The organism is uncultured Aquimarina sp. (assembly GCF_947492115.1).
Lineage (GTDB): Bacteria > Bacteroidota > Bacteroidia > Flavobacteriales > Flavobacteriaceae > Aquimarina.
In genome coordinates this window covers 807,401-1,194,145 of sequence record NZ_CANLMM010000001.1, presented here as the reverse complement: position 1 = coordinate 1,194,145, position 386,745 = coordinate 807,401, and the positions used below count along the sequence as shown (strand labels likewise).

The 386,745-nt window shown below is 32.1% G+C and carries 339 protein-coding genes and 2 pseudogenes (1 of these 341 running past the window's edge); 167 read left to right on the top strand and 174 right to left on the bottom strand.

The window, feature by feature from the left end:
• Window positions 1–501: 501 nt before the first annotated feature.
• Together Q1A73_RS05370 and Q1A73_RS05365 are read left to right on the top strand one after the other, a co-directional pair.
• Entirely contained in the window at window positions 502–1,329 is an 828-nt protein-coding gene (locus Q1A73_RS05370) for a LytTR family DNA-binding domain-containing protein (RefSeq protein ID WP_299602563.1), read from the top strand.
• A gap of 134 nt (window positions 1,330–1,463) precedes the next feature.
• Window positions 1,464–2,060 (top strand): hypothetical protein, encoded by a 597-nt coding sequence (locus Q1A73_RS05365; RefSeq protein WP_299602560.1) that lies wholly within the window; start codon window positions 1,464–1,466, stop codon window positions 2,058–2,060.
• Between the two features lie 14 nt (window positions 2,061–2,074).
• Here the strand turns inward: Q1A73_RS05365 and Q1A73_RS05360 are convergent, their stop codons facing one another.
• The 3 genes from Q1A73_RS05360 to Q1A73_RS05350 all read right to left on the bottom strand — a co-directional run bounded on the left by Q1A73_RS05360 (window position 2,075) and on the right by Q1A73_RS05350 (window position 7,244).
• On the bottom strand, window positions 2,075–5,032 hold the full coding sequence (locus Q1A73_RS05360) for a PHP domain-containing protein (protein WP_299602557.1): 2,958 nt from the start codon (window positions 5,030–5,032) through the stop codon (window positions 2,075–2,077).
• Between the two features lie 18 nt (window positions 5,033–5,050).
• Window positions 5,051–6,262 carry a DNA polymerase IV gene (gene dinB, locus Q1A73_RS05355; RefSeq protein ID WP_299602553.1) on the bottom strand — a complete coding sequence of 404 codons (1,212 nt, stop codon included), beginning with the start codon at window positions 6,260–6,262 and terminating at the stop codon, window positions 5,051–5,053.
• Window positions 6,263–6,425: 163 nt separating this feature from the next.
• The gene (locus Q1A73_RS05350) at window positions 6,426–7,244 is read right to left on the bottom strand and encodes a hypothetical protein (protein ID WP_299602550.1); all 819 of its coding nucleotides are present in this window, start codon (window positions 7,242–7,244) and stop codon (window positions 6,426–6,428) included.
• Window positions 7,245–7,531: 287 nt separating this feature from the next.
• Between Q1A73_RS05350 and Q1A73_RS05345 the strand changes: the two genes are divergently transcribed.
• Window positions 7,532–8,041 carry a DinB family protein gene (locus Q1A73_RS05345; RefSeq protein ID WP_299602548.1) on the top strand — a complete coding sequence of 170 codons (510 nt, stop codon included), beginning with the start codon at window positions 7,532–7,534 and terminating at the stop codon, window positions 8,039–8,041.
• A gap of 241 nt (window positions 8,042–8,282) precedes the next feature.
• Here the strand turns inward: Q1A73_RS05345 and Q1A73_RS05340 are convergent, their stop codons facing one another.
• The 16 genes from Q1A73_RS05340 to Q1A73_RS05265 all read right to left on the bottom strand — a co-directional run bounded on the left by Q1A73_RS05340 (window position 8,283) and on the right by Q1A73_RS05265 (window position 24,800).
• Window positions 8,283–8,525 carry a DUF6095 family protein gene (locus Q1A73_RS05340; protein WP_299602546.1) on the bottom strand — a complete coding sequence of 81 codons (243 nt, stop codon included), beginning with the start codon at window positions 8,523–8,525 and terminating at the stop codon, window positions 8,283–8,285.
• Complete coding sequence (gene murQ, locus Q1A73_RS05335) at window positions 8,515–9,327, bottom strand: N-acetylmuramic acid 6-phosphate etherase (protein ID WP_299602543.1); 813 nt, start codon at window positions 9,325–9,327, stop codon at window positions 8,515–8,517. Before murQ ends, Q1A73_RS05340 begins: the two co-directional genes overlap by 11 nt.
• Before the next feature lie 25 nt (window positions 9,328–9,352).
• Entirely contained in the window at window positions 9,353–10,174 is an 822-nt protein-coding gene (locus tag Q1A73_RS05330) for a DUF4249 domain-containing protein (protein WP_299602540.1), read from the bottom strand.
• A gap of 4 nt (window positions 10,175–10,178) precedes the next feature.
• Window positions 10,179–12,551: a TonB-dependent receptor gene (locus tag Q1A73_RS05325; protein WP_299602608.1), complete on the bottom strand. Its 2,373-nt coding sequence runs from the start codon at window positions 12,549–12,551 to the stop codon at window positions 10,179–10,181.
• Between the two features lie 291 nt (window positions 12,552–12,842).
• Window positions 12,843–13,022 (bottom strand): hypothetical protein, encoded by a 180-nt coding sequence (locus Q1A73_RS05320; RefSeq protein WP_299602536.1) that lies wholly within the window; start codon window positions 13,020–13,022, stop codon window positions 12,843–12,845.
• Between the two features lie 65 nt (window positions 13,023–13,087).
• Window positions 13,088–13,315: a hypothetical protein gene (locus Q1A73_RS05315; RefSeq protein WP_299602534.1), complete on the bottom strand. Its 228-nt coding sequence runs from the start codon at window positions 13,313–13,315 to the stop codon at window positions 13,088–13,090.
• Complete coding sequence (locus Q1A73_RS05310; protein ID WP_299602532.1) at window positions 13,275–13,943, bottom strand: hypothetical protein; 669 nt, start codon at window positions 13,941–13,943, stop codon at window positions 13,275–13,277. The genes Q1A73_RS05315 and Q1A73_RS05310 overlap by 41 nt, the downstream gene beginning before the upstream one ends.
• A gap of 51 nt (window positions 13,944–13,994) precedes the next feature.
• Window positions 13,995–15,086: a hypothetical protein gene (locus Q1A73_RS05305; protein ID WP_299602530.1), complete on the bottom strand. Its 1,092-nt coding sequence runs from the start codon at window positions 15,084–15,086 to the stop codon at window positions 13,995–13,997.
• Window positions 15,067–15,621, bottom strand: coding sequence for a hypothetical protein (locus Q1A73_RS05300; protein WP_299602527.1), 555 nt, complete (start codon window positions 15,619–15,621; stop codon window positions 15,067–15,069). Before Q1A73_RS05300 ends, Q1A73_RS05305 begins: the two co-directional genes overlap by 20 nt.
• A 4-nt stretch (window positions 15,622–15,625) precedes the next feature.
• A complete protein-coding gene (locus Q1A73_RS05295; protein WP_299602523.1) occupies window positions 15,626–16,165 on the bottom strand; it encodes a sigma-70 family RNA polymerase sigma factor in 540 nt (179 codons plus the stop codon).
• A gap of 179 nt (window positions 16,166–16,344) precedes the next feature.
• Window positions 16,345–18,570 (bottom strand): NADP-dependent isocitrate dehydrogenase, encoded by a 2,226-nt coding sequence (locus Q1A73_RS05290; RefSeq protein ID WP_299602522.1) that lies wholly within the window; start codon window positions 18,568–18,570, stop codon window positions 16,345–16,347.
• A 942-nt stretch (window positions 18,571–19,512) separates the two neighbouring features.
• Entirely contained in the window at window positions 19,513–19,863 is a 351-nt protein-coding gene (gene rplS, locus Q1A73_RS05285; RefSeq protein WP_299602520.1) for a 50S ribosomal protein L19, read from the bottom strand.
• Between the two features lie 211 nt (window positions 19,864–20,074).
• A complete protein-coding gene (gene trmD / locus Q1A73_RS05280; RefSeq protein ID WP_299602517.1) occupies window positions 20,075–20,752 on the bottom strand; it encodes a tRNA (guanosine(37)-N1)-methyltransferase TrmD in 678 nt (225 codons plus the stop codon).
• A gap of 59 nt (window positions 20,753–20,811) precedes the next feature.
• On the bottom strand, window positions 20,812–21,429 hold the full coding sequence (locus Q1A73_RS05275) for a tRNA (guanine-N1)-methyltransferase (RefSeq protein WP_299602514.1): 618 nt from the start codon (window positions 21,427–21,429) through the stop codon (window positions 20,812–20,814).
• Window positions 21,430–21,798: 369 nt separating this feature from the next.
• Window positions 21,799–23,247, bottom strand: a complete 1,449-nt coding sequence (locus Q1A73_RS05270) for a glyceraldehyde-3-phosphate dehydrogenase (protein WP_299602512.1) — start codon at window positions 23,245–23,247, stop codon at window positions 21,799–21,801.
• 134 nt (window positions 23,248–23,381) lie between these two features.
• The gene (locus Q1A73_RS05265; RefSeq protein ID WP_299602509.1) at window positions 23,382–24,800 is read right to left on the bottom strand and encodes a trypsin-like peptidase domain-containing protein; all 1,419 of its coding nucleotides are present in this window, start codon (window positions 24,798–24,800) and stop codon (window positions 23,382–23,384) included.
• 166 nt (window positions 24,801–24,966) lie between these two features.
• On the opposite strand from Q1A73_RS05265, the gene dapF reads away from it, so the two are divergent.
• The 4 genes from dapF (at window position 24,967) to Q1A73_RS05245 (ending at window position 28,302) form a co-directional block, all read left to right on the top strand.
• Window positions 24,967–25,752 carry a diaminopimelate epimerase gene (dapF, locus tag Q1A73_RS05260; RefSeq protein WP_299602506.1) on the top strand — a complete coding sequence of 262 codons (786 nt, stop codon included), beginning with the start codon at window positions 24,967–24,969 and terminating at the stop codon, window positions 25,750–25,752.
• On the top strand, window positions 25,746–26,273 hold the full coding sequence (locus Q1A73_RS05255; RefSeq protein WP_299602503.1) for a GNAT family N-acetyltransferase: 528 nt from the start codon (window positions 25,746–25,748) through the stop codon (window positions 26,271–26,273). Before dapF ends, Q1A73_RS05255 begins: the two co-directional genes overlap by 7 nt.
• Window positions 26,263–27,306 (top strand): endolytic transglycosylase MltG, encoded by a 1,044-nt coding sequence (mltG, locus tag Q1A73_RS05250; RefSeq protein WP_299602502.1) that lies wholly within the window; start codon window positions 26,263–26,265, stop codon window positions 27,304–27,306. The genes Q1A73_RS05255 and mltG overlap by 11 nt, the downstream gene beginning before the upstream one ends.
• Window positions 27,307–27,657: 351 nt before the next feature.
• Entirely contained in the window at window positions 27,658–28,302 is a 645-nt protein-coding gene (locus tag Q1A73_RS05245; protein WP_299602499.1) for a peptidoglycan-binding protein LysM, read from the top strand.
• A 17-nt stretch (window positions 28,303–28,319) separates the two neighbouring features.
• On the opposite strand, the gene Q1A73_RS05240 is transcribed toward Q1A73_RS05245, so the two are convergent.
• The 3 genes from Q1A73_RS05240 to dnaA (Q1A73_RS05230) all read right to left on the bottom strand — a co-directional run bounded on the left by Q1A73_RS05240 (window position 28,320) and on the right by dnaA (Q1A73_RS05230) (window position 31,132).
• Window positions 28,320–29,051 carry an SAM-dependent methyltransferase gene (locus Q1A73_RS05240; protein WP_299602496.1) on the bottom strand — a complete coding sequence of 244 codons (732 nt, stop codon included), beginning with the start codon at window positions 29,049–29,051 and terminating at the stop codon, window positions 28,320–28,322.
• 184 nt (window positions 29,052–29,235) lie between these two features.
• The gene (locus tag Q1A73_RS05235) at window positions 29,236–29,688 is read right to left on the bottom strand and encodes a low molecular weight protein-tyrosine-phosphatase (RefSeq protein ID WP_299602494.1); all 453 of its coding nucleotides are present in this window, start codon (window positions 29,686–29,688) and stop codon (window positions 29,236–29,238) included.
• Between the two features lie 16 nt (window positions 29,689–29,704).
• Complete coding sequence (gene dnaA / locus Q1A73_RS05230; protein ID WP_219010186.1) at window positions 29,705–31,132, bottom strand: chromosomal replication initiator protein DnaA; 1,428 nt, start codon at window positions 31,130–31,132, stop codon at window positions 29,705–29,707.
• A 192-nt stretch (window positions 31,133–31,324) separates the two neighbouring features.
• Between dnaA (Q1A73_RS05230) and Q1A73_RS05225 the strand changes: the two genes are divergently transcribed.
• Window positions 31,325–31,738, top strand: coding sequence for a thioesterase family protein (locus tag Q1A73_RS05225; protein ID WP_299602488.1), 414 nt, complete (start codon window positions 31,325–31,327; stop codon window positions 31,736–31,738).
• On the opposite strand, the gene Q1A73_RS05220 is transcribed toward Q1A73_RS05225, so the two are convergent.
• From Q1A73_RS05220 to Q1A73_RS05200, 5 genes are read right to left on the bottom strand one after another with little or no spacing between them, the layout of a single operon-like run.
• Complete coding sequence (locus Q1A73_RS05220) at window positions 31,727–32,341, bottom strand: YigZ family protein (protein ID WP_299602486.1); 615 nt, start codon at window positions 32,339–32,341, stop codon at window positions 31,727–31,729. The two genes, Q1A73_RS05225 and Q1A73_RS05220, sit on opposite strands and share 12 nt — an antisense overlap.
• Window positions 32,342–32,346: 5 nt before the next feature.
• Window positions 32,347–33,216, bottom strand: a complete 870-nt coding sequence (locus tag Q1A73_RS05215; RefSeq protein WP_299602483.1) for an EamA family transporter — start codon at window positions 33,214–33,216, stop codon at window positions 32,347–32,349.
• A complete protein-coding gene (locus Q1A73_RS05210) occupies window positions 33,213–33,821 on the bottom strand; it encodes an HAD family phosphatase (protein ID WP_299602480.1) in 609 nt (202 codons plus the stop codon). The genes Q1A73_RS05215 and Q1A73_RS05210 overlap by 4 nt, the downstream gene beginning before the upstream one ends.
• Window positions 33,799–34,857 carry a bifunctional diaminohydroxyphosphoribosylaminopyrimidine deaminase/5-amino-6-(5-phosphoribosylamino)uracil reductase RibD gene (gene ribD, locus Q1A73_RS05205; RefSeq protein ID WP_299602477.1) on the bottom strand — a complete coding sequence of 353 codons (1,059 nt, stop codon included), beginning with the start codon at window positions 34,855–34,857 and terminating at the stop codon, window positions 33,799–33,801. Before ribD ends, Q1A73_RS05210 begins: the two co-directional genes overlap by 23 nt.
• Before the next feature lie 4 nt (window positions 34,858–34,861).
• Entirely contained in the window at window positions 34,862–35,212 is a 351-nt protein-coding gene (locus Q1A73_RS05200) for a hypothetical protein (RefSeq protein WP_299602474.1), read from the bottom strand.
• A 205-nt stretch (window positions 35,213–35,417) separates the two neighbouring features.
• Here Q1A73_RS05200 and Q1A73_RS05195 point away from each other — a divergent pair, with 205 nt between their 5' ends.
• The 21 genes and pseudogenes from Q1A73_RS05195 (at window position 35,418) to Q1A73_RS05095 (ending at window position 57,987) form a co-directional block, all read left to right on the top strand.
• The gene (locus tag Q1A73_RS05195; protein WP_299602471.1) at window positions 35,418–35,903 is read left to right on the top strand and encodes a GNAT family N-acetyltransferase; all 486 of its coding nucleotides are present in this window, start codon (window positions 35,418–35,420) and stop codon (window positions 35,901–35,903) included.
• A gap of 2 nt (window positions 35,904–35,905) precedes the next feature.
• Window positions 35,906–36,781: a peptide chain release factor N(5)-glutamine methyltransferase gene (prmC, locus tag Q1A73_RS05190; RefSeq protein WP_299602469.1), complete on the top strand. Its 876-nt coding sequence runs from the start codon at window positions 35,906–35,908 to the stop codon at window positions 36,779–36,781.
• Window positions 36,774–37,364, top strand: coding sequence for a TIGR00730 family Rossman fold protein (locus Q1A73_RS05185; RefSeq protein WP_299602467.1), 591 nt, complete (start codon window positions 36,774–36,776; stop codon window positions 37,362–37,364). Before prmC ends, Q1A73_RS05185 begins: the two co-directional genes overlap by 8 nt.
• 1 nt (window position 37,365) lies before the next feature.
• Window positions 37,366–38,805, top strand: a pseudogene (gene dnaA, locus Q1A73_RS05180) (chromosomal replication initiator protein DnaA); the annotation flags it as partial.
• A gap of 540 nt (window positions 38,806–39,345) precedes the next feature.
• Window positions 39,346–41,340, top strand: a complete 1,995-nt coding sequence (gene ligA / locus Q1A73_RS05175) for an NAD-dependent DNA ligase LigA (protein WP_299602465.1) — start codon at window positions 39,346–39,348, stop codon at window positions 41,338–41,340.
• Between the two features lie 80 nt (window positions 41,341–41,420).
• Window positions 41,421–42,104, top strand: a complete 684-nt coding sequence (locus Q1A73_RS05170; protein WP_299602463.1) for a lysoplasmalogenase family protein — start codon at window positions 41,421–41,423, stop codon at window positions 42,102–42,104.
• Between the two features lie 231 nt (window positions 42,105–42,335).
• Entirely contained in the window at window positions 42,336–42,917 is a 582-nt protein-coding gene (locus tag Q1A73_RS05165) for a hypothetical protein (protein ID WP_299602461.1), read from the top strand.
• 1,637 nt (window positions 42,918–44,554) lie between these two features.
• Window positions 44,555–45,079, top strand: coding sequence for a hypothetical protein (locus tag Q1A73_RS05160; protein ID WP_299602458.1), 525 nt, complete (start codon window positions 44,555–44,557; stop codon window positions 45,077–45,079).
• A 1-nt stretch (window position 45,080) separates the two neighbouring features.
• Window positions 45,081–45,956 (top strand): 4-hydroxy-tetrahydrodipicolinate synthase, encoded by an 876-nt coding sequence (gene dapA / locus Q1A73_RS05155; RefSeq protein ID WP_299602455.1) that lies wholly within the window; start codon window positions 45,081–45,083, stop codon window positions 45,954–45,956.
• A gap of 9 nt (window positions 45,957–45,965) precedes the next feature.
• Entirely contained in the window at window positions 45,966–46,895 is a 930-nt protein-coding gene (locus Q1A73_RS05150; protein ID WP_299602452.1) for an ion channel, read from the top strand.
• 123 nt (window positions 46,896–47,018) lie between these two features.
• Window positions 47,019–47,810, top strand: a complete 792-nt coding sequence (gene bamD / locus Q1A73_RS05145; protein WP_299602449.1) for an outer membrane protein assembly factor BamD — start codon at window positions 47,019–47,021, stop codon at window positions 47,808–47,810.
• 14 nt (window positions 47,811–47,824) lie between these two features.
• Window positions 47,825–48,157: a DNA-directed RNA polymerase subunit omega gene (locus Q1A73_RS05140; protein ID WP_299602446.1), complete on the top strand. Its 333-nt coding sequence runs from the start codon at window positions 47,825–47,827 to the stop codon at window positions 48,155–48,157.
• Window positions 48,158–48,164: 7 nt separating this feature from the next.
• Window positions 48,165–49,379, top strand: coding sequence for a bifunctional phosphopantothenoylcysteine decarboxylase/phosphopantothenate--cysteine ligase CoaBC (gene coaBC / locus Q1A73_RS05135; protein WP_299602444.1), 1,215 nt, complete (start codon window positions 48,165–48,167; stop codon window positions 49,377–49,379).
• Window positions 49,372–50,259 carry a DUF4835 family protein gene (locus Q1A73_RS05130; protein ID WP_299602443.1) on the top strand — a complete coding sequence of 296 codons (888 nt, stop codon included), beginning with the start codon at window positions 49,372–49,374 and terminating at the stop codon, window positions 50,257–50,259. The genes coaBC and Q1A73_RS05130 overlap by 8 nt, the downstream gene beginning before the upstream one ends.
• Window positions 50,260–50,341: 82 nt before the next feature.
• Window positions 50,342–51,997: a DNA repair protein RecN gene (gene recN, locus Q1A73_RS05125; RefSeq protein WP_299602440.1), complete on the top strand. Its 1,656-nt coding sequence runs from the start codon at window positions 50,342–50,344 to the stop codon at window positions 51,995–51,997.
• 84 nt (window positions 51,998–52,081) lie between these two features.
• The gene (locus Q1A73_RS05120) at window positions 52,082–52,900 is read left to right on the top strand and encodes an SDR family oxidoreductase (RefSeq protein ID WP_299602437.1); all 819 of its coding nucleotides are present in this window, start codon (window positions 52,082–52,084) and stop codon (window positions 52,898–52,900) included.
• Between the two features lie 117 nt (window positions 52,901–53,017).
• On the top strand, window positions 53,018–54,022 hold the full coding sequence (locus Q1A73_RS05115; protein WP_299602434.1) for a glycosyltransferase: 1,005 nt from the start codon (window positions 53,018–53,020) through the stop codon (window positions 54,020–54,022).
• A 6-nt stretch (window positions 54,023–54,028) separates the two neighbouring features.
• Window positions 54,029–54,988, top strand: coding sequence for a CdaR family protein (locus tag Q1A73_RS05110; RefSeq protein ID WP_299602432.1), 960 nt, complete (start codon window positions 54,029–54,031; stop codon window positions 54,986–54,988).
• Window positions 54,989–55,023: 35 nt separating this feature from the next.
• Window positions 55,024–55,617: a dephospho-CoA kinase gene (coaE, locus tag Q1A73_RS05105; protein WP_366141421.1), complete on the top strand. Its 594-nt coding sequence runs from the start codon at window positions 55,024–55,026 to the stop codon at window positions 55,615–55,617.
• A gap of 84 nt (window positions 55,618–55,701) precedes the next feature.
• Window positions 55,702–57,270, top strand: coding sequence for a HAMP domain-containing sensor histidine kinase (locus Q1A73_RS05100; RefSeq protein WP_299602430.1), 1,569 nt, complete (start codon window positions 55,702–55,704; stop codon window positions 57,268–57,270).
• Between the two features lie 3 nt (window positions 57,271–57,273).
• Window positions 57,274–57,987, top strand: a complete 714-nt coding sequence (locus tag Q1A73_RS05095; protein ID WP_299602427.1) for a response regulator transcription factor — start codon at window positions 57,274–57,276, stop codon at window positions 57,985–57,987.
• A gap of 148 nt (window positions 57,988–58,135) precedes the next feature.
• Here the strand turns inward: Q1A73_RS05095 and miaA are convergent, their stop codons facing one another.
• From miaA to Q1A73_RS05045, 10 genes are all read right to left on the bottom strand, one after another.
• Entirely contained in the window at window positions 58,136–59,062 is a 927-nt protein-coding gene (gene miaA, locus Q1A73_RS05090; RefSeq protein ID WP_299602424.1) for a tRNA (adenosine(37)-N6)-dimethylallyltransferase MiaA, read from the bottom strand.
• Complete coding sequence (locus tag Q1A73_RS05085) at window positions 59,055–59,891, bottom strand: ion transporter (protein WP_299602421.1); 837 nt, start codon at window positions 59,889–59,891, stop codon at window positions 59,055–59,057. Before Q1A73_RS05085 ends, miaA begins: the two co-directional genes overlap by 8 nt.
• A gap of 31 nt (window positions 59,892–59,922) precedes the next feature.
• Window positions 59,923–61,893: a hypothetical protein gene (locus tag Q1A73_RS05080; RefSeq protein WP_299602419.1), complete on the bottom strand. Its 1,971-nt coding sequence runs from the start codon at window positions 61,891–61,893 to the stop codon at window positions 59,923–59,925.
• A 46-nt stretch (window positions 61,894–61,939) separates the two neighbouring features.
• Window positions 61,940–63,322 carry an exonuclease domain-containing protein gene (locus Q1A73_RS05075; protein WP_299602604.1) on the bottom strand — a complete coding sequence of 461 codons (1,383 nt, stop codon included), beginning with the start codon at window positions 63,320–63,322 and terminating at the stop codon, window positions 61,940–61,942.
• A 58-nt stretch (window positions 63,323–63,380) separates the two neighbouring features.
• Window positions 63,381–64,046, bottom strand: coding sequence for a YggS family pyridoxal phosphate-dependent enzyme (locus Q1A73_RS05070; RefSeq protein ID WP_299602416.1), 666 nt, complete (start codon window positions 64,044–64,046; stop codon window positions 63,381–63,383).
• Window positions 64,047–64,123: 77 nt separating this feature from the next.
• Window positions 64,124–65,362, bottom strand: coding sequence for a DUF1015 domain-containing protein (locus Q1A73_RS05065; RefSeq protein WP_299602414.1), 1,239 nt, complete (start codon window positions 65,360–65,362; stop codon window positions 64,124–64,126).
• 28 nt (window positions 65,363–65,390) lie between these two features.
• A complete protein-coding gene (locus tag Q1A73_RS05060; RefSeq protein WP_299602412.1) occupies window positions 65,391–66,530 on the bottom strand; it encodes a TlpA disulfide reductase family protein in 1,140 nt (379 codons plus the stop codon).
• A gap of 11 nt (window positions 66,531–66,541) precedes the next feature.
• Window positions 66,542–67,156: a M23 family metallopeptidase gene (locus Q1A73_RS05055; protein WP_299602410.1), complete on the bottom strand. Its 615-nt coding sequence runs from the start codon at window positions 67,154–67,156 to the stop codon at window positions 66,542–66,544.
• Window positions 67,157–67,190: 34 nt separating this feature from the next.
• Window positions 67,191–68,078 carry a 3-hydroxybutyryl-CoA dehydrogenase gene (locus Q1A73_RS05050; RefSeq protein WP_299602408.1) on the bottom strand — a complete coding sequence of 296 codons (888 nt, stop codon included), beginning with the start codon at window positions 68,076–68,078 and terminating at the stop codon, window positions 67,191–67,193.
• 75 nt (window positions 68,079–68,153) lie between these two features.
• Entirely contained in the window at window positions 68,154–69,119 is a 966-nt protein-coding gene (locus Q1A73_RS05045) for a Gfo/Idh/MocA family oxidoreductase (RefSeq protein ID WP_299602406.1), read from the bottom strand.
• 144 nt (window positions 69,120–69,263) lie between these two features.
• On the opposite strand from Q1A73_RS05045, the gene Q1A73_RS05040 reads away from it, so the two are divergent.
• Window positions 69,264–69,911 carry a protein-L-isoaspartate(D-aspartate) O-methyltransferase gene (locus tag Q1A73_RS05040; RefSeq protein WP_299602403.1) on the top strand — a complete coding sequence of 216 codons (648 nt, stop codon included), beginning with the start codon at window positions 69,264–69,266 and terminating at the stop codon, window positions 69,909–69,911.
• A gap of 30 nt (window positions 69,912–69,941) precedes the next feature.
• On the opposite strand, the gene smpB is transcribed toward Q1A73_RS05040, so the two are convergent.
• On the bottom strand, window positions 69,942–70,403 hold the full coding sequence (gene smpB / locus Q1A73_RS05035; RefSeq protein ID WP_299602401.1) for an SsrA-binding protein SmpB: 462 nt from the start codon (window positions 70,401–70,403) through the stop codon (window positions 69,942–69,944).
• A 93-nt stretch (window positions 70,404–70,496) separates the two neighbouring features.
• Window positions 70,497–70,853, bottom strand: coding sequence for a DUF3887 domain-containing protein (locus Q1A73_RS05030; RefSeq protein WP_299602400.1), 357 nt, complete (start codon window positions 70,851–70,853; stop codon window positions 70,497–70,499).
• 219 nt (window positions 70,854–71,072) lie between these two features.
• On the opposite strand from Q1A73_RS05030, the gene Q1A73_RS05025 reads away from it, so the two are divergent.
• Window positions 71,073–71,825, top strand: a complete 753-nt coding sequence (locus tag Q1A73_RS05025; RefSeq protein WP_299602398.1) for a DUF6503 family protein — start codon at window positions 71,073–71,075, stop codon at window positions 71,823–71,825.
• Here Q1A73_RS05025 and Q1A73_RS05020 read toward each other — a convergent pair.
• Window positions 71,822–72,334, bottom strand: a complete 513-nt coding sequence (locus Q1A73_RS05020; RefSeq protein ID WP_299602396.1) for a phosphoglycerate mutase family protein — start codon at window positions 72,332–72,334, stop codon at window positions 71,822–71,824. The genes Q1A73_RS05025 and Q1A73_RS05020 overlap by 4 nt on opposite strands.
• Window positions 72,335–72,345: 11 nt before the next feature.
• Window positions 72,346–73,497 (bottom strand): esterase-like activity of phytase family protein, encoded by a 1,152-nt coding sequence (locus tag Q1A73_RS05015; RefSeq protein WP_299602394.1) that lies wholly within the window; start codon window positions 73,495–73,497, stop codon window positions 72,346–72,348.
• Between the two features lie 131 nt (window positions 73,498–73,628).
• Between Q1A73_RS05015 and Q1A73_RS05010 the strand changes: the two genes are divergently transcribed.
• Complete coding sequence (locus tag Q1A73_RS05010; RefSeq protein WP_299602392.1) at window positions 73,629–73,907, top strand: hypothetical protein; 279 nt, start codon at window positions 73,629–73,631, stop codon at window positions 73,905–73,907.
• A 78-nt stretch (window positions 73,908–73,985) separates the two neighbouring features.
• On the opposite strand, the gene Q1A73_RS05005 is transcribed toward Q1A73_RS05010, so the two are convergent.
• From Q1A73_RS05005 to Q1A73_RS04990, 4 genes are all read right to left on the bottom strand, one after another.
• On the bottom strand, window positions 73,986–75,260 hold the full coding sequence (locus Q1A73_RS05005; protein WP_299602390.1) for a cellulase family glycosylhydrolase: 1,275 nt from the start codon (window positions 75,258–75,260) through the stop codon (window positions 73,986–73,988).
• 257 nt (window positions 75,261–75,517) lie between these two features.
• Window positions 75,518–75,643, bottom strand: a complete 126-nt coding sequence (locus Q1A73_RS05000) for a hypothetical protein (RefSeq protein ID WP_299602388.1) — start codon at window positions 75,641–75,643, stop codon at window positions 75,518–75,520.
• Window positions 75,644–75,700: 57 nt separating this feature from the next.
• Entirely contained in the window at window positions 75,701–76,186 is a 486-nt protein-coding gene (locus Q1A73_RS04995; RefSeq protein ID WP_299602386.1) for an acyl-CoA thioesterase, read from the bottom strand.
• A gap of 48 nt (window positions 76,187–76,234) precedes the next feature.
• Window positions 76,235–76,831, bottom strand: coding sequence for a TetR/AcrR family transcriptional regulator (locus Q1A73_RS04990; protein ID WP_299602384.1), 597 nt, complete (start codon window positions 76,829–76,831; stop codon window positions 76,235–76,237).
• A 230-nt stretch (window positions 76,832–77,061) separates the two neighbouring features.
• Here Q1A73_RS04990 and Q1A73_RS04985 point away from each other — a divergent pair, with 230 nt between their 5' ends.
• Window positions 77,062–79,023: an endonuclease gene (locus Q1A73_RS04985; protein WP_366141420.1), complete on the top strand. Its 1,962-nt coding sequence runs from the start codon at window positions 77,062–77,064 to the stop codon at window positions 79,021–79,023.
• 2 nt (window positions 79,024–79,025) lie between these two features.
• On the opposite strand, the gene Q1A73_RS04980 is transcribed toward Q1A73_RS04985, so the two are convergent.
• Window positions 79,026–79,676: a hypothetical protein gene (locus Q1A73_RS04980; RefSeq protein ID WP_299602382.1), complete on the bottom strand. Its 651-nt coding sequence runs from the start codon at window positions 79,674–79,676 to the stop codon at window positions 79,026–79,028.
• Window positions 79,677–79,887: 211 nt separating this feature from the next.
• Window positions 79,888–82,488, bottom strand: coding sequence for an ATP-dependent chaperone ClpB (gene clpB / locus Q1A73_RS04975; RefSeq protein ID WP_299602380.1), 2,601 nt, complete (start codon window positions 82,486–82,488; stop codon window positions 79,888–79,890).
• A gap of 357 nt (window positions 82,489–82,845) precedes the next feature.
• Between clpB and Q1A73_RS04970 the strand changes: the two genes are divergently transcribed.
• From Q1A73_RS04970 to Q1A73_RS04960, 3 genes are all read left to right on the top strand, one after another.
• Window positions 82,846–85,536 carry a carbohydrate-binding protein gene (locus Q1A73_RS04970; RefSeq protein WP_299602378.1) on the top strand — a complete coding sequence of 897 codons (2,691 nt, stop codon included), beginning with the start codon at window positions 82,846–82,848 and terminating at the stop codon, window positions 85,534–85,536.
• 122 nt (window positions 85,537–85,658) lie between these two features.
• On the top strand, window positions 85,659–86,054 hold the full coding sequence (gene ytxJ / locus Q1A73_RS04965; protein ID WP_299602376.1) for a bacillithiol system redox-active protein YtxJ: 396 nt from the start codon (window positions 85,659–85,661) through the stop codon (window positions 86,052–86,054).
• 33 nt (window positions 86,055–86,087) lie between these two features.
• Window positions 86,088–86,741, top strand: coding sequence for a hypothetical protein (locus Q1A73_RS04960; protein WP_299602373.1), 654 nt, complete (start codon window positions 86,088–86,090; stop codon window positions 86,739–86,741).
• Here Q1A73_RS04960 and Q1A73_RS04955 read toward each other — a convergent pair.
• Together Q1A73_RS04955 and fahA are read right to left on the bottom strand one after the other, a co-directional pair.
• Window positions 86,738–87,925 (bottom strand): hypothetical protein, encoded by a 1,188-nt coding sequence (locus tag Q1A73_RS04955; RefSeq protein WP_299602371.1) that lies wholly within the window; start codon window positions 87,923–87,925, stop codon window positions 86,738–86,740. The two genes, Q1A73_RS04960 and Q1A73_RS04955, sit on opposite strands and share 4 nt — an antisense overlap.
• 103 nt (window positions 87,926–88,028) lie before the next feature.
• Window positions 88,029–89,309: a fumarylacetoacetase gene (gene fahA, locus Q1A73_RS04950; RefSeq protein ID WP_299602367.1), complete on the bottom strand. Its 1,281-nt coding sequence runs from the start codon at window positions 89,307–89,309 to the stop codon at window positions 88,029–88,031.
• Between the two features lie 203 nt (window positions 89,310–89,512).
• Between fahA and glyA the strand changes: the two genes are divergently transcribed.
• From glyA to Q1A73_RS04935, 3 genes are all read left to right on the top strand, one after another.
• The gene (gene glyA / locus Q1A73_RS04945; protein WP_299602365.1) at window positions 89,513–90,787 is read left to right on the top strand and encodes a serine hydroxymethyltransferase; all 1,275 of its coding nucleotides are present in this window, start codon (window positions 89,513–89,515) and stop codon (window positions 90,785–90,787) included.
• A gap of 209 nt (window positions 90,788–90,996) precedes the next feature.
• Window positions 90,997–91,533 (top strand): GNAT family N-acetyltransferase, encoded by a 537-nt coding sequence (locus tag Q1A73_RS04940; RefSeq protein WP_299602360.1) that lies wholly within the window; start codon window positions 90,997–90,999, stop codon window positions 91,531–91,533.
• Between the two features lie 85 nt (window positions 91,534–91,618).
• The gene (locus Q1A73_RS04935) at window positions 91,619–92,002 is read left to right on the top strand and encodes a VOC family protein (RefSeq protein WP_299602356.1); all 384 of its coding nucleotides are present in this window, start codon (window positions 91,619–91,621) and stop codon (window positions 92,000–92,002) included.
• Between the two features lie 33 nt (window positions 92,003–92,035).
• Here Q1A73_RS04935 and Q1A73_RS04930 read toward each other — a convergent pair whose 3' ends face one another.
• The 3 genes from Q1A73_RS04930 to Q1A73_RS04920 are packed head-to-tail and all read right to left on the bottom strand — an operon-like array spanning window position 92,036 to window position 93,757.
• Complete coding sequence (locus Q1A73_RS04930) at window positions 92,036–92,641, bottom strand: peroxidase-related enzyme (protein ID WP_299602353.1); 606 nt, start codon at window positions 92,639–92,641, stop codon at window positions 92,036–92,038.
• A gap of 1 nt (window position 92,642) precedes the next feature.
• Window positions 92,643–93,161: a signal peptidase II gene (gene lspA, locus Q1A73_RS04925; protein ID WP_299602350.1), complete on the bottom strand. Its 519-nt coding sequence runs from the start codon at window positions 93,159–93,161 to the stop codon at window positions 92,643–92,645.
• 53 nt (window positions 93,162–93,214) lie between these two features.
• Window positions 93,215–93,757, bottom strand: coding sequence for a GNAT family N-acetyltransferase (locus Q1A73_RS04920; protein WP_299602346.1), 543 nt, complete (start codon window positions 93,755–93,757; stop codon window positions 93,215–93,217).
• 226 nt (window positions 93,758–93,983) lie between these two features.
• On the opposite strand from Q1A73_RS04920, the gene Q1A73_RS04915 reads away from it, so the two are divergent.
• Together Q1A73_RS04915 and Q1A73_RS04910 are read left to right on the top strand one after the other, a co-directional pair.
• The gene (locus Q1A73_RS04915) at window positions 93,984–94,844 is read left to right on the top strand and encodes a CPBP family intramembrane glutamic endopeptidase (protein ID WP_299602344.1); all 861 of its coding nucleotides are present in this window, start codon (window positions 93,984–93,986) and stop codon (window positions 94,842–94,844) included.
• Between the two features lie 72 nt (window positions 94,845–94,916).
• A complete protein-coding gene (locus Q1A73_RS04910; protein ID WP_299602341.1) occupies window positions 94,917–95,786 on the top strand; it encodes a hypothetical protein in 870 nt (289 codons plus the stop codon).
• Window positions 95,787–95,795: 9 nt separating this feature from the next.
• Here the strand turns inward: Q1A73_RS04910 and Q1A73_RS04905 are convergent, their stop codons facing one another.
• Entirely contained in the window at window positions 95,796–96,092 is a 297-nt protein-coding gene (locus Q1A73_RS04905; RefSeq protein ID WP_299602338.1) for a hypothetical protein, read from the bottom strand.
• A 22-nt stretch (window positions 96,093–96,114) separates the two neighbouring features.
• Window positions 96,115–97,668 carry a hypothetical protein gene (locus Q1A73_RS04900; protein WP_299602335.1) on the bottom strand — a complete coding sequence of 518 codons (1,554 nt, stop codon included), beginning with the start codon at window positions 97,666–97,668 and terminating at the stop codon, window positions 96,115–96,117.
• Between the two features lie 218 nt (window positions 97,669–97,886).
• Here Q1A73_RS04900 and lpdA point away from each other — a divergent pair, with 218 nt between their 5' ends.
• Window positions 97,887–99,293 carry a dihydrolipoyl dehydrogenase gene (gene lpdA / locus Q1A73_RS04895; RefSeq protein ID WP_299602333.1) on the top strand — a complete coding sequence of 469 codons (1,407 nt, stop codon included), beginning with the start codon at window positions 97,887–97,889 and terminating at the stop codon, window positions 99,291–99,293.
• A 57-nt stretch (window positions 99,294–99,350) separates the two neighbouring features.
• Here lpdA and Q1A73_RS04890 read toward each other — a convergent pair whose 3' ends face one another.
• The 3 genes from Q1A73_RS04890 to Q1A73_RS04880 all read right to left on the bottom strand — a co-directional run bounded on the left by Q1A73_RS04890 (window position 99,351) and on the right by Q1A73_RS04880 (window position 101,689).
• Window positions 99,351–99,812, bottom strand: coding sequence for a hypothetical protein (locus Q1A73_RS04890; protein WP_299602331.1), 462 nt, complete (start codon window positions 99,810–99,812; stop codon window positions 99,351–99,353).
• 100 nt (window positions 99,813–99,912) lie between these two features.
• The gene (locus Q1A73_RS04885) at window positions 99,913–100,623 is read right to left on the bottom strand and encodes a LytTR family DNA-binding domain-containing protein (RefSeq protein ID WP_299602329.1); all 711 of its coding nucleotides are present in this window, start codon (window positions 100,621–100,623) and stop codon (window positions 99,913–99,915) included.
• On the bottom strand, window positions 100,613–101,689 hold the full coding sequence (locus Q1A73_RS04880) for a histidine kinase (protein WP_299602326.1): 1,077 nt from the start codon (window positions 101,687–101,689) through the stop codon (window positions 100,613–100,615). The genes Q1A73_RS04885 and Q1A73_RS04880 overlap by 11 nt, the downstream gene beginning before the upstream one ends.
• A 214-nt stretch (window positions 101,690–101,903) precedes the next feature.
• Here Q1A73_RS04880 and Q1A73_RS04875 point away from each other — a divergent pair, with 214 nt between their 5' ends.
• The 3 genes from Q1A73_RS04875 to Q1A73_RS04865 all read left to right on the top strand — a co-directional run bounded on the left by Q1A73_RS04875 (window position 101,904) and on the right by Q1A73_RS04865 (window position 105,141).
• Window positions 101,904–102,320 carry a MotA/TolQ/ExbB proton channel family protein gene (locus tag Q1A73_RS04875; protein ID WP_299602324.1) on the top strand — a complete coding sequence of 139 codons (417 nt, stop codon included), beginning with the start codon at window positions 101,904–101,906 and terminating at the stop codon, window positions 102,318–102,320.
• A gap of 143 nt (window positions 102,321–102,463) precedes the next feature.
• Window positions 102,464–103,789: a serine hydrolase domain-containing protein gene (locus Q1A73_RS04870; RefSeq protein WP_299602322.1), complete on the top strand. Its 1,326-nt coding sequence runs from the start codon at window positions 102,464–102,466 to the stop codon at window positions 103,787–103,789.
• 233 nt (window positions 103,790–104,022) lie between these two features.
• Window positions 104,023–105,141 carry a glycosyl hydrolase gene (locus Q1A73_RS04865; protein ID WP_299602319.1) on the top strand — a complete coding sequence of 373 codons (1,119 nt, stop codon included), beginning with the start codon at window positions 104,023–104,025 and terminating at the stop codon, window positions 105,139–105,141.
• Between the two features lies 1 nt (window position 105,142).
• On the opposite strand, the gene Q1A73_RS04860 is transcribed toward Q1A73_RS04865, so the two are convergent.
• From Q1A73_RS04860 to Q1A73_RS04840, 5 genes are all read right to left on the bottom strand, one after another.
• Window positions 105,143–106,504 (bottom strand): DUF3179 domain-containing protein, encoded by a 1,362-nt coding sequence (locus tag Q1A73_RS04860; protein ID WP_299602317.1) that lies wholly within the window; start codon window positions 106,502–106,504, stop codon window positions 105,143–105,145.
• A gap of 66 nt (window positions 106,505–106,570) precedes the next feature.
• A complete protein-coding gene (locus Q1A73_RS04855) occupies window positions 106,571–108,337 on the bottom strand; it encodes an ABC transporter ATP-binding protein (RefSeq protein ID WP_299602315.1) in 1,767 nt (588 codons plus the stop codon).
• A 34-nt stretch (window positions 108,338–108,371) separates the two neighbouring features.
• On the bottom strand, window positions 108,372–109,115 hold the full coding sequence (gene bla, locus Q1A73_RS04850) for a subclass B1 metallo-beta-lactamase (protein ID WP_299602313.1): 744 nt from the start codon (window positions 109,113–109,115) through the stop codon (window positions 108,372–108,374).
• A 3-nt stretch (window positions 109,116–109,118) separates the two neighbouring features.
• Window positions 109,119–109,658, bottom strand: coding sequence for a metal-dependent hydrolase (locus Q1A73_RS04845; protein ID WP_299602310.1), 540 nt, complete (start codon window positions 109,656–109,658; stop codon window positions 109,119–109,121).
• Window positions 109,659–109,665: 7 nt separating this feature from the next.
• The gene (locus Q1A73_RS04840) at window positions 109,666–111,021 is read right to left on the bottom strand and encodes a DEAD/DEAH box helicase (RefSeq protein WP_299602308.1); all 1,356 of its coding nucleotides are present in this window, start codon (window positions 111,019–111,021) and stop codon (window positions 109,666–109,668) included.
• 204 nt (window positions 111,022–111,225) lie between these two features.
• On the opposite strand from Q1A73_RS04840, the gene Q1A73_RS04835 reads away from it, so the two are divergent.
• The gene (locus Q1A73_RS04835) at window positions 111,226–111,846 is read left to right on the top strand and encodes an L-threonylcarbamoyladenylate synthase (protein ID WP_299602306.1); all 621 of its coding nucleotides are present in this window, start codon (window positions 111,226–111,228) and stop codon (window positions 111,844–111,846) included.
• Between the two features lie 5 nt (window positions 111,847–111,851).
• Here the strand turns inward: Q1A73_RS04835 and Q1A73_RS04830 are convergent, their stop codons facing one another.
• Window positions 111,852–112,727 carry an AraC family transcriptional regulator gene (locus tag Q1A73_RS04830; RefSeq protein WP_299602305.1) on the bottom strand — a complete coding sequence of 292 codons (876 nt, stop codon included), beginning with the start codon at window positions 112,725–112,727 and terminating at the stop codon, window positions 111,852–111,854.
• Between the two features lie 228 nt (window positions 112,728–112,955).
• Here Q1A73_RS04830 and Q1A73_RS04825 point away from each other — a divergent pair, with 228 nt between their 5' ends.
• Window positions 112,956–113,540: a hypothetical protein gene (locus Q1A73_RS04825; protein WP_299602303.1), complete on the top strand. Its 585-nt coding sequence runs from the start codon at window positions 112,956–112,958 to the stop codon at window positions 113,538–113,540.
• Between the two features lie 172 nt (window positions 113,541–113,712).
• The gene (locus tag Q1A73_RS04820; protein ID WP_299602301.1) at window positions 113,713–113,844 is read left to right on the top strand and encodes a hypothetical protein; all 132 of its coding nucleotides are present in this window, start codon (window positions 113,713–113,715) and stop codon (window positions 113,842–113,844) included.
• Between the two features lie 5 nt (window positions 113,845–113,849).
• Here Q1A73_RS04820 and Q1A73_RS04815 read toward each other — a convergent pair whose 3' ends face one another.
• Together Q1A73_RS04815 and Q1A73_RS04810 are read right to left on the bottom strand one after the other, a co-directional pair.
• The gene (locus Q1A73_RS04815; RefSeq protein WP_299602298.1) at window positions 113,850–114,587 is read right to left on the bottom strand and encodes a LytTR family DNA-binding domain-containing protein; all 738 of its coding nucleotides are present in this window, start codon (window positions 114,585–114,587) and stop codon (window positions 113,850–113,852) included.
• Window positions 114,588–115,634 carry a histidine kinase gene (locus tag Q1A73_RS04810; protein ID WP_299602295.1) on the bottom strand — a complete coding sequence of 349 codons (1,047 nt, stop codon included), beginning with the start codon at window positions 115,632–115,634 and terminating at the stop codon, window positions 114,588–114,590.
• A 331-nt stretch (window positions 115,635–115,965) separates the two neighbouring features.
• Here Q1A73_RS04810 and Q1A73_RS04805 point away from each other — a divergent pair, with 331 nt between their 5' ends.
• Window positions 115,966–117,816: a glycoside hydrolase family 13 protein gene (locus Q1A73_RS04805; RefSeq protein ID WP_299602292.1), complete on the top strand. Its 1,851-nt coding sequence runs from the start codon at window positions 115,966–115,968 to the stop codon at window positions 117,814–117,816.
• A gap of 213 nt (window positions 117,817–118,029) precedes the next feature.
• Here the strand turns inward: Q1A73_RS04805 and Q1A73_RS04800 are convergent, their stop codons facing one another.
• The 5 genes from Q1A73_RS04800 to Q1A73_RS04780 all read right to left on the bottom strand — a co-directional run bounded on the left by Q1A73_RS04800 (window position 118,030) and on the right by Q1A73_RS04780 (window position 121,751).
• Complete coding sequence (locus Q1A73_RS04800) at window positions 118,030–118,398, bottom strand: hypothetical protein (protein WP_299602290.1); 369 nt, start codon at window positions 118,396–118,398, stop codon at window positions 118,030–118,032.
• Between the two features lie 2 nt (window positions 118,399–118,400).
• Entirely contained in the window at window positions 118,401–119,168 is a 768-nt protein-coding gene (locus tag Q1A73_RS04795; protein WP_299602288.1) for a DUF3108 domain-containing protein, read from the bottom strand.
• Between the two features lie 145 nt (window positions 119,169–119,313).
• The gene (locus tag Q1A73_RS04790) at window positions 119,314–120,180 is read right to left on the bottom strand and encodes an OmpA family protein (RefSeq protein WP_299602285.1); all 867 of its coding nucleotides are present in this window, start codon (window positions 120,178–120,180) and stop codon (window positions 119,314–119,316) included.
• A gap of 101 nt (window positions 120,181–120,281) precedes the next feature.
• On the bottom strand, window positions 120,282–121,274 hold the full coding sequence (locus tag Q1A73_RS04785; protein WP_299602283.1) for a glycosyltransferase family 2 protein: 993 nt from the start codon (window positions 121,272–121,274) through the stop codon (window positions 120,282–120,284).
• 33 nt (window positions 121,275–121,307) lie between these two features.
• Window positions 121,308–121,751: a type I restriction enzyme HsdR N-terminal domain-containing protein gene (locus tag Q1A73_RS04780; protein ID WP_299602280.1), complete on the bottom strand. Its 444-nt coding sequence runs from the start codon at window positions 121,749–121,751 to the stop codon at window positions 121,308–121,310.
• A 26-nt stretch (window positions 121,752–121,777) separates the two neighbouring features.
• On the opposite strand from Q1A73_RS04780, the gene holA reads away from it, so the two are divergent.
• On the top strand, window positions 121,778–122,782 hold the full coding sequence (gene holA, locus Q1A73_RS04775; protein WP_299602278.1) for a DNA polymerase III subunit delta: 1,005 nt from the start codon (window positions 121,778–121,780) through the stop codon (window positions 122,780–122,782).
• Between the two features lie 14 nt (window positions 122,783–122,796).
• Here the strand turns inward: holA and Q1A73_RS04770 are convergent, their stop codons facing one another.
• Window positions 122,797–123,780: a lipid A deacylase LpxR family protein gene (locus Q1A73_RS04770; RefSeq protein WP_299602275.1), complete on the bottom strand. Its 984-nt coding sequence runs from the start codon at window positions 123,778–123,780 to the stop codon at window positions 122,797–122,799.
• 80 nt (window positions 123,781–123,860) lie between these two features.
• Window positions 123,861–124,316: an Lrp/AsnC family transcriptional regulator gene (locus tag Q1A73_RS04765; protein ID WP_299602273.1), complete on the bottom strand. Its 456-nt coding sequence runs from the start codon at window positions 124,314–124,316 to the stop codon at window positions 123,861–123,863.
• A 195-nt stretch (window positions 124,317–124,511) separates the two neighbouring features.
• Between Q1A73_RS04765 and Q1A73_RS04760 the strand changes: the two genes are divergently transcribed.
• Window positions 124,512–125,786, top strand: a complete 1,275-nt coding sequence (locus tag Q1A73_RS04760) for a cystathionine gamma-synthase family protein (RefSeq protein WP_299602271.1) — start codon at window positions 124,512–124,514, stop codon at window positions 125,784–125,786.
• A gap of 75 nt (window positions 125,787–125,861) precedes the next feature.
• On the opposite strand, the gene Q1A73_RS04755 is transcribed toward Q1A73_RS04760, so the two are convergent.
• From Q1A73_RS04755 to Q1A73_RS04745, 3 genes are all read right to left on the bottom strand, one after another.
• Window positions 125,862–126,965, bottom strand: coding sequence for a DUF418 domain-containing protein (locus tag Q1A73_RS04755; protein ID WP_299602268.1), 1,104 nt, complete (start codon window positions 126,963–126,965; stop codon window positions 125,862–125,864).
• A 236-nt stretch (window positions 126,966–127,201) separates the two neighbouring features.
• Window positions 127,202–128,419 (bottom strand): glycosyl hydrolase family 18 protein, encoded by a 1,218-nt coding sequence (locus tag Q1A73_RS04750; RefSeq protein WP_299602266.1) that lies wholly within the window; start codon window positions 128,417–128,419, stop codon window positions 127,202–127,204.
• A 700-nt stretch (window positions 128,420–129,119) separates the two neighbouring features.
• Entirely contained in the window at window positions 129,120–132,131 is a 3,012-nt protein-coding gene (locus tag Q1A73_RS04745; protein WP_299602263.1) for a T9SS type A sorting domain-containing protein, read from the bottom strand.
• Window positions 132,132–132,737: 606 nt separating this feature from the next.
• Between Q1A73_RS04745 and Q1A73_RS04740 the strand changes: the two genes are divergently transcribed.
• Entirely contained in the window at window positions 132,738–134,369 is a 1,632-nt protein-coding gene (locus Q1A73_RS04740; protein ID WP_299602261.1) for a hypothetical protein, read from the top strand.
• Between the two features lie 62 nt (window positions 134,370–134,431).
• Here Q1A73_RS04740 and fumC read toward each other — a convergent pair whose 3' ends face one another.
• Window positions 134,432–135,829 carry a class II fumarate hydratase gene (gene fumC / locus Q1A73_RS04735; RefSeq protein WP_299602259.1) on the bottom strand — a complete coding sequence of 466 codons (1,398 nt, stop codon included), beginning with the start codon at window positions 135,827–135,829 and terminating at the stop codon, window positions 134,432–134,434.
• A 172-nt stretch (window positions 135,830–136,001) separates the two neighbouring features.
• Between fumC and Q1A73_RS04730 the strand changes: the two genes are divergently transcribed.
• A complete protein-coding gene (locus Q1A73_RS04730) occupies window positions 136,002–136,178 on the top strand; it encodes a hypothetical protein (protein ID WP_091412127.1) in 177 nt (58 codons plus the stop codon).
• Between the two features lie 101 nt (window positions 136,179–136,279).
• On the opposite strand, the gene Q1A73_RS04725 is transcribed toward Q1A73_RS04730, so the two are convergent.
• Window positions 136,280–138,715, bottom strand: coding sequence for a TonB-dependent receptor (locus Q1A73_RS04725; RefSeq protein WP_299602256.1), 2,436 nt, complete (start codon window positions 138,713–138,715; stop codon window positions 136,280–136,282).
• A gap of 273 nt (window positions 138,716–138,988) precedes the next feature.
• Between Q1A73_RS04725 and Q1A73_RS04720 the strand changes: the two genes are divergently transcribed.
• Entirely contained in the window at window positions 138,989–139,546 is a 558-nt protein-coding gene (locus Q1A73_RS04720) for a conjugal transfer protein TraO (RefSeq protein ID WP_299602254.1), read from the top strand.
• 49 nt (window positions 139,547–139,595) lie between these two features.
• Entirely contained in the window at window positions 139,596–142,235 is a 2,640-nt protein-coding gene (locus Q1A73_RS04715) for a DUF5011 domain-containing protein (RefSeq protein ID WP_299602252.1), read from the top strand.
• 53 nt (window positions 142,236–142,288) lie between these two features.
• Here Q1A73_RS04715 and arsC read toward each other — a convergent pair whose 3' ends face one another.
• Window positions 142,289–142,633: an arsenate reductase (glutaredoxin) gene (gene arsC / locus Q1A73_RS04710; protein ID WP_299602250.1), complete on the bottom strand. Its 345-nt coding sequence runs from the start codon at window positions 142,631–142,633 to the stop codon at window positions 142,289–142,291.
• Between the two features lie 9 nt (window positions 142,634–142,642).
• Window positions 142,643–143,741, bottom strand: a protein-coding gene (gene prfB, locus Q1A73_RS04705) for a peptide chain release factor 2 (protein ID WP_299602248.1) whose coding sequence is annotated in 2 segments (ribosomal slippage) — window positions 142,643–143,677 and window positions 143,679–143,741 — 1,098 coding nt in all. Because the reading frame shifts where the segments join, the coding sequence is not laid out codon by codon here.
• A 108-nt stretch (window positions 143,742–143,849) separates the two neighbouring features.
• On the opposite strand from prfB, the gene Q1A73_RS04700 reads away from it, so the two are divergent.
• The gene (locus Q1A73_RS04700; RefSeq protein ID WP_299602247.1) at window positions 143,850–146,261 is read left to right on the top strand and encodes a zinc-dependent metalloprotease; all 2,412 of its coding nucleotides are present in this window, start codon (window positions 143,850–143,852) and stop codon (window positions 146,259–146,261) included.
• Window positions 146,262–146,314: 53 nt separating this feature from the next.
• Window positions 146,315–147,331, top strand: coding sequence for a GntG family PLP-dependent aldolase (locus Q1A73_RS04695; RefSeq protein ID WP_299602244.1), 1,017 nt, complete (start codon window positions 146,315–146,317; stop codon window positions 147,329–147,331).
• Window positions 147,332–147,386: 55 nt separating this feature from the next.
• Here Q1A73_RS04695 and Q1A73_RS04690 read toward each other — a convergent pair whose 3' ends face one another.
• Complete coding sequence (locus tag Q1A73_RS04690) at window positions 147,387–147,707, bottom strand: YegP family protein (RefSeq protein ID WP_299602241.1); 321 nt, start codon at window positions 147,705–147,707, stop codon at window positions 147,387–147,389.
• A 234-nt stretch (window positions 147,708–147,941) separates the two neighbouring features.
• Between Q1A73_RS04690 and Q1A73_RS04685 the strand changes: the two genes are divergently transcribed.
• Complete coding sequence (locus tag Q1A73_RS04685) at window positions 147,942–149,045, top strand: OmpA family protein (RefSeq protein ID WP_299602238.1); 1,104 nt, start codon at window positions 147,942–147,944, stop codon at window positions 149,043–149,045.
• Window positions 149,046–149,109: 64 nt separating this feature from the next.
• Here Q1A73_RS04685 and Q1A73_RS04680 read toward each other — a convergent pair whose 3' ends face one another.
• Complete coding sequence (locus Q1A73_RS04680) at window positions 149,110–149,433, bottom strand: YbaB/EbfC family nucleoid-associated protein (RefSeq protein ID WP_299602236.1); 324 nt, start codon at window positions 149,431–149,433, stop codon at window positions 149,110–149,112.
• Between the two features lie 147 nt (window positions 149,434–149,580).
• Here Q1A73_RS04680 and Q1A73_RS04675 point away from each other — a divergent pair, with 147 nt between their 5' ends.
• The 3 genes from Q1A73_RS04675 (at window position 149,581) to Q1A73_RS04665 (ending at window position 154,180) form a co-directional block, all read left to right on the top strand.
• Window positions 149,581–151,641 carry a S9 family peptidase gene (locus tag Q1A73_RS04675; protein ID WP_299602234.1) on the top strand — a complete coding sequence of 687 codons (2,061 nt, stop codon included), beginning with the start codon at window positions 149,581–149,583 and terminating at the stop codon, window positions 151,639–151,641.
• A 91-nt stretch (window positions 151,642–151,732) separates the two neighbouring features.
• A complete protein-coding gene (locus Q1A73_RS04670) occupies window positions 151,733–152,773 on the top strand; it encodes a cysteine synthase family protein (RefSeq protein ID WP_299602232.1) in 1,041 nt (346 codons plus the stop codon).
• A 147-nt stretch (window positions 152,774–152,920) separates the two neighbouring features.
• Window positions 152,921–154,180, top strand: a complete 1,260-nt coding sequence (locus Q1A73_RS04665) for an aminotransferase class I/II-fold pyridoxal phosphate-dependent enzyme (RefSeq protein WP_299602230.1) — start codon at window positions 152,921–152,923, stop codon at window positions 154,178–154,180.
• 62 nt (window positions 154,181–154,242) lie between these two features.
• Here the strand turns inward: Q1A73_RS04665 and Q1A73_RS04660 are convergent, their stop codons facing one another.
• From Q1A73_RS04660 to Q1A73_RS04625, 8 genes are all read right to left on the bottom strand, one after another.
• A complete protein-coding gene (locus Q1A73_RS04660) occupies window positions 154,243–154,419 on the bottom strand; it encodes a hypothetical protein (protein ID WP_299602228.1) in 177 nt (58 codons plus the stop codon).
• Window positions 154,420–154,520: 101 nt separating this feature from the next.
• Complete coding sequence (locus Q1A73_RS04655; protein WP_299602226.1) at window positions 154,521–154,715, bottom strand: hypothetical protein; 195 nt, start codon at window positions 154,713–154,715, stop codon at window positions 154,521–154,523.
• An 87-nt stretch (window positions 154,716–154,802) separates the two neighbouring features.
• Window positions 154,803–154,994, bottom strand: coding sequence for a hypothetical protein (locus tag Q1A73_RS04650; protein WP_299602224.1), 192 nt, complete (start codon window positions 154,992–154,994; stop codon window positions 154,803–154,805).
• Between the two features lie 104 nt (window positions 154,995–155,098).
• On the bottom strand, window positions 155,099–156,220 hold the full coding sequence (locus Q1A73_RS04645; protein ID WP_299602221.1) for a GTP cyclohydrolase: 1,122 nt from the start codon (window positions 156,218–156,220) through the stop codon (window positions 155,099–155,101).
• A gap of 210 nt (window positions 156,221–156,430) precedes the next feature.
• Window positions 156,431–157,741, bottom strand: a complete 1,311-nt coding sequence (locus Q1A73_RS04640; protein ID WP_299602218.1) for a RagB/SusD family nutrient uptake outer membrane protein — start codon at window positions 157,739–157,741, stop codon at window positions 156,431–156,433.
• A 10-nt stretch (window positions 157,742–157,751) separates the two neighbouring features.
• Window positions 157,752–160,919: a TonB-dependent receptor gene (locus Q1A73_RS04635; protein WP_299602217.1), complete on the bottom strand. Its 3,168-nt coding sequence runs from the start codon at window positions 160,917–160,919 to the stop codon at window positions 157,752–157,754.
• Window positions 160,920–161,196: 277 nt separating this feature from the next.
• The gene (locus Q1A73_RS04630) at window positions 161,197–161,898 is read right to left on the bottom strand and encodes a FadR/GntR family transcriptional regulator (protein WP_299602215.1); all 702 of its coding nucleotides are present in this window, start codon (window positions 161,896–161,898) and stop codon (window positions 161,197–161,199) included.
• Window positions 161,899–162,151: 253 nt separating this feature from the next.
• A complete protein-coding gene (locus Q1A73_RS04625; protein WP_299602212.1) occupies window positions 162,152–163,855 on the bottom strand; it encodes a transporter in 1,704 nt (567 codons plus the stop codon).
• A gap of 61 nt (window positions 163,856–163,916) precedes the next feature.
• Here Q1A73_RS04625 and Q1A73_RS04620 point away from each other — a divergent pair, with 61 nt between their 5' ends.
• From Q1A73_RS04620 to Q1A73_RS04605, 4 genes are read left to right on the top strand one after another with little or no spacing between them, the layout of a single operon-like run.
• On the top strand, window positions 163,917–164,186 hold the full coding sequence (locus Q1A73_RS04620; protein ID WP_299602210.1) for a DUF4834 family protein: 270 nt from the start codon (window positions 163,917–163,919) through the stop codon (window positions 164,184–164,186).
• A 31-nt stretch (window positions 164,187–164,217) separates the two neighbouring features.
• Entirely contained in the window at window positions 164,218–166,647 is a 2,430-nt protein-coding gene (locus Q1A73_RS04615; RefSeq protein ID WP_299602209.1) for a YfhO family protein, read from the top strand.
• A gap of 15 nt (window positions 166,648–166,662) precedes the next feature.
• Complete coding sequence (locus Q1A73_RS04610) at window positions 166,663–167,958, top strand: glycosyltransferase family 4 protein (protein ID WP_299602207.1); 1,296 nt, start codon at window positions 166,663–166,665, stop codon at window positions 167,956–167,958.
• Window positions 167,959–167,967: 9 nt separating this feature from the next.
• Window positions 167,968–169,425 carry a polysaccharide biosynthesis C-terminal domain-containing protein gene (locus Q1A73_RS04605; protein WP_299602205.1) on the top strand — a complete coding sequence of 486 codons (1,458 nt, stop codon included), beginning with the start codon at window positions 167,968–167,970 and terminating at the stop codon, window positions 169,423–169,425.
• A gap of 56 nt (window positions 169,426–169,481) precedes the next feature.
• Here the strand turns inward: Q1A73_RS04605 and Q1A73_RS04600 are convergent, their stop codons facing one another.
• Together Q1A73_RS04600 and Q1A73_RS04595 are read right to left on the bottom strand one after the other, a co-directional pair.
• The gene (locus Q1A73_RS04600) at window positions 169,482–170,765 is read right to left on the bottom strand and encodes a hypothetical protein (RefSeq protein WP_299602204.1); all 1,284 of its coding nucleotides are present in this window, start codon (window positions 170,763–170,765) and stop codon (window positions 169,482–169,484) included.
• A gap of 331 nt (window positions 170,766–171,096) precedes the next feature.
• Window positions 171,097–171,753: a hypothetical protein gene (locus tag Q1A73_RS04595; protein WP_299602202.1), complete on the bottom strand. Its 657-nt coding sequence runs from the start codon at window positions 171,751–171,753 to the stop codon at window positions 171,097–171,099.
• Window positions 171,754–172,109: 356 nt separating this feature from the next.
• Here Q1A73_RS04595 and Q1A73_RS04590 point away from each other — a divergent pair, with 356 nt between their 5' ends.
• Window positions 172,110–172,901: a hypothetical protein gene (locus Q1A73_RS04590; protein WP_299602200.1), complete on the top strand. Its 792-nt coding sequence runs from the start codon at window positions 172,110–172,112 to the stop codon at window positions 172,899–172,901.
• Between the two features lie 62 nt (window positions 172,902–172,963).
• Here Q1A73_RS04590 and Q1A73_RS04585 read toward each other — a convergent pair whose 3' ends face one another.
• Both Q1A73_RS04585 and uvrA (Q1A73_RS04580) read right to left on the bottom strand, forming a co-directional pair.
• The gene (locus tag Q1A73_RS04585; RefSeq protein WP_299602198.1) at window positions 172,964–173,602 is read right to left on the bottom strand and encodes a peroxiredoxin-like family protein; all 639 of its coding nucleotides are present in this window, start codon (window positions 173,600–173,602) and stop codon (window positions 172,964–172,966) included.
• A gap of 83 nt (window positions 173,603–173,685) precedes the next feature.
• Entirely contained in the window at window positions 173,686–176,466 is a 2,781-nt protein-coding gene (uvrA, locus tag Q1A73_RS04580; RefSeq protein WP_299602196.1) for an excinuclease ABC subunit UvrA, read from the bottom strand.
• A gap of 239 nt (window positions 176,467–176,705) precedes the next feature.
• Between uvrA (Q1A73_RS04580) and Q1A73_RS04575 the strand changes: the two genes are divergently transcribed.
• The gene (locus Q1A73_RS04575) at window positions 176,706–177,290 is read left to right on the top strand and encodes a sigma-70 family RNA polymerase sigma factor (protein WP_299602193.1); all 585 of its coding nucleotides are present in this window, start codon (window positions 176,706–176,708) and stop codon (window positions 177,288–177,290) included.
• Window positions 177,291–177,365: 75 nt separating this feature from the next.
• A complete protein-coding gene (locus Q1A73_RS04570; protein ID WP_299602190.1) occupies window positions 177,366–177,515 on the top strand; it encodes a hypothetical protein in 150 nt (49 codons plus the stop codon).
• Window positions 177,516–177,555: 40 nt separating this feature from the next.
• On the opposite strand, the gene nth is transcribed toward Q1A73_RS04570, so the two are convergent.
• Entirely contained in the window at window positions 177,556–178,206 is a 651-nt protein-coding gene (gene nth / locus Q1A73_RS04565; RefSeq protein ID WP_299602187.1) for an endonuclease III, read from the bottom strand.
• 156 nt (window positions 178,207–178,362) lie between these two features.
• On the opposite strand from nth, the gene bcp reads away from it, so the two are divergent.
• Both bcp and Q1A73_RS04555 read left to right on the top strand, forming a co-directional pair.
• On the top strand, window positions 178,363–178,812 hold the full coding sequence (bcp, locus tag Q1A73_RS04560) for a thioredoxin-dependent thiol peroxidase (protein ID WP_299602184.1): 450 nt from the start codon (window positions 178,363–178,365) through the stop codon (window positions 178,810–178,812).
• 226 nt (window positions 178,813–179,038) lie between these two features.
• A complete protein-coding gene (locus Q1A73_RS04555; RefSeq protein WP_299602182.1) occupies window positions 179,039–181,153 on the top strand; it encodes a T9SS type A sorting domain-containing protein in 2,115 nt (704 codons plus the stop codon).
• Window positions 181,154–181,413: 260 nt separating this feature from the next.
• On the opposite strand, the gene Q1A73_RS04550 is transcribed toward Q1A73_RS04555, so the two are convergent.
• The gene (locus tag Q1A73_RS04550; protein ID WP_299602180.1) at window positions 181,414–181,842 is read right to left on the bottom strand and encodes a DUF1801 domain-containing protein; all 429 of its coding nucleotides are present in this window, start codon (window positions 181,840–181,842) and stop codon (window positions 181,414–181,416) included.
• A gap of 180 nt (window positions 181,843–182,022) precedes the next feature.
• Here Q1A73_RS04550 and Q1A73_RS04545 point away from each other — a divergent pair, with 180 nt between their 5' ends.
• Window positions 182,023–182,877, top strand: coding sequence for an SPFH domain-containing protein (locus tag Q1A73_RS04545; RefSeq protein ID WP_299602178.1), 855 nt, complete (start codon window positions 182,023–182,025; stop codon window positions 182,875–182,877).
• A 2-nt stretch (window positions 182,878–182,879) separates the two neighbouring features.
• Window positions 182,880–183,059, top strand: a complete 180-nt coding sequence (locus Q1A73_RS04540; protein ID WP_219007515.1) for an Arc family DNA-binding protein — start codon at window positions 182,880–182,882, stop codon at window positions 183,057–183,059.
• A 51-nt stretch (window positions 183,060–183,110) separates the two neighbouring features.
• Here the strand turns inward: Q1A73_RS04540 and Q1A73_RS04535 are convergent, their stop codons facing one another.
• The 5 genes from Q1A73_RS04535 to Q1A73_RS04515 form a co-directional block, all read right to left on the bottom strand.
• Window positions 183,111–183,578 carry a hypothetical protein gene (locus Q1A73_RS04535; protein WP_299602169.1) on the bottom strand — a complete coding sequence of 156 codons (468 nt, stop codon included), beginning with the start codon at window positions 183,576–183,578 and terminating at the stop codon, window positions 183,111–183,113.
• 73 nt (window positions 183,579–183,651) lie between these two features.
• Complete coding sequence (locus Q1A73_RS04530) at window positions 183,652–183,987, bottom strand: TfoX/Sxy family protein (RefSeq protein WP_299602167.1); 336 nt, start codon at window positions 183,985–183,987, stop codon at window positions 183,652–183,654.
• Window positions 183,988–183,990: 3 nt separating this feature from the next.
• Window positions 183,991–184,815, bottom strand: coding sequence for an alpha/beta hydrolase-fold protein (locus Q1A73_RS04525; RefSeq protein ID WP_299602165.1), 825 nt, complete (start codon window positions 184,813–184,815; stop codon window positions 183,991–183,993).
• 125 nt (window positions 184,816–184,940) lie between these two features.
• Window positions 184,941–185,411, bottom strand: a complete 471-nt coding sequence (locus Q1A73_RS04520; RefSeq protein ID WP_299602162.1) for a hypothetical protein — start codon at window positions 185,409–185,411, stop codon at window positions 184,941–184,943.
• Between the two features lie 104 nt (window positions 185,412–185,515).
• Complete coding sequence (locus Q1A73_RS04515; RefSeq protein ID WP_299602159.1) at window positions 185,516–186,961, bottom strand: TonB-dependent receptor; 1,446 nt, start codon at window positions 186,959–186,961, stop codon at window positions 185,516–185,518.
• Between the two features lie 173 nt (window positions 186,962–187,134).
• On the opposite strand from Q1A73_RS04515, the gene Q1A73_RS04510 reads away from it, so the two are divergent.
• Together Q1A73_RS04510 and Q1A73_RS04505 are read left to right on the top strand one after the other, a co-directional pair.
• Entirely contained in the window at window positions 187,135–187,896 is a 762-nt protein-coding gene (locus Q1A73_RS04510; protein ID WP_299602157.1) for an MBL fold metallo-hydrolase, read from the top strand.
• 64 nt (window positions 187,897–187,960) lie between these two features.
• A complete protein-coding gene (locus tag Q1A73_RS04505; protein WP_299602154.1) occupies window positions 187,961–188,419 on the top strand; it encodes a hypothetical protein in 459 nt (152 codons plus the stop codon).
• 85 nt (window positions 188,420–188,504) lie between these two features.
• Here Q1A73_RS04505 and Q1A73_RS04500 read toward each other — a convergent pair whose 3' ends face one another.
• Complete coding sequence (locus Q1A73_RS04500; protein ID WP_299602151.1) at window positions 188,505–191,372, bottom strand: esterase-like activity of phytase family protein; 2,868 nt, start codon at window positions 191,370–191,372, stop codon at window positions 188,505–188,507.
• Window positions 191,373–191,701: 329 nt separating this feature from the next.
• On the opposite strand from Q1A73_RS04500, the gene Q1A73_RS04495 reads away from it, so the two are divergent.
• The 3 genes from Q1A73_RS04495 to Q1A73_RS04485 are packed head-to-tail and all read left to right on the top strand — an operon-like array spanning window position 191,702 to window position 195,490.
• Window positions 191,702–194,107: a TIM-barrel domain-containing protein gene (locus Q1A73_RS04495; RefSeq protein ID WP_299602148.1), complete on the top strand. Its 2,406-nt coding sequence runs from the start codon at window positions 191,702–191,704 to the stop codon at window positions 194,105–194,107.
• Window positions 194,108–194,154: 47 nt separating this feature from the next.
• A complete protein-coding gene (locus Q1A73_RS04490; RefSeq protein ID WP_299602146.1) occupies window positions 194,155–194,544 on the top strand; it encodes a hypothetical protein in 390 nt (129 codons plus the stop codon).
• 19 nt (window positions 194,545–194,563) lie between these two features.
• The gene (locus Q1A73_RS04485; RefSeq protein ID WP_299602144.1) at window positions 194,564–195,490 is read left to right on the top strand and encodes a GyrI-like domain-containing protein; all 927 of its coding nucleotides are present in this window, start codon (window positions 194,564–194,566) and stop codon (window positions 195,488–195,490) included.
• Window positions 195,491–195,547: 57 nt separating this feature from the next.
• Here the strand turns inward: Q1A73_RS04485 and Q1A73_RS04480 are convergent, their stop codons facing one another.
• Window positions 195,548–196,090, bottom strand: coding sequence for a hypothetical protein (locus tag Q1A73_RS04480; protein ID WP_299602142.1), 543 nt, complete (start codon window positions 196,088–196,090; stop codon window positions 195,548–195,550).
• A gap of 121 nt (window positions 196,091–196,211) precedes the next feature.
• On the opposite strand from Q1A73_RS04480, the gene Q1A73_RS04475 reads away from it, so the two are divergent.
• On the top strand, window positions 196,212–196,805 hold the full coding sequence (locus Q1A73_RS04475) for a YdeI/OmpD-associated family protein (RefSeq protein ID WP_299602140.1): 594 nt from the start codon (window positions 196,212–196,214) through the stop codon (window positions 196,803–196,805).
• Between the two features lie 13 nt (window positions 196,806–196,818).
• Here Q1A73_RS04475 and Q1A73_RS04470 read toward each other — a convergent pair whose 3' ends face one another.
• From Q1A73_RS04470 to Q1A73_RS04460, 3 genes are all read right to left on the bottom strand, one after another.
• Window positions 196,819–199,356: a PQQ-dependent sugar dehydrogenase gene (locus tag Q1A73_RS04470; RefSeq protein ID WP_299602138.1), complete on the bottom strand. Its 2,538-nt coding sequence runs from the start codon at window positions 199,354–199,356 to the stop codon at window positions 196,819–196,821.
• Between the two features lie 72 nt (window positions 199,357–199,428).
• Window positions 199,429–200,088, bottom strand: coding sequence for an alpha/beta fold hydrolase (locus Q1A73_RS04465; RefSeq protein ID WP_299602135.1), 660 nt, complete (start codon window positions 200,086–200,088; stop codon window positions 199,429–199,431).
• A gap of 38 nt (window positions 200,089–200,126) precedes the next feature.
• A complete protein-coding gene (locus Q1A73_RS04460; RefSeq protein WP_299602133.1) occupies window positions 200,127–200,933 on the bottom strand; it encodes a hypothetical protein in 807 nt (268 codons plus the stop codon).
• Between the two features lie 568 nt (window positions 200,934–201,501).
• On the opposite strand from Q1A73_RS04460, the gene Q1A73_RS04455 reads away from it, so the two are divergent.
• From Q1A73_RS04455 to Q1A73_RS04440, 4 genes are all read left to right on the top strand, one after another.
• Entirely contained in the window at window positions 201,502–201,855 is a 354-nt protein-coding gene (locus Q1A73_RS04455) for a hypothetical protein (protein WP_299602131.1), read from the top strand.
• A gap of 28 nt (window positions 201,856–201,883) precedes the next feature.
• On the top strand, window positions 201,884–202,753 hold the full coding sequence (locus tag Q1A73_RS04450) for a type IV pili methyl-accepting chemotaxis transducer N-terminal domain-containing protein (protein ID WP_299602128.1): 870 nt from the start codon (window positions 201,884–201,886) through the stop codon (window positions 202,751–202,753).
• 109 nt (window positions 202,754–202,862) lie between these two features.
• A complete protein-coding gene (locus tag Q1A73_RS04445; RefSeq protein WP_299602125.1) occupies window positions 202,863–204,176 on the top strand; it encodes an alginate export family protein in 1,314 nt (437 codons plus the stop codon).
• 203 nt (window positions 204,177–204,379) lie between these two features.
• Window positions 204,380–204,727, top strand: coding sequence for a DUF3887 domain-containing protein (locus Q1A73_RS04440; RefSeq protein ID WP_299602122.1), 348 nt, complete (start codon window positions 204,380–204,382; stop codon window positions 204,725–204,727).
• Window positions 204,728–204,743: 16 nt separating this feature from the next.
• Here the strand turns inward: Q1A73_RS04440 and Q1A73_RS04435 are convergent, their stop codons facing one another.
• The 4 genes from Q1A73_RS04435 to Q1A73_RS04420 form a co-directional block, all read right to left on the bottom strand.
• Complete coding sequence (locus Q1A73_RS04435) at window positions 204,744–205,073, bottom strand: hypothetical protein (RefSeq protein WP_299602119.1); 330 nt, start codon at window positions 205,071–205,073, stop codon at window positions 204,744–204,746.
• Window positions 205,074–205,089: 16 nt separating this feature from the next.
• Window positions 205,090–206,340 carry a dihydroorotase gene (locus Q1A73_RS04430; RefSeq protein ID WP_299602116.1) on the bottom strand — a complete coding sequence of 417 codons (1,251 nt, stop codon included), beginning with the start codon at window positions 206,338–206,340 and terminating at the stop codon, window positions 205,090–205,092.
• Window positions 206,337–208,262: a BatA and WFA domain-containing protein gene (locus tag Q1A73_RS04425; RefSeq protein WP_299602113.1), complete on the bottom strand. Its 1,926-nt coding sequence runs from the start codon at window positions 208,260–208,262 to the stop codon at window positions 206,337–206,339. Before Q1A73_RS04425 ends, Q1A73_RS04430 begins: the two co-directional genes overlap by 4 nt.
• A 180-nt stretch (window positions 208,263–208,442) precedes the next feature.
• The gene (locus Q1A73_RS04420; RefSeq protein ID WP_299602110.1) at window positions 208,443–208,964 is read right to left on the bottom strand and encodes a porin family protein; all 522 of its coding nucleotides are present in this window, start codon (window positions 208,962–208,964) and stop codon (window positions 208,443–208,445) included.
• A gap of 173 nt (window positions 208,965–209,137) precedes the next feature.
• On the opposite strand from Q1A73_RS04420, the gene Q1A73_RS04415 reads away from it, so the two are divergent.
• Window positions 209,138–210,694: an FAD-dependent protein gene (locus Q1A73_RS04415; protein ID WP_299602107.1), complete on the top strand. Its 1,557-nt coding sequence runs from the start codon at window positions 209,138–209,140 to the stop codon at window positions 210,692–210,694.
• Here Q1A73_RS04415 and Q1A73_RS04410 read toward each other — a convergent pair.
• The 4 genes from Q1A73_RS04410 to Q1A73_RS04395 form a co-directional block, all read right to left on the bottom strand.
• Window positions 210,691–211,908 carry a GAF domain-containing sensor histidine kinase gene (locus tag Q1A73_RS04410; RefSeq protein ID WP_366141418.1) on the bottom strand — a complete coding sequence of 406 codons (1,218 nt, stop codon included), beginning with the start codon at window positions 211,906–211,908 and terminating at the stop codon, window positions 210,691–210,693. The genes Q1A73_RS04415 and Q1A73_RS04410 overlap by 4 nt on opposite strands.
• A 341-nt stretch (window positions 211,909–212,249) precedes the next feature.
• Window positions 212,250–213,023 carry a TIGR02757 family protein gene (locus tag Q1A73_RS04405; RefSeq protein ID WP_299602104.1) on the bottom strand — a complete coding sequence of 258 codons (774 nt, stop codon included), beginning with the start codon at window positions 213,021–213,023 and terminating at the stop codon, window positions 212,250–212,252.
• Window positions 213,024–213,064: 41 nt separating this feature from the next.
• Window positions 213,065–213,733, bottom strand: coding sequence for an ABC transporter ATP-binding protein (locus Q1A73_RS04400; protein WP_299602101.1), 669 nt, complete (start codon window positions 213,731–213,733; stop codon window positions 213,065–213,067).
• 55 nt (window positions 213,734–213,788) lie between these two features.
• The gene (locus Q1A73_RS04395; protein WP_299602099.1) at window positions 213,789–216,221 is read right to left on the bottom strand and encodes a DUF5916 domain-containing protein; all 2,433 of its coding nucleotides are present in this window, start codon (window positions 216,219–216,221) and stop codon (window positions 213,789–213,791) included.
• 147 nt (window positions 216,222–216,368) lie between these two features.
• On the opposite strand from Q1A73_RS04395, the gene msrA reads away from it, so the two are divergent.
• From msrA to Q1A73_RS04380, 3 genes and pseudogenes are all read left to right on the top strand, one after another.
• Window positions 216,369–216,911, top strand: coding sequence for a peptide-methionine (S)-S-oxide reductase MsrA (msrA, locus tag Q1A73_RS04390; RefSeq protein ID WP_299602096.1), 543 nt, complete (start codon window positions 216,369–216,371; stop codon window positions 216,909–216,911).
• Window positions 216,912–216,968: 57 nt separating this feature from the next.
• Window positions 216,969–217,070, top strand: a pseudogene (locus tag Q1A73_RS04385) (GTP cyclohydrolase I FolE); the annotation flags it as partial.
• An 83-nt stretch (window positions 217,071–217,153) separates the two neighbouring features.
• The gene (locus Q1A73_RS04380; RefSeq protein WP_299602092.1) at window positions 217,154–217,456 is read left to right on the top strand and encodes a hypothetical protein; all 303 of its coding nucleotides are present in this window, start codon (window positions 217,154–217,156) and stop codon (window positions 217,454–217,456) included.
• Here Q1A73_RS04380 and Q1A73_RS04375 read toward each other — a convergent pair.
• From Q1A73_RS04375 to Q1A73_RS04350, 6 genes are all read right to left on the bottom strand, one after another.
• Entirely contained in the window at window positions 217,453–217,977 is a 525-nt protein-coding gene (locus Q1A73_RS04375) for a DUF6787 family protein (RefSeq protein ID WP_299602089.1), read from the bottom strand. The two genes, Q1A73_RS04380 and Q1A73_RS04375, sit on opposite strands and share 4 nt — an antisense overlap.
• Window positions 217,978–218,016: 39 nt before the next feature.
• Entirely contained in the window at window positions 218,017–218,436 is a 420-nt protein-coding gene (locus Q1A73_RS04370) for a DUF6146 family protein (RefSeq protein WP_299602599.1), read from the bottom strand.
• Between the two features lie 148 nt (window positions 218,437–218,584).
• Window positions 218,585–219,223 (bottom strand): DUF937 domain-containing protein, encoded by a 639-nt coding sequence (locus tag Q1A73_RS04365; protein ID WP_299602086.1) that lies wholly within the window; start codon window positions 219,221–219,223, stop codon window positions 218,585–218,587.
• A gap of 178 nt (window positions 219,224–219,401) precedes the next feature.
• Entirely contained in the window at window positions 219,402–220,352 is a 951-nt protein-coding gene (locus Q1A73_RS04360) for a D-2-hydroxyacid dehydrogenase (RefSeq protein WP_299602083.1), read from the bottom strand.
• A 74-nt stretch (window positions 220,353–220,426) separates the two neighbouring features.
• The gene (gene serC, locus Q1A73_RS04355; RefSeq protein WP_299602080.1) at window positions 220,427–221,491 is read right to left on the bottom strand and encodes a 3-phosphoserine/phosphohydroxythreonine transaminase; all 1,065 of its coding nucleotides are present in this window, start codon (window positions 221,489–221,491) and stop codon (window positions 220,427–220,429) included.
• A gap of 126 nt (window positions 221,492–221,617) precedes the next feature.
• A complete protein-coding gene (locus Q1A73_RS04350; protein WP_299602078.1) occupies window positions 221,618–222,679 on the bottom strand; it encodes an acyl-CoA reductase in 1,062 nt (353 codons plus the stop codon).
• 66 nt (window positions 222,680–222,745) lie between these two features.
• Here Q1A73_RS04350 and Q1A73_RS04345 point away from each other — a divergent pair, with 66 nt between their 5' ends.
• The 4 genes from Q1A73_RS04345 (at window position 222,746) to Q1A73_RS04330 (ending at window position 225,598) form a co-directional block, all read left to right on the top strand.
• Window positions 222,746–223,096, top strand: coding sequence for a 4Fe-4S dicluster domain-containing protein (locus Q1A73_RS04345; protein ID WP_219007555.1), 351 nt, complete (start codon window positions 222,746–222,748; stop codon window positions 223,094–223,096).
• Between the two features lie 118 nt (window positions 223,097–223,214).
• Complete coding sequence (locus Q1A73_RS04340) at window positions 223,215–223,829, top strand: outer membrane beta-barrel protein (RefSeq protein WP_299602070.1); 615 nt, start codon at window positions 223,215–223,217, stop codon at window positions 223,827–223,829.
• A 103-nt stretch (window positions 223,830–223,932) separates the two neighbouring features.
• The gene (locus tag Q1A73_RS04335; RefSeq protein WP_299602067.1) at window positions 223,933–224,808 is read left to right on the top strand and encodes an alpha/beta fold hydrolase; all 876 of its coding nucleotides are present in this window, start codon (window positions 223,933–223,935) and stop codon (window positions 224,806–224,808) included.
• Window positions 224,795–225,598, top strand: a complete 804-nt coding sequence (locus Q1A73_RS04330; protein ID WP_299602064.1) for an alpha/beta hydrolase — start codon at window positions 224,795–224,797, stop codon at window positions 225,596–225,598. The genes Q1A73_RS04335 and Q1A73_RS04330 overlap by 14 nt, the downstream gene beginning before the upstream one ends.
• 60 nt (window positions 225,599–225,658) lie before the next feature.
• Here the strand turns inward: Q1A73_RS04330 and Q1A73_RS04325 are convergent, their stop codons facing one another.
• The gene (locus Q1A73_RS04325; protein WP_299602061.1) at window positions 225,659–228,274 is read right to left on the bottom strand and encodes a TonB-dependent receptor; all 2,616 of its coding nucleotides are present in this window, start codon (window positions 228,272–228,274) and stop codon (window positions 225,659–225,661) included.
• Between the two features lie 178 nt (window positions 228,275–228,452).
• Complete coding sequence (locus Q1A73_RS04320; RefSeq protein WP_299602058.1) at window positions 228,453–231,377, bottom strand: TonB-dependent receptor; 2,925 nt, start codon at window positions 231,375–231,377, stop codon at window positions 228,453–228,455.
• 679 nt (window positions 231,378–232,056) lie between these two features.
• On the opposite strand from Q1A73_RS04320, the gene Q1A73_RS04315 reads away from it, so the two are divergent.
• Window positions 232,057–234,003, top strand: a complete 1,947-nt coding sequence (locus tag Q1A73_RS04315) for a polysaccharide lyase family 7 protein (protein ID WP_299602055.1) — start codon at window positions 232,057–232,059, stop codon at window positions 234,001–234,003.
• A gap of 284 nt (window positions 234,004–234,287) precedes the next feature.
• Window positions 234,288–235,646, top strand: a complete 1,359-nt coding sequence (locus Q1A73_RS04310; protein WP_299602052.1) for an RICIN domain-containing protein — start codon at window positions 234,288–234,290, stop codon at window positions 235,644–235,646.
• A gap of 81 nt (window positions 235,647–235,727) precedes the next feature.
• On the opposite strand, the gene Q1A73_RS04305 is transcribed toward Q1A73_RS04310, so the two are convergent.
• Window positions 235,728–236,279: a hypothetical protein gene (locus tag Q1A73_RS04305; RefSeq protein ID WP_299602049.1), complete on the bottom strand. Its 552-nt coding sequence runs from the start codon at window positions 236,277–236,279 to the stop codon at window positions 235,728–235,730.
• 216 nt (window positions 236,280–236,495) lie between these two features.
• Here Q1A73_RS04305 and ychF point away from each other — a divergent pair, with 216 nt between their 5' ends.
• The 3 genes from ychF to Q1A73_RS04290 all read left to right on the top strand — a co-directional run bounded on the left by ychF (window position 236,496) and on the right by Q1A73_RS04290 (window position 240,953).
• A complete protein-coding gene (ychF, locus tag Q1A73_RS04300; RefSeq protein ID WP_299602046.1) occupies window positions 236,496–237,590 on the top strand; it encodes a redox-regulated ATPase YchF in 1,095 nt (364 codons plus the stop codon).
• 127 nt (window positions 237,591–237,717) lie between these two features.
• Entirely contained in the window at window positions 237,718–238,617 is a 900-nt protein-coding gene (locus Q1A73_RS04295) for a DMT family transporter (RefSeq protein ID WP_299602043.1), read from the top strand.
• Window positions 238,618–238,763: 146 nt separating this feature from the next.
• Window positions 238,764–240,953: a response regulator gene (locus Q1A73_RS04290; protein WP_299602040.1), complete on the top strand. Its 2,190-nt coding sequence runs from the start codon at window positions 238,764–238,766 to the stop codon at window positions 240,951–240,953.
• 63 nt (window positions 240,954–241,016) lie between these two features.
• Here the strand turns inward: Q1A73_RS04290 and Q1A73_RS04285 are convergent, their stop codons facing one another.
• Together Q1A73_RS04285 and Q1A73_RS04280 are read right to left on the bottom strand one after the other, a co-directional pair.
• Entirely contained in the window at window positions 241,017–243,458 is a 2,442-nt protein-coding gene (locus tag Q1A73_RS04285; RefSeq protein ID WP_299602037.1) for a prolyl oligopeptidase family serine peptidase, read from the bottom strand.
• Between the two features lie 96 nt (window positions 243,459–243,554).
• Window positions 243,555–244,319, bottom strand: coding sequence for an alpha/beta hydrolase (locus Q1A73_RS04280; protein ID WP_299602034.1), 765 nt, complete (start codon window positions 244,317–244,319; stop codon window positions 243,555–243,557).
• 127 nt (window positions 244,320–244,446) lie between these two features.
• Here Q1A73_RS04280 and Q1A73_RS04275 point away from each other — a divergent pair, with 127 nt between their 5' ends.
• The gene (locus tag Q1A73_RS04275; RefSeq protein ID WP_299602033.1) at window positions 244,447–246,324 is read left to right on the top strand and encodes a peptidase M61; all 1,878 of its coding nucleotides are present in this window, start codon (window positions 244,447–244,449) and stop codon (window positions 246,322–246,324) included.
• 55 nt (window positions 246,325–246,379) lie between these two features.
• Here Q1A73_RS04275 and Q1A73_RS04270 read toward each other — a convergent pair whose 3' ends face one another.
• The 3 genes from Q1A73_RS04270 to Q1A73_RS04260 all read right to left on the bottom strand — a co-directional run bounded on the left by Q1A73_RS04270 (window position 246,380) and on the right by Q1A73_RS04260 (window position 249,020).
• The gene (locus Q1A73_RS04270; protein WP_299602031.1) at window positions 246,380–248,104 is read right to left on the bottom strand and encodes an NAD(P)/FAD-dependent oxidoreductase; all 1,725 of its coding nucleotides are present in this window, start codon (window positions 248,102–248,104) and stop codon (window positions 246,380–246,382) included.
• A 135-nt stretch (window positions 248,105–248,239) separates the two neighbouring features.
• Complete coding sequence (locus Q1A73_RS04265) at window positions 248,240–248,698, bottom strand: SRPBCC domain-containing protein (protein ID WP_299602028.1); 459 nt, start codon at window positions 248,696–248,698, stop codon at window positions 248,240–248,242.
• The gene (locus tag Q1A73_RS04260; protein ID WP_299602025.1) at window positions 248,691–249,020 is read right to left on the bottom strand and encodes a metalloregulator ArsR/SmtB family transcription factor; all 330 of its coding nucleotides are present in this window, start codon (window positions 249,018–249,020) and stop codon (window positions 248,691–248,693) included. The genes Q1A73_RS04265 and Q1A73_RS04260 overlap by 8 nt, the downstream gene beginning before the upstream one ends.
• 190 nt (window positions 249,021–249,210) lie before the next feature.
• Here Q1A73_RS04260 and katG point away from each other — a divergent pair, with 190 nt between their 5' ends.
• A complete protein-coding gene (gene katG / locus Q1A73_RS04255) occupies window positions 249,211–251,424 on the top strand; it encodes a catalase/peroxidase HPI (protein ID WP_299602022.1) in 2,214 nt (737 codons plus the stop codon).
• A 112-nt stretch (window positions 251,425–251,536) separates the two neighbouring features.
• Here the strand turns inward: katG and Q1A73_RS04250 are convergent, their stop codons facing one another.
• Window positions 251,537–252,058: a GNAT family N-acetyltransferase gene (locus Q1A73_RS04250; RefSeq protein WP_299602019.1), complete on the bottom strand. Its 522-nt coding sequence runs from the start codon at window positions 252,056–252,058 to the stop codon at window positions 251,537–251,539.
• A gap of 228 nt (window positions 252,059–252,286) precedes the next feature.
• Between Q1A73_RS04250 and Q1A73_RS04245 the strand changes: the two genes are divergently transcribed.
• The 7 genes from Q1A73_RS04245 (at window position 252,287) to Q1A73_RS04215 (ending at window position 260,063) form a co-directional block, all read left to right on the top strand.
• A complete protein-coding gene (locus tag Q1A73_RS04245; RefSeq protein ID WP_299602017.1) occupies window positions 252,287–254,140 on the top strand; it encodes a DNA topoisomerase IV subunit B in 1,854 nt (617 codons plus the stop codon).
• A 36-nt stretch (window positions 254,141–254,176) separates the two neighbouring features.
• Complete coding sequence (locus tag Q1A73_RS04240; RefSeq protein ID WP_299602014.1) at window positions 254,177–256,846, top strand: DNA gyrase/topoisomerase IV subunit A; 2,670 nt, start codon at window positions 254,177–254,179, stop codon at window positions 256,844–256,846.
• A 373-nt stretch (window positions 256,847–257,219) separates the two neighbouring features.
• Window positions 257,220–257,777 (top strand): RNA polymerase sigma factor, encoded by a 558-nt coding sequence (locus tag Q1A73_RS04235; RefSeq protein WP_299602011.1) that lies wholly within the window; start codon window positions 257,220–257,222, stop codon window positions 257,775–257,777.
• Between the two features lie 22 nt (window positions 257,778–257,799).
• Entirely contained in the window at window positions 257,800–258,096 is a 297-nt protein-coding gene (locus Q1A73_RS04230; protein ID WP_299602008.1) for a hypothetical protein, read from the top strand.
• Window positions 258,097–258,098: 2 nt separating this feature from the next.
• Window positions 258,099–258,551: a hypothetical protein gene (locus Q1A73_RS04225; RefSeq protein ID WP_299602006.1), complete on the top strand. Its 453-nt coding sequence runs from the start codon at window positions 258,099–258,101 to the stop codon at window positions 258,549–258,551.
• Window positions 258,552–258,622: 71 nt separating this feature from the next.
• Window positions 258,623–259,405, top strand: coding sequence for a YHYH protein (locus Q1A73_RS04220; RefSeq protein ID WP_299602004.1), 783 nt, complete (start codon window positions 258,623–258,625; stop codon window positions 259,403–259,405).
• Window positions 259,406–259,415: 10 nt separating this feature from the next.
• A complete protein-coding gene (locus Q1A73_RS04215) occupies window positions 259,416–260,063 on the top strand; it encodes a toxin-antitoxin system YwqK family antitoxin (protein ID WP_299602002.1) in 648 nt (215 codons plus the stop codon).
• Between the two features lie 73 nt (window positions 260,064–260,136).
• On the opposite strand, the gene Q1A73_RS04210 is transcribed toward Q1A73_RS04215, so the two are convergent.
• From Q1A73_RS04210 to Q1A73_RS04190, 5 genes are all read right to left on the bottom strand, one after another.
• Window positions 260,137–261,144, bottom strand: coding sequence for a glycoside hydrolase family 11 protein (locus Q1A73_RS04210; protein ID WP_299602000.1), 1,008 nt, complete (start codon window positions 261,142–261,144; stop codon window positions 260,137–260,139).
• A 194-nt stretch (window positions 261,145–261,338) separates the two neighbouring features.
• Window positions 261,339–261,917 carry an alkylphosphonate utilization protein gene (locus Q1A73_RS04205; protein WP_299601998.1) on the bottom strand — a complete coding sequence of 193 codons (579 nt, stop codon included), beginning with the start codon at window positions 261,915–261,917 and terminating at the stop codon, window positions 261,339–261,341.
• 37 nt (window positions 261,918–261,954) lie between these two features.
• Window positions 261,955–262,749 (bottom strand): TerC family protein, encoded by a 795-nt coding sequence (locus Q1A73_RS04200; protein WP_299601996.1) that lies wholly within the window; start codon window positions 262,747–262,749, stop codon window positions 261,955–261,957.
• Complete coding sequence (locus Q1A73_RS04195; protein WP_299601994.1) at window positions 262,749–263,126, bottom strand: DNA topoisomerase IV; 378 nt, start codon at window positions 263,124–263,126, stop codon at window positions 262,749–262,751. The genes Q1A73_RS04200 and Q1A73_RS04195 overlap by 1 nt, the downstream gene beginning before the upstream one ends.
• Window positions 263,127–263,207: 81 nt before the next feature.
• Window positions 263,208–263,693, bottom strand: a complete 486-nt coding sequence (locus Q1A73_RS04190) for a helix-turn-helix transcriptional regulator (protein WP_299601991.1) — start codon at window positions 263,691–263,693, stop codon at window positions 263,208–263,210.
• Between the two features lie 386 nt (window positions 263,694–264,079).
• On the opposite strand from Q1A73_RS04190, the gene Q1A73_RS04185 reads away from it, so the two are divergent.
• The 5 genes from Q1A73_RS04185 (at window position 264,080) to Q1A73_RS04165 (ending at window position 270,605) form a co-directional block, all read left to right on the top strand.
• Window positions 264,080–265,237, top strand: a complete 1,158-nt coding sequence (locus Q1A73_RS04185; RefSeq protein ID WP_299601988.1) for a M14 family zinc carboxypeptidase — start codon at window positions 264,080–264,082, stop codon at window positions 265,235–265,237.
• 75 nt (window positions 265,238–265,312) lie between these two features.
• Window positions 265,313–265,792, top strand: a complete 480-nt coding sequence (locus tag Q1A73_RS04180) for a winged helix-turn-helix transcriptional regulator (RefSeq protein ID WP_299601986.1) — start codon at window positions 265,313–265,315, stop codon at window positions 265,790–265,792.
• Window positions 265,793–265,893: 101 nt separating this feature from the next.
• Window positions 265,894–268,476, top strand: coding sequence for a phosphoenolpyruvate carboxylase (locus tag Q1A73_RS04175; protein WP_299601983.1), 2,583 nt, complete (start codon window positions 265,894–265,896; stop codon window positions 268,474–268,476).
• 151 nt (window positions 268,477–268,627) lie between these two features.
• Complete coding sequence (locus Q1A73_RS04170; protein WP_299601981.1) at window positions 268,628–269,077, top strand: hypothetical protein; 450 nt, start codon at window positions 268,628–268,630, stop codon at window positions 269,075–269,077.
• A gap of 148 nt (window positions 269,078–269,225) precedes the next feature.
• Window positions 269,226–270,605, top strand: a complete 1,380-nt coding sequence (locus Q1A73_RS04165; protein ID WP_299601979.1) for an alpha/beta fold hydrolase — start codon at window positions 269,226–269,228, stop codon at window positions 270,603–270,605.
• Window positions 270,606–270,642: 37 nt separating this feature from the next.
• On the opposite strand, the gene Q1A73_RS04160 is transcribed toward Q1A73_RS04165, so the two are convergent.
• Window positions 270,643–272,619 (bottom strand): tetratricopeptide repeat-containing sensor histidine kinase, encoded by a 1,977-nt coding sequence (locus tag Q1A73_RS04160; RefSeq protein ID WP_299601977.1) that lies wholly within the window; start codon window positions 272,617–272,619, stop codon window positions 270,643–270,645.
• Between the two features lie 334 nt (window positions 272,620–272,953).
• Here Q1A73_RS04160 and Q1A73_RS04155 point away from each other — a divergent pair, with 334 nt between their 5' ends.
• Both Q1A73_RS04155 and Q1A73_RS04150 read left to right on the top strand, forming a co-directional pair.
• Window positions 272,954–273,466 carry a DinB family protein gene (locus Q1A73_RS04155; RefSeq protein WP_299601975.1) on the top strand — a complete coding sequence of 171 codons (513 nt, stop codon included), beginning with the start codon at window positions 272,954–272,956 and terminating at the stop codon, window positions 273,464–273,466.
• A 1-nt stretch (window position 273,467) separates the two neighbouring features.
• Entirely contained in the window at window positions 273,468–273,830 is a 363-nt protein-coding gene (locus Q1A73_RS04150) for a nuclear transport factor 2 family protein (protein ID WP_299601972.1), read from the top strand.
• Window positions 273,831–273,876: 46 nt separating this feature from the next.
• On the opposite strand, the gene Q1A73_RS04145 is transcribed toward Q1A73_RS04150, so the two are convergent.
• The 3 genes from Q1A73_RS04145 to Q1A73_RS04135 are packed head-to-tail and all read right to left on the bottom strand — an operon-like array spanning window position 273,877 to window position 275,936.
• Window positions 273,877–274,506 carry an esterase gene (locus Q1A73_RS04145; RefSeq protein WP_299601969.1) on the bottom strand — a complete coding sequence of 210 codons (630 nt, stop codon included), beginning with the start codon at window positions 274,504–274,506 and terminating at the stop codon, window positions 273,877–273,879.
• A 15-nt stretch (window positions 274,507–274,521) separates the two neighbouring features.
• Window positions 274,522–275,370 (bottom strand): alpha/beta hydrolase, encoded by an 849-nt coding sequence (locus Q1A73_RS04140; protein ID WP_299601966.1) that lies wholly within the window; start codon window positions 275,368–275,370, stop codon window positions 274,522–274,524.
• On the bottom strand, window positions 275,370–275,936 hold the full coding sequence (locus Q1A73_RS04135; RefSeq protein WP_299601963.1) for a TetR/AcrR family transcriptional regulator: 567 nt from the start codon (window positions 275,934–275,936) through the stop codon (window positions 275,370–275,372). The genes Q1A73_RS04140 and Q1A73_RS04135 overlap by 1 nt, the downstream gene beginning before the upstream one ends.
• An 84-nt stretch (window positions 275,937–276,020) precedes the next feature.
• On the opposite strand from Q1A73_RS04135, the gene Q1A73_RS04130 reads away from it, so the two are divergent.
• Together Q1A73_RS04130 and Q1A73_RS04125 are read left to right on the top strand one after the other, a co-directional pair.
• Window positions 276,021–276,443 (top strand): hotdog fold thioesterase, encoded by a 423-nt coding sequence (locus tag Q1A73_RS04130; RefSeq protein WP_299601961.1) that lies wholly within the window; start codon window positions 276,021–276,023, stop codon window positions 276,441–276,443.
• Between the two features lie 5 nt (window positions 276,444–276,448).
• Entirely contained in the window at window positions 276,449–277,528 is a 1,080-nt protein-coding gene (locus Q1A73_RS04125) for a chorismate-binding protein (RefSeq protein ID WP_299601959.1), read from the top strand.
• A 77-nt stretch (window positions 277,529–277,605) separates the two neighbouring features.
• On the opposite strand, the gene Q1A73_RS04120 is transcribed toward Q1A73_RS04125, so the two are convergent.
• A complete protein-coding gene (locus Q1A73_RS04120; RefSeq protein ID WP_299601957.1) occupies window positions 277,606–277,995 on the bottom strand; it encodes a nuclear transport factor 2 family protein in 390 nt (129 codons plus the stop codon).
• A 136-nt stretch (window positions 277,996–278,131) separates the two neighbouring features.
• On the opposite strand from Q1A73_RS04120, the gene Q1A73_RS04115 reads away from it, so the two are divergent.
• From Q1A73_RS04115 to Q1A73_RS04100, 4 genes are all read left to right on the top strand, one after another.
• Window positions 278,132–279,022, top strand: coding sequence for a LysR family transcriptional regulator (locus Q1A73_RS04115; RefSeq protein ID WP_299601955.1), 891 nt, complete (start codon window positions 278,132–278,134; stop codon window positions 279,020–279,022).
• A gap of 186 nt (window positions 279,023–279,208) precedes the next feature.
• Window positions 279,209–280,933: a 2-succinyl-5-enolpyruvyl-6-hydroxy-3-cyclohexene-1-carboxylic-acid synthase gene (gene menD, locus Q1A73_RS04110; RefSeq protein WP_299601953.1), complete on the top strand. Its 1,725-nt coding sequence runs from the start codon at window positions 279,209–279,211 to the stop codon at window positions 280,931–280,933.
• Between the two features lie 103 nt (window positions 280,934–281,036).
• On the top strand, window positions 281,037–281,378 hold the full coding sequence (locus Q1A73_RS04105) for a DUF2853 family protein (protein WP_299601950.1): 342 nt from the start codon (window positions 281,037–281,039) through the stop codon (window positions 281,376–281,378).
• 106 nt (window positions 281,379–281,484) lie between these two features.
• The gene (locus Q1A73_RS04100; RefSeq protein WP_299601947.1) at window positions 281,485–282,318 is read left to right on the top strand and encodes a S1-like domain-containing RNA-binding protein; all 834 of its coding nucleotides are present in this window, start codon (window positions 281,485–281,487) and stop codon (window positions 282,316–282,318) included.
• 30 nt (window positions 282,319–282,348) lie between these two features.
• Here the strand turns inward: Q1A73_RS04100 and Q1A73_RS04095 are convergent, their stop codons facing one another.
• The gene (locus tag Q1A73_RS04095; RefSeq protein WP_299601944.1) at window positions 282,349–282,825 is read right to left on the bottom strand and encodes a hypothetical protein; all 477 of its coding nucleotides are present in this window, start codon (window positions 282,823–282,825) and stop codon (window positions 282,349–282,351) included.
• A 167-nt stretch (window positions 282,826–282,992) separates the two neighbouring features.
• Here Q1A73_RS04095 and Q1A73_RS04090 point away from each other — a divergent pair, with 167 nt between their 5' ends.
• From Q1A73_RS04090 to Q1A73_RS04080, 3 genes are all read left to right on the top strand, one after another.
• Window positions 282,993–283,835: a 1,4-dihydroxy-2-naphthoyl-CoA synthase gene (locus Q1A73_RS04090; RefSeq protein WP_299601941.1), complete on the top strand. Its 843-nt coding sequence runs from the start codon at window positions 282,993–282,995 to the stop codon at window positions 283,833–283,835.
• 93 nt (window positions 283,836–283,928) lie between these two features.
• On the top strand, window positions 283,929–284,720 hold the full coding sequence (locus Q1A73_RS04085; RefSeq protein ID WP_299601938.1) for a hypothetical protein: 792 nt from the start codon (window positions 283,929–283,931) through the stop codon (window positions 284,718–284,720).
• A 50-nt stretch (window positions 284,721–284,770) separates the two neighbouring features.
• The gene (locus Q1A73_RS04080) at window positions 284,771–285,385 is read left to right on the top strand and encodes a hypothetical protein (protein ID WP_299601936.1); all 615 of its coding nucleotides are present in this window, start codon (window positions 284,771–284,773) and stop codon (window positions 285,383–285,385) included.
• Window positions 285,386–285,404: 19 nt separating this feature from the next.
• Here the strand turns inward: Q1A73_RS04080 and Q1A73_RS04075 are convergent, their stop codons facing one another.
• A complete protein-coding gene (locus tag Q1A73_RS04075; protein ID WP_299601934.1) occupies window positions 285,405–287,819 on the bottom strand; it encodes an alpha-ketoacid dehydrogenase subunit alpha/beta in 2,415 nt (804 codons plus the stop codon).
• Window positions 287,820–288,143: 324 nt separating this feature from the next.
• On the opposite strand from Q1A73_RS04075, the gene Q1A73_RS04070 reads away from it, so the two are divergent.
• On the top strand, window positions 288,144–288,851 hold the full coding sequence (locus Q1A73_RS04070; protein WP_299601931.1) for a hypothetical protein: 708 nt from the start codon (window positions 288,144–288,146) through the stop codon (window positions 288,849–288,851).
• Between the two features lie 29 nt (window positions 288,852–288,880).
• Here Q1A73_RS04070 and Q1A73_RS04065 read toward each other — a convergent pair whose 3' ends face one another.
• The 4 genes from Q1A73_RS04065 to uvrA (Q1A73_RS04050) form a co-directional block, all read right to left on the bottom strand.
• Window positions 288,881–291,706 carry a metalloprotease gene (locus Q1A73_RS04065; protein WP_299601928.1) on the bottom strand — a complete coding sequence of 942 codons (2,826 nt, stop codon included), beginning with the start codon at window positions 291,704–291,706 and terminating at the stop codon, window positions 288,881–288,883.
• Window positions 291,703–292,953: a T9SS type A sorting domain-containing protein gene (locus tag Q1A73_RS04060; RefSeq protein ID WP_299601925.1), complete on the bottom strand. Its 1,251-nt coding sequence runs from the start codon at window positions 292,951–292,953 to the stop codon at window positions 291,703–291,705. The genes Q1A73_RS04065 and Q1A73_RS04060 overlap by 4 nt, the downstream gene beginning before the upstream one ends.
• A gap of 33 nt (window positions 292,954–292,986) precedes the next feature.
• Window positions 292,987–293,676 (bottom strand): TIGR00730 family Rossman fold protein, encoded by a 690-nt coding sequence (locus Q1A73_RS04055; RefSeq protein ID WP_299601922.1) that lies wholly within the window; start codon window positions 293,674–293,676, stop codon window positions 292,987–292,989.
• Window positions 293,677–293,742: 66 nt separating this feature from the next.
• The gene (gene uvrA, locus Q1A73_RS04050) at window positions 293,743–296,580 is read right to left on the bottom strand and encodes an excinuclease ABC subunit UvrA (RefSeq protein ID WP_299601919.1); all 2,838 of its coding nucleotides are present in this window, start codon (window positions 296,578–296,580) and stop codon (window positions 293,743–293,745) included.
• A 153-nt stretch (window positions 296,581–296,733) separates the two neighbouring features.
• Here uvrA (Q1A73_RS04050) and Q1A73_RS04045 point away from each other — a divergent pair, with 153 nt between their 5' ends.
• Entirely contained in the window at window positions 296,734–297,258 is a 525-nt protein-coding gene (locus Q1A73_RS04045) for a hypothetical protein (RefSeq protein ID WP_299601916.1), read from the top strand.
• Between the two features lie 6 nt (window positions 297,259–297,264).
• Entirely contained in the window at window positions 297,265–298,701 is a 1,437-nt protein-coding gene (locus Q1A73_RS04040; protein WP_299601913.1) for a DASS family sodium-coupled anion symporter, read from the top strand.
• 65 nt (window positions 298,702–298,766) lie between these two features.
• Here Q1A73_RS04040 and Q1A73_RS04035 read toward each other — a convergent pair whose 3' ends face one another.
• The 6 genes from Q1A73_RS04035 to aroB form a co-directional block, all read right to left on the bottom strand.
• Window positions 298,767–300,164 (bottom strand): vanadium-dependent haloperoxidase, encoded by a 1,398-nt coding sequence (locus Q1A73_RS04035; RefSeq protein WP_299601910.1) that lies wholly within the window; start codon window positions 300,162–300,164, stop codon window positions 298,767–298,769.
• A gap of 296 nt (window positions 300,165–300,460) precedes the next feature.
• Window positions 300,461–302,908, bottom strand: a complete 2,448-nt coding sequence (locus tag Q1A73_RS04030) for a TonB-dependent receptor (RefSeq protein WP_299601907.1) — start codon at window positions 302,906–302,908, stop codon at window positions 300,461–300,463.
• 3 nt (window positions 302,909–302,911) lie between these two features.
• Window positions 302,912–303,838 (bottom strand): FecR family protein, encoded by a 927-nt coding sequence (locus Q1A73_RS04025; RefSeq protein ID WP_299601904.1) that lies wholly within the window; start codon window positions 303,836–303,838, stop codon window positions 302,912–302,914.
• A gap of 64 nt (window positions 303,839–303,902) precedes the next feature.
• Complete coding sequence (locus Q1A73_RS04020; RefSeq protein WP_299601901.1) at window positions 303,903–304,427, bottom strand: RNA polymerase sigma factor; 525 nt, start codon at window positions 304,425–304,427, stop codon at window positions 303,903–303,905.
• Window positions 304,428–304,536: 109 nt separating this feature from the next.
• On the bottom strand, window positions 304,537–305,253 hold the full coding sequence (locus tag Q1A73_RS04015; protein WP_299601897.1) for a hypothetical protein: 717 nt from the start codon (window positions 305,251–305,253) through the stop codon (window positions 304,537–304,539).
• 47 nt (window positions 305,254–305,300) lie between these two features.
• Entirely contained in the window at window positions 305,301–306,371 is a 1,071-nt protein-coding gene (gene aroB / locus Q1A73_RS04010) for a 3-dehydroquinate synthase (protein ID WP_299601894.1), read from the bottom strand.
• Between the two features lie 166 nt (window positions 306,372–306,537).
• Here aroB and Q1A73_RS04005 point away from each other — a divergent pair, with 166 nt between their 5' ends.
• Both Q1A73_RS04005 and Q1A73_RS04000 read left to right on the top strand, forming a co-directional pair.
• Complete coding sequence (locus tag Q1A73_RS04005) at window positions 306,538–307,713, top strand: proline dehydrogenase family protein (RefSeq protein WP_299601891.1); 1,176 nt, start codon at window positions 306,538–306,540, stop codon at window positions 307,711–307,713.
• 20 nt (window positions 307,714–307,733) lie between these two features.
• Window positions 307,734–308,111 (top strand): VOC family protein, encoded by a 378-nt coding sequence (locus tag Q1A73_RS04000; protein ID WP_299601888.1) that lies wholly within the window; start codon window positions 307,734–307,736, stop codon window positions 308,109–308,111.
• On the opposite strand, the gene Q1A73_RS03995 is transcribed toward Q1A73_RS04000, so the two are convergent.
• Window positions 308,108–310,366 carry a BamA/TamA family outer membrane protein gene (locus tag Q1A73_RS03995; protein WP_299601886.1) on the bottom strand — a complete coding sequence of 753 codons (2,259 nt, stop codon included), beginning with the start codon at window positions 310,364–310,366 and terminating at the stop codon, window positions 308,108–308,110. The two genes, Q1A73_RS04000 and Q1A73_RS03995, sit on opposite strands and share 4 nt — an antisense overlap.
• Before the next feature lie 2 nt (window positions 310,367–310,368).
• Window positions 310,369–315,348, bottom strand: a complete 4,980-nt coding sequence (locus Q1A73_RS03990; RefSeq protein ID WP_299601885.1) for a translocation/assembly module TamB domain-containing protein — start codon at window positions 315,346–315,348, stop codon at window positions 310,369–310,371.
• Between the two features lie 221 nt (window positions 315,349–315,569).
• Here Q1A73_RS03990 and Q1A73_RS03985 point away from each other — a divergent pair, with 221 nt between their 5' ends.
• Window positions 315,570–316,145 (top strand): pentapeptide repeat-containing protein, encoded by a 576-nt coding sequence (locus Q1A73_RS03985; protein WP_299601883.1) that lies wholly within the window; start codon window positions 315,570–315,572, stop codon window positions 316,143–316,145.
• Window positions 316,146–316,164: 19 nt separating this feature from the next.
• On the top strand, window positions 316,165–317,139 hold the full coding sequence (locus Q1A73_RS03980; protein WP_299601880.1) for an alpha/beta hydrolase: 975 nt from the start codon (window positions 316,165–316,167) through the stop codon (window positions 317,137–317,139).
• 20 nt (window positions 317,140–317,159) lie between these two features.
• Here Q1A73_RS03980 and Q1A73_RS03975 read toward each other — a convergent pair whose 3' ends face one another.
• The gene (locus tag Q1A73_RS03975) at window positions 317,160–318,650 is read right to left on the bottom strand and encodes a PLP-dependent aminotransferase family protein (protein ID WP_299601877.1); all 1,491 of its coding nucleotides are present in this window, start codon (window positions 318,648–318,650) and stop codon (window positions 317,160–317,162) included.
• Window positions 318,651–318,723: 73 nt separating this feature from the next.
• Between Q1A73_RS03975 and Q1A73_RS03970 the strand changes: the two genes are divergently transcribed.
• Genes Q1A73_RS03970 through Q1A73_RS03960 form a run of 3 tightly spaced genes read left to right on the top strand, consistent with a single transcriptional unit; the run spans window position 318,724 to window position 320,208 of the window.
• Window positions 318,724–319,389, top strand: coding sequence for a pyridoxamine 5'-phosphate oxidase family protein (locus Q1A73_RS03970; protein WP_299601874.1), 666 nt, complete (start codon window positions 318,724–318,726; stop codon window positions 319,387–319,389).
• A gap of 10 nt (window positions 319,390–319,399) precedes the next feature.
• Window positions 319,400–319,690 carry a DUF1272 domain-containing protein gene (locus tag Q1A73_RS03965; protein WP_299601870.1) on the top strand — a complete coding sequence of 97 codons (291 nt, stop codon included), beginning with the start codon at window positions 319,400–319,402 and terminating at the stop codon, window positions 319,688–319,690.
• A gap of 2 nt (window positions 319,691–319,692) precedes the next feature.
• Window positions 319,693–320,208, top strand: coding sequence for a GNAT family N-acetyltransferase (locus Q1A73_RS03960; RefSeq protein ID WP_299601868.1), 516 nt, complete (start codon window positions 319,693–319,695; stop codon window positions 320,206–320,208).
• Here the strand turns inward: Q1A73_RS03960 and Q1A73_RS03955 are convergent, their stop codons facing one another.
• The 5 genes from Q1A73_RS03955 to Q1A73_RS03935 all read right to left on the bottom strand — a co-directional run bounded on the left by Q1A73_RS03955 (window position 320,209) and on the right by Q1A73_RS03935 (window position 325,011).
• Window positions 320,209–320,583, bottom strand: a complete 375-nt coding sequence (locus tag Q1A73_RS03955) for a hypothetical protein (RefSeq protein WP_299601865.1) — start codon at window positions 320,581–320,583, stop codon at window positions 320,209–320,211. It lies immediately after the preceding gene.
• A gap of 114 nt (window positions 320,584–320,697) precedes the next feature.
• Complete coding sequence (locus Q1A73_RS03950; protein ID WP_299601862.1) at window positions 320,698–321,897, bottom strand: alanine dehydrogenase; 1,200 nt, start codon at window positions 321,895–321,897, stop codon at window positions 320,698–320,700.
• A gap of 153 nt (window positions 321,898–322,050) precedes the next feature.
• Window positions 322,051–322,575 carry a hypothetical protein gene (locus Q1A73_RS03945; protein WP_299601860.1) on the bottom strand — a complete coding sequence of 175 codons (525 nt, stop codon included), beginning with the start codon at window positions 322,573–322,575 and terminating at the stop codon, window positions 322,051–322,053.
• 375 nt (window positions 322,576–322,950) lie between these two features.
• Complete coding sequence (gene tsaE, locus Q1A73_RS03940) at window positions 322,951–323,355, bottom strand: tRNA (adenosine(37)-N6)-threonylcarbamoyltransferase complex ATPase subunit type 1 TsaE (RefSeq protein ID WP_299601857.1); 405 nt, start codon at window positions 323,353–323,355, stop codon at window positions 322,951–322,953.
• A gap of 105 nt (window positions 323,356–323,460) precedes the next feature.
• Window positions 323,461–325,011 carry a PglZ domain-containing protein gene (locus tag Q1A73_RS03935; RefSeq protein WP_299601854.1) on the bottom strand — a complete coding sequence of 517 codons (1,551 nt, stop codon included), beginning with the start codon at window positions 325,009–325,011 and terminating at the stop codon, window positions 323,461–323,463.
• Between the two features lie 196 nt (window positions 325,012–325,207).
• On the opposite strand from Q1A73_RS03935, the gene Q1A73_RS03930 reads away from it, so the two are divergent.
• From Q1A73_RS03930 to Q1A73_RS03890, 9 genes are all read left to right on the top strand, one after another.
• Entirely contained in the window at window positions 325,208–326,437 is a 1,230-nt protein-coding gene (locus tag Q1A73_RS03930; RefSeq protein ID WP_299601852.1) for an HD domain-containing protein, read from the top strand.
• A gap of 25 nt (window positions 326,438–326,462) precedes the next feature.
• Window positions 326,463–327,491, top strand: coding sequence for a UDP-3-O-(3-hydroxymyristoyl)glucosamine N-acyltransferase (gene lpxD / locus Q1A73_RS03925; RefSeq protein WP_299601850.1), 1,029 nt, complete (start codon window positions 326,463–326,465; stop codon window positions 327,489–327,491).
• Entirely contained in the window at window positions 327,484–328,887 is a 1,404-nt protein-coding gene (locus tag Q1A73_RS03920; protein ID WP_299601848.1) for a bifunctional UDP-3-O-[3-hydroxymyristoyl] N-acetylglucosamine deacetylase/3-hydroxyacyl-ACP dehydratase, read from the top strand. The genes lpxD and Q1A73_RS03920 overlap by 8 nt, the downstream gene beginning before the upstream one ends.
• Before the next feature lie 48 nt (window positions 328,888–328,935).
• Complete coding sequence (gene lpxA / locus Q1A73_RS03915) at window positions 328,936–329,718, top strand: acyl-ACP--UDP-N-acetylglucosamine O-acyltransferase (RefSeq protein ID WP_299601847.1); 783 nt, start codon at window positions 328,936–328,938, stop codon at window positions 329,716–329,718.
• Between the two features lie 35 nt (window positions 329,719–329,753).
• A complete protein-coding gene (gene efp / locus Q1A73_RS03910; protein WP_299601844.1) occupies window positions 329,754–330,320 on the top strand; it encodes an elongation factor P in 567 nt (188 codons plus the stop codon).
• Between the two features lie 29 nt (window positions 330,321–330,349).
• Window positions 330,350–331,288 carry a UDP-3-O-(3-hydroxymyristoyl)glucosamine N-acyltransferase gene (locus Q1A73_RS03905; protein ID WP_299601841.1) on the top strand — a complete coding sequence of 313 codons (939 nt, stop codon included), beginning with the start codon at window positions 330,350–330,352 and terminating at the stop codon, window positions 331,286–331,288.
• On the top strand, window positions 331,281–331,688 hold the full coding sequence (locus Q1A73_RS03900; protein WP_299601838.1) for a nuclear transport factor 2 family protein: 408 nt from the start codon (window positions 331,281–331,283) through the stop codon (window positions 331,686–331,688). The genes Q1A73_RS03905 and Q1A73_RS03900 overlap by 8 nt, the downstream gene beginning before the upstream one ends.
• A gap of 168 nt (window positions 331,689–331,856) precedes the next feature.
• On the top strand, window positions 331,857–332,729 hold the full coding sequence (gene sucD / locus Q1A73_RS03895; RefSeq protein WP_299601834.1) for a succinate--CoA ligase subunit alpha: 873 nt from the start codon (window positions 331,857–331,859) through the stop codon (window positions 332,727–332,729).
• Window positions 332,730–332,905: 176 nt separating this feature from the next.
• Window positions 332,906–335,890, top strand: coding sequence for an insulinase family protein (locus tag Q1A73_RS03890; protein WP_299601831.1), 2,985 nt, complete (start codon window positions 332,906–332,908; stop codon window positions 335,888–335,890).
• A gap of 89 nt (window positions 335,891–335,979) precedes the next feature.
• On the opposite strand, the gene Q1A73_RS03885 is transcribed toward Q1A73_RS03890, so the two are convergent.
• From Q1A73_RS03885 to Q1A73_RS03865, 5 genes are all read right to left on the bottom strand, one after another.
• Window positions 335,980–337,671, bottom strand: a complete 1,692-nt coding sequence (locus Q1A73_RS03885; RefSeq protein WP_299601828.1) for a sodium:solute symporter — start codon at window positions 337,669–337,671, stop codon at window positions 335,980–335,982.
• 185 nt (window positions 337,672–337,856) lie between these two features.
• Complete coding sequence (locus Q1A73_RS03880) at window positions 337,857–338,231, bottom strand: glyoxalase (protein ID WP_299601825.1); 375 nt, start codon at window positions 338,229–338,231, stop codon at window positions 337,857–337,859.
• Window positions 338,232–338,249: 18 nt separating this feature from the next.
• A complete protein-coding gene (locus Q1A73_RS03875) occupies window positions 338,250–340,751 on the bottom strand; it encodes a PIG-L family deacetylase (RefSeq protein WP_299601823.1) in 2,502 nt (833 codons plus the stop codon).
• 90 nt (window positions 340,752–340,841) lie between these two features.
• On the bottom strand, window positions 340,842–342,143 hold the full coding sequence (locus tag Q1A73_RS03870; protein ID WP_299601820.1) for a hypothetical protein: 1,302 nt from the start codon (window positions 342,141–342,143) through the stop codon (window positions 340,842–340,844).
• A 105-nt stretch (window positions 342,144–342,248) separates the two neighbouring features.
• Window positions 342,249–342,443 (bottom strand): hypothetical protein, encoded by a 195-nt coding sequence (locus Q1A73_RS03865; RefSeq protein WP_299601817.1) that lies wholly within the window; start codon window positions 342,441–342,443, stop codon window positions 342,249–342,251.
• A 128-nt stretch (window positions 342,444–342,571) separates the two neighbouring features.
• Here Q1A73_RS03865 and Q1A73_RS03860 point away from each other — a divergent pair, with 128 nt between their 5' ends.
• Window positions 342,572–342,925 carry a hypothetical protein gene (locus Q1A73_RS03860; RefSeq protein ID WP_299601814.1) on the top strand — a complete coding sequence of 118 codons (354 nt, stop codon included), beginning with the start codon at window positions 342,572–342,574 and terminating at the stop codon, window positions 342,923–342,925.
• Window positions 342,926–343,008: 83 nt separating this feature from the next.
• On the opposite strand, the gene Q1A73_RS03855 is transcribed toward Q1A73_RS03860, so the two are convergent.
• Window positions 343,009–345,180: a DNA mismatch repair protein MutS gene (locus Q1A73_RS03855; RefSeq protein ID WP_299601811.1), complete on the bottom strand. Its 2,172-nt coding sequence runs from the start codon at window positions 345,178–345,180 to the stop codon at window positions 343,009–343,011.
• A 147-nt stretch (window positions 345,181–345,327) separates the two neighbouring features.
• On the opposite strand from Q1A73_RS03855, the gene Q1A73_RS03850 reads away from it, so the two are divergent.
• Window positions 345,328–345,993 (top strand): uracil-DNA glycosylase, encoded by a 666-nt coding sequence (locus tag Q1A73_RS03850; protein ID WP_299601808.1) that lies wholly within the window; start codon window positions 345,328–345,330, stop codon window positions 345,991–345,993.
• Between the two features lie 8 nt (window positions 345,994–346,001).
• On the opposite strand, the gene Q1A73_RS03845 is transcribed toward Q1A73_RS03850, so the two are convergent.
• The 9 genes from Q1A73_RS03845 to Q1A73_RS03805 form a co-directional block, all read right to left on the bottom strand.
• A complete protein-coding gene (locus Q1A73_RS03845) occupies window positions 346,002–346,172 on the bottom strand; it encodes a hypothetical protein (RefSeq protein WP_299601805.1) in 171 nt (56 codons plus the stop codon).
• A gap of 264 nt (window positions 346,173–346,436) precedes the next feature.
• Window positions 346,437–347,027 carry a hypothetical protein gene (locus Q1A73_RS03840; RefSeq protein WP_299601802.1) on the bottom strand — a complete coding sequence of 197 codons (591 nt, stop codon included), beginning with the start codon at window positions 347,025–347,027 and terminating at the stop codon, window positions 346,437–346,439.
• 135 nt (window positions 347,028–347,162) lie between these two features.
• A complete protein-coding gene (locus Q1A73_RS03835; protein WP_299601799.1) occupies window positions 347,163–347,747 on the bottom strand; it encodes a hypothetical protein in 585 nt (194 codons plus the stop codon).
• A gap of 55 nt (window positions 347,748–347,802) precedes the next feature.
• The gene (locus Q1A73_RS03830) at window positions 347,803–348,654 is read right to left on the bottom strand and encodes a substrate-binding domain-containing protein (RefSeq protein WP_299601796.1); all 852 of its coding nucleotides are present in this window, start codon (window positions 348,652–348,654) and stop codon (window positions 347,803–347,805) included.
• A 258-nt stretch (window positions 348,655–348,912) separates the two neighbouring features.
• A complete protein-coding gene (gene ppk1, locus Q1A73_RS03825; RefSeq protein ID WP_299601793.1) occupies window positions 348,913–351,015 on the bottom strand; it encodes a polyphosphate kinase 1 in 2,103 nt (700 codons plus the stop codon).
• A gap of 57 nt (window positions 351,016–351,072) precedes the next feature.
• Window positions 351,073–351,945 (bottom strand): nucleoside phosphorylase, encoded by an 873-nt coding sequence (locus Q1A73_RS03820; RefSeq protein WP_299601790.1) that lies wholly within the window; start codon window positions 351,943–351,945, stop codon window positions 351,073–351,075.
• A gap of 1 nt (window position 351,946) precedes the next feature.
• Window positions 351,947–352,885: a DUF1835 domain-containing protein gene (locus Q1A73_RS03815; protein ID WP_299601787.1), complete on the bottom strand. Its 939-nt coding sequence runs from the start codon at window positions 352,883–352,885 to the stop codon at window positions 351,947–351,949.
• A 31-nt stretch (window positions 352,886–352,916) separates the two neighbouring features.
• A complete protein-coding gene (locus tag Q1A73_RS03810) occupies window positions 352,917–353,246 on the bottom strand; it encodes a translation initiation factor (RefSeq protein WP_299601785.1) in 330 nt (109 codons plus the stop codon).
• A 7-nt stretch (window positions 353,247–353,253) separates the two neighbouring features.
• Window positions 353,254–354,204 (bottom strand): 2-oxoglutarate and iron-dependent oxygenase domain-containing protein, encoded by a 951-nt coding sequence (locus Q1A73_RS03805; protein WP_299601782.1) that lies wholly within the window; start codon window positions 354,202–354,204, stop codon window positions 353,254–353,256.
• Between the two features lie 287 nt (window positions 354,205–354,491).
• Between Q1A73_RS03805 and Q1A73_RS03800 the strand changes: the two genes are divergently transcribed.
• The 16 genes from Q1A73_RS03800 (at window position 354,492) to Q1A73_RS03725 (ending at window position 373,718) form a co-directional block, all read left to right on the top strand.
• On the top strand, window positions 354,492–356,492 hold the full coding sequence (locus tag Q1A73_RS03800) for a dehydrogenase E1 component subunit alpha/beta (protein WP_299601780.1): 2,001 nt from the start codon (window positions 354,492–354,494) through the stop codon (window positions 356,490–356,492).
• Between the two features lie 256 nt (window positions 356,493–356,748).
• Window positions 356,749–357,747, top strand: coding sequence for an SDR family oxidoreductase (locus tag Q1A73_RS03795; RefSeq protein ID WP_299601777.1), 999 nt, complete (start codon window positions 356,749–356,751; stop codon window positions 357,745–357,747).
• Window positions 357,748–357,781: 34 nt separating this feature from the next.
• Entirely contained in the window at window positions 357,782–359,062 is a 1,281-nt protein-coding gene (locus Q1A73_RS03790; RefSeq protein ID WP_299601774.1) for a nucleotide sugar dehydrogenase, read from the top strand.
• 49 nt (window positions 359,063–359,111) lie between these two features.
• Window positions 359,112–360,653: an oligosaccharide flippase family protein gene (locus tag Q1A73_RS03785; protein WP_299601771.1), complete on the top strand. Its 1,542-nt coding sequence runs from the start codon at window positions 359,112–359,114 to the stop codon at window positions 360,651–360,653.
• Window positions 360,654–360,660: 7 nt separating this feature from the next.
• Window positions 360,661–361,941 (top strand): hypothetical protein, encoded by a 1,281-nt coding sequence (locus tag Q1A73_RS03780; protein ID WP_299601768.1) that lies wholly within the window; start codon window positions 360,661–360,663, stop codon window positions 361,939–361,941.
• A gap of 27 nt (window positions 361,942–361,968) precedes the next feature.
• On the top strand, window positions 361,969–362,934 hold the full coding sequence (locus Q1A73_RS03775) for a polysaccharide pyruvyl transferase family protein (RefSeq protein ID WP_299601766.1): 966 nt from the start codon (window positions 361,969–361,971) through the stop codon (window positions 362,932–362,934).
• 15 nt (window positions 362,935–362,949) lie between these two features.
• Window positions 362,950–363,909, top strand: a complete 960-nt coding sequence (locus Q1A73_RS03770) for a class I SAM-dependent methyltransferase (RefSeq protein ID WP_299601764.1) — start codon at window positions 362,950–362,952, stop codon at window positions 363,907–363,909.
• A gap of 44 nt (window positions 363,910–363,953) precedes the next feature.
• Window positions 363,954–365,063, top strand: a complete 1,110-nt coding sequence (locus tag Q1A73_RS03765) for a glycosyltransferase family 4 protein (protein WP_299601761.1) — start codon at window positions 363,954–363,956, stop codon at window positions 365,061–365,063.
• Complete coding sequence (locus Q1A73_RS03760) at window positions 365,060–366,175, top strand: glycosyltransferase family 4 protein (RefSeq protein WP_299601758.1); 1,116 nt, start codon at window positions 365,060–365,062, stop codon at window positions 366,173–366,175. Before Q1A73_RS03765 ends, Q1A73_RS03760 begins: the two co-directional genes overlap by 4 nt.
• Before the next feature lies 1 nt (window position 366,176).
• Window positions 366,177–366,749 carry a hypothetical protein gene (locus Q1A73_RS03755; RefSeq protein WP_299601755.1) on the top strand — a complete coding sequence of 191 codons (573 nt, stop codon included), beginning with the start codon at window positions 366,177–366,179 and terminating at the stop codon, window positions 366,747–366,749.
• Between the two features lie 45 nt (window positions 366,750–366,794).
• Window positions 366,795–367,889: an EpsG family protein gene (locus tag Q1A73_RS03750; protein ID WP_299601753.1), complete on the top strand. Its 1,095-nt coding sequence runs from the start codon at window positions 366,795–366,797 to the stop codon at window positions 367,887–367,889.
• A gap of 29 nt (window positions 367,890–367,918) precedes the next feature.
• Entirely contained in the window at window positions 367,919–368,809 is an 891-nt protein-coding gene (locus Q1A73_RS03745) for a glycosyltransferase family 2 protein (protein WP_299601751.1), read from the top strand.
• Window positions 368,809–369,948 (top strand): glycosyltransferase family 1 protein, encoded by a 1,140-nt coding sequence (locus tag Q1A73_RS03740; RefSeq protein ID WP_299601748.1) that lies wholly within the window; start codon window positions 368,809–368,811, stop codon window positions 369,946–369,948. The genes Q1A73_RS03745 and Q1A73_RS03740 overlap by 1 nt, the downstream gene beginning before the upstream one ends.
• Window positions 369,949–369,953: 5 nt before the next feature.
• Window positions 369,954–371,357 (top strand): hypothetical protein, encoded by a 1,404-nt coding sequence (locus Q1A73_RS03735; protein ID WP_299601745.1) that lies wholly within the window; start codon window positions 369,954–369,956, stop codon window positions 371,355–371,357.
• A 101-nt stretch (window positions 371,358–371,458) separates the two neighbouring features.
• Entirely contained in the window at window positions 371,459–372,784 is a 1,326-nt protein-coding gene (locus tag Q1A73_RS03730; RefSeq protein ID WP_366141416.1) for an MBOAT family O-acyltransferase, read from the top strand.
• A gap of 64 nt (window positions 372,785–372,848) precedes the next feature.
• The gene (locus Q1A73_RS03725; protein WP_299601740.1) at window positions 372,849–373,718 is read left to right on the top strand and encodes a hypothetical protein; all 870 of its coding nucleotides are present in this window, start codon (window positions 372,849–372,851) and stop codon (window positions 373,716–373,718) included.
• A 131-nt stretch (window positions 373,719–373,849) separates the two neighbouring features.
• On the opposite strand, the gene Q1A73_RS03720 is transcribed toward Q1A73_RS03725, so the two are convergent.
• Window positions 373,850–375,835, bottom strand: a complete 1,986-nt coding sequence (locus tag Q1A73_RS03720) for a right-handed parallel beta-helix repeat-containing protein (protein WP_299601737.1) — start codon at window positions 375,833–375,835, stop codon at window positions 373,850–373,852.
• 613 nt (window positions 375,836–376,448) lie between these two features.
• Here Q1A73_RS03720 and Q1A73_RS03715 point away from each other — a divergent pair.
• The 10 genes from Q1A73_RS03715 to Q1A73_RS03670 form a co-directional block, all read left to right on the top strand.
• Window positions 376,449–377,603, top strand: coding sequence for a glycosyltransferase family 4 protein (locus Q1A73_RS03715; protein WP_299601734.1), 1,155 nt, complete (start codon window positions 376,449–376,451; stop codon window positions 377,601–377,603).
• A 192-nt stretch (window positions 377,604–377,795) separates the two neighbouring features.
• Window positions 377,796–379,103 carry a CoF synthetase gene (locus tag Q1A73_RS03710; protein ID WP_299601732.1) on the top strand — a complete coding sequence of 436 codons (1,308 nt, stop codon included), beginning with the start codon at window positions 377,796–377,798 and terminating at the stop codon, window positions 379,101–379,103.
• A 259-nt stretch (window positions 379,104–379,362) separates the two neighbouring features.
• The gene (locus Q1A73_RS03705; RefSeq protein ID WP_299601730.1) at window positions 379,363–379,968 is read left to right on the top strand and encodes a sugar transferase; all 606 of its coding nucleotides are present in this window, start codon (window positions 379,363–379,365) and stop codon (window positions 379,966–379,968) included.
• Window positions 379,969–379,992: 24 nt separating this feature from the next.
• Window positions 379,993–381,090 (top strand): hypothetical protein, encoded by a 1,098-nt coding sequence (locus tag Q1A73_RS03700; RefSeq protein WP_299601728.1) that lies wholly within the window; start codon window positions 379,993–379,995, stop codon window positions 381,088–381,090.
• 26 nt (window positions 381,091–381,116) lie between these two features.
• Entirely contained in the window at window positions 381,117–382,613 is a 1,497-nt protein-coding gene (locus tag Q1A73_RS03695; protein ID WP_299601726.1) for an AMP-binding protein, read from the top strand.
• Window positions 382,614–382,637: 24 nt separating this feature from the next.
• Complete coding sequence (locus Q1A73_RS03690) at window positions 382,638–382,883, top strand: acyl carrier protein (protein ID WP_299601724.1); 246 nt, start codon at window positions 382,638–382,640, stop codon at window positions 382,881–382,883.
• A 5-nt stretch (window positions 382,884–382,888) separates the two neighbouring features.
• Window positions 382,889–383,494, top strand: a complete 606-nt coding sequence (locus tag Q1A73_RS03685; RefSeq protein WP_299601722.1) for a sugar transferase — start codon at window positions 382,889–382,891, stop codon at window positions 383,492–383,494.
• Between the two features lie 41 nt (window positions 383,495–383,535).
• The gene (locus Q1A73_RS03680; protein WP_299601720.1) at window positions 383,536–384,180 is read left to right on the top strand and encodes a NeuD/PglB/VioB family sugar acetyltransferase; all 645 of its coding nucleotides are present in this window, start codon (window positions 383,536–383,538) and stop codon (window positions 384,178–384,180) included.
• A gap of 3 nt (window positions 384,181–384,183) precedes the next feature.
• A complete protein-coding gene (locus Q1A73_RS03675) occupies window positions 384,184–385,758 on the top strand; it encodes an FAD/NAD(P)-binding protein (protein WP_299601718.1) in 1,575 nt (524 codons plus the stop codon).
• Window positions 385,759–385,843: 85 nt separating this feature from the next.
• Window positions 385,844–386,745, top strand: the 5' portion of a protein-coding gene (locus Q1A73_RS03670; RefSeq protein ID WP_299601715.1) for a GNAT family N-acetyltransferase. The gene runs 187 nt beyond the window's last position; the window shows 902 of its 1,089 coding nt (coding positions 1–902); its start codon is at window positions 385,844–385,846; the stop codon falls past the right edge of the window.

Below are 386,745 nucleotides of genomic sequence, written 5' to 3'. Positions count from 1 at the left end.
GGTACTACAATCGTGGGAGAGTAGGTCGCCGCCTTCCTTGAAAACCCTTCATTATGACAATGAAGGGTTTTTTTATGCAGTAAACTGAAGCTGTATAGAATACATAACTTTTACTGCTCATAGCAGCAAAGAACTAAAAAGCACTCAGAGAACAACCACGAATACGTGCTACTGGAAAACCAGGAAGAATGGGTCTACATTGAGATGCAACACTGCCATTGAAAGGACAACTCGATGGATAACCACCTTTTATATAGGATTGCTCTTCTTTGTGTAATTAATTAATTAATTAATACCTTGGATTGATAACATCTTTTTGTACATAATATTTAATTTATAGATTAAAAATTCCACTAATTTGATATTTTAGTGATTATACGTATCGTAACAAACTGATAAATAAATATTAAGATTTAATAGATACTTTTGATTTTGTCATGCTTCGTACTATTTTTAGATTACTATTGAATTAGAGTTTATAGAATAACAATATTATTTTAAATGTCCTTAGGTTTGAACAAGTGGTTAGCAAAAGAAGGTGTCGTTACCCCAATCACATTAGGAGTTTCTGTTTTTTTTCTGTTATTATTATTTCAACCGTTTGGTTATAATGATTACGAATATGGTAAGTTGTTGAGTGATTCATTTCTATCTTCGATAATTGTATTATTAATAACTTTTACTTCTAGAAAAGTTACTTATAGCATTTTTAGAAAAAGGTCTGTAAATGAATATCTATGTATCCAAGTTTTATTGGATATAACTTTGTTTTTAGGAGTCACTTTTTTAATTAATCTAATTTCAGGTGGTTTTAGAAATATACGTTTTGTAGATTGGTTGGGTTTATCTCTCCAATACTTCTTGATTTTTGAATTGTTTTTTATACCACTTTCGTTATTCATTAAACATTATTTTAAGTTAGTTACTGGCGATGTAAATTCAAACTTGGATAGAAGTGAAGATTTTAACTTATCACTGCATAAAGTATGTTTATTATCAGATACTGGAAATGATATATTAGAAGTATTTCCTCAAGAAATATTGCTGATAAAAAGCAGTGGTAATTATATGGAAGTCTTTTATCTCAAAGAAGGAAAAGTTTCTCGTTATATACTTAGGAGTACATTGGAAAAAGTTACTAAACAACTTGATCTATATCCTTTTTTATTTAAATGTCATCGTTCTTATTTGATAAATACAGATAGAATTGAAAAAGTAAGAGGAAATAAAAGAGGATACACAATAACAGTAAGTGGATTACAAGAAGCAATACCCGTTTCAAGATCTAAAATAGATCTGTTTCATAGCGTTTATTCCGATGAAGATTAACTTGCCTCTGAGTTTTATTACTAATAATTTTTATAACCTTCCTATTCATCCCTAATATATCCTATCGATCACATAATTTATTTTCTTACTCCTTAATGCTATTGATTTGTACGCTGTAAAGCAAAGTTTATCAAATGAGAGTATTACAAAATATTATAATTTTAGTGATTATAATTATGATTAATGGGTGTAAATCGACTAAGATTGAAAATTTGTTAGATGCACCTCATACTTGGCGAAAAGAAGTATTAGAATTTCCATTAATTTTTGCAAGATCACTTCCTTACAAAGGAGAAGAGCATATTCGTTTTGCAGAAGGTTGGGGAGATGTAAATGATGAAGATTATTTTAGTTATGTTTTTATATGGATTTTAGAAGATGATCCAGATTTGACAGCCTTAAGAGTGACCTCTGATATGGACACATATTTTACTGGCTTAATGAAAACGGGATTACTTACAAAGCTTAAGTTTTTTAAAAAACTGCCAAAAACAAAAGTTAGTTTTTATAGGTCTCAAGGACTAAATTCAATGTTTCAAGGGAAAATTGAAGTATACGATGCCTTTTTTAAACGTGAAAAAATAGTACTCAATGCAAAGATAAATTCTTCATATTGCAGTGTTTTAAAGAGGTATATTGTTTATTTTAGATTATCACCAAAAGAGTTTCATGAACCTATATGGGAGGATTTGCAAGCAGTAAAAATAAAGTATGACTGTGGTGGAACATAAGTTAAACTAATTTGTTAAGCATATCGTGGATCTTGAATATAGTCTTGTTTTACAATTTTGATAATTTCGATACTTAAAAACCCAAATTCTTCAACTACTTTGCCATACATGCGATAAATACCTTTGTGTCTTAATTTATATTTTTCTTGTACAGGTGGAAATAGTACAGTGTCAAATACATCACCAAATTGATCTAAAAAAGTACCAAAAGCCATTCTTTTACCATTGGAAGTACTTGTATTTTTCATGGCAATGAGATAGCCATAAATATCAATTTTTTTATTTAGATATGCTTTTAAGTCATTTGCTCTATTTTGATTAACAGGTTTCGTGGTTAATATCTCATAATACCCGCAAATTGGAAATCCAAAAGACTCAATTTGTTCAAAAGCATCTTCTAATTTAGAAGTTGAGAACTCAGGTAATCTATATTCTGTACGCTTTTCTTTAAATAAAAGAGGTTGGTCATAGTTTGACGAAATACTATGTAATTTAAAATGAGCTTCCCATAATAATTCATGTTTGTTCTTTTTGGTAAAAGCAAAAGCATCTATTTTAATCAGAATACTTATCTGTTCTATACTTATAGGAACGCGATCAATAAAGTCATTAAGAGAAATATAGGCTCCATGTATTTGACGTTCTAATAGTATGAGTTCAGATGTTTTATGATCTAAGTTTCGTAAAATGTTTAGCCCGAGATAAATATGATTGTTTTTAAGAATATGTTCATAATGACTAACATTAATACAAGGTGTATGAATTATGGCTCCTAGTAATTTAGCTTCATGTAAATATACTTCTGGTCGATAGAATCCTCCGCCATTATTTAAAGTAGCTACTAAATATTCTAGAGGGAAATAAGCTTTTAAAAATAAGCTTTGGTAACTTTCTACAGCATAAGAGGCCGAATGTCCTTTTGGGAATGCATAACCAGCAAAACTCGCTACCTGATCCCATATTTCGAATATAAGCTGTTCTTCATACCCTTCATTCCTACAGTTCTGAATGAATTTTTGTTGTACTTCTTTAAATTCTTTACGAGATCTAAACTTACCACTCATTCCTCTTCGTAATACATCTGCTTCATCTAAGGTAAGTTTAGCAAAAAGATGAGCTACTTTAATTACGTCTTCTTGATATACCATAATGCCATAAGTATCTTTCATAAGATCTAGCATAATAGGGTGGGAGTTGTTACGCCTATTTTTATCGTGCTCTCTTAAAATATATTCTCGCATCATTCCGCTTTTGGCTACTCCAGGTCGTATGATAGAGCTTGCCGCTACCAATCCCAAATAATTATCTGTTTTTAGCTTACTTAGTAGCATACGCATAGCGGGAGATTCTACATAAAAGCAAGCCAAACATTTAGCATCTCTAATCAGAGCATTTATGTTAGGGTCTTTCTTGAATTTTTCAATATCATGTATGTCGAAATTAGCTTTCTCAGGTTGATTATATTGAATTATGTTTATAGCTTCTTTGATTTTTGCTAAACCGCGCTGACCTAGGATATCAAACTTGTAAAGTCCTAAATCTTCTGCAATGATCATATCAAATTGTACTGTCGGAAAACCTTTTGGAGGTAAATCTGTGGCTGCATAATTGTGGAGTGGTTGTTCGCTGATTAAGATACCACTGGCATGGATACTAATGTAGTTAGGAATTCCTTGTAATAGCTGGCTATAAGTAATCACTAATTTGTGGATATGATCTAAAGAGTTATAATCATAATCACCTCCACTAAGTTTATCAATTTCAAATTTAGGTAACCCAAATACTTTTCCTAATTCTCTTACTGCTCCTTTATAATGAAATGTAACATACGCTCCTAATAATGCTACATTATTGAATTCTGAAAAGATAAAACGTGTGATATCCTGTCGATCTCTCCAAGAGAAGTCAATATCAAAATCAGGTGGACTGGTACGATGTGAGTTGATAAAACGTTCGAAATATAAATCTAACTCTATAGGATCCACATCCGTAATCTTAAGTAAATATGCAACAATACTATTAGCTCCACTACCGCGACCAACATAGTAATAGCCTTGTTCTTGGGCATATGAAATGATTCTCCAATTGAGAAGAAAATAAGATACAAAATTCATTTTTGTAATGAGATCTAGTTCTTTTTTTAATCGATCTTTTACTTTTTTATTTGGATTTGAATATCTATAAGGCAATCCTTCTATACATAATTTTTTTAATAATTCGTTGTCTTTTTGAATATCTCCTGTATATATTTTTTGATTTAAAGAGGGTTTGTTTTTAGAAAAATTAAAATCGATAGTACATTGATTGCTTATGTTTTTGGTATTTCTAATGATGAAGTCAAATTCCTGAAACTCTTTTGTAATTTGATCATTATGAGTCATTTGTTCAGAAAAACAAGCTTGCTGATCTTCGGGTAATCGACTTAATAAAATACTATTATCAATAGCTCTTAGTAAACGATGTGTATTAAAATCTTTTTTAGACCTAAAAGTTACAGGCTGAAGAATAACAAGCTTATTTTCTAATAGTAAGATTTTTGAAAGTCTAAGTTTTGGAATATCTTTTATGGTAACACCAATAAATTCATTTGTATTTAATGTTTTTTTTAGGGTTCCTATAATTTGTTTAAATGGATATATGACAAAAGCATTTTGGAATAGAGGAGCGGTTTCTGGAAATGCTATCTTATTGTGTAAATGATACGATAGAAAGTCATTCAACTCTTTATATCCTTTATTATTTTTGGCAAGCCCTACATATAATTGCTGATGATTATTTCTAAAATCAATACCTACAATTGGTTTAATATTGTATTCTTTGGCTTTTCTAATAAAATTAAGGCATGCTGATGTGTTATTGATATCCGTCAAAGCCAGAGAATCAACACAATTTTCTTTAGCTAATTCTAGTAGTTCAATTTCAGAAAAAGTTCCAAATCTTAGACTATAATATGAATGACAATTTAGATACACGAAATATAAAATCTATTTTTATTGTTTTCTATGTGCCAATACGACTGGCGGTTGACCGTTAAAAGGGTTTTGCATTCTGCCAATAGTTTTAGATCCCATAGCAACAGCTCTAATAACACTTCGATCTCCATATTGATTTCTTATATGATCTAAAGCTTTATAAAGATTTAACTGTTTTTCATTGTCTTCGAAAAGGTTAATCTGATAGTTTCCTGTTACTAAATGACTAAATCGAATTCCTATGAGACGTACTAACAGTCTTTTTTGATATAGTTTTTCGAATAGTCCAAGTATTTTTGGGATTAATACATGATCAGCACTAGTGTAAGGTATTTTAAGTTGTTTAGAGTAGGTGTTGAAATCAGAGTATCTAATTTTTACAGCAACACACGCACACAATTTATTTCCTCTACGTAGCTGATAAGATAAGTTTTCTGTCATTGCAACTAGAATATTTCGCAGTTTATGCACATCTATAGTATCTCTATCAAATGTTCTCTCTGTAGAAATTGATTTTCGTTCAGAGAAACCAATCACAGGAGTATCATCAATTCCGTTTGCTCTTTTCCAAATCGTTAGTCCATTGGCACCTAACACTCTTTGCATAACATCTACAGGCATGTCCTGTATTGTTTTTACCTGTCTAACTCCTAGATTACGAAGTGTCTGAAATGTTTTATCACCCACCATCGGAATTTTTTTAATGGATAGTGGAGCTAGAAAAGGTTTTTCTTTACCAAAATCAATCTTTAATTGGTTATTGGGTTTCGCTTCATTAGTAGCTACTTTAGAAACTACTTTGTTTTGAGCAAAACCTAAAGAGATCGGTAATCCAGTTTCGGATATAATTTTTTGCCTTAATTCTGATGCATATTTATAGGCACCAAAGAATTTATCCATTCCAGAAAGATCAGCATAAAACTCATCGATACTGGACTTTTCTAATACAGGAACTTTTTCTTTGATGATTTCGGTAACGATATCAGAATATTTACTGTAGGTGCCTGCATTACCTTTTATAACAGTAGCTTCAGGACATAATTCTTTAGCTATTTTCATAGACATTCCTGAATGTACACCAAATGTTCTAGTCTCATAACTACAAGCCGCTACAACACCTCGATCGCTAATTCCCCCTACTAGCAAAGGTTTTTGTTGTAAAGAACTGTCTATGAGTCGCTCTACAGATACATAAAATGTATCTAAGTCTAAATGTAGTATAGTTCTCAATTTTACTTTTTTTGGAATTATTCCAAATTTATGGAATAATTCCAAATTATTCAAGATTGATACTTTGTTTTGTTTGGATTACAGCAAAAAAAAACGACACTTAGTTAAAAGTGCCGTCTCTGAAAAATTTTATTTTGGGGCTACAAAATAAAATTCAATTGTATTAATTTTCTGTGTAACCAGCGAATTGTTGCATAGCACTCTTGGTTAATTCTTTAGCTCTATTTACATAGAAACTTTTTGTATCGTCAAGAGTTTCGTTCATTAAATCATTTTCACTTCTTACATAATCTTTTTGAGTTTCAAACGTAGAATTGTCATCAAAAGCAATACTTAATTCTTGTAAAGCACTTTCTAATTTTTGTAATGCCTGCTCAGCTTTTGCTTTTACTGCAGTTTGTTGCTTTAATTCTGCTGCACGTTGTGCTTCAAATTCTGCTTGCGCTTTTTGTTGTGCTGCAATTTGCTCTTGTAGTTTTTGTTGTTCGATTTCTAACTGACGTCTTTGCGCTTCTAATTCTTTTTGCTTTTGAGCCACTTCTTCAGAAGCAGCAGCAATAGCTTCTTCTTCCTCACTTACATCAGCAATATCTTCAGAATAAGAATCACTACCTTTATTTGCCTGACAATTTGTTAATTGCTCTAATAATTTAGGACCAAGCTCCTTCGCTTGTTTAGCATAGTATCTACTACGCTCATAAGTGTCCTGATCCATAGAACTTACCATTTTGGTTTTAGCTTGATAAGCTGTTTCATTAGCATCATCACATCCACATTTGTCGGCAAGAGCTTCTACTTTTTCGAAAGCTTCTATAGCTTTATCAGCATATTCTTGAGTGTGGAATACATTGTTGGCACCATGAGCTTTCTTAGAGTGAGAGTATGCATAGCTAGCGGCTGTTAAGGCATCTTCATAAAGATCTTGGGCATTAATTTGGTTAACAAAACAAAGTAAAAATAAAATTGATGCTATCCTTTTCATTTGTATGGGGCTTTTTAATGAACAGTACAAGTATACAATATTTTCCAAGTAACATCCAAAAATAAACGTCATTAATCGATGAAATACGCACTTTGTCTTAATTTTTATGGAAAACCCATAAGTAAAGTGATAGATGTCCTACTGTTTACCAACGGCGGTTATCATTTGATTTATCAATAACGATATTGGATATTGAGTAGTATATACTTCTCTGCGTTATTTATAATTTTAACGTTTTTCAAAAGTTATTATGTAAGTTTATTGTGTATCTTACGTCAATATTCCCTATGAAAGAACTTATAATATCCTCAATAAACCACAATCTCAATAATGCAATTGCGTTATTAGACGCAATAGATTTAAAAACTTACTGTAATGCTTCTGTAGGACCTTATTACTCAAGTATTGGTTCGCATATAAGGCATACTCTTGATTTTTTTGATTGTATTATAGATGGATTAGATACAAATGATATTGATCTTACTGCACGTAAGAGAGATGAAATTTTATCTACCAATATTGATGCAGCAAAGGACCATATATATATGTTGCAGAAAACATTACTCTCTTATATAGATGCTAACACAGATTATTTGATTCATGTTACTGATAATATGGGGCAAGGTAAAGTAACTGTTAATTATACATTAGAAAGTATCTTGGCACATGCTAATAGCCATGCGATTCATCATTATGCTACTATAGGATATATTTTAAATCAATTGAATGTAGAATTAGAAATTTCTGGGTTTGGTTATAATCCTACTACTCCAATAAATAAAAGGGAAGGGATTTAATATTTTACAAAATTTAATCTTCTATAATTTGGGATTTGACATAAGGTTACTATCCAGATATGATTTTACTACTTATTAATATTTTCTATTTACTAAAACTATAATAAGTTTATAGCTGTTATGTTGATATATTGAATAAGGTATGTTATCCTCTTACTTTTTAATCATCGCCAATTATGATTAAAGTAAAAGTTATATTAATGTTCATTCTATGTATTGCAGTATAATAAAAGAAAGTCTATTAGCGATCTTTTTTTTTTCCAAAGATGGCATCCATAATAGTTTTTAATCCTCTAAACGCCATAAATATAGCAAAAGACGCTCCTAATAATCCTAAAACTAAAACTAGGTAATAATAAGGATGATCCTGATTTTTAAAGGCTGAATGGATAATCACTGGACTAATAAACATAAAAATCAAAGAAATAGCCATACGTTGTATTCCTTTTCCTAATAACTCTTTATCTGTTCTTTTAGGCTCCATAATTATCAATTACATTTCGTACACTACCATGTTTCTCTAATAAATCTGCTGCAAGAGTTCGTTCGATACCTAATTCTTCCATAATCATTCGTGTACCTCTATCAACTAGTTTGTTATTACTAAGTTGCATGTCTACCATTTTATTTCCTTTTACTTTGCCTAACTGAATCATAACTGAAGTTGATATCATGTTAAGCACTAGTTTTTGGGCAGTACCTGCTTTCATTCTAGAACTTCCGGTAACAAATTCGGGTCCTACAGTTACCACAATAGGATATTGTGCAGTAATAGCTAACGGACTACCTTCATTACAGGTTATACACCCTGTAATAATATTGGATTGATTGCATTTTTCTAATGCCGAAATGACATAAGGAGTAGTACCAGAAGCTGCAATACCAATTACCACATCTTTGTCAGAAATTTGATAAGATTGTAGATCTTTCCATCCTTGTTCGGTACTATCTTCTGCAAATTCCACAGCCTTGCGTATAGCAGTATCACCACCAGCAATTAATCCTATAACAAGATCATGAGATACTCCAAAAGTTGGAGGACATTCGCTGGCATCTACAATACCTAATCTACCACTAGTACCTGCACCCATATAAAACAGCCTTCCACCAACTTTTAGCTTTTCAACAATTTTAGTGACTAAAACTTCAATCTGTGGAATTGATTTTTCTACCGCTTCGGGTACGGTTTTGTCTTCTTTATTGATATTACTAAGCAAATCAGAAATACTCATCTTTTCCAGATGATTATATTTAGAAGCCTGTTCTGTTGTTTTGGTAAAACTCATGCTTCAAAAATACAGCTTTTTCGGATCACTCTTCAATAGTAAATTGAAAACGATTTGCTTCAGAAAGGTTAAAATATCCTAAAGCATAATTATCGGGATTAGTTGTATTTATAATATTACCTCTTATTTGAGCAGGTGGTGTTTGAAAAGGGTTTCCACCTTCTTGTTCGCTTTGTTCAATTAAAATATTAGAGTAATTAAAATACCTTTCATCTATACCTAGTATTTTTATAGTAACTTCTTCACCACCGACCATATCTTCGTAGAAGTAAGAGAAATTAAATGATTCTCCTTGATAAAATCTGTCTTCGCTTGGAAGGTATAAGTTAAAGTCAAAATCGAATAAGTAAAAATCTTCTCGGTTGCCATCATCTGTAAAGAAAACGATTATTTCAGTTTCATCACCTTCAAACAAAGTTCCATCTCCTTGTTCTATATTGTCAATAGCTACTGTAGGGATTAATTGAGTGATAGCTTTATAAGTTTCTTCATTATAGATTACAGTAAGTTCATAATCAATATCAAATTCTGGAATTACATTTGGATCTTCTGGAATGAAAAAGCCTGGTTCACCTAAAGATTCTACAAAATTAATAATAGAATTGTCCGAAAGATTAGTGATAAAAACAGTGGCATCACTAACGGTAGGAACGCTATCATCAAAGAAAGGTGCAGAAAGTGTAAGTCTTACACCACCTAAAGCATCAACAGGTGTTTCATCTAAGTAAATTTCAAAAGAAGCGTCAATAACCAGTCTAGGTTCTCCATTAGGTACATCAACATCAATAACATCCTCACAACTAGTGATGATTAAAAGTCCTATGATATAAAAGCATAATTTTTTCATAATGCTAAAATTTAAAATTATAAGTTACAGCTGGCACGATTCCGAATATAGAAGTACGTACCGCTTCATTTACGCGGGTTTCTGTGTTTTGGCTAAAATTTATAGACGCAGCATTTCTACGATTATATAGATTATACACACTAAAAACCCATTCGCCTTGCCATTTTCTATTTTTATTTTTTCGAGGTGTAAGTGTAGCCGAAATATCCAAACGATGATATGATGGTAATCGTTGATCGTTACGCAAACCATCAAATACCGGAACTACTAAACCTTGAAATTCAAATTGTCCTGTTGGATAATTGGTAGGTTGTCCTGTTTGGAATAAAAAATTGGCATTGAATTTCCATTTTTCATTTAGCTCATAACTTCCATTAAAGGATATATCATGAGTTTTGTCGTATGGAGTATTATACCATTCGCCATTATTGATTCCTGTTTCTGTTGGTGTTCTTCCTGGTGTACGTTGTTCAGATTTAGAAAGGGTATATGCAAGCCAACCTTTGAATTTTCCTTCGTTTTTACGAATTAATAATTCTAATCCATAAGCTCTGGCTTCTCCATTAAGAATTTCTCTTTCTATAGCATCATTAGCAATAAGTTCGGCACCATCTATATAATCAATTCTGTTTTCTATATCCTTATAAAATATTTCTGTTTCAATAGAATAAGCATCATCCTTAATACTTTTAAAATATCCAATGGCATATTGATTAAGCATTTGGGGTTTTACAAATCTTCCACTAGGTGTCCAAACATCCAGTGGAGTAGGAGAGCTGGTATTGGATAGAAGGTGTAGATATTGTGCCATTCTATTATAACTCGCTTTTATTGAAGTATTATCATTAAAAGCATATGCTAAGGCAACTCTAGGTTCTAGATTTGTAAAGTTGGCTAATTGAGCACTTCTACTTACGCTTTCAGTTCCAATAGGATCTGCAGACTCGTAAATTTGTAACTCTTCATTAAATAGAAGTGGATTGTCATTTTCGTAGATGTTTATTTCATCCTGACCCAATCGTATGAAGTTACTTAATCGAATTCCATATTGCAATGATAAGTTGTTAGATATTTTGTGTTCTGCATCTACATATACTCCGAATTCATTCGCGTATTTGTCAATTAATTTATCTCTAATGATACCAGAATCATCACTATTTGGTTTAATCTCCCCAGGATTGAATCGATAATAAATATTGTTAATTCCGTAGTTCAACTGAAAATTATCACTTAAATAGTGTTTCAGATCGTATTTTAAATTAAAATTTCGGATACCAGAATCCCATTCAAATCCTACAAAGTCGAGTTCTAATCCGTAGAAGTAATCTGAATAGATGAGTGATAAGTTAGAAAATAATTTGTCGGAGAATAGGTGATTCCATCGTAGATTTAAAACTGTATTACCATATGTGTTTCTAAAGCTTTCACTAATCGCGAAAACGTCTCTACCAAAATATCCTGATAAGAAGATATTGTTGTTTTCGTTGATTTTGTAATTAAGTTTTGTGTTCAGGTCGTAGAAATAAGCAACATTATCATTTCCATCATCTACAAGAGGCAGAAATAGGTGTGCGTAGGATGCTCGACCACCTACCAGGAAAGCTCCTTTGTTTTTTACGATGGGGCCTTCGGCTAATAGTCTACTGGCTACTAACCCTAATCCTCCATTGATATGATATTCTTTGCTGTTTCCTTCTTTTTGATAAATATCCAAAACCGATGATACACGGCCACCGTAACGAGCTGGAATTCCACCTTTATAAAGTTTTATATCCTTAATGGCATCTGGATTAAAAACGGAAAAGAAACCAAAAAGATGGGACGAATTAAAAATAGTGGCTTCATCTAATAAGATAAGATTCTGATCTGCTGCACCACCACGTACGTTAAATCCAGAGGCTCCTTCACCACCACTGGTGACTCCTGGTAGTAATACGATAGATTTAATCACATCTGCCTCACCAAGTACTACAGGAATTTGTTTTATAGTTCCTGCCGTAAGTTTGTTAAGACTCATTTGTGGTGTTTTGATGTTTACTTTTTCCACATTTTCGGTGATGACTACCTCATCTAACATCTCAGAAGCTTCAACTAATTGAAAATTGAGTTTCTTATCTTCATTTAGATTAATTTCCTGAATAATATCTTTGAATCCCAAATAACTAACTTGTAGTTTGTAAGTACCTTCGGGTAAGGTGATAGAATAAAACCCATATTCATTAGTAACTACACCTTTTCCAATTTCTGGGAAAAGTACATTAACACCAATTAAGGTTTCGTTACTGGATTTTTCTGAAATTGTTCCGTTAATTGTGAATTTTTCTTGGCCGTATATGGCAAACTGTAGAGTACAAATAGCCAAAAGGCTACATAAAATGTTCTTTTTCAAAAGCTGTATTTTTAATATTTGTACGGTTTTAAAAGTATTTGCAATACGTACGATTATTTCAAAAGTACTAAATAATAGAGCTTTAAAACCGTATACATTTCCTAAATATATGTTATTTATTGATAGCCTTACATACTCAATTCTTTATAGAATTAAGGACTTGTTTTATGAAATATACCAATAAGAAGATCGTATTGATAATTTGTTACATTATCGAATTGTAAATAAAAACTGCATGGTATTACATAACCAGACAGACCTATTATTGGTAACAAAAAATTAACTGGATTTTAGTTCAGGTTTCCAGCAAAAAGCAATGGGCAACCATTCTTCGGAGCATACAGAATTACTATTTGTGGAATTAGTATTTGATTTGCGTTTAAGATATACCTGGTTGTTTTCTGAAAATACATAGTTAGTCTCTATTTTTTTGGTTTCAACAATAACTTTAGTTTTCATTTGGGGCTTTTGTAACATTTTATAAATAATTAATATCAACATCTGTGCCTAAATTTAATTTGTTATTAAAATCTGTATCCGACTCCTATTTTAAGTAACTGTATTTGTGTGTTAAATGAAGTATCTGGAATATCATTTGGCGCACTGATACTGCTAAAATCATATTGTACCTGAGCAAAGATTTTTTTGGTGATATCATATGCAATTCCAAGATTAAGATTTAAACCACCTTCGGTTGATGGTGTTTCTCTCTTAGTTTTTAGGTGCTTTTTTCTTATATCTATTTTTTCCAAGATTAAAAACACCAATCTTTATCCCCAATCCAGCAGAAAACCCATTAATTCTATCAATTCCACTAGGATGAATATTAAACTTACTAGAGAATCTGTATTTTACTCCTGCTTCAAGCTGTATGAACCGTGAAATATTAAATAATACATTTACTCCAGGTTCTGCTACAAATATGGCATCCCATTCATAATCATCTTCATTAAACTCACCATCATTTAATTGTCCATCGATATAACCAACTCCTCCAAAACCAACAAGTAACGGAAATGATAGGTTTACTCTGGATTTACTGAATAATATAGGTTCGAAATGCATTCCGGCATATCCTCCGATCAAGTCTTCATCATTAGATGCAGATATTCCTGGTAAGTTTTGTTGTGAATAGAAACCTTTCATTCCGAAACCAACTTCAAACTGTCGATTAGCAACATATGCTAATTTAAGTCCGATTAATCCGGTCTCTTCTCCGTCAATCTCACCATAACTGGTGCTAAAACCAAGATATACTCCGTGAACGATATTTTTACGGTCATTAAATTCTATATAATCACTGTCATTTTTATCTTGAGAATATATTTGGCTAGAGCTGACGATTAGCAGTGTGATTAGTAGTTGGATTGTTTTTTTCATTGATATTGATTTGTTTTGTTGAATTGATAAATGGTTGTAATTGTAATGTTGTTATTCCTTTAGTATGATTACCCCTTTTCTTCCTGTAATCTTGAATATTCCTTTCTCTAGATTTGAACCGTAGGTACCCTGAATCTCGCGTAGTCTTTTTTTGTCGTCAATCATTTTATTTTTAATGTTTTTGAAGGTTTTAGGAATTCTTAATAAACCTTGCTCTAGGGATGCTTCGAAATCAAAGTTGAGATTAGAAATATCAATATTGATTTCTGAAGATTTTTGATTGATATCCACATTTGCAGTAGGATTTGTAATCCTATCCACTTTAAAATCTGCGACATCCATAATGAGGTCAATTTCATGAATAAGATTGTCTAGCCAAACTGTAGAAAATTTTAGTTCTCCTTTTATTTTTTCTATACTTCCTAAAAAGATTTTGTCTTTACTGGAATATAGTTGAAGCTGATTCACTTTTTCAATATTGATCGTTGATCCATTACTGAGTATTCTCAGGTTTTTAGAGGTTTGAAGGTCAAATTCACTGTTTTTTAATTCGACCTTTCCATAGGATATTGATTTGGTCTGTAGCTTACCAAATGTCATGTTTATATTGGCATTGATAATATCATTATTGATCCACATATCGCCATGTTGTGAATCTGATGTCAGTTTACCATCCCATTCACTAATTATGATATCTCCAAACTTGTTTGTAAGTTGAATTTCGGCATTTATGGGTAAGCTGATTTTGTAGTCTATTTGTACATTTCCTTTGTCGAAATCAAATGGGTTTACACTATTAAAAATTTTTGTAAAGAAGTTGTCATTTTTTTCTTCTATATCCGAAACAATCTTTATAAAGCCATTAGCCTGATGAATAGATGGGCGAATTCTATCTAGTAATTCCTGAGCATCGTCTTTTTCCTTTTTTGAGACAGAGACATTTATTATAATTGCTATTTTATTTTGATCCCATCCATCAATAATAATGTTGCCATATTTGTTTTCTAATTGCAGGGTTCCTGAATTTGTGAAATCATATGTTTTTTCAATCGATTTTGATAGTTTTTCCTGAGCTTGCAGATGATAACACTGGAGAATTATCAATAAGATGAGAGTTATTCTTTTATAATATATATCCTTCATTATCATCAGATTTTTTGGAATCTTTAATTTGTTCTAAAAGATTTTCTATTAGTTCAATTCTTTTTTTATAGTTCTGTACAATGGCTTCTAAAATGTATTCGTTATTTAGATTAGCGTTCATTTCTTCCTTCAATACCATATATTCTTTATCCAGGTCATCCATAAAAGAGAGGAATTCTTCTTTATCACTCGCCGATAATTTTGAATGTTCTTTTACCAGCGCAACTTGAAATGATACTAACCCTTTATAGTAATTATCAATATCATTTAGTTCTTGATGAATCGCAGCATTTTTGTGAGTAGTATTGGTGTTAATTTTTGTAACAAGTTTTAGCATTGCAAAACTTCCTAAAAGGACACATATAACGGCTGCAATTTTTATAAATGGAGATTTCCAAATAACAAATCTTACCGACTCTTTTTTGTTTTCGATATCAAGTTTTGATTCGATGTCTGCCCAGATTTTATCTTCATCAGCTTTATGTTCATCAAATAGTAATTTATTTTCTCTTATATATTTTTCAAAATCATCCATAATATTATAATGTGTTTATGATTTGAATTAGTTTTTTCTTAGCTCTGTGGTATTGCGATTTAGATGTGGAATGAGTAATTCCTAATATTTCCGAAATTTCCTTATGATCGTATCCTTCGATAAGATAGAGGACAATAATCTGTTTATATCCATCTGGTAATGCTGCAATTCCTTGTTTAATTTTTTTTATATCTGGTGTTATATTTGATTTGTTAATCTCTTCACTGATATGATATTCATGATGATCTAATGGTATTACAGGTATTTTTTTTGCTTTTAGATGATTAATACTTTTATTAACAACTATTCTCTTTAACCAAGAACCAAAAGTGCTTTCATATCGAAATGAGTTTAGGTTTTTAAAAGCATCTACGAAACTATCCTGAATAATATCTTCAGCATCCTCCTTAATATTCAATATTCGCATACTCACGTTGTACATAGCATCTACGTATAACTTATATAGCTGATATTGCGAAACCCGATCGCCAGATTTGCTTTTTTCTATAAGATCTTTATGCGTATAAAGAATATTTGTTTTCAATTATTTATGATTAGTTATCAGTCTTTCTAGAGTAACTTTTTATTTCTAACTATTATTATTGACAAACCAAAAAACAAAGGGTTGCATCTACTTATAAATTTTTGTAGATATTTATAAAAAAAAAGCCTGAAAACGTAATGTTTTCAGGCTTTTATATAAGTTGTTTTTTGTTTAAAAACTTATGAAATGATTTTATTTAATGTTTCACTTGGTCTCATTGCGTTTTCTACTTTAACTACATCAGGCCAGTAATAACCTCCCATATCCACAGCACTTCCCTGCGCACCATTCAGCTCTTCGATAATTTTAGCTTCATTATCACCTAGATCTTTAGCAATTGAAGAAAACTGTTGTTGTAACTCAGTATCTTTTGTTTGTTCCGACAATGCTTGAGCCCAATATAAAGCAAGATAGTAGTGACTTCCTCTATTATCAAGTTCATTCACTTTTCTAGATGGAGATTTTTTATTTTCTAAAAACTCCTCTGTTGCTTTATCTAATGCTTCTGCTATTACAAGTGCTTTTTGGTTATCATTAACTTCTCCCAAATGTTCTAAGGAAACCGCTAGAGCTAAAAACTCTCCTAAAGAATCCCAACGTAAATGACCCTCTTGATTAAACTGTTGTACATGCTTTGGTGCTGATCCTCCCGCTCCTGTTTCAAACAATCCACCACCATTCATTAATGGTACAATAGAAAGCATTTTTGCACTTGTTCCTAATTCTAGAATAGGGAAGAGATCTGTATTGTAATCACGCAGTACATTTCCTGTAACTGATATAGTGTCTTTACCTTCTTTAATTCTTTCTAATGAGAATCGAGTAGCTTCTACCGGAGACATGATTCTAATATCTAAACCATTAGTATCGTGCTCAGGAAGATATTTTTCAACTTTCGTTATTAAGCTTGCATCATGAGCTCTTTCTTTATTTAACCAAAAGATAGCAGGAGTATCTGTTGCTCTAGCTCTACTAACAGCTAATTTTACCCAATCTTTTACGGGAGCGTCTTTCGTTTGACACATTCTCCAGATATCTCCTTGCTCTACTTCATGCTCAATTAACACAGTACCAGTCGCATCTACAACACGAACAGTTCCATTTTCTTTAATTTCAAAAGTTTTGTCATGAGATCCATATTCTTCTGCTTTTTTAGCCATTAAACCTACATTAGGAACAGTTCCCATCGTAGTTGGATCAAAAGCACCATGCTTTTTACAAAAATCAATCGTTTCTTGATAAATACCTGCATAACTACTATCTGGAATTACAGCTTTAGTATCTTGAGTATTTCCATCAGCATCCCACATCTGACCAGAATTTCTAATCATAGCAGGCATTGAAGCATCAATAATTACATCACTAGGTACATGAAGATTGGTAATTCCTTGATCAGAATTTACCATGGCTAGTTTAGGACCATTTTCATAACATGCTTTGATATCTGCTTCTATCTCAGCTCTTTTAGCAGTGTCAGTAACTCTTTTTAGTTTGTTTACAAGATCACCGAATCCATTATTCACTTCTACACCGATTTCTTCTAAGGTTTCACCATGTTTTTCAAAAACATCTTTGAAAAATACTTCTACGGCGTGACCAAAAATAATCGGATCGGATACTTTCATCATGGTTGCCTTCATATGCAAAGAGAACAAAACGTTTTTCTCTTTGGCATCTGCAACTTGCTCTTCTAAGAAAGTTATTAATGCTTTTTTGCTCATTACCGTAGCATCGATAATTTCACCTTCTAGTAATGCGGTTTTTTCCTTTAATATTGTAGTGTTTCCATCTGTACCAACCAACTCAATTTTTACATCTCCAGCATTAGCCATCGTTACAGACTTTTCATTAGATCTAAAATCTCCACTAGACATTGTGGCAACGTGTGTTTTAGAATCACTACTCCAAGCACCCATAGAGTGTGGATTCTTTCGAGCATATTGCTTTACAGGTTTTGGCGCTCTTCTGTCGGAGTTTCCTTCTCGTAATACAGGATTCACGGCACTACCTTTTATTTTATCATATCTTCCTTTAATCTCTTTTTCGGAATCATTTTCTGGCTCTTCTGGATAATTAGGAATATTAAAACCTTGTAATTGTAATTCTGCAATTGCAGCTTTTAACTGTGGAACAGAAGCACTAATATTAGGAAGCTTAATAATGTTAGCTTCTGGTTTTAATGCTAATTCACCAAGTTCTGCTAAAGCATTTGCTTGTTTTTGTTTGTCAGAAAGGTTTTCTGGGAATACAGCTAAAATTCTTGCTGCTAGTGAAATATCTTTTGTTTCAACCTCTATATTGGCTGCTTTAGTAAATTTTTTTACAATTGGTAAAAAAGAGTATGTAGCTAATGCAGGTGCTTCATCAGTTTTAGTGTACACAATTTTTGAGGATTCAATTCCCATATTTTTTAATTTTTAGTAAGATATCCGGTTGCCATTCGGTGTAATATCTTGTGTGTATTATACGATCTGTTTAGAAAACGATAGGTTGTTTAACCTTTCATACTTTATATTACAAGATTACCAGTGTAAGGCTATGGTAATTCACAGTAATATTTTCCGAGCGCGAAGATACAAATATAGGCAGGTAAATGCAACCTGTTTACTGTTAGTTTTGCGTTAAAGAGCTTGAATTAAATATCTTTAAAAAAGATTAGGTTCAAAAAATGGGACTCGCAAAAAAAGAAGAGAATTTTAAGAATCGTTTTAAAAATTAAAAAGCCATATCATAATACGAATACCTTGATATGGCTTTTGTACAGAAATAAAGTTTTGTTAGCTGTTTTACCCGCTATGAAATAATAACTTTCGTTTGTTATACCAAAAAGATAGTTTCTGTAAGATAGGCAGTTTTAAACTGATAACAGTATATGAGATTTAAATACTACCTTTAGACTATTGCGAACGCTTTTGTGTATAAATTACTTATGTAATTTTGCGTTTTTTCATCCGAATAGTCTATTTCCACTTAAAATTAAAAAGGTGTCAAAACTTAATTTTTTCCTTTGGATTTCATGCTGAAAATGATTTTAAAGTAGATCTTTAAATTAATTTCAATGATGTATTCAAAAAAATAACTTTCGTTTTATATTTATCCTAATCTTAAGATGGTTTATGTAAAATGTTCAAAGAACGAGTTTAGAAAAATTATAAGATAGGAATCCTTGTGTCATCACTATCAGCTATTATAAAATTTCTTTATTAAAATTACTTAAAATTAATTTGCAATACAATTTTTTGTATAAGTTTAGTTATCAACTGGTTATGAACTTAAGATGTTAACTTTTGTTCATAAAAAAAGGTTGCCCAATGACAACCTTTTTGTATTGTGAAATAAAGAATAATTTAGTTTCTTTTTTCTTTGATTCGAGCTTTCTTACCCGTAAGTTCTCTAAAGTAAAAGATACGTGCTCTACGTACTTTTCCTCTCTTATTCACTTCGATTTTCTGAAGTGCAGGTAAATTAACTGGGAAAATACGCTCAACACCTACAGTACCAGACATTTTTCTAATCGTAAATGTTTCACTAGCACCAGAACCTCTTCTTTGGATTACAACACCTCTAAAAAACTGAGTACGTGTTTTGTTTCCTTCTTTAATTTCGTAATATACTGTGATTGTATCACCTGCAGAAAACTCAGGTAATTCTTTTTTTGTAACAAATTCGTTCTGTACGAATTTTACTAAATCTTCCATTTTTGAAGTAGTTTACTTATGTTTTATCAAAACAACATTCACGATTTTCGCCAGAGGTTATTTTAATTAGGGTGCAAAAATAAGTATTATTTAATTATTTGCAAGTATTTTTTAGTAAATGTTACTTGCTGTTTTTGAGCGGTCTATCTTTAATTTCTAATCTGTGATTTAATGATTTGGAAGTTTTTTTGATAAAAATAAATATGTCTGTTTATTCTTCTAATAAATCAGGTCTTCTTTCTTTGGTTCTTTGATAGGCTTGTTCTTCTCTCCAAGCTTCTATTTTAGGAAAATTACCTGACGTTAGAACTTCAGGTACTTTCCATCCTTTATAATCCGCTGGCCTTGTATAAATTGGTGGAGCCAATAAGTCGTCTTGAAAAGAATCAGTTAATGCAGAAGTTTCGTTTCCGAGAACTCCAGGAATTAATCTAATCACTGCATCACATAAAATTAGTGCTCCTAATTCTCCACCCGATAATACATAATCTCCTACAGAGATTTCTTTGGTGATAAAATGATCTCTTACTCTTTGATCAACACCTTTATAATGTCCACAAAGGATAATAAGATTCCCTTTTAGAGATAATTGATTTGCAATTCCTTGGTTTAGAGTTTCTCCATCAGGAGTCATATAAATGATTTCATCATAAGTGCGTTCAGATTTCAGTTTAGAGATGCACTTGTCTATAGGCTCTACCATCATAACCATACCTGCACCGCCACCAAATTGGTAGTCATCTACTTGTTTGTAGTTGTTAGAAGTATAATCTCTAAGATTGTGTAAGTGCACTTCTACCAGTCCTTTTTCGATAGAACGTTTCATAATTGAAGCTTCAAAAGGACTTTTTAAGATATCAGGAACTACAGTAATTATATCTATTCGCATTTCTTATTGTTAGAAAATGCAAAGATGCAAAACTATATGATAAAATCCAGAAAAATGATCTACTTAGCGCCAGCTTTGCGTTGCTTGTTGATCTCGTCCTGAAGTTTACGCATTACTTTTTGTTCTCTTTCTAATGCTCTACGTCGATGATCTTCAAATTCTGCTTCTGTCTCAGCTAAAGCCTTTTTAGCCTGAATTGTTACAGAATTACTATTCTTAAACTTGAATACAAAAAATGCTAACAAAGCAAGCAGAGCACCAACAATAGTCCACATCATCGTTTTATAACTTCCTTTGGTAAATGACATTCCTAAAAATGTCATGTTATCTTTTTCTTCGGTAACTGCGGATAAATCTTCGTTAGTTTTTGCTAAAGAGGCTTCTAGGTTTGTAATAGAAGTTTGCTGTGCTATAATTTTTTGATTAGAACTATTTAATTTCGATTCTAATGTTTTAAGTGAATCGATAGTATTTCCTTTAAGTTTATCTAACCATACTCGTTTTACTACCTTGTATTCTTGATATCTTCCAGATTTTTTAATTACGACATCAAACTGAGTTTTGATATTCTCTTTCTTGAGTGCTTGTTCTGCAGTTAGTTCTTCTTCTTGTGCCTGAATGGTTTCAAAGATGGGGAGAAAAGCTATGAAAACTAATAGGTACTTTGATAATTTCATGTGTGAGTTTTTGTAATTTTAATGGTCGATTGAAGCCTGAATTGTTTTGGATCAATTTATATTACTTGCAAAATTCTATGATCCTTTTGGTAAACAGATTTCATTCTTTTACGTTAGTCTTTAATTTATTCTAACGATAATAAATATACGATATTGTAAGCGATTTAAAAGATTTAAATGCATGATATTTATTTATCAGTCTCTAAATTGAGGGTTTGAAAAAGCAATAACGAAGCCATTATGAATAGGATGATTGTCTATTAGATGCTGAGATAAAGAGTTTTACAATTGTCATAATAATGACTAACAAAAAAAGTCGTTACACTGTGATAACGACTTTTTAATATTATTTCTAACTAATTTTAATTGTTAGTAATATGTAAACCTTCTCACTTTAGCAATGTATTTAGAAAGTCTGATTACCTGATGGCTATATCCATATTCATTATCATACCAAACATATAAAACTGCATTTTTTCCTTTGGTATCAACGATAGTTGCATTACTGTCGTAGATAGAAGGAGCAGAAGAACCAACGATGTCACTTGATACTAGTTCATTATCAAGAGAGTATTTGATTTGCTCTACTAAATTTCCTTCTAGAGCATATTTTTTAATAATGGCATTCATGCTTTCCTTAGTAGTGCTTTTCTCTAAGTTAAGGTTAAGAATCGCTAAAGAACCATTAGGAACAGGAACTCTAATTGCGTTAGAAGTTAGTTTTCCTTCAAAACTAGGTAATGCTTTGGAAACAGCTTTTCCTGCGCCGGTTTCAGTAATAACCATATTTAAGGCTGCCGCACGACCTCTTCGATATTTTTTATGCATATTATCTACTAAGTTCTGATCGTTAGTATATGCATGGATCGTTTCTAAATGTCCATTGATAACTCCGAAGCTTTCATCTACTGCCTGTAGTATCGGAGTGATCGCATTGGTGGTACAAGATGCTGCCGAAAAGATATTTACTTTATCTGGGTTATGTTCTTGGTGATTTACACCATGAACGATATTAGGGATTCCTTTTCCAGGTGCGGTAAGTAATACTTTGTCAATACCTTTAGCAATTAGGTGTCTGCTTAAAGCCTCTTTATCTCTAAAAGCACCTGTGTTGTCAATCAATAAGGCATTGTCAATTCCAAAAGAAGTATAATCTACATCTTCTGGGTTGTTAGTACTAATTACTTTTACAGTAGTACCATTAATAATTAGAGAGCTATTGGCAATATCAGTTTCTACTAAACCAGCAAACTCACCATGTACTGAATCATTCCTTAAAAGAGAAGCTCTTTTTTCTAAGATTTCTTCGGTAATAGCACCTCTGGTAACGATGGCTCTTAAACGCAGCTGACTCCCTTTGCCAGTAATGGTCATAAGTTCTCTTGCAACTAATCGTCCTATTCTTCCGAAACCATAAAGAACTACATCTTTTGGAGAAATATTTTTAAATTTTTTAGCATCCTTAAGCTTGTTCATAACGAAGCTCGTTGCAGAGTCATATTCATTTCCTGCAAGGTGATATTCATACGTTAATTTACCGATATCTAATTTTGCTGGAGGTAAATCCATCAATTTTATCGCTTGAGCAATTTCAACCGAATCAAATATTGATATAGGCTTTTGAACAAATTCTCCTGCATACTCATGTAAATTAAGAATTTCACTTACATTTTTGTCGATTAGTTGGTTACGGAATAAAACTAATTCAATAGAATTATCGTACCATAAATCGCTTACAGTTTTAATAAATGCTACCGTAGCACGGCGTCTATCTGCCTGAAAGGCAAGTTCTTTCTCATAAACTTCGTTAGAACTCATAGTTGTTGTGTTTTACTATCTTGAAATTTCGCGCAAAAGTATGAATTTCAAACGTTTTCGTAAAGCTTTTTTTAAATAAAAATCCCATTGCTTTTTGTAAACAATGGGATTCTATATATAATGCTCAATAATTCTTAATTCTGAAAAACAAATTCTCTCTTTTCTCCATTACGATCTATCAAACTGATCGTGATATCGTCTTCAGGATATTTGCTTTCTATGATCTGTTTTACTTGTAAAACGTTTTTAACTTTTTTGTTATCAATCTCACTAATAATTAAGCCTTCTAAATTGTATCGCTGCATTCTTGGACTTAGTGCTTTGCTAATGATAACTCCATGGTCTAAATTAAATTTCTTTAAATAATCTGGATTAGGATTAGCTACCTCTACACCTACATCTTCAATGTTATATCTTTGTATTACGTATTTGGTTAAGGTAACAGGTACACTTAATTCTCTGTTTTCTCGTAATATTTTTACAGTAATAACATCATTCGGACTTTTACTGTTAACATATCCAGTTAGATCTGAGAATTTCTTGATTTTTAAGCCATCAATTTCTTTAATTACGTCTCCTTCTTTAAGCCCTGCTTTTTTAGCACCACTATCTTCTCCTACATTTGTTATAACAACTCCCTGTGTTTCATTAAGGTCGTATTTTTCCATTACTTGCTTCGTAAGATTATCTCCATTGATACCTAAAATACCTCTTTGTACATCTCCAAATTCTAAAATGTCTTCCACGATTTTTCTGGCATTATTGGAGGGAACGGCAAAAGCATATCCTACATAACTTCCTGTTTGTGAGGTGATAGCAGTGTTTATTCCGATTAATTCTCCTCTCGTATTTACCAAAGCACCACCGCTATTTCCTGGATTTATGGCTGCGTCTGTTTGGATGAAGGATTGAAAATTACCATCATATTCATTTAAATCTCTTGATTTTGCACTAATAATACCTGCAGTCACGGTAGAGGTTAGGTTAAAAGGGTTTCCAACCGCAAGTACCCATTCTCCAATTTTGGCAGTATTAGAATTTCCAAATGGGATATACGATAATTTTTCATCGGTATTAATTTTAATCAACGCAATATCCGATTGTGGAGCAGTACCAATGATTTCTGCTTTATATGATTTATTATTATTTAAAGTAACTTCTAAATCTGTAGCTCCATCAATTACATGATTATTAGTAACAATATAACCGTCTTCTGTTATAATAACTCCAGAACCTGCTCCTTGAATTCTTCTTTCTGTAGAACCACCGTTTCTGAAATATTCCATCAGATTTCTAGGAGTTTTCGTAATTCCGTATTGTTTTACGTGCACAACTGCATTTACTGTTTTTTCTGCTGCAACGGTAAAATCAATATTTGTTGGAGCGGTACTTAAATTTGTAGCATTGTATGCTGTGGGTATTACATTTGTTTTTGGAGTAGTTTCGTTTTTGGTAATTACGATAGGCTCTGTTTCCAGAAATATTTTATACGCTCCTAACGTCATTACACCTGCTAAAATAGCGACAACCAATAAGCTCAAAAATCTTTTCATCTTCTTTTCTTTTTTCGTTTAATTTGACTAGTACTATATTATAGACTGTTGATAACAATTAAAATTACAATTATAGTATATTTTTTTTCGATATTTAACGCTCTATTAACAACGATTATATGGATACTTTCTTTGTACCTTTGTTGTTTACATTTGAATTAAAATAATGAACTTAACTTTTTATAAATACCAAGGTACAGGTAATGATTTTGTAATCATCGATAACAGAGATTCGATATTGTCCAAAAATGATACCAAATTATTTGCAAGACTTTGTGACAGAAAATTTGGTATTGGTGCAGATGGTCTAATGTTATTAGAGCTTCCAGGAAATGAAGAGGATGATTTTACCATGGTTTATTTTAATGCCGATGGAAACGAAAGTACTATGTGTGGTAATGGCGGACGATGCCTAGTTGCTTTTGCGGCGTACTTAGGAGTTATTAAAGATAAAGCTGTTTTTACAGCAATAGATGGTAAGCATATAGCTGAAATTAAAGATGGTTTGGTGTATTTGCAAATGCAAAATGTTTCTGAGATAGAAAAGCATGATTCCCATCTGTTTTTGGATACTGGTTCTCCGCATCATGTCACTATGGTTGATGATATAGTAAATTATGACGTTACTAATGTTGGACGTAAAATTAGAAATGGAGCACCTTATTTTGAAGCTGGAAGTAATGTGAATTTTGTTCAAAAACAAAATGATGATATGTTTTCAGTAAGAACTTATGAGCGAGGAGTAGAAGACGAAACATTATCTTGTGGAACAGGAGTTACTGCGGTAGCACTATCTATGCACGCTACCAAAAATACAAACAAAGAAGAGGTTAAGGTCAAAACTCCAGGAGGAGAATTGAAAGTTACCTTCCGTGAAACTGATAATGGTTATGAAGATGTATTTCTTATTGGACCGGCAGAACAAGTTTTTAAAGGTGAAATTATATGTTAACATTAAAAGGTGAGCATATATATCTGCGAGCACTAGAGCCTGAAGATTTAGATTTTATATATATTATTGAGAATGATGAGCGGATTTGGGAAATGAGTACAACACAGACCCCTTATTCACGCTTTTTGATCAAGCAATATCTAGAAAATGCACATCAAGATATATATGATGCTAAACAATTAAGACTTTTAATAAGTACTAATGACGGAGCTTCTATTGGATTAATTGACTTGTTTGATTTTAATCCAACACATAATAGAGCAGGAGTAGGGATTATCATTGCTGAGCCAGAGCAACGAGGAAAAGGTTATGGTAAAGAAGCCTTACGGCTAATTAAAAAATATGGCGATACTCATCTACGATTACACCAACTATATGCGAATATTGCAGATGATAATTTAGCAAGCATAGGACTTTTTGAAGGAGAAGGATTTCGGAAAGTAGGAATAAAAAAAGAATGGAATCTTGTAAATGGTATTTACAAGAATGAATTATTATATCAATATATATATGTACATTAAAAGAATATTATTATTAATAGCACTTATCGGTTTATTAGCAGGAGGATGGTTTGCGTATTATGTATATAACGCTGTATTTTCTCCTAATACAAATTTTGAAGTAGAGACTAAGACCGTATTTATTCCTTCAGGAACTACTTTTCAGGAATTGAAAAAAGAAATACATCCTTTATTAAAGGATCCTTATAGTTTTGATAAAATTGCTGCAAAAAAAGGGTATGCTAATAAAGTGAAAGCAGGAAGATATATTATTAAAAAAGGGCTTAATAATAATGAACTTGTGGATCTGTTAAGAAGTAAAAATACTCCTATTCAATTGACATTTAATAATCAAGAGCGTTTAGAGAATTTAGCAGGTAGAGTAGCACAACAGATAGAGGCGGATAGTATTTCTCTTGTAAAAGCTTTTAAGGATGAAAGCTTTATTAACGAAAATGGATTTACTATTGATAATGCGTTATCCATGTATATACCTAACAAGTATGAATTTTTTTGGAATACATCAGCAGAGCAGTTTAGAAGCCGTATGTTAAAGGAGTATAATCGTTTTTGGAATGATAAAAGAAAAGCGAAAGCTAAAAAAATAGGTTTAACTGCTACTGAAGTTACTACTGTAGCCTCTATTGTTCAAAAAGAAACTGCTAAAGTGGATGAACGACCTCGAGTAGCTGGAGTTTATATGAATCGGTATAATAATGGATGGAAACTCGATGCAGATCCTACCGTTATATATGCACTTAAGAAGCATAGGAATGACTGGGATATAGTAATCAAAAGAGTTTTGTTTAAAGATTTAGAGTTAGATAGTCCTTATAATACTTATAAATACAATACATTACCACCAGGTCCAATTACGATGCCTGATATCTCTTCAATTGACGCTGTTCTTAATTATGAAAAGCATGAGTATTATTTTTTCGTAGCGAATGTGGAAAACTTTGGTTATCATAAATTCGCTAAGAGTATTGAACAACATAATCGTAATAAAAAGCAATATATAAATTGGATTAATAAGCAAGGCGTAAGACGATAAATCATTTAGCTTTTTTGTAGGAAAAAAATAAAGATTTTACGGAAGACTTATTGTTTTTCGACTTTATTTATTAACAAAATCGTTTGAGTTGTTGTGGATTTCTCCACGGTACTTTGATTTAATTTTTATCGACAAAAGTTGCTTGTTAGACGTTTAAGTGTAAGAATTAAGACTTTTTTTGACTTTTTCAGTGCTTTTTTAACTCTTTTTTTAGTGTAAAATACTGTTTTTCAGCATTATAATAAATTTAACATAAGCACCTATTTTGTTTAAAAAAAAGCTGTATATTTGCACCGCAAAAATTTAAGTAGAGGGGAACGCTTTTTTAGTGTCTACTTAGAAATTTTTTATATGATAAAAAGGATAATTGGACTTTTTGTAATTCTTACAATCGGGGGAGTTGTTTTAGTAAGTTTTACACCAAAAAAAAGAGTAGATCTAAGTTCTTATAGCACTGAGGGCTTGGATCTCTACTACATCACACCCAATTTCAATGAGATTGAAGATGATCTTAACGACATTATAATTTATCCAGAATTAGGTAATTCATATGTAGGTTTTAAAGAAGCTTTAGCTTTTAAGGAATCTAGAGGAGATTATGGGGTAGTGAATCAATTTGGCTACATGGGTAAATATCAATTTGGTATGGGAACACTAGCGTTAATTGGTATTAAGAATAAAAACGATTTTCTAAATAACCCAGAGTTACAGGAAAAAGCATTTTACGCAAATCTTTCTAGAAATAAATGGATTTTACGTAGAGATCTTAAATGGTTTACTGGTAAGAGGATGAATGGAGTAATTGTTACCGAGTCTGGAGTATTAGCTGCGGCACATCTTGCTGGCCCAGGAGCTGTTAAGAAATACCTTCGTAGTGGAGGGGTTGATGGTTTTTCGGATGCTTTTGGTACTACAATTCGTTATTACATGAAACGTTTTTCAGGATTTGATACTTCTTTTGTAGTTCCGAATAGAAAAGCTAAAGTTCAGTTTTAGTTTAATTTTTGTATTTTCTAAAAATCTTTTTGGATAATAAAAATTGTAGGTTTCTTATGAAGCTCAATTTGTTCTTTTCTCCATTCTTCTACGGTTTTGGTACGTATGTATTCTGTGGTCAGTGTAATATCACTAGCAATGCATAATCTAGTGTTTGGATTTAGAATAGTGGTAAGATCAGCTAGCATTTTATCATTTCTATACGGAGTCTCTATAAAGATTTGAGCTTGATTCTTTTCTAAAGAATTTTTTTCAAGGGATTTGATAGTGGACTTTCTGTCAGCTTTATCTATTGGTAAATATCCATTAAAACAAAAGTTCTGGCCATTCATTCCGCTACTCATCATTGCTAAAAATATGGAAGATGGTCCTACCAACGGTGTTACTTGGATTCCTTTTTCATGTGCTAATCTCACAACTTCTGCTCCTGGATCTGCAATACCGGGGCATCCAGCGTCTGATAATAATCCAATAGATTCTCCATTTAAACAGGGAGCTAAATAATTTGGTATTTCCGTAGCATCTGTGTATTTATTCACTGAGTGAATGATTAGCGATCTCTGAGATTTACTTGGACTTACCTTTTTAATAAACCTTCTTGCAGGCTTTTCGTTTTCGACAATATAGTGGTTTACTTGTTCTAAAACTTTTTTTATTGATATCGGTAATACTTCTAAAGGAACATCATCACCTAATCGAGTTGGTATTAGATATAGTTTTCCTTTGGGATCTAGGGGTTTTGATTCCATAATTATAAAATAATAGTTTTTTGATTAAATGAACTAATGTGGTTGTTGTTAATATGATTAGATGTATGATGAATACATATTAAATTATCATAAAACGCTGTAATGTTTTTCAAAGAATGTAATATTTTAAGTAGTTAATGCTTACTAAATATACAAAAACTTTGTTTTGTAAGATCTTTATTTGTTATAACTCTTGGATTAGTTGGTCACAAGCTTTATCTAACATTTCAAATACATTTTCAAATCCTTGATCTCCTCCGTAGTATGGATCTGGCACATCTAGATTTTCGTTAGGATGCAATTCGTTTAAAATCAGTTTTACTTTTTTTCTATCGCTAGAATTGCGAGACAATTTTATGATGTTTTGATAGTTTGAGTTGTCCATGGCATAGATGATGTCGTATAAATCAAAGTCACTAACAGTGAATTGTGCAGCTCTTTGATTACTAATGTCTATACCATGATTTCTAGCTGTTTGTATAGATCTCATATCTGGTTTTTCTCCGATATGATAATTACTTGTTCCAGCAGAACTGATTTGATAGAGATCAGGATCAAGTTTAGAAGCTAAAATACCTTCTGCCAATGGAGACCTGCAAATGTTTCCAAGGCAAACCATTAGAATTTTAGTCTTCATTAATTAAATGTTTTGTTTATAATGTAAGTTTTTTACCTAAGTCTTCTACGTATTTTCTAAACTGTTTGTCTGTAGAAGAAAGATTGTCCACAGTTTTGCAAGCGTGCAGTACTGTCGCGTGATCTCTTTTTCCAATTTGAGTACCGATACTAGCCAATGAAGCTTTTGTTAGCTTTTTTGCAAAAAACATAGCTAATTGTCTTGCTTGTACGATATGGCGTTTACGAGTTTTGGACTGCAGAGTTTCTACATCCATTTGGAAATAGTCACTTACTACTTTTTGAATATAATCAATTGAAACTTCTCGTTTAGTGTTTTTAACGTAGTTGTCTACAATTGCTTTCGCTAAGTCGATTGTAATATCCTTTTTGTTAAAAGAAGAATGAGCTATTAAAGAGATAATGGCGCCTTCTAGTTCTCGGATATTTGTTTTTATATTATTAGCTAAAAACTCAACTATATCTTCTGGCATTTCTACACCGTCTCTATAAAGTTTATTTTTAATTATAGATATACGGGTTTCAAAGTCTGGTTGATGTAATTCTGCTGATAATCCCCACTTGAAACGTGATAGTAATCGCTGCTCGATATCTTGCATATCTACAGGAGCCTTATCACTGGTAAGAATTACCTGTTTTCCATTTTGATGTAAATGATTAAATATATGGAAGAAAACATCTTGAGTTCCAGCTTTTCCAGATAATAACTGTATGTCGTCTACAATAAGAACATCTATGATTTGATAGAAATGTATAAAATCATTTCTATTATTCTTTTTAACAGACTCTATGTATTGCTGTGTAAATTTTTCTGCAGAAATATATAAAACTGTTTTTTCTGGATAATTGTCTTTTATATTTACGCCTATTGCATGTGCTAAATGTGTCTTACCTAATCCAACTCCTCCAAAAATTAACAAAGGATTAAAAGAAGTTCCTCCTGGTTTGTTAGCTACTGCCATACCTGCAGATCTTGCTAAACGGTTAGAGTCTCCTTCTAGGAAATTATCAAAATTATAGCTTGGATTTAGTTGAGATTCAATTTTTACATTTCGGATACCAGGTATTACAAAAGGATTCTTAAGTTCTGGATTTTTACTCTTAATAGGTACGTCTACTTCTTGAGAAGTTACAGGTGTTCTGTTAGAGCTAGGAATCTTTTCTGTAAATGGTTTTTTATTACCGTAAGTATTTTCCATTTTTATAATGTAAACCAGCTTTGCTGTTTCTCCTAATTCTCGAGTAAGAGAAACCTTCAAAAGGTTTACATAATGTTCTTCGAGCCACTCGTAAAAAAACTTGCTAGGTACCTGGATGCTCAAAGCACTATCAGTAAGCTTTACAGCTTTAATAGGTTCAAACCAGGTTTTAAAAGCTTGTGGGGTAATGTTATCTTCTATAAACGACAGACAATTATCCCAAACTGATTGCGCAGTTAAATTCATTAGAGTGGTTAGATTACTTTAATATCGTTATTAACGGAAAATTGTTGAAAAAGTTCCTTCTTTTTTTGCTTGACAAATATGTGAACAAAAAATGTAAAAAAAAAACGAATTTGGGGTTGAATTTTAAATAATTTTTTCGCATACTTTAATGATTCTAATGCCAAATGGCTCATTTTTTTTATAATTAAATATATGTCAATCACTTCCGAAACTTCATTAAAAGTTAGATATTCTGAAACAGACCAAATGGGTGTTGTACACCACGGTAATTACGCACAATACCTAGAGTTAGCCCGTATTGATTGGTTGTCTCGTTTAGGTATTTCATATAAGAATATGGAGGAGAACGGTGTGATGCTTCCTGTTTTTACCTTAGACTTTAAATTTAAGAAATCTGCCTTCTTTGACGATGAATTAACTGTTAAAACTTTCCTTAAGAAAATTCCTACGGCTCGTATTGTTTTTGACTACGAAATATACAATCAGAATCAAGATTTATTAACAATTGCCTCTTCCACTTTGGTGTTTGTCGATACGAAAACACGAAAGCCGATTTTATGTCCTCCCTACTTATTAGAAATTATAGAAAATACCTTAACTAGCTAATCTTTCAATTTCTACTTCATACAACGTAGAGAAAAGATCATTTATTTCACTGGAGACTGTTTTTCTTACAGAAATAAATATTTTACAGTTTAATTCTAGTTTTTGATCTAATATCTTGATCTTTTTTTCTTTGATGATTCGCATTACTTTATTCATGTTTTTGTATTCAAAAGTGATGCAAAATTTAATATCAATTGTTTTTTCTATAACATTTGAAGCTTCGAGTGATAATTTAGCAGACGTTTTATAGGCGTTAATTAATCCGCCAACACCGAGCTTAACACCACCAAAATATCGTACAACTACCACAAGGATATTAGTAACTTCGAAAGATTGTATTTGACCATAAATTGGTTGTCCGGCAGAATTGGAAGGTTCTCCATCATCATTGCTTCTATATTGGATAGTTTCTACACCTAATTGCCAGGCATAGCACCAATGCCTAGCGGCATGATGTTGTTTTTTTAAAGATTCAATTATTGGTTTAACATCTTCCTCCCTAGAAATAGGAAATGAATATCCAAAGAATTTACTGTTTTTATCTTTAAATAAGACTTCTTCTCCTGGAGAGTCTATGGTTTTATATAAATCGCTATTGTTCAATGTTATTAAATAGAGTAAGTAACTAACAGAATGCTAATTATTGCTAATATAATACCTAACCAGTTTTTTTGTATTAATTTTTCTTTGAAAAATAGCACTCCTACAATGGTAGATAATAATAATATAGCAACGTTGTTAATGATAAAAACCGTTGAGCTATCTAAAGTATCGTTTCTTAATGCTTGAATCAAAAAATAAATTGAAAAATAATTCGGAATACCTAAGCAGATTCCTGCAATGATGTTTTTTGGAGCTATTTTTAAAGTTTTTTTAAATAATTTATAAGATAAGATACAAATTCCTATAACAGCGGCAGAACCAAATATACAAGCCGAAAACAAAGCGGTTTCTTCTTCAGTTACATGATTTTTTTCCATAAACTTTAAACTTGTGTCGATAATTCCTCCACCAAGAAAAACTAATAATGGAAATATTAAGTTTTGTGTCTTTATAGAGATTCCACTAGTGTTTTTTACCGATGTTAGATAAACAGCAATCAGTGCAATTAAAATACCTGAGATTTTTAAAAACCCTGTACTTTCTTTATAAACTAGAATGCCAAATATTACAGGTATTGCTACACTCATTTTACTTGCAACTGCAGCTACAGAAAGCCCGTTTTTTTGTGTGGTTATAGCCATGAGATTAAAAACCAATATAAAAACTAAACCTAAAATAATGGTGGTGTAAAACCAACTGGATTCAGCAATTTTACTAACCTCTATAGGCTTCTGGTATGCGATAAAACCAGAAGTAGAAGCAACAATGTAATTAACAACGATTGCTTGTAACGTATCTACTTTGTATTTGCTAAATAATTTAAAAGTAATTAATATCCAGCTTGAAGAAAGTATGCTTAGTAATAGGGATATCAAAATAAATCAGATTTTATAGAAAATAATTCTGTGATATCCTCGGTTACTGGATTGTTGTTCCATGTTTTTATCCCTAATCGTTGAGCAGCTATCGTATTTTCTTCAGTGTCATCGATAAATAGAGTATTTTCGGGAGCTAACTTGTGTTCTTCTAAAACATATTGAAAAATATCAGAATCAGGCTTTCTTAAGTTAATCTCATGAGATAGATAAAAGGAATCAAAGCAAGACTTGAAATCATGATAAAAAGAAATATTTTCTTGTATCCAATTAATATGCAATTCATTGGTATTGCTTAATAATAATAATTTATATTTCTTTTCAATTGAAAGTTTTTTAATAAAGTCTAATCGTTTATCTGGAAATTCTTTCAAAATAGCATTCCATGCATAAACAATCTGTTCTTTTGTAGTGTTTGGGATGATTTTTTGATAATGATCAATAAAATCGGATGTAGTTATCTTACCAATTTCATATAACTTATTAAAATCTGATAGTTCTTTATTAATAGATGGCAAGCCTAATTTCTTAAGTTCTTTTTCGGTAGCTGGTTTATCCAGATTGATAAACACATCGCCAAAATCAAAAATGATTGTTGTGATCATTGATGTATATGCTTAGAGTGTCATTTAAAATTTTTTCAGAGGATGTTAGTTTTCCATGAATCTTAGGAGCTATTGTGCCTTTTGAGAAATTAGTGATTCCTTTAAATATTCTTGCTTCGTCCCAAAGATTTTTATCAATAAAAGATTGTATGGTAAAACTGCCACCTTCTATTATTACAGATTGTATTTCATGTTTGTGGAGAATTCTACAAATATCTGTTGTAATTTGTTTGCCCGGCTCAATAGTTTCATAAATCAGATTGGAGCTATTTTTATTGATATTATTCTTAGAGGTAATCACAATTGTTTTTACTGTTTTATCTAAAATTGAAGAATCTATTGGAGTTTTATTAGACAAATCAATAAGAACCCTTACCGGATGATGTCCAGACCAATCTCTAGTAGTAAGTTTTGGGTTATCTTCAATAACCGTTTTGTTACCAACTAAAATAGCTTGCTCTTCTGCGCGCCATTTATGTACCAACTGTCTAGAATTTGAATTTGTGATCCAAACTGGAGCACGTTCAGAACTTTTTTCGGGAGCAATAAATCCATCTTGTGTTTGAGCCCATTTTAAAATAATGTAAGGCCGTTTCTTGTTGTGATAAGTGAAAAAACGTTTGTGATGTTTCCTGCACTCATCCTCTAATACGCCAACCGTTACATCACAACCAGCTTTCTTGAGTTTTTCGATGCCTCTGCCTGCTACTTTACTATGTGTGTCTATAGTACCGATAAATACTTTAGGGATTTGATTTCGAATAATCATGTCGCTACAGGGAGGAGTCTTTCCGAAATGGGAACAAGGTTCCAATGTTACATAAAGACTTGCTTCTTTTAATAAGGATTTATCTTTTACGGAATTCACTGCATTAACTTCTGCATGATTTCCTCCATAGGCACTAGTGAAGCCTTCTCCTATAATGTGTTCATCATGTACTATTACGCATCCAACCATTGGATTAGGTCTAGCGGATCCCAGGGCATTCTTTCCAATCTGAATGCATCGATGCATATGTTTTTTGTGTATATCCAAAGTTTTATTTTAAACTAACTTTTTGTTCTTTGTTAATTTTATAGGGATAAGAAAAATTTCCAAAATGATATTTTATATTCCCTTTGTATTGAATATGAATAGAATCAGTTTGAACGATTTTAAGCACGCTATTTAAGAGATTACTCTTATTGTCTTCATATATTTTTGAAAGTGAAAATGTTCCTTCTAAAGGAATTTTAAATTCATTTTTCGATGGAACATCAAATTCTTTGGAGGATATCACACCAACATCAATGTTATCAACAAAAACGTGCATATCTTCGATAGAAAGTGTTCCATCTACATTATTTGGATTGTTAAAAACAGCATCTGCGTGGATTGTTATATTACGCATACTTACGTTTTTAACATCTATTTTAGAGATGCGCTCGAACTCAGGTTTCTTAGATAAAGAACAGCTTGGTAGTATAAGAAATATTGTTGATAAGAATAGAAACTTCTTCATTGATTACTGAGCAGATTTAATGTATATTTCAGTTCGTTTATGAAACAAAATAAAGTCACTTTTTGTAATCACAAAAGTAACATTTAATATTAGAATGGGTACTATAAAAATACGACCAGTTGCTCTAGAAGATAATAAAGCTTTAGCAGCTGTAATAAGAGAGGTTTTAATAGAAATGGGAGTTCCTAAGGTAGGTACTGCTTATGAGGATAAAGAGCTGGATATAATGTTTGAAACTTATGAAGGCGCAAGGAAAGAATATTTTGTAGTAGAAGAGGATGAGAAAATCATTGGAGGTGCAGGGATTGCTCAATTAGAAAAAGGAAGTGACGAGATTTGTGAACTTCAAAAAATGTATTTTTTACCGGAGGCTAGAGGAAAAGGATTAGGGCATCAAATGATGAATACCTGTCTTGATTTTGCTAGAACACAAGGATTTACAAAATGTTATTTGGAGACAATGCCTTATATGAAAGACGCAAGGAAATTGTATGCTAAAGTTGGCTTTACTTACTTAGATGCTCCAATGGGAGATACAGGGCATTACAGTTGTCAGGCTTGGATGATTAAAGATTTATAGATTTGAAAATTAAAGATCTTAGAAAAGATTTTATTGATTCACTATCAGAATTGTATGGTTTAGAAGAAGCTAGGTCGTTCTTTTATTTGCTTTCGGAGTATAAACTTGGTCTACAACGTGTGAATATAGCTTTAGAGCTGGATAGGATTCTAAATAAAGAGGATCTCTCATATTTTAAAGAAGCAAAAATAAGATTGTTACATGAAGAGCCTATACAGTACATTATCGGGGATACCGAGTTTTATGGACTTTTATTCAAGGTGAATCAGCACGTATTAATTCCCAGACCAGAAACTGAAGAATTGGTAGATTGGATAGTGAAAGATTGGCAGTCTATCAACAATACTCGTAAACTTACTATTTTAGATATAGGAACAGGTAGTGGTTGTATAGCTATTTCATTAGCTACAGCGCTTTCTAATGCTGATGTTTACGCTATAGACGTTTCAGAACAAGCTATCGAAGTAGCTAAATTCAATGCCAAATATCATGAGGTAGATATTCAGTTTATGCATTCGGATATTTTAGAAATGAATTCTTTACCTCATAAGTTTGATATTATTGTTTCCAATCCCCCATATGTTAGAGAATTAGAAAAAGAAGAAATTCAGGCTAATGTATTAGAAAATGAACCAAGTATCGCACTGTTCGTTTCTGATGAAAATCCTTTAATTTTTTATGAAAAAATAACTGCCCTTGCTAAAGAAGGTTTGACTGATACCGGTGCTTTATATTTTGAAATTAATCAATACCTTGGTGTCGAAACTAAAAATATGATTCAGGAATACGAATATGAATTTATTGATCTTCGTAAAGATATAAATGGTAACGATCGAATGATCCGTGCCTGTAATACTAAAAATATAATTAATGAATAATCTAACTTCTATTTGTGTTTTTTGCGGAAGTAGCGAAGGCAATGATACCAAAACGGTAAGTGATGCTTTATTGCTCGGAGAAAAATTAGCTAATCAGGGAATTACCTTGGTGTATGGAGCAGCTAAAATCGGTATCATGGGGAAAGTAGCAGAAGGCGCTCTTAATCATCAAGGAAAAGTAGTAGGAGTTATTCCTGATTTCCTAAAATTAAAAGAAGTTGTTCATCTTGGGTTAACTGAGCTGATAACAACTAAAAATATGCACGAACGTAAAATGAAAATGCATAATCTTAGTGATGGGTTTATTACTTTACCTGGTGGTTTTGGGACTTTAGAAGAGCTATTTGAAATCATTACGTGGTCTCAGTTAGGGTTGCATCAAAAACCTATTGGTTTATTGAATATCAATGGATTTTACGATCATTTATTACTTTTATTAGAGAATATGGTAAAAAGTGGCTTTCTAAAACAAGAAAACTATGATCTTCTAATTGTGGATGATCAAATCGATTCGTTACTAGAAAAAATGAAGTCATTTGAACCTGCACAAGTGCCGAAGTGGTTGCAACCAGATAGAACTTGATATGGATAAAACGGCAGACTCAGTTTGGAATAATTGTTTGTTATATATAGAGGACAAAATTACTCCACAAGCTTTTGAAACCTGGTTTGAACCTATTAAAGCTGTAAAGCTTACTGATAGTGCTTTGAGCATCCAGGTACCTAGCAAGTTTTTTTACGAGTGGCTCGAAGAACATTATGTAGAACTTTTACGGTTATCTTTGACTAGGGAATTAGGCGAACATTCTAAGTTAGTATATATTATTAAAATGGAGAATGTATTTGGAAAAAAAAAAGCGTTTTATGAGAAAATACCAAGTACTTCTCGTAAAACTATAAGTTCTCAAGAAGTAGATATTCCTATTAGAAGTAAAAACCCCGAACTTAAAAATCCATTTGTGATTCCAGGGATTAGAAGTTTAAAAATAGAATCTCAATTAAACCCTAATTATAATTTTGATAACTTTATAGAAGGGGATTCGAACCGTTTAGCAAGATCTGCTGGTATGGCAGTAGCTAACAAACCTGGAGAAACGTCTTTTAATCCTTTGTTAATTTTTGGAGGAGTTGGGCTAGGTAAGACACACTTGGCACATGCAATAGGTGTAAACATAAAAGACAATTATCCTGAAAAAACAGTTTTATATATTTCGGCAGAAAAATTTACACGAGAATATATTAACTCTATTAAGAATAATGGGAGAGAAGATTTTATTCAATTGTACAAAATTCTTGATTTGTTAATTGTAGATGATGTCCAATTATTATTAGGAAAAAAAGATACACAGGATGTGTTTTTCTATATTATTAATTATTTAAGAAAAGAAGGTAAGCAGGTAATATTAACTTGTAACAAAGTTCCACTGAATTTATATGGAATAGATGAGGGTTTGAGTTCCGAAATTAAAAAAGGATTGTCTGCCGAGCTTCATCAACCGGATTATGAGACCAAAATATCTATTATCAAAAATAAACTTTATAGAGATGGCATAGAAATGCCAGAAGATGTTGTGGAGTTTTTGGCAAATAATATTAAAACTAACATAAATGTGTTGGAAGGAGCTCTGATCTCAATCATAGCACATTCTTCATTTAAAAAAGAGGATGTGACTATTGACCTTGCTAGGAAAATTATTCATAATTATTTTTTAAATAACAAAAAGAGTTATAAAGATAAAATTAAAATTCATGACCTTTTAAGAAATGCATTCATTAAATATTTAATAAGTTTTGACGAGTATGTTAAAGATACTAAGGGGATTCAAATAGAGTTTCAAATAAATAAAATATCTGAAGGTTTAGAGTTGGAAATTTTGGTTGATAAAGATGTGAATATTGAAGATATTCGGCTATATATCAATGAATATGTCAATTTGGTTCACAATTTAAACCTGTCTTTAAGAGATAAAGTAATTGTTGAAGAATTAACCAAGGAAATAGAGTTTTTAGAAATCAAATATAAAGCCCAAATTCAACAGTTTAAAACAAACCTTGATTTCGCTAATTATAAAATTAAATACTTAGAAGAAGATATTTCGAAGTTTCGTAATTTGTTTTTAAATAGGGAAAAAGAACCAATAAGGGTTAATTTAAATATAAATCAAAACCAAGAACAATCTCAACTTCAATATCAGTCTCAAGTTTTAGAATTTTCAAAAGAAGAGATTATTCATTTTCAAGATGCATTTGATTTTATTGTAAATAATTTAAGAAATACAGAACTATTTGACGATGCTGAGAAGCTTCAGGAAGATTTAGATCTTCTTAATGAAGAAAATATTAAAGATTTGAAAAAAAGTGGTTTTAAAAACCGTTTTAGGCGTTTTTTTGATAAGATTAAAGCTGGAATAGATGGAATTAATTGGACAAGAAAAACAGCGGAAACTTTTATAAAAGGAAAAGAATCTCTACAAAAACTTTCGGAATATCTTGGGATTGAAATTAAGGACGTTATCAATCTAATAGAAGAGGCAATAAAATAATAGCATAACGGTATCACAACAATGAATATAGAACAACAAATCAATCAATTAAGGGAAGAATTAAGACAACATAATTATAACTATTATGTCTTAGATGCAGCTACTATAAGTGATTATGAGTTCGATATGAAACTTAAAGAACTTCAAGCTTTAGAAGAAAAACACCCTCAGTTTTATGATCCTAATTCACCAACTTTGAGAGTAGGAGGGCAGGTTACTAAAAATTTTAATACAGTAGTTCATGAGCAACGAATGTACTCGTTGGATAATTCTTACTCTAAAGAAGATTTGTTGGATTGGGAAACTAGAATTAAGAAATTGGTTGATGGCGATGTAAGTTATACTTGCGAGCTTAAATATGACGGTGCTTCTATTAGTCTTACGTACGAAAATGGAGAGTTATTACGTGCAGTAACCAGAGGTGATGGAATCCAGGGCGATGATGTTACGACCAATGTAAAAACAATTAAGTCTGTACCTTTAAAATTAAAAGGAGATTATCCCGCAAAGTTTGATATCCGAGGAGAAATTGTATTGCCTTATGAAGGCTTTGCTAAAATGAATCAGGAGCGAATAGCAGCAGGAGAAGAACCTTATGCAAATCCAAGAAATACTGCTTCTGGAAGTTTGAAGCTTCAGGATAGTAGTGAAACTGCAAAAAGACCATTAGATTGTTTGTTGTATAATTTGGCTGGAGATCGATTAGGTATTTTTTCACAATATGAAAGTTTAGAAAAAGCTAGAGAATGGGGGTTTAAAGTTCCAGAAGAATCACGTTTAGTGCATTCTATAGATGAAGTGTTGGAGTTTGTGAATATTTGGGATGAAAAAAGAAGAGATTTACCTTATGAAACAGATGGTGTTGTCATAAAAGTAAATGATTTACAACAACAAGAAGAGCTTGGTTTTACTTCAAAAGCTCCAAGATGGGCAATGGCTTATAAATTTAAGGCAGAGCAAGCAATTACCAAGCTAAATAAAATAACTTATCAAGTGGGTCGCACAGGAGCTATAACACCAGTTGCTAATTTAGAGCCTGTTCAGTTGGCAGGTACTACAGTAAAAAGAGCTTCATTGCATAACGCAGATCAAATTCAAAAGCTTGATATCCGAGAGAATGATACGGTGTTTGTAGAAAAGGGAGGCGAGATCATTCCCAAAATTGTAAGTGTAGATTTCACAAAAAGAGATCAAGACTCTATGCCAACTGTGTATATTTCTTCTTGTCCAGAATGTGGTACAGAATTAATAAGAAAAGAGGGAGAAGCACAGCATTATTGCCCGAATATAGACGGATGTCCGCCGCAGATTGTGGGTAGAATACAGCATTACATATCTCGTAAAGCACTGGATATAGAAGGTCTTGGAGGAGAAACCGTGGCATTGCTGGTAAAAGAAGGCTTAATCAAAGATTATGCAGACCTTTATATGCTTAAAAAAGAACAAGTTATTCCACTGGAGCGTATGGCCGAAAAAAGTGCGGATAATCTCATCGAAGGAATTGCTAAATCTAAAGAGATTCCCTTCGAAAGAGTTTTATTTGGCTTAGGAATTCGGTATGTAGGAGAGACTGTAGCTAAAAAATTAGCAAAACATTACAAGACAATCGAAGCGATTATGCAAGCTTCAGAAGAGGATTTGGTAAGTGTTGACGAAATTGGAATCAAAATAGCGCAAAGCGTTAAAGAGTTTTTCGATACGGAATCTAATAAAACACTTATTACTAGACTTTTAGATTATGGTGTGCAATTGCAAATCTCAGCGGAGAAATTAGCTAATCAAAAAGATACATTAAATGGTCAAACATTTGTTGTTTCGGGAGTTTTTGAGAAGGTTTCTCGTAATGAGTTAAAGAAGCTTATTGAAGATAATGGAGGGAAAGTTTCTAGTTCAATTTCTTCTAAAACATCTTATGTAGTAGCTGGAGCTAATATGGGACCAAGTAAGTTGGAAAAAGCAAATAAGCTGGGGATTGCTATTATTACCGAAGAGGATTTCTTAAATTTATTGGAATAAAGAGATAATTGTAATTGAATTTTGAATCATGTGAACAGGATAGATTTTGTATGAATTCTTAATAAAGTAATTATAACTACGTGAAAATAAGAACACTCATTAAAATATTGTTATTGCTAACAGGAAGTTTATGTGTTCTTAGTACAATCTTGCAGAATTCTGCTTTGGAGTTGTATGTGAAACCAATGACTGTTCCCTTATTCTTTATGTTGTATTGGTTTAATGTCAAAAAGGTTGATTCGTTATTTGCAGTTGTTTTGCTCCTCTGTTTTCTAGGTGATATTTTTTTGCTTACAGGAATAGAGAATGGGTTTAGATATGTTTTGTTAAGCTATACTATATGTTATTTCATCTTATTCTATTTTCTATATCGAAATCATAAAAAAATAGATTACAATAACATAGATATTGTATATCTGATGGCCTTTTTAGTTTTGTGGACGGTTATTGTCTATGAAATATATGCAGTTACGAATCAGGCTATGGGTGCTATAAGACCATTTGGTATTATCTATATAATTATTCTATATCTGCTTTTAATAGGTGCTGTCTTTCAGTATGTAAATATTAGGTCTCCTAGATCTCTTTGGTTTGTGATTGCGATACTTAATTTTGTAATTAGTGATGCTTGTTTTGCATTGGATCGATTTTATGTTCCTTCATTAGAATTAAAAATTATTAATTCCATCTACCAATTGTTGGCAGTATACTTTCTGGTGAAATTTAAAATTTCAAGTCCTGATTCTCTTAAAATAAAAAATTAATTGAAGTTTAATTTCTGTGTTAGGTATTTAATTGAAATTTAGTATCTTAACCAAAGGAAAAATTGTTAAACGGAGTAAGAAGTGAAGAATATTTGCACTTTTTTACATTAAATCATAATGGATGGAGGAAAACTACTAAGATTTTTAATTTCTTTTTTGATTGTTTTACAGGTAGTAGGTTTTGTGTTTCAGTTTCCGCTGTTATACACTTTTAGCAAACCTTTGCTGTTTATGATTATTTTGATGCTATATTTTTGGAGTAGTAAAAAAAGTAAACTACTTCATTTTATTGTTCTTTCAATATTTTTTTTCGCAGAATTAATAGCGATATTAAATAATCAAATAACAATTGGAGATATTATGTTTATCAGAATTATTGGATATCTGATATTGTTTTATTTTTTGTATTACAATCATAAGTTTTTTAAATACAATCAAAGAGATGTTTTTACATTGGTGTTAGGTAGCTCTTTATACACGGCTATATTTTTTATGACTTATTATGTGCTTAGAGAACCTATGGGAAGTCTAAGTTTAATAGGTTTTCTTCATCTATTATTACTATATATTTTGCTGATTGTAGCTGCAATGCACTACATTAATATTAGATCAGAAAAGTCATTGTGGTTTTTTTTAGCAATGCTGAATTTTTCCTTTAGTGATTTTATTTTGCTTATTGATCATTTTTATCTGGAATCCAATGAGTTAAAAGTGATTCGTTTAATCTGTGAACCATTGGCTTTAGTGTTTTTGGTTAACTACATGATTACAAAATATAAGTATCTTAAATCAGAAGAGTTCGAAGGATTTTAGAATGTAAATTAAAGTAATTTTGGATAGAACTAAACTTTCTTATCGACTATTGTATATCTCTGGGGTTTTACTTCTAATAACAGCCATTTTTAATGAAAATTGGTTAGTTTATACTAAAACTTTAGTGGTTTCTTCTGTGTTTTTGATCTATGTGTCTAAGGTAGAAAGGATACAATATTTAGTTGTTTTGGGGTTGTTGTTCGTATTGATTTCTGAAATCTTAGCGGTCATTGATTTTAAAAAATATTTCAGGATAATTAATGTATTGATGTCTTTGTACTACTGTTTTAATATTCTGCTACTACGCAAGAGTTTAAAAAGAATTAAAATACAATTTAAAAAGATCTTTACGATACAGTTGTTAATTACTATGGGATTGATATCTTATGTGATTTATTCTGTTGCAGACATGATTTCGGGTAGTATATCGGAGGATCAATTGTATCTCAATGTTTTTATTGTTTTATTTATTTTGTTCATAGGACTTTGTTATTATATTTATTTAAACAGCAGAACAGTAATCAGTTATTCGCTTATGGTGGCTGCCTCAAGCTTTCTGATTGTGAATATTATTACGGTATTAAACAAGTTGTATATTCATTTAGATGTATTTGTTATTCTGAGCAATGTTCTGCAAGTTTTTGGTCATTACTTTTTAATTAAATTTTTTATTGAACAAAATGACCTGAAACCTAATACTGTTGAGTTTTTTTGATACCATATTTGAAATGATTATTTTGAAAGCGTAATTAAAGTTACCAAGACTGAGTTAGGTGGAGAAGAATAGTAGATTAGCATATTTATTTTTTGGTTTTTCCTTTATTGTGGTTGTGTTTACTGCAGTACTTTGTGAAAATATACATTTGGTATATGTTAAACCATTAATTCCTTTATCGCTTATTTTTATATGTGTCTCGGATAAAAAATCTATTTGGTTTTGTTATTCGTTAAGTATGGTAATACTGATGGCTAGCGATACTCTGATTTATTTGGATTTTTATAAATATTTTAATCATGTAGCGCTTACAATAATTTTATTCTATCTGGTGAATATTTTTTTATTAAGGAAATATATAACTCTAAAGGATATCAAAATTACCAGGTTCACATCATTACCTATAATTATAAGTTTTTTCCTGGTGGCATATTTGGTTTTTTCTGTTTCTCAAATGGTATTACCAACGCTTATGGATGTTGTTTTTTCATTCTTTGCAATAATGTTTACACTCTTTGTATTTGTAGGGGCGTGTTTTGTGATTTATCTCGCAGATAAATATAAAGGTAATTTTAAGCTATTTATCTCTGCTAGTTGTTGTCTTTTTGTAAATGCCTTGGTTTTAATCAATCATTTTTATTACTACAGTAAGGTTTTTACGGTACTTGCGAATGTTACGGAGATTATTGGCTTATATTGTTTCTTGAAGTTTCTTATGGAGGTAAAGCTGAAAGATAATAATGAAGTAGGCCATAGATATCTTTAATCTGATCGATATAATCTACATCAAACAGATTAAATTTATTTGTTATATATATAACTTTTTGTGTTAAATATTGTTTAGTTTTTAATTTATATTAGGCTTTGTAGTGTTATTTAAAATTGAAAATACCTACATTTGCCATTTAATCTTTAATTGTAAATGATTTTAAAAGGTCTAAAGCGAAATGCTTTAAAAAAGAGTGTTGAATCTCATATTAAATCAAGAAAATCCAGAGCTAAAGAAGTTTCTAATATTAGAAATTTAGCAGTTTTGATTGATGCTTCTCAATCCGTTAACATTTTGTCGGTGGTTAAGTTGGCAAATGAACTTGGTGTGAAGTCCGATAACTTGAAAGTAATGGGGTATAAGGAAGACCAGAAAGAAATTTCAGATGATAAAGATGCCGATTATTACAACGATAAAAGTTTTGGTGTTGGAGGTGCTGTAAAGAGTAATTCTTTGAATGATTTTATAAAAAAGGATTATGACATTTTAATCAATTTTTACTCCGAAAGTAAATTGGAGTTAGATTATGTTGCTGCCGCTTCCAAAGCAAAGTTTAAAGTTGGTTTTGCTGAGATTGATAATAGAATTAATGATCTCGTAATAGGTTCTGCCGATCAAGACACCAACCTTTTTATTTCCGAATTAAAAAAATATTTAAAAATTTTACAGATAATATAATATGAGTGCTTTTCTGAAAGGAACTGGTGTTGCATTAGCAACGCCTTTTAATAGTAATGGTTCAATTGATTACAAAGGAGTAGAATCGTTAGTAGAATATTGTATAAATGGCGGTGTAGAATACTTAGTTGTACTAGGAACTACAGCAGAGTCAGTTACACTTTCAAAAGAAGAAAAAAAGGAGTTAGTACAGCATATTGTAAAAATAAATAACAAAAGATTACCTTTAGTTATAGGTATTGGCGGTAATAATACCGCAGCGATTCTACAAGAAATGAAAGATACGGATACTTCAGATTTTGATGCTATCTTATCAGTTGTGCCAATGTATAACAAACCAAGTCAAGAAGGAATTTATCAACATTACAAAATGATAAATGATCAGTCTCCGTTACCTGTGTTGTTATATAATGTCCCTTCACGTACGGGAACAAATATGAGTGCAGAAACAACATTAAGATTATCCAAATTAGATAAAATTGTTGGAATTAAAGAAGCGACAGGTGATTTTACACAAGTACTTAGAATTTTAAAAGATAAGCCTAAAGATTTCTTGGTGATTTCTGGAGATGATGCGCTAGCACTTCCTTTGGTAGCAGCTGGAGGTGATGGAGTAATTAGTGTAATTGGTCAAGGGTTTCCAGAAGAATTTTCCAACATGATTAGGTTAGGACTTTCTGGTGATACTAAAGAAGGATTTGAAATTTTATATAAATTGTTACCTGTTTTGGATTATGCTTTTGAGGAAGGTAATCCAGCGGGTATAAAAAATATTTTAAAGAAAAAAGGTGTTTGTGATGATTATGTACGATTACCTTTAGTTCCTGTTTCTAAAGATTTAGCTGATAAAATAGAAGAGTTCGTAAAAAGTAATTAACAAGCTTTTATGGCAAAAAAAATAAAAGATCCTGGGATTGGTTTATCATCAGATAAGTTAGCGAAACGATTTATCACTTCTGATGGTTCTTTTAATATAAAACATATCAATAGACGTACTTCGATTTCAAGGAGTTACGATTATTTGATTAGTATCAGCTGGTTGAAGTTTTTTTGCTGGGTATTTCTTGGGTATGTTTTTGTAAATTCAGTTTTTGCTATAATCTATGTGTCTATAGGTATTTCTGCGATTACAGTTCCGACAGGTAGTTTATTTGGTGATTTTCTAAAAGCATTCTTTTTTTCTGCCCAAACAGTAACTACTGTAGGGTATGGAGCAATGGCTCCTAAGGGAGTGGTTTTTGGGGTAATTTCTTCTATAGAAGCGTTAGTAGGACTTTTAAGTTTTTCCTTTATTACAGGATTGTTGTATGGAAGATTTTCTAAACCAAAATCGAGTATAAGATTTAGTAAAAGAATGGTGCTCAGAGAACATAATGGAAATGATTGTATTATGTTCCGGTTAATGAGCCGAAGTACTAATGTAATGATCCGTCCAAAAGCTGAAGTTACCTTAGCGCTATCTCAACAAACAGAAGGTGCTAAATATGTAAATAATTTTTACAATCTTAAATTAGAAAGAAGTCAAATTACTTATCTGCCTACTACTTGGACCATAGTGCATCCCATTACAGAAACTAGTCCATTAGCGGAGTTTAAACGCGAAGACTTATCTAAATTACACGGAGAAGTCCTGATTTTGATAAGTTATTATGATGAGTCTTTTACTCAAGAAGTTCATCAGGTGCACTCTTATGTTCTTAATGATCTCAAAATTGATGAATCTTTCGTTCCTGCATTTCATTATGATGATGAAGGGTTTACAGTGTTGGATCATGATAAAATAAGTGAAACCAAGGTGTATAATTCAGAGAAATAGAGCAGCTGTTTTTTTATGTCACAATTTTGCAACAATGACCTCTTCTTTTAGTTATTTAATAGATCAATTAAAGTTTTTGTAATACGGTAGAAATATCTATTTTTGCCAGATGTTTTTTAAGATATGAAGAAATTATTGTTTTTGTTAACATTAGTATTGGTATTAGGTTCTTGTAGTGAGTATCAAAAAGTACTTAAAGAAGAAGAAGTTGGGCCTAAATATAAGTTAGCAGAAGAATTGTATAAAGAGGGTAAGTATAAAAAAGCTTTACGTCTCTTTGAGCAAATCGTGCCGCAGTTTCGTGGAAAGCCTCAGGCAGAAAGGGTAATGTATTATTACTCTGATACGTATTATAATTTAGAGGATTATTACCTTGCTGGATATCAGTTTGAAAGATTTGCTAAATCATATCCGAATAGTGAGAAAAGGGAAGAAGCTGCCTATAAAGGAGCTAAGAGTTACTATCAATTATCTCCTAGATATAGTTTAGATCAGCAAGAAACAGATGAAGCAATTCAGAAGTTACAAGCTTATATTAATGCATATCCAGATAGTGAAAACCTGGAAGAAGCCAATAAATTGGTTGCAGAATTAAGAAACAAAAAAGAAAAAAAGGCTTTTGAAATAGCAAAACAATATCATCATAGAGAGAATTATAAAGTGGCTATAAAAGCTTTTGATAACTATCTAATAGATTATCCAGGTTCTGTTTTTAGAGAAAAAGCATTATATTACAAGCTAGAATCACAATATTTATTAGCTATTGGTAGCTATGAAGTTTTTGTAAAAGAACGATTAGAAACTGCCGAAAGTTTTTATAATAATTACAAAAAGTATTACAAAGAAGGTGAGTTTACTGCCGATGCTGAAGAAATTTCAGAAGATATTAAGACACGTTTAGAAAAATATAAATAGAAAATTAGGAGAAGATGGATTTGAAAAAAAGTAATGCGCCTGTAAATACTACTACTATTGATAAAAACTTAGTAGACCAACCAACAGGTAATATATACGAAGCAATCTCTGTAATATCTAAAAGAGCAAACCAGATTAATACGGATATTAAAAAGGAGCTTTTGGAAAAACTAGATGAGTTTGCTACTTATAATGATAGTTTAGAAGAAATCTTTGAGAATAAAGAACAAATAGAAGTTTCTAAATTCTACGAAAGATTACCAAAACCTCATTCACTAGCTGCGCAAGAGTGGTTAGAAGGTAAAATTTACTTCAGAAATACAAAAACAGATTCTGAATCTTTATAAATAATTTATGGCATCAATATTAGGCGGTAAAAAAATTCTTTTAGGTGTTACCGCTGGTATCGCTGCGTATAAAACAGCTTCCTTAGTGCGCTTGTTTATTAAATCAGGCGCACAGGTAAAGGTAGTTATGACTCCTGCAGCAAAGGATTTTGTAACTCCACTTACACTTTCTACATTATCAAAGAATCCGGTAAATTCTTCTTTTTATGATGAGGAAGATGAAAACGCCGAATGGAATAATCACGTAGAGCTGGGATTATGGGCAGATCTTATGATCATAGCACCTGCTACAGCTAATACCTTGTCTAAAATGTCTACAGGTAATAGTGATAATCTTCTTTTAGCTACATATTTGTCCGCAAAATGTCCTGTGTATTTTGCTCCAGCGATGGATTTGGATATGTATAATCACCCTTCTACTCACGAAACTTTCAAAAAACTGCAAGAGTTTGGTAATGTTATGATTCCTGCCGAATCTGGAGAATTAGCAAGCGGCCTTGTAGGACAGGGAAGGATGGCAGAGCCTGAAAACATTATCAGTTTTATCGAAGCTGATATCTTAGAAAAATTACCACTTAAAGGACAAAAAGTATTAATTACTGCTGGTCCGACATATGAAGCAATAGATCCAGTACGTTTCATAGGAAATCATTCTACAGGAAGAATGGGGATCGAACTGGCTTCTCAGGCGGCATCGCTTGGCGCGGAAGTAACATTGGTTTTAGGCCCTTCTTCTTTAACAGTAGATCATGGATTAATTAATGTAGTTCCTGTGGTAAATGCTGAATCGATGTATGAAGCGGTTGAAAAGGAATTTGAGAGTTGTGATATAGCTATAGCTTCTGCTGCTGTGGCTGATTATAGACCTAAAAATGTTTCCGATCAAAAAATTAAAAAATCCGACAGTAGCTTTGCAATCGAATTAGAACGTACTACGGATATCCTTAAATGGATGGGATCCGTTAAGAAAGAACAGTTTTTAGTTGGTTTTGCTTTAGAAACACAAAATGAGGAGGAGAATGCCAAAGCAAAATTGAAAAAGAAGAATTTGGACTTAATAGTTTTAAATTCTTTAAATGATAAAGGAGCTGGCTTTAAGGGGAAGACTAATAAAGTGACGCTTATTAATCATAAAATGGAAATTAAAGCGTTTGATTTAAAGACCAAAGCTGAAGTTGCACAGGATATTTTTAACGAAATCAATACACAACGTAATGCGTAATTTTTTTCTTCTTACACTACTTTTATCATGCATTTTTGCAAATGCTCAAGAGTTTAATGCTACCGTTGTAGTAAATGCAGAACAAACGGGAAATCCAAACTTGCAAGTTTTTAAAACCTTGGAGAGGTCTGTGGCAGAATTTATAAATAATACAAAGTGGACTGAAACGGATTATAGAAATGAAGAAAGAATTGATTGTAGTTTTTTTATAACCATTACGGGGAACGATAATGATAGTTTCAATGCTACCCTGCAGGTTCAAGCTTCAAGACCTGTATATGGATCTAATTATAAAACTACCATTCTTAATATAAATGACAAACAGTTTAATTTTAGGTATTTAGAGTTTCAGCCATTAAATTACAATCCTAATAATTTCGAATCTAATCTAATATCAGTAGTTGCTTTTTATCTATATACGATTTTAGGTGTTGATGCAGATTCTTTTGAATTAAATTCAGGTACCAATTATTTTCAGGAGGCAAAAAATATTGTAGGTAATGCACAAGGTAGTAATACTTTGGGTTGGAATGGACAAGACGGACCACAAACCAGATTTAGATTAAATGATGATTTATTATCTGGTACCTTTGATGGATACAGAACTGCATTGTATACTTATCATAGAGAAGGTCTTGATATTATGAATAATGATCTGAAAAAAGGAAAGGAATCTATTTTAGAATCTATGAAAACTTTAGAAGGTTTGCATAGAACCCGACCAAACTCATATATCATGAGAGTTTTCTTTGATGCAAAAGCAGATGAAGTAGCTAAAATTCTTTCAGGTGGACCAGCGCTAAACGTTGCAGAAACTATTTCTATTTTAGGAAGAATAGCCCCAACATACGCTACCAATTGGGCTGAGATAAAGTTATAAGTTTTTCTATTTTGTCATTGAAATCTTTTTAAAACTATAGTATCTTTACTTCCTTTAATAAATCACAAAATAGTATTATCCTTTGCTTAGAAGTCTTTCAATAAAAAACTTCGCTTTAATAGAACAGTTACAAGTTTCATTTGATACTGGTTTGACAACTATAACCGGAGAAACTGGTGCTGGTAAATCTTTGTTATTAGGAGCTTTAGGTCTCTTGCTTGGTAAACGTGCAGATCTGTCTAGTATAAAAGATAGCGCTAATAAATGTACTATAGAAGGTGTTTTTGATATAGAAAAGTATGATTTAGCTTCTCTTTTTGAAGAAGAAGATTTGGATTATGAAACCGAAACAATAATCAGAAGAGAAATATTACCATCAGGTAAATCCAGAGCTTTTATTAATGATACTCCAGTAACGCTAAGTTCGTTGAACAAGTTAGGACTTCGATTGATTGATATTCATAGTCAACATCAGACATTAGAAGTAACGACAAATGATTTTCAATTTGAAGTGCTCGATGCATTGTCAGATGCAGGAAGAGAAATAGAATCTTATAAAAGAGGATTGTCTCTCCTAAAAATAAAAGAAAAAGAGCAAAGAACATTGCTGGAAAGTCAGCATGAATTAACAAGGGAACATGATTATAATTCCTTTTTGTTAAACGAATTGGTTGAGGCAAAGCTGCAATCCGGAGAATTAGCACAATTAGAAGAACGTCATGAGACGTTGATTAATATTGAAGAAATACAAGAACGATTATCTAACGCTGTGTCTTTGGTTTCTTCTGAGGAAATCGGAATTTCGGATCTTTTGAATACCGTAAAAAATAATCTCTCCAAAATCGCATCGTATTCTAGTAGTCTAAAAGAATTATCCGATAGAGTTGAAAGTGTATACATAGAACTAGAGGATGTAAATGATTCATTGCAAAATGAATTAGAAAAACTGGATGCCGATCCAGAACAATTAGAAGAAGTTAGTAATCGATTACAGATTATACATAATCTTCAGACAAAGCATACAGTTTCTTCGATAGAAGAGTTACTAACAATCCAAGAAGAATTACAAGAAAAAGTTTCTAAAACCGAATCACTTTCTGATGATATAGAAGGTATCCAAAAAGAAATAGAGACTATTAAAAAGCAGTTGGATGAGGTTGCAGAAAGAATACATTCAAAAAGAAAGAAAGCACTACCAAAATTAGTGACGGAGCTGGAAGGTATTTTAAAAGGTTTAGGAATGCCTAACGCAACTTTCAAAACGTCTTTGTTGCTACAAGAGAAATATCTTTCTAATGGAAAAGAAGAATTAGAGTTTTTGTTTTCTGCGAATAAAGGAGGTACTTATGGAGAGCTGAAGAAAGTAGCATCAGGAGGAGAATTATCCAGAATTATGTTAGGTATTAAAGTTATTCTTTCTAGATATACTCAATTACCTACAATAATTTTTGATGAAATTGATACAGGTGTTTCTGGAGAAATAGCTCATAAAATGGCTGATTTGATGATGACGATGAGTAAGAATCTTCAGGTTTTTAGTATCACGCATTTACCACAAATAGCCGCTAATGGTAATAAACAGTATAAAGTTTTTAAAGAAGACGTAAATAATGTTACGGTAACAAGATTGAAATTGTTAAACGAAGAAGATAGAATACGAGAAATTGCTGAAATGATTGGAGGTAAGCAAGTTTCTGATTCTGCTTTAACACACGCAAAATCATTATTGCATAATTAATACGAAAATAGGTAGAGTGTCATTTTGATTACAGTCGTTTTGTTATCTTTACCACTCATAAATCATTTTATAATTTAGGATTAAATGTCATACAATTTATTAAAAGGCAAAAAAGGAATTATATTCGGTGCGTTGGATGAGAATTCAATCGCTTGGAAGACAGCAGAACGTGTTTATGAAGAAGGAGGGAGTTTTGTGCTTACTAATGCTCCAGTCGCTATGCGAATGGGTGCAATTAAGCAATTAGCGGAAAAAACAAATTCTGAGATTATACCTGCAGACGCTACTTCCATTGAAGATTTGGAAAATTTAGTGGAGAAATCAATGGAGATTTTAGGCGGAAAACTAGATTTTGTATTACACTCAATAGGAATGTCCGTAAATGTTAGAAAGGGACGTCATTATACAGATTTAAATTATGATTGGAGTGGAAAAGGATGGGATGTATCTGCCTTATCTTTTCATAAAACTATGCAGACGCTTTACAAAAAAGAAGCAATGAATGAATGGGGAAGTATCGTAGCTTTAACCTATATGGCAGCGCAGCGTGTTTTTCCTGATTATAATGATATGGCTGATAATAAAGCGTATCTAGAATCGATTGCAAGAAGTTTTGGATATTTCTTCGGAAGAGATAAAAAAGTAAGAGTAAATACCATTTCTCAATCTCCAACTCCTACAACAGCAGGTAAAGGAGTAAAAGGGTTTGATGGATTTATAGAGTATGCTGATAAGATGTCACCGTTAGGGAATGCATCTGCTGATGACTGTGCAGATTATACCATTACCTTATTTTCTGATCTTACTAAAAAAGTTACACTACAAAATCTATATCACGATGGAGGTTTCTCTAATATGGGAGTAAGCCAAATGGTGATGGAGAAATTTGTAGATGAAGAATAAAACTATCATCTAATCCATGATGGATTATGAAAGCTTAATTCGACGAGAATTAAGCTTTTTTAGTTTTGAACCACAACCTAAACGTATCAAACAAACCTATTTATTTACCTTTGTCTAATGAGTGTTTCTTTTTCTTTCATCATACCTGTATTTAATAGGCCCAATGAAATAGATGAATTATTGGATAGCATGACAATGTTAGATTATTCGAAATCTTATGAAATTGTTATTGTAGAGGATGGCTCATCAGAAACTTCGGAAAATGTTATAGGATCATACACGGATAAATTACAGATAAGTTATTATCAAAAACCAAATACAGGACCTGGTGATTCTAGAAATTTTGGGATGCAAAAGGCAAAAGGAAACTATTTCCTGATATTGGATAGCGATGTTATTTTGCCTGTTGACTATCTAAAAAAGGTAGATGAATTTCTTTCTCATAAATTTGTCCATTGTTTTGGAGGACCTGATGATGCTCATAGAGATTTCTCAGATCTTCAGAAGGCTATCAGTTTTAGTATGACTTCATATCTTACTACTGGTGGAATACGAGGAAGAAAGAAAAATGTAGGTAAGTTTCAGCCTAGGAGCTTTAATATGGGAATCTCCAAAGAGGCATTTGAGTCTTCAAAAGGTTTTGGAAATATTCATCCAGGAGAAGATCCTGATCTTACCATTAGATTGTGGAAGTTGGGGTATGAAACCGCTTTGATTCCAGAAGCAAAAGTATTTCACAAAAGAAGAATTTCTTGGAATAAATTTTATATTCAAGTTAATAAATTTGGGAAAGTTCGTCCTATTCTTAATTTATGGCATCCCGAAACAGCTAAAATTACCTATTGGTTTCCGACCTTATTTTTGGGCTACACGATATTTTCTTTGTTGTCTTTATTAGTAGGATATTGGTATTTTATAGCTTTATTGGGAGTGTATTTTGGGATCATTTTGATCAATGCGACCCTAAGTTATAGAAGCTTTTCTATTGGAACACAAGCAGTAATAGCAGTATTTGTTCAGTTTTATGGGTATGGAAAAGGATTCCTAAAATCTTATTATTATATTCATCTATTGAAAAAGAGTCCAGAGCAAAAGTTTAAAAAGCTGTTTTTTTCAAAGTAACAAAATATGTCCAAAAATAAATTAAGTCGATTTTCTCTAAAAAGAAATAATGTAAAAACATTTCTTTTCTTTTTGGTTTTTACTTCTATTCTTTGGTTGTTTATACAGTTTTCTAAAAATTATACTGAAGAAGTAGAAGTTGATATTCAATATACCAATTTTCCTAAAGACAGAATTTTACATGAAGGAAGTGATCAGACATTAAAATTAACACTTAATGGGAATGGATTTAGACTGATCAATCATACTTGGAGCAAGCCTAAACTACAACTTGATATTTCAAAAGCGATTGAAACCTCGGAAAATGAATATTACTTTTATGTAAACAAAGCCAATCAATCATTAAAAGAAAAATTAAATTTTAAAGGAAGGATTCTTTCTTCAGAAAAGGATACATTGCGAATTAAGCTAGATGTAAATTTAGAAAAAATGATTCCAGTAAAGGTATCTAAAGAATTACAGTATGCAGCAGGTTACGGAAGTGATAAAGGAGTGGTTCTTATGCCAGATTCGGTAAAAATAAATGGCCCCAAAAATACTATTGATACCATAAGTTATGTGACTACAGAAGACCTAAAGTTAGAAGGTTTAAATACAGATTATAAAACCACTTTGGCAATAAAAACAGACAGTCTGCCATCTAGAGTAGTAGTTGCTCCAAATGAAGTAGAGGCAAGTATTGCTGTAAGTAAGTTTACCGAAGGGAGTCAGGAAATCCCGATTACTCTGATGAATGTACCTGAAGGAAAAGAAATTAAAATTTTTCCAAAAGAAGTTAAAGTTGTGTATAGAGTAGGACTCGATAAGTATAATGAAATCAGTTTAAGAGATTTTAAAGTTCTTGCAGATTATAATAAGGTGTCTGCTGATAGTCCTTATTTGATTTTGGAATTAGTAGATATGCCAGAATCCATACATGACGTAAGATTACAAGATAAACAAGTGCAATTTGTAATTCTTAATTAGTATATAGCACATTTGTATTTTCTGAATGTACATTGATGAAACATAAAAAAGTGAAGGTAGTTGGATTAACAGGTGGTATTGGTAGTGGAAAATCTACAGTTGCAAAAATGTTTGCAAAACTTGAAGTTCCAATCTATATAGCAGATGATGAAGCGAAAAAATTGATGCATGAGGAGGTAGAAGTCAAAAATCAGATTGTGGCGCTATTAGGGGAAGATTCATATGTGGATAATCAATTGAATAGAAATTATATAGCAGATCTTGTTTTTAATGATAATAAATTATTAGAAAAACTGAATGCCATTGTACATCCTGCAGTTGCAAATCACTTTTTATCTTGGAAGAATAGGCAAGAATCAAACTATGTAATTAAAGAAGCAGCTATTCTATTTGAAAATGGTGGTTATAAGAAATGTGATTATACAATTCTGGTTACAGCTCCAGAAGAAATAAGAATAAATCGAGTTATAAAACGAGATCACACGACGAAATCGAAGGTTCTAAAGAGACTAAAAAATCAATGGACAGATGTTCAGAAGATTCCGTTAGCAGATTTTGTAATAAAAAATACAGATTTAGAGAAAACTTGGCTTCAAGTTAATAAAATCCATAATAAACTCATTCTTTGATTGGGTAATTTTCACAATCTTTCATTTTGTTAACATTTGGTTAAACCCTAAAGTAGCTAAATGTTAAAGTCTTACTTTTGACCTATGAATAAAAGGTTATTCGCATTGCTGATCCTCTTAATGAGTTTATCATTAATCGGGATTATTTTTGTTCAGGGATATTGGATTCAGAATACGGTAGAGAACAATAGAGAACAGTTCTCTTTCAATGCAAAGCAAATTTTAATATCTGTTTCCAATAAAATTGAATATAGGGAATTCGAAGAAATGTACTATCCGTTACAAGAGATTCTGGATAGTATAAAACAACCTGATAGCAAAACAATACAGCAGCTCTTAGACATAGGTTTTGATAAAGGGTCATTTGCTTTTGGCGATGGTGTTCTGGAAGAAGATTCTAAGTTATTTTCTTCATTTATAGATTTTAATATTGATACCGTAAGGTTGAAGGATATTTTAAATCGAAATGCGGAAATCATCGATGATAAGAAAAAAGCTTATCAAACAAAGCAAAGATCAAAATCAAAACTGGATAGACTAAGTACGCTTACTGATTTGCAAAGAAGAGATTATGAAATTGTAATAGATCAGCTGGCTAATTTTATTCCTATACATAGGAGAGTAAAGAAAGAAGAGGTAGAAAGATTGCTGAAAAAAGAGTTAGCTGAGAGAGATATGAAAGTTGATTTTGAGTATGCTATATACAGTAATGCATTGGCTACTCGAGTACGTTCTGAAGATTTTAGTGCCACAGAAAGTGATGGGAATACGTTTGCCGTGCCTCTTTTTGTTAATAATGAAGACGGTTCTAGCTTGTATCAATTATATGTAAATTTTACAGGTAAGAATAGGTATATTTTATCGACAATAAAAGGAATGGCAATTTTGTCAATTATTTTTACGTTGGTTATTGTAGTAGCTTATTCAAGTGCATTGTCACAGCTGTTACAGCAACGTCAGATATCGCAAATAAAAACGGATTTCATCAATAATATGACTCATGAGCTTAAAACACCAATTGCTACAATAAATTTAGCACTTGATGCTATTAAGAATCCAAAAATTTCGGATGATCCGGAAAAGAGAAAGCGTTATATGAGCATGATTAGAGAGGAAAACAAAAGGATGCTTACGCAAGTAGAGAATGTTTTAAGAATCTCTCAATTAGAGAAGAATGAGTTAAATATTAAGAAAGAAAGGCTAGAGCTACATGATATTATAGAAGATGCTATAACTCATGTTTCTTTAATAGTCGAAAATAGAGAAGGGTATATAAAAACGCATTTAGGAGCGTTAAAATCTTCTATTTTGGCTAATGATAGCCATATGACGAATGTGGTGGTTAACATGTTAGATAATGCAATCAAGTACTCGGAAGGAGCACCAAAGATTGATATCTACACAGAAAATATAAAAAATAGTATTGTCCTTAAAATACGTGATCAGGGAGTAGGAATGAGTAAAGTGGCGCAGAAGAAAATCTTCGAAAAGTTCTTTAGAGAGCATACAGGAGATTTACACAACGTGAAAGGACATGGACTTGGATTAACTTACGTAAAACGAATAATAGATGACCATCATGGTCAAATTTGGGTGGAGAGCGAAAGGGGAAAAGGCTCCACATTTATAACTAAATTACCGTTAATATCTTAAATTATGGAAACAGAAAACAAAAAGATTTTGCTTGTAGAAGATGATCCAAACTTTGGTACCGTACTAAAGGATTATCTTGTTATGAACGATTATGATGTTGTACATGCTAAAAATGGTATGGAAGGCTTCGAAAAATTTAAAAAGGACGACTATGATATGTGTATCCTTGATGTAATGATGCCTTATAAAGATGGATTTACTTTGGCAAAAGAAATAAGAGATAAGAATGAAGAAGTTCCTATCATTTTCTTAACAGCGAAAGCAATGAAAGAGGATGTTCTAAAGGGATACAAGGTAGGAGCAGACGATTATCTTAATAAGCCTTTTGATAGTGAAGTGCTTTTAATGAAAATACAAGCTATAATGCAGCGTAAAACAACTGAGTCTGTTGCAGATAGTAAGCAATTTGAATTTAAAATCGGTGGTTTCCACTTAAATTCAAAATTAAGATTTTTAACTTTTAGAGAAGAAGATCCGATAAAGTTATCCCCTAAAGAAAATGAATTATTACGATTGTTAGCGTTACATCTAAATGACTTAATGCCTAGAGAATTGGCATTAACTAAAATATGGAGAGATGATAATTACTTTACTTCTCGAAGTATGGATGTATATATTGCTAAACTTAGAAAATACCTAAAGAAAGACGAAAACGTGGAAATTTTAAATATTCACGGAGAAGGATTTAGGTTAGTAGTTCGTAGTGACGAATCATAAAAACCGATCTCAATAACGGTAATAAAATTATTATCTATATACTAAAACCGCTTTAGAACAATAACTAAAGCGGTTTTTATATATCTATACATGAATAAGTATCTAATAGTTTTGTTTCAATAAAAACTAATAGGTTCAATATTTTTCTTTAGTTTCCGTTGTTTTTATTTTGACTAAAATTTTGAATTGTTTCTATAATATGCTCTCTGGGTGCTACATAATCAAACCAATGTATTTCTTCATCTTTTCTAAACCAGGTGAGTTGTCTTTTGGCAAAACGTCTTGTGTTTTTTTTGATTTCAGAAATAGCAAAGTCTAGATCCCAAATACCGTCCATGTAATTAAAAATCTCCTTGTAGCCTACAGTATTAAGCGCATTGAGTTCTTTAAAAGGATATAAGCTCTTTACCTCAGTTAGCAATCCTTCTTCTAGCATAATATCAACTCTTTGATTAATTCTATCATATATAGTTGGTCGTTCTGCAGTGATTCCGATTTTAATAATTTTAAAAGGCCGTTTCTTTTTTGGCTGAGTAATAAAAGAAGAATATGGTTTATTAGTACTAATGCATATTTCTAGAGCTCTCATTACTCTATGTGTATTATGAATGTCAACTTTTTCGTAATAAACAGGATCTAGTTTTTTCAACTGATTTTGTAAATAGACAATGCCTTCTTCTTTGTAGGCTCTTTGTAGTTGCTCTCTAACATCAGTTGGAACTTCAGGAAAGTTGTCTAATCCTTTGGTAACTGCATCTACATACAATCCAGATCCTCCCACTAAAATAGCATAATTGTTAGTGGCAAATAGAGATTCTAACTTGTTAATTGCGTCTTTTTCAAAATCTCCAACCGAGTAATTTTCATGAATACTTTTGTGTTGTATAAAATGATGTTTGGCTTGTAGTAATTCTTCAGCACTGGGTACAGCGGTACCAATTCGCATTTCTTTATAAAATTGTCTGCTATCTGCAGATGCAATTTCACAATTAAAATGTTTCGCTAGTTCGATACTTAAACTAGTTTTTCCAATGGCGGTAGGACCAACTACTACGATAAGAGTATTATTAATCATTGAATAAGGTGTGTCCACATTTATGACAGAATTTGGCATTGTCTAAATGATTGCTCTCTAGACAATTTGAGCAATGCTGGGTGTTTAGATTGATTGGATTCTTTTTTATTTGTTGCGTATATTCTGCACTAACAATACCCGTAGGTACTGCTATAATACCATAACCTAGAACCATAACAATAGATGCGATGAATTGACCTAATGGTGTTTCTGGTGAGATATCTCCATATCCTACTGTAGTAAGTGTTACGATACACCAATAAACACTTCTTGGTATGCTGTTAAAGCCATGCTCTGGACCTTCTACCAAATACATAACAGTTCCTAAAATTATGGCAACAATTAATACCGCAAATAAGAAAACCGATATTTTAGCTCTGCTAGCTTTTAATGCTTTTACAAGATTATTAGATTCTCCTATAAAACGAGCTAATTTCAAAATCCTAAAAACTCTTAGTAAGCGAAGCGCTCTTAGCGCTACCAACGCATGAGTACCGACGAATAGAATGGAAAGATATTTTGGAATTGTAGATAGTAAATCAATGACCCCATAAAAGCTAAAAATGTATTTTCTAGGCTTATTTATTGCAATAATTCTTAAAAAATATTCGATGGTAAATACAATTGTAATAATCCATTCTAAGATATTGAATAATGAAGCATATTTATCATTTATATACGATACACTTTCTAACATGACCAGTACAATACTGGCAAGGATGATAATAAGAATGATCAGATCAAAAGTTTTACCGGCTCTTGTGTCTGCTTCATAAATTACCTCATGTAATTGATGTTTCCAGTTTTTATTTTTGGAAGTATCCTTCAAAATTGAATGTTTTAGCGAAAATACTAAAAAATTAACTTGTTTTTTTGATGGCTATTAAGGTGTTGGTTTCCATATCTACAATTAGATTGAAGAATTCTTTTAATGCGCTATAATAATCCACTGGATAATACGATGATAATAGGATAACAGTATGACTGATGATCAATGTGTTATCTTGTAATTTGAAATCTAACCCAAGTTTTCCAGATTTTCCTGGCAACGCATAGTTCTTACTTTTAGGAATATCTATAAATTGATAATTATCAGGAACTTCTATATAGGTGATATAAGTAAGAGTATCTTTATAACCGAAGTCTACAGGATAGGTTCTCTCGTTTAATTTAAATGGATTTTCCTGAAAAAATATTCTAGTAAATGGTTTTATATAAATGATGTCATCTATCTTTTCAGGTATTTTGGTAAATGCTACTTCTTCTATAAAAGGTTTATCTAACTCATTAGCATTTTGGAGTTCGGCTTTTACGATAGATAAATTTTCATCGATATCCATCATTTTTTGAACGTATTTTTCTTTGCCAACTCGATCTAAAAATTTTCTATTATTATATGCGTGATAGCCTATATAGGTATATTTTCCATTTCCCTGGATACTCATATCTTCCGTTAATATGAGTTTTTCTCTATAATAATAGGAAGAACGTTTTTTAGGTTTAATATCTATCCAAGAACTTCCATTTTTAAAATCTAAGAGTCTACCATATTGGTTTAAACATCTAAATGGAATTTCGCCAAAGGGTAAGGTTTTCTCAGTAGCATCTAGTAAATATTTCTTTTGATCAATTTCTAATTGTACAATCAGATAGTTGAAATCAGAAAGAATAGGATGGATTTTAGTAGCATAACCATTTTCTCTCGTAGATAATAATACGGGTAACACAGTAAACCCTTGTTGTTTATAGACATTATGTAGTAAAGTGTTTACTTCAGTAACGTTGCCAGTTTTGGATTTAAGAATTTGTTTAATGTCTACGTCATTAAAAATTTTGTACTCCTCGTTCCAGCTATAATTATTCGTAATATATCTAAAAATGGCTTTTGCTTTTTCTAAATTTAGAGGCATATTAGCAAGTGAAACAGGAAGAATATTTTTGGTAGCTTTAATCTTTTTTAGTTGTTGTCCAATTGTTTTTTCGGTTCTTAATTCTTTGTCGACATTTTCCCAAGTTTCTGTATATTTTTTATTGATACCATCAAAACCCTTAAATTCCTTTAATTCGTACTCTATTCTGGAAAAATAATTTTTTTTGGCAGTCATAAATTTTTCCTTTTTGAAAGCCGGAATATTTTTCATCACATATCTACTATGCGCACAATCAGCAACTCTTCCATATCCAATATCAAAACAGCCCTTTTTTATAGAGTTATCCTCTGTATCTAATGGTTGTGTACCCACTAATCTTATATTATATACATAGTTGCCTGGCAAGTCTGCTACGTATTCGCTATGCAACTTGGGAATATCGTCCTGAAAATCCCATCCATTAAAATTAAAAGTGAATGGCGATTCTGTTTGATAGGAATAGGTGAGAACAGAGCCTGGTTTTATATTTGGGAAGGTAAATTTTACAAGCGTGTAGTGTTCATTGTATTTTTCTGTATATATTTTGTCTTCTTCTAGTTTCGTTTTTACTATTTTATCATCTTCTAAATTATAAGTGTATGCTACAAGATCTCTAAAGATTTCTTTTTTACTTTTATTATTATAAAGTAATATTTCGAAAATACTACTATCAAACCCTTCTTGATTTAAAATCTTTATTTTTCCACTATAATCGGTTAATAAGCCATAGTTTCCGCTATTTTCGATTCTACTATATCCTTTTTCATATATATAGAATGCATTAGCCGTTGTGTCTTTTTTATAAATAGTTCCTTTAAGATCAGCTTTACTAACAATTAAATTTTTGGAGTTGTAATTTTCTTGAGAGGTACAGAAAAATGAAGATAATAGAATAGCAGTAATCAAAAATGATCGAAACATAATGGTACTTTTATATATAGTAGCTTGTTTTAAAGAAATGTTACCCTTAGGAGTTACTTTTATTTTTATCCAAAGGGACAACTTTCAGTCTTTTATGTTGTCTTGTGTAACTCTGGATAATATGCTGAGCATCTCTATCATGCTCCATGGGAGTGATTATAGATTTTAGAATATTGATATTATTAATTTGATGATTAAGATTAAAATAACCAATACCCATAAATTTACCTTCTTCAATCAAAATAACACTCTGTTCATCAATATCACGACCTCTATCAATAATCATCATGTTTTTATTTCTAAAAGTATGTTTGAATATTAGTTCTCGCACTCTGTCGTTGTAGGTGTCTATTGATTCTTCTTGGATGCAAGCTCCATTACATTTTTGGGTTGCATTTTTAAAACACTTTTCATTATTATTGTCAAGATCCAGGTACCGTAAGCATAAATTATATTCTTCTGCCCAGCGATACATAAATGATTTGGCCTGCTGTCTATTGGTAAAAGTGGTAATACTCTTTTTACGACGATCTACCTTTTTTACCTGAAGATTTAAATATCCATTTTCGTCCGTAAATTCATAAAGCGCCTGATTGAATTTAGTTCGTTTAAACGTTCTATTGTATTTGGGTTTGTTACGTTTTATTTCCTCATTTTCTTTTAATAGGGCAACTAATTCACTACCTGTAATTTCATAAGTTACATTGATAACTTCTTCCTGAATCTTTCTTGATTTCCTATTTTCATTGGTAAAATGTTGTGTAACACGCTTCTTTATATTCTTACTTTTACCAATATATATGATTCCTCCATCTTTGCGATGTATATAATATACGCCAGTTGCAGAAGGTAAGTTTTCTATAAGTCGAAGTAATTTATCATTTACCTTTTTCTTAGTATCTAGTTTTACCGTTTCTTTTAGTATTGTTTTTTCAACATCTTTAGAAAGTAATAATTTAAAGAGTTTTACGGTTGCTTGTGCATCTCCTGTGGCTCTGTGTCGGTCAGAAATGGCTATGCCCAAACTTCTAACTAATTTACCCAAACTATATGATTTTTGATCGGGAATAAGTTTTTGAGAAAGCTCTACAGTGCATAAAGATTGACGTTCGTATTCATAACCAAGTCTATCAAATTCAGTTCTTAATACTCTATAATCAAAAGAGGCATTATGTGCTACGATAATACAATCAGTAGTAATCTCTACAATTCTTTTGGCAACTTCATAAAACTTTGGTGCATTACGTAGCATTTTATTGTTGATACCAGTAAGATTTACAACAAATGGTTGAATAGGTTTTTCTGGATTAATAAGGCTTATAAACTGATCTACAACTTTATGCCCGTCGAATTTATAAATCGCAATTTCTGTAATTCCTTCTTCATTATATTTTCCTCCTGTAGTTTCTATATCTAAAATCGCGTACATCATACGTTACTGGGTGGGGTAGTCTAAATTTATCTAATAATGACCTAAAATAGTGTTTTTAAATTGAATAGTTTCTTGCTCCAAAAATAGAGCTTCCAATCCTTACCATAGTGCTGCCGCAATCCATGGCAATTTTATAATCACCACTCATACCAATTGATAAAGTATCAAATTCTGTAAATGTAGTTTTTAGTTGTTTAAAAAGTACCTGAATTTTATCGAACTCGTTTTTAATTTGATTAGAATCATCAGTAAAAGTTGCCATTCCCATAAGACCTTTAATTTTTACGTTTCTTAGTTTTTGTACTTCTTCAGATTTTAAGAGGTCTATCGCATCGTTTTCACTTAATCCAAATTTACTCTCTTCTTCAGCGATCTTAATTTGTAGTAAGCAATTGATTTTTCGATTATGTTTAAGTGCTTGTTTATTGATTTCTTTTAAAAGTTTTAAGCTATCTACTGCATGGATAGTATCCACATAAGGAGCCATATATTTCACCTTATTCGTCTGAACATGACCAATCATATGCCACAAAATATCTTTTGGCATTTCTTCCCATTTTTGGGTCATTTCCTGAATTTTGTTTTCTCCAAAAATACGTTGCCCAGCATTATAGGCCTCCATAAGATTAGGAATAGGTTTTGTCTTAGATACTGCCACAAGAGTTACTCCACTAGGAAGTGTATTTTCAATGTGCTTTAAGTTTTCCGCAATAGAATTCATAAGCCGTAAATATACCTAAATTTAGAGAAATGAGAGGTTGTATTTAGTTTTAGTAAATAGTAAATAATAATTACAAATTAGAATTCATAAATGGTAATTCCACTTCGTAATTTGGGTTCAATGTAAGTGCTTTTTGGAGGCATCTTTAAACCTTGATCCGCAATTTTTTTCATTTGATCTACTGTGGCAGGAAATAAACCAAAACCAACTTCAAACTCTCCTAGATCTACTTTACTTTTTACGTATACAATATCGTTTTTACCATGAGAATATTCTATTCTGGTATCGGTTCTAAGGTCTTTAATACCCAATATTGGTTCTAATACAGTCTTAAATAATACTTGTGCATCCAATTCTGCCAGAGCATCTGTAAATTCGTAAATGGTTTTTCTAAGATATAGAGAATAGAACTCACCATCTAGGTACATACTAAAGTGATGAGGTTTAGAAGGTTTGTATACTTCTATTCCTCTATTTTCTATTCTAAACCATTCATCTAACCGTATCAAAAACTCTTCTTTAGACAGTCCGTTTAGATCTTTGACTAATCTATTAAACTCATAAATTTTTAAGTCAGATTCCGGAATTAAGTAACTCATGAAAAAGTTATAGGGTTCTATACCTTTATGTTCTTGGTTTTCTTTAGAAAGATCTTTTGCCAGTAGGTAAGATGAGGCCGATCTATGATGTCCGTCTGCGATATAGATGGTTTTCATACCCTCGAATGCAAATTTTAGTTGCTCGATGTTGGTTGGATCAGCTACTTTCCATAGATAATGAGTATCTCTGTATGTAGTAGTAAATTCATATTCAGCTCTTTCTTTAATCACTTTTTCAATGATACTTGTGATATCATCATTATCTGGATATGTTAGTAATACAGGTTCTGCATTAAATCCTACTGTTTTTAGGTATTGTTTAAAAGTACTTTCTCTATCGGCTAAGGTATCTTCATGCTTCTTAATGATATCATTTTCATAGTCTGTAGCACTTGCAGCTGCAATAATTCCTGAAAAAGACTCTTGTTCTCGATTTACAATCTTATACACATAATAACATGGCGTATTATCTTGAATAAAAATCTCATCTTCTTTGAATTCTAAATACCGATTACGTACTAATTTATAACGTTCTTCTCCAGAAATCTCTTTATGATATTTGTAACCTGGATTTACAATATGAAGAAAAGAGTAGGGGTTGTAGTCCATTCTCGAATCTCTTTCTTCTGGAGTATAACTTTGATAGGAGCGAGAGGCAATCAGACTTACCTTATCTCTAGTCGGTCTTACGGCTCTGAAAGGATGAATTTTTGCCATTTATAGATGTGTTATGATAGATTTTAGTTTATTCAGTGAATAACTCTTTTAATTTGTTTTCTAGGGCATTTCCTCTTAATGTTTTTGCGACGATTATTCCTTGTTCGTCAATAAGGAAGTTATCAGGTATTCCGTTGATTCCATATGTTAAAGCAATATCACTTTTGAAGCCTTTTAGGTCAACTCCTTGTTTCCAAGGAAGAGAATCTTTTTTAATCGCATCAATCCAATTTTTCTTATCATTATCGATGGATACTCCAATGATTTCGAAACCTTTGTCTTTATAAGTATTATATGTTTTTATAAGATTAGGGTTTTCTTTTCTACATGGATAGCACCATGAAGCCCAGAATTCTATCAAAGCATATTTTGATTTTACATCTGAAATTTTTATCGATTTTTCATTTATATCTACTAACTCAAAGTCAATAAATTTTTCTCCAATTTTTGGTACTTCAGGAAGTGAAATAAAATGTTTGACGGATTGCCCATATTTTGATTCTTTAATTCGTTTTGTTAGAGGTTTATAGAGGGTTTTTATAACTTCTTTTCCCCAATTTGGTCCATTATCATTAAGTTTAGAAATACTTACATAGGAGTCTGGATATTCTTTAACGAAGTTTTGACCTGCTTGATCTATTGATTTTAAAATGTCATTCTGTTTTTTTATTAAGATATTTCTGTCTTCCGGTTTCATTTTTTCAAAATCTGGATTTTGAAATTGACTTATTACATTTTCAAAAGTAGCTTCCAGACTATCCGTTCTCTGTTTTAAAATATCATATTCTTTATGAGTGTTACTACCAGAAATTTTTACATTTCGTATGTTTCCTTTTTCTCCTTCAATAGTCATTCTTTGATTTTCAACCCAAGCTACAAATAATTCAGGCTTTCTTGTTTTACCCACCATCATGAAAAACGAGGAAGGTTCATCTACAGATCCCGTAAATTCGAATTTTTCTCCTATAATCTGCGTGGAATCTACGATTTTATTGTCTTTATTAATATAAATCCAAGTGCTATCAGGTATGTTTTTCAGGTTTCCAACAATTTGATAACCTTCAGTTTCAGTATTGAAGTCATCTGTTTGTTCGTTTTGTTGCTTTTGTTTACAAGAAAAAACAATAAATACTAATGCAGACATTACAAGAAAATAAGATCTTTTCATGGGTGGTTGTTTTAATGTTCGTTAATAAATTTGGTAGGATCTAAATATCCCTCGGTATTGTCAGAATATCCTGGACCGATGTCCATAAAGATATCATCTCTAATCTCTAAGTGCAAATGTGCTAAATAAGTTCCATCTGCATTACCAATGGTTCCAATTAGTTCCCCCTTTTTTACAAAATCTCCTTTACTAACTTTAATGGACTCGCAATGCGCATATACCGATTCATAATATGCATCTTTATATTTATGGATAACGCGAATTACATTTCCCCATCCGCCACCAATATTTGACGCAAATGATACATATCCATTACCAATTGAATATATGGGATCTCCAAGATCCGAATTACCACCGCCAACACCATTCCAGTCATCACCTAAATGATAATTTACTTGAAACCCTTGTGCATTATAATATCCTTTAGCACTAGGCTTCCCAACAGGGAAATCAAAGCTTTTGGCTATGAATTCTGGATGCTTTGCGAAAATAGAATCATATTTATGGAATTTGTTTTGCGATCCTTTGGTCGTATTTCTACCATCCGAAAATTCTCTTGTATGGAGAATATCTTTAAACAAAAAAAAACTTGCCAAAATGAAAGTTGTGTATAAAATAGTTTTCATTGACAAGTATTTTTATATGAATTGATACTATATCCTATAAGAATTGTTTAGCTACTTTTTCAGCTTTTCGGCTTTCTGAGTAATCATAAAAACCTTCTCCACTTTTTACTCCTAATTTACCAGCCATTACCATATTAACTAATAATGGGCAAGGTGCATATTTAGGATTTTTAAATCCATCATACATTACATTTAGAATGGATAGACATACATCTAATCCTATAAAATCTGCTAATTGTAACGGACCCATCGGGTGTGCCATACCTAATTTCATCACAGTATCAATTTCTGATACTCCAGCAACACCGTTGTATAATGTCTCTATAGACTCATTGATCATTGGCATTAGAATTCTGTTAGCTACAAATCCTGGATAATCATTTACTTCTACAGGTACTTTACCTAAAGTTTTTGACATTTCCATAATAGTATTGGTCACTTCATCAGATGTATTGTAACCTCTAATGATTTCTACTAATTTCATTATTGGAACAGGATTCATAAAATGCATTCCGATTACCATGTCGGGTCTGTTAGTAACCGCAGCAATCTGAGTAATCGAAATTGAAGATGTATTGGTCGCCAATATTGTATCTTCTGGGCAAGCATCACTTAATTCTCTGAAGATATTTAGTTTTAACTCTACATTTTCGGTAGCAGCTTCTACTACAAGTCCAGCATATTCTACTCCTTCTCTTATATTAGTGTAAGTAGAAATGTTTCCAAGAGTGGCTTCTTTATCCGCTTCAGAAATTTTTTCTTTAGCGATCATTCTATCTAGATTCTTTGTGATTGTTGCCAATCCTTTATCCAATGACTGTTGAGAGATGTCTATTAATTGAACTTTAAAACCTTTTTGTGCAAAAGTATGGGCAATTCCATTTCCCATTGTTCCCGCACCGATTACTGCTACGTTTTTCATGTATTATAGTTATAATTATTCACTAATAACTAGTGAATGAGATGTTTGTTTATGCTTTTTCTTATGGATTGATGTTTAGTGCTTGAAACACTCAATTATTTTTAATGCTACTTCTAATGCTTTTTTACCTTGAGTAAGGGAAACAATAGGTGTTGTGTCATTTTGTATAGCTTCTGCAAAAGTATCTAATTCGTCTAATATGGCGTTATTAGAAGGGATTTCAGGGTTATCAAAGTAAATTTGCTTTTTAACACCTTCTGCATTTTGCAAAATCATATCAAAATCTCCAGGATTCTCTGGAGCATCTTTCATTTTTACTACTTCACATTTCTTTTCAAAGAAGTCTACGGAGATATAAGCATCTTTCTGAAAGAATCTTGCTTTTCTCATATTCTTAAGAGAAATACGACTAGCCGTGAGGTTGGCTACACAACCGTTTTCAAATTCTATTCTAGCATTGGCAATATCAGGTGTTTCACTAATTACAGATACACCGCTTGCGCTAATATGTTTTACTTCAGAATGAACGACACTTAGAATTGCGTCAATATCATGAATCATAAGATCTAAAACCACAGGTACATCTGTTCCTCTAGGATTAAACTCTGCAAGTCTATGCGCTTCGATAAACATAGGATTAACTATTTTATCAGCAACAGCGGTATAGGCAGGATTAAAACGTTCTACATGTCCAACTTGTCCTTTGACATTATGAGCTTTTGCTAATGCAATAAGCTTCTCAGCTTCTTCTACGGTATTGGTTATTGGTTTTTCTATAAAAACATGTTTTCCTGCTTCTATAGCTTTTTTGGCAACATCGAAATGAGCAAAAGTAGGTGTTACGATATCTACTACATCAACAGCCTCTATTAATTCTTCGACAGAGTTAAAAAGTGTGTAACCAAATTCCTCGGAAATTGATTTTGCTTGTTTTTCACTGGAATCGTAGAAACCAGCGAGTTCGTAATTTTCGGATTGTTTTAGGAGACGTAAATGGATTTTACCTAAGTGTCCTGCGCCAAGTACTCCGGCTTTGAGCATAATTAAAGATTTTACACAAAAATAGTATTATTTATAAATTCTAAATCTTAATTCTATCTAAAATAAAAAATATTCATTTTAATGATAAGTTTCTTCTTTATTCTTTAAAATCTTTATGTAATTTTAGCCTGTTAATCTACCCTAATGAAATCTAAAGATACGCTAAAACACGCTGGAAAGAGAAAGCAACTAGTTGATATATTAGTTGGTAAAGGCATTAAAGATACATCCGTTTTGGAAGCAATTAATACTATTCCTAGACATTTGTTTATGGATTCTAGTTTTGATGATCATGCTTATCAGGATAAAGCTTTTCCTATCGGAGCAGATCAAACGATATCACAACCTTATACAGTTGCATTTCAATCAGAACTATTACAGGTAGAACGAGGAGATAAAGTATTGGAGATAGGAACCGGATCGGGCTATCAGACAGCTGTATTATGTGAGCTAGGATGTAAAGTATATAGTATAGAAAGACAGCAAGAATTGTTTAAAAAGACGAAGCTGTTTTTACCTAAATTAGGTTATAGACCGAAACATTTGTCTTTTGGAGATGGTTATAAAGGATTAGAAGAATTTGCACCTTACAAAGGGATTATAGTTACTGCTGGTGCTCCTTATGTTCCAAAACCATTATTAGCTCAATTAGAAATAGGAGGTAGGTTAGTTATTCCTGTAGGTAATGATCCGCAAATAATGACTTTGTTTATCCGAAAAAGTGATACCAAATTTGAGAAACATGAGTTTGGGGAATTCCGCTTTGTACCTTTATTAGAAAATAAAAATTAATACTTTTTATAAAGTTTCTGTGGTAGAAGGCTACTTGTAATTCTTTTTTATTCGATCCAGCGCGCGTTTATTGTCTCTATCTTTAATTGTTTCTCGCTTATCGTATAGTTTTTTACCTCTGGCGAGTACAATATCAAGTTTAGCTAGTCCTCTATCATTAATGAACAGTCGCGTGGGTATAATGGTGAGTCCTGAATTTTTAACTTCTTTTTCGAGCTTTTTTAATTCTTGTTTATTTAATAATAATTTACGTTCACTTTTTGGATTATGATTAAAATAAGTAGCATGAGAATATTCTTCTATATGCATGTTGATTACAAAAAGTTCTCCTCCGTTATGAAACTCACAGAAACTTTCGGCAATACCAGCTTTACCTTCTCTAATTGCTTTTATTTCTGTTCCTGCTAGTTTAATTCCAGCAGTATATTTATCCAAAAATTCATATTCGAATTTGGCCTTTCTGTTTAGTATATTAATTTTATTTTTGTTCATATGGTAATGCAGAATGTTTGCAAAGAGTACAAAAATACAAAAGCTTTCTATATAGAAAGCTTTGTAAATTATAATATATGATTAGAATCTTTTTTAAGGTTCTTGAAATTGTATCGTTGCTATTTTTCCGTCAGGATTTAATTTTAACTCCATAACCAAACTAATATTATCAAAAGCAGCTGTGTAACTATTAATACCTTCTGCAGATTCTATAAAAGTTACTGTATTTAAATTTCCAAATTGCGAATGACATCCTTTAATAAAACGAGTAACTCCTTCTTTGGTCATTTCCTCTTGCATTTCGGTAGCGTACAAATCAAAAACAGCATCTATATTTTGGGCATTGAAATTTTCCTGAAAAGCCTTTGTAGCTTTTTCATAAGCAGCGGAATCTTGCGCTAGTATTGGCTGGATAGCAAATCCAACCAAAAAAAGTAATAAATATTTCATAATGTTCATAGATTTTAGGCATTGCAAATTAATTATCTTTTTGAAGATTTAAAAAAAAAATAAACTTAAAATTAGGTATTGTTATGAAAGTTTTACTTTCAAGAATAGACTTAGGAGATATTAGTTTTGCAACTTTCTAATCATATATTAGTTTAACAAAACTCTTACAAATTTGAAATTGGTAAAAAGTATTTTAGCACAATAATAAATCAAGATTTTATGAAGAAGTTCATGCTATTTACAATGGTATTGTTTTTAATGTCTTTTGATATTCTAGTAGATCAATATTCTGCGCAAGAGATTATTGATAAAACAATAAGTGCAGCTGGAGGAGCTAAATTTGATGCCGTTAAAATACGTTTCAATTTTAGAGATAAAGAATATATAAGTACAAGAGATCATGGGAATTATCTTCTGGAACGAAAGATCTTTGGTAAAGAAGGAATAGTTCATGATATTGTTGCGAACGATGGTTTGACCAGATCTGTAGAAAACTGTGTTGTTAACGTTGCAGATTCATTAATCACCAAAATTAGCGATGGGGTAAATTCGGTTCATTATTTTGCTAATTTACCCTATGGATTAAATGCTCCAGCTGTGAATAAGGAGTTAGTGGGTGAATCAAAAATTAATAATCTTCCCTATTATAAAATTAAAGTAACTTTTGATCAAGAAGGAGGAGGAACAGATTTTGAAGATGAGTTTTTATATTGGATTCATAAAGAAAAGTTCACTGTAGACTATCTCGCTTATAAATATGCTGTTGATGGAGGTGGAATACGTTTCAGACAGGCATATAACGATAGAGTTATTAAAAATATTCGTTTTGTGGATTACAACAATTACAAAACAGATGATATGTCAACTCCCTTATCGGATTTAGATGTACTTTTTGAAAAGGGAGCGTTAAAACTATTGTCCAAAATAGAACTCAAAGACATTTATGTATATGATGAAAATAATTTATTCTAATCGAAATTAAGCATCATATCTGTTATCACATCTTTTTGTAAAGAAATGATAAATAGTTTGTTGTAATCTTTTTCATCTATACTGCTATATTTTTTCTGTCCAATGATTTTATTAACAAAGGTTGGAGTTGAATTGCTATGTCCTACAATTACTGTTGTTTTTCCTTGCGTTTTTTGCTTAAAAGTTTCGTCATACGATTTCTTCGGATTGTATAATGCAATTTCTATATTTCTGTCCTTCGCTATTGGAGCAGCTGTCTGTAGTGTTCTTTTGTAATCCGTACTATAGACCATATCGATATGGATATCTTTTAAAATTTTCACCAATCTATTAGCTCTTGAAATACCTTCTTCCGTTAAATCAGGGTTTTTGTTCTCTGGATTACTTATATCTTTTTCTGCATGCCTTACCAAGATATAGGTAGTCGTTGATGCTTCTTTATCGGTTTCTTGACTGTATCCGTGCAGAGAAAATAAACAAAAGATAAAGATTGTTATATTGAGTTTCATAAGTTAGAATATTATGGTTTAACAAGTTCCAGTAAGATTAATTGATTTATTTGTTTTGAAACGGGACTAAAATTATTATCCGCCACTAAAATTAATGATTGATTTCCGTTTTCTAAAATGGGTCCGAGTGTTATGCCTTCGATATTATCCAAAATATTATCGGTTAATTGCGATCTAACGGTTTCAAAATCAAAAAGTAGTTCTTTTTTCGCTACCTTATATTCTTTATTTTGTAGCGTATCGAAAGGTAAAGTATTCGTGGTGTGTTCAATACTTGCAAGATATATTTTCACCGTATTTCCTTGTGTTCCATATCCTTCAGAATATGCTCGTTCTATTACAATAAATTCATTTTGGGATAATTGTAGGAGACAAGTAATTCCATTTACCCCAAAATTGCCTTTAGGATCTTTTGTTAATTTATCCAAAGGATAAGTAAACTGAAAATCTGCTTGATTTGTCTTCGTACTAAAATGAGTAATTCTAACAGGAGCTCCAGAATGATTAAAAGTAGGTTCTTTACCATCCAATGCTAAAGGAAGTTCCATTGCTGCCCAATATCCATCATTTGTAATATCTGCAGCTAGTCCCTCAAAAACACCATTATGTCTAGGTTTATTTCTAGAATTTGTGTCCGTTAAAAAGTATGTAGGTAATGAAAAGCTTTCTGAGTAATTCCCATATGGGTCTGTAATAAAAATAGAAGGATTATAGTCGTTCTTAATAGAACCTTCACTAGCGAATATTAGCTTATTTTTTCCAAAAGTTCGGATAGCTTCTAAATCGATTATGTTATTATTTAAAAATTGATGTATTGTGTCTTTTAGTTCTACAACTTCATTTATTTCCACCGAATTAAATTGATTGTTATCTAATAGAATAGAAGCCTTGTAATATCTAGGTTTTTTTGCATCATCACATACGAGGTAATAAGATTTATCATCTTTGCTATAATCGATACCTGATAATCCCCCTATTTTGGATTCTTTAAAAATGGTATCGTTATAAATTACATATTCGTCTAAGTAATTAATTAAGATTTTATTTTTATTAGAGTTCTTATTCGTGTTTTTGCAAGAAACTAGAAAAAAAAATATAGAAATAAATATGCTGAGTAATTTTAGTTTGGAGTGCATAATAGTAATGATATCAAGGGTATCCAAAAATACTATTTATATGTTTAGTTGTGATAGCATTTTTGATGAAATTGAATAGAGTTAAGAAAAATTGTTTTAGAGATACTTACTAGTAGTACGAAACAAGATATTTGTATCATAACTTTAAAAAAACAATGATGAAAAAAACAATCTTTACCTTATTATTAGTTGGATCATTTTGTATTTCTTGTGATGGAGATGATGTGGAAGACGCAGCTTGTGACGTAGCAGAAGACGCTTTACAACTATCTGTAGAAGCTGCTATAGAAGCATATGAAGCAGATCAGAATGAAACAACTTGTCAAGCTATAAAGGATACAGTAGAGGAGTATAGAGATTTAGAATGTACTAGTGAACTGGCATATGCAGATGAATTGGCACTTTTGCCTTTGGATTGTGCTAATGCTGGAAATTAGAGATTTTTTTTAGTGTGATAAATTAAAAGACCTTTCAATTGTAAAACTGAAAGGTCTTTTTTTGCTTTATGGTACTCTTTAAATCTTTATAAATTTTGTAGTGGCACTGCTATTATTGCCATTCACTTGTAAAATATATTTACCAGTTGTTAAAGTGGTAATATCTATTTGTGGATTATCTTGATTAATATCTCTCGAGAGTACAGACCTTCCATTCATATCAAAAACTGTAATGTCATCGATGATAGTAGAAGAGTTAATAGATAGGATGTTTTTTACAGGATTTTGTTGCAATGATAGTTTCTCTGATCCAATTACGAAATCATCTGTACTTAGTGTTTGTGCTCTAGAAAGAATATGATTTCTTATAAACGTTCCAGATGTAGTTAGGTTACCATTAAGAAGTCCTTGTAATCCTTGATTTGGACTTACCACACACGAATCTTCATTTTTATGTGATACCGTCCAATTTACGTAACTAATGTTATTTTGAATCATAAAGTCGATCCATATTTGAGATTCTTGAGGATTATAACCACCATCTCCACTAGCATCCGTAGTTCCCCATTCGGTTACAAATAAAGCAATACCATCATTCATAGCTGCTAAGGCACGATCTCGTAAAAATTGTTTATGTGTATTAGCGTAGAAGTGTAGTGTATAGGCTAAATTAGGATCTCCCGTTATTGGATTCGCGGCAGCTTGATCTACATCCTGAGACCAAGTTGGACTACCAACAATAATAAGGTTATCAGGATCTTTGGATCTAATACCAGCGATCACTTCTTGAGCATAACTTTTTACATCATTCCAAGATTGACCAATAGGTTCATTATAAATTTCATAAATCACATGATCATTAGATCCATATAATTCTGCCATTTCAGTAAAAAAAGCAACTGCTTCATCTGTATATACTTCTGCTGCATGTGTATGCCAATCGATAATTACATACACTCCTTTGGCGATAGCAGCATCGATCACTGTTCTTATTTTGGCTTTTTGAGCAGCGGTATTGTCAATATATCCGGTACCTCCATCCCAGGTTTCTTTTACTCCAAGTGCGGCTCTTATAATTGGACTTTGCCAGTCATCTGCAAGATGATTAACTGTTTGACTATTATAAAAATCTCCTCCATCTCCGGCATTACTCCAAAAAAGACTCATACCAGCTAGACTTATTTTATCACCGTTTTCTGCAGTAACATGACTTCCATTGACTTGTAGTCTTCCATATCTTTCTACGGGAGTTTGAGCAATAGTGTAATTAAAAAATGAAAATAAAAATAAAGTGCAGGTAATAAGAAAAAAAGATTTTTTTGATGTTTTTAAGTGTGTAAAGTTTAGTTTCATGATGTGTGTTTGAGACGTTATTAAAACTGGTTAACAATATCTCCACATAACGAACTTAATCTTCATTTAGTATAGAATATCTGTGATTTAGTAAAAAGGAATATGTTTTATGGATGTAAAACTAAATACATTAATTAAAATTGAAATCGGCCTGATTTAATTTCTTAAATAACAATAAGCAGTAAAAGTCGTATTTCCCAAGTATAAAGAAATACGACTTTGATTTATATTGATATTTTCAAATTACTTTGAAAATATTATCCAAACACTCCTAATTTCCAGGCTACTACTGCCATGGATAAAATTGCAATTATAAAAAATGCAATAAAAAAATAAGAACTTCTCTTCTTGTGAGAGGAGCCAAGATTGTCAGAAGTTTTCATAAATGGTTAGATTTTGTTGATTGATGTATATTATAAGACTGCTCTCCAGAAGATATGTTACACTTTTTGTGGTTTTAATTGAGAAATTCTTTCATTAAATGAAAGTGATTTAATTGGATTTACAATGGATGTAAATAATTCCATCAATTCATTCGTGTGATTCCATCGTTTTTGTTTTAGTAAATTAAAGTGAACAAAAGAACTCCACATCACAGCTTTTAATTCGGTTTTATCGTGATTCCACATGCGTATCTCTACATGTAGTTCATTTTCTGTAAGGGAAAAAAGCTGAGAGTCTATAATAATATCTTCCATAAGAAATGCAGGACGTAAATAAGCAATTTGATTTGTTCCAACTACCCAACTTATTCCTTGAGTTCGGGCCATTTTAAAAAGATCTAAATTGTAATTACTTATGATTTGATCCTCTCTGGCATTAATCATATAGTTTATATATTCAGCATTATTGAGGTGGTTGAAGGGATCGCAGTGCTGAAATCTGATTTTAGCATTACTTTCTAAGGTTTTTGGTAATGTTGTCATAACTTTTAAGTTTTATACCGATTGGTATATTAATGTTTAAAAAAATATTTAGAGATTCAATTCGGATTGAATCATTGTATCTATTTGATCCATAGTTTGTAATAAGTAACTATTATCTTCCATAGTATGTGTCATAAATATGGCGCCAATAATCATAGTGTATAATCGTTTGGCATATAATTGAGAGTCTATATTGGGTTTTATTTCCTGTAATTCCTTTCCTTGATCAATTAGTAATGCAAGATTATTTTGAATTTTGTTTATGGTGTATTGAACATAATTAAAAAGCGCTGAATTTTGGTGTTTAGCATCTACGCCCATATTTAATACTGGACATCCTCCTAATTCCTGACTGAAATTATAATAGTTTCTATAAAAATCGGAGATTAAAAAGAGTTTTTGGATTGGTGAGTTACTTAAAGATTGATGCTCCGTAATTCGTCTGAGCATACTTTTTACTGTCATGGTAAAAGCAGCGACGGCTAGTTCTTCTTTATTTTTGAAATTACCATAAATAGCTCCTTTGGTTAAACCTGTTGCTTTTGTAATATCACTAAGGCTTGTGGCTGCATATCCATTTTTATTAAAAATAGGCGCAACGGTCTCTATAATAAATTCAGTAGTTTTTTCAGCTTTAGTGTACATCAATATTTAATTACAGAATCAAATATAATGAATAATATACCAATTGGTATATTGTGTTTTTAATTTAACATATTATGCTTTTTTAGAACTCGAATTCTTTTCTAATTTTTTAATAATAAGATAATCTAATAAACTACTTATTATACGTATCTTGTTCTGCTATTATTTTATGAATATAATATATGGTAAGCTGCAGTAATATAGTAACTTATCATTAAAAAATTAAGTTTGTGAAACATCTTTATGTTACAATTTTTGTCTGTTTACTAATGGAATTGTCGTTTGGGCAATTAGTAATTAACGAATTAGATTCGGATACTCCTAGCACGGATACACAAGAATTTATCGAACTAAAATCGGATAATCCAAATTTCTCTCTAGACGGATTCGTTTTAGTTCTTTTTAATGGTTCAACGAGTGGAGGAGATTCTAGTTATTTTAGTTTAGATTTGGATGGTTTTACTACAGATGCAAATGGTGTTTTTTTAGTAGGTGGACCAGAAGTTTCACCAGTTCCTGATTTGATGTTATCCGAAAATACTATCCAAAACGGAGCGGATGCTGTGGCTGTTTATGTAGGAAATGGTACTGATTTTCCAGAAGGTACGTTGGCAACTACCAATAATTTAATTGATGCCTTAATTCATGATACGGACGATGCTGATGATATGGGACTAATGACCTTATTAGGACTTACCGAACAAATTAATGAAGACGAAAATAACAATAAAACTACGGAGTCGATTCAACGTAATGCAGATGGTACTTATACAGTAACTACCCCTACACCAGGAGCTCTTAATGATGGGAGTGGTATTCAGTTTAATAGAATATCCATCTCAACAAATGCGGAGAGTTATGATGAAGGAGACGTTATTGATATGGTTTTTACTACAGAAACAAATGCTACTAGCGATCTTACCTTTGAGGTTTCAATTACCAAAGGAAATTTTACAACTGATGATTATTCTGGGAGTACCTCGGTAACGATTCTTAACGGAACAAATACAACAACCAACTCTATACAATTGATAGATGATGTGGATGATGAAGGAGATGAGGTAATGAAAATTACATTTGGAACTATTCCAGATGATTTTAAACTTACTAATGACAATAAAGAACTCAGGATAGTTGATAATGATTTTGCTGTTGCTTCTTGGGGAACTCCTTTGAATCCTACATATGGTAATGTTACTACTACAGCGCCAGAAGATTATTATAATGCTATAGAAGGATTATCAGATGGAGTTTTGGTTCAGGGAATCCAGGATATTATAGCAGATCCTTCAGTCGTGAGAGCCCAAACGTACACGGACATTATCGATATTTTAAAAGAAGCTGATCAGAGTCCGTTAAATAGTAATCAAGTTTGGTTGTTGTATACAGAACAACAACGCCCTAAATTAGATTTTCAGTCTAGTGGAGGGAGTAATGTAGGAAAATGGAATCGAGAACATACATATCCAAGATCTAGAGGTGGTTTTAATAGCATAGAAGAAGATGATATAGCAGATGGTATAGATGTCTTTACAGTAACCAGACCAGATTCATTAAGACATGCTAATTCAGATGCCCATGGATTGAGAGCTACAGATGGTCCAGAGAATAGTTCTAGAGGAAATCAGGATTATGGAGAATATAGTGGCCCATCTGGAAATCAAGGAAGTTGGCAAGGAGATGTAGCACGTAGTATCTTTTTTCTTACCGTACGTTATAATGGATTAGATGTAGTGAGTGGTAATCCAGATAATTCTACTGTTGGTCAATTAGGTGATTTAACAACCTTATTGGATTGGCATCGTAATGATCCACCAGACGATTTTGAGATGAATAGAAATAATGTTATTTATACCTGGCAATTTAATCGCAATCCGTTCATAGATCAACCAGATCTGGTAGAGTATATTTGGGGTAACAATGTAGGGCAACCGTGGTCGAATACGTTATCAGTTTCAGAAAATATACAATCACAGTTTCTAATATATCCTAACCCAGCAAGAGATTATATAACATTCCAAACAAATGGAAGAGAAGGAAGGTTAGAGATTTTTGATACACTAGGTAAGATATTAATAACACAACCTATTGCAGAGAATACAAGGGTAAACCTCAATCTTTCTCCAGGCGTTTATTTTGCTAAAATGTATTATGATCAACAATCAGAAACTAAAAGAATTATAATTCATTAAAATTAGTTTCTACCAAGACTTCCATAAATAACATCATCTGATATTATTTTTGCAATACTTCTTGGTAGAGCACAAGTATCAACCATTTCTGTATTTTGAAAATCTAATAGGATGTTATATTTTTCAAGAATTCTGCCAGCTTCTTCGCAATTAGTATTTTTGTTTCTTACATAGTTGGTCTTAGGGTTTTTACTTCTATTACTCCTAGTTTCGAAATCTTTGAATTGACATTTAATAGGAAGTAAATTATAAAAGTAGAATCGTTCTTCTAAGTTGAGAACAACATCTATTTTTTTAACTTTTTTCTTTTTTGAGTGCTTATAGTCTTTATATCGGACCTTGTGTTTAGAGAATTCGAAAAATAATTCATTATCCCAAACATAGTATTCATCTTCATAAGAAACTCTCCCTTGGGTATACCGATGTACAATAAGTTTTAATTCCCTACTATTATAATAGAATGTAATGGAGCCTTTTTCCAGAGATTCTTCACAGGTATAATCGGTATAAAATTGTCTAAGTGTATTATTATCTACTAATTCTCTAATTAATGAATACTTGTTCTTAATATCAGCAAAAATTTCTTTCTTACTTTGAGCAAAAGTTAAAGTGCATGCGCAGAGGTAGATATATACAATTAAAGCTGGTTTCATCGATGGCAAGTTACTTAAAAGTTCATCTCACGTAAGAAAATTTTATCAACTATGTAAGAATGTATTTGTTAATAACTACGGTAAAACCGTAATATCAAGTGTTTTCATATAGATAGAGATGATCAAAAGTTTTTTAATAAAACGAGAAAAGGGCAAATTTTACTAAAATTTGCCCTTCATAAAGGTATATATTTAAAACAATTACAGTTTATTACATCACAAGATCTGTTTGATTTCGAAATACCAAATTGTTATCAAATTCATCCAATAATATAATACTATCGGTAGATACTTTTCCCGCAAGGATTTCTTTGGAAAGCGCATTCAACACTTCTTTTTGTATCGTTCTTTTTACAGGTCTTGCACCAAATTCTGGTTGGAACCCTTTTTTAGATAAAAAGTTAATCGCTTCTTCAGTAGCATCTAAGGTAATATTTTGTTGTGCCAACATTACTGAAACATTTTTTAGTTGCAATCTCACGATTTCTTGGATGTTTGCTTTAGTTAATGGAGTAAACATAATGATATCGTCAATTCTATTAAGAAATTCTGGACGTACAGCTTGTTTCAGTAGGCCTAATACTTCGATTTTAGCACTTTCCATTGCAGTGTCTATATCTTTGATAGCTTCAAACTTTTCCTGAATAATATGGCTTCCCATATTGCTGGTCATAATAATAATTGTATTTCTAAAATCAGCAGTTCTTCCTTTATTATCTGTTAAACGACCTTCATCTAGTACTTGTAATAAGATATTAAACGTATCTGGATGTGCTTTTTCAATTTCGTCTAACAGTACAACAGAGTATGGTTTTCTTCTTACTGCTTCTGTAAGTTGTCCTCCTTCATCATATCCTACATATCCAGGAGGTGCACCAACTAATCTGCTCACTGAATGTCGCTCCTGATATTCGCTCATATCAATTCGAGTCATGGCACTTTCATCATTAAATAAGTATTCTGCCAATGCCTTAGCAAGTTCGGTTTTACCAACTCCTGTGGTTCCTAAGAATAAGAAAGAACCAATTGGCTTTTTCTGATCTTGTAATCCTGCACGGCTTCGTCTAACAGCATCACTTACTGCCTGAATTGCTTCAGATTGCCCAACGACACGCTTTTGTAACTCTTTTTCTAAAACTAAAAGTTTTTCACGATCACTTTGTAACATTTTAGTTACAGGAATTCCGGTCCATTTGGCAACAACCTCTGCAATATCATCATTAGTAACTTCTTCTTTAATCAAAGAAGATTTATGTTGTTGTTGACTCAATTGTTCTTGTAATACTTCTAAATTTTCCTGAGCATCTTTAATTTTTCCATAGCGTAATTCTGCTACTTTTCCATAATCACCGTTACGTTCTGCCCGTTCTGCTTCAAGTTTATATTCTTCAATGGCAGTTTTAGTATTCTGAATAGCGTCTACAACTTCTTTTTCGCTTTGCCATTTGGAGAAAATCTCATTGCGTTCTTCTTTAAAGTTTGCTAAATCTGCATTTAAAGATTTTAGTTTTGAAGCATCATTTTCACGTTTAATCGCTTCAATTTCAATTTCTAATTGCATAATCTTTCGATCTAATACGTCTAGCTCTTCAGGTTTAGAATTGATTTCCATTCTAAGTTTAGAAGCAGCTTCATCCATCAGATCAATAGCTTTGTCTGGTAAAAAACGATTTGTTATATATCGTTGAGAAAGTTCTACCGCGGCAATAATTGCTTCATCTTTAATTCTTACTTTATGATGTGTTTCGTATTTTTCTTTGATTCCTCTAAGAATAGAGATAGCACTTTCTGTGTCGGGTTCATCAACTACAACCTTTTGGAAACGTCGTTCTAATGCTTTGTCTTTTTCAAAGTATTTTTGATACTCATCTAATGTAGTTGCTCCAATAGCTCTTAGTTCTCCTCTCGCTAATGCAGGTTTTAGAATATTTGCCGCGTCCATAGCACCTTGACCTCCGCCAGCACCCACTAGCGTATGTATTTCATCAATAAACAACACGATATTACCATCGCTGGCAGTAACTTCTTTAACAACTGCCTTTAATCGCTCTTCAAACTCTCCTTTGAACTTTGCACCAGCAATTAGTGCTCCCATATCTAAAGAATAAATTTGTTTATCCTTTAAGTTTTCTGGAATGTCTCCTGCTATAATCCTATGCGCTAATCCTTCTGCAATGGCCGTTTTTCCTGTTCCAGGTTCTCCTACCAGCATAGGGTTATTTTTTGTTCTTCTGGATAAGATTTGTAGAATTCTACGAATCTCTTCATCTCTTCCAATAACAGGATCTAGTTTACCATTTTCAGCTAATTCATTTAAGTTTTTAGCATATTTACTCAAGGATTGATAGGTTTCTTCTGCACTTTGTGAAGTAACTCGTTCTCCTTTTCTAATTTCATTAATCGCTTCTTTTAGATGCTTTTCGGTAACTCCTTGATCCTTTAAGATTTGACCAATCTTACTTTTAGATTTAAAAATAGCAATGATCAAATGTTCAATAGAAACGAATTCATCTTGCATCGATTTAGCAATAATACTAGCTTCATTAAGAGATTTTCCCGCTTCTCGAGATAATTGCATATCTCCTCCATTTACCTTTGGAAAACTTTCTAAAGTACTATCTAATACCTGTTGTAAAATAGTAATATTTACATTTAGTTTTTTTAACAAGAAAGGAAGCACATTTTCATCTACATTAAATATAGCTTTAAAGATGTGTTCGTTTTCTATTTGTTGATGACCATAACTCTGAGCAAGCTGTTGGGCTTGCTGTATAGCCTCTTGTGATTTTATAGTGAAATTATTGAAATTCATAGTGTATCTTTTTGTTTTGAACTAGCTAAAATCAAATAGCATTCCTTTGTTATACAAATGCCAAAATGTCGTGAAACCTCTTGTTTTTTGTGACGTTTTGTCTTTTTTGTGTTGTAGATTTGATTTGTTACTAGCAACCTTAAGATAATTAATTTATACAAATTCTATCGTAGTATCTAAGTATTTTATTTGTTATAGATAGATGATACTTTTTTAAATATTATTGATAAGTTGACATATTCTCAATCATTCCAAACGAATTCTAGTTTTACATAGTAACCCTTATGATAAGTGATATATTTTCAACCAAAATTGGAAAAAAAGAGGTCATTAGCCTCTAAAAAAACAACTAATCACATGGACGCTTTTAAACAAACACTCATAGTATGTATTGCTATGTTATTTTTATCTAATAGTACTGCGTATTCAAGAGATATTTATGTAGCTATGGATGGGGATGACGCTAATAATGGATCTATAGACAATCCTTACAAGACAATAACTAAAGCAGCATCTGTAGCTGTTGCTGGAGATATCGTATATATTAGAGAAGGTACTTATGAAGAGATACTCAAACCTTCGAATTCAGGTACTGCTGGAAATCCAATTGTATTTACATCATATCCTGGTGAAAAAGTGATTATTTCTGCAATGCAATCACTTAGCGGATGGTCCAATGATTCTGGAACTATTTATAAAACAACGATAAATTTTGATTCGTTGGGACAAGAAAATTTTGTGATGAATGGAAGCACAGCATTAGATCTTGCAAGATGGCCAAATAATACAGACGGAGAACCTTTTACACTCAATTCTTTGCGTAATGATGGTGGAAGTGGGCCAGATGTGGTAAATAATGCTTTTTTAACTTCATCACAAATCCCAAATATCGATTGGACTGGAGGTTCTGTATTTTTTTATGGTGATAAACCAGGATCTGGTTGGATTGCCTGGAAATCTTTTATTACATCAAGTTCAGCAGGAAGAGTAAATTTTAATCTAGACAAAAATCCAACATGGATTAGAACTTTTCATGCTCCTGGTGATTTTGGTGACTTTTATTTAGAAGGTGTAAAGGCAGCTCTTGATTATCAAAATGAATGGTGGTTTAACGAAAACACCAAGGAACTTTTTGTACAATTACCGAATGGGAATGCTCCACAAGACGGTATGGTGCGAATGAGAAAACGAAGATTAACTATAGATCTTAATGGTAGAAACTATATAGAAGTTAGAAATTTGGCTGTTTTTGGCGGAGCCATAGAGTTAAAGAACAATTCGAATAATAATGTGTTATTTGGAGTTTCTTCATTTTATGGTAATCATACACAAGGAATTTTCAGAGGATTTAATGCAGGAAAACCTAGCGTAGAGGTAAATGGTTCAAGAAATGTGATAGAAAAATGCGAGATAGCATTTAGCGCAGCTACTGGATTACGTTTGGGAGGACAGTTTAACGAAGTCCGTAACTCCTATATTCATGATTTTAATTATTTAGGATCTTATGATGCCCCTTTAGTTGCAAGAGGAGGAACTGATAATAAAATTTTGAACAATACTATTTTTAATGGAGGGCGAGATGGTATCAATTTTAATGGAAACCGATGCGAGATTGCCTATAACGATGTATATCGAAGTAATTTAATAGCAGATGATTGTGCAACCTTTTACACCGTTGGTGGACCACAAAACACAGAAATACACCATAATTGGTTTCATGATACTGCTTCTCGCGGATCTAAAAATAAAGCAGCAGGGATTTATTTAGATAATGATGCAGAAGCTTTTTCTGTACATCATAATGTGGTTTGGAATACAGAATGGACAGGTGTTCAAATCAATTGGGATGGAAAAGATATAGATGTTTTTAATAATACCTTTTATAACAACTCTGATGAGATGGGAGCTTGGCATAAAGAAGGAACATCGTTTACCAATGTGAAGGTATGGAATAATTTGGGCTTTAAAGGAGAATGGGAACCACAGTCAGATAAACAAAATAATATAGTCGTCAATTCGGATTCTTATATAAGTATTGCCAATGGAAATTTCAACTTAAGTCAGGGATCTGCTGCCATAGATGCAGGAAGAGTAATCAATGGTATTACCGATGGATTTAATGGAGCTAATCCAGATGCTGGAGCATATGAGTTTAATGGTGATAATTGGGTTGCAGGAATTGATTGGGATATCACTCTGGGGCCAAATGGATTAGGATGTTATGGTTTACCAGGAGAAAATGAAAACTGTGTTCAAAATTGTACTAATCCCACTAATTGGTATGCGGATACAGATAATGATGGTTTAGGAGATAATACTGATGTTGTTTCTGCATGTACACAACCAACAGGATATGTATCTAATGCTGATGATGATTGTCCTGTAGATGAACTTAATACATGTACAATTTTACATACTATTCCTGGAATCATTGAAGCTGAAGAATATACGACAGCTCAAGGTATACAGAGGGAAACTACAAGTGATACTGGTGGAGGCATGAATATTGGCTATATAGAAAATGGTGATTATACCACATATCAATCTTTTGTTGAAACTGATGGAACTTACGAAGTGTCTTTTAGAATAGCATCCAATTCTCAAGGAGGAACTATTAATATTTTGAATGATCAAACAGTAATAGGTTCCGTAGATGTTTCGAATACTGGAGGATGGCAAAGCTGGAATACAATTAGTACTTCTGTTAATCTTATCTCTGGTAATCAAAATATTCGATTTTCTTATAGTGGAGGGAACGGATTTTTATTTAACATCAATAGTATTGAGTTTTCTACTTCTGCTTTATCTGTAGGTGATTTTGATTTACAAGATGTGGTTATATTCCCTAACCCTGCAAAAACTTCAATATCGTTAATAGGTTTAAGAAAAGAACACGAGTTTAAAATTACAGACCTAACCGGAAGGGTAGTGAAGAAAGTAAAACTTTCTAATAAGATTACACAGGTTGATGTTTCCGAGCTTAGCAATGGCTTATATATACTTACAGAAAATAAGACTAAAGCAGTTTTAAAATTTATAAAATCATAGAATCCTTGATTGTATATTTGTTTTATTGGTATAGCGAGTTCTTAGGAACTCGCTATTTTTTTGGAATAGAAATCTAGCCGTAATTTTTAGTATTTTTGCACGACTTAATAAATAAAAATTGCATGGGATTATTCGGAAAAATATTTGGGTCAGAAGACAAAGAACCTAAAGAAGAAAAACAAGCCTTACCTTGGCAAGAATTGAAATCTTTGGAGCAATTAGATACAATTGCAGAAGCTTCAAAGAGTAAAACGCAAGCTATTTTTAAACATTCTACCCGTTGTGGGATTAGTAGAATGGTGATTAAAAATTTTGAAAGTAGTTTTGATGTTTCTGAAAATCAGGTAGACTTATATTATTTAGATTTATTAAATCACAGAGATATCTCATCCGAAATTGCGGCTAAATTTCAGGTGTATCATGAGTCTCCACAGTTTATCGTAATTAGAAATGGAGAAACAGTGCATCATGCTTCGCATAGCGCTATAGATGCTCAGGTATTGCATCAGTTTGTGTAGAGTATATCGATTACAAGTTAGCACTATTATTAAATGAAAATGGAAGTTGATCATATATTTATATTTTCTGATAATAATGGAAAAGAAGCAGACGATTTACTCAATTTTGGTTTCATAGAAGGTAGTAGTCGAGTTCATCCAGGGCAAGGCACTACAAATCGTAAGTTTTATTTCGAAAATTTCTTTCTTGAGGTTTTATGGGTTATCAATGAAAAAGAAATTCAAAATGATATTACTTCGCCAACGACGCTTTGGGAGCGTTCTCAATTTACTAAAAATGGTTACTCACGATATGGATTATGCTTGGTAAATTCGGAAGCTACAGATCAACTTTTTGAAAACAGCGAGGTGTATCAACCAGATTATTTCCCGAAAGGGATGTCGATAGACATCATCTCTAACAACGAAAATCCAGTGTTACCGTGGACTTTTAGGCTTCCTTACAGAAATGAAAAGAAGGCTAATAATGAACCTAAAATTCATTTAAACAGAATCAAATCATTAACTCAAGTTGAATTTGAAGTTAATACTATAGAAAAATATAAAGAGTTCACTAATTATTTTAGTGAGCTCTCAAATATATCGTTCATAAAGAGTAATCGATCTCATCTAACTCTTGAATTTGATAATCAAAAACAGGGAAATAACAAAGTTTTTTCTGAGTTAGGACTTACGATAAAGTATTAATTAAATCGATACCTAGTTATAATACTTTTTAGTTTATTCTTTAAGTCTTGACCAGAATCGTATACCATCTGTTCGTTAGTTGGGAATTGTACAGCTTGTAAGCCTAAATATCTAATTAAGTCATCATCTAAAGCACGTTTATCGCCATTATAATTAGCATAAATATGTTCAAAAACATAGGTGCTAGATAAAGGAAAAGCATCTAATAATTGTTTGGTGTTAAGATTACGATATTGAACGTTTCCGACCACTTGAGCCTCTTTAAACTGCATAAATTCATAATATTCGCATCTTACAGTAACCATTTTGTCGACCTTAATTTTCTTTCCATCTTCATCCAAAACGAAATCATCATTTTCATCTAATAGATATTCCCAACCATCTTTTATTAATTTTTCTCGTTCTAGTTGTCTTTCTCTAATCTGTTCTGGAGAGATATTTATTTCCCTAAAGGACACTTCCATTAAATAATCATAATTTATAGAACGTTGTGGTTCATTATGGTATACAGTCCATAAATCGTTTAATCCATATGTACTGAAATTTAATAAGTCATTTTCTAAACGCCTTGGGATGATCACATTGGTGTTGTTTTTCAAACTTACTTTTACAAAATCAGTTCCTTTAAAATGAGCTTCTTCAATTAAATCATTGGTGTTTTTATAGTTTGGATTAATTTTATTTAGATACACCAAATCATCATATACTTTGCGATAATCGCTTTTTCTTCTTGCTTTGGATAACAGGGATTTTGCACTATCATACAGATAGGTTGATAATTGTTCTTTTGTATTCAGAATTTCATCATCGTAATTATCAAAAGTAAAATTTGCATTACGCCCTTGTTCTACGTGGAATAGAGGTAATAACGGTCTAATTCTTTCTTGTCTGGTTTTAAGGGTGTTATAAGAGTTGTAAATACGTTCTAGATTAGCAGGATTTCCTTCTTTTTCCATAAAAGCGATCGCATTCATATCTCTATCTACAGCTTTGGCAAAAGCTTCTTCTAGGATAAGAATATAATCTTGCTTCCCTTTTTTGTGTTTATTAGTTCTTAATTTACTTACTGAAGTATTGATGGCTTGATCGTAGTTACCAGTATTTAATGCAGTAACCGTCTTTTTTTTACCACCACAGGAATATAAAGCAATAGTGATTAAAAATACAAGTAGTTTTCTTTTCATAATATCATGCGTTTGGGGGACACTTATTCAATTTTGATGCCAAAAGTTAACAAAAAAACCTCAAAGTCACTCTTTGAGGTTTTTATTTAAGAATTGTTGATCTTTATTTTTTAAATATTGGTAACAGTTTGGTAGACACTTCTCCAAATCCTATTCGAACACCATCTTTTTCACAATGCCCTCTCATAATTACGGTATCGTTATCTTCAATAAATTTACGACTTCCTCCTTCATCCAGTTGAACCGGTTTTTCTCCACGCCAACTAAGTTCTAACATAGATCCGAAAGAATCCGGAGTAGGACCGGAGATCGTTCCACTACCCATCATATCTCCAGAATTTACAGGACATCCATTAATTGTATGATGTGCTAGCTGTTGAGACATGTTCCAATACATATGTTTGAAATTACTTCTACAAACAACAGTTTCTTTTGCTTTTTCTGGTTGTATGGCTACCTCTAGATGAATATCAAAACTTTTATCGCCTTCATATTGTAAATAAGGAAGCTGCTCTTTGATAGGTTTTGGCCCTGCAACACGATAAGGTTCTAGTGCATCTAGTGTTACAATCCATGGAGAAATAGAGGAAGCAAAGTTTTTTGCTAAAAATGGTCCTAACGGAACATATTCCCATTTCTGAATATCTCTGGCACTCCAATCATTAAATAAAACTAAACCAAAAATATAATCCTCAGCTTCTTCAATAGGTATAGGTTCTCCTAGTAAATTGGCATCTGTAGTAATAAACGCCATCTCTAATTCAAAATCCACCAATCTAGATGGTCCAAAAATAGGTTTTTCGGTCCCATTTATAAGTTTTTGCCCTTGTGGTCTATGCACAGGAATTCCTGAAGGTATGATAGAACTACTACGACCATGATATCCTACTGGGATATGTAGCCAATTAGGTAATAACGCATTATCTGGATCCCTAAACATGGTTCCTACGTTAGTAGCATGCTCAATACTACTATAGAAATCTGTATAATCACCAACGGTAACTGGCAACTGCATTTCAATTTCATCTAGTGTAAAGAGCACAATTTTGCAATGTTCTTTATTCTTTTTTAGTGCATTATTTTTTGCATCAAAAATTTCAGCAATTCGATTGCGTACTAGTCTCCAGGTTTTTTTACCATCGGATATAAAATCATTCAAAGAATCTTGTAAAAAAATATCGTCGGTTAGAGGAATTCCTTCAAAATAACCTAGTTGATGCAAAGCACCAAGATCTATAGCAGTATCTCCAATTCTGGTTCCTATAGTAATGACGTCATCTCTGGTAAGGAATACGCCAAAAGGAATGTTTTGAATCGGAAAATCGGTATTTGTAGGAGTATCGATCCAGGTTTTTCTATTTGGGTTATTTGCTGTTAAGGGCATTATTTTTCTTTTAATAAGTGTTGGTACTTCTTATGATCAAATATATAATAATAGAACGTTTTATATATTTTATTTCTGTGAAAGTTAACTAAAAAATGTGATATTTTTAATTGTGAAGAAAATGTTGAAATTTATTGTTATTCCATAGATTTATTTTATGGAATGTTCCTATTTTTGAAGATCTATTTTATAAACAATACAACATGCAACGCGACGAGCAGATTTTTGATTTAATTCAAGACGAAAAAGAGCGCCAGATCAACGGATTGGAATTGATCGCTTCAGAAAATTTTGTAAGTGAACAGGTTATGGAAGCAGCCGGTTCAGTTTTAACTAATAAATATGCAGAAGGATATCCTGGTAAGAGATATTACGGAGGATGTTCTGTGGTAGATGTGGTGGAGCAAATCGCTATCGATCGTGCTAAAGAATTGTTCGGAGCAGAATATGCTAACGTACAACCACATTCAGGATCACAAGCAAATACCGCAGTATACCATGCTTGTCTTAAACCAGGAGATAAAATTTTAGGATTTGACCTTTCTCATGGAGGACATTTAACACATGGATCTCCGGTAAACTTTTCTGGTAAACTATACAATCCAGTTTTTTATGGTGTAGAGAAGGAGACAGGTAGATTGAATTATGATAAAATTCAGGAAATTGCTACAGCAGAAAAGCCTCAATTAATTATTGCAGGAGCATCTGCTTATTCTAGAGAGATCGATTACAAAAGATTTAGAGAAATTGCTGATAGTGTAGGAGCAATTTTGTTAGCAGATATAGCGCATCCTGCTGGTTTAATCGCCAAAGGGGTTATCGCAGATCCAGTACCTCATTGTCACGTTGTAACAACAACAACTCATAAAACATTAAGAGGACCAAGAGGAGGACTGATCATAATGGGTAAAGATTTTGAAAATCCATTCGGTATTACCCTTAAAAGTGGTAAAAAGCGAATGATGTCTTCTTTATTAGATAGTGCTGTTTTTCCTGGAAATCAAGGAGGACCGTTAGAGCATATTATTGCTGCAAAGGCAATAGCTTTTGGAGAAGCATTAACAGATGAGTTTTTACATTACATTATTCAGGTAAAGAAAAATGCAGCCACCATGGCAGATGCATTTGTAAAGAAAGGATACGAAGTGATTTCTGAAGGTACAGATAACCATATGATGTTAATCGACCTTAGAAATAAAGGGGTTACTGGTAAAGAGGCAGAAGAGGCTTTAGGAGTAGCAGAAATTACGGTAAATAAAAACATGGTACCGTTTGATGATAAATCTCCGTTTGTAACCTCTGGTATTCGTATTGGAGTTGCTGCAGTAACAACACGTGGATTAAAAGAAGATGATATGTTGGCAATTGTAGAGCTAATAGATCGTGTCATTAACAACGTAGAAAATGAAGAAGAGCTGCATAATATTGCAAATGATGTAAATGCAATGATGGCAGACAAACCTTTGTTTGTAGTATAATCATTGACATAAAATAACTGTATTCGAAAAGCGTAACCCAAGGTTACGCTTTTTTTGTTTATTAATGTAGCGTATAAAGCTTCTTAAAAACAACATTAAATAATTTAGTATGATAAAATTATAATTAATAAATTGAGTAAGAATAAGTTTTAGAGCATAATAGATGATTCAAACTAAGTGTTGAAAGGATTCAATGTAAAGTATATCAAATGAAAATACACGTAGAAACTGACAGATTCTTCTTAAGAGAACTTGAGACATATGATGATAAAGGAATGTTTGAACTAGATTCTGATCCTGATGTTCATGAGTTTTTGGGTAAACGACCTATAAAAACCATAGAAGAGGCACAAAAAGTTATTGATATGATAAGAGCTCAGTATATCGACAATGGAATAGGCAGATGGGCAGTGATAGATAAGAAAACGAATGATTTTATAGGCTGGTCTGGTCTAAAATATGAGAAAGAATTACGAAAGGAATTTAATTATTACGATATAGGGTATCGACTTATAAAAAAATATTGGGGAAACGGAATCGCCACAGAAACGGCGATAGCTTCATTAAAGTATGGATTCGAAAAATTAAATCTTGAAGAAATTAGTGCAGCAGCAGAAATCCAACATATCGCGTCTAATACAGTCCTAAAAAAAGTGGGATTACAGTTTGTGGAGACTTTTGAATATGATAATGAAATACTCAACTTCTATACGCTAAAAAAATCTGACTGGTTGAAATCGCAATGACATTACTTGTTAATAATTGATTAAATCTATAAACAAAAAAAGGTGAATATTGTAATTTTAGGATACAACTAAAACCTTTTTTATAATGAGATTAAATGCTGGTATTTTAACAACTAAATTAAAAGAGACCAAGGAGTTTTACATTAAAGCATTGGGGTTTGCTGTAAAATTTGAAAATGATTTTTATCTTCTTCTCAAAACACCTAATGCTAGGGATACTTTAAGTTTTCTTTTACCCAATCATCCGACACAGCAGCCATTTTTTCATAAACCTTTTATGGGACAAGGTATGTATCTAACAATCGAAGTGGATGATTTAGATCAGTTATATGAAGAGATGAAAACAAAAGATATAGCTATTAAAGTTGGATTAAGAGATGAACCTTGGGGAGAAAGACACTTTGCTATCGAAGATCCAAATGGAATAGGAATCGATATTGTAAAATATAGGGAACCTCTTGAGAACTGATATTTATCCACAATCAGCCTAGTTGATGTTTTTTTAAGAGTGTCCCCAGTTATCTGGATCGTTAGAATCATTTGGAGATAATCCTATGATATCTCCATCAGTATTTACTCCAAGTCCGACAACTGTACGATTTACATAATTAAAATAACTTACCACTTGATTGATTTCTAAAATCTCTCCATCCGTTAAATTATGATCTCTCAACGAATCAATATCCATTTTTGTAATAGTATGATGGGATAAGGTCAATTTTTTAGCATACTGCATTCCTTCAAGGTATTTTGTATCAAAATAAGAAGCTGCGTCATCTTTCTGAATACAATTGGCGATTTGTTCGAATTTTAGATCATCAGCAAGTAAACGCTTTAATCCCGCGCTATGATGTGCGACACAATAATCACATTGATTTAAAAAACTTACATAGACACCTAGCGTTTCTAAATACCATTTTGGTAATGTATTATTAGAATTATGCAATACATTTTTATATAATCCCATATGACCCACTAAAGTATGAGGTCTTAGGCTATGAATGGATAAGACATTATCGACATTATTATTTGGTCCTTTAACTCGTTCATAAAGTCGTTTTAGCTGTCCTTTCGCATTTTCGAAAGTGATTTCCTGTATCCAAGCCATATTAATTCGTAGTTTCTCTAAAGAAAGTATCTTTCTTGGTAATCAAAGCAGTGATTAAAATAATGAAGGAACCCAACATAATAGAAACATCAGCCATATTAAAAATCTCAGTTTTTATAATTCCTATATCCATGATCATAAAATCAGTAACCGAACCATGAACAATGCGATCATAAAGATTTCCAATTCCGCCTCCAATAATAAAAGTAAAACCTACAATAGTTTCTTTAGAGTAATTAGTTTTTATAATAAGAAGTCTAAGTAAAAATAGTAGTACTAGAATTGGTAATATTTGTAATAAAATAATTTTTAGAACTGGAGCAAGATCTGATCCTAAACTATAAGCAGCACCAGTGTTTTCTACTTTGGTTAATACAAAGTTGTCATCAAAAAGGTGTATTTTTTCATCCTTTTCAATAGTTTGTCTTACTACAGTTTTTGAAATCTGATCACAACTAACGTTAAGCAACACTAGCGAAAAAATTACTAGAATTCGGATTTTATTGGTTATGTTTTTCATATAAATAAATAACGATATAAAGTCCTAAATGTAGCAAAGAAATATGGGATATATTAGTTTCTAATGTTTTTATGGTAGAGAGCACATGTTTTTAACCTTACATCACCTAATAATTTAGGGTGATCAAAAACTTTTAGATGTTTCATTCCTATCTTTTCCATTACAGCTATAGAATTTTCATTTATCTCAGGTGCTATAGAATAAATATCTTCTAATTTTAAATGTTCATAGGCATATGCTAAACACGCTTTTGCACCTTCTGTTGCTAATCCTTTTCTCCAAGTTGATTTTTTTAATCTCCATCCAATATCTACAAAAGTTCCTAACTCTTCAAGATACGATTGTTCACTAAGTCCAATAAAACCAATTAACTCTTTGCTTTCTAATAAGTCTACTGCAAAATAGCAAAAGCTAGTGCGTTCATAATGTTGTTGCATTCGAAGAATAAAATCTTTGGTTTGATCCAATGTAGGTTTATATGGGAAAAATTCCATAACATCGTCGTCATTATTAACCTCTGTATGCAAGATGTCTAAGTCTTCTATGGACCAATTACGAAAGCCAAGTCGCTCTGATGTAAATAAATAAGATTTCAAAAGTTTGAATTTTGATGATTTTTACTTTTCGTTTTGTAAAGATGGATAAAGAAGGGAAAGTTACATATATTTAAAAAACCTTAAAATAATTTTGAAACCATTTCTAGAAAACCATAAAACTATGGTTTATAAGAATTTGAAGTTCTATGAATAAGAGACAGTCCTTTTTTTTTAAGCACAAATAAAGCGGAATAATAATTGATAAAAAGATAAGAAACTTACAGCCATGATAAAATTAGAAAAAAGTGTTTGGATATACCTTATCCTCTTATTGTTAGCCACATATTTAGTACAAATGTTTATTATTCTTAATGGAGGACAAGAGTATGAGTTTTTTCAACCTTTTATGGTTCTAGCTATGTTCATTCCATGTATTGGGACCATCATTTATCTGGTAAAAAATAAGGTTGGTTTAAAATATATTGATTGGAAACTTCGTACATTTTGGTATCTTCTATTAAGTTTACTTGTTCCTATAATTATTACGTTACTTGGTAGATTAGTATTTGAAAATATTGGTTGGGGAATTAATCATGAATACCTAATTAATGATAATAAGGTTATTAATATAGATTTGTCCTTGCTTTTAGGAAATGAAGATCAAAGTATTTCTTTTTTCTGGGCTAACTTTTTCATTACAATGCTTGTTGTTAATTTAGTTGCCAGTTTACTAGCATTTGGGGAAGAAGTTGGTTGGAGAGGTTTTTTACAAAAGAAATTATTAGAGCAAAACAGTTTGCTAAAATCAATTATCTTTTTAGGATTGGTTTGGGGTTTTTGGCACTTACCAATCGTTTTAGATGGATTTAATTATCCAGAATATCCAATTTTGGGGGCTTTTATTTTTCTTCCTATAAATACAGTGTTTGTATCAAGTTTTTTAGCGCTATTGACAATTAAATCTAAAAGTATTTGGCCAGCGGTTTTTGCTCATGGAGGTGTTAATGGTGTTTTAACATTGTTATTCGAAATGGATTTTGGAGAATATAAACTACAAGCCAATTTTGGTATATTATGTATTTGGATGGTAGTTGGAGTTATATCTTATATGATTGTTCGTAAAGGATATACAAAGGAAAATGTATAGTTTATGTTTGTTAAGGATAACGCAATGAGAGCAATACTATTTCTTATTTGTTTGATATGCATACAATTCTTTATGAGTGCTCAAAGCACCGAAAAATTGATCTTAAAGGATGCGGTACAAGGAAATGAAAAGCTAACTAGTGTATCTCTAGATTGTGAAGAGTTAGATTTGTTTTCAGAATCTATAGATGGGTTAACGACACTAGAATCATTATATCTTAAGGATTGTAATTTAGAAAAGATTCCTAATGAGGTACTAAGGTTGTCAAAATTGAAACTTCTTAATGTAGAAGGCAATAAATTAACTTCTTTACCACCAGAGTTTGGTAAAATGAACCAATTAACAGTATTAAATGTGAGAGGTAATGATTTTAATGAAATACCGAATGTTTTGAGCGAATTGCCGAATCTAAGAGAGATTGATTTGGCTAAAAATCCAAATTTAGATATTTTACAAGCCAGCAAAGTATTAACCCAAATAGAAAAGTTAGACTTTTTGTATTTGAGTGAAAACAATCTTAAGGAATTACCAGAAGAATTCTCTAAGTGTAATGTGTTACAAGAGCTACATCTTAATAATAATCCAGAGCTTGATTTGGATCAAGTATTTTCTATAGTTGAACAAATAAAATCATTAAAGATTTTGGTTTTATCTAATAATGAAATTGCTGAAATCCCCAGAAACATTAGTAAACTAAACTATATAGAAGGGCTGGTTCTGGATGCTAATCCAAAACTTCAGCTTTCCAATCTTATAGCTGCAGTAGATTCTTTACAAAGTTTAAAAGTACTTCTATTACGAAATAACAACTTTCAATTTATGCCTCAAAATTTAAAAGGTCTTACTGGGTTAAAAGTTTTAGAACTTAGTAAAAACAACTTTTCTGAAAATGAAAAAGAAAGAATAAAAGAACAGTTACCGAATACAAAAGTAATTTTTTAATCTCCTTTTTTATGTAAGTATCCCACTAAGCAAGATGCTTACTGTAGCTGTTATTCCGATGATAGAGCCACCAAATATACTTAGCACTATTTTTTTGGTTGATTTACTATTTTTAAGAAATACCTTGTAAATAAATAACTGACCTAAGAAAATCGGAATGGCATAGATTCCAAATATCACCAAAACGAAAGGTTCCTCTATCCAATTAAAATTGTAATTACCTTCATCTATAAAAAATAGGAAAAGTGTTATTAAGAGAGCATTGGTTCCTAAGATAAAAAGTTCATTATTTTTGGATATCGTCATAGTAAAAAAGAAGTATGGTTATTTAATTTTCTTCCATTTCGAAAATAATACTTTCATAAGCGCCAATATCTGGAGCGGTCATATCTCTAGGTGTACCTAAAATATCAGTACCCATAGTTGGAGTAGAGGCCTGTCCGTTTGCAGCGGAATCATCACCAATATTCAACTCATTCTCAAAAGGAGCTTTAAAACTAGGATCTTCATTCAAAATAACATTATTAAACAAACTATTATCAGTGAAATCGTATAAGGCATTGTCAGAAAATTGACCATTGAAATCATTAAAACGTATAAGAGAATTTCCAAAATTATAATTAAAGGTTGTCCCTTCAGCTCTGGTAATTCCAAGTTCTAGGTTTTCATTTCCATATACGATACAGTTAGTAAAATTAGCTTCAACAAGATTTTCTGCTAAAATTTCTGTAATATTTCCATCATCATCTCTCACTACAAATATGTTGTCTATAGCCAATGCAGGTGTATCTCTAAAACTTACATTCCAATAGTTCGCAAATGTACAATGGTTAAAATTATAAGTACCTCCGAATGAAGCATACATAGCATGTATCCCTGCGTTATTGATGACCAAATTTTCACCTCTGATATTGGCTGTTCTTCCTAAAATTCCGAAAGCAGAGTGGTTATAAATTTGAGAATTGGTAATAGTTAATGTAGGATCAGGGCCTCCGTCGTTAGAATCCATAATTATTCCAGCGGCTCCGTTTTTTATCGTAGCATGATTGATGACATGTCCTGTACTACCAGCAGTAAGCCATATAAAAGCCCATTGACCAGGAATCTCACTAAATCCAGGTTCTAATCGATCACTTTCAAAGATCACTTCATTTTCTAATAACTCTGGATTCGAACTTACTTCGCCATTAACTATAAGTGTAGAGTTGTTTGCAGCAATAATCCCTGATTGATCATGAAAATGAATTCTTGCTCCAGCATCTATAGTTAACGTTCTATCAGGTGGAATGGCCGCAAAACCATAGATTACATAAGGTTTCTCGTTGGTAAAATTGAGCTCATCATCTTCCAAGAAGAACCCTTCAATACTATCACCTTCATTGCCAATAGGAAGCTGTTCTACCATTCCATCATCATCTCTAGAGGGGAATAGAAATACAGCATCTTTTACTAGCGTTACTAAATCCACATCTTGCTGACTACCTGTAGGATCAAATAAAATTCGATCTGTATATAAAAATTCTAAATCACCTGTTTGTTGTGTAATATCAGTCGTAGTCTCTACAAATACGAAAATACTATCCTTAGCCAATACTTGAATATCTTGAAAAGATTTTCCTGGTATTCCATCTACGTTTAATCGATAATTAGAACTTTCTCCTCTCTCTAATGCTATACTTGGAATTGTAAAATCATCATTAGTTCTATTGTATACCTTAAAACTATAGGTACTCGAACCAATATTGGTAAAAACAGTATCTAAAAATAAGGTGTCTGTTGAAAACTGCAGATTACCAGTGCTCGGACCAGACTCAAAATCTTTACGACAAGAACTCCATAAAACTATAAGAACAAGGAGGAGAAGAGAAGATAAATATCGCATTATTAACTAGCTATTTTGTTTAAATATATCCAAAAAGCTTTTAAAAAATAGTATGATTTTTAGAAAAGCTAATCGACGTGTTAAATGTATAACTTTTTAACCACTACTAATATTGCTTTCATAATAAAAATTTGATAAGATCTTCACTTCTGTAAGAAGCAAAACATTTGTACATTTGTTATTCTAAAAATTTTATAAGACAATATAAAAATCTCTTTATGAGTACATATGATGTAGCCGTGATCGGCTCCGGACCTGGTGGATATGTAGCAGCAATACGTTGTGCACAACTGGGTATGAAAACTGCAATAATAGAAAAATATTCAACACTTGGTGGAACTTGTCTTAATGTAGGATGTATTCCTAGTAAAGCATTACTAGATTCGTCACATCATTATGAGCATGCAATAAAGCATTTTGCAGATCATGGGATTGAAATTCCGGGAGATGTAAAGATTAACTTAGAAAAAATGATTGCCCGCAAGCAAGCTGTAGTTGATCAGACAACAGGAGGAGTTGATTTTTTAATGAAGAAAAATAAAATTGATGTTTATGAGGGGATTGGTTCTTTTAAAGACGCTACTCATATAAACGTTACAAAAAATGATGACTCTGTAGAAACTATAGAAGCAAAACAGACGATCATTGCTACAGGATCAAAACCTTCTACCTTACCTTTTATTACTATTGATAAAAAGCGTGTAATTACTTCTACAGAAGCATTGAAACTTAAAGAAGTTCCTAAACACCTTGTAATTATTGGTGGAGGTGTTATTGGTTTAGAGCTAGGGCAGGTGTACCGTCGCTTAGGAGCTGAGGTTTCTGTAGTAGAATATATGGATAGAATTATTCCAGGAATGGATAAGGCTTTATCCAGAGAGTTACAGAAAGTTCTTAAGAAACAAGGGGTTAAATTTTATACTTCGCATAAGGTAACAGGAGTAAAGGCAACAGCGAAACAGGTGACTATTACTGCGGATGACAAAAAAGGAAATCCAATAGAGTTTAAAGGAGACTATTGTTTAGTTTCTGTAGGGAGACGTCCATATACAGATGGATTAAACGCTGAAGCAGCAGGAGTTAAACTAAATGATAGAGGACAAGTAGAAGTAAATGATCATTTACAAACATCAGCTAGTAATATTTATGCAATTGGTGATGTAATAAAAGGAGCGATGTTAGCACATAAAGCCGAAGAAGAAGGTGTCTTTGTTGCAGAAACACTAGCAGGTCAGAAACCGCATATTGATTACAATCTTATCCCTGGTGTAGTTTATACTTGGCCTGAGGTTGCGGCTGTAGGTAAAACAGAAGAAGAATTAAAAGAAGCTGGGATTGCTTATAAATCTGGTCAGTTTCCATTTAGAGCGCTAGGAAGAGCTCGTGCTAGTGCGGATCTTGATGGGTTTGTGAAGATTTTGGCAGATGAGAAAACAGATGAGGTACTAGGTGTTCATATGGTAGGAGCACGTTGTGCAGATCTTATTGCAGAAGCTGTAACTGCTATGGAATTTAGGGCATCTGCAGAAGATATTTCTAGAATGTCTCATGCACATCCAACATTTACCGAAGCTATCAAAGAGGCTGCATTAGCTGCTACAGATAATAGAGCTTTACACGTGTAAAAGTTTAAGGATATACATAAAAAAGCGAGCTCAGTGCTCGCTTTTTTGTTTTACCTTTTAGTTCGCATTACTGCCAATATTTGCTGTGGCAACTACCGGACCATCAGTTCCGTTTAAACGAATAAGAATGTGCCCATCAAATGTTATTAATTTATCATATGAAATTGGGTTTTCTGGATCCCATTCTTCATTTTGATATAAACCATTAACGTAAGTATTACTATAGCCTTCAGAATCAAATTGCTCTAATGGTATGATAATCTCTCCTTCTTCAGAAACAGAGTTTGTATATACATTGGTAAAATAAGAATCTGATTCATTAGATCCTTCTAAGAAAATGGTAATTGCACTTTCTGCATTAACAGCACCGACTTCTCTTATCATTACTACTCCTGAGATACCAGAATTGTTAACTTCTGTAAATGTATATTGTTTGTTGCGGAACGAATCATCATCATCTTTATTACAAGAGGTAAATAGAGGAATTACGGTTAGTAGCATTAATAATAGTTTTCTCATTTCTAAAAGTTTTAAAGTTTTCTAAATGACATTTTCCCCTAAAAAATGTTGCAAAAGAAAGAATAGATAATCTCAAAAGAGTAATCTTCTTTAGTTAGAATTAGATGTTTTCTAACCTATTTAAAACTTGAGTTTTGTAATTTCTACTGATAGGAATTGATTTATTACTGAGTACCAATTCTTCATTAGAAAAAGAATCAATTTTTTTGATTGCAATGATAAAAGATCTATGGGTTCTCATAAATTGTTGCACAGGTAACCTTGCTTCAATATTACTGATAGTTTCTCTGGTTACTATAGTGGCATTATCACAATGAATTTTTAGATAATCATTATAACTTTCTACATAAATAATTTCCGAAAAATCTATTTTTTTCATCCTTCTATCTGACCTAACAAACATAAAATCATTTGATTGAATCTCTTCAGTAGTAGTATTGGAAACTTTGTGATGTATTTCAAAATAATTATCCACTGCGTTTAGTAACCTTTCAAAAGAAATTGGTTTTAAAAGATAATCTACAGCATGTAGATCAAAACCGTCAATAGCATATTCTCGATATGCGGTAGTAAAAATTATTTTAATTTCTTTATTAATCGATTTGGCAAAGGATATTCCAGATATTTCAGGCATATTGATATCTAAAAAAATCAAATCTATTTTATTAGCATTAATACAATTAAAAGCTTCTAAGGCACTAGCACAAACAGCAACCACATCTATGAGATCGATTTTTTCTAAATGGCTAGCAATAATATCTCTTGCTGTAGGTTCATCATCGACAATGATGCAAGATATTTTAGGATTCATAAGCTGTAGTGTTTTTAGTATTTAGATATAATTTTACAATATGCCAATTCTTGTTTTCAGTAATTTCTAAAGAATGATGCTCTTTATATGCTAATGCTAATCGTTTTTTGATATTACTTAATCCTATTCCTTTATGATCGCCACTATTGCCTGGAAGGGTTGAATTTTTTATAGAAAAATAAATCTCATGATCTTTACATGTTAAACTCATATGAATGGATAGTTTTTGATCGATAATTTGTCCATGCTTAAAACTATTTTCTACAAAAGGAATAAACAGCATAGGTGCTACCTGAATGTTGGTATTAATATCTTGAAAATCTGTTGAAATATCTAATACATCTCTAAAACGCATTTTTTCCAATGTAACATAATCTTCTATATGGTTTATCTCATCCTGCAATTGTACTAGAGGTTTATCGGATTGATAGAGTAGATAATCCAAAAGGTTTGATAATTTTAGAATCATCTCTGGAGTATCCTCAGATTTTTTTAAAGCAAAGCCATATAAGGTATTTAATGTATTAAATAAAAAGTGTGGATGAATCTGCATTTTTAGATAGTTCAGTTCCTGTTCTTTCAGTTTTAACTGAGCCTCCAAAATTTTGTTTTTTAGTGCCTGATTCGCTGTGGTTGATTTATAATTGTGTTGAGCCAGATTTAATGCACTGGCAATGAAAACAACAAAATATACAGCCACAAACAGAAAAAATGGACTTCTTGTCATTGGAGCCATTCCTTCATATTTTAGTGAGGATAAAAAGATAAGACCATAAAAGAAGGAGATAACGATAAAAAAAGCTGATACGATTAAAGTATAAATACAATAAAGTAGGAATAGTGCATATCGCTCTTTTATTAAATATTGTGGAATTAAAATATCTGTTACTGTATACGTAGTTCCTATGGTAACAGGCATAAGAAATAACGAAAAAGAAAATACGTAATTGATATCCTCTGTATTGTAACCAAAAAAATAGGTATACCCAAACAGTACTACTGTCCAAAATATGGAATGTAGTAATATGGTAGCTAGTTTTTTTAGAATCGTATCTTTAGAAATCATATTTAAGTACAATATCAGTATTTTTTATCTTTCAAGTAGTATTTTTGGATGAATAACGGAATTAGTACTTATTATAACAAAATTACATAGTTGTTTTCTGAACACTATACGAATCAAGCTAAATACGAAACGAATTTGGTAGATAAGCGCAAAAAAAATATTCTTCTTACTTTAGAAACTAGTTTTGAATATGTTTAATTCAAAATTACTTACTATGATATCACTATTTCTTTTACAATCTGAAAGCAGGTCTTTTTTCTCTACATTCTTCGCGAGATTGCAAGAAGGAGGAATGTTTTTTATGTTCCCTATCCTATTGATGCTTTTGTTGGTATTGTTTCTTATCGTTAGAGGAGTTATTTCTTTGAGAAATGAGCAGAAAGGACTTCAAAAAAATATTCAATTACTAAACTCAATTGGATTATTAACTTTAGTATGGGGAATGCTTGGACAACTAATTGGTATTGTAGGAATGTTTGATCAATTAGAAGAAATTGGCAATATATCCACACCTATCTTCGCTGGTGGACTAAAGGTTTCTGCATTACCTCCAATTTTTGGTTTTCTTGTCTTTATAGTTTCAAGATCGGCCTCTATAATTTTTACTTGGATTGCTAAAGAATCGGAATAACCGTTTTTATTCATCAAACAAGTATCTATTTGTTTGATTCTTTTCATAATAACATTTCACTTAAATACATAATGAAGTTGCTATCAAAATAATCTTTTGAGAAGGATCTTGCTTACTTCATTTCCAAACAAAATATGTATGATATGATTAAAAAAATGATCATTATACCTTTCCTTTTGATCGGTTTAGGTATCACCGCACAGAATTTCAATAAAACAAAATTAGACAGCTTGTTTACCATCATCGATCAAAATAATAAAGGAATGGGTAGTATTTCCATATTTCAAAATGGAAAAGAAGTATATGCTAATTCCATAGGATATGCTGATATAGAGAATAAAATAAAGCCTGATAAAAATACGAAGTATCGTATCGGTTCTATTACAAAAACTTTTACAGCTACGTTAATTATGCAGTTGGTAGATGAACAAAAATTAAGTTTAGATACCTACTTGAGCACTTATTTTCCGGAAATACCGAATGCAAGTAAGATCACCATAGAACATTTACTAAGACATAGAAGTGGTTTATTTAATTTAACCGAAGATGAAGACTTTTTAACTTGGATGATTTTGCCAAATACTAGAGAACAAATGTTAGAAAGATTAGTAAAGAGAAAGGTGAATTTCGAACCAGGTGCTAAGACAAGATATTCTAACACCAATTATTTATTACTTTCTTACATAGCTGAAGAAATAGAAGGCAAAACATATGCAGAAATTTTACATGCTAGAATTATCAAACCACTAGATCTGAAAAGGACTGCCTACGGTAAAAAAATTAACTCTAAAAATAACGAAGCCCTATCTTATGTGCTAAAAGAAGATAATTGGAATATGGTGAAGAATGAAACACACATGAGTGTTCCTATCGGTGCAGGAGCAATTGTTTCTACTCCTACAGAATTAAATGTATTCTATGAGAATCTTTTTTCTGGTAGATTGGTTGCAAAAAATTCATTAGATAAAATGATGGATATTTCAAAAGGAATGGGGATGGGAATCAGTGGAGAAACTTTCTTTAATAAACAAGCTTATGGTCATAATGGAGGTATTGATGGTTTTCAGTCGCTTACATTATATTTGCCAGAAGAAAAAATTGCAGTTTCCTACATAGGAAATGGAGTAGTAATGTCTCCAAACAGTATCATTATTAATGTGTTGGATAGTTATTATAATAATAATTATCAACTTCCTAAGTTCGAGAAAACATTAAAATTTACAACTGAAGAATTAGACCAATATTTAGGTGTTTATGTAAGCGAATCATTTCCTTTTCAGATAACCATTACTAAAGAAAATACTGTGCTCATAGCAGACGCAAAAGATGGTCCTACATTTCCATTAAAAGGGTATAGTAATCATAAATTTATTTCTGATAGAGCAGGAGCGGCTTTGTTTTTTCATCCGACTGAGAATGAAATGGTGTTGGAGTTAAATGGAAACAAAGTGAATTTCAAAAGAAAATAGACTTAAGAGATGGATAGCTTTAATCTCTATATGAAAATCAAATGATATTTGAAGAAGGAGTTCAAAAACATACACTTACAGGAAAGTAAGAATTGTATTTGGAAACTTAAAACCTTGATCACTAACTAATAGGTCGAGGTTTTATTTATTTTGCTAAGGTTCAAAAAATGACTAAATAATGTTTTTAAAATAGCTCGATGTAAGGTTTTAGAATATATTCGACTATAAAAAGTATGGGTAGATTCTTTCTTATAATTATTTCCTTCTTTTTATTAAGTTGCTCTACAGAAGAAGAAAGTTTATTTGATCCTAACGCAGAAAGAATTCCACCTTTAATCACTAACGATGGTTCTTTTGCGGATAATGATTTATGCGATGAAGCCAAAGATTTATACAATAGACTTATAGAATTAACACAAAACGGAATTGCCTTTGGTCAACAAGCTCCTTTCGGTACTGGTAATAACTTTCCGATGCCAGATAAATTAGACGAGGATTTTTTAGAAGTAGCTCAAGATTATCCAGCTATCGTTGGATTTGATCTAGAACTGATAAGCCTTCAGAATGAATTTATTATAAATGATTTTATTGAGAAATTCACAAATGCTGTCATAGAAGCTCATAACAATGGTAGTATCATTACTATGAGTTGGCATATGGTAAACCCAAATAATTCCGCAGGTGTTTTAACAACAGTAGTACCTGATATGTTAGAAGGAGGAAAGTACAGAGACAAGTTTTTAGATAACCTGGCAAAAGCAGCAAGAGTTTTCAAAAATATTAAAGACTCAGAAGGAAATCCAATTCCTGTATTATTTAGACCTTGGCATGAAATGAATGGAAATTTTTTCTATTGGGGAGAAGGTTTCAGAACTACAGAGGAGTACAAGCAATTATATAAGGATACAGTAAGGATTTTGTCTGAAGATTTGGATGTACATAACTTGATTTATATCTATGCGCCAAATTGGGTTTCTAGTGCAGAAGAGTATATGAGAAACTACCCAGGAGATGAATATGTAGATATGCTGGGCGTAGATGTATATGATTTTAAAAATGGTAATTTTTTGCAAAGTGCTCTACGAAATTTACAAATTGTTGAAGACATTGCTACCGAAAGAAATATGCTATTTGCACTTACCGAAACAGGGATAGAAAATGTAACTCAGACTGATTGGTGGACGAATAGTCTGTATAAAGCTATCAGAAGTAGCAGTATTACCTATGCCATGATCTGGAGAAATGATACTCCTTCTTTTTTTCACGCCCCTTTTGTAGGTCATCCCTCCGAAGATAATTTTAGGGAGTTTGTAGATACGGATCTAATACTACTAAGTGAAGATCTTAAGTAACCTATTTAATTAGAGTAACATTTGGAAAAGCAGCTTGATATCCAAACCAAAAGGCATTGTAGGCAGGAAAGCGTGCTAATTTTTGTTTAGTAGTTGTATGTATCAAAGCATCTTCTGTGAGTTGCCAAGTATTACCATTATTATCAGTCGCTTCAATACCTTTATCATAATCTGTGAATTCAACATCTTCTGTGAAGTATACTCTATGCGCTCCTGATTTATCAGTAAATACCGTGAAGTTATTGTTGCTAATTGTATGTTTAAATATTCTTTTTCTCTTAAGAAACTTGGAGGAAATCGCGAAATTTTCTTCTGTTTGATCAGGAAGTCTAATGGCTAGTATTTGTTGTTTGTTTTTAAGCCTTTTATCTTTTTTAGGAATGTTAAACATTAAATTATCCGTAGCAAAATAATCTTTGTATGCTACACCTTCATTATAATCTCTTTGATGTCCTGTACGTAAGGATAGTACAGATGTTTCTGGATGTCTCTTTTTCCATTCTCTCCAGGTGGTAGTAACCACACTGAGATATTCTAATTCAATATTTTTTCCTACCAATGGACCTATTACGGGTTTTCCCCATAAGGTATTCCAAAGCGATTGAGTTTCTTTATCGTACATCAGTTTGTTAGAACGATGCAAGAATCCACTAGTTCCTAAATCGTATTGTACTCCGTCTTTATTTGTTTTATATACTATTACGGTTCCACATAGTGTACAATAAACTCCTGCTAATGGAATTCCTCCAACAGTATCTGTAAACATTTCATGCCAAGCTAAAATACGTTTAGGATATGCTCTAACATCACCATTGACAGCGATGCCAAAAACAATATGATCATCTTTTAAATACGTAGCTTGTTTTGCAGTAATCATTAGAGGATTTCTAAGAGGTGGAATACCGTCTTGTACGACACCTCCCCAACGAACTTCATCCAATCGAATCGTTGATTGTTGTTCTCTGTTTAAAAAATATCTTGAAAATTTGTAATCGATGTAGTGATGTAATGTTCCTTTAAATTTGTAATAATTAGAATTATAAGCTGGAGCCTTATTCCAAATATATTTATACCATGCATTAAAATCGTAACCATAATTTTTTTCAGTCTCTTTCTCTAGTAACGATAGGATTTTGGTTGAAGTTTTTGTGTTGTTTAAAAAGTAAAGAGTCTCTATCGCAAGTATTTCAAAACTTTCTTTCCAGTTGTAATCGATATAAGTGTATGCGGTATTATGGGTGTTTAGATCTGAAGAAGTAAAAAAATCTAAGAAATACTCATATCCTTCTTTTTGTACAACTTTCTGAGCATTTATTTCCTTAATACTAAAAAGTACAATACACAATATTAGAATATTTTTCATTCAACTTTTTTAACTTGGTCGAATGATTACCTGATTTTTAACAGATTTAGGAAAGTTTTAATAATTTTAGATCCTTGCCTGATAGGTATAAAGATCAAAATATCTTCCTTCTGCAGTAATAAGTTCATCATGATTCCCTCTTTCTGCAATATGACCGGCCTCTATAACCAAAATTTGATCTGCTTTTTTAATAGTGCTTAATCGATGTGCAATTACAAAGGTAGTGCGACCTTTCATTAATTCATTAAGGCTCTTCTGAATTAAAGCTTCACTTTCTGTATCGAGATTAGAAGTAGCTTCATCTAAAATAATGATTTTTGGATCTGCAAGAATAGCTCGTGCTATAGCAATCCGTTGTCGCTGACCACCAGATAGTTTTACTCCTCGTTCACCAATTAAGGTATCTAAACCATCATCAAATCGATCTGTGAATTCATTTACATAAGCTGCTTTTACGGCTTGCCGTAATTGTTCTTCGGTAGCATCAGGTCTTGGAAAAAGAATATTATCTCTAATCGTACCTTCAAATAAAAATTCATCTTGTAATACAACGCCTAAATTCCTTCTGTAACTACTCAAATTAACTTTGGAGATATCATTACCATCTATAGTGATTAAACCGGATTCCGGATTTAAAAAAGTAGCAGACAACCCAGCTATGGTTGATTTTCCCGAACCGGAACTTCCTACTAATGCTGTTACGGATCCCGAAGGTGCTTCAAAACTAATGTTGTGCAATACTTCTTTACCTTTTTCGTAAGAAAAGGATACGTTATCAAACAGGATGTCTCCTTTTATAGTATCTAGCAGGATTGTTCGTTTTTCTGCGTCTTCTTCAGGATCCATATTCATTAACTCTTCAGTCCTGTCTAAACCTGCTAACGCTTCGGTTAATTGAGAACCAATATTGCTCATTTGTACGATCGGCGCGATCATAAATGCCAGAACCATAGTAAAGAATAAGAAATCACCTGTTGTCATTTCACCTTGCATCATATAATATCCACCAATTCCCATAATACCTGTAGATGCAATGCCTGCCAATAAAAAAGTAGAAGAACTGGTCATCAGGGCAGTTGAAGTTAAACTCTTTTTTACATTTTGGAATAAGCGATCAACACCACTCTCAAAAATTTTATGTTCTTGTTCTTCTGCACCAAACCCTTTAATCACTCGCACACCTGCTAAGGTTTCTGTTAGTCTACCTTTAACTTCAGCATTAATTTGTCCGCGTTTTCTAAAAATAGGACGGATATATTTGAATGCTTTAAGTGCTACAATTCCAAAAAGACTTACGGGAACTAGCACAAAAAGTGTCATCCAAGGATTTATATAAATCAGAATCCCCAAAGAAACTAAAGCAGTGAATATTCCACCTACCATTTGTACCAGACCAGTTCCGATTAGATTTCTTACACCTTCAACATCACTCATGATTCTTGATACCAAAGCACCTGATTTAGTATTGTCAAAAAAACTGATTGGTAATGATAAAACTTTTTTCTGTACCTGTGCTCTTAATTCAGAAATTAGATATTGCGCCTGTACACTAAGAATTCTGGTTAATAGAAAGGAGGTAGTTGCTTGTATTAATATGGCTACACCCACTATGATTAATAGTTCGTATAATAAGCCGAGATCTTTTGAAGGAATCACTTCATCTAACAAAGCTTTACTTTTCCATGGTAAAATTAGTCCGGCAATTCTATTAAAAACGATTAAAATCAAACCTATGAATACCAGATTTTTTCTGGGCCATATTATAGTTTTAAAAGCGGTAATTATGCTAACTTTTGGTTTTTTCTTAGAAGTTTCTTTTGTGGTGGATTTCATCTGTTTGCTTTTATAGCTTATTTCAATCGGTTAATTATTTCTGAAATAAGGAAATAGTATAATCTAATAACGTAATGTCTCCAATTTTTCCATGACCAGGAATCACCGTTTGTACTTCTGGATACTTCGATTTTACTCTTTTTACAGTATGAGACCATTCATCGGTATTGGCATCTTCTAGATTTCCCTTAGAAGCTTTAAGGCTCTTAACCATACAACCCCCAAATAGAATTTGATCATCTGGGAAATAAGAGACAATATTATCTTCGCTATGTGCTTCTCCAAAAAAAGTATTTACTATTTTTTTATCACCTAAATGTAATACAATAGAATCTTCAAATATTTGATCTGGACTTTCATATTCCTTTTGATTCATTAATTTGGATGTAAGTTTAGAAGCAATAGATGGGATATTATATTTTTTAAAGATGTCCATTCCCTCATGGCAATCTCTATGAAAATGATTAAAAACAACTCCCTTGATAGTAATATTCTTGTCGTCTTGAAGCCATTTGATTAAATGTTCGGAGGCAATATCGTTGGCAGGTGTATCAAAAATAAAAGCTTCGTCATCATTTACATATACAAATCCATTACAATTATATTGTTTGCCATTGTCTAAGAAAATTTTAGAAATATGGACATAGCCATTATCGTTTACTTTAGAAAGTTTTAAGTTTGGGGAAACCTCTATATGTTTTCCTTCTTCTTTGGATTTACAACATAAAAAAAGAACGAATAAAATAGGTGAAATAAATCTTAGTCGCTGTTTAGTCATGAATTAGGAGGACTTTTTTCTTTTTAAAATATTCATAGCTAATATATAACAACCTGATGGAATACCGATCCATAAAAGTTCGCTTAACAATACTTTAATTCCCCAGACACTAAAAAATCTACTGGCACCTATTGGTGAAACTTGGATAGGTCGCCATGGAAAGAAGTAACGATTATTATCAAAAGGAGAAAAGAAAGCAATTCCTAAACCTCCTGAAGTCATGGCATCTAAAATTCCATGAGAAGCGGTGCATATGCTAAAGTAGAGGATAAGAAATAATCCTGTTTTAGAAGTTAGTTTTTTGCCATAGCAGATAACGGTAATTAAAAAACCGACCAGGATTGCAAAAATAAATGAATGGGTAAATCCTCGATGTCCCCAGAAATCTTCGTAGGCAATACCAAATTTAAAACCTAGAACATCAGCATCTGGAAGTATAGAACAAAGTATCCCGAGGATCCAAAGCTTTTTGGTTCTTAATTCTTCACTGAAACTTGTTCCAAGTGCATAAGCCGTTAGTGCATGTCCAAAAACTGAAGCCATTTTAGTATTACTTTTTCCTTTTCTTATGTTTTAGGTTAAAAGTTTTATCTCCTTTGGTCTTTGGTTTCTTGTATTTCTTTTTAATTTCCCTTTTATATTTACCTCCTAGATTTACTTTTTTGTTTTTGTCTTTCTTTTCATGGAAAGCAGCTCCAACTTCATCATTAGGACGTTTATGAGGATTATATATTTCCTTTACTTTAGGTTGTTCTTCTGGAGTTAATTGGTCCGAAGTTTCAATACTATCAGGAAGATCTAATTGTTCAATCTTCATATCCATTAGTGTTTCAATGGATTCTAGATATTCTTCTTCTTTTTCTGTAGTAAGCACAAAAGAAACTCCTTTTTTTTCGGCACGTCCAGTTCTTCCAATTCTGTGCATATAATTTTCTGGATATTCAGGAGTATCAAGATTTATTACTTGGCTTACATTTTCGATATCCAATCCTCTGGCCATTACATCTGTGGCAATCAGAATTCTATTTTCACCTTCCCTAAATTGTTCAATACTTCTTAATCGATAATTTTGTGTTTTATTAGAGTGAATCACACAAACTTCATCATGGAATTTTTGGTCCAATGCTTCAAATAGTCGATCGGCTATTTTCTTGTAACCTACAAAAATGATCGTTTTATGAAAAACTTCTGTATCAGATAGTAAGTGTTCCAAGAGGTTTACTTTGGTGTAAAAATTAGGAACTTTATAACCATGTTGTTTTATATTTTCTAGTGGAGTACCGCTTTTAGCAATGGATACTTTTATAGGTTTTCTAAAGAAATCTGTAATCAATTTGTCCACATCCTCGGTCATGGTTGCAGAAAACATAATATTTTGACGTTGTTGTGGAAGTACATCAAAAATATTCATTAATTGATGTCTGAACCCTAAATCTAACATCACATCTACTTCATCAATAACTACTTTTTGAATAGATTTTAATTGTAATGCTCTACTTACGGCAAGATCATATAGACGCCCTGGTGTAGCAACAATAATATCTAGTCCTTCTGATACGATCTGTTTTTGAGTATTTATATTCGTTCCACCGTAAACTCCTGCAATTCGTACATTGATATATTTAGATAGTTTTTCAATTTCGTCTACAACCTGTACTACCAATTCTCTAGTTGGAACCAAAACCAAAACTCTTGGGTTTTGCTGAACAGAATATTTTAGCATTCTTAGAATTGGTAACATATAAGCGTATGTTTTACCAGTTCCTGTTTGCGCAATACCCACAACATCTTTACCAGACATTACCACAGAGAATGCTTGTTCCTGAATAGGAGTGGGGGTTTCGAATCCTATATCATCAAGAGCATTGAGGAGTTGTGTACTTAAGTTTAAATCTTTAAAAGTCACTGCTATATCATTTTTTGTGCGAAAGTAGTTTATTTGGTTCCAAAAAGTATGATTCCTTGAGGAATATAGTATTTTAAATTCAAAAAAAAATAAAATTAATAGCTTTAATATTTTTGTGCATACCCTCAAAAAGATCATAAATACAGCAGTAATAGCTAATAAAGTATACGATAAAGCACTATCTTTATACCACTGATAATAGGTATGGCAGAGCTAGTAAAACTATATAACGAAAATCCAAATCCACGAGAAATTAAAAAAGTAGTTGATTGTCTTAGGGATGGAGGTTTGGTAATTTACCCTACAGATACGGTATATGGGTTAGGATGTGATATTACCAATAACAGAGCTTTAGAAAAAGTAGCTAAAATTAAAGGTGTTAAACTAGCCAAAGCTAATTTTTCATTTATCTGTAGCGATCTTAGCAATTTGTCAGATTATGTGAAACAAATAGACAATAGGACATTCAAACTTCTAAAAAGAACGCTTCCTGGACCTTATACTTTTATTCTTCCAGGTAGTAATAACTTACCTACCGTTTTTAAAAAGAAGAAGACTGTGGGAATTAGGGTGCCTGATAATAACATTTGTAAAGTTATTGTAGAAACGTTGGGTAATCCTATTGTTTCTACTTCTATTTATGATGAGGATGAGGTCATAGAATATACTACAGATCCGGAACTGATATTAGAAAAATGGGATAATTTAGTGGATATGGTTATCGATGGTGGGTATGGTGGCAATATTGCTTCTACGATAATTGATCTCACTGGATTTGAGCCAGTTTTAGTCAGAGAAGGGAAAGGTACTATAGATATTATCTAAGTAATTTAAGAAATCACGTATTTTAATTCATTCCTATAAGTACTTGGTGTTTTGCCTGTAAATTGTTTAAACAGTTTATTGAAGTGTGAAAAATTACTAAAACCACTTTCGAAACATATATCCGTAATACTCGTTTGTTTTTCATGAAGTAGCTTAGCAGCGTGTACTAGTCTATATTCATTCACAAACTGAATAAACGTTTTGCCTGTATTCTTTTTAAAATACCTACAGAAACCGGGAACACTCATACTTACTTTATCAGCAATCTCTTCTAACGGAATTTGTCTCGTAAATTCTTCTTGCACGAAGTTAAAGATCATATTGATACGGTTATTATCTTGTAATGAAGTTTCAATTATAAAGCCTTCCGCATTTAAAATGGAATAATCCTTTGTCTGTTGCATTTCTTTAAACACCTGAAGTATACCTAATAACCTATCAAAAGGATCTAATAATCCTAAAGCCTCTATACGTGCACCTATTCTTCTTTTGGTATCACCATGAAAAACAATTCCTTTTTTTGCTTGTTCTAATAATTGGTTAATGCCACTCATTTCTGGAATGTCGAAAAAGGAATTTCCAAGAAAATCAGGTAACATTTGAATAATAGTTTCACTTTTATTCAGCGTTAATTTATCTGTAAAACCACAATGAGGTAGATTGGATCCTATAAGCATTAATGCGCCATTTCTGTAATAGGACATATGACTACCAATTTGGCGTTTTCCAGCTCCACCATTTACATAAACGATTTCAATTTCAGGATGATAGTGCCAAATTGGTTCTTTATTCATTTTTTCCTGAGAGAAGTTTTCATAGAAGAAAGAACTACCAAATTCTGGAACTATTTTCTCTAAGGCAGGTTTTATATTCTTTTTCATAAATGGGGAATTTTCTCTTTATAATTATTTTGTAAAGATAAAAAATCTATTTTGTTAATTAAATGTAAAATATTATAAATCATATGTTAAATTAACTTTAAGGTGATTTCATAGTATATGTGTAGGTTAAAATAGAACATATATATGCAAATATAGATGTATTTATACACTTGTTTACCGTTTTATATTTGCAGTGTAAATTATTAACAACAACAAAAACCTAAAGTTATGAGAAGAGTAATTAATGTATGCCTGATTGCAGTTGTAATCATTACAAGTAATATTGCTAATGCTGCAGGAAGAGTTTCAGTTGAAATCACAAATTCGTCAATGGTTAATGTATCCTTGACTGAAGTAGAAAAAGGAGAAAAGTTATTTTTAAAAGATTATGACGGAGAAGTATTATTTAATGTTACGTTAGATGCTACTCCAAGCTATCAAAAGTATTTTAACCTTAGTAATGTTTCTGATGGAATCTATTTTGTAGAGACAGAGACTCCATATGAAATTAAGGTAACACCTTTATTAAAGAACAAAAAAGGAGTGTCTTTAGTAAACCAATCTGCGGTAACTGTTTTCAAACCGTTAGTTAAGACAGATAACAATATCATTAAGGTAATGTTTAATAATACTGAAAAATCACCATTAAATCTTACGATTTATGATAGCGATTTCAGATTATTAGAAGAAGTAACTGGTAATGAAGATTCATTATTTAAAAGAACATATGATTTTTCTAAAATGCCAAAAGGAGAGTATCAGTTCTACTTCTCTTTAAAAGACAGAACCTTTATAAAGAAAGTTAGTATTTAATTGTTTTATTAACTCAACCACTAGATAAAAAGGCAGCGCTAACCACGCTGCTTTTTTTATGCCATAGATTTTGATAGGTTAATATTGAATAGATATTGGTCAATTTAGAGCTTTTAAACTATTGATATTCAGTGTAAATTTAACCTAGATAATAATCTTTAAAATTATAATTATGAAAAAAATAGCAGAACTTTATCTAGTAGTAGTAGCGATTTTTGTGGTTTCTTTTTCTGATGGATTAAAAGAGATTTCTTTTGATATTAAAGATTTTTCATTAGATACTGACGAATTTTTAAACGCGTAATAATTTTAAAAGTATCCAAGAGTTTCTTTTACCTTGGATTTATAGTTTCTACCAACAGGAATTTTTAGACTTCTAAGTTCTATTTCACTGGTAGAGAAAGAGTTTATATGATCTATTGCGATTATAAAAGAACGATGTACTCTAAGAAATTTGCTAGTAGGAAGAATACCCTCCATATGGCTAATGCTTTTATATGCGATAATTTCTCTTTCTAGTGTTTTTACTTTTATATAGTTTTTCAGACTTTCGATATAAAGAATATCTTTTAGAAAGATTTTTTGCATCTGCTTTTCAACCTTTAGATATATAAAAGTAGTATTGTAATCGCTTAAGATATTCGAGTTGTTCGTCTCTAAGGTGTTGGTTTGAGTAGTATCGTTTTTAGAAAGTTTAAGTACTTTGTTAATAGCTTTTAAAAATCTGGAAAATTCGATAGGCTTTAGTAGATAATCGATTGCTTCAAGATTAAAGGCATCTACCGCATAATCACTATACGCTGTTGTAAAAATGACATTTGGTATAGGCTGAATGTCTTTTAAAAAATCGATCCCAGTTAGATTTGGCATTTGAATATCCAAGAAAATCAGATCTATAATGCTATTAGTAATACTATGAAATGCCTCCAAAGCATTTGCACAGGATTGTACCAATTCTAGTTGATCTATTCTAGCAATATAATTTTCTATTATTTCTCGAGCTAGCGGTTCATCATCTACGATAAGACATTTAATTTTTGGATTCATCTAAGATTGATACGTAAAATTTAATGTTAAGACCACTTCAAAGGATTGGTTATTATCTTCTATGTGCAAAGAATAGTTGTCGGCATATAGTAAATCTAATCTCTTTTTTACATTTCTGGAGCCAATCCCACCAATAAATTGTTCTTCGGTATTATGATCAGGGAATTTTGAATTTTCAATCTGCATTATTAACTTATTTTGTTTTGCATTTAGATAAATTACAATCCATGATTTTTCCGAAGAAGAAGTTCCATGTTTAAACGCGTTTTCTACAAAAGGAATTAATAAAAAAGGAACAATTTGATAATCGTTATCCATTTCATAATGAAAACTAATCTCCACAAAATTACCAAATCTTAATTTTTCCAGATCCGCATAATTTTTTAAATAATCTATTTCTTTACTAAGAGAAACTTTTTGGGTATTAGCCTCATACAGCATATATCTCATCAATTTAGATAATTTTAATACCGCGGTCTCTGCATCATTTGACTTTTTAAGGATTAGGGCATAGAGATTATTAAGTGTATTGAATAAAAAATGCGGATGTACTTGATTGCGAAGTTGTATAAGTTCAGCTTCGATTTTTTCTTTTTCTAATTCTAGTGTTTTTTGTTGTGCATTAAAGTAAAACCTAAAAAAAACAATTCCTAATGGAACTAATGCAGCAATATTTACATCTAAAATAGTATTTACCAGTTCAGTAATAGTAAAGTACCCTTCGCTTTGCCATCCAGGAAGGTAGTTTGGTTGTACATAAAAGTAGATGATTGGTCTTTGAATACAGGTGCTAACAACTAATAAGGTGATAACATAGAATATAATAAATAGTACAAATCTTTTCGTTTTAAAAAACTTAGGTAGTAATACATAGATGGTGATATAAACCAATAACATTCTTGCGGGCAAGCTAAATGTTTGTATAGTGAATGATCTTGCGTAGTCATTATCGTAAGTACCCCAGGTAATACCAAAAAATATGATTAAACAAATCCAATAAAGAATATGTCTAAGAATCTTATTGGAAAATATTTTTTTTATCAGCATATGCCTCATATTTCATTTGAACTTATAAACTAAAATCTAAAAAAAATCAAAGATTTAATAAAAATCAGTACGGATAACCTTTAATCTTATACAAACAACAGTTCTTTCTCAAGATTCAACGAAAATAGTATATAGTTAATAGTGCATACGGTATTCGTAGTTTTCTGTCCCTATCATAAAATCATTCGTATAACAAAATTGATAATAGTTTAAAAAGCTCATTTATTGAAGATGAAATAATTAAAAACTTCATTTTAAATGGATGCTCATAACTATTGTTTTAAAGTTGGATTGGTCCATTTCTTTTGAACACTAAAACAATTTACAAACGATGAAAACTTTTTCAAAGAAAACTCTTCTTTCGTTGAGTACACTATTATTGATCTCTATAAGTGTTTTATCCCAAAAGGTAAAACAACTGGATCATGTAGAACCGCCTTTTTGGTGGGTAGATATGGTAAATCCTGATGTACAACTATTAATACACGGGAAAAATGTAGCAGATTATGATGTTTTAATATCTAATAAAAATGTTGAGTTAAGAAGCGTAAACAAGGTGGCTAATAAGAATTATCTATTTTTAAACCTTACCATTTCAAAGAAAGCCACACCAGGAGATGTAATTATAAAATTCAAAAATGGGAAAGAAAATTTTGAATATGCTTATGAACTAAAACCAAAACCACAAAGAGTTCATAATGGTCAGGCAGTTACATCAGAAGACGTTATATATCTTATTACTCCAGATCGTTTTGCAAATGGAGATATCACCAATGACTCTACGGATGAAACCTTGGAAAAAGTAGATAGAGATAATGAAAATGGAAGACATGGAGGAGATTTACAGGGTGTTTTGGATAACTTAACATATATAGAAGAATTAGGAGCTACTACATTATGGTTGAATCCAGTTTTAGAAAATGATCAACCTGCATATTCTTATCATGGATATGGAATTTCTGATTTTTATAAAACAGATACGCGATTTGGAAGCAATGAAGATTATAAAAAAATCGTAGATGTTTCTCATAAAAAGGGAATGAAAGTAATTATGGATCAGGTGTTTAATCATTGTGGTTCTGGACATTGGTGGATGAATGATTTGCCATCTAAAGATTGGTTAAATCAGTGGGATACTTTTACAAGAAGTAATTTTACCAATATCGCTTCTTCTGATCCATATGTGTCGCCTGATGATTATGAACTATTAACTAGAGGTTGGTTTGATAAGAACTTACCAGACCTGAATCTAGAGAATACGTTTTTAGAAACCTATATGATACAAAACTCTATTTGGTGGGTTACTTATGCTGGTATTGATGGAATCCGATTGGATACCTATCCGTATCCTAGTAAACATGCTATGTCTAACTGGATGAAAGCATTAACTACAGAATACCCAGGTTTTTATATGGTCGCAGAAACATGGGCTGAAAGAGCTTCTTATCTGTCATATTGGAATAATGATAAGTCAAATAGAGATGGATATACTCCTCATGTTAGTAGCATTAGTGATTATGCTTTATATTACTCTATAATCAGAGCTTTTGGAAAAGATGGTGACATCTCGGAATTGTATAAGACCTTAGCAGAGGATTTTGTGTATGGAAATGCTGCAAATAACAAAGTTTTCAATGGGAATCATGATGTTGATCGTTTATTAGCTTTATTGAATGAAAATGTAGACAAGCTAAAACTTAGTATGGTTTTTACATTAACTACACGAGGAATACCTCAAATTTATTATGGAGATGAGATTTTAATGAAAAACAGACGTCCCGATGGAAAAGTAAGGCAAGATTTTCCTGGTGGCTGGAAAAATGATAAAAGAAATGCTTTTACAAAAGAGGGCAGAACAGCTGAAGAAGAAGCAGTATTTAACTATATCAAGACAATTCTAAATTGGAGAAAAACAGCATCTTCTATACATAATGGGAAATTAACTCATTATCAACCTAGGGATAACGTGTATGTATATTTTAGATATACAGAAACCGAAAACACCATGATCATCATAAATAATAGTAACAAGAATTATAATGATTTTGATTTAAAACGTTTTGAGAAGTCGCTAAATGGATATACTAGTGGAAAGGATATTATAAATAATAAGTTGATTAGCAATCTTGATCACATTGCAATATCCAAAAATTCTGCATTGATTATAGAACTTATAAAATAGTAAATCCTATGAAAGAAGTATTAGGGGAGATAGAGATGAATCTTTAGCGTAACAAATTCAGTTTTTGATACCTTAAAACGAGATTGTCAAAAACTGAATTTGTTTATATATCCAACTAATATGTTGGTAGTTATTATTTAAAACTTTATTGCCCAAATACTTTAAATTCATAGTAGTTATTTGGGATACCTCTTTAATTACAACAGGAATTGTTTATTCAGATTCTATTTCCTCGAGATCTCCTTCAATTTCTTCTAACTCACTTTCAATTTCCTTGAGTTCCTCGATAGCCTCTTCTTTACTTTGTTCTTCCTTCTGTTGAAACTCAGTATCCACAGCAACTTCATCTTTTACCCAAAAAGATTTAGAGCCACTAGCTATAGCCACTAATATTCCTATTGTTAGAAAGAGTATTGATAATTTTTGGGGTTTATCATTTTTTTTGGAGAAATAATAAGCTCCAAATCCAGCAATAAGCGCAACAACTCCTGGCAAAACTCCAATAGTTCCAAAAGGAAGTATTGCCATAATAATCCCTAGAAAAGCTGCAATTGCTGCAACTGATAATAATACAATTCTCATGATTAATTTTTTAAACCAGAAGCCTGAGTTAAGGTTAGTTGACCTGTACCAGCCGGAATACTAAATTTAATTAGCACGGGAACCTTATTCGCATCTGCGGTAAGATATACAATATTTTTATTAGTTCCTTTAAGCTGATTATTATTTACAGCTATTTTGTAACATTCTTTACTACCCATTGTTTTGGTATTGATTGTTTCTTTACCAAGTAGTTTTAGATATGCAGTTTGAGGTTTTCTATCAAACAATATGGTTATTTTTTGATTCGTACCAACAGGAGCCTTTTCAATATCCATGTTTCGGATATGGTATAATGTAGAAACTACGTCATAAGTGTTAGAACCCATTTTCAGCGTTTTGGTATTAGGTTCCTTTTTCTTTTGCATAGTAGCTTTTATAGTTCCTTTTTTATAACTATAAACATATTTTTCTTTTTTGATGTAACCACCTTCATTGATATCCCTTTTGTATAAATACGGTTTTAAATTACTTGGATTAACATAAGCTTCATATACATCTCTGATCTTAAAAAAAGAATCCCACTTAGAATACGTAGCGGCATTACATTTTAAGCGTAGGTAATTACTCTTTCCAGTATTTACTCTTGTCGTTTGCATGGTTACCTGAGCTAAGTTGGTTAATAGCCCTGACATATTATAGGAAGCGGTATATACTAATTTTTCATTTTCTCCAATAGAAGTATTGGATTTATTTTGTGCATTTGCAGTTATAAAAGAAAGAAAAAGTACGAGGATAGATAATTTTCTCATTATATTTTATAAATATGAATTGATTTCTAAATAATTAAGTTTTTGGTTGATTTAGATTCAATTTTTATACCAATTTGTTTTCTACAAAATTAAAAAAAGGGTTAACGTAACGATTAACCCTTTTTCAAAAATACTTTATTATTTTTTAGTTACCACCTTCAGTAGCCTTTTTCATACCATCTTCTATCATATTATAGAATTGATCAAGCTTAGGTAGTACAACTATTCTAGTACGTCTATTTTTAGATCTATTGGCAGCTGAAGAGTTATCTGCTACTGGGATATAATAACTACGTCCTGCAGCGGTCATTCTTTTTGGATCTACACCAAATTCGTTTTGTAAAACTCTCACAACGGATGTAGCTCTTTTCACACTTAGATCCCAGTTATCTAATAAAACTTTGTTTTTAATAGGCACATTATCAGTATGTCCTTCTACTAAAAATTCGATGTCTGGTTTGTCATTAACTACTTTAGCTACTTTTCCTAATACTTCTTTTGCTCTGGTAGAAACGTTATAGCTTCCACTCTTAAATAAAAGTTTATCAGAAATAGAAACATATACTACACCTTTTTCTACATTTACCTCAATATCTTCATCTGCTAAGTTTCCAAGTGCTCCTTTTAAACTTGTTACTAAGGCTAGTGTAACAGAATCTTTCTTATTTAAAGCGTCGTTCATAGTCTTGATCTGAAGATCTTTTTCTTTAATACTTTCTAAAGATCTTTCTAAGTTTTCTGCTTCTTTAGTTGATAAAGTTGCAAGATTACCAACATTGTTTAATAAAGCAGAATTTTGGTTTTTAAGATTATTTACTTGATCTCTTAAAACCTTAAGTTCAGAACTTTCGCTAGCTTTTTCTTCTAAACAGCTATTTAATTTTACTGTGGCTGTATTTAATAAATCTTGTGTTTCTTTTTGTTTAGCCTCTAGATCTGCATATTTCTTCTGTGATACACAAGAAGATAATAAAACAGCCATAGAAGCTCCGATAATCATTGCTTTTTTCATTAGAAAACGTGTTTTTAGTCTTATTCTGGTTATAGAGACTCAAAATTATTAAAATTGTGACGTAATGTCGTTGTATTAACAATTATTTAATCAATATAACCTTACAAATGGTTAAATAGTTTTTTATTCAAGATATAATACTGCCATACAACGGAAGAAATAGTATAATATTTCCTTTTAGCCCCTGATTTTTTGCGTTTTTTAACAAAAGTTGGCAGTTTTTTGTAAAAGCTGAAATGTGCATTAAGAATTGCTAGGCAATGAGAGGTTTTTCCTTCAAATACAAATTTTAAAGCTGCGATTCCATCTAACAAAAGTCTTGCAAATATAATGAACCAGCCATACATTCCAGAAGTATTTTTTAGAATCATTAATAAATTATTTCTGAAATTAAGAAATGTTTTTCGTGGATTCATTACATCCAGTGTAGCGCCACCTAAATGGAATACTTTAGACTGTCCTGCATATTTGATCTGATAACCACTATTTTGTATTCGCCAACAAAGATCTATTTCTTCTTGATGTGCAAAAAAATCTTCATCCAAACCTTCCATTTCTTCGAAAACATTTCGCCTAATAAAAAGACAAGCTCCGCTAGCCCAAAATATTTCCCGTTCATCATCATATTGCCCTTTGTCTTCTTCTAGCGTGTCAAAAATTCTTCCTCGACAGTATGGATATCCAAATTGATCGATAAATCCACCAGCGGCCCCTGCATATTCAAAGTAATTTTTCTTCTTGTAATCAAGAATTTTAGGTTGAACTGCTGCAACCTTTTCAGAAGCTTTAAAGGTATTAATAACAGGAGTAAGCCAACCCTCGGAAACTTCTACATCACTATTTAATAAACAGTAGATATCTGCATCAATTTTTGTTAACGCGTCATTATAACCTTTAGCATAACCTCCATTTACTTCGTTTTGTACAACGGTGACTTCTGGATAAGAAGTATGCAAGTAGCTTACTGAATCATCAGTAGATGCATTGTCAGCAACGTAGACTTTTGCTTCTTTAGAATATTTTAAAACCGAAGGTAGAAATTGCTCTAATAAGGAGCGTCCATTCCAATTTAATATGACGATAGCTATTTTCACAGGTGCAAATTAAAAAGAAATAATACTAAATAACTATTTATAATCAGGAATATCCTTTAGGAAACTATACCGTTTTTCTGCATAATCCAACTGACAATAATAATGATTCATCCCATTAGTGATCATAAGATATTCTGCATTAAGCGCCAGGTTGTAACGAGCGATTTGATCAAAAACTTGTTGTGTGATTTTTACAGTAGGGGATTTACATTCTATGATTAAATAAATACTACCATCTGGATTAAAAATGATAATATCATAACGCTTATTTAAATCATTTACCTTAATTAGTTTCTCCACATTAATCAAGCTTTCTGGGTATTTTTTGTTTTCGATTAGATACTGAATAGTATGCTGTCGAACCCATTCTTCTGGATTAAGGATAATGAATTTTTTGCGAATTCTGTCGAAAATAGAAATTTTATTTTCGCTACTTTTGAATCGAAATTGATATGCTGGAAAATTAAGCTTTTGCATACCACAAATTTGATGATTTTTTCTGAATGGATGAAGTAAAACAGATCGTAAGCGATATAAAAAATGGAAACATTAAACCTATCTATTTTCTAATGGGAGAAGAACCCTATTATATAGATAAGATTTCTGAGTATATCGATAAAAATGTTTTAGCCGAAGAAGAGAAAGGATTTAATCAAATGGTTTTATATGGCCGCGATGTTACCATTGATGATATTGTTTCTAATGCAAAACGATATCCTATGATGGCAGAACGACAGGTAGTTATTGTAAAGGAAGCTCAAGATCTATCGAGAACAATAGAAAAATTAGCAGACTATGCTGAGAATCCTCAGATGACAACGGTTTTAGTCGTTTGTTATAAGTATAAGAAGATAGATAAGCGAAAGAAGTTATATAAAATTGTTGCTAAAAATGGTGTGATTTACGAAAGCAAGAAATTGTACGAAAATCAGGTTGCAGATTGGATTAGAAGAGTGTTAGCGGGATCTAAATATACCATAGATCCCAAAGCATCGCAAATGTTAGTAGAGTTTTTAGGGACTGATCTCAACAAGATCAATAATGAATTAGAGAAGTTAAAATTAATTATACCTAAAGGTCAACCCATTACGGCGGATCAAATAGAGGAGAATATTGGGATTAGTAAGGAGTTCAATAATTTCGAACTCCGAAAGGCTATAGGAACCCGAGATATTGTTAAAGCACATAGAATTATCAATTATTTTGCTCAGAATCCAAAGGATAATCCACTGGTAGTTACTATTTCGTTACTGTATAGTTTTTTCTCTCAGGTGCTACAATATCATGGTTTAGCAGATAAATCACAACGTAGTGTAGCCAGTGCATTAAAAATAAACCCTTACTTTGTTAGTGACTATTCTGATGCTAGTAGAAATTATCCAATGAAAAAAGTGAGTCAGATTATAGCACTTCTTAGAGAAGCTGATGTAAAGAGTAAAGGAGTAGGGGCAGCAAGTCTTCCTCCCGGAGATATTCTAAAAGAACTTTTGGTAAAAATTATGGGATAGTTTCTTTTATGCTCTTAAAATCTGTATGCTACGTTAAATGTTCCATATCCATGATTTTCAGTATCATTTAATACTCCTGTTGACCACAAATAGATAAAGTTGATTGAGAATCTATTCAAAGAATAGAACAAGCCACTACTAAGATGCCATGAAATATTGTTAAGCTCATCCACTCCATATGCTTTGTCGTCGAATATATTTCCTTGTATGGTTGCATTATAAGCTACAAAACGAGTTTCTACATTAAATTTGAAAAATAGTTCGGAATTTTTCTTCGGTAGTAATATAGAATTATGAAAACCGCTAGACTCTGTAATACTTCTGTATTTACCGATTCTAAAACCTGCGGTAGGTGCAGCCCTTATGTACAAATTCCCTAGATGTGCTGTTCCTCCTGCATAGATATGAAACCATTTGGCAGAAGGATTGAAATCATATAGTAAAGAACTTTTAAAATTTAATATAAATTGATTTTCTAATTGAAATTGCCAACCATCATAGATAGGATCTCCAGTGATATTTTCATGGAACCAATCCTGTATTGCTCCCACCTGCGATGAAGGTCCAATGATACCTGTTAAAATTTCTGATTTCACGAAAGATCTTTCAAAAGTATAAGTGGCACCAAGGGTTGCATATAATAATCCTGCAAATGGACGATCAAAATCATCTCGATCTTCAATTTCAGGTGTCAAAGCAAATTCGCGAACTCCAGAAGGTGTGTAACCTTCTATTTTTAAGCGTATTGAATAGAAAACGTTTTTTTTGGTTTTAAATAATTTTTGTAAGCCTAAGAATTTTTCCTTTTTGAAAGCGTACTCTAATCCAATTCCATAAGAATAATATCTGTCAGAATCTCTGAAAACTGCAAAGATATCATTGTCAATAACGACTTTTGTTTCGGAATGAAAAGTCCTTTTTTGAGGTTCTGTATCATCTTGAGCAGATAAAATATTAATAAAAGTAAAAAGTAAAAGAAAGGGAACTTTTGAATTCATTGTAATAAAAGGTGTGTCTATCAAACAAAGGTATAAATCATTCTATTTTTGAGTTTGTATTTTAACGTTTATATAATAGTTTAAGGAATTGGGAGAAAAGAAAAGTCTTTTACCTCTGTCATTACGAAGGAGCTTTGTACCTTAGAAATATTCTCTAAAGATGCTAATTTATTAGAAAGGAAGTGTTGGTAACTTTCCATATCCTTTGCATAGATTTTAATAAGGTAGTCAAACATTCCAGCAACATGATAACACTCTACAACTTCTGGAAATTGCTGAATATCCTTCTCAAACTTTTTAAGATAATCCGTTTGATGAAGGTTTAAGGTAACATTACAGAATACCATAAGTTGTAATCCTGCCTTTTTTCTATCTAGTATCGCTTTATACGATTTTATATAACCTTCTTTTTCTAGTTTTTTTACTCGTTCGAATATTGGGGTCGTAGTAAGGTTTAGTCGCTCTGCAATCTCCTTAATGGTAATTTTACCATTTTTCTGCAATAAGTTAAGTATTGATCGATCTATTTTATCCATATTTTTTTTCTAATAGTAGATGTTTTTTAAGTTAAAAATAGAATATTATTCTTTAAAAAATCATTTTTTTTATTTTAAATTCTAAATATTTATCTATTTATGGGTTTTATTTCTTTGTTTGGTAATTTTATACTGCTAAGAAGTAGGAATATTTCTTTTTAATAGATGTATCAATAATAGAAAAGGTATCTACAGATGAACGAACATGATTTTAGTCCAGAAAGCTTAATGATGACATATGGTTATAAACCTGAATTATCTGAAGGAGCAATTAAATGTCCAATTTTTCAAACATCAACTTTTGTTTTTAAAACAGCAGAAGAGGGAAAAGCTTTTTTCGAATTAGCTTATGGTTTAAGAGAAAAATCTGAGAAAGAAGAATTAGGTTTAATTTATAGCCGAATTAACAATCCAAACTTAGAAATATTAGAAAATAGATTATGTCTTTGGGATAAAGCAGACGACTGTGCTGTTTTCGAAAGCGGGATGTCTGCGATAAGCACTGTTTTGTTAGAGTTCTTAAAACCTGGTGATCTATTAGTATATAGCAATCCAGTATATGGAGGAACAGATCATTTTATACATCATTTCTTAGATAAAATAGGAGTGCATACGATTGGTGTTATGCCTAATCAGAGTATTGAAGAAGTAGAAAAGATGATCGATGCATCTGGTAAGGCTGATAGGTTGGCGATGATTTATTTAGAAACACCTGCCAATCCTACAAATGATATTGTAGATATTAGTAAGTTTAGTCAAATTGCTTCTAAATATAGTTCAGAAGATAAAAAAGCATTAGTAGCTGTAGATAATACCTATATGGGACCGTTATGGCAGCATCCTTTGCAATGTGGTGCAGATTTGGTATTGTATTCAGCAACTAAATATATTGGAGGACATAGTGATTTAATTGCAGGTGCGGTGTTAGGAAATGCTGAATTAATGGTTCGCGTAAAAACATTAAGAACGTTTTTAGGGAATATGGTCAGTCCTCATACCGCTTGGTTGATGTTACGAAGTTTAGAAACCTTAAAAGTACGAATGGATCAACAGACAAAGAATGCACAAGTTGTAGCAAATTACCTAAACATGCATCCCAAAGTTGAGAAAGTGTATTATTTAGGTTTGTTAGAAGAAGGAACCGAGGCGCATGGTATTTATAAAAAACAATGTTCTGCTCCTGGTGCTATGGTATCTTTTGATATCGTAGGTGGAGAAAAAGAAGCTTTTATGTTTCTTAACAATCTCAAGTTAATGAAACTTGCAGTAAGTTTAGGTAGTACAGAGAGTTTGGCAGAGCATCCTAAAACGATGACACATGCAGGAGTGGATGAGCAACAAAGGCAACAAATGAATATTACAGATCATTTGGTACGATTATCTATTGGTGTAGAGAGCGCAGATGATTTGATTTGGGATCTTGAGCAAGCACTGGAAAAGGTTTCAGCCACTAGTGCCGTAATGGTTTAAGCGTTAATCAATTTTTTAAGAAAAATAATCTTTACGAAATATTGACCCGGTTACATTAGTAGCTGGGTTTAATATTTATGAAGCTTTTCTTATTGGAAATACTTTCTTATACGTAAGACATCTCCAAATCCATTCTAAAGGACCAAAACTAAAATAACTTAACCATACTTTACTAAGTATCAGCTGAAAGATAAAAACAATAAATGCTGTTCCTAATGCAGCAGAAGGACTTAGAGTTTCGTAAAGTTTAAAACCAACAGAGCTAAATAAGATAAGACCTACTAAACTTTGTGTAATATAGTTGGTTAATGCCATTCTTCCTGCATATTTTAAAGGAGATAAAATCATCTTTAATTTAGAATAGTACCAAAGCCATCCAACTCCCCAAAGGTAAAATAAGCCCATACACACATCAGAAAGTACCATTAGTTTTATGAATATTGGTTTGAAATATTCATTATTGTAAACCTCATATTCTGGAAGTATAAAAAGAAAAACTAATCTGTAAATGTTAGAAATTATGGTAACTAATAACATTGGTGCTTTAATCTTAATTATAAAAACATCTAAATTTTCATGGATTTTGTTTTTTCCGATGTATAAACCTAGAAGAAACATTGATATCGCTACAGGTGCTAAAAAACCAAACAGCATAGGAATATTGGAAATATATTCCAGCAATCGTAATTTCATTCCTTCAAAATAAGTACCATTCTTTATGATTTGATTTACTGTCGTCCCAGTATATTCCATTAAGTAGGTCTCAGATCTGAAGTTTATAAAATCAAACAAAAAAACTAAAAGTTGATCATAAAAAGGAAATAATAGAAGGATAGTAGAAAGAGTGAGGACTAGTTTGTTTGATTTTTTTATTAATAATGTAATAAATAGTCCTAATATAGCATATAGGTTGAGTACATCTCCGGACCATAATAAAATTATATGTAAAACACCTATAATTAATAAAAAGAGCATTCTTCTTCTAAAAAAAGAAAATGACAACATATTTTTGTCTAACATTTTAATGGCCTGCATCGAAATCCCCAGACCAAACAATAAAGAGAAAATCGGGAAAAACTTTGTGTAAAAGAATAGCTGTAAAATTTTTTCGGAAATTTGATCTATAATAGAAGTCCATTGTTTAGCGAATTCGTCTTGATTTAGAAAAGTGGAATTCATGATAACTATGTTTACAACAAAAATTCCAAGAATTGCAAAACCTCTGTAAACATCTAAGATTTCGATTCTTTTTTTTGTTTGTACAGGTGCCTTAGAGAACTTGTTTATAGATACTTTAGTTTTAATGGTAGGTAAGATTTATTAACTACAAAAATGAAGATACTTTTCTGTTTCACAAAATGAAATAGCTATCAAATATTTTTCAAAAAATGCCGTATGCGTTTATAGATGTTCAGTTATTTTGAAAATTTTTCTGCTATCAAATCCCACAATTCATCGTATCCTTCATCATATCCCAAAGCCCAAATACCAATACCAGAAATCTTTTTTTCTTTAACCCAATCATATTTTATAGATAAAGATTTCACATCTTCAAAAAAAAGCTGTCTGTATTCCTCATTATTGAAATCTTTCATAACCATATAACTAGAAGAGCTTTTGGGATCAAATTGGACAGAAATCTTTAATGAATCTATATAGGTGCTTTTAATAGTGTGATAGCGCGGATGCGATTTAAATGTATTTACGGTGCTTCCTATTTTTGGTTTTTTCGTATACCATTCTGCACCATAATAGGGTAATCCTACAATGAGTTTGTCAAAACGTACACCTTTGTTATGATAATAATCAATAGAAGATTGTAATCCTTTTCCAAATTTTTTGGTTTTTGCAAATGGTGTAACAGGACCGGTAATTTTGCTAAAACTTCCGAAGTAATCGTATCCCATTAAAGTATAAAAATCAACATATGTATCTATAGCATTAATATCAAAAATATCATTCCAATCTTTTGCATAAAGACATAAAGAAACCTGGTAGTTTGGATTTACTTCTTTCAAATGTTTAGAAATATTGATAATAAATTGAGAGAATTGCTTTCTGTTTTTTCTAGAAACACCTTCAAAATCAATATTTATTCCATTTGCAGATCGCTGATTTAATAGAATAGCTAAACTATCTCCTAATACTTTTTGAGCTTTTTTGTTTTCTAAGAAAATACGATTGTTTTTAGCTCCAAAGTTCGAAACAGATAAAAAAACTTTACATCCTTTTGTTTTTGCACTATCTATAAGAGCAGTAGTTTTCCACTGATGAATGTTTTTATAACTTCCTGTTTTAGGTTGTATTTCATAAGAAAAATAGGAAACACCCCATAACAATGAAAAATTATAATTTTTATACATTGATCCGTTTGGATAGATATGCCATCCAAAGGTTCGTACACCTGGAAGCAGTGTACTATTTGGATGATTTTTCTTTTTAATTGAGATCTTGTGTAGACTATCCCACTGCTTTTCGGTTTTGAAATTATGTTTCGCGAATTCAGTGTTTAATAAATTACGATGACTTATGTAGTTGGGGTTTTCTGTATCAGTTTTAACTTCTTCCGATGTATTTTGATTACATCCGATTAATTGTAATATTAAAAGTAATAGAAGAAATAACTGCTTCATTTTTTAGATCTTAGTTTTAGTAGTTCACTTTGGTTGATATGATTGTTACTTTAAAGATAGTATTAAAGTTTAGATAATAAATCTTGTTTTTTAAAATTATTGAATGGTTTTAAACAGCTGATTATCAATGATTTGTTTTATAAAGGGGGATTGTCACTATGAATTTCGGGTGTTTTCCCCCATTGTGCTGTGTGTTTTCCTGAAGTATATTTGTACCAGAAATATAAATAAAGAGATATTCACCATTTACACAGATAATATTATGAACTTATTAGGCATTAACTTCCGTTTTATTTTAGATTTTTTACAAGAACTTCCTAAAGCTAGCAGCCACGCTATTCATAGGTAATAAGAGGCAAATTATACGTAAAGACGAAATTCAAGTGTTTTCACCTATTTCGCAAGATCATTAGAGCAGTTAGTTTTACACCATATTAAAATCCAAATTCTATTAAACAACTTTACACAAGATACTATGAAACCATTTCGTATTAATTTCAAGTTTTTAAAAAAATTTTTAAGAGAACTTCCGAAGGCTTGTAGCCACGCAATACACAGATAAATCTGGTATTTAAAAAAGGAAGAAACAATTTATTAGAATTTTGGGGGAAATTCTAATAGTTAGTTATAATAGTGGGGACAAAAAAACCGAATGTTTTTACATTCGGTTTTTTTAATATTAAATTTTAATTTTTTGAAATTAGCTAATAATAAACCTACTACTGGTTTTATCGGATTTAAGAATATATACTCCGCTAGGTAAATTAGAAATATCTAAGCTAATAACTTGATTATCTGGATTTAGATTCATGATTTGTTTTCCCGTAATATCATACAGTCGTAAATACCAATTTCCTTTTTGAAATATATTGACATAAGTACCTTTAACCGGATTAGGAGATATCATTAAAGTAGCTTCATTATTGCTTTGATCACCAAACCCTGATTCTTTTAATGATTCTGGTAACACTTGGATTATCATAACTTTTTTAGTTCTTAATCCTTCATTATCAATGGCAACTACTCGTACTCGATAGTTTCCGGTAGCTAGATTTTGTAGTTTTGGATTTCCACCCCATCCGTAAGGCGCTTCTGTATCAATACGAATTAATTCTCCATTTAGATATAGTCTAACCTCTCTAATTTCTCCATCTGGGTCATTTGCTTCCGCACGAACAATAAGATTATCACCTTCAAAGTATGGTTCATCTTCATTAGGGCTAATCATGGTTAGCTCTGGAGCCCGATTATCTCTGTAATCTTCAGCATCAAGTCCAATAATATTGATTCTAAAATCAATACCAAAAGTCTCACCAGTTCCTCTATCTGTTATAAATTCGGTAAGAGTAGTGTAGGTACCTAGATCATCTTCTTCTATACCATAAGTTCTTACATAATTTTCAAGAGTTTCTTTGTTTTTGAAATCATAGGTTCTATTTCTAATGGTTGGAAATCTCCTAGCATATGCATGTCCAAAAGGGTACGTTCCTAATCGATCTGTTATCATTCCATTAACCACGGCGATGTAATCTCCAGTATTTGTATTAATTCTAGTATCCATATTACTGCCTCTAGTAAAAGTTACATCTACATTTGCATCCAATACAGAAGCATTGTATATATTTTGGTTACTTCGGTCTAATTGCCTATAGATTCTATTTCTATCGAATCCAGGAATTTTTACATTTACAAAGTTAAGTTTATGTTGAGGGTTGGTATCGGTACCTCGACCATCGGTAAATCCATCACCGCTCCAATTATGAAATGTTGTATTTACCAAACATAGATTATCCAAGTCACCACCTATAAGACCCGCACTGTCTCCATTATAATAATTTCCGTTACGAACCATATATCCAAAATTGGTGGTAATATACATGGCTCTACCTGTATTCCATGTAGTGTGGTTATCTATAATAGAAAGTCTGTGATGAAAAGCTTGAGCGGCTCTATCTTTGGATCTAAATCCACTACTACATCCATATGCTTCATTGTTATTGAATTCTAATAATGGTGCTGCTGCAGGGTCTATAAACTCTTGCAAAGGGAATAGATTTTCTGGATATACATTGGTTCTTACTTTATCTCTAATACTTAAAACCGTTCCACCACCATCATAGGCATAAGCTTCTCTTGATGAGGCGGCTATGTTATTTACCATTCTTACCGCTCGTCCTTGTAATCCATAGGCTTCTCCAATTCTGAAATCATCATCTAATAGATCAGATACGATAGCGTTTAGGGCGCTTGGAGCATCTCGATCCATATCGGCATAGTAGTAATTTCTTCCATCCGGTCTTGCGGTTGTAACTATGTTATTTTCCCATATTCCAGTTTCAGAACCACTTTCTGCAACCATACCAGACCCATCTACAAAATAAACAACATTATTTGCAAAAGAAGCATGACTATCATGATGTACCATACCCCAACCAGGCGAACCCCAAACGGCTAATCCATGTGCTTCAGCCATTTTGGTTTGAGAATCTTTCATTCTGTGAAAATGCATTGCATATCTTCCTCTTTGATTTTCAATATCTCGGGGTTCTGCTTTTTCTTCGACAAAGTTTCGTATGGTAACAAATGGTTTTCCATCCTCATCTACTTCACCTGTTTTTCTTAAGTTATACTTAAAATCATCTAGGATATTATGTTTATTACTTCTACCAAGATCTTTGAATGCTGCAAAATGAATTTTGACATTGGTAGTATTCATAAACATGGTATGACCACGACGGGTAATGTCATCATTTACGTTCTTATTACTGTCCGTAAAATCAATAGATTTAAAAGTAATGTTTCGGGTTAAATTTGATAGGTGGCAAAAAAGGTTTGCTTCTGGTATTCCCATATGAGCATAGCTTGTCTGGGTATTAAAAGTTACTTCATTGGTTGATTCATTTATGGCTTCTATCACGAATTCTTCATCCTGTGTTCTGATACCATCATTTCTAACTCTAAATATACCTTGAGTACCTGATAAAACCACATCGTCTCCTATTTTCCAATTTATAGGAGTGTCTTCAAGAGTTGTTTTATTTCTTCTTCTTACTGTAGGACCGGTAGTTCGTAAAAAGGGAGTTTTTTCCTTTCCAATTATAGTTACTTTATTCATAGTCATTAATCCTAATGAAGCTTGTGTTGGGTCCCATTCATATCTACCTAAAACTCCAGGTCCATCGGTAAATAATCGATTTCCAAAATGATCGTTCATTCGTTTTCCATCAGAATAATGACTTCTGGCTTGCGCATTCCATCGATTTCCACCTATTTGACCATTTTTCTTTTTTTCAATATCGAATGCCTTAAAATGAATATCAATAGTACCATCTGTTGGTTGATCAGCTTTGATATCTAATTCTGACATCATACCACAAAAAAAGGTATCTACAATTAGTTTTCTTCTAGCACCTGCTGGAGCTCTAAAAATCATTTTACCATCGTTTCGTATGGCGAATATGTGAGCATTACTATTGACATTATAGGTTACATACTTTCCTTGAGGTATAATTACAATAGAGGATAAACCAGGAACCGTTCCTGAATCCCAAGTGTTAGGGTCGTCCCACTCTCCAGAATTCATTACTTTATGAGTAGCAGTATTGGTGGGAATAATGGCACTCATATCCAACATTTGAGCTTTTCCAGAAAATGAAAAACAGATAAGGGTCAGTAAAAGATGAATACATCTTTTTAGATTAATTTTTTTCATGGCATTTGTTTACGTTAGCATTAATATGTATACCTCTTAGGTATTTACACATAGGCACAGAGTATCTTTAGATGTTGTTTAGCTAAAGAATCTTTGTTTTTAAAGGACTTGCAGTAATATGCGAATTAATACTAGGTGGGAAAGATTGTATTTTGCGCTAGAAAAGTTTATTTAATAAATTATTAGTTTAAAGTTTATTTAATTTGATAAAGCAACTTCTATAATTAGTTCTGGATTTAATTGTAGATCGTCGTTTTAGGTTGCAAATTTAGCACTGGGGATTGTTATTTTTTATATTATGTAGGTTGATTTGATGTAATCAAACTCGTATTATGAGGTTGATAAAATGTAAACATTGTAATCTTTTAAATTTATAATATATTGTTAATCAGTAGGTAATGTTTTGTTTTTTTATGTTAGTGTTACTTTTTTAAAAATAAAGTCAGTTATTTTTCTTTATTTAAAGGAGCGAAGTATCTAATTTATTTCAAGTCGATCTTAAAATTAAATCAGTTAATTATTAAAACAACATTTGTACATAGTAAGAAGATTAGTTTTCAAAGAATATTGAAAGTGTTTTTCTTTTTATTTTTTATATCCAATTTTATGTTAGCCCAGAAAGAAAATAATCTTTCTAAAGCGAAAAGAATTGATAGCCTAATATCTTCATTAGACAGAAATTATAATGACCCTAAAAAGCTAAAGGAAATTTTAGATATGAGTTCGGATATCGAATACTTTGTTGGGATGAGTAAAGCACATATGATATTAAGCTTTTATTATAGAAAGCGTGATATAGTTGATAGTGCATTTTATCATGTGAATCGTTCTATAAAACTTTGTAAAGAGAATAATTTGGATAAAGAATTGCATAATTCTTATTTGTCTTTAGGAAGTATTTATGGGAAAATTAAGAACTATGAAAAGTCCCTAGAAGTAAATTTAAAGGCATATGATTTTTATAAAAAACAGGATTCCAATAAACATAAAACTATATTAAGAGCATTACAAACAAATATAGCATCTACCTATAGTTTGTTGGGGGATTATGAGCTGACTCATCAATACTATATAAAAATCTTACAGGATCCAAATTTTGATTCTGCTTCAATCCATTATAGTCAACTGCACCAGAATATTGCTTTGAATCTCAAAAGGCAAGGAAAGTTTGACGATGCTATAATATGGTTGGAAAAAGGGTTGGAATTAACTAAGAGCAATAATCATGAATTGATTAAAAATGATATCCTTAAAAGTATGTGTGATGTTTATTTGCTCCAAAATGAAAATATAAAAGCGGAAAAAATATACCATTTGATAAGTGAAGAGTATAATTGGGACAAAGATTTTTATTTGGGTATGATTTATTTAGGGTTGAATAAATTACAAGATGCCGAGATACTTTTTTTAAAATCCATAGAGAGAGAAAAAGATGATCGAAAGAATATGGATAGTTTTCATAAGCTTTCTGAAGTGTATGCCAAACAAAATTCATGGAAAAAAGCAAAAGAAAGCAAGGATAAGTATTATGCGATTAAAGACAGTTTAACAATTTTAAATAATAAGGAAATAATCAAAAATAACGAAATAGGTTATAAGCTAATTGAAGAAGAACTTTTGAATAAACAGCTGGATATAGAGAATAAACTTTTGATTACGAAAAATAAAAGACAGTTCAATATTATAATTGGAGTGACGCTTTTATCCCTAATAGGAGTTTTGTGTTTTTTTCTATTAATAAAAAATATAAGAGTAAATAAAGAATTAACTAAACTCAAGAAAACAGAGAAGAAGTTATTAGAAGATAAGATCCAACTTAGAGAAAACGAATTGAACATGACTGTTGTAGCAATTACAAATCGTCAAAAAATGTTTGAAGAGTTAAAAACGGAAATGGATAAGTTGGATAAATCAACCCCCCAGATAAAAAAACTTAAGAACAAATTGAGAGGGTTAATGATGTCAGGAGATGATCTGTTTGCAATTCAAGATAGAGTAGAATCTAGATATCCTGGTCTCATAACCCAACTTAAAAAAGTATATCCCCAATTATCCAATACCGAAATTAGATATTGTGTTTTTACAAAACTTAATTTATCAATTAAAGAAACTGCTGGTATTTTAGGAGTTTCTGCTGATACTGTAAAAACTTCTAGAAGTAGAATTAAAAAGAAGATGGATATTCCTGAATCCTATACACTTGGAACATATTTAGAAGAGTTTTTTAATGCTTCTTAAAAATTATAAATAAAAAAGTCAGACCATTAAAGTCTGACTTTTTTGAAGTTATACAACTTATATTATTTCATGGCACCTACCATATCTTCAGGTTTTACCCATTCATCAAATTCAGTTTCGGTAACATATCCTAAGGCAATAGCTTCTTGCTTTAGTGTAGTTCCGTTTTTATGAGCTGTATTGGCAATTTCTGCAGCTTTATAATATCCAATCTTGGTATTTAATGCTGTTACTAACATCAATGAATTATTTAATAACTCAGTAATTCTAGCCTGATTAGGTTCAATGCCTTTTGCGCAATGTTCTTCAAAAGAAACGCAAGCATCTCCTATTAATTGAGCACTTTGTAACAAATTGGCAGCCATTACAGGTTTAAACACATTAAGTTCAAAATGACCTTGCATTCCTCCAACATTAATAGCAACATCGTTACCCATTACTTGTGCACATACCATTGTTAATGCTTCACATTGTGTAGGGTTTACTTTTCCTGGCATAATAGAACTTCCTGGTTCATTAGCAGGAATAATTAGTTCTCCGATTCCACTTCTTGGTCCAGAAGCTAACATACGTATATCATTACCTATTTTATTAAGTGATACTGCAATTTGTTTTAGTGCACCATGAGTTTCTACAAAAGCGTCGTGAGCTGCAAGTGCTTCAAATTTATTTTCTGCAGTTACAAAAGGAAGACCAGTAAACTGAGCGATAAATTCAGATACTCTTTTTGCATATCCTTTAGGTGTATTTAAACCAGTACCAACAGCAGTTCCTCCTAAAGCAATTTCGGCCAAATGAGGTAACGTATTTTCTAAAGCCTTAAGCCCGTGATCTAATTGAGAAACATATCCAGATAGTTCCTGACCAATAGTAAGAGGAGTAGCATCCATAAAATGTGTTCTACCGATTTTTACTACATTTTTAAAAGCTTCTGATTTCTTTTTTAAAGTATCTCTAAGTTGGGTAATTCCAGGAATAGTAACTTCTAATATCTTTTTGTAAGCAGCAATATGCATTCCAGTAGGGAAGGTGTCATTAGATGATTGTGACTTGTTTACATCATCATTTGGTTGAATAGTTTTTTCTCCTTCTCCAATGGTTTTTCCAGCTATTTGATGCGCACGGTTAGCAATAACTTCATTTACATTCATGTTACTTTGTGTACCCGAACCAGTTTGCCAAATTACTAATGGAAACTGATCATCATGCTTTCCTTCTAAAATTTCATCACATACCTGCGCAATAAGATCTCTTTTTTCTATAGGTAATACTCCTAATTCACAGTTTGTAAATGCAGCGGCCTTTTTTAAATAGGCAAACCCGTATACAATTTCTAATGGCATTGAACCTGGTGCTCCTATTCTAAAATTATTTCTGGAACGTTCTGTTTGTGCTCCCCATAGTTTATCAGCAGGCACCTTTACTTCGCCCATCGTATCTTTCTCTATTCTATATTCCATAGCTATGATGATTTGTTTTTCGAACGGCAAATTTAAGAATTTGAATAGCTTTTTGGGAATAAAGATTGCCGAAATTGATCTAAAATTTTGATTTAAAAATAAATCATATTTATGCTATGAGATAAATATAAGAGTTAGTATCTTTGGCAAAAATTGAAATTACATTACTATTATGTTCGAATTTGATCAGTACCTTGGTTTTTTAGCATTCCTAACAATCCTAACCATCGGATTTTGGTTAATGATATTTTTATTAACATTTGTAGTTCCTTATTGGATTTTTGGAGCTACTATTGAAAACTTCAAATTAAAGCAGGAAGCAAAACGCAAGGCTAGAGGAGAAGCATAGGTATAAGAAAGTATTAGTTATATATAGTAAAAAAAGGAAGATCAATCGATCTTCCTTTTTTACTTAGTGTCCATATCTAGTTGTTAAATAGGATGTTATTTTTAACCTTCGAATTCTTCATCACCACCACCAAAATTATTTCTTGAACGTTGTCTTTTCTTTTTCTGATTAAACCTGTAGGTGAATGATAACGTAAAGCTACGTTCTCTCCATTGAAATTCACTATCCGTAACAAAGGTTTCGGTTGTTGAAACACTTCTTCGTTTTCTACTGTTAAAAAGATCACTTACATTAAAGGTTAAAGAAGCTTTTTCTTTAAACAAATCTTTACTAAAAGCTAAGTTCACACTTAATAAACCTTCACTTTTTGTTTGTGCATTTTCATTAGGACCTGCATAGAAAGCTGTAGTTTGCCAATCTATTTTGGCAGGTAACGTAATTTTATTGTTTAATCTTGCGAACCAACTAAAGTTATCTGCATCAAAATTTTGACCATCAAAATCTCCTCTTATACTGTTTTGAAACGCATTGAAATTACCGTTGATTCTCCATTTTCTATTTGGGCTATAGGTTAGCGTAAATTCAAAACCATAACGATCAGAGCTCGATAAATTAATGGGTCTTCGTCTAATCACTGATACTTCGGTACCATCTCCTATAATTGCTGTATCTCCAGTATCTTCTGCAATAAATGTAAATATTTGGGTAGATCGATTATAATATATAGAAGAATTTAAAGTAAGTTTTCCAAGTCTATTGAGATATCCGAGATCAAAAACATTAGAGTAACTTGGGTTTAAATCTGAATTTCCTTGAAATATGTTTGTGGCGCTAGATCTAGATGGAAAAGGATTGATAAATCTAGAACGAGGTCTTCTTATCCTTCTATTATAGCCAAGTGTTAAACTTTGCTTATCCGTTAATTGATATCCTAGATTGATCGTAGGAAATATATCTGTATAAATCTTTTTGTTAAAATCATTACTTGTTTTTTGGTCTATTGTTATTCTTGTGCCTTCTACTCGTAATCCTAAAAGATATGATAATTTTCCGGTCTTACTTCCTAACTGAGTATAAGCTGCATTTACTTGTTCTTTAAATAAAAGATTGTTTGATAAATCAGTGTCTGTAGTTATGTTTCCATTGTCATCAAATTCTACTAAGAAATTGGTATCTAATTCATTAAAGTTTCCTCTATAACCGAGTTCAAATTGTGTTTTTTCTCCAATAGGAAGTACATAATCAGATTGTATCAAAATACGATCTTGCTTCTCTAAAGTATTTACAAGTTCGACAGTAGAAATATTTTCTTGAGTAATTCTTGAATCTTCTATTTCTTCACTATTCTCTATCTGAAAATCGAAAGTAAGCTTATGACCACTATCATTAAAATCTTTATTGTAGTTAATGGAGTACTGTTTTGTTTCGTCATCTTCAACTTCTGGGTCAAAACGAAGATTACTACTTAAAATGTTACCATTTTCGTCTGGTTCTGTTATTAAATTGGTAGTATTACTTTCATTATCACTTGATCGGTAAAGAAAAGAGGTTGTAAGAGAAGATGAATCATTAATATACCATTCTACTCCTACATTTGTATTTATTCCTTTTCTAATTCTGTCAAAATCTCTTTCTTCATTAAGAAAAGTATCGGGTTCATCTATGTTCATGTCTCGATCAATATTGAAAAACCGTGTCTCCGATAGAGAATTACCAGGAACTTCGCGATAATTATATCCTGAAGTAGTGAAAAAGTTTAGGTCTCCTGTACGATAATTGATATTTCCAGATACTCCAGCTTGTAATGGAAATCCAGTATTAACCGTAATAGCTCCGTTTAATCCTTGTAATTTACTTCTTCTTAAAATGATATTTAATATTCCGGCAGTTCCTTCGGCATCATATCGGGCGGATGGAGAGGTGATTACTTCAACTCTTTCAATCGATTCCGCTGGTAACTGACGTAATGCATCCGTACTATTAAGTCCAACTAATCCAGAAGGTTTTCCATTTATTAGTATTCTTACATTGTCATTTCCACGTAGTGCAACATTTCCTTCAACATCAACAGAAACAGAAGGGACATTATCCAAAACATCACTTACGGTACCACCACTAACAGTAAGGTCTTTTCCTACGTTATAGATTTTTTTGTCAAGTTTTATTTCTACGGTTGTTTTCTCTGCAATAACAACAACGTCATCTAAAGATTCTGTATCCAATCCTAGGGATATAGTACCTAAGTTAGTATTTGTGAAAAGTTTTCGTTTTGTTAGTGTTACGGTTTTGAATGATATATATTCAATAGAAATATTATATATCGATGCGGGAACTTCGATATTAAAGTTTCCATTGGTTTCGGTAATTCCACCAGTAACGATTTTATTTTCTTTAGGATTTATAAAAGAAATAGTTGCATACTCTAAAGGATCATTTGTCTCTTTGTCAATTACTCTTCCTGTAACCTTTATTGTCTTTTGTTGTCCAAAAGATGCTAGTGTAATAAAAACTAGTACTAGCGAAATAATTTGTTTCATATTTTTATGTTGGGTGACCAAAAATATACTTAGAGTAGTAGGATATCGGTTAAAGCACTGTTAAATAATATAAGGCATTTAAAACCAATAGTTTAATTATTGCTAACTGTTAAATAGAATTAACAAAAATGTAATAATTGTAAATTTTATTAGGATTTGAAAGAATTTAGTTACAATAATAATAGTGTAAAATCCGTTAGCGTTTTTTAGTTTTGCACATAATTTTGCGGAAAAAAGCTTAAAAAAATCTCACAAATAGATAAAATAGGGTTTATGAAAAAACTTCTTACGAATAAGTCACTTCTCATATTAGTATTGATTATTAGCTCTTCAATTTCCATGTATGGGCAGAGTCATAAAACAGCACTATCAATAACCGGAGGTTATGTAGATGGTGGTTTTGGTGGTTTAGCAACCTTAGATTATAAAGTAAATGAATTCGATTATTTGCAGTTTGGTCTTCAAGGGAATTTTACAAAATTAGAGGTCAATGATATAAAAGTGCCTGTAAATCTTTATTCTTTTAATGCAGGTTTCTTTTTTGATGTTTTGCGAAATAATAAAAGAACATTTGCGCTTTCCTTAGGAGCTGGTGGTACAGTAGGGAGCGAGGTTATCAATAGCGGAGATGAAACGCTCGAAAATGGTCAAACATTAAATATTGAACCAAGTCAAATTGTTTTTGGAGCTTATGCAGGTTTAGATGCAGATATCTTTTTAATACCTACAATAGCCATTAATATAAAAGCACAAGAAATATATCATTTCAATAGTGAAATTGGTGAATTGACTCCTTATTTTGGTATTGGAGTAAAACTGATATTAAAATAACCCCTTTTCATATTTTGATATCGAAATCTTAAAAACTTAAAAGAAATCAATGAAAAAAACTTTTCAATACACAATAACTGCATTAGTATTTATTTTTGTGCTTTTTGCTTGTAACAAGGAGATTACGGAAGATTTACTAGTTTTTTTTAAAGTAGAGTTCAACGAAACAACTTTTGACGCTTTTGTTAATACAGAAGAAGAAACGACATTTACTATTGTCGGTATCGATAATATAGCGGCAGGAGATTATCAGATAAAGTACGACGTAACAGAAGGTTCAGGTTCTTATTTTTTAAATGAAACTGAAATTTCTGAAAATGAATTTGTTGATTTACCTGCTGGACCTGAATTTACCATAGAATATGTTGGAACCTTAGTTGGTGTAAATAAAGTTGCAGTAACATTAAGAGATGCACAGGAAAGAGAAGAAGAGTTTGTGTTGACTTATAACGTGAATGATACCGATTTTACGTTTGATGTAGCAGCAAGTTCCGAAACAACTTATGTGAGTGGTGAAATTGATTTAGATTTATCCATTGCAGAAATTAGTAGTGCTACTTATGAAATTGCATATACTTTTATTTCACCTAGTGATATAACTACAGAGGGTGCAGGTACTATTAGCGTAGATGATAATGATTTGGAGCCGGACACGTCAAGAGCGATTTCAGTTGGAGATTCTAGATGGCAATTTACAGGAGTAGCTTTAGGAACAGTGGATGTTGAATTTACGGTTACTAGTAGTTTAGGGGTTTCTAAATCTCAATTGTTGAATATCGTGGTTGGTGAAACTCCGGATTTTACGTTTACAGCAACTTTAGTAGATAGTACGAATCCTATCTTTACAACCAATTCCGGTGCAGCAATTAATTTTAATATTACAGAAACCGCAGGAACATCAAGCTATGTTATGAACTATAGTTCTTCTAATACAGGGAATCTGGTTTATAATGGAGAAACGTTCGAACCTGGTGATAATATTTCGATTCAGGTTGGAGAAAGTATAGGTACTTATGTAGGTACTTTAGAAGGGGAGCACATTTTGGATTTTCAGGTAGATAATTCAAATACCGTTACCGTATCAAGAGAAGCTTCTTTAACGTTAACCTATAGAGATCCTGATGGTACACCTCCTACAATAGAATTAGTTGGAGCTGCTGAAATTACTATTAATATCGGAGAAGCATTTGTAGATCCTGGTGCAACAGCATCTGATGATATTGATGGTGATCTTACAGCTAATATTACAGTTGCAGGTTCAGTGGATGTAAATGTTCCAGGAACATATACTTTAGTGTATAGCGTTCAAGATTCTTCTGGGAATACCTCTACTGTTGATCGTATTGTAAATGTTATAGATAATATTGATCCTGTTATTACACTATTAGGAGATAATCCGTTGACTGCTTTACAAGGAGAAACTTTTAATGATCCTGGGGCAACTGCTACGGATAATGTAGATGGTGATATTTCTTCACAAATTCAGGTAACAGGAATGGTTAATACGAACGTAACTGGAGCATATGAACTAACTTATACTGTTAGCGATACTGCAGGTAATCAAGTATCAGCAACTAGAACAGTAAATGTAATTAGTGATAATCCACCAGTGATTACTCTAGTAGGAAGTAATCCTTTAGAGGTTAGTTTTGGTGCTACTTTTCTCGATCCTGGAGCTACAGCTACAGATGATTTAGATGGAGATTTAACTGATCAGATACAAGTAAGTGGAGAAGTAGATGTAACTATACTTGGTTCTTATACACTCGTTTATAGCGTTACCGACTCGTCTGGAAATAATGTAGAAGTGACAAGAACAGTAAACGTTATTGATAATACTAGTCCTGTTATTACTTTAGAAGGAGCTAATCCTTTTATTGTAAATGTAGGGAATACTTTTACCGATCCTGGTGCTAATGCTAACGATAATGTTGATGGTAATATAACAGCGAACATAACGGTATCAGGAAGTGTAGATGTGAATACACCAGGAGATTATGTATTAACGTACAGCGTTACAGATTCATCGAATAATACAGCAACGATTACTAGAACAGTAAGAGTTATAGATAATGTAGCTCCAGTAATTACCCTAGTTGGAGCTTCAACGATAACTGTACAACAAGGAGGAAGTTTTACAGATCCTGGAGCAACTGCATCGGATAATGTAGATGGTAATATTACAGCATCTATTCAGACAACTGGTAATGTAAATGTTAATTTACCTGGATCATATACCATACGATATAACGTCCAAGATGCTGCGGGTAATAGTGCTACAGAAGTTACACGTACTGTAATTGTAGAATCTAACATTAACTTTAATCGAGCTACGGGTGTGCTTACTGCTCCTGCAGGATCTACAGTAGAATTATCTATGAACTCTGGAGGTGATGGAAGCGGACGAGCTGAGATTAGAGCAACAAGTTCAGGTGGTGCTAATTTAGGAATAGCGATTACTTGTTGGAGTGTGGCACCTGGAGGGATCGTATGTATAGATGTAGATGGAGATGGTGAAAATGATACAAGTGGCTTTACTTTTACTATGCCAGCAGATGGTGTAGTTAACTTTACTGGTTCTCATGAACCAAATTCTGGTTCTACAGGAAGTGGTACAAGCTTTAGTATTAGAGTAGCAGGAGAAACTTTTAACGGATCTATGACTTCAACTAATGGAATTCCACAATAGAAAATTATAGTATGGTAAATAAAAAAACCTCGGAAATAATTTCCGAGGTTTTTTTATTGTAGAATATCCAACACTTTTTCAGGTGGTCTTCCAATAATAGCTTTATTATTTTTAATAACAATAGGCCTTTCAATTAATTTAGGATGACTTACCATAATTCGTATTAGTTCGTCATCTTTGATCTCTTTTCCCTTAAATTCTTGCTTCCATATAGCTTCATTAGTTCTTACTAGTTCTATTGGTTTTATATCTAATAAGTTAATGATATCCTTAAGCTTATTTTCAGTTAGAGGAGTATCCAGGTATTTTATAATTTCTAAATCTTCTTTTTTATCTTCAAGAATTGCTAAGCACTGTCTTGATTTACTGCACCTTGGATTGTGATATATTGTTGTCATAATTATTTTTTAGTCTTCATTTTTTTGTCCCATCATCATAAGGTATGCTTTCAGAAAAGCGTCAATATTTCCATCCATGACTGCATCTACATTACCAGTTTCTTCAGCTGTTCTTACGTCTTTTACTAATTTGTAAGGATGCATTACATAATTACGTATTTGGGATCCCCATTCGATTTTCATCTTAGAAGCTTCAATCTCGTCTCGTTGAGCTTGTCTTTTCTTAAGTTCCAATTCAAAAAGTTGAGATTTTAGCATTTGTAATGCTTTTTCTCTATTATCATGTTGGGATCTGGAATCGGAACAAGATATTTGAATTCCCGTAGGGAAATGCGTAAGCTGAACTTTAGTTTCTACTTTATTTACATTTTGTCCACCAGCTCCACTGGACCTAGATGTAATGATTTCATAGTCCGAAGAATTAATATCTATTTCAATACTGTCGTCCGCCAAAGGGTAAACATATATTGAAGCAAATGAAGTATGTCTTTTTGCATTGCTGTCAAATGGAGAAATACGCACTAAACGATGAACACCATTTTCTCCTTTTAACCAACCAAAAGCATATTCCCCTTCGATTTCTAAAGTCACTGTTTTAATACCTGCAACATCACCTTCCTGATAGTTCAGCTCTTTTACCTTAAAGCCTTGTTTCTCTGCCCACATTAGGTACATACGCATTAGCATACTTGCCCAGTCACAACTTTCGGTTCCACCAGCACCTGCTGTAATCTGAAGAACAGCGCTCATGCTATCACCTTCATCACTAAGCATATTCTTAAACTCAAGATTTTCGATTAAATCAAGTGCTTTTTGATGATTGTTGTTTACTTCTTCTTCTGTAGCATCCCCTTCTTTATAAAACTCAAATAGGATTTCGAGATCATCAATAAGGCTTACACCTTTTTCATACTCAGAAACCCATTTTTTTTCAGAGTTTAAAGCCCGCATTATTTTTTCCGCTTCTTGGGCATCGTCCCAAAAATTTGGAGCATACGTTTTTTCTTCTTCGTTAGCGATTTGGATTAGTTTGGCATCAATGTCAAAGATACCTCCTTAACGCAACCAGGCGCTCTCTAAGATCTTGTAAAGTCTCAGTATTGATCATATTTTGATTGTTTTTTGACAAAAATAGGATTTAACAATTCAGTAGGAAATAATTTTGCTATTATTTTATAGTTTTAATTCTTTTGTAATTCACATTAATCATTTTTAAATGAGACTATATTTTTCTTGCTTCTTTTTAATAGTTGCTCAATCACTTTCAGCTCAATTTTTAGATTCACATAAAGAATTAAAATCATATAAAGGTTTCTTCGATTTTCATTATAGCGAAGATAAAGATGCCATTTATTTAGAAGTAGATAAATTGGATGAAGAGTTTTTATATGTTCACTCGTTAGCTTCGGGTCTTGGTTCTAATGATATTGGATTGGATAGAGGGCAAATAGGCAATGGTGTTATTGTAAAATTTGTTAAAGCTGGAAATAAACTACTCTTGGTTCAACCGAATCAAAGATATAGAGCAATAACAAATAATAAATTAGAAAAGAAAAGTGTTGAACAGGCCTTTGCGAAATCAGTCTTGTTTGGTTTTAAAATAGAGGAAAATAAAAATGGTTCTTATGTAATTAATTTTACTCCTTTTTTGATGCAAGACACACATGGAGTTATTGATAGACTAAAAAATCAAAATGAAGGTAATTATAGTATAGACAAGAGCAAAAGCGCATTAAGTTTGGAAAGAACTAAGGCATTTCCAAAAAATGTAGAGTTTGAAGCACTTTTGACCTATAAAGGAACTCCCAAAAGAGGTAATATTTGGTCAGTTGCTCCCGATGCTAAATTTCTTACGGTTACTCAACACCACTCTTTTGTGCAGTTACCAGATGATAATTATAGAAAACGTGAATTTGATCCTAGAAGTGGAGCACTTTCTATATCATATTTGGATTATGCCACTCCGATACAAGAACCTATCGTTAAGAGATATATTAAAAGACATCGATTAGAAAAGAAAAATCCAGAACTAAAGATGAGTGAAGCTAAAGAGCCTATCATTTATTATTTGGATCCTGGGACGCCAGAACCTGTAAGGTCTGCATTATTAGATGGCGCTAGATGGTGGAATCAGGCGTATGAAGCGATTGGTTTTAAAAATGCTTTTCAGGTAAAAATGCTCCCATCTGATGCGGATCCCATGGATTTACGATATAACGTAATTCAATGGGTGCATCGTTCTACACGTGGTTGGAGTTATGGAGCAAGTGTGGTAGACCCAAGAACAGGAGAAATTTTAAAAGGGCATGTAAGCTTGGGAAGTTTAAGAATTCGTCAGGATTTCTTAATAGCGCAAGCATTATCTAATAAACCTTTTGCTAATAATGATGATAATTACAAACTTATGTTAGAAATGGCTTTAGCAAGAATAAGACAGCTATCTGCCCACGAAGTGGGGCATACTATAGGTTTTGCTCATAATTTTGCAGCCAGTACTAGTGATAGAGCATCTGTTATGGATTATCCGCATCCTACCATTAGATTAAAAGATAATCAAATTGATTTTTCTGACGCTTACGATACTAAGATAGGAGTTTGGGATAAAGTAACTGTAGCTTATAGCTATGCTGAGTTTAATAGTAAAGCTGACGAGAAAAAGGAATTAAATAAGATTTTAGATGAGGCTTATGCTTCGGGTTTACGTTTTATATCTGATAGTGATGCAAGACCGCAAGGAGGAGCTCACGGCTTAGCTCATTTATGGGATAATGGGAGTAATGCTTCTGAAGAATTAAAAAGTGTTTTAGAAGTAAGAAATCATGCGATTAAAAATTTTTCTGCTGATAATATTAGAACTGGGGAGCCTTATTCTGTTTTAGAAGATGTGTTTGTTCCATTATATTTTTTTCATAGATATCAGACGGAGGCTGCTGTAAAATTAATAGGAGGTCTTAATTATAATTATGCAACAAAAGGTGATGGACAAACGATTGTAGAAGTAATTCCGGTAAAAGAACAAAAGAAAGCGTTAGATCAGATTTTGAATACCATATCTCCTGAAGTTTTAGCAATTCCAGAAAGTAAACTAGGGTTATTTCCACCTCGTGCTTTTGGTTATAATCGCACTAGAGAGTCTTTTAAAAGTAAAACAGGAGTAGGGTTTGATGCCTTAAGCGCTGCATCTACAGCAAGTGATATGAGCTTATCTTTGTTGTTAAATAGTGAAAGGGTGTCTAGATTGGTGCAGCAGAGAAGTTTAAATAAAAATGCGTTAGGGGCATCTGAGGTGATCGATAGATTGATACAACAAGTGTTTAATTCAGAATCAAAAAGTGATTATTATAATGAAATACAAAACGTTGTAAAAAATAATACGTTAAAGCATTTAATGAAGTTAAGTAATGATAAAAACGCATATCCTCAAGTACAGGCTATCGCTTATAATTCGTTGCAAAAAATAAGCTCTCTATTAAAATCTCAAAATACTAACGTATTAAATAAAGTTTATAATGCCTACTTTGTGAAACAGATAGAGAATTTTATAGCTAATCCTAAAGATTTTAAACCAATGTCATCACCTAAGATTCCTGATGGTTCTCCTATAGGAAGCTTTCAATGTAATTTTTAATTTCATTCGCATATTCTCTAAAAATCCTAAGAACTAATTACTTATTCTAAAATATGATTATTGATCTAAGAAGTGATACTGTCACTAAACCAACTTCTCAAATGCTTGAAGCGATAATGAATGCCAAAGTAGGAGATGATGTATATAAAGAGGACCCAACGGTAAATTTATTAGAAGAAAAAATAGCAACCATGTTCGGTATGGATATGGCTTTGTTCTTTCCTTCTGGTAGTATGGCTAATCAAGCGGCAATTAAATTGCATACACAACCTGGTGAACAACTTATTGCAGATAAATATGCTCATGTATATAATTATGAAGGTGGAGGTGTTTCGTTTAATAGTGGAGTGTCTTGTAAGTTAATTGATGGGCATAGAGGAATGATTACTGCAGATCAAGTAGAATCATCTATCAACCCACCAGATTTTTATCATAGTCCATTAACGAGTTTGGTGTGTATCGAAAATACTACTAATAAAGGAGGAGGAGCGTGTTACGATTTTGATGAAATTTTAAGGATAAAAAGTGTTTGTAAAGAACATAACTTGGGATATCATTTGGATGGAGCAAGATTATGGAATGCTGTTATTGCTAAAAACCAGGGTTTTCAACAGTATGGAGAAGTGTTTGATACGATATCTGTATGTTTAAGCAAAGGTTTAGGAGCTCCTATGGGTTCTGTTCTAGTGGGGAAAAAAGAATATATGCAAAACGCTATAAGAGTTAGAAAGGTATTAGGTGGAGGAATGAGGCAGGTAGGATACATGGCTGCAGCTGGGATTTATGCCTTAGATAATCATATGGATCGTTTAATAGAGGATCATAAAAAAGCTACAGAAATAGGTGAGGTGTTGCAAACATTATCCTTTGTAAAAAGCGTGGAACCTATAGATACCAATATTATTATATTCACTATAGATAGAAATGAAGAAGAGTTTATAGCACAGATGGCAGAAAAAAACATTCATTTTTATGGAATGGGACAAGGAAAGCTTAGGTTCGTTACTCATTTAGATTACACTCACCAAATGCATGAATATTTTATAAACGATGTGTTGACGAAAGTTTAAAATAAAAAAGGCTGTTTGATGATCTCAAACAGCCTTTTAATTCTAATTAAGAATTTTATATTTCTTTTGTGTCCGCTCCAGGAGCATTTTCTTTTACAGAATTTATTCCGTTTTCCATTCCTGATTCAGAAGTATACATTTGACTACTTCCAATTATTTGACCATTTCCTGCTTTTAGATTAAAATAAAACTTACCGTCTTTTGAAGTTTTTCTTTCATATCTGCCATCTTCAGATGAATTTTTCTGTACAGAAGCAATTCCATTAACAGCAGCGGCTTTACTATTATACACTTCGCTACTCAGAATTACCTGTCCGTTTTTGGCTTTAAGCGTAAAATGAAAATTAGATCCCTCTTTATTTTTGAGTTCAAACATATTATAGTTGTTTTTTAAAATGTTAACTGATTTCTATAAAAGTATAGAAATAAAAGGAAAAACAAAAATGATTAAAACTTCAAAAAGTACCTTTTTGAGTATTTTATCGAGTAAAAAAACAATACGTCGAAAATGACTTCTTTTTTTGGAATCTTAATTTTAACATTTCTTTTTGATGTGGATAAATTTGTACCTTTAAGTGTAACATAATAATAACCACAAAAATCATCAAACATGAAAAATCGTATTTTACTTATTTTCCTTGCATTCGTAGGTGTAGCTGCTCAGGCTCAAGACCTTCCTGCAAATCCAGAACCTGGAAAATGTTATGTACGTTGTACCACTCCTGATATTTACGAAAATCAAACAGTACAAGTGCAACTAACACCGGAGTACAGAAAATTAAAAACATTTCCTGCTACTTTCGAAACAGTAACTGAGAGAGTTTTGGTAAAAGAGGAAACTAAGAAGTTTACTTATGTACCAGCAAAGTATAAGAATGAAACGGTAACTTTTATTAAGAAGCAAAAAGCATCCAAGTTATCTGTAATTCCTGCAAAATTTGGGAAAGGTTCAGAAACTTTAGAAATTAAGCCAGCATATGCTCAATGGGAGCTTGGTTCTCCTGCTCCAGATTGTGCATCTAGTAACCCAGATGATTGTCGTTACTGGTGTTATAAAGGGTATCCAGCTGAATTTACTACGGTAGCTGTACAAACGTTAAGTTCAGATGCAACTACAAGAAGTACTCCAATAGATGAATTAACAAGTACTTATACTAAAAGAGTAATTGCTGAGCCTGCAAAAGTAATCGAAGAAGTGATTCCTGCAGAGTATGCAACGATTACTAAAACAGTAATGGTAAAAGACGCATATAGTGAGGAAGTAGTAGTTCCAGCTACATTTAAATCAGTAAGCAAAGAAGTGCTTACTCAAAAAGGAGGTTTAACTACTTGGAAAGAAGTTGAGTGTTCATTAGTAGAATATTCTGCGTTACCAATCAACTGGAATTTAGGTAGTGCTACCCTTACTTCTCAGGCAAAAAGTATAATCGATACTAGATTAATGCCAGTATTAGCAAACAATCCAGGAGCAAAAATGGAGATTGCATCGCATACGGATGCCAGAGGATCAAAGTCTAGTAACAAAAGTCTTTCTGAAAGAAGAGCGCAGGCAGTTGTAACTTATTTATTGTCTAAAGGTATAAACGGAAGTAGATTAGTAGCCAACGGATATGGAGAAACAAGATTAAAGAACAGATGTTCTGATGGTGTTTCTTGTACTGAGCGTCAGCATGCGGCTAACCGTAGAACTGAATTTAGATTGATTAACAACTAATTTACGTTAAAGAGTATAAAAAAAGGAAGCAATTTGCTTCCTTTTTTTATTTCTATAGACTCATTTATTTAAAAAGATCTAACCCTGGTATATTAGGCATTCCTTCTTTAGCAACTGCAGCTAATTCTGTCTCATTAACAGATGTAGCTTTGGCTATTGCCTTATTCATTGTTAGAATTAGATAATCCTCTAATTGTTCTTTGTCATTTAACAACTCATCTGCAATAGAAATGCTTTTAACTTCTCTATTTGCTGTAATGGTAACTTTTAGAAGATTGTCAGAACTAGATTCATCTACCATAACAGTGTCTAATCTTTTTTTAGTTTCTTCAACTTTTTTCTGGGTTTCCTTTAGCTTACCCATCATTCCCATCATATCTCCAAACATCGATTTTGTTTTTTTAGAATTTATTAAGAACAAAATTAGTATTTTACCTGTTAATAAACTAAGAGATTTATGCTAAAAGTCTAAGGGTTATATAAATGGTAACTCTTACTTTTGCATCTTCGTATAGTTCAAATAAATATCAAGAAATTGCAGATAGAAGTTAAGAATCCCGTTGCAGAAAAGAAAGCTACTCATTTAGAAAAACATGGTGATGTTCGTATTGATAATTATTTTTGGTTAAATGATAAGGAAAATCCAGAGGTAATTAAGTATTTAGAGCAAGAGAATGAGTATAATGAAAAGATGATGGGGCATACTAATGACTTCCAAAAAAGCCTTTTTGAAGAAATGAAAAGTCGTATCAAAGAAGATGATTCTTCGGTACCATATAAGCTAAATGGTTATTGGTATATAACGCGCTATGAAACTGGAAAGGATTATCCTATTTACGCAAGAAAAAAAGGAAGTCTCGATGCAAAAGAAGAAATTTTATTTGATTGTAATGAAGAAGCTGAAGGACATTCCTATTTTAAAATGGTAGGTCTAAATGTTAGTCCAGATAATACTTTAATCGCATTTGGGGTAGATACTTTAAGTAGAAGGAAATATACCATTAGAATAAAAAATCTAATAACAGGAGAAATATATCCTGAAATAATTGAGACTACTACAGGTGGAAGTACTTGGGCTGCAGATAGCAAAACCTTATTCTATACAAAGAAAGACGAGGAGACCTTAAGGTCACATAAAATATATAGGCATATTCTTAATACAGATTCATCTAAGGATATAGAAGTGTATCATGAGTCTGACGACACCTTTAATACTTTTGTGTACAAAACCAAATCTAAACAATATTTGGTAATCGGTTCCAGTAGCACTTTAACATCAGAATATCATATTCTCAAGGCAGATGACCCTACAGGTGATTTTAAGGTGTTTCAGGAGCGTATTAGAGGTTTAGAATATGGGATAGCACATTATGATGGTAACTTTTATGTGCTTACTAATGCAGATGAAGCCAAGAATTTTAAATTGATGCAAGTTTCCGAAGAAAATACTTCAAAAAAGTATTGGAAGGATCTTATTCCTCATCGCAAAGATGTATTACTAGAGGATGTGGATATTTTCAAGGATTATTTGGTGATCAGTGAGCGACATAATGGTTTGAATAAGATAAATATTAAACGATGGGATGGTAAAGAAGATTATTATCTTCCTTTTGATAATGAAACCTACACCGCTTATGTTAGCACAAATGTTGATTTTGACACTAAAATCCTAAGATACGCTTACAATTCTTTGACTACTCCTAATTCAGTAATTGATTTTGATATGGAATCAAAAGAAAAACATGTCAAAAAAGAACAAGAAGTTTTAGGCGGAAAATTTGATAAAGCGAATTATGTTTCCGAACGTGTTTGGGCAAATGCAAAAGATGGAACTCAGGTTCCGATTTCATTAGTATATAAAAAAGGAATTAAAAAAGATGGAAGTAATCCTTTGTTACAATATGCTTATGGATCTTATGGCTCTACGATAGATCCATATTTTTCTACAGTGAGATTAAGTTTATTAGATAGAGGATTTATCTATGCAATCGCTCATATTAGAGGAGGAGAGTACCTTGGTCGTTCGTGGTATGAAGATGGTAAACTATTTAAAAAGAAGAATACATTCACTGATTTTATAGATTGTTCTAGGTTTTTAATAGATGAAGGGTATACTTCTACAAAACATCTCTATGCTATGGGAGGTTCTGCAGGAGGGCTGTTAATGGGAGCGATCGTGAATATGGCTCCTGAGTTATATAATGGAGTTGTGGCAGCAGTACCTTTTGTTGATGTAGTTACTACCATGCTAGATGATACAATTCCGTTGACTACTGGTGAGTATGATGAATGGGGAAACCCTAACGAAAAGGAGTATTATGAATATATGAAATCGTATTCTCCATATGACAATGTTGTAGCTCAAAGTTATCCGAATATGTTGGTAACAACAGGTCTACACGATTCTCAAGTTCAGTATTGGGAACCTGCAAAATGGGTTGCTAAACTACGTGAATTGAAAACAGATGAAAATTTATTATTATTACATACTAATATGGAAGCTGGTCATGGCGGAGCCTCAGGAAGATTTGAAGCTTTAAAGGAGGTAGCCGAGGAATATGCTTTTTTATTAGATTTAGAAGGTATAAATCATTAATTAAAAAAATTAACGTAACTTCGTAATGTTTTTCTAACAGTTTATAGACTCCCCTCACTAAGTTCTATAAACTTGTTAAAACACAACCCTTATGAAAGAAAATATACAAGCTTATAATAATGTTTTAGAGCTTATAGGTGACACACCACTTGTAAAATTAAACAGAGTTATGAAAGGCTATCCTGGGAATTTCTATGCGAAAATAGAATCATTTAATCCCGGACATTCTACTAAAGACAGGATAGCATTATACATTATAGAACAGGCAGAAAGAAAAGGTATACTTAAACCAGGTGACACCATTATAGAAACTACTAGTGGTAATACTGGTTTTAGTCTGGCAATGGTTAGCGTAATTAAAGGATATGATTGTATTCTTGCAGTTAGTTCCAAATCTTCAAAAGATAAAATCGCGATGCTTAAAAACATGGGAGCAAAGGTGTATGTTTGCCCTGCACATGTCAGCGCAGATGATCCTCGATCGTATTACCAAGTTGCCAAAAGACTGCATGAAGAAATAAAAGGTTCGGTTTATATCAATCAGTATTTTAATGAGCTAAATATTGATGCTCATTATAATTCAACCGGTCCTGAAGTATGGAAGCAAACTGGAGGAAATATAACTCATTTTGTAGCTTGCTGTGGAACAGGAGGTACCATTTCTGGAACCGCAAGATATTTAAAAGAACAGAACAGCGATATAAGAGTCTTGGGTATTGATGCCTATGGATCCGTATTAAAAAAATACCACGAAACTAAAGAGTTTGACGAGGAGGAAATTTATCCTTATCGAATAGAAGGTTTGGGAAAAAACTTAATACCTACTGCTACAGATTTTGAGATTATCGATAAATTCGAAAAGGTAAGTGATGAGGATAGCGCCCATTCTGCTAGAGAATTAGTAAGAAAAGAAGGTATGTTTTTAGGGTATACTAGCGGTGCTGCAATTCAAGGTATAAAGCAATTAGCTAAACAAGGTGAGTTTGACGAAAATAGCAATGTTGTTGTCATATTACCGGATCATGGATCTCGTTATATGAGCAAAGTTTTTAGCGATGATTGGATGATGGAACAAGGATTTTTTGATAGCGTTCATGAAGAAGATGCTACCAAAGTCCAGTTTGTGAAATAAAATTTAATAAAAAATAAACTAGAGCATCTGATAGTTTACAGATGCTTTTTTTGTGAAAAATAGATATTGTAGTGAATTGGTATATTATTATGGTATCACGTCAATTTTCTGTATTTTCGCACACTTAAGAAATCAAATTTACGGTAGATGAGAGATTTATTTGATAAAATATACAAAGACAAAGGGCCTCTAGGGAAATGGGCGGATCAAGCAGAGGGATATTTTGTATTTCCTAAATTAGAAGGTCCAATATCAAATAGAATGAAGTTTCAGGGTAGAGAAGTAGTTACCTGGAGTATCAATGACTATTTAGGACTGGCAAATATGGAGGAAGTCCGTAAAGTTGATGCTGAGGCAGCAGCGGCTTATGGATCAGCATATCCAATGGGTGCAAGGATGATGAGTGGTCACACAGATCTTCATGAACAATTACAGAATGAACTTGCAGAATTTGTGCATAAAGAGGCTGCTTATTTGTTGAATTTTGGATATCAGGGAATGGTGTCTACCATAGATGCATTGGTTAGTAAAGACGATATTATTGTATATGATGTAGACGCTCACGCTTGTATTATTGATGGTGTTAGATTACATCAAGGACAACGATATACGTACAGACATAACGATATAGAAAGTATCGAAAAGAACCTTATGAGAGCTACTAGAATGGCTCAGAAAACAGGAGGTGGAATATTATTAATCTCTGAAGGTGTTTTTGGAATGCGTGGAGAGCAAGGACGATTAAAAGAAATCGTTGCTCTAAAAGAGAAATATAACTTTAGATTATTCGTAGATGATGCTCATGGTTTTGGAACTTTAGGTGCTACAGGAGCAGGAACTGGTGAAGAACAAGGAGTGCAAGACGATATCGATGTGTATTTTGCAACTTTTGCGAAATCTATGGCTAGTACAGGAGCATTCATCGCTGCAGATCAGGAAATTATTGATTATTTAAAGTACAATCTACGATCTCAGATGTTCGCAAAATCATTACAGATGCAATTAGTTGTTGGTGCACTTAAGCGTTTAGATATGCTTAGAACAATGCCAGAACTAAAAGCGAAGTTATGGAGAAATGTAAATGCTTTACAAAATGGATTGCGAGACAGAGGTTTTGATTTAGGAACTACACAAAGTTGCGTAACACCAGTATATTTGAAAGGTAGTATACCTGAGGCAATGGCATTAGTTAAAGATCTAAGAGAGAACCATGGAATCTTTTGCTCTATAGTGGTATATCCAGTGATCCCTAAAGGAATGATTTTATTGAGATTGATACCTACTGCTTCGCATACCTTGGAGGATGTAGAAGATACATTGAATGCTTTTTCAGCTATTCGAGAATCTTTAGAAAATGGAACTTATAAAAAGATGTCTGCTGCTCTTGCAGAAGCAATGGGAGAGTAGATTATATAACCGATTATATAATAAAAAGCGCTATTTAATAAAATAGCGCTTTTTTTGTTTTATTATGGACAGCTTAAAATCGCATACGCAGGATCAATACAGTCTCCTCCGCAACAAATATGTGTTCTAGGACATAATATACCATTACAGATGACTTCTCCATCTCCACCTTTAATTTTTTGTAATTCTTGTTTTTTAAGTTCTCGTACGTTGTCGATTTTTAAAATGTTTTTGATCATGATTTATAGGTTTTAAAATAAGTAATATTGTTTTTTAATAATGATTAATGAGAAGGACAAGCCTATAAAAATTGTGTTTTTTGATAGCTATGTGAATTACCTTAACAGTTAGGTAATTCAAATGCGATCAAGGGATTAAAACAAACTCCAGTACAACAAATATGATTTGTAATACAATCAGAGTCATTATAACATAAAGAACGCCCAGTGTTTAGATGATCACCTCCTTTGATATTTTCTTGTACCGTTCTATTTAATTTTTGTACACCTTGAATTTTTAGAATGTTGAGTAACATAATTGAGAATTTTAAGTTTAAAAATGATTTGTAATGAAATAATAGTGATCTACCTATTATTTATTAGTAATTAGAAGACTGTTATTCTTATCGGCAGTGATATTCTGGACCTTGTACACATCTTCCATTAACACAAGTACAACGACCATCTGTATTAATAGAACAGTCTAAGGTTAAAGGTCCAAAATTACAATATGGACTGCTACCACCGTTAATAGATAATTGTTGTTTCTTTTGGAGTTCTTTAACTCCATTTAAGTTTAAAATGTTTTTGATCATAACTATTTGGTTTAAAGAGATAATATTTCTTTCCAAAATAGCTTATAAATGGGGAAATTTTAAACTTTTTGTATTAAAAATCTATTAAAATAACTGAAGATTTGTTAAGAAAAATATTTTCTGTAAGTCCTTCTCATTTTATGCTGCTCATGTTCGTAGTCATTCCAAAGAGCCTGAATAGCCTTGTTTTCTTCTAATTCAGGATTGGTTTCTACCATTTCAATTCCGTTGCGAATAAAGGTTTCGTTCATTTCTTTAAATATCAAAGCGGTAACACCTTTGTTTTGATATTCTGGATCAACCCCTATTAAGTAAAATGCTGCAGTATCGTTTCTGCGTTGTGCTTTAAGAATATGTAAAAACTTTAAGGGATAAATTTTACCATTCATTTTCTTTAAAGCTTTGGAAAAAGAAGGCATTACAATAGAGAAAGCGATGAGTTTTCCAGTGTTATCCGCGATACAGGTAATATATTCTGGATTTAAGTAGGGTAGATACTTTTTCTTGTACATTTCTACCTGATATTGTTGTATAGGCACAAAGGTCTGCAAACTGCTATATGTTTTATTAAGTAGATCAAACATATCATCTGCATATTTTAATAGCTCTTTACTCTTCCTGAACTTTAGTAGTTGAAGTTGATAACGCTCCTTAATTATTTTCGCAAACTTAATAACCTTTTCTTTAGTCTCTTTTGGAACTTTAATTTTATATTCAACCCAAGTTGCAGCATCTTCAAAACCAAGTTGTTCCATATGTTCTTTATAATATGGATAATTATACCAAGTGATCATGGTATTAAGCTCTTCGTACCCCTTAATAAGGATACCTGCTTTATCCATATTAGAAAAACCTACTGGGCCTTCCATATATTCTAAAGAATGTTGTTTTCCAAATTCAGTAACTTTTTCTAAAAGCGCTTTTGTAACTTCGATATCGTCAATTACATCAAACCAACCAAAACGTACTTTTGCTTTTTTTTGTTCCTTTACCTCAATCCAATTGATAATAGCTGCTATTCTACCTACAATTTTATTGTCGCGATATGCTAAAAAGTATTTTGCTATTGCATTTTTAAAAACAGGATTCTTTTTTGGGTTCATTACATCCAATTCTTCCTTAATAATCGAAGGAACGTAATAAGGAGAGTCTTTATATAATTCAAAGGGAAACTTAACAAATGTGGTCAAATCTGCTTTGGAGGTAATTTCTTTTATGGTAATCATACAACTTCGCTAGTTCATAGCAAATATATAACGCTTTTGTCAAACATCTTAACGTATTTGTATCATTTTAATAAATTACAGAATAAGTTTATTGTATTTAGAAACTTAGATGTTTTCAAAAAAAACTCCATTAATCAAATTAATGATTAATGGAGTATAGGATACTGAACAAACAATAATTTCACCTATTGTTTTTTAACACACACAACTTTAGTATCCAGGATTTTGAGTAATGATACCATTACTAGCAAGTATTTCGGAATCGGGAATTGGGAACACATAATAGTTAGGATTAACAGTTTCTCCCATTTCCACATCCACGGTACCTGTTCTAACAAGATCAAACCATCGTTGTCCTTCAAAGGCTAATTCTAATCTTCTTTCATCTGCAATAGCTTGTCTAACTTCTATTTGTGTATTTGCGGTACCGCTTAAACTGGCTAAACCAGCTCTAGTTCTAATATCATCTAGTAGACTTAAAATAGTTGCTGATTGAGATCCATCTCCATTATTATTTTCATTAAGTGCTTCTGCATACAATAAAATGACATCTGCTAATCTCAATTCGATCCAATCTTGATCTGGATTTTCAGATAAATACTTTATTCCTCTAACGGCATCTTCATCCACCGTGAGAGCTTTTCTATTAACATCTCCTGCCGCATCAAATGCAGCTACTAAATCTAAGTCCAATGGTTCAAAAGATTTTGAATCATTACCAATATACCAACCTGTAAACTCTGTAAAACCATATTCATCTGGAATTGAGCTTGATACTTGAGTCGCAAAAAGAATCTCAGAGTTTAAATCATTGGCATCTCCAAAAATATCAGCAAAGTTAGCCTGTAAACTTACGCCTGCATCTGCTGCACCATTTACCACAGCTGCGAGATATGATTCTGCACTAGTAAAGTCGCCTATTTGCATGTAAACTTTACCTAATAAACCTTGAGCAGCTATTTGTGTAGCTCTACCGTTTGATAAGCCAGAATTATTCAGAACTGATATGGCATCTTGTAAGTCTGGGATAATAATATTATTGTAAATGTCCGCAGCCGGTTGTCTTGTTAAATCTAAGCTAAGATCTCCAGAACTTAGATTTACAGTAACATCTCCAAAAACACGCACTAGCTTAAAATATGATAAAGCTCTTAAAAACTTTGCTTCACCAACATCTGTCGTATTTGCTGAATTTTCAATAACATTGTTTGCACTTAAAATTGATCTATATAAAGCAATATAAAACGGTTCAAAGAACTGATCTTCCATAACTATGAGATCACTATTGAATCTATCAAAAGACGGGTAAGGCTCTTCTATCATTAATGCATTATCAGCTCTAAAATCTCCCATTACTGCCATAGGAGTTACCGAACCTAATTGATAGAAGTATGCTGCATTAAGAACACCTTCAAAATCAGTTAATGAATCTGAATTTGCGATATTTGATGGCACCTGGTCTAAATCTTCACAGGCAGCGATGAATAACGCCATTGCCAATAATAAAATGATTTTTTTCATTTTTTCTTTTTTAAAAATTAACATTTAAACCAAACGTAAAACTTCGTACAATAGGGCTTGCACCAACTTGAACACCATATGTCGTCGGACCTGCGTAACCGCTATTTCCAGTTTCAATACCTTCTGGATTATATGAAGTGTAATCATCTCCCCAGATGTATAATAGGTTAGTAGAGGCTGCATAAATTCTAAGAGAATTCAAACCTATTTTGTTTATTAATTCTCTATTTAAAGTATAACCTATAGTTAAATTTCTTAATGCTATATACGAAGCATCCTGAATACCGTGATCGGTTTGTCTTCTGTTACCTATATAGTGCTCTCCATTATGATCTGCAATACCATCGTCATTTGCATCAAAAGTATCTACCAATCGACCAGACCATTGTGATTCATAGTAAAGAGGGTCAATATTATATACTTCTGCTCCGTGGGATCCCTGCCATTGCATAGAGAAATCAAAAGCCTTGTAGCTCATAGAGGAATTTAATCCCCAATAAAAATCGGGTGTGGCTTGACCTATTTTTACATAATCATCGCTATCGATAACACCATCTCCATTTTGATCAACTACATAGGATTCTCCCGAAGTATTATTAGGATGTCTTGTAGGATCTTCTAAAAACCTCATTTCTACTTCACCAATAGTTTCTAAGCCCCACATTTCACCAATTTCTCCACCTACATAATTTCTAAATATAGGACCTCTACCACTTTGACCATATTGAATTTGAGGAAGTTCATCTACATTGTCTAGATCAGTAATTTCTGTATTCACTGTAGCTAGGTTTGCATTAATATCCCATGTAAAATTTTCATTTTGAATAAGACTAGCGGAAAGTTCAAACTCAAGTCCAGAACTCGTCATATCACCATTGTTTACTATTATAGAAGGTTGACCAACAGTAGTATAGGATACGGTGCTTCCTATTAACATATCTTCGATGTCAGAATTATAATAGTCTACGCTTAGTCTAAAACGATTATTAACAAACCCTAAATCAATACCATAATTTGTTTCTGTATTCGTTTGCCAGGTTAAATCAGGGTTATTTACATTACCAGAAATTCCAAATCCAGTACCGAAAACTGTAGGAATAGGATTTAAAAGGCTTTGTGCATCAAAATCATTTAAGAATGAACTGGTTCCTAAAGAACCTGTACTAAATCTTAGTTTTAGAAGACTTAAAGCATTTGATTTCCAAAAGTTCTCGTTATGAACATTCCAACCTAAGGACATAGCAGGAAAAACTCCATACTGTTTGTTCGCTCCAAAACGAGAATCTCCATCTCTTCTAAGTGAAGCTGATACTAAATAACGATTATCATATGCATATTGTATTCTACCAAAAACACTTTTTCTTGATCTCGTGATTTCAGTTTCCGTTGTAGTAATATCTTCTGGATTTAACAGATTGTAGTTGATAATATCGCTATTGGGAACATTAGTACCTACAAGAGAAGTACCGTTAATGTAGTTATTTAAAAATTCATAACCGATCACTGCATCAATATCATGTTTGCCTATAAGTTTATTATAGTTTAATGTGGTGGTGCTTAAAATAGATGAAGCATTTCTAGTACTCTCGTCTAAATCCGTTTGATCGGTACGTGCTCTTGAATCTGCTCCTAAACCTTGATAATAGTAGTTTTGAGTATTATTAAAATCTCCACCTAAGGCGGTCTTTAAAAATAAACCATCCATGATTTCATACTGTATATAGGATGAAAGATTTGCGAAATAAACTTTTTGCCAAGCATCCGCATTATCTAATTTTTGGGCAGGCCCAGCATCTCCTGAACCCCCAATTCCGTTATTATCTCTACCGTAATGCCAATCATCAACTCTATCTCCTGGTTGTAATTCATAGATACTTGTTGGGCCAATACCACCTCTATAACCATTATCAAAAGGTGATAACCCTAACCCTTGTGCTTCCGCATCTAATGCTTGCACGAATGCAATAGATTCTGCTGTATGATAAACAGGGTGAACACCATAAGCTCTCAATAGATCTCTCATATCGTGTGCTAAGATGTCTCTTCTAGATGCAAAACCGTTAAAGCTTAATCCAGCTTTAAATTTATCACCAGATTGAGTGTCAATATTTAATCGTGCATTAAATCTTTCAAACCCTTGTGTTATTGCTACCCCTTCTGCATTTTGGTATCCTACAGATCCGAAAAACTTCGAGTTTTCGGAGCCACCTGACATACTAAAATCATGATTTGTAGTAACACCAGTTCTAAATAACCAGTCTTCTGGACTAATGGCACCAGGAGAATTTTCATATGCTCTTAATCGGTATTCTACAAAAGCTGGATCAACTTGTGATAAATCCCAATTACCAGCAGCAATTTCCTGTCTTGAAAATGCAGCCCATTCAGGTCCCGATTTTAAGATGTTTTTTCGGTATTTGTTGGAAATACTAATGAATGAATTATAACTAAATTGTGGTCTTCCTGATTTACCCTTTTTTGTTGTTACCAAAATAACTCCGTTAGCACCATTTGCTCCATATATAGCTGCTGAAGCCGCATCTTTTAATACTTCTAAGCTTTCAATGTCGCTAGGATTTACAGTAGCTAAATTTCCAGAAATTTGATAACCATCTACGATGATTAATGGTCCAGAATCACCGGAGAGAGAAGAAGCCGCACGTACCTGAATTTTTGGATTGGCACCTGGCTCAGGATTTTGATTTTGTATAAGTACACCGGATAATTTACCTGCTAAGGCTTCATCCACACGAGTTGCCTGTATGGCTGCAACATCGCTCCCTTTAACTTGAGCAATAGCACCTGTATTGTGTGATTTCTTTCTAGTTCCATATCCTACAACAACTATTTCTTCTAATGCTTCAGAATCTTCTTCCATTTTCACATTTAAAGTAGTTTGGTTAGATATTGTAATAGTTTGGGTGGTAAGTCCTATGTAGGTAAACTGAAGTACATCTCCTGAGGACACCTGTATTGCATATTTTCCATCAAAATCTGTAACTGTACCGTTAGAGGTTCCTTTAACCAGAACACTGACGCCTGGTATAGGCGTGTTTGTTTCTACAGATGTTACGATACCAGTTAACTCATAACTTTGTTGAGCATAGGAGTTAAAATGATACAATAACAATAGCGTAAACATTAAAAAGCTTTTAAATTTTACAAGTAATCGTTTCATTGTTTAGTTTATTTTAGAAATAAGCACATAGCCATTACTGGCTATTTTTAATTTGTGTGTATTGCTATTACTTAACTAAACATTAACAAGAGTAAAGGTTTAACTCTATATTATTTGTTACCTTTGTCAATGCGTATTTGTTTAAGTAATAAAGCGTATTATTCATTTTAACAGACTTCTCTCTCGAAACTTGAAGTGATAAATAGAATAATTTAAGAGGATAGGTTTCACCTGTCCTTTTTTCATTTAATGTTTTAATTTACATAGGCAAGGAGTATTAGGTTCTACAGTATTGGTATAAATCATTAAAATGTATTTTCAAGCTTTCTGTAGCTTGATCTGGATCATTATTTTTTATTGCATTTACGATATCTTGGTGTTCTTTAATTAGGGTAGAAAAGTTGGTTTTATCGCAAATTTTATTTGTTACGAAATTTGTTATTATTTCAGGAGTTATAACGAGCATTAATGAATTAATAACACTATTACAACTAGCTTCTGCTAATTTTAGATGAAATAGTAGATCTTCATCGATAGCATTCTCTCCATTAATAGATTTATTTATGTAAGCTTCATGAGCAACCTCTATTTGATAAAGTTGTTGCTCTGTTCTGCGAACGGCGGCTAGTTTAACAGCCTTTGTTTCTAAGATCAATCTGGTTTCTACTAATGATTTAAAATCCGGTGTTTGCAAGTGTAGAATATTGGCCATCATAGAATTCAATGCACCTACACCTATTTTGGAAACAAAAGTTCCACTCTTAGGATATTTTTTTACAAGTCCGTAAAACTCTAATTTTTGAATTGCTAGTCTTAATTGACTTCTACTCACTCCAAATTTTTCCGATAAGGTTCTTTCGGAAGGTAATTTGTCTCCTGGTTCGAGTTGACGGTTTATAATTAATTCTCTTATTTTAGAAATAACCGTTTCAATTTCATCTCTAGGAGATAATGATTCTGGTTTCAAGTTAGTTTTCATAGTTTATAATTGGTCAACCAAATTGGTTAACCAAATATAAGGTAATTATTTTAACCTGCGTATTTTTTATGTTAAAAAATGATGGAAATACTAATTTAGCGCATCCTTTTATTAGGAATTATCATTTTATTGCGTAAATGTTTTTATCGTTACTTACGGAAATTATGGAATTAAAAAAGGCTGAGTACAATAGCACTCAGCCTTTTTCATATGGTATACAAACTCGGATGTTATTTCCGGAATATATTAATGATTAATTATCATTATTATCATTTTCCTCTTTTTCTTTTTCTTCTTTTTTTCTCTTCTTTTCTTCAGCTTTTTTACGCTTTTCTTCTTCCTTTTTTCTTTTCTTTTCTTCTTTCTTTCTTCTTTTTTCTTCAGCTTTTTTACGCTTCTCTTCTTCCTTTTTAGCTTTTTCCTGCTCTTTCTGTAACTTCTCGTAAGCAGCATCTATATCTTCTTCGTCCTCTGCGTCTTTCTTGTCATCAGTTTTATCTTCTTTGGCATCAGGTTTCGTGTCAGAACCGAGCTCTTTTTCCATCTCTTCCAACTTCTTGAGTTCTTCATCTATCTGCTTCAGTTCATCATCCACACCTTCGTCTTGCTCCATTTTATCCAATTCGGCATCGATGTCTTCGATCATTTTTTGCTTTTCTTTTTCTGCCTTTAATTTTGCTTTTTCAGCTTGTTTTGCAGCTTTAGCTTCACGTTTTAGACGTCTTCTTTCTTCTTTCTTAAATTTCTTTTCGTCTTTTTTATCCTGCTTCTCTTTTTCAATTCGTTCGCGTTCTAAACGTTGTGCTGTTCTTCTTTCATCTAGGTCTTTCTCCATTGCATCTCGATGACTACCATCTTCAAAATCATTAATGAATGGAGTTTGCTCTTGTTTTAAACTATCGTTTTCAATTTCTTCGATTTCTTCATCTAACTCCAGGCCATCTTTATCTTTATCATCTTCCTCTTCCTCGTTTTCATCCTTTTTGATCCCGCTTTCGAATCCTGGCTTTTCAATAATCTCATCTTTACGATGCCAATCAAACCTATAGGAAGCACCAAGACTTACTCTAAATATCGATGGAGTATCTTTAAAATTGGTGGCAATGTTGGCATCTATTTGCAGATCCTGGTTCCATAAATAGGCTCCACCAAGTCTTATAATATTATCGCTATAGAAATCACTCTTTTGTCCTTGGTATTCACCAAATATGGCCCATTTATCATTTAGAGTATGAGTACTTGTGATAATCCAACCATAAGCGGGATTATCCGTAGTGATTTTATCTACAATAAGATTTGTAACTAATACCCAACTACCAGCATTGCTCGTCCACCAGTTGTTTTGAGTCATTATAACAATTTTTGGACTTATGGTTGCATCCGTTGGAAAAGTAAAAGCGTTATCTGTATTTACATAATTCATACCTACGTATGCAGAAACCGCTGGGATTAAACTTTTCCACTTAAATCGATAACGTTCTTTCCAACTTTTTAACTCATCATAATTGATAGAGTCATTTTCTTTAGGTTTTTTATAAGGATCATAAATAAGGTATTTAACTCCTATAGTATTGGATTCAAAGTCAGTTTTTCTGATTTTTTGTTCGTTGGCACCAATAGTTTGCCTGATCCCGTCACTTCTAAAACTACCATCTAAGCTAATTTCTAATTGCTCGATAAGTAACCCGTATCTTATGTTATAATCAAAGTTGAATGTACTTGATTTTGTATCAAATATTTTATGTCTTTCTCTTCCGAAACCTAACCCACCTTCGAGTTGTAATACATTATTACCAACAGAAAAGGCACCTTGAGAAACTCCAGGTCTGTTTGTATTAATCTTTTCAGTGTATTGAGCAGTTGAAGTTAGACCAAGTAGCAATAGGCTAACTACCAGCAGCATCGATTTAGGGCTCATATTCCATAGATTTGGTTCAAATATAGCAGATTTTATCATTTTTTTAGGATTGACTGCCTGTAATTGTATAGAGAGTTCCCTATTTTTGAAAAAAAATAATATGCAAGAGGCTTCTTTCTTAGGGGTATTAAAGGTAATTCTCATTCTGTTATTGATATATTACGGATTAAAGATACTAACGCGATTATTTGGTCCTCTATTGCTTAGATATGTAACAAAGAAAGCTGGAGAAAGATTTCAACAACAGTTTCAGCAATATAATCAGTCTCAGTCTTCTGGAGATAATGATGTAACCATTGATAAAAAGCCAAAACAAAAATCTACTAATAAAGATGTGGGAGAGTACATCGATTTTGAGGAAATTGATTAATTTGGCGGCTCATACATAAATTGTCATTCGCATGATGCCTTATCTAAAAAGAATTTTACCTCATATCTTCGTGATTTTAGGTTTTATTATCGTTTCATTAGTTTTTTTCAATCCTGTTCTTAGCGGAAAAATGATATATCAAAATGATATAAAATTATATGAAGGTACGGCTAGGCAACAAAATGAATTTCGGAAAAATACCGGAGAGGAAACTTTTTGGAATAATGCAGCCTTTGGAGGGATGCCCACATATGCTTTAGGAGCAAAGTTTCCTCATGATTATATGGATAAGTTGGATCGATTGATTCGGTTTTTACCAAGACCTGCAGATTATCTCTTTCTGTATTTAGCCTGTTTCTATGTTTTGTTACTGGTGATGCGAATTCCTTGGAAAATGGCAATTGTTGGAGCTTTGGCCTTTGGGCTGTCCTCTTATTTGATTATTATAATAGGAGTGGGGCATAATGCAAAAGCACATGCTATAGCTTATTTTCCATTAGTTATTGCTGGTATACTTTTAGTATTTCAAAAACGGTATGTCTGGGGATTTCTGCTTACCGCAGTGGCGATGGGATTGGAAATACAGGCTAATCACTATCAAATGACTTATTATTTAGGTTTATTAGTAGTTGTCTTGGGAATAAGTTATTTAATAGATGCTTTCAAAAAGAAAGAATTACCACATTTCTTTAAGTCTTCAGCAATATTGATCGTTGCTGCTTTTTTAGGTTTGGCGACTAACGCTACTACGTTATTATCTACAGCGGAATACGCAAAAACAAGTATACGAGGTAAAAATTTGTTAGCTGATGCCACAACGAAGAGTTCTGAAAAGAATGGACTGGATTATGAATACATAACGGCGTATAGTTATGGAAAGTTAGAGTCTTTAAACCTTTTCGTTCCTAAATTAATGGGACTAGGTAGAGCTTCTGATTTGGGGAAAGAATCAGCTTTCTATCAAAAGCTATTGCAGTTAGGCGAGTCTCCTGAAACCGCAGATTATTATGCTAATATTACTGGCTTATATTGGGGAGCTCAACCTTTTGTAGAAGCACCTCCTTATCTTGGGATTACAGTTGTTTTTCTTGCATTATTGGGATTACTTTTAGTAAAAGGTAGATTGCGCTGGTGGTTACTTGGCGGAATGATTGTGTCATTAACTTTAAGTTGGGGTAAGAATCTAGATTTTCTTACACGCTTTTTTGTTGATTATGTTCCCTTATACAATAAATTTAGAGCGGTTTCCAGTATTCAGGTACTACTAGAATTTGTAGTGCCAATTGCAGCAGTATTTGGACTCTACCAGCTTTTTAATGAAAAAACAGAGTTTAAAGAAAGACAAAAGAAATTTTTAATTTCTTTAGGAGTGTTTGGAGGATTATGTTTGATATTCTGGTTGTTTGGTGGAAGCTTATTCAGTTTTAAATCTCCAAATGATGTACAGGTGGCTATTAAACAACCTGCTATATTCGATGCCATCAAAGAAGATCGTATTACGATTATGAAAAGTGATAGTCTTCGATCTTTATTATTTATTCTTCTAATAGCTGGATTACTTTGGTTTACCTTAAAGAAAAAGATTTCTGAAAATCTAATGCTGGTTGGAGTTGGTATTTTAGTGATTCTGGATTTAGGAGGTGTAGATCGACGCAGTGTAGATAGTGATTCCTTTATTTCTAAAAGAGAATATAAACAATATTTTCAGCCAACAGCTACTGATAAACAGATTCTTAAAGACAACTCTTATTATCGTGTATTAGATCAGGCAAGAGGGTTTAGAAATTCTCATACCAATAACTTCTTCAATTCTATAAATGGATATTCTGCCGTAAGACCTAGGAAGATTGATGATATTTATAATCAACACATTTTACAAGGAAATCTAGAGGTTGTGAATATGTTGAATGTTAAGTATGTAATACAGCAAAATGAAGATAGAAAATTAACCGTACAAGAAAACCCATCCATAAATGGACCTGCATGGTTTGTTTCTGAATTAAAATTTGTAGATGGTTATAAGTCTGAATTTGATGCTTTAAACGATATAGATACCAAAAACACGGCTGTTATTAGAAATGAGTTTAAAGATGAGTTAGAAAGTTACAAACCAGTAAAAGATAGCGTTTCTACCATATCAATTTCGAAAACAGATCCAAATCATTTAGCGTATAATATGTATACGAATAAACCTGGATTTGTTGTTTTTTCGGAAACCTATTATAAAGACGGATGGAATGCTTATATCGATGAAGCTCCTGAGACTGTTTATCCTGTAAATTATATGCTTAGGGGTATAAAAGTTCCTGCAGGTAAGCATACTATTGAGTTTAAATTTGAACCACAAGTAGTAAAAACAGGAAGTTCTATTACTTTGGCAAGTTCTATTATCTTTGGGTTATTGTTTTTAGGAGCTTTGTTTTTTGAGTATAAAAAGAGGAAAACAGATGTTTCTGAATAGCACTCTTACAAGGTTTTGAAAGTATTATTAATAACATATTACTGGCCTCCTGCGGGAGGTCCTGGAGTACAAAGGTGGCTCAAGTTTGTTAAATACTTCAAGGAATTCGGAATTGAGCCAACTGTATATATTCCCGAAAATCCTACGTATCCTTTAATAGATGAATCCTTGATTTCAGAAATTCCTGCGGATGTTACTATTATTAAACAACCAATTTTTGAACCGTATCGTTTTGCAGAAATTTTTTCTAAAAAAGATTCTAAAACCATCAGTAAAGGAATCATTGCCGGAAAAGATAAACAATCTTTCATGCAGAAACTTATGTTGTTCATTAGAGGTAATTTTTTTATACCAGATGCGCGCAAATATTGGGTAAAACCTTCTGTGAAATTTTTAAATGATCTTATTTCTAAAGAGAATATAAATATTGTAGTTACTACTGGACCACCGCATAGTATTCATCTGATAGGGAAGGAGCTTAAGAAAAAACTGGATATTAAATGGGTAGCTGATTTTAGAGATCCTTGGACAACTATTGGTTATCATAAAAAACTGAAGCTTATAAGAAGTGCAAGAGATAAGCATATACAACTAGAGAAAGAGGTGTTGTCATCTGCAGATCACATAACTGTTACGAGTTATACAACTAAAGAAGAGTTTTCTAATATTACTAAACGACCTATCTCGGTAATTACGAATGGATATGATACTGAAGAGGTTGCTGATATTCGATTAGATACTACTTTTACAATTTCACATATTGGGTCTTTGTTATCAGGACGAAATCCAAAGAGATTGTGGCAAGCGATATATGACACTGCACAAGAGAATGAAGATTTTGCAAAACAATTAAAACTACGATTAGTAGGTGCAGTGAGCGAAGATGTTTTATCCTCTATTAAAGAAGCAGGTTTATCAGATTTTCTGGAAATTAAAGGATATGTTTCTCATAAAGAAGCTATAGAGATTCAGCGTAGTTCTCAGGTATTATTATTAATAGAGATTGACTCAGAAGAAACAAAATGTATTATACCTGGGAAACTATTTGAATATATGATCTCCGAAAGACCTATTATCGCTGTTGGCCCCAGAGATGCAGATATTTCTAAATTAATAGAAGAAACAGATTCCGGGAAATATTTTGATTACGATGCTTATGATGAAATGAAACGTTTACTTCTTGAATATTTTAGTAAGTTTAAAGAAGGAAAACTTGATTCTCAGGCGATTGGAATTGAAAAATATAGTAGACGATCTTTGACCAAAGAGATGTCTATGTTGCTAAAAAGTCTAGCCAACGGTAAGCTATAAAATTAAAGAATGGGAATAGTTGCTAATCAATCGATCAAAAATGTCATCATTACTTGTTTAGGTTTTGGGATTGGTGCTATTAATACCTTGTTTCTTTTTACAAAATTTTTGGAAGAGGAGTACTACGGACTGATTTCTTATTTGTTTTCTGCATCAAATATTATCTGGCCTTTAATGGCTTTTGGAGTGCATAATACTGTTGTAAAGTTTTATTCATCCTATTCCGATAAAAAGGAACAAAATAAGTTTATGACGATAATGCTTATTTTACCTATGTGCGTCGCTATTATCATTGGTGCCGTAGGTACTGTTTTTTATGAACATGTCCTAAGTTATTTTGAAGAAGATAACACTATTGTACAGCCTTATGTTTGGACCATTTATGTGCTCGCTATTGCTTTATCTTATTTCGAAATATTTTTTGCTTGGGCTAAAGTGAAACTTAAAAGTGTTTTTGGTAATATTTTAAAAGAATTGTTCGTAAGAACTTGTCTTATGGTATTACTATTTTTAGTCTATTTAGAAGTAATTACCGTAGTACAATTTATTTATGCGATTGTATTCGTATATATAGCTAGATTATGCATTATGGCTATTTATGTATATAGATTGCTAAATTTCTCATTTAGCTTTTCATTGCCTTCTAATTTCATAAACGTATTTAAGTATTCTTTATTGATTTTGTTGGCAGGATCTGTCGCTACTCTTTTAATTGATTTGGATAAGACAATGATAGAACGTTATCTACCTATCGAATATGTGGCTAAATATGGTATTTGTGCTTATATCGCAAGTGTAATCATTATTCCTTCCAGAGCGATGCATCAAATTACATATCCGTTAACGGCAAAACTCATTAATGAAAAGAATTTTGAACAACTTAGAATACTATATAAAAAAAGTTCTTTGAATCTTTTCGCAATCAGTGGTTTATTATTCGTGTTGATTATTTGTAATGTAAATCAACTTTTTGAGTTAATTCCGGATGAATACGAATTGTTTATCTGGGTGGTAATTCTTATCGGAATAGCTAAGTTATTTGATAATGTGCTAGGCAATAATAATTCGATCATATTTAATTCAGATTATTATCGTTTGATTCTATACATAGGAATTGCCATGGCAGTTATTGCTTTTGTTCTTAATTGGTTACTCATCCCTGAATATGGAGTAGTAGGGGCTGCTATAGCTACCAGTATGGCGGTATTTTGCTACAATACTGCAAAAGTTTTTTTAGTGAATATAAAGTTTAAAATGCAACCATTTTCTAAAAAGACTTTTCTAGTTGTAATCATGATTTTAGCTTTTGTATACGGTTTTTATTTTTGGGATTTTACTTTCCATCCAGTTGTGAATATAGGTTTTAAAAGTATACTTATAGGAGGTGTTTATGTAGGTGTTTTATATTTCTTACGAGTATCGGATGATATTAATGATATAATAAAGAAAATCCCTCGAGGTGCCTAAGCATACTACTCTGAGGGATTTTCTAACTAACCAACCAAAAAAATAAATTCTTTATATTAACTTCTACTTCTTGCTGTACGAGATCTAGAATTATTAGATCTTGTAGCTCTGTTCGTAGAATTACTTCTTCTAGTTTTTACTTGAGATCTTGTAGAACTTCCTTTACTAGTATATCGACTGTTATTAGAGCCTTTTGTTACATTCCCAGATCTATTATTTCCGTTAGACCTTGAAGTTCTGGCTTTTGAAGAACCTCTTCTAGAGTTATTATTGGTTACAGCACTTCTAGTTCTCTGAGATCTGTTATTAGATTGTACTCTATTTCTACTTTCGGTATTTCTAGGTGTGACATTTGTTCTAGTTCTATCTGATCTTCTTACCTGACTTCTTGTATCAATACTTCTAGTACTTCTATTAGTCACGGTGTTTCCACTTCTATTCGTTCTTACATTATCTCTGCTATTAGAGTTTCTTGTAATAGCGTTACTTCTTGTTGTACTTCTAGAAGAATTTCTATTTTCAGTAGTTCTGTTTCTATTCACTGTTCTTGATCTAGAACGATTTACTGTATTATAGTTACGATCATTTCTTTTATACATTTCCGTTCTTCTATCTCGAGTTCTATAGTCAAGACTTCTAGCTCTATTTACTCTATATCCTCTGTTGTATGACGCAACTCTTTGATTAGGTCTATAATATGTACGACTTCTATATGGTCTTGCATAATATCCATCAAAGTAGTTTCTTCTGAATACATTATACGAACATCTATAAGGAGTATAAAATCTTCTATAAGGTCTATTGAAAACGATACATCTGCTAACTACTGGTACCGTAAAATAAGCGTGAAAAGGATTGTATACATAATACCTGTTAAAATCATTAATGAATCCAGTACAGTTTACAAAATTACCATAGCTGTTATAGTTTACATATAATCCACCAACTCTAGATACTCTACCAAAACGGTTGTAGTTGATGAATACATCTCCAGCTTGACTAATTCTACCATAATAATCATAAAAGATCGGTACATTTTCTACCTGTACTACAGCTCCATAATCATCATACTGTACGTAGGCATCATAATTATATCCAGAATTAAAACTAATGTTTACTCCAGGACGGTTAATATTTACACTAACTCCGCCTCTTGGTCTGTTTACATAGAAATCAAATTGTCCGTCTGCGTATACCGAAAACTCAACTCCATTCTCATGAAAGATGAATGATTTTCCGTAATTGTAATAACGAGATACGGTTTCTGTATTTGTTTCCAATGCATTAGCACTAAAAGTTGCTAATAGTAAGCCTGTAAAAAGTAAAACAATATTTTTCATAATCTGTGATTTTATAAAGAGTGTAAAAATTTGTTTTTTGCACTCACTTATATAGTATCAAGCAGCGTGCCAAAAATTACTTTTCTCTATATATTATACATACGTTTATTCCATGAAACAGACTATTTTTGTATGATAAGTATTTGATAAACAGTGTTTTGGTTTTGACCCAGGTCTTTTTGGATACGATATGTTTCTATATTTTAAACCCTATATATATTAAAAATTTAAAAGTGATAGTGGACTTGATTAAAACTATGAGTACATAAAAGAAAGCCTGCTACCAAATTGATAACAGGCTTTCAAAAACTAACCAACTAACTAATTTATTCTAATCATCATCGTCATCCTCTCCTTTATGATGCTTTTTATTTCTTTTTCTGTTTTTAAAATAGAAATCATCTTCCTGATTCCAATCGTGATGATTGGATCTTCCCTGTATGTTATAATAAGGATCATGTGGTGCACTACATCCGTCTATTCCGCAATATCCACATCCCGTATAATGAACATTTCCTTCTATATGTCTAATTCTACCTCTTTTTCCGTAATAGATATGTAATCCACCTATTTTGGCAACTTTTCCTCTTCTATTATAACGGATAAGAACAGAACCTATTCTTCTTACCTGATCAAATCGATTATAACTTATTGTAGTAAGGCCAACTCGTTTCAATCTTCCGTAATAATCATATTTCACAGTAAAACGATTGTTGTGTCTACGATAGTTTCTGTTGTTACCTGGAGTATTATAGTTAGACGAATTCCAATCCCAGTTGTCATAATTTCTTCTTCTTGGAGTTCTAAAGTCAACTTCTCCATTAGGATACACAAAAAATCTAACACCATTTTCGACAAATACAATAGGTTTTGCATTACGATAGCGTTTTGTAACCCTATCTACTTGATCCGACTTATTTTGATCGGCCGCTTGTGCAGCTGTTCCAACTAGTAACATTACTGCAATAAAAAGTATTACTTTTTTCATAACTAAAATGTTTTTGGGTTTATACCTACTCATTAGCTTTTCGGTTTCCGCTATTTGTGTAAAGTATATCCAAACGGCGTGCCAAAAATTATTTTATGGAAGTAAAAGAGCTTCTTTTAGTATAGAAGAAATAGGATAAAAAAACAGTTTTTAACAGGGAAAAAATTTTATATAAGGAGTGTTATCCGTTTAAAATCAGTGAAATATAATTTTATCGATTAAATTGGTTCTACAGCGAAAAAACGATTTAAAAAAACAATGAGAATATTTTTTTTGGGTGGCTTAGATCTAATTTTATGGAGTTAAAAGAAAAGACTTTTAATACTAATTGGAGAAATAATATAATAATTGGGGCTATGAAAAATATAATACTACTTACATATTGTTTTTTAACTTTTGGACTATATGGACAGGAAAAAGAATATATTCTAAATGCGGACTACACTAAAAAGATTATAGTAGAATCAAAGAACGTTTCAACCGTCTTTGGTATTGAAGAAAAGATTTTAAAGCATAAAAAGAATGCATTTATTATTAAAGATACTTTACAACCAAACTCTTTATCAGGAGTATTTATGAAAATGGGTCGTTATTTTATGATGAATGATACGCACAGCCAATATTCTAAACACGAATTGGTTTCCGAATGGCGTATTAAAGAATTAGGAGTATCTGAAAGACATATAATTTTCAATGATTATAATACACTCATTGTCAATTTAGATGATATGAAGTTTTACTTTGTTACTGATGATTTTTTGGATAAATTAGATTATACTTCGCAAAAGAAAAAGCTGGATAGACAAGCATATATAGAGAATAATAGAAAGTATAGAATGTCTAAAACCACCAATATTTCTTATCCAACAAAAGAATTTAAGTATTTATTAAGTGAATGTGCTTTGTATACTGATAAATTAAAAGAGCATGCGATAAGAGCTAATAAAGGAAATATGACCAAAGCTCAAATAGGGGAGTGGAAAAAGGATATTGTAGCTGCAAAATTATTGGATTATAGGATTAGTGACTTTCTTGAAGCTTATAAAATGGCGTCTTTAAAAAATGATTCCAATTTTGTTAATCCAATTAATGAATATAAACTGTTTTCTAAGACGTTAACTGTTGCTTCTGAAGATTCTGGATTATAATCAAACATCCAAAATGTTTTGGATGTTTGATAAATAGGATCTCAATCAAAATTTAGAATAATCTACTTAAGACTATTATAAATATCTTCGGGATCTGATCTTTCTTTATAATCTTCTTTGATAAAATCATAAATGATCGTTCCATCTTGATCAATTACATAAGTTGCAGCTATTGGTAATTGTTGATCTTCATTACCATTGCTTTTTACCAAATCAATACCAAAACCTTTATACACTTCTGTAAGATCTTTAGGTAGTGTAAATACCAAGTTAAATTCATTAGCAACTTTATTATCGATATCGGAAAGTACTTCGAAGCTAAGATTGTTTTTTTCTGATGTGCTTAAGGAGTTATCAGGAGTTTCTGGGCTTATTGCTACAAGAGTAGCGCCAAGCTCTTCGAATTTATCTTGATATTGCTGTAGAGCTCTTAGTTCAAGATTACAATAAGGACACCAACCTCCGCGATAAAAAGACAATACTACTTTTTTGTTAAGTAATAACTCCTGTACAGAAATAGTTTTATTTGCTGCATTAGGTAATGAAATTTCTGGAATTTTATCTCCCGTTTTTAAAGCTCTTGTTATAAGCTGACTATCGCGAAGGTTATCAATTCCATTATTCATGATTTTCTGAATAGTTTCCGGGATTTTATTGGCGGATAGCGCTGCTTTTTCTTTTAATTGTTCTGTGAGTGACATTTTTTACATTTTATTATTCGGGAACTTAGCCGAAATAGAGCGCATGTCTTTACAGAATCAAATATTACAATTTTGTTAATTTTTTAAATTTTTTCAGCAAGATACTGCCCTGTATAAGATTTTTGGTTCGCACTTACTTCCTCAGGAGTTCCTTCTGCTATAATCATTCCGCCATTATTTCCACCTTCTAATCCTAAATCAATAACATAATCAGCACATTTTACTAAATCCAGATTGTGTTCTATAACAAGTATAGAATGACCTTTGTCAATAAGTTCGTTAAAGGATTTTAGTAATTTTTTGATATCATGAAAATGTAATCCTGTAGTAGGCTCATCGAAAATAAAAAGAGCTTTATCTTTCGTATTTCCTTTTACTAGGAAGGAAGCTAATTTGATACGCTGTGCTTCACCACCAGAAAGGGTAGAGGAGCTTTGTCCCAATTGTACATATCCAAGACCAACATCCTGTAAAGGTTGAAGCTTTCTAATTATTTTTGTTTGATTATGTTTTGCAAAGAAATCGAGTGCATTATCAATGGTCATTGTTAAAATGTCGTCGATATTTTTATCTTCATAAGTTACCTCCAGTACATCTTTTTTAAATCTTTTTCCACCACAAGTTTCACATTCTAAATGAACATCAGCCATGAATTGCATTTCGATAGTAACTTCACCTTCACCTTTACAAGTTTCACATCTTCCACCATCCACATTAAAAGAAAAATGCTTGGATTGGTAGTTTCTTATTTTTGATAATTTCTGACTAGCAAAAAGACTTCTTATGTCATCATAAGCCTTGATATAAGTTACAGGATTAGACCTAGAAGAACGACCAATTGGGTTTTGATCTACAAACTCTACATGTTTGATATTACTGTAATTTCCTTTAAGCTCTGTAAACTGACCTGCTTTTTCTCCATATCCTCCTAGTTTTTTTAATATAGAGGGATACACTATTTTTTTGATCAAAGTACTTTTTCCACTACCTGAAACTCCTGTAACTGCTGTAAATACTCCTAGCGGAATAGTAACATCAATATTTTTTAAATTGTTTTCTCTTGCACCTAGGATTTCTAAATAGTATTTAGAAGTTCTTCTGTTCTTCGGGACTTCAATTTGTAAATCTCCATTTAGGTATTTAGCGGTTAAGGAATCAGATTTTAGAATTTCTTCAAAAGTTCCTTCGGCTACCAAATTACCTCCATAGGTACCTGCTTCTGGACCAATATCAAGAATAACATCTGCAGCCTTCATAATATCTTCATCATGCTCAACTACAATAACGGTGTTCCCTAAATCACGAAGGGATTGTAATACTTTGATAAGTTTCTCAGTATCTTTAGGATGTAGACCAATACTCGGTTCGTCTAAGATATACATTGATCCAACCAAGCTACTACCAAGAGATGTAGCAAGATTAATACGTTGGGATTCTCCACCAGATAAGGTATTTGATTTACGATTAAGAGTTAGGTATTGAAGACCTACATTATGTAAAAACTCTAACCTGCTATTAATTTCTTTTAAAAGTCTTTTTCCAATTTGGAGTTCATATTTATTTAGTTCAAGATTTTTAAAGAAAGTTGCCAGTTCATCAAGTGGCATTTCTACAAGATCCGTAATAGCTAATCCACCAACTTTTACATAACTAGCTTCAGGTCTTAAACGCTTTCCTTTACAGCTGGTACATTTCGTTTTTCCACGATAACGAGAAAGCATTACTCTATTCTGAATTTTATAAGCCTTTGCTTCTAGCTCTTTGAAAAATCCATCGATACCTTCAAAATACTCGTTACCACTCCATAATAATTCTTTTTGTTCTTCTGATAACTCAAAATAAGGCTTATGTATAGGAAAATCGAATTTATAAGCACTATTGACAAGTTGATCTTTATACCAACTCATAGTATCGCCTTTCCAAGGAAAAACAGCTCCTTCATACACGCTCAAGGATGTATTTGGAATCACTAAATCCTCATCAATACCAATAACATCTCCGTAACCTTCACATTCAGGACAAGCTCCATATGGATTATTAAAGCTAAACAAATGCACATTAGGCTCTAGAAAGGTTATTCCATCCAACTCAAATTTATTACTAAACTGACGTGTTTTTTGATCTTTTAATGTTTCTATAAAACAAGTTCCTTTTCCTTCAAAAAAAGCTGAGCCTACGGCATCTGCTAGTCTGTTATAAAAGTCTTCTTCATCTCGCTTGATAATACGATCAATTACCAAATGAACAGTATCTTTTTTAGTAATGGTGGCATCTTCAATTCTAGATACCGTTTCATTAACTTTTACACGTGCATATCCTTGTTGTTGTAATACTTTTAGTTTTTCTTCAACGGTTCTGCCACTTTCTACATGTATTGGAGCTAACAACAATAGTTTTTCACCTTCTTCAAAGGTTTTTACATATTCGATAACATCTGTAACGGTATCTTTTTTTACCTGATTACCCGAAATAGGAGAGTAGGTTCTACCTATTCTAGCAAAAAGTAATTTTAGATAATCATATATCTCGGTAGTTGTTCCAACTGTGGATCTTGGATTTGTAGAATTTACTTTTTGCTCAATAGCAATGGCTGGAGCAATACCTTTTATGTAATCAACTTTTGGTTTATTAAGTCGACCTAAAAATTGTCTGGCATATGAAGATAAACTCTCTACGTACCTTCTCTGTCCTTCTGCATATAAGGTATCGAATGCAAGACTAGATTTTCCTGATCCTGATAATCCGGTAATTACCACTAATTTATTTCTGGGAATGGCCGCATCTAAGTTTTTGAGATTATGCAGTTTGGCTCCTTTAATTAATATATTTTGTTTGGGATCTAAGGTAGTAATGTCTTGAATCATAGTCTATATGCGGTGTGAGCGCAAAGATAATGATAACTTAAGAAGTATAATAGTGTACTTATACGGAAAGTTAAGTTAAAAAAATTAACACAAAATAGTTTGATTTTCAAGGATTGTTATTATATTAGCCCCTGTAAAAGTAACCAAATCTAAAAAATAAGCGCCTATAGCACACCTTTACTTTAAAGTTTAACAAAGCCCGAGCCCCAAGCTTGTTGGTACTAAATAAAGTAATAGGTATGAAGGATTACACTATTTCAGACGCTGTGCTGGTTAATAATTACATCAAAGGTGACGAAAGCGCACTTTCTACACTAATCGAACGTCATAAACAACGTATTTACAGTTTTATTTATTCTAAAGTTTTTGATAGAGATGTATCAGAAGATATATTTCAGGATACTTTTATTAAAGTGATTCGTACGCTAAAACTTGGAAAGTATAATGAAGAAGGTAAATTTTTACCTTGGGTAATGAGAATTGCGCATAACCTAGTTATCGATCACTTTAGAAAAGGAAACAGAATGCCAAAATTCGAGGATAATGGAGAGTTTAGTATATTTTCTGTTATCAGTGATGGTGATTTAAATGCTGAAAAAAGAATTATTAAAGATCAGGTAGAGGAAGATTTAAGAAACCTTATACAAGAACTTCCAGAAGATCAAAAGGAAGTTTTGGTAATGCGTATGTACCGTGATATGAGTTTTAAAGAGATCTCGGATAAAACAGGTGTAAGTATTAATACTGCCTTAGGAAGAATGCGTTATGCATTAATTAACTTAAGAAAAGTAATAGAGAAAAATAATATTGTTCTAACAAATTAACATTTCTTTATGCAATAAAGTAGAATTTGCCTCGTTATTTATAAAAAAATAACCCTTAATTTAAGATAAATTAATATGGCAAAATTTTACTTTAAGTCTTCTCAGAAAGAGGAGCAACAACAATTAGTACCAAAGAAAATTACAGTAGATTTTCTTTTAAATTACTCAAAGGCTTTAAGTGTTATAGATTATAAGAAAATGAAGTTTGAAGCGCTTCTAAATTAAAACTAAACTTTGTAAAAGACCTGTTTCCAAAACAGGTCTTTTATTTTTTATAGTACTCGTTAATTACAGATTTCCTTCCAATTGTCTTTGTAATAATATCTTTATCTAGATTCCATCCTCGTGCAGGAGAGTACTCTCGTCCATACCATATGATCTGAAGATGTAGATCATTCCACAATTCTCTTGGGAACAAACGTTTTGCATCTTTTTCGGTTTGAGTAACATTCTTACCATTACTAAAACCCCAACGATACATTAAACGATGTATGTGTGTGTCTACTGGAAATGCTGGTACTCCAAAGGCCTGAGACATTACAACACTGGCTGTTTTGTGTCCAACTGCTGGCAATGCTTCCAATGCTTCAAAACTTTGTGGAACCTCTCCATTGTGTTGGTCAATTAGTATTTGTGATAATCCATGGATACCTTTGGACTTCATTGGGCTTAATCCAACAGGTTTGATAATTTCTCTAATTTCTTCCACAGATAACTTTACCATAGTGTAGGGGTTATCAGCACGTTCGAATAGGAGTGGAGTAATTTGATTGACTCGCACATCAGTACTCTGAGCACTCATTAGAACTGCAATCAGTAGGGTATATGGGTCTTTATGATCTAAAGGAATAGGGATGGTTGGATATAATTCTTTAAGTGTATTTATGGTGAAATCTACTTTTTCCTTTTTAGTCATAACTTATTTTTGTGCTAAAATATGAATATTTGTATGTTTTTAGGAATCTAATAAAAGCATAAATTTTTAATAAAATTGTTTCAGGAAAATAATTTTGTTCTAACTTTATCAAAAAAGTTTAAACAAAATATAATTTTTATCATTAACCACAATAATATGACATCATTAAAAGCAGGAGATAAAGCTCCAAATTTCTCGGCATTAGATCAGGATGGTAATACCATTAGTTTAGAAGATTATAAAGGAAAAAAACTTGTGGTTTTTTTCTACCCCAAAGCGAGCACACCAGGTTGTACTGCTGAAGCATGCAATCTGAAAGACAATTACCAAACATTTCAATCTCAAGGGTATGAGATTCTTGGAGTAAGTGCTGATAGCGCAAAGAGACAACAAAATTTCAAAAACAAATATGAACTACCTTATCCTCTATTAGCGGATGAAGATAAAAAGGTTATTGAAGCTTTTGGTGTTTGGGGACCTAAAAAATTCATGGGTAAAGAATATGATGGTATCCATCGTACTACTTTTGTTATTGATGAAAATGGAATATTATCTGAAGTAATTACAAAAGTAAAAACCAAAGAACACGCTGCACAGATTTTATAAACTAGATTTAAACTAGACAATACATAATTTTTAAAAGCCATATGTTTCAGACATATGGCTTTTTTCTATTTTTAGATCGAAAAAAGCTGCCAAATCATTAAAAAAACACTTACTAGTTAACTTATAACGAATTCTATTTCTTTTCTAACATTTTATTGGAGTAGAAATATTTTTGGATCATGATTTTATCACCCAAAGTTAATTATTGAGAAAAAAATTAAAACCTATGAAAAGAACTTCACTCACTCTAATTATTATTATTTATTGTATTAATATTTATGCACAAACATCTAATTCCTTAATAAATAAATCCACTGTATTATTTACACAAGAATCAGCAGCTACTCCTTTTAATTATGATCAATATAAAGCTGATGGCATTTTTTGGGGATTTATGCCAAATGCTAGTATTGAGTCTGATGCTGCTATGAATCAATGGGTTTCAAAAGTCGAAAATCGTACTTCAAACGGTAAGTATTATTTCGGTAGAGGAGAATTTGATTGGGGATGGAAATGGATGATTGATTTTATGGATGATCCAGAATCGTATTGGGCAAAAGATCTTAATGGTAATAATATTCATTGGGGAAATGCTGCCGATAACGGAGGTACATATAATGGCCAGATACATAGTTGGATGAGTCATCAGGGACCTGATTTTTTAGAATGGTTAAAGTATCAGGTAGATAGAATGACTTTAGCACCTGTAACACATATGATGTTTGATTCACAAACATCTGCTACCAGAACTTTACATTGGTTAGGAGGAGATTTTTCTGTGCATTCGATGAATGGTTTTAGAGCATATATGAAAGATAAGTACACCACTCAGCAGCTTATGGATCAAGGGATTAATAATATTGATAATTTCAATTATCGTCAGTTTTTAATTAACAGAGGATTCACGCTTCAAACTTATAGAAATCGAGCAAATAGTATCAATGGCAATATTCCGTTATACAAAGACTTCGTTTATTTCCAACGTCAATCCCTAAATGATACAATGGAAGAGCTATTTGATTATATAGATACAATTAGACCTGGTATCGATATTGGAGCAACTACAAACGTAGTGGAACCTAGAGGGTTTGTTTTCTCCGATCGATTAACATATCTAGCAGGAGAATATGGTCATCCTCATGATCCGGCGACAAGTCCCTCTACAGAGCCACTATTACATTATAAAGCTGCTGAAGCTCTTGATAAAACTTTGATATATTTTCCATATCCAGATGCATTTCAGGCGTTGTATAATAGAAATTCTCCTAGACAAGCCCGAGCATGGATTGCACAAGCATATGCAACAGGTTCTATTTTTACAATTCCAGGTAGAGTATGGATAGGAGGAAGCAATACTTGGGATACTGGTTGGGAAAATTTTGCAGATTTATACGCATTTGTTCATGATCATAGTGATTTATTTGATGATTATCAGGCAGTGTCGAACGTAGCTCTTGCGTATTCTGTATACGCTTCTTTATTAGAAGGCGGAATGTCTGGCAGTTCGAATGCTCGTCAAACACTTGATTATTTAGTAACAAGAAATATTTCATTTGATCTAAAAATATTCGGGGATCCTGATCAACCCATAAGTCCATCTGCCTCGGAATTATCGCAATATGATGTGGTAGTGCATGATAGTGATATTCAATATTTAACGACAGAGCAAAATGCAACTATTAATTCTAGTGGTATTAATATAGTTTCTATGAATAATTCAGGAGATATACTTGGACTTACTTCATGGAAAATTAATGTTTTAAGTAATAATCAGTGGGTCAATTATTTAATTTCTGCCTTGCCAAGAAAGTCTTCTAATGATCCTGATGCGCCTTATGTGTTGCATTTAGTTAACAGAAAATATGATGCTTCTAATGATGCTGCTCAAGCCCATAATGATATTTCTGTACAAATTCCATCTGCTGTTTTCCCAAATGCTATTGTAGGAGCAAAACTTCACATTCCTGGTAAGCAATCTGTGGATCTTTCTGTACAAACAGATAATTCTGGAAATATCACTTTAGATATCGGTACTTTTGATTCTTGTTGGGGTGTGGTAGAATTGGTTCATGATAATACTCTATCTAATGAGGATATTGAGTTTAATGAGGAAATAGTTTCCTTTTATCCAAATCCAGCAAATACTTCTATTTATATTAAAAATTTCAGTTCCTTAGATATTTCATCCGTAGATATTTATGATATGCAAGGAAAGAAAATAATCAGTAAAAAATTAGAATCAAGTGAAATAGACGTGTCTTCTTTGACGAAAGGTGTCTATTTATTAAAAATAAAGAATAATTCAGGTGATAGGGTGGTTAAAAAATTAATTAAAAATTAACCTTTACAACTTAAAGCCATATGTACTAGACATATGGCTTTCTTTGTTCTAGAAGCGTCAATGTTCCAAGGATCTCCTCGCCAGTAAAACATAAACAGTTTAAAAACGAGAGAAGTTATTTGAATATTCTTTGAATGTTCTGTGAACTTTATGGAGATTTTTACTGATTAGATTTCTATAGATTCCATTATAAAATTGATGAATATTTAAAGTCTAAAAACATTTTCCTATCAAATTATCATCAACTTACTCTGGCGGATCTACATGCCTAAAGTTGGTAAGTGTTTTACAGAATGATATTGTAAGGCAGCCTTTATACAGCTTTTGAGTTCTGGTTCAGGAATTTTAAAATCTAAAGGAAAAACAATGGCTCTATTTCCTTCAAACTGAAAAGTGTCTTTATAAACTACTCTAAAGGTGGTAACTAGTTTGCTAGTGCATTGAAAATACATTGCATACTGATCGGGTGAGCCTTTTTTCCAATCTATTCTGATTGTACTTCCTTTCTTGGTTAAGAAGCTTGGTTCTCCCCATTTTAGGGTTTCTTCTATATTAGATATTCCTTCTATTTCTTTTGCTGTCTTAATTATCAAGTTTCTAAGATCCATAATCTTTGGGTGAATATGATTGGGATATGAATCATACACCGATTGTACTTTTGGATTTACTTGAATATTAAATGAGGCCATTTGTTTATAAACCTGTTTTATGTTTTAGAAGCTCTAAGTTATGTAAATAATTATTTTATTCTTATAAGACTTTCTAAGAATTTGAATGTGATAATCGCGCTAGTTTTACCTGTTTTATCATCTGTGATTTTCAAAATTCAAATAAATTTAGTATTATTGTGATATCAAAATAATATCATTATGAATAAAGAGACTAAAATTAAAGCAACGAATGGATATGTAATGCTTATGGTACTGCTAGTATTTATTGTAGGTACGATAGTAGGTTTGGTAACAATGGATAATCCATTATTTTTAATCTTTATACTACCAATTATATTAATAGCGAAAGGTTTTTTTATAGTGAATCCAAATAGTTCTAAGGTGTTGGTATTGTTTGGAGCTTATAAAGGAACGGTTAGAGATAATGGTTTCTTTTGGGCAAATCCTTTTTTTAGTCGTCAGAAAATTTCGTTAAGAGCTAGAAATTTTGATAGTGAACGTGTAAAGGTGAATGATAAAATCGGAAACCCCATCATGATCAATGTAATTTTGGTCTGGCAGGTAGCAGATACTTATAAATCAGCTTTTGATGTGGATAATTATGAAGAGTTTGTAAAGGTTCAAACCGATGCTGCTGTTCGTAAATTGGCAGGATCGTATCCATATGATAATTTCGATGATGAGCAAGCTGAATTTACACTTAGATCGGGTATGGATGAAGTAAATGAAGCTTTAGAAAACGAAGTTACCGAGCGTTTGGCAATTGCTGGTATTAAAGTGATGGAAGCTAGAATTGGATATTTGGCATATGCACCAGAGATTGCAAGTTCTATGTTAAAAAGACAGCAAGCTGTTGCTATTGTAGCAGCTAGAAAGAAAATAGTAGAAGGAGCGGTAGGTATGGTAGAAGATGCGTTGCAAAAATTGTCTACGGATAACATCATAGACTTTGATGATGATAAAAAAGCTTCTATGGTAAGTAATTTAATGGTAGTTTTATGCGGTGATAAAGAAGCTGTTCCGGTAGTAAATGCTGGAACTCTAAATTCTTAATTGTGAGTAAAAGAAAATCATTCGTACTAAGAATAGACCCAGAAATGTTTAAGCAGATCGAAAAATGGGCAGATGATGAATTTCGTAGTGTGAACGGACAGATAGAATGGATGATCAATAAAAGCTTAAAAGAGGCTAAAAGACTACCCAAAAAACGAAAAGATGAAAGTGATGATTCTTAATGAGTTGTCACTTTTCGTTTACTGAAACTAAATAATCTAAGTGTTATTTTATTATTTAAACCAAAGGGGAGATGTTAATTCCTTTATATGATCATTACATTTCTTAAGTATTTGAGCATTTGTTCTGTGTATTGTATCATTTTTTGAAATAAGAATTTCAATGTTGCATTCACTTGAATCATCTATAAATGAATATACGGGAACTTCTTTATCGTTTAAGTTTTTTATTTTTCTTTTATTACTGTATATAGATTCATTATCTAACAAAGCTTTACCTTCAAATTCGTTTGACTCTTTCCAGTTTTTTCCTATTGTTAATTTATATTTAATACTTACGCTATCCGTATATCTAATGTATAATCCATAAGTATAAATATCACCTTCGTTAGTACCTACCTTATTAATGTATTGCATTATTTGTTTAGAATCAATGAATTCTTTGTGTGATTGAATTTGAGAAAATACTTTAAAAGAAACTAAGGTTAAAAATGTTAAAAGATAGAGTTCATTTTTTATCATTAAATAATATTTTATTAACGTGAATTAAAAATAAAAAGTAGTTAAATTTTTGATTATATATAATTAAGAAGCATCAGGTTCTTTTCTTCTTTTTTCTCTTCGGTTTTGGCTCAGGAAGTTCTTTAACGGTAATACTCACTAGTTCACTTAACCAATCCGAATCCTCTATTTTTTCTTCGATCAAGAAACTTGGTTTGGCTCCAGGGTAGGGAGGAGCCTCCACGATATTTCCAATAAAATCTCTTCCTGATGTAGTAGGTTTTATAAATAGTTTATTATCACAAACAAGACCAAACATTTTACCGTCAGCATATACTCCATATTCTCCAAACATCTTTTTTGCATTTATTTCTCCAGTATTTTTGATTTGTCCTACTACAAAATCTACAAAGTTTTGATCAGAAGCCATTTTTTATTTTTTAGGTTTGAATATTTTTTCGAAAGCGTTATAAACTGCTAAATGTAATGCATCTCCATGATTTTGCTTTTCGAAAAATTCGTAATATAATTCGGTATTATCGTTCTGTAGTAACTTCAGTTTGTCATATAATTCTTTGGCAACTCTTTTCATAATTTTCCCTTCTTCACCAACAGCGATATAAATTGATTTTTCAGAGTTATAAGGTGCAGGAACATATGTAAGTAACGATTCATCATCCCACCATAAACTAGGACTTGTAATAATATAGTTATCGAAAAGATTAGGTTTTTTAAACAAAATTTCTGTTGCCAAAAGTCCGCCTAAGGATTGTCCTATGATAGTTTTAGTAGCAGTTGTCTTATATTTTTTCTCTATGAAAGGTTGTAATTCTTTTTCAATAAAATTGATAAAATTTTCTGATCCACCTGTAGTAGGAAAATCCTCTTTGTCTTTTTTATTATTAGTAGGATAGGTAAAATCTCTTTTTCTATCTACATTGGCTATACCAACTACAATAGATTCTGGGATCATGCGAATCCAGGAGAATGAACCAAATTGTACGAGACCTGATATATGAATAAAATCTTCATTTATAGAACCATCTAATAGATAAATTACAGGATACGTTTTTATAGAATCTTTAGAGTATTTATGAGGTACATAAATATTCAGTACTCTTTTTTCTTTTAGAATTTTTGATTCAAATTCGATTTTTTCTCCAATTGAAAGTGGAGTAGTAGTATGTTTATTTTGAGCTAAAACTATATTGCTAAGGAGGCAGCATATGAATGTTATAAAAATATTTTGAATCTTCATTTGTGCTTTATTTCTGTAAATTGATGTAACTAGGTTTTATTTTCTTTTATGAAATAGGCATTACAATCCTTTTTTGAATTAGTAATACATTTTTCTCATTTTATTCTTAATATATAAAAATGTATTCAATCTTGTATTGATTTATAGTTTGTATATATCAGGATTTTTAATTCAGCGTAATTTTTGAACTGATCAGAGTTAAATCTTATCGCAGAGTCATCCATTAGTTGTATTTCAAACTCTTCGCTACCATAAACTTGAGTTCCTTCTTCAGCGGATGATTTCTCTCTTCGGGTTTTAAACCCTTTTATTTGATCAAAAGAAATTGATTTAATTTTATTATTTAATAAAGACTTAATTAATATTTCATTTTCAGTCACGCTAATCTGTTTCAAGTTGCGGATAAGAAATCTTCTGGTTGTGAAAATTAGCCATGCCGCTGAAAAAATACCAATCCATAAGGTGATATCTCGAAAATCTATTTGAATGTTATTAAAGGGATATAAAATGTTTACTAAAGTAATACATAACCAAGCAAAAAATACAATAAATGATTGGATCCAAAACCCAGTTCTAAATTTAGAAGTTACTCTCATTATATTGTATGTATAGTTGGTTTATAATGAAATATAGCTACCCTAAAGGATAGCTATATTAAATCTTATAATGAACTGAAATCATCAATTAGCGCGCTAATCGATTAAACGGTCTCTGTTTCTTTATATCCAAAGAAATTATTCTCCTTAATCATTTCTGGAATAAGTTCTGGTAGTTGTTCTTCCCAACCAGATTCTCCGTCTTGTATTTTTTGTAAAACTTCTCTGGAGAAAATATCCATAATCGTAGGATCATAGTCTACAATATCTTGCAGTTTACCATTATATTTAAAGAACTTGTATAATTCCTTCATTCTTGGATGTACTTTCAGATTTTCACTGGTTGTAAGCTCTCCTGTCTTTGGATTTTTAAGAGGGTAGAGGTATACTTTCAGATCCTTGAAGAACAATTTTCCAAAAGCTTCCAAAATACCACCACTTAAGTGACGATAATATTTTTCGTCAAAAATATCCACTAGATTGTTTACACCCATAGATAAAGCCATTCGCTCTTTGGTATAATTGGAGAAATATTCTACAACTTTATAATATTCCTGGAAGTTGGAGATCATTACCGTTTGTCCTAATGAACATAATAACCTAGCTCTAGACATAAAATCTTCTTCATCGATTTCTCCTTCTGCTCTTAGGTTAGAAAGTGTAATTTCAAAAATCTCTATGGTTTTATTCTTATTTACTTTATTCTCATTAAGAAACATATTTAATGATTTCTTGTAAATATCCATGTTTACTTTGGTCACTGGTCTAAAACTACCGCGAAGTGCGAGAATGTTCTTTTTGTATAATACTGCGGCTGGTAAAACGTTATTACCATCAGGACCAAACATTACAGCTTCCGTCATTCCATTTTTAACCAATTGTAAACTCATCAATCGGTTATCTACTTTCTTAAATCTCGGACCAGAGAAATTAATGGTATCAATTTCGATTTGATCTTTATCTAAATGATCATATAAATATCGAAGTAATTTTTTTGGATTATCATACTTATAATAGGCTCCGTAAATTAAATTTACTCCTAATATACCAAGTGTCATCTGTTGTAACTTGGCGTCATTTTCATGAAAACGAATATGAAGAATAATCTCATTATAATCTTCATCTGGTTTCGTTTGATATCTGATACCTACCCATCCATGACCTTTATACTTTTTTGCAAAGTCGATAGTAGCAACAGTATTGGCATAACTGAAAAATAATTTGTTTGGATGTTTTTCTCTGCTGATACGTTGTTCAACTAACTTTACTTCGTGCTTCAGCATTTTCTTTAATCGAGCTTCTGTCACATATCGTTTATCATCTTCGATTCCGTAGATAGCATCACTAAAATCTTTATCATAAGCACTCATGGCTTTTGCGATAGTACCAGAAGCACCACCTGCTCTAAAGAAATTACGTACAGTTTCTTGTCCGGCACCAATCTCTGCGAAGGTACCATATATATTGGCATTTAAATTAATTCGTAAGGCTTTACTTTTAATTGAAGGGACAGACTCAAATTCTTTGTCTCCCATAATCGTAATAGGCATAGCAAAATGGGCTTTTTTTGTTTAACGTAAAGTTACTAATAGATTAAGGATTATTAAAAAAAAGTGAACGTAATTTTTCGCATTTTATAATTGATATAAATAATAACTGTAGAAATGAATTACTTTTGGCGCAAAAAAATTATAAGTACATTTGCTTGTACGCATAGTTAAATATGGAAATTACATTTCTTGGAACCGGAACATCACAAGGAATTCCAATCATAGGAAGCACACATCCTGTATGTTTAAGTGAAGATCAAAAAGATAAAAGATTACGAGTATCTGTACTTGTCTCTTGGGATAAATATCAGTATGTAATTGATTGTGGTCCTGATTTTAGACAACAGATGCTAGCCAATAAGGTAACACGAATTGATGGAATTCTTTTTACACACGAACATGCAGACCATACCATGGGAATGGATGATATACGTCCATTCTTTTTTAGACAAGGTGATATTCCAGTATATGCGCATAAACGAGTATTAGAAGCTTTAAGAGAAAGATTTAGTTATATATTTTCTTCAGAAAATAAATATCCAGGAGCACCCAGTGTTATAGAAAATGAACTAACTAACCAACCATTTTCACTGGGTAACCTGGATGTGATGCCAATTGATCTCATGCATAATAGATTGCAAGTTTTTGGATTTAGGTTTAAAGATTTTGCTTATTTAACTGATATGAAAACGATCGAAAAAGAAGAAACCGAAAAATTAAAAGGAGTAAAGGTGTTAGTGGTCAATGCACTTCGAATAGAACCACATCATTCTCATTTTAATTTAGACGAAGCTTTGGCATTTATAGAAGAAGTAAAGCCCGAGAGAGCGTATCTTACACATATTAGTCATATGCTAGGCTTTCATGAAGAAGTGCAAAAACAACTCCCAAAAAATGTATTTTTGGCGTACGATAATTTAAAAATTACCATTTAATATGCGAAGTAGAATATTTCTATACTTATTTATTTTTTCTGTCTTGTTTGTTTTATTTCAGTTCATGAATGCCAAAAAAGCCAAAGAATCTTACGATGGTAAGATTGAGAATCTAATGGCAACAATAGCAGAAAAGGATAAAGAAATTGAAACTAAAAATCTTGAAAGAGATTCGTTGATAGATCGTGTTTTAGAACTTACTTATTTTTCTTTGGAAAGTGATGAAGAAGCGATCAATTATTTTGAAGAGCAAGGTTATGATGCAGAAAAACTGGAATTAACGATTAGTGACCAAATTATAGCTCAAAACAAAGCTGGAGCTGATAATCCAATAGTTCCTTATGAAGGAATGGAAGGAAACATGGCAATTAATAAGGTACGATTGTTAAATCATAAATGGATTATCGCAGATTTTACTGATGGAGTGTATTGGGGTCAATTATTTATTATTTACGATGTACGTAAGGATGGAGTGGTAGATTTTGAAGTGGAGCAATCCTTTTTATATCCTAGAAGCCAATAAGAAACAAGAAGAAATATGTAGAAAAAGACCTGTTCATTATAAACAGGTCTTTTTTGGTTTTGACAAGTTGGTTAATATATTAGATTTATTTTTTTACAAGTTTTTTCTTAATGAATTCGCCATCCACTTCTATAATGGCAAAGTAAATTCCTGTAGCTATTCTAGCACCTCCGTCGGATAATGCATCCCAGGTATATTCAAAACCATTCTCATTAATATTAGATGTATTGTCCACTTTTTTCACAAGATTTCCTGCTATATCATAAATATCAATCGCTACAGATTTGATGTCATTTTTTGCATACTCAAAAGTTACCTTATTCGTAAAAGTATTTGGGTATGCTTTAAAATCATCATTTTGAAGTCTTGAGGTAGTATTTTCTTTCGTATACCACGGCATTCCTAATCGTTGATCTAACCATAGTAAGATAAACTCATTATCATCTGGTAATCCTTCGCCCACATGTCTTCCTACACTAAATGGATAGTTGTTGTCATTTAATACTCCAATAAGGAAGGGGTTAAATACTACTACACTCTCTATAGTAACAAATGGGAAAGCAAAATCTCTTCCAATTCCTACATCACCGGGTAATCCTGGTTCGGAAATTCTTCTTGGATCTCTTATTTTTAATAGATCAACGTTTAATCTCTTTTGTACTAAAGTAGAATCTTGATCTAATTCGATTTCATAGATGGCTTTAAAACCTTCTAAATCTCCTTGAGAACCATCTCTTTCAATGATTAACCCTCTTGTTCCACTAAACATAATGAAATCACCAATAGCAGTTGCTCTTTCGTTCAGCGGATATTCATATTTGTTATTTGTGTATGATTTACTAGCAAGATCAAATTCGTGAATCAATAAGTTATTAGATTCGCTACCTTCTAATGGTTTTTCTAATAATGGTAGTAATTTTTTATTGTCAGTGGTTAAAGCCATTCCCTCAAAACCACCACTTTGTTTTACATTAAAAGGTGTATCTAATTTTGTTACTCTATATGGCCAGTACATTCCTGCTAACCAAGGAGTGTTTTCACCATTTTGATCCTGAAGATTTGTTCCATCACCAGCATCTCCTACTTTTGGAAAATCACCAAATAAACAAACAGTTCTAATAGAAGGATATTGTTTTTGAGAAATTAATAAAGTTCTAAAGTCAAAACTTTGAATATCTGCACGGTCCTCTAAATTATTGGCTACTATAATATCTGCAATCGCTTGTGTAAATGTTTCCGGATCTACAGTTCTTTCTGCGAATACATCTCCACGATCATCTACATCAGTTCTTGGGTTTATTTTAGTTTCTATGTTGAAACGAACTTTGACCGCGTTTTTCCATCGTCTAGTAGCATCTGGTGTTGATGCTCCAGCACCATTTTTATAATACTCCACATAAAACTCAACAAAATCAAATAGTTGTTGCAAAGAAGGCATGATATAAGGATCGATAAACCCTCTTTCATTAGCAAAAGCTACAGATACAGGAGATAAGGCTAGATCATTTGTTTGTACAGGTCTACCAGCTAATATTTTGTCTGCAATAAAAGTATTTTGAATTTCAGCTAGCGTAAGATCTTTTACTAAAACTTCATCCTCAAATTCATAAGGTGTTCCATCTGCTTTTCTTGTTTTTGCAGCTTCGATATGTGGATCATGATCCAAAACAGGAACTCTATCTAAGGTAATTCCGCAATCCGTTTCTAAAGTAGGCATTAAGTAATCTAATGCAGCTTCCATAGAAGGTAAAGTGTTTTCAGGGCGTAAGTTTCTAGCTCCGCGATGTCCTTGAGCATCAAAAAGATTTACATCGATCAGTCCTTCTTCATCTAAATAGTCAGAACGTCCGTCTTGGTTTTTATCAAAATTTTGAACTGCTTCTAATAATAAGTCAGGACGATCAGAAATAATACCTTGCAGATCTAGATCTAATAGTCGATTCATGTTCTCAGAATCATTAACAGTATATACAACAACAGGGTGTCCAGCTCTGTTTAAAGAAGAAACATTAAATAATTCGCTAGAAGCCTCTGATAATCCATTTGGAGGAGTATTTCTGCTTCCTACCAATGTATTCGTATCATTATCATCTAACATTACAAACCAAGGAGACATTACTGGTGCTTTACTACCATTAGCTTGTGCATGTGAACGCATTGCATTCATAATTCTAATAGCACTAGCTTCTTCGCTAAAAGGATTTTGTGGAGCTCTTAATTCTTTGCCAGGATTGTCTAAATCAGGTAGCGCATAAGGTGCATCTAATAAGACACCATTCTTATCAAAATGCAGTAAGAATGGGCCAAACTCATCACCAATCCAGTAGTCGCCATTAGCTGTTCTCTGAATAGATTCGATATCAAAATCAGCACCTGTAAGTATTCTTTCATCACTAAAGTGGTTGGTAATAGCAAAGGGAATCAATCCATTAGGATCTCTTAATTCGATAAAATCAAGCACTTGGATATCTCCTTCACCTCTTCCAAAGAACGTTTCAAATCTAGGTCTAATTTTGTATAATCGTAAGTTATAGTCCGCAGAGTTTTCAATGCTACCAAAACCATTATCAGACATCGCAGTGAATGTTCCGTCGAAGTTATTTAGTACAGCAGAGAAACCCTGAATCGGTTGTTTACCTGTAAATGGAAGTTCTTGTTGGTTGATTGGACCATTTCCAATAAATAAACCAGAAGTTGGTCCTTCAGAAAAACTAGGGGCTTCTAATACTGCTCTAGAGAATAATAGATCTCCAAAATTTCTGAATGATCTACCTTGACCTTTGGCATAAACCTCTTTACCGTAATGATTATCTTTTGGAAGATCAAACGATAATTTTGTTTCATCATTTTGTTTTTGTGCGAAAGTTGAAAAAGAGAAAAGTGAGCCTAAACAAGCTGAAACACATAGTGTTTTCTTGAATCTACTTACCACAGAGTAAGAATGATTTTTCATGTGTGATACGATTAAGATTAAATTGGTTATTAATACCCTAAAAGTATAGTTTCGGTATTACCAAAATGTTTAGTGTATCTCAAGAAATGTTTAGCTTAAGGTTAGGTGTTTTATATTACTGTATAAGTGTATGAATACGCTTACGTTTAAGGAACAGCTTGTCTATTGGTATAACGAAAACGTTGTAGTAATCTGTTGTGATTTTTGTTGCGTTTTTTGAATTTCGATGAAAATTTAATAATTCGACCATAGCGATTGTTGTTATATCCCTATTGTAAAGGGATTCTGCTATATTTGACTCTTATCTATTGTCGAAAACTCTATACCAAATGAATTCAAGATTTTTTTCTATTTTGCTCTTAGGAGTGTTTACCTTTTTATCGCTTTCTTGTAAACATAATTCTAGTGATGCCATCGCTAATTATAGTACGTATAAAAAAGATGGTTTTATAGAAATTCCTAGAGATAACGGAAAATATATTATCAAATTATATTCGAATAAAATTGCAGAGACTTCTTTTATACCTACTGGTGAAACTTATAATGAGTCATCTCATGCAGTAATTTTGAAAAATGGAATAGAAGCCAATCTTACTGAAACCGATGGATTAATTACTTATGGAGTTGCAAATGGAATTAGTGTAAATATCTCAAAAGAACCTTTTCATATATCTTATCTGTACAATGACAAAGAGCTTATTTCTGAAAAAGATGGGTACGTAAAAACAGATACTACAGAGATCTTAAATTTTAATTTAGATAAAGAAGAAGTGATTTATGGAGCAGGTTCACGAGTAGTAGGAATGAATAGAAGAGGAAATCGATTACAACTGTATAATCGAGCGCACTACGGATATGAGACACGTTCTGAATTGATGAATTATACCATGCCTCTAGTTTTATCATCAAAAAAATATGCCGTTCATTTTGATAATGCACCGATTGGATTTCTTGATATCGATAGCAAGAAAGATAATACGTTAAGTTATGAAACCATAAATGGAAGAAAAACATATCAGGTAGTTGCAGGAGATGATTGGAAAGACTTAATGGATCAATATACAGACTTAACAGGTAAACAACCGCTACCACCTAGATGGGCTTTTGGAAATTTTGCCAGTCGTTTTGGATACCATTCTGAAATAGAAACAAAAGAAACAATTGCTAAGTTTAAAAAGGATTCTATTCCTGTGGATGCAGTTATTTTGGATATCTATTGGTTTGGTAAAGATATTAAAGGTCATATGGGAAATCTTGAGTTTTTAAAGGATTCATTTCCTAATCCAAAACAAATGATTAATGATTTCAAAGATCAAGGAGTCAAAACGATATTAATTACAGAGCCATTTATATTATCAACTTCTAAAAAGTGGGAAGAAGCAGTAGCTGAAAAAGTGTTGGGTAAAGATTCTATTGGAAATCCTTTCGTCTACGATTTTTACTTTGGAAATACTGGAATTGTAGATATTTATGATCAAAAGGGAAAAGATTGGTTTTGGAATATTTATAAAACCTATACAAAAGACTATAATATTGCTGGTTGGTGGGGAGATTTAGGTGAGCCCGAAGTGCATCCATCTGCTTTATTACATGCTACAGGATCTGCAGATGAAGTACATAATATATATGGTCATGATTGGGCAAGATTGGTTCAGGAGGGATATCAAAAGGATTTTCCTAATCAACGTCCTTTTATCTTAATGCGTGCTGGGTATTCTGGTTCTCAGAGATTCGGAATGATCCCTTGGTCTGGAGATGTCAGTAGAAGTTGGGGTGGTTTACAACCGCAAACAGAGATTGCATTATCCATGGCTATTCAGGGATTAGGATATATGCATTCTGATTTAGGAGGATTTGCTGGAGGCGAAAAGTTTGATCCCGAATTATATACACGTTGGTTACAGTACGGAGTTTTTCAGCCAATTTACAGACCACATGCACAAGAACATATCGCTCCGGAGCCTGTTTTTCATGATACAAAAACGAAAGAGTTAGCTAAGCAAAGTATCGAACTCAGATATCAAATGCTTCCTTATAATTATACATTGGCATTTGAAAACAACCAAAAAGGAATGCCATTAATGAGACCTCTATTTTTTGAGGATATGGATACTAAAGAATTACAAACAGTTTCTAATACATATTTATGGGGAGATAATTTTTTAGTATCTCCAGTTGTAAAACCTGGAGTAGCTTCTAAAGATGTATATTTTCCTAAAACAGCAAACTGGTTTGATTTTTATTCAGGAAAAAAATATGAAGGAGGAAGATATATTACAGTAGAGACTGAAGAAAACCACATACCAGTTTTTGTAAGAGGAGGAGCATTTATACCCATGGTTGCTACCGTACAAAACACAGAATCGTATAATACAAAAGAGTTGACTTTACATTATTATTATGACGAGGCGGTTAAAAATAGCAGTGATATTTTATATGATGATGATGGAAGTACACCGAATGCCTATGAAAAAGGTGAATATGAACTTTTAACTTTTGAAAGCTCAACGGCTGATGCCATACTTTCAATGAACTTTACTGCAGAAACAGGAGCTAATTTTGAAAAAACTAAAAGAAGCATCTCTTTAGTGATTCATAATATCTCAAAAGCTCCTGCATCTATTCTTATTGGCGATCAAGCTAGAGAATTTGATTGGAATGAAGAAAAGGCTCTAATAACTATAGAATTTGAATGGAATTCAAATCTTGATCAAAATTTAAAAATACAATTTTAGTTAGTTTATATTCTTTATATTCAACTCTGTTCTATAAAAATAGATAGATGGGGAAATATAAAGATGCCGAATGGTATATAAAAAACAGCAAAGAGCTTATACAAAAGTATGGTGATATTCCACCACCATGGATATATGCACCTAATATTCATCCGTATAGTATTGGATGGAGAATGGGGGGAGGAGAAACGCATATGATAATTTTAGATGAATGGTTGGATGAACAAGATTTATCTTTTGAAGAACGTGTAACTTATCTAAAAAAATATCCAGTTCCTGCGAGATGGTACTCATGGATCATACATTTTTTATGGGAAGTTGATTCTTACGAATTTACAGAATCTGATTATATTCCATATTTTGAAAAACTTGAAGAACTAGGTTTTAAGAATACAAAAGACTTTCACAAAGATTTTAGTAGAGAAGATTTAGACTAAAAAGTGGACAATAAATACTATGGAATTTGATTCAGAACAGTTTCTAAAGAAAGAATATATTCAGAGAATTAATTTGGCACTTGAGTTTATTGATCATAATCTTGATAAAGAGTTGTCATTAGATATTATTTCAAATGTAGCTTCATATTCGTCATTTCATTTTCATCGTATTTTTAAAGCGATCATAGGTGAAACCTTAAACTCCTATATCGGTAGAAGACGTTTAGAAAAAATAGCTTCTATTTTAATGCATAAGGAAAAAGTAAGTATAACCGAAGTAGCTTTTCAGTTTGGTTTTAGTAGTAATTCTTCACTAACTAAAGCCTTCAAAAAGTTTTATGGAGTAAGTCCAAGTGAGTTTAGAAAACGGCTTCCCAATAAATTTAGCAAGATTGGAAAAGTGAAAAGCAAGAATGGAAAAGAAGAGCTGTTGTTTGAGCAATACATTTGCAACATAACTAATCACTTAAAATGGATTGAGATGAATACAAAAATTGAGATTAAAGAATTACCAGATTTACATTTCGCTAGCATTACACATATTGGAGTAGAAGGTATCGAAAATACTTTTGAAAGACTCTTTAAATGGGGAAGATCTAATGGCATTATGAATGAGAAAGACACTAAAGTTGCGAGGGTATTTCACGATAGTTTCAAGGTTACATCAATAGATAAAGTGCGAATGAGTATTTCTCTATTATTGGATCGTAAAATTAAGTCTGAAGGAGAAATACAACCACTTACTATTGTTGGAGGAAGAAGTATCGTAGCGAGTATGGAAATTAAGCCAAGTGATTTTGAGAAATCTTGGAGTAGTTTATTTGTTTGGATGAATGATCAAGGGTATACAAAATCAGAGAAAACTCCTTTCGAAATATATCATAATGATTTTAGAGAACATCCAGAAGGAAAGTTTTTGGTAGATTTTTATATTCCGATATTATAGTCTAATTATTAAACAATATTGTTTTATTCGATGTTGTTTTTAGTACTAATAAAGGATTTAGTTCATCATTGAATATTTTCTATAATTACGAGTAGATAGATATTCCTTTTTGAGATTTCTTAAGAATGTAATTACCTCCTCTTTTTGAGGGTAGTTTTCCTTTAAAGGATCCATAAACTCTTCATCATTTACTGTTAATGCGATGTACCATGTACCACTTCTGGTTGTGTAAATATCTTCCATTATCGGGCCATGATCATATCTTGATAGTACTCCGTCAATTACCATTGGAGCTAAATTTACCATATTGGAAGTTCTTTCAACTTCGTAAAAAGAAAAGTAAAATTCTTTTTCATCTATTTTGAAAGGAACATTCCATTGAACATTTAGATCATTTAATTTAAATTTCGCATTTACGAATTTATAAAACTCATTGGCGTCTTTAGGGTCTTCAAAAATAAAAGCACCTCTTTTAGGAAGTTGTTTTTTAAATTTTTTACCTGTAGTGACCTTATAATCCTCAATTCTTGGAGCAATTTTCGTTGGAAAACAAGAGTTACACAATAGCATTAATAAAAGTCCAAAAATTAGAGTTTTCATTGTTTTAATTTTATTTTTTTTGATTATCAAGTTTTATACCATAGTTTTCTTATATGTAAAAAGATATAAGTATATTGAAGTTAATCAATGAATTATGTGAAAGTTTGAATCAAAAAGAGGTATGCAGTACAATACATCAGTAGAAGAATTTATCTCAAAAAAGCCAGAGTGGGTGAAGAGCTTGCAATTGCTTAGATCCATTATGCTAACTACCGAAATGGAAGAAACTATTAAATGGGGAGTCCCTACGTATACAATCAATGGTAAAAATATTGTTGGCATAAGTGCTTTTAAGTCTTATGTCGGAATATGGTTTCATCAGGGAGTTTTTCTGAAGGATCCCTTTAATCAGCTAATAAATGCACAAGAAGGAAAAACAAAAGGTCTAAGACAATGGAGGTTTAGTTCTTTTGATGAAATAAACAAAGATCAGGTATTAGCATATGTGTTAGAGGCAATACAGAATCAAAAAGAAGGTAAGGAAATAACTATCGAAAGATCTTCTACGGAAATAGAAATGCCAGATCGATTGAAAACGGAGTTAGAGCAGAATAAAGAACTAAAACTAAACTTTGATAAGCTAACACCCTTTAAGCAAAAAGAGTATATGGAATATATTTCTACAGCTAAAAGAGATGCTACCAAAGACGCTAGATTACAAAAAATAATACCAATGATTTTAAAAGGCATTGGCCTGAATGATAAGTATAGATAATCTTTTTTTTAACTTATCTCTTAATGATTTTTAGAGTTTTCTTGTCCTTTATGGTAAGAAAGTACATTCCGGTTTTTCTTGTAGAAATATCCAAGGAACTACTAAATCCTTCTCCTATAATTTTTCCAGTAATATCTGTAAGAATCCAATCAGTTTTTTCTGGAAGTTCTACAATACCAGTGGTAGGATTAGGATAAAGATACACTTGCTCTTCTTGTATATCCGGAGTGCTTAACACGCTATCTGATATCCATTGAGCAGTATTATTAGCATTATTTGCACCTGCAATAGAGAAATTACCTCCTGCGAATAACGTATCGGTATCATTAGTATTGGAGGCAAAACTTAGCGTGTTTATTTTTACATTAACACCAACATTAGTATTTGTTCCTAGTGCTTGCCATCCATCAGTTTCACTCCATCGAGCAATATTATTTACGATAATACTAGTAGAGTTATCAATATTGGCGGTATCGAAAGCACCTCCTACATATATATGAGTTCCATCGTGGCTTAGCGTATTTACAATATTATTTACGCCATTATCCAAACTAGACCAACTAGATGAGGTTTTGTTCCATCTGGCAATACGATTTACGGTTTGTCCACCCGCAATAGAGAAGTTCCCTCCAATAAAAATTTCATTTCCTGAAATTGCGATCGCTTCAACAAAGCCGCTCGTTCCTGTTCCAAGAGTACCCCAATTGCTTCCATTCCAAGTGGCAATTCGATTAGCGGTCATATCACCGGCTTCATCAAAATTTCCACCAACATACAATATCCCATCCGTGTCTACAGCTAGAGATCGTACTTCATTGTTAGTTCCGGAAACTGAAGAGGTATTATCTGTTAGAGCTGACCATGAGGCACCATTCCAAGAAACAATATTTCTCACTGTAGTACCATCAACAGTTTCAAATACACCACCTACATAGACAAGATTGTTATCTAGTTCTATGGCTGCAACAGTACCATCGATCCCAGAACCTAAAGCCGACCAAGAAGTTCCATTCCACATAGCAATATTATTTGCAGCAACACCACCAATTTCGGTAAAACTACCTCCTACATATAAGTTGCCATTTGAAGCAATTTTAAGAGCATTAATAGTACCATTAGTACCAGTGCTCAATGTTCTCCATCCAGAAGATTCATTCCAAACAGCAATATTATTTGCATTTATGTTTCCAGCTTCGGTAAAAGTACCACCATGATATACATCTCCGTTGCTATCTGTCGCTATTGCTTGCACTATTCCATTTGGTATTCCCTGGTTAAGAGGATTCCATTCTCCTATACCATTTACAGCAGTTCCTGATGGGGTAGAGGTACCATCCACAAGCTTATATAATTGAGCATTACTTCCGTAATCACTAAAGTAGAGTTCTCCGTTTTTATCCACTCCAAAGGATGAGACAAATTCTCCAGAAGTATTAAATAGTAATGTGCTGCTTGCATCTCCGGTAGATGGATTATAGTCTAAGACCCAAACTCTTCCGCTTACATAATCTCCGAAAATATATTTTGAGCTAATATCTGGGCTAAGACTTGTTATTTCGGAACCTCTATACACATATCCACCTGTTATTGATCTATCTCCCTGATTTCTATTATAAAAGTGTACAGGGAATTCCGTAGGTCCTGAAATAGAAACACTACTATTGGCTACAGAATTAGCTTCGAAACGACTCCAACCATAGTTTTTACCATTTTCTATAAGATTCACCTCTTCAAAAGCACCTTGTCCTACATCAGCACCCCATAATCTTCCTGTAACATCATCAAAAGAGAATTTCCAGGTATTTCGTATTCCGTATGCATATATTTCATCTAATCCATTTACTCCTACAAAAGGATTATCGCTGGGTATTTCATAATTTCCATTAGGTAAATCGGGATTGGTTTCAACAGCATTATTTCCATCTAAGTCCACATCAATTCGTAAGATACTACCGAAAACAGTATTTTTATTTTGTCCATTTCCTTCAGGATCATTTCCACCGCCACCATCTCCAATAGAAATGTATAGATATCCATCAGGACCAAATTCGATTTTACCACCATTGTGATTGCTATTATTTTGGTTTTTATCGAACTGAAAAATAACTAATTCACTATTGGGATCTACAAAATTAGGGTTTGTAGGGCTGACTGTAAATCTAGAGAGTACCATTCTAACAGTAATTCCTGAAACTGGACTATCAGTGGTATAGTATGTATAAAAATATCCATTGGTGTCATAATCTGGATGAAATGCTAATCCTAAAAGGCCCACTTCTTGTCCATCTCTAAATCGCACACGATCAGTAATATTTAAAAAAGTATCAACTTCACTCTCTAGTACATTACTTCTTCTCGGAAACACCTTAATTCGTCCTCTCTGTTCTAGAATAAACATTCTGTCGGTTCCATCTCTTGGAGACTGAATTTCTACCGGAAATTCAAAATCGATATTTGGAAAAGCATTTTCATAAGTGATCTGTGCTGTTCCTATTAAGGTAAAAGAAAATAAAAAAAATAGGAAAACAATTGGAGTAGTTAGTGTTTTCATTTGAAGAGTTTTAAGACTTGTGGTTTTAATTCAACGAAAACAATAACCGTTTAGTATAGCATGAGTATACTTTTACAAATGTTTAGCTAACCAATCTTTAAATTGATAAAAATTTTGTGGTGCTACACCATGACCCACAGGAAATTCATTTAGTGTTGTTTGTATTCCTAGTTCATTTAGTTTAACAGGAGCTTTTCTTGCCCAATCGATAGGAATTACTTGGTCTACACTACCATGAGAACAATAAATATTTAGCTTTGAAAAATCCTGATTTTCGTAATTTTCTTTAAGAATATCTTCATTTAAATATCCACTTAGCGCAATTACATTTTTTACTTTATTAGGATATGATAATGCAACTGAATAACTGAGTATGGTTCCCTGACTAAAACCTAATAATGTTACATTACTGGCATCTAATTGGTAAGCTTCAATAGCTTCATCGATAAAGTTGGCAATCATATCACGAGATTCTATAGCCTGTGCATCATCACTAAATTTTCCTTGTGCGGCGTCAAAATAAATAGCATACCAAGCATTTCCATACGGTTGCATAGGATAAGGAGCTCTTACAGAGATAATGCATAACTCTTCTTGTAACTCTGGTGAAAAAGAAAATAAATCATTCTCATCACTACCATATCCGTGAAACATAAATAAAACAGGAGTCTTATCACTTTTAATAGTTGGAGTTTTAATGATGTGATGTAATGAAAGTGTCTTAGTTTGCATATTGCTAATTTTTTATGTCAGTCTGGGCTTTTCGAAGTCTATTTTAATTGTAAATGAATATGGTCATCATGTCTTACCGCTTTACACCCGTGAAATCTTATTTTAGGATTTGTTAGATGTAGTCTGTTTTTTAGATGAGGTTCGATAAAAATTTTACCAACTTTCTTTTCATTTGCGCTTGCCAAAATTAAATCTTTTGTGGCGGTTTCAGAAAGTTTCAATTGATTATTTACAAAACCAAATGTTACGTACTTGGTAAAGTCATATTGCCAATATCCTTTTTTCTTACATCTATGAGTTTGATCAATTTCATTGCCAACAGGATTTACAAAAGCACCATATCCAAATAAGGAAGGCTTTTTATTAGTTAGTTGATTGTCTACATCTTTATAAATGAATGAAATATCTATTTTTTTTCCATCATTGTGACTAAGATGAGGAAGCAAAGGGAATTTATCTATAAATGGAAAATTAGCATCTAGATATACCAATTTGATATTAGAATGCTTTAGACTTATTTTTTTAGCAATTGCTTGTATGGAAAGATTTAAATCGGGAGTAACGTAATTTCTATTGGATAGTACAGTAAAAAATGAACAAGCTTCTATGTATTCCGTATTCTTAATTTTCTCTCTACCAAATAATGGCGCTAAATAAGGGACTAAAATAAAAGTACATGTTATGTAGGTTACTAGGAGTATACCGTACTTCTGTATTCTGTAACCTTTGTTTTTTTTAAGGTATAGTACTTCTATAATCAAATAGATGATACCTCCAATTTGGGTAAGTAGTGTTAATAAAAGAGCTAATAGAAATTTCCCTAGGATAAATAATATTTTGTTCATTAAATAATGTAGCTTTATTCTTACTAATATAAATTGCGTTTAAGTGTTTATATTGTTGAAATTCAATATTTAATACTTAGTTCGTAACAATTTCACTCTTTTTTATTATATAAAAGTCGCTTTATTTTTCGATTAAATGTTAATATTATCGATGAAACGCATTTACAATTGTTAAATATGTGTTAAAACAATAAGTTATTTATGGTTTAACCGTAATCTTAACATAGATTTAAGAAATTTTTGATACTCGACGTTTTTATAAACTTATGATATGATTAAGTTTATTTATTTGAAAAATAAGTGTTTATGTTGTTTTGAAACAATCTAAATGTTCTTTGTTAATGTACTATTATCTAGTTAACTGGATTAGTAAAAAATTATTATTGATCATATAAAATATAGTTATCGATTATATAGAGCTGCCTAACGTATGTAATTTGTACTTCGTCGATTAGCGATGTGTTTTAAAGGATTTCTGGATAATTTTAAGTCAATAAGTTAACTATTTCGAAATAACCAAAGTGTAACTAATAACGTTAAATCTTATAATATTTTAACCCTAAATCTTATGAAAAAAATTACTCTTTTATTATTAATATGTATTTGTTCTAGTTTTATTCAAACTGAGGATAGTTATAAAATGACTGTCACTAAGATTGCAGATGCGTATAATGCCAATGATGCAGATCAGATATTTGGATTGTTTTCTCCCGAACTTCAATCTTCATTCACATTAGATAAAGTAAAAACTTTTATCACAGATAATCACAATAAAAAAGGTAAGATGGGATCCTCTTCATTTTTAATGGATGATGAAGGTACTAAACATTATTTAATGGAATTCGATAATTCTTCTACCATATTGATATTAGGATTATCGACCGATAATAAAATCACTCAACTAGCACTAGAGGAATACTAAAATTAATCTCAATTTTAAAAATTAAACAATGAAAAATAGTTTTACATTTAAATTTATGATATTATTCCTATCTATTGGAATTGGAATATCTAGCACGAATACGATATGTGCACAACAAAATATGAAATATGGAATGTTAACTTTTAATAAAGCGGTTAATATTTCTGGAAAGCAAAGAATGTTAAGCCAAAAAATGTCAAAATCATACCTTTATTTGGTTGAGAACCCTAGCGATGCCAAAGCTAAGAGAGACCTTTTAACTAGTAAAATCATTTTTGAAAAACAAAATGGTATCATTAGACAGAATTCTGGATATAAATTAACGAAAGATAGACTTACTAAAGTAGATAAAATTTGGATTGAATTTAAAAAGCTTATCGAAAGTACACCAAATTATGATAATGCTAAGAAAATCATTGATCTAAATACAGATCTGTTAAAAGCTACAAATGATGTGGTATCAGCAGTTATTGTAGAATCAAAAGGTGCTAATAAAAGTGATGATAATCTGTTAGAGGATGAAGGTCTAGGAGAATCTGATTTAGAGCTTAAAAAGATGATCAATATGGCAGGTAGACAACGTATGTTATCTCAGCGATTGGCATTATATTATTTTGCAAATCAAACCACTCTAAAGACTAAAAATTCGGAGTCGATGCTTAGTAACGTTTTTAACGAAATAGATGGAGCTATTACGATGTTGTTGATTTCTAATTTTAATAATGAAAAGATTGATGAGAAATTAGGGGTCGCTATGACCAAGTGGGAGAATGTAAAAAACAATAAAGAGAAATTGATGAATCAAGGTTTTAAGCCTTCTGAGATGTATCAAATTAGTAACGATTTAACAAAGGCTTTCAATGCAGTAACTGGATTATATGAAAAAGTAAAAATATAATTACTAGATTAAGTCAGGTTTAAAACGGGGAAAATTGCGTATTTTAATCAAGTGTTAAATACGCATTTTTTTTACCAATATTTCAAATTAACTCAAAAAACCACTTAAAATGAAAAAAACTTTACAACTAGTGATTTGTACTTTTTTATTATGTATGAGTACTGTTACGTCACAAGAATTAAGTATAGATGCAGACATAAGGCCACGAGCAGAATATTTGCGAGGTTTTGGTAATCTTGTTCCTTCTGGAGTGGATGCTGCTATTTTTGTTCAACAACGTTCTCGATTAAAATTTGGATATACTGCAGATAAATTTGCTGCTTATGTGAGTGTTCAGGATGTTAGTGTATGGGGAGATACGCCGCAGATTGCTGCTGCCGATAATAATAATAGTTTTTCACTGGCGCAAGCCTGGATAGATTTTAAATTTGGAAAAGGATGGTCTACAAAACTAGGAAGACAGGCACTATCATACGATGATCAAAGAATCTTAGGAGGTTTAGATTGGGCAATGCAAGGAAGATTTCATGATGCAGCTTTAGTGCGCTATAAAAATGATAGCGGTTTTAAATTAGATCTTGGATTCTCTTTTAACCAGAATGGTCTTAGTAGAATAAACACCTTATTTGATCCTAATAATGATGGAAATGCCAGAGCAGTGTTTGATTATAAAGGCATGGCATATGCTTGGTTGCATAAAGACTGGGCTAAATTTTCTGGAAGTTTCTTGTTTGTAAATAATTCTTACCAGAACCTTGATCCTGCGGATGAGCAAACACCAATCGATGGAACAGTAAATAGACAGACTTTTGGGACACATTTGGTAGCTAAACCAGCAAAAGGATTAAAAATTGCTGTAAACTTATATGGACAAACAGGAAAATTTACAGAAACTGTGGATTTATCTGCCTACAATGCAGCGCTTGAAGTAACTTATAAACCAGGTAAAACCCTATTTGGTCTTGGAGGAGAAATCTTAAGTGGTGATGATAATGGAGGAACTGATGGAGAAATTAAATCGTTCTTCCCAATTTTTGGAACCAACCATAAGTTTAATGGATATATGGATTATTTCTTTGTTGGAAATCATGCTAATAGTGTAGGATTACAAGATTTATATGCTAAAGCGGTTATCAAGACAGGAAAAACAAATAGTTTTTTAGCTAAACTTCATTATTTTTCTGCTGCTGAGGACATTGCAGGAACTGATGATAAGTATTTAGGTACAGAATTGGATTTGGTATTTACTCAAAAAATATTATCATTTGCTACCTTAAAGATCGGATATTCTCAGATGTTTGCAGGAGACAGTATGGAAGTGCTTAAAGGTGTTACAGATTCAAGCGGTTTACAAAACTGGGGATGGGCAATGTTAGTTGTAAAACCAAACTTCTTAAAATGGAGTCCTAAACCGGCAGAATAGTTGCTTACCAATAGAATTTAAAAAAACTGAGAAATTGATTTCTCAGTTTTTTTTATGAATTTTATAAAGATTGTCAGCTTTTTGTTTATAAAATTAGATTATTCTTATTTGTAATATACGTATTAATACTTACTTTTGGTTTTGAAGAGTGGAATATTCCCTTTTTCGATTCCCTTTTAAAACCTAATTAAGTAGATCGTACCATGAAAAAACTTATTTTTATTTGTTTGTTGTTTTGTTTTCAAATTACAGTAGCACAAACAGATGCAGATTATGAAAACACCTTAAAAAATATTATAACCTCTTATAATGCTAGTGATGCTCAAAAAATTTTCGATCAATTTTCTGCAGATTTACAAGCAAGCTATCCATTAGATAAGTTAAAAGCATTTTTAACAAAAACACTAGAAGATCAGGGTAAATTTTCTGAGTTTGATTTTATGGATAAAGATGGAGGTCATCGTTATCTGATACAATCAGAAAGTGATTCGATTATTTTAGTAATAGAATTATCTCCAGATTTAAAACTCACCAAGTTTACAACCGAATAATTTATAACTTTTGTAATTATTTAATAGAAGAGAACCATTGTTGGAATTGTTTGCCAACCAAAGGAACAGTTTTTTGTTCTTCTTTTACTGCGGTAATAATACCATAAAACCATATTACGAATATAAAAACATAAAATGATGAGGAGATGAGCCATGAATCAAAAATACTTACTAAAGCTCCAAGTAAATAAAATCCAATATTGATACCTAATGCTTGTCTGATATGAAAATAAGCAAAAGTATTTTTATCTTCTTGATTTATAAAAAAGGCAATGATCGTTCCTATTAAAGTTAGGTAGGCTACAACGGCAGCTGTTTTACCTTGTTTTGCGTAATCTGATTCCATAATTTGCTTAGTATTATTATATGATTCCTTTTCCGTTAGAAATTACTCCATAAACCTTCCCTGTAATTTCTTTGCCTAGAAAAGCACTGTTTTTGGAAGTAGAAAGTACATGGTCTAATGAGAAAGTATTAGTTCCTTTAGGATTAAACAGTGATAAGTTTGCTCTATTTCCTTTATCGATAGAAATGTTTTCTACTTTAAATACATCTCTACCATTCGTCAATACATTTATAGTTTGTTCTAAGCTTAATACGGTATTTAAAATTCCAAAAGTACTTTCTAAGCCAATGGTACCGTACTTAGCATTATCAAATTCTACTTTTTTATGCTCAATATCTATAGGTTGATGATCACTAGTAACCATATCAATCGTTCCATCCTTGATACCTTCAAGCAATGCTTCTATATCTTTTTGTGTTCTTAAAGGAGGCAGTACTTTATAGTTGGTGTCAAAACTACTTAACTCCTGATCGGTAAGATATAAATGATGTACCGAAACACTACAAGTAACTTGTAATCCTTTTGCTTTTGCCTCTCTTATGAGCTGTACTGATTTTGCTGTAGAAATGGTAGGAATGTGCAATTTACCGCCAGTATATTCCAGTAAAAACAAATCTCTCGAAATTTGTAATTCTTCTGCAAGCGCTGGAATCCCCTTTAATCCCAAAAGTGTACTTTGTTCCTCCTCGTGTACCATTCCTTTTCCTGCTATGCTATTATCCTGAGGATAGGAAAGTACTAAACCATCAAAGTTCTGAGCATATAATAAGGCGATCTTAAGTAAATTCGGATTTTGAATAGCTTTTTTATAATCACCAAAAGCAATAGCTCCTGCTTGCTGCATATCATATAACTCTGCGAGATCTACACCTTCGGACTTTACTGTTAATGCTCCAATAGGGTACAAGTTTACAGCATTTTGCAATGATTTTCCTTTTAAAAATCCAACAGAAGCACTAGTATCTGTAATAGGTAATGTGTTAGGGTTTAATGCAATTCCTGTAAACCCACTTTTTGCCGCAACAAAAAGTCCATTTTCTATAGTTTCACGCTCCTCATAACCAGGCTCACCATAACTCACACTACTATCAAACCACCCTTTAGAAACATGAAGATTATGTAGTTTAATTTCCTCTACATTTTCTGAAACTTCTAATAAAGCATCTATATCTTTTATGATTCCATTTTCAATGAGAATATCTACTGTCTGATGATGAAAAGGAGAGGAGTGATCAATAACAGTAGCAGCCTTTAATAAGAGATTCATTTGAGATATTTTAGTAATAAGATTTCAATTAATAAGAAAATCAAGGCAAAAATAATAAACCATTTCCAAAGTTCATGAATATTGGTTTCTTCTTTTATTTCTTCAAATAGATTAGAAACCGAGTCACTAACTTGATACGAAGAATTTGTGGAGAGGTTATAATATTGTAGATGACTCTCTTGATTATTATAATTATAACTTACATGTTGAATAATATTTTCCTTGTCTTTAAGCGCATAAATACCTGCTTTGGAAGGAACATCTTCAGTAGTAATTTTTACTTTAGAACTAAAACTTTGCTGTAAAGGAATACTACTTTCCTTATCTGATTGTAAAGATAAAATACCATCCTGACCTAGAGAAATAGGAACATCATAGGTGTTTGTTTGACCAATGATATAGGAAATATCCGGTAACTTTAAACTTTGCTTACCAATGTTATACAAAGTAGGTACTATTAGTGGTGAATTCTGGAAATTGGAATTCTCGTCATTTAATGAGGCCGTAAATACATATAGTGCATTCGTTTTATACAGGAAAGGCGCTTTGTCTTCAAACGAAATGATAGTATTATTTGGAGTAGCTTGATAATAGGCGTTAACTTTTGGATACTGAAAATTAGTTACGGGTTTATCAAATACTCCTTTATACAGTGGATGAGAGAAATTAATTCCAGTTATTTTCTTTTCTTGTGTTTTCAGAGAAAGAAAACTCTCCGCAGAAAAACTATTAATCAATTGTTGATAAGAAGCTAAGTTACCATCTGTTGCTGGAATAAAACAAATACTTCCTCCTTGGTCTGTAAACTGTTTAAGTGTATTTATTAAAGAAATAGGTATTTGTTTTAGTTCATTAATGACAACAAGATTGGCATTACTAATATCATTATAATTAAGTTCATTGAAAGGAGTACTGATCAACGAAAATTCATCTTTTGTATAAATGTTTTTTAAAAAAGCATCCTTGGCTTCATTGATCGCAACTACTTTTATCTTTTCTGGGGTATTAATCGTAAAGTATCTATAGTTATCAAAGGTTAGTGCAGGATCCTCGATCATCACACGTCCGTTGATTTTAGTATTTTCATCTATCTTAAATTCCGTACGAGCAGTACCATTGGCATTTATTGGAATCGTTGTTTTTGCAAGAAGCTTGGTGTCATTATATAAAGCGACTGCAACATTATCGGGTTTTTTGTCAGCATTACTTAGAAGAGCATTAAGAACAAGCTCATTATTTTGATTACGATTAACGTATAAGCTATCAATAGCTATGTTTTGCTGTGTTACGGGTTTGAGTTGAACAAGATTTGTTTTAATAGATGAATCGGAAGGTATATCAAAATTCTCATCTTTTTGCTGAAAATCAGACACCATAATCATTCGTTTCAATGTTTCTGGAGCATTTCCAAGCAGTTCCTTTCCTTTTAGATAAGCAGCAGTATAAGAGATTTGGTTAGAAGTATACTCTAATTGCAAAAGATCATTGAGGATGTCTTTTTTGTTTACTTGTCTAAATGTTTCTGTATTGGTAAAGACGGATACGGTTTCATCTTCTGCTAAAGAACTTAATAATTCTTGTACGGCGCGTTGTAACAAAGCGCCTTTTGCACCTTTTGCCTGCATGCTAAAGGAGTTGTCTAAATAAATCGCAACTTCACTCTTTTTATTTACAATTTCTTCAGAAGCTAGAAATGGTTGTGCAAAAGCAAGAATAATAGCAGCAAAGATAAGTAACCGTGTAATTAGCGTAAGCCATTTTTTGATTTGGGAACTCTTACGAGTTTGTATCGTAACTGCTTTTAAAAACTGAACATTGGTAAAAGGTACTTTCTGAAAACGTCTTAACTGAAATAAATGAACTATGATAGGGATAACAAGCGCAAATAAAGCATAAAGGAATTCTGGGTGTTTAAATTGCATTCGCGAGTAACGTTTGTCAAATATACTATAAGATTTGATATTGACGGTTTAGGGTTAACTAATTTTTAGGTAAGATAATTCCTTAATCTGATTTTATACTTTAAAATTTTAAAAATGTTGTTGTAAAATAAAAAAGCGGAAGAATCATTCCGCTTTTTCCAATCTTTAAATTACGAAATGTTATAAGAAATAATACCCGACAGAAAGTTGAAACGTACCATTCTTAACATCATTGTTTTCTACTACATCAGTAAAACCATAATTATATCTTGCTTGTGCAAAGAATTTTCCAAATTCTACCCCAGCACCTGCAGCCACACTTAGATCAAAACTTTTGGTTTCGAACGCTTCAGGATATTCATCGTTTACTAATATTCCGAATTGTGGTCCCGCTTCAAAACTTAAGAACTTCAAAAACTTATATTTTACTAAAATAGGAACGTTTACATAGTCTATATCTAAATCATCGGAACCTTGGGCAGAATAGATAATTTCTGGTTGTAATGCAAATTTACCAGGTAATCCTATTTGAGCAGCAACTCCAATATGATATCCAGTTCTGGCATCAAAATTCGAATTAGCGTCATCTCCATTGATTGTAGATAAGTTAATTCCTCCCTTAACTCCCAACTTTAAACGTTGTGCGTTGGAAATCGAAGTAAAACCAATAAGCATTATTGCTAATAAAAATAGTTTTTTCATGAGTTAAATTGTTTGTTTGTTCAATTCAAATATAGAAACTTAAAGATTAAAAAAAGTTAAATAGTTTCTATAATTAGAAAGGCCTTGATCCTGAAATCAATCGAGAAATATTTTTACATAGATATATCTATCCTAAGGTTGTATCTTCGCAAAAAACTAAATATCATATCTCTTTGCAATACGAATTTAGCATACAAGTATTACCTGAAGTAGCTGGAAATCCTGATTTGTTAAAAAAACAGGTTTCAATACAAAACAACATACCTATTGAAGATATCAGACATGTGCAGATCCTAAAACGATCGATAGATGCACGTCAACGGGTGATTAAGGTAAATCTAAAGATAAGGGTTTATGTAAATGAAAAATTTACAGAAGAACCTATTTTATTACCAGATTATCCGGATGTATCTAATGCTGCAGAAGTAGTAATTATCGGAGCTGGTCCAGCAGGATTATTTGCTGCGTTAAAATGCATAGAACTAGGATATAAACCCATTGTTATAGAAAGGGGTAAAGATGTACGAAGTAGGAGAAGGGATCTGAAAGCAATTAATCGGGATCATATAGTACATGAAGATTCTAACTATTGTTTTGGAGAAGGAGGTGCAGGAACCTATAGCGATGGTAAATTGTACACAAGATCTAAAAAAAGAGGTGACGTCAATCGAATTTTACGGCTTTTAGTCGGTTTTGGAGCTACGGATCAGATTTTAGTAGAAGCGCATCCACATATTGGTACAAACAAATTACCAGGAATCATTGCGGCGATAAGAAATAAGATTATAGATCATGGTGGCAAGGTACTTTTCGAAACAAGAGTAACAGATTTAAAAATTGTACATAACGAAATACGAGGTGTTATTACACACAATGGAGATATTATAGATGCCAAAAAAGTCATTTTGGCTACTGGACATTCTGCTCGTGATATTTTTGAATTATTATATCGCAAAAAAGTTGAAATAGAAGCAAAGCCTTTTGCTTTAGGAGTGCGAGTGGAACACTCACAACAGTTGATTGATCAGATACAATATAAATGTCCTACTCGTGGTCCTTTTCTTCCGCCATCTCCATATAGTATTGTAAAACAAGTAGGAGGAAGAGGAATGTATTCATTTTGTATGTGTCCAGGAGGTGTTATTGCTCCTTGTGCGACCAGTCCTGGCGAAGTAGTTACGAATGGATGGTCACCATCTAAAAGGGATCAACCTACCTCTAATAGTGGTATTGTGGTTGAACTTCGATTGGAGGATTTTAAAGATTTTTCGGAGTATGGTCCTTTAGCAGGAATGTATTTTCAAAAAAGAATAGAACAACAAGCATGGCATTTAGCTGGAGAAACGCAGAAGGTACCTGCTCAACGATTAGTAGATCTTACAAATGGAAGCGTATCCACTGATTTACCTGAAACTTCTTATAAGCCAGGTTTAAGTTCTATAGATATGAGTGAAGTGTTTCCACAATTTATTTATGAAACGCTAAAAGAAGGTTTTAAGGCTTTCGATAAAAGTATGCGAGGTTATCTAACAAATGAAGCAGTTGCACATGCTCCCGAATCCAGAACATCATCGCCTGTTAGGATTCCTAGAGATCGAAAGACGCTAGAGCATACTCAAATAAAAGGTCTGTATCCTTGTGGAGAAGGAGCTGGATATGCTGGTGGAATTATTTCTGCAGCTATAGATGGAGAAAAGTGTGCGGAAGCCTGCGTTGCTAGTTTATCTTAACTTTCTATTTGCTTTTTGATAGAAAAATCAAAAATTGTTTGAATACCTAAAGTAGATTGTACCTTAATACGCCCTCCTAAGGATTCTACTAGTTTTTTAACAGTAGAAAGACCAATACCATTACCTTTATTTCCACTTCGATCTGTACCGTTGGCAGTAGTGAATAAATCAAAAATGGTATTTATTTTGTCATTAGGAATTCCCATACCATTATCAACTACTTTAAAATAATAGAACATTTTATCTTCACAATGTTTGATGTCTATTAGAATATGATCTTTATCATTATACTTTATACTATTGCCAATAAGATTGAAGAATATTTGTTTCAGAGCAGACTTATTACATTCTAAAGTAGGATTAGACTCTGGAAAATTAATGGTACAATCCGGTTTAATACTTAATAATTCTGCTATTTCTTTTAATAAATGATTTAGTTTGAATAATTCTGGTTTATGCTGTGCAAGGCTGTCACTTTCATAATGGTCGAGTACATCATTGATATAATCACTCATCGTAAACGAAGACTGTTTGATATATTCAAAATACTCTGAAGTTTCCTGATCTAGATCATTCGCTAATTTTAGTTTTAACAGATCCGATGTGGTAATTACATTAGCTAAAGGCATTTTGAGATCATGAGATATTACTCTTGCAAAATCTTTTAAAGATTCATTTCGCTTTCTGAGTTTATTCTCTATTTTTTCTAGGTCTTTGTTCTTTTTATTGAGTTCAAAGAGAATCACCACCTGATGAGCTAATGATTTTAGTGCTTCCAATTGTTTATTGGTAAGTTCTTTAGGTTTACTATCGATAACACATAAAGTACCTAAAGCGAAACCATTTTTATCTATTAATGGAACCCCTGCATAAAAGATTATAGTTCCGTTTAATGTATATGGATTATCCTTGAAACGAGAATCCTTTCTAGCATCAGTTATGATTAAAGGAGTTTCAGGTTGTAAGATAGAATGTGCACAAAAAGAATGATCTCTATGTATTTCTTTAGTACTAAAATTATGTGCAGACTTGAACCATTCTCGATCTGAATCAACAAGGGAAATGAGCGCTATTTCAGTATCACAAAGATAGGCTGCAAGTGTTGTGATTTCATCAAATTCATTTTCAGGTTCTGTATCCAGTATGTCTAATGAATGTAAAGCCTCAATTCTAAAATCTTCATTTATGGGGAGTCCGGGTATAATCATCTTCATCAAGAATTGCCTTGTGTGAAACAATTCTTAATAAAATTAACAAAAAAATATTAAAAATTAAGATTTACCAATGTGTATTCGACCAAACGTTAATAAAAAATTATAATCTAATTCTTTTTTATTTAAGTTCAAGAAAATCTTGTGTAGAGTTTTGTTATATTCTTGGTTTAATGTTTTAATAACCAATCTCTTTTTTAAGAGATTGGTTTAGGACGTAACAATCCATAAAAATAGAGCAAGGAGTTGTAAGTTAATTTCATGACTGCGTAAATATTATTAAAGCAAATGTATTATGGCACTTCCTTGAGAACTTTAGGAGAAAGTTTTATGATTATTCTAAACTAAAATTTTTCAAAAACACCCAATCCAAATAATGCATAGTCATATTTTACTGGATCTGATGGGTCTAATAATCGTAAGTTATTATCAAGAAGATGCAATGCTTTGGCATCGTTTTGCTTTCTGCGGATTAGATATAATTTTCTAGCTACATTACCAGAATGAACATCCAATGGACAAGAAAGTTGAGAAGGAGAAATATTTTTCCAGATACCTAAATCTACGCCAGGTTCTTTATCTCTAACCATCCACCTAAAGAACATATTGATTCTTTTAGCTGCAGAATTTTTATGTGGGTCGCTAACGTGTTTTTCAGTTCTTGGTAAATGTGGGAGACTAAAAAACTCCTTTTTGAAGTAGTGAATAGCATCTTGTAAAAATTCTTCCTGAGCGTATTGCTTAAAGAATCCTTCCATATCACCATATTTTGTATAGAGGTGTTTTAATGCTTTGATAAAATATAGAAGATCTTTGTCATTAAAAGTTCTATGTACAAAACCTTCTAAATTTTCTAAATCAGTATTTGAGTGATTCATTACGAAATCATAAGGAGAGTTTCCTAGCATTTCCATTAACCGATGTGCATTAGTGAGAATGCTTTTACGATTTCCCCAAGAAATAGTAGCCGTTAGAAAACCAGCTATTTCAATATCTTCTTTCTGAGTAAAAAGATGTGGTATCTGTACAGGATCTGTTTCTATAAACTTTGGCTGTTCATAGAAGGCAGCTTTTTCATCAAGAAATTCTTTAAGCTCTTTTTGGTTTAATTTCTTCACAAGATCTTAGATCAAATCGCTATTCTAAAAGCAAAGGAAGGTTATGATTTATCAACTATTTTACCATCTACCATAACCAATTTTCTGTCTGCCATATCAGCAAGTTCTTCATTATGAGTTACGATCACAAAGGTCTGTCCGTATTCATCTCTAAGTTTAAAGAATAGTTTATGAAGGTTTTCTGCTGATTCGCTATCCAGATTTCCAGAAGGCTCATCTGCGAAGATAACTTTTGGGTTGTTTATTAATGACCTGGCTACTGCAACTCGTTGCTGTTCTCCTCCTGATAGTTCACTGGGTTTGTGATCACATCGATGTGATAATCCTAAAAAACCTAAAAGCTCTTTAGCCCTTTTTTCGGCTTCATCTTTAGGGACTTTTTTTATAAATGCAGGAATACATACATTCTCTAAGGCTGTAAATTCTGGTAGTAATTGATGAAATTGAAAAATAAAACCAAGTTGTTCGTTTCGGAATTTTGATAATTGTTTTTCCGATAAAAAATTGATGATATTGTTGTTAATAGATAAATCACTTCCTTTTACTTCAGAGGCTCTATCTAAGGTTCCCAATATTTGTAATAAGGTAGTTTTTCCTGCTCCAGAAGCTCCAACTATAGAAACAACCTCTCCTTCTTTGATATGAAGATCTACACCTTTTAATACATGTAAATCACCATAATTCTTATGAATATTTTTGGCTTTTATCATCAGTTCAATTTGTACAGATGGTGAAATTAGTTAAATATCCTAAAAATCGCCAAAATTATCCCTTAAAAGAACCTTTTAAATTATTAACATCAAGAAAATAAACCACTCTTAAAGAAAGTGTATGTTGTATAGGTTGCGCAAATAGATTATCCAAACTTTCTGAATAATTTATTGTAGAAAGTTGATCTTGATTAAAAATTTGATTTCTGTAGAGTAGGGTAGCTTCACTTCCTGGAGCGAATCTCCAACTAAAACTTAGATCAAGATTCCAGATATTGAAATTGGTATTAGGATCATTGTCAGAAGTGTCATAATCAATTTGTGTTCTACTACCGTTATCATTTAAGACATAGAAGACATTCTCAGAATAATCAGCTGTACTCCAAAAATTTCTAAAACGTAGATTGATGGCTTTATAAGGATCAAAATTATAACTAGCACTTAATGAGTTTTCGATAGTAGTAATGTCTCTTTGTCCTAAAAACACATCGGTATCATTATTATCAATATATCCAAAATTTCTTTTGCGAATAGAATAGTCAGTAGTCCAAATCATTAATAATTTATCCGAAAAACGATATCGCGGAGAAAGATTCATACTGTAGGTTTGTTGATTATCTTCGAACCAATTTCGATGGAAAAGACGCACATCATACGCGAATTTTTTTCGATAATCAGAAGATACCCACATATTTACTCCAAGGTTTTCACTGAAAGTTACAAAACGTCCATCTACACGAGGCTCAAAGTAATCATCTGTATCTGAATCATAAATGGTAAACCCACCAAAAGCAAAACGTTCGCGAGTAACAAAAAACCAATCTACTCCGAGAGAGTTTGATGTTTGAACACTCGGATCATATAATCTTCGGTGCCTGGCAAAAAGATTAATCCTGTAGTTGTTAAACACTTTTGTTGGTTCAAAAATTTGATAAGAAGTACTTATTCTAAAGCTGTTAAAATTATTTCTAAAATTCACACCTAAATCATTGATATCAAATGTGGTGTTCGCGAGATCATGCCCAAAACCATATCTCCATTTTCCTTTGATACGATCAAAATCTAGTTCTGATCTAAATCCAGCAATATTATCTCCAGGAAGATTCACCTGACTCACAATAGATCTACCTGTTAACCGATAAGAGTTTGCTTTATTCGCCAAATTCCATACCAGTCCAGTTACATTGGCATCTCTAAAATCACTTCCGTTTCTGGTAACATTGGTATTAATGAGTGATAATGAAGAATTTTGATTAAACTGTTGGTCTAGCACAAAGATATTGTAGTTTGCTAAAGGTTCTACTACCTTAGATCGCTGTTCTCCGGTTATAGTATCCGTAATTCGCACTTCTGTTTTTTCGGTAATTGCATTAAAAAAACCAATACCTAGATTGTCTTTGGTTCTACCTGATATTTTCAATGCATTTAAAAGATTCACTTTTGTAGGAGCATCTTCGGCAACTTCATTCTCGTTTAGATCTTCATCAGAGACAAAACCAGTAGGCCCGTTACCAACCCTTCTAGAAAAGAAAATTCTTCCTTTATTAAATAATTCGGTTCCTTCTGTAAAAAATTGCCTATTCTCTCCAAATGTTTGCTCAAAAGGCCCCAAATTTAATCGAACTTCGTCAAATGCTGCTTGACCAAAATCAGGTATCAAAGTAGCGTCTAGAGTGAAACTATCACTTAAACCATACTTTACATCAACGCCCGCGCTAAAATCAGTTTCTGTTTCCCCATCTGTACTAGAAACCAAACCTTGAACAAAAGGAAAAAAAGTAAGCCTAACAGGTGGATTGATATTTTTAACTCCTTTTACAATTCCGTTGTATTGCGTACGCTGTCCTACTTCATTATCAATAAAATTCCAGGAGTGGGTTTCATTTCTGTTTTGGAAGCGTCTAAAAAAGTTAATACTCCAATCCTGCACCTCCACTTCTGGGAAACGTAAGGCATTATAAGGAATTTTAAACTCAGCATACCATCCCTTGTCATCATAGGAAATTTTAGCACTAAAAACTACATTGTAACTAAAATCTTCATTAAACTGATCAGCTCTAGCATCTCCAATCGTTCCAGCGCTCGTTATAAAGAATCGGGTTTCATTAATCCCGTCATTGTAGGTGTTTATCGAAATATTAAAAAAATCTGCTTGTGCAAAAACATTATCTCTCTGACTAAACTGTTTTAAGATTTTATCTGGTTGATCATCATATAGATAGGCAGCAAAATATACAGCTTTGTCGTCATAAGCCATTTTTACTTCGGTTCTTACATTATCTGGTATGGTTCCTTCATTTCCGGGTTGCCACATCTTGAAGTCTCCAGATGGCTCTATATTTTGCCAAACATCGTCATTTAAAATACCGTCAATTTTTGGTGGAGTAGATATTCTATGGGCAGTAATTTGTTTTTTTTCTTGACCAAATAAGTGAAAGGCATGCAGTAAAATTAGCACACTTAAGATAGGGCGTATGTTTCTTTCCATATTTTGTAAAAAAATCCTTACTTTTTTGACTTATTTGCAAAACTATGCTTTACAGATAAATGACATACTAATGAAAAGTTAAAAAGCGTCATAGCTGTTTACGATATATGTACATTCGTTCAACAATACTTATTTTTTAACAATATTATGGGAAATAATAACTTACATACAGCTGTTTTTGCTGGTGGTTGCTTTTGGTGTACTGAGGCTGTTTTTCAACGTTTGCAAGGAGTGGAAAAAGTTATTTCTGGATATATAGGAGGAACTATTAAAAACCCAGCTTATCGCGAAATTACTACAGGAAGAACTGGTCATGCCGAAGCTATAAAAATTGAATTCGATGCAGATCAGATTACTTTTTGGGAGTTATTAGAAGTTTTTTTTGCAACTCACGATCCTACTACACTAAATAGACAAGGTGCCGATCGAGGTACACAATACAGGAGTGCTATTTTTTATGAAAATGAAGAACAACACAAGCTAGCACAACAAATGATAGATTATTTAAATGCTGAAGGTGTTTTTAATAATCCAATTGTTACCGAAATAACTCCGCTTGGCCCATTTTATAATGCAGAAGATTATCATCAGAATTATTATAATCAAAATAGTGAACAAGGTTATTGCCAGTTTGTGATTAATCCCAAACTAAGTAAATTACAAAACACTTTTAAGAGTAAATTGAAATAAGATAAAAATTAGTACGGATACCATATAACAAGTTTGAAGAATATAATATAAAAGTTACTGATGATCCTTGGAGTACAAAAACAAAATTCAATAACCACTACATCTGGATTTATAGGACAGTTTGATAAAATAGAAACAAGAACAGAATTTTTGAGATGAATAACCGCCGATTTGGCATAATATCATTTTGGAATGCTATTTGCTTTATTTTGTGTAAATTAAAGAACCCAAAATAATAGTACATGACAGAAAACAAAACAAAAAAATTAGCACTTAGTATCTTATTTGATGCCATTGGAATGCTATCTTACATTTTTCCTCCTTTTACCGAGATAATAGACATTGCTTGGGCTCCTTTAGCAGGATGGCTCATGACTAAAATGTATAAAGGTAAAGTAGGAAAGGCTGCAGGATTTTTTACCTTGATTGAAGAAGGTTTTCCAGGATTAGATTTTATTCCAACATTTACACTGATGTGGATTTATACATATGTTGTAAAAAAAGAAAAAGTTAAAGGAGACGTAATAGAGGTAGACCCTTCTTAGTCTTTCAAAAACTTAGCAAATCCCATTCTACGAAGCATTTTTTTCTCGAACCACCAGAAGAATTTGAATTGACCAAATAGCCACCCGACTATTAGTAAAATTACCTGGTATATTGGGAATATTAAGAAAATTCTTAATGGCCAGTAGATCCATCCATTGGTTGTTTCCTTGCTTAAACCTAGCAAAGATAAAATCGGATCAGATATTCTAGCCGAGGTAGAACCAGTAATTGCAAAAGCAATAAAGATGGCTATAAGTTCCCAGCGATACGTAACATTCCATCTAGTTTCTAACGCTTTGAATAGTTTTAGTGTTATTACCAATAGGACTATAAAAAGCAGTAAAGATATTACAGAAATAGTAATAATAAAAAGTTCCTTGTCTTCTGATAACGTAAAGAAATTGGAGATGATTCCTCTTGCCAAAAGGAATGAAGAGAATAATAAACTTACGACTCCTAGTACGGGAAAAATTAATTGCCAGTTAGCCTGAATTTCCCAGCGATCTTTGAATTTTTGCATAGCACAAAAATACGATTTAAACTCTCTACGCCAAAACCTTTATCCTCTACTTACAAAAAAACGTTGGTTATATCGCTGTTCAAAAAACAAGAAGTAATTGTAGAGTAAATAGTTTACTTCGTATCCGTAATCGATATGTTGCTCGTAGTTTATTTGTTGGATATATAAATTGGGATTAAAACGCTGTGGTTGTATCACTCTTTGGTTGTATTCGATTACGTATTGACGATTTCTAATTTCCAAAAATTGTTGATTATAATACCCTCTTGGTCTCTGAGTAACTAACCAAGTATTAAATCCTGGTTCTATAATAATAATTTCATATTCTAGGTCGTCATTGGCAATTCGCAACGTGTCCGAAGTCGTATTGGTAGCGGTGGTATCAAGACTTCTTCCCTTAGTTGTAGCACAACTATATATAAATAAGGAGAGGATACTCACATAAATAATATTTTTTATCTTTCCCATAGTTAAAAAGTACAAAAAGTTAACTAAAAAGCTTTTGTATTTAACATTTTTGTGAATTTAGCTTACCTCTTACTATAAACGAAAAAAGAGTTTAGAACTTATCTAAACTCCTTTTAATTATATGAAAATTATATTCTTTTTATTTTCCAAAAAGGCCACCAAGTAATCCTCCGATTCCACCTTTCTTTTGACCACCACCTAGCACCATACCAGCGACATCATCTAAAATACTACCATCTCCATCAGCATCTAAGAAAGATTCAATTAAAGATTGTTGTTGTGATCCTTGACCTCCACCAAGCATCCCACCGAGCATACTTGATAATCCATTAGCATCAGAAACATTATTTTGAGCAGCTTGTTTTCCTAAAACTCCCATAAGAATTGGGGCAGCAACTTTAAGAATTTGTCCAACAGAACCTGCATCAATACCAGACTTTTGACTTAAAGCGTTTTCTACAGCAGGTTGTTTACCACCTAAAATGTGACCTAAAATTCCCGCACCATCATTCGTTACACTTTCTTCAACACCACCTTCAAATAAACCTCCAAGGTTATCTAAGATATTGCCTCCAGAGTGCTTTCCTGATAAGGCACCTAATAAACCAGAAGCTCCTTCTGGAGTAGATGCGTTTTTTTGCATTGCACCCATTAACACAGGCATAGCCATACTTAATAAGTTTCCAGTTTTATCGGCAGATTGACCAGTTTGATTACTTACTCCGCTAATAATTTGTTTTCCGATTGGACTATTTAAAAGATCTAAAATTCCAGACATGATTTATATATTTTTATTATGTGTTCTAAAGTTACATTTTTTATCAGTAAGATCAGAGATTAGGCTTGTGTTTATTTCAGTAAATAATAGACGAAAGGTGTTTTTCGACGATGAACAACAAAAAACACCTTTATAGCAAGTATAAAGGTGTTTCTGTCAAGATTTTATCGTAAGTATATTATTTCAGAATAGAGATGATCTGATCTGCTAGTTCTTGTCCTATTCTGTCTTGTGCTTCTCCTGTTGCAGCACCGATATGCGGAGTTAATGAAATTTTATTATTCATTAATACCTTTATTGCTGGTTTAGGTTCATTTTCGAATACATCCAATCCTGCAAAACTTAATTTACCCTTTTCTAGAGCATCAACCAAAGCAACCTCATCAATTACTCCACCACGTGCAGCATTAATTAATCCAGCACCATCTTTCATCTGAGCTATTTCATTCTTCCCTATAACATATTCTTCTTGTGCGGGAACATGTAATGTTAAGAAATCTGCATTTTTAAGCACTTCTTCTTTAGAAACTGTTTTCAGTTTAAAGTTTGCAGATTGTCCGTCGAAAAATTCTAGAGGGATATCCACTTCTTCAATAAATGGATCAAAAGCTACTACTTTCATTCCAACTCCAATAGCAATTTTGGCAGTTGCCTGACCAATACGACCGATACCAATAACACCCAGCGTTTTTCCTCTAAGTTCGATACCACCTGCATATGCTTTTTTAAGGTTTTTAAATTTACTATCTCCTTCTAAAGGCATATTTCTATTAGCATCATGTAAAAAACGAACACTTCCGTATAAGTGTGCGAATACGAGTTCAGCAACCGAACCAGAAGACGCAGCTGGAGTATTAATTACATGTAATCCTTTTTCGCGTGCATAAGCAACATCGATATTATCCATACCAACACCACCACGACCAATGATTTTTAAAGAACTACAATTATCAATAATATCCGTTCTTACTTTGGTAGCACTACGAACTAATAATACATTAATTTCATTGTCATTTATGTAATCTACTAATTGATCTTGTGCAACTGTGGTAGTTTGCACTTCGAATCCAGCTTTTTCAAGGGCATCAATACCACTTTGTGATACACCATCATTTGCTAATACTTTCATTGTAAAGGTTTGATTTTTTAAGTTTTTAGTTCTTATTTAAGAATTTAGCTTTTAATTACTATGAGCTTATTCCGTTATGCTTTTCTTTCTAAATCACTCATAACATCTACTAAAGCAGCGACACTTTCCATGCTCATTGCGTTGTACATACTTGCTCTGTAACCACCAACGCTTCGATGTCCATTAACTCCATTAATACCTGCTTCTTTCCACATTGCATCAAAGGTTTCTTTTAGATTTCCTTCTACTAGAGAGAAAGTTGCATTCATAGTTGATCTATCTTCTTCTTTTGCAAAACCTTTGAATAAAGGATTTAAGTCAATTTCTGAATAGATAAGTTTTGCCTTCTTCTCATTCTCTTCTTCGATAGCAGCGATACCACCAAGTTTCTTTAACCATCTTAGTGTAAGCATAGAAGTGTAAACAGCAAATACAGGAGGTGTATTAAACATACTTCCTTTACTGATATGCACATTATAGTCTAACATCGAAGGAATTTGTCTTTCTACTTTACCCAGTATATCTTCTTTGATTACTACTAGAGTAGTACCAGCAGGTCCCATGTTTTTTTGTGCACCTGCATAAATCAAGCTAAATTGAGAGAAGTCTAATTGTCTGGAGAAAATGTCACTACTCATATCACAAATTAGAGGAGCATCAGTTGTAGGAAACTCTTTTATCTGAGTACCAAAAATAGTATTGTTACTTGTACAATGTAGATAGTCTAATCCTTTTGGAATATCATATCCCTTAGGGATGTAATTGTAGTTAGCATCTTTAGAAGAAGCAACTTCTATTACTTCTCCAAATATTTTAGCTTCTTTAATAGCCTTGTCACTCCAGCTACCTGTGTTGATGTATCCTGCTTTTGATTGTAATAAATTGTAAGCGGTCATCAAGAACTGAGTACTAGCACCTCCTTGTAGAAAAAGTACTTTATAGCCTTTGCCTTCTAAGCCCAGTAATTCTAGTGCTAAACTTCGGGCTTCTTCCATTACATCAACAAAATCCTTGCTACGATGTGAAATCTCCAAAATGGATAACCCAGAGTTGTTAAAATCCAATACCGCTTGGGATGCTTCTTGAAATACTTCTTGTGGTAAAATACAAGGTCCTGCGCTAAAGTTGTGCTTTTTCATCAGTAGTTTTTATAATTTTTAATAGTTACTTTTCTTGTTATTTTCTGGTTGTCTAAACCAGTTCGAAAAAACACCACAAAGGTGCTAATAATCTAAAACAAATGCATTGTCAAAATGATAAATTATTTAGCTAATTGTTGTTAAAAATTCAATAACATCAATATTATCTGCGTAATCTGATAGAGAAGGGGATTGTGTGTTGCCAAAATCGATACTCTCGTCAGAGAACTGATCGCTTACGATACATTGTATTTCTTCTTTATCTGATTCAAATTTTCTTTCTAGCTCTTCTTTTGAGGAATATTTTTCATAAAATAGGGTAGCTATTGGTGAGCTATAACTTTCATCTTCTTTTAGCATCAGAAAACCATTTTCGAGCAATTTAAAACTACTCATTAGGTATACGGCTTTGTTATAATCATAATTATTAGCGTATTTGGCCCCCTTGATTATATCATTAAACTCGTATATCGATTTAAAGAATAAATCAAAATCATAATTCGATGGTACCATTACTTTAGATACACTTCTACACCCTAAACCATAATATCTAAAAATGTCATTACCAAGTGCTGCTAGTTGCTCTTTAGTTTCATTACCTGTTAATACAGCTACAGAATTTCGGTTTTTACGAATAATGTTAGGTTTATTACCGAAATAATGTTCAAAATAACGAGCTGTATTATTACTTCCCGTAGCTATTATAGCGTCAAAATCTTTAATTCTATCATCGGTAAAAGAAATGTAGTCTTTTAACTCGGGTTGAATTGAAATCAGATAAGAAGCCAGATAGGGAAGAAGTTGATTGTCATTAGATGATTGTTTGGCAATTACCTTATGTCCACTAATTACTACAGAAATAAAATCATGAAAACCTACCAATGGAATGTTTCCAGCCATGATAATTCCAACTGTTTTTGTCGATACTTTATCTAGGTTGTAAGGTGATAACCATTTTTCAAGATTTTCTTTGGTTAATAACGTACTCCACTGTTCTAAAGAAAATAAAATGTTTTCTTCTGTAAACCAACCATTATGATTCTTAGCAGATACTATTTTTTGGATCATTCCATCAAAAAAATCCTCATTATGTTTAACGCTACTAATCTTCTCATAACCAGTGTTTTTGAATTGACTCAAGAACTTTCCTAGTTCAGAAAAAGCGATAATTCGGTCATTTAATACCATTTGTAATTTGTTTATAACTAGTTTACGAGTTATTTTTGTGTTGCAAATTTAGAATAAAAAAGAGCTATGGCAATTATAATAACAGATGAATGTATAAACTGCGGTGCTTGTGAGCCTGAATGCCCTAACACTGCAATTTATGAAGGTGCGGATGATTGGCGATATGCTGATGGTACGGATTTAGAAGGAGATGTTGTACTTCCTGGAGGAAAAGCTGTGAATGCAGATGAAGCTCAGGAACCAGTAAGTGATGAGATTTATTATATCGTTCCTGATAAATGTACAGAGTGTAAAGGTTTTCATGAAGAACCTCAATGTGCTGCAGTATGTCCTGTAGATTGTTGTGTTCCTGATGAAGATATCGTTGAAACTGAAGAGTTTTTATTACAGAAACAAGCTTTTATGCACAAAGAATAATCAAGTAGTATTATTAAGATAATGAAAAACCTGTCTCTTTAGACAGGTTTTTTTGTACACATTTTTTAAAATTTACTATTTTCGTCAAGAATTTAACCTCAAATCCAAACCTAGAATTATGAAAAAAATACTATTATTTACACTTTTTATGGCTTTTACAGCTACTTCTTTTGGACAATATAGATGGGAAGTTTCTGGAGGACCAACTTTTTCTAAACTTAATCTTGATAATCTTGATACTGAAGTTGGAACTGGTTTTTATTTAAATGCCGGATACGGATATCTCATGGGGGTAAGAGCTAAAACTAGTTTCGTTTTTTCTTTAGATCTTGTTCAGCGTTCTAGCGAAATTCAGGGGTTAGGTGATGCTAAAACATTGCAGGTTGGTTTTAATCCTAAATTTAGATATTTATTCGGTAGAGGAAAAGATCGCTTTAGAGCCTTTGTAAATGTTGGCCCCTCATTTAGATTAAATACTAATTTCGAAATTTCTGGCGTAGAATTAGAATCTGAAGCTTATGAACAATTGGTAATAGGAGGTGTCTATGGAGCTGGTTTTTCTCAAATGATAGGAGAGATGTTTGATATCTTTTTTGAAGCTGGTGTGATGAATGATTTTACTGATAACTTAAAAGATGATGACCTTCAGATTATAAATACTGGAGGCAGTAAGTTTTTTGATTTTTATGCAAGAGTCGGTGTTCGTTTTAGAATATACGATGCAAGAAGATAAAAACATTAGATAAAAGTAAAGATCCCGCTTCGGCGGGATTTTTTATGCGATCAGTTTAATTTTTTGTAAATTAGATACTTATAAATACTTTAAGAATACTAATATGCCAAATTGGGGATACATAGCTATTATTATTCTTGCGTGCTATATCGTAGCTAGTATTGCTTTATATTATTTGCAAGAATACTTCATTTTTAAACCAGAAAAGTTAGATAAAGATTTTCAGTTTCATTACAATAATCAGATCGTCGAAGAATATAATTTAGAAACTAGAGATGGAGCTATTATAAATGGACTTCATTTTAAAGTTGAAAATCCTAAAGGAGTTGTTTTATATTTAAAAGGAAACTCTAAAAGTATTAAAGGTTGGGGTAAATTCGCTGTGGATTTTACGAGGCATCGATACGATGTTTGTATGTTAGATTACAGAGGATTTGGAAAAAGTACAGGAAGACGTTCTTTTAAAGCACTAAAAAGAGATTTGCAATTTGTTTATAACAAGCTAAAAGAACAGGTAGATGAAAAATATATCATTTTATATGGACGTTCTATGGGATCTGGTTTCGCAGCGAAATTAGCTTCTATTAATAATCCAAAGATGTTGATACTAGATGCACCGTACTATAGTTTAAGTAAAGTAGCTGCTAAATATATACCATTTATGCCTGTCTCTTTGATTATGAGATATCCAATTCCTACTTATAAATGGTTAAAGTATGTCAATTGCCCAATCCATATTATCCATGGAACACACGATAGATTAATTCCTTTTAAATCCAGTATCAAACTTTCTAAAATTAAACCAAAACTAACCCGATTATATACAGTAATTGGTGGTGGACATAAGAATCTTAATAATTTTGAATCGTACCATAAAATGTTAGGGGAGATTATTAATTCCAAAATGAGAAAAATCAATCTTTCTAACACTAGTATTGGTGTACAACATGCCAAAAAAGGAGTTAATGTCCAAGCTTAAAAAGGTTTTATTTTGGATAGTATCTGTATATCTACTGATTATTGTTTTATTATACTTTTTTCAGCATAAAATTATTTTTCAACCAGAAAAGCTTTCTTTGGATTATCAATATCAATTTGATCATGATTTTGAGGAATTCTTTATCACTGCAGAAGGTAATTTAAAGCTAAATGGATTACATTTTAAAACCAAAAATCCAAAAGGTGTGATTCTCTACTTTCATGGTAATCGAGGAAGTTTGAAAAGATGGGGGAAGATTGCTACTTTTTTTGTAGAGAAACAATATGACGTAGTTATTATGGATTATCGTGTATACGGTAAGAATCATGGAACTATAACAGAGCAACTACTATATGCTGATGCACAATTATTTTATGAATATGTAAATAATAGATATGCTGAAGACAAGATTATCATTTATGGTCGTTCGTTGGGTACTGGAATTGCAACCAAAATAGCAGCACAAAATCAACCTGGTAATTTAATTTTGGAAACCCCATTTAGTTCCATGGAAGATGTAACTTCGTATTGGTTTCCAATATTTCCAGTAAATGCTCTTTTAAAATTTAAATTTCCATCAGATCAGTTCATTAAGAGTGTTACTTGTAATATTACCATTTATCATGGTACAAAAGATAGGGTAGTGCCATTTTCGTTGGGAGAAAAATTATTTAATAGTATTGTATCTTCCAATAAAAAAATGATTGTAATTGAAGGAGGGGCTCATAATAATCTTAATGAGTTTGAATTGTATCAAAGTACAATTGACAATGTTTTGAGAACCTTTTAAGCATACTATTAAAATGGTCACCTTAAATTGATTAGTTCATTTAAGGTGACCAAAGTTATTTTAAAAATTAAAGTCTAATCTAGCATAATAGTAAGCTCCACTAAATCCCATTTGTACAGCGTCCCAATATCCACCGGCTTCTGTTAAATCATCTTGTTGATCAGGATATTCGTTAGTAATATTATTTCCTCCAATGGTAAGCTTTAGTTGTTCGGTAAGTTCATAACCTAAAGTGAGATCAGCAGTTATTTTAGCTCCGTAGACATCATCATTATCATCAAAATCTACCAATGTAATTTCACTAAATCTGGTTAAACCAAGACCCGCATTGAATTTTTCAGTGTTGTAATTCAGATTTAAAGCAAATTTACTTCTTGGTGCTGAAGCCAGTAAAAATCCTTGTTCTCTTTTTCCAAAGAATATATCTGGATCTAAATCGGTATTTACAGCAGTGATATACATATTATTTACGTTTCCTGCTAGTAGTGCTGATAATGTCCCAAAAGTATAGTTTGACTTCCAAGATAAGACGACATCCATACCCACGGTTTCAGTATCAACTCCATTTGCAAAAAACTGAGCTTCATTTACATTATCAATATCAGTGGCTTCAAAAGTACCCGTAAGTACGATACGATCCTTGATATCTATGTAATAACCATCTACAGTAGCTGAAAAATCACCAAGCTTAGCAGTAACTCCAACCGAAGCATTTACCGAAGTTTCTTCTTTTAAACGATCAATTCTAAAAGAAGCAGTAACTGGACTATTGTTAGGAGATAATAGTGTTTCTGAAGCTACACCTCCTTGGAAATCTGTAAATCTAAGATTATAATAAATCTGTGCCAATGATGGAGCGCGGAATCCAGAACTAACTGAACCTCTAAAATTGATATTCTCAGTTGCTTTTACTCTTAAAGCAAGCTTCCCATTTATGGTACTTCCAAAATCACTATAGTTCTCAAATCTTGCGGCTCCAGCCAAAAGAAATGCATCTGTAATATCCAATTCTGCATCTGCATATAGAGATAGATTGGATCTAGATCGATCTACTTCGTTTGCAGGACTGTACCCAGGAAATCCTTGTGACCCTCCAGGTCTAGGTTGACCACTATCGGGATCAATAGGTTGTGTTTGAGTGGCAGGATCTATAATAGGTAATCCATTCGTGTCATAAGTCGCATAAGAACCTTCTTCTCCTGCAAAAATGATAAAATTCTCAGTTCTATACTCAGCACCTAATGCAATATTCAAACCTTTTGATACTTTTGGATAGTATTTAGAAAAATCTAAATTAAGTGTATTTTGACTTAAGCTATGTCCTCCTGCATCAAATTCTGTTGGTGAGTTTTCTTCCAAGGAGGCATTTAAAGTTCCTTCTATGAAGTAATGGAAATTGTTTTTTCCCCAGGTATTGCTAAGATCAATTTTCCAACCATTATTAGTTTCTGTTCTAATACCTCCCGAAACAGAATTGTCAATAATATTTGAAGTAATTCTTGGCGTAAAGCCATTTGGATAAATTTCGGTGACCACGCGTTCACCACCGTTTCTGGTAAAAGCAAATGCATCGGTATCTCTGTAGTTTCTACCTCCAAAAGCATATAATTCTGTTTTATGGGATAATGGGATATTTGCATTAGCAAAGAAATTAAAACCATCGATTGCAGCTTCTCCGAATCCTCGTCTAAAATCAAATCCAGGTCTAAGTGTTTTATTCTTACTTAAGTATTCTGTGGTAAAGTTGATATAACCCTTATCTCCAATACCTACTCCATAATTAGCAGTTACCTTTACCGATCCTCCATCAAAATCCTTATCTTCTCCTATGCGATTTCCATCGTTTTCTGTATCTAATCGATTTCCATCAGTATTTGGGGTTCCTTCAGGAAAATCTCCTTTAGCATTTGTGTTATAAGCTCCGTAGCTAATACTTCCACTAAGTTTATCTATATTATCTTTAAGTACGATATTGATCACACCGGCGATGGCATCGGATCCATATTGTGCCGCTGCACCATCTCTTAAAATTTCAATTCTTTTGATGGATGTGGCAGGAATCGTATTAAGATCAGTACCAGAGTTTCCTCTTCCTCTTGTACCAAAAATATTAATAAGTGAGGAAGAGTGCCTTCTTTTTCCATTAATAAGAACCAGAGTTTGATCAGGACCTAAACCTCTTAAACTAGCAGGATCAATATGATCTGCACCATCAGAACCTGATTGTTTGTTGGCGTTAAAAGAAGGCGCTGAATATTGTAGTAATTCATTGATTTCTATTTTACCACTTTTAGTAACAATATCTTGCATATCAATAATGTCAACGGCAACAGGAGTATCTGTAGCGGTTCTTTTAGGGCTTCTGGAACCAACAACTACAATAGTACTTAAAGCTTCTCCTTCTAATAAGGTAATATCTATTTTTTCTTGGTTGCTTACGGAAATTTCTTGAGTCTGAAACCCTACAAAACTAAATACCAATACGGCATTTTCATCTACTGCGATGGTGTAATTACCATTATCATCTGTGGTAGTACCCTTGTCGGAACCTTTTTCTAAAATATTAACAAAGGGTATTGGGGTACCCGAAACATCAGTAACTGTTCCAGTAATAATTTTTTGGCTAAAAGTCATGCCAGTGATTAGCCCAAATAAAATAAGAGTGAGTTTTTTCATGTAAGTGTATTTAGATTAGTATTATGAATTTTCATGTGTTTACAAATTGTTCAAAAGAAATAATCCAGATAATTTTATTACTGAAGTAAATGAAAACCTTAGAGAATAATTTCTCTAAGGTTTTTAAAATTATAGGTATTCAAAATTTATCAATAAACGATAGATTTTTGAACACGATTTAGAATTTATAATTCAAAGACAAATTGAACAGGGTTCCAAGCTGACTGAAATGATAACCATCATATGACATTTGTGAATATCTTCCATTAAATGTAATAAGGTTAAAAGCTGTTTTCTCAGCATCTGGATTATTTAATACAGCATCTCCTGTGGGAGTTAATGATTTAAATTCCCATTCTGGTAGTACATTTAAAATGTTATTAATGTTTAGTGCTACGGTAATATTATCTGTAGCATTATAATTAATACCAAGATCTGTAACTATTTTTGTTTTAAATTCAACGCTTAAATCAGAACCACCATCACTATCAGCGGGATCACCACCTACTAAAGATTCTAGATCCTGTAATCCTTGATTTCTAAATTTAGTTGGACCGAATAGTGTATTATTTAAAGAGAAATTAAATTTTCCAATATCATAGTTAGCACCAAGAATGGCTTTAAATTCTGGACGCGAAGTAAAGAATAGCGCTTCTTGGGTATCATTTACAACGGATTGACCTGCATCAGCTACCAATGTTGGGTTGTTTACAGCACCATCTCTTTCATTTTGAATCACGTAATTTCCTGATAAACTAAAATTAAGTTTTCCAGGACCAATACCGATATTTCTATAATTAGCAACAACGTCGATTCCAGAAGTTCTGGTATCAATTGCATTTACAAAGAAACTAACATCAGATAGATTATTATTTTGTAATACGTCATCTAATGGTGTATTTCCTGCATCTGTAGCTCCAATTTCGGTACTCAGAACTATACGATCATCCACTTGTATGTTGTAATAATCTACAGTTATATTGATGTTCTTATTGATCTTTGCGCCGAAACCTATGGTAAAGTTTGTAGACTCTTCAGCATCTAATTGAGGGATTGATAAAAGTCTGGCTTGCGGAGAAACATTATTAATTAATCCTCCAACCTGAATTCCCTGACCTGGAATGAAACTGAATTGAGCTCTCTGTGTATAAATTTGATGTAGCGTAGGAGCTCGGAAACCTGTAGATAAAGATGCTCTTACTGTAAATTTATCTTCTAAGAACTTATAACGACTACTAATTTTCCAAACAAAGGCTTCTCCAAAATCACTATAGTCCTCTAAACGAATTGTTCCATTTACCAAGAAATCTTCAGTAATATCAGCAGAGATGTCGAGATATCCACCAAAGTTATAACGGTTAAATTTTCCAGAATTTTCAGGTCTGTTTCCCGCAAAAGAATCGGCTCCACCACCATCATAAGAAGCAAGATCTCCTTCAATAATTTCGAATGTTTCTGTTCTAAATTCTGCTCCAACACCAATACTAATTTGATCAGTAATGAGCTTAGCAATATCTATATTACCTACACTATGTGTAAACTTTGTTCCTCCTGGATCAAAGGATATCGGACTATTTTCTTGATATAATTCAGATCCTTCCGTGATTTCTCCTGGATCTACAACTCCGTTATCGTTTGCATCCACCCAAGTTGAAGGTGATAAAACAGAATTACGGTTATGAGAATTATTTACGCTATAATCTTGAGAGTTACCTCCAGTAGTGTAGCTTAGATCAAAGTTCCAACCATTCTTTTTGGTTTTAAATCCTATAGTAGCATTGTAATCATTTAAATCTCCTTCGAATGTTGGAAGATATCCTATATATTCTCCATTAGAACCATTTGGAAAGAAATCATTAAGGTAAGAGAAGAAGTCAACACCATCTACATCATCTGGGTTGAATGCTTCTGCACGTCTCCAATAGGGAGTTCTATAATTCGCAAAACTGTTTACCTTTTTATATACATAGGCAGCATTCATATATATATTAGTGTTCTCATTAATGTCATACCCTCCATTCACTAAGAATTTTGCAGCAGATGTTTCGGGAGATCCATTGATATTTCCAGCATCAGGAAACTGACTTAAAAAGTTGTCTACAGAAGTTCGTCCTAAGGTATTTCCAATAGCTATATTTGCCGCGTCTGGTTTAGGGGTTCCATCAGGAAGATTTGGATCTACAAATACAAAATCATTAAATTCTCCATCAGCATCAACTGTTCCCGGACGATTGGCTAAGTTTACTTTAGAAAAATCTACAGTATAATTAAAAAAGCCTTTATTATCTCCGATAGTAGCTCCATTATTTAAACTGATACCGATCGTTTCTCCATCTCCTTCAGATGTTATACCGGTTCTTAAAGTAGCAGAACCATCATTAGGATTGTCTTTTAGAATAATATTCATAACTCCTGCAATCGCATCCGAACCATATTGTGCAGAAGCACCGTCCCTTAATATTTCTACTCGTTTAATTGCATCTGTTGGTATTGCAGAAATATCAGAACCTGTTTCTCCTCGACCAGGAGAAGTCTGAGTATATAAAAGAGCACTCAGGTTTTTACGTTTTCCGTTGATAAGAATCAATGTCCTACTTGGTCCCATATTTCTTATTTCATAAGGGTCTAATAATGAAGTTGCATCGTTAACCGGAGTTTGAACCGTGTTAAATGATGGAATCTTATATTGGAGGGCTTTGTCAAAAGTTACCTGACCAGTAGATGCTAGCTCTTTAGATGCTAAAACATCAATAGGTAATGATGAAGTAGTGTTACTTCTTGGCAATGCTCGAGAACCAACTAGCAATACTTCGTCTAATTCAGAACCACTGGATAAAGTTACATTAATAGTAGACTGGTTGTTTATGGGCACTTCTTTAGATCCAAAACCTACGAAACTATAAACTAAAACCCCGTCAGGATTTACTTCTATAGTGTAAGTTCCATTAAAATCAGTAATGACCCCATTATTTGTTCCTTTTTCAAGGATGTTAACTCCAGGTAAGGGAGTGCCATCTGTATCGGTTACAGTACCTGTTACTTGAAGTTGAGAAAAAGAAATGCTGGCATACAGCATCCCTAAGATGAGTGTGAGCTTTTTCATGTAAATAATAATTAAATTGGTAAAAATAAAGATAGTAATAAATCAATATTAACAAAGGATATCGCCTTTAATTAAATTTTTTTTAGGGGGATTTTTTCTCTTCCAATTTCTCTGAGATAGGTTAAATAGATAAATCTTTAATTTTTTAAGCTTTATTTAGAATTAATACTAGTTTTTAGCAGTTTATTTTTAGATTTTGGTTTTTTGATTTGTTAATAAAAACATTATAAAAATTAGTACAAATCTGGATTTACAGGAAAGAAAAGTTGGTGAAAGAACAGTGATTTTAAAGATTGGTTGTTTACTGTTTTATTTTTTGGAGTTTTTTTAAACAATATGTACAAACGAATACTATCTAGATAATTACGAATACTATTTTTTAGCACGCATATAGATGTTACGGTTAAAACTTTAATAAAGTACTTGTTATTTTCACTTTCAAAACCTGATTATAGGTTTTGGCGATTAAGTACCTACTGTTTTGTTTATTTTAACAAAGTATCTGAGGTATGTTAATCTTTTAATAATTAGGGGAATTTCCCCATCTTAAATTAGGAATACTTCTTTTCTCGGAGGTATTATTGCAAAATAAATTGGTTGACCAATTATACGATTGGATAACCAATTTATTTTTATTTATAATTTAAAAACGTAAACATTTTAAAAACAATCATTTACAATGAAACTAACATTTATTATTAGAAAAAGGTCTCTTTTTTCGTTATTTATTGCAATATTATTTTTTCCAATAGTAAGCTGTACAAATGAAGAATTTGACAGCGAGCTACTAGAAACTATTAAGGGTGATTCGGAAATAAAGGTTTCCATACCAATTCAAAACCCTGGATTCGAACTTGGAGAAGTTAATTGGGGAGATTCTGAAAATTATGCTATCTCAAGTGATAGAAATTCAGGTATAAAATCTGGAAAAGTAACGAGTTCATCTGGCAAAATAGAACAAACGGTTGATGTAAGTCAAAATACAGACTATATCCTTAAAGCTTGGGTTAACGGAGATGGCAAACTTTCTGTAGGTGGACAATCAATTGATTTTGATACAAACGATTTTGAAGAGATTGCTATTAACTTTAACAGTGGTAGTAATTCTTCAGTGACTATATTAGGAATAAGAAATAGTGGAGATGTCCGTTTTGATGATTTTACACTTAAAAGTACTTTGATAGATGGGCCAGTAGCTACAGGTCAGATAGTACCAATTAGTATTTCTGCCAATGGAAATCAAATTGGATATGGACCAGAAAATACGGTTGATGGTATCGTTGAAAATACGGAATCAAGATGGTCATCCAATGGGTATAAAGGTAAATATATTACTTATGATTTAGGTGCTATTAAAACAGTATCAAGTTTAAAAATAGCTTGGTTTAAAGGAGATGAAAGAGAAGCATATTTTCAAATTAGAGTGGGTAATTCTACATCTTCTTTACAAACTGTATATAATGCAAAAACTACGGGAAGTAGTGGGACAACAGAAGGGTTAGAAACTTTTGATTTTGATGATGTTGACGCTAGATACGTAAGAATATCTAGTTTTGGTAATTCTAAAAATAGCTGGAATAGTATTATTGAAACGGAAATTTATGGAAAAGAAGAGGACGGAAACGATGATACAATTCCTCCCGGACCAGTATCGGAGTTAAATGCGGTAGCTAGAAATGGTTCTGTAGTTTTAAATTGGAATAATCCTCAAGATTCTGATTTCAATAGTGTACGAATTACTTATGATGGTGGTGAGGTAATTTCTTTTGGAGAAAGTGCTACGATTAATAACTTGAGTAACGGCACTTCTTATTCATTTACTGTAGTCGCGGTAGATAATTCTGGTAATGTTTCTGCCAGTAAAGTTATAAATGCAACACCGCAAGGTCCACCACCAGGAGGCTCAGCAGCTAGTATTATCGGACCAGGATGGAAATTAAATGGATTTTCTGGTTTTCTAGCAATTGGTAGTAGTGATAATGGATTGGATTATGCAGATAATGCAAGTAAAAATGAAAGTCACTTTTTCTTTGAGAAAGATGGATATGCAGCATTTAGGTGTTATCCAGGGAATCCAACATCTGGAGGATCTAGTAACCCACGATCTGAGTTAAGAGAAGTGATAAACGGTGGAGATGGTTATTGGAACGGGAATACAAATACTGAGCATTCTATGAAGTGGAGATTTAAAGTAGAAAATTTACCGCCTTCTGGGAAATTAGCTTTTGGTCAAATCCATGAAAGAGACGATTTTTATGATGATGTTATACGAGTTCAAGTGCAAGGAGATGCAGGACAGAGTTCAGGAGAAGTGGATTTGAGAATACTTGGATATGTAACAGAAAAAGTTGAGGATCGTGAAGGAAGAACAATTGATTTTGATATGCGTTTGGATATTGAGTATTATTTTGAACTAACCATGAGTAATGGAGTTGTTACTTTATATAACCTAGATAATAATGGAAATCGAATTGAAGAGTTATTTCAATCTATAGATATCGGTAATGCTAATGAAAACTATTTTAAAGCTGGTTGTTATTTACAATCTACAAGTAGTAGTCATGATGGGTCTAGCGATTACGGTCAGGTATTGGTCAAAGATTTATTAGTATCACCAGATAACTAATTTTATTTATGGTGCTCTTTCCCTTTTTTGTTGATTGTTTTAATCTTACGCGATAAGTGCGGCAATATGATATTATGTTTTTTGCTTCGCAAAATATGTATATATGGTATTTGTTTAGTTAATATTTTAGCAATACTTAAAATAAGTTATATATTTTTTTACGAAATCGTTTGAGTTGGTATAATTATTCGTTAATATTGCAATAACTAAATTGGTTGACCAATTATTTTTTTGGGTAACCAAAATTTTAACACAAATTCTATCAACAATTCAAAACAATCATTATGAAAACATTTTGTGAAAAAAGGGAAGTGTATCATTTACACTATTTGTTTAGATCTTTACTAGTTGTTATGCTAGTGTTAACAGGAGTTTCTTGCGAGAATGAGGAATTCATTGATGCTGATGATTCACTTATCAAAGATGAGGAATTAGATACCAAAGCTACTCCAGTAGTAGGGAAGATTTATACAATCAAAAACTTGAATAATGGACGCACTCTTGATATTGCTGGAAAAAGCAATAACAATGGCGCGAATCTACAGGTTTGGGGAACAGATGCTAATACTTCTGGAACTCACAGACAATGGGAGATACTATCAGTTGGCAATGGTTATGTAAGATTCAAAGGTGTAGATAGCGGTAAATCATTAGAAGTTGCAGGAGGAAGTAATTCTAATGGAGCTAACGTGCAACAATGGGCTTATCAAGGAACAACGCATCAACAATGGCAAATTATTTCTGTAGGAAATGGATATTTTAGAATTAAAAGTAGAGATAGTGGAAAAAGCTTAAGAGTTACTGGTAGTTCTAATGGTAGTAATGTAGATCAGTATGCATATAACGGATCAAATAATCAGAAATGGTTTTTTACGGAAGTTGGAGGTACAATAGATCCACCGCCACCACCTCCTCCAGGAAATACAGCAGCAGCAATTATTGGAAATGGATGGAAGCTTAATGGTTTTAGTGGTAATCTAAATGTAGGAAGCAACGATAATGGATTGAATTATGCAGATAATGCCAGTAAAGCAGAAAGTCATTTCTTTTTTGAGAAGGATGGATTTGCAGCTTTTAGATGTTATCCTGGTAATCCAACATCTGGAGGATCTTCTAATCCAAGATCAGAACTTAGAGAAGTCATAAATGGAGGAGACAATTATTGGAATGGTAATACAAATACAGAACATTCTATGAAATGGAGATTTAAAATAGAAGATTTACCACCGTCTGGTAAATTAGCTTTTGGTCAGATTCACGAACGTGATGATTTCTATGATGATGTAATTAGGGTTCAGGTACAAGGAAGTTCTGGACAAAATTCTGGGTCAGTGGATTTAAGAATTTTGGGATATGTAACCGAAGAGATTGAAGGAAGCGGAAGAACTATCAATTTTAATATGCAGATGGATACTGAGTATTATTTCGAGTTAACTATGAGGAATGGTGTGGTTAGGCTATACAATTTAAATAACAATGGTAATAGAATAGAGGAACTATTTGAATCTGTTGATATTGGAAATGCTAATGAAAATTATTTTAAAGCAGGTTGTTATTTGCAATCTACTAGTAGTAGTCATGAAAGTTCTAATGTGTATGGTCAAGTACTAATTAGAGACTTGGTTGTATCTCCTGATAACTAAGGTAAAGATTAAGACTAAAAAAAGATCGTCTAAATATCAATTTAGGCGATCTTTTTATATTTATCATTTCTGAATAATAATTTATTTCAGTTTATAGCTTGTAGATACAATTGAATCGGATGCAGAATCATAAGTCTCTAAAATCAGGTTTTTCGCATCATCAAAATGCCCTAAGCAATTATTGTCATTTCCAAAGTTTACCAAATAGTAACCATTAGATAAGGGACGAGCTTTCAACATTTTTTCTCCGTTTTCGTCTATTATTGTAAAGATGTAACCAGAACCATTTGGAATACTACTATATAATTTCTCAGAGGATGTCTTACCCGCATTTTTTATCGAAACGGTCTGAGGAGAATATACAGCAGTTCTATTTGTATCCTCATCTTCTTCATCTGGATTCAATTTTAGTTCACTCTTTTTAGTAATTATCTGTTGCTCGGTAATAACTTTTTCTTCTCCATTAGCACCTTTTATACGTATCGTTTTTGTGACAATTTCTTCAGAAGAGTTTTCTTTGGGTTTAGTTTCTGCAGTTTCTTCTTTTTTCTCCTTTTTATCTTCAGATTGTGTGTATCCAATAAAAACTGAAAATAAAAGTATCAATAATGTTACTTTCTTATATACTTTCATAGGTTAATCATTTAGTGAGTTAAAAATACAAAAAGTTCAAAACTTTTGATTACCGTATTTTTTATTAAAAATTTCGCTTTTGTGTTAGTAGCTATTATTTCACGATTATTTTGTGAGAATCTATTTCTTTAGTATTTGTTTACTATGCCTTAATACCATTATCTTTGCACACTTAAAAATTTGAACAAATACTTTTGTTCCTAGATAACGAAAAATATGAAAGCAGGAATAGTTGGATTGCCTAACGTTGGGAAATCAACACTTTTTAATTGTTTGTCTAATGCAAAAGCACAAAGTGCTAATTTCCCTTTTTGTACCATAGAACCTAATATTGGTGTTGTAAATGTACCAGATCCAAGACTAAAAAAACTTGAAGAGCTTGTCAATCCGGAAAAAGTGATACCAGCTACTGTAGAGATTGTAGATATTGCTGGATTGGTAAAAGGAGCAAGTAAAGGTGAAGGTCTAGGGAATCAGTTTTTAGGAAACATAAGAGAAACGGATGCTATAATTCATGTACTTCGTTGTTTTGATAATGATAATATTGTACATGTTGATGGTTCAATAGACCCTATAAGAGATAAAGAAACTATAGATATAGAGTTACAGCTAAAGGACTTAGAAACTTTAGAAAAGAAATTAGATAAAATAAAGCGTGCTGCAAAAACAGGTAATAAAGAGGCACAAAAGGAAGAGTCTGTTCTTTTAGCATTAAAAGAAGGTTTAGAAGAAGGTAAATCTGTACGAGCTGTAGATGTTTCTGAAGATGATCATCTAGCGTATGTAAAACCTTTACAGTTTATAACTGATAAACCAGTATTATATGTTTGTAATGTTGATGAAGGAGCTGCAGTAGAGGGTAATGATCACGTAAAACGTGTAAAAGAAGCAGTGGCTTCTGAAAATGCTGAAGTAATTATTCTCGCAGTAGGAACAGAAGCGGATATCACAGAACTCGAAGATTACGAAGAAAGACAAATGTTTCTTCAAGATATGGGATTAGAAGAGCCTGGATCTTCTGTTTTAATTAGAGCAGCGTATAAATTACTAAATCAACAGACTTATTTTACTGCAGGTGTTAAAGAAGTAAGAGCTTGGACAATTCCAATAGGAGCTACTGCACCTCAAGCGGCAGGAGTAATTCATACTGATTTCGAAAAAGGATTTATTCGTGCTGAAGTAATTAAATACGAAGATTATGTGTCTTTTGGTAGCGAAGCTAAGGTAAAAGAGGCTGGAAAATTAGGGATAGAAGGTAAAGGATATGTGGTAAACGATGGAGATGTTATGCATTTTCTATTTAATGTATAGTTACATACTAAAACAAACAAAATAACCTTTATGAACCTCTTAGAAATTCTAAGAGGTTTTTTGTTGGACATCGTAATTCTATGAATCACTTTCAGAATTTAAAAACTATTGATTCTAATATTGCACCATGCAAAAATCTCAACAAGTTTCTATTGGTATCATCCTAGCAGTAATTGGAGTAGTACTTTTTTCCGCAAAAGCGGTAATGGTAAAAATGGCGTATAAATATCAGATTAGTTCAGAACATCTATTATTGTTTAGAATGTCTTTTTCTTTGCCTATTTATTTAGCAATAGCTGTATTCTCAAAAACCAATAATCCAGAGAAAATAAAAAAGTCAGATTATATATGGATTTTATTTTTTGGTTTTGTAGGCTATTATTTAGCGAGTTATTTTGACTTTTTAGGATTACAATATATCAAAGCGGGTTTAGAGCGTATTATTTTATTTATATATCCAACATTAGTATTGTTGATATCAAGAATTTTTCTAAAACAGAAAATTTCTAAAAGACAATTGGTAGCTATTGGAATTACTTATGTTGGAGTTATCATTACATTCTGGCAGGAACTTCAATTGGATACTCCTAATATTCATTTAGGGGTTTTTCTTATTTTTTTAAGTGCATTAACATATGCTACATATCTTGTTGGAAGTGGTTGGTTGATACCTAAATTTGGTGTTGTAGTTTTTACTTCATACGCAATGATTGTTTCATCATTTTGTATTATAACCCAATACCTGCTTTTTGATAGGGGAGATGTTACCAGTTATCCAGGAGAAGTATATGTTTTAGGTATTTTCATGGCATTTTTTGCTACCGTTGTGCCTTCATATCTTATTTCGGCGGCAATTAGTCGCTTAGGAGCATCGAATGTTGCTATTATAGGAAGTTTAGGTCCTGTTTCTACAATTTTACTTGCATTTTTTATATTGGATGAGAACCTTTCTATATTACAGATTTTAGGTGCTGCAATTGTAATTTTTGGAATTTATTTTACAACAAAAAAAGCAAAAAGCTCCTAGTCGTTATGAATTTATTTTTAATCTTAACAGCACAAAATCACTAAACTTTATTCTTTTTTTAGTAAATTAACAAAGAAGAACGATCGTTTCTTTAAGTGCATCGGGAATATGTGGAGAAGCAATCATTTATCAAAAACTAACTAATTTTGAGGGGAAAGTCATTATTTTTTATCCTTTTATGGACTATTCCATGGTTCTCGTATTGTCAGGAAGAATCGAAATTTCCTGTTAATGATAGTTTACAATTTCTAATAGACACATCCAATAATTTAACTTTTGAGTATAAAGTCAAAGAATCGCTCGAGTACGCGATAAAAGCTGCTAATTATGCTCATGAATTAAATAATGATCACTATAAATCTGAAGCCTACTATCTTATGGCTTACAATTATCAAATAATTGTGGATTATAAAAATGCTGAAGAATATTATAGAAAGTCATTGCATTACGCCGAAAAAGCAGGTGATTCATTGTTGATTCTATGGAATAATAATGGATTGGGAAATGTTTTTTCAGATGGCTATAAAGATTTAGAAGCATCGTTGGTGTATTATGATAAAGCCACTGATTTAGGTAAGCGATTAAATAAACCTGAGGAGTATATGACTCCCATCATTAATTTAGCTTGGACTTATGTGGATGCTAAAGAATTTGAAAAAGCTATTCCTTATATCGAAGAAGCCAATAAATTAGTAGTGGAAAATCGTGATATCGAAGGGTATTGTGAAGTATATTATCTTAAAGGTAGGTTAGCTTTAAGTCAGAATGACTTTGAAAAGTCGGAAAAATTTTTCCAAGAAGCACTCAATATAGCAGAAAGGCATAATATGCTATTGGAAGAATCCTATATATATGAAGCTAGAGCAGAGATGTATGCTAAAAAAGGTGAATTAGGTAAAGCCTATGAAGATATCAAACGGTTTCAAGAATATAGAGATAAAGTTTACAATAAAGAAAAACTTAAACAAATAGAAATCGCAAGAGTAAGTTTTAATGTAGATGAATATGAAAGAGAATTACAAATAGCGAAAACAGAGAAAGAATATCAATCTCAACTTGCTAAGAACAATAGAACTCTTAATATTATTGCTGTTATTGGATTGATCTTTTTATTTGGGACTGCATTTTTCTTTTACGTTAGTTATAGGTCTAAGAAAAATTTAAGTGATGTATTAAAAGATAAAAATGTACAACTTATAGAAGCTAAGGCAGAGGCAGAAAAACTTACTCAAGTAAAATCACAGTTTATTTCTACAGTAAGTCATGAGTTAAGAACACCATTATACGGTGTGGTTGGTATCACCTCATTATTATTAGAAGATAAAGATGTTTTAGATAGGCATAAAAAGTTATTAGGTTCTTTAAAGTTTTCTGGAGATTATCTTCTAAATCTAATTAACAACGTACTTCAAATAAGTAAAATAGAATCTAATAAAGTAAAATTAGCTAAGACACCTACCAATCTTTTCAAACTATCACAAAACCTACTCAATTCATTTGAATATCAAGCAAAAAGTAAAGGTAATGAACTTATTTTAGAAGTACCTAACGAACTTCCAGAGTCCTTAAATGTAGATTCTTTGAGGTTATCAGAGATTTTAATAAACCTCATTGGTAATGCCTCGAAATTTACTGAAAATGGGAAGATTTGGTTACGTATTATTTTATTAAGTAAGAAAGAAAACTCGATTCATATCAGATATGAAGTAGAAGATAACGGTGTGGGTATTCCAGATGATAAAAAGGACTTTGTTTTTGAGAAATTTTCACAGGTAGATCGGGAATCTAATAATGTAGAAGGTACTGGACTTGGGCTATCTATTGTAAAAAACCTTTTGGAAATGATGGATAGTAGCGTACATCTAGAAAGCAATGAAGGAAGAGGTACAAAGTTTTATTTTGATCTTACTCTGGAAATTTTAGAAGAAGGAGAGGAGCTTGCTAACAATGAAATGAACAATGGAAAAGCCAAAGTGTACCGTAGAATATTGGTTGCAGAAGATAATAAGATTAATCAAATAGTTACTAAAAACTTATTAAGTCTTATTGGATATGATTGTGTCATTGTAGAAAATGGCTTTAATGCCATTCAAATGGTAAAGAAAGAAGATTTTGATTTAATACTTATGGATTTAAATATGCCTTACTTAAATGGTTCTGAGGCTACCAAACGAATACGAGAATTTGATCAGAAAACTCCTATCATCGCACTTACTGCTGCAGAATTAGGAGAAGTAAAAGATGACTGTTTAGAAATAGGTATGAATGATTTAATTAATAAACCTCTTAATAAAAATGATTTAAGAGATATTATTGTTAAAAATTTACTGCCTTAAAAAAACACCAACGGTAAGAGTAAAAAAAAACGCCAGATGTATTTCTGGCGTTTTACTTTTGTATTAATTAGTTCCTTCAGAAACTTTTTCTTTTCTGTTTTTTACATATTTCTCCAACCATTGATCTTGTTCCCATAGAAGATGTAGGATAGATTCTTTAGCTCTATATCCATGACTTTCTTTAGGAAGCATAATCAATCTGGCGGTAGCACCTAAACCTTTTAAAGCATTAAAGTATCGTTCGCTTTGTAGCGGATATGTTCCAGAATTGTTATCAGCTTTTCCGTGTATTAATAGTAAAGGAGTCTTCATTTTATCAGCATGCATAAAAGGAGACATGGTATAATATACTTCTGGTGCTTCCCAATAGCTTCTTTCTTCACTTTGGAATCCAAAAGGAGTAAGAGTTCTATTGTATGCTCCACTTCTGGCGATACCTGCTGCAAAGAGATTGGAATGTGATAATAGATTAGCAGTCATAAACGCACCATAAGAATGTCCTCCTACAGCAACACGGTTTCTGTCGATAAGTCCTAAATCATCTACAGCATCTATAGCAGCTTTCGCATTAGCTACTAATTGTTTTCTAAAGGAATCATTAGGTTCTTCATCGCCTTCTCCCACAATTGGGAAAGAAGCATCATCTAATACTACATAACCTCTTGTAACCCAATATATCATAGAACCCCAAAATGGATAGGTGAATTCATTAGGATTGGAAGTAGATTGAGATGCACTTTTTTTGTCTTTAAATTCTTCTGGATATGCCCATAGAATCATCGGTAACTTTTCCTTTTTAGTTTTATCATATCCCAATGGAAGATATAAGGTTCCTGATAACTCTAATCCATCATCTCTTTTGTATTTAATTACTTCTTTATGTACACCTTGTAACGCAGCAAAAGGATTTGCAAAGTTGGTGATTTGTTTTAATTTATCTTTAGAATTTATATTTCTGATATAAAAGTTAGGGTACTCACTTGGGGATTCTATGCCTACAAGAAAATCTCCTTTATCTAGATTAGTAGCGAAATAAATATTCTCTACCTTATCAGTGTAGGTTGATTTATAAACTCTCTCTGTGTCGTTGCTTTTTAAGTTTAACTTATCAATGAAAGGAAATTGTCCTTCTTTACTAAAGCCATCTCCCATTAGATATACATTTCCTTTTGTAATATCTATTACAGACCGACCAAATTTATTTCTAGAGGTTACAAAGTTTCCTGGATCATTATACCTGTCCTGATAGTTTCTGTCATGAATAATTTGAGGTTTTACCGATGGTTTGTTAGGATCAAAAACATAGGTTTTCGTATTTCTTGTATTCCACCAATAGTCATAGGCGAAAGCAATATTTTTATCATTACTCCATTGTATTCCACTGTAACGATTGATCGTCTTTAAAATAGATTTTGGTTTTCCTTCAAAAGGAGCGTCTTGTTCAAAAACTTCATCTCTAAAGGCTACTTTAACCTCAGGATCTCCTTTATCCAAGGCTTCTGCCCAAACAAGTGTAGCTGGTTTGTCTGCTCTCCAACTCATGGATCTTTTTCCCATTCGAGTAGCCATAAAGCCCTTTGGTCTTACTTCGTCAATAGGAACCTCATTAATTATCTTAAAAGGCTCACCAGAGCTTTTATAAATTGTTGTTTTTTGAGGAAAACGATAATAAGGCACTAAATAAGAAAAAGGTTTTTCTATTTGAGTAACCATTACGTAATTACCATCTGGCGAAAACGAGAAATTTCTTATCATACCAATTGTAGACCAAGACGTTTTGGTCCCATCAAGGTTTACCTTAAATATTTCTGAAGTGGCCAATTGCTCAAAATTATACTCGTCATTTGGATTTTTTAATAAATCCTGATATGTTCTGTTTTGAGCTTTCGTTCCTTCACTAACAGAGATTGTAGGTCCTGTTGGAATCGCTTCATCTACATTAATTAATGCTTTTTTATTTTTAGATAAAAATTTAACCAGTAAAGCAGAATTGTCTTTAAACCACCTAAATGGAGATCCCATATTAGCATTAAGGGTTGCATCCGTTAATTTCGTTGCTTTATTAGTTTTAATATCTACTAACCATAATTCTACACCATCTAAAGTTGTATGTGTAAAAGCGACTTTTGTATAGTCTGGAGACCAAGAAAGGTTTGATAATCTTAGATTTTTAGGAAGACCGCTAACTTGTATAGGTTCTCCATCTATTCTCTTTAATTTAATATTATTGGAATAGTTGGCTCGACTAGAAATATTAGTTTTCGGATTAATTCGTAATCCAGCTAACCTCATTTCTTTTTCTGATAGCTCGGCGATGGTTTTATATCCATCACGATACAAGAAAATTAGTTGTTCTCCTTTTTCATCTATACGAATAGAAGGAGCAAGTGGTACATCCACTAAATCTAAAATCTCTTTTACTGGTTTTTGGTATTCTAAATTTTCTTGGGCATGAAGTACTGAACCAATAAACAGCACCATTAAAAATGATTTGATGAATTTCATAAGTTTACGATGTTTGTATGATACAATCAAAAATAAAATTTTAATTGGGGAAACATGTATAACTATGAATAATTCTAGACTATTTCTGCCCCGAATTTATAAATTTAGGACAAAGTCAACCGTTTTTTCAATAACCATGTTTGGTGCTTCTTTATGTGGTGTATGACCTATATTGGGAATGATATGAGATGTTGATATTCCTTGCGTTTTTGTAATGATACTCGTTACCTGATCTAAAGTTCCATATTCATCTTTTTCTCCTTGAATTATAAGAGAAGGACAGGTGATATGTTTTAAGTAGTCTTCTATATTCCAGTTAGCGAAGGTAGGAGAGAGCCAAGTTTCTGTCCACATACTAAAGACCGCATCTGTGTTTGAATCGTGATATTTGGTTAGTTTTTCTCTAAGGTTTGTGGTATCGTAAGCAAGTTTAGCTTCTCTTATTCCATCTAACGTTTCTTTTTCTACAAATACATGAGCGCCTTCGGTGATAATACCAGATATTTTATCTGGATATAATGATGCAGCTAATAAAGCAATGCTTCCTCCATCACTATGACCAAATAGAATTATTTTATTGAGTTTTAAATGATCAATAAGTTGTATTAAAGTATCAGCTTCTTTTTTTAAATAGTCTTGGTCTCTTTTATTTTCTGAAAACGGATCTGACTTGCCATATCCCTGACGATCATAAGAGAGTACATTATAATCAGTTCTTTTTTTGATTTTTTCAGGAAAATCTCTCCATAGTTCTATACATCCTAATGAATCGTGTAAGAATATTATGGTTGGTTTGGAAGTGTCTAAAGTTTCTGGATTGCAAGAAAGCCTTATACGATGTGTATTGATAAAAATGTCCAAATGCAAAATTTGTAAGTAAATAATGATCAAAAATAGGTTAAAGTCTATACAAATTATATATTTTGCAAGATCAAAGTTGTAACACCTCATTATTTTTGGCGTTTACCATAATAAATATTTAAAATACATGAAAAAAGTACTAGTTGCGGTCTCTACCAGTTTATTGTTAGTAGGATGTGGTTCTATGAATACATCGAAAGATGTAGCTTCTAAAACACCTATAGTTGCGAAAGTTGATCTTACCGAAGTTACCGATGATAAAGTTCCAATGACTATTAATCCAGGTCGCTTTACGCAAGATACAATAAACTATTTTTTACCTAAAGTAGTGCAGGGAACATATGCTGTTAGTGATTTTGGAAAGTTTATCGATAATTTCAGAGCTTTAGATTATAATGGAGCGGAATTATCAACTAATAAGATTGATGATAATACTTGGCAAATTGCTAATGCTACACAATTAGATAAAATTGTGTATTTGGTAAACGATACCTATGATATTGAAAACACAGGTGTTGGTACTCCTTTCTCGCCATCAGGTACTAATATAGAATCTGATAATTTTGTATTGAATTTACACGGGTTTATCGGTTACTTTGATGTATTGAAGAATAATCAATATGCTATAGAAGTAAAAGCTCCGTCCGATATGCAAAGGACTTCTGCATTACCGAATGTAGGTACAGAAAAAAGTGAAGACGGATCTATTACTACAGATAAGTATTTTGCGTCTCGGTATTTTGAAGTTACAGACAATCCAATGATGTATGGTAAATTAGATGTAGAAGAATTTGAAGTAGGAGGGATTAAAATTGTTTTAAGTGTATATTCTCCAAATAAAACATACTCGGCAGCAGGCATAAAGGAAACTGTTTTTAAAATGATGGAAGCCCAAAAGAAATATTTGGGAGATATTGATAGTACACCTAGGTATGATATCTATTTGTATTTAGCTTCACAATCTCAATCTGCTCCTACAGGTTTTGGAGCGTTAGAGCACCATACTTCTACCGTAGTAGTGTTACCAGAGGCTATTCCTGAAGATGCTTTGGCATCTGCTATGATTGATGTGGTGTCTCATGAGTTTTTTCATATCGTAACTCCCTTAAGTGTGCATTCCGAAGATGTTCATTATTTTGATTACAACAATCCTACTTTTTCTAAGCACTTATGGATGTATGAAGGAGTCACAGAATATTTTGCAAGTGTTTTTCAGGTAAATCAAGATCTTGTTTCTGAAGAGGAGTTTTACACGAAAATGATGGGTAAAATAGATTCTGCAAGTTTGTTTGATGATGCTATGAGTTTTACTGAAATGAGTGAAAACATATTGAATGAGCCTTATGCTAAGAACTATGCGAATGTATATGAAAAAGGAGCTTTAATAGGAATGTGCATTGATATTCTCATGCGTGAAGAAAGTGACGGAAATCGTGGGATCTTATCTCTTATGAAAGAACTTTCTTTAAAGTATGGTAAAAATAAACCGTTTGAAGATGATAAAATTATTGATGAAATAGTAGCGATGACTTATCCGTCTATAGAAAAGTTTTTAACCACCCATGTTATAGGAAAAACTCCTATTAACTATAATGAGTTTTTTGAGAAAGTAGGACTTTCTATGGGAGTTAAGGATATCGAGACGGATTATGTAAGAAATGGTAATAATATTATTGTCGGTGGAGATCAGGATAAAGGGACTATATTTTTTACAGAGGATGTCGCAGAAAATAGTTTCTGGGCTACAAATGGAGTGAAACCGTTTGATGTTATAAAAGAGGTAAACGGAACTGCCTTAACATTAATAAATGCTAATTCTGTATTGCAAAATACACTACAATGGAAAGTGGGTGATGATGTAGAAGTAAAATTGGATAGAGGAGGCGAGGAAATTTTAATAAAGACAAAATTAACAAAGTCATATACCAAAGGAAAAGCATTAAGTAGTCTTGAAAACCCAACAGAAAAACAATTAAAGCTTAGAGAAGCTTGGTTAAAAGGATAATAAAAAAGCGGGTCAATAATAAGACCCGCTTTTTTCTTTTCTATTTGCTAGTATGCTAAGAAAAGCCATCAACACCAGCTGCCAAGCGATCTCGCTTCACTTTTATCTTTTTTAGCATCCATTCTGGATATTGAGAATCGTCTTCGGCTTCATATATTTTTATTTCCTGTGATTCATCAGGGACCAAAAGATCATCTTGTCTGCATTTTAATATTTTTGCGGCAGTTTCAACACCAGAGTACCCAGCTCCAGCTACTCCATGTGATAAAACACTCGCACCACATAAATATAAATTTTCTATTTCGCTTTTAGCTTTATAAGAAAATGGGCCTATTTGCCAAAAGCTCTTTTCCGTTCCGTAAACACAACCATTGGTAGAGTTTATATAGTATTCATTCGTAATAGGAGTTCCTAATTCTTTCTGTACGATCTTTTCTCGTACTCCAGGAATTACCGTTTCTAAAGTGCGAATCATCTTTTCTGTTAGTTGAGCTTTAAAATTCAGATACGCTTCAGATCGTCTACGATCTTCATTTTTGAACTCGTTAAATGATTCGTGATTGATATAGGTAATAGCCTCAATAGTATGATAGCGTCCATCAAAACTAATAGGATCTTTTAATGTAGTGCAACTGATAAACATACCTGGGAAAGTATCACCTTCTAATATGTTTCTTTTTTGTGTATCCTCAAATAAAGTATCTAAATCTTCATGCTGCATTAACCAGATATTCCCGGAGTCTAAACCAGCTTTACGAACATCCATATCAACGGTTAGAAATAACATTAGTGAAGTACAGGAATACTTAGTTTTACCAAGACGTTTATTTAGTTTTTTACTAATATTTTCCTTTCCGATCAAGTCTATAAATGTCTTTTGTGGATCAGCATTAGAAATTACTTGTTTTGCGAATATTTTTTCTCCACTTTCTAATTGTACTCCAATAGCTCTTTTTTTCCTATTGCCTTCTAATAAAATTTTAGAAACCTTTTTACTTGTTTGGATGTTACCATGATGCTTTTTTAAAGCTTTAGTCATTGCTTTTACCAATGCACCACCACCACCAACAGGATAGTAGCCTCCACTAGAATAATGCCCCATTACAGCAGCGTGTAACGGAAAGCTAGCTCTCGACGGTGGTAAACCATGATCGCCGATTTGTATATTAAGCACCGCCTTTAATAGAGGGTTTTTGATGTGTTTATTAATTACTTTGCGTAAACTAAAAACACTATATTTACCCATGTTTTTTGTCCTAAAAGGAATAGTGATATGTTGCCAGAATCCTTTTACTTTAGGGATTAGTTGTAGTTCGTAGCTCACATCGCTTACTAACTTTAGATAAGAAGCAATTCCCTTTCGTTCTTCTGGAAACTGTTCGGATAATACTTCTTTTATATTATCATAACCTGCGGGCATATCAATACGATGCTTCCCGATCCAACAATGTTCATAAGCTTCGGGATTCATTCTAAAGAAAGAGACATCGTTTGCTATACCTAATCCCCCATATAAATCACTTGTGGATTCACCTTTGTTTAATAATCCTACATAGTGTACGCCAGGCGTAAACCTATATCCATTAAGATAAAAACTATGACACCATCCACCAGGAACATCATGTTGTTCTAGAACTAAAACTTTTTGACCAGCACGAGCTAAACAAATAGCAGATGCTAGACCACCAGCACCAGATCCAATAATTATTGTGTCGTATTGTTTTGGATCATTTTCGTTAGATTTCATCACTTCACCGTCTTTATCAATAGATTTAATCACCTTGATTATGTATTTAGTTTTCCAGCATTTTTTGTTAAAGGTATCGTTTTTTTAGTTTAGTAAAGAATTATAATAGAAAGTATGCAAGATTTGCTAGTAGTCTATCGTAGAAATGTTATGGTATATTGGTTATAGTTAAGCTTTATCAGAAGCTTCTACAAATACTTTCAATCTATCAAATACTGATCCCCAACCATTCATGAAGCCCATTTTTTCTTGTTGTAAGCAATATTCTTCTGTCTTATGAACTACATTAAATGTAAAATTTGTTTTTTCTCCATCCTTTTCGAACAGTGCTTGTAACTCTACATCTTCTGTCATAGGTTTAAAATCAGCAGAAGAAATTATTTTCTCATGTGTTATAATTTCTTTATAGATACCTTCAGATATAAACTCACTACCATCTGGCATTTCCATAGTGTACTTCCAGGTACCATGTACTTTAAAGTTGTGTTCTATGACTTTTGTTTTCATACCCTTTGGTCCCCACCATTGAGCAATATGTTCAGAATTGGTCCATGCTTCCCAGACAAGTTCAATAGGAGCGTTAAAAGTTCTTTTTAATGATAATGTACGTTTGTTTAAATCACTCATTGTTTTTGGTATTAGATTGTAGTTTATATAAATAGTCTTCAAAAGAGTCTAATCTGTCCTCCCATAAGTTTTTGTATTGTTCTATCCATAAGAATGCTGGTAATAAATTTTGTGGTTGTATAAGGCAGTAACGTTCTCTTCCTTTTTTGGAAATGGATATGATACCGCATTCTTCCAGTATTTTTAGATGTTTAGAAATGGCAGGGCGACTTACATCAAATTTTTCCGCAATAGCATTTACGGATAAAGTTTGATTTGCTAGAATAGAAATGATATTTCTTCTAATGGGATCTGCTATTGCCTGAAAAACGTCTCTTCTCATTTAAAATGTAACTGAATGGTTACAAATTTAATTGTAACCGTTTGGTTACGCAAATTTTTAACAGAGTTTTTAAAGTTTATAATTAGGTATAAGAATTATTGATTGTGATGTTGTTTAAATATATGGAAAATCTATACAATATAGAACTGTAAATGGCTAACTTTGGAAGTATACTTTAAAACTCTATATTATGAATAACACGAAAAGCTATGGTATAAATAGCCAAGGGGATATTAGTAAGTGTCCATACATGGGAGGACCTCAAAAGCATACTGCGGGTCATGGAACGACCAACAGAGATTGGTGGCCAAACGAATTAAAATTAAATGTTTTAAGACAACATAATTTAAAATCAAATCCATTAGGAGATGAATTCGATTATGCAAAAGCTTTCAACAGTCTGGATTATTATGCTTTAAAGAAAGACTTGATGGATTTTATGACTGAGTCACAAGATTGGTGGCCAGCAGATTATGGTCATTATGGAGGTTTAATAATACGTATGGCATGGCACAGTGCAGGAACCTACAGAGCTGGAGATGGGCGAGGTGGAGCTTCTTCAGGATCATTAAGATTTGCACCATTGAATAGTTGGCCCGATAATGGTAATCTGGACAAAGCACGTTTGCTGTTGTGGCCAATAAAGAAGAAGTATGGAAATAAAATTTCTTGGGCCGATTTAATGATTTTAGCAGGTAACTGTGCTATAGAGTCTATGGGGCTAAAAACCTTTGGTTTTGGCGGAGGAAGAATTGATGTATGGGAACCAGAACAAGACATCTATTGGGGTTCTGAAAAGGAATGGTTAGGTAACGATGCTCGTTTTTCTGAAGGTAGAGATAATTTAGAAGCTCCTCTTGGAGCTGTTCATATGGGGTTAATATACGTAAATCCAGAAGGGCCAGATGGTACTCCAGATCCTTTGGGTTCCGCTGAAGATATGAGAACTACTTTTAGACGAATGGCAATGAGTGATGAAGAAATTGTAGCATTAACCGCTGGAGGGCATACTTTTGGTAAAGCTCATGGAGCAGCAGATGCTGATCAATATGTTGGAGCAGAACCGCACGGAGCCGCTATTGAAGAAATGAGTACTGGTTGGAAAAACACGTACGGATCAGGAGTGTTAGATGATGCAATTACCAGTGGATTAGAAGGTGCATGGACTCCAAATCCTGATAAATGGGATCATGATTATTTTAAAGTATTATTAGATTATGAATGGGAATTAACTAAAAGCCCTGCTGGAGCTCATCAATGGGCACCAAAAGCTGATTCAGGAGCTCCAACAGCACCAACGGCTGGGGATCCTTCAAAGAGACAAGCATTAATGATGACTGATGCTGACATGGCTTTAAAAATTGATCCCGAGTTTTTAAAGATTTCTAAACATTTCAGAAACAATCCCGAAGATTTAGAAGATGCATTTTCTAGAGCATGGTATAAACTAACGCATAGAGATATGGGGCCGATTTCACGTTATTTAGGACCAGAAGTTCCTAAAGAAGAATTGATTTGGCAAGATGTTGTTCCGAAAGGGAAGATGTTAAATGAATCGGAGATTTCTTCTTTAAAAGAGAGTATTATCGATTCTGGACTAACAACTTCACAACTAGTTACCACAGCGTGGGCATCTGCATCAACATACAGGGATTCTGATAAAAGAGGAGGAGCTAATGGTAGTCGTATTCGTTTAGAACCACAAAAAAGTTGGGAAGCGAATAATCCAGCTGAATTAGCTAAAGTGTTAGATGTTTATGAAACAATTCAGAAGTCTTTTTCTGGAGATGTGTCTATAGCTGATTTAATTGTTTTAGGTGGTAGTATTGGAGTAGAAATGGCTGCTAAAGAAGCTGGTTTTGAAATAACAGTTCCCTTTACTAGTGGTAGAGGAGACGCAACGCAAGAACAAACAGATATTAGTTCTTTTGATTATTTAGAACCTCAAGCTGATGGTTTTAGAAATTATATTCATAAGGATCAAACATCCTCAGCTGAAGACTTATTAGTAGATAGAGCACAACTACTAACGCTTTCTATTCCAGAAATGACAGTTCTTGTTGGGGGATTACGAGTTTTAGGAGCAAATTATGATGGTTCTCATCACGGTATTTTTACGGACAATATTGGTGTGTTAACGAACGATTTCTTTAAAAACATACTTGATTTTACGTATACCTGGAAAGCAACTTCTTCTGATGATACTCTATTCGAAGGTAGTGATCGTAGAACAGGGCAGGTTAAGTTTACAGGAACTAGAGCGGATCTTATTTTTGGTTCTAATACAGAATTAAGAGCCGTTGCAGAAGTTTATGCGTCTGATGATGCTAAAGAAAAATTTGTGCAAGATTTTGTGTCTGCTTGGACAAAAGTGATGGATTTGGATAGGTTTGATATCAAATAGAAATGAAATTGAAAAATTGAATATCCTAAAAAGGTGGTCTTCTTAAAGGTCACCTTTTTTATTTCTAATCAATTTTGGTATGTAGATAAGAAATGTTTTGGACTAATCTTATTTATGGATTGAATTCTGATTTCGTGATCTTGTAATATGATGAATTAATGATTCCTTCACAGCTTCCTTTTTTCCAAAATTTCATACCTATTTTTTCCAATACTCTTATCGAAGCGCTATTTTCATGCGCAGCTCTTCCAATAATCTCATGAAGTTGTAATTCATGAAAACCATAGGTTAATGTCGCTTTAGCCGCTTCTGTAGCATATCCCTTATTCCATTGGTCTTTGTAAAAACGAAACCCCAAATCAACTAGATCTTCTTCATTTTTCTTAAGTCCGCACCATCCGATAAATTGATTCGTGGGTTTTAATAGTACAGCCCATCTTCCATAACCAACGCTACGATATTGCTGTTTTTGATAGTTTTTTAGGAATGTGATTGTATCTTCTACATTTGCAAATGCTTGATCACCAGTAAATTTTAGCACTTCTGGATCCGAATTAAGGTCGAAGAAATCCTGAGCATCATCAAGAATGAATTCTCTTAGTATAAGTCTTCTGGTTTCTGTGATGTGTTTCATTAGGATAAAGATTGGTAATTTATAAATAAATACAAAATGTTCTATAAAGTATAATAAGGTCTGAAATGGTATTTCAATTTTAATGATTTTTAAGGTATTTATTAGTTACTTGGTTGTCTGTCAAATAATCAACAAAAACTAATTCAGAATTGTTAATTACTTTGTAGTTTGGGTATTTTAAAATCGTAAGTGAAATCTTATATTAGCAAGCATTCTACCCAAAATTTTATGAGTCAGGAAACAAAATATACCGAAGATAATATACGATCCCTCGATTGGAAAGAGCATATCCGTATGCGACCTGGGATGTATATAGGGAAACTAGGTGATGGATCTTCAGCAGATGATGGAATCTATATTTTACTAAAAGAAGTACTTGATAATTCTATTGATGAATATGTCATGGGTGCTGGTAAAACCATAGAAATTTCCATACAAGGAGATAAAGTAATTGTTAGAGATTACGGTCGTGGGATTCCTTTGGGAAAAGTAGTTGATGTAGTTTCTAAAATGAATACAGGAGGTAAGTATGATTCAAGAGCATTTAAGAAATCGGTAGGTTTAAATGGAGTTGGTACTAAAGCGGTAAATGCTTTGTCTACATATTTTAGGGTAGAATCTACAAGAGATGGAAAATCTGCTTCTGCAGAATTTGAAAAAGGAAACCTAACGAATCAGGAAAAATTAGAAGAAACTTCAAGACGAAAAGGGACTAAGGTTTCTTTTATACCAGATGCTTCGATTTTCAAGAATTATAAATATCGTACCGAGTACGTAACAAAAATGCTTAAAAATTATGTGTATCTAAATCCTGGATTAACCATAATTTTTAATGGAGAAAAATATTTTTCTGAAAACGGATTAAAAGATTTACTTTCAGATAATATCAATCAAGAGGATCGTTTATATCCAATTATTCATTTACTGGGTGAGGATATAGAGATTGCCATTACACATAGTAAAACTCAGTACAGCGAAGAGTATCATTCTTTTGTTAATGGACAACATACTACACAAGGGGGAACTCATCAAGCTGCATTTAGAGAAGCTGTAGTAAAAACCGTAAGAGAGTTTTATGGCAAAAATTACGAAGCTAGTGATATCCGTAAATCTATCGTTGCTGCGATTAGTTTAAAGGTAATGGAACCGGTTTTTGAAAGTCAGACAAAAACCAAATTAGGTTCCACCGAAATGGGGGGTGATTTTCCAACCGTAAGAACATATATAAATGATTTTGTAAAAACGAAGCTAGATAATTTTTTGCATAAAAATTCTGATACAGCTGAAGCATTACAACGGAAGATACTGCAGGCAGAACGAGAAAGAAAAGATTTATCCGGTATTCGTAAGTTGGCTAGAGAAAGAGCAAAAAAGGCCAGTTTGCACAATAAAAAATTGAGAGATTGTAGAATTCACCTTACAGATAGTAAAAAAGATAGAAACTTAGAGAGTACTTTGTTTATTACGGAGGGAGATTCTGCAAGTGGATCGATAACAAAATCTAGGGATGTAAATACACAAGCTGTATTTAGTTTACGTGGAAAACCACTAAACAGCTACAACATGTCTAAAAAGATTGTGTATGAGAACGAAGAATTTAATCTACTGCAAGCTGCATTGAATATAGAGGAGTCCCTAGAGGATCTTAGATATAATAACATCGTAATAGCAACTGATGCCGATGTAGATGGAATGCACATACGTTTGTTATTGATTACATTTTTCCTTCAGTTTTTTCCAGAGGTCATTAAAGAAGGACATCTATATATATTACAGACCCCTTTATTTAGAGTACGAAATAAAAAAGAAACTATTTATTGTTACTCAGAACAGGAAAAGAAAGATGCAATTGAAAAATTATCTGGGAAGCCAGAGATTACTCGATTTAAGGGATTGGGAGAAATATCTCCGGATGAATTTGTTCATTTTATTGGAGATGATATTCGTTTAGATCCTGTGATGCTAGATAAAGAAAAGTCTATAGAAGAGTTATTGTCTTTTTATATGGGTAAGAATACACCGAGTAGACAGGAATTTATTATAGAAAATCTGAAAGTAGAATTAGACGCAGTAGAAGATTAATCCAAAAGGAATACAAAAAGTGCCCCGTAAAAAGGTATGGATATAGAAAACGAAAACGAAGAATTGCATAATGAATTAAATCCAGAGGATCATCAGCCTCAGGAAGTGATTACCAAAGTTACTGGAATGTATAAAGACTGGTTTCTGGATTACGCTTCATATGTAATCCTAGAGAGAGCAGTACCAGCAATTGAAGATGGACTGAAGCCAGTACAAAGAAGAATTCTTCATTCTATGAAGGATTTAGACGATGGTCGGTATAATAAAGTAGCAAACATTGTTGGTCATACTATGCAGTATCATCCTCATGGAGACGCAAGTATTGCGGATGCGATGGTACAAATTGGTCAAAGAGACTTGCTAATCGATATGCAGGGTAACTGGGGTAACATTCTTACTGGAGATAGAGCAGCAGCTTCTCGTTATATCGAAGCACGTTTATCCAAATTTGCTTTAGATGTTGTGTATAATCCTAAAGTTACGGAATGGCAATTATCGTATGATGGTCGAAAGAAAGAACCAATAAATCTTCCAGTAAAATTCCCATTACTTTTAGCACAAGGTGCAGAAGGTATTGCGGTAGGATTAAGTACTAAGATTCTTCCTCATAATTTTATCGAATTAATTGAAGCCTCGATAAAGCACTTATTGGGGAAGCGTTTTACTATCTTGCCAGATTTTCCAACTGCTGGAATTGCCGATTTTACAAACTATAATGATGGAAATCGTGGAGGTAAGGTTCGGGTGCGGGCAAAAATTTCTCAACTAGATAAGAATACGTTGATTATAAGTGAGATACCGTTTACTACCACAACTTCTAGTTTAATTGATTCAATCCTAAAAGCAAACGATAAAGGGAAGATAAAAATCAAAAAAATAGAGGATAATACAGCAGCAGACGTAGAGATTTTGGTGCATCTGCCAAGCGGTATTTCGCCGGATAAAACTATTGATGCGTTATATGCGTTTACGAACTGCGAAACATCGATTTCTCCACTGGGTTGTGTTATCGAAGAGAATAGTAGACCAAATTTTATAGGGGTTTCTGAAATGCTTAAACGCTCTACCGATCATACGGTAGAATTGTTAAAAAGGGAATTAGAAATTCAATTAAATGAACTACAAGAGCAGTGGCATTTTGCTTCTTTGGAAAGAATCTTTATTGAGAATCGTATTTATCGTGAGATAGAAGAAGAAGAAACCTGGGAAGGTGTAATTCAGGCGATTGATAAAGGGTTGCAACCTCATATCAAGCATTTGAAAAGACCTGTTACAGAGGAAGATATTGTGCGTTTAACCGAGATTCGGATTAAAAGAATTTCAAAGTTTGATATTGATAAAGCTCAACAAAAGATAGAAGCTCTTGAAGAAGATATTGCACAAGTAAAACATCACTTAGAGCATTTAGTTGAATATGCAGTATCTTATTTTAAAAGACTGAAAGAAACATATGGTAAAGGTAGAGAGCGCAAAACAGAAATCAGAATTTTTGATGATATAGAAGCCACAAAGGTAGTAATCAGAAATACAAAGCTTTATGTGAACAGAGAAGAAGGTTTTGTAGGTACATCTCTACGAAAAGATGAATATGTAACGGATTGTTCGGATATTGATGATATTATCTGTTTCATGGCAGATGGTAAAATGATGGTAACCAAAGTAGGGTCCAAAACATTTGTAGGGAAAGATATTATTCATGTAGCTGTATTTAAAAAGAAAGACAAAAGAACTATATATAACATGATCTACCAAGATGGTAGAGGTGGAGCTTCTTACGTAAAACGATTTGCGGTTACCAGTGTTACAAGAGATAAAGAATACGATCTAACACAAGGAAAGAAGAGTTCAAAAATTACTTATTTTACAGCTAATCCTAATGGAGAAGCAGAAGTAATCACCATTTTCTTGCGTCAGGCAGGAAGTATCAAGAAATTAAAATTTGATCTTGATTTTTCTGATTTATTAATAAAAGGAAGAGGTGTAAAAGGTAATATTGTTACTAAATATAACATCAAAAAAATCGAACTGAAGGAACAAGGAGTTTCAACATTAAAGCCTCGTAAAATTTGGTTTGATGAAACAGTAAGAAGATTGAATGTTGATGGAAGAGGAGATTTATTAGGAGAATTTAAAGGTGAAGATAGGCTGCTGATTGTTAATCAAAAGGGTATTGTAAAGACGATAGTTCCGGAAATAACAGTTCATTTTGATTCAGATATGATCGTTTTGGAGAAATGGAAACCTATGAAACCTATTTCTGCAATATACTGGGATGGTGAAAAAGAACGATATTATGTAAAACGATTCATAGTAGAGAATTCGGATAAGGAAGAAAGTTTTATCTCTGACCATCAGAAGTCATTCTTAGAAATTATCTCCACAGATCATAGGCCAGTGGCAGAAGTTGTTTACAATAAAATTAGAGGCAAGGATCAAAAACCAAATGATGAAATTAGTTTAGAGGATTTTATTGCTGTAAAAGGAATTAAGGCACAAGGAAATCAACTGACTACGGAGAAGGTGAGGCAGATTAATTTATTAGATCCATTACCCTATGAAGAACCAGAAGATGTGCCAGCAGAAGAAATTGAAGTGGTAGAAGAAGAGGCTGTGGATGCTGACATAAAAAATAAGGAAACAGGAAATGGAGTAACACTTGATAATACTGAAGATGATGGCGACGGAGAACAAACTTCTTTATTTTAAATAGTTTAATTTTAAACACTTACATGTTTTATATAAACTATTACTTTATGTCTTAAAACATGTTAATTATAATATTAAAAAGTCCCGTATTTGTATGATATGGGATTTTTTGATGTAATAGTTTGGGCTAGATAGATTACCTTCTAAGGATTTAAAAAAGACAACTTTATTTGATTTTAAAGTAAATAAAAGTTTATTTAGAATCAGATAATCTAGGTATTTGTAATTTTTTAGAAATTAGATATCATAGTAATTTTTATTTCGTTTTTTTCTGAAGTAATATTTTTATTAGCAACAATTACCTTTAAGTAGAGTTTATTTCTATACTAGATAGGTCGGATAATGATTTATTTAAACGTAAAACATAAACTTATTGAAAAGTGAAGTTGAGATTATTGAAGCTATTATTGATGGGGACGAAAAAGCCTTAGCTACACTGTATACTCTATATTCAGAAAAAATTTACAATACAGCACTTAGTTACACTAAAATTGGAGAAGATGCAGAAGAAATTACGCAAGATGTTTTTTTTAAAATTTTTAAAAATGTTTTAAAGTTTAAGAGGGAATCTTCATTAAACACATGGATTTATCGCATTACTGTAAATACATCACTTAATTATTTAAAAAAAAAGAATAGATTTAAAATATTCAATAATCGGTTAATTAATTCTCAATCTATTGATTTTCATCACCCAGGCGTTTTATTAGAAAATAAGGAGAAAGCAGCAATACTTTATCAGGTAATTGATTGTCTTTCTAAAAATCAAAAAACAGCTTTTATTTTAAGTTATATTGAAGGACTCCCTAGACAAGAGGTAGCGGATATTATGGAAACTTCTTTAAAAGCAGTAGAATCTTTATTACAACGTGCGAAAAGGAAAATGAAGTCAGAATTAGAAAAAATTTATCCCGATAGAAGGAAATCATAAAATTAATTGTCTAAAAAGCAATATGGATGAAGAAAAAGAAAAATGGGTAGAGGCTATCTTTCAAAGTATGAAAGATAGTCGTAGGGCATCGCCAAAACCTGAACTGTTATCAAAAATTAATAAACAAATTCATTTTGAACAAGTTGATTTTGTTCCTTTTACTAAGTTGCGGTATGGTTTAGTAGCCGCTATTTTTGTTCTTTTGGTTAATTCGATAGCATTGGTTTATTATGTTCAAAATCAGCAATTAAACCATAAAGAAAGAACATTTATGAACGTTTATAATGAGTCTTTAATTAACTCGTATCAAATTTATTAATTATGAATAATAAAAGAGTTTACAATTTCGTGATCATAGGTCTGGTAGTACTTAATATTATTCTTCTAGCCTTTCTTTTAATCAAACCACCTCAACCTATTAAGAGATCTTCGCCTAAGAACTTTCGATCTGAAATAGTAAAAACACTACGTTTGAATGATTTGCAAGAATCTCGATTTCATGATTTAGCTGATGAGCATAAACAAAAAATGGCTGATATAGATGAGGAAAAGGTGAAACTGCTTTATCCTTACTTTGAGAGTCTTTCAGACACCTCATTGGTTGTAAATAAGGATAGTATTTTAAATCAATTGCAACAATATGAAAGAAAGAAAATTGAATTAACATATCTTCATTTTAAAGAAATAAAAGAGCTTTTGGAAAAGGATCAATTAGTTGATTTCGATGCTTTTATGAGTAAAGTTGTTAATCGTTTATCAGGGAGTAGAAAATAATATTAAAGTTTTACCGAAGGATTTTGTTTAATTGGTTGTCTAAAGAGAAAAATCAATTAAAATAAATTATTATGACAAAATCTGTTTTTTTTCGGTTCAGAATATTATTTGGGTTAACCATGCTTGTTTTATTTTCTTGTAAAAGTGATGATAATGGATCTAATGTTACAGACCCTGATAGTGGAAGCACTCCTGTTTCTGCATTTGATGAATTTAATCCAGATGCGGTAACTGTCTCATTCGATGGTGATGAGATTACTATAGAATCAAATGGTCTTCCTAATCATACATCTCCATATTGGGAAGAAACAAATCCCTTATATATTGAGCCTGTGATAGCAGTTGCTCTAACTCCTGGTCGTATTGGTGGAGATAGAAGTTATTCATTAACTGTTCCTACTTCACCACAGATTGCTTCAACAAGTACGGCAACTGGGTTAGGGGCTATAGGTATTTCAGTTACTGGTGTCCCTATTTTTAATGATTTAGAAGGGCCAAATAGACCTCTAGAAGAGGTTATTGTTGAAACATTTGATTATGCAGGAGCGCATAATGGCCCTTCTGGTTATCATTACCATATAGAGTCATATGATGTACCAGAAAACACAGAGCTTTCTTATGATGATGAAAAGTTAATAGGTATAATGTCCGATGGTTTTTTACTATATGGCAGGAGAGAAATGGATGGAGCTTATCCAAATGATCTTGATGAATCTGGTGGTCATTTGGGGACAACTCAGCATAGTGGAGATGAAGAGTTTTATCATTATCATATTGTTAATGAATTTTATTTAGGAAATGTTATTGCGCTTTTTGCTGGAGATTTACAAGGAACACCGAATGCTATTTTTTAAATTGTTTACAATGAGTGTTTCATGTTTTGAAATAATGATAAAGCATGCAAGATTAGTTGTATTATCGTTGTGTCTTTTAAATTTAGGGTGTACAGAACAAATAAAAACAAAACAAAATGGGATTGATCTTCTTAAAGAGGAGTTTGTTGAAGTGCCAGATACAACTGTTCATAAAGCATATCTACACTATAATCATAAAACATCTCAGTGGTTATTAAATGGTGAGTTTTACTCTGGATATATTGTTAGTTTTCATAGTAATGATACGTTAAAAGAAAGAACAGGTGTTTTAAATGGAAAAAAACAAAACAAATCAACCTTATGGTATTCTGATGGACATTTTAAAGAAGTGTCTAATTATCATAACGGAAAACTTCATGGAGAGAAGAAGATATGGTCTGCAGAAACAGATCATACGCAAATATCTCATTTGAATTATTATAGAGGTAAACCTCACGGAGAGCAAAAACAATGGTATACTACAGGAGAACTTTATAAAAAAATGTTTCTGAATATGGGAAAAGAAAATGGTATTCAACAGGCGTTTAGAAAGAATGGTGATTTGTACGCTAATTATGAAGTGAAAAATGGTAGAATATTTGGTCTAAAAAAATCAGTACTCTGTTATGGATTAGAAGATGAAAATGTAAAAAAATAAACCGCTATTAATCAGCGGTTTATTTTTTTACATTTTCGAAAAAACTCTAGGCTGTTCAATGAATGCTAAAGCCTTAAAGAATAATAAGTTTTTTAGCTGCATTATTGTTATTGGTATTTAAAACAACAAAATACATTCCTTTTGGTAAATTTTCTATTTCCGTAATGGTTTCTGTTGCACCATAATTTTTGGATAAAACAATTTTACCAGAGACATTGTAAACTTCAAGTTTCTTTTCTTGATTAGAAATATTAAAATTCACATGAGCTACATCCTTTGCAGGGTTAGGATAAATATCAAAATAGGAGTTAGGTTTTTGTAAATCATCAACACCTAAAACGGTATTATCTACTGATACATCTAGTTCTGTAAATTCAAAACTTCCATTACTCTGATATCCTTCTACAACGATAGAGACTTCGTGTAATTTTCCTAGATCCATACCAATAGACTCCCATTGTCTGAAATGCTCTGATATATCAATGCTTCCTTCAGTTCTTCTATCTCTTCGAATGCTAAAATATTGCTGAAAAGTAGTGTTTCCAACTATAGAAGGCTGGTTTACTCTGGTGTTTTCATAAATATCATAAAAACTCCCATTGATTTCAAAAGACCCTTTTAGTTCAGCACCATCTGCCATAGAAGGAATCCAATTTCGCCAATCTTCAATCACATAATACTCGACTAAAGGCTCTACAGTCCATCCATATACTGATAGATATGAGTTTCCTGAAGCAGAAGAAGGATTATAATTACAATTGTAAGTAGCATAAAATTCTCCTATTTCCTGATGTTCTTGAGTTTGGTTATATCCAAGACCTCTTCTTGCTAGGTAGTTTAAAATACCACTCCATTCTCCGCTAAAAAGTGCTCCATTTCCTAAAGTCATACAGGCTGTGCCTTGTGAGTTTTGATTCCATAGTTCATATCTAAAACCGTCTTCTTCTCCAGCAATCTGATCTGCTCCCGGTTGTATACAATACGTTTGCGCATTTGTAGTATACATGTTGAAGTGAAAGCATAACAAAACTAGTACTACAGGAATTTTTGTAAATAATGATCCTAAAACATTGTTTTTCATGGTTAAGTTCTTTTCTTTAAACTCTACCTGTTATACACAAATGGGAGGTAGTTTATAGCAGGCAAGTTGTGATTAATAAAGTGCAATGTTATTGAATAACAAGAAAAGACAAAAAATATTGAAAAATGTAACGTGTTTTATTTACTTAAAGTTTAAGTAGAAAGTTTTCGGTAATTTTCTAAGTTTTATTCGAGTCATGATTTTTTTACGTATTTCGTTAAAATCACGATATGTTGCCCATTAATTTTCCCTTCGATATGTTCTGAATTGTCATGTACTAGGGAGATATTTCTTACCGCTGTTCCGCGTTTCGCTATAAAAGTAGCTCCTTTTACGTTTAAATCTTTAATAAGGACAACATTATCACCAGCTTTTAATAAAGCACCATTTGCATCGAGATGTTTAATTTCGATATTTTCATAATTATGATCTCCAGAAGCTTTCGCCCAATCTAATATTTCGTCATCTAAGTATAACATATCCAAAAGATCTTGAGGCCATCCTTCTGATTTTAATCTATGAAGTATTCTCCATACCATTACCTGAACTCCTGATACTTGACTCCACATACTTTCGTTTAGACATCTCCAATGATTAGGATCCATAGTAGATGAATCCTCAATTTGTGCAGAACAAACTGAGCATAATAATATGCTAGAATCAAGTCCCACATTTGGAGATTTAGGAACTTCATAAATAGCTAGGTCATCTGATTTTCCGCATAGTTCGCAGATATTTCCACTACGATCCTTTAATTCTTTTAGTTTGGTCATAATTTTTGATGTGCAACAAGTGTAAAATCTTAAGCTACTACTGTAAAGATCCTTTTTTACGTAATTTAAAGTTGATAAACTCTACAAAAAGAGAAAACGCTATCGTAAAGTACAGATATCCTTTAGGAATAACACCAACCTCAGTATCAAAAATCTTTAAATGTGCTAAATGAGCTGCTTCCGCAATAAGCATAAATCCTATTAGAATTAGAAAAGATAACCCTAAAATTTGTACCGAAGGATGTTTGTTTACAAAACGCCCAACAGGATTAGCAAATAACATCATAATCAATACCGATACAATTACTGCTATAATCATAATAATTAGGGCATCAGTAGGATTATCGCTTAATCCATTGGTCATTCCAACCGCAGTGAGAATAGAATCAAATGAGAAAACTACGTTTATTAAAGTGATTTGCAAGATAGCTTTTGATAATGAGCTAGAACTTTTTTCTTGAATTTCTTTTTCTTCTTCTCCTTTTTCATCTACTTTTTCGTGTATTTCATGAACACTTTTGTAGAGTAAAAAAATTCCACCACCAAATAATATTAGGGCTTGACCGCTTATTCCTGCTGTAATCCAAGGAAGATTAATATGCCAAAAGGGAGCTTCCATGGCTACTAATAAGGAGATACCAAAAAGCAATATAATTCTCATAAGCATTGCCAATAACAATCCAATATTAGTAGCTTTTTTCTGTTGCTGTTCTGGTAATTTACTAGAAGCTAAGGAGATAAATATAATATTATCAATTCCTAGGACAATTTCTAGGAAAGTAAGTGTTAGTAGGGCAACCCAAGCATCAGCAGTTGTAAAAATTTCGAGCATTAGTTAACTTTTTTAGCAGTTCCTCTCTGTTTGTTTTTTTTAACACCTACTAAACCATATTCAAAAGTGTAGGTGTCTCCATCTGTAGTTAATATTTTCATATGTATGGCTTTTTCTTCAGCCATATTTTTGGGATGTAATTTTTTTACAATATACTCGCAATCATTAATCCAGCGTATGGTGGCCGTATCACTTTTACCAAGAAAATAATCTATTTCTATAGAATCATTGCGAACAAAAGTAGTTTTCGCTAATTCTCCGTTAAGATAGGTTTCGAATTCAAAAGTTCCGGTATGAAAATTTTGACAATCTCGTTCTTGCTGATAACAACCAAGAAATAGAAGAGAAGCAAGGAATAAAAAAAATAATCGAATCATAATGAATTAAAAACGATACTACGCGAAAATAAATCTATTTCGTCAAATTTCACATAGTTCTTCAGAAATATATAAAGGAAGTTAATTGTTGTATACTTCGAAGGTGCCATCCTTATAAAAGAAAACGATTTTTTCAATTTCTTTAGGAAGAGAAGAATTGGATTTACTTTGAGTTAAAGAAGGGGTGGTAACTTGATCAGAACTGATATCTTTTTCGTTTGTATCGGATTGAGAGAAAAGATCTTGTTCTGAAACCGATTCATTTATAGGATTAGGAGTAGAGGATGGGACTATCTCATTTTCTGGTTTGACTTTTTCTTCTTTTTCCGCCGGATTTTCTGATTTTGGGAAAGTACCTTTTCCATATAGAAGCCAATATAATTCTGCCTCAGGATATGCTTCGGTAATTTTCATTACAAAATCTAAACTCGGTTTGTTTCTTCCAGATAAAATATGCGAAATAGAAGAACGACCTACGCCCATAGCATCAGCAAATCCTGAAGCTGAAACGTGGTAAAATTTCATGATTTCCTGTATTCTTTTTCCAAAAGCAGTAGTGTTTACCATTGTAAACCAGATTAAATAAATTAGTTGGTTACAAAGGTAAACAAATGATTTAAAATAACAGTTTACAATTGTAAATATAGTCGAATTCAATATATTTAATATTAATCCACTACTTTAAATAACTATTTTTTAAGTATTGAAAATAAGTAATTTAAATATTAATTTTAAAAACTTACTTGATTAAAGTGCTTCATGAAATACTTTTCTGTACTTTTCACTATAATACTGTTTAATTATGTAAACAATACAAATATTCACAGCGTATACAATTGTAAATTGGGTCAGTTTACATTTGTAACAGCAATGCTAGTTTACATCTGTAAAATTTATATTATTTTCTATGATTCTTCCTTAAACAGTAGTAATTTTAGACCAGATTTATACTTATGAAAATTGAAGAGTTAAAAGATTGGTTTACGAATTATAAACAGTCTGCAATATCAGGACGATATATACATTTAGAACATATTAAACCACTGATAGATACTATATCTCAGAAAGCAGAGATCGAACAGTTAGGAAGTTCTGAAAATGATGAGCCTATTTATCTCATTAAAATAGGTACAGGTTCCAAGAAATTGCTTTTCTGGTCTCAAATGCATGGAAATGAAAGTACCACAACTAAAGCAATATTTGATTTTCTAAAAATGTTGTCCGACGACTTTAATGAGTTATCAAAAGATATTTTAAAGCATTGTACATTATATATCATACCTATTTTGAGTCCAGATGGAGCTAGATTGTATACACGTCTTAATTATAATAAAGTAGACCTAAATAGAGATGCTCAAAATAAGACCCAAAAGGAGAGTGTAGTGTTAAGAAAACTCATAGATAGTATTCAACCTGATTATGCATTTAATCTCCACGGACAGCGTACTATATTTAGTGCAGGAGAAACTAAGAATCCTGCAACAGTTTCTTTTTTATCTCCTGCGGGAGATGAAAAACGTACCATCACTACTTGTCGTAAGATTGCTATGGAAATTATAGCAGAAATGAATACTGTATTACAACAGTTTATTCCTAATCGTATTGGTAGATATGATGATGGTTTTAATATAAATTGTGTTGGCGATACATTGTCAACGCTTAATGTACCTACAATTTTGTTTGAAGCTGGGCATTTCGATAATGATTATGATAGAGAAAGAACTAGAGAGTATATTTTCTACGCCTTAGTGACATCAGTTTCTTATATCGCTAAGAACGAAATTAAAGGAGATCATTATAAAACATATTTTGACATACCTGAAAATGGTAAGCTTTTCTACGATATTATTGTTAGAGATGCTATGTTAAATGGAAAAAATGTAGACATTGCTATTCAATATACTGAGGAATTGTCAGAAAATAGTGTCAAATTCATTCCAAAAATTGTTAAAATTGAAGATTTACAAAATTTTTATGGTCATAGAGAAATAAACGCTGATAAAAGGACAATACAGAACGAAAACGTTACAGTAGAGGTAGTTCCAGAAAACGAGTTGTTAAAATTCCGTTTAAATGATGAATTATTCTCAACAGAATTAACAAAAAGTTGAAAAAAAATATGTGAAAACATTATTTTTCTGTTATTTTTGCAATGTAATTAATCGGGAAAATTTATTAGAATTACTATGGCAAAATTTAAATTAGACGAAGTAGATCATCAAATATTAGATATGTTGATTGAAAATACTCGTACACCGTTTACAGATATTGCAAAGAAATTACTTATTTCTGCAGGTACTGTTCATGTACGTGTAAAGAAAATGGAAGAGGCTGGGATTATCGAAGGTTCTTCCTTAACATTAGATTACAAAAAATTAGGGTATTCGTTTATCGCGTATGTGGGAATATATCTTCAAAATACATCTCAGACCAAATTCGTTTTACAACGAATCAGAGAAATTCCTTTCGTTACCGTTGCTCATATCACAACAGGGAAATTTAATATTTTCTGTAAAGTAAGAGCTAAGGATACTAATCACGCAAAAGACATTATTTTCCAATTGGATGATATCGATGGTGTATATCGTACAGAAACTATGATATCGTTAGAAGAAAGTATCAATGATAAAAAACGTTTAATGCATTCAATCTTCCAAGATTTGTAAAGGGCTATTGTATGCGAACATATAAACCCTTTAGGAAATTATCTTAGAGGGTTTTTTCTTGTATTTTATTTTATTAATCAACCATATTCGTAACCACAATTATGGCAAGACAACCAAAAATAGATCGTTTTAACCACAACGTTCTAACTAAATACCAGATATACAACAGTATATTTATTACATTACCTTTTGATGAAATTACTAATACAGGTGTTTTATTACCTCTTTTTAAGGAAGTATGCGAAAAAGGGTATGATCAAAAGAAAACTCCAACAGAAATTGTAGAAAGTTTTTTCAAATCGTATAGAGATAACCCTACAGATAAAGAAAAACACGATTTATTATTTCGATTTATTCAATATATCGAAAGACAAGTAGTATTGTTTGATGCTATAGAAGATGCTGCTTTTCCTGTAGTAAATAATATGGATGGTCGTGGTACGCTAAGAAGTATCAAAGAAGAAGCGCAAGCCAAAGGACAATTAGAAGAGTTAAAAGAATACTTAAGACGATTTAAGATACGTCCAACATTAACTGCGCATCCTACTCAGTTTTATCCAGGTACCGTTTTAGGGATTATCCATGATCTCGATACAGCAATCAGAGAGAATGATTCTCAAAAAATAAAGAGATTATTAGCGCAATTAGGAAAAACTGCATTCTTTAAAAAAGAAAAACCAACTCCGTATGATGAAGCAGTAAGCTTGATATGGTATTTAGAGAATGTATTTTATCATTCGGTAGGAACGATATATAATTATATTCAACAAAATATTTTTCAGGGAGAAGATCTTGAGAATGATCTGATAAACCTTGGTTTTTGGCCAGGAGGAGATAGAGATGGAAATCCTTTTGTTACTACAGAAACTACGCTTAAAGTAGCAAAAAGGCTTCGTAAAACTGTTCTGATTAATTACTATCGTGACATGCGTAAGTTAAAACGTAGAATAACTTTTGGGAATCTTCAGGATAAATTAGGAGTTTTGGAATCTGCGTTATACGATAATTTTTACTATGCTAAAACTGCCGAACCTCTTTCTATTGATACATTGATGAATGGATTACTAGAGGTGAGAGAAGAGCTGATAAGTAAACATCAATCTTTGTTTTTAGAAGAATTGCAAGATCTTATTAATAAGGTAAAGATATTCGGATTTCATTTTGGAACTTTAGACATAAGACAAGATTCTCGAGTGCACCATGGAGTGTTGATGGAAATTGTTAAAAAAACCAATGAGCTAGGATTAGGATTCTTTCCAGAGGATTATGCTTCTTTATCAGAAGAGGAGCAAATCCAAGTATTGTCTACCATTTCGGGTAATTTAGATCCATCAGTTTTAGATGACGATATGGCAAGAGCTACAATCGAATCTATTTATGCGATCAAAACCATACAAAAAAATAATGGAGAGCGTGGGTCAAACCGATATATCATTAGTAATAACGGAAGTGTACTGAATGTTATGGAAGCTTTTGCAATGATACGTCTATGCGATTGGAAACAACCAACGGTAGATGTAATTCCACTATTTGAAACGGTTCCTGATCTTAAAGTTTCTCACCATGTAATGGAAACTTTATACACCAATCCTGAATATATGGAACATCTTAAGCGTCGCGGAATGAAGCAGACTATTATGCTTGGTTTCTCAGACGGAACTAAAGATGGTGGATATTTGATGGCGAATTGGGGGATTTTTAAAGCAAAAGAAGCATTGACAGAGATTTCCAGAAAGTATAATGTGAAAGTTATATTCTTTGATGGTAGAGGAGGACCACCAGCAAGAGGAGGTGGTAATACAAATCAGTTCTATGCATCTCTGGGTCCTACAATTGAAGATGAACAGATACAAATTACGGTTCAGGGACAAACCATTAGTTCTAATTTTGGAACATTAGATTCCTGTCAATATAACTTAGAACAATTACTTGGCGCTGGAGTAGAAAATGAGCTAACCGCAAATGAAGCTAATCTTTTCTCTAAGGAGAATAAAGAGACGATGCAGAATTTAGCAGACATTAGTTATCAGACGTATGTAGATTTCAAAAGTCATCCTAAGTTTTTACCATATCTAGAGCATATGAGTACGCTTAAATACTACGGAAAAGCAAATATAGGTAGTCGTCCTTCTAAAAGAAGTAAAAGTACAAGTTTAGATTTTGGAGACTTAAGAGCGATTCCATTTGTAGGTAGTTGGAGCCAGCTGAAGCAAAATGTGCCTGGTTTTTATGGAGTAGGTACCGCTTTAAAAGTATACGAAGATAAAGGTGAATTCGATAAAATTATAAATCTTTATAAAGGATCTGCATTTTTCCGAGCTTTAGTCGGTAATAGTATGATGAGTTTGACAAAATCATTCTTTCAATTAACAGCATATATGAAAGATGATAAAGAGTATGGTGCTTTTTGGAATATCATACATGATGAATACGAACTTACTAAACGTCTATTGCTTAAGTTAACTGGATATTCGGAATTAATGGAAAATGAGCCAGCTGGAAAAGCTTCTATAGAAATAAGAGAAAATATCGTATTACCATTGCTTACTATTCAGCAATATGCACTAAAGAAGATTCAGGATATTAACAGATCTGGAGAAGATGATAAAAATTTAGAGGTGTACGAAAAGATGGTAACTCGTTCTCTGTTCGGGAATATTAATGCAAGTCGAAATTCGGCTTAAAACACTTTTAAATAAAAAGAAGACTGCAATACCAATAGTGTTGCAGTTTTTTTTTATGTTATGTTTTGTTTGGTTTTGGTAAAATTTAATATTCTGAAGCAACTATCCGAAAAAACCAGTATCTATAGTATATAATTTAAAAACCATAGTCATGAAACTGAGAAGTATTACTTTTTTATTACTTATTTTTTGTTTTTTTAATAGTTGCGATTCAAATGATTGTGAAGCAGTCGTTTGTGTTCCTGACTCCGCTTTTAATTTTGAGTTGTTAGATGCCGAAAACAATAATATACTAGATAGCGGTGTAATAACTCTTTCGGATATTAGTATAATCGACCTCGCTAATCAGAGCGCTATTGATTTTTTTAGAAATGAAGTTGATAATAGGAGTATTATAGTAGTTAACGCTCAAAGTATCACTTCGGGGAGGAAAACACTTTCTGTTACTATTTCTAATGATCAGCTTTTTCAGCTAAGTTTGGAGACTGTAGTAACCAAAGGAGAGTGTTGTAGTGTAGCACAATTTACGGATTTGGAAATTCAAGGAGCTGATTTTGAATTTGATGATACCAGAGGCGTGTATACTTTTATTTGGCAATAATAATGTGAAGATTCGCTTTAGGGGAATGGATCTTAATTGAGTTTTTTCTTAAAATCGGTACTTTTCAAAATGATTCTTTAATTTTAGAAGCAGAATACTAATCGATATTTCATAAAAAAGTTATGGAATAAGTTATTTATGTAAAGAAATGATTCTATTAAGAAAGAAAGAAATTGTCATCGTATTGTTTTTAATTTTTTCAACGTATTTATTTTCACAGGATATAACGGGAGATTGGAAAGGTACTGTTGATATAAGAGGTAGTAAATTAGATATTGCTTTTCATATAGAAAAAGTAGATACAATTTATACTACTACTCTGGATATACCAGCACAAGGTTTAAATGGAGCTAAGGCAAATAATACAAAAGTTGATAATGCTTCTGTAATCATCACCTTTTCTGATCTAAAGCTAACGTATGAAGGAAGTTTAAATGATAACGATGAAATTATAGGGAATATGAAGCAAGGAGGTTTTCCGATTCCTTTAAACCTTAGAAAGGGTTCCGTTATTTTAAACCGACCGCAAGAGCCAAAACCACCTTTTAATTATTATTCCGAAGAAATAACCTTTGTGAGTAATGCAGATAATGTAAGCTTAAAAGGAACCTTAACTTTACCAGAAAAAAATGGACAATTCCCTTTGGTGATTATTGTAAGTGGTAGTGGACCACAAAATAGGGATGGAGATATGTTTGGTCATAAACCTTATTTAGTATTGGCAGATCATTTAACAAAAAACGGGATAGCAGTTTTTCGTTTCGATGAACGTGGAGTTGGCGAATCTGGTGGAGATTTCGGTAAAGTAACCATAGAACTTTCTTCACTAGATGTAAAATCAGCTATTGATTTCTTAAAAGAAAGAAAAGAGATCAATAATGCTAAAATAGGTTTGATTGGTCATAGTATTGGAGGTATTGTTACTCCCAAAGTAGCTTCGGAAAATAAAAAAATCAGCTTTTTAGTATTATTAGCTGCTCCTGGTGTTCCAGGTGATCAATTAATGCTTTCTCAAAAAGCTGCTTTTGAAAAGGATATGGGATTGAATGAACTGCAAATCCAGCAAGGACAAAAAATAGTAAAAGAAGCTTATGATATAATTAAGGAAGCTAAGCTGGATAATCAATCACTAAAAGACAGTATTCATTCTTTCTATAAAAACAAGTATGGTAATCTATTTCCCGAAAATCAACGAAAGGCATTAGTAAATCAGATTACTTCTTATGAGGTAGCAAGTTTTATCAGATCCAGACCTTCGGAGTATTTAGAAAAAATAAAAACTCCTGTTTTAGCGTTAAATGGAGATAAAGATTTGCAAGTGCTTTCAAAAGAAAACCTTACTGCTATTAAAACTGCTCTGGATAAAGCAGGTAATAAAAATGTTGAAATAAAGGAGCTTAAAAGTCTGAATCATTTATTCCAAGAAGCTACTCGAGGTTCTCTAGGCGAGTATTCTGAAATAGAGCAAACATTTTCACCTATTGCCTTGGATGTATTAACAGCGTGGATTAAAGAACAGGTGAAATAAGATATATATATTCCGAATATGTAATTTATTTAATTTTTCAAGAGGCCATCGGTAATGTAATATAGAAGGTACTTCCCTCACCAGGCTTGCTTTCCACAGCAATATTACCTTTGTTTAGATCTATAAGTTCTTTGCAGATTCTTAAACCCAGACCAGTTCCAGTTTCCTGTTGTGTGCCATTTGTTGTAAATGTATCTTCAGCGAATAATTTATGAACATTCTCTGCTTTTATCCCTATGCCAGTATCTTTAAAACCAATTTGGTAGTAATCTCCTTTTGCTCTCGAAAATAAGGTTATAGAATCTCCTGGGTTACAAAATTTGATCGCATTTGCCATTAGATTTTGAGATACTATTGAGAACATATCTTTATCAGCGTACACTCTAGTTGGAGGTAACTCATTAATAAGTTTGATTCTTTTTTGGGCAGCTTTGGGATCAAAGAAGGCGAATTTATTATTAATTACTTCAGAAATATCGAAAGCAGTGGGGTTTGCATATAGTTCCTTCATTTGAGATTTTGACCAATTCAACAAGTTTGTTAACATTATTGATGTTTGATGTGTTCTATTAGCTAATAATGGAATAATTTCGCCTAATTCATTCGAAGATAAATTGTTGTTTTTCATTAAATTAAGACTTCCGTTAAGTCCATGTATTTCGTTCTTTAGGTCATGTGAAATGATAGAAAACAGTTTATTTTTTACTTGATTAGAATCATTCAATTTCTTGATCAATCTTTTTCTTTCTTTTCTTGTTTTAATTATATGAGCCAGAAATATTGATAAGAATATAAGAACTCCAATAGATATATAATTAAATACTCTTGATCTAAATAATTTTTCCTTTGTTTTTTGTTCTCTTTTTTCTTGTTCATCAATAAGTTTAAGCTGTTCCATTTCTGCTTTAAATCGATTTTCAGCTTGTGTTACTTTTTGTGTACTTTGTTCGAGAGTATTTTTATCAGACAGTTTTTGATATTTTTGTTGCCATTGTAAGGCCTTCGCATATTGACCTCTGGCAGAATCTAATTTTACGCTATATTTATAATTTGTAAGAAGTAATGAGGGGATATTCGTTTTTGCAAGTTCATCTCTTGACATAGAAAGCATCTTTTCCGCCTCTCTAAAATCTTTGTTTTGAATTGCGATGTACCCTAATTGCTGTTTAGAGTTGATTACTGCTCTATTACATTTAGATTCTATTCCTGCTATCATTGACGAATCGTAATATTTTTTGGCTAACGCTTGTTGGTTTTTATGCAATGCTATTTTGGCTAAAATTTCATAGGAAAAAGAGGCACTTCGGATATTATCATTTTTTTTACAGGTGGATAAAGCTTCAACTACATAATTGGTAGCGCTATCGATCATTTTTTCGTTAAAATGTAGTAAAGCCATATTGTTTAGACTTGTACCTAACTTTTTCAATTTATGTTTCTTTTTAATACTTATAGACTGGGTATAATAGCTTTTTGCAGATTCAAATTTACCTAACATTGCATATGCATTTCCTATATTATTTAAGGTTCGAGACAAACCAATACTATCTTTTAATTGGAAATTGTATTTATTAGCTTCAAGTAAGTAAGAAATACTTTTTTCCAGATTACCACGTTCTTGTTCAACGCTAGATTTGTTGTTGTTTACCAAAGCCAAACCTTCTAATAAATTGATTTTTTTAAAATATTCTTCTGCTTTATTATAGTTTGAAGAAGCTTTAATAAGTTCATCTTTGCGATTGTACATATTACCAATCTGGTTGTAACTAGTAGCTATACCTTTATCATATTCAAGTTTTTCTGATAGTTTCAATAACTTATCCGCATACAATAAACCTAAGTCGAATTCCTTTTTCCAAAATAGATGTTCTACCTGTCTAGAACCATAGTCGATGGTACTGGAATCTGACAAGGTCGTAATTCGAGTAATTATACTATCAAGCTCTTTTTGTTGAGAAAAAATAGGCTTAGATATGAATAGTATTAAAATAAAAAGATGGGGCAGGTTTTTCATTTTAAAGGTGTTTGATAAATATTTAGTTAGAGTTTTTGTTATTACTTTAAGCCCCAAAAATAATTATATAGACAAAACACTATTTATATCTGCAAAATACACAATTATTATATAAAATAATAATTTAATAAGAAAATACTTACAAATATATAATTGTTACATAAAGCAGAATTATTTGAGCTATTTCAATGAATACTAAAATTAACCTCCTATTTTAGGAACAGATTAAAATTTTTAGCGCATCGAGGTATTAAAAGATGATAAATAACTGTTAATTTAAAGACAGATGAGAACTGAATTAGTATTTTTCCTCAATTATTTTTAAAACATATTTATGCAATCGTTATTATCCAAAGAAGAATACAATCCTTATTACGGAATTTTTATAGACAAAGCGTTAAAGGAAGATATTGTAGAAGGTTTACAAGAGGGAATAGCTCAGTTTGTGGATTTTGTAAAAGGAATTCCAGAAGAAAAAATGAAGTATGCATATGATCATGGCAAATGGACAATCGCGGAGGTATTGCAACATATTATAGATACTGAACGAATATTTTCATATCGCGCACTACGATTTGCTAGAAAAGATAACAGTCCTTTGATTGGGTTTGATCAAGATGACTACGTTCCTAATTCAAATGCGAATAATATAGGGAAACAAGAATTTATTGAAGATTTTAAGGCGGTAAGAAATAGTTCTATCTCATTATATAAGGGTTTTACATCAGAAATGTTAACATGGATAGGTGAGGCTAGTGGTAGTCCCATGAGTGCCAGAGCAGCTGGTTATATTCTTTCTGGACATCAAACACATCATCTAGAGGTTATTAAAGAAAGATATCTCTAAAATGACAAAAGCAGAAGTCGCTAAGGAATATTTGTCTTTTTTAGAAAAAGGAGAAATCGACAAGGTAATACAGCTTTTTACGAAAGATGGGATTGTAGTATCTCCTGTATACGGAACAATGGTAGCCAAAGAGTTTTATTATGCATTAGCAGCAGATACAAAAGCTTCCAAACTCAATTTTGATGGACTTTTTATAGAAGAAAACTCTAATAGGATTTCTATACTATTCGATTATCACTGGACTCTTAAATCAGATGAAATTATAAAGTTTAAAGTGGTGGATGTTATAGAGCTAACATCTGACAATAAAATAGAGAAGCTAACCATAATATATGATACTGTGAATGTTAGGAATGCTTTGTAGTATGACTAAGATTTCTTATGTATGGATGCTTCCTTTTACTTTAACTTTATGTAATATCGGTTAGAGTTTCTACGTCTAATTCATGACCTCCTCCATGAGTTCTGAACTCTATTTGAGGAAGAATATTTTTAACACGTATTTTTTCTGCATTTACTTTTTCTATTTCAAAATACGGATCGTTTTCTCCTAATATATGGGTGACTTTTGTTGTATCTGATAGAAAAGAGAAATGTTCTTTTTGTAATTCTTTAGGAAAACCTCCAGAAATCATTACAAAACCGGCTGGTTGTATTTGTTTACTTGCTATCCATCTACTCGCGATGCTAACTCCTTGCGAATATCCAAGAACAACAAATTTGGCATGTGAAGGAATTTTTTCCATTGCTACAACAGCATCGACGTAATTGAGAACATTTTTAGTCTCTGTTTTAGTATTTTCCTTGGTTAACCAACTAGCTCCGACTCTTTTATAATCATTGTTCTTATAATATTTTGAAGGAGCTTGTGGAGCGATAATATAGTTTTCTTCTGGATCTAAACTTTGAAATAAACGAATAAAATACCTACTCAGATATCCAATACCATGAAATACTAACCAAACGGTCTTCGTTTTTTCGGTAAGTTCGTTTAGGGTGTCGTAGGTGTTTGTAGATTGATATACAACCTCTTTCTGCATAGCTTTAATAGTATTTTAGAGTTCAAACCATTGATCAATTATGGGCCACAAGATATCCTGATTTTTCTTTCTAAAAAAATCAAAATGCCCTATTGTTTTTAATTTGTAATCTGATGGTACTAAATGTTTTCTGCTTGTTTGTGCGTTATGATATACACGGTCTCCAAGAATATCAACAGACTTTTTAGGAGCAAAAAGATCATCGTCTATACTAATAAGTAACATGGACTCTTTAATTTCTTGATAAAAAGTTTCCGAATTTCCTTTTGTAAAATGCAACATAGAATCTGGGTGTAATAAAAAAGTAGCCCAATCTTTTGCTGCTTTAGTGGTTAAAGGTCTTCCTAATCCAAACCATTTGGATGGATAGTATCCTAAAATTGATGTAGTAATGGGTATGAAGAATTTGAAGTTTAGATAGATCAAAAAACGCATTCTTGGTGTGAAATGTTTATAGAAACCGAACTGAGACCCAATGGTTAGATATTTATCATAATATTGGAAAGCATCACTGAAACCAATACTGTTTCCTCCATAACTATGACCTATCATATATTGAGTGTTATCAGGAAATTTTTCTTTTACATGTTTAGAAACTGATTTAAAATCCATAGCCCAAGAAAAGAAACCATGATTTTTTAAAGCTCTGATACTTTTAGAATTAGAAGAGCCAATACTGCGATAATCAAATGTAAATACATTACAACCTTTTTCGGCTAAATATTCGGCCATATGAAAGTAAAATTTTTGAGGAACTGCAACAGCAGGCGCGAATACAATTGATACACTATTAGGGGAGGAAGGAATAAATTCGTGTACTGAAATAGGGTAGTCGTCTGTAGAGGGTAAGGTAAATGATTTCATTAGTTAGTTTTTAAAATTATTTTTTCCATTCTGGATACTGCATTGTTAATGTATTTATGATCATTGTAAATTCTCATCAACAGGATTCCTCCTTCTAAATCTTGTACAATTTGCTCAGCTAATTCTAAAGATTCTTCTTTGGAATAATTGGGTGCTAGTAAAATCTGTAGTCCAGAGATAAAGTCAGCAAAAAAGTGTTGTATTTCATCTTTGTAAATAGGGTTTAGATGAGCTGTTTCTAGGGCTGTATTAGCCATGATACAACCACTATTCGCATTTTTAAACATTTTATCAATGAGCTTTCTAACTTGTTCTAGTTTTTCTGAAATATTTAAATCTTTGTTAGCTATTATCTTAGATAAGTTGTATTTGAAATAACTGTGTACAGTAGCAAGTACTTCTTTTATCAACTGCTCCTTATTGCTGAAATAGTAGTAAAAATGTGATTTTTGAATATCACATGCCTTTGCTAATTCGCTCATGCTACTTTTTGCAATACCACGCTCTCTTAGTATAGGAATTACTCTTTGTAAGACCTCTTCTTTAGATGTTTTCGTTTTAGGCATTTTATTGAACGTTCGTTAAAATTATAATTAAATATAGTTAGAATATTTTAACCTCAATGTTTATTTTTACCTAAAATTTAATTTATGAAATTATCAGAGGAAGAAATATTAGCAAAATGCACGGTAATGTGCAAGAACACACTAATGGAAACATTAGATATTTCTTTTTGTGAAGTTGGAGATGATTATTTGGTTGCGAAAATGCCTGTCACACCAAAGGTGCATCAACCAGATGGAGTTTTACATGGAGGTGCAATGGTTGCACTTGCTGAAAGTGTTGGTAGTGCTGCATCTCATATTTTTTTAGATACAGATAAGTTTTATATCAGAGGATTAGAAATTTCTGCCAATCACGTAAAAAGTATGAAAGAAGGATATGTTTATGCAAAGGCTGAAATTGTGCACAAAGGGAGAACTACCCAGCTTTGGGATATAAAATTACGAAATGAGGAAGAGAAGTTAATTTCTATAGTAAAACTAACAACTATTGCTTTAGCGAAATCATAAATTATATGGATATTTCAGAGCTATACCTGAAAATCCAATCACAATTGGATCAGCAATTACCTTTAGTGGTCTATAAAAAACCAGGTACGAATGAGGTGAATTGTTTTCTACAAAATGATGACTATTTACATGAGGTGAGTTCATATGATAGTTCTGGTTTTGTTTTTGCGCCTTTTAGCAATTCTGAAAAGACAGTAATTATTCCGGATACGGAGAGTTCTTTTTTTACATCAATTATTCCTTTTACTCCTAAAAACTTAAAGTATGTTTCGAAGAATTCTTCTAATGTTTTTGTAGAAGATGAAGAAAGACAAGCTCATATATCACTAGTGAATAGTGGAATAAAAGCAATTGAAAATAATTCTTTTAGAAAAGTTGTGCTTTCTAGAAAAGAAGAAGTTCCTTTTTCGCAATCTAATGCGTTAGAGGTTTTTAAACGCCTGGTTGATTTGTACGCTAATGCCTTCGTGTATTTTTGGTATCATCCTAAGATTGGAATGTGGTTAGGAGCGACTCCAGAAACTTTGTTGCACATCGATGGTGATAATTTTTCGACCATGTCATTAGCAGGAACGCAACCTTATAAAGGATCCATGGAAGTCTCTTGGGGAGCAAAAGAAATCGAAGAGCAGGCTATGGTAACGGAGTTTGTAATGAAAGAACTTACTAAAAATGTAAATGCTATCCGTAGATCCGAATCTTATACGCATAAAGCAGGAACCCTTCTTCATCTTAAAACCGACATTACTGGAACGCTTAAAAGCAGTCCACAGAACATAAAAAATATTATCGAAGTTTTACACCCAACTCCTGCAGTATGTGGTTTACCAAAAGAAGAAGCTCGATCTTTTATTCTACACAATGAAGGATATGATAGAAAATATTACACTGGTTTTTTAGGAGAATTACATCGCTATAAAAATGGCGCATCTTCATCAAGTCTATTTGTAAATTTGAGATGTATGGAAATTCGTAAGGATCAAACACTATTGTATGTTGGAGGAGGTATTACCAAAGATTCTATTCCAGAAAAAGAATGGGAAGAAACTGTAAAGAAGACCGAAACTATGAAAAGAGTTCTGTGATTCAATAACCTTACGAATGGAGATTGATCTTTTTTTACTTCATTTTTTGTTATGAATTAGTCGTAAATATTTACAAACTAATTAATCTCTTTTTCCAAATGCCATATTTTGGAAACAATTTGCCAACCTTTTTCTCCATTAACAAAAGCAAGGTGGTCAACAAACACATTCCTATGTGCTCTAATTCTAATTTTCACAGTCGTACAATGAGAAGACAACCAGTCAATCATTAAAATTTCTGCTTCAGGTTTCTGTCCAGCATCCGCAGGAGATAATCGGCTTTCTACATCTTTACTGAAGCTGTCTATAGGTTCAATAAAAATCTTTCCTTGGTCTACATCGAATAAACTAGAACTTTTATGAAATACCTGGTTTAGTAGTTTGATATCACAATAATACAATGCATCGAAGTACATTTGTATAGCATCTAGCAATGCTGTAGTAGAATTAGTTTTTTGCTTTTGCATAATTTCTAAGGTTTAATTTTTGTCAAAATTAGTTTGATTGTTTTATCGTACTAGATTATAAGATTGAGACATTTTAATTCTTAGCTGAATTATTTTCAACTAGTTCATAGGCCATGAATAGTTAACTTTGTTCTGTATGGAAATCAAGTATTTTAGATTAATAAAAACAATTGTAGAAGAAGGGAGTATCGCTAGTTCTTCTGAAAAACTGTTTTTAACACAATCTGCTTTAAGTCATCAATTGAGAGAACTTGAATCAAGGTTGGGATTTAAGGTTTTTCTGAGAACTAGAAATAAATGGAAATTAACAGATGAGGGTTATGAGCTCTATAATTTGGGAAACACAATTCTGGATAGTATTGAAAAAGGTTTTGAAAATATTAAACAGTTACAGGCTGGTTCAACTGGTACTATAAAGGTAAGTACTGAATGTTATAGTTTTTATCAAGGTCTTCCGGATTTTATTCAGAAAATGGCCTTATTGTATCCAAAAATACATGTTGATTTGATTCTTGAAGCAACACATCAGCCTATTTCTAAAATGTTGTCAAATGAAATAGATATTGCTATTGTTACTTCCAAACCACAAAATGAAACCTTATCAAGCATTGAGGTTTATGAAGATGAGATTTTTGCAATTATGCATAAAGAAAGTCTATATGAATCTGTTGATTTTGTAGATGCTGATTTTTTTTCTAGTACACATTTAATAATTCATTCTTTTCCATTGGAAACAGTTTCTGTATATGAACACTATTTAAAACCAAATGGAATTCATCCATTAAAAATATCCGCTATACCCTTAACTGAAGTTGCTTTAGAAATGATCGCTGCCAATATGGGGATTATGTGTATGCCAAAATGGGCACTAAAATCTTTTAAATTATCAGAAGATTTGATTTTTAAAAGGATTGGTGAAAATGGTTTAAAAAGAATACATCATTTAGTATTTCGAAAATCTGATGTGTCACAAAAGTATATCCACGATTTTATTTCGAATTTTGAAGATCATTTTTCAAAGATTTGACTTGCTATCTTCTTCGTGAAAAGGTTTATTTAAAGCTGGTATACCTCTATATAATTGAAGGTGTTTGTCGTTAAAGTATTTAAGTATTTTCAGTGGTTTCTTAAATAGCAAAACTTTAAAAATTAGATTAAAATACATTAAAAAGATTGGCTTTACTTATCCCTATATCGTAATTTAGCAATTCGAATGAAGAAACGTTTATATTCCAAAATTCCTTTATCGCAAACTATCGTTGCCTTATGTGAGGCAAAAGGAATTCATCATGTTGTTATATCTCCAGGATCTAGAAATGCACCCTTAACAATTGGTTTTACAGAAAATCCAGAAATGCAATGTTATAGCATTGTAGATGAAAGGTGCGCTGCTTTCTTTGCCTTGGGTATCGCACAACAAATTAGAAAACCAGTAGCGTTGGTATGTACTTCGGGTAGTGCTCTGCTAAATTATTATCCAGCTATTTCAGAAGCTTTTTATAGTGATATTCCCTTAGTTATCTTAAGTGCTGATCGTCCTGTCGAAAGGATAGATATCGGAGATGGTCAGACCATACGCCAGAAAAATGTTTTTGATAATCATATTTTGTATTCCGCAAATTTATATTCTGAAATTGTGCCAGAAACCGCAATAGAAGATATTAAAGTAAAGCAGAAACAACACGAAGCGCAAAAGCATAATGAACGAGAAATCAATTTAGCATTAAATGTTGCTATTCAAGAAAACGGACCAGTACACATTAATGTTCCTTTTTACGAACCTTTATATGATACGCTAGAGAAGCCTACAGTTTTTCCAAAAAACATTCCAGTTGAGTTTACAGAACATCGCATATCAAAAACGTTATATGCTAATATGTTGGATGAATGGAATGGGGCTAATCGAAAGTTGATACTAATTGGAGTTAATTATCCGAACGTTATTGATCAGAAATGGATTGATCTTTTGGCCAAAGATCCTTCGGTGTTAGTACTTACTGAAACTACTTCTAATATTCATCATGATTCTCATATCAATTGTATTGATCAGTTGATTACCGCTTTAGATGAAAATGATTTTATGAAGCTACAGCCAGATGTTTTACTAACATTTGGAGGCATGGTTGTATCTAAAAGAATCAAAGCTTTCTTAAGAAAGTATCAGCCCAAAGTACATTGGCATATAGATGAGAAAAAGGCATATGACACTTATTTTTGTCTTACTGAGCATATAAAAATGAATCCAAATAAGTTTTTGTTGGATTTTTTACCGAAAACAACGGTGACTGTTAATGATTATAAATCCTATTGGATTTCAGTTAGAGAGGACCGACGCGCAAAGCATAAAGAATATGTTCAGAAAGTAGATTTTACAGATTTAAAAGCATTTGAAGCAATATTTGATGCAATTCCGGATCATCAAATGATTCAACTAAGTAATAGTTCTACAGTAAGGTATGCTCAGTTGTTCTCCTTAAATCCATCTTTGAAGGTGTTTTGTAATCGCGGTACCAGCGGTATCGATGGTAGTACTTCTACGGCAATTGGAGCGGCTGTGGTATCAAATAAACCTACAACCTTACTAACAGGTGATTTGAGCTTTTTTTATGATAGTAATGGATTATGGAATAATTATATGCCTTCAAACTTTAAGATCATTCTTATTAATAATGGAGGAGGAGGTATCTTTAGAATTTTACCTGGTAAATCTGAGAGCGATAACTTTAGTACATATTTTGAAACAAAACATGATTTAACTGCAGAACAGTTATGTACTATGTTCCAAATAGATTATCATGAAGCGGATGAATTAGATACTTTATTAGAAAAACTTCAAGAACTTTATAAAAATAATGAATCGCCACAACTCTTAGAGGTTTTTACACCTCGAAAAGTAAATGATAGTGTTTTAATCGATTATTTTAAGCATTTTATCTAAAAAATCGTTTTTATTATAATTTATAAATGAATTATTCATTTATAAATAGATTATATTTGAGATAACATAATAAATTAACTAAAACCTAAAACATTATCATTTTATGAGCAAGAGAGACGATTTAATTGCTAAGTACGCAGCTGACCTTAAAGATAAAATTGGACAAGAGCCAGATATGGATCTTTTAACGAAAGTAACTATTGGTTGCGGTCCTTCTATTTATAATGCAGACGCTTCTACAGTTTCTGGTAGTGATCAGAGTGAGTTAGACACTGTAAAAAACAATTTCCTTATTAAAAAATTAGGTCTTTCTGATGGAGATAAGTTAGATGAAGCGATTGCTTCTGTAATGGAAGCTTACGGAAAGTCTAATAGAAACAAGTACAGAGCTGTTGTGTACTATCTTTTAACAAAGCATTTCGGAAAAGAAGCTATCTACAACTAGTAGATCAGTAGAAAAAACACAGAAAAGGTGCCGATTTAGGCACCTTTTTCTTTTTTAATATATTCAGGTTAATTAAAAAAGTATCTTTGCGCCAAAATATCAGACAATGCTTAAACTAGGTGAGTATAATACATTAGAATTTGTACGAGAAAGAGATCAGGGTGTATACCTTAGTGATGATGAAGGAAATGAAGTCTTATTGCCTAATAAATATGTACCGAATCAGTTTATGATTCGTGATGAAATCAAAGTATTTGTATACTTGGATCATGAAGAGCGTATCGTGGCAACTACCTTAGAGCCTTTTGCAACAGTCAATTCTTTTGCTTATCTAAAATGTACGACAGTTTCAGAAATTGGAGCATTTATGGATTGGGGATTAGAAAAAGAACTTTTTGTCCCGTTTAGAGAACAGGCTTCCAAAATGCGAGTAGGTAGCTGGTATCTTGTTTATGTATACTTGGATAAAGAAACGAATAGATTAGTGGGTTCTAGTAAAACGAATAGATTTTTAGATAATTCTTTGGTATTACTCTCTTCATATGATGAGGTTGATTTAATAGCTTCTCATCCTTCTCCGCATGGATGGAATATGATTGTGAATCAAAAATATTTAGGTTTAGTATATCAAGATGAAATTTTTCAGAAGTTGACTACTGGAGATCAGCTTAAAGGTTTTGTAAAAAAAGTACGACCAGACGGTAAAATAGATCTTACTTTGCAGAGACATGGGTATAGGTCTATCGAGCCAAATGCTGAACAAATACTTAAAGAATTAAAATTACAAGGTGGATTTATTGATTTGAATGATAAGTCAGATCCCGATGATATTAAAGAAGTTTTTCAATTAAGTAAAAAAAGTTTCAAGAAGGCTATTGGGTCTTTGTATAAAGCCAAAAAGATAATCATCGAAAAAGATGGAATTCGCTTAGTAGAATAACTATTTAATAGATGTTCATAGCGTATGAGATTAGTACGTTAAAGGCACACCAGTTACTGGACAATAAATACCAGTATACGTGCTGGCATCTCGATAAGCATTATTTTTAATACCACCGTTACTAGTATTGGAATTATTGTATCCTCCGTTTCCAGTAATAGATACCCTGAAAGCACCTTGTGGTGTAGCGGTTGGAATTGCAACATGGTATTCAGATTGCACAAATTTATTCTCAGGAAGTAATAAGATTGGTGTTTCGTTTTTTAAATGTTGTTTTCGTAAATCTACAGCTAAGTTAATTTCCATTAACTGATAATTTCCAGTTGCTATAGTTTGTCTTGTATAAGAAAGGGAAGGTATAATTTCTTTGTGTTCCAAAGTGTATTTAGAATCAATTTCAGAAATATGATCGCCTATTGCTTCCCATGATACCTTAAGGGTAGGATTTTCTTGTCCAAAAGAAGAAAAACTAAAACAAACTAAGAGTATTCCAATAAAAAATCTCATAACTATAATTATCTGTTGCTGACTAAATTATCAAAAATCATGCAAATCTGTTGTTAATTTACATAAAAGATATAAAAATATTGCTGTTTTAACTTGATTTAACTAAGCTAATGATATAGCTTGATACAATATATTGTATTATTTTTGATAGCGCTAAAAAAAATATAATGAGTTCAATAAACTGGAAAACTGCAAAAGAATATCAAGATATAACTTTTAAAAAATCAAATGGTGTCGCTAGGATAGCATTCAATCGACCAAATGTTAGAAATGCTTTTAGACCAAATACTACTAGTGAATTATACGATGCATTTTATGATGCACAAGAAGATACTTCTATTGGTGTAGTATTACTTTCTGCTGAAGGTCCTTCTACAAAAGATGGTGTTTATAGTTTTTGTAGTGGAGGAGATCAAAAAGCCAGAGGTCACCAAGGATATGTTGGACAAGATGGTATGCATAGGCTAAATATCTTGGAGGTACAACGTTTGATCCGTTTTATGCCTAAGGTAGTTATTGCTGTAGTACCAGGATGGGCAGTAGGAGGTGGTCATAGTTTGCATGTGGTTTGTGATCTTACGCTTGCTAGTAAAGAGCATGCAATTTTTAAACAAACCGATGCGGATGTAACAAGTTTTGATGGAGGTTATGGATCTGCTTACCTAGCGAAAATGGTAGGTCAGAAAAAAGCTCGCGAAATATTCTTTTTAGGAAGAAATTATTCTGCTCAAGAAGCTTATGAAATGGGTATGGTGAATGCGGTGATTCCTCATGATGAATTAGAAGATACCGCATACCAATGGGCTCAGGAAATTTTAGAAAAATCTCCTACGTCTATAAAAATGTTGAAATTTGCTATGAATTTAACAGATGATGGAATGGTTGGCCAGCAGGTATTTGCTGGAGAGGCAACTAGATTAGCGTATATGACAGAAGAAGCTAAAGAAGGGAGAGATGCATTCTTAGAAAAAAGAAAACCTAATTTCAAAGATATAAAGTGGATACCTTAAGATTATGAGGTATCTAGATGAATCGAGAAAATTATATGAAGAGAACATTTTTATAATTAATTTATTTTCAGATAATTAATAAAATTTAAACGTGTGAAAGATAAAGAAGACGAATTACTATCAGTACAATATAGGATTGAAAAATCTGGTATGAAGCAGCAAAAGCTGGAAAATCGTCTTGTAACTATTTCGGATGAGTTAAAGAGGAGTAAAAGGAATAGTTTGATATTCATGATCTTCTTTTTGCTTGTAATTGCTGGAATGTCTTTCGGTATGTATTATTTAAGTAAGGATGATTCAAAATTCATTTCTGATGAAAGTGTGGATGCTAAAGCAGATATGGATAGGATTCAACAGATGAATGATTCTCTAAAGGATGAATTAACTAAATTAAAATCTGATATTTTAATCTACAAACAAAACTTAAAAACAGGCTCAGACGATATAGAAAATATCATGCTTTCTGATAGTTTAAATTTGGTTGATTCTACAAATTCAAAAAAGAAAAAATACACAAAACAACATTGCTACGTAAAAAGAGTATTTAGGAATAATGGAGTTATTTTTATAGAGGCTGATTTTATTGAATTTTATAAAGGAAAGAAAGCCGTTAAAAAAGCGAAAGAAAATAATGATGCAGAATATGATATAGACAAGAATGGTGATACTTTATATTTTTTGTATAATAACTATTATGTGTCTAACTTAAATACAAAGTTGAGGAGGTTAGAATTAAATGATAAAGTTCGTATTCAGAACTTGAATCAAATTTCTAAAGGATTTCCTTTAAAAGCTTTTGAGAAGATTATTTCTGATAATCCTATTATGGTATTAGAGATGCAAGATGGTATTGTGTATAGGATTACTAAGCAGAAATTACCCTGATATGAATTAGAACCTAATAAACCTATAATTTTAGTTAATACCCAGTAAAGATGCCAGACATTAAAAATGAAGATCTTTTATCACTGCACTATCAGATAGAAAAGGCTGAAGTAGAGCAGCGTAAATTAGAGGATCTTTTAAATGAAAGATCTGCTGAACTAAAAAGAAATCGAGCATCTAAGTTTATGTTTAAAGTATTGTGTTCGGTCTTATTGATCTCTACAATAGCATTAATTATTTATGTAGTATTTTGGGTGAGCGATGAAACTCCTATCGTAAAAGTTAATAATAAAGAATTCTCTTCTTTTCAATCTGAAATTAATGGGCTCAAAAATGAATTGAACCAGTTAAAAAATGAGCAAACGCAGATTAATGAATTAAAAGATTTGTATTTGTTTAGAGATTTGATAAAAAAAGACACAGTATATTCTGTTCAAATTCAAACATTTACAGATAATAAGATTACATCTATTTCAGAGAAATATACTAATACACTAATTTATACAGATACGTCTTTCTATAAATTTAGCCTAGGAATTTTTGAGACATTAAAAGAGGCTCAAGAATTCAGGAAAATTCTTCTTAGATCTAGTGTAATCGACAAAAATATCTTCGTTATTTCATATGCTGATGGAAAACGCATACGAATCGAGGATCCTTTTTAGTATACTTATAATCTGTTCGTTATCTTAGCTTAGGGAAATTAGCAGGATTTACTTCATTCATTATATCGTATACTTTTTCAAAGATATCTTCAGAAGAAGGTTTACTGAAATAATCACCATCAGTTCCAAAAGCTGGTCTGTGTGGTTGAGCACTTAATGTTTGTGGTTCACTATCTAAATACTGATAGATGTTTTGCTCATCTATTAATTTATGTAAAATATAACCAGTAGCACCTCCAGGAACATCTTCATCAATAACTAAAACTCTATTTGTTTTCGCGATACTTTTAACGATATCATGATTTAAATCAAAAGGAATCAGAGATTGCACATCGATTACTTCTGCATTAATACCTACAGAAAGTAATTCTTTAGCTGCCTGTTCCACAAGTCGTAAAGTAGAGCCATAGGATACTAAGGTAATATCTGTACCTTCTTTTATGGTTTCTACTACACCTAATGGTGTTCTTATTTCCGATAGGTTAGAAGGCATTTTTTCTTTAAGACGATATCCATTTAAACATTCTACTACCACTGCAGGTTCGTCACTATCTAATAGTGTGTTATAAAAACCAGCTGCTTTAGTCATATTTCTTGGAACTAAAATATGGATACCTCTTAATAAATGTATGAGTCCACCCATTTGTGAACCACTATGCCAGATTCCTTCTAATCTATGGCCTCTTGTTCTTACGATTAGTGGAGCTTTTTGTTTAGCAAATGTTCTATATCGTAGGGTTGCTAGATCATCACTTAATCCCTGTATACAGTATAAAATATAATCTAGGTACTGAATTTCAGCAATTGGTCTAAGTCCTCTCATTGCCATTCCAATTCCCTGACCTATAATAGTAGCCTCTCTAATCCCAGCATCAGAAACTCTAATTTCACCGAATTTTTGCTGTAAACCTTCTAAACCTTGGTTTACATCTCCAATTTTACCACTATCTTCTCCAAATATTAAGGATTCAGGAACTCTACTGAATATCTGATCAAAGTTATCTCTAAGGATAACACGTGCGTCAACTTCTTCAGCATTTTCTGAGTACTCAGGTTTTACTTCTTTTATATTAGTAGCATTACTATCAAAATCGTTGTAGAGATGATCACTGTATTTTGGTTGAATTTCATCAATATAATTATTGACCCAATTTTGTAATGCAGTTTTTTCTGGGTAATTCTCTTTTACAATATAGCGTAGTGCTTTTCTCGTTGCTTCTAATATATCTTTACGGATGGGTTCATCCTTTTCTGCTAATATTGTAATAAGTGGAGTTATAAAATTCTTATTAGCACTTTTGCCTTCAACTGCTTTTAGTACTCCTAATGCTTGTTGCTGTTCTTCCTTTATTTCAGAAAGATATGCGTTCCAAGCAGCAGTTTTTCCTTTTCTAACATCTTTCTTACAGGACTTTTCTAATTCAAGCAATTCTTCTGCAGTAGCAATATTATGCTCTATAATCCATTCCTTGAATTTTTTATTACAATCGTGTTCACGTTCCCAATTAAGTCGTTCTTCACTTTTATATCTTTCATGAGAACCAGAGGTAGAATGTCCTTGCGGTTGTGTTAATTCTTTTACATGAATAATAACAGGAATATGCTGTTCTCTTGCTAAATCTTCAGCGGTTTCATAGGCTTCTACCAATGCTGGGTAATCCCAACCATTTACAACAATAATCTCGTATCCTTCATGTTTCTCGTCGCGTCTAAATCCTTCAAGGATCAAGGAGATATTTTCTTTTGTTGTTTGATGTTTTGCATGTACCGAAATACCATATTCATCGTCCCACATGCTAATCACCATAGGAACTTGTAAAACTCCACCAGCATTTACAGTTTCCCAAAAAAGTCCTTCACTAGTACTTGCGTTTCCAATAGTTCCCCAAGCAACTTCATTTCCATTGATAGAAAAGTTAGTAAAGTCTGCAACACTTTTTTCGTTACGATATACTTTAGAAGCTTGCGCTAATCCAAGAAGTCTTGGCATCTGACCAGCAGTAGGAGAGATATCGGAACTTGAATTTTTCTGTTGTGTTAAGTTTTTCCAGGTTCCATCTTCATTAAGACTATGAGTTGCAAAATGACCACCCATCTGTCTTCCAGCAGCAAAAGGTTCTTTTTCTATATCTGTGTGTGCATAGAGTCCTGCAAAAAACTCTTCGATGCTATATTGATCAATAGCCATCATAAAAGTTTGATCTCGATAGTATCCTGATCTGAAATCACCATCGCGAAAAACTCTTGCCATTGCCAATTGAGGTAATTCTTTACCTCCACCAAAAATTCCGAATTTAGACTTTCCTGTGAGTACTTCTCGTCGTCCTAACAAACTACACTCTCTACTAATTAAAGCTACTTTGTAATCTCTAAGTATTTGATTTCTATATTCTTCGAAAGAAATATTAGGTGTAATAGTTGTTTCAGGCTGCATGTGAACGATTTTTTACGGTGTGCAAATTTAGCCAAAAATAAGACCAATTCCAAGATTTGAAGTCTTAAATTTATTAAGGATAATTCAGCTAATTAACCTTTTTGTTATTGAATTCTTTTTTTGGGTTGTTTTTTTAAGATTGAATTAACAAATATTCAAAATTTTCACATTTAAAAGTTTTATTCTTATTTATAGGGTTTATAAGTATTTTCTTTCATTAATCAGAAAAAAAAGTATAACTTAGAATCGAAATGCAATAAACAACTTCACAATATGACATATGGTAATACTTTGTTATTGTGAATTTCATAAACATTATTTTTTTTGAAGAAAAACAACCCAACCGATATATTATTCTATATTTCATTTGCTATTGTTGCAGTAATAGCGGGTTTTTTCGATAAGAAATATTTAGTTTTTGCGTTACCTATAATGATAATTTCTATTGGAATCGGTTACGTTAAAAATGTTGAAAAGGTTAATATTTGGTATATAATTAGTTTATTATCAATGATTGTTTGTGATATTTTGATTTATTCTGATTTCGTGGGTAATTTTTCAATTATATGTTTACTCACTGCATGCTATTTTCTCATGTGTTCTCTAGCTTTAAGGAAATATGTGGCTTTTAGAGCTATTACTAAGAATACTTTTTGGTCAATACCACTTATTGTGAGTGCTGCGCTTATCGCTTATTTGATCGTATCTATATTTAATTTACTGGTTGATATGGTTAAGGACGCTATTTTGGAAGTAGTTATATGTTTGTTTTTTTCTACAACGCATATATTAATTTCTTATATGATTTATAAACGGGATACCTATAAAGAGGCTTTTAAATTAATAGTGGTTTCTTGTTTGTGTATTTTTATAGTATCACTACTTCCCATAAACGAAATGTTTTATTCTAATAACATTTTTACTGTTTTGGTTAACATTGCTCATGTGTTGAGCTTATATTTATTCATGCAATTTCTGATAAAAACGCATCCCGAAAAGGATGTTACAGAAAAGACTAAGAAGTATTTGTAATTTCTTGATCTATACTCTGATAATTGGGTTTAGTACCATTCTCTTGTGAAGAGTCCTATTAATGTTTGTGGACTGAGTGTAATTATAAAACGGATTTTTTCATCATAGTTTGGTTGATTAATTTCAAAACCATTATTAGAAACAACAGGGAAGAAGAGTTCAAAATAATCTGCTACTAAGCTTACTCGTACTCCCGCATCATAGACAAATTTAGGTGATACACCTCGATTTTTTACGAAACCTACATCTCCATAAGCATAAATCCAATTCCAGATATTAGTATTCGCATTTAGCGTAGTGATCCATTGATTTGCAAATGGATAGTCTAATTGAGATTTGAAACCACCTTCAGCTATGATTATTTGTTGACTTACCAAGCCTGTTTCTTCACTACGTCCTAAATAGCTAAAATCAAAAAGATAATCGGTAGGTCGATCTAGTGCAAAACTGAAGAAATCGCCATCTCTTTCGGTATCATTAAATATAAAAGCGCCTGCAAACAACCTTAAATTTAATTGTCTATTGTTTAGAAAAACCTTTCTATAGTTTATGGTTGTTGATATTTTACTAAAGTTTTTGGCTAGCTGATAATCAATTATATATGAATTGAAATCTAAAAGATTAAAATCAGAATATCTGTATCTTACATTAAAAACACTGTAGTCTGGTGTTTCTACTGGATTGTTTTCGGCTCGATCTCTAAATACGTTTACGCTTCTAATGGATAATCTTTGTGTTTCATTTGATCTTAAATCCTGAGGTCTCCAAAGGAAATTTACGGAAGGAGAAAAACGTCTAAATAATAAATCTGGAGCATAACTAAACGTACTTCCACTAAAAGCGTAGCGAATCTGGTATAACCCGTAATCCGCTATTTGATCTCTATATTGAAAAAATGCAGAACCAATTAATTTCTTCGAAAGAAAACCATAACTAGGAGTAATCCTATAATCAAAATCTCTTCTAATAAAGGTTTTATTATAAAATTTGGATCCAATAGTAAGTCCGTCGTAAACATTAAACTCAAATTCTGGAATATAAAAAATCTGGCTTCGAGTGGGATCTTCTACATCTTGTAAAAACCTCAATTGAATAGGTTTATTAAAAAGGCCTTTAATATTTCTATGATTATTTCTTCTATTTACTTCAGGAATGTTTTGATCATAATCCAAAACCAATTTATCAATATCTTCATTAGCTATTTTTACCTTTTTCTTTCCAACGATATTAGTAACCCAAGTTTTAGAAACTAATTGACCATCTCTTAAACCTGCTATGGAGACAGGCATTGCATTGTTTCTTTTGTTTTTTATAGTAATCTCAAGTGAGTCCTTCCTTTTTTTGACGGACTTAATCTTAAAATCTAATTTTTCATTAGTAGGAATAAAATCTTCAAAAAACCAATCGATATTTTTAGGAGTCAGGCTATTTAATAGTTTTTCAAATTCTTTAGAAGAGGTAAGCTTTAAAGTATTATTCGTATAGAATTGTCTAACAGCGTCTTCCAGGATATTGTCGTCTTCTAAATAGTCTTCCAAATATTTAAAACCGACTCCAGCCTTATAAGCATTTGCAATATTACTATTAAATTTCACTAATTTATCTTGTGGTTCTGTGAGTGGTTGATCTAGGAATAACCTAGCCATATTTTTATATCCTAGAAAATATTGATCATTAAAATCTAAGTCTGCTGCATGAAACCATCGTATTCCTATAATTTTACTTAAACTACCTATGATTTTCATATCAGGATAATACTGATCGGTATATGCCATCATTATATGTATATGAATGGCATCTTTTATCCAGGCATCGTATCTAGGGTTTACAAGTAAGGTTTTTTCTAGATATGCTTCGGTGATCGATTTTAATTGCTTGATTTCGTATTGAAAACCATCAGGAAATGGTCTAAGAATATCAGGAAGTTGATTTAGACCATAAACTGGATTATTCTTATAGTCGTTTTCAGAAACTAATATTTTATCAAATGGATAGGGGCCAAGACGGTCTTCTAAAAACTTTATAATTCTTTTAGAAGCTACACTCTTCATATCTGGCATTAAATCATTATCGTCGATGTTGCTAATGAGTTTTACACCATTCATTTTAAAATCATAAAATGAATTTGTTTGTTCTAAGTAGAGGTTTACTTCGTTTCTATTTTTTCCGGTTAGTTGTATAGTTTTACTTTCTTCGTTATCAGAAATAAGTTCATTTTGATCTAATTCACTGGTAAGGCTATAGTTGCTAGGAAAGGTGAAATTAATCTGAAAGTCGGCTATTGGAGCATATAGATCGTCCAGGTTTTTATGACTATATACTTGCCAATCTTCGTTATGTACTGCAGGAACTATATACCAGTACTTTAAACTAAAATCTCCATTTTTATGGTATCCATATCTAGTAAATTTTTCACTAGGTAATTTTACTTTATATTCAAGGTTAAATACAAAGCTTTCTCCAGGAAGGAGTTCATTATCAATAGTAAGCCTGATGATATCTGGTAGTTTATTATAACGCTCAAAAGTAAGACTATTTCCAGATACATCTGTAATAGCTGCTATAGCGGTAGCACCACGTTCGTAGTCTTTTGCAAAATAAAATCGTTTAAGGAAATCTTCGGAAAAACGCTCACCAAGTGGTGTAGTCTTGCTTTCAAAACTGTTTGCCCAGTCATGTAACAAGATTTCCTTTAAAGATTTGTTAGATGTGTTTTTGTAAGTAATCTGCTGATTAATGGTTATAACTTTACTTTCCGCATCTAGGGCAGCATCGATACGGATATCATGCTGTGCTGTTGCAACTTGCAGTATAAAAAAGCTTGTTATTATATGATATATCCTAGAAAGATTCAATTTTTCTTTACAAATTTAATCGTATTACTGCGAACGTTTACTGGAATAAGATAATACATACCGTTACTTAAATCTTCTACAGAAATTGTAGTAGTGCCAGTTCCATTCGCGGAAAATGTTTTCAATTTTTGCCCTAAAGTATTATATATTTCAAAATTTATTGATTCCGAATTGTTACTTATTTGTAAAGATAGTATGTCCTCAATTATAGTACCACTATTTAATTGAATTACATTAGAAACCTCTTCAAAATCAGGTGTAGTAAGAAGCTGTTGATTCGTTTGTAATTCCATAACTACTGGTAAATGATCACTCATATCATATAAGGCTTCTCTTAAATTACTATCATAAACACCAGTGCAGTCTACATCATCAATTCTACGATTGTAGCAATTTCCATTATTACCAAAAGAAAAATATGAGTTTGGAACATATCCTAATTCATCGTTATCTATCATGTTTTCAGAAACTAAGATAAAGTCGAAACGATCATCTAGGCCACCACCGCTTCCGAACTCTCCGAATTCATCACTACTGATTCTCGTACTTTGTGTATGAATACTGGTAAAATTACTGTTACTGCTCCAATCACCAGGTGCGTTTATGGGATCAACTAAAGTAATTTTATTATTAGCATCTAATAATTCTTCATACGCAGGTTCATCGGAAGAATATAAGTTAAGATCTCCAGCAAAAATGACATACGCGTTTTCATCTAAATTACTATAGTTGTCTATGAATTCTTCTACCATATCCAGACGTTTCACTTCATTTTCAACACCTCTACTAGCTTTTAGATGACAAACGAATACTTCAATAGTAATTGGATTGTTTACCTGATCATCAGAAATAAGTTCTAATGTATACCAATTGATGTCTCTTATAGTAGTAGTGATTCTTTGACTTTGTAGTAATTCAAACTTTTGATTATTGTAATATAATAATTGATGTAATTCTACATCAGAATTAGAAAAATTACTTAAAAATGGAGCACTGGAATAATTGTTAGTATCATCATTTAACGAACTGTCTAATATTTCTTTTCCACCTTCTTCAGTTTCTAGTTCGCAAATCATGAATATATCAGGTTCATAACTATCGATAATAGTTTCCAGAATTTCTTCGCGATTTGTTGGAGGCGCCGCAGGGTAATTAAGGACATTATAAAACATAGTTTTAATCGTCTCTTGTCCTAGCGATAATTGGATGAAAAAAAATGTAAAAAGGGGTATGATTATTTTTTTCATTTTGAGTTTGTTGAGTTTGTGTGAAAAGTTTTTTTAGAAGTTCGGACTTAAATTATATTGCGCATAGAACTTATCTAAAATATCTAATACTTCATCTGGCGTATCTACAACATGAATTAAGTCTAGATCTCCAGGACTAATATTTCCGAATTTATCCAATAGCGTAGCTTTTATCCAATCCATTAATCCTCCCCAAAACTCAGAACCTACTAATATGATCGGGAAAACTGCTATTTTTTTAGTCTGAATTAGCGTGATCGCTTCAAAAAGTTCATCTAATGTTCCGAATCCACCTGGCATTACTACAAAACCTTGTGAATATTTTACAAACATTACTTTACGAACAAAGAAGTAATCAAAGTCTAAACTTTTATCACTATCGATATATGGATTGTCATGTTGCTCGAATGGCAAATCAATATTTAGTCCTACAGAGGTTCCACCTCCTAAATGAGCACCTTTATTACCTGCTTCCATGATTCCAGGTCCACCACCTGTAATAACTCCATAACCATGTTCAACTATTTTCTGAGCTACATCTACAGCCAATTGGTAATATTTATTATCAGTCTTAGTTCTTGCGGATCCAAAAATGGATACACAAGGACCAATTTTACTCATTTTTTCAAAACCATTTACAAATTCTCCCATGATCTTAAAAATCGCCCATGAGTCATTTGTTTTTATTTCATTCCATCCTTTATGACGTTGTTCTTTTCTCATATTTTGTAATTTATAGGAAATGCTTTTCGCAAATATCCTTATGATTGGTTGTTGTTTTATTTGTTATTATGCCTGCTCCAGTTCTTTCTTTAGAAACTTAGCAGTATAGCTTTTTTTATTTTTTATTACTTCTTCTGGTGTTCCTTTTGCAATTACCTGACCACCATTTTTGCCTCCTTCATAGCCAATATCTATAATGTAATCAGCCATTTTAACTACATCTAGATTGTGTTCAATGATAAGAACAGTATTACCTTTGTCGACTAATTCGTTTAATACTTCCATTAAAACTCTAATATCTTCAAAATGAAGACCCGTCGTAGGTTCATCTAGAATATAAAATGTATTTCCGGTATCTCTTTTAGATAATTCTGTAGCAAGTTTGATTCGCTGTGCTTCACCACCAGATAATGTCGTAGATTGTTGCCCAAGCGTTATGTATCCCAATCCTACACTTCTAATGGTTTTGAGTTTTCTGAAAATTTTCGGAATATGTTCAAAAAAATCACAAGCTTCATTGATAGTCATCTCCAATACATCAGAAATCGATTTTCCTTTATATCGTATTTCTAATGTTTCTCTATTGAATCTTTTTCCCTGACACGTTTCGCATTCTACATAAACATCTGGCAAGAAATTCATTTCAATAACTCGCAAGCCACCACCTTTGCAGGTTTCACATCTTCCTCCAGCAACATTAAAACTAAATCGCCCTGGTTTGTAACCACGAATCATAGCTTCTGGCGTCTTTGCAAATAAACTTCGAATTTCCGAAAATACACCGGTATATGTAGCAGGGTTGGAGCGTGGAGTTCTTCCGATTGGTGATTGATTAATATCAATTACCTTGTCTGCATGTTCTAAGCCTGTAATTTTCTTGTATGGCATTGGCTTTTTAACCCCATTAAAATAGTAGGCATTTAAAATAGGGTATAGGGTTTCATTGATAAGTGTAGATTTACCACTACCTGATACACCAGTAACAGCAATCATTTTTCCTAATGGAATGTCAATAGAAACATTTTTAAGATTATTTCCTGTTGCGCCCTTTAACGAAATCTTTTTACCATTTCCTTTTCTGCGTTTAGCAGGAACTTTGATTTGCTTTTTACCACTTAGATAGTCTGCAGTTAAAGTTGTGTGGTTTTTAAGGCTATCAGGATTACCTTCACTAATTATTTCACCACCATGTTTTCCTGCTCGTGGTCCAATATCGATAACATGATCGGCACGCTCTATCATATCTTTGTCGTGTTCAACTACAATAACAGAGTTACCAATATCTCTTAGTTGAACAAGTGAATTGATTAGTTTTTCATTATCTCGTTGATGTAATCCGATACTCGGTTCATCCAAAATGTATAGAACCCCAACCAATTGAGATCCTATCTGTGTGGCTAAGCGAATACGTTGTGCCTCTCCACCAGAAAGTGATTTACTACTTCTGTTAAGCGACAAGTATGTTAATCCTACATCTAGTAAAAATTGTAAACGTGCATTGATCTCTTTTAAAATCTCACCAGAAATTTGTAGTTGCTTTTCACTTAAATTTTTAGGAAGTTTTTGAAACCATTCTGCAAGTTCGCTAATATCCATTGTAGCAAGATCCGCAATACTTTTTCCCTCAACTTTAAAGTACAAAGATTCTTTTCTTAATCTAGACCCATTACATTCTGGACATTCGATATTATCCATAAAATCTTTAGCCCATCTTCTTAAAGAAGTAGAATCGTTATTGTTGTAAGTGTTTTCTATGAACGTAGCAATACCTTCAAAATCAATTTTGTATTCTCTAGTGACACCCAGTGTTTTGCTATCTACGCTAAACTTTTCCTTTCCACCATACAAAATGATCTGCATCGCTTCTTCTGGAATATCTTTTATAGGGTCACTCAACTTAAACCCAAAACGTTGAGCAATTAGTTCTAACTGCTTAAATATCCAATTATTTTTTTGTGGTCCTTGAGGTACTAAACCTCCATTTTTAATGGATTTAGTATCATCAGGAATTATTTTTTTGATATTTACTTCATACAGATTTCCAATACCATTACATTTCGGACAAGCACCTTTAGGTGAATTAAAAGAGAAATTATTAGGTTCTGGATTCGGATATGAAATTCCACTAGAAGGACACATTAAACTTCTACTAAAGAAACGAGCTTCATCAGAACCTTGTTCAATCACCATTAAGACATCATCTCCGTGATACATCGCAGTGTTAATAGTTTCCATCAAGCGTTTAGAATTGTCCACGTCGTTGGTAACGGCTAAACGATCAATTACGATTTCGATGTCATGGGTTTTGTATCGATCTAGCTTCATACCTTTGGTGATATCTTTGATTTCTCTATCGGTACGAACTTTTACAAAACCTTGTTTAGCTATTTGTTCAAAGAGTTCGCGATAATGTCCTTTTCTAGACCTAATAACAGGGGCGAGAATATTAATTTTTTTTCCTTCAAAGTCTTTAAGGATAAGATCTTTGATCTGCTCATCACTATAACTGACCATCTTCTCACCAGTATTGTAACTATAAGCATCACTTCCTCGAGCAAATAGAAGTCTCAAAAAATCATAAATCTCGGTGATAGTACCCACAGTACTTCTTGGGCTCTTGCTAGTGGTTTTTTGTTCAATGGCAATTACAGGAGAGAGTCCATCGATTTTATCTACATCAGGTCTTTCCAGACTACCAAGAAACTGTCGGGCATAAGCGGAAAACGTTTCTATATATCGTCGTTGCCCTTCGGCATAAATAGTATCAAACGCTAAAGACGACTTACCGGACCCAGAAAGCCCAGTAATTACTACCAACTTTTCTCTAGGTATAGTAACATCGATATTTTTTAAATTATGAACTCTAGCTCCTAAAACTTCAATATTTTCCTCTGATACTGCCATAAAAATTTAACCAAGATTGCAAATGTAGTTATTTGTGTTGTGTTAGTAAAATTGGGTTAGCTTTTACAATTGTTAAATAGCTGTTATAATTTCTAAATAAAGACAGAACTAAATTTTGATACTTTTTATATTTTAGCTTAAAACATAAATTATATGATATTAGGAATAGGCTCCAGAATTAAACATCCTACTTATGGGTTGGGTGTTGTTACTAATGTAACCTCAAAAATGTATTGGGTAACTTTTATTGAAAATGGATTAGAAACTATTGATGTGGATGAAGATTTTGAAGTCATCGATGGTGTAGAAGATGAAGTTGATACGATTAGTTTTTATGAAGTAGAAAGAACATTCCGAGAATTATTAAAAAGATATAGCGATATTTCTGAAATAGTACCAATAGCTGATAAATGGAAAGGTGGGAAAATAATATTAGAACCAGCAGATACAAATCTTGCTTCTAAAGAAATTCCAATCGATACATTTTTTCATAAAATTGTGATGGTAAGAGATCGCATTCGTGTGATGGAACAAAAGATTAACAGTTCTAAAGCAATTGATGATCAGGATAAAATTGATTTACAACAGTATATCACAAGAATGTATGGTAGTCTAACTACATTTAACGTGCTTTTTAAAAATAAATCTCAACAATTTGTTGGTAGCAGTAAAAAGTAAATGACAGTGTATCCACTAATTAAAAAGGTAGGTTTATTTGCAGGACCACTATTGTTTTTGGTTTTGGTAAACCTACCTTTTGTTATGGTTTCTGAAATTGCAGACAAGGTAATTTCAGTGGCGGTATGGATGATTATTTGGTGGATTACGGAAGCTGTTTCTATATCTGTAACTGCTTTGATTCCTTTAGTTCTATTTCCATTGGTTGGAATTTTGGATATTAAAACAGTATCTCAAAGTTATGGAAGTCATATCGTTTTTTTATTTTTTGGAGGTTTTGTGATGGCCTTGGCTTTAGAAAAAGTGAATCTTCATAAACGAATTGCGTTATCAATTATAAAGATTACTGGGACCAGTCCAAATCGTGTTATTCTCGGATTTATGATCGCTACAGCTTTTTTGAGCATGTGGATAAGTAATACTGCGTGCACAGTAGTGATGTTACCCATTGCACTTTCTGTAATTCAGCTTTTGATCAATGATGAAGATGGGTTTACTAAAAACGATCGAAACTTTGCATTAAGTATTATGCTAGGAATTGCCTTCTCTGCTAATGTTGGAGGAGTAGCAACCATTATTGGAACGCCACCAAATTCCGTTTTAGTAGGATTTTTAGAGACAGAATATCAGATTGAAATTTCGTTTCTGAACTGGATGTTATTGGCATTTCCTTTTTCAGTGATGATGATTGGAGTTATTTATTTTGTGATTGTAAAATGGATTTATCCCAATCGAATTTCTGGTTTTACAGCTTCAAGAGATGTAATTGACGAAGAATTAAAGAAACTTGGAAAAATCACAAAAATTGAGCGAAGGGTACTTACTATTTTTAGTGTTGTTATTTTTTTGTGGATTACAAGAACTACAATCAATAATTTCTTTCCTGGTTTGAATTTGTCGGATACCGGAATTAGTATGATGGGAGCATTTGCATTATTCGTAATTCCTTTTAAACTAAATAAAGGAGAATTTACACTTGATTGGAAAGATACGCAAAAGCTTCCTTGGGGCATTCTTATTTTATTTGGTGGTGGTTTAGCACTTGCTAGTGGTTTGTCACATGCTGGTCTTATAGAATTAGTAGCAGATAATATTGCTGCTAATAAAGGTTTAAGTCTTTTGGTAGTTGCTTTGCTGCTAATTGTATTTATGCTTTTTATGACGGAGTTGATGAGTAACGTAGCGTTGGTATCAATTTTTGTTCCTGTAGTGGCAGGAATCGCTTTAGGATTAAAAATTTCAATGCTTCATTTGTTGATTCCAGTAACGATGGCATCCAGTTGCGCATTTATGTTACCAATGGCTACACCTCCCAACGCGATTGTGTTTGCTAGTGGTTATGTAAAAGTATCCGAAATGGTAAAAGTAGGAGTGATCCTAAATATTATTTCAGTGTTATTATTACTATTACTATTTAAGTTTTACGTTTCTCTTATATTTTAAAGGTTTAACAACACTAGAGTATAAAAGCCCAACCTGTTTCGGTTGGACTTTTTTACAGATTTATTTTAGTTTTGAAGATCAAGATCATTTACAGCATCTGCGATCTCTCTACCTAAGCGTAAACCTTCGATAGCATCTTGTTCTATATGTACACCTAAAGGAACGCGAGAGTATGCATTTTCTCTTGCCATTTCAGTAAAGGAAGTAAAACTTCTTGGTGTACCATTAAACTCTATGACGTAATCAAATCCTTCATAGGTTCTATCTGTAAAACTGATATTATCTGTACCAAAGAATCCGATAAATACTCCAGCTCCAACACCTGCAAACGTAGCATGACCAGAAGGATAACTTGGAAAAGCTGGGTTAGCTTCTTCTATAAATCTTGATAAATTGGTTGTAAAATCTTCATTTATATATTCTAAAATATAATTACTAGGGCGCTCGATATTATAAGTGTATTTGTCATCCCAAGCAGAAACAGCTGCATCATTCACCGCAAAACCAAGTTTTAGTAACAGTTCCAGTGTTCTTTCATATCCCAAGTCATATTGTTCAATTAATTGATTGGCAATAGAAAATTGTCTTCCTGGAGGACTAATCATCAGACCTTCTACATCATCAGCCCAAAACTCAGCAATCCATAAATCTTCATCGTTTCCATTGGCAGCTGCCGTTGCTACTTCATAAACCTCATGCATTTGTTCATAATATTCGCTAGATTCATTTCTACTGTATTGTAAGACTGTAGAAAAATCTTCGCTGCTAGTTTCCTCTGGGGATATAGCAAAAGTTCTGACTTCTCTCCAATACGGAAACCAAGCATCTTCATTTTCATTAGCAGCCCATAAACCAACACCTACAGGAGCTATATAATCACTAGGAGTTGGGTTTGCAGCTTGTTCTTCTCCTTCTTGATCGGTTTGACTATAACTTATAACTCGCTGTGCCACATGTCTACCCCAGTTTTCTGAATTTTCTATCTCTGAAGCAGAAAGTCCTTCAGTGAGTTCAGCTTCTTTTTCTTCCTGAAAAGAAGATATTCTCTGTCTAACTCCAGATTCCAGGCTAAACATAAAATGATCAATAACCAGTGCATATGCAGTATTTAAAGCTAGATCAATATCTACATCATCTTCTAATGCATTTAGATTTATATTCAGGTTATTAAATCTATCTTCATTAGACGTATAATCATCCATAAAAGGAACAGCAGTTTCATAACCCGTTAAATGAATGTATGCCAGAGCTCTAGTAATGGTATTTGGTCTCATACTTTGTGTATATTGATCTATAGTTACCCATAAATTACTCCATTCAACTATTAGATTAGCAGTTTCATTAGTTAAATCGATATCAGTATCAGGATCATCAAATATAGCATCATCATCTGTAGCACAAGATTGAAATAATAATATGTTAATTGCTATAATGATTATCCACTTCAAATTTATTTTCTTCATAATTTTTTGAGGTTAAGAAAAACTTGATAAAATCTTTATCAGATACTTGTCGATACTATTAAATTACTTTCTTTTTTCGGCCGTAAATAAAGTAAAAAGCACTAAAAAATAGTATCATTTATGTTTTTTCAAGTTTTAGTTAATAATTCTAATTTGGCTTATTTTTCATAAACCTTTTTGCTTGTTTATTATGAATACGAGTGATACTTGTTTTTACCCAACCACATAATTTAAAAAAATGATAATAATTTTTGTTTTAGGTAGTTAATAATTTGATTTTCAAGTGTGTAATTTTGTTAAAAAAATAGGTTTATTTGTAAATTTGGAGAGAATCTACTTGCTTTTCTTAGACTATTATCATCTTGATTTTGAAAAGCGTTTACAATATTATCTTGTCCATATACATTTAGTATAGATAAACCAATTACCGTTTTAAAGCTTTTAGAAGTATTATAAAAAGTATAAGAAGTTGAAAAATCTAGTTGATGCAATCCTGGAAAACGACTAGAGAATTCTATATTACCAGAATTTGATTCATTCGGAAAGATAGCTGGTAAACCTGAAAAATACCCCCATGAAAGCGCGAATTTCCATTTTTCTAGATTTATTAAACCAGTTAAGCTTATGATGTGACGTTGATCAAAGAATGCCTCGGATGTCTCTTGGAAGTTCGTTTCAGTTTTACTTAAAGAATAATTGATGAAAGCTTCTATTCTACGCCATTTTTTCTTTATAAAAAGATTTGTTCCAAAACTGATGATACTTCCCAATTGGTCATCAGATTTCTGAGAAATATCATTTGTTTTCTTATGATACAGTTCTAAATCTATCAACCATTTAGAAGAATCGAATATACCACCAATCATCGTTTGGGTACCTTTTAAAGGTCTTATCTCATCATTGGGTAAGAACCAAAGTTGATTTGTCGTATTGAAATCATCGAAATCATTGGTGAACTTTTTTTGAATAAATTGATTAGAACTACCAACCGAAGTTTTTAAATATATCTGATCATTAACCAAATAACTAGCAGAAAATCTTGGGTTTACATATAAATTACGAAGAGGTGAATAATAATTATTATGAAGCCCGAAATTAATGATTAATCGTTCGTTCCATTTTTTTTGAAAAGAGATGTAATTAGAATGAACAATTGCAGATTGCCGTCTTTCAGAATCAATATTGCTTTGTTGTCCAAACTCTTTACTGGTTAGACGATGCTCTGTTAGGGTATACCCAGATTCGAAAGATAAATGATCATTATAATCATATGTTATTTCTGTGATTACACGTGTGTCTGATACCGTATTATCAAACCTTTCTACATCAGATCTTGTGTTTTGCACGAAACCCTCGCTCATGCTATTAAGATCAAAATTTGATTTGCTAAATCTTAGTTCTGTTTTTAGTTTTTTAGATAATTGTGATTGCCATTTTGCGGTAAATCCCCAGTTATCTAGCTCGAGCTCTCTAAAATCAACTTGGTCATCTTCATTTTGGTTTCTTACCTGAGCTGATAGATCATTTTGAATATTTATAAAGCTTAATGTAATCGCATTTCGATCATTTATGTCATAGTTTAATTTAGCATTTAGATCATAAAAACCGATGTCAAAATTAGAAGAACTATTTACTTCATCTGCTACTGATTCCAGTCTACTTCCTTGAAAACTTAAGACAGAAATAGCTTCTAATTTTGGTGTGTTAAAATTTGGATAGCTGCTTCTTCCTGATACGATAAGCCCTAATTTCTCATCAACAAGCTTAGTCTTTAGAGTAGCTCCTGCTAATATTGAGTTGATAGAAATTTCATAACGGTTCTCTTTTGGTATTTTGTCGTAGGTAGTCATATTAATTAGACCACCAACACGACCTCCCCATTTTACTGGTAAGGAATTTCTTTGAATTTCTACATCGGTTACGACAGAAGTATTATAAGGAGAAATAGCACCTAAAAAATGGCCTGAATGATAAATAGGAATATCATCTATCTGTACCAAGTTTTGATCAAAAGTATTACCTCTAAAATTAAGGTTTCCTGGTTTTCCACTAGGAGAGTGAATTCCTGGAATATTATTGATTACATTAAAAATATCTCCATCGGTTTCACCAGCTAATAAACCAAGGGATTGGGTATTAATTTGTATGCTATGATCACTTATTCTAGAATCTATTCCCTTGGTTACGTAGCTGTTTAAAACAATTTCATCTAATTGAAATTGCTTTTTAGACAGTTTTAAAACGGGAGTGTTTAAGAGATCTTCTGCTTTTAATTTTACACTATTAAAAGAATATAAATGAATACTTATAGAATCTAAAAGGAATACATTTCGTAATGTAAATGTTTCATCGGTACTAAATATATAATCTGCTGGATGATCATTGATTTGATATTCTAATGTAGAAATAGTTGAATTAGATGTATCATCAATAACTCGAAAGTTAATACTCTTTCGAATAGGTAATATTATATAGTCATTGCTGTTATTTTTTTCAAATGTAACACGAGCTTGTTGCTCTATGATTTTAATACAATCCTGTATAGTGTCGCAGCTAATGTTTCTTCTTAAGAATATATTTTTAAAGGTAGTATGATTGTAGGAGAAATCGATATCAAATTTTTTCTCCAATTCTTCGAGTTTATCTGAAAACTTAATAAAACTAGTATTCTGAGCAATACCAGTAGAACCAAATAGAAGGAGTAAGAGTAAAATATGGTAATATGAAACATACTTATTATCCATAATTTATTCTACAATAATCCTATTATTATCTATACGATATTTTATTTCCATAGATGAGAATAGTGTATTTAAAGCTGTATTTAAGTCTTTATGAGTTAGTGTCCCTGTAAATTCTAGATGTTCATATTTTTTTGGCAATTCTATTTTGATATCATAGTACTTCTCTAGCTCTTTCGTTATTGCTGATAAGGTATCTTTATTAAATTTACTAACATTATTAATCCAGTCTGGTGTGATAGAATTATGAGAATTACTAACTAATATATTTTTTTCTGCTATTACAGACTGTCCTTTTGTTAGTATTTTTTGATCTTTATCACCATATTCTACATTCACCTTTCCTTCATAACAGCTGACTTCAAATGTATCTGGAGCTATTTTTACATTAAATTGTGTTCCTAAAACATCAATTTTTCCTAAATCGGTGACTACGGTAAAAGGTTTTCCTTTAGTAACATCGAAAAATGCTTGACCATCCAAGAAAATAGTTCTCTTGTTTTCCCAATCATTCTCCTTAAATGATACTTTGGATAATGCGTCAACTTTTACTATCGTACCACAAGGAAGTTCAACTGTTTTATTTTCAGCGACTAAAGTAGTGATTGTAGTCGTTTGATTCATAAAGTAATTCCATGATAAATAGCTAATAGTCATCAAGATAGCAATACTTGCAGCTATCTTCATCCAACCATAATTGTTTTTACGTATTGACTTTACTTTTGTGTTAGAAACGGTTTTTTTGCGATTATTAAGATCTTTTAATCCGGCTTCTACATCTAGTTTAGGTACTTGCCAGGTATCAATTTCATCAATGACTACCTTTAATTCATCTAACTCGCCAGACGATTCCAATTGTTTTTTTTCGTCCTCATTCAATCGGTTGTCTAACCAGCGTGATATCAAATTGTTTCGAGTAAATTTATTATTCACTGTATAAGTATTTTATGTTAGAATTACCTTGTATACGTTTACAATACGATTTTACCTAACCTAATTAGATGTTATGTTTTTGTAATTCTGTTATCTCTTTAATCTTGATGAGTGCTTTTGCGATACGTTTTTCTACGGCAGTTTGACTAATATTTAACCGTTCTGCTATTTGTTTAAACGTAAGTTTTTCAATTCTATTTAGCAAAAAAGCTTCTCTTTGTTTTTCTGGCAATGCAGAAATGGTTTCTTCTATTTTTTGTTTGAATTCTTTGGTTCTTAAATGAAAATAAGGATCTTCATTATCATGATTTTGTTTAGTCACACTTTTTTCAAACTTAAGAGCCACTTTTTTAGACCTTAGTTGATCTATGTACAAATTTTTAGAAACGGTGTATAAGAAGTTAACTGCTTTTTCAAATATTACTGTTTTACATTTAGACCATAAGATAATAAATGCTTCTTGTACTATGTCCTGAGCTTGATTTAAGTCTCCAAACTTGAAATAGAGATGGTTTCGAAGACTTTCGGCATGATTTTTATATAAATCATTATATACTTTTTCCTCGCAAACAGAGAAAAGTTTATTCATTTTCTTGATAGAATTAGTAGTAAAGATATAAAATAATTGCTCAAATTTCTTTTGCGATAAAGAGTTGTTTTAAGAGTAATTTAATAGAAGAATGGTTATGCATTTTTATTTATTCATTCCATGCTCTTAAATTACTTATGGGAATTCCAATGCCTAAAGTCTTATGATACTGAGCTAAATAGGCGCCACTTTCTGTAGTAGTCCAATTCTCCCAGGTAGCTTCAATTCCTCCAATAGGTATAATAGTAACCCACATTTGATAAGAAGTAGGAAGATAATTTTTGTCAACTTTCCATAGGTATGAGTCTCCAGGTGTTGTACCACCAGAACTATACGTCACTAACAAACCTTTTTCACCATCTTCTAGGGTTACAATTTTTCTGGTTACTCCTTCATCAAACAATTTATGAGGAGCGACTACCCAAAAGGAATCATTATTAAAATAAGCAAGTGCTTTACTAATCATTTTTTGACTTTCTTCGCCTTCCAGGATATTTCCATTTCTAGTAATACTACTATTTTTAGAATTCTGAAGATCTAGATTGGCCTCATAAGTATCCCAGTTTACTTTTACTTTCCCAGATTTTTTGTTCCAGATATAATGGTTATGATTTCTAAAAGACCATTGGATATAATCTGTATTTACAAATTGATTATGATGTACCGCTTGTTGTATTTGTAAAGCAAAATTATCAGCTTCTGTTCCAGACGTACCTTCTGGCATTTTCTTATGTAAAGAAAAGTAGAGTACAGCAATTAGAAATATAACAATGACTGTTATGCTGATAAAGAATATTTTAAGGAGTTTAAAGAGTCGTTTCTTCAAGTGATTAATCTTTTGTTAGACCTTAAAGATATTAAAACCAACTGAAATTAAAGCGAATCATAATAGTCAAAAGCATCAATAATCAGATCGTCAGATACAATGCAATTGTATTTGGCATCTCCAATGGTATTAAGTAATACAAAATAGATGTTTCCTTTTTCGTTCTTTTTATCATGTACTAATAATTCCATAATAGCTTGGCGATCATTTGGATCTATGGATACTTTTGGAAAGGTAGCTAAAATCACTTGACTTATTTGCGTAAGTTCTTGCTCTGATACCGATAGTAAAGCTGCAGAAATAAATCCTTCTAAAATCATTCCAATAGCTATTGCTTCTCCATGTAATAAAGTTGGCTTTTCTGGATGTGTGAGGTAAAAGGATTCAATTGCATGTCCAAGTGTATGCCCAAAGTTGAGATACTTTCGGATATTTTGTTCTGTAGGATCTTCAAAAACGATGTTATTCTTAATGACTACGGAGTCATAAATTAATTGATCTAGATCTTCTAAGGTTAGTTTAGATAGGTCGGTCATTTTCTCCCAATAAGCTCTATCTTGTATGAGTCCATGTTTCAACATTTCTGCAAAACCACTACACATCTGTTTGGTAGGTAATGTTTCTAGATAGGTAGTATCAACCAATACCATTTCCGATTCGCTAATAACACCTACCATGTTTTTAAGATTACCTAAATCTACACCCGTTTTTCCACCAACAGAAGCATCTACCATTGCTAGTAGCGAAGTAGGAACATTGATATAATTAATTCCTCTTTTATAGGTGCAAGCAATGAAACCACCTAAATCTGTTACCACACCACCACCAAGGTTAATCAATAAACTTTTTCTGTCGGCTCCATATTCTGCTAGTACATTCCAAATGCTACTGCAGGTTTCTATATTCTTATGAATTTCCCCTGGCTCTATTTCCAATACTTCAATTTCGTAAGAACCTTCAATTTTACTCATAAAATGAGCATAACAGTTTTGATAGGTATTGCTGTCTACCAAAATAAATATTTTGGAATGATTTGCCTTTTCCAAATAGGTGTTAAGCGCAGTGTAACATTCTTCGTTAAAATATACAATAGAATCTTTAGAAACTATGGGCTTCATAAAAGGTGTTTTTTGAGGCTGTGAAATTAAGCAGAAATTGTAATAAAATAAACTTCCAAGTTCTATATTTGCAGATATCTTAAAACAATAGGGTAAGAAATGATAATACGATCATGATTTGGTAGAATTTACCTTGATTGTTATGAATTATTAAAATTGATAGTTAATGGAAAAACGTACTTTGTTTGATAATACTGAGACTGCTTTTGTCTTAAAAAGTGATTCTGAACTAGAGAGAGCTTATTTTCTCTTTAAAATGATCGCTAATGAACCATTAGTTAGAATAGGAACAGCGGTTACAAATTTCGCATTAAAAGCACATTTACCCGTACAAGGATTGATTCGTGCAACGGTTTTTGATCATTTTTGTGGTGGAGTAGACGAAGAAGATTGTATGCCAGTGATCGAAAAAATGTATGCTAAAGGTAAAGTGTCATCAGTATTAGATTATTCTGTAGAGGGAAAAGAAGAAGAGGAACAGTTTGATCATGTGTTAAATAAGACTTTGGAAATTCTTGACTTTGTAGATCAAAAAGATGCAATTCCTTTTGGGGTTTTTAAACCTACAGGATTTGGACGATTTTTAATCTGGCAAAAAAAGACAGAAGGAACGCCATTAACAGCAGAAGAACAGAAAGAGTGGGATAGGATAGAAGAGCGTTTTGATATCGTTTGTAAAAAGGCATATGATTGCGATGTTCCATTATTGATTGATGGAGAAGAAAGCTGGATGCAGGATGCTGCTGATGAATTAGTGGCAAAAATGATGCGTAAGTACAATAAAGAAAAAGCAATCGTTTATAATACATTACAGCTATATAGGCATGATCGATTAGATTATCTAAAAAAGTTACACGAAGAAGCAAGAGTGTATGGATATAAAATCGGAATGAAAATCGTTCGAGGTGCTTATATGGAAAAGGAAAACGATCGTGCAGCAGAAAAAGGATATCCTACACCAATTTGTGAAAGTAAAGAAGCTACAGACCTTAACTTTAATAATACGTTAACCTATATTCTAAATAATTTAGGAGATATTTCTGTATTTATAGGAACGCATAACGAAGAAAGTAGTTATAAAGCAATTGAGCTTATGGAGCAACAAGGTATAGCTAAGAATGATCCAAGAGTTTGGTTAGGTCAATTATTCGGAATGAGCGACCATATTAGTTTTAATTTGGCTGCAGAAGGGTATAACGTTGCTAAATATTTACCTTTTGGTCCAGTAAAAGATGTAATGCCATATCTAATTCGTAGAGCAGAAGAAAATACATCAGTAGCTGGGCAGACTACAAGAGAATTGGATTTATTATCTAAAGAAAGGAAAAGAAGAAAACTATAATGTTTTACATATAACCAACAATGAATTTAAATCAAGTAACAGTTCCATCAATAAATGTAGAACAATCGATAAGGTTCTATGAGTTACTTGGATTACATTTAATAGTAAAAGCATTACCACATTATGCTCGTTTTGAATGTAAAGACGGAGACGGAACCTTTTCAATACATCAGGTAGAAGAATTGCCTAAAGGAGAAGGTGTCTACGTGTATTTTGAAACCGAAAAATTAGAAGAAGAAGTAGCTCGTTTGCAAAAAGAAGGAGTAATATTTGATTTATTACCTACAGAACAAAGCTGGTTATGGAAAGAAGCACGACTTAAAGATCCCGACGGTAACCAAATCATTTTGTATTTTGCAGGAAACAATCGTAAAAATCCACCTTGGAGAATTAATTAAAAAGGATATCCAATAGCAAAATTTAATATAGAGTTAGAGACATTAAAATCAATTTTATTTTCGACATCAGCAGGGTCTAATATTGGAGCTGCTAAATCAAATCTGATTACAAAATTCTGAATATCAATTCTTAGGCCTACACCAGTACCTATTCCTAGTTCACTAAGGAAATTAGAAGAAAATTCTCCTCCTGGTAATGAATCATTTTCATTTGTTAACCAAACATTACCAGCATCAACAAAAACCGCTCCTTTTAAGTAAGGGATTATTGGAAATCTATATTCTAGATTTGCTTCTAAGCGAATGTCCCCTGATCTATCAAAGAAAGAACCCGTATCATCATCATCAGGTGTATATGTTCCAGGTCCGATAGATCGAATTCTAAACGCTCTAACGCTAAACGCACCTCCAGAAAAATATTGCTTAGAAAAAGGAAGAGTTTCAGAATTACCATAAGCTAAACCCCAACCTCCAAATAATCGAGTTACCAACTTTTGATTGTTTCCTATGCTAAAATGATATCTAAAATCAATATCAGCTTTAACGTATTGAGCGTATTCCAATCCTAAAAATGTATTGATGTTTTCTTCATCACTGCTGTCAAAAAGGCTCACGGTATTACCCGCAATATCAAAATTGAAGTTGAAGAAAAAAGGATTGCTAATCGATGAATCATTTAACTCATTATAGGTAAAAGAATAGGTGAGTCCAGCAATGAATTGTTGATTAAAGCTCGTCTTTAAAAACTGATTTTCTTCAAGTATTTGTTCAAACTCTTCGGTAGTATTAGATAAGTTTACATAATTGAGACTAATTGGATTTAGTTCATGATTAACAAAACGATTGGCATTCCAGCTATAACCAAATGTAGTATTAAAGGAGTTTAAACTGTATAGCTTACTTCTGTTAAGATATTCGAAACCAGCACTAAGTATCGTTTTTGGAACCGCATATTGAAAACGATCTACAATTTTAATGGGGAATAATAATCTGGGAAATACCAAATCAGATTTTAAACCTATTTGTGTACTGCTTAGGCCACTATTTTCTCCTCCAGATAATTGAGTTTCATATCCTAGGGAAGCGGTTATATTCAAAGTTTCTCCTCCTCTGAAGAGATTTCTGTTAGCATATGTGACGAGTAAGCTTGGACCAGTAAAATTGTTAGATTTGGATAAAGCCTGTAGCTCTGCTCTTATTGCTCTTTTATTAAGTGGTGACAAATAAATATTTGCTCTAAGATTTCCTTCTTCTTTTCCTTGTTTTCCTGTGGTAAGCACATCATATTCAATATTTACAAACTTATATGTTCCTATAGAAGATAGCCTGTTACTTGTTCTTTTGGAAACTGAAGGATTATAAAATTGATTTTTTTCGAAGAGTATATAGGGTTTTAAATACTTTGGTTTGAAAAAATCTCTATTTTCTATAAAATTGATATTTGAAAATTGAATAGTATCTTTTGAATTACTATCTGTATGGATTGTATAGTTTGGATATACATTAATATTACTAATGCGGTAAGGGATTAAAGATTTTTCGGGAACATTTTTCTTTAATCTCAGGAACAAATCGTAATGTTTGGTTTTATATTGATTGGTATCCGCTTCAAAAATCAAAAAATCTGAATTAAAGTTATAATATCCTCTAGCTTTGAGAGTCTTATCAATTCGTTCTCTTTCTAACTCAAAAAGCGCTAGGTCAAAACGATCCCCCTTTTTTATTGGGCTTTTGGAAAAAATGTCTTTTATCTCTTCTGAGATTGGAAAGGGAATTGAATCTAATCTGTAATTTTTTAAAATATAAGGTTGATTTACTACTACATTGTATGTAACGGATGCGTAGGAACTATCTGTTGTAATTTCAGAGTTTATTCGATTTCTAAAAAAACCTCTATTCTCTAGGCGATTATTGATTAATTCTTCGATACGTGATCTATCTATATCAGAAAGGTATACAGGTTCTTCACCAAAATTCTTGTACAAAAATTTATTAATGAATCCAGGATTATCTTTTTGGTTTTTATAATGCGCATATAAACCAAGTTTAATTCCTAGCATTTTTGAGTTGGGTTCAGGTCTTATAACAGATTCTATTTCCTTTTCAATTATGTTAAGATTTTTGATCTTGGAATCTGATTGTAAAGACAAGGAAGCGCCCGTATATAGTTTTTCATTATTAGGTATAAAACGTTTCACACCGCAAGAAGACAGAAGAACTATAATACTGATGAATAATAAATATCTCTTTTTCAAGTCTAATTTTCTTTTGATTTTTGTTTTTTTAGTTCTTCTTTAATGGATTTGGAAAATAACTCTTTAAATTCATTAAACTCTCGATTAAAAATAAACGCAATACCCGTTACAATCAATTGTCCATCAATAACACTTTCAAATTCATTTTTTCTAAATCCTTTAAGCCGATATCTTCCATTTTTCGTCAATAGATATTCCAGGCTAACATTGCCTATTACAGGTGTTGTTTCTGCTGAGTTTTGACTACTTCCTTCAATATCAACATCACTTCCTACTTGTACGATTAATCGATCGTTGAATAGTCTTTTTTGCGCATTAATTTCTAGTTGTGTTCTGTTTTGTGCAGCATTACCTTGATAATCAGTATAGCTGTTTAGACCAAAATCTAATTCGACTCCAGTATCTCCAATTAGTTTATCCGAGAAGCTATTGAGCTGGCCAGATAGTACTTTGTTTACATTATCTCTAGCTATGGAAACGGCACCACCATTACTTCCATCACTACCAGCATCTGGAAAAAATCTATTTAACACTAAAAGAGAAAAGACTTGTTTATTAAGTTCTTCTTCTTGACTGTTAAGTTGTTGTACCTGTCCATATACTTCTCCTCCTAAACTACCTTGTTCGTCCTCAGGCATGTCTAGTTGGAAAGAAATTTCTGGTTCCAAAAGCTGACCATCTACGTTTAGATATACTAGAAATGGTAGTTTTTGACGAAACTGATTTGTAATGCCAGAAGATTCTCCAGATGTTTTTGCCGCCATCAGAGAAGCTGCAGAAGTTTCTACGTTATAAATAGCGGTTACATCAAGTTTAGCATCTAATGGGTCGCCTAACCAGGTTATAGAACCTCCTGGAGCTATTTGAAATCTTCTTTTTACTATATTATAAAGACTTACTTCATAGTGTCCATCAGTAATATCATACCTTCCGGTTAGCGTAGTTCTACCGTTTGGTTCCATTCCAAATTTAAGTTCACCTTCACCCGAGATCTGAAAATTATCTTTACTACGTTCGTCAATAACAATCTTAAAAACAGAACCTTTATCAATTTTTAATTTAGTGTTGATGTCATATCCCTTTAATAATGTATTAGCATATCGATCTTCTTCAACTCGAGTTATAATAGCATCAGGATTTTTCCGATTTACAAATACAACGATACCTTCACGTTCTTTAATTTCAAGCTCTGATTCAGGAACTATTAAAGTAAAATTGGAATCTTCATCGATGGCTAAATCACCTTTGATTTTAGGAATATCTAAATTTCCTTCTATATCTAAATCGGCTGTTATTTTTACATTTCCAAAGAAGAGATCATTGTTTTCTCTTGTAGCATTTAGTATCTGAAAGTTTTTCGTGTTTAGTGAAAGGTTAAAATCTGGATTATTTAAGTCTTTCGTACTTATTTTACCGTCTAAAGAAAAAGTATTTAAATTTTCATCTGCAATGGTGAAATTGTTTAAGGTTATATCTGTATTTGTAATACTTATATTTTCTTCTGGTAAAGTAAATCGTGTATTCAGAGAATTGACTATCATACTTGTGTTTTCAAAATGAAAAGTGCCTTTATAAATAGGGTTTAAAGTAGTTCCTTTAATTTTTGTATTACCACTAATGATACCTTTAGTCTCTGAGATTTGCTGGTCCATAAACTTTTCCAATACCTGAACTTGTAATTTTTCTAGGTTGAGATCAAAATTTATTTCCGACTCATTTTCTTTAGTCTGATAATCTCCATTGAGGTTTAATTTTACATTTTCTCCATTTAATAATAAACTCAGATCATAATTTTGAAAGCTTTTAGATATAGCGTCTAGTGTAAGGTCTCCTAAAGTAATTCCTTTTACTTTTAATTCTTGAACATTTAGGTCTGCAATAAGACCAATTTGTTCAAAAGGGTTTTCAAAAATAATTTTACCATCTATAATACCATTAGCAAGAATTTCATCATCGCTTAGGATGGAAGTAAATGTAGATGCATTGAAATTGTAAAAAGAAATACCTATATGCTTTTTGTCAATTTGAGAGTCATCTGAACTAATAATCAATTGTTGTTGATTTTGTTTTATTTCAAAATCTTTAAAATCTATGTAATTTTTAGCTATGGTAATTTGGTTATTTGAGGAAATAGACCATGGATTTTTATCAAAAACAATAGATTTAGGGTCGATATGATAATAAAGTGTGTCTTTTTTTAGTCGTAGTTCAGACTTAACAGAAGCAATCCTTTCAGTTTCGTTATCGGTGCTAAAATCCAAAAGTAAAGTTTGATCTTTTAAAACTCCCTCAAAAGCAGTTTTATTGATTTGGATTGGGTCTGATACTATACTTTTCCAGCCTAAAGAGAATTTTACATCCTTCTTATCGGCATCTATATTCAGACTAAGGCTATCTATACTACTATTATTGTAATTAATAGACGGTGCATCTAAATTAACAATTAATTTTTCCTTGTCTTCACTAAAGTAAAGATTGGCAGTGATAGAATCTAATTCTTTAATACCTGGTAATAAAATATTACTTAAGATAGGTTTTTCTCGTACAACCAAATCCATTGTGATCTCAGCCGATTTTTGAATAGTATCTTTTATTTTATTTTCAGAAATATATGTTTTTAGTCTATTTTGTATTGAATGTACTATTTGATCAACTCGGGTATTAGCTAAGATATTTGCATCTAAAAATTCACTACCTATCAATACTTCGGATGTATTAGAATTACTTAAAGCATCAAATTTTATATCAGCTATTTGATAAGGTTCATTGTTCTTTACTACCAAAGCATCTGTGATTTTAGAGTGTAACCTAAAATCCTGAGAGTTTCCTGTGTAATCGAAAGATATTTTACATTGTGTTTTTATAATATCATTGGTGATAATACCTAAACCATTCAGATCGGCACCTGCAATATTCAAAAAACCATTTACCTTAGGTGAAATAGAATCTAAAACTAAATTTGTATTTAAAAGGAAATTTAAATTTCTATCTTTAAACTTAGCATTAACATTCCCTTTACCGTTAACTATTTCGCCACGTAATTTAAAATCAGAGAAGTTATATTCATTAATTGTTATTTCTTTAAATTCAGAATCTAAGGTTGCATTCAACGTATTAAGAGAGGATCCTGATCCTGTTATTTGTGCATTTAAAGTTATGGAGCCAAGTTGTTGGTTATTCAATAATTTTTGTAATTGAAATTTATCTACAGACACATCTCCATTGAATGAAATCTGATCCTTATTACTGTAATTGCCGCTTAGAAGAACAGATCCCATTGAAGATTTCAACAAAGTATTTCCGTCTAAATCATTTACATGTCCTGATATATTACCTTCTATACCGATTTCTGAAGGAAGATTTATTCCATAATCAGATTCATTAATAAATGCTTTTAAGTTCTGTTTTGTCGAAATAAAATTATACGAAATAGAGTCAAACTGTATTTGATTTTCGGTTAGAAGATTTTTTAAGTTACCTTCTAACTGTATTCTTGTGTCCTTACCCCAATATAAATTAGGTATATTAGTTTTAAAATCTGAAATTTTCCCTTTTAACGATAGAGATCCGTGTAATCTTTTTTGTGCTAATGAATCGATATAATTATTTTGAGCTAAACTGGATTGAAAGTAGTAAGCATCTTTAATTCCTAAATTAAGTGTATCTAAAGTTATATCAAATATTGCTTTCTCTGGAGAGTTAACTAATGTAAAAAGAGAGTTGTATTGTATGTTAAAATTACCTTTTATATTACTTTCATTTGTCTGCATATAGACTTTTTTTAACCTTGTTGATGAGGTCTCATCTATAGTTATTACAGAAGAAAGATGCCTTAACTTAAAACCACTATGATCTGTAAATGCAGTTTTTTGAAGGTTTACGCCTGCTTTTCCTTTAGCAATATTCAGATTCTCTGCTTTTAATAAAATGGATTGTAAAGAAATATAGCTGGGATCAAATTGTTTTTCTTTTCTGAAGGTGGATTTGTTTTGAAACAAAAATGAATTATTTTCTAACGAAATAAAGTTTATATTCAATGTTAAATCAGGCCAATGAAAAGGCGACTCCTTTTGAGGTTGATTTTTTTTTGAATTACTTAGTGACTTCAATAAAATCTTAGAATCATCAAATTTAAATTCATTGATACTATATTCCTCATCTATAAGATTAATATAACTATTGTCAATATCCAGTTTTCCAATATTTGATGAAAAGGTAATACTATCGGGAACGGATTGATAAAATATATTTACCTGATCAATAGAAAAATAATCTATTTTAAACTTTGGTAACTCTGTATTATTCGATTTTGTGTCAGTGCTGGTTTTAGTTAATTCTGTTTGTTTGAATCTAATATCTGAATCACTAAAGTAAAATCTTCTAATTCCGAAATTCTTGGTTAATAGGTCAAAGGTCTCCATATCAAAAGAAAGTTCGCCTAGTTTTATAGTACTATCGATACCTGCAGTTTCGTCTAAAAATAACACCTCAAAATCGGTAAGTGATACGCCTCCAATAATTATTGGAACATCAGAGGATGTTTTTGTAGTATCTGTTTGAGTCGTAAATGACTCTAATATAAAATCAAAGTTATAAGATTTAGTATCTTTTTTTCTGGTTATATTAGCTTTTACTCCATCCCAATCTAATGTTTTTAGATGGTAGCTCGTTCCTCTAATAAGAGGTAGTAAAGCTATTGATGCTTCTAATTTTTTTGAATAAAGAAGCGTGTCTTGTTTTTGATCTTCTATATAAAACTCTTCTAATAAAATATTACCAGAAAAAGTAACGTAAGCTTTACTAAGTTTTATAGTGGTTTTGGTCTCATTTGATAGATAGGAGATCAGTTTATTTACAATAATTTCCTGTCCCCATGGACTTCTAATAAAAAGTATGATAAACGCAAATAAAGTTACCAGAATTATTAAAATTTTAGCGATCCTTTTTATCCATTTATATTTTTGCTTTTTGACTTTATTCACAGAAGGAATTACTTGTTAGGTGATTTTAAACAAATGTACATTGTTAAAAGTTAATCTAATTCGAATTTTATCTTAATAAGATCTTAACCATATGGATTGGTGTAAAAGTTTTATCATATCAGTCAATAATAAATTTCTTAGTTAAGATTTATGCTTAATTTTACTTTTATCAAGTGATAGTTTACAAAAAGAATTAGTTTTTAAAAATTTTACTTTTTGATATGAATGATATCTTAGTAATCGAGAAAAACTTTATAGATCAGGATTTCTCAAAGCAAAAATTACCTGGTAACGAGTATGATAATTGCGAGTTTGTGAATTGTAATTTTTCAGAAGCAAATATGTCTGTAATTACTTTTATGGAATGTACTTTTACCGATTGTAATTTTACGAATGTAATGCTTAAAGAAGCATCGTTTAGAGATAATTGTGTTTTTAAAAATTGTAAACTGTTAGGAGTAAACTTTAGTAGTTGTAATTCTTTTATGTTTTCAGTGAGCTTTGATGGTTGTGTATTAGATTATGCTTCTTTTTATGCTTTTGAACTCAAAAATACCAGTTTTAACAACTGCAAACTTTTAGAAACTGATTTTACCGAATCTGATATTACTGGTTCAATGTTCAATAATTGTGATTTAGCCAAAACTATTTTTGAACAAACCAACGCTGAAAAAGTCGATTTTAGCACAGCCTTTAATTACACAATCAACCCTGAAATAAATAAACTGAAAGAAGCAATTTTTTCTAAAACCAATTTACAAGGATTACTACATAAATACCAACTTGTTTTCAAGTAGTCCATAAACTCTTAAAACCATGAGAAAATTTAAAAGATATAGGAAGCTGCTTATTTTTCTTGCCTTGATGTTCTTATCATTATTCTTTCTAGCAGATTTTGATATTCCTGTAGAAGAGTTAAAAGAAAAATATACCTATTCATATTCTAAGTTTGTGGAAATCGATGGGATGAATGTCCACTATACAGATCAAGGATTTGGCTTTCCAATTATATTATTGCATGGTAGCGGAGGATCGCTGCATACTTGGGAAGGTTGGGCAAATGAGTTAAAAACAAATTATCGCGTGATAAGCATAGATTTACCAGCTTTTGGGCTAACAGGTCCGCATACGCGAGGAGATTATTCCATAAATAGTTATACAAAGTTCTTATACGATTTTGTAAACAATCTAAAACTTGATAGATTTCATCTAGCAGGTAATTCGTTAGGTGGAGGTATTGCTTGGAATTTCACATCGGATTATCCAGAAAGAGTAGATAAATTACTATTGTTAGATGCTTCTGGTAATAGACCAAAACCAAAGAAACAAACTACAGAGAATACAAAAAAGAAAGGTAGTAGTTTTTCTGTTTTCAGATTAGCGCGTATTCCTGTAATCAATAAATTATTTCTCTATTTTACACCAAAATCTATTATTCGCAATAACTTAGAACAAGTATACTATGATGATAGTAAGGTAACGGATACTTTGGTAGAGCAGTATCATGATTTTGCATTAAGAGAAGGTAATCGCCAAGCTTTTATGGATAGACTTATGACGACAAGAGGAAAAGATACATCACATAAACTAAAAGAGATAAATAACTCTACACTTATTCTTTGGGGGGAAAATGATCGTTGGATTTCTGTGAACACTGCCTATAAGTTTAATGAAGATATCCCAAACTCTAAGTTAGTAATCATGAAGAAAACTGGCCATTTACCCATGGAAGAAAAGCCAGAAGAAAGTGTGAAAATAGCTAAGGATTTTTTGGCTGAAGATTTGGAGTAGTTCTTTTAGAGGTGAATTCTTTATATACGTTCCATCACCTTTTCTAAAGTGTTAATAACCGTTCTTATTTCATCTTTATCCAATGCTGCAAAGCCAATTCTAATACCATTATGTCCAGAATTATCATTGTCATAACGTCTCCATTCTGGATTAAAAGCAACGTTGAGTTTTAGAGCTTCGGCCATAACAATATCCCAATTATATGGTTGTTTAAGTCGAACCCAAACGGCCATACCGCCATCAGGAACTTTGAAATCAAAATAGTTATCTAGCTTTTCTCTTAGTAATTTACAAAATAGATCACGTCGTTCTTTATATATCTTTCTTACTTTATTACTATGTCTTTGTACATCACCATTAACAATCATTCTGGCAAGTGTTTGTTCCAATAAAGTATCACCTTGTCTATCTAATATACGTCTTAGTCTTGCAGCTTCATCTACTACTTCTTTTGGAGCAATAAAATAACCAATTCGGAGTGCTGGAGCTATAATTTTTGTAAAACCACCAATATAAATAACATTTCCTTGTGTGTCATTACTAGCTAACGGTAGGATAGGAGCATTACTATAATGAAAATCATAGTCGTAATCATCCTCTATAATAGCAAAATGATATTGTTGAGCAAGATCCAAAAGATGCATGCGTCTTTCTGCTGATAACGTTACTGTAGTGGGATGGTGATGATGGGATGTTACGTATACAGCGCTGACCTTTTGTTGTTGGCATATACTTGCGATCTCACTAGTATTGATACCGTTATCATCTACAGAAACACGTTTTATAATACCATTGGCTTCCATAAATGTATTGTCGGCTGTCATATAATTTGTGTTCCCAGTGATTATCGTATTTTGATTATTAAGCAGTAATTGACTGGCAAGGTAAATTCCCATTTGACTGCCTCTAGTGATTAAGATGTTGTCTACAGTTGTTTTAAGACCTCTGCTTTGATTGAGATAGGAAACTAAGGCTTTTCTTAAATCTAGATTTCCATATGTGTCACCATATCCCAAAAGTTCTTTATGATGGATTTTGTTAGCAATGTTCCTATAATTTTTTGCAATGTCTTCTATTGGAGCTAACCGATGGTCAGGTACTCCTTCATCTACTTTTAGAGGAGCATGCAGAGCTTCAATTCCTTTTATGAATAGATGGTCTCTTTTCTTAAAATCAAAACCTACGGTGCTATGAGTATTAGAATCAGGAAGATGTTGAAATTCTTTAGGTTTGATAAGCGGAAGGTTCTTACTTACGAAGGTTCCCTTAGCTGGGATACTTTCTATCCAATCTTGTGACATCAATTCATCATAAGCAGCAACAACCGTTTTTCTGTGGATTTGTAAATCTTCAGATAATTTACGAGACCCGGGAAGCTTTGTTGACGGTGCTAATTTTCCAGATTTTATGAATCCAATCATCTGGTCACACAGTTGTAGGTATAAATGACGATTAGAATTTCTATCTAATTTAATATTACTTTTAAAAGGAAATATAACTGGACTACCCATTATATGATAACTGGATTAGTATATGAGTCCATAAAACTAATAATTTTGAATCAAATCAAAAAATGAACAAGAAATGTCAGAATATCAAGTAACAAAACTTAATAAAGTAGTCAGAGGATCCAAAAGAGCAAGGTATAATGTCGAAGAGATTCATCAAATTTTAGATGATACCTTCTTATGTCATATAGGCTACGTTTGGAGTGATAGCGCTATTGTAATACCTACTGCTTATGGAAGAGATGGAGATATCATCTATATTCATGGATCCTTAAAAAATAGGATGATGACTAATTTATTGGTAGTAGGTAAGGCGAGTATTTCAGTAACACATTTAGATGGTTTAGTAATGGCAAGATCTGCATTTCATCACTCTGCTAATTACAGATCTGCTACTATTTTTGGAAATGTAAGAAATGTAGAAGATTCCGAAGAAAAAATGAAGGCCCTAAAGTGTATTCTTGATCATATGGTTCCTGGACACTGGAATAATATTCGACAACCCAATGCTAAAGAAATTAATGCTACATTGGTCATGGCTATAAAAATAGATATGGCATCTGCCAAAGTAAGGGCAGAAGGAGTTGTGGATGAGAAAGAAGATCATGAATTACCAATCTGGGCTGGTGTAATTCCGATCAAGCAAGTTGCCCTAGCTCCAATATCAGAAAAAGATCTGAAAGTAGGAGTATCGATTCCTGAATCGGTATCTAATTATGTAACTAAGAATAAGTTATCCTAATTTTGTAATTATGTTAGAAATAAGACCTACTTGTGAGAATTGTAATAAATCATTACCTAATGATAGTAACCAAGCTATGATTTGTACTTTCGAATGCACATTCTGTAAAGATTGTGTAGATACTATCTTCCATAATGTATGTCCTAATTGTGGAGGAGGTTTTACTAAAAGACCTACAAGACCGTCACACTTATTGGAAAAAGACCCAGTAGGTACTGAAATTGTTTATAAGCCAATAGATATAAATTTATTTGAGAAATTATTGATTCGGTTTAAAGGTGTTGAGGCTAGAAAACGATAATAATGACTATAACAATAAGAATAGCTACTATAACAGATGTAGAGGACATTTCTTTTTTAGGAAAAAAGACCTTTGATCAATCATTTGGTTATCTTTTTAACGATAAACAGGATCTTTTAGACTATTTAGAAAGAACATTTTCCTTGGCAAAACTAAAAACTAGTATAGGCAAACCTCATAATATATACTGGATTGTATTGTACGATGAAAAGCCTGTTGGATATGCAAAAATTCAATTGAATGCTCGATCTGAATTTATAGTGTCTAATAATTCATGTAAACTACAAAAGCTTTACCTATTACAAGACTATCTATCAAAAGGCATTGGAGGACAATTGCAACAATTAATTCTAAAAAAGGCTAAAGAAAGCAGTGATTATATATGGTTGTCGGTTCTAAAAGAGAATACAAAGGCTGTGTCTTTTTATCAAAGAGATAACTACAAAATTGTTGGGGAACACCCTTTTAGTATTGGCAAAGAAAACTTTGAGTTTTGGGTAATGGGCAGGGATTTATAATTATTTATTGATTTCCAAAGAATTTATCTTAGCAATAGAATCACAATTAGCAATCAATAGACTAACTAATTTTTCTTTGGCAACACCTTCTATAAAATAAGTTTTACAAGAATCTAGTTGGGTATTGCTCTTTCCGAAATCTACACTTCCTGAGGTAAGAATAGAAGAAATATCAGCAGTATCAATACTGTTATTGCGCATAGCTGTCAATACCTCTTCCGAAAATAGTCGTTCTTTAATTCTTATATTTTTGAGTACTCGAGCATTGGGAGAATAATCACAAGATGCATTTTTGCCACCTAGAAAAAAGAACAATAAAAACAATCCTATAATAAATCCAAAAAAATAAAATCCAAGTCGATGTGCTAGTTTCATGTACTGTAAAAATCAAAGCCCAAAAGTACACAAAGTTTATCGATTTAGATAGGCTTTGTATCTCAAAGAATCTGCAAATTCATATAGTAAAAGCAGATCCAATATTTTATGTTCTTAGAAAATCAATAAATTAATATCTCTGTAAGAAAGATCGAACCAATCTGCTATGGATTTACTGGTTAAAATGCCATGATAGAAATACAATCCACTTTTTAATCCTCTATCAAAACGCACTGCGTTTTCAATACCGCCTTCATCTCCAATTTGAAGTAAATACGGTGTGAAAATATTACTAATGGATAGGGAAGAGGTCTTAGCATAACGAGATGGAATGTTTGGTACACAATAATGCACCACACCATGTTTCTCGAAAGTAGGATGATCATGAGAGGTAACTTCGCTAGTTTCGAAACAACCACCCATATCAATACTCACATCGATCACTACAGCTCCTTTTTTCATGCGTTCTACCATGGTTTCCGAAACAATAATTGGGGATCTGTTTTTGCCTCTTACCGCTCCAATCACAACATCACATCGACGTAATGCTTTTAATAGGTTTTTGGGTTGTATGGTTGAGGTATACAAAGGTCTTCCCATATTGGTTTGTATGCAACGTAATTTGGTAATAGAATTGTCAAATATCTTTACATTAGCGCCAAGTCCAATAGCAGATCGTGCTGCGAATTCACCAACTGTACCAGCACCAACAATCACAACCTCTACAGGTGGAACACCACTAATATTACCCATCATAAGTCCAGAACCTTGGGTAGCACTACTCATTAATTCTGAGGCGATGAGTACCGCTGCGGTTCCTGCTATTTCGCTGAGAGCTCTTACTGCTGGATATGCACCATCTGCATCTCTTATAAACTCAAAACCAAGTGCTGTGATTCTTTTCTTTGCTAATTCTTGAAAATAGACTTTGGATTGGGTTTTTAACTGTAAGGCAGAGATTAAAACCGTTTGTGGATTAATGTGCTCTAGTTCTTCTAACGAAGGTGGTTCTACTTTTAGGATTATCGGACAACCAAAAACCTTGGTAGTATCTTTGGTAATTTCGGCACCAGCTTCACTATATTCTCTATCTGTAAAACTTGCACCAATACCTGCGTTAGATTCTAATAATACTCTATGGCCATGAGCAGTTAACGCTGCTACAGCATCAGGCGTAAGACATACACGCTTTTCTTGATAACTGGTTTCTTTTGGGATGCCTATGAATAGTTTTCCTTTTTTCTTTGCCACTTCAATCATTTCTTCCTGCGGCAATAGTTGTTCTTTGGTAAAAGGCGAGGTTGGTTTACTCATTTGTGTGTCATTCTGTATCTCAAATTACGAATAAAAATGAATAGCATCCAAATTTAGTATTACCGTATTTGTAATAAAAACATTCGTAAGTTATATAATACTTGATCTCTATTAGGATTAATTAGTAGACTCGCAAATAATTGAATACTAGTTTTAGCGTAATCTATTCCACCAGGATTTTTTATTAGACTTTTTTAGGGCATCCAATTCTGATAAATCGATGTTATGAATTTTATCAAAAACCTTAGTTCTAATACTATAAACAATGCTTAAAACTATTATTACTACTGGTATCAAATAATAAAAGTGATCATTATCTATAAATTCCGAATCTTCAAGAATAATAGAAGCTAATTGAAATGAATATAAGGAAATAGGGATTAAAATAACTAAATACCACCAGTGCTTGCAGGTAAAAAACCAAATGATAAATAGTAACAAGGGGATAAGTTTTCCTAATACTACCCACACAAATACATTAACGCTTTCATAATACTTGCTTTGGTAAGTAAAAAAAGAACTTTCCCAGATGGCACCATCTGGGAAAATATCATTGATATAAAATAAAAACGGTATAGTTGCTATAGAAATAACAATAATATTAGTTCGAACTAGGTACCTTGATTTTTTTCTTTGGGACTGACATTGGTATTGAGTATCCTTTTTTGTTTCTGACATTTTGTGTGATTGAGGTATCGGATGTTGGTTGGGTTTGGTTTTCTACATCGGAGAACATGTAGATAGATAAGCTAAAGAAAAAACTGAAAAAAAGTGTTGTCGTGATTTTCATTATAATAGGGATTTAATTAGTTATGGCCCCAAACATATAAGAAAATCCAACAGTCAATCGAATCAAAAAAATTGTAGTTTTGCAAGCCGTAAGCAAGCGTTTTTAGTACTGAGAAAAAGTATACTTCTTACGTAGAAACTGTCGAAAAACATATTTTTGCCGATTAAATACTTGTAAAAAACAACAATAAAAATAGTTTTTTATTAGTGTAAGAAAAAGCGTTAGTCTGTTAAATTTTATTAAAACGGTTTTTTTAACATTTTTTACCCCAATAATAGTACTCTTTTACCATCGTCTTGGAGCTCAATTTTAACTTTAACACTATCATTAGGTAATAAATTGGTAATTTTTTCTGGCCATTCTATAAATAGCCATGCATCAGAATCAAGATATTCTTCAAAACCGATGTCGTAGGCTTCCTCTTCTTGTTTGATTCTATAAAAATCGAAATGATAAATGGTGTCGTTTTTACCCTGATATTCGTTCACTAAAGAATAGGTAGGGCTGGAGATCGTATCAACGACACCTAATTGTTTGCATATTTCTTTAATAAGTGTTGTTTTACCAACGCCCATTTCTGCATCAAACAATAATGTTTTGTGGGTAGCATTGTTAATAATTTCTTCAGCTGTTTTTGAGAGCTCTTCTAAGGTATAGGTAATCTTCACAGTACTATTTTTTGTTAGTGCAACATACTACATAAAATAAGAGTATGCAATATGATATTTTTCATATCGCATACTCTGTATAAGTTATATGATAAAGTCTATATGCTATCTTGGTTTTAATACTGCAAAAGGAATAATCATTTCTTCTAAGGATACACCTCCGTGTTGATAGGTGTTTCTGTAATAGCTTACATAATGATTGTAATTATTTGGGTAAGCAAAGAAATAATCACCTTTGGCAAATATGAAAGAACTACTCATATTGATAGAAGGTAAATGAATTGTTTTTGGATTTGTGGCAGCTAATACTTCTTTATCCTCATAAGTAAGACTTTTACCAGTCTTATATCTTAAATTTAAACTAGTGTTTTTGTCTCCTATTACTTTCGAGGGGTTTTTAACGTTAATAGTCCCATGATCAGTAGTGATCAATAGTTTGAAGCCCATTTGCTGAGCTTGTTGTATCATCTCTAATAAAGGCGAGTTCTTAAACCAACTTTGGGTAAGAGAGCGATATGACTTGTCATTAGAAGCTAATTCTTTAATAACTTCCATTTCTGTTTTACTGTGTGATAGCATATCTACAAAGTTGTATACAACCACAGTTAGGTCATTATCCTTGAGTCCTTTAAAATTAGCGGCTAGAGTTTTACCAGATCTCTCGTTTGTAATTTTATAATATTCGTGTTTAATATCTAATCCTAATCGTTGTAATTGCGCCGTTAAGAATTCATTTTCGTTCATGTTCTTACCACCTTCATCCACATCATCTAACCATAGATCAGGATGTCTCTTTTTCATATCCGCTGGCATTAACCCAGAAAAGATAGCATTTCTTGCATATTGTGTGGCAGTTGGTAAAATACTGCAATACGATAATTCTTCTTCTTTCTTGTAATAATTATTTACAATAGGTTCAAAAGCTTTCCATTGATCATACCTTAAATTATCTATTACAATGAATAATGTAGGTTGCTCTTTGCTAAGTTCAGGAACTACTTTTTCTTTAAATAAAGTATGCGACATGATTGGCGCTTCTTCATTACCATTAAACCAATCAGGGTAGTTTTTGTCTATAAATTTACAGAACTGGGAATTAGCTTCTACTTTTTGAGATTCCAAAATCTCAAACATTCCAGTATCTTCTATATCCTCTAATTGGATCTCCCAGTACAACAATTTTTGATACAATTCTACCCATTCGGAATAAGAGTTTACCATAGCCATATCCATAGCAATCTTTCTAAATTCTTGCTGATAGTTAGAGGTAGTCTTTTCGGATACTAATCTAGAGTGATCTAGGTTCTTTTTTAAACTCAATAAAATCTGATTCGGATTTACGGGCTTAATAAGATAGTCAGCAATTTTACTTCCGATAGCTTCTTCCATGATATATTCCTCTTCACTTTTTGTAATCATTACTACAGGAAGACTATCATTTTTTTCCTTAATCTCTGCTAAAGTATCTATTCCAGAAAGTCCAGGCATGTTTTCGTCCAAAAATACAATGTCAAAGTTTTGGTTTTCTAATGTTTCTATGGCTTCTGTACCACTTTGACATTTGGTAACCTCATAATTTTTCTTTTCCAAGAATAATATGTGTGGTTTTAATAGATCAATTTCATCATCTACCCAAAGTATCTTTATGTTGCTCATGCGATGTTAATTTTTATATGTTTATGAATAATAGTTAACCCTAATTGATCACTATTATTTAGATATGTTTCGTATATATAATTGACTCTTTCTTTTTTCAAGAATTACAATTTCACGTTTTAAATATAATATGTTAATTGATAATTCGTAATTCTAATGGTAGAAATATATATTTGTTAACAAAAGTATAGTAAACTTGAAAAAAAGAAATAAGCTTAAAATATTAAACGATCCAATTTACGGTTTTATTACCATACCTAATGAACTAATTTTTGATCTTATTGAGCATCGTTACTTTCAGCGATTACGAAGAATATCGCAAATGGGATTATCTTATTTAGTATATCCAGGTGCTCATCATACACGATTTCATCATGCATTAGGATGTATGCATTTAATGCAAAATGCAGTGCGAGTACTTCGTTTCAAGGGAGTTCAGATATCTTCTGAAGAAGAAGATGCTTTGTACATTGCTATTTTACTTCATGATATTGGTCATGGTCCTTTTTCTCATGCCATGGAACATAGTATAGTAAATGAAGTAAACCATGAATCCATTTCTTTAATGTTTATGGAAAAAATTAATGCTGAATTTAACGGGAGTTTAACGCTCGCTATTCAAATTTTTAAAGGAGAATATCATCGCAACTTTCTTCATCAGCTAATTTCTGGACAATTAGATATGGATCGCCTGGACTATCTAAAGAGAGATAGTTTTTATACAGGTGTCGCAGAAGGAAATATTAATAGCGAACGTTTGATTACCATGCTCAATGTAGTAAAAGACGAATTGGTAGTAGAAGAAAAAGGAATATATTCTGTAGAGAAGTTTTTATTAGCACGTAGATTAATGTATTGGCAGGTATATCTGCATAAAACTAGTTTGGTAGCAGAAAGCTTATTAATTAGAGTGTTAAAAAGAGCAAAGGAGCTAGTAGAGCGTGGCGAAAAACTGCATGCTAGCAAACCATTACTGTTCTTTCTGGAGAACAAAATTGATTCTGATAATTTTACAGACGAAGTCTTAGAAACATTTTCCAAACTAGACGATTATGATGTGGTGTCTGCTATGAAGGAATGGGTAACATCTCAGGATTTTGTTTTACGCAATTTATGTAAAATGATTATCGAAAGAGATTTGCTAAGAATCAAGATTAAGAAGAAGAAATTTAACGAAGAAAAAATAGAGAAGCGCATACAGGATTTTAAAGTTAAATCTAATATTTCTGAAGAAGAAGCACGTTATTTTGTGTTCACCGGAATGATTGCAAATCAGGCGTATCATCAAAATAAGCAGAATATTAATATCCTATATAAATCGAGCAAAATAGTTGATATTGTGAGTGCTACAGATCAATTTAATTTAAAGGCTTTGGCAAAACCGGTGACTAAATATTTTATCTGTTATCCAAAGTACATAGATTAAGACATTTTTTATACTTTTGTTGCTAATGATTTTTACAGCCACACAAATTGCAGGTATTCTAAATGGTGAAATCGAAGGAGATGAAACCGTAGAAGTATCGAAGCTAGCAAAGATAGAAGAAGGAACTAAAGGTTCGCTAACATTTTTATCTAATCCCAAATATACTCCGTATATATATTCTACCGATGCATCCATTACTATTGTGGATAAAACGTTCGAAGCAGAATCAGATATAAAAACTACTTTAATACGAGTAGATGATGCTTACAAAGCGTTTTCGCAATTACTAGATTATTATAATATGGTAAAAATGAATAAAACAGGTATAGAACAACCTAGTTTTATTTCTGAAAGCGCCAAGTACGGAGAGAACATGTATTTAGGTGCATTCTCTTATTTAGGAGATAATGTAACCATTGGAGAGAATGCCAAAATTTATCCTAATGTATATATAGGAGATAATGTTACTATAGGTAATAATGTTATTGTTTTTGCTGGAGCAAAAATATACTCCGAATCTGTTATTGGAGATGAATGTGTTATTCATAGCGGTGCTATTGTAGGAGCTGATGGTTTTGGATTTACTCCAAATGAGAAAGGAGAATATAGTAAGGTACCGCAAACTGGTAATGTAATTATAGAATCCAATGTAGATGTAGGAGCAGGAACTACTATAGATCGTGCAACCTTAGGATCAACTATAATTAGAAAAGGAGTAAAGCTTGATAATCAAATCCAGATTGCTCATAATGTAGAAATAGGAGAGCATACAGCAATTGCTGCTCAAACTGGTATTGCAGGATCTACCAAAATTGGTAAACACTGTTTAATTGGTGGACAAGTGGGTATTGCTGGACACCTAGTTATAGGAAATAAGGTAAGAATTCAAGCGCAATCTGGAATAGGAAGAAATATAAAAGATGGAGAAGCGATACAAGGATCTCCAGCCTTAGGGTACTCAGATTATAATAAATCTTATGTACACTTTAAAAATTTGCCCAAAATTGTTGATAGAATATACAAACTTGAGAAAAAGATAGATGACAATGAGTGATTCCGTTGTAAATAAACAAAGAACTATTCAAAGAGAAGTGGAGCTAAAAGGAGTAGGGCTTCACACGGGAAAAGAAGTAACACTAACCTTTAAACCGGCTCCTGAAAACCACGGATATGCTTTTTGTCGGGTTGATTTAGAAGGTAGTCCAATCATTGAAGCAGATGCAAACTATGTTGTGAATACTCAGAGAGGAACAAATCTTGAGAAAAACGGTGTAAGTATTCAAACTTCAGAGCATGTGCTTGCTGCTTGTGTTGGGTTAGAAATAGACAACCTTTTAATAGAATTAAATGCTTCGGAACCACCAATAATGGATGGGTCTAGTAAGTTTTTTATAAAAGCTTTAGAAGAGGCTGGTATTGTAGAGCAGGAGGTAGAAAGAGATGAATATGTTGTAAAAGACGTTATCTCTTATACCGATGAAGAATCTGGTAGCGAAATTATCGTAATGCCTTCGGATGAATACCAAGTGACTACAATGGTTGATTTCGGAACAAAGGTTTTAGGAACTCAAAATGCTTCCTTAAAACATATTTCAGATTTTAAAGAAGAAATTGCCGATGCTAGAACCTTTAGTTTTTTACACGAATTAGAAATGCTGTTAGAGCATGGTCTAATTAAAGGAGGAGATTTAAATAATGCCATCGTATATGTGGACAAGGAATTAAGTCCAGATACTATGGAAAAGCTTAAAGTTGCTTTTGGTAAAGAATCCATAGCTATAAAGCCTAACGGAATTTTGGATAACCTTACGTTGCATTATCCCAATGAAGCGGCTAGACATAAATTATTAGATGTCATAGGAGATTTAGCACTTATTGGTACTCGCATTAAAGGAAAAATCATAGCGAACAAACCAGGGCATTATGTGAATACACAGTTTGCTAAGAAATTAGCAAAGATTATTAAGATCGAAAAAAGAAATAAAGTTCCTCAGTTTGATCTCAACAAGGAACCTTTAATGGATATTAATAAAATTATGTCTATGCTTCCTCATAGACCGCCATTTTTATTAATTGACAGGATTTTGGAGATGTCTGATAGACATGTTGTAGGAATGAAAAATGTTACTATGAACGAGCCTTTTTTTGTAGGGCATTTTCCTGGTGCACCAGTAATGCCAGGTGTTATGCAAGTTGAAGCGATGGCTCAAACCGGAGGGATTTTAGCATTAAGTACCGTTCCAGATCCTGAAAATTATTTAACTTATTTCATGAAAATTGATAAAGTTAAATTCAAGCAACAAGTACTTCCAGGAGATACCTTAATATTTAAATTAGAATTACTTACTCCTATAAGAAGAGGTATTTGTCATATGCAAGGTTTTGCTTACGCTAATGGAAAATTGGTTACAGAAGCAGAACTTATGGCACAAATAGTTAAATCAAAATAATTATTTAGTATATTTTAAAGTTATATACTAACATATAAAACGAAATTCATGAATCAGCCTTTAGCTTACGTTCATCCGGGTGCAAAAATTGCAAAAAATGTAGTTATTGAACCTTTTACAACGATTCATAATAATGTAGTTATAGGAGAAGGAACCTGGATTGGTTCTAATGTTACTATTATGGAAGGTGCTCGAATAGGAAAAAATTGTAATATATTTCCTGGAGCTGTAATATCAGCCGTGCCTCAAGATAAAAAGTTTAATGATGAAGATACGACTACTGAAATAGGTGATAACACAACGATTAGAGAGTGTGTTACTATCAACAGAGGTACAACAGATAGAATGAAAACTAAGATTGGGAAAAACTGTTGGATTATGGCGTATTGTCATATAGCTCATGATTGTATTGTTGGTGACAATTGTATTTTTTCTAACAATAGTACATTAGCAGGTCATATTAACGTTGGAGATCATGTGGTTTTAGCAGGAATGGCTGCTGTTCAGCAGTTCTGTAGTATAGGAAATCATGCCTTTGTAACAGGTGGTTCTTTGGTAAGAAAAGATGTACCACCTTATGTAAAAGCCGCTCGTGAACCGCTTTCATATGTGGGAATTAATTCAATTGGCCTTCGAAGAAGAGGTTTTTCTACAGAAAAAATAAGAGAAATACAGTCTATCTATAGAATCTTGTACCAAAGTAATTATAATAACACTCAGGCAGTAGCGATAATTGAAGCAGAAATGGAAGCTACACCAGAGAGAGATGAAGTTTTAGAGTTTATTAAAAACTCTCAAAGAGGTATCATGAAAGGATATTTCTCTAATTAGAATAAAAATAAGATAACAAGTAACAAAGAAAAGCGATGGCAAGTACTAGTGATATTAGAAATGGATTGTGTATACGATATAATCATGATATCTATAAAATTATAGAATTTTTACACGTAAAACCAGGAAAAGGACCTGCTTTTGTGCGTACAAAACTGAAAAGTGTGACAACAGGAAAGGTAATTGATAATACATTTTCCGCGGGTCATAAAATAGATGATGTACGTGTAGAAACGCATAAATTTCAGTATTTATACGCAGAGGGTGATACCTTTCACTTCATGAATACAGAAGATTATAATCAGATAACTTTAGAAAAATCTACGTTAGATGCTCCAGAATTATTAAAAGAAGGAGAGATTGTTACGGTAATCATTAATTCTGAGGATCAAATGCCTCTTTCTGTAGAGATGCCAGCAAGCGTTATTCTTGAAGTTACCGCTACAGAACCTGGTGTAAAAGGAAATACAGCAACTAATGCTACAAAACCTGCTACTGTAGAAACAGGAGCAGAAGTTATGGTGCCTCTTTTTATAAACGAAGGAGATAAAATCAAAATTGAGACAGAAAAAGGTACTTATAAAGAACGTATTAAGGAGTAATTCTTACGTTTTTTGAATTTTGTTTTAAAATGAAGTTTCCTCAAACGCATACACTACAACAAATAGCTACTATTATCTCTTCAGAGTTTGTGGGTAGTCCAGATTTTCCCGTTGAAGGCATGAATGAAATTCATGTAGTAACTCCGGGAGATATTGTTTTCGTTGATCACCCTAAGTATTATGATAAAGCCTTAGAAAGTGCAGCGACTGTTGTATTGATAAATAAAAAGGTAGAATGCCCTGAAGGAAAAGCTTTGTTGATATCGGATGATCCTTTCAGAGACTTTAATATATTAACAAATTACTTTAAACCTTTTGAAAAGGCAACAGCTTTGATTTCTTCCACATCTACAATAGGAAAGAATTCAGTTATACAGCCAGGAGCTTTTATTGGAAATAATGTAGAAATTGGTGATAATTGTTTAATTCATGCTAATGTAAGCGTGTATGATGGAACAATTATCGGTAATAATGTAACTATCCATTCAGGTACTGTATTAGGAGCTGATGCTTTTTATTATAAAAACCGACCAGAAGGATTTGATAAGTTAGTTTCTGGAGGTCGAGTAGTCATAGAAGATGATGTGGATCTTGGTTCCTTATGTACTATTGATAGAGGAGTTACAGGAGATACTACTATAAAAAAAGGAACTAAGATTGATAATCAGGTACATATTGGGCATGATACAGTCATTGGTAAAAAATGCTTAATCGCTTCACAGGTAGGTATTGCAGGATGTGTGATTATTGAAGATGAAGTTACGTTATGGGGACAGGTTGGTGTTACTAGTGGAATTACTATAGGAACAAAAGCAATTGTTTCTGCCCAATCAGGAATTAGTAAATCCTTAGAAGGTAATAAAAGTTATTTTGGAACACCTGCAGATAACTTTAGAAAAAAATATAAAGAGATTGCTGCGATCAGGCAAATTCCTGAATTAATAGAAAAATTGAAGAGTAATGAGTAAAACAGCAAAAGAGGTGGTTAAATCCTTTTACCAAACGGATTTAATACATAATATTGAAGCCTTTTCTGAATATTTACATCCGGAAGTAGAGTTAAATTGGAATAGTAGTTTTGGTTACAATAAAAAAGGGTACGAAGACATTAAAACAATGTTTAAAGAAATGTCGAGTTCCTTTGAAACTTTCAAATGTGAAATAAGTCATCTTTTGGAAGAAAATGGAATGGTTACAATTAGATATACTTATTTGGCTAAAACCATCGAACAACCGGATACAGAAGAAGTCATTGCTCATTTTATTGCTATTTGGGAGCTAAAAGATGATAAATTATATCGAGGTTATCAGATAAGTCAACAAGGAGATACTTCTCAAGAAAATTTAAAATCGTTTTTAACAAGTTAGTTTTATTCATTTCTAAGAAATGATAGTTCGTTTTTGAAAAAAAGTACAATGAATATTTAGATAAAATTAAAAAGTGTAAAAAAAATATTTTTTTGACTTTTCATTTTAACTATCGTATCCAAAACCGTACTTTTGAAACTGCTAAAAAAATAAAAAAATAATAACGCAATGAGTGTTCTAGTAAATAAGGATTCTAAAATAATAGTTCAAGGTTTTACAGGTAGTGAAGGTACTTTTCATGCAGGTCAAATGATTGAATATGGTACAAATGTAGTTGGTGGTGTTACTCCAGGAAAAGGGGGACAAACTCATCTAGATAAACCAGTTTTTAATACTGTAGAAGAAGCAGTTAAAGAAGTTGGAGCAGATACTACTATTATTTTTGTTCCGCCAGCTTTTGCAGCTGATGCAATAATGGAAGCTGCTGATGCAGGAATAAAAGTTATTATCACTATAACGGAAGGAATTCCAGTAGCAGACATGATTACTGCTTCTAATTATATCAAAGACAAAGGATGCAGGCTTATTGGACCTAACTGTCCAGGAGTAATCACTCCAGGAGAAGCAAAAGTTGGTATCATGCCAGGATTTGTTTTTAAGAAAGGAAATGTTGGGATCGTTTCTAAATCAGGAACTTTAACTTATGAAGCTGCTGATCAGGTGGTGAAGGAAGGATTAGGAATTACAACAGCTATCGGAATTGGTGGAGATCCAATTATAGGAACAACAACAAAAGAAGCTGTAGAATTATTGATCAATGATCCTGAAACAAGTTGTGTTGTAATGATTGGAGAAATCGGAGGACAATTAGAAGCTGATGCTGCAAGATGGATAAAAGAAAGCGGTACTACGAAGCCTGTTGTTGGATTTATTGCTGGTGAGACTGCGCCAGCTGGTCGTACAATGGGACATGCTGGTGCTATAGTTGGTGGAAGTGAAGATACTGCTGCAGCTAAAAAAGCAATTATGAGAGAATGTGGAATACATGTTGTAGATTCTCCTGCTGAGATAGGAAAGAAAGTAGCTGAAGTTTTAGGCTAATCATATAGATATCATCCTTAGTTTATTTTATTAAGGTTTATTATAGAAAAGCATTAGGTAAAATCTAATGCTTTTTTTATACGTTGTTTTGTTAAAGTAATCTTAAAAACTGTAACATATATTAACATTTTGCGTTCAATAGAATATTAAAGATATAATTAACTTAAATTATCTAAATGAAATCATTAAAATCACTCTTACTCTTATGTTTGGTGTTAGTACTAAGTAATTGTAAGGACTCATCTGATCAAAAAACAAAATCTGAAAAAGAGCTCAAAGTAGAAAAACATACAGATGCTTCGGGCTTTTCTTATGAAACAGTTTCCAATGACCCAACTGGTCTTAGACTTTACACGTTGGATAATGGTCTAAAAGTTTATTTAGGCAAAAATCCGGAAGAACCAAAAATTCAAACTCTTATCGCAGTTCGTGCGGGATCTACTTATGATCCAGCTGACAATACGGGATTGGCTCATTATCTAGAGCATATGGTATTTAAAGGTACAGATAAGATTGGTACTCAGGATTTTGAAAAAGAAAGTGTGTTTTTGAAACAAATTTCTGATTTGTATGAAGCACATAAAGCAGAAAAAGATCCAACAAAGAAGAAAGAAATCTATAAAAAAATAGATCAAGTTTCTCTAGAAGCATCTAAAGTATCGATAGCAAATGAATATGACAAGATGGTTAGTTCATTGGGAGCAGAAGGAACAAATGCTTTTACTTCTAACGAACAAACGGTATACGTTAATAAAATACCATCAAATGAACTTGATAAATGGTTAACAGTAGAAAGTGAACGTTTTAGTAAACTAGTATTACGTTTATTTCATACAGAGTTAGAAGCGGTTTATGAAGAATTCAATAGAGGACAGGATAGCGATGGAAGAAAACAATATTTTGCTGTTTTGGAAGGATTGTACCCTACACACCCGTACGGAACTCAATCTACTATAGGAATATCCGAACATCTTAAAAACCCTTCAATGGAAGCAATTCATGCTTATTTTGATAAATATTATGTACCTAATAATATGGCAGTAATATTGGTTGGAGATATTGATTTTGATGCAACAATTAAAAAAGTGAATGAATCTTTTGGATCTTATAAGAATAAAGAAGTAACTCATCCAACTTTTGAAGAATTACCACCACTCACTGCGCCTGTGAAAAAAGAGGTGTATGGTCCAACTGCAGAATCTATATATGTTGCTTTTAGAACAAAAGGAAAAGGAACAGAGCAAGAAGTGATTGTTACTTTAATAGATTATATGCTTGCGAATTCTAGTGCAGGATTAATTGACCTGAACCTTAATCAAAAACAATTGGTGCAGAATGCTTCCTCATTTACGAATTTTGACAATGATTATGGATTCCATCTTTTGTATGGTACACCAAAACAAGATCAAACATTGGATGAAGTAAGAGATCTTTTATTACAACAAATTGATAAGATTAAAAAAGGAGAATTTGAAGATTGGCTAATAGACGCAGTAGTTAATGATTTACGTTTGTCTAAAATTAGAGAATATGAAAATGCTTCTTCTACGGCATATGCTTATCTAGATGCTTTTATCGGTTTTCAGGATTGGAAAAATCGTCTGGAAATGTTAGATAGCATGAAAAAAATTACGAAAGAAGAAGTGGTGGCATTTGCTAACGAATTATATGGTAATAACTATGTAGAAGTTCATAAAATGAAAGGTGAGGATAAAAATATTGTAAAGGTCGAAAATCCTGGTATTACTCCTGTAGAATTGAATCGAGGTAAAGAATCTGATTTCTTAAAGGAGTTTAATAAGATAAAAACACCAGCATTAACTCCGCAGTTTGTAGATTATAAGACGGCAATAAAGGATAGTAAAACGAAAAACGGATTATCTATTTCTCATATAGAAAATCCAAATAATGATATTTTTAGTTTAAATATCATATTCGATATGGGGAAAGACCATGATCCAAAAATGTCTTTGGCTGCTGGATATTTAGATTATTTAGGGACTGATAAATATACTCCAGAACAACTTAAACAAGAATTTTATAAGATCGGTGTTAATTATAATGTATTCACAGCAGATGATAAAACTTATGTTGGAATTTCAGGGCTTAAAGAAAATCTTGATGCTGGTTTATCTTTGTTAGAAGATTTATGGAATAATGCGGTTCCTAATCAAGAAACCTACAATAAGTATGTTGAGAAGGTTTTAAAGAGTCGTCAGGATAATAAAACTCAAAAAGGAAATATATTTTGGAATGGACTTATGAGTTATGGTAAATATGGAGAAGAATCTCGTTTACGTAATATTTATACAGCTTCAGAGTTACAAAATATGAAACCTGAAGAATTAGTAAATAAAGTGAAAGAATTACGTAATTACAAACAACGTATTTTCTACTATGGTAAAGATTTAGACGCAGCTGTAGCTTCTTTAGATAAACATCATATCGTAAAATCTGATTTATTAGATTATCCAGAAAAAACTATTTATTTAGAAAAAGAAACAGGAGGGAATGTGTACTTTGTTGATTATGATATGGTACAAAGTGAAATGTTATTACTAGCGAAAGGTGCTGAATTTGACCCTAAGAAAATGGCAGCATCAAGATTATTTAACACTTATTTTGGGAGTGGTTTGTCTTCTATTGTATTCCAGGAAATAAGAGAGTCTAAGTCGTTAGCATATTCTGCCTTTTCTAGTTATAGTCAGGGTAGAGAAGTAGGGACTTCCGATTATGTAATGGCTTATGTAGGAACTCAGGCTAATAAATTGCCTCAAGCTGTAGACGCAATGATGGAACTAATGACGGATATGCCAGAAGCTGAAGAACAATTTAATCAAGCTAAAGAAGCAACATTAAAGAAAATAGCTGCACAACGCATTACCAAGTCTAATATTTTTTGGACTTATGAAGGACTTAAGAAGCGAGGTATTGATAATGACAATAGAGAAGAAATTTACAATACAATTAAGGACATGACCTTAGAAGATCTGAAATCATTTTTTAATGAAAATATCAAAGGAGAAAATTATAATGTTCTTGTGATTGGAAATAAGAAAGATGTGGATATGAGTGCTTTGAAAAAGCTAGGAGAAGTTAAAGAAATGGATATAGACTATTTGTTTAACTATGAAAAGGATAATACCGATCTTAAAATGTAATTAAATCTTAATTCTTAAGAATATTAAAAGATCTAACATGAAAAATCCACGAAGTTAATTCGTGGATTTTTTTATGATGAGATATTAATTTACTCTACTTCAATTTCGCTAGTGGGAATAAAAGGTTCCAAAACAATTGCCATGAACATGACTATTCCACATCCAAGAGCATTTAACCAAAGAAAAGGTAGCCAATCTTGCCACCATACATAAATAATAATTATTTGAGTAATAATGGCAGCCATAAAAACAGCATTACTTTTTACAAATTTTATAAAGAAGGCCAATAAAAAGATTCCTAATACATTTCCATAAAATATAGAACCAATAATATTTACTAATTGAATTAGATTATCAAATAAATTTGCAAAACAGGCAACTAAAATCGCCATTATTCCCCACATAAGGGTGAAAACTTTAGAAGCTGAAACATAGTGTTGTTCACTTTTTTCTTCTTTAATATTTCGTTTGTAAAGATCAATAGCTGTGGTGGAGGCTAAAGCGTTCAATTCTGAAGCTGTAGAAGACATTGCAGCTGATAAAATTACCGCCAATAAAAGCCCAATCAAACCTCTCGGTAAATTATTAAGAATGAAATGGATAAAAACATAATCTTTATCATTTGTTTCTACAGTAGCATCTGCTTCTTTTATCAATTCCTTGGCTCGCTGTCTCGTTTTTTTATCAGAATCCTCTAATGCTATCATTAAATTCCTAGCATCCAAAGACTCTTTTTCATTTTTTGACTGTAAATAATTCTGAACAGATGATTTTTTATATTCCTGAATTTCGGATAATTTTTGCTCCAATTCATTGTATTCCTCCGCATATGGTGTATTCTGAACGGCAAGACTAGCTGCTGGATTAAAATTTAATGGAGCAGCATTAAATTGATAGAATACAAATACCATGACACCAACAAGTAAGATAAAAAACTGCATAGGTATTTTTAGGATACCATTAAATAATAAACCTAGCTGGCTTTCACGAACCGAGCGTCCTGACAAATATCGTTGTACTTGACTTTGATCGGTTCCGAAATAAGATAACATTAAAAATGTTCCACCTATAATCCCTGTCCAAACTGTATATCTATTGCTTAGGTCAAATGAGAAGTCTAAAACCTCCATTTTACCACTAATTCCGGCAATGTCTAATGCATTTGAAAACGTAATATCTTCCGGTAAGTAGCTAATAATTAAGAAAAAAGCAATAAACATTCCTGTGAATATAATTGCCATTTGCTGCTTTTGAGTTACGCTAACAGCTTTTGTACCTCCTGAAACAGTATAGACAATAACCAAAATACCTATAATAATGTTGAGTGTTGTTAAGTCCCATCCTAAGACTGCTGATAAGATAATAGCTGGTGCAAATATGGTAATTCCCGCTCCTAATCCTCTTTGTACTAAAAAGAAAAATGCAGTGATTGTTCTGGTTTTAAGATCAAAACGATTTTCTAGATATTCATAGGCTGTATAGACTTTTAGCTTATGGTACAATGGAATAAACACAATACAGATGATAATCATCGCGATTGGCAAACCAAAATAAAATTGAACAAAGCCCATTCCACTATGAAATGCTTGTCCAGGTGTTGATAGAAAGGTAATTGCTGATGCTTGGGTAGCCATTACCGATAAACCAATGGTCCACCATTTAGCTTCATTACCACCACGAATATAATCTTGTACATTTTTGCTACCTCTTGTTTTCCAAACACCGTATAAAACAATGAATAATAAGGTTCCAATGAGTACGATCCAGTCTATAAGTTGCATATGTTAGTTAGTTGTATCTTGTCAATAATGACTGTTAATTTTAGAAAATTTTATTTCCTGAATTATTAAGAAAAAGTTGTAGTAATCCAATAAAAGAATGCTAAATAAATGATGTTAGCAATTAATACAACGGTATAAAGTTTTTTCCAAACTATTTTGGGTGAATCACTCATAATAATATTAGTTTACGAAATTTCTGTATTAAATTCACCAATTTGCCATAAAACTCCAGAGGGATCATGAAGAAAAAATACATTTCCCCAATCATTATAGGTTATATCTGTGATTTTAACACCTTTGTATTTGTTTTGTAAATCAAGTTTTTTGATATGATCAAGTGATGATTCTAATTCTTTAACTTCTAAAAATATCATGGAATTATTTACCCAACTTTTAACGTAATAGTCTTGTAAATAAAACCCGAAATTATCCATAAAGAAATAAGACATATTCTGGGGTATTTTTATTTCTTTAAAACCCCAATCCAAGTAAAATTCTCTAGAAACCTTATAATTTTTAGCACCTATAAAGGTTCTAATCGATTTTACATCCAAACTCATGTGATCTAATTAGGTAATTTATTTTCCTAAAGATAACATATTTGCAAATAACCTATATGCTCCTGATACTCCTGCTGGGAATTCTCTAAAAAAGCTTAAACCTGTATACACATAATACCCTTTTCCATATTTGGCTACTAATAAAGCTCCTTTTTTTGAAGATTCTCCTTTGTCGTTAGCGGCAATAATTGGAGTGTATTCTTTAGACCACTCATTTGGAAAATATAATCCTCTTTCTTGTACCCAACCTTCAAAATCTTTATTGGTAATCTTATTAGGTGTGTTAAGAACAGCATGATCTTCTGCTAATAATTTTATTGCTGCATTTTCGTCAGTAACTCTATCTCTTGATAATTTTAATGGATAAGGTCCCAGATTGTCCGTAACCTTTAACCTTCTATTTGTGTTATATTGTATAATTAGATTCCCTCCATTTTTTACGTATTCTAATAAATACTTCTGTCCAAACTTAAGTTCCTCTACGGTGTTATAAGCTCTTATTCCTATTACAATAGCATCAAAAGGAGCTAATGTTTTGGTAGAAATGGATTCAGGAGCTATGGTAGTTACATCATAGCCAATTTGTTGTAAACTTTCAGGAACTACATCCCCCGCACCTTCGATATATCCGATATTCTGTCCTTTTTTCTTAATATCTAGTCTTACAACCTTGGTTTCTGAAGGTAGAATAACCGTCTGGAATGGGATATGATCATAATCTATAGTAATAACTTCATCCGTGTATACTTTTCCATTATTTAATTTTATTCTTGGAGTTATGTAACCTTCGTTTTGACCTGTAGGCGGAGTAAGAGTAAAAGTCACTTTTCTTTCTTCTCCTTTTTGTGCAAGTGTAAAATCAATACTTTCCGGGCTTACTTTCCATCCTTTAGGGTGTTGTAAGGAAATAGTTCCAGTAAGATTATGTTCTCCAGCTTTAATTGTTACCGGTACTTCTTTTGCAATATCATTAGCATAAATCATAACCTTGTTAGCTATAGTTGCTGAAATGGCAGGTATGATTTCAAAAGGTTTATATACTTCTCCTTTTACCGGATCATTGGTTTTATATACTACGTCTTTTGAATATGGAATTATAGTTCCATCTATATTAAGTTTAAAGACAGCTTTTATTTGACGGTTTGTTTCAGGATTTCCTATAAGCTCCTGCTTGTCCACCTTGTACATACCTAATGTACCTTTGGAAGTGAGCCAATATGGACTTGTATTGTTAGCTCCTGAACTGATTTTACCTTTTAATTCTAAGTTAATTCTGTTATTAGTATCTAAAGAAGTGTTTGAATTTTCTGCAGCACCTATGGCACTGATATCAACTGATTGTAATTTCATAGGAATAGTACTTCTGTTGATTGCTTCAATTTTTACGGTAACTTCACTATTCTCTGTGGTATATGCATCTGTAGCAGTCGCTTCAATATACAAACCTGCAGACGCAGCGATGATTTCCTTAATTTCTTTGGATTTAATAGCTTTCCAATGTTCGTTTTCTAATTGCTGAATTAGTTGATATGCCTTTACTAATTGTTTAATAGATGCTGAAGGGTTTTGGAAATCAAAGTTTTTTTCTACTTCATATAAGATATCACCGATTGCTTGCCCACCTTTAACACGATTCCAAGAAGTATCTATCCCATCAAAAATATTAGTCTTATCTTTTGGTAAATCTCCTTTTATTAATTCAACATATTCAGTTTGCTTTCCTCGGGTTCCCGTACTTCCAAATCCTTGAGATTTATGCTGACTTCTACTTAGAGAAGCTATTTCTGTATTAGAAAGTCCTAATTTTTGATAATATACTCCTGTATCAAACTCTAGAAATTTAGATTTATCTGCTTTTTCAAAGTTTTTTCTACTTCCATAAAACCACCAAGACGTATTAAAGAATAATCTTTTTGGTTGCCATGGTTGTACATATGCTAATTGTTCTGGATATATTTTCGGATCCGCAACCAAATCAAATGCTTCGACGCTTAACATAGCAGATGTAGTATGGTGACCATGAGTAGTTCCAGGTGTTCTATGATTGAATCTATTGATTATTACATCAGGTTGAAATTTTCGAATAGCCCAAACAACATCATCTAATACTTCTTTTTTATCCCAAATGGCTAATGTTTCATCTGGATGTTTCGAAAAACCGAAATCATTAGCGCGTGTAAAGATCTGTTCTCCACCATCAGTATTCCTTGCAGCTAAAAGTTCTTGTGTTCGTATGACACCTAATAATTCTCGAATTTCAGGGCCAATTAGATTTTGACCACCATCACCTCGTGTTAGGGATAAATAGGCTGTTCTTGCCTTAACTTCATTAGCCATGTAAGAAATTAATCTTGTATTTTCATCATCGGGATGTGCAGCGACATATAAAACAGATCCTAAAAAGTTTAACTTTTTAATAGCTTCATGAATTTCTACAGAATTTGGTTTTTGGGGTTGTTGTGCTTCAGTAATATGAATAAAAATAACACTGAATGCTATTACAAAAAGTAAATTTCGCATAATAATTGAATTGATACTTATTTTGAGTATTTCGTCAAATATATAAAGATAAAATTCTCAGTTTTTAGGTTTAAGGATACTTTAACAGCACTATTTAGATCTGTAAATTAGTCCTAATAAGGATCCTAAAAGCACAGTGATAGCGATTGTTGGTTTGGGACCAAAAGCAATTAAGCCAATAAGTAAACCTACAACTCCACCAAGAGCACTGGCAATAAAACGTCCGCTATTTTTCTTACTTCTGATTACATATATCATAGCTATAGAAAGTGTCATTCTAAGGGCTGCACCAACAATTGTAATATCTACAATGCTTTTCCAGAAATGGGCAGAAATGAAAGCTGCAATTACGGTAATTATAGTAGCATAACGGATTGATTTTACTTTTTCCTTTTCCGAAGATGGAGGAATAAGATGCGATGAGACCGCAAAAACAGAAGTATCCGCAGTACTCATTAAACCAGCAAAAAACAAAACAACTAATAGAGGTATCCATGTAGAAGTAACTAAGTTTTGCATGGCAAAAATGAAAACTGTATCTGGATCCAAACCACTATTTTGTTGGTATACATAAAGTCCTACTATTAATAAAAGAAATGCAACTAATAAAACAGGTATAATAGCTAAACTAAGCCCCTTTTTTAGAGACCGTATATCTTTTGCAGCGTAACATAACTGATATCTGTCCGCTAATCCAAACACTGATAATCCACCATATAAAACAAGACCAATGATGCTTCCTAACTCTACATTTTCATTTGTTTTAGTTGTTAGAACTGTTTGAAGTTCTTTTAATTCCAGCATATTGAAAATCAATAGACCTAAAAAACAAATAATGATAAGAGCCTGAATAATATCCGTAATCATTACCGCTTTAAAACCTGAAAACATTACATAAATTAATACTACTGTAGCTGTAATAATAAGAGAGGTATCGTAGGAGAAAAGCCCAAAAAATCCAATGACTTTTGCTCCACCAGCTAGTGATAATAGAATCCAGAAGAACTGTACTATTACTGTAATTATATTGGTAACTAAAGAAGTATGTTTGTTACCAGTTACAAAGGCAGGAAGATCACCTTGTGTATAAAACGTACCTTGTATAGATAGATTTTTGATTTTAGGAGCGGCCCAAAATGCAAAAAGTAAATAACCAATCACGGAACCAATAGACATAGCAAAAAGTCCCCAGCCAAATTTATACGCATATCCAGTGTACGTTATTAATGTGCTTACACCAATGGCTCCGGCAAATTTGGAGAATAATATAGTCCAACCACTTCGATTTCTTCCCCCAATTAGGAAATCTTCTGCTGTAGAAGATTTAGCTAAATAGATGGATATCCCAATAATTAATAAAACGTAAGAAGCGAGGTAAAGATAAATTTGCATGAATACCAGATTGATGAAATTCAAAAATAACCAAATGCAATTGTTTTGAAAGTATTTATAACATTATTCTAAGTCAGGAATTTTTTTGACTTTAGATACCTTGGATTATTTTTTCTTATAATCTACGATATCAATAATATCTACACCCATATAATCTGCAATCTTTTTTAATCGTACGTAATCTTTAGCCAGGTTTTTTTTCTTCACAATATAGTCTCCTGCCTGTGGACTAATACCTAATACTTTGGAAATTCCATATACAGTTTTATTGCCTTTGCTTTTTTTTAAAAGCTTTTTCAAATTCTTGTTAACCATTATAAATACAATTCTATCAAATAAATATACAAATAAATTTTTAATAAAAAAATATGTGTATATTCAAATAATAATTGTATATTCGAAACATACAAATCAAAACCGCTTTAAAAATGAAACTCATACTTATAATTGCTGTTTTTTGCGTCTCTTTTGTGAATGCAGCCAGTGTACATTCAGATTTAATAAATGAGAAGGGTAAAAAAGAAAAGAGGGTAGAGAAGGACGAAAGTGCTTTAGCATCCAGAAACTTTCATTCTATTAAGAAGTGGAAGATGACTATAGAATATTTAAATGGAGATACTATTTCTAAAACAATGGAGGTAGATAAGAATGCTTCTGTTAGTGCAATGGAATTTGCATTCATGGAAGCTGAAAAGTATATAAAGACATTAAGAAAAGTAAAAAGTTATAATGTTTCCCCTGTTTCTAGAAATTCATTTGTTCTTTTAGCAGGAGGGAAGTAATTATCTGCAGATCTTAACCTACGCAAAAGGCCATTAGTTATAATATACTAATGGCCTTTGCTTATGAATGAAGATTAAAATTATTATTTTTTTCTTTCTACAAATTCAAGTTGATCGATGGCTACATTTGTTGTGAAAATGCCATAATTTACTACAGCTTTCCCTTTCTCTAAAGTATCAATGGTTCCTATTGATTTACCATCTATCATACGAACTCTATCCCCAATTTTAAGAATCACTTTGGGTTTTTCTTTTTCTAATTTTTCTTCTATCTTTTTTTGTTCTTTTTTCTTTTCTCTAATTACTTCAACTTTTTTTTCCACCTCTTTGACTACCTTTTGTTGTCTTGCTTTCTTGGCTTTTCTTTGTTTGGTAGTTTGTTTTGTTCTTTTAGAGTTCTCAACCTGCACAATTTTCATAAACTCGTCGATAAGTTCTCTCTTCTTTTTATTATGGAAGTATTTTTCACTTATTTCATTTAGTTTTTGCCCGAGATATATCATTCGCTGATTACTATCATAAAGTTCTTGATAGCTCTCCAGCTTATGTTGTAGTCTTTTATTGATTTTGTCTAAACGTTCTTTTTCTTCTTCTGTTTTCTGCTCTTTTGTTTTTAGAGAAGATGTAGTTTTTTGTAGTTTAGAACGTTCGCGTTGCAGATTCGCAATACTTTTATCAAATCTAATTTTACCTCGTTCTACTTTCTTTTTAGCTTTATTTATTAAGCTATAGGGGATTCCATTTTTTTGAGCAACCTCAAATGTAAATGAACTACCTGCTTCACCAAGATAAAGTTTAAAAAGTGGTTCTAAAGTGCGTGAATCAAAAAGCATATTGGCATTGGTCATATTCGGTAATTCGTTAGCCAACATTTTTAAATTAGCATAATGCGTAGTTATGATACCAAACGATTCACGTTCGTAAAAAACTTCTAAAAAGGCTTCTGCTAATGCTCCTCCCAATTCTGGATCACTTCCTGTTCCGAATTCATCAATAAGGAATAAGGTTTTATCATTGCATTTTTTTAGAAAGTAATTCATATTCTTCAATCGATAACTATACGTACTTAAATGGTTTTCTATCGATTGATTATCTCCAATATCAGTAAGAACGGTATTAAACAAACACATTCTGCTATATTCATGTACAGGAATTAGCATACCGCTCTGAAGCATGATTTGTAATAAACCTATCGTTTTTAGAGTGATACTCTTTCCTCCAGCATTAGGGCCAGAGATAACAATGATACGATTATCCTTATCTAATGAAATGGTTTGGGGATACGTCTTTTCGCCTTTTTCTTGATTATTTAGATACAGCAAAGGATGATACGCATCCTTTACGGTTAATTCTCGATCTTCTGTTATTTTTGGTAGTACTCCATTAAACTTTTGAGCGTATTTTGTTTTTGCAGCGATGATGTCTACATCGCTTAAGTATTCCTGATATTCACCTAAAAGTTCGGAAAAAGGTCTAATTTTATTAGTTAATTCTTTCAGTATTTTTACAATTTCTTCTCTTTCTTCATATTGAAGATTATTTAAAGCACGACTAAATTGAATTGTTGCTTCGGGCTCTATATATACAATACTTCCAGTTTTAGAATTACCAAGAATAGAACCTTTTACCTTTCTTCGGTACATTGCTTTTACGGCTAGCACTCTTCGATTATCAACAATACTCTCCTTAATATCATCCAAATATCCTAAACTATTGTATCTGCTCAAATCCCTTCCGAAACTTCCATTCAATTTACCTTGAACTTCGTGTATATTTTTTCTTAACACATTTAGAGTAGGAGAGGCGTTATCTTTTACTTCACCAAATTTGTCAATTACCGTATCAATGAGATTTATAATTTCTTTGGTAAAGGTAATGGTGTTCGAAGTTTGATAGAGTGTTGGGTAAAGTTCTTTATTTTTTCTAAAAAAACTAAGTAACTCATTAACAGTTAAGTTAATAGATATTATCTTCTTTAGATTAAAGCTTTCTAAGAACGTATTTTCAATTCCTAATAATTTTAACTCTGTATTGATACTATCAAATCCGTGATTAGGTATTCTCGAATCGTTTAAATATGAAGATTTATATTCAAATACTTGTTGTAGTGCCAAATGTAAATTCTCTTTTGTAGAAAAAGGAACAATTTGTACAGCTTTTGCTTTCCCGTGTTCTGTATTACATAGCTCTTCAATATGATTTAATACCGTATTGAATTCTAAATCTTTAAGTGTTTTGTCTGAAATTCTAATCATTTTTTGGACCTAATTGATTTAGGAAATATTCTTTTTTAGTTAATTTCTTTGTTATAAAACTTGTGGTATCGCTCGATTTTTAAAAAGTATTTGTCATAATTTTGCTTGAAGCAAATGTAAACAATTGCATATTTTTTTGATACTAAGATGAACGTAAATATTGATCCCAGTTGGAAAGAACAACTTAAAAATGAGTTCGAAAAACCGTATTTTAAGACTCTTACTGATTTTGTAAAAGCTGAATATAAAGATCACACTTGTTATCCAAAGGGTTCTGAGATTTTTGCTGCATTCGATCATTGCAGTTTTGACAATGTTAAAGTTGTTATTATTGGCCAAGATCCTTATCATGGTATTGGACAAGCTCATGGATTATGCTTTTCTGTAAATGAAGGCGTAGCAATACCTCCATCTCTAATTAATATTTTTAAAGAATTAGAAACTGATTTAAATGTATCATTCCCGTCGAATGGTAATTTAGAACGTTGGGCTAAACAAGGTGTACTATTACTAAACGCAACATTAACGGTTCGTGCTCATCAAGCAGGATCACACCAGGGTAAAGGTTGGGAAAAATTTACTGATGCTGTAATCAACACTATATCAGAAAACAAAAAAGACGTAGTTTTTATGTTATGGGGTGGTTACGCAAAGAAAAAGGGAGCTAAAATAAATACTGTAGAACATTTGGTGCTGAACAGTGGACATCCATCTCCGCTAAGCGCGAATAGAGGATATTGGTTCGGAAATAAACATTTTAGTAAAACAAATGATTACCTAAAAAAAGTAAATCAATCACCGATAATTTGGTAAAATACTTTTTAAGCAGCTTTTGCTATGCTAGCAGTTTTCGCTTTGCCAATGTTAGCGTCTGTAGTTGATTTTAAGTTTTTAGACTTTTTTCTATTTGTATCAACCGATTGAACACTGAATTTTAGAAGAATAAAATTAAATGCTATAAGCCCTCCAAGAATTAGTAAAAATGTCACCATAATTGATTTGTTAGTTAATTATTAGATGCAAGAACTATATAATGGTTGCGTGCATACTGATAATTGGTTTTCGGGGTAGGCATGGCAAATGTACAAAAATATTTAAATCTTTAGCTGCGGAAAGCCCGTAATCTCTAAGAATTAAAAATATGTTAAAGATGTATAGGGTAAAATTTATGATCTAATAAAAATTTATTAAATATTTGAACATATGCCATCTTTACCTTTATATATATAACGTTTATATAATGGATATCCCTACCTCTAAAATCGATATCCTATATATAAATCCGGTCTAACTATAATTTCAGGGCTTTTATTGTTAAATAAATTTCTTCCTATTCCAAAACCAATATCTATAAAAAAGCCGTTTCTGGTTACGAATTTTCCCCCAACTCCAAATCCAAGAGCAAAGTCAGTATAATTTTCTGGAACATCTCTAAAACCAATTAAGTCTCCTTGATCATTTACTACTCTTACCGTATTATCATGATCACCAGTTGATAACATACCAAAACCTTCTACATAAAATCCTCTTGCTACTCGACGACCAAAGAAGTATTTATAATGTCCTGTTAACGCTAATTTTTTATCGAAAATACCATCTCTATCTACGATATCATTATCGTTATCAATATCATCACTGAACCTATAGAATATATCAACACCTATACTATGATCGCTGCTTAAAATTCTTTCATAAGAAACATCTAATGCTCCGAACGCAATTATGTTTAGAGGATTAAGGCCAATCTCGTTCTTATTAATATCTCTTGGTATAATGTCTGGTGAATCCTGACTATATGATATAAATGAAGTAAAGAAGGTAATAATTGTAATTAATAAAAGTCTCATTTTTTTTGTTTTAATTAATATCATCAAAATTGACGTGAACTGTACCTAAAACATATAATAGATAAAATACCCTACCAAAAAATGAAGATAAAAAGCATGTGGTATTTATTTAAAAGAGAATTAAATGAAAATTCTCTAAAAACGATAACCTAAGTACAAGTTCGGCCTTATAACGATTTCTGGAGCATCGTTGTTAAATAAATTTCGTCCAATACCAAATCCGATATCAATTAAAAAACCATTCCTGGCTACAAATTTTCCACCAACACCAAATCCTAAAGCGAAGTCCGTGAAATCTTCCTCAATCTCATCAACTCTTATGAAATTACCTTGAGAATCAAATACATCTATTAAGATTTCATCTGATCCAGAAGATAACATTCCGAAACCTTCTACATAAAACCCTCGAGCTATTCTTTCTCCAAAAAAGTACTTGAACTTTGTTGTAAAAGCAATGTCTTTTTCAAATATATCATCACCATCAAATATATCATCATCATCTCTATCTGTTAATAGATAGAAAAAATCAAATCCAAGAGTACTATTATTATTTAAAACTCTTTCATATCCAATATCAAGAGCACCAAAAGCTACAATATTTAATGGGTTTAGACTAAGTTCATTTTTGTTAATATCTCGTTTTGGCAGATCTGATTGATCTTGTGCTACGGTACATTGAAATGAGCATAAAATAATGCTTACGATAAGAATTGATTTCATAATAATTAAATTGTTTTCCTTTGTAAGCAAGATGTTTGAAATGTAAAAAGGTTGCTTATACTTCAAAAATTAAATTTTTTGAATCAACTGTTTTTTCGATAATGTTTAATTGCTTTAGTTGATTTTGGACTTGATCTAATGTTTCTAGTGCTATCATAGATTGGCTCCATTCGGTAAGTTGTAACCACTCTTTTATGTCATCCAAGCGTTGATCATATCTATAAGCTAATGTCTTATCTATACTTGGAATTTTCTTGAAATCAGTAGTTGTAGAATTAATAATTTCTAAAATATCTTGTATTTGCTCTTGATGTGATTGTAAAATATTTTCTCGAACTGCAATTACAAAGCAAGGCCATGGAGTAGGGCAGTCCGCAATACGCCTAAATGTTCCGTTATCTACTAATGGTTTTGTTGTAAAATGCTCCCACATAAAATAATCAGCTGTATCATTAGTTAGTGCCTCAACTGCTCCATCTAAATTTCGTATAACTTCAAATTTTAAAAGAGATGTGTCCCATCCTTGATTTTGTGCATTTACATAGGCCATTAAATGAGACCCAGATCCATATCTACTTATTGCTGCAGAAGTATGTCGAAGATCTTCTATAGTTTTATATGTAGAATGATGTCCTACATGAATACCCCAAATTAAAGGTGATTGTATATAGGTTTGTACAATTTTGGAAGGATTACCAGCGATCATATCTTTTACGATACCTTCGGTAAGTATAATGGCAATATCAATAGTCTCATTGCGCAATGCTTCGCACATAGCTCCAGTGCCACCAGGAAAATCCGTCCATTCTAAATTAATACCTTTTTGTTGATAGGCTTTTTCTTCTATTGTTAAATGCCATGGTAAATTAAAATGCTCTGGAACGCCTCCAATTTTGATCGTTTGCATATAGTTATAATGTAAATATGTTAAAAATTGTATTTAAACGATAAAAAAGCACATTTTATCGTTTAAATAGAAAAAATATGATTACTTTTGAAATATAAGTCTGATATATTCGACTATATTAGCAACATATAACCCAAAATAAAAACAATAATCGTTATGAAAAAGAATTTTTTAAAAAACAAAGGTGCTGAAGTGAAAGTGGCAAAGCTAAAAAGTAACACTTTAGAAAATGGTATCGTTGTTTTCATTGCGCTACTTTTATTGACTAATTTTTTCATCAGTCTTAAGATATTGTTCGGATAATATGTTATCATCAGTATGTATCTGATTTAGATATGTTCTGATTGCTTTTTGTGATTGTATGGACGGTTCATCGTCCATTTTCTTTTGATAGCTGTTACTAGATTTAGCATCTTGAATCCTAGATTTTTTATTATCACTTAGTTGCATATCCAGAATAGTTTCTAATTCTTTTTTACAATCTGTATCTAATATCGGAGTTAACACTTCAATTCGTTTATCCAAGTTTCGTGTCATCCAGTCTGCACTTCCAATAAAAATCTTAGATTCTCCTCCATTTTCGAAATAGTAAATTCTTCCATGTTCTAAATACCGATCTACAATACTAGTAATTTGGATATTTTCACTCATACCTTTTAATCCAGGAATTAAACAAGTAAAACCTCTAACCAGTAATGTTATTTTTACACCAATACTACTTGCTCTATATAACTTATTTATAATCTTTTTATCTTCTAGACTGTTTAATTTTGCTTTTATAATTGCAGGCTTCCCGTTTTTAGCATTTTCAATTTCTATATCAATCAGATCTTCGAAGGTATTTCTTACCGTAAAGGGAGCTACTAATAATTGTTTTGGCTTAGGAAGTATCATTTTACCTGACAGAACCTCAAATACTTCACTTAAATCTTTCGTGATCTTTGAGTTGGAAGTAAATAATCCATGATCACAGTATATTTTTGAAGTTTTTGCATTGAAATTTCCTGTACCAATATATGCATAAGACTGGATAATATCTTTTTCTTTTCTCTTTACTAAAAGTATTTTGGAGTGCACTTTGATTTTAGGGTAACTGTAAAAAACAGAAGCTCCTTTTTCTTCAAATGTTTTACCCCATTTTAAATTATTTTTTTCATCAAAACGTGCTTTTGCTTCAATGAATACAGTTACTTTTTTACCATTTTCAATTGCTTTTAATAAAGAATTGGTTAGTTCAGATTCTTTTGCAACTCGATATAGTGATATTTTTATTTCAGTTACATATTGGTCTGTAGAAGCTTGATTTATAAAATTTTGCACATAATCAAAAGACATATAAGGAAAGTGCACTAATTGATCTTTTCCTTTAATGATATCAAAATAGTTGTCACTTTTTTCAAATTCACTATGTCTTACTTCAGAAACTGCTGGGTAATGTAAAAAACTGTTATTTGTTGGATCCGGAAAGCTAAAAAAATCACTGAAGTTATGATACTTGCCACCAGGCATCATATCGATTTTCCCTAAATTAAATAATTTTCTAACCTCATTCTTAAGTGTTTTGGGCATAGATGAGTCAAAAAGTAATCGTGTGGGTTGTCCAAAATTCCTTTGTGAAAGGGATTCTTTAATTTTTTCAGCTAAAATACCTTCAAACTCATCATCTATATATAATTCTGCATCTCTAGAAAGTTTGATTTGATAACTATCTAAAATCTTTTGATTTTCAAAAATTTGATTTAGGTTTAATTTTATAATATCGTCTATAAAGGTAATATAATGACTCTCATTTTCTGTAGGGAGACAAACAAATCTTTCTAACTGATCCGAGGGAATATTTACAACCCCAAAAGATTCGCTCTCTTCAAAAGTGACTAGATAATATAGTTTATTATTTTCTAGAAAAACTTCTTCTTGATCAGAATTAGTAACTAATTTTGAGTCAATTAGAGGAAGAACTTTAGAAATAAAATATTGAGTAGTAAATTGTTGTTGGTCAGTAGTATAAAATTGATAATTAACTAAGTGTATATCGTTTTTGGCAAGTTCTGGAATGAGGGTGCTAAAAAATATTTTTCCAAATTTTTCTTGTTGAAGTTTTACTAATTTTAGTATTTCTTTTACCTGTTTATTAGGTTTTAAAGCAAGTTTTTTTCGTAATTGTTTATCAATCTTTTTGATTTGGCGAAGTCTGGAAACTCTTACTCTGAAATATTCATCGAGATTAGACGAGAATATCGCCAAAAACTTTAACCGCTCATATAATGGGTTTGTTGGATCCTCCGCTTCTTGTAAAACCCGTTCGTTAAAACTTAACCAATTTATATCCCTATCATTATAGGTGTATTTATTTTCATCCATATTTAAAATTAAATTATCCTATACATTTAGTTTTTAACTAAAAGTTAAATTTAATTTTTAGAAACTAATAATTTTATCTAAGGTGTATTTAATGAGGTTGTCTATTGTTTTTTCCGAGTCTTGGCTAAAACGTCCTGTAGCTCTATTTGCTAGGATAGCATTCATAGATACGGCTCGATGTCCTAAAAGTTTAGCCATTCCATAAATTCCTGCAGTTTCCATTTCTAAATTAGTAATTTTTTTATCTGCATAGGAAAAAGAGCCTATTTTTTGGTTTAATAAGGCATCAGATGTTGCTAATCGTAAAACTCTTCCTTGTGGCCCATAAAACCCGACATTAGTAATAGTAAATCCTTTAATAGTTTCATCACTTTGCATATGTCTACCAAGTTTTTTGTCAAAGGAAACTACATATGGCGATGATTTTTTATTACTCCAATTTAAATGTTTCATTAGTGGTTCTGATATCTGTGGGAATTGTACATCTTCACTGTCATAAAAATGCAGCAAACTATCAAATCCAATGGCGATTTCAGAAACTATAAAACTATCAATAGGAATTTCAGGTTGTATAGCACCAGAGGTACCAATTCTGATAAAATTAAGCGACGTATGCTCATCTTTTACCTTTTTTGTTTTTAAATCAATATTCACTAGTGCATCTAACTCATTAAATACAATATCTATGTTGTCTGTGCCAATTCCAGTAGAAATTACAGTTAACCGCTTACCCTTGTAAGTCCCAGTTTGTGTATGAAATTCTCTTTTTCGAGTTGCGTGTTCAATACTATCAAAATACTGAGTAATTTTAGAAACTCTATCAGGATCGCCTACTGTGATAATGGTGGATGCAATATGTTCTGGCTTTAAGTTTAAGTGGTAGATACTGCCATCATCGTTGAGTATCAGTTCGGATTCAGCTATCGCCATTTTATAATTTTAATAAATTGTGTGTTTCTTTGTTATAGAGGTAATCATATTTTTTGACACCTCCGTAGTACCAATCTAGCATTTGAGTATTATAGAAGTTTTTCTTTTCCTCTAATGCTAATCTTCCTCTTTCGGATAATAATAAACGATCTTTGGTTTGATCAAAGAATTGAAATAATCTTGCTAATACTCGCTTCATTTGCATGTCACCATATCCATAGAATCCCTGATATTCCAAAGCATATCCCATTAACTGTTTAATATTCTTAATTTGGTAATTATCAACCATCTCTAAAATATTATGCTCTAAAGTATTAAGTCCCGTTAACATATTAGGAAATCTTTGTAAGTGTGCTCTTAGGCATATGGATAAGTATTCGAAAGAGGATTGTTTTTTAATCTGTCCAGCTATTTTTTTAGGATTAGACTCACAGTACAATGTCCAAACATGAGAAGCAAGTTCTAGATCATTAAGATTTAGTAGTACTTTTTGTTCGTAGTGCTGTTTTAGTTGTGCAGCTGTTAGTTCACCTAATCCTAAACATTTTTTGGCATTTTCTACGCGTCCACTGCAAACTAAATAAATAGGAGTTTCTTTAACTCCTTTACGAAGCAGTAAGCTAATGGCAGCTATCATATTTATATGACAGAAAAGATCATATTCGAACCAAAGAATAATTTCATCGAATTTGTGAATAGTATCCAACTTATCAAGTTGTGTCACAAATTTACTTTGATAATCTGCATGTGAAATTCGGTAATACTTTTTTAAGAATTCTTTTCTTATGGCAATACCTTTTTCGGTTTCAAATTTAATCGAAGTGGGGCCTTCACAAAGCATTTCACGCCAAATCATAAATTCTCCATCGACAAGATTTAGCTCTTTCAGATAGTCTGTTAAGCTATCTCCATTGGTTATATGTAATGTTTTAGCCCCCAAAAATGTATTCTTTTAATGGTTAATTAGAAAATCATCCTCCAACTCTTTTTACTTTAAAACCTTTAGAGGTTAGAATATCCATAATTCTATCTCTGTAGTCTCCTTGTATGATAATTCGGTCATCTTTAAAGCTTCCACCAACACTTAATGTTGTTTTAATTTCCTTAGCAAGCTTTTTAAAATCTTCATCCGCACCCGTATACCCTTCTAAAATAGTTATTGGCTTTCCTTTTCTCTTTTCATATTTGCAGATAATAGGATCATCTTGCATCCAAATACCTTCATTTGTTTCCTCTGTTTTCTCCTCTTCTGTAAATTGATGATCCGGAAATAAATTTTTTAATTGATCTTTTAAATCCATAATTATATTACTTCTTTATCAATCCTATTTCTACTAATCTTTGATGAAGAAACTCACCTGCAGTAATATCATCATATTGTTTTGGATTATTATCAGTGATACATTCTTCCAAACAATTGAGCTTCATATCACTTCTTGGGTGCATAAAAAATGGGATGGAATATCTTGGTTTACTCCATTGTTCTTTTGGTGGATTGATTACTCGGTGAATAGTAGAACGCAATTTATTATTAGTATGACGTTCTAACATATCTCCAACATTAATTACCAGTTCATCCTCTTCTGGTATTGCGTCGATCCATTCTCCATCTTTACGTTGCACTTGTAACCCTCCAGTAGAAGCACCCATTAATAGGGTTATGAGATTTATATCTCCATGTGCACCTGCTCTTACTGCACCTTTTGGTTCTTCGGTAATCGGTGGATAATGGATAGGTCTCAAAATACTATTTCCATTACTAGCCCAATGATCAAAATAATTCTCATCTAATCCTATATAAATAGCCAAAGCTCTTAAAACATAAATACCCGTTTTCTCAAGCATTCTGTAGGCTTCCATACCCGTAGGATTAAAGTCTTGTAATTCTTCGACAATTACATTTGGAGGATATTCCTCTTTTAGGTTAGCATCTTCCGAAGGTTCTTGACCAAAATGCCAAAATTCTTTTAAATCACCTTCTTTTTTTCCTTTGGCATGTTCTTTTCCAAAGGAGATATAGCCTCTTTGACCTCCTAATCCTTCAATTTCATATTTCTGTTTGTCTTCTAAAGGCAAAGCAAAAAAAGCTTTTACTTCTTTATATAGTTCATCGACTAAATCATCACTTAAAAAATGATTCTTTAATGCTACAAAACCTATTTCTTCATAGGCTTTACCAATTTCATCAACAAACTTTTGTTTACGTGATGGATCTTCTGATAAAAAGTCGGCAAGATCTACACTCGGTATATTATTCATGGTTGTATTATTTACTATAACTAAAATAGATGTATTTACTTAAATATACATCATGCTGTTCATCTTTTTTTTAACATTTCAGAAGAATGTCAAATTAATTATATTTTAATAAAATCGAATGAAAACCTAGTAAATTTAATTAAATCATAGTATTAATTAGGTTAAATTAACAAGTACTTAATAGTATTCTTGGGTCGAGGCTATTTCTGAAATAAAAATAACTACATTTACTAGGCTATCTTTCTATTTCTGAAAGTTGAAATTGTTTCACGAATTGATTTAATAATATGGCAGAAGAAAAGTTATTATCTGATTTTGATATAAAGGATTATGGTAAGGAATTATTGGTTTCATTGTATGCCAAAATGTTAAAACCAAGATTGATTGAGGAGAAAATGCTCATATTGTTACGACAAGGCAAAATATCTAAATGGTTTAGTGGTATTGGTCAAGAAGCAATTTCAGTTGGGGTTACTGCAGCCTTGAGTTCGGATGAATATATACTACCAATGCATCGAAATCTTGGAGTATTTACAACAAGAGAAGTGCCTTTATATCGACTTTTTAGTCAATGGCAGGGGAAAGCGAATGGTTTTACAAATGGTCGAGATCGTTCTTTTCATTTCGGTTCGCAGGAATATAATTTAGTCGGAATGATATCTCATTTAGGGCCTCAATTAGGTGTCGCTTGTGGTATTGCTTTAGGTAACTTGTTGAAAAAGAATAACAAGGTTACAGCAGTTTTTACAGGAGAAGGAGGAACAAGTGAGGGAGATTTTCATGAAGCTTTGAATATTGCTTCAGTTTGGAGTTTGCCTGTTATTTTTTGTATCGAAAATAATGGGTATGGCCTATCTACACCTACTTCAGAACAATATAATTGTAAACATCTTGCTGATCGTGGATTAGGGTACGGAATGGATTCATATGTAGTTGATGGTAATAATGTAGTAGAAGTTTATAATACTATACGAACCATTGCAGCTGATATTAGAACAAATCCAAGACCTGTGTTGATTGAGTTTAAAACTTTTAGAATGCGTGGTCATGAAGAGGCTAGTGGCACCAAATATGTACCGGAGGAACTCATGCAATTTTGGGCTAAAAAAGATCCAATAGAAAATTATAAAGAATTCTTGGTTAACCATGCTATTTTATCAGAAGAAGAAGATTTTCGCATAAGATTGGAAATTAAGGAAGAAATTGATAGAGATTGGAAGCGCACGAATGAAGAAGAAGGCGTTTTGGTTGATATAACCAAAGAACTAAATGATGTTTATAAAGAATTTCATTTTGTAGAAAGCAACCCCCTAGATAACACATCTGAGGAATTACGATTTATAGATGCAATTTCTGAAGCTTTAAAGATTGGAATGCGCAGAAATGATCATCTAGTCATTATGGGACAAGATATTGCTGATTATGGTGGTGTTTTCAAGATTACGGAAAATTTTGTTGAAGAATTTGGGAAAGACAGAGTTAGAAATACTCCTATTTGTGAATCAGGAATAGTTTCTACTGCATATGGGTTATCTGTTAATGGTATGAAAGCAATCGTAGAGATGCAATTTGCTGATTTTGTTTCTTCAGGATTTAATCCTATTGTCAATTTACTGGCAAAATCTAATTATCGTTGGAGTCAAGCGTCTGATGTAGTTATTAGAATGCCTTGTGGTGGTGGTGTAGGAGCGGGACCATTTCATAGTCAAACCAATGAAGCTTGGTTTACTAAGACTCCTGGTTTAAAGGTGGTTTACCCTGCTTTTCCTAAGGATGCCAAAGGACTATTGTTAGCAGCGATAGAAGATCCAAATCCAATATTATTTTTTGAACACAAGGCGTTATATCGTAGTGTTAGACAAGAGGTGCCGAAAGAATATTATACAACACCTATTGGAAAAGCAGTTTTATTAGAAGAAGGAGAGGATATTTCTGTAATCACATATGGAGCAGGTGTGCATTGGGCTTTGGATGTTTTAGAAGTTCATTCTGAGATTAATGCAGATGTTATCGATTTAAGAACGTTGAAACCGATTGACATAGATACTGTTATAAAATCGGTAAAGAAAACAGGAAAGGCTATTATACTGCAAGAAGATTCTATGTTTGGAGGTATAGCTTCAGACATTTCTGCTTTGCTAATGGAACATTGTTTTGAGTTTCTAGATGCGCCAGTAAAAAGAGTTTCAAGTTTGGATACACCTATTCCTTTTGAGCCCAATTTAGAACAGCAATATTTACCAAAAAAGAGATTCGAAGAAGAGCTGTTAGAATTGTATAGGTATTAACACCTGTTTTTCGTTCCGAAAACGTTTTTGTTAATAAAATCGAATTAATATTTAAATAATTGATTTTTAGTTATTTATGTTTTTTAAAATCGATGAATTGATTTTTTTTTAGGATAACGGAACATTAAGTATTTATTATGGGTCAAAATCCCCTGAGATATAAGTTGTGTGTTCTGTTGTTAAATGTTAATTTCGCGCTGTCTATGTCAAAAACATAGCGCAGGGGATTAAAAATCAAGGGGTAATACAAAAATACATGAACACTAACCAATTGGAGCTGTTAAGTTCTTCTACTGTTCTGGTAACTGGAGCGGCAGGTTTTATAGGATCTAACTTATGTGAGGCATTACTGGATAAAGGCAGTAAAGTAATAGGTTTAGATAATTTTGCAACAGGTCATAAGAGAAACCTGACTACATTAATTGAAAATCCAAATTTTACTTTTATAGAAGGAGATATTAGAAACCTCGAGGATTGCAACAAAGCTTGTAATGGTGTTGATTATATATTACATCAAGCTGCATTAGGATCAGTACCAAGATCCATAAATGATCCTATAACTAGTAATGATGTAAATGTAGGGGGGTTTCTAAACATGCTTGTAGCTGCAAGAGATGCGGGTGTTAAAAGGTTTATTTATGCAGCGAGTTCATCCACATATGGAGATTCTAAAGCATTACCTAAAGTAGAAGAAAAAATCGGAAAACCTTTATCACCGTATGCAATTACGAAGTATGTAAATGAATTATATGCAGATAATTTTAAGAGAACTTATGATTTAGATACAGTAGGTTTGCGATATTTTAATGTTTTTGGAAGAAAACAGGATCCAAATGGAGCATATGCTGCCGTTATTCCGAAGTTTGTAATGCAATTCATGAAATATGAATCTCCTGTAATTAATGGCGATGGTTCTTTTTCAAGAGATTTTACATATATAGATAATGTAATTCAAATGAATCTTAGAGCTATTGTCTCTGATAATAAAGAAGCTCTAAATAATGTATATAATACAGCATTCGGGGAAAGAACTACCTTAAATGAATTAGTAACTTTATTAAAAGACTATCTTTCAGAGTTTGATCCTAAAATAAATGATGTAGTAGTAAAGAATGGACCAGAACGTAAGGGTGATGTGCCTCATTCTTTAGCATCAGTGGATAAAGCAAAAACATTATTAGGATATGATCCTGAATTTGATATGAAATCAGGATTAAAAGAAGCCGTAAAATGGTATTGGAATAATCTTAAATAGACCATTCTAATAAATATAAATAACAACAATAGCCATGCAAGATATTAAAATAGCAATCATAGGTCTGGGATATGTGGGACTTCCTTTAGCTAGACTTTTTGCAACCAAGTTTCCCGTTATTGGTTTTGATATCAATCAAAATAGAATAGAGGAGTTACGATCAGGTAAGGATACTACATTAGAAGTTGAGGATGAAATTCTTCAATCAGTTTTAACTGAAAGCAGCAAAATGGATCAGGGACTTTTTTGTAGTTCCAATATTGAAGACATAAAAGATTGTAACTATTATGTAGTTACGGTACCCACTCCAGTAGATAAGAACAATAGACCTGATCTTACACCATTATATAAATCAAGTGAGACGGTAGGGAAGGTATTAAAAAAAGGAGATATAGTGATATATGAATCTACAGTGTATCCTGGTGTTACTGAAGAAGAATGTATACCAGTTTTGGAAAAAGTAAGTGGATTGAAGTTCAATGTTGACTTTTTCGCTGGGTATTCTCCTGAACGTATTAATCCTGGAGATAAATTACATACTGTAGAAAAAATATTAAAAGTAACTGCAGGTTCTACTCCAGAGATAGGAAAAAAAGTAGATGATTTATATGCTTCGGTAATTACTGCAGGAACTCATTTAGCACCTACAATTAAAGTTGCGGAAGCTGCCAAAGTAATAGAAAACTCCCAACGTGATATTAATATTGCATTTGTAAATGAATTAGCAAAGATCTTTAATCTAATGGACATAGATACAAATGACGTGCTAAAAGCAGCTGGAACAAAATGGAACTTTTTACCATTTAAGCCAGGTTTAGTAGGTGGTCATTGTATAGGAGTCGATCCATACTACTTGGCTCAAAGAGCGCAAGAATTTGGATATCATCCGGAAATAATTCTAGCAGGAAGAAGATTGAATGATAGTATGGGACAATATGTAGCGTCCGAAGTTATTAAATTGATGGTCAATCATGATATCAAAATCAAAGGAGCTGATATTTTGGTACTGGGAATAACATTTAAAGAAAATTGTCCTGATGTTCGAAATACCAGAGCGGTTGACGTAATTCAAAATTTAAAGGATTTTGGAACCAATGTAAATATTTATGATCCTTGGGCTAACCCATCTGAAGTAGCACATGAATATGGGTTATCAACTATGAATGAATTACCTAATACTAAGTATGATGCAGTCGTATTAACAGTAGCACATAAGGAGTACTTAGATATTGATTTAAAATCACTATTGAAACCAGATGGTGTTTTATATGACGTAAAAGGAATATTAAAAGAGGAAGTGCACGGAAGATTATAAATATGCTTCCTGTTTTTTTTAAGTAAAAACAACTTTTAAACCAACCAAATTGAGCCAACTAAAAAAAGGAGCTTTATTAACGTATTTAAAAATCTTTTTGATTAATGTTGTTGGGATTGTAATAACCCCTTTAATCGTTAGTTATTTAGGAAAAGATGAGTACGGAATATTCAATGCAATTGGTGCTTTAATTGGAACCATAGCTTTATTGGATTTTGGCCTCACCAATACAGTAGTTCGCTTTATTGCAAAATATCGTGCGGAAAAAGATCGAGAAGGAGAAGAAAATTTTTTAGGAACAGTTAGAATACTATATGCTGCGGTTTCTACACTAGTTGTAATATCGGGTAGTATTTTTTATTTCTTTATTGATAGTTATTTTACAAAATTTAATGCAGAGGAATTAAGAATTGCAAAAATCATGTTTGTGATTTTAGTCTTTAATTTGGCAATTCAATTACCTGGAATGATATTTACTGGAATCTGCAAGGGATACGAAAAGTTTGTTTTTCCTGAGTCTGTAGGTATTATTCGATATATATTACGATCGTTAACTATTGTATGTGTTTTATATTTCGGTGGAAGAGCAATAGCCTTGGTTATTGTTGACACTATATTTAATATGCTTACGATTTCAGTATCTGCTTACTATGTATTGGTGAAATTGAAAGTACGATTTAAGTTACATAAACTCTCAAAAAGCTTTATTCTTCAGATTTTTCAATATTCGAGCTGGATTTTCCTTTTTGCTATTGTAAATATGTTACAATGGAAATCTGGAAGTTGGGTATTAGGCGCAATAAGTATTCCTAAAGTATTAGGGATATATGGTATTGGAATAGCTCTTGGTACATACTATGGAGCTTTTTCTACAGCAATTTCTAGCGTTTTTCTTCCAAGAGCAACACAGATGTCTGTTAATAATGCGAGTGGAGAAGAGTTAACTAATATGATGATTAAATTAGGAAGATTATCTTTCATTATTTTGATGTATATTTTTGGTGCCTTTTTATTGTATGGAGAACAATTTATAAACCTTTGGGTAGGTGGTGGAGAATCGGCAGCAAATGGGAGGTATACCGCAGAAGAATGTAGAGAAATTTACATGATTGCTTTGATCATAATGATTGGGTATACATTACCATTACTACAAGCTTTTGGGAACTCCATTTTAGAAGCTAAAAACAAACTCTCTTTTAAAGCGATTTTGTATTTAAGTTTTATGATTGTTGGTGTTGTTGTTGGAGGGTTTCTAGCTATGAAATATAGTGCTACGGGAATGATAATTGGTCTTGTCGGAGGATGGATGATTGTTCAAAACGTGATGAACTTTTATTATCATCATACCATAGGATTAAATATTATCCGTTTTTTCAAAGAATTACTTCATAAAGTAGTATTAGTGGTATTATTGGTGGTTGCAGTTGGTTACTTTATAAATTATATTCCGGGTGATGGATGGTTTAGTTTTATAGCCAAAGGAGTATCATACACATTAGTTTTTGCTGTAATGATGTATACCTTAGGAATGTTAGAATACGAAAGAGAATTATTTAGAAAACCTATTGTTTCATTACTGAAACGAAAATAATATAAAAATGGATACCTTAAAACTACAAGCAATCACATACTCTGATAACGGTCGTAAGATCAATTATGACTATGTGGTAGGTGCTGATATCCAAAAATTCTTTGTGGAGAAAGAACCTTTTTATTCCAAATATCAAATAGATGTAAGTTCTACTCCAGAAAGTATCGCTGTGATTCCGTTTTTGAGTAATGTCTTACCAATGGCTTGGTTTGCTGGGTTTGATATAGAAGTTGATGAAGTTGATGAAGATTTCTATAATGCTCAAGAAAAAATAAAACAGGAGTTTGCTAAAAGAGATGTACCGAGTTCTTTTACAGGAAAGTTAGTAGCAAAGAAACTAGTAAAAAACTCTGTAAAGCATACTAAATCGGCAATGCTTTTTAGTGGTGGGGTAGATGCTTATGCTACTTATATTAGAATTTATGATCAAAAACCTGATTTGATAACGCTGCATGGAGCAGATATCACTATTGCTGATAAAGGTCAATGGAAAGAGTTTACAGATTTCATTGAAAATGAAGAGTTGTTAGTAGATAATAATAAAGAATATATAGAAACCAATCTGAGAGATTTTTATACGTATCAAGTAGAATTACTGCTAAAAGATATAGGTTGGTGGGGTAAAGTACAGCATGGTTTAGCGTTAGTAGGGTCTATTGCTCCTTTAGCTTATATTCATAACTATAGTTCGGTTTATATTGCGTCTTCATATACTGATCATATTGATATTGATTGGGGATCTACACCAGAAATTGATGAAAAAATTACTTGGGGTTCAGGTTTTAGAGTTTATCATGATGGGTATGAACTTAAAAGACAGGATAAAGTAGATTTAATAGCAAAATTTGCCGAGGATAAAAATAAGAGATTTAGACTTAGAGTTTGTTATTCTGAAAAAAGAACAGAGTTTAATTGTAGCTATTGCGAGAAATGTTTTAGAACTATAATGGGACTTATTCTCAATAACCAAAATCCAAATGAATATGGTTTTAATGTAGATGGATCGGTTTATGACAAAATTTATCAGATTTTACATATAGGCTCTGGAAGTAAAGGAGTAAAATACTTTTGGTGGGAATTAATGGAAAAGGCTAAGAGTGTGGATACATTTTATGTTTTTGATAACAAAGAAGTTGAAATTGCCCGTATGAACGAGTTTAGAAACGGCAAGGTAGATAGACTTTTAGAAGAAAAAATTAATAATGCAAATAAAGGAACCAATCGATTGAAATTTATTATTAGAAATAAATTTCCTTGGTTACAAAAAATATATAGAAAATTAAAGTAGATACAAACTAGGTAAATTGTAGAACTAATGAAATACGGATTACTTACATACGATGAGAATAAGAACTTTTTTAATGTTGGAGACAATATTCAAAGTTTAGCGGCTAAACAATTTTTGCCAAAGGTAGATACGTTATTAAATAGAGAAAGATTAGGGGAGTACACGGGTGATCCTATAAAGTTAATCATGAATGGGTGGTTTACTCATAATATCCATAATTGGGTGCCGTCAGATAATATTGATCCTATTTTTGTGTCTTTTCACATGAATAATACAGCTGCTCCGGCTATGTTAAGTGAAAAAGGAATTGCATATCTAAAAAAGCACCAACCTATTGGATGTAGAGATCAATTTACAGCAGATACTCTTAAGGCCAAAGGAATTGATGCCTATTTCACTGGATGCCTGACATTAACTTTAGATTCTTATAAAGTTGATGATTCAGAGAGAGGAGATGATATTTATATTGTTGATCCTTTATATAGCTATCCAAGAGCAGAAAAGGTATTTTACAATACAAAAATCACTATTAAAAATATATTAAATGGATCTGCTTTCAAACTTGGAAAAAAAGATAAACACATAAAAAAGTTTATCAGTAAAGAAGTATTGGACACAGCCACGTTTATCAACCAAGAACCGCCTTCGAATACTTATACAGACGAAGAAAAATTTGATATGGCTGTTGATTTGCTAAATAAATATGCAAAAGCAAAGCTAGTCATAACCTCTAGAATACACTGCGCATTACCATGTTTGGCAATGGGTACTCCTGTAATCTTTGTAAATGGTTTTGATAGTTTTGTAGATTCTTGTCGATTTGATGGGATTCTAGAATTATTTAATCGAATTGATATTGATAGTAAAACAGGAACTTATACTTCTAATTTTGGATTAGAAGGTAAAATAACCAACGAAACCACAGTAAAAAACCTCGAAAAACACCACGACTTAGCCAATGCACTAAAAGAAAAAGTTACTAATAAAATCTAAACAACCGCACAAACGATGAAAAGGGTACTCAAAAAACTGTTAAAGGATAACTTCTTTACAGCTCCAAAGAAAATGCAACAAAAACATACTACATTTTCTAAAGAGCAATTAGAAGAGTTAACAAAATCACTTAAAGAAAACTACTTAGACAGAGGAAATACCAAAAGTAGATTATCAACTGCAGAATATAATCAGGCAGTAAGTGGACAGCTTTTTGATCGTTTGTATTATAATAGAAATAGGATAGCGCCATGGTTACATCGTGTAAAGGATCTAAATGGAGCTAATATTTTGGAAATTGGATGTGGAACAGGTATTTCTACATTAGCCTTAAGCGAGCAAGGTGCCAAAGTAGTAGGTGTTGATGTGGATGCTGGAGCTTTGGAAGTAGCTAAGGATAGGATGAGAATAGCTGGATATGAAGCAGAATTGCATCATGTAAATGGAGAAGAAATTGAAGAGAATTTTAAGGATAGAAAGTTTGATTTCATCATCTATTATGCGGTTTTAGAGCATATGACGGTTAGTGAACGATTAGAATCATTACAACAAGCATGGAGAATGTTATCAAGCGGAGGCTATCTAGCAATTATAGAAACTCCGAATAGATTATGGTATTATGATTCGCATACGGCTGCACTGCCTTTTTATGATTGGTTACCAGATGATTTAGCGTATTACTATTCTAAATTTTCCAGTAGGAAGAATTTTAAAGATTCTTATCGTGAGATTGATGATGAAAATATGATGAAATTTAAAAGATGGGGAAGAGGAGCTAGCTATCATGAATTTGAAGTAGCAATAGCACCTTTAAAAGAAATTAATATAGTAAGCAGTTTAATGAAGTTCGAAAAGTCTGCTTTTCTAAAGGTTGGTTTTAAGGGATTACGTTATATAAAATTTCTAAAATCAATGAATAAAAATCTAAATAGCGGTTTTTGCTATCCGTATTTAGATATTGTAATAAAAAAGTAACAAAAGTATCTCCCCCAAATACTACTATTCTTAAACGTAATTTGATGAAACTGGTATATATAGTAAATCGTATCGACGGTCCTGGAGGATTGGAAAGGGTGCTTTCGATAAAGGCTAGTAAGCTTGCAGATGATTATGATTATGATATCCATATAGTTACATTAAATCAGAATACAAGAGAACTCTTTTACGATTTTAGTCCTAAGCTATCATATCATAATGTAGAAGCGAAAGGAAATCCTATATCTAGGATGTATAAGTATGCTAAAGGACTGAGAAATACGATAAAAAAAATACAACCAGATGTAATTGCAGTTTGCGATGATGGGTTAAAAGGTTTTTTCGTACCCCTGGTTTTGGGTAAACCTTGTCCTATGATCTATGAAAGACATGTTTCTAGAAATGTAGAAATAAAAAAGGGGAAGAGATCTTTAAAGAAAAGAATTACCACTGCTACCAAATTTTCTTTAATGAATTTTGGCGGAAAGTATTATGATCATTTCGTGGTACTTACCAATGGGAATTTAAATGAATGGACGTTTAAAAATCTTAAAGTTATTCCTAATCCATTATCTTTTTATCCAGAAGAAAAAAGCTCTTTAGAAAATAAAAAAGTATTGGCTGTAGGGAAACATAGTTTTCAAAAAGGATATGACAGACTCTTAAAAAGTTGGCAAAAAGTAAATGATATACACCAGGATTGGAGCTTAGATATTTATGGGACTATTAGTGAAAAAGAGGGCTTGAGTAAACTTGCAGAAGATCTAGGGGTATCTAATTCAGTCAATTTCTATCCACCAGTAAAAAATATAGCAGAAAAGTACCAACAAGCATCGATTTATACAATGTCGTCGAGGTATGAAGGATTCGGAATGGTATTAACAGAAGCGATGGCTTATGGTGTGCCCTGTATTTCTTATGATTGTCCTTATGGTCCATCTGATATAATTAGTGATAAAGTAGATGGTCTTTTAGTAGAAAATGGAGATATAGATGCTTTTGCAAAAGCTATTCTTACCTTAATGGAAGATGAAGATAAACGGAGAGCTATGGGAAAGAATGCTAAAGAAGCGGTCAAAAAGTATCTACCAGAAACTATTGCCCAAGAATGGAACCAGCTTTTTGTTGGTTTAACTAATACCTCATCGAAATGAGAATCGTATTTGTTATAGATCAGGTATATCTCCATGGGGGAATCGAAAGAGTACTTTCTATAAAAGCAAATTATTTTGCTTCTCTAGAAAATTACGAAGTACATATTATCACTACAGAACAAAAAGGGAATACACCTTGTTATTCTTTTGATCAAAATATTGTTTTTAAAGATTTAGGGATTAATTACAATAGAAGAAAGTCCTATTTTCATCCTAAAAACCTAAAAAAACTTCCTAATCATATTGCCAAAACAAAGGCTGCTTTAAGAGAAATTAAGCCAGATGTTGTGGTGGTGTGCAGTCATAGTGTAGATACTTATTTTGTTCCTTTTATAGTGAAAAGTATTCCTAAAATTAAGGAGTTTCATTATTCTAGGTTTATAGAAAAAGACAAAAGAGCAAATCCTAGTTTGTTTAAAAAGTACTTTTTCAAGTTTGCGGATTATGTGGAAACAAAATATGATAAGTTGGTAATCCTAAATAAGGATGAAACAAATTATTATAAAAGCAATAATACAGTTGTTATACCAAATCCATTGACCTTCTTCCCAGATAATGTGTCAAATCTAAATAACAATCGAATCATTACTGCAGGTAGAATTGCTGCAGTAAAGGGATATGATATATTGATAGATATTTGGGCGGAAGTTTCAAAAACTAAAAAAGACTGGAATCTTCATATCTTTGGGAGTGGGGAATCGAATTATGTCGAGAAGCTTCAACGTAGAATTAATGAAGTAGGTGTTCAAGATACATTGAAGTTGATGGGACCAACAGATAGGATGCAAGAAGAAATGTTAGATTCTTCTATTTTTGTAATGACTTCGCATAATGAGTGTTTTCCATTGGTTTTACTAGAAGCTCAAGCATCTGGTTTACCGATAGTTTCTTTTGACTGTCCATATGGACCTAGAAATATAGTAAATAAAGAAACAGGAATTTTAGTACCAATGTATGACAATTCCGAATTCGCAAAACAGTTGATTGAGCTGATGAATGATAGGGATACCATTAAGAATATGGGAGCAAAAGCTAGAGAGAATTCGAAAAAGTATGAGTTAGCACAAATTATGAATCTTTGGCAGGGTTTGTTTACAGAAGTAATAAAGTAATATGAGATCACTAATTTTAAATATATATAAGATCTTTTTATTTCCTCATGTGATCATTTATAAAGGAAGTAAGAATAAAGATCTAATTGATAAGGATATAGAAAGATGGGCCTCGGCCAAAGGTATGATTGGAGGTAAGGTTTCTTTGCTTCTAAATTTTCTGGCGAACTCTCCAGACTTTAGAACTTTGTTTTACTTTAGAAATAGAGGTATGGTCTCTAGTCTACTAAACTTGTATTGCAAAAAAGAAAAATATTTTAGAATTGATATCAGTACTAAATTAGGAGGTGGTGTATTAACAGGACACCCATACAGCACCATTCTAAATGCAGAAGAAATTGGTGAGAACCTATATGTAAATCATTTGGTAACAGTAGGTGAAGTAGATGGAAAAAGGCCAACAATAGGGAATAATGTTTCTATTTATACAGGAGCTATAATTATTGGAGATATTAAGATCGGAAATAACTGTTCTATAGGAGCTGGTTCTGTTGTAGTTAAAGATGTTCCGGATAATTGTGTAGTAGTTGGAAATCCAGCACGTATTATTAAGCAAGACGGGAAAAAGATCTAGAAAATATGATGTGTAATAAGATAACTGTTAAAATAAGCTAGTAAAATGAACACTTTTGTGCCTTTAGAGTTTTACTATCCGTTGTATATTAATTTATGCTTCTTTTTGGTGGTATTTACTTTATTACACACTAGACTTTTACAGATTAGTGAGCACAAGAATATTGTTTTCATAAATTTTTCTGGATACTTCTTGTTAATTTTTCTAATACTTTACATTGGTCAGCGCCCTATAAGTGGGATTTTTGGGGATACGGTCAATTATATAGTTACATTTGATCGATATCGACTCGGAGGAGAAATTCCAGAGGTAAATGATTATGGTTGGCATGTGTTCATGAAAACATTGGCACAGATCGTATCAGCGCACACTTTTTTTACAATTTGTGCATTTATCTACATTTTCCCATTATACAAGATTTCTAAAAAATTATTTGGACAATACTGGTACTATTCATTTGTAATGTTTATCGTTTCCTTTTCCTTTTGGACTTATGGAGTAAACGGAATGCGCAATGGTGCTGCAACTTCCTTGTTTTTATGGGGATTATGTTATCATGAGAAAAAGGTAGTAATGGCGTTGTTTTTTCTAGCTGCCACATTTTTCCATAAAACCCTGTTTTTACCAATTTTCGCATATATAATTACAAATTTTTATAATGATCCCAAAGTATTCTTCAAAGGTTGGCTATTTTGTATTCCGTTGTCTTTGGTAATGGGAAGTTTATGGATAACACTATTTGCTAGTTTAGGTTTTGGCGATGATCGACTTACTGGATATTTAACTTCTGAGGTAGATGCAAATACATTTGCAAGTACAGGATTTAGATGGGATTTTCTGTTCCATAGCGCTTTTGCAGTTTTTGCGGGATGGTATTTTATTTATAAAAAGAAGTTTGAAGATAAATTTTATTATCAATTGCTAAATACCTATTTGATTTGCAATGGGTTTTGGATTTTGGTTATAAAAGCTAATTACTCGAATCGATTTGCATATCTATCATGGTTTATGATGGCAATCGTGATCATATATCCATTTCTAAAGAAAGAATTTTTTAAGGACCATCATTTTATGATTGGGAAAGTAATGTTGGCCTATTTTTCATTTACATATATGATGTACTATTTATATTGGGGATAAACACTAACAACAAATCAATTAATCAACTAATGAAAACGATAACAGTATTTACACCAACTTACAATCGGGCGTATTGTTTGCATAAATGTTATGAAAGTTTAATTAAGCAATCAAATCAAGATTTTGTTTGGTTAATTATAGACGATGGTTCTACGGATGATACAGAATCATTAGTAGCTTCTTGGATAAAGGAAGGGAAAATAGATATACAGTATCATTATCAGGAAAATCAAGGAATGCATGGTGGTCATAATGCAGCATATCGTTTAACAGAAACTTTGTTAAATGTATGCATAGACAGTGATGACTGCATGGGAGAAGAAGCTATAGAGAAAATATTAGTTGCTTGGGAGAAAATAAAAGATAAACCAGAATATGCAGGTCTTGTAGGATTAGATGCTGATCCTGATGGAAAAATTATAGGCACAAAAATTCCAGATCATATTAAAGAAACTACCTTGTATGATTTGTATAATGTACACAAAGTTTTAGGCGATAAAAAATTGGTGTATCGTACAGAGGTTGTAAAGAAATATCCTTCTTATCCAATTTTTGAAGGAGAGCGTTTTGTTCCACTAGGGTATCTATATCAATTGATTGACCAAGATTATAAGTTACTTCCTATCAATGATGTTCTTTGTGAAGTTGAATATATGCAGGATGGTTCAAGCATGAATATTTTAAAACAATATAGAAGACATCCAAAAGGCTTTGCATTTTCTAGAAAAAGTAGAATGCAGCTTGCAGAAAATTTCAAAGACAAATTTAAAAATGCAATTCATTATGTGTCTAGTGCCATTTTCACTAAAAATGGGTCTTTTATTAGTGAATCTCCAAAGAAGTTGACTACAATTTTAGCCATTCCTTTTGGAGTACTTTTAAATCTTTATATACGATACAAAACTAAAGGAGAGTTTTAATGGGTGTTATAAGGGTTTTACAGGTATTTACTATCATGAACAGAGGTGGAGCCGAGTCGATGATCATGAATTACTATAGAAAAATAGACAGGAGTCAAATACAGTTTGATTTTCTGGTACATCGCAAAGAAAAAGCTGCTTTCGATGAAGAAATAGAAAATTTAGGAGGAAGAATATATAGATTTGATCCAATAAATCCTCTTTTTCCGGGAGATTATTATAATAAATTAAGAGACTTCTTTAAAGAGCATTCTGAATACTCAATAATACATTCTCATTTAAACACTTTTAGTTGTTTTCCATTAAAAATTGCAAAAGAATTTAATATTCCTTGTAGAATTGCTCATGCTCATATTGCCATTGATGATGTTAGTTTAGGTTCTCTTTTTTCAAACAAAGAAAGCATAAAAGAAACTTTCAAGAAATTGATAAAACTTCAATTAAAAAAGAAAGTAAAAAAAGATGCTACAGATCTATTTTCATGTGGTGATAAAGCGGGGAATTGGTTGTTCGGTAAGGATATTTCTTTTACTACTATGAATAATGCAATTGACACAGAAAAATTTGCATATAATCAATCTATTGCTCAGCAATACAAAAAAGAGTTTGATGTAGAAAAAAATCTAGTGATTGGGCACGTAGGAAGATTTGCAAGTCAGAAAAATCATACCTTTTTGCTTAAGATTTTTAAAGAAGTTTTACAAAAGAAACCTACGGCTGTATTAATGATGGTAGGAGATGGACCTTTACGTTCAGTAATGGAAAAGGAAGCGGCACAGTTATCAATAGAAAAGAATGTTCGTTTTTTAGGAGTAAGAGCAGATGTACCACAACTGTTTCAGATGTTTGATGTATTTGTATTCCCATCTTTTTATGAAGGATTACCAGTTACATTAATTGAGGCACAAGCTGCGGGAATAAAAGTTTTTGCTTCTGATAGTATAACTACAGAAGTTAGTTTGACAGAAGATATCGAATTTTTATCCATAGATCAATCGCCAGAAAGCTGGGCAGATAAGATTTTGGCAATAGATGCTTCTGTAAAGAACGATAATGTACAGAAAATTGTGGAGGGTAATTATGATATTGTTTCTAATACATTAGAAATTCAAGAATTCTATAAAGAACAAATAAGATAGCAATTATGGGGAAGTTGCAAGAAAAAATTTATAATAGTTTACCTTATCCTTTTAAGTTTATTTTACTAAACGTAAAAGCTTATCAAAATTCTAAACAACGTTATACCAAAGAATTTGAAACGTACTTAAATGAGTATATCGATTTATGGGATTCGGATATTGATGTAGTAAAGAGGTATCAGGAAAGTAGACTAAAGGTCTTATTATCCGAAGTATTTGAGCATTCTGATTGGTATGCGTCCAAAATGAAGGATTTAGGCATTACTTTACAGGATATTGAAGAGAATCCCTATGAAGTTCTTCAAAAAATGCCAATATTAACAAAGTCAGAAAGAAAGACAAATCCAGAAGCTTTGGTTAATAAAAAGCGACCTACCGATGGAGTGGGGTATACTAGTGGAACTTCTGGTGCTCCGACGGTAAATTATTTAGATAAAGAATCTATCAATAGATCTTTTGCGTTATGGCGTCGATTTCATAAAGCTATTGGTTTAGAAACACGAAGAGTAAAACAGGTGCGATTTTCTGGGAGATTAATCATAAAACCAGATGCAAAAAAGGCTCCTTTCTGGGTATATAATTATTTTGAGAATCAGTTGTTGATGTCGACTTATCATCTAACGGATGAAAATTTACCTAGTTATATTAAGAAATTAAATAAATTCAAACCGCTATTATTAGACGGTTATCCTTCAGCGATTTATATTATCAGTAGATTTATAAATCAAAATAATATTGATGTTAAGTTCACTCCCAAAGCTATTGCTGTTACTGCAGAGACCTTGTATGATTATCAAAGAACAGAAATAGAAAGAGCGTTTGGATGTCATGTGTTTAATCAATATGCGTCTAGTGAAGGAAGCCCTTTTATAACAGAATGTGTAAATGGTAATTTGCATTTAAATATGGATTCTGGGATTTTTGAATTTATTAATGCAAAAGGGGAAAAGGCAAAACCAGGAGAAGTTGCACAATTGGTGGTTACTAGTTTTACCAATTTAAAAACTCCTCTTATCAGATATAATATAGAAGATACTGTTTTACTTTGTAATGAAGGAAAAGTTTGTGATTGTGGTTGTGTGATGCCTATGATCGAAAAATTAACCGGTAGAGAAGATGATATTCTTTGGACCAAAGAAAAAGGATATGTCGGTAGGATGGATACGGCTTACAAAGGATTAGAGGGTATTGTAAAAAGCCAAATTGTACAGGAAAGTCATGATGAAATCACAGTTAATTTGATAGCTGATCAAAACTTTGACGATGGAATGAAAGAAAAATTAGTACACAATTTAAAAGACCGATTAGGACAGAATGTAAACTATACAATCAATATAGTAGATGATATTCCTTTGGGACCTAATGGAAAGTTTGACGCGGTAAAAAGAAATTTTACAATCTCGCTTTAATTCGTTTTTGGTAGGTAATGTACTTTAATTCATTTGATTTTTTAATTTTTCTTCCAGTTACCTTTTTATTGTATTGGTTTTTGGATAAGAGGAAAATCGTCTTGCAGAATTTATTACTGTTAGCTGCTAGTTATATATTTTATGGCTGGTGGGATTGGAGATTTTTGTCATTAATAGTCTTAAGTACTGTTGTAGATTATGTTGTAGGTCTAAAAATATACGAGTCAAATTCTAAGAAGCATAAAAAAAGATGGCTGCTTTGTAGCATTTTCTTTAATTTAGGGTTACTAGCGTTCTTTAAATATTGCAATTTTTTCATTGATTCATGGATAGAACTATGTAGCGCTATTGGTATACAAAACCAAGAATTTACTGTAATGCGTATCATATTACCTGTGGGTATTTCTTTCTATACCTTTCAGACGATGTCTTATACTATAGATGTATATAGAGAGAAGCTAAAACCGACAAAAGACTTGGTTGCTTTTGCAGCATTTGTTTCCTTCTTTCCTCAATTGGTAGCAGGTCCTATAGAAAGAGCTACTCATCTGTTACCACAGTTCCTGAATAAAAGGAGTGTTTCTCAAGGTTCAATTTCACTTGGTTGTAAATTAATTATCATTGGATTTTTTCTAAAACTTGTAATTGCAGATCGAGCCGCTATTTATGTAAATGCTGTTTATAATAATGTTGAATTACATGATGGTCTAAGTTTTATTTTTGCGACAGTTTTATTTGCCTTTCAGATTTATGGAGATTTTGCGGGATATTCTTTAATCGCAATTGGTACGGCAAAGTTTTTTGGATTTGATTTAATGACAAACTTTAGAAGACCTTATTTTGCTGCATCTATTCATGAATTTTGGAATCGATGGCATATTTCATTGTCGACCTGGTTTAGAGATTATCTGTATATCCCGTTAGGCGGAAATCGTGTTGGTAAATTTAGATGGTTCTTTAATCTTTTTATTACCTTTTTAATAAGTGGATTATGGCACGGAGCAAATTGGACATTCGTATTGTGGGGAGCAATTAATGGAGCTTATCTTATTATAGAAGTATTGCTTAGTGCTAAAAACAGAAAAGGTATTCTAAATATCATAAGCACATTTATTCTTATCTGTTTTTCCTGGATATTTTTTAGAGCTAATACTGTTTCTGAAGCTTTTTATATTATAAAGAAAATAGTTCTTCAACCTGGTAAACTTTATATTGGAATGGGAGATGATATCGCCGCACCTTTTTATGCTGTGTTGGCAATTATAGTGCTGATTGGTTTTGAAATTTGGAGAGAGTATATAGGTTCTGTAAAGCAGATTACCGAAAAAACCGAGATTTCCAGAATGTTAGGATATAGTCTATTAATTTTCTTGATTTTATATTTAGGAGTTTTTGGGGATAGCCAGTTTATATATTTTCAATTTTGAGTAAGATCGTATGAACAAACATAGGGTTATAATTTTTAAGCTTATTAAACTATTAATTATCATAGTGATAGTTGATACGGTTTTAGGTATTGCAGCGGAAAAACTTTTCTATACACAAAAGACGGGTAAATATGCTCGCAGTACATATGCCATTGATCAAACAAATGCAGAGACATTAGTTTTTGGCAGCTCACATGCGCATAGACACTATGTTCCAGAAGTTTTAGAAAAAGAACTACAAACATCCGCTTATAATGTTGGGGCAGAAGGTCAACAATTATTATATCATTTAGGTCTTCAGAAAATGATCTTAAAACGAGTAGTCCCTAAAACTATTATTTTAAATATTGATGAAGACTTTTTGTTTAATTCGACCTTTGCTTATGATAGACTTCATGATCTATATCCTTATTATGGAGATCATAAAGATGTGCTAAGACCTATTTTTGCTGTAAACAATAGGTTTGTAGATATTAAAATGTTTTTTAAATCATATCTTTTTAATTCTACTATCGTACATATGACACGTTATTACGTATCTCCACAAATAGATTATAAAGGGTATAGACCACTTAATGGGACCGTAAGTGAAAAGGAAATTGATAATTATGAAAATGATATACAACAAAAAAGTAATGTAATAGATAGTAATCTTGTAAATGCCTTAAAAGAGTTTATTCTAAATGCAAAGTCGAACAATATTAAACTCATTTTTGTTACATCACCGAAGTTTATAAAGGGTAATTATAGAAAAAACAGATCTTTTTCCTTAATTAATGAGATAGCTACAGAACATAATATTCCTTTACTAGATTTTTTTAACGATCCGAGATTTAGTAATAATCATGATTTTTTTCATGATCCGTCTCATCTAAATGATAAAGGAGCTAAGTATTTTACTAAGCTTCTTGCTAAAGAGATTTTAGCTCTCTAATATTAACTAGTTTATGAGGCATGAGTACACTGTGCAATTAGTACTATATACAGGATATCATAAATAGAAAGAGACCATCAATATTGATGGTCTCTTTTCCTTATAAAATATAAGTACAATTATAAGGTGTCTTATCGATTAGCACAAGTATTACCACTTAAAACAATGGCATTTGGCGTATCTGAATCATTGTTAATACAGTCGAATCTATCTGCTCCAGATGGTTCCAAAATGTTATTATTAGTAATAGACACATCCGAATGAGAACCATACAATCTAATTCCATCACTATCGTTAGGATCAATTTTAGTATTAGAAGAAATATTGATATTAGAAGAGGTACCTAATTCAATACCACCAGTTACTTCGTTATTCATAAAATCAATACCATTCGCATTATTTATGGTTACTTTTTTCGAAGTAAGGAATTTATTTCTTTCTACAGAGATGGTATATCCGTTAGTATCAGGAGTATTATTAAACCCTGTTAGGAATAAATGAAATCTTCCTGCTGTAATCTCATTATCGTTGATACTAGTATTATTTACAAAAGTATTGGTCGCACTAATTCCTGTTTCATTTACATTAATCATGTTATTGTAAAATCTAGAATCAGACGTATCTTTTAATTGAATTCCAATATCACCATTTGTAATATTATTATCATGTACATCGATATCATTGGTATCTGTTGCTATACCAATACTGTATCCAGTAATATCGTTACCAGATATTTCATTATCAAATACTGTTTCACTATGACTACCTGCTGCAAAAATTGCAAATCTTTCGGCAGCTTCTGCAGAAGCATTGAATCTATTATTTATAATTTTTGTTCCAGAAGCTAATGAGAGAATACATCTAGTTTCTATATCATTGTTTTCTACAGTAATATCTTGTCCAATAGTTGCTGCAGTAAAACCAACTCTACTATTAATTTCAGTATTTCTGGTAATTAAAATATCAAAAGCTCTTTCATGCTCTAGTAGATTCCCATTAGCATCTCTGCTTCTAAAAGCTTCAATATTTATAGCATATCCAACTTCACCACCATCGGATCCAGCCATTGGTTGACCTACATTGGTAAAGGTATTACCTTCAATTAAAATATCGTTACCATCGGTAAGAGCAATTCCCATTCTTCTAATATTGGTAAAAGAACAGTTGATTACCTTTACTCCGTATGTTGGAATATAATCTGGATCAAATCTAAATCCTATAGAATAAATAGTTAAAGCTCCTTTAGATCCTTCTACAAAATTTACACCATCGACGGTAACATTTCTACCAGAATGAATATGCATAAGGTGAGTACCGTAGAGGCCTACATCGTCAGGAGCGTATTCACGATCATTTCTGTCTCCAATTATGTTTCCACCAGAAATCGTTACGTTGTCAGCATCTCTAACTGCGATAACTGTACCATTTTCGATTCGTGATCCAGCAGGAAACTGTCTTAACTTGGTATTGTCAGACATTTTTAAATGGAAATTAGATGGAACATTGATTCCTTCTACAGAAGCATAAAAATTTTGATCAGCTGTGGTGCTCGTTACTTTCGTAGTTTCGAAAAAGGCATCAAAAACATTCGTCTCGAAAGTAGTTCCACCCATTTCTTTTATCTGAAACATTAAATCTTCAAATTCAGCAGTATTCTTCAAAGCAATATCAGAATTAGTTTGCCCTTGAACAATATTTTCCCATCTAGTCGCATTAAACTTAAATACAGGATCTTTTAAACTAACATTACCTTCAGTTTTTAAACTAGAGTTTAAAAGCCTTCCATCAATTATACCTCCGGAAAATATTAAAGTTCCATTAAAAATATCTCCACCATCAAAATCAAAAGTGGTGTTAGGAGGTAAAGTAATGGTCGCGCCTTCTAAATCTAACAGACAATTTATTGTTACTGTAGAGTTAGCAGCCAGACCAGAAAGGTCAAAATCGCATGGAGTATCAGAAACAATTCCATCGTCTTCTTCCTCTGGAGGAGTATCGTCTTCATCTTCAATAACTTCCTCTTCTTCTTCAGAAATTGCTTCTTCGATGTTCTCTGTACTACAAGCAAAAATGCTTATAGCAAACACTAATAATAGAAAATAGGGTAACTTTTTCATTTCGGTTGGGGGGTGTTTTAGGTTTTTAATTTCATTTTTAACGGAGTTTCATCGATACTATTGTGTATTATGTCGAAAAAAAATGTTAAAGTTTACGAATTATAATCATTTGATAATTAAACAATTAAACCCTTACGGCTTTACCGTAATGCGAGTCGAAATTAAAACCAAAATGAAAACTACTTTGATAAAATATACTGTAAATACTAGGGTAAGGTGAGTGAGTCATAAATTTGATGGATTTATTCCCCAAAAAACGGAGTGTTTTTTGTGTGAAATTGTAAGTTTTTTCTTTCTTTTTTGTTACGTCTTAAATTTTTCCAATGTCTAAATATACATAAGTTGATGTTATTATTGCATTTGTTTCTTCAAATAAAATAAATAATTACAATTTCTTAATCCCTATTGTATTAAGATCATAAACTATTGTATTATATCACTGATGTATTGTAAAAATTCAGTATTCGTTTGTACGTAAAATGAATCATACCTTTCAATTTACAAACTATTTTTTTCATAGATCGTTTATGATTTTTAAAAATATTGGAAATAAAATTTTAATCATTCCTTATATCTATATATTTGCAACCACAATATTTATTATTTCTATTAAGTGGAAAAAAAGGGGAAAATTATTCGTGTTACAACTGTTCCAAGGTCTCTTGGGGGATTGCTTCAGGGGCAGTTAAAGTTTATGTCTCAGTATTATGAGGTAATTGGAGTTTCGAGTAAAGATGAAAATATCTTAGATAGGGTAGCGAAACAGGAAGGAATCGCTGTAGTTCCGATCCAAATGACACGTAAGATCACGCCAGTTCAGGATTTAAAGGCAGTATATCAATTATATAAACTTTTTAAGAAAGAAAAGCCAGATATTGTGCATAGTCATACACCTAAAGCAGGAACATTATCTATGTTAGCTTCAAAATTAGCTGGTGTTCCGCATAGATTACATACAATAGCTGGATTACCATTATTAGAGGCAACGGGAGCGAAAAGATTATTGTTGGATACTGTAGAAAAAATTACGTATGCTTGTGCTAGTATGATCTATCCAAATTCTTTTGGGTTAAATGATATTATTTTAGAGAACAAATACACTTCTGCTAAAAAATTAAAAGTAATAGCAAATGGAAGTTCTAATGGAATTGATACTTCTCATTTTGATCCTTCGGGCTATACAATAGAAGATAATGACAAATTAAAACAAGAACTTGATATAACACCAGATGATTTCGTTTTTGTTTTTGTAGGCAGATTCGTGAAAGATAAAGGTATCAACGAGCTTATTACTTCATTTAAACAATTGAATAGTGAATTTAAGAAATCAAAGTTGTTACTAGTAGGAACTTATGAAAGAGATCTAGATCCATTATTGCCAGAAACAGAAAAAGAAATTAATGAAAACCCTAATATTATTCCTGTAGGTTGGCAAAATGATGTAAGACCATTTTTTGCAATATCAAACGCTTTAGCATTTCCTAGTTATCGAGAAGGATTTCCGAATGTGGTAATGCAAGCTGGTTCTATGGGATTACCAAGTATTGTTACCGATATTAATGGTTGTAATGAGATCGTTTCAGAAGGTATTAATGGTACAATCATTCCTCCTAAAAGTTCTGAAATTTTGTACCAATCGATGAAGAAATTTATTTCCGATCCTTCGTATACCAATCAGTTATCGTTAAAGGCTAGGGATATGATTTGTGAACGATACGAAAGGAAGTTTGTTTGGAAGTCAATTTTAGAAGAATATAAAAAGTTATAATTTTAACTTTTTATTTAGATATTTTCTTACAATTTCTTATTTTACCAAAAACAAAAAAAGTAAATAACATCGTCATAATAGTAGTTGCATATTTTATCCCGTAAATATGCACGAAGTTTTTCGTATAAGCTCATTATGTGACTTTGATGTTTGCTATGCTTTGAATTAAGATAAAAGTTAAGTGGACGGTATATGAGAGTTAACGAAAGGATAAGAAATCTTTCTTTTTGGATTATTGATTTTTTAAGAGGAGGTAAGGTTAGAAAACATTATCGAGATGTTAAGCACATTATAGAAAAACCGAATCATCCACTATCGTTAGGTAAAAAAGAGCAGTATTTAAAAGATATACTAGAACATGCTACTCAAACTTCTAATTATTATAAAAATATAAATCCAAACAGTCTTCAAAATTTTCCTGTTGTTAATAAAGAAATAATCAAACTTTCTTATAAGGATATACAATCACAAATACATATTAATAAACAAAAAGTAGGAGTGTCTACAAGTGGGTCTACAGGAGCTTCTTTTACTGTTTACCAGAATCTCAATAAAAAAAATAGAAATACAGCCGATATCATTTATTTTTCAGAGTTATGTGGGTTTACAATAGGATATAGGTTATACTATTTACGTTTTTGGAATATGTTTAAAAAGAAAAATGGACTAGCTTCTTTTTTTCAAAATATCATTCCAATAAATGTTTTTGAACTATCAGAAGAAGCTGTTAAAAAGTTGATTACTATTCTAAAACGAGATTCTTCGAATAAAGGAATGTTGGGTTATGCCTCATCTTTTGATAAAATATGTAAATATTTAGAATCAATTAATTCAAAACCCATTGATTGTAAATTGCGATCAGTAATTGGAATGTCAGAGCGCTTAGATCCGAATACCAAACAACAGGTAAAAAAATACTTTAATGTTGATATGGTATCCAGATATTCTAATGCCGAGAATGGTATGTTAGCGCAACAGCCAATAAAAAAAGAGTTCTTTAAAATTAATTGGGCTAGTTATTATATAGAAATTCTCAATTTCAATAATGACGAAAGGGTAGCTCCTGGAACCATCGGAAGAATTGTGATTACAGATCTATTTAATTACGATACTCCGATGATTCGATACGACACAGGAGATATTGGTATTATGAATTATGAAAAGGATCACAACGCTTCTGAACTTGTTCTTACTAAAGTAGAAGGTAGAAAAATGGATATGATTCGTAATACCTCAGGAGAGATATTATCTACTAGTATTCTTTTGATCATTAACAAATACAAACAAGTAAAACAACGACAGATTATCCAAAAAGCAGAAAAAGAATATCTCTTTAAATTAAAAATAGAACAGAATATTTTTGAGCAAGAAACAGAGTTTATTGAAGAGTTTAGAGGATATTTAGGTGAGGATGCAAATATTAGAATTGAATATGTGTCTGAGATTCCATTATTAAATTCTGGAAAACAAAGAGCAATTGTGAATGAATTCGTTGCTTAAATAACTTTAAAATAGGTAGGTACGACAAGTGTTATTTTTGTTTAAAAAGAAGTTAATTTTAGTTAATAAAGTAAAATATAGATTGTATATTTGCCACCGATTCTAAATACAGAATTATAGATATGATGATCACTGCGTTCCCCTTGTCAGATATTTGTCATTTATCTATCTCGTTTCCCCCGTATTTTTATAGTAAAGGTATAAGCCAGATGTTTTCTTGTGCTTTAGATTGTTATTTATTTTTAAAATAAGGAGTAGAGTGTATAAACAAATTTTTAAAAGAGTATTAGATTTTAGCGTTGCATTTGTGGTGTTGTTATGTATTTCTCCTTTGTTTTTTATACTAATTGTTTTTTTAGCTATTGCAAATAATGGTAAACCTTTCTTTGTTCAAAGACGACCAGGAAAGAATGAGAAGGTCTTTAGTATCATTAAGTTTAAAACGATGAATGATTTAAAGGATTCTGATGGAAATTTACTGCCTGATAAGGATAGAATGACTTCTGTAGGAACATTTGTTAGAAAAACGTCTTTAGATGAAATTCCGCAGCTTGTAAATGTTTTGAAAGGTGATATGTCATTGATTGGACCAAGACCACTAATCATAGAATATCTACCGGTTTACAACGAAACACAGAAAAAAAGACATAATGTAAGACCTGGAATTACCGGTTGGGCTCAAGTTAATGGTCGAAATTCAATTTCCTGGACAAAAAAATTTGAGTACGATGTATGGTATGTAGAAAATTGTAGTTTTTTACTAGATGTCAAAATAATTGGTCTTACCTTAAAAAAGGTATTAAAAAAAGAAGATGTTAATTTATCCAATGAGTTAACTTCAGAATGGTTTAATGGTACTAACTAATATTAGATTTATAGCAAATATAGAATGAGTAAAGATTTACAAGTTACAGGCTTAACCAAAAAGATGTTAAGAGAAGCTATTGATAAAAATACGTATTGGAAGAATGATCTTGCTCCTTTGCCTAAAAGTAAAGCTATGTGGTTGGTAAATAATAACAGAATTGAAGAGAATGATTATTGTGGTGTTTTAGGATATGAAGGAGACAAAATGATTTCTTTTATTTTTATGTTTCCTGATTTGTTAAACGCTGGTAATGTAGAGCCCCAAAAGGTATATTGGATGATATCTTGGTGGGTTCATAAGTCCTATAAGGATACTGTTTTAGGGACTTATATATATAATGAAGCAATTAATCTAACAGGAAAACAAGTACTGATAAAGTCATATGCTGAAAATGTAACTGCTTTTTATGAAAAGCAGCCTTTTACCGTGATAGCATCGAGATTAAGACACACCATATTTTTTAGTTTAGATGCCTCTATGTTAATAGGGAGGTTTAAATTTTTAAAATCCTTTAAATTTATATTAGATCGAGTGGATGGTTTTGTCCGCGGTATCATAAGATATCTAAATACTTTAAAATTAAAAAATAGAGTAAAGTCACTTTCGTATGAATATGTAAATCAATTAGATGATGATACTTGGGAATTTATAAAACCTTCCTGTAAAAACGATTTAATTTATAAAACAAAAGAATATGTCAATTGGCAATTAGATGCAAGTCAGTACCTACAGATTCCAGTGCCAGAAAGACATCCGCATAAGTCTTTGCAAACAGGAATTAGTAACAATATTTATTTGCATAATCTTAAAATTTCAAAAGGTGAAGAAATAGTAGGTTTTATATCCTATGTTGTTAACTATAATGAATTGAATGTAAAATATTTTATAGTTGACAAAGAGGAAAACTATGATATTTGTGTTGATGCCTTGTTAGAAAATTTTATAAGACAAAAGACAACTTTTATGTTTACTGATGATACTAAGTTGTCAGATAACATAACCAAAAGGTTTAAAACAATATTTACGCATAAAGTAACTAAGAAAGGTTTAGCTCATAATGAAACTAACGTGGATACGGAGCATTGCGAAATGTTAAATCGAGATGGACATTTTTATTAACTAATTGCATAATCAACCAGACCAAAATGGAATTTGTAAATAGACTTCAAAAATCAATAGAACAGCATGCTAATCAAAACGTATTATGCATAAATGGAACATTTTATACGTATAAAGATTTTGCACAGCAAATATCAAATATTAGGGCTGCTGTTATAAATAAAATTGACGATTCGGAAAAGCTAATAGGTTTGGTTACTAATGATGATTTACAAACCTATGCTAGTATTTTAGCACTTTGGTTAGAAGGTAAGGCGTATGTACCAGTCAATCCAGAAGTTCCTTTTGAAAGAAATAGTAAAGTTTTTGAACAAACTGAAACGAAGTATGTAATAGACTCTTCAGAAAATTCAATTTATGATGATTATGAAGTAATTGCGTCAAAAGAGTTGTCGGATGCTAACATTAATTTGGTGCCAAGAAAAATTAAAGGAGATGATTTAGCTTATATTCTATTTACTTCAGGAACTACAGGATTACCAAAAGGAGTTCCGATTACATTTGATAATGTGCAAGCTTTAGTGGGAGCTATAGATGCTGAACCAACTTTTAATCTGGTTCCGGAAGATAGATGCTTACAGATGTTCGAACTTACCTTTGATTTTTCTGTAGTTGCTTATTTATTTCCTTTATTAGCAGGTTCCTGTATGTATACGATTCCGAAAGGAGCAATTAAGTATTTTTATATTTTCAAGTTAATAAATGAAGAAAAGTTAACTGTACTAACTATGGTTCCGTCCATCATCAATTATCTAAGACCTTATTTTGGAGAAATAAATGCACCAGATGTACGATATTGTAGTTTTGGAGGAGGAGCCCTTCATAGTGATATAGCGAAGGAATGGAGTGATTGTTTACCAAATTGTAAAATATTTAACTACTACGGCCCAACTGAATTTACGGTATATAGTGGTTTTTATCCGTATCATAAAGAAACGGCAACAAAAGCCCACAATGGGATAATTGCTATCGGAACACCACAAAAAGATACTTTATATTTAGTGGTTAATGATAATAATGAAGAAGTTCCAATAGGAGAGACAGGAGAATTGTGTTTAGGAGGGCCACAAATTACTCCAGGTTATTGGAAAAATGAAGAACGAAATGCTAAAAGCTTTTTCGAAAGAGAAGAAAATGGGAAAAGCATTCGTTATTATAAAACAGGAGATCTTTGTTTAAAAGATGAAGATGGAGATTTTTTATACGTAGGTAGAGCAGATTTTCAAGTAAAGATTAGAGGATATCGTGTGGAATTAGCTGAAATAGAGTTTCATGCTAAATCTAAATCTGAAAAAAAAGTGAATATGGTAGCGTTAGATATTACAAATGATCTAGGAAACGCTGAGCTTGGATTAGCTATTGAATCTGAGGAATTTGATACAGAAATTATTTTTGACCATATGAAATCAGTGATGCCATCATATATGATTCCAATGCATGTGAGATTTGTAAAAGAATTTCCTCATAGTATCAATGGTAAAATTGATAGACGAGAACTAAAAAAACATTTTGACTTAACATAAATACCTAAAAAATAAAAACAATCGATGAGTAGAGAAGATATTTTATCTAAAGTAAGAACAGCGTTCATCGCTGTGTTAGAGCATGAAAATTTTGAACTTTCTGATGAAACAACTGCAAATGATGTTGATGGATGGGAGTCTATTACCCATATGATGATTATTACAGAAGTTGAAAAAACATTTAATATCAAGTTTAAATTAATGGATCTCATGAACATGAATAATGTTGGAGATTTACTTAATTGTATAGAATCAGAATTACAAGCATAAATTATATGTACCAGTCGTTTATAAAACGTATTATCGATTTTACTTTAAGCTTTATTGGCATTCTCTTTTTGTCGCCAATTATCTTAATATTAATTGTACTATTAGCAATAGCAAATGGCGGAAAACCTTTCTTTTTTCAGTCTAGACCTGGTAAAAATGAAAGGATTTTTAAAATAATTAAGTTTAAGAGTATGAATGACAAGAAAGATGAAAATGGAGAATTGCTTCCTTTTGATCAAAGAATTACTAAAACAGGTAAGTTTATAAGAAAATACTCATTAGATGAAATCCCACAATTATTTAATGTTGTAAAAGGGGATATGAGTTTGATTGGTCCAAGACCACTATTAGTTAAATATTTGCCTTTGTACAATGATGTTCAGAAAAAACGACACGATGTTAAACCTGGAATTACTGGGTGGGCACAAGTCAATGGTAGAAATGCAATTTCTTGGGATGAGAAGTTTAAATTAGATGTTTGGTATACAGAAAATATTAGTTTTAAACTCGACATAAAAATTATAATTAAAACCATAAAGAAAGTTCTCTTTAAAGAAGATATCAATAGTGGCGAAAATGTAAATATGCCTACCTTTACAGGTAATAATTAACCATACTAAATTAAAACAACTAAAAACTATATTATAAAGAAGTGAAAAATGCTGTAATCATTGGCGCCGGAACGCAAGGTCAAGTATATGCTTCTTACCTAAAAGAGGCTGGAATTAATATCATCGGTTTTATAGATGATAATCCAGAGCTAATAGGTAAGGACGTTATAGGGATACCTGTTATTGGTATGTATAAAGACTTGTTTTTGGATGAATTTAAAAATAAAATACAAGATGTGTATTGCCCAATTGGTGTTAATGCTGTTAGAGTTGAGTATTTATCAACTTTAAAAAAAGAAGGATATGGTATTCCCGGTTTTTTACATCATACTGTCTCAATCGCTCCGGATGTTACCATTGGAGAAGCAGTGTATATGCTAGCAGGTAACATTGTAATGCCGCATACTAACATAGGAAATTATATTATGATCAATATGGATAGTACCATAGCGCATCATGTAACATTGGAAGATGGAGTTTTTATGTCTTCTGGGGTAAATATTGGAGCGCTCATTAATGTTAGAAAGAATGCTTATATAGGTATGGGAGTTACTGCTATGACTGGAGTAAAAGAAATAGGAAAAGAAACATTGATAGGAGCCGGTACAGTTATTATTAAAGATGTTCCCGAATATACTACCGTAGTTGGAAATCCAGCGCGTGTAATCAAAACAAAACAACCATAGTTTATGGATTTTGAAATTAACCACACAGATATCACTTTTATTGGATCAGGAATTTCATCCTCATTCTCTATATTACATTTTCTTGATCTTTTAGAAAAAGAACCAATTGACAAGAAAATTTCACTTACAATTATTGATCGATATCCAGAGTTTTATACTGGTATTCCATACGGTGTTAGATCTGGTTACTCGGTTTTATTAATTACTTCGTTGAAGAATTTTTTGCCAGAACCTGAATTGAGTAAATTCATTAAATGGCTTAATCTAAATAAAGAATGGCTATTAGATGAATTTAGAACAGAGGGCGGACAATTATCTCTAGAATGGTTAGCCACGCACAAAGAAAGGCTTAAAAATAATGAATGGGAAGATCTGTTTATTCCACGTCGCTTTTTTGGCTCTTATATTGATCAAAAAGTAAAAAGTACTCTTGAAAAAGCCATAAATGAGAAAAGAGTAACGGTAGATTACATCAACTCCGAAGTAACAGATATTGATAAGAACAATGGCTCTTATACCTTATCATTATGTGATCATAAAAAAATATCATCCGAAAAAGTTGTTCTTTCGGTAGGTTCACTTCCTACACTAAAATTATGGAAGAATGAGGATTTAATTGAGGAGGATAATCTAATGTTTATCAATAACCCTTATAAACCAAATTTGGGTGAAGTTTTAGGACAATTAGAGTTGTTTTTAAAAGGCAAGAACGCTAAAGAAGTAAATGCTTTAATTGTTGGAGCAAATGCGAGTGGATTAGAGATGTTGTATAAACTGAATGATTTGGATGCTATTGGATCCAAGATTGATAAGTTTACAATGTTATCTACACAAGGGCTTTCTCCAGATTCTATTATAGATGAAGAAGGAAAGAAGAAATATACTCCTAAAAATTTATTAGCTCTTAAGGACAAGGAAGACTTGACTGCTAGCCAAATTGCCGAAGCAACGTATAAAGATTTAGATGTAGCTGATGATGTTAAATTAGGAGCAGCTTCTACAGTCGATATAATATCTGGTGCTTTCGGAGCATTACTTAAAAAATTAAATCGGGAAGAATTAAGAAAGTTTGCATGCTTGTATGGTAATGATATTGGACGTAGACAACGTTGTGCAGGATACCATTATTCTAAAACTATCGATGCTTTAAAAGAGGAAAATCGTTTTGAACATATTGCGGGAAGATTTGTTGATATTAAAAAAGAATCTGATCAGGCATATTTTTTCGAATATTTAGATACTGCATCTAAAACGAATAAGATAAGTAAAGATACTGTTGATGTTGTTTTTAATTGTATCGGAGGTACAAATTTAAAAGCATCAGACGTTCCTGAATTGTTAAAGAATTTGATTCAAAAAGAACTATGTGTTCCTAATGAATCTAATATTGGTTTTGATGTTAACGAATCCTTAGAGTCATCTAAGAATTTACATGTTATGGGACCACTTTTGGCCGGAAACATTTTTGATGGTAAAGCGGTCTGGCATGTAGAACATTGTGGAAGAATTATCTGGCTTTCAGGAGTGTTATCTAAGAGTATACATCAATATTATAAACTTTTAGAACCCAAAAAATGAAATAATTTAAAGAAATAAAAAAAAATCTATCCCCCTAGATTAAGAGTACTATTAAACCGAAATATCCATACCAAACATTTTTGCATTGAACAACTATAAAATACAAATTAAAGAGCTCAATGATTCTGTAGATATACAGAATTACAGAGATCTGCTTACAAAAAGATGGGGAAATAATGTGTATTATTCTATAGAACATATGCGTTATTTTGAGAAAGAAGGAGATCATCTAAGATGTTTTTTGTTAGAGAAAGATGATGTTCCTATAGTTTTAATGCCTTTTGTTTTAAGAAAAATCAAGATTAATAATGATGATGTTCCTTATTACGATGCTATTAGTCCATATGGGTATAGTGGACCCTTGTTTAATGAAGATATAACAGCAGCAGATTTATCCGAGTTTTGGCGTTTAGTTGATGTTTGGTACAAGGAAAATAATGTAATAACAGAGTTTATTCGTTTTAGTTTAAATTCAAATCATCAGAATTATTCTGGTTCGTTGATCAAGACACTGTCTAATGTTAAAGGAATGTTGATTAATGATTTTGAAGAACAATGGAATGCCTTTTTACCAAAGGTTCGTAATAATTATAGAAAGGCGATAAATTATGATTTGGATTTTAAGGTATTTCATAAACAAGAAATTACAAAGGACATCATTAAAATATTTCATAGTATATATGAAGATACAATGACTAGAAATAATGCTGATAAAATTTATTTTTTTTCTAACACCTATTTCGAAGATCTAATTTTATCTAATCTTGATAATTTTTCCATCATTGTTGTTTACTATCAAGAAACACCAATTTCTGTTGAGTTAATTATTAATTATAAGGATACCATATTTGCCTTTTTAGGAGGAACGAATGCTGAGTACTTTAGCTATCGTCCTAATGATTTTTTACGCGTTAAAGTAATCGAGTGGGCAATTAGTAATGGAAAGAAATATTATGTTTTAGGAGGAGGAATGAAGGATGGAGATGG

Coding starts and splice junctions, on each gene's coding strand:
- Q1A73_RS05370 (WP_299602563.1), top strand. CDS start 502: ATGTCCTTAGGTTTGAACAAGTGGTTAGCAAAAGAAGGTGTCGTTACC.
- Q1A73_RS05365 (WP_299602560.1), top strand. CDS start 1,464: ATGAGAGTATTACAAAATATTATAATTTTAGTGATTATAATTATGATT.
- Q1A73_RS05350 (WP_299602550.1), bottom strand. CDS start 7,244: ATGAAAAGGATAGCATCAATTTTATTTTTACTTTGTTTTGTTAACCAA.
- Q1A73_RS05345 (WP_299602548.1), top strand. CDS start 7,532: ATGAAAGAACTTATAATATCCTCAATAAACCACAATCTCAATAATGCA.
- Q1A73_RS05340 (WP_299602546.1), bottom strand. CDS start 8,525: ATGGAGCCTAAAAGAACAGATAAAGAGTTATTAGGAAAAGGAATACAA.
- murQ (WP_299602543.1), bottom strand. CDS start 9,327: ATGAGTTTTACCAAAACAACAGAACAGGCTTCTAAATATAATCATCTG.
- Q1A73_RS05330 (WP_299602540.1), bottom strand. CDS start 10,174: ATGAAAAAATTATGCTTTTATATCATAGGACTTTTAATCATCACTAGT.
- Q1A73_RS05320 (WP_299602536.1), bottom strand. CDS start 13,022: ATGAAAACTAAAGTTATTGTTGAAACCAAAAAAATAGAGACTAACTAT.
- Q1A73_RS05310 (WP_299602532.1), bottom strand. CDS start 13,943: ATGAAAAAAACAATCCAACTACTAATCACACTGCTAATCGTCAGCTCT.
- Q1A73_RS05305 (WP_299602530.1), bottom strand. CDS start 15,086: ATGAAGGATATATATTATAAAAGAATAACTCTCATCTTATTGATAATT.
- Q1A73_RS05300 (WP_299602527.1), bottom strand. CDS start 15,621: ATGGATGATTTTGAAAAATATATAAGAGAAAATAAATTACTATTTGAT.
- Q1A73_RS05290 (WP_299602522.1), bottom strand. CDS start 18,570: ATGGGAATTGAATCCTCAAAAATTGTGTACACTAAAACTGATGAAGCA.
- rplS (WP_299602520.1), bottom strand. CDS start 19,863: ATGGAAGATTTAGTAAAATTCGTACAGAACGAATTTGTTACAAAAAAA.
- trmD (WP_299602517.1), bottom strand. CDS start 20,752: ATGCGAATAGATATAATTACTGTAGTTCCTGATATCTTAAAAAGTCCT.
- Q1A73_RS05275 (WP_299602514.1), bottom strand. CDS start 21,429: ATGAAATTATCAAAGTACCTATTAGTTTTCATAGCTTTTCTCCCCATC.
- Q1A73_RS05270 (WP_299602512.1), bottom strand. CDS start 23,247: ATGAGTTCTAACGAAGTTTATGAGAAAGAACTTGCCTTTCAGGCAGAT.
- Q1A73_RS05265 (WP_299602509.1), bottom strand. CDS start 24,800: ATGAAAAGATTTTTGAGCTTATTGGTTGTCGCTATTTTAGCAGGTGTA.
- dapF (WP_299602506.1), top strand. CDS start 24,967: ATGAACTTAACTTTTTATAAATACCAAGGTACAGGTAATGATTTTGTA.
- Q1A73_RS05255 (WP_299602503.1), top strand. CDS start 25,746: ATGTTAACATTAAAAGGTGAGCATATATATCTGCGAGCACTAGAGCCT.
- mltG (WP_299602502.1), top strand. CDS start 26,263: ATGTACATTAAAAGAATATTATTATTAATAGCACTTATCGGTTTATTA.
- Q1A73_RS05245 (WP_299602499.1), top strand. CDS start 27,658: ATGATAAAAAGGATAATTGGACTTTTTGTAATTCTTACAATCGGGGGA.
- Q1A73_RS05240 (WP_299602496.1), bottom strand. CDS start 29,051: ATGGAATCAAAACCCCTAGATCCCAAAGGAAAACTATATCTAATACCA.
- Q1A73_RS05235 (WP_299602494.1), bottom strand. CDS start 29,688: ATGAAGACTAAAATTCTAATGGTTTGCCTTGGAAACATTTGCAGGTCT.
- dnaA (WP_219010186.1), bottom strand. CDS start 31,132: ATGAATTTAACTGCGCAATCAGTTTGGGATAATTGTCTGTCGTTTATA.
- Q1A73_RS05225 (WP_299602488.1), top strand. CDS start 31,325: ATGTCAATCACTTCCGAAACTTCATTAAAAGTTAGATATTCTGAAACA.
- Q1A73_RS05210 (WP_299602480.1), bottom strand. CDS start 33,821: ATGATCACAACAATCATTTTTGATTTTGGCGATGTGTTTATCAATCTG.
- Q1A73_RS05200 (WP_299602474.1), bottom strand. CDS start 35,212: ATGCGTAATATAACAATCCACGCAGATGCTGTTTTTAACAATCCAAAT.
- Q1A73_RS05195 (WP_299602471.1), top strand. CDS start 35,418: ATGGGTACTATAAAAATACGACCAGTTGCTCTAGAAGATAATAAAGCT.
- Q1A73_RS05185 (WP_299602467.1), top strand. CDS start 36,774: ATGAATAATCTAACTTCTATTTGTGTTTTTTGCGGAAGTAGCGAAGGC.
- ligA (WP_299602465.1), top strand. CDS start 39,346: ATGAATATAGAACAACAAATCAATCAATTAAGGGAAGAATTAAGACAA.
- Q1A73_RS05165 (WP_299602461.1), top strand. CDS start 42,336: ATGATTATTTTGATGCTATATTTTTGGAGTAGTAAAAAAAGTAAACTA.
- Q1A73_RS05160 (WP_299602458.1), top strand. CDS start 44,555: ATGATTTTAAAAGGTCTAAAGCGAAATGCTTTAAAAAAGAGTGTTGAA.
- dapA (WP_299602455.1), top strand. CDS start 45,081: ATGAGTGCTTTTCTGAAAGGAACTGGTGTTGCATTAGCAACGCCTTTT.
- Q1A73_RS05150 (WP_299602452.1), top strand. CDS start 45,966: ATGGCAAAAAAAATAAAAGATCCTGGGATTGGTTTATCATCAGATAAG.
- bamD (WP_299602449.1), top strand. CDS start 47,019: ATGAAGAAATTATTGTTTTTGTTAACATTAGTATTGGTATTAGGTTCT.
- Q1A73_RS05140 (WP_299602446.1), top strand. CDS start 47,825: ATGGATTTGAAAAAAAGTAATGCGCCTGTAAATACTACTACTATTGAT.
- coaBC (WP_299602444.1), top strand. CDS start 48,165: ATGGCATCAATATTAGGCGGTAAAAAAATTCTTTTAGGTGTTACCGCT.
- Q1A73_RS05130 (WP_299602443.1), top strand. CDS start 49,372: ATGCGTAATTTTTTTCTTCTTACACTACTTTTATCATGCATTTTTGCA.
- Q1A73_RS05120 (WP_299602437.1), top strand. CDS start 52,082: ATGTCATACAATTTATTAAAAGGCAAAAAAGGAATTATATTCGGTGCG.
- Q1A73_RS05115 (WP_299602434.1), top strand. CDS start 53,018: ATGAGTGTTTCTTTTTCTTTCATCATACCTGTATTTAATAGGCCCAAT.
- Q1A73_RS05110 (WP_299602432.1), top strand. CDS start 54,029: ATGTCCAAAAATAAATTAAGTCGATTTTCTCTAAAAAGAAATAATGTA.
- coaE (WP_366141421.1), top strand. CDS start 55,024: ATGAAACATAAAAAAGTGAAGGTAGTTGGATTAACAGGTGGTATTGGT.
- Q1A73_RS05100 (WP_299602430.1), top strand. CDS start 55,702: ATGAATAAAAGGTTATTCGCATTGCTGATCCTCTTAATGAGTTTATCA.
- Q1A73_RS05095 (WP_299602427.1), top strand. CDS start 57,274: ATGGAAACAGAAAACAAAAAGATTTTGCTTGTAGAAGATGATCCAAAC.
- miaA (WP_299602424.1), bottom strand. CDS start 59,062: ATGATTAATAATACTCTTATCGTAGTAGTTGGTCCTACCGCCATTGGA.
- Q1A73_RS05080 (WP_299602419.1), bottom strand. CDS start 61,893: ATGTTTCGATCATTTTTGATTACTGCTATTCTATTATCTTCATTTTTC.
- Q1A73_RS05075 (WP_299602604.1), bottom strand. CDS start 63,322: ATGTACGCGATTTTAGATATAGAAACTACAGGAGGAAAATATAATGAA.
- Q1A73_RS05070 (WP_299602416.1), bottom strand. CDS start 64,046: ATGAATTCTATTGCGGAAAACTTAAAGCACATTGAAAATACACTTCCT.
- Q1A73_RS05065 (WP_299602414.1), bottom strand. CDS start 65,362: ATGGCAAAAATTCATCCTTTCAGAGCCGTAAGACCGACTAGAGATAAG.
- Q1A73_RS05060 (WP_299602412.1), bottom strand. CDS start 66,530: ATGAAAAGATCTTATTTTCTTGTAATGTCTGCATTAGTATTTATTGTT.
- Q1A73_RS05055 (WP_299602410.1), bottom strand. CDS start 67,156: ATGAAAACTATTTTATACACAACTTTCATTTTGGCAAGTTTTTTTTTG.
- Q1A73_RS05050 (WP_299602408.1), bottom strand. CDS start 68,078: ATGAAAAACGTAGCAGTAATCGGTGCGGGAACAATGGGAAATGGAATT.
- Q1A73_RS05045 (WP_299602406.1), bottom strand. CDS start 69,119: ATGCTCAAAGCCGGAGTACTTGGCGCAGGACACTTAGGTAAAATCCAT.
- Q1A73_RS05040 (WP_299602403.1), top strand. CDS start 69,264: ATGAAATCTAAAGATACGCTAAAACACGCTGGAAAGAGAAAGCAACTA.
- smpB (WP_299602401.1), bottom strand. CDS start 70,403: ATGAACAAAAATAAAATTAATATACTAAACAGAAAGGCCAAATTCGAA.
- Q1A73_RS05030 (WP_299602400.1), bottom strand. CDS start 70,853: ATGAAATATTTATTACTTTTTTTGGTTGGATTTGCTATCCAGCCAATA.
- Q1A73_RS05025 (WP_299602398.1), top strand. CDS start 71,073: ATGAAGAAGTTCATGCTATTTACAATGGTATTGTTTTTAATGTCTTTT.
- Q1A73_RS05020 (WP_299602396.1), bottom strand. CDS start 72,334: ATGAAACTCAATATAACAATCTTTATCTTTTGTTTATTTTCTCTGCAC.
- Q1A73_RS05010 (WP_299602392.1), top strand. CDS start 73,629: ATGAAAAAAACAATCTTTACCTTATTATTAGTTGGATCATTTTGTATT.
- Q1A73_RS05005 (WP_299602390.1), bottom strand. CDS start 75,260: ATGAAACTAAACTTTACACACTTAAAAACATCAAAAAAATCTTTTTTT.
- Q1A73_RS05000 (WP_299602388.1), bottom strand. CDS start 75,643: ATGAAAACTTCTGACAATCTTGGCTCCTCTCACAAGAAGAGAAGTTCT.
- Q1A73_RS04995 (WP_299602386.1), bottom strand. CDS start 76,186: ATGACAACATTACCAAAAACCTTAGAAAGTAATGCTAAAATCAGATTT.
- Q1A73_RS04990 (WP_299602384.1), bottom strand. CDS start 76,831: ATGTACACTAAAGCTGAAAAAACTACTGAATTTATTATAGAGACCGTT.
- Q1A73_RS04980 (WP_299602382.1), bottom strand. CDS start 79,676: ATGAAACCAGCTTTAATTGTATATATCTACCTCTGCGCATGCACTTTA.
- clpB (WP_299602380.1), bottom strand. CDS start 82,488: ATGAATTTCAATAATTTCACTATAAAATCACAAGAGGCTATACAGCAA.
- Q1A73_RS04970 (WP_299602378.1), top strand. CDS start 82,846: ATGGACGCTTTTAAACAAACACTCATAGTATGTATTGCTATGTTATTT.
- ytxJ (WP_299602376.1), top strand. CDS start 85,659: ATGGGATTATTCGGAAAAATATTTGGGTCAGAAGACAAAGAACCTAAA.
- Q1A73_RS04960 (WP_299602373.1), top strand. CDS start 86,088: ATGAAAATGGAAGTTGATCATATATTTATATTTTCTGATAATAATGGA.
- Q1A73_RS04955 (WP_299602371.1), bottom strand. CDS start 87,925: ATGAAAAGAAAACTACTTGTATTTTTAATCACTATTGCTTTATATTCC.
- fahA (WP_299602367.1), bottom strand. CDS start 89,309: ATGCCCTTAACAGCAAATAACCCAAATAGAAAAACCTGGATCGATACT.
- glyA (WP_299602365.1), top strand. CDS start 89,513: ATGCAACGCGACGAGCAGATTTTTGATTTAATTCAAGACGAAAAAGAG.
- Q1A73_RS04940 (WP_299602360.1), top strand. CDS start 90,997: ATGAAAATACACGTAGAAACTGACAGATTCTTCTTAAGAGAACTTGAG.
- Q1A73_RS04935 (WP_299602356.1), top strand. CDS start 91,619: ATGAGATTAAATGCTGGTATTTTAACAACTAAATTAAAAGAGACCAAG.
- Q1A73_RS04930 (WP_299602353.1), bottom strand. CDS start 92,641: ATGGCTTGGATACAGGAAATCACTTTCGAAAATGCGAAAGGACAGCTA.
- lspA (WP_299602350.1), bottom strand. CDS start 93,161: ATGAAAAACATAACCAATAAAATCCGAATTCTAGTAATTTTTTCGCTA.
- Q1A73_RS04915 (WP_299602344.1), top strand. CDS start 93,984: ATGATAAAATTAGAAAAAAGTGTTTGGATATACCTTATCCTCTTATTG.
- Q1A73_RS04910 (WP_299602341.1), top strand. CDS start 94,917: ATGAGTGCTCAAAGCACCGAAAAATTGATCTTAAAGGATGCGGTACAA.
- Q1A73_RS04905 (WP_299602338.1), bottom strand. CDS start 96,092: ATGACGATATCCAAAAATAATGAACTTTTTATCTTAGGAACCAATGCT.
- Q1A73_RS04900 (WP_299602335.1), bottom strand. CDS start 97,668: ATGCGATATTTATCTTCTCTTCTCCTCCTTGTTCTTATAGTTTTATGG.
- lpdA (WP_299602333.1), top strand. CDS start 97,887: ATGAGTACATATGATGTAGCCGTGATCGGCTCCGGACCTGGTGGATAT.
- Q1A73_RS04890 (WP_299602331.1), bottom strand. CDS start 99,812: ATGAGAAAACTATTATTAATGCTACTAACCGTAATTCCTCTATTTACC.
- Q1A73_RS04885 (WP_299602329.1), bottom strand. CDS start 100,623: ATGAATCCTAAAATATCTTGCATCATTGTCGATGATGAACCTACAGCA.
- Q1A73_RS04880 (WP_299602326.1), bottom strand. CDS start 101,689: ATGATTTCTAAAGATACGATTCTAAAAAAACTAGCTACCATATTACTA.
- Q1A73_RS04875 (WP_299602324.1), top strand. CDS start 101,904: ATGATATCACTATTTCTTTTACAATCTGAAAGCAGGTCTTTTTTCTCT.
- Q1A73_RS04870 (WP_299602322.1), top strand. CDS start 102,464: ATGATTAAAAAAATGATCATTATACCTTTCCTTTTGATCGGTTTAGGT.
- Q1A73_RS04865 (WP_299602319.1), top strand. CDS start 104,023: ATGGGTAGATTCTTTCTTATAATTATTTCCTTCTTTTTATTAAGTTGC.
- Q1A73_RS04860 (WP_299602317.1), bottom strand. CDS start 106,504: ATGAAAAATATTCTAATATTGTGTATTGTACTTTTTAGTATTAAGGAA.
- Q1A73_RS04855 (WP_299602315.1), bottom strand. CDS start 108,337: ATGAAATCCACCACAAAAGAAACTTCTAAGAAAAAACCAAAAGTTAGC.
- bla (WP_299602313.1), bottom strand. CDS start 109,115: ATGACTAAACAGCGACTAAGATTTATTTCACCTATTTTATTCGTTCTT.
- Q1A73_RS04845 (WP_299602310.1), bottom strand. CDS start 109,658: ATGGCTTCAGTTTTTGGACATGCACTAACGGCTTATGCACTTGGAACA.
- Q1A73_RS04835 (WP_299602306.1), top strand. CDS start 111,226: ATGGCAGAGCTAGTAAAACTATATAACGAAAATCCAAATCCACGAGAA.
- Q1A73_RS04830 (WP_299602305.1), bottom strand. CDS start 112,727: ATGAAAAAGAATATAAAACCTGCCTTAGAGAAAATAGTTCCAGAATTT.
- Q1A73_RS04825 (WP_299602303.1), top strand. CDS start 112,956: ATGAGAAGAGTAATTAATGTATGCCTGATTGCAGTTGTAATCATTACA.
- Q1A73_RS04820 (WP_299602301.1), top strand. CDS start 113,713: ATGAAAAAAATAGCAGAACTTTATCTAGTAGTAGTAGCGATTTTTGTG.
- Q1A73_RS04815 (WP_299602298.1), bottom strand. CDS start 114,587: ATGAATCCAAAAATTAAATGTCTTATCGTAGATGATGAACCGCTAGCT.
- Q1A73_RS04810 (WP_299602295.1), bottom strand. CDS start 115,634: ATGCTGATAAAAAAAATATTTTCCAATAAGATTCTTAGACATATTCTT.
- Q1A73_RS04805 (WP_299602292.1), top strand. CDS start 115,966: ATGAAAACTTTTTCAAAGAAAACTCTTCTTTCGTTGAGTACACTATTA.
- Q1A73_RS04800 (WP_299602290.1), bottom strand. CDS start 118,398: ATGAGAATTGTATTATTATCAGTTGCAGCAATTGCAGCTTTTCTAGGG.
- Q1A73_RS04795 (WP_299602288.1), bottom strand. CDS start 119,168: ATGAGAAAATTATCTATCCTCGTACTTTTTCTTTCTTTTATAACTGCA.
- Q1A73_RS04790 (WP_299602285.1), bottom strand. CDS start 120,180: ATGAAAAAAGCAATGATTATCGGAGCTTCTATGGCTGTTTTATTATCT.
- Q1A73_RS04780 (WP_299602280.1), bottom strand. CDS start 121,751: ATGCAAAAGCTTAATTTTCCAGCATATCAATTTCGATTCAAAAGTAGC.
- holA (WP_299602278.1), top strand. CDS start 121,778: ATGGATGAAGTAAAACAGATCGTAAGCGATATAAAAAATGGAAACATT.
- Q1A73_RS04770 (WP_299602275.1), bottom strand. CDS start 123,780: ATGAATTCAAAAGTTCCCTTTCTTTTACTTTTTACTTTTATTAATATT.
- Q1A73_RS04765 (WP_299602273.1), bottom strand. CDS start 124,316: ATGGATAAAATAGATCGATCAATACTTAACTTATTGCAGAAAAATGGT.
- Q1A73_RS04760 (WP_299602271.1), top strand. CDS start 124,512: ATGAACGAACATGATTTTAGTCCAGAAAGCTTAATGATGACATATGGT.
- Q1A73_RS04755 (WP_299602268.1), bottom strand. CDS start 126,965: ATGAATTCCACTTTTCTAAATCAAGACGAATTCGCTAAACAATGGACT.
- Q1A73_RS04750 (WP_299602266.1), bottom strand. CDS start 128,419: ATGAAGCAGTTATTTCTTCTATTACTTTTAATATTACAATTAATCGGA.
- Q1A73_RS04745 (WP_299602263.1), bottom strand. CDS start 132,131: ATGAAAAAAATTAATCTAAAAAGATGTATTCATCTTTTACTGACCCTT.
- Q1A73_RS04740 (WP_299602261.1), top strand. CDS start 132,738: ATGTTAGCCCAGAAAGAAAATAATCTTTCTAAAGCGAAAAGAATTGAT.
- fumC (WP_299602259.1), bottom strand. CDS start 135,829: ATGGAATATAGAATAGAGAAAGATACGATGGGCGAAGTAAAGGTGCCT.
- Q1A73_RS04730 (WP_091412127.1), top strand. CDS start 136,002: ATGTTCGAATTTGATCAGTACCTTGGTTTTTTAGCATTCCTAACAATC.
- Q1A73_RS04725 (WP_299602256.1), bottom strand. CDS start 138,715: ATGAAACAAATTATTTCGCTAGTACTAGTTTTTATTACACTAGCATCT.
- Q1A73_RS04720 (WP_299602254.1), top strand. CDS start 138,989: ATGAAAAAACTTCTTACGAATAAGTCACTTCTCATATTAGTATTGATT.
- Q1A73_RS04715 (WP_299602252.1), top strand. CDS start 139,596: ATGAAAAAAACTTTTCAATACACAATAACTGCATTAGTATTTATTTTT.
- arsC (WP_299602250.1), bottom strand. CDS start 142,633: ATGACAACAATATATCACAATCCAAGGTGCAGTAAATCAAGACAGTGC.
- Q1A73_RS04700 (WP_299602247.1), top strand. CDS start 143,850: ATGAGACTATATTTTTCTTGCTTCTTTTTAATAGTTGCTCAATCACTT.
- Q1A73_RS04695 (WP_299602244.1), top strand. CDS start 146,315: ATGATTATTGATCTAAGAAGTGATACTGTCACTAAACCAACTTCTCAA.
- Q1A73_RS04690 (WP_299602241.1), bottom strand. CDS start 147,707: ATGTTTGAACTCAAAAATAAAGAGGGATCTAATTTTCATTTTACGCTT.
- Q1A73_RS04685 (WP_299602238.1), top strand. CDS start 147,942: ATGAAAAATCGTATTTTACTTATTTTCCTTGCATTCGTAGGTGTAGCT.
- Q1A73_RS04680 (WP_299602236.1), bottom strand. CDS start 149,433: ATGTTTGGAGATATGATGGGAATGATGGGTAAGCTAAAGGAAACCCAG.
- Q1A73_RS04670 (WP_299602232.1), top strand. CDS start 151,733: ATGAAAGAAAATATACAAGCTTATAATAATGTTTTAGAGCTTATAGGT.
- Q1A73_RS04665 (WP_299602230.1), top strand. CDS start 152,921: ATGAGAGATTTATTTGATAAAATATACAAAGACAAAGGGCCTCTAGGG.
- Q1A73_RS04660 (WP_299602228.1), bottom strand. CDS start 154,419: ATGATCAAAAACATTTTAAAAATCGACAACGTACGAGAACTTAAAAAA.
- Q1A73_RS04655 (WP_299602226.1), bottom strand. CDS start 154,715: ATGTTACTCAACATTCTAAAAATTCAAGGTGTACAAAAATTAAATAGA.
- Q1A73_RS04650 (WP_299602224.1), bottom strand. CDS start 154,994: ATGATCAAAAACATTTTAAACTTAAATGGAGTTAAAGAACTCCAAAAG.
- Q1A73_RS04645 (WP_299602221.1), bottom strand. CDS start 156,220: ATGATTACCATAAAAGAAATTACCTCCAAAGCAGATTTGACCACATTT.
- Q1A73_RS04640 (WP_299602218.1), bottom strand. CDS start 157,741: ATGAAAAAAATCATTTTATTATTGGCAATGGCGTTATTCATCGCTGCC.
- Q1A73_RS04635 (WP_299602217.1), bottom strand. CDS start 160,919: ATGAAACGATTACTTGTAAAATTTAAAAGCTTTTTAATGTTTACGCTA.
- Q1A73_RS04630 (WP_299602215.1), bottom strand. CDS start 161,898: ATGAAAACTAACTTGAAACCAGAATCATTATCTCCTAGAGATGAAATT.
- Q1A73_RS04625 (WP_299602212.1), bottom strand. CDS start 163,855: ATGATAAAATCTGCTATATTTGAACCAAATCTATGGAATATGAGCCCT.
- Q1A73_RS04620 (WP_299602210.1), top strand. CDS start 163,917: ATGCAAGAGGCTTCTTTCTTAGGGGTATTAAAGGTAATTCTCATTCTG.
- Q1A73_RS04615 (WP_299602209.1), top strand. CDS start 164,218: ATGATGCCTTATCTAAAAAGAATTTTACCTCATATCTTCGTGATTTTA.
- Q1A73_RS04605 (WP_299602205.1), top strand. CDS start 167,968: ATGGGAATAGTTGCTAATCAATCGATCAAAAATGTCATCATTACTTGT.
- Q1A73_RS04600 (WP_299602204.1), bottom strand. CDS start 170,765: ATGAAAAATATTGTTTTACTTTTTACAGGCTTACTATTAGCAACTTTT.
- Q1A73_RS04595 (WP_299602202.1), bottom strand. CDS start 171,753: ATGAAAAAAGTAATACTTTTTATTGCAGTAATGTTACTAGTTGGAACA.
- Q1A73_RS04590 (WP_299602200.1), top strand. CDS start 172,110: ATGAAAAATATAATACTACTTACATATTGTTTTTTAACTTTTGGACTA.
- Q1A73_RS04585 (WP_299602198.1), bottom strand. CDS start 173,602: ATGTCACTCACAGAACAATTAAAAGAAAAAGCAGCGCTATCCGCCAAT.
- uvrA (WP_299602196.1), bottom strand. CDS start 176,466: ATGATTCAAGACATTACTACCTTAGATCCCAAACAAAATATATTAATT.
- Q1A73_RS04575 (WP_299602193.1), top strand. CDS start 176,706: ATGAAGGATTACACTATTTCAGACGCTGTGCTGGTTAATAATTACATC.
- Q1A73_RS04570 (WP_299602190.1), top strand. CDS start 177,366: ATGGCAAAATTTTACTTTAAGTCTTCTCAGAAAGAGGAGCAACAACAA.
- nth (WP_299602187.1), bottom strand. CDS start 178,206: ATGACTAAAAAGGAAAAAGTAGATTTCACCATAAATACACTTAAAGAA.
- bcp (WP_299602184.1), top strand. CDS start 178,363: ATGACATCATTAAAAGCAGGAGATAAAGCTCCAAATTTCTCGGCATTA.
- Q1A73_RS04555 (WP_299602182.1), top strand. CDS start 179,039: ATGAAAAGAACTTCACTCACTCTAATTATTATTATTTATTGTATTAAT.
- Q1A73_RS04550 (WP_299602180.1), bottom strand. CDS start 181,842: ATGGCCTCATTTAATATTCAAGTAAATCCAAAAGTACAATCGGTGTAT.
- Q1A73_RS04545 (WP_299602178.1), top strand. CDS start 182,023: ATGAATAAAGAGACTAAAATTAAAGCAACGAATGGATATGTAATGCTT.
- Q1A73_RS04535 (WP_299602169.1), bottom strand. CDS start 183,578: ATGATAAAAAATGAACTCTATCTTTTAACATTTTTAACCTTAGTTTCT.
- Q1A73_RS04530 (WP_299602167.1), bottom strand. CDS start 183,987: ATGGCTTCTGATCAAAACTTTGTAGATTTTGTAGTAGGACAAATCAAA.
- Q1A73_RS04525 (WP_299602165.1), bottom strand. CDS start 184,815: ATGAAGATTCAAAATATTTTTATAACATTCATATGCTGCCTCCTTAGC.
- Q1A73_RS04520 (WP_299602162.1), bottom strand. CDS start 185,411: ATGAGAGTAACTTCTAAATTTAGAACTGGGTTTTGGATCCAATCATTT.
- Q1A73_RS04515 (WP_299602159.1), bottom strand. CDS start 186,961: ATGCCTATTACGATTATGGGAGACAAAGAATTTGAGTCTGTCCCTTCA.
- Q1A73_RS04510 (WP_299602157.1), top strand. CDS start 187,135: ATGGAAATTACATTTCTTGGAACCGGAACATCACAAGGAATTCCAATC.
- Q1A73_RS04505 (WP_299602154.1), top strand. CDS start 187,961: ATGAATGCCAAAAAAGCCAAAGAATCTTACGATGGTAAGATTGAGAAT.
- Q1A73_RS04500 (WP_299602151.1), bottom strand. CDS start 191,372: ATGAAAAATCATTCTTACTCTGTGGTAAGTAGATTCAAGAAAACACTA.
- Q1A73_RS04495 (WP_299602148.1), top strand. CDS start 191,702: ATGAATTCAAGATTTTTTTCTATTTTGCTCTTAGGAGTGTTTACCTTT.
- Q1A73_RS04490 (WP_299602146.1), top strand. CDS start 194,155: ATGGGGAAATATAAAGATGCCGAATGGTATATAAAAAACAGCAAAGAG.
- Q1A73_RS04485 (WP_299602144.1), top strand. CDS start 194,564: ATGGAATTTGATTCAGAACAGTTTCTAAAGAAAGAATATATTCAGAGA.
- Q1A73_RS04480 (WP_299602142.1), bottom strand. CDS start 196,090: ATGAAAACTCTAATTTTTGGACTTTTATTAATGCTATTGTGTAACTCT.
- Q1A73_RS04475 (WP_299602140.1), top strand. CDS start 196,212: ATGCAGTACAATACATCAGTAGAAGAATTTATCTCAAAAAAGCCAGAG.
- Q1A73_RS04470 (WP_299602138.1), bottom strand. CDS start 199,356: ATGAAAACACTAACTACTCCAATTGTTTTCCTATTTTTTTTATTTTCT.
- Q1A73_RS04465 (WP_299602135.1), bottom strand. CDS start 200,088: ATGCAAACTAAGACACTTTCATTACATCACATCATTAAAACTCCAACT.
- Q1A73_RS04460 (WP_299602133.1), bottom strand. CDS start 200,933: ATGAACAAAATATTATTTATCCTAGGGAAATTTCTATTAGCTCTTTTA.
- Q1A73_RS04455 (WP_299602131.1), top strand. CDS start 201,502: ATGAAAAAAATTACTCTTTTATTATTAATATGTATTTGTTCTAGTTTT.
- Q1A73_RS04450 (WP_299602128.1), top strand. CDS start 201,884: ATGAAAAATAGTTTTACATTTAAATTTATGATATTATTCCTATCTATT.
- Q1A73_RS04445 (WP_299602125.1), top strand. CDS start 202,863: ATGAAAAAAACTTTACAACTAGTGATTTGTACTTTTTTATTATGTATG.
- Q1A73_RS04440 (WP_299602122.1), top strand. CDS start 204,380: ATGAAAAAACTTATTTTTATTTGTTTGTTGTTTTGTTTTCAAATTACA.
- Q1A73_RS04435 (WP_299602119.1), bottom strand. CDS start 205,073: ATGGAATCAGATTACGCAAAACAAGGTAAAACAGCTGCCGTTGTAGCC.
- Q1A73_RS04430 (WP_299602116.1), bottom strand. CDS start 206,340: ATGAATCTCTTATTAAAGGCTGCTACTGTTATTGATCACTCCTCTCCT.
- Q1A73_RS04425 (WP_299602113.1), bottom strand. CDS start 208,262: ATGCAATTTAAACACCCAGAATTCCTTTATGCTTTATTTGCGCTTGTT.
- Q1A73_RS04420 (WP_299602110.1), bottom strand. CDS start 208,964: ATGAAAAAACTATTTTTATTAGCAATAATGCTTATTGGTTTTACTTCG.
- Q1A73_RS04410 (WP_366141418.1), bottom strand. CDS start 211,908: ATGAAGATGATTATACCCGGACTCCCCATAAATGAAGATTTTAGAATT.
- Q1A73_RS04400 (WP_299602101.1), bottom strand. CDS start 213,733: ATGATAAAAGCCAAAAATATTCATAAGAATTATGGTGATTTACATGTA.
- Q1A73_RS04395 (WP_299602099.1), bottom strand. CDS start 216,221: ATGGAAAGAAACATACGCCCTATCTTAAGTGTGCTAATTTTACTGCAT.
- msrA (WP_299602096.1), top strand. CDS start 216,369: ATGGGAAATAATAACTTACATACAGCTGTTTTTGCTGGTGGTTGCTTT.
- Q1A73_RS04380 (WP_299602092.1), top strand. CDS start 217,154: ATGACAGAAAACAAAACAAAAAAATTAGCACTTAGTATCTTATTTGAT.
- Q1A73_RS04375 (WP_299602089.1), bottom strand. CDS start 217,977: ATGCAAAAATTCAAAGATCGCTGGGAAATTCAGGCTAACTGGCAATTA.
- Q1A73_RS04365 (WP_299602086.1), bottom strand. CDS start 219,223: ATGTCTGGAATTTTAGATCTTTTAAATAGTCCAATCGGAAAACAAATT.
- Q1A73_RS04360 (WP_299602083.1), bottom strand. CDS start 220,352: ATGAAAGTATTAGCAAATGATGGTGTATCACAAAGTGGTATTGATGCC.
- serC (WP_299602080.1), bottom strand. CDS start 221,491: ATGAAAAAGCACAACTTTAGCGCAGGACCTTGTATTTTACCACAAGAA.
- Q1A73_RS04350 (WP_299602078.1), bottom strand. CDS start 222,679: ATGGTATTAAATGACCGAATTATCGCTTTTTCTGAACTAGGAAAGTTC.
- Q1A73_RS04345 (WP_219007555.1), top strand. CDS start 222,746: ATGGCAATTATAATAACAGATGAATGTATAAACTGCGGTGCTTGTGAG.
- Q1A73_RS04340 (WP_299602070.1), top strand. CDS start 223,215: ATGAAAAAAATACTATTATTTACACTTTTTATGGCTTTTACAGCTACT.
- Q1A73_RS04335 (WP_299602067.1), top strand. CDS start 223,933: ATGCCAAATTGGGGATACATAGCTATTATTATTCTTGCGTGCTATATC.
- Q1A73_RS04330 (WP_299602064.1), top strand. CDS start 224,795: ATGTCCAAGCTTAAAAAGGTTTTATTTTGGATAGTATCTGTATATCTA.
- Q1A73_RS04325 (WP_299602061.1), bottom strand. CDS start 228,274: ATGAAAAAACTCACTCTTATTTTATTTGGGCTAATCACTGGCATGACT.
- Q1A73_RS04320 (WP_299602058.1), bottom strand. CDS start 231,377: ATGAAAAAGCTCACACTCATCTTAGGGATGCTGTATGCCAGCATTTCT.
- Q1A73_RS04315 (WP_299602055.1), top strand. CDS start 232,057: ATGAAACTAACATTTATTATTAGAAAAAGGTCTCTTTTTTCGTTATTT.
- Q1A73_RS04310 (WP_299602052.1), top strand. CDS start 234,288: ATGAAAACATTTTGTGAAAAAAGGGAAGTGTATCATTTACACTATTTG.
- Q1A73_RS04305 (WP_299602049.1), bottom strand. CDS start 236,279: ATGAAAGTATATAAGAAAGTAACATTATTGATACTTTTATTTTCAGTT.
- ychF (WP_299602046.1), top strand. CDS start 236,496: ATGAAAGCAGGAATAGTTGGATTGCCTAACGTTGGGAAATCAACACTT.
- Q1A73_RS04295 (WP_299602043.1), top strand. CDS start 237,718: ATGCAAAAATCTCAACAAGTTTCTATTGGTATCATCCTAGCAGTAATT.
- Q1A73_RS04285 (WP_299602037.1), bottom strand. CDS start 243,458: ATGAAATTCATCAAATCATTTTTAATGGTGCTGTTTATTGGTTCAGTA.
- Q1A73_RS04275 (WP_299602033.1), top strand. CDS start 244,447: ATGAAAAAAGTACTAGTTGCGGTCTCTACCAGTTTATTGTTAGTAGGA.
- Q1A73_RS04265 (WP_299602028.1), bottom strand. CDS start 248,698: ATGAGTGATTTAAACAAACGTACATTATCATTAAAAAGAACTTTTAAC.
- Q1A73_RS04260 (WP_299602025.1), bottom strand. CDS start 249,020: ATGAGAAGAGACGTTTTTCAGGCAATAGCAGATCCCATTAGAAGAAAT.
- katG (WP_299602022.1), top strand. CDS start 249,211: ATGAATAACACGAAAAGCTATGGTATAAATAGCCAAGGGGATATTAGT.
- Q1A73_RS04250 (WP_299602019.1), bottom strand. CDS start 252,058: ATGAAACACATCACAGAAACCAGAAGACTTATACTAAGAGAATTCATT.
- Q1A73_RS04245 (WP_299602017.1), top strand. CDS start 252,287: ATGAGTCAGGAAACAAAATATACCGAAGATAATATACGATCCCTCGAT.
- Q1A73_RS04240 (WP_299602014.1), top strand. CDS start 254,177: ATGGATATAGAAAACGAAAACGAAGAATTGCATAATGAATTAAATCCA.
- Q1A73_RS04230 (WP_299602008.1), top strand. CDS start 257,800: ATGGATGAAGAAAAAGAAAAATGGGTAGAGGCTATCTTTCAAAGTATG.
- Q1A73_RS04225 (WP_299602006.1), top strand. CDS start 258,099: ATGAATAATAAAAGAGTTTACAATTTCGTGATCATAGGTCTGGTAGTA.
- Q1A73_RS04220 (WP_299602004.1), top strand. CDS start 258,623: ATGACAAAATCTGTTTTTTTTCGGTTCAGAATATTATTTGGGTTAACC.
- Q1A73_RS04215 (WP_299602002.1), top strand. CDS start 259,416: ATGAGTGTTTCATGTTTTGAAATAATGATAAAGCATGCAAGATTAGTT.
- Q1A73_RS04210 (WP_299602000.1), bottom strand. CDS start 261,144: ATGAAAAACAATGTTTTAGGATCATTATTTACAAAAATTCCTGTAGTA.
- Q1A73_RS04205 (WP_299601998.1), bottom strand. CDS start 261,917: ATGACCAAACTAAAAGAATTAAAGGATCGTAGTGGAAATATCTGCGAA.
- Q1A73_RS04200 (WP_299601996.1), bottom strand. CDS start 262,749: ATGCTCGAAATTTTTACAACTGCTGATGCTTGGGTTGCCCTACTAACA.
- Q1A73_RS04195 (WP_299601994.1), bottom strand. CDS start 263,126: ATGATTCGATTATTTTTTTTATTCCTTGCTTCTCTTCTATTTCTTGGT.
- Q1A73_RS04190 (WP_299601991.1), bottom strand. CDS start 263,693: ATGGTAAACACTACTGCTTTTGGAAAAAGAATACAGGAAATCATGAAA.
- Q1A73_RS04185 (WP_299601988.1), top strand. CDS start 264,080: ATGAAAATTGAAGAGTTAAAAGATTGGTTTACGAATTATAAACAGTCT.
- Q1A73_RS04180 (WP_299601986.1), top strand. CDS start 265,313: ATGGCAAAATTTAAATTAGACGAAGTAGATCATCAAATATTAGATATG.
- Q1A73_RS04175 (WP_299601983.1), top strand. CDS start 265,894: ATGGCAAGACAACCAAAAATAGATCGTTTTAACCACAACGTTCTAACT.
- Q1A73_RS04170 (WP_299601981.1), top strand. CDS start 268,628: ATGAAACTGAGAAGTATTACTTTTTTATTACTTATTTTTTGTTTTTTT.
- Q1A73_RS04165 (WP_299601979.1), top strand. CDS start 269,226: ATGATTCTATTAAGAAAGAAAGAAATTGTCATCGTATTGTTTTTAATT.
- Q1A73_RS04160 (WP_299601977.1), bottom strand. CDS start 272,619: ATGAAAAACCTGCCCCATCTTTTTATTTTAATACTATTCATATCTAAG.
- Q1A73_RS04155 (WP_299601975.1), top strand. CDS start 272,954: ATGCAATCGTTATTATCCAAAGAAGAATACAATCCTTATTACGGAATT.
- Q1A73_RS04150 (WP_299601972.1), top strand. CDS start 273,468: ATGACAAAAGCAGAAGTCGCTAAGGAATATTTGTCTTTTTTAGAAAAA.
- Q1A73_RS04145 (WP_299601969.1), bottom strand. CDS start 274,506: ATGCAGAAAGAGGTTGTATATCAATCTACAAACACCTACGACACCCTA.
- Q1A73_RS04140 (WP_299601966.1), bottom strand. CDS start 275,370: ATGAAATCATTTACCTTACCCTCTACAGACGACTACCCTATTTCAGTA.
- Q1A73_RS04135 (WP_299601963.1), bottom strand. CDS start 275,936: ATGCCTAAAACGAAAACATCTAAAGAAGAGGTCTTACAAAGAGTAATT.
- Q1A73_RS04130 (WP_299601961.1), top strand. CDS start 276,021: ATGAAATTATCAGAGGAAGAAATATTAGCAAAATGCACGGTAATGTGC.
- Q1A73_RS04125 (WP_299601959.1), top strand. CDS start 276,449: ATGGATATTTCAGAGCTATACCTGAAAATCCAATCACAATTGGATCAG.
- Q1A73_RS04120 (WP_299601957.1), bottom strand. CDS start 277,995: ATGCAAAAGCAAAAAACTAATTCTACTACAGCATTGCTAGATGCTATA.
- Q1A73_RS04115 (WP_299601955.1), top strand. CDS start 278,132: ATGGAAATCAAGTATTTTAGATTAATAAAAACAATTGTAGAAGAAGGG.
- menD (WP_299601953.1), top strand. CDS start 279,209: ATGAAGAAACGTTTATATTCCAAAATTCCTTTATCGCAAACTATCGTT.
- Q1A73_RS04105 (WP_299601950.1), top strand. CDS start 281,037: ATGAGCAAGAGAGACGATTTAATTGCTAAGTACGCAGCTGACCTTAAA.
- Q1A73_RS04100 (WP_299601947.1), top strand. CDS start 281,485: ATGCTTAAACTAGGTGAGTATAATACATTAGAATTTGTACGAGAAAGA.
- Q1A73_RS04095 (WP_299601944.1), bottom strand. CDS start 282,825: ATGAGATTTTTTATTGGAATACTCTTAGTTTGTTTTAGTTTTTCTTCT.
- Q1A73_RS04090 (WP_299601941.1), top strand. CDS start 282,993: ATGAGTTCAATAAACTGGAAAACTGCAAAAGAATATCAAGATATAACT.
- Q1A73_RS04080 (WP_299601936.1), top strand. CDS start 284,771: ATGCCAGACATTAAAAATGAAGATCTTTTATCACTGCACTATCAGATA.
- Q1A73_RS04075 (WP_299601934.1), bottom strand. CDS start 287,819: ATGCAGCCTGAAACAACTATTACACCTAATATTTCTTTCGAAGAATAT.
- Q1A73_RS04060 (WP_299601925.1), bottom strand. CDS start 292,953: ATGAAAAAAATAATCATACCCCTTTTTACATTTTTTTTCATCCAATTA.
- Q1A73_RS04055 (WP_299601922.1), bottom strand. CDS start 293,676: ATGAGAAAAGAACAACGTCATAAAGGATGGAATGAAATAAAAACAAAT.
- uvrA (WP_299601919.1), bottom strand. CDS start 296,580: ATGGCAGTATCAGAGGAAAATATTGAAGTTTTAGGAGCTAGAGTTCAT.
- Q1A73_RS04045 (WP_299601916.1), top strand. CDS start 296,734: ATGATATTAGGAATAGGCTCCAGAATTAAACATCCTACTTATGGGTTG.
- Q1A73_RS04035 (WP_299601910.1), bottom strand. CDS start 300,164: ATGAAGAAAATAAATTTGAAGTGGATAATCATTATAGCAATTAACATA.
- Q1A73_RS04030 (WP_299601907.1), bottom strand. CDS start 302,908: ATGGATAATAAGTATGTTTCATATTACCATATTTTACTCTTACTCCTT.
- Q1A73_RS04020 (WP_299601901.1), bottom strand. CDS start 304,427: ATGAATAAACTTTTCTCTGTTTGCGAGGAAAAAGTATATAATGATTTA.
- aroB (WP_299601894.1), bottom strand. CDS start 306,371: ATGAAGCCCATAGTTTCTAAAGATTCTATTGTATATTTTAACGAAGAA.
- Q1A73_RS04005 (WP_299601891.1), top strand. CDS start 306,538: ATGGAAAAACGTACTTTGTTTGATAATACTGAGACTGCTTTTGTCTTA.
- Q1A73_RS04000 (WP_299601888.1), top strand. CDS start 307,734: ATGAATTTAAATCAAGTAACAGTTCCATCAATAAATGTAGAACAATCG.
- Q1A73_RS03985 (WP_299601883.1), top strand. CDS start 315,570: ATGAATGATATCTTAGTAATCGAGAAAAACTTTATAGATCAGGATTTC.
- Q1A73_RS03980 (WP_299601880.1), top strand. CDS start 316,165: ATGAGAAAATTTAAAAGATATAGGAAGCTGCTTATTTTTCTTGCCTTG.
- Q1A73_RS03975 (WP_299601877.1), bottom strand. CDS start 318,650: ATGGGTAGTCCAGTTATATTTCCTTTTAAAAGTAATATTAAATTAGAT.
- Q1A73_RS03970 (WP_299601874.1), top strand. CDS start 318,724: ATGTCAGAATATCAAGTAACAAAACTTAATAAAGTAGTCAGAGGATCC.
- Q1A73_RS03965 (WP_299601870.1), top strand. CDS start 319,400: ATGTTAGAAATAAGACCTACTTGTGAGAATTGTAATAAATCATTACCT.
- Q1A73_RS03960 (WP_299601868.1), top strand. CDS start 319,693: ATGACTATAACAATAAGAATAGCTACTATAACAGATGTAGAGGACATT.
- Q1A73_RS03955 (WP_299601865.1), bottom strand. CDS start 320,583: ATGAAACTAGCACATCGACTTGGATTTTATTTTTTTGGATTTATTATA.
- Q1A73_RS03950 (WP_299601862.1), bottom strand. CDS start 321,897: ATGAGTAAACCAACCTCGCCTTTTACCAAAGAACAACTATTGCCGCAG.
- Q1A73_RS03945 (WP_299601860.1), bottom strand. CDS start 322,575: ATGTCAGAAACAAAAAAGGATACTCAATACCAATGTCAGTCCCAAAGA.
- Q1A73_RS03935 (WP_299601854.1), bottom strand. CDS start 325,011: ATGAGCAACATAAAGATACTTTGGGTAGATGATGAAATTGATCTATTA.
- lpxD (WP_299601850.1), top strand. CDS start 326,463: ATGATTTTTACAGCCACACAAATTGCAGGTATTCTAAATGGTGAAATC.
- Q1A73_RS03920 (WP_299601848.1), top strand. CDS start 327,484: ATGAGTGATTCCGTTGTAAATAAACAAAGAACTATTCAAAGAGAAGTG.
- lpxA (WP_299601847.1), top strand. CDS start 328,936: ATGAATCAGCCTTTAGCTTACGTTCATCCGGGTGCAAAAATTGCAAAA.
- efp (WP_299601844.1), top strand. CDS start 329,754: ATGGCAAGTACTAGTGATATTAGAAATGGATTGTGTATACGATATAAT.
- Q1A73_RS03905 (WP_299601841.1), top strand. CDS start 330,350: ATGAAGTTTCCTCAAACGCATACACTACAACAAATAGCTACTATTATC.
- Q1A73_RS03900 (WP_299601838.1), top strand. CDS start 331,281: ATGAGTAAAACAGCAAAAGAGGTGGTTAAATCCTTTTACCAAACGGAT.
- sucD (WP_299601834.1), top strand. CDS start 331,857: ATGAGTGTTCTAGTAAATAAGGATTCTAAAATAATAGTTCAAGGTTTT.
- Q1A73_RS03890 (WP_299601831.1), top strand. CDS start 332,906: ATGAAATCATTAAAATCACTCTTACTCTTATGTTTGGTGTTAGTACTA.
- Q1A73_RS03885 (WP_299601828.1), bottom strand. CDS start 337,671: ATGCAACTTATAGACTGGATCGTACTCATTGGAACCTTATTATTCATT.
- Q1A73_RS03880 (WP_299601825.1), bottom strand. CDS start 338,231: ATGAGTTTGGATGTAAAATCGATTAGAACCTTTATAGGTGCTAAAAAT.
- Q1A73_RS03875 (WP_299601823.1), bottom strand. CDS start 340,751: ATGCGAAATTTACTTTTTGTAATAGCATTCAGTGTTATTTTTATTCAT.
- Q1A73_RS03870 (WP_299601820.1), bottom strand. CDS start 342,143: ATGCAAATTTATCTTTACCTCGCTTCTTACGTTTTATTAATTATTGGG.
- Q1A73_RS03860 (WP_299601814.1), top strand. CDS start 342,572: ATGAAACTCATACTTATAATTGCTGTTTTTTGCGTCTCTTTTGTGAAT.
- Q1A73_RS03855 (WP_299601811.1), bottom strand. CDS start 345,180: ATGATTAGAATTTCAGACAAAACACTTAAAGATTTAGAATTCAATACG.
- Q1A73_RS03850 (WP_299601808.1), top strand. CDS start 345,328: ATGAACGTAAATATTGATCCCAGTTGGAAAGAACAACTTAAAAATGAG.
- Q1A73_RS03845 (WP_299601805.1), bottom strand. CDS start 346,172: ATGGTGACATTTTTACTAATTCTTGGAGGGCTTATAGCATTTAATTTT.
- Q1A73_RS03840 (WP_299601802.1), bottom strand. CDS start 347,027: ATGAGACTTTTATTAATTACAATTATTACCTTCTTTACTTCATTTATA.
- Q1A73_RS03835 (WP_299601799.1), bottom strand. CDS start 347,747: ATGAAATCAATTCTTATCGTAAGCATTATTTTATGCTCATTTCAATGT.
- Q1A73_RS03830 (WP_299601796.1), bottom strand. CDS start 348,654: ATGCAAACGATCAAAATTGGAGGCGTTCCAGAGCATTTTAATTTACCA.
- ppk1 (WP_299601793.1), bottom strand. CDS start 351,015: ATGGATGAAAATAAATACACCTATAATGATAGGGATATAAATTGGTTA.
- Q1A73_RS03820 (WP_299601790.1), bottom strand. CDS start 351,945: ATGGCGATAGCTGAATCCGAACTGATACTCAACGATGATGGCAGTATC.
- Q1A73_RS03810 (WP_299601785.1), bottom strand. CDS start 353,246: ATGGATTTAAAAGATCAATTAAAAAATTTATTTCCGGATCATCAATTT.
- Q1A73_RS03805 (WP_299601782.1), bottom strand. CDS start 354,204: ATGAATAATATACCGAGTGTAGATCTTGCCGACTTTTTATCAGAAGAT.
- Q1A73_RS03800 (WP_299601780.1), top strand. CDS start 354,492: ATGGCAGAAGAAAAGTTATTATCTGATTTTGATATAAAGGATTATGGT.
- Q1A73_RS03795 (WP_299601777.1), top strand. CDS start 356,749: ATGAACACTAACCAATTGGAGCTGTTAAGTTCTTCTACTGTTCTGGTA.
- Q1A73_RS03790 (WP_299601774.1), top strand. CDS start 357,782: ATGCAAGATATTAAAATAGCAATCATAGGTCTGGGATATGTGGGACTT.
- Q1A73_RS03780 (WP_299601768.1), top strand. CDS start 360,661: ATGGATACCTTAAAACTACAAGCAATCACATACTCTGATAACGGTCGT.
- Q1A73_RS03775 (WP_299601766.1), top strand. CDS start 361,969: ATGAAATACGGATTACTTACATACGATGAGAATAAGAACTTTTTTAAT.
- Q1A73_RS03770 (WP_299601764.1), top strand. CDS start 362,950: ATGAAAAGGGTACTCAAAAAACTGTTAAAGGATAACTTCTTTACAGCT.
- Q1A73_RS03765 (WP_299601761.1), top strand. CDS start 363,954: ATGAAACTGGTATATATAGTAAATCGTATCGACGGTCCTGGAGGATTG.
- Q1A73_RS03760 (WP_299601758.1), top strand. CDS start 365,060: ATGAGAATCGTATTTGTTATAGATCAGGTATATCTCCATGGGGGAATC.
- Q1A73_RS03755 (WP_299601755.1), top strand. CDS start 366,177: ATGAGATCACTAATTTTAAATATATATAAGATCTTTTTATTTCCTCAT.
- Q1A73_RS03750 (WP_299601753.1), top strand. CDS start 366,795: ATGAACACTTTTGTGCCTTTAGAGTTTTACTATCCGTTGTATATTAAT.
- Q1A73_RS03745 (WP_299601751.1), top strand. CDS start 367,919: ATGAAAACGATAACAGTATTTACACCAACTTACAATCGGGCGTATTGT.
- Q1A73_RS03740 (WP_299601748.1), top strand. CDS start 368,809: ATGGGTGTTATAAGGGTTTTACAGGTATTTACTATCATGAACAGAGGT.
- Q1A73_RS03735 (WP_299601745.1), top strand. CDS start 369,954: ATGGGGAAGTTGCAAGAAAAAATTTATAATAGTTTACCTTATCCTTTT.
- Q1A73_RS03720 (WP_299601737.1), bottom strand. CDS start 375,835: ATGAAAAAGTTACCCTATTTTCTATTATTAGTGTTTGCTATAAGCATT.
- Q1A73_RS03710 (WP_299601732.1), top strand. CDS start 377,796: ATGAGAGTTAACGAAAGGATAAGAAATCTTTCTTTTTGGATTATTGAT.
- Q1A73_RS03700 (WP_299601728.1), top strand. CDS start 379,993: ATGAGTAAAGATTTACAAGTTACAGGCTTAACCAAAAAGATGTTAAGA.
- Q1A73_RS03695 (WP_299601726.1), top strand. CDS start 381,117: ATGGAATTTGTAAATAGACTTCAAAAATCAATAGAACAGCATGCTAAT.
- Q1A73_RS03690 (WP_299601724.1), top strand. CDS start 382,638: ATGAGTAGAGAAGATATTTTATCTAAAGTAAGAACAGCGTTCATCGCT.
- Q1A73_RS03685 (WP_299601722.1), top strand. CDS start 382,889: ATGTACCAGTCGTTTATAAAACGTATTATCGATTTTACTTTAAGCTTT.
- Q1A73_RS03675 (WP_299601718.1), top strand. CDS start 384,184: ATGGATTTTGAAATTAACCACACAGATATCACTTTTATTGGATCAGGA.